The organism is Kangsaoukella pontilimi, from assembly GCF_009830125.1.
Classification (GTDB): Bacteria; Pseudomonadota; Alphaproteobacteria; order Rhodobacterales; family Rhodobacteraceae; genus Kangsaoukella; species Kangsaoukella pontilimi.
Genome location: NZ_WUPT01000002.1, coordinates 497,590 through 837,500, shown reverse-complemented (window position 1 = coordinate 837,500; position 339,911 = coordinate 497,590). Strand labels below are relative to the sequence as shown.

353 protein-coding genes and 1 rRNA gene (2 of these 354 only partly in view) are annotated in these 339,911 nt (G+C 64.2%); 164 read left to right on the top strand and 190 right to left on the bottom strand.

The window, feature by feature from the left end; genetic code table 11:
* From GQ651_RS13650 to msrP, 5 genes are all read right to left on the bottom strand, one after another.
* Positions 1–21: ribosomal RNA gene (locus tag GQ651_RS13650) — 16S ribosomal RNA — on the bottom strand; it reaches 1,445 nt to the left of the window's first position.
* 663 nt (positions 22–684) lie between these two features.
* Positions 685–1,896: an MFS transporter gene (locus GQ651_RS13645; RefSeq protein ID WP_160764792.1), complete on the bottom strand. Its 1,212-nt coding sequence runs from the start codon at positions 1,894–1,896 to the stop codon at positions 685–687.
* Between the two features lie 40 nt (positions 1,897–1,936).
* Positions 1,937–2,545, bottom strand: a complete 609-nt coding sequence (gene msrQ / locus GQ651_RS13640; protein ID WP_160764791.1) for a protein-methionine-sulfoxide reductase heme-binding subunit MsrQ — start codon at positions 2,543–2,545, stop codon at positions 1,937–1,939.
* A complete protein-coding gene (locus GQ651_RS18765) occupies positions 2,542–2,754 on the bottom strand; it encodes a GDCCVxC domain-containing (seleno)protein (RefSeq protein ID WP_227258174.1) in 213 nt (70 codons plus the stop codon). Before GQ651_RS18765 ends, msrQ begins: the two co-directional genes overlap by 4 nt.
* Positions 2,755–2,758: 4 nt before the next feature.
* Positions 2,759–3,688 (bottom strand): protein-methionine-sulfoxide reductase catalytic subunit MsrP, encoded by a 930-nt coding sequence (msrP, locus tag GQ651_RS13635; RefSeq protein WP_160764790.1) that lies wholly within the window; start codon positions 3,686–3,688, stop codon positions 2,759–2,761.
* A gap of 309 nt (positions 3,689–3,997) precedes the next feature.
* On the opposite strand from msrP, the gene GQ651_RS13630 reads away from it, so the two are divergent.
* Positions 3,998–4,477, top strand: coding sequence for a fasciclin domain-containing protein (locus GQ651_RS13630; protein WP_160764789.1), 480 nt, complete (start codon positions 3,998–4,000; stop codon positions 4,475–4,477).
* Positions 4,478–4,615: 138 nt separating this feature from the next.
* Here GQ651_RS13630 and GQ651_RS13625 read toward each other — a convergent pair whose 3' ends face one another.
* Positions 4,616–6,286 carry a Y-family DNA polymerase gene (locus GQ651_RS13625; protein ID WP_160764788.1) on the bottom strand — a complete coding sequence of 557 codons (1,671 nt, stop codon included), beginning with the start codon at positions 6,284–6,286 and terminating at the stop codon, positions 4,616–4,618.
* Between the two features lie 130 nt (positions 6,287–6,416).
* Between GQ651_RS13625 and GQ651_RS13620 the strand changes: the two genes are divergently transcribed.
* Complete coding sequence (locus tag GQ651_RS13620) at positions 6,417–6,845, top strand: c-type cytochrome (RefSeq protein ID WP_160764787.1); 429 nt, start codon at positions 6,417–6,419, stop codon at positions 6,843–6,845.
* A gap of 25 nt (positions 6,846–6,870) precedes the next feature.
* Here GQ651_RS13620 and GQ651_RS13615 read toward each other — a convergent pair whose 3' ends face one another.
* Complete coding sequence (locus GQ651_RS13615; protein ID WP_160764786.1) at positions 6,871–7,212, bottom strand: hypothetical protein; 342 nt, start codon at positions 7,210–7,212, stop codon at positions 6,871–6,873.
* Positions 7,213–7,347: 135 nt separating this feature from the next.
* Here GQ651_RS13615 and GQ651_RS13610 point away from each other — a divergent pair, with 135 nt between their 5' ends.
* From GQ651_RS13610 to GQ651_RS13595, 4 genes are all read left to right on the top strand, one after another.
* Positions 7,348–8,475 (top strand): S-(hydroxymethyl)glutathione dehydrogenase/class III alcohol dehydrogenase, encoded by a 1,128-nt coding sequence (locus GQ651_RS13610; RefSeq protein WP_160764785.1) that lies wholly within the window; start codon positions 7,348–7,350, stop codon positions 8,473–8,475.
* 85 nt (positions 8,476–8,560) lie between these two features.
* The gene (locus tag GQ651_RS13605; RefSeq protein WP_160764784.1) at positions 8,561–8,932 is read left to right on the top strand and encodes a hypothetical protein; all 372 of its coding nucleotides are present in this window, start codon (positions 8,561–8,563) and stop codon (positions 8,930–8,932) included.
* A 66-nt stretch (positions 8,933–8,998) separates the two neighbouring features.
* Positions 8,999–9,583, top strand: coding sequence for an ATP-dependent Clp protease proteolytic subunit (locus GQ651_RS13600; RefSeq protein WP_160764783.1), 585 nt, complete (start codon positions 8,999–9,001; stop codon positions 9,581–9,583).
* A gap of 104 nt (positions 9,584–9,687) precedes the next feature.
* Entirely contained in the window at positions 9,688–10,395 is a 708-nt protein-coding gene (locus GQ651_RS13595) for an NYN domain-containing protein (protein ID WP_160764782.1), read from the top strand.
* 3 nt (positions 10,396–10,398) lie between these two features.
* Here GQ651_RS13595 and GQ651_RS13590 read toward each other — a convergent pair whose 3' ends face one another.
* Positions 10,399–11,025 (bottom strand): TetR/AcrR family transcriptional regulator, encoded by a 627-nt coding sequence (locus GQ651_RS13590; RefSeq protein WP_160764781.1) that lies wholly within the window; start codon positions 11,023–11,025, stop codon positions 10,399–10,401.
* A 348-nt stretch (positions 11,026–11,373) separates the two neighbouring features.
* Here GQ651_RS13590 and mbfA point away from each other — a divergent pair, with 348 nt between their 5' ends.
* Positions 11,374–12,354 carry an iron exporter MbfA gene (gene mbfA / locus GQ651_RS13585; protein ID WP_160764780.1) on the top strand — a complete coding sequence of 327 codons (981 nt, stop codon included), beginning with the start codon at positions 11,374–11,376 and terminating at the stop codon, positions 12,352–12,354.
* 154 nt (positions 12,355–12,508) lie between these two features.
* Here mbfA and GQ651_RS13580 read toward each other — a convergent pair whose 3' ends face one another.
* Together GQ651_RS13580 and miaB are read right to left on the bottom strand one after the other, a co-directional pair.
* On the bottom strand, positions 12,509–13,522 hold the full coding sequence (locus GQ651_RS13580; RefSeq protein ID WP_227258173.1) for a PhoH family protein: 1,014 nt from the start codon (positions 13,520–13,522) through the stop codon (positions 12,509–12,511).
* 157 nt (positions 13,523–13,679) lie between these two features.
* Positions 13,680–14,993: a tRNA (N6-isopentenyl adenosine(37)-C2)-methylthiotransferase MiaB gene (gene miaB / locus GQ651_RS13575; protein WP_160764778.1), complete on the bottom strand. Its 1,314-nt coding sequence runs from the start codon at positions 14,991–14,993 to the stop codon at positions 13,680–13,682.
* Between the two features lie 112 nt (positions 14,994–15,105).
* Here miaB and GQ651_RS13570 point away from each other — a divergent pair, with 112 nt between their 5' ends.
* Positions 15,106–15,972 (top strand): hypothetical protein, encoded by an 867-nt coding sequence (locus GQ651_RS13570; RefSeq protein ID WP_160764777.1) that lies wholly within the window; start codon positions 15,106–15,108, stop codon positions 15,970–15,972.
* A 48-nt stretch (positions 15,973–16,020) separates the two neighbouring features.
* On the opposite strand, the gene GQ651_RS13565 is transcribed toward GQ651_RS13570, so the two are convergent.
* From GQ651_RS13565 to GQ651_RS13555, 3 genes are all read right to left on the bottom strand, one after another.
* On the bottom strand, positions 16,021–17,265 hold the full coding sequence (locus GQ651_RS13565) for an MFS transporter (RefSeq protein ID WP_160764776.1): 1,245 nt from the start codon (positions 17,263–17,265) through the stop codon (positions 16,021–16,023).
* The gene (locus GQ651_RS13560) at positions 17,262–17,903 is read right to left on the bottom strand and encodes a hypothetical protein (protein WP_160764775.1); all 642 of its coding nucleotides are present in this window, start codon (positions 17,901–17,903) and stop codon (positions 17,262–17,264) included. The genes GQ651_RS13565 and GQ651_RS13560 overlap by 4 nt, the downstream gene beginning before the upstream one ends.
* Positions 17,904–18,072: 169 nt before the next feature.
* Positions 18,073–19,059, bottom strand: coding sequence for a 2-hydroxyacid dehydrogenase (locus GQ651_RS13555; RefSeq protein WP_160764774.1), 987 nt, complete (start codon positions 19,057–19,059; stop codon positions 18,073–18,075).
* A gap of 165 nt (positions 19,060–19,224) precedes the next feature.
* Between GQ651_RS13555 and GQ651_RS13550 the strand changes: the two genes are divergently transcribed.
* The 5 genes from GQ651_RS13550 to GQ651_RS13530 all read left to right on the top strand — a co-directional run bounded on the left by GQ651_RS13550 (position 19,225) and on the right by GQ651_RS13530 (position 22,808).
* Positions 19,225–19,692: an SH3 domain-containing protein gene (locus GQ651_RS13550; RefSeq protein WP_227258271.1), complete on the top strand. Its 468-nt coding sequence runs from the start codon at positions 19,225–19,227 to the stop codon at positions 19,690–19,692.
* Between the two features lie 78 nt (positions 19,693–19,770).
* On the top strand, positions 19,771–20,148 hold the full coding sequence (locus tag GQ651_RS13545; protein ID WP_160764772.1) for a VOC family protein: 378 nt from the start codon (positions 19,771–19,773) through the stop codon (positions 20,146–20,148).
* A 47-nt stretch (positions 20,149–20,195) separates the two neighbouring features.
* Positions 20,196–20,903, top strand: a complete 708-nt coding sequence (gene trmB / locus GQ651_RS13540; protein ID WP_160764771.1) for a tRNA (guanosine(46)-N7)-methyltransferase TrmB — start codon at positions 20,196–20,198, stop codon at positions 20,901–20,903.
* Between the two features lie 160 nt (positions 20,904–21,063).
* Positions 21,064–22,404, top strand: a complete 1,341-nt coding sequence (aroA, locus tag GQ651_RS13535; protein WP_160764770.1) for a 3-phosphoshikimate 1-carboxyvinyltransferase — start codon at positions 21,064–21,066, stop codon at positions 22,402–22,404.
* Complete coding sequence (locus tag GQ651_RS13530; RefSeq protein WP_160764769.1) at positions 22,401–22,808, top strand: GFA family protein; 408 nt, start codon at positions 22,401–22,403, stop codon at positions 22,806–22,808. The genes aroA and GQ651_RS13530 overlap by 4 nt, the downstream gene beginning before the upstream one ends.
* 12 nt (positions 22,809–22,820) lie before the next feature.
* Here the strand turns inward: GQ651_RS13530 and GQ651_RS13525 are convergent, their stop codons facing one another.
* The 4 genes from GQ651_RS13525 to GQ651_RS13510 all read right to left on the bottom strand — a co-directional run bounded on the left by GQ651_RS13525 (position 22,821) and on the right by GQ651_RS13510 (position 28,799).
* Positions 22,821–25,235 carry a heavy metal translocating P-type ATPase gene (locus GQ651_RS13525; RefSeq protein WP_227258172.1) on the bottom strand — a complete coding sequence of 805 codons (2,415 nt, stop codon included), beginning with the start codon at positions 25,233–25,235 and terminating at the stop codon, positions 22,821–22,823.
* Positions 25,236–25,292: 57 nt separating this feature from the next.
* The gene (locus GQ651_RS13520) at positions 25,293–26,684 is read right to left on the bottom strand and encodes a multicopper oxidase family protein (protein WP_160764768.1); all 1,392 of its coding nucleotides are present in this window, start codon (positions 26,682–26,684) and stop codon (positions 25,293–25,295) included.
* Positions 26,681–27,685, bottom strand: coding sequence for an ABC transporter ATP-binding protein (locus GQ651_RS13515; RefSeq protein WP_160764767.1), 1,005 nt, complete (start codon positions 27,683–27,685; stop codon positions 26,681–26,683). Before GQ651_RS13515 ends, GQ651_RS13520 begins: the two co-directional genes overlap by 4 nt.
* A 130-nt stretch (positions 27,686–27,815) precedes the next feature.
* Positions 27,816–28,799 carry an ABC transporter ATP-binding protein gene (locus tag GQ651_RS13510; RefSeq protein WP_160764766.1) on the bottom strand — a complete coding sequence of 328 codons (984 nt, stop codon included), beginning with the start codon at positions 28,797–28,799 and terminating at the stop codon, positions 27,816–27,818.
* Positions 28,800–28,931: 132 nt separating this feature from the next.
* Between GQ651_RS13510 and GQ651_RS13505 the strand changes: the two genes are divergently transcribed.
* Positions 28,932–29,111: a hypothetical protein gene (locus GQ651_RS13505; protein ID WP_160764765.1), complete on the top strand. Its 180-nt coding sequence runs from the start codon at positions 28,932–28,934 to the stop codon at positions 29,109–29,111.
* A 4-nt stretch (positions 29,112–29,115) separates the two neighbouring features.
* On the opposite strand, the gene GQ651_RS13500 is transcribed toward GQ651_RS13505, so the two are convergent.
* The 3 genes from GQ651_RS13500 to GQ651_RS13490 form a co-directional block, all read right to left on the bottom strand.
* Positions 29,116–30,081 carry an ABC transporter permease gene (locus GQ651_RS13500; RefSeq protein WP_160764764.1) on the bottom strand — a complete coding sequence of 322 codons (966 nt, stop codon included), beginning with the start codon at positions 30,079–30,081 and terminating at the stop codon, positions 29,116–29,118.
* Position 30,082: 1 nt separating this feature from the next.
* Positions 30,083–31,063, bottom strand: a complete 981-nt coding sequence (locus tag GQ651_RS13495; RefSeq protein WP_160764763.1) for an ABC transporter permease — start codon at positions 31,061–31,063, stop codon at positions 30,083–30,085.
* 91 nt (positions 31,064–31,154) lie between these two features.
* Positions 31,155–32,408, bottom strand: coding sequence for a hypothetical protein (locus GQ651_RS13490; RefSeq protein WP_160764762.1), 1,254 nt, complete (start codon positions 32,406–32,408; stop codon positions 31,155–31,157).
* Between the two features lie 267 nt (positions 32,409–32,675).
* Between GQ651_RS13490 and GQ651_RS13485 the strand changes: the two genes are divergently transcribed.
* On the top strand, positions 32,676–33,875 hold the full coding sequence (locus tag GQ651_RS13485) for a DUF2157 domain-containing protein (protein ID WP_160764761.1): 1,200 nt from the start codon (positions 32,676–32,678) through the stop codon (positions 33,873–33,875).
* Between the two features lie 87 nt (positions 33,876–33,962).
* Here the strand turns inward: GQ651_RS13485 and GQ651_RS13480 are convergent, their stop codons facing one another.
* On the bottom strand, positions 33,963–34,949 hold the full coding sequence (locus GQ651_RS13480) for an adenosine kinase (RefSeq protein ID WP_160764760.1): 987 nt from the start codon (positions 34,947–34,949) through the stop codon (positions 33,963–33,965).
* Positions 34,946–35,590, bottom strand: coding sequence for an endonuclease III (nth, locus tag GQ651_RS13475; protein WP_160764759.1), 645 nt, complete (start codon positions 35,588–35,590; stop codon positions 34,946–34,948). Before nth ends, GQ651_RS13480 begins: the two co-directional genes overlap by 4 nt.
* 334 nt (positions 35,591–35,924) lie before the next feature.
* Between nth and GQ651_RS13470 the strand changes: the two genes are divergently transcribed.
* Positions 35,925–36,455, top strand: coding sequence for an RNA polymerase sigma factor (locus tag GQ651_RS13470; RefSeq protein ID WP_160764758.1), 531 nt, complete (start codon positions 35,925–35,927; stop codon positions 36,453–36,455).
* Positions 36,452–38,473, top strand: coding sequence for a VWA domain-containing protein (locus GQ651_RS13465; protein ID WP_160764757.1), 2,022 nt, complete (start codon positions 36,452–36,454; stop codon positions 38,471–38,473). The genes GQ651_RS13470 and GQ651_RS13465 overlap by 4 nt, the downstream gene beginning before the upstream one ends.
* A 235-nt stretch (positions 38,474–38,708) precedes the next feature.
* Here GQ651_RS13465 and GQ651_RS13460 read toward each other — a convergent pair whose 3' ends face one another.
* Positions 38,709–40,184: an NAD-dependent succinate-semialdehyde dehydrogenase gene (locus GQ651_RS13460; RefSeq protein WP_160764756.1), complete on the bottom strand. Its 1,476-nt coding sequence runs from the start codon at positions 40,182–40,184 to the stop codon at positions 38,709–38,711.
* An 86-nt stretch (positions 40,185–40,270) separates the two neighbouring features.
* On the opposite strand from GQ651_RS13460, the gene GQ651_RS13455 reads away from it, so the two are divergent.
* The gene (locus tag GQ651_RS13455; RefSeq protein WP_160764755.1) at positions 40,271–41,062 is read left to right on the top strand and encodes an alpha/beta hydrolase; all 792 of its coding nucleotides are present in this window, start codon (positions 40,271–40,273) and stop codon (positions 41,060–41,062) included.
* 108 nt (positions 41,063–41,170) lie between these two features.
* Here GQ651_RS13455 and GQ651_RS13450 read toward each other — a convergent pair whose 3' ends face one another.
* Genes GQ651_RS13450 through GQ651_RS13440 form a run of 3 tightly spaced genes read right to left on the bottom strand, consistent with a single transcriptional unit; the run spans position 41,171 to position 43,211 of the window.
* Complete coding sequence (locus GQ651_RS13450; protein WP_160764754.1) at positions 41,171–42,142, bottom strand: P1 family peptidase; 972 nt, start codon at positions 42,140–42,142, stop codon at positions 41,171–41,173.
* On the bottom strand, positions 42,139–42,468 hold the full coding sequence (locus tag GQ651_RS13445) for a hypothetical protein (RefSeq protein ID WP_160764753.1): 330 nt from the start codon (positions 42,466–42,468) through the stop codon (positions 42,139–42,141). Before GQ651_RS13445 ends, GQ651_RS13450 begins: the two co-directional genes overlap by 4 nt.
* Positions 42,465–43,211 (bottom strand): SDR family oxidoreductase, encoded by a 747-nt coding sequence (locus GQ651_RS13440; RefSeq protein WP_160764752.1) that lies wholly within the window; start codon positions 43,209–43,211, stop codon positions 42,465–42,467. The genes GQ651_RS13445 and GQ651_RS13440 overlap by 4 nt, the downstream gene beginning before the upstream one ends.
* Before the next feature lie 75 nt (positions 43,212–43,286).
* Between GQ651_RS13440 and GQ651_RS13435 the strand changes: the two genes are divergently transcribed.
* Entirely contained in the window at positions 43,287–43,913 is a 627-nt protein-coding gene (locus tag GQ651_RS13435; protein WP_160764751.1) for a DUF1523 family protein, read from the top strand.
* Positions 43,914–43,959: 46 nt separating this feature from the next.
* Here the strand turns inward: GQ651_RS13435 and GQ651_RS13430 are convergent, their stop codons facing one another.
* A complete protein-coding gene (locus GQ651_RS13430; RefSeq protein WP_227258171.1) occupies positions 43,960–44,673 on the bottom strand; it encodes a VPLPA-CTERM sorting domain-containing protein in 714 nt (237 codons plus the stop codon).
* Positions 44,674–45,038: 365 nt separating this feature from the next.
* Between GQ651_RS13430 and parE the strand changes: the two genes are divergently transcribed.
* The 4 genes from parE (at position 45,039) to GQ651_RS13410 (ending at position 48,911) form a co-directional block, all read left to right on the top strand.
* Entirely contained in the window at positions 45,039–46,997 is a 1,959-nt protein-coding gene (gene parE / locus GQ651_RS13425) for a DNA topoisomerase IV subunit B (RefSeq protein ID WP_160764750.1), read from the top strand.
* A 3-nt stretch (positions 46,998–47,000) separates the two neighbouring features.
* Positions 47,001–47,474 carry a hypothetical protein gene (locus GQ651_RS13420; RefSeq protein WP_160764749.1) on the top strand — a complete coding sequence of 158 codons (474 nt, stop codon included), beginning with the start codon at positions 47,001–47,003 and terminating at the stop codon, positions 47,472–47,474.
* Positions 47,411–47,902 carry a TIR domain-containing protein gene (locus tag GQ651_RS13415; RefSeq protein WP_160764748.1) on the top strand — a complete coding sequence of 164 codons (492 nt, stop codon included), beginning with the start codon at positions 47,411–47,413 and terminating at the stop codon, positions 47,900–47,902. The genes GQ651_RS13420 and GQ651_RS13415 overlap by 64 nt, the downstream gene beginning before the upstream one ends.
* Positions 47,903–48,692: 790 nt before the next feature.
* Positions 48,693–48,911: a hypothetical protein gene (locus tag GQ651_RS13410; RefSeq protein WP_160764747.1), complete on the top strand. Its 219-nt coding sequence runs from the start codon at positions 48,693–48,695 to the stop codon at positions 48,909–48,911.
* A 471-nt stretch (positions 48,912–49,382) separates the two neighbouring features.
* Here GQ651_RS13410 and GQ651_RS13405 read toward each other — a convergent pair whose 3' ends face one another.
* The 6 genes from GQ651_RS13405 to proS form a co-directional block, all read right to left on the bottom strand.
* Entirely contained in the window at positions 49,383–49,592 is a 210-nt protein-coding gene (locus GQ651_RS13405) for a CsbD family protein (RefSeq protein WP_160764746.1), read from the bottom strand.
* Between the two features lie 117 nt (positions 49,593–49,709).
* A complete protein-coding gene (locus tag GQ651_RS13400) occupies positions 49,710–50,114 on the bottom strand; it encodes a c-type cytochrome (protein ID WP_160764745.1) in 405 nt (134 codons plus the stop codon).
* Between the two features lie 67 nt (positions 50,115–50,181).
* Positions 50,182–50,856 (bottom strand): ABC transporter ATP-binding protein, encoded by a 675-nt coding sequence (locus GQ651_RS13395; protein ID WP_160764744.1) that lies wholly within the window; start codon positions 50,854–50,856, stop codon positions 50,182–50,184.
* Positions 50,849–52,132, bottom strand: coding sequence for an ABC transporter permease (locus tag GQ651_RS13390; protein WP_160764743.1), 1,284 nt, complete (start codon positions 52,130–52,132; stop codon positions 50,849–50,851). The genes GQ651_RS13395 and GQ651_RS13390 overlap by 8 nt, the downstream gene beginning before the upstream one ends.
* A gap of 131 nt (positions 52,133–52,263) precedes the next feature.
* Entirely contained in the window at positions 52,264–53,448 is a 1,185-nt protein-coding gene (locus tag GQ651_RS13385; protein ID WP_160765168.1) for a PQQ-dependent sugar dehydrogenase, read from the bottom strand.
* A gap of 130 nt (positions 53,449–53,578) precedes the next feature.
* Positions 53,579–54,916, bottom strand: coding sequence for a proline--tRNA ligase (gene proS, locus GQ651_RS13380; RefSeq protein WP_160764742.1), 1,338 nt, complete (start codon positions 54,914–54,916; stop codon positions 53,579–53,581).
* Positions 54,917–55,071: 155 nt separating this feature from the next.
* Here proS and GQ651_RS13375 point away from each other — a divergent pair, with 155 nt between their 5' ends.
* The 3 genes from GQ651_RS13375 (at position 55,072) to GQ651_RS13365 (ending at position 59,236) form a co-directional block, all read left to right on the top strand.
* On the top strand, positions 55,072–56,139 hold the full coding sequence (locus GQ651_RS13375; protein ID WP_160764741.1) for an AI-2E family transporter: 1,068 nt from the start codon (positions 55,072–55,074) through the stop codon (positions 56,137–56,139).
* 4 nt (positions 56,140–56,143) lie between these two features.
* The gene (locus GQ651_RS13370) at positions 56,144–56,812 is read left to right on the top strand and encodes a P-loop NTPase family protein (RefSeq protein WP_160764740.1); all 669 of its coding nucleotides are present in this window, start codon (positions 56,144–56,146) and stop codon (positions 56,810–56,812) included.
* Between the two features lie 246 nt (positions 56,813–57,058).
* A complete protein-coding gene (locus GQ651_RS13365) occupies positions 57,059–59,236 on the top strand; it encodes an RNA degradosome polyphosphate kinase (RefSeq protein WP_160764739.1) in 2,178 nt (725 codons plus the stop codon).
* 17 nt (positions 59,237–59,253) lie between these two features.
* Here the strand turns inward: GQ651_RS13365 and GQ651_RS13360 are convergent, their stop codons facing one another.
* Complete coding sequence (locus GQ651_RS13360) at positions 59,254–59,664, bottom strand: universal stress protein (RefSeq protein WP_160764738.1); 411 nt, start codon at positions 59,662–59,664, stop codon at positions 59,254–59,256.
* 205 nt (positions 59,665–59,869) lie between these two features.
* Between GQ651_RS13360 and secG the strand changes: the two genes are divergently transcribed.
* Together secG and GQ651_RS13350 are read left to right on the top strand one after the other, a co-directional pair.
* Positions 59,870–60,244 (top strand): preprotein translocase subunit SecG, encoded by a 375-nt coding sequence (secG, locus tag GQ651_RS13355; protein ID WP_160764737.1) that lies wholly within the window; start codon positions 59,870–59,872, stop codon positions 60,242–60,244.
* Positions 60,245–60,466: 222 nt separating this feature from the next.
* Entirely contained in the window at positions 60,467–62,110 is a 1,644-nt protein-coding gene (locus GQ651_RS13350) for a CTP synthase (protein WP_160764736.1), read from the top strand.
* A 53-nt stretch (positions 62,111–62,163) separates the two neighbouring features.
* On the opposite strand, the gene GQ651_RS13345 is transcribed toward GQ651_RS13350, so the two are convergent.
* Positions 62,164–62,355, bottom strand: coding sequence for a YgaP family membrane protein (locus GQ651_RS13345; RefSeq protein WP_160764735.1), 192 nt, complete (start codon positions 62,353–62,355; stop codon positions 62,164–62,166).
* Positions 62,356–62,424: 69 nt separating this feature from the next.
* Complete coding sequence (locus GQ651_RS13340; RefSeq protein ID WP_160764734.1) at positions 62,425–63,015, bottom strand: Crp/Fnr family transcriptional regulator; 591 nt, start codon at positions 63,013–63,015, stop codon at positions 62,425–62,427.
* Positions 63,016–63,146: 131 nt separating this feature from the next.
* Between GQ651_RS13340 and GQ651_RS13335 the strand changes: the two genes are divergently transcribed.
* The 7 genes from GQ651_RS13335 to GQ651_RS13305 all read left to right on the top strand — a co-directional run bounded on the left by GQ651_RS13335 (position 63,147) and on the right by GQ651_RS13305 (position 69,140).
* Positions 63,147–63,587, top strand: coding sequence for a tellurite resistance TerB family protein (locus GQ651_RS13335; protein WP_160764733.1), 441 nt, complete (start codon positions 63,147–63,149; stop codon positions 63,585–63,587).
* Positions 63,584–64,351 (top strand): phosphate/phosphite/phosphonate ABC transporter substrate-binding protein, encoded by a 768-nt coding sequence (locus tag GQ651_RS13330; protein ID WP_160764732.1) that lies wholly within the window; start codon positions 63,584–63,586, stop codon positions 64,349–64,351. Before GQ651_RS13335 ends, GQ651_RS13330 begins: the two co-directional genes overlap by 4 nt.
* 65 nt (positions 64,352–64,416) lie before the next feature.
* On the top strand, positions 64,417–65,190 hold the full coding sequence (locus GQ651_RS13325; protein WP_160764731.1) for an ABC transporter ATP-binding protein: 774 nt from the start codon (positions 64,417–64,419) through the stop codon (positions 65,188–65,190).
* A gap of 122 nt (positions 65,191–65,312) precedes the next feature.
* Positions 65,313–66,035 carry a transporter substrate-binding domain-containing protein gene (locus GQ651_RS13320; protein ID WP_160764730.1) on the top strand — a complete coding sequence of 241 codons (723 nt, stop codon included), beginning with the start codon at positions 65,313–65,315 and terminating at the stop codon, positions 66,033–66,035.
* Positions 66,036–66,091: 56 nt separating this feature from the next.
* Positions 66,092–66,976, top strand: a complete 885-nt coding sequence (locus GQ651_RS13315) for an ABC transporter permease (RefSeq protein ID WP_160765167.1) — start codon at positions 66,092–66,094, stop codon at positions 66,974–66,976.
* On the top strand, positions 66,973–67,800 hold the full coding sequence (locus GQ651_RS13310) for an ABC transporter permease (protein ID WP_160764729.1): 828 nt from the start codon (positions 66,973–66,975) through the stop codon (positions 67,798–67,800). The genes GQ651_RS13315 and GQ651_RS13310 overlap by 4 nt, the downstream gene beginning before the upstream one ends.
* 8 nt (positions 67,801–67,808) lie before the next feature.
* Positions 67,809–69,140 carry a glutamine synthetase family protein gene (locus GQ651_RS13305; protein ID WP_160764728.1) on the top strand — a complete coding sequence of 444 codons (1,332 nt, stop codon included), beginning with the start codon at positions 67,809–67,811 and terminating at the stop codon, positions 69,138–69,140.
* Here the strand turns inward: GQ651_RS13305 and GQ651_RS13300 are convergent.
* Entirely contained in the window at positions 69,137–69,931 is a 795-nt protein-coding gene (locus GQ651_RS13300; RefSeq protein ID WP_160764727.1) for a glutathione S-transferase family protein, read from the bottom strand. The genes GQ651_RS13305 and GQ651_RS13300 overlap by 4 nt on opposite strands.
* A gap of 133 nt (positions 69,932–70,064) precedes the next feature.
* On the opposite strand from GQ651_RS13300, the gene GQ651_RS13295 reads away from it, so the two are divergent.
* The 6 genes from GQ651_RS13295 to GQ651_RS13270 all read left to right on the top strand — a co-directional run bounded on the left by GQ651_RS13295 (position 70,065) and on the right by GQ651_RS13270 (position 78,872).
* Complete coding sequence (locus tag GQ651_RS13295) at positions 70,065–71,282, top strand: MFS transporter (protein WP_160764726.1); 1,218 nt, start codon at positions 70,065–70,067, stop codon at positions 71,280–71,282.
* A gap of 67 nt (positions 71,283–71,349) precedes the next feature.
* On the top strand, positions 71,350–72,222 hold the full coding sequence (locus tag GQ651_RS13290; RefSeq protein WP_227258169.1) for a helix-turn-helix transcriptional regulator: 873 nt from the start codon (positions 71,350–71,352) through the stop codon (positions 72,220–72,222).
* 208 nt (positions 72,223–72,430) lie between these two features.
* Complete coding sequence (locus tag GQ651_RS13285; protein ID WP_160764725.1) at positions 72,431–74,092, top strand: ABC transporter substrate-binding protein; 1,662 nt, start codon at positions 72,431–72,433, stop codon at positions 74,090–74,092.
* 79 nt (positions 74,093–74,171) lie between these two features.
* Entirely contained in the window at positions 74,172–75,218 is a 1,047-nt protein-coding gene (locus GQ651_RS13280; RefSeq protein WP_160764724.1) for an ABC transporter permease, read from the top strand.
* A gap of 11 nt (positions 75,219–75,229) precedes the next feature.
* Positions 75,230–76,672: an ABC transporter permease gene (locus GQ651_RS13275; RefSeq protein ID WP_160764723.1), complete on the top strand. Its 1,443-nt coding sequence runs from the start codon at positions 75,230–75,232 to the stop codon at positions 76,670–76,672.
* A 115-nt stretch (positions 76,673–76,787) separates the two neighbouring features.
* Positions 76,788–78,872, top strand: a complete 2,085-nt coding sequence (locus GQ651_RS13270) for a dipeptide ABC transporter ATP-binding protein (protein WP_160764722.1) — start codon at positions 76,788–76,790, stop codon at positions 78,870–78,872.
* Between the two features lie 9 nt (positions 78,873–78,881).
* Here GQ651_RS13270 and GQ651_RS13265 read toward each other — a convergent pair whose 3' ends face one another.
* Complete coding sequence (locus tag GQ651_RS13265) at positions 78,882–80,429, bottom strand: Ppx/GppA family phosphatase (RefSeq protein WP_160764721.1); 1,548 nt, start codon at positions 80,427–80,429, stop codon at positions 78,882–78,884.
* 132 nt (positions 80,430–80,561) lie between these two features.
* On the opposite strand from GQ651_RS13265, the gene GQ651_RS13260 reads away from it, so the two are divergent.
* A complete protein-coding gene (locus GQ651_RS13260; protein ID WP_160764720.1) occupies positions 80,562–81,179 on the top strand; it encodes a YitT family protein in 618 nt (205 codons plus the stop codon).
* 3 nt (positions 81,180–81,182) lie between these two features.
* Here the strand turns inward: GQ651_RS13260 and GQ651_RS13255 are convergent, their stop codons facing one another.
* The 5 genes from GQ651_RS13255 to scpA form a co-directional block, all read right to left on the bottom strand.
* Positions 81,183–82,172 carry an endonuclease/exonuclease/phosphatase family protein gene (locus GQ651_RS13255; RefSeq protein ID WP_160764719.1) on the bottom strand — a complete coding sequence of 330 codons (990 nt, stop codon included), beginning with the start codon at positions 82,170–82,172 and terminating at the stop codon, positions 81,183–81,185.
* Position 82,173: 1 nt separating this feature from the next.
* A complete protein-coding gene (locus GQ651_RS13250) occupies positions 82,174–82,854 on the bottom strand; it encodes a molecular chaperone DjiA (RefSeq protein ID WP_160764718.1) in 681 nt (226 codons plus the stop codon).
* Between the two features lie 77 nt (positions 82,855–82,931).
* On the bottom strand, positions 82,932–83,417 hold the full coding sequence (locus GQ651_RS18760; RefSeq protein WP_406565466.1) for a GNAT family N-acetyltransferase: 486 nt from the start codon (positions 83,415–83,417) through the stop codon (positions 82,932–82,934).
* Positions 83,414–84,037, bottom strand: coding sequence for a VOC family protein (locus tag GQ651_RS13240; protein ID WP_160764716.1), 624 nt, complete (start codon positions 84,035–84,037; stop codon positions 83,414–83,416). The genes GQ651_RS18760 and GQ651_RS13240 overlap by 4 nt, the downstream gene beginning before the upstream one ends.
* Positions 84,038–84,117: 80 nt before the next feature.
* On the bottom strand, positions 84,118–86,244 hold the full coding sequence (gene scpA, locus GQ651_RS13235) for a methylmalonyl-CoA mutase (protein ID WP_319637460.1): 2,127 nt from the start codon (positions 86,242–86,244) through the stop codon (positions 84,118–84,120).
* A 102-nt stretch (positions 86,245–86,346) separates the two neighbouring features.
* Between scpA and GQ651_RS13230 the strand changes: the two genes are divergently transcribed.
* Positions 86,347–86,832 (top strand): DUF4174 domain-containing protein, encoded by a 486-nt coding sequence (locus GQ651_RS13230; RefSeq protein WP_160764714.1) that lies wholly within the window; start codon positions 86,347–86,349, stop codon positions 86,830–86,832.
* 4 nt (positions 86,833–86,836) lie between these two features.
* Here GQ651_RS13230 and GQ651_RS13225 read toward each other — a convergent pair whose 3' ends face one another.
* The 5 genes from GQ651_RS13225 to GQ651_RS13210 all read right to left on the bottom strand — a co-directional run bounded on the left by GQ651_RS13225 (position 86,837) and on the right by GQ651_RS13210 (position 91,821).
* The gene (locus tag GQ651_RS13225; RefSeq protein WP_160764713.1) at positions 86,837–88,837 is read right to left on the bottom strand and encodes an acetyl-CoA carboxylase biotin carboxylase subunit; all 2,001 of its coding nucleotides are present in this window, start codon (positions 88,835–88,837) and stop codon (positions 86,837–86,839) included.
* Between the two features lie 96 nt (positions 88,838–88,933).
* Entirely contained in the window at positions 88,934–89,140 is a 207-nt protein-coding gene (locus GQ651_RS13220) for a hypothetical protein (protein ID WP_160764712.1), read from the bottom strand.
* 334 nt (positions 89,141–89,474) lie between these two features.
* Positions 89,475–89,834 (bottom strand): hypothetical protein, encoded by a 360-nt coding sequence (locus tag GQ651_RS13215; RefSeq protein WP_160764711.1) that lies wholly within the window; start codon positions 89,832–89,834, stop codon positions 89,475–89,477.
* Between the two features lie 96 nt (positions 89,835–89,930).
* The gene (locus GQ651_RS18935) at positions 89,931–90,062 is read right to left on the bottom strand and encodes a hypothetical protein (protein WP_264464703.1); all 132 of its coding nucleotides are present in this window, start codon (positions 90,060–90,062) and stop codon (positions 89,931–89,933) included.
* Between the two features lie 226 nt (positions 90,063–90,288).
* Entirely contained in the window at positions 90,289–91,821 is a 1,533-nt protein-coding gene (locus GQ651_RS13210; protein ID WP_160764710.1) for an acyl-CoA carboxylase subunit beta, read from the bottom strand.
* Positions 91,822–91,999: 178 nt separating this feature from the next.
* Between GQ651_RS13210 and GQ651_RS13205 the strand changes: the two genes are divergently transcribed.
* Positions 92,000–93,226 carry a multidrug effflux MFS transporter gene (locus GQ651_RS13205; protein WP_160764709.1) on the top strand — a complete coding sequence of 409 codons (1,227 nt, stop codon included), beginning with the start codon at positions 92,000–92,002 and terminating at the stop codon, positions 93,224–93,226.
* Positions 93,227–93,271: 45 nt separating this feature from the next.
* Positions 93,272–94,666 (top strand): helix-turn-helix domain-containing protein, encoded by a 1,395-nt coding sequence (locus GQ651_RS13200; RefSeq protein ID WP_160764708.1) that lies wholly within the window; start codon positions 93,272–93,274, stop codon positions 94,664–94,666.
* Here GQ651_RS13200 and GQ651_RS13195 read toward each other — a convergent pair.
* Genes GQ651_RS13195 through GQ651_RS13185 form a run of 3 tightly spaced genes read right to left on the bottom strand, consistent with a single transcriptional unit; the run spans position 94,648 to position 97,748 of the window.
* Complete coding sequence (locus tag GQ651_RS13195) at positions 94,648–95,646, bottom strand: alpha/beta hydrolase (protein ID WP_160764707.1); 999 nt, start codon at positions 95,644–95,646, stop codon at positions 94,648–94,650. The two genes, GQ651_RS13200 and GQ651_RS13195, sit on opposite strands and share 19 nt — an antisense overlap.
* Positions 95,643–96,395: an alpha/beta hydrolase gene (locus tag GQ651_RS13190; protein ID WP_160764706.1), complete on the bottom strand. Its 753-nt coding sequence runs from the start codon at positions 96,393–96,395 to the stop codon at positions 95,643–95,645. The genes GQ651_RS13195 and GQ651_RS13190 overlap by 4 nt, the downstream gene beginning before the upstream one ends.
* Before the next feature lie 54 nt (positions 96,396–96,449).
* Complete coding sequence (locus tag GQ651_RS13185) at positions 96,450–97,748, bottom strand: MFS transporter (protein WP_160764705.1); 1,299 nt, start codon at positions 97,746–97,748, stop codon at positions 96,450–96,452.
* A 126-nt stretch (positions 97,749–97,874) separates the two neighbouring features.
* Here GQ651_RS13185 and thrS point away from each other — a divergent pair, with 126 nt between their 5' ends.
* Complete coding sequence (thrS, locus tag GQ651_RS13180) at positions 97,875–99,824, top strand: threonine--tRNA ligase (RefSeq protein ID WP_160764704.1); 1,950 nt, start codon at positions 97,875–97,877, stop codon at positions 99,822–99,824.
* A 33-nt stretch (positions 99,825–99,857) separates the two neighbouring features.
* Here thrS and GQ651_RS13175 read toward each other — a convergent pair whose 3' ends face one another.
* Together GQ651_RS13175 and GQ651_RS13170 are read right to left on the bottom strand one after the other, a co-directional pair.
* Positions 99,858–101,861, bottom strand: a complete 2,004-nt coding sequence (locus GQ651_RS13175) for a putative bifunctional diguanylate cyclase/phosphodiesterase (protein ID WP_160764703.1) — start codon at positions 101,859–101,861, stop codon at positions 99,858–99,860.
* The gene (locus GQ651_RS13170; RefSeq protein WP_160764702.1) at positions 101,861–102,373 is read right to left on the bottom strand and encodes a hypothetical protein; all 513 of its coding nucleotides are present in this window, start codon (positions 102,371–102,373) and stop codon (positions 101,861–101,863) included. Before GQ651_RS13170 ends, GQ651_RS13175 begins: the two co-directional genes overlap by 1 nt.
* A gap of 263 nt (positions 102,374–102,636) precedes the next feature.
* Here GQ651_RS13170 and GQ651_RS13165 point away from each other — a divergent pair, with 263 nt between their 5' ends.
* The 4 genes from GQ651_RS13165 to GQ651_RS13150 all read left to right on the top strand — a co-directional run bounded on the left by GQ651_RS13165 (position 102,637) and on the right by GQ651_RS13150 (position 105,202).
* Complete coding sequence (locus GQ651_RS13165) at positions 102,637–102,942, top strand: BufA1 family periplasmic bufferin-type metallophore (protein WP_160764701.1); 306 nt, start codon at positions 102,637–102,639, stop codon at positions 102,940–102,942.
* Positions 102,943–103,008: 66 nt separating this feature from the next.
* Entirely contained in the window at positions 103,009–103,869 is an 861-nt protein-coding gene (bufB, locus tag GQ651_RS13160) for an MNIO family bufferin maturase (RefSeq protein ID WP_160764700.1), read from the top strand.
* A complete protein-coding gene (locus GQ651_RS13155; RefSeq protein ID WP_160764699.1) occupies positions 103,866–104,621 on the top strand; it encodes an HvfC/BufC family peptide modification chaperone in 756 nt (251 codons plus the stop codon). The genes bufB and GQ651_RS13155 overlap by 4 nt, the downstream gene beginning before the upstream one ends.
* Positions 104,621–105,202, top strand: a complete 582-nt coding sequence (locus GQ651_RS13150) for a DoxX family protein (RefSeq protein WP_160765165.1) — start codon at positions 104,621–104,623, stop codon at positions 105,200–105,202. Before GQ651_RS13155 ends, GQ651_RS13150 begins: the two co-directional genes overlap by 1 nt.
* Here GQ651_RS13150 and GQ651_RS13145 read toward each other — a convergent pair.
* Positions 105,199–105,534 carry an arsenate reductase family protein gene (locus GQ651_RS13145; RefSeq protein ID WP_227258167.1) on the bottom strand — a complete coding sequence of 112 codons (336 nt, stop codon included), beginning with the start codon at positions 105,532–105,534 and terminating at the stop codon, positions 105,199–105,201. The two genes, GQ651_RS13150 and GQ651_RS13145, sit on opposite strands and share 4 nt — an antisense overlap.
* 171 nt (positions 105,535–105,705) lie before the next feature.
* On the opposite strand from GQ651_RS13145, the gene GQ651_RS13140 reads away from it, so the two are divergent.
* Positions 105,706–105,912: a cold-shock protein gene (locus GQ651_RS13140; RefSeq protein ID WP_160764698.1), complete on the top strand. Its 207-nt coding sequence runs from the start codon at positions 105,706–105,708 to the stop codon at positions 105,910–105,912.
* Between the two features lie 10 nt (positions 105,913–105,922).
* Here the strand turns inward: GQ651_RS13140 and GQ651_RS13135 are convergent, their stop codons facing one another.
* A complete protein-coding gene (locus GQ651_RS13135) occupies positions 105,923–106,345 on the bottom strand; it encodes a hypothetical protein (protein WP_160764697.1) in 423 nt (140 codons plus the stop codon).
* Positions 106,346–106,464: 119 nt separating this feature from the next.
* Complete coding sequence (locus GQ651_RS13130; RefSeq protein WP_160764696.1) at positions 106,465–106,746, bottom strand: hypothetical protein; 282 nt, start codon at positions 106,744–106,746, stop codon at positions 106,465–106,467.
* A 131-nt stretch (positions 106,747–106,877) separates the two neighbouring features.
* Between GQ651_RS13130 and GQ651_RS13125 the strand changes: the two genes are divergently transcribed.
* Positions 106,878–107,114 (top strand): hypothetical protein, encoded by a 237-nt coding sequence (locus GQ651_RS13125; RefSeq protein ID WP_160764695.1) that lies wholly within the window; start codon positions 106,878–106,880, stop codon positions 107,112–107,114.
* Between the two features lie 7 nt (positions 107,115–107,121).
* On the opposite strand, the gene GQ651_RS13120 is transcribed toward GQ651_RS13125, so the two are convergent.
* Together GQ651_RS13120 and GQ651_RS13115 are read right to left on the bottom strand one after the other, a co-directional pair.
* Positions 107,122–107,337, bottom strand: coding sequence for a ribosome modulation factor (locus GQ651_RS13120; RefSeq protein ID WP_160764694.1), 216 nt, complete (start codon positions 107,335–107,337; stop codon positions 107,122–107,124).
* A 233-nt stretch (positions 107,338–107,570) separates the two neighbouring features.
* Positions 107,571–107,978 (bottom strand): DUF2177 family protein, encoded by a 408-nt coding sequence (locus GQ651_RS13115; protein WP_160764693.1) that lies wholly within the window; start codon positions 107,976–107,978, stop codon positions 107,571–107,573.
* 163 nt (positions 107,979–108,141) lie between these two features.
* Between GQ651_RS13115 and GQ651_RS13110 the strand changes: the two genes are divergently transcribed.
* Together GQ651_RS13110 and GQ651_RS13105 are read left to right on the top strand one after the other, a co-directional pair.
* Positions 108,142–108,786 (top strand): DUF5343 domain-containing protein, encoded by a 645-nt coding sequence (locus tag GQ651_RS13110; protein ID WP_160764692.1) that lies wholly within the window; start codon positions 108,142–108,144, stop codon positions 108,784–108,786.
* A 1-nt stretch (position 108,787) separates the two neighbouring features.
* Positions 108,788–109,318, top strand: a complete 531-nt coding sequence (locus tag GQ651_RS13105; protein ID WP_160764691.1) for a TIGR02391 family protein — start codon at positions 108,788–108,790, stop codon at positions 109,316–109,318.
* 5 nt (positions 109,319–109,323) lie between these two features.
* On the opposite strand, the gene thyX is transcribed toward GQ651_RS13105, so the two are convergent.
* Positions 109,324–110,232: an FAD-dependent thymidylate synthase gene (thyX, locus tag GQ651_RS13100; RefSeq protein ID WP_160764690.1), complete on the bottom strand. Its 909-nt coding sequence runs from the start codon at positions 110,230–110,232 to the stop codon at positions 109,324–109,326.
* 197 nt (positions 110,233–110,429) lie between these two features.
* On the opposite strand from thyX, the gene GQ651_RS13095 reads away from it, so the two are divergent.
* From GQ651_RS13095 to GQ651_RS13075, 5 genes are all read left to right on the top strand, one after another.
* Positions 110,430–111,383 (top strand): hypothetical protein, encoded by a 954-nt coding sequence (locus tag GQ651_RS13095; RefSeq protein WP_160764689.1) that lies wholly within the window; start codon positions 110,430–110,432, stop codon positions 111,381–111,383.
* 23 nt (positions 111,384–111,406) lie between these two features.
* On the top strand, positions 111,407–112,798 hold the full coding sequence (locus GQ651_RS13090; protein ID WP_160764688.1) for a tetratricopeptide repeat protein: 1,392 nt from the start codon (positions 111,407–111,409) through the stop codon (positions 112,796–112,798).
* Between the two features lie 90 nt (positions 112,799–112,888).
* Positions 112,889–113,323 (top strand): VOC family protein, encoded by a 435-nt coding sequence (locus GQ651_RS13085; protein WP_160764687.1) that lies wholly within the window; start codon positions 112,889–112,891, stop codon positions 113,321–113,323.
* Positions 113,290–114,003 (top strand): DUF1194 domain-containing protein, encoded by a 714-nt coding sequence (locus tag GQ651_RS13080; protein WP_227258166.1) that lies wholly within the window; start codon positions 113,290–113,292, stop codon positions 114,001–114,003. Before GQ651_RS13085 ends, GQ651_RS13080 begins: the two co-directional genes overlap by 34 nt.
* On the top strand, positions 114,000–114,764 hold the full coding sequence (locus GQ651_RS13075; RefSeq protein WP_160764686.1) for a DUF1194 domain-containing protein: 765 nt from the start codon (positions 114,000–114,002) through the stop codon (positions 114,762–114,764). The genes GQ651_RS13080 and GQ651_RS13075 overlap by 4 nt, the downstream gene beginning before the upstream one ends.
* Here the strand turns inward: GQ651_RS13075 and GQ651_RS13070 are convergent.
* The 3 genes from GQ651_RS13070 to GQ651_RS13060 all read right to left on the bottom strand — a co-directional run bounded on the left by GQ651_RS13070 (position 114,758) and on the right by GQ651_RS13060 (position 116,018).
* On the bottom strand, positions 114,758–115,255 hold the full coding sequence (locus GQ651_RS13070) for a MarR family winged helix-turn-helix transcriptional regulator (RefSeq protein ID WP_160764685.1): 498 nt from the start codon (positions 115,253–115,255) through the stop codon (positions 114,758–114,760). The genes GQ651_RS13075 and GQ651_RS13070 overlap by 7 nt on opposite strands.
* Positions 115,256–115,344: 89 nt before the next feature.
* Entirely contained in the window at positions 115,345–115,623 is a 279-nt protein-coding gene (locus GQ651_RS13065) for an FAD assembly factor SdhE (RefSeq protein WP_160764684.1), read from the bottom strand.
* The gene (locus tag GQ651_RS13060) at positions 115,620–116,018 is read right to left on the bottom strand and encodes a helix-turn-helix domain-containing protein (protein WP_160764683.1); all 399 of its coding nucleotides are present in this window, start codon (positions 116,016–116,018) and stop codon (positions 115,620–115,622) included. The genes GQ651_RS13065 and GQ651_RS13060 overlap by 4 nt, the downstream gene beginning before the upstream one ends.
* 79 nt (positions 116,019–116,097) lie before the next feature.
* Between GQ651_RS13060 and GQ651_RS13055 the strand changes: the two genes are divergently transcribed.
* Both GQ651_RS13055 and GQ651_RS13050 read left to right on the top strand, forming a co-directional pair.
* On the top strand, positions 116,098–117,300 hold the full coding sequence (locus tag GQ651_RS13055; RefSeq protein ID WP_160764682.1) for a pyridoxal phosphate-dependent aminotransferase: 1,203 nt from the start codon (positions 116,098–116,100) through the stop codon (positions 117,298–117,300).
* Positions 117,297–117,707, top strand: coding sequence for a hypothetical protein (locus GQ651_RS13050; RefSeq protein WP_160764681.1), 411 nt, complete (start codon positions 117,297–117,299; stop codon positions 117,705–117,707). The genes GQ651_RS13055 and GQ651_RS13050 overlap by 4 nt, the downstream gene beginning before the upstream one ends.
* Before the next feature lie 64 nt (positions 117,708–117,771).
* Here the strand turns inward: GQ651_RS13050 and GQ651_RS13045 are convergent, their stop codons facing one another.
* The gene (locus GQ651_RS13045; RefSeq protein ID WP_160764680.1) at positions 117,772–118,254 is read right to left on the bottom strand and encodes a GNAT family N-acetyltransferase; all 483 of its coding nucleotides are present in this window, start codon (positions 118,252–118,254) and stop codon (positions 117,772–117,774) included.
* Between the two features lie 80 nt (positions 118,255–118,334).
* Here GQ651_RS13045 and GQ651_RS13040 point away from each other — a divergent pair, with 80 nt between their 5' ends.
* From GQ651_RS13040 to GQ651_RS13030, 3 genes are all read left to right on the top strand, one after another.
* Complete coding sequence (locus GQ651_RS13040; RefSeq protein ID WP_160764679.1) at positions 118,335–118,940, top strand: flavin reductase family protein; 606 nt, start codon at positions 118,335–118,337, stop codon at positions 118,938–118,940.
* A gap of 123 nt (positions 118,941–119,063) precedes the next feature.
* Positions 119,064–119,555, top strand: coding sequence for a peptidase associated/transthyretin-like domain-containing protein (locus GQ651_RS13035; protein WP_160764678.1), 492 nt, complete (start codon positions 119,064–119,066; stop codon positions 119,553–119,555).
* Positions 119,556–119,626: 71 nt separating this feature from the next.
* Entirely contained in the window at positions 119,627–120,187 is a 561-nt protein-coding gene (locus GQ651_RS13030) for a ferric reductase-like transmembrane domain-containing protein (RefSeq protein WP_319637426.1), read from the top strand.
* Here GQ651_RS13030 and GQ651_RS13025 read toward each other — a convergent pair.
* The 4 genes from GQ651_RS13025 to GQ651_RS13010 form a co-directional block, all read right to left on the bottom strand.
* Positions 120,184–122,244, bottom strand: a complete 2,061-nt coding sequence (locus GQ651_RS13025; RefSeq protein WP_160764677.1) for a hypothetical protein — start codon at positions 122,242–122,244, stop codon at positions 120,184–120,186. The two genes, GQ651_RS13030 and GQ651_RS13025, sit on opposite strands and share 4 nt — an antisense overlap.
* Positions 122,245–122,496: 252 nt before the next feature.
* Positions 122,497–125,289, bottom strand: coding sequence for a DUF4159 domain-containing protein (locus GQ651_RS13020; RefSeq protein WP_160764676.1), 2,793 nt, complete (start codon positions 125,287–125,289; stop codon positions 122,497–122,499).
* A 52-nt stretch (positions 125,290–125,341) separates the two neighbouring features.
* Positions 125,342–126,220, bottom strand: a complete 879-nt coding sequence (locus GQ651_RS13015) for a DUF58 domain-containing protein (protein ID WP_160764675.1) — start codon at positions 126,218–126,220, stop codon at positions 125,342–125,344.
* The gene (locus GQ651_RS13010; RefSeq protein WP_160764674.1) at positions 126,217–127,224 is read right to left on the bottom strand and encodes an AAA family ATPase; all 1,008 of its coding nucleotides are present in this window, start codon (positions 127,222–127,224) and stop codon (positions 126,217–126,219) included. Before GQ651_RS13010 ends, GQ651_RS13015 begins: the two co-directional genes overlap by 4 nt.
* A 74-nt stretch (positions 127,225–127,298) precedes the next feature.
* On the opposite strand from GQ651_RS13010, the gene GQ651_RS13005 reads away from it, so the two are divergent.
* Both GQ651_RS13005 and GQ651_RS13000 read left to right on the top strand, forming a co-directional pair.
* Positions 127,299–127,883 carry a DUF1285 domain-containing protein gene (locus GQ651_RS13005; RefSeq protein WP_227258165.1) on the top strand — a complete coding sequence of 195 codons (585 nt, stop codon included), beginning with the start codon at positions 127,299–127,301 and terminating at the stop codon, positions 127,881–127,883.
* The gene (locus GQ651_RS13000) at positions 127,880–128,623 is read left to right on the top strand and encodes a hydroxypyruvate isomerase family protein (RefSeq protein ID WP_160764672.1); all 744 of its coding nucleotides are present in this window, start codon (positions 127,880–127,882) and stop codon (positions 128,621–128,623) included. Before GQ651_RS13005 ends, GQ651_RS13000 begins: the two co-directional genes overlap by 4 nt.
* A 126-nt stretch (positions 128,624–128,749) precedes the next feature.
* Here GQ651_RS13000 and GQ651_RS12995 read toward each other — a convergent pair whose 3' ends face one another.
* The 9 genes from GQ651_RS12995 to coxB all read right to left on the bottom strand — a co-directional run bounded on the left by GQ651_RS12995 (position 128,750) and on the right by coxB (position 136,368).
* Complete coding sequence (locus tag GQ651_RS12995) at positions 128,750–129,337, bottom strand: GNAT family N-acetyltransferase (protein WP_160764671.1); 588 nt, start codon at positions 129,335–129,337, stop codon at positions 128,750–128,752.
* Positions 129,337–130,599 (bottom strand): M16 family metallopeptidase, encoded by a 1,263-nt coding sequence (locus GQ651_RS12990; RefSeq protein WP_160764670.1) that lies wholly within the window; start codon positions 130,597–130,599, stop codon positions 129,337–129,339. The genes GQ651_RS12995 and GQ651_RS12990 overlap by 1 nt, the downstream gene beginning before the upstream one ends.
* Positions 130,596–131,984 (bottom strand): threonine synthase, encoded by a 1,389-nt coding sequence (thrC, locus tag GQ651_RS12985; protein WP_160764669.1) that lies wholly within the window; start codon positions 131,982–131,984, stop codon positions 130,596–130,598. Before thrC ends, GQ651_RS12990 begins: the two co-directional genes overlap by 4 nt.
* Before the next feature lie 12 nt (positions 131,985–131,996).
* Positions 131,997–132,680 (bottom strand): SURF1 family protein, encoded by a 684-nt coding sequence (locus tag GQ651_RS12980; RefSeq protein WP_160764668.1) that lies wholly within the window; start codon positions 132,678–132,680, stop codon positions 131,997–131,999.
* 127 nt (positions 132,681–132,807) lie between these two features.
* The gene (locus GQ651_RS12975) at positions 132,808–133,614 is read right to left on the bottom strand and encodes a cytochrome c oxidase subunit 3 (RefSeq protein WP_160764667.1); all 807 of its coding nucleotides are present in this window, start codon (positions 133,612–133,614) and stop codon (positions 132,808–132,810) included.
* 23 nt (positions 133,615–133,637) lie between these two features.
* Entirely contained in the window at positions 133,638–134,231 is a 594-nt protein-coding gene (locus GQ651_RS12970; RefSeq protein WP_160765161.1) for a cytochrome c oxidase assembly protein, read from the bottom strand.
* 41 nt (positions 134,232–134,272) lie between these two features.
* Positions 134,273–134,467, bottom strand: coding sequence for a hypothetical protein (locus tag GQ651_RS12965; RefSeq protein WP_160764666.1), 195 nt, complete (start codon positions 134,465–134,467; stop codon positions 134,273–134,275).
* Positions 134,464–135,396, bottom strand: a complete 933-nt coding sequence (gene cyoE, locus GQ651_RS12960; RefSeq protein ID WP_160764665.1) for a heme o synthase — start codon at positions 135,394–135,396, stop codon at positions 134,464–134,466. Before cyoE ends, GQ651_RS12965 begins: the two co-directional genes overlap by 4 nt.
* A 12-nt stretch (positions 135,397–135,408) precedes the next feature.
* Positions 135,409–136,368, bottom strand: a complete 960-nt coding sequence (gene coxB / locus GQ651_RS12955) for a cytochrome c oxidase subunit II (protein ID WP_160764664.1) — start codon at positions 136,366–136,368, stop codon at positions 135,409–135,411.
* A 158-nt stretch (positions 136,369–136,526) separates the two neighbouring features.
* On the opposite strand from coxB, the gene tldD reads away from it, so the two are divergent.
* A complete protein-coding gene (gene tldD, locus GQ651_RS12950; protein WP_160764663.1) occupies positions 136,527–137,954 on the top strand; it encodes a metalloprotease TldD in 1,428 nt (475 codons plus the stop codon).
* Between the two features lie 4 nt (positions 137,955–137,958).
* Positions 137,959–138,396 (top strand): hypothetical protein, encoded by a 438-nt coding sequence (locus GQ651_RS12945; RefSeq protein WP_160764662.1) that lies wholly within the window; start codon positions 137,959–137,961, stop codon positions 138,394–138,396.
* Positions 138,397–138,410: 14 nt separating this feature from the next.
* Here the strand turns inward: GQ651_RS12945 and GQ651_RS12940 are convergent, their stop codons facing one another.
* Positions 138,411–139,445: a hypothetical protein gene (locus tag GQ651_RS12940; RefSeq protein ID WP_160764661.1), complete on the bottom strand. Its 1,035-nt coding sequence runs from the start codon at positions 139,443–139,445 to the stop codon at positions 138,411–138,413.
* Positions 139,446–139,655: 210 nt separating this feature from the next.
* On the opposite strand from GQ651_RS12940, the gene GQ651_RS12935 reads away from it, so the two are divergent.
* The 5 genes from GQ651_RS12935 (at position 139,656) to GQ651_RS12915 (ending at position 145,950) form a co-directional block, all read left to right on the top strand.
* Positions 139,656–140,135, top strand: a complete 480-nt coding sequence (locus GQ651_RS12935; protein WP_160764660.1) for a GNAT family N-acetyltransferase — start codon at positions 139,656–139,658, stop codon at positions 140,133–140,135.
* 174 nt (positions 140,136–140,309) lie between these two features.
* Positions 140,310–141,077, top strand: coding sequence for a DnaJ domain-containing protein (locus tag GQ651_RS12930; protein ID WP_160764659.1), 768 nt, complete (start codon positions 140,310–140,312; stop codon positions 141,075–141,077).
* A gap of 452 nt (positions 141,078–141,529) precedes the next feature.
* Positions 141,530–142,657: a DNA-processing protein DprA gene (gene dprA / locus GQ651_RS12925; RefSeq protein ID WP_160764658.1), complete on the top strand. Its 1,128-nt coding sequence runs from the start codon at positions 141,530–141,532 to the stop codon at positions 142,655–142,657.
* Between the two features lie 99 nt (positions 142,658–142,756).
* Positions 142,757–145,288, top strand: a complete 2,532-nt coding sequence (gene topA, locus GQ651_RS12920; RefSeq protein WP_160764657.1) for a type I DNA topoisomerase — start codon at positions 142,757–142,759, stop codon at positions 145,286–145,288.
* A 110-nt stretch (positions 145,289–145,398) separates the two neighbouring features.
* Positions 145,399–145,950 (top strand): L,D-transpeptidase, encoded by a 552-nt coding sequence (locus GQ651_RS12915; protein WP_160764656.1) that lies wholly within the window; start codon positions 145,399–145,401, stop codon positions 145,948–145,950.
* A gap of 22 nt (positions 145,951–145,972) precedes the next feature.
* Here GQ651_RS12915 and GQ651_RS12910 read toward each other — a convergent pair whose 3' ends face one another.
* The gene (locus GQ651_RS12910; protein ID WP_160764655.1) at positions 145,973–146,431 is read right to left on the bottom strand and encodes a DUF2267 domain-containing protein; all 459 of its coding nucleotides are present in this window, start codon (positions 146,429–146,431) and stop codon (positions 145,973–145,975) included.
* A gap of 139 nt (positions 146,432–146,570) precedes the next feature.
* On the opposite strand from GQ651_RS12910, the gene GQ651_RS12905 reads away from it, so the two are divergent.
* The 7 genes from GQ651_RS12905 to GQ651_RS12875 all read left to right on the top strand — a co-directional run bounded on the left by GQ651_RS12905 (position 146,571) and on the right by GQ651_RS12875 (position 152,357).
* Positions 146,571–147,275 carry a CoA transferase subunit A gene (locus GQ651_RS12905; protein WP_160764654.1) on the top strand — a complete coding sequence of 235 codons (705 nt, stop codon included), beginning with the start codon at positions 146,571–146,573 and terminating at the stop codon, positions 147,273–147,275.
* Position 147,276: 1 nt separating this feature from the next.
* Positions 147,277–148,314: a PAS domain-containing protein gene (locus GQ651_RS12900; RefSeq protein ID WP_160764653.1), complete on the top strand. Its 1,038-nt coding sequence runs from the start codon at positions 147,277–147,279 to the stop codon at positions 148,312–148,314.
* Position 148,315: 1 nt separating this feature from the next.
* Positions 148,316–148,939, top strand: a complete 624-nt coding sequence (locus GQ651_RS12895) for a CoA transferase subunit B (RefSeq protein WP_160764652.1) — start codon at positions 148,316–148,318, stop codon at positions 148,937–148,939.
* Positions 148,932–149,222 carry a GNAT family N-acetyltransferase gene (locus tag GQ651_RS12890; RefSeq protein WP_160764651.1) on the top strand — a complete coding sequence of 97 codons (291 nt, stop codon included), beginning with the start codon at positions 148,932–148,934 and terminating at the stop codon, positions 149,220–149,222. Before GQ651_RS12895 ends, GQ651_RS12890 begins: the two co-directional genes overlap by 8 nt.
* Positions 149,223–149,321: 99 nt before the next feature.
* Positions 149,322–150,341 (top strand): lysylphosphatidylglycerol synthase transmembrane domain-containing protein, encoded by a 1,020-nt coding sequence (locus GQ651_RS12885; protein WP_227258164.1) that lies wholly within the window; start codon positions 149,322–149,324, stop codon positions 150,339–150,341.
* Positions 150,322–151,629 carry an FAD-binding oxidoreductase gene (locus GQ651_RS12880; protein WP_160764649.1) on the top strand — a complete coding sequence of 436 codons (1,308 nt, stop codon included), beginning with the start codon at positions 150,322–150,324 and terminating at the stop codon, positions 151,627–151,629. The genes GQ651_RS12885 and GQ651_RS12880 overlap by 20 nt, the downstream gene beginning before the upstream one ends.
* Positions 151,626–152,357 carry an SDR family NAD(P)-dependent oxidoreductase gene (locus GQ651_RS12875; RefSeq protein WP_160764648.1) on the top strand — a complete coding sequence of 244 codons (732 nt, stop codon included), beginning with the start codon at positions 151,626–151,628 and terminating at the stop codon, positions 152,355–152,357. Before GQ651_RS12880 ends, GQ651_RS12875 begins: the two co-directional genes overlap by 4 nt.
* Positions 152,358–152,366: 9 nt before the next feature.
* On the opposite strand, the gene GQ651_RS12870 is transcribed toward GQ651_RS12875, so the two are convergent.
* Positions 152,367–153,221, bottom strand: coding sequence for a lytic transglycosylase domain-containing protein (locus GQ651_RS12870; RefSeq protein ID WP_319637424.1), 855 nt, complete (start codon positions 153,219–153,221; stop codon positions 152,367–152,369).
* 365 nt (positions 153,222–153,586) lie between these two features.
* Between GQ651_RS12870 and GQ651_RS12865 the strand changes: the two genes are divergently transcribed.
* From GQ651_RS12865 to GQ651_RS12805, 13 genes are all read left to right on the top strand, one after another.
* Positions 153,587–153,772, top strand: a complete 186-nt coding sequence (locus GQ651_RS12865) for a Flp family type IVb pilin (RefSeq protein ID WP_160764647.1) — start codon at positions 153,587–153,589, stop codon at positions 153,770–153,772.
* Between the two features lie 22 nt (positions 153,773–153,794).
* Positions 153,795–153,980, top strand: a complete 186-nt coding sequence (locus tag GQ651_RS12860) for a Flp family type IVb pilin (protein WP_160764646.1) — start codon at positions 153,795–153,797, stop codon at positions 153,978–153,980.
* 172 nt (positions 153,981–154,152) lie between these two features.
* On the top strand, positions 154,153–154,341 hold the full coding sequence (locus GQ651_RS12855; protein ID WP_160764645.1) for a hypothetical protein: 189 nt from the start codon (positions 154,153–154,155) through the stop codon (positions 154,339–154,341).
* Positions 154,342–154,495: 154 nt separating this feature from the next.
* Complete coding sequence (gene cpaB, locus GQ651_RS12850; RefSeq protein WP_160764644.1) at positions 154,496–155,335, top strand: Flp pilus assembly protein CpaB; 840 nt, start codon at positions 154,496–154,498, stop codon at positions 155,333–155,335.
* A gap of 214 nt (positions 155,336–155,549) precedes the next feature.
* A complete protein-coding gene (locus GQ651_RS12845) occupies positions 155,550–156,974 on the top strand; it encodes a type II and III secretion system protein family protein (protein ID WP_160764643.1) in 1,425 nt (474 codons plus the stop codon).
* A gap of 5 nt (positions 156,975–156,979) precedes the next feature.
* Entirely contained in the window at positions 156,980–157,636 is a 657-nt protein-coding gene (locus GQ651_RS12840) for an OmpA family protein (protein ID WP_160764642.1), read from the top strand.
* A gap of 232 nt (positions 157,637–157,868) precedes the next feature.
* Positions 157,869–159,122 (top strand): AAA family ATPase, encoded by a 1,254-nt coding sequence (locus GQ651_RS12835; RefSeq protein WP_160764641.1) that lies wholly within the window; start codon positions 157,869–157,871, stop codon positions 159,120–159,122.
* Between the two features lie 19 nt (positions 159,123–159,141).
* Positions 159,142–160,608, top strand: a complete 1,467-nt coding sequence (locus GQ651_RS12830) for a CpaF family protein (RefSeq protein WP_406565465.1) — start codon at positions 159,142–159,144, stop codon at positions 160,606–160,608.
* 6 nt (positions 160,609–160,614) lie between these two features.
* On the top strand, positions 160,615–161,583 hold the full coding sequence (locus GQ651_RS12825; RefSeq protein ID WP_160764640.1) for a type II secretion system F family protein: 969 nt from the start codon (positions 160,615–160,617) through the stop codon (positions 161,581–161,583).
* A 4-nt stretch (positions 161,584–161,587) separates the two neighbouring features.
* Positions 161,588–162,586 carry a type II secretion system F family protein gene (locus GQ651_RS12820; RefSeq protein ID WP_406565464.1) on the top strand — a complete coding sequence of 333 codons (999 nt, stop codon included), beginning with the start codon at positions 161,588–161,590 and terminating at the stop codon, positions 162,584–162,586.
* Positions 162,587–162,593: 7 nt separating this feature from the next.
* Positions 162,594–163,169 (top strand): tetratricopeptide repeat protein, encoded by a 576-nt coding sequence (locus tag GQ651_RS12815; protein WP_160764639.1) that lies wholly within the window; start codon positions 162,594–162,596, stop codon positions 163,167–163,169.
* 44 nt (positions 163,170–163,213) lie between these two features.
* A complete protein-coding gene (locus GQ651_RS12810; RefSeq protein WP_160764638.1) occupies positions 163,214–164,074 on the top strand; it encodes a tetratricopeptide repeat protein in 861 nt (286 codons plus the stop codon).
* 16 nt (positions 164,075–164,090) lie between these two features.
* Positions 164,091–164,585, top strand: coding sequence for an A24 family peptidase (locus tag GQ651_RS12805; protein ID WP_160764637.1), 495 nt, complete (start codon positions 164,091–164,093; stop codon positions 164,583–164,585).
* Here the strand turns inward: GQ651_RS12805 and GQ651_RS12800 are convergent.
* Positions 164,582–166,081 (bottom strand): hypothetical protein, encoded by a 1,500-nt coding sequence (locus tag GQ651_RS12800; RefSeq protein WP_160764636.1) that lies wholly within the window; start codon positions 166,079–166,081, stop codon positions 164,582–164,584. The genes GQ651_RS12805 and GQ651_RS12800 overlap by 4 nt on opposite strands.
* 248 nt (positions 166,082–166,329) lie before the next feature.
* Here GQ651_RS12800 and GQ651_RS12795 point away from each other — a divergent pair, with 248 nt between their 5' ends.
* The 7 genes from GQ651_RS12795 (at position 166,330) to GQ651_RS12765 (ending at position 173,666) form a co-directional block, all read left to right on the top strand.
* Positions 166,330–167,640 (top strand): P-loop NTPase family protein, encoded by a 1,311-nt coding sequence (locus GQ651_RS12795; RefSeq protein ID WP_160764635.1) that lies wholly within the window; start codon positions 166,330–166,332, stop codon positions 167,638–167,640.
* 177 nt (positions 167,641–167,817) lie between these two features.
* On the top strand, positions 167,818–168,393 hold the full coding sequence (locus GQ651_RS12790) for a hypothetical protein (protein ID WP_160764634.1): 576 nt from the start codon (positions 167,818–167,820) through the stop codon (positions 168,391–168,393).
* A gap of 113 nt (positions 168,394–168,506) precedes the next feature.
* Entirely contained in the window at positions 168,507–169,577 is a 1,071-nt protein-coding gene (locus tag GQ651_RS12785; protein ID WP_160764633.1) for a YeeE/YedE family protein, read from the top strand.
* 51 nt (positions 169,578–169,628) lie between these two features.
* On the top strand, positions 169,629–172,073 hold the full coding sequence (locus GQ651_RS12780; RefSeq protein WP_160764632.1) for a ligase-associated DNA damage response DEXH box helicase: 2,445 nt from the start codon (positions 169,629–169,631) through the stop codon (positions 172,071–172,073).
* A 49-nt stretch (positions 172,074–172,122) separates the two neighbouring features.
* Positions 172,123–172,782, top strand: coding sequence for a ligase-associated DNA damage response endonuclease PdeM (gene pdeM / locus GQ651_RS12775; RefSeq protein WP_160764631.1), 660 nt, complete (start codon positions 172,123–172,125; stop codon positions 172,780–172,782).
* A gap of 87 nt (positions 172,783–172,869) precedes the next feature.
* A complete protein-coding gene (locus GQ651_RS12770; protein ID WP_160764630.1) occupies positions 172,870–173,193 on the top strand; it encodes an ArsR/SmtB family transcription factor in 324 nt (107 codons plus the stop codon).
* Complete coding sequence (locus GQ651_RS12765; RefSeq protein WP_160764629.1) at positions 173,190–173,666, top strand: SRPBCC domain-containing protein; 477 nt, start codon at positions 173,190–173,192, stop codon at positions 173,664–173,666. Before GQ651_RS12770 ends, GQ651_RS12765 begins: the two co-directional genes overlap by 4 nt.
* On the opposite strand, the gene folD is transcribed toward GQ651_RS12765, so the two are convergent.
* The 16 genes from folD to ruvC form a co-directional block, all read right to left on the bottom strand.
* A complete protein-coding gene (gene folD, locus GQ651_RS12760) occupies positions 173,663–174,565 on the bottom strand; it encodes a bifunctional methylenetetrahydrofolate dehydrogenase/methenyltetrahydrofolate cyclohydrolase FolD (protein ID WP_160764628.1) in 903 nt (300 codons plus the stop codon). The two genes, GQ651_RS12765 and folD, sit on opposite strands and share 4 nt — an antisense overlap.
* Before the next feature lie 65 nt (positions 174,566–174,630).
* A complete protein-coding gene (locus tag GQ651_RS12755) occupies positions 174,631–176,301 on the bottom strand; it encodes a formate--tetrahydrofolate ligase (RefSeq protein WP_160764627.1) in 1,671 nt (556 codons plus the stop codon).
* Between the two features lie 122 nt (positions 176,302–176,423).
* Entirely contained in the window at positions 176,424–177,014 is a 591-nt protein-coding gene (locus tag GQ651_RS12750) for an MOSC domain-containing protein (RefSeq protein WP_160764626.1), read from the bottom strand.
* A 126-nt stretch (positions 177,015–177,140) separates the two neighbouring features.
* Positions 177,141–179,063, bottom strand: coding sequence for an ATP-dependent zinc metalloprotease FtsH (gene ftsH, locus GQ651_RS12745; protein ID WP_160764625.1), 1,923 nt, complete (start codon positions 179,061–179,063; stop codon positions 177,141–177,143).
* Between the two features lie 79 nt (positions 179,064–179,142).
* On the bottom strand, positions 179,143–180,381 hold the full coding sequence (gene tilS / locus GQ651_RS12740) for a tRNA lysidine(34) synthetase TilS (protein WP_319637423.1): 1,239 nt from the start codon (positions 180,379–180,381) through the stop codon (positions 179,143–179,145).
* The gene (gene ybgF, locus GQ651_RS12735) at positions 180,378–181,229 is read right to left on the bottom strand and encodes a tol-pal system protein YbgF (protein ID WP_160764624.1); all 852 of its coding nucleotides are present in this window, start codon (positions 181,227–181,229) and stop codon (positions 180,378–180,380) included. Before ybgF ends, tilS begins: the two co-directional genes overlap by 4 nt.
* An 18-nt stretch (positions 181,230–181,247) precedes the next feature.
* Positions 181,248–181,766, bottom strand: a complete 519-nt coding sequence (gene pal / locus GQ651_RS12730; RefSeq protein WP_160764623.1) for a peptidoglycan-associated lipoprotein Pal — start codon at positions 181,764–181,766, stop codon at positions 181,248–181,250.
* Positions 181,767–181,875: 109 nt separating this feature from the next.
* The gene (tolB, locus tag GQ651_RS12725; protein ID WP_160764622.1) at positions 181,876–183,204 is read right to left on the bottom strand and encodes a Tol-Pal system beta propeller repeat protein TolB; all 1,329 of its coding nucleotides are present in this window, start codon (positions 183,202–183,204) and stop codon (positions 181,876–181,878) included.
* Positions 183,201–184,367 carry a hypothetical protein gene (locus GQ651_RS12720; protein ID WP_227258163.1) on the bottom strand — a complete coding sequence of 389 codons (1,167 nt, stop codon included), beginning with the start codon at positions 184,365–184,367 and terminating at the stop codon, positions 183,201–183,203. The genes tolB and GQ651_RS12720 overlap by 4 nt, the downstream gene beginning before the upstream one ends.
* A complete protein-coding gene (locus GQ651_RS12715) occupies positions 184,330–184,803 on the bottom strand; it encodes an ExbD/TolR family protein (protein WP_160764621.1) in 474 nt (157 codons plus the stop codon). Before GQ651_RS12715 ends, GQ651_RS12720 begins: the two co-directional genes overlap by 38 nt.
* A 1-nt stretch (position 184,804) precedes the next feature.
* The gene (tolQ, locus tag GQ651_RS12710; RefSeq protein ID WP_160764620.1) at positions 184,805–185,503 is read right to left on the bottom strand and encodes a protein TolQ; all 699 of its coding nucleotides are present in this window, start codon (positions 185,501–185,503) and stop codon (positions 184,805–184,807) included.
* A gap of 108 nt (positions 185,504–185,611) precedes the next feature.
* Entirely contained in the window at positions 185,612–186,001 is a 390-nt protein-coding gene (gene ybgC / locus GQ651_RS12705; RefSeq protein WP_160764619.1) for a tol-pal system-associated acyl-CoA thioesterase, read from the bottom strand.
* Positions 185,998–186,621: a hypothetical protein gene (locus GQ651_RS12700; RefSeq protein WP_160764618.1), complete on the bottom strand. Its 624-nt coding sequence runs from the start codon at positions 186,619–186,621 to the stop codon at positions 185,998–186,000. Before GQ651_RS12700 ends, ybgC begins: the two co-directional genes overlap by 4 nt.
* Before the next feature lie 145 nt (positions 186,622–186,766).
* Positions 186,767–187,789 carry a Holliday junction branch migration DNA helicase RuvB gene (gene ruvB, locus GQ651_RS12695; RefSeq protein WP_160764617.1) on the bottom strand — a complete coding sequence of 341 codons (1,023 nt, stop codon included), beginning with the start codon at positions 187,787–187,789 and terminating at the stop codon, positions 186,767–186,769.
* Positions 187,790–187,821: 32 nt separating this feature from the next.
* On the bottom strand, positions 187,822–188,487 hold the full coding sequence (ruvA, locus tag GQ651_RS12690) for a Holliday junction branch migration protein RuvA (RefSeq protein ID WP_160764616.1): 666 nt from the start codon (positions 188,485–188,487) through the stop codon (positions 187,822–187,824).
* Positions 188,484–188,990, bottom strand: coding sequence for a crossover junction endodeoxyribonuclease RuvC (gene ruvC / locus GQ651_RS12685; RefSeq protein ID WP_160764615.1), 507 nt, complete (start codon positions 188,988–188,990; stop codon positions 188,484–188,486). Before ruvC ends, ruvA begins: the two co-directional genes overlap by 4 nt.
* Before the next feature lie 426 nt (positions 188,991–189,416).
* Between ruvC and GQ651_RS12680 the strand changes: the two genes are divergently transcribed.
* Entirely contained in the window at positions 189,417–189,632 is a 216-nt protein-coding gene (locus GQ651_RS12680) for a DUF1127 domain-containing protein (protein WP_160764614.1), read from the top strand.
* Positions 189,633–189,723: 91 nt separating this feature from the next.
* Here the strand turns inward: GQ651_RS12680 and GQ651_RS12675 are convergent, their stop codons facing one another.
* From GQ651_RS12675 to GQ651_RS12645, 7 genes are all read right to left on the bottom strand, one after another.
* Positions 189,724–190,071, bottom strand: coding sequence for a hypothetical protein (locus GQ651_RS12675; RefSeq protein ID WP_160764613.1), 348 nt, complete (start codon positions 190,069–190,071; stop codon positions 189,724–189,726).
* A gap of 107 nt (positions 190,072–190,178) precedes the next feature.
* On the bottom strand, positions 190,179–191,051 hold the full coding sequence (locus GQ651_RS12670) for a 50S ribosomal protein L11 methyltransferase (RefSeq protein ID WP_160764612.1): 873 nt from the start codon (positions 191,049–191,051) through the stop codon (positions 190,179–190,181).
* 125 nt (positions 191,052–191,176) lie between these two features.
* On the bottom strand, positions 191,177–191,827 hold the full coding sequence (msrA, locus tag GQ651_RS12665; protein WP_160764611.1) for a peptide-methionine (S)-S-oxide reductase MsrA: 651 nt from the start codon (positions 191,825–191,827) through the stop codon (positions 191,177–191,179).
* A 52-nt stretch (positions 191,828–191,879) separates the two neighbouring features.
* The gene (locus tag GQ651_RS12660; protein WP_160764610.1) at positions 191,880–193,109 is read right to left on the bottom strand and encodes an MFS transporter; all 1,230 of its coding nucleotides are present in this window, start codon (positions 193,107–193,109) and stop codon (positions 191,880–191,882) included.
* A gap of 42 nt (positions 193,110–193,151) precedes the next feature.
* Positions 193,152–193,691: a cytochrome b gene (locus GQ651_RS12655; protein ID WP_160764609.1), complete on the bottom strand. Its 540-nt coding sequence runs from the start codon at positions 193,689–193,691 to the stop codon at positions 193,152–193,154.
* 4 nt (positions 193,692–193,695) lie between these two features.
* Positions 193,696–194,274 carry a YceI family protein gene (locus GQ651_RS12650; protein WP_160764608.1) on the bottom strand — a complete coding sequence of 193 codons (579 nt, stop codon included), beginning with the start codon at positions 194,272–194,274 and terminating at the stop codon, positions 193,696–193,698.
* Positions 194,275–194,374: 100 nt separating this feature from the next.
* On the bottom strand, positions 194,375–196,564 hold the full coding sequence (locus GQ651_RS12645) for a primosomal protein N' (protein WP_160764607.1): 2,190 nt from the start codon (positions 196,562–196,564) through the stop codon (positions 194,375–194,377).
* A gap of 366 nt (positions 196,565–196,930) precedes the next feature.
* On the opposite strand from GQ651_RS12645, the gene GQ651_RS12640 reads away from it, so the two are divergent.
* The 4 genes from GQ651_RS12640 (at position 196,931) to GQ651_RS12625 (ending at position 201,713) form a co-directional block, all read left to right on the top strand.
* The gene (locus GQ651_RS12640) at positions 196,931–198,397 is read left to right on the top strand and encodes a DegQ family serine endoprotease (protein ID WP_160764606.1); all 1,467 of its coding nucleotides are present in this window, start codon (positions 196,931–196,933) and stop codon (positions 198,395–198,397) included.
* Positions 198,398–198,529: 132 nt separating this feature from the next.
* Entirely contained in the window at positions 198,530–198,973 is a 444-nt protein-coding gene (locus tag GQ651_RS12635; protein WP_160764605.1) for a GNAT family N-acetyltransferase, read from the top strand.
* A 142-nt stretch (positions 198,974–199,115) separates the two neighbouring features.
* Entirely contained in the window at positions 199,116–200,000 is an 885-nt protein-coding gene (gene ppk2 / locus GQ651_RS12630; protein ID WP_160764604.1) for a polyphosphate kinase 2, read from the top strand.
* Positions 200,001–200,060: 60 nt separating this feature from the next.
* A complete protein-coding gene (locus GQ651_RS12625) occupies positions 200,061–201,713 on the top strand; it encodes a winged helix-turn-helix domain-containing protein (protein ID WP_160764603.1) in 1,653 nt (550 codons plus the stop codon).
* A 17-nt stretch (positions 201,714–201,730) separates the two neighbouring features.
* On the opposite strand, the gene GQ651_RS12620 is transcribed toward GQ651_RS12625, so the two are convergent.
* Positions 201,731–201,940: a DUF1127 domain-containing protein gene (locus tag GQ651_RS12620; RefSeq protein ID WP_160764602.1), complete on the bottom strand. Its 210-nt coding sequence runs from the start codon at positions 201,938–201,940 to the stop codon at positions 201,731–201,733.
* A gap of 227 nt (positions 201,941–202,167) precedes the next feature.
* On the opposite strand from GQ651_RS12620, the gene htpX reads away from it, so the two are divergent.
* On the top strand, positions 202,168–203,031 hold the full coding sequence (htpX, locus tag GQ651_RS12615) for a zinc metalloprotease HtpX (protein ID WP_160764601.1): 864 nt from the start codon (positions 202,168–202,170) through the stop codon (positions 203,029–203,031).
* Positions 203,032–203,245: 214 nt separating this feature from the next.
* Here htpX and GQ651_RS12610 read toward each other — a convergent pair whose 3' ends face one another.
* Positions 203,246–203,941 carry a CDP-alcohol phosphatidyltransferase family protein gene (locus GQ651_RS12610; protein WP_160764600.1) on the bottom strand — a complete coding sequence of 232 codons (696 nt, stop codon included), beginning with the start codon at positions 203,939–203,941 and terminating at the stop codon, positions 203,246–203,248.
* Between the two features lie 157 nt (positions 203,942–204,098).
* On the opposite strand from GQ651_RS12610, the gene GQ651_RS12605 reads away from it, so the two are divergent.
* On the top strand, positions 204,099–205,646 hold the full coding sequence (locus GQ651_RS12605; protein ID WP_160764599.1) for a bifunctional GNAT family N-acetyltransferase/carbon-nitrogen hydrolase family protein: 1,548 nt from the start codon (positions 204,099–204,101) through the stop codon (positions 205,644–205,646).
* Here GQ651_RS12605 and GQ651_RS12600 read toward each other — a convergent pair.
* The 3 genes from GQ651_RS12600 to GQ651_RS12590 all read right to left on the bottom strand — a co-directional run bounded on the left by GQ651_RS12600 (position 205,643) and on the right by GQ651_RS12590 (position 208,151).
* Positions 205,643–206,560 carry a tyrosine recombinase XerC gene (locus GQ651_RS12600; protein WP_406565463.1) on the bottom strand — a complete coding sequence of 306 codons (918 nt, stop codon included), beginning with the start codon at positions 206,558–206,560 and terminating at the stop codon, positions 205,643–205,645. The genes GQ651_RS12605 and GQ651_RS12600 overlap by 4 nt on opposite strands.
* The gene (locus GQ651_RS12595) at positions 206,557–207,261 is read right to left on the bottom strand and encodes a DUF484 family protein (RefSeq protein WP_160764598.1); all 705 of its coding nucleotides are present in this window, start codon (positions 207,259–207,261) and stop codon (positions 206,557–206,559) included. The genes GQ651_RS12600 and GQ651_RS12595 overlap by 4 nt, the downstream gene beginning before the upstream one ends.
* A 128-nt stretch (positions 207,262–207,389) precedes the next feature.
* A complete protein-coding gene (locus GQ651_RS12590; RefSeq protein WP_160764597.1) occupies positions 207,390–208,151 on the bottom strand; it encodes an NAD kinase in 762 nt (253 codons plus the stop codon).
* A 169-nt stretch (positions 208,152–208,320) separates the two neighbouring features.
* Between GQ651_RS12590 and glyA the strand changes: the two genes are divergently transcribed.
* Positions 208,321–209,616: a serine hydroxymethyltransferase gene (gene glyA, locus GQ651_RS12585; protein WP_160764596.1), complete on the top strand. Its 1,296-nt coding sequence runs from the start codon at positions 208,321–208,323 to the stop codon at positions 209,614–209,616.
* A gap of 23 nt (positions 209,617–209,639) precedes the next feature.
* The gene (locus GQ651_RS12580) at positions 209,640–210,392 is read left to right on the top strand and encodes an alpha/beta fold hydrolase (protein WP_160764595.1); all 753 of its coding nucleotides are present in this window, start codon (positions 209,640–209,642) and stop codon (positions 210,390–210,392) included.
* A 187-nt stretch (positions 210,393–210,579) separates the two neighbouring features.
* Here GQ651_RS12580 and GQ651_RS12575 read toward each other — a convergent pair whose 3' ends face one another.
* Both GQ651_RS12575 and GQ651_RS12570 read right to left on the bottom strand, forming a co-directional pair.
* Positions 210,580–210,798, bottom strand: a complete 219-nt coding sequence (locus tag GQ651_RS12575; RefSeq protein WP_160764594.1) for a hypothetical protein — start codon at positions 210,796–210,798, stop codon at positions 210,580–210,582.
* 40 nt (positions 210,799–210,838) lie between these two features.
* The gene (locus GQ651_RS12570; protein WP_160764593.1) at positions 210,839–211,099 is read right to left on the bottom strand and encodes a hypothetical protein; all 261 of its coding nucleotides are present in this window, start codon (positions 211,097–211,099) and stop codon (positions 210,839–210,841) included.
* 976 nt (positions 211,100–212,075) lie between these two features.
* On the opposite strand from GQ651_RS12570, the gene GQ651_RS12565 reads away from it, so the two are divergent.
* Both GQ651_RS12565 and GQ651_RS12560 read left to right on the top strand, forming a co-directional pair.
* Entirely contained in the window at positions 212,076–212,213 is a 138-nt protein-coding gene (locus GQ651_RS12565; protein WP_160764592.1) for a hypothetical protein, read from the top strand.
* A 54-nt stretch (positions 212,214–212,267) separates the two neighbouring features.
* The gene (locus tag GQ651_RS12560; protein ID WP_160764591.1) at positions 212,268–212,399 is read left to right on the top strand and encodes an entericidin A/B family lipoprotein; all 132 of its coding nucleotides are present in this window, start codon (positions 212,268–212,270) and stop codon (positions 212,397–212,399) included.
* A gap of 317 nt (positions 212,400–212,716) precedes the next feature.
* Here the strand turns inward: GQ651_RS12560 and GQ651_RS12555 are convergent, their stop codons facing one another.
* Both GQ651_RS12555 and lepA read right to left on the bottom strand, forming a co-directional pair.
* The gene (locus tag GQ651_RS12555) at positions 212,717–213,949 is read right to left on the bottom strand and encodes a hypothetical protein (protein WP_160764590.1); all 1,233 of its coding nucleotides are present in this window, start codon (positions 213,947–213,949) and stop codon (positions 212,717–212,719) included.
* A gap of 121 nt (positions 213,950–214,070) precedes the next feature.
* Positions 214,071–215,870, bottom strand: a complete 1,800-nt coding sequence (gene lepA / locus GQ651_RS12550; RefSeq protein ID WP_160765154.1) for a translation elongation factor 4 — start codon at positions 215,868–215,870, stop codon at positions 214,071–214,073.
* A gap of 127 nt (positions 215,871–215,997) precedes the next feature.
* Here lepA and GQ651_RS12545 point away from each other — a divergent pair, with 127 nt between their 5' ends.
* Positions 215,998–217,029, top strand: coding sequence for a glycosyltransferase family 2 protein (locus tag GQ651_RS12545; RefSeq protein WP_227258162.1), 1,032 nt, complete (start codon positions 215,998–216,000; stop codon positions 217,027–217,029).
* Positions 217,026–218,852, top strand: a complete 1,827-nt coding sequence (locus GQ651_RS12540; RefSeq protein WP_160764589.1) for a GtrA family protein — start codon at positions 217,026–217,028, stop codon at positions 218,850–218,852. Before GQ651_RS12545 ends, GQ651_RS12540 begins: the two co-directional genes overlap by 4 nt.
* A 7-nt stretch (positions 218,853–218,859) precedes the next feature.
* Here GQ651_RS12540 and argF read toward each other — a convergent pair whose 3' ends face one another.
* The 3 genes from argF to GQ651_RS12525 all read right to left on the bottom strand — a co-directional run bounded on the left by argF (position 218,860) and on the right by GQ651_RS12525 (position 222,039).
* Entirely contained in the window at positions 218,860–219,786 is a 927-nt protein-coding gene (argF, locus tag GQ651_RS12535; RefSeq protein WP_160764588.1) for an ornithine carbamoyltransferase, read from the bottom strand.
* An 85-nt stretch (positions 219,787–219,871) separates the two neighbouring features.
* A complete protein-coding gene (locus GQ651_RS12530) occupies positions 219,872–221,044 on the bottom strand; it encodes an aspartate aminotransferase family protein (RefSeq protein ID WP_160764587.1) in 1,173 nt (390 codons plus the stop codon).
* A 203-nt stretch (positions 221,045–221,247) separates the two neighbouring features.
* A complete protein-coding gene (locus tag GQ651_RS12525) occupies positions 221,248–222,039 on the bottom strand; it encodes a transferrin-binding protein-like solute binding protein (protein ID WP_160764586.1) in 792 nt (263 codons plus the stop codon).
* Between the two features lie 408 nt (positions 222,040–222,447).
* Here GQ651_RS12525 and GQ651_RS12520 point away from each other — a divergent pair, with 408 nt between their 5' ends.
* From GQ651_RS12520 to rimO, 3 genes are all read left to right on the top strand, one after another.
* The gene (locus tag GQ651_RS12520) at positions 222,448–222,996 is read left to right on the top strand and encodes a GcrA family cell cycle regulator (RefSeq protein ID WP_160764585.1); all 549 of its coding nucleotides are present in this window, start codon (positions 222,448–222,450) and stop codon (positions 222,994–222,996) included.
* Positions 222,997–223,093: 97 nt separating this feature from the next.
* Positions 223,094–225,247, top strand: coding sequence for a putative bifunctional diguanylate cyclase/phosphodiesterase (locus GQ651_RS12515; protein ID WP_160764584.1), 2,154 nt, complete (start codon positions 223,094–223,096; stop codon positions 225,245–225,247).
* Positions 225,248–225,288: 41 nt separating this feature from the next.
* Positions 225,289–226,653 carry a 30S ribosomal protein S12 methylthiotransferase RimO gene (gene rimO / locus GQ651_RS12510; protein WP_160764583.1) on the top strand — a complete coding sequence of 455 codons (1,365 nt, stop codon included), beginning with the start codon at positions 225,289–225,291 and terminating at the stop codon, positions 226,651–226,653.
* A gap of 154 nt (positions 226,654–226,807) precedes the next feature.
* On the opposite strand, the gene GQ651_RS12505 is transcribed toward rimO, so the two are convergent.
* The 4 genes from GQ651_RS12505 to GQ651_RS12490 all read right to left on the bottom strand — a co-directional run bounded on the left by GQ651_RS12505 (position 226,808) and on the right by GQ651_RS12490 (position 229,303).
* Entirely contained in the window at positions 226,808–227,815 is a 1,008-nt protein-coding gene (locus tag GQ651_RS12505; RefSeq protein WP_160764582.1) for a serine hydrolase domain-containing protein, read from the bottom strand.
* 37 nt (positions 227,816–227,852) lie between these two features.
* A complete protein-coding gene (locus GQ651_RS12500; RefSeq protein ID WP_160764581.1) occupies positions 227,853–228,224 on the bottom strand; it encodes a diacylglycerol kinase in 372 nt (123 codons plus the stop codon).
* A gap of 31 nt (positions 228,225–228,255) precedes the next feature.
* Positions 228,256–228,519 carry a DUF6455 family protein gene (locus GQ651_RS12495; protein WP_160764580.1) on the bottom strand — a complete coding sequence of 88 codons (264 nt, stop codon included), beginning with the start codon at positions 228,517–228,519 and terminating at the stop codon, positions 228,256–228,258.
* 73 nt (positions 228,520–228,592) lie between these two features.
* The gene (locus tag GQ651_RS12490) at positions 228,593–229,303 is read right to left on the bottom strand and encodes a M48 family metalloprotease (protein WP_160764579.1); all 711 of its coding nucleotides are present in this window, start codon (positions 229,301–229,303) and stop codon (positions 228,593–228,595) included.
* 111 nt (positions 229,304–229,414) lie between these two features.
* Between GQ651_RS12490 and GQ651_RS12485 the strand changes: the two genes are divergently transcribed.
* From GQ651_RS12485 to GQ651_RS12470, 4 genes are all read left to right on the top strand, one after another.
* The gene (locus GQ651_RS12485) at positions 229,415–229,654 is read left to right on the top strand and encodes a hypothetical protein (protein WP_160764578.1); all 240 of its coding nucleotides are present in this window, start codon (positions 229,415–229,417) and stop codon (positions 229,652–229,654) included.
* A 124-nt stretch (positions 229,655–229,778) separates the two neighbouring features.
* Positions 229,779–230,885 carry a class II histone deacetylase gene (locus GQ651_RS12480; RefSeq protein ID WP_160764577.1) on the top strand — a complete coding sequence of 369 codons (1,107 nt, stop codon included), beginning with the start codon at positions 229,779–229,781 and terminating at the stop codon, positions 230,883–230,885.
* Between the two features lie 68 nt (positions 230,886–230,953).
* Positions 230,954–231,532 carry a nitroreductase family protein gene (locus GQ651_RS12475; RefSeq protein WP_160764576.1) on the top strand — a complete coding sequence of 193 codons (579 nt, stop codon included), beginning with the start codon at positions 230,954–230,956 and terminating at the stop codon, positions 231,530–231,532.
* Positions 231,529–232,224, top strand: a complete 696-nt coding sequence (locus GQ651_RS12470) for an EI24 domain-containing protein (RefSeq protein WP_160765152.1) — start codon at positions 231,529–231,531, stop codon at positions 232,222–232,224. The genes GQ651_RS12475 and GQ651_RS12470 overlap by 4 nt, the downstream gene beginning before the upstream one ends.
* A 7-nt stretch (positions 232,225–232,231) precedes the next feature.
* On the opposite strand, the gene GQ651_RS12465 is transcribed toward GQ651_RS12470, so the two are convergent.
* On the bottom strand, positions 232,232–232,519 hold the full coding sequence (locus tag GQ651_RS12465; protein WP_160764575.1) for a DUF1467 family protein: 288 nt from the start codon (positions 232,517–232,519) through the stop codon (positions 232,232–232,234).
* Complete coding sequence (gene mce / locus GQ651_RS12460) at positions 232,519–232,923, bottom strand: methylmalonyl-CoA epimerase (RefSeq protein ID WP_160764574.1); 405 nt, start codon at positions 232,921–232,923, stop codon at positions 232,519–232,521. The genes GQ651_RS12465 and mce overlap by 1 nt, the downstream gene beginning before the upstream one ends.
* Before the next feature lie 160 nt (positions 232,924–233,083).
* Here mce and GQ651_RS12455 point away from each other — a divergent pair, with 160 nt between their 5' ends.
* The 3 genes from GQ651_RS12455 to GQ651_RS12445 all read left to right on the top strand — a co-directional run bounded on the left by GQ651_RS12455 (position 233,084) and on the right by GQ651_RS12445 (position 235,065).
* Positions 233,084–233,812, top strand: coding sequence for a response regulator (locus GQ651_RS12455; RefSeq protein WP_160764573.1), 729 nt, complete (start codon positions 233,084–233,086; stop codon positions 233,810–233,812).
* Positions 233,813–233,899: 87 nt separating this feature from the next.
* Positions 233,900–234,532, top strand: coding sequence for an MT-A70 family methyltransferase (locus GQ651_RS12450; RefSeq protein ID WP_160765151.1), 633 nt, complete (start codon positions 233,900–233,902; stop codon positions 234,530–234,532).
* A gap of 56 nt (positions 234,533–234,588) precedes the next feature.
* A complete protein-coding gene (locus GQ651_RS12445; protein ID WP_160764572.1) occupies positions 234,589–235,065 on the top strand; it encodes a hemerythrin domain-containing protein in 477 nt (158 codons plus the stop codon).
* 10 nt (positions 235,066–235,075) lie between these two features.
* Here the strand turns inward: GQ651_RS12445 and GQ651_RS12440 are convergent, their stop codons facing one another.
* The 4 genes from GQ651_RS12440 to GQ651_RS12425 all read right to left on the bottom strand — a co-directional run bounded on the left by GQ651_RS12440 (position 235,076) and on the right by GQ651_RS12425 (position 239,084).
* Positions 235,076–235,810, bottom strand: coding sequence for a BglII/BstYI family type II restriction endonuclease (locus tag GQ651_RS12440; protein ID WP_160764571.1), 735 nt, complete (start codon positions 235,808–235,810; stop codon positions 235,076–235,078).
* 233 nt (positions 235,811–236,043) lie between these two features.
* On the bottom strand, positions 236,044–236,559 hold the full coding sequence (locus GQ651_RS12435; protein WP_160764570.1) for a DUF1993 family protein: 516 nt from the start codon (positions 236,557–236,559) through the stop codon (positions 236,044–236,046).
* Complete coding sequence (gene aspS / locus GQ651_RS12430; protein WP_160764569.1) at positions 236,559–238,337, bottom strand: aspartate--tRNA ligase; 1,779 nt, start codon at positions 238,335–238,337, stop codon at positions 236,559–236,561. Before aspS ends, GQ651_RS12435 begins: the two co-directional genes overlap by 1 nt.
* An 81-nt stretch (positions 238,338–238,418) precedes the next feature.
* Positions 238,419–239,084, bottom strand: a complete 666-nt coding sequence (locus GQ651_RS12425; protein WP_160764568.1) for a CPBP family intramembrane glutamic endopeptidase — start codon at positions 239,082–239,084, stop codon at positions 238,419–238,421.
* Positions 239,085–239,173: 89 nt separating this feature from the next.
* On the opposite strand from GQ651_RS12425, the gene carB reads away from it, so the two are divergent.
* The 3 genes from carB to GQ651_RS12410 all read left to right on the top strand — a co-directional run bounded on the left by carB (position 239,174) and on the right by GQ651_RS12410 (position 244,577).
* A complete protein-coding gene (gene carB, locus GQ651_RS12420; RefSeq protein ID WP_160764567.1) occupies positions 239,174–242,503 on the top strand; it encodes a carbamoyl-phosphate synthase large subunit in 3,330 nt (1,109 codons plus the stop codon).
* 326 nt (positions 242,504–242,829) lie between these two features.
* Positions 242,830–243,945: a beta-ketoacyl-ACP synthase III gene (locus GQ651_RS12415; protein WP_160764566.1), complete on the top strand. Its 1,116-nt coding sequence runs from the start codon at positions 242,830–242,832 to the stop codon at positions 243,943–243,945.
* A gap of 44 nt (positions 243,946–243,989) precedes the next feature.
* A complete protein-coding gene (locus GQ651_RS12410) occupies positions 243,990–244,577 on the top strand; it encodes a thymidine kinase (protein WP_160764565.1) in 588 nt (195 codons plus the stop codon).
* A gap of 6 nt (positions 244,578–244,583) precedes the next feature.
* On the opposite strand, the gene GQ651_RS12405 is transcribed toward GQ651_RS12410, so the two are convergent.
* The 5 genes from GQ651_RS12405 to GQ651_RS12385 all read right to left on the bottom strand — a co-directional run bounded on the left by GQ651_RS12405 (position 244,584) and on the right by GQ651_RS12385 (position 247,969).
* Positions 244,584–245,537: a 2-hydroxyacid dehydrogenase gene (locus tag GQ651_RS12405; RefSeq protein ID WP_160764564.1), complete on the bottom strand. Its 954-nt coding sequence runs from the start codon at positions 245,535–245,537 to the stop codon at positions 244,584–244,586.
* Entirely contained in the window at positions 245,537–245,872 is a 336-nt protein-coding gene (locus GQ651_RS12400; protein WP_160764563.1) for a tRNA-binding protein, read from the bottom strand. Before GQ651_RS12400 ends, GQ651_RS12405 begins: the two co-directional genes overlap by 1 nt.
* Entirely contained in the window at positions 245,869–246,678 is an 810-nt protein-coding gene (gene proC, locus GQ651_RS12395; RefSeq protein WP_160764562.1) for a pyrroline-5-carboxylate reductase, read from the bottom strand. Before proC ends, GQ651_RS12400 begins: the two co-directional genes overlap by 4 nt.
* Positions 246,679–246,945: 267 nt before the next feature.
* Positions 246,946–247,449 (bottom strand): type III secretion system chaperone family protein, encoded by a 504-nt coding sequence (locus tag GQ651_RS12390; RefSeq protein ID WP_160764561.1) that lies wholly within the window; start codon positions 247,447–247,449, stop codon positions 246,946–246,948.
* A gap of 271 nt (positions 247,450–247,720) precedes the next feature.
* Positions 247,721–247,969 carry an accessory factor UbiK family protein gene (locus tag GQ651_RS12385; RefSeq protein ID WP_160764560.1) on the bottom strand — a complete coding sequence of 83 codons (249 nt, stop codon included), beginning with the start codon at positions 247,967–247,969 and terminating at the stop codon, positions 247,721–247,723.
* 92 nt (positions 247,970–248,061) lie between these two features.
* On the opposite strand from GQ651_RS12385, the gene lgt reads away from it, so the two are divergent.
* From lgt to GQ651_RS12365, 5 genes are all read left to right on the top strand, one after another.
* Positions 248,062–248,955, top strand: coding sequence for a prolipoprotein diacylglyceryl transferase (gene lgt / locus GQ651_RS12380; protein ID WP_160764559.1), 894 nt, complete (start codon positions 248,062–248,064; stop codon positions 248,953–248,955).
* Positions 248,956–248,962: 7 nt separating this feature from the next.
* Positions 248,963–250,030 (top strand): class I SAM-dependent methyltransferase, encoded by a 1,068-nt coding sequence (locus tag GQ651_RS12375; RefSeq protein ID WP_160764558.1) that lies wholly within the window; start codon positions 248,963–248,965, stop codon positions 250,028–250,030.
* On the top strand, positions 250,027–250,785 hold the full coding sequence (gene pgeF / locus GQ651_RS12370) for a peptidoglycan editing factor PgeF (protein ID WP_160764557.1): 759 nt from the start codon (positions 250,027–250,029) through the stop codon (positions 250,783–250,785). Before GQ651_RS12375 ends, pgeF begins: the two co-directional genes overlap by 4 nt.
* 107 nt (positions 250,786–250,892) lie before the next feature.
* Positions 250,893–251,015: a hypothetical protein gene (locus GQ651_RS18930; protein ID WP_264464700.1), complete on the top strand. Its 123-nt coding sequence runs from the start codon at positions 250,893–250,895 to the stop codon at positions 251,013–251,015.
* A gap of 58 nt (positions 251,016–251,073) precedes the next feature.
* Positions 251,074–251,877, top strand: coding sequence for a Hint domain-containing protein (locus GQ651_RS12365; RefSeq protein WP_160764556.1), 804 nt, complete (start codon positions 251,074–251,076; stop codon positions 251,875–251,877).
* A gap of 2 nt (positions 251,878–251,879) precedes the next feature.
* On the opposite strand, the gene GQ651_RS12360 is transcribed toward GQ651_RS12365, so the two are convergent.
* Positions 251,880–252,380, bottom strand: coding sequence for an Lrp/AsnC family transcriptional regulator (locus tag GQ651_RS12360; protein ID WP_160764555.1), 501 nt, complete (start codon positions 252,378–252,380; stop codon positions 251,880–251,882).
* A gap of 172 nt (positions 252,381–252,552) precedes the next feature.
* On the opposite strand from GQ651_RS12360, the gene trxB reads away from it, so the two are divergent.
* Together trxB and GQ651_RS12350 are read left to right on the top strand one after the other, a co-directional pair.
* The gene (gene trxB, locus GQ651_RS12355; protein WP_227258160.1) at positions 252,553–253,560 is read left to right on the top strand and encodes a thioredoxin-disulfide reductase; all 1,008 of its coding nucleotides are present in this window, start codon (positions 252,553–252,555) and stop codon (positions 253,558–253,560) included.
* A gap of 165 nt (positions 253,561–253,725) precedes the next feature.
* Positions 253,726–255,432, top strand: a complete 1,707-nt coding sequence (locus GQ651_RS12350; RefSeq protein WP_160764553.1) for a bifunctional sulfate adenylyltransferase/adenylylsulfate kinase — start codon at positions 253,726–253,728, stop codon at positions 255,430–255,432.
* Here GQ651_RS12350 and GQ651_RS12345 read toward each other — a convergent pair.
* The 6 genes from GQ651_RS12345 to GQ651_RS12320 all read right to left on the bottom strand — a co-directional run bounded on the left by GQ651_RS12345 (position 255,429) and on the right by GQ651_RS12320 (position 262,049).
* Positions 255,429–256,265: an inositol monophosphatase family protein gene (locus GQ651_RS12345; protein ID WP_160764552.1), complete on the bottom strand. Its 837-nt coding sequence runs from the start codon at positions 256,263–256,265 to the stop codon at positions 255,429–255,431. The two genes, GQ651_RS12350 and GQ651_RS12345, sit on opposite strands and share 4 nt — an antisense overlap.
* The gene (locus GQ651_RS12340) at positions 256,262–258,286 is read right to left on the bottom strand and encodes a M3 family metallopeptidase (RefSeq protein WP_160765150.1); all 2,025 of its coding nucleotides are present in this window, start codon (positions 258,284–258,286) and stop codon (positions 256,262–256,264) included. The genes GQ651_RS12345 and GQ651_RS12340 overlap by 4 nt, the downstream gene beginning before the upstream one ends.
* 52 nt (positions 258,287–258,338) lie before the next feature.
* Positions 258,339–259,376, bottom strand: coding sequence for a HesA/MoeB/ThiF family protein (locus GQ651_RS12335; RefSeq protein ID WP_160764551.1), 1,038 nt, complete (start codon positions 259,374–259,376; stop codon positions 258,339–258,341).
* Positions 259,376–259,843, bottom strand: coding sequence for a dUTP diphosphatase (dut, locus tag GQ651_RS12330; protein WP_160764550.1), 468 nt, complete (start codon positions 259,841–259,843; stop codon positions 259,376–259,378). The genes GQ651_RS12335 and dut overlap by 1 nt, the downstream gene beginning before the upstream one ends.
* On the bottom strand, positions 259,840–261,042 hold the full coding sequence (gene coaBC, locus GQ651_RS12325; protein WP_160764549.1) for a bifunctional phosphopantothenoylcysteine decarboxylase/phosphopantothenate--cysteine ligase CoaBC: 1,203 nt from the start codon (positions 261,040–261,042) through the stop codon (positions 259,840–259,842). The genes dut and coaBC overlap by 4 nt, the downstream gene beginning before the upstream one ends.
* 128 nt (positions 261,043–261,170) lie before the next feature.
* The gene (locus GQ651_RS12320; RefSeq protein ID WP_160764548.1) at positions 261,171–262,049 is read right to left on the bottom strand and encodes an RNA polymerase factor sigma-32; all 879 of its coding nucleotides are present in this window, start codon (positions 262,047–262,049) and stop codon (positions 261,171–261,173) included.
* Positions 262,050–262,265: 216 nt separating this feature from the next.
* Here GQ651_RS12320 and GQ651_RS12315 point away from each other — a divergent pair, with 216 nt between their 5' ends.
* Positions 262,266–263,780 (top strand): YifB family Mg chelatase-like AAA ATPase, encoded by a 1,515-nt coding sequence (locus GQ651_RS12315; RefSeq protein ID WP_160764547.1) that lies wholly within the window; start codon positions 262,266–262,268, stop codon positions 263,778–263,780.
* Here the strand turns inward: GQ651_RS12315 and gshB are convergent.
* The 3 genes from gshB to rsmI all read right to left on the bottom strand — a co-directional run bounded on the left by gshB (position 263,763) and on the right by rsmI (position 266,034).
* On the bottom strand, positions 263,763–264,707 hold the full coding sequence (gene gshB / locus GQ651_RS12310; protein ID WP_160764546.1) for a glutathione synthase: 945 nt from the start codon (positions 264,705–264,707) through the stop codon (positions 263,763–263,765). The genes GQ651_RS12315 and gshB overlap by 18 nt on opposite strands.
* Before the next feature lie 89 nt (positions 264,708–264,796).
* The gene (locus GQ651_RS12305) at positions 264,797–265,162 is read right to left on the bottom strand and encodes a YraN family protein (protein WP_160764545.1); all 366 of its coding nucleotides are present in this window, start codon (positions 265,160–265,162) and stop codon (positions 264,797–264,799) included.
* Between the two features lie 53 nt (positions 265,163–265,215).
* Complete coding sequence (gene rsmI / locus GQ651_RS12300) at positions 265,216–266,034, bottom strand: 16S rRNA (cytidine(1402)-2'-O)-methyltransferase (RefSeq protein ID WP_160765149.1); 819 nt, start codon at positions 266,032–266,034, stop codon at positions 265,216–265,218.
* A 124-nt stretch (positions 266,035–266,158) separates the two neighbouring features.
* Here rsmI and GQ651_RS12295 point away from each other — a divergent pair, with 124 nt between their 5' ends.
* Genes GQ651_RS12295 through murJ form a run of 3 tightly spaced genes read left to right on the top strand, consistent with a single transcriptional unit; the run spans position 266,159 to position 271,666 of the window.
* The gene (locus tag GQ651_RS12295; protein WP_160764544.1) at positions 266,159–267,325 is read left to right on the top strand and encodes a penicillin-binding protein activator; all 1,167 of its coding nucleotides are present in this window, start codon (positions 266,159–266,161) and stop codon (positions 267,323–267,325) included.
* Positions 267,285–270,092 (top strand): [protein-PII] uridylyltransferase, encoded by a 2,808-nt coding sequence (locus GQ651_RS12290; protein WP_160764543.1) that lies wholly within the window; start codon positions 267,285–267,287, stop codon positions 270,090–270,092. The genes GQ651_RS12295 and GQ651_RS12290 overlap by 41 nt, the downstream gene beginning before the upstream one ends.
* Positions 270,092–271,666: a murein biosynthesis integral membrane protein MurJ gene (murJ, locus tag GQ651_RS12285; RefSeq protein WP_160764542.1), complete on the top strand. Its 1,575-nt coding sequence runs from the start codon at positions 270,092–270,094 to the stop codon at positions 271,664–271,666. Before GQ651_RS12290 ends, murJ begins: the two co-directional genes overlap by 1 nt.
* Before the next feature lie 7 nt (positions 271,667–271,673).
* Here murJ and GQ651_RS12280 read toward each other — a convergent pair whose 3' ends face one another.
* Positions 271,674–272,363 carry a rhomboid family intramembrane serine protease gene (locus GQ651_RS12280; RefSeq protein ID WP_160764541.1) on the bottom strand — a complete coding sequence of 230 codons (690 nt, stop codon included), beginning with the start codon at positions 272,361–272,363 and terminating at the stop codon, positions 271,674–271,676.
* Between the two features lie 86 nt (positions 272,364–272,449).
* Between GQ651_RS12280 and trpS the strand changes: the two genes are divergently transcribed.
* Positions 272,450–273,475 (top strand): tryptophan--tRNA ligase, encoded by a 1,026-nt coding sequence (trpS, locus tag GQ651_RS12275; protein WP_160764540.1) that lies wholly within the window; start codon positions 272,450–272,452, stop codon positions 273,473–273,475.
* Positions 273,476–273,635: 160 nt separating this feature from the next.
* Positions 273,636–274,403 carry a L,D-transpeptidase gene (locus GQ651_RS12270; RefSeq protein ID WP_160764539.1) on the top strand — a complete coding sequence of 256 codons (768 nt, stop codon included), beginning with the start codon at positions 273,636–273,638 and terminating at the stop codon, positions 274,401–274,403.
* A 16-nt stretch (positions 274,404–274,419) separates the two neighbouring features.
* Here GQ651_RS12270 and GQ651_RS12265 read toward each other — a convergent pair whose 3' ends face one another.
* A complete protein-coding gene (locus GQ651_RS12265) occupies positions 274,420–274,689 on the bottom strand; it encodes a hypothetical protein (RefSeq protein WP_160764538.1) in 270 nt (89 codons plus the stop codon).
* A 214-nt stretch (positions 274,690–274,903) separates the two neighbouring features.
* On the opposite strand from GQ651_RS12265, the gene trpB reads away from it, so the two are divergent.
* From trpB to GQ651_RS12245, 4 genes are all read left to right on the top strand, one after another.
* The gene (trpB, locus tag GQ651_RS12260; RefSeq protein ID WP_160764537.1) at positions 274,904–276,136 is read left to right on the top strand and encodes a tryptophan synthase subunit beta; all 1,233 of its coding nucleotides are present in this window, start codon (positions 274,904–274,906) and stop codon (positions 276,134–276,136) included.
* A gap of 211 nt (positions 276,137–276,347) precedes the next feature.
* The gene (locus GQ651_RS18755) at positions 276,348–276,836 is read left to right on the top strand and encodes a PepSY domain-containing protein (RefSeq protein ID WP_227258158.1); all 489 of its coding nucleotides are present in this window, start codon (positions 276,348–276,350) and stop codon (positions 276,834–276,836) included.
* Positions 276,837–276,905: 69 nt separating this feature from the next.
* Entirely contained in the window at positions 276,906–277,346 is a 441-nt protein-coding gene (locus GQ651_RS18750; RefSeq protein ID WP_227258157.1) for a hypothetical protein, read from the top strand.
* Positions 277,346–277,924, top strand: coding sequence for a helix-turn-helix transcriptional regulator (locus GQ651_RS12245; protein ID WP_160764535.1), 579 nt, complete (start codon positions 277,346–277,348; stop codon positions 277,922–277,924). The genes GQ651_RS18750 and GQ651_RS12245 overlap by 1 nt, the downstream gene beginning before the upstream one ends.
* On the opposite strand, the gene GQ651_RS12240 is transcribed toward GQ651_RS12245, so the two are convergent.
* The 6 genes from GQ651_RS12240 to GQ651_RS12215 form a co-directional block, all read right to left on the bottom strand.
* Positions 277,906–278,280, bottom strand: coding sequence for a DUF2237 family protein (locus GQ651_RS12240; protein ID WP_160764534.1), 375 nt, complete (start codon positions 278,278–278,280; stop codon positions 277,906–277,908). The genes GQ651_RS12245 and GQ651_RS12240 overlap by 19 nt on opposite strands.
* A 55-nt stretch (positions 278,281–278,335) precedes the next feature.
* Positions 278,336–279,355, bottom strand: coding sequence for a DUF2332 domain-containing protein (locus GQ651_RS12235; protein ID WP_160764533.1), 1,020 nt, complete (start codon positions 279,353–279,355; stop codon positions 278,336–278,338).
* Entirely contained in the window at positions 279,352–280,044 is a 693-nt protein-coding gene (gene pth / locus GQ651_RS12230; protein WP_160764532.1) for an aminoacyl-tRNA hydrolase, read from the bottom strand. Before pth ends, GQ651_RS12235 begins: the two co-directional genes overlap by 4 nt.
* Positions 280,045–280,069: 25 nt before the next feature.
* Positions 280,070–280,855: an ion transporter gene (locus GQ651_RS12225; protein WP_160764531.1), complete on the bottom strand. Its 786-nt coding sequence runs from the start codon at positions 280,853–280,855 to the stop codon at positions 280,070–280,072.
* A 73-nt stretch (positions 280,856–280,928) separates the two neighbouring features.
* A complete protein-coding gene (locus GQ651_RS12220; RefSeq protein WP_160764530.1) occupies positions 280,929–281,537 on the bottom strand; it encodes a DUF6778 family protein in 609 nt (202 codons plus the stop codon).
* A gap of 127 nt (positions 281,538–281,664) precedes the next feature.
* Positions 281,665–282,117, bottom strand: coding sequence for an Lrp/AsnC family transcriptional regulator (locus GQ651_RS12215; RefSeq protein ID WP_160764529.1), 453 nt, complete (start codon positions 282,115–282,117; stop codon positions 281,665–281,667).
* Positions 282,118–282,192: 75 nt separating this feature from the next.
* Here GQ651_RS12215 and GQ651_RS12210 point away from each other — a divergent pair, with 75 nt between their 5' ends.
* On the top strand, positions 282,193–282,777 hold the full coding sequence (locus GQ651_RS12210; protein WP_160764528.1) for a LysE family translocator: 585 nt from the start codon (positions 282,193–282,195) through the stop codon (positions 282,775–282,777).
* A gap of 88 nt (positions 282,778–282,865) precedes the next feature.
* A complete protein-coding gene (locus GQ651_RS12205) occupies positions 282,866–283,171 on the top strand; it encodes a hypothetical protein (protein WP_160764527.1) in 306 nt (101 codons plus the stop codon).
* Here the strand turns inward: GQ651_RS12205 and GQ651_RS12200 are convergent.
* Positions 283,168–283,620 carry a low molecular weight protein-tyrosine-phosphatase gene (locus tag GQ651_RS12200; protein ID WP_160764526.1) on the bottom strand — a complete coding sequence of 151 codons (453 nt, stop codon included), beginning with the start codon at positions 283,618–283,620 and terminating at the stop codon, positions 283,168–283,170. The two genes, GQ651_RS12205 and GQ651_RS12200, sit on opposite strands and share 4 nt — an antisense overlap.
* A 102-nt stretch (positions 283,621–283,722) precedes the next feature.
* Here GQ651_RS12200 and GQ651_RS12195 point away from each other — a divergent pair, with 102 nt between their 5' ends.
* Positions 283,723–284,421, top strand: a complete 699-nt coding sequence (locus GQ651_RS12195; protein WP_160764525.1) for an NAD-dependent deacylase — start codon at positions 283,723–283,725, stop codon at positions 284,419–284,421.
* A 66-nt stretch (positions 284,422–284,487) separates the two neighbouring features.
* Here GQ651_RS12195 and rpmB read toward each other — a convergent pair whose 3' ends face one another.
* A complete protein-coding gene (rpmB, locus tag GQ651_RS12190) occupies positions 284,488–284,775 on the bottom strand; it encodes a 50S ribosomal protein L28 (RefSeq protein ID WP_160764524.1) in 288 nt (95 codons plus the stop codon).
* A gap of 121 nt (positions 284,776–284,896) precedes the next feature.
* Positions 284,897–285,892 carry a methylmalonyl Co-A mutase-associated GTPase MeaB gene (gene meaB / locus GQ651_RS12185; RefSeq protein WP_160764523.1) on the bottom strand — a complete coding sequence of 332 codons (996 nt, stop codon included), beginning with the start codon at positions 285,890–285,892 and terminating at the stop codon, positions 284,897–284,899.
* An 80-nt stretch (positions 285,893–285,972) separates the two neighbouring features.
* Here meaB and hrpB point away from each other — a divergent pair, with 80 nt between their 5' ends.
* A complete protein-coding gene (hrpB, locus tag GQ651_RS12180; protein WP_160764522.1) occupies positions 285,973–288,375 on the top strand; it encodes an ATP-dependent helicase HrpB in 2,403 nt (800 codons plus the stop codon).
* A 48-nt stretch (positions 288,376–288,423) separates the two neighbouring features.
* On the opposite strand, the gene GQ651_RS12175 is transcribed toward hrpB, so the two are convergent.
* From GQ651_RS12175 to pgsA, 7 genes are all read right to left on the bottom strand, one after another.
* A complete protein-coding gene (locus tag GQ651_RS12175; protein ID WP_160764521.1) occupies positions 288,424–289,224 on the bottom strand; it encodes a DUF2145 domain-containing protein in 801 nt (266 codons plus the stop codon).
* A gap of 24 nt (positions 289,225–289,248) precedes the next feature.
* The gene (locus tag GQ651_RS12170) at positions 289,249–289,611 is read right to left on the bottom strand and encodes a hypothetical protein (protein WP_160764520.1); all 363 of its coding nucleotides are present in this window, start codon (positions 289,609–289,611) and stop codon (positions 289,249–289,251) included.
* A 370-nt stretch (positions 289,612–289,981) separates the two neighbouring features.
* Positions 289,982–290,578: a hypothetical protein gene (locus tag GQ651_RS12165; protein ID WP_160764519.1), complete on the bottom strand. Its 597-nt coding sequence runs from the start codon at positions 290,576–290,578 to the stop codon at positions 289,982–289,984.
* Positions 290,579–290,589: 11 nt separating this feature from the next.
* A complete protein-coding gene (locus GQ651_RS12160) occupies positions 290,590–290,814 on the bottom strand; it encodes a hypothetical protein (protein WP_160764518.1) in 225 nt (74 codons plus the stop codon).
* Positions 290,815–290,948: 134 nt separating this feature from the next.
* Positions 290,949–291,389 (bottom strand): molybdenum cofactor biosynthesis protein MoaE, encoded by a 441-nt coding sequence (locus tag GQ651_RS12155; protein ID WP_160764517.1) that lies wholly within the window; start codon positions 291,387–291,389, stop codon positions 290,949–290,951.
* Entirely contained in the window at positions 291,386–291,634 is a 249-nt protein-coding gene (gene moaD / locus GQ651_RS12150; protein ID WP_160764516.1) for a molybdopterin converting factor subunit 1, read from the bottom strand. The genes GQ651_RS12155 and moaD overlap by 4 nt, the downstream gene beginning before the upstream one ends.
* Positions 291,631–292,308, bottom strand: coding sequence for a CDP-diacylglycerol--glycerol-3-phosphate 3-phosphatidyltransferase (pgsA, locus tag GQ651_RS12145; protein ID WP_160764515.1), 678 nt, complete (start codon positions 292,306–292,308; stop codon positions 291,631–291,633). The genes moaD and pgsA overlap by 4 nt, the downstream gene beginning before the upstream one ends.
* A 102-nt stretch (positions 292,309–292,410) precedes the next feature.
* Here pgsA and trhA point away from each other — a divergent pair, with 102 nt between their 5' ends.
* A complete protein-coding gene (gene trhA / locus GQ651_RS12140) occupies positions 292,411–293,061 on the top strand; it encodes a PAQR family membrane homeostasis protein TrhA (protein ID WP_160764514.1) in 651 nt (216 codons plus the stop codon).
* Between the two features lie 9 nt (positions 293,062–293,070).
* On the opposite strand, the gene GQ651_RS12135 is transcribed toward trhA, so the two are convergent.
* From GQ651_RS12135 to GQ651_RS12100, 9 genes are all read right to left on the bottom strand, one after another.
* Complete coding sequence (locus tag GQ651_RS12135; protein ID WP_160764513.1) at positions 293,071–293,826, bottom strand: HpcH/HpaI aldolase family protein; 756 nt, start codon at positions 293,824–293,826, stop codon at positions 293,071–293,073.
* 205 nt (positions 293,827–294,031) lie between these two features.
* Positions 294,032–295,879 carry an excinuclease ABC subunit UvrC gene (uvrC, locus tag GQ651_RS12130; protein WP_160764512.1) on the bottom strand — a complete coding sequence of 616 codons (1,848 nt, stop codon included), beginning with the start codon at positions 295,877–295,879 and terminating at the stop codon, positions 294,032–294,034.
* A gap of 316 nt (positions 295,880–296,195) precedes the next feature.
* Positions 296,196–296,981, bottom strand: coding sequence for an SDR family oxidoreductase (locus GQ651_RS12125; RefSeq protein WP_160764511.1), 786 nt, complete (start codon positions 296,979–296,981; stop codon positions 296,196–296,198).
* Entirely contained in the window at positions 296,978–297,958 is a 981-nt protein-coding gene (locus GQ651_RS12120) for a calcium/sodium antiporter (protein WP_160764510.1), read from the bottom strand. The genes GQ651_RS12125 and GQ651_RS12120 overlap by 4 nt, the downstream gene beginning before the upstream one ends.
* Positions 297,959–297,962: 4 nt before the next feature.
* The gene (locus GQ651_RS18745) at positions 297,963–298,133 is read right to left on the bottom strand and encodes a hypothetical protein (protein WP_227258156.1); all 171 of its coding nucleotides are present in this window, start codon (positions 298,131–298,133) and stop codon (positions 297,963–297,965) included.
* 7 nt (positions 298,134–298,140) lie between these two features.
* Positions 298,141–298,941, bottom strand: coding sequence for a S49 family peptidase (locus GQ651_RS12115; protein WP_160764509.1), 801 nt, complete (start codon positions 298,939–298,941; stop codon positions 298,141–298,143).
* 119 nt (positions 298,942–299,060) lie between these two features.
* The gene (locus tag GQ651_RS12110; RefSeq protein ID WP_160764508.1) at positions 299,061–299,531 is read right to left on the bottom strand and encodes a GNAT family N-acetyltransferase; all 471 of its coding nucleotides are present in this window, start codon (positions 299,529–299,531) and stop codon (positions 299,061–299,063) included.
* Between the two features lie 27 nt (positions 299,532–299,558).
* Positions 299,559–300,320, bottom strand: a complete 762-nt coding sequence (locus GQ651_RS12105) for an ABC transporter permease (protein WP_160764507.1) — start codon at positions 300,318–300,320, stop codon at positions 299,559–299,561.
* On the bottom strand, positions 300,317–301,243 hold the full coding sequence (locus tag GQ651_RS12100; RefSeq protein WP_160764506.1) for an ABC transporter ATP-binding protein: 927 nt from the start codon (positions 301,241–301,243) through the stop codon (positions 300,317–300,319). Before GQ651_RS12100 ends, GQ651_RS12105 begins: the two co-directional genes overlap by 4 nt.
* 138 nt (positions 301,244–301,381) lie before the next feature.
* Here GQ651_RS12100 and GQ651_RS12095 point away from each other — a divergent pair, with 138 nt between their 5' ends.
* Positions 301,382–301,756, top strand: coding sequence for a GFA family protein (locus GQ651_RS12095; RefSeq protein WP_160764505.1), 375 nt, complete (start codon positions 301,382–301,384; stop codon positions 301,754–301,756).
* 61 nt (positions 301,757–301,817) lie between these two features.
* Here GQ651_RS12095 and GQ651_RS12090 read toward each other — a convergent pair whose 3' ends face one another.
* From GQ651_RS12090 to GQ651_RS12070, 5 genes are all read right to left on the bottom strand, one after another.
* Positions 301,818–303,185: a S41 family peptidase gene (locus tag GQ651_RS12090; protein ID WP_160764504.1), complete on the bottom strand. Its 1,368-nt coding sequence runs from the start codon at positions 303,183–303,185 to the stop codon at positions 301,818–301,820.
* Positions 303,186–303,188: 3 nt separating this feature from the next.
* Positions 303,189–304,310 carry a murein hydrolase activator EnvC family protein gene (locus GQ651_RS12085; protein ID WP_160764503.1) on the bottom strand — a complete coding sequence of 374 codons (1,122 nt, stop codon included), beginning with the start codon at positions 304,308–304,310 and terminating at the stop codon, positions 303,189–303,191.
* Positions 304,307–305,827: a 2,3-bisphosphoglycerate-independent phosphoglycerate mutase gene (gene gpmI, locus GQ651_RS12080; protein WP_160764502.1), complete on the bottom strand. Its 1,521-nt coding sequence runs from the start codon at positions 305,825–305,827 to the stop codon at positions 304,307–304,309. The genes GQ651_RS12085 and gpmI overlap by 4 nt, the downstream gene beginning before the upstream one ends.
* 136 nt (positions 305,828–305,963) lie before the next feature.
* Positions 305,964–306,746: a hypothetical protein gene (locus tag GQ651_RS12075; RefSeq protein ID WP_160764501.1), complete on the bottom strand. Its 783-nt coding sequence runs from the start codon at positions 306,744–306,746 to the stop codon at positions 305,964–305,966.
* 572 nt (positions 306,747–307,318) lie between these two features.
* On the bottom strand, positions 307,319–308,329 hold the full coding sequence (locus GQ651_RS12070) for a ligase-associated DNA damage response exonuclease (protein ID WP_160764500.1): 1,011 nt from the start codon (positions 308,327–308,329) through the stop codon (positions 307,319–307,321).
* 74 nt (positions 308,330–308,403) lie between these two features.
* Here GQ651_RS12070 and GQ651_RS12065 point away from each other — a divergent pair, with 74 nt between their 5' ends.
* The 4 genes from GQ651_RS12065 (at position 308,404) to GQ651_RS12050 (ending at position 312,030) form a co-directional block, all read left to right on the top strand.
* Positions 308,404–308,613, top strand: coding sequence for a hypothetical protein (locus GQ651_RS12065; protein WP_160764499.1), 210 nt, complete (start codon positions 308,404–308,406; stop codon positions 308,611–308,613).
* Between the two features lie 239 nt (positions 308,614–308,852).
* Positions 308,853–310,268, top strand: a complete 1,416-nt coding sequence (locus GQ651_RS12060; protein ID WP_160764498.1) for a circularly permuted type 2 ATP-grasp protein — start codon at positions 308,853–308,855, stop codon at positions 310,266–310,268.
* Positions 310,265–311,224 carry an alpha-E domain-containing protein gene (locus GQ651_RS12055; protein WP_160764497.1) on the top strand — a complete coding sequence of 320 codons (960 nt, stop codon included), beginning with the start codon at positions 310,265–310,267 and terminating at the stop codon, positions 311,222–311,224. Before GQ651_RS12060 ends, GQ651_RS12055 begins: the two co-directional genes overlap by 4 nt.
* Positions 311,224–312,030 carry a transglutaminase family protein gene (locus GQ651_RS12050; RefSeq protein WP_160764496.1) on the top strand — a complete coding sequence of 269 codons (807 nt, stop codon included), beginning with the start codon at positions 311,224–311,226 and terminating at the stop codon, positions 312,028–312,030. The genes GQ651_RS12055 and GQ651_RS12050 overlap by 1 nt, the downstream gene beginning before the upstream one ends.
* Here the strand turns inward: GQ651_RS12050 and GQ651_RS12045 are convergent.
* From GQ651_RS12045 to GQ651_RS12005, 9 genes are all read right to left on the bottom strand, one after another.
* Positions 312,024–313,040, bottom strand: a complete 1,017-nt coding sequence (locus GQ651_RS12045) for a molybdopterin-binding protein (protein WP_160764495.1) — start codon at positions 313,038–313,040, stop codon at positions 312,024–312,026. The two genes, GQ651_RS12050 and GQ651_RS12045, sit on opposite strands and share 7 nt — an antisense overlap.
* Positions 313,041–313,223: 183 nt before the next feature.
* A complete protein-coding gene (locus GQ651_RS12040; RefSeq protein ID WP_227258155.1) occupies positions 313,224–314,222 on the bottom strand; it encodes an XdhC family protein in 999 nt (332 codons plus the stop codon).
* A 252-nt stretch (positions 314,223–314,474) separates the two neighbouring features.
* A complete protein-coding gene (locus GQ651_RS12035; protein WP_160764493.1) occupies positions 314,475–315,788 on the bottom strand; it encodes a M16 family metallopeptidase in 1,314 nt (437 codons plus the stop codon).
* Positions 315,785–317,146, bottom strand: coding sequence for a M16 family metallopeptidase (locus GQ651_RS12030; protein WP_160764492.1), 1,362 nt, complete (start codon positions 317,144–317,146; stop codon positions 315,785–315,787). Before GQ651_RS12030 ends, GQ651_RS12035 begins: the two co-directional genes overlap by 4 nt.
* Before the next feature lie 81 nt (positions 317,147–317,227).
* On the bottom strand, positions 317,228–317,758 hold the full coding sequence (locus GQ651_RS12025) for a DUF3035 domain-containing protein (RefSeq protein WP_160764491.1): 531 nt from the start codon (positions 317,756–317,758) through the stop codon (positions 317,228–317,230).
* Positions 317,759–317,785: 27 nt separating this feature from the next.
* Positions 317,786–318,292, bottom strand: a complete 507-nt coding sequence (gene lspA / locus GQ651_RS12020; protein ID WP_160764490.1) for a signal peptidase II — start codon at positions 318,290–318,292, stop codon at positions 317,786–317,788.
* Positions 318,292–319,881, bottom strand: coding sequence for a bifunctional phosphoribosylaminoimidazolecarboxamide formyltransferase/IMP cyclohydrolase (purH, locus tag GQ651_RS12015; RefSeq protein WP_160764489.1), 1,590 nt, complete (start codon positions 319,879–319,881; stop codon positions 318,292–318,294). The genes lspA and purH overlap by 1 nt, the downstream gene beginning before the upstream one ends.
* A gap of 19 nt (positions 319,882–319,900) precedes the next feature.
* Positions 319,901–321,607: a heparinase II/III family protein gene (locus GQ651_RS12010; RefSeq protein WP_160764488.1), complete on the bottom strand. Its 1,707-nt coding sequence runs from the start codon at positions 321,605–321,607 to the stop codon at positions 319,901–319,903.
* Between the two features lie 132 nt (positions 321,608–321,739).
* Positions 321,740–322,990: an RsmB/NOP family class I SAM-dependent RNA methyltransferase gene (locus tag GQ651_RS12005; RefSeq protein ID WP_160764487.1), complete on the bottom strand. Its 1,251-nt coding sequence runs from the start codon at positions 322,988–322,990 to the stop codon at positions 321,740–321,742.
* 71 nt (positions 322,991–323,061) lie between these two features.
* Between GQ651_RS12005 and GQ651_RS12000 the strand changes: the two genes are divergently transcribed.
* Positions 323,062–323,247: a DUF1674 domain-containing protein gene (locus GQ651_RS12000; protein ID WP_160764486.1), complete on the top strand. Its 186-nt coding sequence runs from the start codon at positions 323,062–323,064 to the stop codon at positions 323,245–323,247.
* Positions 323,248–323,250: 3 nt separating this feature from the next.
* On the opposite strand, the gene GQ651_RS11995 is transcribed toward GQ651_RS12000, so the two are convergent.
* Positions 323,251–323,607, bottom strand: coding sequence for a dihydrodipicolinate reductase (locus tag GQ651_RS11995; protein ID WP_160764485.1), 357 nt, complete (start codon positions 323,605–323,607; stop codon positions 323,251–323,253).
* Positions 323,608–323,658: 51 nt separating this feature from the next.
* Positions 323,659–324,471, bottom strand: coding sequence for a 4-hydroxy-tetrahydrodipicolinate reductase (dapB, locus tag GQ651_RS11990; RefSeq protein ID WP_160764484.1), 813 nt, complete (start codon positions 324,469–324,471; stop codon positions 323,659–323,661).
* A 92-nt stretch (positions 324,472–324,563) separates the two neighbouring features.
* On the opposite strand from dapB, the gene rbfA reads away from it, so the two are divergent.
* Genes rbfA through GQ651_RS11970 form a run of 4 tightly spaced genes read left to right on the top strand, consistent with a single transcriptional unit; the run spans position 324,564 to position 327,222 of the window.
* Entirely contained in the window at positions 324,564–324,962 is a 399-nt protein-coding gene (gene rbfA / locus GQ651_RS11985; RefSeq protein WP_160764483.1) for a 30S ribosome-binding factor RbfA, read from the top strand.
* A complete protein-coding gene (locus tag GQ651_RS11980) occupies positions 324,928–325,680 on the top strand; it encodes a phosphodiester glycosidase family protein (protein ID WP_160764482.1) in 753 nt (250 codons plus the stop codon). Before rbfA ends, GQ651_RS11980 begins: the two co-directional genes overlap by 35 nt.
* Before the next feature lie 55 nt (positions 325,681–325,735).
* Positions 325,736–326,641, top strand: coding sequence for a tRNA pseudouridine(55) synthase TruB (gene truB / locus GQ651_RS11975; protein WP_160764481.1), 906 nt, complete (start codon positions 325,736–325,738; stop codon positions 326,639–326,641).
* The gene (locus GQ651_RS11970) at positions 326,638–327,222 is read left to right on the top strand and encodes a DUF1643 domain-containing protein (RefSeq protein ID WP_160764480.1); all 585 of its coding nucleotides are present in this window, start codon (positions 326,638–326,640) and stop codon (positions 327,220–327,222) included. Before truB ends, GQ651_RS11970 begins: the two co-directional genes overlap by 4 nt.
* On the opposite strand, the gene GQ651_RS11965 is transcribed toward GQ651_RS11970, so the two are convergent.
* Both GQ651_RS11965 and GQ651_RS11960 read right to left on the bottom strand, forming a co-directional pair.
* Positions 327,126–327,857 (bottom strand): hypothetical protein, encoded by a 732-nt coding sequence (locus GQ651_RS11965; RefSeq protein WP_160764479.1) that lies wholly within the window; start codon positions 327,855–327,857, stop codon positions 327,126–327,128. The genes GQ651_RS11970 and GQ651_RS11965 overlap by 97 nt on opposite strands.
* Before the next feature lie 74 nt (positions 327,858–327,931).
* Positions 327,932–328,900, bottom strand: coding sequence for a calcium-binding protein (locus tag GQ651_RS11960; protein ID WP_160764478.1), 969 nt, complete (start codon positions 328,898–328,900; stop codon positions 327,932–327,934).
* A 183-nt stretch (positions 328,901–329,083) separates the two neighbouring features.
* On the opposite strand from GQ651_RS11960, the gene rpsO reads away from it, so the two are divergent.
* Positions 329,084–329,353 (top strand): 30S ribosomal protein S15, encoded by a 270-nt coding sequence (gene rpsO / locus GQ651_RS11955; protein WP_160764477.1) that lies wholly within the window; start codon positions 329,084–329,086, stop codon positions 329,351–329,353.
* 149 nt (positions 329,354–329,502) lie between these two features.
* Here rpsO and GQ651_RS11950 read toward each other — a convergent pair whose 3' ends face one another.
* The gene (locus GQ651_RS11950) at positions 329,503–329,964 is read right to left on the bottom strand and encodes a copper chaperone PCu(A)C (RefSeq protein ID WP_160764476.1); all 462 of its coding nucleotides are present in this window, start codon (positions 329,962–329,964) and stop codon (positions 329,503–329,505) included.
* A 5-nt stretch (positions 329,965–329,969) separates the two neighbouring features.
* Positions 329,970–330,707: a hypothetical protein gene (locus GQ651_RS11945; protein WP_160764475.1), complete on the bottom strand. Its 738-nt coding sequence runs from the start codon at positions 330,705–330,707 to the stop codon at positions 329,970–329,972.
* 221 nt (positions 330,708–330,928) lie between these two features.
* Here GQ651_RS11945 and pnp point away from each other — a divergent pair, with 221 nt between their 5' ends.
* Positions 330,929–333,064 (top strand): polyribonucleotide nucleotidyltransferase, encoded by a 2,136-nt coding sequence (pnp, locus tag GQ651_RS11940; RefSeq protein WP_160764474.1) that lies wholly within the window; start codon positions 330,929–330,931, stop codon positions 333,062–333,064.
* A gap of 254 nt (positions 333,065–333,318) precedes the next feature.
* On the opposite strand, the gene GQ651_RS11935 is transcribed toward pnp, so the two are convergent.
* Positions 333,319–334,296, bottom strand: coding sequence for a TraB/GumN family protein (locus tag GQ651_RS11935; RefSeq protein ID WP_160764473.1), 978 nt, complete (start codon positions 334,294–334,296; stop codon positions 333,319–333,321).
* Positions 334,297–334,485: 189 nt separating this feature from the next.
* On the opposite strand from GQ651_RS11935, the gene GQ651_RS11930 reads away from it, so the two are divergent.
* Together GQ651_RS11930 and groL are read left to right on the top strand one after the other, a co-directional pair.
* Positions 334,486–334,773, top strand: a complete 288-nt coding sequence (locus tag GQ651_RS11930; RefSeq protein WP_160764472.1) for a co-chaperone GroES — start codon at positions 334,486–334,488, stop codon at positions 334,771–334,773.
* A 51-nt stretch (positions 334,774–334,824) separates the two neighbouring features.
* The gene (gene groL, locus GQ651_RS11925) at positions 334,825–336,465 is read left to right on the top strand and encodes a chaperonin GroEL (RefSeq protein ID WP_160764471.1); all 1,641 of its coding nucleotides are present in this window, start codon (positions 334,825–334,827) and stop codon (positions 336,463–336,465) included.
* A 187-nt stretch (positions 336,466–336,652) separates the two neighbouring features.
* Here groL and GQ651_RS11920 read toward each other — a convergent pair whose 3' ends face one another.
* On the bottom strand, positions 336,653–337,486 hold the full coding sequence (locus tag GQ651_RS11920; protein WP_227258154.1) for a winged helix-turn-helix transcriptional regulator: 834 nt from the start codon (positions 337,484–337,486) through the stop codon (positions 336,653–336,655).
* Between the two features lie 28 nt (positions 337,487–337,514).
* On the opposite strand from GQ651_RS11920, the gene GQ651_RS11915 reads away from it, so the two are divergent.
* Positions 337,515–337,841: a DUF1330 domain-containing protein gene (locus GQ651_RS11915; protein WP_160764470.1), complete on the top strand. Its 327-nt coding sequence runs from the start codon at positions 337,515–337,517 to the stop codon at positions 337,839–337,841.
* Between the two features lie 146 nt (positions 337,842–337,987).
* Here GQ651_RS11915 and GQ651_RS11910 read toward each other — a convergent pair whose 3' ends face one another.
* On the bottom strand, positions 337,988–338,299 hold the full coding sequence (locus GQ651_RS11910) for a hypothetical protein (RefSeq protein WP_160764469.1): 312 nt from the start codon (positions 338,297–338,299) through the stop codon (positions 337,988–337,990).
* A gap of 259 nt (positions 338,300–338,558) precedes the next feature.
* Here GQ651_RS11910 and GQ651_RS11905 point away from each other — a divergent pair, with 259 nt between their 5' ends.
* Positions 338,559–339,911, top strand: partial view of an acyl-CoA dehydrogenase family protein gene (locus GQ651_RS11905; RefSeq protein WP_160764468.1) — the 5' portion only. 330 nt of this gene lie beyond the right edge of the window; 1,353 of the gene's 1,683 nt are visible here — the first part of the coding sequence; the start codon lies at positions 338,559–338,561; the stop codon falls past the right edge of the window.

Here is a 339,911-nt window from a genome sequence, read left to right as displayed (position 1 = left end):
CAGGATCAAACTCTCAAGTTGAAAAGCTGTTACCAGCTTATCCTTGACGTTCGAACCTCTGCACATCTCCGATACTCATGGCTGCTTTGGGGGCAAGCCATTATGCCCACCCGGCTAGGATAGGACACGTATCGGAAGTCATCTGTTTGTTGTGCTTCGGGTTTCATCAGAAACCGAAAGCCGTCCAAACAGTGAAGCTGACACTTCCATCATCGGCCGAAGCCTAGGAAGCCGATATGCAGTAGTTGATCCATCGAATAGACCAAACCGCCCACATATCTCTTCAGTTACCAGCGATTTCAAAGAGCGTTAGAGACAAAATCGACTGAGTGCGCCCTAACTTCTTCGGCGCGCCCCGCCTCATCTATCTCTGTTGTTTCTTGCGTCTCGTTGCCGTGTGGCCCGTCTGGCGCCCCGTTGGTGCATCTCTGCGCCGCCGGTGAGGGGGTATTTACGGATCGGTGCCGGGGTCCGCAAGAGGTTTTTTTCGGAAAGATGACACTTTTTTCGCGGACCCGGCGTCACCCTAAGAAATAAGGGGTTTCGCGCAATTTCCGGCGTGGATGCCCGCCTCTTCCGGCAATTTCTTTCCGCGCGCGCCCTGCCGAATGACGAGAATTTCGATGAATCGGAGCGGTCCTGACCGGAATCTCGGCCGTGCCCCCCCTCCGACTCGACGGAATCCTATCGAGTCGCCCCTCCAAGCGTGGCCGACGGTGACTCGTTTTCGCTGAGAGATGCGGAATCATCGGCTGCGGGACGCAACCAGGCCGCCAGATAGAGCGACAGAATCAAACCCGGCAGAAGCGCGGCCAGCCCCCAGTCGAGCGAAGCGAACTCCGCGATTCCCCCGATGAGCGGCGGACCGATCAGGAACCCGCCAAGCGCGACCATCGCCATGATGGCGATATTCGCGGATTCGTATCGGTCATCGAGCGCGGCGATGGCCGACACGCCAAGCGGATAGGCAGAAGACACCCCGAACCCGACAAGGGCATAGCCGGCATAGGCAAAGCCCAGCGGCAAAGGCAGCACTATACACAGTATCCCCGCAATCGCGGTGAGTGATGTCATCCGCGCCTGCCGAACCGGTCCCATCCGCCGCTTGAGCCAATCGCCAAGAAATCGCCCCCCCGCCATGAAGCCCGCAAATATTGTGACCGCGATTCCCGCGCGCTCTGTCACTTCCAGATCGCCAAGCCGTTCGGCCAGATGCACAGCCGCCCAGTCCGCCATCGCCCCCTCGGTCAGCGTCACGCAAAGCATCAGCCCCGCCACGAACAACAGCGCCGGCGGAAGCTTCCTGAACCGGCGTCTCGGCCGATGGGCCGTGTCCTCATCCCCCGGCAAGCGCGGAAGTACCCAGGCCGCCCAGACACCCAGCACCGCCGAGACCACGCCCAATACTATTATCTTCTGCATGGGCGTTCCGGCTGACAGCGCCACGAAGGCCGAACCCAGCATCAGACCCAGTGACCAGAAACCGTGGCAGCGGTTCATGATCATAACGCCCGCACGCTTCTCCAGCCGTCCCGCATAGGCGTTGATGCCCACCTCCAGGAACGCGACCATCGCGCCGAACACCGCGAGCGCACCGAAAAGAGCCGGACCGGACGGCGCCAGGAGCGGAAAAGTCAGCAGAACCGCCTGAATGGGAAAGAACACCATGAAGATGCGCCGCGGCCCGTATTGCCCGATGACCCGGCCCGCGATCTGCAGAAACGGAATCAGCGCCAGCGGCATCCCGAGAATGGCCATGGCCAACTCGCCCTTCGAAAGCTCCAGTGTTTCCTTGACGTGAGGGATCAGCGCCAGCCAGCCGCCGATCGCCAGCGGCTGAAGCACGAAAAGCGCCATGATGAGAAGCGTGGCCCGCCGGGCAGAATTCTTGTCCATGGCGCGACCCTAGCGGGAACGGCCACGGTGGGAAGTCACATTATGCAACCGCGCGTTTCACCGCCTTCGGCACGCGCATCGCCAGAAGCAGCACCACGATGCCCAGATAGACCAGCGGCTCGATCTGAAAGCCCTTGGCCAGCATCACCCAATGCACCGCCCCCAGGATCGCTGCAGCATAACCAAGCTGATGCAGACGCCGCCACTTGAGCGGACCGAGTTTGCGGATCGACCAGTTGTTCGACGTGACCGCCAGAGGGATCAGCAGGACGAACCCGATCATGCCGATGGTAATATAAGGACGCTTCAGAATATCGGCCCAGATTTGGGACAGGATCTGAACGTCCAGCACCAGCCAGACCAGAAGATGACAGGTGACGAAGTAGAACGTGACCAGCCCGATGGCCCGCCGGAACTTCACAAGGTTTACGCCGGTCATGTTCCTGAGCGGCGTCACCGCCAGCCCCGCGATCAGCCCCTGAAGCGCCAGCTCGCCCAGCCGATGTTCCAGCGCCTCGATCGGCTCGACACCGAGGCCGCCGGTCAGACCAAGATACAGATACCAGAAGGGCACCAGACCGCCCACTATATAGAGTGGCCAGGCGGGGACGCGGGACAGCGCCAGATTGATGCGCTGAGACGGCTTCATCCGCCGCAGCGCCCAGTGGCCTGCACAGGCGGACAGGCAACGGTCCCGTAAGAACAGAAGACACAGCAATCCCCGGCCTTCGGCCGGATCACTTCGTGACAGGACGGGCAGTCCCAGAAGAACAGACACCTGTCTTCCGGCATGACCACCTCTGCCACATGTCCGCAGGCCGGACAGGTCAGGGTCGATATCAGGGCGACACCGGCCATCAGGTCAGTAGTTCACCGACAGGTCCATGCCCTCGTAAAGACCGGCGACCTCGTTCTCATAGCCATTGAACATCAGCGTCTCCTGACGCGCCGCGAACAGACCGCCGCCGATCCGCCGCTCGGTCGCCTGGCTCCAGCGCGGATGATCGACGGTCGGGTTCACATTGGAATAGAAGCCGTACTCGCGCGCATTGGCCTTGTTCCAGCTCGTCGGCGGCTCGCTGTCTGTCAGCGTGATCCGGACGATCGACTTGATCGACTTGAAGCCATATTTCCACGGCACGACCAGACGCATCGGCGCGCCGTTCTGGTTCGGGATCGGCTCGTCATAAATGCCGGTCGCCATGATGGTGAGCGGATGCATGGCCTCGTCCAGCCTGAGCCCCTCGACATAGGGAAAGTCCAGAACCCGGCGGCGGACGCCCGGCATGACCTCGGGGATGACGGCGGTCTCGAAGGCGACGTAGCGCGCACCCGACTGGACGCCCACGCGGTCCAGCAGGTCTGCCAGCTCGAACCCGACCCACGGGATCACCATCGACCACGCCTCGACGCAGCGGAACCGGTAGATGCGTTCCTCCAGCGTCTGACCTTCCAGAATCTGGTCCATGGAATAGGTGCCCGGGCGGTCGACCATACCGTCGATGACCACCGACCAAGGGCTGGTCTGCATCGCGCCGGCATTCTGTGCGGGATCGTCCTTGCCCACGCCGAATTCGTAGAAGTTGTTGTAGGAGGTGATCTCCTCGAACGTGTTGGGCTCGAGACCGCTTCCATAAGAGGTCTTCCGCGCCCCGAGCGATGCCAGCGCAGGCGACGCGATCGACGCGCCCCCGGCGGCCATCGCACCGGCAATGATCTGCCTCCGGTTCAGCCATGCCGCCTTGGGCGTGACATCCGCGTGCGTGAGTGGGCTTTTGTATCGGCCTGCCATGGTCATCCTCCAATCGCTCCGTTGAGACTTGTCGCGCAAGCGCGCGCCGCGCAATCCGCCTCACGGCTTTGTGCTCGCCTGTCATATAGACCGATGTGTCGGGGCAGCCATTTTCCCGTTGTGAATAACATGTTTGTGACCCATCGGGCCTTGTTCGTGAAGACGGGCCCGGCTTAGCGCGGACCGGCTTTCCGTCAAACGGGCTCGGCAAGAATTCTCCGGGGATCCAATCCGAAAATACGTCCGTATATGACCCCGAGATGCCAAAACAGGTATCCGTAACCAGAACCAGTTTGGGAGACCAACGTTATGAAAAAAGCACTTCTTGGCGGCGCTGCCGCAATCATGCTCTCCGCACCCGCCTTCGCCGGCGGTCATTCCAAGGACATCGTGGCGACCGCTCAGGACGCCGGGTCCTTCTCGACGCTGATCGCTGCAGTGGAAGCCGCCGGCCTTGTCGAGACGTTGCAGGGTGAAGGCCCGTTCACCGTCTTCGCGCCCACCGACGAGGCCTTCGCGGCTCTGCCCGAAGGTACGGTCGAGAACCTGCTCAAGCCCGAAAACATCGACCAGCTCACGGCGATCCTGACCTACCACGTCGTGCCGGGCAAGGTGATGTCGGGCGATCTGACCGACGACATGGAAGCCGAAACCGTTCAGGGTTCCTCGGTAACCATCGACCTGGATAACGGCGTCATGGTCGAAGAGGCCAGCGTCGTGACCGCGGACGTGGAAGCGTCGAACGGCGTGATCCACGTCATCGACCGCGTGATCCTGCCGGAAGGTTGAGATATCACCACGGCTGGGGGGCGCCGCCCCCCAGACCCCCCCGGGAGTATTTCTCCCAAGAAGAACGACAATTTGATTCAAATTTTCGCTTCGCCTGTTTGAAAATATCCCCGCCGGAGGCCGCGCGCGTCAGCGCGCTCAGGCGAAACGGCCCTGGCAGAACCAGCCTTTGGACAGCGCCGCGCCATGCGCGAAATAGAGCCAGAGCCGCTCTCCCGTCCGCGTCGTCACCCGCCAGTAATCGCGCACCCCCGTCCGCCAGTCGGGCTCGTCCAGCCACCATTCCGGCGCGATCCGTTCAGGTCCCGTGGCCGACAGCGTCTCGAACACCCGCCCCCGCCAGCGGAACTCGGGCGGCAATGCGGGCGCGTCGGGGGCGGCCACAAGCTCGGGGCGCCATATCTCGATCGGGCGCGCCACGGGCGGCGCGGGCCAGCCCCCCTCACGGGGCGCCGACCACGCGGCGGCCAGTACCTGCGCGGTCTTCTCGGGGATGTGACTGTCCCCCGGCACCAGCCTGGTGATCGCGTCCAGCCCCACCCGAGCGCCCAGCCGTCCGATCAGATCGTCCACCGCGGCAGTGCCGCCACCGGGCGCCTTTCGCGCCCGGCCATCGGCGGCGGCCTCGGCATGGCCCCGGTGCTGCTCGGCATAGACCGGCTCGGTTACCGGCGCCGCCAGCCGGATACGCTCGATCCCGAAACCCGCGTCGATCTCGGAAAGCTTCATCAGAAGAAGCGGGCGAATGCGGTCGGGCTCGGACGAGGGGCGCGCCAGACCCACCTCGACCCATTGCATCGTGTGATCGGTGCGGTGGCATTCCATCCGCACCCGCCGCGCGCCGCGGCCCGCCGCGCGCAACTTCTCCCCGAACGCCGGCAACAGCCGGTCGAGCGCATGGGCGATGTCGCTTTCCAGCCCGATCGGCTCGGGCAGGGTCAGGCGGAGGACGAAGCGGGCGGACGGGCGCGCCGGGCTGACGGGCTCGGGCTCCACACCCGTCGCCTGATCCAGCCGGCGGACCAGACCCTGACCGAAGCGGCGCGCCAGCGCGGCGCGCGGCTGACCCGTAAGGTCCCCGACCCGCCGGAGGCCGAGACGCTCCAGCATCGCCCGCGTCTCGTCATCCAGCCGGAGCGCCGCCACCGGCAGAGGCGCGAGCGCGCTCCGCATCTGACCGGGCGGCGCGATGGCGCCTCCGCGCATCTCGCCCTCCTCCCGCGCCGGTCCCGGCCCGCCCCGCTCCCAGTGACGTCGCCGCGCCGCGCGGGACCGGGTGGCGCGCGCCTCCTGCGCGATGTCGTCGCCTGTCCGCGCGCCCGCGCCTGCGCCCTGCCCCGCATAGCGCGCCAGCGCCCATGCCGCGCCCACCGTGTCGCCGATCCCCGCCCGCACCGTCAGCTCCAGATCGGCGCAATCCTGCACCACCGTCCGCATGAGTTCCGCCTCGCCCCCGAAGAGATGCGCACATCCCGTCAGGTCGATCACCAGCGCCTCGGGCGGTTCTTCCGAAACCCAGGGGCTGAACTTACCCGCCCACCGGCGAAGCGCCGTCAGGAAAGCGGCATCGAGGCGCGGGTTGGCCAGCCGTGTCTGCAGCTCGGGGCACATGGCGCGCGCATCTCTCAGCGGCTGCCCCCGGACCAGCCCCGCCGCTTCGGCCTCGGTCGAGAGCGACACCAGCACCTGCGCCCCCCGCTCGTCGCCCACCACCGCCATCGGTCCCGCAGGCAGCCCCCGGTCGAGCCGGAGGCACCGCTCCGCGGCAAGGCGCGGGAACCAGAGCGAGAGTATCCGCCGCTGAGGCATCGGGAGGCAGCCCAAATGTTCGTGTTTTGTTCACAACTTTCTAGGACACCGTTCCCGCGGAGTCGAGTCATGGGCTGGACCCTCCCGCTCCCTGTGTCACGAGAACCCGCCCCACTGAAGGAGACGCCCAATGAGAACTGGTACGATCATCGCCGCACTCTCCCTCACCATCGCCAGCGCCGCCTTCGCTCATTCGGGCGTCAAGGACCCACAGGTGAAAGCGTGGATGGAAAACATGAAATCCATCGCCACCGAGACCAAGACCCTCGGCCAAATGGCGCGCGGAATGACGCCTTTCGACCGGGACGCCGCCGAAGCTGCACTTGCCAGTCTCGAAGCGCATGCTGCCCGGATACCCGATGTCTTCGCCAGACCGGCAGAGGACCCGCTTTCAGAAGCGCAGCCAACCATCTGGACCGAGCCCGAGGATTTCACGCGTGCTGCGACCGCACTTCGGAGTGCCGCACGCCTGCCGGTGGAGACAGCCGACGACCTGCGCGCCGCGATGGGTGCCATCGGCTCGACTTGCAAGGAATGCCACGGCCGCTACCGGCAATAACACTCCGAGCCTGCGGGGCCGGAGGTCAGCCGCAGGTGACCCGCAGGATCACACCATCCATGCCGTAGATGATGTTGGTCCGCTGCGGCAGGTATTCCTGCGTGACGATAGCGGTCTCGCCATAGGCACGGATCATGTCATCCGCCGGCAACGTGACCGCCGCGATACTGGTCCCGATCAGGGGGCGGTAGTCGGCGGCGTCGCATTCCTCCGGCAAGGCGTTATCACCACCCACGTCGTCTGCGGCCTCGCCAAACGCGCCGGCCTCGCCTTCGATCGGGGTGACGAGGGCGGTGTCCTCCTCGGCGACACAGGCGGTGAGGCCAATGCAGAGAACGAGGCCGAACGAAAGGCGGGGACAGGTCATGACAAGGGTCCTTCAGGAAACGGCGCATCCCGCCGTCGGTCGTTCCTTAGAATAACGCGCCCGGCGCGTTGAGCAAATTCTTGATAAGCCGCGCCCTTTCGCGCAGGCTCCCGGCAACAGGAAAGGACCGAAAACATGAGAACACGCGCCGCAGTCGCCGTTGAAGCCGGAAAACCGCTCGAAGTCATGGAGGTCAATCTCGAAGGCCCCAAGCCGGGCGAAGTCCTGGTCGAGATCAAGGCCACCGGTATCTGCCACACGGATGAATTCACCCTCTCGGGTGCCGACCCCGAGGGGCTCTTCCCGGCGATCCTCGGTCATGAGGGTGCGGGCGTCGTGATGGAGGTGGGCGAAGGCGTGACAAGCGTGAAGCCGGGCGACCACGTCATCCCTCTATATACGCCGGAATGCCGGACCTGCCCGTCCTGCCTCAGCCAGAAGACGAACCTCTGCACCTCGATCCGCGCGACCCAGGGCCAGGGCGTGATGCCCGACGGCACGTCGCGGTTCACCACGCTCGATGGCGACCCGATCCTGCACTACATGGGCTGCTCGACCTTTGCCAATCATACAGTCCTGCCGGAAATCGCCGTGGCCAAGGTCCGCGAGGACGCGCCCTTCGACAAGATCTGCTACATCGGCTGCGGCGTGACGACCGGCATCGGCGCGGTGATCAACACCGCCAAGGTCGAGATCGGCGCCAAGGCGGTGGTCTTCGGCCTGGGCGGTATCGGACTGAATGTGATCCAGGGGCTCAGGCTTGCCGGCGCCGACATGATCATCGGCGTCGATATCAACCCCGACAAGGTGCCCATGGCCGAGCATTTCGGCATGACCCACTACCTGAACCCCAACGATGTCGACGACGTGGTGGCCGAGATCGTCAACATGACGAAGACGCCCTTCGACCAGATCGGCGGGGCGGATTATTCCTTCGACGCGACCGGCAACGTGCAGGTCATGCGCGCCGCGCTGGAATGCACCCACCGGGGCTGGGGCGTGTCGGTCATCATCGGTGTGGCCCCTGCAGGAGCCGAGATCTCGACCCGTCCTTTCCAGCTTGTCACGGGCCGGGTCTGGAAAGGCACCGCCTTCGGCGGCGCGCGGGGCCGCACGGACGTGCCGCAGATCGTCGACTGGTACATGGACGGCAAGATCGAGATCGACCCGATGATCACCCACACGCTGAGCCTCGACAATATCAACGAAGGGTTCGAGCTGATGCACGCGGGCAAGTCGATCCGTAGCGTGGTGGTTTACTGATTTGCGCCGCCTGACGGCGTCGCGGTTCCGGAGGGGCACTGCCCCTCCGGACCTCCCCGGGATATTTCGGAACAGGCGAAGGATCATGCTTGTCGCGCTCGCGATGGCCCTTCCGGCGGGCGCGGGGGCGGAGCCGTTGATCCTGGCGGGCAACGGCGAAGAAATCGCGGTCGAGGTTGCAGAGGTCGAGCCGGTTTTCATGCATGGCCGGCCGTCGCTTCACCTGCTGCTGACCGATCGCTCGGGCGCTGCCATGGCGGACCTGACCGGGGCCATGATCGGAGAGCGCCTCACGGTCTCGGTTTGCGACCGGGACCTGCTGCGGGCGGTGGTGCGCGAGCGTCTGGAAGGCCGAGCCATCATCAACATGCCGACCATCGAGGCCTCCATTGCCGTCGCGGAGGTGATGCGGGGCGACGCGGCTTGCGACACGCTGAGCGTTCACTTTCCGGGTTGACCCGCCCTTGCCATTCCGGCGCCGAGGCAACACATTCCCCCCAACACTCAGACAACGGGAGCCACCATGGCGGACGACAAGAAAAAAGACGACGAGGACAAGGGCGTTGGAGGCAAGGCGGGCGAGCTTTTCTTCAAATCCCGCAACGTGATCATCACCGGCGAGATCAACGACAAGCTCGCCAACCGGATCACCACTCAGCTGATCGCGCTGGCCGAGGATTCGAATGACCCGATCAACCTCTTCATCTCGTCGCCCGGCGGGCACGTGGAATCGGGCGACATGGTTCATGACATGATCAAGTTCATCCGCCCCACCGTCCGCACCATCGGGTCGGGCTGGGTGGCTTCGGCGGGCGCGCTGATCTTCGTGGGCGCGAAAAAAGAGAACCGCTTCTGCCTGCCCAACACCCGCTTTCTTCTGCACGAGCCGCGCGGCGGCATCGGCGGCTCGGCCTCGGACATGTGGATTCAGGCCGAACAGATTCGCATCATGCGTGAGCGCTTCCACAAGCTCTTCGCCGAGGCCACCGGACAGACACCGGAAAAGATCGCCGAGGACACGCAGCGCGACTTCTGGCTGGGCACGAAGGATGCGATCGACTACGGGCTTCTGGGCAAGGTGATCAACACCGCCGACGATCTGCCCTGACGCCAAGCGGGCCCCGTATGTCTTTGGGTCCGGAAAATCCTGGGGGAGTCGCGGTCACGCGACGGGGGCAGAGCCCCCTCCCCCGACTGGAAAGGAGGCCATCAATGGCCGACCGTGACCGACCGCTGTATGCCGTTCTGATCGACGCCGACAACATCCCGGCGAAATACGCGGCCGCGATCCTGAAAGAGATCAACCGCTTCGGCGAGCCCGCCATCCGCCGCGTCTACGGCGACTGGTCGTCCAGCCGTCTGAACCAGTGGACCAAGGAGGTCCGCACCCTGGGCCTGACGGCGCATCAGGAAACTGCCAACACCACCGGCAAGAACGCCAGCGACATCGGCCTCGTTATCGACGCGATGGACATCCTGCATACGGGGCGTTTCGACGGCTTCGTGCTAGTGTCCTCGGACAGCGACTTCACTTCACTCGCCAACCGCATTCGCGAACAGGGCCTCAGCGTTATCGGCATCGGCGAGGGCAAGGCGCCCGAGAGCCTGCGCTCGGTCTGCAACCGCTTCGTCCTGATCGAGAACATCGTCGATGAGCCCGTACCGCGGGACAATGGCAAGGCCACGGGCAAGCGCGACCCGAAAGACGCGGTCCCGCTCATCCGCAAGGCCATGGACAAGATCGATCAGGAGGCGGAGTGGTTCTCGCTCGGCCAGCTCGGTCAGTTCATCCAGGCGGACAACCCCGACTTCGACACCCGCACCTATGGCAAGGCCAAGCTGTCGGATCTTATCGAAGTGCTGAAAGCCTTCGAGATGCGGAAGGAGGCGGGCCAGCTTCAGGCGCGGCGCCGCGACTGAGCCTCAGCCCCTTGGCCGGCCGTACTGGCAGAGGAACATCTCGACCGCGCCATCCACGACCCGGTCGATCTCGGCCTGGGTGAAGCCGTCGCGCAGACCCAGAACCATCTGCAGATGCAGCCCCGCCTTGCAGAGCTCTGGAAACTGATCGGCGGCAAGCTCGACATCGTCGATCCAGAGCTTGCCCTCTTCCACCTCACGGGTCAGGAAGCGGATCAGAAGATCGCGCACCATGGCGGGACCGGAGTTGTAGAATTCGCGCCCGACCTCGGGGAACCGCTGGCTTTCGCCCACCACGATCCGATAGACCTGCATGCCCACATCGGACATGAAGAACCCGACCATCCGCGTGGCGGCATCCTTCAGAACGTCGCGCACATCGCCCGACGCCTCGATCCGCGCGGCGGCCGCATCGGACTGGGCGCGGCACTCGATCTTGGCCACTTCGAGGAACAGAAGCCGCTTGTCCGGGAAATAACTGTAGAGGGTCGCTTTCGAGACGCCGGCCTCGCGGACGATATCATCCACGCTCGCCCCCTCGTAGCCATCGCGCAGAAAGACCGTCCTGGCGCCGTCGAGCACCTGGTCCCACTTTCTGCCTTGCTTAATGACCTGACTGGGTGCGTTCATCGTCGCCTCTCATCCGTTCTCCGATATATAAACTACTCAGTTCACTTGTTTCAAGAAGCGGGATCCGTCCGGGCGTCTCGTCACCCTGCGTCACGCGTACAGAACGTCCCGGCGAGCGGCAGCTCATAGATGCCGGCCTTCGCGAAAGCCGGGAGGTGGACCAAGACAATAAGAGCGGCAAGTAGGACGGCGCGGCACATGGCTTTCTCTTTGAGGTAAACTGAACGGTTCAGTTCTATCTTTGTGAGGTCATGCGAGCAAGAGAGAATGAACAGATCAGTTCGCTTTTGTGTCTTGCGCCAGAAAGAGGAAGTCTTAACTTAGAACTATTCTAAGAGGTGCTCGGCCATGGTCTTTTCACTCGCGACAGGGCGGAAACGGTTCTCGGAACTTACCGAGAAGGAAATCCTCGCCCTTGCCATATCCTCCGAAGAGGACGACGCCCGAATCTACCGGGGATATGCGGAAAGCCTGCGTCAGGACTTCCCGTCCTCGGCGCGCATCTTTGACAGCATGGCCGAAGAAGAAGACGGCCACCGCCGCAGGCTGATCGATCTTTTCAAAAGCCGCTTCGGCGACACGATCCCCCTGATCCGGCGCGAACATGTGGCGGGGTACTATGCGCGTCGGCCCGTCTGGCTGATCGAGAACCTCGGGCTGGACCGTATTCGCGCCGAAGCCGCCCTGATGGAACGTGACGCCGAAAATTTCTACACCAATGCAGCCGCCCGCAGCACCGATGCAGAAACCCGCAAACTGCTGGGCGATCTGGCGCGGGCCGAGGCCGGTCATTCCGAACGCGCCGACCAATTGACCGAAGAGCATCTGGACGACCGCGCGCGCGACACCGAGAACGAGACAGCGCATCGTCAATTCGTCCTGACATGGGTGCAGCCCGGCCTCGCCGGTCTGATGGACGGATCGGTATCAACGCTTGCCCCGATCTTCGCCACCGCTTTCGCAACGCAGGACCCGTGGACGACGTTCCTCGTCGGCCTCGCCGCCTCGATCGGCGCGGGCATCTCCATGGGCTTCACCGAGGCGGCCTCGGATGACGGCAAGCTGTCGGGTCGTGGCTCCCCTTTCAAGCGCGGGTTGTCCTCGGGCGTGATGACTACGGTCGGCGGGCTGGGACATGCGCTCCCCTACCTGATTCCCGACTTCTGGACCGCGACGGTCATCGCCATCGCAGTCGTCTTTGTCGAGCTCTGGGCCATCGTCTGGATTCAGAACCGCTTCATGCAGACACCATTTTTCCGGGCGACGCTGCAGGTGGTTCTGGGCGGCGCGCTTGTCCTCGCCGCGGGCGTGCTGATCGGGTCGGGCTGAAGGGGGCCCGGCCCCCTCTTGGCCCATGGGCCAATTCACCCCCGGGATATTTCAGAACAGGCGAAGACAATTTGACTCAAATTTTCGCTTCTTCTGTTTGAAAATACTCCGGAGAGCGCGAGGGGCAGCGCCCCTCGCCCCTCACTTCAGCCCCCTACTTGGGATCGTCGCGATCGTAGGCTTCGATGATCGCGGCGACGAGCGGGTGTCGGACAACGTCCTTGGCCGTGAAGTAGTTGAACGCGATGTTCGGCACGCCCGCCAGAATGCGCTCGGCATCGCGGAGCCCCGATGTCACGCCGCGCGGCAGGTCGACCTGGCTGCGGTCGCCCGTGATCACCATCCGGCTGCCCTCGCCCAGACGGGTCAGGAACATCTTCATCTGCATCGACGTCGCGTTCTGCGCCTCGTCCAGCACCACGAAGGCGTTCGACAGCGTCCGCCCGCGCATGAAGGCCAGCGGCGCGATCTCGATCCGCTTTTCCTCGATCAGCTTCGCCACCTGTTTGCCCGGCAGGAAGTCGTTCAGCGCGTCGTAGAGCGGCTGCATGTAGGGATCGACCTTGTCCTTCATGTCGCCCGGCAGGAAGCCCAGACGCTCGCCCGCTTCCACCGCCGGGCGGCTGAGGATGATCTTGTCCACATGGCCTTCGATGAACATGTTCACGCCGACGGCCACGGCCAGATAGGTCTTGCCCGTGCCCGCCGGGCCGATCCCGAAGGCCAGCTCGTTCTTGAAGAGCGCGCGCACGTAAGCCTTCTGCGCTTCGGTCCGGGGCTCCACCAGTTTCTTCCGCGTCCGGACCTCGACCCGGCCGCCCTGAAACAGCTCCATCTGGTCGCCCGGATGACCGCCCGCCTCGGGATCTGTCGCGCCCATGCGGATCTCGGCGTCGATCTCGCCTGCGTCGATGTCACGGCCCGCTTCCAGCTTCTGATAGAGCCCGCTCAGCACTTCGGCAGCCCGTGCCCGCGCAGCGCCCTCGCCCATGAGCGCAAGGAGATTGCCGCGCCTCAGGATGTGGACGCCGAGGGCATGTTCGATCTGGGCGAGGTTGCGGTCGAACTCACCGCAGAGGTCAATCAGCAATCGGTTGTCGGGAAACTCGAGAAGCGTTTCGGCGGCATCATCGGGCGACGTGAGCGAGGTCAACGCAGGAATGGCCAAACAGAGAAGCTCCCTAGATTCGTGTGCCTTTACATCCCGATGCTGCCAAGGGTTTTCCCTCAGCGCAAGCATATCTCGTCAAATGCCATGGAGGCGTCACGATATATTGGGTCAAAAAGCCCAAAGAGACCGCATAGGTTAAAGACGGCTCGATCCCTCAGGCCCACAGAATCTCGCCCGCCAGCGAATTGCTGTTCGACCGTACGATCCGCACTTTGCGGATATCGCCCATGGTCACGTCATCCGCGTCGGCATGGACGGCATGGAGGTACTCCGACTTGCCCACCATCTGGCCCGGCAACCGGCCCGGCTTTTCGAACAGAACATGCACGTCCCGGCCCACCATCGCATCCTGCGCGGCCTTCTGCTGGCGGTTCAGAAGCGCCTGCAGCCGCTGCAAGCGGGCGTCGGCCTCGGCAGCGTCAACATGCGCCTTTTCCGCAGCCGGCGTGCCGGGGCGGGGCGAATACTTGAAGCTATAGGCCTGCCCGTAACCCACCGTCTCGACCAGATCGAGCGTCGCTTGGAAATCGGCCTCGGTCTCGCCGGGGAAGCCCACAATGAAATCGCCGGACAACAGCAGGTCGGGGCGCGCGGCGCGGATACGCTCGATCAGGCGGATATAGGCCTCAGCCGTGTGCTTGCGGTTCATCGCTTTGAGAATGCGGTCAGACCCCGCCTGAACCGGAAGATGCAGATAGGGCATCAGCTTCTCCACCTCGCCATGGGCCGCAATCAGCGCGTCGTCCATGTCGTTCGGGTGGCTGGTGGTGAAGCGGATACGCTCCAGCCCGTCGATCCCGGCGAGGTCGCGGATCAAACCCGCCAGACCGCCCTCATGCCCGTGATAGGCGTTCACGTTCTGGCCGAGAAGCGTGATCTCTCGCACGCCGCGTTCGACCAGATCGCGGGCTTCAGCAATGACGCGGTCGGCGGGGCGCGAGACTTCGGCCCCACGGGTATAGGGCACCACGCAGAAGGCACAGAACTTGTCGCAGCCCTCCTGCACCGTCAGGAACGCGGTCGGGCCACGCTTGACGCGGGGCCGCGACTTCAGATGTTCGAACTTGTCCTCTTCGGGGAAATCGGTGTCGAGCGCCTTTTCGCCCGCCGTCGCCTTGGCCGTCAGCTCGGGCAGGCGGTGATAGCTCTGCGGGCCGACAACCAGATCGACAAGCGGCTGGCGCGCCATGATCTCGGCACCCTCGGCCTGCGCCACGCAGCCCGCGACGCCGATTTTCAGGTCAGGCTTTTCCGCCTTCAGCGGACGGAAACGGCCCAGCTCGGAATATACCTTTTCGGCGGCCTTTTCCCGGATATGGCAGGTATTCAGCAGGATCATGTCGGCGTCTTCGGGACGCTCGGTCCGGACATAACCCTCGCCGCCCATGGCCTCGGCCATGCGCTCGCTGTCATAGACGTTCATCTGACAGCCATAGGTCTTGATGAAGAGCTTTTTCGGCTCGGCCATGTCGGTGTCCTTACGCGCGATCAGCGCGCGTCCTACACGCCATGGCCCGTCTTGCCAAGCCTCTCGGCGCCGTGGCATCGTCGGCCAAACGGGCAGAGGGCAGGTCGGATCAATGCGGTTTTCCGCACTCAGCGAGGCCATGAAGGACAAGGCGGTGCGCGCGGCGAAAGGCCCCGTCGCGGTGATCATCGCCGAGGACGATGTCGAGGTCGGCACTACCGTCCGCCACCATGCCTTTCAGGGGTTCCGCGCGATCTTCCTTGTGGCCCCGCCCGAGCTGGAGCTCTCCGCCCCCGTGGCCGAGATGGTGACACGGATCGACCACCCGACACGAGCGCCGGACGCCACGCCCACCATCGTCAACGCCTTCGCCCGCGCGCTGCCCGAAAAGACGTGGCTCTATTACTGCTACAACGCGGAATACCTGTTCTACCCCTTCGCCGAGAGCCGGACGGTCAGCGAGATGCTGGCCTATCATGCCGAGGAACGGCGCTTTTCCATGCTCACCTATGTGATCGACGTTTATGCGGGCGATCTGCGCGAGCATGACGATGCGGTGTCGCTGGAAGACGCCCATCTCGACCGGTCGGGATACTATGCGCTGGCGCGCCACGACGCGGCGGGCGAGCCCATCGACCGGCAGCTGGACTTTTTCGGCGGCCTCCGCTGGCGCTTCGAGGAGCATATCGACGAGACCCGCCGCCGGATCGACCGCATCGCCATTGTGCGGACCGGTGCAGGGCTGGTCCTGAAGGCGGACCACACGTGGAGCGATCCGGAGCTCAACACCTATTCCTGCCCGTGGCACCACAACCTGACGGCGGCCATCGTGTCGTTCCGGACGGCCAAGGCGCTGAGGACGAACCCGTCCAGCCGCTTCGAGATCGACACGTTCCGCTGGCATTCCTCGGTCGAATTCGAATGGCATTCGCAGCAGCTTCTGGACCTTGGGCTGATGGAGCCCGGCCAGTGGTTCTGATGGGCTGAGGGCGTCAGGGGGGCCAGCCCCCCTCCGCGCTGACGCGCGTCACCCCCCGGGATTTTCCGGCCCCAAAGAAGACCGGGGGTCGATCGCGATAAAGCGGCTGGCGACGGCGAGCGCGATCAGCGCAATCAGACCCACACCCGCATAGGCCGCAAGAATGGGCTGCATCTGAGCGTGAGACATCAGCCCCACATCGCTGGCCGCGCCGGCGGCAAGCCAGAGCGAGGCGGCGAAGAGGATACGGGCGGCAAGGCTCTTGAACGACATGTACGTGGCGCGGCTGTCGTCGGACAACTCGCGCTGCGTCCGGGCAAGGATGAAGGCGGTCGAGAAGGAATCGGGCACCATCCGCAGGAACAGGACCGCAATGGCCAGCACGCTTTTGGATGCGGCCAGAACCGCGATGATCCCGATTTGAAGCCCGAGGGCGAAGAGGAGAATGCCAGCCAGCCCGATGGCCCGCCGGACCTTTTCCGCCACCAGCGAAAAGAGAACCGAAATCAGCATCATCGCCGTCACGACCGCACCGCTGACCAGAGGCGCCTCGGCAGCCAGCCCGAGGCTTTGCAGCGCGTTCTGGATGAATGGCTGGCCGAAGACGAAGGGGATGTGGCTGAAGCCGTACATCAGCACCGCCAGCCCCAGAAGCCAGATCAGGACCGGGTTCACGAAGGCGGCCTTCAGCGACGCGAAGCGCGCCCATTCGCCACCTTGGGCCAGGTCATCGCGATGATGGCGCGGCTCGGTGAAGCGGAGCGCGATCACCAGCATCACCGCATAGGCCACGGCGCTGGCCAGAAAAGGCACTGCGAAGGACCAGAGAGACATCGCCCCCCCGATCACCGCCGAGAGCGCCAGTCCCGAGAACCCGAAGCGCCACGCACGCAGCTCTTCCGCCTCCACCCGGTCGGTCTGCCCCGCCTCCTCCAGGGACTCGTAGAGAAGCGCCGTGTCGGTCCCGGACGTCAGCGCCGCCGCCGCCCCAAGCGCCACCTGCCCCGCAACGAAGACCCAGAACGTCCCGCCAAGGGCCAGCAGAAGGCACGCGACAACCGACGCGACCGCCGCCGAAATCAGCGTGATGCGTCGCCCCAACCGGTCCGACATCCAGCCCGATGGCACCTCCAGGATGGTCGTCGCCAGGTCGTAGACCGCATAGAGCAGGATCGCCTCGGCCGCAGACAGGCTGTTCTGGAAGTACAAAAACCAGACCGCCTGCCAAAACAGAAGGTTCTGTGTGAACCGGAACCAGGGGTAGAGCGCGATATTGCGCTCGGCCGCCGTCATCCCCCGACCGCCCGTTCGAACGCCGCCACGGGGAAGAACGGCTCCAGCGCCTCGCGCAGGACAGTGCGGCGCGGGTGGTCGGGATTGGCCACGGTGAAACAGACGAAATCCTCGACGACGGCGGCCTGCTGCTCGTAGCCCAGCGTCAGGAACGGCGCACGGGTGGCATCCCCCGAGTAATAGGGATCGGCCAGCCGGAAGCTCTCGGCGACCGCGCGGGCGGGCGTGTAGCCCGTCATCTCGCGGTTCTGCCACTGCCAGACATGGGTCAGCTCATGGGCCAGCACCAGCGCCTGCGGAAAGCGCAACGCCTGCGGCCAGGCCCGCGCCATGTCGCTGGAATAGAGCTGACTGTCGAAGCTGACCCGGTTGTGAAGCGCGAAGGCCTGCGGCGGCTGCGCACCCCTTGGCTGGGGCGTTCGGAGACAGGCGCGGTCAGTGCCGCGCAGGACCTTCACCGAAGACGGAAGGGTCCGGTAGAGCGGCGCAAGGCCAAGCCCCTGGGTGACGGTCACCTGATCGGTGTCGAGCGTTTCGCCGAAGAGGTCGCGCGCGAAGGCTTCCTCGTTCTCTGTCAGCGGCCGGGAACAGGCCGCGAGGATCAAAAGAAGAAAAACAAAAAGGCCCGTCGACCGCATACCAATGCTCTCTGAAAAGCGGCGTCCAAAACAAGATCACCTGTCGAAGTAGACTGACGGCGCGACCGCACAAGGGCTGCGCTGCACCGAAACTTTGCGCTGACCGGACAGGAAAGTCCGCGCCCGCGGCCCGGAAAACCCGCCATCAGCGCTCGGACGCCCGTGGCCATCAAAGCATTGACGGTACGACAAGATCGGGCGGGCGGTGGCCGTCGGCGAAGGTCTTGATGTTGATCAGCACCTTCTCGCCCATCTCGATCCGACCCTCCAGCGTAGCCGAGCCCATATGCGGCAGGAGGACCACGTTATCCAGCTCCCCGAGACGCGGGTTGATCTCGTGGCCATGCTCGAACACGTCGAGCCCGGCACCGGCCAGTTCGCCTGCACGCAGCATCCGGGTCAGTGCGTTCTCGTCGATCACCTCGCCCCGCGACGTGTTTACGATCACCGCCGAGGGCTTCATCAGCTTCAGGCGCCGCGCATTCATCAGATGGAATGTGGACGGCGTGTGCGGGCAGTTGATCGACAGGATGTCCATCCGCGCGACCATCTGGTCGAGACTTTCCCAAAAGGTCGCGCCGAGCGCTTCCTCGATCTCGGGGCGGAGGCGGCGGCGGTTGTGATAGTGCACCTGCATCCCGAAGGCCGCCGCGCGGCGGGCGACCGCCTGCCCGATCCGGCCCATGCCGAGGATACCCAGACGCTGACCGCCCACGCGCCGACCCAGATTCGCCGTCGGCGACCAGCCCTCCCAGTTCCCGCGTTGCATGACGGCGAGGCCTTCGGGGATGCGGCGGCGGACGGCAAGGATCAGCGCCATGGTCATGTCGGCGGTATCTTCGGTCAGGACACCCGGAGTGTTCGACACCAGAATCCCCCGCTGCCGGGCAGTCTGAACGTCGATATTGTCGACGCCCGCACCGAAATTCGCGATCAGCTTCAGCCGCTCACCGGCCTGCGCCAGAAGGGGCGCATCGATCATGTCGGTGATGGTCGGGACCAGCACATCGGCGCCCTGCATCGCTTCGGCCAGGTCCTCGCGCGACATGGGTGTGTCGTCCGGCCTGAGCCGCACGTCGAACAATTCGGACATCCGCGTCTCGACCGCCTCGGGCAGGCGTCGCGTCACAACAACAGTCAGGCGCGGCTCGGGCATGGTTTCTCCCAGGGTCTTTTCGTCGCTCGTTCTCTGAGGCAAAGTGTCAAGGAAGAGACAGCGGCACAAGAGACGCGTATCCCTGAAGCGCGCGTGCCGGCAAAAAAAGGGATCGAGCGGGCAATGGTCTGGCGGAAGCTTCCAGGCGGATTTCTGTTATGCGTCATGCTCTGCATGGCCTGGACAAGCGCCTGGGCTGAGGTCGAGCGCGGTCAGGTCACCAACCTGCCCATTCCGCGCTTCGTGTCGCTCAAGGCCGAAGAAGGCAACGTCCGGCGCGGCCCGTCTCTCAGCCACCGGATCGACTGGGTTTTCACCCGCCGGAACATGCCGCTGCAGGTCACGGGCGAATACGGCCACTGGCGCCGGGTGCAAGACCGCGACGGTCAGGGCGGCTGGGTGCATTACTCGCTCTTGTCCGGCGTCCGCCATGTCATCGTCGAGGCCGACATGACCGCGCTCAGGGTCAAGCCCGATCCGGACGCGCCCGTCAGCGCCCATGCCGAGGCAGGCGTCGTGGCGCGTCTGGAAAGCTGCACTCTGGACTGGTGCCGCGTTATCGCGGGCGGCTCCAAGGGCTGGGTCGAGAAACGCGCGATCTGGGGCGTCGAGCCGTCGGAAATCCGCGACTGATCCCGGCGCTTGACCTCAAGTGAACTTGAGGTCGCAGGGTGGACTTCATCGATTCGCAGGAACATGAAGGACAGCGATATGGCACGACTTGAACACCTGAACATGACCGTCTCGGACCCACGCGCGACCGCCGCCTGGATCGAGCGCGTCTTCGGCTGGCGCATCCGGTGGGAGGGCGCGGGGATGCAGACGGGCTACACCGTCCATATCGGCAACGAGGACAGCTATGTCGCCCTGTTCACCTACCCCGAAACGCCCGAGGCCAAGACCGAGAGCTATCGCACGAAGGGCGGGCTGAACCACTGGGCTGTTGTGGTGGATGATCTGGACGCCACCGAAGAGCGGGTGAAGGCCGAAGGCTTCACACCCAAGAGCCACGCCGATTACGAGCCGGGCCGGCGGTTCTACTTCAACGACGCGGACGGGATCGAGATCGAGGTCGTGCAATACGACTGAGCCTTGCCGCTTGACGGCGGCCGCGTGAGTTGGCACCTCGCGCGGCCATGACCGACACGCATCCCACAGGCGCCCCCTGGCGCAACTTCTACGGCCGGACCAAGGGCAAGACGCTCAAGGACAGCCACAAACGCTATCTCGAAGACCTCGCGACCGTGGGGCTGGGCGGCGTCGACTGGGAGGAGAACCCCGAGCGCACGTCGCTGGACCTCGCGGGCGTCTTCGGCGACCGGCCCGTTTGGCTTGAGGTGGGCTTTGGCGCGGGCGAGCATCTGGTCCATCAGGCCGTTCAGAACCCCGATGTGGGCATCATCGGGGCCGAGCCCTTCGTGAACGGCGTGGCCACCTGCCTCGGCAAGATGCGACGCGCGGGCGTGCAAAACGTGCGGCTTCATCCCGGCGACGCGCGCGACCTCTTCGACGTGTTGCCCGGGGAAAGCATATCCCGCGCGTTCCTGCTCTATCCAGACCCGTGGCCCAAGGCCCGGCACCACCGCCGCCGCTTCGTGACGCCCGAGCACCTCGAGCCACTGCACCGCATTCTCAAGCCCGGCGCGGTGTTCCGCGTGGCAACGGACATCCCCGACTATGTCCGCCAGACCATGGAGGAAGTGCCGAAGGCCGGCTTCCGCTGGCTGGCGGAAAGCGCCGCCGACTGGCGTGCCCCCTGGGCCGACTGGACCCGCACCCGCTATGAGGCGAAAGCGGTCCGCGAAGGCCGCACGCCCCACTATATGACCTTCGAACGGGTCTGATCCAATGGCGCGCGTCTTTGGCGCACACATGAGGTTTTGCGCCGGCCTTCGGCCGTCGCGGTTCCTCCGGCGGGGATTTTTCGGACCCAAAGAAGGAAGGGGCATTCCGTTCCGGCACTGTCTGCGCTAACGGTCGCGGGAAAAAGGACGGAGGACGGCCATGTCGGGCCACGGAGACCCCAGACCCATGCGCGCGGAACGCGGCGGAGCCCTGAGCGGCGAGGCACATGTGCCGGGCGACAAGTCGATCAGCCACCGGTCGCTGATCCTTGGCGCCTTGTCGGTGGGCGAGACGCGGATCCGGGGTCTGTTGGAGGGCGAGGACGTTCTGGCGACGGCGGCGGCCATGCGGGCCTTCGGCGCCGAGGTGACACGGGACGATGCGGGCGAATGGCATGTGCACGGCGTGGGCGTCGGCGGCTTCGGTGAGCCGGAGGACGTGATCGACTGCGGCAATGCCGGAACCGGCGTGCGGCTGATCATGGGGGCCATGGCCACCAGCCCGATCACCGCAACCTTCACCGGTGATGCCTCGCTCCGCTCGCGGCCCATGGGGCGGGTGACGGACCCGCTGGCGCTGTTCGGGGCGAAAGCCCATGGGCGGACGGGCGGGCGCCTGCCGATGACCATCGTGGGTGCGTCATCGCCCGTGCCCGCACGCTATACGCTGCCCATGGCCTCGGCGCAGGTGAAATCCGCGGTGCTGCTGGCCGGGCTGAACGCCCCCGGCGAGACGGTCGTCATCGAGACCGAGGCCACCCGCGACCATACCGAGCGGATGCTGGCAGGGTTTGGCGCGGCTGTCCGTGTGGAGGACACGAACGAGGGTCGGGTCATCACGCTGACCGGCCAGCCCGAGCTTCGTCCGCAATCCATCGACGTGCCCCGCGACCCGTCCTCGGCCGCCTTCCCTGTCGCCGCCGCGCTCATCGTCGAGGGCTCGGACGTCCTTGTCCCGAATATCGGGCTGAACCCCACGCGTGCGGGGCTCTACGAGACGCTGCGCGACATGGGTGCGGACCTGACCTATGAGAATATCCGCGACGAGGGCGGCGAGCCCGTGGCGGACCTTCGGGCGCGCTATTCGCCCGACATGGTGGGCATCGAAGTGCCGCCCGAGCGCGCGGCCTCGATGATCGACGAGTATCCGATCCTGTCTGTGGTCGCCGCCAATGCGCGGGGCCGCACCTCGATGCACGGGGTCAAGGAGCTGCGCGTCAAGGAGAGCGACCGGATCGACGCCATGGCCGTGGGCCTCCGCGCCGCCGGCGTCACGGTGGACGAGGGCCCGGACTGGTGGGAAGTGGAGGGCATGGGAGCCGGCGGCGTGCCGGGCGGCGCGACGGTCGAGGCGCGGCTGGATCACCGTATCGCCATGAGCTTCCTCTGCCTCGGCATGGCCTCGCAAAAGCCCGTCACTGTTGACGATGCCGCACCCATCGCCACGTCCTTCCCCATCTTCACCGGATTGATGACCGGTCTTGGTGCGCGTCTGACATGACGCGGACGGGCGGCTGCCTCTGCGGGGCGGTTCAGTACCGGGTGACGGGGCCGATGCGCCCCGTGATCGCCTGCCATTGTCTCCAGTGCCGGAAGACAAGCGGTCACCACGTTGCGGCCACGGCGGCGGCGCGGGGCGAGATCGAGATCACCGGCGAGGTGGCGTGGTACAGGTCGTCGGACACGGCGCGGCGCGGCTTTTGTCCGGTCTGCGGGTCGAATCTGTTCTGGGACGGGCCGGGAAGCCATCTGTCGGTCATGGCCGGCACATTGGATGGCGACACCGGCCTGCGGCTCGCCGGGCATATCTTTGTCGGAGCCAAGGTCGATTACTACGAGCTGTCCGATGGCCTGCCCACGGCCGAGGCCGATGACCCGCGCCTCACGACACAAGTCTTCGGTTAAGGGATTTCGGCCTCAGGGCGCCCAGCGGCGGAGGCGGAGCGCGTTCGTGACCACCGCCACCGAGGAGAGAGCCATCGCGCCCGCGGCCAGCATCGGCGACAGCAGGAGCCCGAAGACCGGATAAAGGAGACCCGCCGCCACCGGGATCAGAAGGACGTTGTATCCGAAGGCCCAGCCCAAGTTCTGGCGGATATTGCGCATCACCGCGTGGCTGATGCCGGTGGCACGGAGCACGCCTTCGGGGTCGCCGGACATGAGAACCACATCCGCCGCCTCGACCGCGATATCGGTGCCGGTGCCGATGGCGATGCCCACATTCGCCTCGGCCAGCGCGGGCGCGTCGTTGATACCGTCGCCGACAAAGGCGAGCGGCCCGCGCGCCGCCAGGTCCCTGATGGCCGCGACCTTGGTCTCGGGTTTGGCGTCCGCAACCACGTGATCGATACCCAGACGGGCGGCGATCACTTCGGCCGTGGCGCGTGCATCGCCCGAGATCATGGCGACCTCGACGCCCTCGGCATGGAGGCCGTCGATCACCCGCCGCGCGCCCTCCCGGATCGGGTCGGCCACCGCGATGACACCCAGTGCCGTACCGCCTTGAGACAGGTAGAAGACCGTCTTGCCCTCGCCCGAGAGCCGCGTGACCTCGTCACCGAACGGGTCAAGCGCCTCGCCCATGGCAAAGGTGCGCGTGCCGACGCGCACCTCGGCGCCATCCACCACCCCCTCGACACCCTGCCCGGTGACTGAGCGGAAGCCGGTTGCCTCGGGCACATCCGCTGCGGCACGCAGGATCGCGCGGGCCAGCGGATGCTCGGACGACGCTTCGACAGCCGCCGCGAGAGCCAGCGCCCGGTCGCGGTCGACGCCCTCGGCGGTGACAACGTCGGTCACCTCGGGGCGGCCTTCGGTCAGCGTGCCGGTCTTGTCGAAGGCCACGACCCTGACGCCGGACAGCGCCTGCAGCGCGTCGCCCTTCCGGAACAGCACGCCCAGCTCGGCGGCGCGGCCCGTGCCGACCATGATCGAGGTGGGCGTTGCCAGCCCCATGGCGCAGGGGCAGGCGATGATCAGGACAGAGACCCCCGCGACCAGCGCGAAGGAGATATCTGTCGTGACGGCCCAGACCAGAATGGTGACCGCCGCTACGACCAACACGACCGGCACGAACCACGCGGTGATCCGGTCGACCAGCCCCTGAATGGGCAGCTTCGCGCCCTGCGCGTCACGGACCATGCGGATGATGCCGGCCAGAACCGTATCCGAGCCGACGCCGGTCGCCCGTACCTTTAGCACCGATGCCCCGTTGACCGTGCCGCCCGTGACGGTATCGCCCACTGCCTTGGCGACGGGCACGGGTTCGCCCGTGATCATGCTTTCGTCCACATGGGCTTCGCCCTCGGTCACGGTGCCGTCGACGGCGATCCGCTCGCCCGGTTTCACGAGGATCACGTCGCCCACACCGATCTCGGAAAGGGGGCGCGTCTCGGTGCCGGTTGCGGTCACTACGGTCGCGCTGTCGGGACGAAGGCCCATCAGCTTGCGGATCGCGGCCCCCGTCCTGCCCTTGGCACGCGCCTCCAGCGTCCGGCCCAGAAGGATCAGCGTGACGATGACGCCCGCAGCCTCGAAATAGACGTTGCGCGTGCCTTCAGGGAAGAGCGCCGGCGCAAAGGTCACCAGCGTCGAATAGAGAAACGCCGCGCCCGCGCCCAATGCCACCAGCGCGTTCATGTCCGGCGCACGGTGCAGAAGCGACGGGATACCCTTGGTGAAGAAACCCCGCCCCGGCCCCAGAAGCGCCGCACCGACAAGCAGGAACTGGACCACGCGCCACGTCTGATGGCCGATGATCTCGCCCACGAACATGTGGATGGCGGGGATCAGGTGGCCACCCATCTCGAACAGGAAGACGGGCAGCACCAGAAGACCCGCGACGATCGTATCGCGGCTAAGCCGCGCCGCCTCGGCCTCCTGCCTGTCGACGGCGGGGGCGTCGGCCTCGGCCTCATCGGCTTCCGGCGTGATCGGATACCCCGTCTGCCGCGCCACGTCGCGGATTACCGCGATGTCCGCCCCCGCTGACAGGTCCAGCGTGGCGGACTGATCGGCAAGGTTGACCCGCGCGTCGATCACACCGTCAGCGCCTTTGAGCGCGGTCTCCAGACGCCTCACGCAGGACGCGCAAGACATGCCCTCAACCTCGAAACGCTGCTGATGGGTGCGCGGCGGATAGCCCGCAGCCTTCAGCGCTTCGGCCAGATCCTGCGGCGTCGTCACCGGCTCGTAGTCCGCCATGACTTCGCCCGTCGCCAGATTCGCGCGCGCATTCGACACGCCCGGCACCCCTCCGAGAGCCGTCTCGACCCTGCGCACGCAGGACGCGCAGGACATGTTTTCAATCTCGGTTCTAAACGTGGCGGTCATGACAGTATCTCCTTTGAATCGGGAGATAGGGCCTCCAGTCACTGGAAGGTCAAGAGGTCAGGCGACCCGAATCCACGTACCCATTCCGGCAGCGTGATGGGCCAGCATGTGACAATGCAAAAGCCAGTCGCCAGGGTTGTGCGCAACGAAGAGCGTCGAGACCCTCTGGCCCGGCTGCACCAGCGTTGTGTCGCGGAAATCACCAAGACTGCCGTCCGGCGCAACCTCGTGGAAATGATGGCCGTGAAGGTGCATCGCGTGCGGAAAGGCGGTCTCGTTCACGAAATCGATTGCCACCGTCTCGCCCTGCGCGATCTCGGCCAGCGGAGTGTCCGGCCGGCCCGCCTGCCCGGACAGCGCCCAGAACAGACCCTCCATCATCAGGGACCGACCGTCGCGAATGACACCCCCCGACATGACTTCGGGCAGACCGCGCATTGCGCCGCCCTGCATCACGATCTCGATTTTCCGCGCATTCGTCGCATCGGCCACGCCATAGGTGGGATTGGGCGGCAAAGGCAGAGGCGCAGCGGTCCGCGCGCTGCCGCCGTTTTCGACGACAAAGGTGGCCTGCGAATAGGCCTCGCCCCGGATCAGCTCGACCAGCCCGACCTCGTCGCCCACCTCGCCCGCGATATCCACGATCAGGTCCAGCCGCTGCGCCGGACCTAGCGCGAAAGGCCCCTCGATGACGCGGGGGGCGGCCAAAGGCATCCCGTCCGTCGCAACGATCCAGCCGGTCACACCTGCCAGCGCAAGGTCGAAAACCCGCGCATTGGCGACATTGATCAGCCTCAGCCTGAGGCGCGCGCCCGCCGTCACCGACTGCCGCCAGTCCATGTCCCCATTGGTGGTGACCACGTTGCCCAGACGGCCCGCATGGCTTCTGTCGTGGCGATTCTCGAAATCGTCGGTGATCTGCGCGCCTGCATCCAGCCGCCAGTCGTCCAGCACCAGAACGAGATCGTCATCCACATCGGGCGCCTCAGCCTCGTCCACGATCAGGGGGCCGTGAAGGCCGCGCGCCACCTGCTCAACGCTGTCCACATGGCTGTGATACCAGTAGGTGCCCGCGTCCGGCAGATCGAACACGTAGTCGAACGTCTCGCTCGGCCCAACGGGCGACTGTGTCACGCCCGGCACGCCGTCCATAGCGTTGTCGATGCGGATGCCGTGCCAGTGAACGGTGGTTGGCCGGGCCAGCCCGTTCTCCAGCCTCAGAGACAAAGTATCCCCCTGCCGCGCCCGTATCGTTGGCCCGGTGGCCGGTCCCGTCCGCCCGTCCAGCGCATAGCGCCAGAGCCGCGTCTCGGGATAGTCCGTGGGTACGATCTGCCGGCTGGCTTCCTGCGTAATCAGACGGCCGGGCGTGGTGGCGAGCGACGGGCGCGGAGCGCCCAGCACCGTCAGCGCGGCACCTCCCGCAAGCACGCCCCGTCGCGTGATCATGCCGGTTCCGCCTCGGCCATGAGCGCCAGCGCCCGCTCGGCATAGTGGCAGGCCACGCGCGATCCTTCGACCTCGCGCAACTCGGGCCGCTCGCTCCGGCAGCGGTCATCGGCCAGCGGGCAGCGCGGGTTGAAGGCGCATCCGGGCGGCGGGTTGATCGGATCGGGGATCTCGCCCTTGGGCGGTTCCACCTCGCGGCCGAACCCGTCCATCTTGGGCGCGGCGGCCAGAAGCATCTGGGTATAAGGATGCGCCGGACGCTCGAACAGCGTCCCCGGCGCGGCTTCCTCCACAAGGCGGCCCAGGTAAAGGACGCCCACCCGGTCGGCCATGTGCTGAACGACGGTCAGGTCGTGGGTGATAAAGAGATAGGTCAGGCCGAACTCGTCCTTAAGATCGCTCATCAGGTTCAGCACCTGCGCCTGCACCGACACGTCCAAGGCCGAGGTCGGCTCGTCACAGACGATCAGCTTCGGTTCCGAGGCCAGCGCCCGCGCGATGCAAATCCGCTGCCGCTGCCCGCCCGAGAACTCATGCGGGAACTTGCCCGCATCCTCGGCCGACAGGCCCACCTGCTCCAGCAGGCGCTCGGCCATGCCCTTGGTATCGCCGCCCCGCGCGGCGACGGGCTCGACGATGATATCCCGGACCTTCCAGCGCGGGTTGAGCGAGGCGAAAGGGTCCTGAAAGATCATCTGGATGTCGGAACGCACCTTGTCGACCTTGGCCGGGTCCGTCTCGCGCGACAGGTCGATACCCTCGACCTCAACCACACCGTCCGACGGATTCAGAAGCCCTACGATCATCTTGCCGATGGTCGACTTGCCCGACCCCGACTCGCCGACCAGCGCATAGACCTGCCGTTCGGGGATGTCGAAAGACACATCGGATACGGCGGTCAGGCGCGCCTTGGGCAGCCGCTCGATCACCCGGTTCAGCCACGGTTTCGAGACGTCGAAGACGCGGGTCAGGTTCTTGACGGAAACAAGGGGGCGGGTCATCGGCTGGCCTCATCAATGCAGAGGTTCGCCACCGGCCCGAGGGTGGGGGCGATTTCGCCCCCGCCCTGGGGGGCGGGTCGGGGGCGAACCGGGGCTGACGCCCCGGAAATACGATGAAGTCTCTCAGCCATCACTCCGCAGCCTCCTTGTGCTCGACCGGGAACCAGCAGGCGGCGCGGCCCTGATCGGCGTCCAGACGCGGCGTCGGGTTCTGGCGGCATCGGTCCTCGGCCTTGGGACAGCGCGGATGGAAGGCGCAACCGTCCGGCAGACGGCCAAGACGCGGCATCGCGCCCGGTATCTGCCTCAGCCGCGCCTGCCCACGGCTGGCCAGAGGCGTCGAGCCCATCAGCCCCTCGGTATAGGGATGGCGCGGGCGCTGGATGACCTCGCGGACGGGCCCAAGCTCGGCCAGACGGCCGGCATACATGACCGCCACACGGTCCGCCGCCTCGGCAATCACGCCCATATCGTGGGTGACCAGCATCACCGCCGTCCCACGCTCGCGGCAGAGCCTGCGCAAAAGGGAAATGATCTGCGCCTGCACGCTCACGTCCAGGGCCGTCGTCGGCTCGTCCGCGATGACGAGCGACGGCTCGGCACAAAGCGCCAGAGCGATCACGACCCGCTGTCGCATGCCCCCCGAGAACTCGTGCGGATAGCTGTCGATCCGGCTTGCGGCGGCGGGGATGCCCACCTCGTCCAGCGCCGCGATGGCGCGCTTCCGCGCCTCGGCCTCGGAGATGTCGAGATGGGCCAGCATCGTTTCGGTCAGTTGCTCGCCGATCTGCAGAAGCGGATTGAGCGAGGTCAGCGGGTCCTGAAAGACCATGCCGATCTCCTTGCCCCTGACCCGACGCATGGCGTCGCCCCTGAGCTGGTCGATCCGCCGCCCGTTCAACCATATCTCGCCGCCGGTGATATGCGCGGGCCGGTCAAGAAGCCCGATGACAGCGTTCCCGGTCATCGACTTGCCCGCGCCCGATTCACCCACGACACCCAGTATCTCGCCCGCAGCTATGTCATACGACACCTGATCGACGGGCCGCAGCACCGCGTCGCGGGTCGGGATCTCGACGATCAGATCGCGGACGGAGAGAACGGTTTCGGTCATCGGATCGCTCCTGACGCGGGCCGGCCCGCTTTCACGATATTGTTGATGGACCGCCGGCCGCTACGGTGCATGCTGGACCGAAGGGAGGTCACCTGCCGGCGCATTCCCGCGCCCAACAGAGGAGACAGACCCATGTGCATCACACCCCAGGCGCTGATCGCCTTCCTGTCGCTCCTGTCACCGGAGATCGTCGAAAGCGCGCCCGCGCGGGTCGTCGTCCATGCCGATGTCGGCCCCACGGTCTGGGTGGCCGAGGATGACCTCTGGTGCACGGATGCACCCGACCGGGCGTCTGCGGCGGCAGCGGAATAGCGCATCACTTCAGCCTCGGGTTCAGCGCGTCTCTCAGCCAGTCGCCCAGAAGGTTGACCGACAGGGCCAGCGCCAGAAGCGTCAGCGCGGGGAAGAAGAGGATCCACCACTCGCCCGAGAACAGGAAGCCCTGCCCGATCCGGATGAGCGTACCGAGGGACGGCTGCGTCGGCGGCGCGCCCACGCCGAGAAAGGACAGCGTCGCCTCTGCGATAATGGCCAGCGCCAGCGAAATCGTCGCGATGACGAGGACGGGGGACAGAACGTTCGGCAGGATATGCTTGAGCATGATCGCCCAGTGCGAGCGCCCGATCAACCGCGCGGCCTGCACGTATTCCCGGTCTTTCTGCACCAGCGTCGCGCCTCGCACGACGCGGGCGAACTGCACCCAGTCGGAAAGGCCGATGGCAAAGATCAGCACCCAGATCGCCATCTGGTCGCGGTACTCGACCGGCGTAAAACCCTTCGCCACCCCGAAGATCAGCATCGCAACCAGGATCGACGGAAAGGTCAGCTGCACGTCGGCCACGCGCATGATGATCGTTTCGGTCCAGCCGCCGACATATCCCGCCAGAAGGCCCAGAAGTACGCCCACCACGAGGGCGAACATGACCGCGGCGAACCCCACGAAGAGCGATATCCGCATTCCGTAAAGGATGGTCGAGAACACGTCCCGCCCCTGATCGTCGGTCCCCAGCCAGAACTCGTCTCCGGTAAACGCATTCGGCTCGCCCGGCGGCGTGAAGCCGTTCATCAGGTTCAGGCTGGCTGGATTGAACGGGTCGTAAGGCGCGATCAGCGGGGCCAGAACCGCCGCGAGAACAAGAATGACCGTGACGCCGAAGGACACCATCGCCACCGGCGAATGCCGGAACTTCCACGCGAAATCCGACGCCCAAAAGCGGGCGAAGCGGCCGGGTTCGCGGACGGCCGCGCGGCGGACAGGCTCGGTGCGGGTTGTGTCGGTCATGTCAGTGCCCTCCCCCGCGGTCGACCCTCAGACGGGGATCGACCCAGAAATACAACAGGTCCACGATCAGGTTGATCATCACGAACATCACCGAAATCAGCATCAGATATGCCGCCATCACGGGGATATCGACGAACTGGATGGCGTTGATGAACAACAGCCCAACGCCCGGCCAGTTGAAAACCGTCTCGGTCACGATGGCGAAGGCGATGATCCCCCCGATCTGAAGCCCCATGACCGTGATCACCGGGATCAGCGTGTTCTTCAGCGCGTGGCGGAAATTGACCGCCCGCTCCTTCAGGCCGCGGGCGCGGGCAAAGCGGATGTAATCCTGTCTCAGCACCTCAAGCATCTCCGAGCGCACCAGCCGCATGATCAGCGTCATCTGGTAAAGCCCAAGCGTGATCGCAGGCAGGATCAGGGATTTCAGACCGCTCGCCGTCAGGAACCCGGTCGACCACCAGCCAAGGTCCACCACGTCACCCCGCCCGAAAGTCGGCAACCACCTCAGCTGCACTCCGAACAGGTAGATCAGCAGGATGCCGATCAGGAATGTGGGCAGACTGACCCCTATCAGAGATAAAGACATGATCGCGTTGGCCGCGAAACCGTCCCTTCGGATCGCCGTGAAGACCCCCAGCCCGATCCCGAGCGCCAGCGCGAAGACCCCCGAGACCAGCGCCAGTTCCAGCGTCGCGGGCGCGCGCTCGACGATGATCTCGCTCACCGGGCGCCCCTGACGATAGCTCACGCCGAAATTCCCCTGCGCCGCCCCTTCGAGAAAACGCCAGTACTGCACGGGGAACGGCTGATCGAGGCCGAGCGTTGTCCTCAGCCGGTCGATATCGGCCTGCGTCCGCTCCTGACCGAGCATGTTGTCGATCGGATCGCCCACGAAGCGGAACATCGAAAAGGCGACCAGCCCGACCACCAGAAGGACGAGGACGGACTGCGCGACGCGTCTTATGATATAGGCCAACATTGGGATCTTTTGGCCGCAGCGCGGTGGGGCGTCAAGCGGAACGAAAAAGAGCGTCCCTACGGAACGCTCTTTTCGGTGGCGTGACGAAAGGTCAGGCGATCGTGTCGATGTCAACGCCGTCATAGGTGTAGACGCTGGGGTCGTAGTCCACATAGGCGACGTCATAGCCCAGATCCTGCAGCGACATGACCGAGGTGTAGGACAGGAAATTCGATCCGCTGATGTAGCCAGTCATCAGTTCGTCGCTGCCATACATGGTTATGTCATCAGAGGGATCATTGGGGTCGATGCCCTCATCTACGAATGTCCCGAGGTTCTGTTCGTCCCAGTGACCGCCGGCGGTTCCCGCCCCACCGCTACCTTCCACAGGCACCGATCCGGTTCCGCCGAATTCGGCTGCATACGCATCCGTACCCCACGTACCGTTATAGTCGCCACTCCCGTCCAACAGGCTCTTCCCGTAAGGGTTCAGCAAGTTCGGATCTCCCCAGAGCGTACCGAAACCAAGAACATGCATCATCTCGTGGAAGGCGATCTCGTCTTCCAGCCCTGCATATTCGGTGCTGGTGACGAAATCATACGTATCGAACTCGATGAAGCCCTGCGCCGGCAGACCGATGTCAGCCGGCCAGAAGCCCGCAGGACCGGCTTGCGCCAGAACATTTCCATTCACACCACCGCTGCCGTCGATAGTCGTGAGCGACACGTCGATCAGAAGATCGTCCCAGACGAGCTTCTCACGCCGGGCTGTAATCTCGGATGTACCGTCGAGATCCCAGTCGTCCTGAATGATCGTCGTGAGATAGTCTGCGGCATCCTTGAATGCGTCCAGAAGCAGTTCGGTCCATCCGTCCCCGGTGAACCTGAGGACAATATCGAAACCTAAAAGTCCGTCGCTTCCTTCAGTGCCTGCCTCGACGCCGTTATCGGAATAGTAAAGGATGTCACCCCCACCCTTTCCTCCTCCGCCGCCGCCGTCTTTCGGGGGCTTGCCGCTCCCGCCGGTATCTCCACCGTCCGAGCCGCCGCCACCGCCGTGGTTGCCCGCGTGCGTGTTAAACGGCGAGACCTCGACCCAGTCCACGGTTATCGACGCTGTCGCGGCTTGCGCATCCTCGCCCCAGGGCGTGACAGACGGCATTCCGCCCTCAGGTCCCGCCGGGTCCGCCTCGACCGGCAGCACCGGCGCATCTTCGGCCGCGTCCGGCAGTCCGAGCGCGTCGGCCAGCGCAGGGCCATCCGCCGCGCCGCCGTCCCGATCTGGCGGCGCCTCGCCGCTGAAAAGCGTTTCAACGAACTCGAATTCGTCTCCGAAAATGTCCGGAAGAATGGGTGTTCCGCGCATGGCTGTCCCCTTTCGCAACGTCCCCTTGACGCAAGGGTAACCCGATTCTTCACATTATTGTCAAAATTGGCCAATCTTTGTTCTGAAAACAGAGACAATGGATAGCGCACACCGTCATTGGCCAAGGCTTCGCGGCTTCCCGCCTGCAAACTCATCAAAACGACAGGGACACCGATAAAACTGACCTAGCGTCCTTTCGCGAAAATATTCTTGAACATCGTTCAAATATAACGAATATGAACAGCGTTCAAACTTCTGGAGACCCTCATGCCCCATGTCGTTCAAACCGAAGCCCTCGTGGCCGAAGGCATCCTGACCGAAGCGCAGGGCGCCGAGATCGCGCGGCGCTCGCGCGATACGATGCTCGCCCTCGTGGTCAACATCGTCCTCTGCGCCGGCATCATCGCCGCATCTCTCGGTTTCGTCTTCTGGATCGCGGACGCCGCCGGGGTGGCGCTCCTCGGTCTCGCCTTCCTCGGCATCGGCGCCGCCGTCCTCGTGAAAGGCGGGCCGCTCTACCGGATGCTGGGACATGCGGGCGCTCTGATCGGTGGCGGGATGCTGATCGCGGGCGCAGGTGTCGAGATCGCCGACAAATACGCCGACATCGCCCCCTGGACCCTGACCGTCCTAGGCGCCGCAATCGCCGCCGTCTTCGGCTGGCTCTTTCGCAAAAGCCCCGAGCCGCTCGCCTTCTCCACCGGAGCCCTCATGCTGATGGGCGCGGCCCTGCACCTCGTCGGCGGATGGCTGGTGGTGGATGTCGAGATCGGCCACGGCTGGGCCAATGTCGCCTATTCGCTCTACGCGACCGCCGTGCTCCTCGCCGCCGGTCTCTTCGTCAATGTCCGGGCCGTGACCGCGCTGGCCGTGGTGCCCTTCGCGCAGGCACTGTCAACGGGGACGGCCTATTTCCACGCGGCCTATGTCTTTTACTCGCCCGAGCCGACGCTCACGATCCTGCAAATGGCGGCCGCCATCGGCGCCGCCGCATGGGTCGTCGCAAACACCTCCGACCGGATCGGCCGACACGCGGGCATTTTCGCGATCATGGCCGCCGTCGTGGGCAACCTCGCCTTCCTCGTGGGGTCGCTCTGGGGCGACGAGGTGGGGCTGTCCTTCTTCCGCGACGCCGCACCCAACTACAGCGACTTCACCCATTACAGCGATTACAACGCCGCGATGGAGGTCTGGCGCGCCGAATTCTTCCAGATTTCCGAGCATGTCTTCAGCGTGGTCTGGGCCGTGCTGCTGGTCGCCGGCGCCTGGCTCGCCGCCGCCTCGCACCGCCGCGGCCTCTTCAACACGGCGGTCACGTTCCTCGGCATCCACGCCTATACGCAGGCCTTCGAGACCTTTTCGGACGAGCCGATGGTCTACGCCCTTGGCGGCCTGGCGGCGATCCCGCTGGCCTGGGGGCTCTGGCGGCTCAATCACCGTATGTTCGGCACCGCGACCCCGGCCTGATCTCTTTGGGTCTGATAAATCCTCGGGGGGAGCTGCGCGCGGGCGACCCGCGCGCAGTGGGGGGCAGACAGCCCCCCCGCCACCCGTTCAGAGCAGGCCTTCCTTCCGGAAGAGCTCCTTGAGATCGGCCTTCGGACGCGCGCCGTAATGTCCGATCACCTCGGCCGCTGACACGCATCCCATGCGACCCGCCACATCCAGCGGCGCGCCTGTCGCGTAGCCATAGAGGAACCCCGCCGCGAATTGGTCGCCTGCGCCGGTGGCATCCACAGGCACCACGCGCCGGACCGGGACGGACACGCTCTCGTCGCCCCGCTGCAACAGCACATCCGCGCCCGACCGCGTGCAGACGACCAGCCCGGACTCCGCCGCGGCCTGCTCCATCGCCGCGCTCAGATCGGTCTGGTAGAGCGATTCCCACTCGTGCTCGTTCCCGATGACGTAATCCAGATCCCGCACCAGCCGCCGGAAATCGTCCCGGTGCCGGTCGACGCAGAACGGGTCGGAGAGCGCGATGCCCGCGCGCCCGCCCTTCTCACGGCAGAGCTTCGCGGCGCGCTCGAAGGCGGCCTTCCCCTTGTCCTTGTCATAGAGATACCCCTCGAGAAACAGGATCTGCGCCTCGCCCGCCACGGCGTCCGACACATCATCCGGCCCGATTTCGGAGGAGATGCCCAGATAGGTGTTCATCGACCGCTCACCATCGGGGGACACGAAGATCATCGAGCGCGAGGTCGGAAGCTCTCCCCCCGGCACCGGGGCGTTGACGAACTCGGTCCCTCCCTCGGACATCGAGCGCGCGTAGAAGCGCCCGAGCGCGTCGTCATGCACACGCCCGATGAAGGCGGTGGAAAGCCCCAGATTGCCAAGCCCTGCAAGCGTGTTCGCCACCGCCCCGCCGGGCGCCTGAACGCGCTCCTTCATGGCACCATAGAGCATTTCGCCGCGAGGCCTCTCGACCAGCTGCATGATCCCCTTTTCGATCCCCATGAGGTCGAGGAAATTGTCGTCCACCGGTGAGATCACGTCGACGATCGCGTTGCCGATCCCCACGACATCGTAGCGCTTGGTCATTCTGTCTTGTCCTCGTATTGGCAGAGGTCCCGGATCAGGCAGGCCCCGCATTTGGGCTTTCGCGCCACGCAGATATAGCGTCCGTGCAGGATCAGCCAGTGATGGGCATGCTGCTGGAATTCGGCGGGCACATGGTCCTCGATGGCCCGCTCGACAGCATCCACATCCTTGCCCGGTGCGATTCCGGTCCGATTGCCCACCCGGAAGATATGCGTGTCGACGGCCTGTGCCGGTTGACCGAACCACATGTTCAGAACCACATTCGCCGTTTTCCGCCCGACACCGGGAAGCGATTGCAGCGCGGCGCGCGAGGACGGCACCTCACCGCCATATTCGTCGATCAGGATGCGGCAGAGCTTGATGACGTTCTTCGCCTTGTTCCGGTAGAGCCCGATCGTCCTAATATGCTCGATGACACCCTCTTCGCCGAGGGCCAGCATCTTCTCGGGCGTATCCGCGATCCGGAACAGCTCCCTCGTGGCCTTGTTCACCCCCGCATCGGTGGCCTGCGCCGAAAGCGCCACCGCCACCACGAGCGTAAAGGCGTTCACATGCTCAAGCTCGCCCTTGGGCTCTGCCTCGGCCGCCCTGAAGCGGCTGAAAATCTCGTGGATCGTGGAATAGGGAAGCTGCTTTGCCATTCAGGTCTTTTGAAGGGTTCCGCCCCGCCCGGCAAGCCCAAGGCTTTGCGCCGGCCTTCGGCCGTCGCGGTGGGCGTCGGACGCTGACGCATCCGACGCATGCGAGGGGTTCCACCCCTCGCGCTCCCCGGAGTATTTTTCCCAAGAAGAACCACAATTTGATTCAAATTCTCCCCACCTCCGGTTTCTTTGGGTCCGAGAAATCCCGGGGGAGGCGCGCGGGGACCGCGCGTCGGGGGCAGAGCCCCCAGCAAGCCCTCCGCCCACGCAATATTTTTTTCATTCACCCGCCAAGGATTGACCGCTGGCCGCCGTCATACCCATCGTGATGCGCATGGAAGCGAGCGACGAGAGATTGGCCATGGCTGCCGCAGCAGGCGACGACGCCGCCTTCGCGGCCCTGCTCGCGCGCCATTACGACCGGGTGTTCCGCCTTGCCTTTCGCTTGACCGGGCGCGCCGCCGAGGCAGAGGACCTGACCCAGGATGTCGCCCTGGCCCTCCCGGCCAAGCTACGCGGGTTCCGGGGCGATGCCAGGTTCACGACCTGGCTCTACCGCGTGGTCGTCAACGCCGCGTCCGACCGCCGTCGCCGGAGCGCCAGCCGGAGCCGCGCCGCGCTCGGCTGGGGCGAGGTCGAGCGCGCACGGCGCAGCGAGGCGACCGAGGCCGCCGCCGCGCAGACCTGGCTCGAAGACGCCATGTCCACATTGCCGGAAGCCCTGCGCGACACGGTGGCGCTGGTCCTGGACGACCTGACGCACAGAGAGGCCGCCGAAGTTCTCGGGGTCAGCGAAGGCACAGTCAGCTGGCGGATCTCGGAGGCCAAGAAACACCTGAAGGCCCTCAAGGAGGCCGAGGCATGAGCGACGACTTCGACGACCTGAAACGCGCCTTTGACAGCGCCACGCCCACGCCGGACGCGGCGCGCAAGGCCCGCACCCTCGCCGAGGCGCAGAAAAATTTCCGTGCGCTCCAAGAAGGCAGCGCCCGCGCCCGTCTCACATCCGATGCCCCCGAAAAGGGCGCATTCGGAAAAGGAGTGAGACGGATGATCGATGCAATCACCACACGCGGCGGCCTGACCGCCACGACGGCGCTGGTCGCCGTGGGGTTTCTGGTGCTGACGCCCCTCGGCGATCGGGTGCTGGCCCCTGACCTGAGCGGCCCGGCCGGCCTGAGAACGGACACGGCCGCCCCCCGGCAGGCCCCGGCCGAGGCCGAGACACCGCCCCTGGCCGATCTGGCCGAGGCCCCCGAGGCCGTTGCGGTAGAGACTGCACCCATCGCACCCGCGACGCGCCCGATCGTGATCGACCGAACGATCCGCGCCCCAGCTGCCGCCGAGATGGCCGTGCCAGAGGCAGAGATCCTCCAGAAGGAAAGCCGCGCCACGGGTCTGACCGCGATGGACGAGGCCCTCGTCGTGCCCCCCTCCGCTCGGCGGGTCATCGTCGCACCCGAACCGGGCACAGCCCTTCAGGAGGCCGACACAGAGGCTTTCGCCAACGAGGCGCCTTCCAGCGTCAAGGTCACGCGCGACGAGCCCGTTTCGACCTTCTCGGTGGACGTGGACACGGCCTCCTACGCGGTCGTCCGCTCGTCCCTCATGGCCGGGATGCTGCCCCCCGAGGCCGCGGTCCGAGTCGAGGAAATGGTGAACTACTTTCCCTATGACTATCCGGCACCCACAGGAGACGCGCCTTTCTCGACCACCGTCACGGTGCTGCCCAGCCCGTGGAATGCCGGCACGGAACTCGTCCATATCGGCCTGCAAGGCACGCTTCCCGCCATCGTAGATCGCCCGCCCCTGAACCTCGTCTTCCTCATCGACACCTCCGGTTCCATGCAGGCACCGAACAAGCTGTCTCTTCTCAAGCAGTCCTTCCGCCTGATGCTGTCGGAACTACGGCCCCAGGACGAGGTCTCGATCGTGACCTATGCCGGCAGCGCCGGTCAGGTCCTGCCGCCCACCCCGGCTACCGAGCGCAGCACCATCCTCGCCGCCCTCGACCGGCTTGAGGCGGGCGGCTCGACCGCGGGCGAGGCGGGCCTTGAACAGGCCTACAGCACGGCCGAGGCCATGGCGGCGGATGGCGAAGTGACCCGCGTCATCCTCGCGACGGACGGCGATTTCAACGTCGGGCTCTCGGACCCGAGCGCGCTCGAAGACCTGATCGCGCGGAAACGCGACAGCGGCACGTATCTGAGCGTTCTCGGCTTCGGACGCGGCAATCTCGACGACGCCACGATGCAGGCGCTCGCGCAGAACGGAAACGGGCAGGCCGCCTATATCGACACGCTCTCCGAGGCCCGGAAGGTGCTGGTCGACCAGCTGACCGGCGCGCTCTTTCCTATCGCGGGCGACGTGAAGGTGCAGGTCGAGTTCAACCCGGCCCGGATCGCCGAATACCGTCTGATCGGCTACGAGACGCGCGGCCTCACCCGCGAGGATTTCAACAACGACAGGGTCGACGCCGGCGATATCGGCGCGGGGCACCGTGTGACCGCAATCTACGAGGTCACGCCGGTCGGCTCGGACGCCGTTCTGACCGGCCCGCTCCGCTACGCCGACGACAGCTCTGTCACGGACCCGTCAGGCGAACTCGGATACCTCAAACTCCGCTACAAGGAACCGGGAGAAGAACAGAGCAAGCTCATCGAGACACCGATCCTGCCGGAGATGGGCACGGCCACGCCGGATGTGCACTTCTCGGTGGCGGTCGCCGGCTTCGGTCAGCTTCTCAGGGGCGGGCACTATCTCGGCGGCTGGGGCTTTGACGAGGCGATCGACCTCGCCACCGGCGCGCGCGGCGACGACCCCTTCGGCTACCGCGCCGAAGCGATCGACCTCATGCGCCTCGCCGAGGCGCTGTCCCGCTGAAACGGCAGGCGGAGGCGTCGCAGCATTTGACCGATCCCAGGTCCAGGCGGCGCGGACCTTGCGTCCTGTCCAGCCTGACGCCATGTCCGCCCCCTCAAGAGACACGACACGGCTTCTTCGCCTGTTTCGAAATATCCCGGGGGAGACGCCCGAAGGGCGGCGGGGGCAGAGCCCCCAATGGCGATCGCGTCAGCGATCGCCCCACCGCGACGGCCGAAGGCCGGCGCAAACCCTCTCAGACGCTGGTGCAGATGTATTTCATCTCGAGATAGTCATCCATCCCGTGATGCGACCCCTCGCGGCCAAGGCCCGACTGCTTGACCCCGCCGAACGGCGCAACCTCGGTCGAGATGATGCCGGTGTTCACGCCCACGATCCCGTATTCCAGCGCTTCGGCCACCTTTGTCACGCGGCTGATATCCTTGGCATAGAAATACGAGGCGAGGCCGAAGATCGTGTCGTTGGCCAACTCGATCACCTCGTCCTCGTCCTTGAAGCGGAAGAGTGGCGCGAAGGGGCCGAAGGTCTCTTCCGTCGCCACCTTCATCTCGCGGGTGGCCCCGGTCACGATGGTCGGCTCGAAGAAGAGACCGCCCAGATTGCTGGGCGAGCCACCGTAGAAGACCGTGCCGCCCTTGGCGGTCGCGTCCTCGATATGCTCGCGCACCTTGTCGACGGCAGAGGGCTCGATCAGCGGGCCGAGATCGGCCCCGTCCAGCCCGTCGCCCACCTTCATCTGCCCGAGCCGCGCCGCCAGCTTCTCGGCGAAGGCGTCATAGACGCCGTCCTGCACGTAGATACGGTTGGCGCAGACGCAGGTCTGTCCGTTGTTGCGGAACTTGCAGGCGATGGCCCCCTCGACCGCGGCGTCGATATCGGCGTCGTCGAAAACGATGAACGGCGCGTTGCCGCCCAGCTCCATCGAGCATTTCATGACCTGGTCGGCGGCCTGACGGAGCAGGATACGGCCCACCTCGGTCGAACCGGTAAAGGACAGCTTCCGCACCTTCGGGTTCCCGCAGAACTCCTTGCCAACGTCGGACGAAGCCGTCGAGGGGATCACCGAGAAGATACCTTTGGGCAGCCCCGCCCGCTCGGCCAGAACGCCGAGCGCCAGCGCCGACAGCGGCGTCAGCGAGGCCGGCCGGACGAGGAAGGCGCAGCCCGCGGCAAGCGCCGGTCCCGCCTTCCGCGTGATCATGGCGTTCGGGAAGTTCCAGGGCGTGATCGCGGCGGCCACGCCGATGGGCTGCTTGATGACGGTGATCCTCTTGTCCGGCTGGTGGCCGGGAATCGTCTCGCCATAGACGCGCTTGGCCTCTTCGGCGAACCACTCGATGAAGGACGCGCCATAGGCGATCTCGCCCTTGGCCTCGGCCAGCGGCTTGCCCTGCTCGGCAGTCAGGATCGTGGCGAGGTCGTCGGCATTCGCCATCATCAGGTCGTACCAGGCGCGCAGGATATTCGCACGCTCCTTGGCGGTCCGCGCCGCCCAGTCCTTCTGCGCGGCATGCGCCCGGTCGATGGCGGCGGCGATCTGGCCGCGGTCGATATCGGCCACACTGGCGATCACGTCGCCGCGCGCGGGGTTCACGACCTCGAAGCTGCGCCCGCCCGTGCCTTCGGTCCAGTCGCCCGCCAGATAGGCGCGGGTTTCCAGAAGCGAGGGGTCGTTCAGAAGTGCGGTCAGATCGGTCTTGGTGTCGAGCATGGCATGTCTCCCTTCGGGCGCTTGCGGCCCGGTCTGATTTGCCTGACGGTATAGGACCGAGTGACCCCGGAAGAAAGGCCCGCCGGATGGACGCCAGCCAAGCCTATGCCAATGCCGACTTCATCCCCGATGCGGGCGGCTATATCGAACGGTGGGAAACCGCCGCGCAGGCCTTCCGCGAGCGCGAGGCCGCCGTCGGCCGCGCCCGGCTGAACCATTCCTACGGCGCATACGAGCGGCAGCGGCTGGATGTCTTCCATCCCGCGGGGCCGGCCGAAGGGCTCGTGGTCTTCGTCCATGGTGGCTACTGGCTCCGCTTCGACCGGGGGTACTGGTCGCATTTCGCCGCCGGGCTGACCGCGCGCGGCTGGGCCGTGGCGATGCCCTCCTACAGGCTCGCGCCTGAGGCGCGGATTGCCGAGATCACCCGCGACATCGCAGGCGCCGTCACGGCGGCGGCGGCTCTGGTGCGTGGTCCCATCGTCCTGACGGGCCATTCGGCGGGCGGGCATCTGGTGGCGCGCATGGGCTGCCGCGACGTCGCGCTGGCCCCGGACGTGCGGGAAAGGCTGAGGCGGATCGTGCCGCTCTCGCCGGTGGCCGACCTGCGCCCGCTTCTGGAAACGGCGATGAACGAGGGGCTGAGGCTCGACCCGGCAGAGGCAGAGGCGGAAAGCCCCGTTCTGCATCCCGCGCCGGAAGTGCCGGTCAGCGTCTGGGTCGGTGCCGAGGAGCGCCCGGTCTTTCTCGATCAGGCGCGCTGGCTGGCCGAGGCCTGGGGCGCGGAAGAGCGTGTCGCGCCCGGGCGGCACCATTTCGACATTCTCGACGATCTGGAGGCGCCCGACAGCCCGCTGGTCCGCTCCCTGCTGGCCTGAATTGCGCCGGCTCGGGAGATTGCTTCGCAATTGCTCACGCCGTCGCGGGGGGGCCGCTTCGCGGCGATTTCCGCCTCCGGCGGGAGTATTTTTCCCAAGAAGAAAGGGTCAGGTGAAAGTCTCGGCCCAGGTGGGCAGGGCGTCGCCCTCGGCCGTACTGGCGTTGAACACGCCCCGCGCAATGGCACGGGCGAGGCAGGTGGCGGCGGCGTGACCGAGGAGGAGGCGCTCGGCCTCGGGGAGATCGCGCTCTGCGGTCGAGGCGGCGAAGACGAGGTCTCCGTCGAGCGGCGTATGCGCGGGCACGATGGCGCGGGCCATGCCGTCATGGGACATGATGGCAAGGCGGGTGGCGCCGGCCTTGTCGAGCCGCGCGTCGGTTGCGACCACGGCGATCGTCGTGTTCATCGGCCCGAGTTTCGTGCGGGGCGGTCCTGCCGGAGCGGTCGCAGGGCCAAGACCGCCGAATTCGCCCGCCTCCTCGAAGGGGGCCGCCCAGAAGTGGGGGCCGTCGCCCACCGTCACCTGACCGAGCGCATTGACCGCAACAAGAGCGCCCACGGTCGTGCCCGAGGGCAGCACCGCCGACGCCGTGCCGATCCCGCCCTTGAGGCCCGCCACCGTGGCACCGGTGCCGGCCCCTTCCGAGCCGAGCGCCACATCGAGCCCCCGCGCATCGAATGCCTGTCGACCGAGGCGGCGATAGAGGCCGTCAGCGCGCGCGCCGCCGCCCGCGGCGAGGTCGAAGAGGATCGCCGCCGGAACGATCGGCACACGATGCCCCGCCGCCTCGAACCCGCGACCCGCCGCGCGAAGACCCGCCACCACGCCTTCGGCTGCCGAGAGGCCGAAAGCCGAGCCGCCTGACAGGACCAGCGCATCGACACCCGGCACCGTCGCGTCCGGGCTGAGAAGGTCGGTCTCGCGCGTGCCGGGCGCGCCGCCCATGACATGGACGCCCGCGACCATGGGACGGTCGCCCACCACGACGCTGACCCCGGTCTTCGCCGCCCGGTCCGACGCCTGCCCGACGGTCAGCCCCGGCACATCGGTGATGGCGTTCTGCGGCCCCGGCCTCATGCCTCGACCACCTCGCCCGCGAAGCGACCCAGAAGCCGGACGCGCGCGCCCTGGGGCGGAAAGCCGGGATGGGCCGTAAGGGTGGAAGGCCGCGCGACGAGAAGCGTATCGTCCTCGCCCCGCGCCGCCTCGATCCGGGCGACGATGGCGGGGCGGAAGTAATGCGCCAGCCGCACCTCGCGCGCCTCGCGGATCACGTCCACATCGGCGAGGTCCACCTTGATCCGCAGACTGTCCGCCGCATCCAGAAGCGCCGAAAAGGCCAGCGGCTGGCTTTCGAAGCGGCCCGCATAGACCGTCAGAAGGGCGGGCACACGCGCGCTCATATACAGCGCCCGCCATCCACTTCGAGCGCCACGCCGGTGACCATCGAGGACGCATCGGACGCCAGATAGACCGCCGCCTCGGCAATGTCTTCGGGCGTGGAAAAGCGCCCGACGGGGATGGTGGAGAGGAACTTCGCCCGCATCTCGGGCGTGTCCTCGCCCATGAAGCTGGCCAGAAGCGGCGTCTCTCCCGCCACCGGGTTGATCGCGTTGACGCGGATACCCTCGGGCGCAAGCTCGACCGCCATCGCCTTTGTCGCCGTGATCATCCAGCCTTTGGACGCATTGTACCAGTTGAGCCTTGGGCGCGGACTGACCCCGGCGGTGGACGCGATATTGACGATGGCGCCCCGTCCGGCGGTTTTCATCAGCGGCACGATATGGCGGGCGGTCAGGTAGACGGATTTGGCATTCACGGCGAGAACACGGTCGAACTCGTCTTCGGAGACGTCTTCCAGAGGCTTCGGCAGGTGGGTGATCCCTGCATTGTTCACCAGGATGTCGATCCGGCCCCAGAGCGTCATGGCGTTCTTCGCCATAGCCTCGACCGCGCGGTCCGAGGAGACATCTGCGCGCCACGCAAGACGCGTATCGCCGATTTCGCGTGCGACTTCGAAGGCCGCTTCACTGTCGATATCGACGACCATCACCGCCGCGCCCTCGCGCGCAAAAGCCAGCGCAATGCCCCGGCCAAAGCCCGAGCCGGCTCCGGTGACGATCGCGGTCTTTCCCTCAAGTCTCATGGGCGAACCCTGCCATGGCGCGGGCTCTCGGAAAAGACCTTGCCGAAGGCGCCCCGAAGGCCCACCTTTACCTTCATGAAATATATCGCCTGGACCGCACGCATCATCGTCTTCCTCGTCATCGCGGGGGTGTTTCACTACAACCTGCCCGACCGCGATATCGTGCGCATCGTGAACACCGAGGTGCGGCGCGTGGACTTCGGCTCGAATTCGACCTTCTGGCAGAATTCCGGCGCGGGCGATGCGGTCTCGAACGTCAACCGCGACGTGTTCTTCATCGAGACGATCCAGCCCGACGGATCGCCGCTGGTCTTCCGGAACGAGGACACAGGCTGGGGCTGGCCGCCCTATTTCAAGTTCGATACGGCGGATTTGCAGACGCAGGCGCGAAACCTCGTCTCGACAGAGACAGCGCCCACATGGGTGGCCGTCCGGCACTATGGCTGGCGCGCGCAGATCTTCTCGATCTTTCCCAACGCCACCTCGATCGAGCCCGTCCCCGGGCCGGACACACGGCTGATCCCTTGGTTCAACATCATCTTCCTGACCATCGTCTTAATCATCAGCGCCACGATCTGGCGGCTCTGGCGGAATTTCCGTCAGGCGCGGATCGACCCGGTGATCGAGGATATCGAAGAAGACGTGGACATAGCGCGCGACCGCGTTGGCGGGTTTTTCTCGCGCCTCTTCGGCCGGAAATGAAAAAGGCCCGCGGCGTGCGCGGGCCCTTTCCGGAATGAAGTTTGCGTCAGGCGCGCTTGCGACGCAGCGCGGCCAGACCGCCCAGACCCGCAAGAAGCAGCAGGCCACCGGCCGGAAGCGGAACAGCCGACACAGACATGGCCGAGATGTAGGAGTTCGGGCCAGCGGTCATCCAGATCGAAGTCGGCTCGTCGCTGATGATCAGCCCGAGATCGATGCGCCAGTCCGCGCCACCGCTGTCGCCCAGGGTATCCGGAATGAGATCTGCGCTTGTATAGGTGGTGCCACCGATCACCCAGGTCCAGGCGTCGAATTCGCCCGAATTGCGATCATGGTTGTAGTTGACCCAGATCGATTCGAGCACGACATCGCCATCGGTCGCAGAGAGATAGAGGATTTCCTCTTTCTCAAACTGGATGCTGTCGTCGCTGGAATTGCCGCCGCCATCCGCGTTCAGGCAGACATTCGCGCCGGACTCCGGGTTGGGGCCAATGTTGTTGGCGTAACCACAGACGCCCATGCCAGCGTTGCCCGCGTCAAGATAGACGACGGCGGCTTCCGCGCCGTTATCGCCCTCTTCACCCGAATCCAGGTTCTGGGTCGCCGTGAAATCGATGCCACCGATGCTGTAGGTGGTGTAAGCCGACTCGCCTGCCGATCCGTCCGCCAATTCCTTAAAGTTATACGTCGCTGCAGACGCCATTCCGGCGGATGCTGCAAAAGCCACGGCCACAGCCACGGCTGTCAGAGAAGTTTTCATGATGTCCCCCACTAGAACACAGTTACACTCTCTCGAGGCTACAGAAGGCCTGAGGATCAGGGAAGGATTAACACTGGTTAAGATGGGCGCCGGGCACGCGCCGCCGGACGCGCCGGACGCAGACAGCGCCCGGACCGGCGCGACCCGCAGCGCCTCAGAAACATGTTTGTTTTCATATGATTGAGGCCAATACCCTTTGGCGAAGCGCCTCGCACAGCTGCTCCTCTCATCGTCACATTCAAGTTCTGAAACGTTTAGTTTCCTGAAAAGGCATAATCTCACACCCCGGATCCGGCATTCTCGACCATTGCCCCCGGCCCCGCCGCTTGCTCTAATGCGGCAAAGCAAAAAAGAGCAGAATCCCCATGGCCGACGACCTTCTCGCCTCTGTCTCGTCCGACACCTATGACGCCACCTCCATCGAGGTGCTCGAAGGTCTCGAACCCGTCCGCAAGCGCCCCGGCATGTATATCGGCGGCACGGATGAACGCGCGCTTCACCACCTCGTGGCCGAGGTGCTGGACAACTCCATGGACGAGGCCGTCGCAGGCCACGCCAACCGGATCGAGGTCGAGCTGAACGCCGACGGCTCGGTCACGATCCGCGACAACGGGCGCGGTATCCCGGTCGACCCGCACCCCAAGTTCCCCGACAAGTCCGCCCTCGAGGTCATCCTCTGCACGCTCCATGCGGGCGGCAAGTTCTCGGGCAAAGCCTACGAGACCTCGGGCGGCCTTCACGGCGTCGGCGTCAGCGTCGTGAACGCCCTCTCAGACACGCTCCGGGTCGAGGTCGCGCGGAACCGCGAGCTTTTCGCGCAGTCCTTCTCGCGCGGCATCCCGCAGGGTCCGGTCGAAAAGCTGGGCGCCGCCCCAAACAGGCGGGGCACCACCGTGACCTTCCATCCCGACGCCGAGATCTTCGGCTCTCTCAAGATGAAACCCGCCCGCCTTTTCAAGATGGCGCGCTCCAAGGCCTATCTCTTTTCCGGCGTCGAAATCCGCTGGAAATCCCAGATCGACGACGGCGAGACGCCCACCGAGGCCACGTTCCACTTCCCCGGCGGCCTGTCCGACTACCTGTCGGAAACCCTCGCCGGCGCCACCACCTATGCCGACCGCCCCTTCGCGGGCCTCGTCGATTTCCACGAGAAATTCGGCCAGCCCGGCAAGGTCGAATGGGCCATCAACTGGACCCCTGCCCGCGACGGCTTCATCCAGTCCTACTGCAACACGGTCCCCACGCCCGAGGGCGGCACCCACGAGGCGGGCTTCTGGGCCGCGATCCTCAAGGGCATCCGCGCCTATGGCGAACTGGTGGGCAACCGCAAGGCGGGCCAGATCACCCGCGAGGACCTGACCGCGGGCGGTTCGGCCCTCGTCTCGGTCTTCATCCGCGAGCCGCAATTCGTGGGCCAGACCAAGGACCGCCTCTCGACCGAGGCCGCCGCCAAGATGGTCGAAGGTGCCGTCCGCGACCATTTCGACAACTGGCTCGCCGCCGACACCAAGTCCGCGGGCGCCATCCTCGATTTCCTCGTCCTCCGCGCCGAAGAACGCCTGAGACGCCGTCAGGAAAAGGAAACCCAGCGCAAAAGCGCCACCAAGAAGCTGCGCCTGCCCGGCAAGCTGACCGACTGCACCGCCAAGTCCCGCGAGGGCACCGAAATCTTTCTCGTCGAGGGGGATTCAGCGGGTGGCTCGGCCAAGGCCGCCCGCAACCGCGAGACACAGGCGCTTCTGCCCCTCAAGGGCAAGATCCTGAACGTTCTCGGCGCAGCGTCCTCCAAGCTGGGCTCGAACACCGAGATCAGCGACCTCTGCGAGGCGCTCGGCGTCGGCCTCGGCACCCGCTTCAACCTCGACGATCTGCGCTACGAGAAGGTCATCATCATGACCGACGCCGATGTCGACGGCGCACATATCGCGTCGCTGCTGATGACCTTCTTCTTCACCCAGATGCGCCCCCTCATCGACCAGGGCCACCTCTACCTCGCCTGCCCGCCGCTCTACCGGCTGACGCAGGGGGCCAACCGCCTCTACGTGGCCGACGACGCCGCGAAGGAAGCGGCGCTGGCGAAAGGTCTCGGCGGCAAGGGCAAGATCGACGTGCAGCGCTTCAAGGGTCTGGGCGAGATGGACGCCAAGGACCTGAAAGAGACGACGATGGACCCGAAATCACGCACGTTGATCCGCGTGACCATCGACGAGGACGAACCCGGCGAAACCGGCGACCTGGTGGAGCGCCTGATGGGCAAGAAGCCGGAACTGCGGTTTCAGTATATTCAGGAGAACGCGCGGTTTGTTGAGGAGTTGGATGTTTGATATATGGATGAACCTCGAATTAAGCATCTAGAATTTATTCAAGGCGTAGTGAATCGCCTATCCACCAATTCGTTTCTTTTGAAAGGCTGGACCGTTCTCATCGTCACGGCACTGCTTTCGTTTGCCGTCAACCAAGGCAGCCTTGGCCTCGGCTTATTTTCTATCGTTCCGCTGGCCGTATTTTGGGGTCTCGATGGCTACTTCTTGTGGGAAGAGAGAAAGTATCGTGCTCACTATGAAAGAGTACGCAAGAACACAGATATTCCAGTAAATTTTGACATGAATGCTAGCGACTTATCAATAGATGTTGGCGGTTGGATTTCTGCAACATTCTCGAAAACCTTGGTAGCATTTCACGGTATTATTCTACTATCCATTATTGCAGCGGCATCATACGAACTAGGGCTATTTCAATGGTTAAGAGAGTCTTCTTCAGCTTCCACTATTCAAATGACGCCTGGAGAGCAGGCCAAGTGAGAAATATTGGAATGGTCGACGGTAACCGCGTTGCCTCAGACAATGATTGGGAACAGATCAAGCGGGGAGGCGACCAAGCTATCACACGGTGGATTTCAAATCAGATGCATGGGAAATCATGTGTCGTAGTCTTGATTGGCGCCGAAACTGCAGGACGAAAGTGGATCAATTACGAAATTCTTGAGGGTTGGAACTCTGGAAAGGGCCTACTAGGCGTAAGAATTGATCGCCTACAGGATCGCTATGGCTATCAGAGCTATCCGGGAAACAATCCTTTTTCCGAATTCAATGTAAGAGGCGTACCGCTGGATCGAATAGTTCCCGTCTTGGACCCTGGTAACGTCGATAGTAGGACCGCCTACAGTCGAATATCGGCGAATATTGCAGCTTGGATAGATCACGCAGTTGCAATCCGGTCAAAATATTAACCTGGCCTCGCTGTCGATCGCTGAAGGTCGGAGTTCCTATAGAACTTCTCATTACTCGAAACACTACTAGGCCGGGGTTTCACCCCGGCATGTCGCGCCGTCTCTGCTGACGCCACGGTGGGGTGAACTCCCACCCTACCCACCATCTGCCCGAAAGCCGGGCTTAAGCCCGGTCTACCCTCGCCCCACCGAGCACACAAAGCCCATTGCGACTCACCCCAATCAGGCGCACCCTCCACCCCGCAGGCCACCGGCCTGCTGCCCCAAGGGATCATCGTGGCAAACCGGGCGCCGCCCTTCCGATCCGACCGCCCCGCCGATGGAACGGCTAAGGCGAAGGACCGACGAAGGGGCTCCGCCCGTTCGGACCTCAAAACGTCCACCGGACGTTTTGCCGGCGCAGCCGGACCGGTCCGACCCCCCTGATCTTCTGAAAGCATGACCGTCCCGCCGCCCCGAGAGGGCCGGGCGCATTCAGGAGTGACCACATGTCGAAGGAAAAGAACAAGGGAAACAAAGAGGCCAAGAAGCCGAAGAAGGAAAAGCCCAAGGCCCCCGCCTCGCTCAAACACGCGCCCATGGTGGGCGGCAAGAAGGTCGGCAAGTAGCCCCTTGGGGCCAAAGGCCGGGCCCGCGCCCGGCCTCTCCGGCATCCGCGTTTTAACGCCGCCATCAGGGGTCCGGCCAAGGCCCACCCGCCATGCACCCTCCCGAAAGCCGCCCCACCGCTTCCCGCCGGTCTTCCCGCACGCTAGTCTTTGCGGACGCGCCATGCGCGAAAGGAGGCGCGATGTCCCTGACCCCCGACGTCCTGATGATCGGCGCGATCGCGCTCTGGGTGCTGGTTCTGGGCGTCCTCCTCGTGGTGAGCGAAGGCTTCCGCGACGACTATGCCGACTGGCTGAGGTTCAAGGACCCGCTGGGCCTCCGCTTCACCGCCGCCCATCCGGTCTTCTCGCTCTACACCCTCGCCACCTTCGGCACCGCCGCCTGGGTGTATATTGGCTGACGCGGCCGTTGCACCGCCCGGCGCCCCACCGCGCGGACGCCACACCGGCCCCTAACCTTTGCCTGCGATACCTGCCCCCGTTCGAACGACACAGGCGGCGCGGGGCCACTTACCCCAACCCGCCTGCCAGAATGGTTTCGCGGGACGCGCGCGCCCTCACGGGACGGGGCTGACACCCCCTCGCACGCCTCCCGGTCCTAGACGGCCACCGAAGGGCACCACGCCCAAGGACCCAAGACAGGAAACCGGCGCACCCGAGCGGCGCCGCTCTCTTCCCCACCCGCCCGAACGAAGGACGGAGACACAAGGGACGAACAGCCCGCTTCTTCTGTTCAAAAATACTCGAAAGACCGCCGCTGGCGGCCCACCGCGACCGGCGAAGCCGGGCGCAAATGAAAAACGCCGAAGGCCCGTCAGGACCTCCGGCGCATGTCTGCTGGGCGCACCCTTGGGGCTGTGCCCAAAGCGCTCTTACGCAGCGCCTTTCAGTTCGGCATGCCACGCGTCGACCTCGGCTTCCGCCTCGGCGCGCGCCTTGCCGTATTTCGACTGCACCAGCCCGATCAGCTGTTCGCGCTCGCCGCGCGCTTCCTGCAGCTCGTCATCGGTCATCTCGCCCCAACGCTCGCGCGCCGAGCCCTTGAGTTGCAGCCATTCGCCTTTGATCTGGTCCCAATTCATAACGTTCTCCTTTCAAAATCAGCCTTCGAAAAGAAAACGCAGCCCCCCGACCCGATGTTCCGGAATTCCTCGAGAAAAAAGGGGGGATGGGCCGGATTCAGCCGATGCAACTGCGCCTCACCTCTGAACCGAAGCAAGCCATTCGGCGATGCCCACCAGAGACTCGCTGGCCACAATTTCGGTCCCGTCGGGTGCCAGAACCGCGCGCGACGGCCCGTCGAGCAAAAGGCCGAAGATCGGCATTGACCCGCCATGGGACAGCACCTCGCGGCGGCCGTCGATCATGCGCAGGACCCGTCCCATCGGGAACACCCCGCCATTCGCCGCCGCCAGCCCGGTCAGGTCCGGAGGCGCCGGGCTCAGCACAGGCGCCATCGGCCCGTCGCCCCGCGCGCCCGTACCGTGGCAGACGGCACAGTGGTCGAGATACGAGGTCCGGCCCGCAGTGTCGGCCGCCTGAGCGGCCCCTGTGCCAAGCACCAGAAGCGCCCCTGCCAGAAATGCTGTGATCGAATGGGTCATGTCCTGTCCTCCTTGTCTCATCTGACAGCACGCCGTCCCGCCAGGCCTTGATGCAGAACAAATCGGGTCAGACCAGAAGCCCGCCCTCCAGCCGCACCGTCCGGTCCATCCGCGCGGCAAGCTCGGGGTTATGCGTGGCGATCAGCGCCGACATGCCGGTCTCGCGCACCAGCGCCATCAACGCCCCGAACACGGTGTCCGAAGTTGCGGGGTCAAGGTTCCCCGTAGGCTCGTCCGCCAGCAATAGCCGCGGCGCGTTGGCCAGCGCCCGGCAGAACGCCACGCGCTGCTGCTCGCCGCCGGACAGCGCAGCGGGGCGGTTCTCGGCCCGACTGGCCACGCCCACCCGCTCCAGGAGCGTCATGGCCCGCTCCCGCGCCGCGCCATCGGCCACGCCGTCGGCCAGTTGCGGCAGCATCACGTTCTCGATGGCCGAGAACTCGGGGAGAAGGTGGTGGAACTGGTAGACGAAGCCCACATCGGCCCGCCGCGCCGCAGTGCGCTTCCGATCCGACGCGCCGGTGAAGACCGTTCCGCCGATCGCCACCTCGCCCGCGTCCGCGTCGTCCAGTAGCCCGGCAATGTGCAGAAGCGTCGACTTGCCTGCGCCCGAAGGCGCAACCAGCGCCACGACCTCGCCCGCATTCAGCGTGATCGACGCGCCGTCGAGCACGGTCAGCGCATTGGGCTTGCCCCGGTTGTAGGTCTTCTCGATGCCCGCAAGCCGCAGAACCTCACTCATAGCGCAAGGCCTCCACCGGGTTCATCCGCGCCGCGCGCCGCGCGGGCAACAGGGTAATGCCCCAGGACAGGAACAAGGACAGCGCCACCGCCGACAGGACGTCGCCCGCCTCCAGCTTGGCCGGCAGCCGGTAGATGCCGCGCACCGCCCCGTCCCAGACGCCGCCGCCGGCGGCCCCGTTCACGAAGGCGAGGATCGCGTCGAAATAGATGGCGAAAAGGCAGCCGAGAACCACGCCGAGGATCGTGCCGATGGTGCCCACCAGCGCGCCCGTCAGGAAGAACACCCTGAGGATCGCGCCCTCGGTCAGGCCGATGGTCCTCAGGATTCCGATGTCGCGGCCCTTGTTCTTCACCAGCATGACGAGGCCCGAGATGATGTTCATCGACGCAATCAGGACAAGGACGCTCATCAGCACGAACATCACCGTGTCCTCGACCTCGAGCGCGCGCAGGAACCCGCCCGCCGAATCCTGCCACGTCCAGGCCAGCGCCCTGTCGCCCGCCGCGGCCAGAAGCGTCGGCACCATCTCGTTGATGGCTTCGGGTTCGGTCACGGTGACGTCGATCTCGTCGGCCACACCGTCGCGATTGAAAAACGCCTGCGCTTCGGTGAACGGCATATAGGCCCGCGTCCGGTCGATATCGTAGCGGCCCGAGTTGAAGATATGCACGACCTGGTATTCGCCCACGCGGGGGCTGGTGCCGAAAGCCGTCCGGACTCCGTTGGGCGAAATCAGGCGTACCACGTCGCCCACCGAAATGCCCAGTGACCGCGCCGCCTCGCGCCCGATCGAGACGCCCTGCGCAAAATTGGCCAGATCGCCGATCCCCGTGGCGGGGTCGGCCACACGGGGGATCTGGGCCAGGTCGTCGGCCCCGATCCCGTGAATTTCCAGGCCCGTGTTCTGGTCCCGGAACACGGCCATGACCTGACCTTTGACCAGGGGCGCGGCACGCACCACGCCCTCGACGGCGGCAAGCTCTGCGGCCACATCGGTATAATCGGGGATCGAGCGGGTCAGCCGCCCGTTTTCGTCCCGGATGGCGCTGTTGTAGATCGTCACATGGGCGTTGGCGCCGAGGATCGTGGTCACGAATTCGTCCCGGAAGCCCGAGCGCACGGCCAGCGTGATGATCAGCGCTGCGACGGCCAAAGTGATGCCGATGAGGCTGATCCATGTCATCACGCTGACACCGCCTTCGGCGCGTTTCGCGCGCAGGTAACGCCATGCAATGAGGAATTCGTATTTCGAGAAAGGCGCGGGGCTGGCCATGTCTGCTCCGGTTTTCCCTTCTGTCGCCGAATGGCGCGGTTTGGTCAACCGGACCCGCGGCGGCAGGCATAAAAAGGCCGGGCACCCCAGAGGATGCCCGGCCCGAAAAGCGGGGATGGACCGCGAGGTCTTTAGTTCGACGCGGTCGCCGGCATCACGCGGATCACCGCGCCATCGGCGTAGTCCGTCAGCACCAGAACCGAGCCGTCGGCGTCGACCTCGATGTCGCGCACGCGCCCCAGTTCTTCGGCCAGATAGCGCGCCTCGCCGTTGACCCTGTCACCGTCCAGCGTCAGGCGCACCAGACCGCCCGGATAGAGCGACGAGGCGATCACGTCACCGTTCCAGTCGAACATCTCGCCTTCGTAGAAGGTGAAGCCGCCCGGCGCGATCACCGGATCCCAGTAATAGCGCGGCTCGGTGAAGCCCTCGGCGCGCGGCTCGCCCGTGCCGATGGGCGCGCCACCGTACTGCTCGCCATAGCTGACCTCGGGCCAGCCGTAATTCGCGCCCGCCTCGATCAGGTTCAACTCGTCACCGCCCTGGGGTCCATGCTCCAGCGTCCAGAGGTCGCCCGTTTCGGGGTGGATGTCGGCGCCCTGCACGTTCCGGTGACCAAGCGTCCAGATCGTATCGACGCTGCCCTCTTCATCAACGAAGGGATTGTCGTCGGGCGTTTCGCCCGACAGCGTCACGCGGATCACCTTGCCATAGGTCGCGCCTTTGTCCTGCGCCAGCACACGCTCTTCCTGCGTGAAGTGTTCGCCCGTGGTCACATAGGCATAATCGCCATCCAGCACGATCCGGCTGCCGTAATGCATGGGCGACGGCGAAGGCGGGTCCTGCACGAAGATGTCCTCGACCTCGCTCAGCACCGTCATGTCGGCGTTCAGCACACCCGTCGCGGCGGCGGTGGCGGACATGTTGCCCTCCATCGGCTTGGCGTAGGTGAAAAAGATGCGGCGGGATTGTTCGAAATCCTCGGCCAGCGCCACGTCCAGAAGCCCGCCCTGTTCCATGTTCAGAACCTGAGGCACGCCCTTGATCGCGGCCTTAAGCTCGCCCTCGGCGTCGATCACGCGAAGACGGCCCTCGCGCTCGGTGACGAGATATCCGCCACCCGGCAGCACCTCGATACCCCACGGATGGGCCAGCCCCTCGACGACAGTCTCGGTCGACAGCGTGACCGGGTTGCTGATGGCCGGCGCGCGGGTCTGCATCTCGAAGGCCGGTTCGAACTCGGGCACGTTCTTTTCGCCCTGCTCGACCGGGGCAACACCGGTATGAGCGCCTGCAAAGGCAAGGCCCACCGACATGCCGATGCCGGTTGCGGTCAGGAATAGGGTACGCTTGATCATGGTTACTCTCCAAACTTGGTGTTCAGAGAGTGAACGGTTCACATCGCGCTTGGTTGCGTCCGCTGCGTCAGAATGACCGGATGGCGGCTCAGACGCCGTAGATCTGGGCCAGCCGGTCAATGGCGGCGGTGACCGACATCTCCTCGCTTTCGCCCGTCCGCCGCGAGGTCAGTTCGACCACGCCTTTTTCCAACCCGCGCGGCCCCACGGTGACCCGCCACGGCAGGCCGATCAGGTCCATCGTGGCGAATTTGGCGCCCGCCCGTTCGTCGCGGTCGTCGTAGAGCGCCTCCAGCCCCTTCGCGGCAAGCCCCTTGTAAAGCTCGTCGCAGGCCGCATCCGTGGCCGCGTCGCCCTGCCGGAGGTTCACGATCCCCGCATGGAAAGGGGTCACACCCTCGGGCCAGATGATGCCCTTGTCGTCATGGTTTGCCTCGATCAGGGCACCCACAAGACGGCTGACCCCGATCCCGTGGGACCCCATATGGACGTTCACCTGCTTGCCGTCCGGTCCCTGAACCGCGGCGCCCATCGCGTCGGAATACTTGGTCCCGAAATAGAAGATCTGCCCCACCTCGATGCCTCGCGCGCTTTTCTGCCGCTCGGACGGCACGTCGCGGTCGAAGATCGCAGCGTCATGGGTCTCGTCGGTGCGGGCATAGCGCGACGTGAATTCCTCCAGGATCGCCTGGCACTGATCGACGCTGTCATAGTCGATCTCGCGGTCGCCAAAGGTCAGGTCGGTCACGGCGCTGTCGTAGAACACCTCGCTCTCGCCCGTCTCGGCCAGCACCAGAAATTCATGCGTGTAGTCCCCGCCAATGGGCCCGCCATCGGCACGCATCGGGATCGCCTGCAGCCCCATCCGCTCGTAGGTGCGGAGGTAGGACACAAGGTGACGGTTATAGGCGTGGAGCGCGTCTTCCTTGGTCAGGTCGAAATTATAGCCGTCCTTCATCAGGAACTCGCGCCCCCGCATCACGCCAAAGCGCGGGCGCCGCTCGTCGCGGAACTTCCACTGAATGTGATAAAGCGTCAGCGGCAGGTCGCGGTAGCTCGACACGTAGGAGCGGAAGATATCCGTGATCATCTCCTCGTTGGTCGGACCGTAGAGCATATCCCGGTCATGCCGGTCGCGGATGCGCAGAAGCTCTTCACCATAGGCGTCGTAGCGCCCGCTCTCGCGCCAGAGATCGGCCGATTGCAGCGTCGGCATCAGCACCGGGATGTGACCGGCGCGCTGCTGTTCCTCGTGCACGATCTGCTCGACCCTGCGCAGCACTTTGTAGCCCAGCGGCAGCCAGGAATAGATGCCGGCGGAAGCCTGCTTGATCATACCCGCGCGCAGCATCAGCCGGTGGCTGACGATCTGGGCGTCTGCGGGGGTTTCCTTGAGCACGGGCAGAAAATATCGGCTGAGGCGCATGGCCGGTCTCCGGTTGGCATGGACGGGGTTGCTCTAGGCCATCGCCGGGGGGCGTTCAACAACCTTCGCCGCCCGGCCTGCGCCAAAGCCCGCCTTGCGCGCGCGCGCCGAACCGGCGATACCCCAAGGATCGGTGTTTTCTCGGGAAGGGCAGCATGGCATTGCCGGTGCGCGATCAGGTCAAATACTGGGGTCTCGCCGCGGCGGTATTTCTGGTCGTGCTCTGGGTTCTGGGCGACGTGATCCTGCCCTTCGTGCTTGGCGCGGCCATCGCCTATTTCCTCGATCCCGTCGCGGACCGGCTGGAACGTGCGGGCTGCTCCCGAGCGGTGGCGACCGGCATCATCACGGTTTTCGCGCTGCTGATCTTCGTGCTTCTGGCGCTGCTCGTGATCCCGACGTTGGTGAGCCAGACCGCCGACCTGATCGAGACCGCGCCCGCGATGTTGCAGAACCTTCAGGCGGTGATCACCGAGCGTTTCCCCGAGATCGGGGACTCCAATTCCACCATTCGCCGCTCGCTTGCGACCATCGCCGAGACGATCCAGTCCAAGGGCGGAGAGGTTCTCAATACCATCCTCGGCTCGTTCTCGGGTGTCGTGAATGCGCTGGTCCTCTTCGTGATCGTGCCTGTGGTGGCGTTCTACCTGCTTCTCGACTGGGACCGGATGGTGGCGCGGATCGACGCGCTCCTGCCCCGCGATCACGCGCCGACGATCCGCAAGCTCGCCTCCGACATCGACAGCACCATGGCGGGCTTTATCCGGGGACAGGGTACGGTCTGCCTGATTCTCGGCGCCTATTACGCGGTCGCGCTGATGCTGGTCGGGCTGAACTTCGGCCTCGTCGTGGGCTTCGTGGCGGGCGCTCTGACCTTCATCCCCTATGTGGGCGCATTGGTGGGCGGGATACTCGCCATCGGCCTGGCGCTGTTTCAGTTCTGGGGCGACTGGCTCTGGATCGTGCTGGTCTGGGCCATCTTCCAGTCGGGCCAGTTCGTCGAGGGCAATATCCTCACGCCGAAACTGGTGGGGGAATCCGTTGGCCTGCACCCGGTCTGGCTGATCTTCGCGCTCTCGGCCTTCGGCGCACTCTTCGGCTTCGTGGGCCTGCTCGTGGCCGTGCCGGTCGCAGCCGCGATCGGTGTGATCACCCGTTTCGCCATCGAACAGTACAAGGACAGCCGCCTCTATCGCGGCCTGTCCGACCAGGACGACGCCTGATCCCATGGCACGCCAGCTTGTGCTCGACCTGCCTGTCCGTCAGGCCAGCGGCCGCGAGGATTTCTTCGTGAGCGCCGCCAATGCGACGGCGCTGGCGCGGCTCGATGCGCCCGAGGGCTGGCCTTTGGGCAAACTGGCCCTGATCGGACCGGAAGCAAGCGGCAAGAGCCATCTGGCCCAGGTCTGGGCCGATGAGACCGGCGCGCGCATCCTGACGCCCGCCGAGCTTGGCGGCGTATCCCCCGTCGAAATCACGTGCCCCGTGGCGCTCGACGACGCCGACCGGGTGGCCGGAGATGCCGAGGAAGCGCTCTTTCACCTCCACAACAGCCTCGCCGAGCGGCGCCTGCCGCTTCTCCTGATCGGCCGGACACCGCCGGCCCGCTGGAAGGTAACGCTGCCCGACCTTAAAAGCCGGCTCATGGCCACCGATGTCACCGCCATCGACGCGCCCGACGACGCGCTTCTGGCCGCCGTCATGGTCAAGCAGTTCGACGACCGCGGGCTGGCGGTGCCCCCGCGCATCATCGACTGGCTGGTGCCGCGGATGGACCGGTCCTTTGCCTTCGCCCAAAGCCTCGCCACCGCCCTCGACCGCGAGGCGCTGAGCGCGGGCGGCAAGGTAACCCGCCCCATGGCCGGCCGGGTGCTGGAAAGCCTGACCTCTGCCTGAGCGGCCTGCGGCGGACCGGGGCTCTGCCCCGGACCCCGGAGTATTTCGAAACAGAAGAAGAAAATTTGACTCGAATTGTCCTTTCTTCTTGGAACAAATACTCGGAAACCGCGCGGCGGAGCCGCGCAACACATAGCGTGCGCCGAAGGCGCGCAATTCCCGAACGGGCGGCACGGCTGGACAAAGGCCCCGGAATGGCACGATAAATGTCACCTTGTCGTTACAGTTCGCTCCGATAGACAGGCCATGCCCGCGGTTACCGATTTTCTGAACGCGCCCTTCCCAGACCCGACAGCCGTGGACGGCGTCGATCTGGATTCGCCCGCGCGGTTCTTCAATCGCGAGCTGTCCTGGCTGCAGTTCAACTGGCGCGTTCTGGAAGAGGCGGAAAATCCCCGCGTGCCGCTTCTAGAGCGGCTCCGGTTTCTGTCGATCTCGGCCACCAACCTGGATGAGTTCTATACGGTGCGCGTCGCCGGTCTGCGTGAGCTGGCCCATGCCGGGAACGTGACACCCGCAGCCGACGGCAAGACGCCTGCCGAACAGCTGGTCCTGATCAACGAAGACGCCCGCAATCTGCTCGACCGTCAGCAGATTGTCTGGAGCGGTCTCAAGGACGAGATGGCCGAGGCCGGGATCACGATCACTCATCTCGACGCTCTCGATGACGTGGACCGCGCGCATCTGGAAAAGGTCTTCCTGGCGCAGGTCTTCCCGATCCTGTCGCCCCTTGCCATCGACCCGGCCCACCCGTTCCCCTTCATCGCCAGCACCGGCTATTCGCTGGCGCTCGAACTGGAACGGCGCGCCGACAAGCGCCCGCTTCGCGCGCTCTTGCCGGTGCCGCAGCAGGTACAGCGGTTCGTGGCCCTGCCGGATCGTGACGGGGGGTTGCGCTTTCTGCCCATCGAAGAGCTTTTGCTTCTCCATCTCGAACGGCTCTTCCCGGGCTACAAGATGACGGGTTCCTGCGCGTTCCGCGTCCTTCGGGACAGCGATCTGGAAGTCGAGGAAGAAGCCGAGGACCTGGTCCGCGAGTTCGAGGTCGCGCTCAAGCGCCGCCGCCGGGGCGAGGTCGTGCGCCTTACGATTTCGGCCAAGGCGCCCAAGGCGCTCCGCGGCGTCATCATGCAGGAGCTGGGTGTCGCCGAGGACGAGGTGATCGAGCTTGGCGGCATGATTGGCCTGGCCGACCTCAAGGAGCTGGTGCTGGACGAACGCCCCGACCTTCTCTGGCCCACCTTCACGCCGCGCGTGCCCGAGCGGGTACAGGACCACGACGGCGACATGTTCGCGGCAATCCGGCAGAAGGACATGCTGCTGCACCACCCCTACGAGACCTTCGACATGGTGGTGCGGTTCCTGAAGCAGGCCGCCGCCGACCCGAACGTGGTGGCCATCAAGCAGACGCTCTACCGTACCTCGCGCGACAGCCCGATCGTCTCGGCTCTCTGCGAGGCGGCGGAGGACGGCAAGTCGGTCACGGCGCTGGTGGAGCTCAAGGCCCGCTTCGACGAGGCCGCCAATATCCGGCAATCCCGTATGCTGGAACGCGCGGGCGCTCACGTCGTCTATGGGTTTCTCAACTACAAGACCCATGCCAAGGTCTCGACCGTGGTCCGCCGCGAAGGGGGCGAGCTGGTCACCTATACGCATTACGGCACCGGCAATTACCACCCGATCACCGCCAAAGTGTACACCGACCTGTCGCTCTTCACCTGCGACGCGGCGCTCGGGCGGGATGCCACGAAGCTCTTCAACTATCTCTCCGGCTATGCTCAGCCCGAAGGGATGGAGAACCTCGCGATCTCGCCGCTGACGCTCAAGGACACGCTTCTGGAGCGGATTGCAGAGGAAGCGGAATACGCCCTTGCCGGAAAGCCCGCCGAGATCTGGGCCAAGATGAACTCGATCGTCGATCCCGACGTGATCGACGCGCTTTATGTCGCCAGTCAGGCCGGCGTGAAGATCGACCTGATCGTGCGGGGCATCTGCGGGCTTCGGCCCGGCATCAAGGGGCTATCGGAGAACATCCGGGTGAAGTCGGTTGTGGGGCGCTTTCTCGAGCACTCCCGCATCGTCTGTTTCGGTGCGGGGCGCGGCCTGCCGCACAAGAAGGCGCGGGTCTATATCTCGTCCGCCGACTGGATGGGCCGGAACCTGCATCGGCGTGTCGAAACCCTGATCGAGGCGGTGAACCCCACGGTCAAGGCACAGATCGTCAGTCAGATCATGGCGGCTAACCTGGCAGACGTCGCGCAAAGCTGGATTCTGAAGCCTGATGGCAGCTTCGAACGCCCCGGCGCGCCCGAGGGCGAGACCGCCTTCAACTGCCACCGGTTCTTCATGGAGAACCCGTCGCTCTCGGGCCGAGGGTCGGCGGGTGCGTCGGACGTGCCGGAACTGACCCACGACGACGACTGACGGCGGCCCGCGCCGGCCTAGCGGATCACATGCACCGAGCAGGCGGCGTGACGCACCACACGCGCCGCCGTGGAGCCGAGGAAGTAGTCCTTCAGGCCCGGCCGGTGCGAGGCGATCACGATACAATCGATGTCATGGGCCGCCGCATAGGCCATCAGCTCGTCGGCGGGCGCGCCATGCCGGATCTCGCTTGCGATCTCGGATGTGGGCCCGATGATCCGGCGGAGGTGGTGCATGGCATCCTCCGATGCGGCCTCTACGGCCTCTTTCGGCACCTGCCCCGCCACATAGGCCGGAATTGGCGGCAGGACCGAAAGGGCGGTCAGCCTTGCATTGTTGTCCTCTGCCAGATGGGCGGCCACATGCAGTTCGCGGGCGTAATCCGCCTCGTGGTTCAGATCGATGCCGATCAGGATATTCTTGTACATCTCGCGTCCTCCTTTTCCCGGCCCCATCCGATCACGGTCCGGCACCGCCCGCTTTGACCTCGATCAGCCCGGCCATTTCGCCTGTTCTCAAATATCCCGGGGGGCGCGCTATCGGCGCGCGGGGGCAGAGCCCCCTCGACACTTGCAGCTTGGGCCTGCGTCGAATACATGTCCCATCGCACATAGCCAAAGGTCCCCGACCCCAATGGAAAACGTCATTCTGATCGTCCACCTGATCCTCGCGCTCTCGCTCATCGGCGTGGTGCTTCTGCAGCGCTCCGAAGGCGGCGGTCTGGGCCTTGGCGGCGGCGGTGGCGGCGGCGGTCTGGTCAACGCCCGCAGCGCCGCGACGGCGCTTGGCAAGGTGACCTGGGGACTGGCGATCGCCTTTATCTGCACGTCGATCGCTCTGACGATCATCGCAGCGCAGAATTCGGCCGGCTCGTCGGTTCTGGACCGTATCGGCGTCGATGCGCCCGCATCGGGTACCGCGCCCGCGCTGCCCTCGGGTGACTCGCTTCTGCCGCCGGTACCGGGCGACGCGTCCGGCGGCGGTCTGGGCCTGCCCCGCGCCGAGTAAGGCGGGGCCTTGATTTCAAGGCGCGGGCGTCCTCGTCCGCGCTGATCCCGACCGCAACCCACCACAACACCTTGGATGACGCCGGGGCGCCACCCCAGATATTGCGGTCAGACGCTTGGCAACCGGCACCGAATCCTCTATGTCTTAAATCCCGTGATGCTGCGGATTCGGGCCATCGAGAACCGCGGCAAAGAGCAGTAAATCACGGGGGATAACCGCGACATGGCTAGGTTCGTTTTCATCACCGGCGGGGTGGTTTCCTCGCTTGGCAAAGGCCTTGCGTCGGCGGCGCTTGGCGCGCTTCTGCAGGCGCGCGGCTATTCCGTACGGCTGAGAAAGCTCGACCCCTATCTCAACGTCGACCCCGGCACGATGAGCCCGTTCGAACATGGCGAAGTCTTCGTGACCGATGATGGCGCCGAGACCGATCTCGATCTCGGCCATTACGAGCGCTTCACCGGCGTCGCGGCGCGGATGACCGACAGCGTCTCGTCGGGGCGCATCTATTCCAACGTGCTCGAAAAAGAGCGGCGCGGCGACTACCTGGGCAAGACGATCCAGGTCATTCCGCACGTCACCAACGAGATCAAGGACTTCATCGCCATCGGCGAGGACGAGGTCGATTTCATGCTCTGCGAGATCGGCGGCACCGTGGGCGATATCGAAGGGCTCCCCTTCTTCGAGGCCATCCGCCAGTTCGGTCAGGACCGGCCGCGGGGCGAATGCATCTTCATGCACCTGACGCTGCTCCCGTGGATCGCGGCCAGCGGAGAGTTGAAGACCAAGCCCACGCAGCACTCGGTCAAGGAACTCCGCTCCATCGGCATCGCGCCCGATATCCTCGTCTGCCGCTCCGAGCGGGAAATCCCGCAGAAAGAGCGCGAGAAACTGGCGTTGTTCTGCAATGTGCGGCCCGACAGCGTGATCGCGGCCTATGACCTCAAGTCGATCTACGAGGCGCCGCTCGCCTATCACGAACAGGGTCTGGATCAGGCGGTTCTGGACGCCTTCGGCATCTCGCCCGCGCCCAAACCCAACCTCGACCGCTGGCTTGACGTTCAGGACCGGATGCAGAACGCCGAGGGTGAAGTCCGCGTCGCCATCGTCGGAAAATACACCCAGCTTGAAGACGCCTATAAGTCGATCGCCGAGGCGCTGACCCATGGCGGTCTGGCGAACCGCACTCGCGTGCGGGCCGAATGGATCGACGCCGAGATCTTCGACCGCGAGGACCCGGCCCCCTATCTGGAAAACTTCCACGCCATTCTTGTCCCCGGCGGCTTTGGCGAGCGCGGGACTGAAGGCAAGATCAAGGCGGCGCAATTCGCCCGCGAGAAGAAGATCCCCTATCTGGGCATCTGTCTTGGCATGCAGATGGCGGTGATCGAGGCGGCGCGGAACCTTGCCGGCATCACGTCCGCCGGGTCCGAGGAGTTCGACCACGAAGCCGGGCGCAAGCGCTTCGAGCCGGTGGTCTATCACCTCAAGGAATGGGTCCAGGGCAACCACACAGCGCGCCGCAAGGTCGATGACGACAAGGGCGGCACCATGCGTCTGGGCGCCTATACCGCCAACCTCAAAGAGGGCAGCCAGGTGGCCAAGGTCTATGGCCAGACCGTGATCGAGGAACGCCACCGCCACCGCTACGAGGTGGATATCAAGTATCGCGACAAGCTCGAGGAGCAGGGTCTCTGCTTTTCCGGCATGTCACCCGACGGCAAGCTGCCCGAGATCGTCGAAGTCGAGGGTCATCCGTGGTTCATCGGCGTGCAGTTCCACCCCGAGCTGAAATCCAAACCCTTCGCACCCCATCCGCTCTTCGCGGATTTCGTGCGCGCGGCGGTCGAGAACTCGCGGTTGGTCTGAGCGCGCCGCGAAAACCGGGGCGCTGTTCGCGCCGCCCCGGCCCGCGCGCGCGATCAGGACTTGGTCGGGCAGGTGCTGATGCCAAGCACCGAATAGAGCGGGCAGATGCCCACCAGCCCGGTGACGAGCGGCACGATCCCGATCAGGCCCCACATGGTCTGCGGCCCGACGAAGACGAGCGACAGAAGGATAAGTCCGGCAATGACGCGTAGCGCGCGGTCGAAGGTGCCTTCATTCTTGGTCATGGTTCCGATCTCCTGTGTGACGGTACGGGATGATTTTACCGCATCCCGCACGTGCCGACGGTGACACTGTCACCGTGCGTCTGCGGCAATTCGCTGCAGGCCCGGACGGTCAAGAAGCGCCACGCCGTCCTCGTCCTGTCGGACCATCCCCTGCCGCGCGAATTCGGCCAGCCGGCGCGAGACATAGGCGCGGCCCGATGCGGTCTCGGCGGCAAGCGCCGTGTGAGTGGCGTGAACCTTGCCGTCCACGTCCGCCAGCCTGAGAAGCGCCTTGGCCAGCCGCGCGTCGAAGCCGGTCAGCGCGATATCGTCCACAAGCTGCTGGTACTCGACGAAGCGGCGCGCGACAGCATCCATCACGCGGGCACGAAACGCGCCGTCATCGGCCATCCGCGTACGGAACTGCTCGGCCGGGACCAGCTCGCCATCGAGATCGGTTTCCGCCACGCCTTCGGCGCCATAGGGCTGATCGGTCACGAGGCAGGAAAAGGTCTGCAGGCACACATCGCCCGGCGTGACGCGGTAAAGAACCACCTCGCGCCCGCTCGCGCCCGTCAGGGTCACGCGGATCGTCCCCTTCGACAAAAGCAGGAACCCCGGGCACTCCTGCCCCGGCTGGAAAAGCACCTTGCCCTTCGGCGCCGTGAACCGTCTGAACATCCGCCCTCCCCGCGCCATGCCCCATTGGATGACAGAAAAGACCGTTTGACCCGGCCGTTCAACCGCCCGCACGAACGCGGCCGGGCGTCCCGGCCCTTTCCTTGCCCCCTGCCCGGTCATATATCCCCTGCATGTTCGACGCACTTCTTCGCAAACTGACCGCCCCCGAGCCCGATCCGCTGGATACCAGCGACGCGCGGCTCGCCATGGCCGCCCTTCTGGTGCGGATCGCCCGCGCCGATGGCGAATACGCCCGTGACGAGATCGCCCGGATCGACAAGCTTCTGGCCGCCCGCTACGGGCTTGGCCCCTTCGAGGTGACCAAGCTGAGGGCCGAGGCCGAGGCGCTTGAGGCCGAAGCCCCCGACACCGTCCGCTTTACCCGCGCGATCAAGGACGCCGTGCCTTACGAGGAACGCGAAGGCGTGGTGGAAAACCTCTGGGAGATCGTGCTCGCAGATGGCGCGCGCGACCACGAGGAAGACGCCCTGATGCGGCTGATCGCGCCGATGCTGGGCGTCAACGACCGCGACTCGGCGCTGGCACGCCAGAGGGTCGAGAAGAAGGCGTGATCGCCAGCCTCGCCATGTATGACTGGCCAGAGCAATCGGGTCATTGGGACGCGCTCTGGCAGGTTCTTCGCGAGGGACTGTCCACCCGTGGCATCGCTGCGCCCGACCGGCTGACACGCGACACCGGGCTATGGGACGTCTGGCAATCCCCCGACCTCGTTCTGGGACAGACCTGCGGCCTGCCCTACCGGACGCGGCTTCACGGCAACGTTACGCTTCTGGGCGCCTTCGACCATGGTTTGCCCGGGTGTCTGCCGGGCTATTACAACTCGGTTCTGGTCGTCCGCCGTGATGCGACGGGCGACCTTGCCGATTTCCTCGACCGGACGCTTGCCTATAACGGGCTCGACAGTGAAAGCGGCTGGGCCGCCGCGCAGGCCGCGGCCCTCGGCCTTGGCCGGCCCTTCCGGCGCAAGGTCTATTCGGGCGCGCACCGGGCAAGCGCGCGGATGGTTGCCGCGGGCGAGGCCGATATCGCGGCCATCGATGCCGAGACCTGGCGCCTTGTCGAGCGGCATTTGCCCGAGACGGCCGGCGCGCTCCGCGTCCTTGCGCGGACGGAGCCGACGCCCGGCCTGCCCCTGATCGCGGCGCCCGGTCAGGACGCCGCCGCCATCGTCGGCGCCATCCGCGCCGCTCTGGTGCGGCTGCCCGAAGACACCCGCGCCGCGCTTCATATCGAGGACTTTGTCAAGATCCCCGCCACCGCCTATCTGGCCGTGCCGCCGCCCCCGTCGCTCTCGCAGACGATGGAACACGCCTGAGGCTTAGGCATTGCATTTCCCGGCCAATGCCGCCCTAATCCCCGGCGGGACAAACGGGGAAAGATGTGAGCACTGCCGATCCAGTCATTGAAATCCGAGGCTTGCACAAGGCCTACGGCTCGCTCGAGGTCCTGAAGGGCGTCAGCCTGACAGCGCCGCGCGGCCATGTCGTCTCGCTCATCGGCTCGTCCGGCTCGGGCAAGTCGACGCTGCTGAGATGCGCGAACCTTCTCGAAGACAGCCAGGAAGGCGAGATCCTGTTCGAGGGCGAGGCGGTCCACTGGAAAGGCAAGGGCCTGAACCGTCACCCCGCCGACCGTGCGCAGGTCACCCGCATCCGCACGAACCTGTCGATGGTCTTCCAGCAGTTCAACCTCTGGTCCCACATGACCGTTCTGCAGAACGTGATGGAAGCCCCCGTTACCGTGATGAAGCGCGACCCGGCCGAGGTCGAAGCGAAGGCGCGCGAATACCTCGCCAAGGTCGGCATCGGCGACAAATGCGAAGTCTGGCCAGCGCAGTTGTCAGGCGGCCAGCAGCAGCGCGCCGCCATTGCCCGCGCGCTTTGCATGGAGCCCCGCGCGCTGTTGTTCGACGAGCCGACCTCGGCGCTCGACCCCGAGCTGGAACAGGAAGTGATCCGCGTGATCAAGGCGCTGGCGCAGGAAGGCCGGACCATGATCATCGTGACCCATGACATGGGACTGGCCCGCGACGTATCGGATCATGTCGTGTTTCTGCACCAGGGCCGAATCGAGGAAGAAGGCGCGCCGGACGACCTGTTCGACCGCCCGAAATCCGCGCGTTTGCAGCAGTTTCTGTCCGCCGTGGCGGCATGAGACGCGGGTTGACCCAGCGGAACTTTCCCAATGACTTGTCTTCGCCCGCGTTTTTCTTAACGGTTGCTGCACTCAAGGGCACCGGGCGACCGGCAGCCCCAAGAACATGTTGGGAGTAACACATGAACAAACTACTGATCGGCGCTGCCGCTCTGTCCATCGCCGCAACGTCGGCGCTGGCGGGCAGCCACAGCGTTGTGCGGATGGGCACCGAGGGTGCCTACCCTCCGTGGAACTTCATCAATGACTCGGGCGAGGTCGACGGCTTCGAGCGGGAACTGGGCGACGAGCTTTGCGCGCGGGCCGAGCTGACCTGCGAATGGGTCACCAACGACTGGGATTCGATCATTCCGAACCTGACGGGTGGCAACTACGACACGATCATCGCCGGCATGTCGATCACCGACGAGCGGGACGAGGTCATCGACTTCACTCAGGCCTACACGCCCCCCGATCCGTCGACCTATGCCGCGCTGTCGGCTGACATCGACCTGTCGAGCGCCGTGATCGCGGCCCAGACCGGGACGATCCAGGCAGGCTACGTCGCAGAGAGCGGCGCCACTTTGGTCGAATTCGCAACGCCTGACGAGACCGTCGCCGCCGTCGTCAACGGCGAGGCCGACGCGGTTCTGGCCGACTCGAGCTTTATCGACGGCGCGATTGCCGCCAACAGCGACCTGATGGTCGTGGGCGACCCTGTCGCTCTCGGTGGCGGCGTCGGCATGGGCGTCCGTGAATCGGACGGCGAGTTGAAAGCCAAGTTCGATGCGGCGATCCAATCCATGAAGGACGACGGCTCGCTCAACGCGCTCATCGCGAAATGGGAAGTCTCGTCGCAGTGGTGACCTGACACCTTCGGGCCGGGGACCCCTCCGGCCCGACCTATCCGGGGGCGCTTGTCATATTCTCGTTCTGCACCGATCCGTCGACGCTTGAGACCTTCCATTGGTTTGCCTGTTACCTGACGAACGGCAAACACATGGCGGCCTACGCGTCATTCGGCACGGTCATGCTGCTTCTGGCGATCACCGCGCCCGTCTCTCTCGCTTTCGGGTTCCTCGGCGCCACCGCCGCGCGCAGCCCCGTTCCACCGGTCCGGTGGCTGGGTCAGGGCTATACCAGCATCGTGCGGGGCGTGCCGGACATCGTCTTCTTCCTGTTCTTCGTCATCGCGCTGGACCAGGCGTTCGAGTGGATGCGCCATCAGGTGCTGTGCCCCGACTGGACCGACCCGATCCGGCAGGGCAGCGATTTCGTCGTCTGTCCAGAGGCCAAACTCCCCCTGTCGAACGCACCGCAATGGGTGCACGAGGTCTATGGTTTCTCCTTGGCCGTTCTGACCTTTGCCATCGTCTTCGGCGCCTTCGCCGCCAATGTCCTGTTCGGCGCGATGCGGGCGGTTCCCCGCGCGCAGATGGAGACCGCCGAGGCCTATGGCATGTCGCAGCGGCAGGCCTTCTGGCGCATCCTGATCCCGCAGATGTGGGTCTATGCGCTGCCGGGGCTGTCGAACCTGTGGATGATCCTCGTCAAGGCGACGCCGCTTCTGTTCCTCTTGGGCGTCGAAGACATCGTCTACTGGGCGCGGGAACTGGGCGGCTCCAAGGGGCCGGTCTTCGATTATCCTCATCCCGACTGGCGAATCTGGTACTTCCTCGGGCTTCTGGTCTTCTACCTGTTGCTGACACGCGTGTCCGAGATCGTCCTTGGCCGACTGACCGAACGCCTCAGCCACGGGCAGGCGACCTTCGCGGGTGAGCGCCAGCGCAAGGCGGCCGCCACATGAGCTGTTGGGAAACCCTTGCCGACTATGGCCTCCGCTCGATCGGAATTGGCGAGCGGCTGTTGCCGCGCTCGGATTTCACGCTCTGCCAGCAATTCGTTCTGATCGGCTCAGGAATGCTGTGGAACGTCTATTTCGGCGTGCTGGCCATGGTCTCGGGCTTCTTCCTTGCCACCGCCGTCGCGCTTGGCAAGGCGGCGGAGAACCCGCTGATCCGGAAACCCGCCGAGTGGTTCGTCTTCATCTTCCGGGGCTCGCCGCTCTTCATCCAGTTCTTCTTCGCCTACGAGCTGTTCGTCCTTTTGCCGCGCGAGGGTATCCAGATCTTCGGCATCACCGCCGAGACGGGATGGCTGACGCGGGCATGGGCGGGGGCGCTGATCGTCCTTTTCCTGAATACCGCCGCCTATTCCGCCGAGATCTTCTACGGCGCGCTCCGTTCTGTTCCGAAGGGCGATCTGGAAGCTGCCGACGCCTATGGCCTGTCTGGCTGGAACAAGTTCAGGCGCGTGACCTGGCCCACCATGCTGCGGTTGGCCTGGCCCGCCTACACGAACGAGGCGATCTTTCTCTTCCACGCCACCACGCTCGTCTTCTTCTCGGGCTTCCCGGCATGGCAGCAGCGGGGCGACGCGCTCTATTACGCGAACTATTTCGCGGACAAGACCTTTAACCCGTTCATCCCCTACCCGATCGTAGCCATGTATTTCATCATCCTGACGCTGGCGATCATCGGGCTGTTCAATCTTGCCAACCGGCGGCTCAACAGGCACTTGCCGCAGACCGCGGCGCGGCGGATAAGGTATCGCCCGCAACTGGCACGTTAGAGCACATCATGAATGACTGGCTGATCGAACACCCCGAGATCCGCGCGGTGACAACCGCCGTGGCCGACCTGAACGGGCAGGCCCGCGGCAAGCGCCTGCCTGTGGGCCGTGCGGCCAAGGCCGCCGAGGGCGACATGCGGATGCCCTTGTCCACGCTGAACGTGGACATCTGGGGTGACGATATCGAGGACAGCCCGCTCGTCTTCGAGACCGGCGACCGCGACGGAATCCTGAAACCTACCGAGCGAGGCTTCGTGCCCACGCCATGGCTACAGACACCATCGGCGATGCTGCCGATGTGGATGTATACCGAGGCGGGCGATCCTTTCCCGGGCGACCCGCGCCATGCACTGAAAGCGGTGCTCGACCGCTACGCCGAGCGCGGCTGGAACGTCATCGCCGCGACCGAGCTGGAATTCTACCTGATCGACGATGCCGAAGACGTGCTGAAACCGCCGCCGTCGCCTAGGTCGGGCAAGCGGCGTCTGGGCGGCGAGATTCTGTCGGTGCGTGCGCTGGACGCATTCGAAGGCTTCTTCACCGAGCTTTACGACGCCTGCGACGAGATGGGCATTCCCGCCGAGACCGCGATCTCGGAAGCAGGGCTGGGCCAGTACGAGATGAACCTTGTCCACGGTCCCGCAATGCGCGCCGCCGACGATGCGTGGCTCTTCAAGCTCCTGGTCCGGGGACTGGCGCGAAAGCACGGCTTTGCCGGGACGTTCATGGCCAAGCCCTATGACGACTGGTCCGGGTCGGGAATGCATGTGCATTTCTCGGTCCTCGATCAGGACGGCAACAACATCTTCGACAATGGTGGCGAGGCAGGAACCGAGTTGCTGCATTATGCGGTGGGCGGCTGTCTGGAGGCGATGACGCCGTCGACGCTGATCTTCGCGCCCCATGGCAACAGCTATCAGCGCCTTGTCCCCGACGCCCACGCCCCCACCGGCATCGGCTGGGCCTACGAGAACCGGACCGCCGCGATCCGCATTCCTGCAGGTGCACCCGTTGCACGGCGGATCGAACACCGCGTGGCCGGTGGCGATACCAACCCCTACATGGTCCTCGCCGCCGTGCTCGGTGCAGCGCTGGCCGGGATCGAAGACCGCAAGGTCCCGCCCGCGCCGGTCAAGGGCAACGCCTATGCCCGCGCGCTGGAACAGCTTCCGACGGCCTGGGAAGATGCCATCGACGCCTTCGAGGAAAGCACACTGATGACCCGCATCTTTCCGCCGTCGCTGGTCAGGAACTATGTCCTGACCAAACGGCAGGAGCTTCAGTATTACGCCGAACTGAGCGAGACCGAGCGGACCGACCTTTATCTCGACACGGTCTAGACGAGGCCAAGCTCGGTATCGCTGGCCGAATGCCCGTACTTGTCGGAGGGCGGCATGGGGCGGTCCTTCCAATGCGGCTCGAAAACGAAGGACGAGTATTCACGTCCGGGCAGAAGCGCGCCGTTCCCCGCCCCCTTGGCGTAGTCGTAGTAGAGTTTGACGATCTCGTCGAAACTCACCTGCTGGGCCGCCGGATGGGTGAGGCAGGCCTCTCGCCAGGCCCTGACACGGTCGTAATCTGGACCGGGAGGAAGATCGAACCCCTCGTAGTAGTCGAGAAACCAGAAGCGCATGAAGATCGGTGTGAAGACGGTTTCGGCCCAGCCGAAATCATCGAAGAACCAGATATCGCCAGGCGCATAGTTCACGAGGATGTCGTTGATGGCGCGGTACTCGGCCAGCAGTTTGTCGAGATACTCGCCCCGCTTCCCGATATCCTGATTCATGACGAAGCTATAGCCCGCAACGACGAAGCCCCCTTCGCGCTGGACCAGAAGGCTTTCGAGCGCGTGCTCATATGGATCGGTGCGACGGATGGGATTGGTGTCGAACACTTCGTCCACGTAGCGGAGGATCACCCGGCTTTCCTTGATGGCGGTCAGGCCACCCGGTACTTCCATGACGGGCAGCGCCGCGGTGCCCTTTGACAGCTTCAGAAGCGCGGGATCGCGCGGCTTGGTGATGTCGACCGTGTTGAATTCGATTTTGCCGCTCAGACCCTTTAGCGCGAGCAGAATTTCAACGCGCTGGCTGAACGGGCAGACAGGAATATGATGAATGCGGTATGTCATGCGCAGAACATGGCGCAAGCACGGGCGAAGAAAATAGCAAAAAGACAAAAGCGCCACGGATAGGTCGATTTCCGGCAAGCACCGGAAGGGTGCCCACCGCTAGGCCGGTCCTGTCCCCTGAAGACCCGAGCAGATGCGACTTCTTATTTCATTCGCTGCCCTCTTTCTGTCCGTGATCCTGTTGCAGATCGGATCGGGCGGTCTTGCGCCACTCGACGCGATCTCGGGGCTGGAGCTGGGCTTTTCCACGCAGGAGATCGGCCTTCTGGGCTCGGCCCATTTCGTGGGCTTCTTCGTCGGCTGCTGGTGGGCGCCACGCCTGATGGGCACGGTGGGCCACAGCCGCGCCTTCGCCGCCTTCACCGCGCTCGGCACGATCGGGATCATGGCGCATATGCTGGTGGTCTCGCCCATCGCATGGGTTCTGCTCAGGATGATGACCGGGCTTTGCGTCGCGGGGTGCTACACGGTCGTGGAAAGCTGGCTTCAGGCCAAGGTCACGAACGAGACGCGGGGCCGGACCATGGGCATCTACAGGATTGTGGACATCAGCGGCTCGCTCGCGGCGCAGCTGGTGATCTCGATCCTGCCACCGGCAAGCTACGTGTCCTACAACATCCTCGCGATTGTCTGCTGTGCCGCGCTGGTGCCGCTGGTGCTGACCCGCGCCGCCCAGCCGCGCACGCCGACGGCGCCACGCCTCAGGCCGACGCTGGCATGGTCCCGCTCGCCACTGGCAGCGGCGGCGGTGGTGTCGGCGGGGGTGACGACGGCGTCCTTCCGCATGGTCGGCCCGGTCTACGGCGTCGAGGTCGGGCTTGCCGTCAATGAGATCGCGTTCTTTCTTGCCGCCTTCGTCCTTGGCGGCGCGCTCAGCCAGTATCCGGCGGGCTGGCTGGCCGACCGGTATGACCGGCGGTGGGTCCTTGTCTGGCTGTCGGTGGCGGCGATCGGCACCTCGGCGCTGACGATCTGGCTGGCCACGGCGGGCTCGACGGCGGTGCTGATCGCGTCGGGCATGTTCGGCGCGGCGACCTTTCCGATCTACTCGGTCGCGACGGCCCATGCCCACGACTTCGCCAGCGATGACGAACGCGTCGAATTGTCGGCGGCGCTGATGTTTCTCTACGCGGTGGGGGCAATCGCGGCACCCTGGGGCGTATCCAGCCTGATCGACGCCTATGGCCCCGAGGCGATGTTCACGCTGGTGGCGGCGGTCCACGTTATCCTGATCATCTTCAGCCTGATCCGGATGCGCCAGCGGAGTGCGGTGACCCGCACCAATTATGTCTACGCGCCGCGCACCTCCTTCCTGATCGGCAGGCTTCTGGGCAAATCGCGAGAGCGTTGACGTCCCGCGCGCGCTGCGCCACTCTGCTGCCTGCTGCTGAAGCTGCTGGTTGGGGGACCAGACCGACATGACCGTACAACGGCTGACCTTGGTGCCGCAGACGTGGCCAGCGCAAACGCCGCGCCCTGCCGCGATGACGGATGTTTTTCCCGTGCGTCGCCCGGAAGTGTCGTCGATCACGCGGCTTGCGCAAGGTGGGCGCTGGCGGACTGAGGCGATGCGAAGCTATGACCGCCCGGTCCTGATCTGGGTCACGCGCGGACAGGGCCGCATCACGGTCGCCGGGCGCACCAGCGGCTATGGGCCCCACAACGCGATCTTCCTGCCGGCGGGCACGATGCACGGCTTCTCGGTCGCGGGCGCGGTTCTGGGCCACGTGATGTGGCTACCTGTCGAGACGTCGGGCGACTGGCCGTCCGAGCCGGTCCATCTGCGCCTGTCGGACGGCCAGCTTCAGCGCGAGCTGACCGGCCAGATCGACCAGATCGACCGCGAACTGAACGCCGGGGCCGAGCGCGCCGACGAGGCGGTCCACATGCACACGCGCCTTCTGTCCATCTGGTTTGCCCGCGTCATGGCCCGCGAGGCCACCGCCGCCCCGCAGTCAACCGACGGCAATCGCGCCCGCAGCCTGACAGAAGCCTACACCGCGCTCATCGAACAGGATTTTCGCCGCCCGGTCGGCGTCTCGTACTTCGCGCGGGCGCTCGGCGTGACACCGACGCATCTGGCGCGGGTCTGCCGGGGCGTCTCGGGGCGCGCTGCGCTCGATCTGCTGACCGACCGGCGCCATTTCGAAGCCTGCCGCCTGCTCAAGGACACCGATCTGCCGGTGGCCGAGGTCGCCCGGCAAACCGGATTCCGCTCGGCGGCTTACTTTACCCGCGCCTTCAAGGCCCGAAGCGCTTTGACCCCCAGCGACTTCCGCACGCGCGGCTGACCCTGCGGCACAGGGGTCTATGTCGCAAACGATCCCGCGAGATGTCGTTTTTTTTACATTCCGCGCCGGTTGCGGCCATTGACCCCCGGCCATCGACATGCCGAAATGGAAAGGAAGGGCCCGGACGACGGGGCCGTCAGCGTCTCTGTCACAAAGATCGGCGACGCCAACAAGAACGATAAGACGTCTCAAGGGAGAACATAGACCAATGACAGTATCCAAGACACTCCGTCGGGGCCTGCACCCGACGGCGAAGAAACACGCCGATGAATACCGCGCGGGCAAGATCAGCCGCCGCGAATTCATGGCGCGCTCGACCGCGCTCGGCGTCACGGCCACGGCGGCCTATGGCCTGATCGGTGCGGTCTCGCCCGCGCGTGCGGGTGGCCACGTGCAAGGTGGTGGCACGCTCCGCATTCAGCAGGAAGTTCACGGCCTGACCGATCCGCGCCTCTACGAGTGGTCCGAAATGGGCAATATCAGCCGCGGCTGGCTGGAGCATCTGGTGGCCTATAACCGCGACGGCACCTTCTCGGGCGTGCTTCTGGAAAGCTGGGAAGCCAATGACGACGCCACCGAGTACCGCCTGAACCTGCGTCAGGGCGTCAAGTGGAACAACGGCGACGACTTCACCGCCGAGGACGTGATCGCGAACTTCGCGGGTTGGTGCGACACCACCATCGAAGGCTCGTCCGCACCGGGCCGCATGGGCTCGCTCGTCGATGCCGACACCGGCCAGATGCGCGAAGGCGCGGTGACCGCCGATGGCGATCACACCGTGGTTCTCAAGTTCACGGCCCCCGACATCTCGATCATCGCGGGTGTTTCGGACTATCCGATGGCCGTCGTCCACCGCGACAACATCGGCAAGCATCCGATCGACAACCCGGTCGGCACCGGCCCCTACATCCCCGAGGAATACGCGGTCGGCGAACGCGCCGTCATCGTGAAGAACCCGAACCACACCTGGTGGGACGAGGGCAATGGCGCGTGGCTCGACCGGATCGAGTTCATCGACTACGGCACCGACCCGGCCACCATCCTTGCCGCGATCGAGGCCGAGGAAGTCGATATGACCTACGAATCCGTGGGCGAGTTCATCGAGATCCTCGACAGCCTCGGGCTGGAGCGGTCGGAAGCCGAGACCGCCGCCACGCTCGTTTGCCGTCCGAACCAGGACGCCGAGTTCGACGGCAAGAAGGTCTATGCCGACGCCCGCGTCCGCAAGGCCCTGACCATGGCCGTCGACAACGCGGTGGTGCTGGAACTGGGTTATGCGGGCCGCGGCACGGTGGCCGAGAACCACCACATCTCGCCCATCCACCCGGCCTATGCCGAGCTTCCTCCGCTGGAGCATGACCCCGAAGGCGCGATGGCGCTGATGACCGAGGCGGGGATGCAGGACTTTGTCCATGACATCATCTCGCTCGACGACGGCTTCGAGCGCGACTCGACCGACGCCATCGCCGCCCAGCTTCGCGATGCGGGTTTCAACGTGACGCGGACGGTTCTGCCCGGTTCGACCTACTGGAACGACTGGATGAAACATCCCTTCTCGTCGACCACGTGGAACCAGCGCCCCCTCGACATCCAGATCCCGCTCCTTGCCTACAAGACCGGCGCCGTCTGGAACGAGGCCGCCTTCTCGAACGAGGAATACGACCGTGTCCTCGATGAGGCCGCCAGCATCGCGGATGCCGATCAGCGCCGCGAGAAGGTGAAGCGTCTGGAAGAGATCATGCAGGAAGAAGGCGTGATCATTCAGTCCTACTGGCGTTCGCTTTACCGCCACCACGTTCCGAACCTCGTCGGAGCCGAGATGCACCCGCAGTTCGAGATCAAGTACCAGTATATCGGCTGGGCTGCCTGATCCTGCACCATCCGCCGCGCCCAGCCTGGGCGCGGCGGCTTCCCGCACCCGACGTTCATTGACCCCGAGGTAATCCGGCATGGGCCAATTTCTTCTCCGACGTGTCGGGATGATGTTACTGACATCGCTCGCGCTCACCTTCGTGGTGTTCTTCCTGACGAACTTGGAACCGAACCTCGAAAAGATCGCCCGGTCCGAGGCGAGCGCCCGCATGACTGAAGAAGATGTGGGGCTCTGGCTGGACCGGAACGGCTATACCCAGCCGATCCTGTCGCGCTATGGCCAGTGGCTGGGCGTCTTGCCCGGCTGGACCCGTACCGACGGCAACGGCGAGGTGACCGGGCGCTGCATCGCGCCGGACATGGCCGCCGGTGACGCGCCGACCTTCTGTGGCGTACTGCAAGGCGACTGGGGTACCTCCACGGTCTTCGACACCGAAGTGGGCGCACTTGTCTGGGACAAGCTGGCGCTGACCGGCAAGCTGATGTTCTGGGTGATGGTGCTGATGGTCCCCTCGGCGCTACTCCTCGGCATCCTGGCGGGCATGCGCGAGGGCTCGCGCCTCGACCGGTCGCTCTCGACCTTTTCCATCGCATCCACCGCAACCCCGGAATACGTCTCTGGTGTTCTCTTCATCACCATCTTCGCCTCGTCGGCCGTGGGGCTGAAGTGGTTCAAGGGCACCGCCACCAGCGCCGCCGAAAGCGCCAATTTCGAGAACTTCTTCCTGCCCGTCCTGACCATCGCGCTTTACGGCATGGGCTACATCGCCCGCATGACCCGCGCCTCGATGACCGAGGTGATGACGGCGCAATATATTCGCACCGCGCGGCTCAAGGGCGTGAGCTTCCGCAACATCGTCATTCGCCATGCGCTCCGAAACGCGCTGATCGCGCCCTTCACGGTGATCATGCTTCAGTTTCCGTGGCTTCTGAACGGCGTCGTAATCGTCGAGACCCTCTTCAACTACAAGGGCTTCGGCTGGACGCTGGTGCAGGCCGCCGGCAACAACGACATCGAGCTTCTGCTCGCCTGTTCGGTCGTGGCCGTCTTCGTCGTTCTGGTGACACAGCTGATATCCGATGTCGGCTACGTGTTCCTGAACCCCAGAATCCGTATCGCATAAGGGAGAGGACCATGGAAAACCTGACCTGGACCGGAAGCCTCGGCCCCCTCCTGAACCCGCTCTTCCTGCTGGCATGGGCCGCATTCGCCGTGGCGGTGCTGGCGCAGATCCTGCTCTCCTTCGTCAGCGGCAACCCGCAGATGCAAGGCAACGCGCTCGCCATGCGGAAAAGCCCCGCCGACTGGGCTGGCCTCGCTGCGCGCGCGATGTTCGGGCTGATCGTCCTCGTGACGCTCGGCTATCTTGTGGGCGGCCTCCTGTTGCCCGGTCCCGAGGCCAAGGGCATCATCGGCACGATCTCGACCCGGCTTCTGCCGGTCTGGATATCGCTCGCCGTCCTTTTCGCACTTTCGATCACGTTCAAGCGGCGGCTCGGCCTCTATGGCAAGCTCTTCGACAGCACGATCGGCATGGTTGGCTTCGGCATCGTGATGTTCTGGGTCTTCACGGCCTTCTACGCCGACATGATCGCCACCCACGACCCGCTGACCCAGCTTTCGGGCATGAAGAACAAGGTGCCCGGCACCGCCATCAGCGGCGCGGACGACGGCGTGTTCGGTTACTACCTTCTGGGCGGCGACAACCTCGCCCGCGACGTCTTCAGCCGCATGATCCTCGGCGCCTGGGAGGTGATCAAGATCGCCCCCTTCGCCACGGTCTTCGCCTTCATGGTGGGAATCACCCTCGGCGTACCGGCGGGCTACTACGCGGGCACGCTCGATACGATTCTCTCGTTCCTCGCCAACCTGATCCTCGCCTTCCCGGTGATCCTTCTGTTTTACCTGCTGGTCACGCCGGAAATCGTGGATACGGGCCTGCCGACCTACATGGCGATGGTGCTGTTCATCTTTCCGCTGATCTTCGGCACGGTGCTCCTGAACTCCCGCTACCACACGCAGCCCAAATTCCGGAACGGCATCGTTGCCGCCTTCCTCGCGGTAGGAGGCCTCCTTTACCTGTCGCTGATCTCCTCCAATGATCCCAACGCGATGATCCGCATCCTGCCGGGCTGGCTCGACCTCTTCGACGTGCCGGGCAATATCCTCGTAGTCTTCGTCTCGGTGGTCTTCGTGAACTCTCCCACGGTCTTCCGGATCGTGCGGGGCATCGTGCTCGACATCCGCACCCGCGACTACGTCGCCGCCGCCCAGACCCGCGGCGAAGGCGCGTGGTACGTCATGCTGTGGGAGATTCTGCCCAACGCGCGCGGCCCCCTAATCGTCGATTTCTGCCTCCGGATCGGCTACACCACGATCCTCCTCGGCACGCTCGGCTTCTTCGGCCTCGGTCTCAGCCCCGAAAGCCCCGACTGGGGCACCACGATCAATGACGGACGACGCCTCTTGTCGATTTACCCGCACCCGGCCCTTGCCCCCGCCCTCAGCCTGATGAGCCTCGTCCTCGGCCTCAACCTCCTGGCCGACGGTCTTCGCGAAGAAAGCCTGAGGGACTGAAGATGCGCGCCATTCCCCATTATCGGCCCCCAAATATCCCGGGGGTGGTCTGGAGGGGGCAGCGCCCCCTCCAGCCGGTCGACGCCGAAGGCGGCGAAACCAGGAAGGGCAGACCATGAGAGACGAGAGTTACACCGGCCCGATCCTCGAAATCGAGAACCTCTCGATCAGCTTCTTCACGCGGCTGCGCGAAATCCCCGCCGTGATGGACTTCTCCTGCACCGTTCAGCCGGGCGAGGCGATGGGCCTCGTGGGCGAGTCGGGCTGCGGCAAGTCCACCGTGGCGCTCGGCGTCATGCAGGACCTCGGCGTCAACGGGCGGATCGTCGGTGGCAGTATCCGGTTCAAGGGCCGCGACCTCAATTCCATGTCCGCCGCCGAGCTTCGCGATATCCGCGGCTCGGAAATCGCGATGATCTACCAGGAACCCATGGCGTCCCTGAACCCCGCCATGCGGATCGGCAAGCAGCTCATGGAAGTGCCGATGATCCACGAGGGCGTGAGCGAAAAGGAAGCTTACGCACGCGCCCTCGAAGTCGTCACCGACGTCCGCCTGCCCGACCCCGAGCGGATGCTGAACAGTTTCCCGCACCAGCTCTCGGGCGGCCAGCAGCAGCGGATCGTCATCGCCATGGCGCTGATGTCGAAGCCGTCGCTCCTGATCCTCGACGAGCCCACCACCGCGCTCGACGTCACGGTCGAAGCGGCGGTTGTCCAACTGGTCAAGGACCTCGGCGAGAAATACGGCACGTCGATGCTGTTCATCAGCCACAATCTCGGGCTCGTCCTTGAGACCTGCGACCGCATCTGCGTGATGTATTCGGGCGAGGCGGTCGAGACCGGTTCGATCGAAGACGTTTTCGACCGGATGCGGCACCCCTATACGCAGGCGCTCTTCCGCTCGATCCCGCTGCCGGGCGCCGACAAGAACGCGCGCCCCCTCGTGGCCATTCCGGGCAACTTCCCCCTGCCGCATGAGCGACCACCCGGCTGCAATTTCGGTCCGCGCTGCGACTATTTCGAAGCGGAGCGCTGCGATGCCGGCGATATCCTCATGGCGCCCGTGTCCGGCGACGACCGCCACGGCACGCGCTGCCTGAAATTCGACGAGATCGACTGGGACGCGCCCATCGCGGCCAGCATCGCAACGGAAAAGACCGAGCCGGGTCAGGTGGTCCTGAAGACCGAGAAGCTCAAGAAATACTACGAGGTCGCGGCCAGCGCGCTGTTCGGCGGCGGCGCACACAAGGTGGTGAAGGCCAATGAGACGCTCAGCTTCGAGGCCCGCGAAAGCGAGACGCTGGCCATCGTGGGCGAGTCGGGCTGCGGCAAATCCACTTTCGCCAAGGTGCTGATGGGGCTGGAAACCGCCACCTCGGGCCGCATCCTTCTGGACAACAAAGAGATCCAAGACACTCCCATCGAGGAACGCGACACCAAGACCGTCTCGAACATCCAGATGGTGTTCCAGAACCCGTTCGACACGCTGAACCCGTCCATGACCGTGGGCCGGCAGATCATGCGCGCGCTCGAGATCTTCGGCGTCGGCCGGACCGAGGACGCGCGGCGCGAGCACATGCTCGAACTTCTCGACCTCGTGAAGCTGCCCCGTGAATTCGCCACGCGGATGCCGCGCCAGCTGTCCGGCGGGCAGAAACAGCGCGTCGGCATTGCCCGCGCCTTCGCCGGCGGCGCGCGGATCGTGATCGCGGACGAACCGGTTTCGGCTCTGGATGTCAGCGTTCAGGCGGCGGTCACGGACCTCTTGATGGAGATCCAGCGGAACGAGAAGACCACGCTTCTCTTCATCAGCCACGACCTTTCCATCGTGCGCTACCTCGCGGACCGCGTCATGGTCATGTATCTGGGCCACGTGGTGGAAATCGGCACGACCGATCAGGTCTTCGCGCCCCCCTACCACCCCTATACCGAGGCCCTTCTGTCAGCAGTGCCCATCGCGGATACCAAGGTAAAGAAGAAACACGTGGTTCTGGAGGGCGACATTCCGTCGGCCATGAACCCGCCGCCCGGTTGCCCGTTCCAGACGCGCTGCAACTGGAAATCGAAAGTGCCGGGGAACCGTTGCGAAACCGAGGTGCCGAAGATGGTCACCACGGCGGAAGGTCATCAGATCAAGTGCCACCTGAGCCGGGAAGAGCTGGACAGCATGGAGCCGGTGATTCAGATCGCCGCCGAGTGAGGCGGACGGTCAACGGCCTTTGACCGTGACCTGTACCTCGGGGCCGAGAGCCTGCGCCAGCGCGGTAAGCCGTGCCTCGGCCACTTCACCGAAGAGCGCACGTGTGCCGGGCGCGAGCTTCAGCTCCAGCCGCTCCTTCTTCGGGAAATACCGAAGTTTGCCCATGGTGTCGTCTTCCGACGCCGTCAGCATCGCGCCGAAACGAAGCGCCTTTCCCAGGACTTCGGCCCATCGAATATCCTCGGGTTCGAGCAGGTCGAACAGTGGCTCGAAGGGGGAGCCGTCGCGATTGTTCTTGTAACGGTGAAGAAGCGCCAGCCCGAGGAAGATACGTTCCTGATGGTTCATGCCGCCAAGATTGGCGCGTGTCACCGTGTCGAAACAGACCTCGTGCCGATAATCCGGATGCGCGCGCCAGCTTACGTCGTGAAGCAGGCAGGCCGCCTTGATAAGCCGTTTGGCAGGTGCGTTTCGGGCCCCGAAAAGCGGGCTGACGAAATCATAGAGACGCCGCCCGAAACCGGGGATGCGCGCGTCCTTCTGTTCGATGAAGCGGCAGGCCTCGACCAGCGGGTCGCGGTCGCGAAGGCGCTGAGGCATCTGCTCGTAAAGCATTCCCTCGCGGATACCGTAACTCGACACCGCGATCTCGCCCGGTTTGATCTGCTTGACCATCTCTTTCAGGACCAGCGACGCGAGCGGCACCAGCGACATCCGGCTTTCGCCCAGCCCGGTCCTGAGCCGAAGCTCTTCCAGATCGGCGTTCGCGATGTAGTCGACCGTCGCCAGAACGTCCTTCCGCGTCATCCGGTATTCGTGCAGGACCGCCAGGGGATAGCCGCGCCGGTCCATGTCGATGCGTGCGATAGCGCGCCACGACCCGCCCACGAGGAACAGGCGCTTGGGCTCGTTTCCGACCACGTCCACCAGCTTTTTGATCTCGGTACGGATATGGGCCTTTACGCCCTTCTTGCCGCCCGGAATGTTCTTGAGCCGCTGCGGGCCCAGCTTCGACGAAATGCGCTTTCCCACGCGCCCGTCGGCAAGCTGCGCCAGCTCCATGGACGAGCCACCGATATCGGACACCAGCCCCTTGGCACCGGGCCAGCCCAGAAGGACCCCCTGCGCCGAGAGCCGCGCCTCTTCCTCTCCATCGATAACCCAAAGGCGGAGGCCGGTCTCACGCCGTATTTCCTCCCTGAACGCAGGACCGTCCTCCGCCTCGCGCACGGCAGCTGTGGCCACAGCCGTCAACGGCGCGATTCCCATATTCTGTGCCAGTAGCTGAAAGCGCTTGATGGCAGACAGCGCGCGGGCCTTGCCCTCGGGGTTCAGCTTCCCCGTCTCGGCCATGCCGGCGCCGAGGCCGGCCATGACTTTCTCGTTGAAGAAGTACGCAGGGCTGCGCGCTGCGCCGTCGAAGATGACCAGACGCACCGAGTTCGAGCCGACATCGACCACGCCGATCCGCGACAGCGCGCGCGCCGACGGATCGTCGAACAAGGGCCGTCCGAATGGCCCCCAGTCTTCGGTCGCGGCATCGGAGCCAGCGTCCATGTTCCCCCCGCGTCAAGGTCCGCGCGAACCTTGCAATGGCGGGCCGGGGGCGTCAACGGGCGAAGCGACGCGGACGGCGGAGTCACGCAGAGAGCGTTGACGGATCGGCAAATAGGTCATAACTCATGACCCATGTTGCTGCTCGAAAAACCTCCCGCCGACCGCCATTCCTTTCTGGAGGATGTGCAGGGTATTCTTGTGGGCACGACCCTTGTGGCGCTGTCGATCCAGTTCCTGCGCGCCTCTGACCTGATCACAGGACAGATCGCCGGTCTGGCTCTGGTAACGACCTATGCCAGTGACTGGTCCTTCGGCCTCGTCTTTTTCCTGATGAACGTGCCGTTTTTTCTGTTGGGCCTGACCCGGATGGGCTGGCGCTTTGTCGCCAAGACGACGGTGGCGGTGGCGCTGATGTCGGTCATCGCCGATACGCTGCCCCTCGTTCTGACGATCAACGATATGCCCCCCGCCCTTGGCGCCGTCCTTGCGGGCATTCTCGCCGGAGTGGGCCTGATCTCGCTCTTCCGGCATGGCGCGACGCTTGGCGGCGTCGGCATCGTGGCGCTGATCCTTCAGGACACCAAAGACATCCCCGCCGGTTACACCCAGCTTGCCTTCGATCTTGTGGTCTTCACACTGGCGGTCTTTCTTTTTCCCTGGCCGGTGGTCGTCTGGTCGCTTCTGGGCGCAGTCGTGCTGAACACCATCATCGCGACGAACCACCGCCGCGACCGTTACATCGCCCGCTGAGGCTCAGGCGACCTCGATACTGACCGGGAAGTGGTCCGACGCGGTCAAAAGAGCCTCCTGCAACTCTGGCGTCCGGTAGCAGACCGGGTCATCGAACGGGTGCCATATGCGCCAATCCCCTGCCCGTCCGGCCAGATTGGGCGAGACCATGATGTAGTCGAGCAGCGTCTCCATGTAACGCTTCTGATCATCCATCCAGAACCGCGCGCTGGTTGGTCCGCCGCCGAAGGGGCTGTCGATGATGGCCTGTGCGTGAGGGTCGATGAGCCGTGTCTCGCCCTCGCCCCCGATCACGATCTCGACCCCGGATCGGCCAAAGAGCTTTTCGTATTCGTCCAGACCGGGGCCGTCGTTGAAGTCACCCATCACGATCACCTCGTCGCCCGCATCCAGATGGTCGTCCACCCGCTCTCTGAGCCAGATACATTGCGCCAGTTGCTTGCGGCGATTGTCGATGGCGACGCGCATGATGGCGTCGCGGCCATGGGCGCCGTGGGGGGCCTTGGACTTGGCATGGACGCCGATCAGGCGCAGGGGGCCGGTGGCGGTCTCGATGGCCAGTTCCAGAGGCGGCTTTGACCAGACGACCTTCTCGGGCGCGGCGTCGACATCGAGGTCGATCTTGTAGGCCTCGTCGAAGCGGGGGGCGCCCTTCGGGTCGTGTCGCGCGTCCATCGCGTCGGGGTCGTAGAGAAACGCGATCTCCTGCTGCGTCTCGTTGACGAAGCCCATGACGGCCTTCCGTGCCCGAAGCTCCATCCGGGCGGCGAAGTTTTCCAGTGCCGCGATCCCGTCCCGGCGGCGGTGACTGTCGGGCGCTTCGATGATCATCACTCCGTCGGCGTCGAGCGCGGAAAAGACGATGCCGAGCGCATCCAGTTGATCCCGCCGCCGCACGTCATGCCGCCCCGACCAGCCGCCGTCATCGCGGATTTTGCCGTCATCATCGAAGAGATGGGTGAACCATTCGACGTTGTAGGTGGCCAAGCGCATCTCAGGCGCGGCCTTCCGAGATGGTCTCCCACGCCCGGTTGATGGCGATCAGGCGCTTTTCGGCCAGCTTCACCGCCTCTTCCGGCACGCCCCGCGCCACCATGCGGTCGGGATGGGTGTCGCGAACCAGTTGCCGCCATGCCTTGCGCGCCTCATCGAGCGGCGCGTCAGGATCGACGCCGAGAACGTCCCAGGGATCGGGCTCGGCATCGGCCACGAAGCGGGTGCGGATGGCACGGAAATCGCGCTCGCTGAGGCCGAAGATCTCGGCCACCCGGTGCAGGAAGTCGTCCTCGTTCGGGTGGTATTCCCCATCGGCCAGGGCGATGTAGAAAAGCCCTTCCATCAGGTCGACCAGCACACTGTCCGAGGCGCCGAACATGCGCGCAATCCGGCCCGCATACTCCTCGAACCCGGCCACGTCGGTCCGCGCCATGTTGAAGATGCGGGCGGCGTTCGCCTCTTCGTCGCGCGGAATGTGGAAGACCTCGCGAAATGCGGTGACCTCGTCGCGGGTTACGAGACCATCCGCCTTGGCCATTTTCGCGCCGAGACCGATGACGGCGATGGTGAAACCGATGGTCCGCTCGGGCGGCGTGCGGAGCTTGTCGAAGACATCCGACAGGCTTTCGCCGGCGCGAAGCGCGGCAAGGGCATCGGCTATGCGGGACCAGACAGACATGGGGCGACCCTAGTCGGGCGCGCGCCGTTTCGGAACCCTTGGAAAACTCTTGAAAAGAGTTTTCGGCCGAACTCTTTTCAAGAGTTCGGGGCCAGCCATTTCCTGAGAAGCGTCAGGTCGAGCCATCGCCCGAACTTGAAGCCGACCTTTTCAAGGACTGCGACCTCTTCGAACCCGATGGCCTTGTGAAAGGCGAGGCCCTCGGGGTTTTCGCCCGAGACACCGGCCCAGAGAGAGCCCGCGCCCGCATCCCGCGCGTGGCGTTCCAGCGTGGCCATCAGCGCCCGTCCGGCGCCTTTGCCCTTTGCGTCAGGAGCCATGAGTATCGTGTGCTCCATCGTGCGGGCATAGCCCGGGCCGTTCCGAAACTGTCCGTAGGTGGCATATCCTATGACCCGGTCATCCGCCTCGGCCACCCAGAAGGGCTGCGCCTCGATCAGCGACCTGACCGCGTCGTCGCTGTATTCGTTTGGTTTGAAGCTGACCGTGGTGTGGCGGATGTAGTGATTCAGGATCAGGGCGACCTGGCCCGCGTCGTCGGGTGTGGCCGCCCGCACCGTCACGCCAGGATCCTGTTGCCCTCTGGGGTCGAAATCGTCGCGATCAGGCGTTTCTCCGGCCCCTCGCGCACGGCGACCTGCGGCAGGCGGTGAAGCGCGGGGAAGTCGGCCAGAAGATCGTTCGCGCGCGGATGAAACACGTCGAGCCGGCTGAGACGGAAGCCGTGGTCCGGCAGGCGCCGGGCCGGGTGCATTCCGCCGGACCATTCGATCAGCGCAGGCGACGCATCGTCATAGGGCAGCCGGCCGAATTCGGGCACGGCCATGGTCCAGCTCAGATCGCCCCGCGTCTGCGGCAGCTGCCGGCCCGAACCCGCGGGTGCGTTTTCCAGCGCCGCCCCGATATCGTCGGTCCGGCAAATCCAGTTCATCAGGCGCGGCGCGCCGTCGTAGGCGTCGAGATTGAACCAGCGACGATGCTCGGGCCTGGGCGCGTCGGGGTCGACGGCGATAACCTCGAGATAGACGTCATGGCCGAGCGAGAGCAGACGGTTATGTGTTCCCATCGCGGGATGCTTGCCGCCCGAAGACATCTCGGCGCCCAGCACCGCTTCGACGAAGGTCGTGCCTTCTTCCAGCGTGCGGGCCACGACCGCGAGGTGATCCAGTTCGAGCGTAAACATTGCTGCGATTTCTGGAATGTATCCAGAACCGTGGCAAGACGGAAAACACGCGGCAGGCGATTGCCTGCCGCAGGGTCAACCTATGCGCTGCGCGCCTCGCGGATCAGACGCAGGATGTCGGCGGCGGCCTCGGGGATATTCGTGCCGGGGCCGAAGATCGCCTTGACGCCCACCTTCTTCAGGAATTCGTAATCCTGCTGCGGGATCACGCCGCCGCAGATCACGATGATATCCCCCGCGTCCCGGTCCCGCAGCGCCTCGATCAGTTTGGGCGCAAGCGTCTTGTGCCCCGCCGCCTGGGACGAGATGCCGACCACGTGGACATCGTTGTCGATGGCGTCGTCGGCGGCCTCTTCCGGGGTCTGGAACAAGGGGCCCACATCCACGTCGAAGCCGATATCCGCGAAGGCAGTTGCGATCACCTTGGCACCCCGGTCGTGACCGTCCTGCCCCATCTTGACCACCAGCATCCGCGGACGCCGCCCCTCTTCCTCGGCAAAGGTCTCGACGTCCTTCTGGATCGCGGCGAAGCCTTCATCGCCCTCGTAGGCGGCACCATAGACACCGGCAAGCGTCTTTACCTCGGCGCGATGACGGCCGAAGACCTTTTCCATGGCCATGCTGATCTCTCCTACGGTTGCACGTGCGCGCGCCGCCTCGACGGCGGCGGCCAAGAGGTTGCCGCCCTCGCGCGCGGCCTGCTCGACGCCGTCGAGCGCCGCGTCGCAGGCGGCCTGATCGCGGCTGGCGCGGGTTTTCTCGATCCGCGCGATCTGGCTGGCGCGGACCTTGTCATTGTCGATGTCGAGAATGTCGATCGGGTCTTCCTTGTCCTTGCGGTACTTGTTAACGCCGACGATCACCTCTTCGCCCCGGTCGATCATGGCCTGCCGTCGCGCGGCGCTTTCCTCGATGCGAAGCTTGGGCATCCCCGACGCCACGGCCTTGGTCATGCCGCCCATCTGGTCGACCTCTTCGATCAGCTCCCACGCCTTTTCCGCCAGTTCCGCCGTCAGGCTCTCGACGTAGTAGGACCCGGCAAGCGGATCGACAACGTTTGTGACGCCGGTCTCTTCCTGAAGGATCAGCTGGGTATTCCGCGCGATCCGCGCCGAGAAATCGGTGGGCAGCGCGATGGCCTCGTCGAGCGCGTTGGTGTGGAGCGACTGCGTGCCGCCCAGAACCGCGCTCATCGCCTCATAGGCCGTGCGGACCACGTTGTTGTAGGGGTCCTGCTCCTGAAGCGAGACGCCGGAGGTCTGGCAGTGGGTGCGGAGCATCTTCGAGCGCGGGTTCTTCGGCTCGAACTCGTCCATGATCCGGCTCCAGAGAAGCCGCGCGGCGCGAAGCTTGGCCGCCTCCATGAAGAAATTCATGCCGATGGCGAAGAAGAAGCTGAGGCGCCCCGCGAAGCGGTCGACATCCATGCCGCGCGCGATGGCGGCGCGGACGTATTCCCGGCCGTCGGCGAGGGTGAAGGCAAGTTCCTGCACGAGGTTCGCGCCAGCCTCCTGCATGTGGTAGCCCGAGATCGAGATCGAGTTGAACTTGGGCATGTGGTCGGAGGTGTATTCGATGATATCGGCCACGATCCGCATCGAGGGTTCGGGCGGATAGACATAGGTGTTCCGCACCATGAACTCTTTCAGAATGTCGTTCTGGATGGTGCCGGACAACAGCGCCTGATCATGGCCCTGTTCCTCGCCCGTCACGATGAAGCTGGCGAGGATCGGGATTACCGCGCCGTTCATCGTCATCGAGACCGAGACCTGATCGAGCGGGATGCCGTCGAAGAGGATCTTCATGTCCTCGACGCTGTCTATGGCGACCCCCGCCTTGCCGACATCGCCCAGAACGCGCGGGTGGTCGCTGTCATAGCCGCGGTGCGTGGCGAGGTCGAAGGCGACCGAGACGCCCTGCTGTCCGGCGGCGAGCGCGCGACGGTAAAAAGCGTTCGATTCCTCGGCGGTCGAGAAACCCGCGTATTGCCGGATGGTCCACGGGCGGCCCGCATACATCGTCGCCTTGACGCCCCGCGTGAAGGGCGCGGCGCCGGGTGTCGAGCCCAGATGGTCGAGCCCTTCCAGATCGTCCTCGGTATAGAGCGGTTTGACCCTGATCCCCTCCAGCGTCTCCCATGTGAGGTCGTCGATGGCGCGTCCCCGAAGCTCTTTCTCAGCGAGCGACTTCCAATCGGTCATGCGGATATCTCCCAGGCGTGGAGGTTTCTGGTGAAAAGACCGTGACCGGACGTCATTGGTCTTAAGTTTCCGGCCGGGCGGCCTATATTGAATAGCGATGGAGGAACGATGTTTCTGACCAACGCTCTGAAAAGACTAACGCTTGCTGCTCTTGTCGCGCTGCCATTTGCGGCCGGCGCGACCGATGGCACGGCGACGGATTCCGCCGCCGACATCTGGGGGGCGGACCGCGCGCGCATCTTCGATGCCAGCGAGGTGACGCTTGACGAGTTCAAGTGGATCGCCCGGCCCGTGATCGTCTTCGCCGACACCGCAGCCGACCCTGCCTTCAGCCAGCAGATCGAGCTTTTGACCCAGCGGATGGACGAACTGATCGCGCGTGATGTGGTGATCATCACCGACACCTCGCCCGACGACCGCTCGGAATTGCGCCGCAAACTCCGTCCGCGCGGCTTCATGCTGACGCTGATCGGCAAGGATGGCGGTGTGAAGCTGAGAAAACCCTTCCCCTGGGACGTGCGCGAAATCAGCCGGTCCATCGACAAAATGCCGATGCGCCAGCAGGAAATCCGCGACGCCAAGCGGGGGCGGTAAGGCATCACTCGAACTCCATGATCACGTCGTCAACGGCGAGGCTGTCGCCCGGACCGGCGTTGATCTTGGACACTTTGCCCTTTTTCTCGGCGCGCAGGATGTTTTCCATCTTCATCGCCTCGATGGTGCAAAGCGCCTGACCTTCCTGCACCTCCTGCCCCTCTTCCACGTCGATCTTCACGACGAGGCCCGGCATCGGGCAGAGGAGCATCTTGGACGTGTCGGGCGCGATCTTTTCCGGCATCAGTGCGGCCAGCTCGGCCTGACGGGGGGACATGACTCGCACGGTGACGTCGGCGCCGCGATAGCGGATGCGGAAGCCGCCGGTGCGCTTGTCGGTCTTCAGGATCAGTGTCTCACCGCCCACTGACAGCACCGCGAGCGACTGCCCCGGAACCCAGTCGCTTTCGACGCGAAGGATCGCGCCGTCGGCAAAGCGCACATCTGCCCCCTTGGGGTCGGCGGCGATGGTAACGGCGAACTGCGCGTCATCGACGCTGACCACCCAGTCGGTTCCGACGCGGCGCTCGTGGTTGCCCATACGGCCCGTGACGCGGGTGCGCCGGATCTCGGCGACGCGGTGCATGGCCACGGTCGCGGCAGCGATCCGGCGGAGCGCGGTATCGTCCAGCGTAACGCCTTCGAAGCCGTCAGGGTATTCTTCCGCGATAAAGGCGGTGGTCATGTCGCCCGAGATGAACTTCGGGTGATCCATGACGGCGGCGAGGAACGGGATATTGTGCCCGATCCCTTCCAGCTCGAAACTGTCGAGGGCGTTCCGCATGACCTCGATCGCATCCGTCCGCGTCGGCGCCCATGTGCAGAGCTTGGCGATCATCGGATCGTAGAACATCGAGATCTCGCCGCCCTCGTAGACGCCGGTATCGTTCCGGACGATCCCGTCCGCGCCTCGCGCCTCGGCGGGTGGGCGGTAGCGGGTCAGGCGGCCAATCGACGGCAGGAAGCCGCGATAGGGGTCCTCGGCATAAACGCGGTTCTCGATGGCCCAGCCGTTGATGCCGATATCCGCCTGCGTCAGCGACAGTTTCTCGCCCGCCGCCACGCGGATCATCTGTTCGACCAGGTCGACGCCGGTGATCAGTTCGGTCACCGGATGCTCGACCTGAAGGCGGGTGTTCATCTCGAGGAAGTAGAAATTCTTGTCCCCGTCCACGATGAATTCGACCGTGCCGGCGCTGGCATAGTCCACGGCGGCGGCCAGCGCACAGGCCTGCTCGCCCATTGCCTTCCGCGTCTCGGCGTCAAGGAAGGGCGACGGCGCCTCTTCGACAACCTTCTGGTTCCGGCGCTGGATCGAGCATTCGCGCTCGTTCAGGTAGATCGTGTTGCCGTGAGTGTCGGCCAGCACCTGAATCTCGATATGGCGCGGCTGGGTCACGAATTTCTCGATGAAGATGCGGTCGTCCCCGAAGGACGACGCGGCCTCGTTCTTGGACGACTGGAAGCCCTCGCGCGCCTCGTCATCGTTCCAGGCGATGCGCATTCCCTTGCCGCCGCCGCCGGCGCTGGCCTTGATCATCACGGGATAGCCGATCTCGTGGCTGATCTTCACCGCCTCGTCGGCATCCTCGATCAGGCCCATGTAGCCCGGTACGGTCGAGACGCCGGCTTCTGCGGCGAGTTTCTTCGACGTGATCTTGTCGCCCATCGCTTCGATGGCACCCACGGGCGGGCCGATGAAGGCGACGCCCTCTTTCTCAAGCGCGGCGGCGAATTTCGGATTCTCGGACAGGAAGCCATAGCCCGGATGCACCGCCTCGGCGCCGGTCTGGCGGATCGCCTCCATGATCTTGTCGATCACGATGTAGGACTGGTTCGCGGGCGGCGGGCCGATATGGACGGCCTCGTCAGCCATCTTGACGTGCAGCGCGTTCGCGTCGGCGTCTGAATAGACCGCGACGGTGGCGATCCCCATCTTGCGGGCGGTCTTGATGACACGGCAGGCGATCTCGCCCCGGTTCGCGATCAGGATTTTCTTGAACATGTCTGTCCCCGTTGGATGGTGCGCATACGAAAAACGGCACGGGCCGGGGCCCGCGCCGTTTCCGCGCGTTCTGGTCTGTGTGCTGTCAGTGCCGCCTTAGCGGCAGAGCTGAGGCGTGAGGTCGTCGCAGAAGACGCCGGCTGCGCCGCCGACGGCCGCGCCGGTGACCGCGTTGCCGCCGGTAAGCTCAGCGCCGACGGCACCGATGGCTGCGCCCGAGACGCCGCGTTCGAGGTCGTTATCGCCGCAGGCGGCAAGGCCGAGGGTTGCGACGATTGCGAGAAGGGTGAGGGGTTTGCCCATATTGATCTGCCTTTGTGTTGGTCAATCTGCCCGGAATGAACGACACATTTCGCGTTGTTATGCCATGACACAAGGCCGATTCCGCGCCGGATCGCGCGATCGGCGAACCATCGCCCAGAGAAAGGACCGAGCGGACCGGCACAAGGGGGAGCGCCGGTCCACCCGGAAGGGGAAGGGTAACGGTTATGACTTTCACGGGCGCCAAAACTGCAACTGCTGGAGGGGAGCGCCCTGCCCTGAACTGTGCCGCAATCTTTCGTATGGGCAAAGCACGGATGCCAGACGCGGTCGCTTTGGGCGGCGACTCGCTGAATTCCGGAGGAGACAGGCAGAATCATGCCGTCCACGTCCCGTCGAAGGCGTCGGGGAACGAGACTTGCGCTCGGTCCACGTCGATCCTGAGGAGCGCGTCATAGCTTTCGGGGTCGAACGGGTCTTCTGCGGGCACGACCTCGCGCCCGAAAAGCCAGGACAGGCGCCCCGCATCAAGATTGCCGCGCTCGAAGGTCTCGTCCCCGAAATAGTCCCAGAGACAGGCCATGAAGGCAGCATCGGCCCGCTTGTCCGCCGGTTTGCGGTCGGCATGGCGTTCGCGCCGCTTGAGCGGTGTAACCCCCTTGGGGTTCGCGCGACGGATGGTGAATTGGAAATCGGTTCCGGGGAAACGGCCGGGAAAGCCTTTGTGTTTCAGCATGACGGGGCCCCCGGATACGGCCGCGCGTCACTTCCCCCTCTGAAGAGGGAGAGGGTCTGACCCCCCCGCGAGGGAGAGGTCAGACCACAAGATGTATTACATCTTGTCCATGGTGGGCTCAGCCATGATCGGCTCGGGCTCGACAACCACGACTTCTTCCTGCTGGGCGCAGGCGGTGACGAGGGTGAGGAGGGAAAGCGCGATGAGCGACTTGATGGTGGTGGACATAACTGTCTCCTTCGATCTGTAGCGACTGCATTCTCAGCACAGTCGACCGCAACTAGGTTTTCAGCCGGTTGGCCGGCTTCCGCCAACTTATCCGACCGGGACGCAAAGAAAAATTTATCCCCTTCGCGCTGAGCGGATATTTGCTGAATAGCGGCAGAGACGCAACCATGTGTCATTTCGCGACCAATGTTTTCAGATCTCTCGGGAATGTGGCGGAAGTGCATCATCAGAGCGGGATGTTGTCGTGCTTTTTCCACGGATTGCTCAGTTTCTTGCCCCTGAGCGACGCGAAAGCGCGGCAGACACGTCGGCGCGTCGAGTGGGGCAGGATCACCTCGTCGATGAAGCCGCGTTCCGCTGCACGGAACGGATTTGCGAAGTTTTTCTCATATTCCGCGGTGCGCTCGGCGATCTTCTCGGGGTCGCCCAGCTCGGAGCGATAGAGAATTTCAGTCGCGCCCTTGGCCCCCATCACCGCAATCTGAGCGGTAGGCCAGGCATAATTGAAGTCGCCGCGCAAATGCTTGGACGCCATCACGTCATAGGCCCCGCCATAGGCTTTTCGGGTAATCACGGTCACTTTCGGGACCGTCGCCTCGCCATAAGCGAAGAGCAGTTTTGCGCCATGCTTGATGACGCCGCCGTATTCCTGACTAGTTCCCGGCAGGAATCCGGGCACATCGACCAGCGTCAGGATCGGAATTTCGAACGCGTCGCAGAATCGGACGAAGCGCGCGGCCTTCCGGCTCGAATCAATATCGAGCACACCGGCCAGCACGAGCGGCTGGTTCGCCACCACGCCGACGGTCGACCCTTCGAGCCGGACGAACCCCGTGATGATGTTCGCGGCGAAGTCTTCTTGGATCTCGTAGAAGTCGCCCTCGTCCGCGATTTTGTGGATCAGCTCCTTCATGTCATAGGGCTGGTTGGGATTCGTGGGTATGAGCGTGTCGAGGCTTTCTTCCACGCGGGCCGGGTCATCGAAGAAGGGCCGCGTCGGCGGGGCCGTGCGGTTTGACAGCGGCAGGAAGTCGAACAGGCGGCGAATCTCGATCAGAGCCTCGACATCGTTCTCGAAGGCACCGTCCGCGACCGAACTCTTCTTCGTGTGAGTCGATGCGCCGCCCAGTTCTTCGGCGGTAACGACTTCGTTCGTGACTGTCTTCACGACGTCTGGACCGGTGACGAACATGTAGGACGTGTCTTTCACCATGAAGATGAAGTCGGTCATGGCGGGCGAATAGACGGCGCCGCCCGCGCAGGGCCCCATGATCACGCTGATCTGCGGCACCACGCCCGAGGCCATGATGTTGCGCTGGAACACTTCGGCATAGCCGGCGAGCGAGGCCACGCCTTCCTGAATGCGGGCGCCGCCCGAGTCGTTGATGCCGATGACCGGCGCGCCGTTCTGCATCGCCATATCCATGATCTTGCAGATCTTCTGGGCGTGGGTTTCCGACAGCGATCCGCCGAAAACCGTGAAGTCCTGGGAAAAGACATAGACCTGCCGGCCATTGATCGTGCCCCAGCCCGTCACGACGCCGTCGCCCGCAGGCTTGGTCGCCGCCATGTTGAAATCGGTCGTGCGGTGGGTAACGAACATGTCGAATTCCTCGAACGAGCCGTCATCGAGCAGAAGCTCGATCCGCTCGCGCGCGGTCAGCTTGCCCTTGGCGTGATGCGCCTCGATCCGGGCCTCGCCGCCGCCAAGGCGGGCATTCGCCCGGCGGGCTTCCAGTTCGCTCAGAATATCGGACATGATTGCGCCTCCCTCTTCATTGATCCGACCTAACGGGGGCTGCAGGCGGAACAAAGAGAAATCTGGCAAATTTGCAAATTGTGCGAATAGCGAAGCCAATTATTTGCAAATTTCGTGTGCGCTTTTGCACAAGTCTCTGCGACTGGACAGAACGGTTCAGTAGACCTAATTCAGCGCAATGTCAGCGATCCCGAAGGTCCGATTTCTGGACCGTAGCACGCCGCCCCATATCGTGACACTCGTTCTGATTGCCGGTCTCGGCGCGATGAACATGTCCGCGTTTCTGCCGTCGCTTCCCGCGATGACCCGGTTCTTCGAGACGGAATACGGGATCATGCAGCTTGCGGTGTCGCTCTATCTGGCCGCGACGGCGGTTCTGCAGGTCTTCATCGGTCCAATCAGCGACCGTTACGGTCGCCGCAGCGTGCTTCTGGTGTCGACCGGCATCTTCGTCGTGGCCACGCTGGGCTGCCTTTTCGCGAACACTGTCGAAGTCTTCCTGTTCTGGCGGCTGGTGCAGGCGGTCGTCGCCGCGGGGCTGGTCCTGAGCCGGGCCATCGTTCGGGACATGGTGCCCCAGAACGAGGCCGCGTCGATGATCGGCTATGTCACCATGGGCATGGCCCTCGTTCCGATGGTCGCCCCGATGATCGGCGGCGCGCTGGACGAGGCGTTCGGCTGGCAATCGACCTTCTGGTTCCTGACCGCCGCCGGTCTGGGTGTGGGAGCGCTGATCTGGTTCGATCTGGGCGAAACGGCCTCGGGCGAGGGACGGAGCTTCCGCGCGCAGTTTCAGGATTACCCCGAGCTTTTCGGATCGCGCCGTTTCTGGGGCTATGTATTTACCGCTGCCTTTGCCTCGGGTGCATTCTTTGCCTTTCTCGGCGGCGCACCGCTGGTGGCGTCCGACGTGTATGGTCTCTCATCCTTCTGGGCCGGGGTCGGGTTCGGTGCGCCGGCAGTCGGCTATGCCGTGGGCAATTTCCTGTCGGGTCGTTATTCGGTGCGCTTCGGCATCAATTGGATGATCAGGGTCGGGGCATGGATCAGCCTGGGCGGGCTGCTGGTCGCCAGCGCTCTCAACGCTGTCGGGCTGAATGGCCCCGTCCTGTTCTTCGGCTTCTGTACCTTTGTCGGCCTCGGCAACGGGTTGATCATGCCGAACGCCAGCGCGGGCATGCTGTCGGTCCGGCCGCACTTGGCGGGTACGGCCTCGGGCCTCGGCAGCGCCATCATGATCGGCGGCGGCGCCGGTATGTCCGTCTTTGCCGGCATCTCGCTTGCCTGGGGCAATGGCAGCCTGCCGCTTCTTCTGCTGATGGCGATAACAACGGCGCTTTCGGTGCTGTCGATCCATTACGTGATCGCGCGGGAAAAGCAGGTCGACGTTTCCGAAGCCTTGTAAGCTTTGCAAAAACGCGCCACGGTTTTGCAAAGACCGGAGGCGCGGATGGCGACCCAGAAACTCTATGCCGGCGCAAAATTGCGCGAGACCCGCACCCGGCTGGGCCTGACCCAGAAGGCCTTTGCCGAGCGGCTTGGAGTTTCGCTTCCCTATCTGAACCAGATGGAGAACAACCACCGGCCGGTGTCGTCCACCGTGATCCTGTCACTCGTGCAGGAATTCGGCTTCGACGTCAGCGAACTGGCCGCCGGGGATGGCGAGCGTGTGGTGAGCGACCTGAAAGAGGTGCTGGCCGATCCGATCTTCAAGGACGACCTGCCGCCCACGGTGGACCTGCGCCTCGTCGCGTCGAACGCGCCCGCCGTGGCGCGGGCACTTCTGACGCTGCACCGGGCCTATCGCCAGACCTCGGAGCGGCTGGCATCGCTTGACGAGGCGCTTGGCGGGACCGAAGTGCGCCCCGGTGCGTCGCCCTGGGACGAGGTGCGCGATTTCTTCCACTATTGCGACAACTATATCGACGCGGTCGACCGTGCCGCCGAAGCCTTTGCCCCGCCCGAGCATCTGGACGAAGGCATCGAGCGGATGCTGGCGCGGCACGGGTTTCAGGTGAAAGAGGTGGACGACCCGGGCGTCCTTCGCGATTTCGACCGTAAGGAAGGCGTGATCCGCCTGTCCCGCCGCGCCGAGCGGGCCACCCGGCGCTTTCAGCTTTTGCACCAGATTGCGCTTCTGGCCCATTCGGACCTGCTGGAAGCGACGCTCGACCTTGCGCGGTTCCAGTCGGACACGGCCCGCGACATCGCCAAAATCGGGTTGGCCAACTATTTCGCCGGTGCGGCGCTGCTGCCCTACAAGGCCTTCCACGCCGCCGCGCGCGAGACGCGGCACGATCTGGAACTGCTCGCCGCGCGGTTCGGCGCGTCGCTTGAGCAGGTCTGCCACCGGCTTTCCACGCTTCAGCGGCAGGGGCTGAAGGGCGTGCCGTTTTTCTTCGTCCGGGTCGATCAGGCGGGCACGATCACCAAGCGGCACTCGGCCACGCGGCTGCAATTCGCACGCTACGGCGGTGCCTGCCCGCTCTGGAACGTCCACCGTGCTTTCGAGACGCCGGGCCGCTTCCTCAGGCAACTGGCCGAGACGCCGGACGGCGTCAGATACTTCTGTCTTGCACGCGAGGTCTCGACCGGGGGCGGCGCGTTCCGTGCCCCCACGCGGCGCTTCGCCCTTGGCCTCGGCTGCGAGATCAGCCACGCGCAGGACGTGGTCTATGCCGACGGTCTGGACCTGAACGATGCCGCCGCGTTCGAGCCGATCGGGATTTCCTGCCGCATCTGCGAGCGGACGGACTGCCACCAACGCTCGGTCCCGCCGCTGGAGCGGCAACTGACCGTCGACCATGACCGGCGCGGCACCCTGCCCTATTCCGTCGAAAGCTGATCCCTGATCCAGCCCGCGAATGTCTCGACCGCGCTGTCGGTCATGCCGGGGCTGAGGATGTCGCCCGCGATCACGTGGTTGAAACTGTCATCCCCCGGCGTCAGCGTTACCGCATTGACCGTGACCGGACCGCCCCAGGCCTCGGCCACGGCGCGGGTGGCGGTGTGGTCAACGACGGTATCGGCGTCCGAGAACTGGAACAACGCGGGCGTTTCGATGGCCGCATGATCCAGCCCGCGCACATGCTCGACCAGCGCCGCCATCTGGAACAGCGCCTCTGTCGGGTAGGCGGTGGTCCAGTAGCGCGCGTGCTCCTCGTTCTGCGGCTCGAAGCTCCGTTCCCGGCCGAACAACGGCGGCACCCATGACCGCGCGGCGGGAAATGTCAGGACAGCAGAGAGCGGGTTGGCGATCTTTAGGTTCGGCGCGATCAGGATCGCGGCCTCGGCCTCGCGCCCTTCGGCCAGTGCCAGAATGGCGAGCGTCGCGCCGGTGGAGGTGCCCATGATGACAGTGCGGCCCCCGATCCGGTCGGCGATGGCCAGCGCCTCGTCTAGATCGAACATCCAGTCCGACACGTTGCCCGCCACCATCGCCGCACCGTCCCGGCCATGCCCGGCGAGACGCGTGAAGATCAGGTTGGCGCCGATGTCGTCCGCCAGACGCTCGGGCACGGGGCGGATTTCAGCGGCGGTGGCCGAAAACCCGTGAATGTAGATCAGGACGATATCGGTGGTCTCGCCCGGCTCGCCCGCCCATCGGATCGACTTTTCCGCGCCGGGCGTGATGTCGTCGAAGACACCCTCGCGCATGGCGAGATAGGCCTCCGGATCTGTGCCGATGGCGGCGGCGTCGAAGCGCGGCGCGGTGTCGATCTCTTCGCGCGGCAAAAGCCCCCAGAGCAGTGCCGGCCCCACCGCCACGATGAACAGCAGCCAGAGCGCCATGCGGCGGAGCCGCGCGCGGCGTGGCGTGATCATGCCGCGGCCCTTGCAAGCACGTCCTCGACCGAATGCGCGATCAGCGTCAGGCATTCGGGGTCGGAAAAACGGTGATCGGCGTCCTTGACCAGCGTCAGCCGCATGTCCGGACCGGTGGCATGGTCGAGCAGGCGATAGGCGACGGATGGCGGGACATCGACATCCGCAGTGCCTTGCAGAAAGCGCGTCGGGAAAGGCAGCGGCAAGGGCGTCCGCAGAACGAGGTTCTGCCGCCCGTCTTCGATCAGGCGGCGGGTGATGATGTAGGGCTCATCCGAATAGTCGGACGGTAACGCGATCTGCCCGTCCTCCATCAGCGTCCGGCGCTGATCCTCGTCGAACCCGGCCCACATGCTGTCTTCGGTGAAGTCGGGCGCAGCGGCGATGGTGACGAGGCCCGCGACCTTTTCCGGCATCGCGCGGGCGATCAGGAGAGAGATCCAGCCCCCCATGGACGAGCCAACCAGCACCTGCGGCCCATCGGTCAGGCCCGAGATGATGGCGGCGGCATCCTCGGCCCAGTCCCCGATGGAACCGTCGAGAAAATCGCCCGAGGACTGACCGTGGCCCGAATAGTCGAAGCGGAGGAACGCCTGCCCCCGTCTCCCGGCCCATTCTTCGAGGTAAAGCGCCTTGGTCCCTTCCTTGTCGGACCGGAACCCACCAAGGAAGACCACGCCGGGGCCATCGCCCTCGGTCAGGTCGTAGGCCAGTTGGCGCACGTCGCCGTGATTGAAGGTGCCTGACATCCTGCCTCCCGTCTTGACCCGAAACTGGCCGGAACGCGCGGGCGATGCAACGGCTCAGTCGGCTTGGACCTCGGACAGACGGAATGCCGTTGCGGCACCGGCAAAGCTCATGGCGGCGAAGAGCGCCACGGTCCAGACCGCGCCGAAATTGGCGGCGACGGCACCGAAGAGGCCGGAGGCGAGCAGGATGACCCCGATCACCGTATTGGACACGGCGGTATATTCCGCGCGTTTGTCGGATGGCCCCATGTCGACAAGGTAGGTCGAGCGTCCCTGCCGGACGCCGTTATAGGCCAGCATCAGCCCGAAGAGGACGAGCGGCGCGGCCCAGACGGTACCCATGAGACCGGACAGGTCGAAGACAACCGCAAGCGCAAGCGCCGCACCGCCCGCAATCCCCGACAGGATCAGAACCTGACGGCTCGACCGGTCGGCCAGACGGCCCCAGACATAGCTCGACAGAAACGCCGCCGCCGAAGAAGCGAGGACCAGTGCGCCCAGCTGTTGGAAGGCCTCCTGGCCAGCGTCGCTTGCCATGACGACGAGGAACGGCGGCGCCAGCGCCGTGCCGACGAGAAGGCCGCGGGACAGGATGAAAAGGCGCAACTCTGGCGCCGTTTTCAGGAGAGACAACTGCTCGAGCGCTGCACGGAAGGGCGCCTCGGGTTTTTTGGTGTCGCTCTTGCCCTCTTTCAGGGTCGAGAACAGAGCCGCCGCGATCAACCAGAGCGCGCCCGCGAGCGCAATAGCGGCAACCACGACGGTGAAGCGGTCCCCGACCCCGGTCATCAGGACCAGCGCGAAGGCGATGACCGCAGCCGAGGACAGGGAAGAGGCAAGGCCCGTCACGGTCCCTCGCCGGGTCTTGCCCACAGTCTTGCCGAGGATGTCCTTGTAGCTGACCGAACAGACCGACCGCGCCAGCGCAAGGATGCCCAGAAGCGCGACGATCGTGATCCCTGCCGCCGTACCGTCGAGGCTCAGACCGGCCCAGACGGTGCCCAGCGCGGCGAGCCCCTGCACCGCGCTGCCACCCGCCCAGGCCCATTTCCGGCGCTCCATGGCGTGGATGCGCGGCGCGGTGAAAAGCTGGGGCAGAAGGGCGCCCGCCTCTCTGACTGGCACCAGAAGGCCGATCCAGAAGGCCGGTGCACCGAGGCTTGTCAAAAGCCATGACAGCACCAGCTTGGGGTCGTTCAGCCCGTCTGCCGTTTTGGTCATGGACAGGGACGCGGCATGGCGAAAGAAATTCCCCGGCTCGGCGTCCTGCTGAAACTCGTTCAGACCCCCTGTGCGGTCGGTGTCGGCGACCGCATCGAAGGCGCGTTCGGTGATCGTGCTCGTTCTTGACATGGGATAATAATGCCCATCCCCCAGGCCGGTTCCCGTTGACAAGGCCGCACCCCGCTGCCACATCAGCCGGACATAACCCGCAACCGGGCGTTCCGTGGGCGCCAAACCGACGAGGAGACGTGGCTGATGGCCCAGATTTCCCTGACTTTCCCCGATGGCAATTCGCGCAACTATGACGCGGGCGTGACGCCTGCCGAGGTGGCGACCGATATCTCGACCTCACTCGCCAAGAAGGCAATCAGCGCCACAGTGGGCGGACGTCACTGGGACCTGCAATGGCCCATCGAAGCCGATGCCGAGATCGCCATTCACACAATGAAGGATGACGCGCAGGCGCTGGAACTGATCCGGCATGACCTTGCCCATATCATGGCCCGCGCCGTGCAGGAGATCTGGCCCGATGTGAAGGTCACGATCGGTCCCGTCATCGAGAACGGCTGGTACTACGATTTCGACCGCGCCGAGCCGTTCACACCCGAGGATCTGGGACAGATCGAAGCGCGGATGAAAGAGATCATCAACGCCCGCGACGACGTCCGCACCGAGGTGTGGGAGCGGGACCGCGCGGTGAAGCACTACGAGGCGAATGGCGAGCCCTACAAGGTCGAGCTGATCGACTCGATCCCAGGCGACGAACCCTTGCGCATGTACTGGCATGGTGACTGGCAGGACCTCTGCCGGGGGCCGCATCTTCAGCACACCGGGCAGGTCCCGGCGGACGCGTTCAAGCTGATGAGCGTGGCGGGCGCGTACTGGCGGGGCGATTCCAGCCGCGCGATGCTTCAGCGCATTTACGGCGTCGCCTTCAAGAACCGCGACGACCTGAAGAAATACCTGACCTTCCTCGAAGAGGCAGAGAAGCGCGATCACCGCCGTCTGGGCCGCGAGATGGACCTGTTCCACATGCAGGAAGAGGCGCCGGGGCAGGTCTTCTGGCACCCGAACGGCTGGACCATCTACACCGAGCTTCAGGACTACATGCGCCGGAAACAGCGCGCGGGCGGCTATCGCGAGATCAACACCCCGCAGGTCGTTGACCGCAAGCTCTGGGAGGCGTCGGGCCACTGGGAGAAATACCAGGAGCACATGTTCATCGTCGAAGTCGAAGAGGAACATGCCAAGGAAAAGGCAATCAACGCGCTGAAGCCGATGAACTGCCCCTGCCATGTGCAGGTGTTCAACCAGGGCCTGAAATCCTATCGCGACCTGCCGCTCAGGCTGGCCGAATTCGGCTCGTGCTCCCGCTACGAACCGTCGGGTGCTCTGCACGGGATCATGCGGGTGCGCGGCTTCACGCAGGACGACGCGCATATCTTCTGCACCGAGGCGCAGATCGAGAGCGAATGCGCGCGGTTCATCAACTTTCTGGCCGATATCTACGAGGATCTCGGCTTCCCCGATTTCGAGATCAAGTTCGCCACCCGGCCCGAAAAGCGCGTGGGGTCGGATGAAAGCTGGGATCATGTCGAGGGCGCGCTGGAGGGCGCGATCAAAGCAACCGGCCGGACCTTTACGCTTGAGCCGGGCGACGGTGCCTTCTACGGGCCGAAGCTGGACTTCTACCTGACCGATGCCATTGGTCGGACCTGGCAATGCGGTACCTTCCAGGTGGACCCCAACCTGCCCGAGCGACTGGGCGCGACCTATATCGGTGAAGACGGGGCCAAGCACCGGCCCTATATGCTGCACCGGGCCACGCTCGGTTCGTTCGAGCGCTTCATCGGCATCCTGATCGAAGAGCATGCGGGCAAGCTGCCCTTCTGGCTGGCGCCGCGGCAGGTGGTCGTGGCGTCGATCGTGTCGGATGCCGATGGCTATGTCGACGAGGTCGTGGCGAAACTCCGCAAGGCAGGGGTGCGCGCCGAGGCCGACAAGCGGAACGAGAAGATCAATTACAAGGTCCGCGAGCATTCGGTGGGCAAAGTGCCGGTCATCCTGGCCATCGGCCAGCGCGAGGTCGAAGAGCGGACCGTCTCGGTCAGGCGTCTGGGCGAAAAGCAGACCAGCGTTCAGTCGCTGGACGATATCGTCGCGACCCTGTCGAAAGAGGCGACGCCGCCCGACCTTGCGGACTAGATCAGGTACGGGCGGCGCGAGGGGCTGGCCGGATCATCCAGTTTCCCCAAGCTCCACCGGACGCGTCGCAGCAAGAGCCTCTTCTGCGGGGACCGGGCGACCAAAAAGATAGCCTTGAGCCTGGCTGCCACCCATCTGTCGGATGGCGGCAGCCTGCTCCTCGGTCTCGATCCCTTCCACGACGACCGACATGGCGAGGTTTTGCGCCAGGTCCATGACCGCATCGAGGATGAAGCGCGCCTCTTCTGATGTCTCGATTTCGCTGACAAGGGATTGATCGATCTTCAGTTCGTCTGCATTCATCGCGCGCAGATACGCCAGCGACGAGAAGCCGGCGCCAAAGTCCTCGACCGAAATGCGGCAACCGAGCTGGCGCAGCTCCAGAAGCGTGTTCTGCACGCGCGCCCAGTCGCGCAGTTCGATCGATTCAGTGATTTCGAGTGTCAGCAGATCGGGCGGCAGATGCGTCGCATCAAGCGCATCAGCAACCTCCCGGACGATCTTGCCTGACATGAGATGAAGCGCAGACAGGTTCACGCTCACCGAAAGCGCGACACCGTTCTCCTTGTTCCACCCTGCGATGATCTCTGCCGCGCGACGGAGGATGAACAGATCCAGTTCGATTATGAGACCGCTCTCCTCGGCGAGGGGAATGAATTCGTTCGGCATGACGATGCCGCCCTTCCGATGCCAGCGCACCAGCGCCTCGAACCCCGTCACGGCACGATCCGTCAAACTGACCTTCGGCTGGAAATATATGTCGAGTGATCCTTCCCGGATCGCGACGGGCAATTCGTCCTGCATGTCGCGGCGGCGGCGATAGCGTTGCTCGAGGCCACGGTCGTAGAGCGTCGCCCTGTTCCGCCCCTTCTCTTTCGAGAAATAGAGCGCAAAATCCGCGGTCCGAACAATCGCATCGCGCGGATCGCCCTCGACCCAGTCGACGAGAGAGCGGGGCGCAACACCGATGCTGACGCTGACGGAAAGGAAATCGCCGCGCAGCATCAGGCCCGCACGCACGGCGTCGAGGATGTTTTCGGCCGTGTTCGCCAGCACGAAGTGTTCCTCGGACGGCAGGATGAGCGCGAATTCGTCGCCACCGAGGCGCGCCGCGAAGCCGTCCTGGTCGGCTGCTGTGGACGCGATGGCCCGCGCGACGAAGCTGAGAATGGCGTCCCCCGCCACGTGACCGTAGGTGTCATTTATGCCCTTGAAGTCGTCCAGATCGAGCAGCATCAGAGAGAACTCGCTGCCGCTTTCGAGACACTTGCTCAGACGCTCCTGAAACGCCGCGCGATTGGGAAGCTCGGTCAGGCCATCGAAATAGGCGAGGAACTCGACGCGGCGTTCGGCGTGCTGGCGGGCCTGGCGGTTCAGAACTTCGGCCCTGAGAAGAAGCAGGGCCAAGACGCCGATGACGCCCGCCACCGCGAGAGCGATGCGCGTGAAGACAAGCTGCTCCATGAAGGCCATGACGTTGCCATCGATCAGCCGCAGGTGAAACCGCCGCACTTCGTCGTTCCATATGGCCAGATTGCCGCGAACGTCGTCACCCACGACAGTCAGGTCGAAGGTCATGGCATCCATGTCGGGAAAACCGGCGGCAGTAGCCTCGTCGCCGATGCGCAACAGCTCCTGCAGACCGGCCAACGCGGCATCTGCCGAGGGGCTGCTGACAGAACCGACGACAGCCGTTCCGAAGAAATCGGCGCGCACGTAGAGCATGTCCAGCGCAGCGCGAAACTCTGCTTCGCGCTCTTCCGACATGCTGCCTTCGACATGAGCCAGATAGGCAATGTTCTGAACCCGCTGCACGTCGCTCATCGTCACGAGGGGCAGACGGGCATGGGCCTGGTCGTAGGCTGAACTATTGGCAACAACCGTGTCGACGGACGACCGAATAGACAATCCGGCTAAAAGGATCAGTGTCACCAGCGCCATCAGGGCAGAGGTGATACCAATACGTGTCGCGAGACGATCGAGCACCCAGTCGACCGCCTCGCGGCTGATAAACCATATGCCGGATCGGCGACGCATCATTCAGATGGTTCGATCCGCGCCGCCATCCAGACAAGATGCTGTTCCCGCGCCACGTCGGACGAAGCATAGGCGCCGGCCTCCAGCACGAAAAGGATCGGTCCCCGCTCACGCCGCGAGATGGGCCGGCCGTTCACGCGTGTGGCGACAAGTATCGGTTCGGATTGCCAGACGATCCGCTCGAAAACCGTCGTGTAATCGTTCTCGGCCGTCACAAGAAGCGAGTCGGTTTCGTCGAGCCCGTAGGCGCCGAGCAGATCACTCAGCAGCACGCCGTCGAAAACCGCGGCTTCCTCACGCCAGGGGGTGGTCGTTTCGACACGGTAGGTCGGAAGAGCCTCGATCGCCGACATATCCAGTCGGTGTTCCTGCCCGTCAGCAGAGCGGAGGGTCAGGCTCGCATCGGCATGCTGAATAGGCTCAAGCGTGACCGGGGTCGGCATGGGATTGGCGATGGCGGGACCGCCGAACACGGCCATACCGCCCAGCAAAACAAGCGTCATAAGTCTCATGGTAGGTAACACTCTCACAAACACAGGTGCCGGGGAGTTACGGTCGCAGGCGTTAACCCGAGGTTGCGCAGACATGAATCCGGCGCTCTAATTGCCGCGGATTTTAGTCAAATGCGGATTTATCATTTGTTTCAGACGCTGACTTTGCCGTGTTTGACGCGCGTGTGATTGGCGCGTGATGGCGCTTTGCTCCTATGTCGGGAACAGCCGCCCCGACGTGGCTTACGAAACAATAGAACACATACCGAATAAGGAGTTTTTCCATGTCGAACACCACCAAAACCCTTGCCGTCGCCGGCGCCGTCGCTGCCGCCCTCACCGCTTCGCTCAGCGCGCCGGCCCATGCCCAGGCCAAGGAAAAGTGCTACGGCGTTTCGCTTGCCGGCAAGAACGACTGCGCGGCCGGCCCCGGCACCACCTGCGCCGGCACCTCGACGGTCGACTATCAGGGCAACGCCTGGACGCTGGTGGATGCCGGCACCTGCACCGAAATCGAGCTGCCCGCGATGGCGGATGGCACCGAGCGCGAAGGCTCGCTGGAAGCGCTCGAGCGCGACCTGCCCGCGTAAGGCACATTTGATCACCCGCGCCTCCGGATCGGTCCGGGGGCGCGATCTGACTGTCGGATTTCGCCCATGTTAGATGCTACGCACCACCGTTTCGACCGCCTGCCGGACGCGCCCGGTGTCGGCTACAAGCCGCAGCACTTCCAGGCGATCGTCAGCGATCCGGGCTGCGTCCGCTGGCTGGAAATCCACGCCGAGAACTACATGGGCGACGGTGGGCGGCCCTTGGCGCAGCTACGCCACCTTGCCGAGCGCTTCGCTTTTTCCGTCCATGGCGTCGGCCTGTCTATCGGCGGAGAGGGGCGACTCGACCCTGACCACCTCGCGCGACTCAAGCGCCTGTGCGACTGGCTGAACCCGGCCAGCTTTTCCGAACATCTGGCGTGGTCGACCCATGACAGCGCCTTTCTGAACGATCTTCTTCCCCTGCCCTACACAGAGGCGACGCTTGCCCGCGTGGCCGATCACATCGACGAGGTGCAAGAGGTTCTGGGCCGACGGATGCTGCTGGAGAACCCGTCTTCCTATCTGGCCTTCGACGAAAGCACGATGTCCGAGACCGATTTCCTGGCGGAAGTCGCGCGACGTACGGGATGCGGGCTGCTTCTGGATGTGAACAACGTCTTTGTCAGCGCCACCAATCTCGGCACCGATCCCGTCAGCTATATCGAGGCCTTTCCGCTGGACCTGGTTGGAGAGATCCATCTTGGCGGACATGACGAGGATGAGGATGACCATGGCGCACCCCTCCTGATCGACAGCCACGGACGCGAGATCGCGGACCCTGTCTGGACCCTTCTGGCGATAACACTCGAGAAATCCGGTCCGCGCCCCACGCTTGTCGAATGGGACAATGACGTGCCCGAGTGGCCCGTCCTCGAAGCCGAAGCCGCCCGCGCGGCCAAGGCGCTGAGCCTGGTGGCGTCGTGATCGTCGACCAGACGACATTTCGCACCGCCCTTCTGGATGCGACGGCCCCGCGCCCCGAGGGATTGAGCGACGGGGCCGGCGCCCCAGCAGGTCGACGCTTTGACGTCTACCGCAACAACGTTGCCTTTTCGTTGACGGAGGCGCTGGAAACAGCGTTTCCGGTTGTTGCGAAGCTGGTGGGCGCGGCGAATTTCAAGCTGCTGGCCGGCGCGTTTCTGCGCCAGCATCCGCCTCGCTCGCCCGTGATGATGTTTTACGGCAGCGACATGCCTGCCTTTCTCGCCGCGTTTGGACCGACCGCCGGCATAGGATACCTGCCCGATGTCGCCCGGCTGGAACTGGCACTAAGAGAGAGCTATCACGCCGCCGACGCCGCGCCCGTGGCACCCGCCGAGATCGGGGCGCTCGCGCCCGAAGACCTTATGGCGCGGCGCGTGACGCTGGCGCCGTCCTTTCGGCTGATCCGGTCGCGCTGGCCCGTCCATGCGATCTGGCGGTTCAACACAGAAGACGGTGCGCCCAAACCCGCGATGGCCGCCGAGGATGTAGCCGTTTTCCGTCCCGAGTATGACCCTGTTCCCGTCCTGTTGCCGCCGGGCGGGGGCGCGTTTCTGGAGGCGCTTCAGTCGGGCGCATCCTTCGGCGGCGCGGTAGAGGCGGCGGCCGAGGCCACGCCCGATACCGACCTGACCGCAATCCTGGCGCTGCTCATGAGCCATGGCGCCATCACCGACCTGGGAGATGTCCGATGATCCGCGCCCTGACCCAAATCCATGACGGCCTGTTCGGCGGGCTGGAACGCCTGACGGTGCCGGTGATGACGACACTCGCCCGCTTCGTCTTCGCGGCGACGCTTCTTCTCTACTACTGGAATTCCGGCGCGACCAAGCTGGGGGACGGCCCGCTCGGCTTTCTGTTCCCCTCCGACGGCGCCTATATCCAGATCTTCCCCAAGACGGTCGAGGCTGCGGGCTATGATTTTTCGGCGCTCGGCGCGTTTCACTGGGCCGTGGTCGTCGCCGGCACATGGGCGGAGTTCCTGCTGCCGCTCGCCATCGTGCTGGGCCTTTTCACGCGGCTCGCGGCGCTCGGCATGATCGGCTTTATCGTGGTCCAAAGCTGGGTCGACCTGTTCGGCCACGGCGGGATCGCACAAGGCACGCTCGGGGCTTGGTTCGATCGGATGCCGGACAGCATCATTCTGGACCAGCGCGCGTTCTGGGTCTTCGTCCTGCTCTACCTCGTCTTCCGGGGCGGCGGCCCCTTGTCGGTCGACCGCCTGCTGAGCGGTCGCGCCGATGGCCGGGATGCCGCGCGGCAGGCAGCCGCTTAAGTCGACAGATGTGCGGCCTGAGCGGCCTTGTCCCAGCCAAGGGTCAGGCCGCCCGGCCCGTCGATGACCGGCCGCTTCATCAGAGCCGGATGCGCCTCTAGGAGCGCGTCCGGATCGCCCGCCCTCTCCGCCTCGTCCAGACCGCGCCAGGTGGTCGAGCGGGTGTTCACCAGCTTCTCACCGAAAGCGCCCAGAAACCGCGCGCGCTCGGCGGCGGTCAGACGCTCGGCCCGGATGTCGCGGAAGGTGACGGGGCCCGGCGCCCCCGCTTCAAGCGCCTTCAATGCCTTCCGGCAGGTGTCGCAAGTCTTCAGTCCGTAAAGCGTGATCATTCCGGGAATCGCCTTGTCACGAATGTTTTCCTTGTTTTTTTGGCCAACGAGGCCAGAGTCAATTGCGCATCGGGCATCTGGCGACTGCATGACGCGCGGCCTGTCTGATCCGCGATGCGGCTTTGACGGCCGCCGGCTACCGCGGCGGAGACTATCGCGAAGGAAGCTATCATGCCGACTGGCACCGTGAAATGGTTCAATACCACAAAGGGTTACGGGTTTATCGCCCCCGATGACGGGGGCAAGGACATATTCGTTCACATTTCTGCCGTCGAACGCGCCGGGATGACCGGGCTGGCGGACAATCAGAAAGTCGCCTTCGAATTGATCGAGGGCCGGGACGGCCGCCAGATGGCGGGCGATCTCAAGGCGATCTGACTTTTGGACTTCAGAGACCGGCCTGACGCTGGCCGGTTTCGACCGACACGGGTTGCAGGTCGGGCCTTGGCCCAAGGGCGAGGCTGGCCTCGGTCCCGCATTGCAGATAAGCGGTTTCCCCGCCCGAGACCGTCACGGCACGGCTGATCGTGCCGCTTCCGGTGATCGCACCGATTTCCCAGGTTCCATCCGGCACCCGCACCACCAGCGGTGCCCCCACCCGGCAGGTGCCGACCGACCGCCCGTCAAGCGTCAGCGCGGGGTTGGTGAGCGCGTTGGTTACCGGGCCGAAGGTAGCGCCGCGATAGACCACGATTGTATTGGGCGAGGCGCCCGTACCGGTCCCGATGACGACGGGGTCTGTGTCCGGCGCGGCGGGGCCGACCTGAACGGCACCGGCGCAGGCGGACAGGACGAGAGCGGGGAGAAGCATGTGGGGTTTCATGAGCGCGAGGCTAGCGGGATCGCGGCTCCGATGCCAGCGATTTGGGGCTCCGCCCCCGGGCCTCTGGCCCTCCCCCGGGATATTTTCGAACAGGCGAAGGGGAGAGGTCAGTCGCCGTCGCCGCCGTCACCATCGACGAAGGGACCGGTCCCGTCGCGGAGATCGCTGAAGAGGCTCAGCACTCCGAGGACGCCGCCGAGGACGATGATCCCGAGCCCGGTCAGGAACGGGCCGATTTCGGCCGAGACCTTGACGAAAACGGCGCCGAGGCGCTCGAAAAGGCCGATGCCCGACTGAAGGCCGGGGGTGAAACCCAGCATCACCGCGCCGCCGAGATAGAGCCCCACGCCGAAGGTGCCGATGGCCCAGAGTTTGTTGAGGAGCGTCATGCGGCCCCCTGCCGTTCATTTACCCCGAAAGGTGACGGGAGAATACGGCAGAAATGTGAAGCGTCACCCGGCTTTTGACAGACGCGCATATCGCGGGCCATGCTCACGGCATTACAGAAGAGAGGTCATTCATGCCCGTCATTCGTGAAATCCGGTTCCCCCTGCCCCAGGGCTATCGCTATCGCTTTATCCTCAAAGAGAACGAGGCCACCGCCGCCGACCGCGTGCTGGATGGCCAGCTGGTCGAGGTCGGCGACAATTTCATCAAGCTCCGCACTCAGACCGAGTTGGGCCGCGTCGACAAGATCGTGCCGATGCGGAACATTCTCTATGTCGAGGAGACCTACGAGTCCGGTCAGGGCGAATAGTCCGGGCTCAGCCCGCCTTTCGTGCGGGGCGGGCCGGGTCTTCGAGCCGGTTTGCGGCGTGGCGGCGGGCGTCCTTCCAGCCGAAGAGCCATTCGGTGTGGAGCCGCGTGCTCTGCTCGAAGGGGTTGGCCTCTGTCCCCGCGCCCGCATCATGGGCGGCGCGGCCCTTTGCGGTGGCGGGGCTGTCGAGGATCAGGCCGAGGGCGGCGAGGTTCTGAAGCATGTGGGTTCCCTTCCTTCGTCTGCTTGGACAGGGGAAGAGAGTGCGGCCCGCGCGGATTGGCAGAGGGACGGGGTGTCGCAGGCTGGGCGCCGGTCCGCCGCAGGCGGCAATCGGTCCGGCGGCCCCCCACGCGATCCGCCTTCTGCAGATCACGGGATCGAGGCGCGAACGGGCGGAGCCGCAGGTATGCTCCGGCATGTTCGTCAGCCGGGGACCGTGGCCGCCCAAACGCCTCAGGCCGGGCCGAAGAGCGCCCGCGTGGCCCATACGCCTCCCGCCGAGGACACGGCGATCAGGACCGTACCCCAGGCCCAGTCGGTGGCGACCATGTGGGGCTGCCAGTCACGGAGCGTGGCGTAGTTGGTCATCTCGTAGGTGCCATAGGCGACCGCCCCCAGAAGCGCGCCCTGCCAGAGCGCCCGGACGATGTCGCCGTCCCGGAAGGCGGGCCATGAGACGAGGATCAGCAGGCCCAGGACATAGAACAGGTAGAAGACGGCCGCCGCGGCGAAGCGCGGGCTGTCCAGCACCTGATCGCCCAGCGCCTCGCGGAACATGGGCGCGATGACGGTGTTGAGCATGACCGCGTCGAGGGCGAGGAAGATGACGGCGGTGACGGCGTAGAGGGTGAGGACTTGCATGGGCGTGGCTCCTTTGGGGGAGGAACGCGGGGGGTGGGGGTTTGGTTTCGGGGGGCTGCGCTTTGGAACATGAGTCTCAGAAGAGTATACGTCGTAATCACTTGCTCGCCTCACGGTTGCAACCTATCCTGCCATCCAATCAGAGGAAATTCATGGGCCTATTATGAGCGAACAAAAAAATTATCCCCAGCTTCCAAAGCCTATTTGGTGGGGCTTTCGTGAAATACTAATTTCAAAACCTTCCGTCCAACTTACACCCAAAATGCTGGCAGTACGATTTGAAGTGCAAGAAACGGCAGCCAAGGCGTACTTGAGGGAACTTCAAAAGATTGGAATGGTGGACGAGGATGGAAAGCCGTCTGAATTAGCGCTCAAATGGCGAATTGACGAGACATACAGTGACGCTGTTCAAGGCATCCTTTCACATGCTTACCCAGACGAACTCCTTCAGACTTTAGATACGAAATCTGTTGATAGAGAGAAGGCAAAACAGTGGTTCATGCTTGATGGACTCGGCTCTGGCTCGGCGAATAACAAGGCTGCAACCTTTGCAATGATTGCGTCACCTGAGCCGGGAGAACCGCTCACCACCAATCAGAAGCAAGAAAAGGCCACGCCAACTATAGCATCTGCAAAGCCCAAAACGAAGCCAAATGATGCCCATATATCCGCACAAAAAGAGGATAGCAGCATTTCTTCATCAAAAGAAATACCGTTGAACGTTAATGTTCAGATTCATATCAGCGCCGATGCGAGCAATGAACAAATTGAGAAGATATTCCAGTCAATGAGAAAGTACCTCTACTGAGATGCAAATTAGGGAGTTGCAGGAATTCCAGGAAGCCCTTCGGGATATCGGTGTAACCAAGTCTTCGGTCGAAGCAAGCGAGCCAAAGACAGCAATTGGAACCTCAACGGATAGCCACACAAGAGAAGAGATTGTATTGTTTCAGTCTCTCATCACCGAAGCAGAAATTGCTTCGGTCTCATCCGACCTTTTTGCTTCGGGATACTATAATTTGTCTGTTTCGGAAGCTTTCAAAGCAATCGACAATTTCGTCTCGGAGAAGGCTAAAAGGCCAAGAGGTTCGGGAACAGCACTAATGGAGGAGGTTTTTTCTCCTTCAAAGCCTAAACTAGTATGGACTTCTCGGACAACCAAGTCAGAGGACGATGAACAAAAAGGCTATCATCGTTTGTATGCCGGAGCGATGCTTGGAATTCGCAATCCAACAGCACATGAGTTCGATTGGGTCGAAGAAGCAGAAACCGCGTTAGAACTCATTGTTTTTGCTCAGCACTTACTGAAAAAAGCAAAGCTAGCGAAGTTGTCCAAATAACTCCTTCACCCCTCAACCACTCCCATGAACTCCCGCCATTCCCCCTTGCTCATGCCCGAGGTCTCCTGCGTGACCTGTTCACCCTTGAGCATACGCCTTACGCAGTCAATCGCCTTAGAGGAGAGCGTCGCGCCGCCCATCCGGTAGTCCTCGAAAGCCGCGTAGGCGTAAGGAACCCAGTCCTTGACGAGGCGGCACATTTCCTCGGCATAGACGCGGATCTCGTATTGGGCGTGGGCGTCGGCGCGGAGGCGGAGGAAGTGGAAGAGGTTGTGGAGGTCCACCTTCCAGTACCACTGGGTGTAGATGTTGGCGGGCAGGTTCATGCGGGCAAGCTCGCGGGCGAGGCCCTGCTGGCCCTCCTGCCCGATCATCTCCTCGTAGTGGTCGTAACAGCGCGCGGCGTCGCCCTTGAGGTATTCGAGTACGCGTTCGGCCTCGGCGCCGGTCAGCGCCTCGCCCCGGCCCTGATTGTTGACGGTGGATTGCGCGGCGAGGTCTTCGGCGCGGGGAATGTAGAACTCGCGGTCGAGGATCGAGTAGCGGGCGGAGTATTCGTTGACGTTGGCGGTCCGGTGCCGGATCCACTGGCGCGCGACGAAGACGGGCAGCTTCACATGGAGCTTGACCTCGCACATCTCGAAGGGGGTCGAGTGCCAGTGCCGCATGAGGTAGCGGATCAGCCCCTCGTCATTGGACACGGCCTTGGTGCCCTTGCCATAGCTGACGCGGGCGGCCTGCGTGATGGCGGCGTCGTCGCCCATGTAGTCGATGACCCGGACGAAGCCGTGATCGAGCACCGGATAGGCGGTGTAGAGATGCGCCTCCATCCCCTCGGACACGGCACGCAGCGTGGGGCGCGGGCTGGCCCGGAGGTCGTCGATTTCGGCTTGTTGTTCGGGCGTCAGCGGCATGAGGTCCCCCCTAGGTCAAACGAGTCGCCCGGACACCTTATCTAGTGCGGTCAGCCCCGTGAACCGCAATATGCGCCCATATGTTGCGAAGCGGGGACATTTCTGCCGATGAGGCACGCGGGGGGACAGAAATATTGACTTATCCACAGGTTCTGCGAGGATTCGCCCAAAATAACCTTTAAAGGGCAGTAGAGCAGATGAAATTTCATATCCTTTTGGCGACGACGTCGATGCTGGCTTTGGCGGCGTGCGGCGGATCGGGCGACAGCGATCTCGGCGGCGGTGGCGGCGGCGGCGGTGGTGATGGCGGCGGTGGTGGAGGTGGCGGTACCGGCACCGACGCAACGGTGCTACCCGGTTCCGACACTTGTGAAGGTGCGTTCGTGTGCAACGAAACCTTGCTGGCCGTCAGTTATAATGATGGAGGAACGCCTGGCGATCTGACCGATGACATCGTTCAGATTCAGGGAACGCCTTTCGACGAAACCCCTGATGGCGCGACCTATGTCTATGCCGGGACGACATCGAGCGGCTACGTTGACCTCGCAGGTCACGCGGCATTCGTGAACGACGAGTTCGGCGTCGATGCTACGCCTTTCAACAACTATCTGGCTTTGTTTGCGACGGCCTCTGACAGCAGCATAAGCGTCGGTCAATCAAGGGTCATGGACGGCTATCGTGACCGCGGATATGGCGGCGTCTTCTACGTTTTGAACGAAGCCGGAAATCTTCCCGAGAACCAGCTTGCGACCTATTCGGGTCAATATGCAGGTATTCTGATCACGCTCGGGCCGAGCGGCGGCGCGAACCAACAGACGTCCGGGGACGTGGACCTGTGGGTTGATTTTACGGATAGTTACGTGAAAGGGTGGGTCACCAATCGGACGACCGTCGGAGGTGAGGCACTTAATGGCCTTATCTTTGATGATTCCACGCCGATTACCGCAGGTGCGTTCCAAGGCAATGCCATCGGATTTGATGCCGATGACGGTGAGGAATGGAGCGGAACCTACTGGGGCGTGTTTGCAGGAGGCGAAGGCGCACCGACTATCGGCGGCGGCTTCGAGGTGAGCGGTTCCGACGATGGCTTCCCGGATGTAGATTTGATTGAAGTCGGGACGTTTATTGCCGAGAAAGACTTCGGCTCCTGATTTCACTTTCGACGGGAAATGTCATGAGAAATTTCAGCAGGGCCGCTCATGCGGCCCTCTTTTTACTAACTACATTCGTTGTCATCTTCGCTGATGAGGCTATCGCTCAGACGTCCGAAGAAGAGCAGCAAGTGGTGCTGAACGCGGCTCAGGCGCGCTTTGTCGCGCGGCAGGCCCTGACACAGGGCAATCTTCCGCTTGCCAAAGCGCTGTCCGACGCCGTTTTGGCCCAGACCCCCGACGATGCCGAGATGCTGATGATCCGCGCCATTCTGGCGCGGCAGGCGGGCGATCTGGAAATGGCGCGGGACGCGGGCGCGCGGGCCTATCGGAAGACCGACAATCCCGCGCTTCGCTTCGATGCGGCAATGCTGGTCGCGGACCTTCACGCGCGGGACGAGAACTATACCCGCTCGCAAATCTGGCTGCGGCGCGCCGACCAGGCGGCCCAGAACGACCGCCAGCGCGCGGTGACGGCCAATGCCTATCGGCAGGTGACGCGCCTTAATCCGTTCAGCGTTCAGCTTCGCTTTGGCGTGCGGCCCTCCAACAACGTCAATAACGGCGCCGAAACCACGGTCATCGAACTCGGCGGTCTGCCCTTCCGTCTCGACGACAGCGGCCAGCAACTTGGTGGCTATGAGGCGACGGCGGGCGTGTCGCTGGCCTACAGGCTCTCCGAATCCGAGACGCAGCGCACCCAGGCACTGGGCGAGCTCTATTTCCGAAAAGTCTGGCTGGATTCCGCGGCGAAAGAGGCCTCGCCCGCCTCGGAGAATTCGGATTTCGACTATGGCACGATCATCGCGGGCATCCGGCATCAGCGCCTGATCTGGCCCGAGACCGGCCCCACCTCGATCACCGCGCTGCTCGGGCAAAGCTGGTACGGCGGCGAAAAGCTGGCCCGCTGGACCGAGGTGACCGCGAACCAGATCGTACAGCTGGAAGAAGGCCGCGGTCTGAGTTTCGGTGTGAACCTGCGCGACGAGACCCGGCTGGACAGCGACATCAACAGCTCCAAGGCGCTCGGCCTCTCCGTCGACTACCGCCAGCCGGTCGAAGGCGCGGGCAGTTGGGGCGCCGGTCTGGCTGTGCGGAATGTCTGGTCCGACAGTGCTACGGTCGACCTGTTCTCGACGACGCTTCGGGCGGATCGCAACTTCGGGCGCGTGGGCCCGATCGAGCCGACACTGCGGGTGTCGGTGGAAAACCGGAACTATCACAAGTGGCTCTCGACGCCGGGCGGCCGGCAGGACCGCTCGCTTACGATCGACGTGGGGGCCACATGGCCCGAGGCGCAGTATTACGGTTTCGTGCCGCAGGCGTCTGTCCGGGGTCGGCGCACCTGGTCGAACGTGGACATCTACGACCGGAATGAATTGTCCTTTGGTATGACTCTCGTCTCGCGGTTTTGATCCGCGCGCCCCTCGTCAAACCGGCCCGCACGCTCTACCCTTTTGGAAAGCCCGCTCAGGCGGGCCGAACGACTGCGAAGGAGCCCCGAGATGGGAATTGAGTATCTGCACACCATGGTCCGCGTGAAGGACCTCGAGAAATCCAAGGCGTTCTACGAGCTTCTGGGCCTGGTTGAACGCCGCCGGACCGAGAATGAGAAGGGCCGTTTCACGCTGGTCTTCATGTGCCCGCCCGATCAGGCCGATGGCCGCGCGGATGTCGAATTGACCTATAACTGGGACGGCGATGACGGGCTGCCGTCGGACAGCCGCCATTTCGGGCATCTCGCCTATCGCGTGGATGACATTTACGACATGTGCCAGAAGCTGATGGATGCCGGCGTGACCATCAATCGTCCGCCCCGCGACGGGCACATGGCCTTTGTCCGCTCGCCGGACAACGTGTCTGTCGAGCTCTTGCAGAAGGGCGATTCCCTTGCCCCTCAAGAGCCTTGGGCGAGCATGGAAAACACCGGGCACTGGTGATCCGCCTAACTGCGATAGCCCTGTCTCTGGCGCTGGCCCTGCCGGCGCCGGCCTCTGCTTGCCGGCTGGCGCTTTTGCTGGCGGTGGACGTTTCGTCGTCGGTGGACGCGAACGAGGACCGGCTTCAGCGGAACGGCCTGGCCTCGGCCCTGATCTCGCCCGAGGTACAAACCGCCTTCTTCAGCGATCCGCGCCCCGTGGCGCTGGCGGCCTTCGAGTGGAGCGGTCGCTGGCGGCAGACGACGATCCTGCCCTGGCGCGAGATTCGCGGTCCCGCCGATCTGGTCGCGGCCGCCGAGGAGGTGGCAGCCTCTACCCGAAGCGAGACGCGCTTTCCAACGGCGCTCGGCTATGCGCTCGGCCATGCAGCTTCGCTTCTGGAGGAAGCGCCTGTCTGCGATCGGCAGGTGATCGATGTCTCGGGCGACGGGCGCAACAACGAGGGGTTCAAGCCGGAACTGGCCTACCGGAACTTCCCGCTCGACGGGGTGACGGTGAACGCGCTTGCCATCGGCGGCAGCGTCACGCTGGACGAGATGGTGGACTACTATCGGAACGAGGTGATCCGCGGTCCCGGCGCCTTTGTGGAAGAGGCGCAGGACTACGCCGATTTCGAGCGGGCCATGCGCCGAAAGCTCGAACGTGAGGTCGCGGCGATGGTCGTGGGCTCGCGCCGGTGAGACGGCTGGCGGCCATCGCGCTCGTCGCGCTTTGGCCCGGATTTGCCGACGCCGCCTGCCGTCTGGCTCTGCTGCTCGCGCTGGATGTCTCTGGCTCGGTCGACGCACGAGAATACGCTCTGCAGATAGAAGGCGTTGCCAGCGCGCTCGACGATAACGAGGTGCGCCGAGTTCTTCTTGCCATGCCGGAGGCGCCGGTCGCGCTGTCGATCTTCGAATGGTCCTCGGCCAGCTACCAGAAGGTGGTGCAGGACTGGGTTCTGCTGACCGACTCCGAAAGCCTGAACCGGGTCATCGCAGCGCTTCGCAATTGGCAGCGGATGCCCGCACCCGAGGCCACCGGATTGGGCGCCGCGCTTGAATTCTCCTATCGGCATTTCCAAAATGCGCCCGCCTGCTGGGACCAGACGCTCGACGTCTCGGCCGATGGCAAGAACAACGACTGGCCCATTCCCGAACGGCTACGCCGAGGCGGCGAGCTGGGCTCGATGAAGGTAAATGCTCTGGTGGTGGCGCCGGATTTCCTCGTCACCTATGACACGTCCGGAAGCGGCATTCAGGGACTGCGCGACTATTTCGAGAACAACATCATCTATGGCCCCGGCGCCTTTACCGAGGTGGCGATGGGCTTCGATGACTATGCGCGCGCCATGCACCTGAAGCTCTTGCGCGAACTGGCGACGCTGCCGCTGGGGGCGCTGCCCCGGCCTGCCCCGTTCAGAACCGTCCTGAACCGGACGACAACGCCGCGCCCTCAGTAAATGTAGCGGATCTGATCGCCCCAGAAGCGTTCGATTCGCCCCAGGGCACCGTTCACGTCGCGCAGGTGCCCGTCACCGACAATAGGGTCCTTCGCAAGGCCGTCCGCCTGCCGCTCGAAAAGTTCGTCCACGATCCGGCAGACCTCCCGCCCCTTGTCGGTCAGGCGCACCCGAACCGAACGACGGTCGATCTCGCAGCGCTGGTGGTGCATGAACCCCATCTCGACCAGTTTCTTGAGATTGTACGAGACATTCGAGCCCTGGTAGTAGCCGCGCGATTTCAGCTCGCCCGCCGTCACCTCGTTGTCGCCGACGTTGTAGAGAAGCAGCGCCTGAACCGCATTGATTTCCAGAAATCCCAGACGCTCGAACTCGTCCTTGATGACGTCGAGCAGCAGGCGATGCAGCCGCTCGATCAGGCTGAGACTGTTCAGATAATCCACCTTATAGCTTGTCGGCGGCGCGTCGGTGATCGCGTGATGCATGCTCATTTCGGGTCTCGTCTTCTGCTCGCTTTCAGAAGGAAATCGCCGAAAAATGCCAAAATTCGGTTAAAGCATAACGAAATCGCAGAAAATCGTCAGGACTTGCGGATCGTGTGGGTGTCTTCCGCAAAGGCCCGGACCTGATCCAGAAGGTTGCTGAACGTATCGGGCGCAGGCGCCTGACCGCTGACCCACTGGTAAAGGTCCTGATCGTTCTCCGACAACATGACCTCGTAGAGGTCCAGCGTCGCATCGTCGAGCGTCGCCAGACGCGCGTCCGAGAACGGCCCGAGAAGCATGTCCATCTCGCGGGTGCCGCGCCGCCACGAGCGGATCGAAAGCCGTTTTTCCCTTGTCTTTCGGTCCTCTGTCATGCGGCGCTGTCGGCTACTGCGGTTCTCAGGCGCTTTTCGAGGACGCCGATGCGATCGGCGGCCTGACTCATCTGGGTCCGCAGCATGCGCATCTCCGCCATCACCTCGCGAAGCTCAAGCGGTTCGCCCGAATCGGAAGGGCCATCGGGCCCGTCGCCTTCGCCGGTCAGAAGCCACGGCATCGACACGTTCAGAAGACCGGCCAGCATCTGAAGCCGGTTCGCACGTGGCTCGGACAGGTCGTTCTCCCATCCATCCAGCGTCTTCGTCGCCACGCCGAGTTTCTTGGCCAGGTCCTTCTGGCTCAGTCCCTGCCCTTCGCGCGCTGCTGCGATGCGGTCGCCGAAAGTGGCCGCGTCGTTGGAATACCAGTTCACGTCTGATGTGTCGGTCATGGGTACGTTCCTAATGGCTTGCGGGTGGGATACCCACTACCTATGACAAAGCGACGTAGACTTCTTCACGGACACGACCATGTCATTCCTTTCTGCGACACTAGACCGCGTCAAACCTTCACCCACCATCGCGGTCACGACTCTGGCGGGCGAGCTTCGGGCGCAGGGGCGCGACGTGATCGGCCTTGGTGCCGGCGAACCTGATTTCGACACGCCCGAACATATCCGTGAGGCCGCAAAAGCCGCCATCGACGCAGGAAAAACGCGCTATACGCCGGTGGACGGCATCCCCGAGCTGAAGGCCGCTATCCGCGACAAATTCCTGCGCGATAATGACCTCGACTATCCGGTGGCCGACATCACGGTCGGCACCGGCGGGAAGCAGGTGCTGTATAACGCTCTGGTCGCCACGCTGAACCCGGGCGACGAGGTGATAATCCCCGCGCCATACTGGGTCAGCTATCCCGACATGGTCAAACTGGCCGGCGGCGAGCCGGTGATCGTCGAGGGCGGGCTGGACGCCGGCTACCGGATCACGCCCGAACAGCTTGAGGCCGCGATCACGCCCAGGACGAAATGGCTGATCTTCAACTCGCCCTCAAACCCCACGGGCGCGGGCTATGACGAGGCCGCGCTCAGGGCGCTGACCGATGTGCTGGAGCGTCATCCCCATGTCTGGGTCCTGACCGATGACATGTACGAGCACATCGCCTTTCCGGGCTTCGAGTTCCGCACGCCTGCACAGGTGGCTCCCGCGCTCAAGGACCGGACACTCACAGTCAACGGCGTCTCCAAGGCCTACGCGATGACCGGCTGGCGGATCGGGTACGCGGGCGGGCCGTCCGAACTGATCAAGGCGATGCGAAAAGTGCAGTCGCAGTCCACGTCCAACCCCTGCTCGGTCAGTCAATGGGCAGCCGTAGCGGCTCTGAACGGCCCGCAGGACTATATCCCCATGAGCCGTGATGTGTTCCTCCGCCGCCGCGACCTTGTCGTCGCGGGGCTGAACGCGGCTGAGGGTGTGACCTGCCCCGTGCCCGACGGCGCGTTCTATGTCTACCCGTCCATCGCCGGCTGCATCGGCAAGACGACGCCGGCCGGCAAGAAGATCGAGAACGACGAGGATTTCGCCACAGCCCTTCTTGAAGACACCGGCGTCGCCGTGGTCTTCGGCGCGGCGTTCGGCCTGTCGCCCAATTTCCGCGTCAGCTACGCAACCTCGGACGAGGTGCTGGAAGACGCCTGCCGCCGCATTCAATCCTTCTGCGCGGGCCTGAAATGAGCGACTCCGCCCTGCCCGAGCTCTACTTCCGCATCCGCGAGAACGGTGCCCAGGTGTTTCGCGTGGATACCGAGAGCCGCAACCGCCGGATCGAGATGGATCAGATCGCCGTGGTCAATATCCGCAACGGTGAGATCAAGCCGCATGGCGAACGGGAGATCACGGACGACGAGCGAGCCGGCATCGATGCATGGGTCGCCGAGAGGAAGGAAACACTTCGCGCGCGCGATCTCGACGATGCCCGGCGCATGGTCGACCGGCTGAACCTGACCGCACTCTGGATGCAGCAGCGCGCAACCCCGGAAGAGATCGACGAGGTGGCCGATGCCCTTCTCCTGGCCATGCACGATCTCAGGGGCGTCATCGTCCGCAAGAAGTCGGACAAGCTGAAGTCCGAGACCGACTGATCCTTCGCCTGTTCCGAAATATCACGGGGTGAGGCGCGTCAGCGCCGATGGGCAGAGCCCCTGCCTAGGGCGACCACTGGCGCACCTGCCCTGTCACACCGTCCCATGCGCCAGGCACAAGCGCGCGCCCCAGCACCCGGTCGGGGTTGGTCGGTGGCGGCATCAGCACGTCCTCGAGTTTCGCAAAGCCGAAGCGGCCATAATAGGGCGCATCACCCACAAGGATCACCCTGTCCCAGCCTTCGGCTGCCGCGAGGCTTTCCTCGATCAGAAGCGCGCCCAGACCCTCGCCCTGTCTGGTGGGATGGACCGCAATCGGACCCAGCAGAAGCGCCTGCGCGTCACCTACATGTACCGGCCAGTAGCGGATCGCCCCGGCGAGGACCCCGCCCTCGTCTCGTGCCACGCGGCTGAGCGCGCCCACCGGATCGATCCCGTCGCGCAATCGGTAGGACGAAAGCGCCGTGCGGCCCGGCGCGAAGCAGAGGTCGTAGAGCGCCTCGACCTCCCACCAGTCCTCGTCGGTTTCGCGCTTCAGCGAATACACCCGCGCCACCTTTCGCCATTCGGGGTGGAAAGGCGCGTAGCACGAGGCTAGGTCAGGCACAAACCCGAAGGAGGTGCCCCTTGTTCTATCGCCCCGAAGACGGCCACGGTCTGCCACACAACCCGTTCAACGCCATTGTGACGCCCCGGCCCATCGGCTGGATCTCGACGCGGGGGGCCGATGGATCCGAAAACCTCGCGCCCTACTCCTTCTTCAACGCGGTCGCCTATGTGCCGCCGCAGGTCATGTTCGCCTCGACCTCAGCCAAGCCGGACCGGGGCGACACAAAAGACAGCGTGGCCAATATCCGGGACACGGGCGTTTTTTGCGTGAACGTCGTGGAATACGCGATGAAGGACGTGATGAACACGACATCGGGCCTCTGGAACAAGGACGTGGACGAGTTCGACAAGGCCAGGATCGAGCGCGCGCCCTGCGAGGTCATCCCCTGCAGCCGCGTCGCCGCCGCGCCGGCCTCACTGGAATGCCGGATGACGCAGATCGTGAAGATCGAGGGTGAGCACAATTTCCTCGTCCTCGGTGAAGTCGTGGGCGTCCACATGCGGGACGACTGCCTGAAGGACGGCATGTTCGATATCCTGAGCTTTGAGCCCCTCACGCGGCTCGGATACCGCGACTATTCGCGCATCACCGAGGTCTTTTCGCTGAAACGGCCGGGGGAGTGATCCCCGCCGGGCCGGACGCGGATAGCCGCTACACCCGCCCGACCTCACCAAGCTGTGACCTCGTCCCGTTGCGATGGCCTCTCGGCTTGCTATCTTAAAAGACAAGCAATCCATAGGTGCGGCATGACACGGTTCAATCCGACACGAAGACGGCTTCTTGCAGCGGGCGCGGCGAGCGCAGGGGCGCTGATCCTGCCCGGCCTCACCGTTCCGGCCCGTGCGGCAGGTCTTGCGCCCACGCCGACCATGCGCGGCGGTGCGAACAACTACCGCCCCGGCGCACCCATCGTCGAGCGCATCGGCGGCGGCGGGTTCCTGATGTCCGGCACGGTGCGGCGCGCTGGCGACGGCGCGCCCATCGCGGGTGCGCGCATACAAATCTGGGCACACACGACTGAAGGGCACGAACGCGACTGGCACAGCCACGGCGCCACTCTGACCGACGCAGATGGCGTGTTCCGCATGGACATGCCCCAGATCGTCCCCGCCTTCGGTCAGGCACACGGGCATCTGGCCTATGACAGCGACGGCTTCGAGACCGTTTTCCTGCGCCCCGTTATGGCGCGCTCCAGCGATACGGCGCTCGAAGCGCATTTCGTGCTGAAACCGGCCTGAAACCGCTGTCGACGCTTCGCCCGCTGCTGATCTGGGCCGTCCTTGCGACTCTGCTGATTGCGCCGGTCGCGGTGGCGGCCAACAGCCCGCTTCTGGCATGGCGGGACCCGATCTATATCGCGGGCGGTTTCGCCGGCATCGCCGCGCTGGCCCTGCTTCTGCTGCAGCCGCTTCTTGTCGCCGGGCTGTTGCCGGGCGCGCCGCGCGCCATCGGTCGCAAGATTCACCTCTGGTCCGGTCTCCTGCTCGTCGTGTCGGTCGTGCTGCACGTGGCCGGTCTCTGGGCGACGAGCCCGCCGGATGTGACCGACGCGCTGCTCTTCCGCTCGCCCACGCCTTTTGCCGTCTGGGGCGTGCTGGCGATGTGGGCGGTTTTCGGAGCGGCGGTGTTGGGTCTCGGACGCAAACGACTAGCGCTGCCGCCGCGCATCTGGCGCATTGCACATGCCGCCCTTGTCACGGTTGTCGTGGTCGGAAGCGTCCTTCACGCCGTTCAGATCGAAGGCGCGATGGGGTCCGTTACCAAGTTGATCCTCTGCGGCGCTGCCGTTCTGGCGCTCGGGGCGGCGTTCCTGAGGCTCAGAAGCTGGGCTGCGTTCCAGGCGCGCACGGCGTCGGGGAGACGAAGCTAGCGCCGCCCTTCGCGAAGCCATGCGCCGATAGCGAGCGCGGCGGCCAGAAGCAGCATCGCCCATGCCGGCAAGAGCGGCGAGACGCGTACATCCGCCGTAACATAGGCATCGCGCGGCGTGATCCCCAGCCAGCCACGGCCCGCCGCCGCGCGTCCTTCGCGGACAAGGCGCAGACCCGGCACGCCATCCTCGATCCGGCGGACACCGCCGCGCATCGCATCCACAACCGGTTCCAGCCTTTCGGCAGAGGCGATCGTCTCTTCGAATTCGCGGGGCGACGCCGGGCCCAGGGCGACGACCGCCTCTTCCACGCCATCGCTCAGCCGGTAAAGCCCGATCTCGGGCGCCGTCCACTCGGCGGCGAACCGACCCGGCGCCGTCTCGGTCAGGTCCAGCGTGACCGTCTCGCCATCCGGCCCGATCACGGTGAGCGGCCCGACTCCATCCTCAAGCGTGCGGCGCAGGATCGACATCGTCTGCCCTTCGGCGGTGACCGTCAGCGCCTCTTCCTCAAGATCGGGTTCCTTCATCATCCAGTGCGCCAGCCGCCGGAGAAGCTCAAGCTGCGGCCCGCCCCCGTCATAGCCACGAGACCAGAGCCAGGCGTGATCCGAGGCCAGAAGCGCCACGCGCCCCTCGCCCACCCGGTCAAGCACCAGAAGCGGGCGGTCTTCCACGCCGGTCATCACTGTGTCGCCCCGGTCCGAGACCACATCGACGAGGCGCAGCCAGCGGCCCCAGTTCGGCTCGGTCTCGAGGTCCGGCGCGAACCCTTCGGTGACAGGGTGACGCTGCCCCAACTCGCTGACAGTGGGCCGGTAGACCTCTTCCAGAACGCGGCCCGTGGGCGCGGCGGGCAGGATGTCGGACAGCGGCGAGCGGTAGATCGACTCGGCGGTGGCATAGTCCGGTCCCGCCGCGATCAGAAGCGCGCCGCCGTCTTCGACATAGCGCCGGACGTTGTCGAGATAGATCGACGGCAGGATGCCCCGCCGCTTGTAGCGGTCGAAGATGATCAGGTCGAATTCGTCGATCTTGTCGAGGAACAGCTCCCGCGTGGGAAAGGCGATCAGGCTGAGTTCATTGACTGGCACGCCATCCTGTTTCTCGGGCGGGCGGAGGATGGTGAAATGCACCAGATCGACCGACGCGTCGGACTTCAGGAGGTTTCGCCATGTGCGCTCGCCCGCATGCGGTTCGCCGGAAACGAGCAACACCCGAAGCCGGTCGCGCACGCCGTTGATCTGTACAACAGCAGCGTTGTTCCGCGTGGTCAGTTCGCCCGGGGCTTCGGGCAGGGTGAATTGCAGCACGTTGATTCCGCCATGGCGAAGCGTCACCGGAAGGTTAAGATCCTCGCCGATGGGCACATCGAAGACTTGTGGCTCGTTGCCATCCACGGCGATTTCGATCTGGGCGCGTTGGGGCAATTGGGCGGGGACGTCGCCCTGATCCTCGATCCTGAGAGTCAGCGTGATCGGCTCGTCGATGATGGCGAAGGCGGGCGCGTTCCGGACGATCAGGCGGCGGTCCCAGTCGCCGTCCTCGCCGGTCAGAAGCGTATGGACCGGCGCGGGCACATCCGGGGCCTGCTCCACGTCATGGAGCTGACCATCTGTTACCATCAGGACGCCCGCAATCCGCGCGCGGGGCTCTTCCGCCATGGCCTGCGTCAGAGCGTCCATCAGAAGGGTGCCCCGGTTCTCGTCGGCATCACCCAGCCGCACGACGCGCAGTTCCGTGTTGGGCAGACGCGCAACCTCGGCCTCGACCCGTGCCACCGCTTCGGCGGTCTGATCGGGCCGTGAGGCGATCCGCTGGCTTGCGCTTTCGTCGACGACGAGGATGACGATGTCGGACAGAGGTTCGCGATCTTCGGTCTGAACCGACGGGTTGCCCACCGCGATCAGAAGTGCGGCCAGCGCCAGCCCGCGCAGCCACCAGCCCCTGAGCCCCCGCCAGAGAGCAAAGCCGACAAATAGGGCCGCGACGGCAGCCAGGGCCCAGAGAACGGGCCACGGCAGGAGCGGATCCAAAATGATCGAGCTATTGCCCACGTTAATGCGCCTCCTGCCGAATCATGAATATCTGTACCGCAGGGCGATGCAGGGCCGAGGTATTAACCCGTGTGTGAGTGTGGGGGTCGGTCAGGCGTTGTCCGCCCGGTGCATCCGTCGGAATTGCAAGGGTCTCCCCCCTCCGCGGACGCCCGGGCAGTGCGGGAAAGCCCGGCTCGATGCGAAAGGCGGAGAACCGCTGCAGGGAGGCGGGTCGGGCCTTCTCGTGCTGCGTGAGCTGGTGCGCCATCCTCATTGTCCCAGCCTGTCCAATAGCGCCGGCACATGGACCTGATCGGATTTGTAGTTGCCGGTCAGCACGTGCATCACGAGGTTCACGCCGAAGCGATACGCGATCTCGCGCTGGCGTTCCCCGGCAAAGCCGCGCCCCACGGGGAAGATCGGTACGCCACTGTCATCCACAGCCCAGGCTGACGCCCAGTCGTTGCCTCCGATCACCACCGGGGTCACGTTGTCGTTGAGGTTTCGGAACGGCATCCCCTCGGCCCGCTCGGCGTCGGCGGGCGATGCCTCGACCCAGACATCGCGGCTGATGTGCCGTCCGGGGAAATCCTGCAGCAGATAGAAGGTGCGCGTCAGCACGTGGTCTGACGGCACCGGCTCGAGCGGCGGAATATCCAGCGGCAGCGCCAGTTCCTGCAGCTTGCGGCCATTCGGGCTGGTTCCGCCGAACCGCGCCGTGTCGGCATCCCGCGTGTCGAACAGGATCATGCCGCCGGTGCGCAGGTAGCGGTTCAGGTTCGCATAGGCGTCCAGAGACGGGCGCGGCTGATCCGGCGTAACCGGCCAGTAGAGGAACGGAAAGACCGAAAGCTCGTCAAATTCGAGGTTCACCGCCGTGGGCTCGATCGGCTCGATCGAGGTGCGCCGGAAGAGAACGCGGGACAGGCCCCTCAGCCCTGCCTCTGACACCTGATCGACCCGGTCATTGCCGGTCACGACATAGGCCAGCGTCACCTCGGACGCGGCGCGAAGCGCGCGCTCCAGTTCGGTGTCTGTCATCTCTTCGGATTGCGCCAATGCGGCGCCCGGCTGCGTCGCCGCAAGGACCAGCGCCAGAAGAACCGCAGCCGCCTGCCCCGCGCGCGGACCGCTCAACCGCCCCGAGAGCCAGAGCGCGGCCAGCACATCGGCCAAAAGGAAGGCCAGCGCCGCCGACAGAACGATACCCTTGAGCGGCGTTTCCGACACGGTGGCCAGCCCTTCGATCCGAGTGCCGTCGGGCCAGACCGCTTCGCTGATCGCGGTATCCGCCGTGGCCACGTTCAGCGCCAGCCGACGGTCCTCGCCCGCATAGAGACCGGGCGGCAGATCGCGGCCCGGGCCGCCCTCGGCCAGTCTTTCGCCCGGAACGCCCGGCATCGTGCCAGCCTCTTCGACGCGGCCAAAGGCGGTGATCGCCTGATCCAGCGTCCACGACGTTCCGGCAAGATCGGCAGCAGACGGGTCGCTCGGGCGGGACGAGACGGCAAGCCGTTCGAGCATAGAGACGAACAGACCCGAAAGCGGCAGGCTGGACCATTCGGCATTCGCGGTGACGTGGAACAGGACGACCTGCCCCTCGTCGAGCCGCTTGCGGGTCACAAGGGGTGTGCCGTCGGCCAGCGTGGCGATGGTGCGCTCGGCCAGTGTCGGATCGGGCTCGGCCATGACCTGCGCCGAAACGGTGACGTCCTCGGGCACGGTCAGGCCGAAGAACGGACTGTCCGGCCCGAAGGCGCGGAGCGTCTTGGGTTCACCCCAGCTCATCGCACCGCCCACGTTCCGGCCGCCGATGCGGAGACGCACGGGCATAAGCGGCTCGTCGCCCGAGCGGCCCACATCCGAAGCGGCAAGCCGCGGTCCCGCAAAGCGCAGGAGAAGGCCGCCATTCCGGACCCAGCCTTCGATGGCCTCGGGCTCGGTACCGCCAAGCTGGGCGATATCGGCCATGATGATAACGTCGGGGTTGGCGAGAACGATATCGTCGATGGACCCGTCGATGATGTCGGTGTTCGGGATCAGCGCCTGTTCCAGGTAATGCGTGGGCGACAGAAGCTGCAGGCCCTCGCGCTCGTCCCGTGGCGACAGGATCGCGATCTCGCGGCGGCGGAGGCCGTCATCGGCAAGGCTGACGGCGCCGGCGGAGCGAAGGCCCTGGATCTCGAACCGGGTGATGCGATTCCGAAGCTCGGGCTGGAGCGCGATGGAGGCGGTCGCCACCGTCTCGCTCGGTGCGAAACCGAGTGTCGCAGTGGCAAGGTCGCGGGGTGTGCCGGCGGGGTCCAGACCGTGCGCGGCGACCGTCACGCTGTCGGGGCCGTCCGCGCGGCTTCGCACCGCTTCCAGAACAATCTGCCCGTCCTCCCACCGCGCCGGACGGAGCGCCATCACGGGCCGCGCGGACTGGAACACCGTGATCTCGCCCAGATCGGCCAGCCTGTCTCGCAAAGCCTCGCGCCCGTCCCAGGACAGGCCGTCCGACAGCCAGAAGGTCTCGACCTCCTCGTCTAGGCTCGCGGCCCATGCCGCAAGCGCATCGGAATCGGGCAGCCACGGCGCGGGCTGAAGACCGGGCAGAGCCGCGCTCCACGCATCCGCCGCACGCAGCGGCAACCCACCCTCGGCAGGCAGGTCCGTCAGGACGACGATGGCGGTTTCCCGACCGGTGGCCTGCGCGTCCGTCAGCGCCTCATCCACGCGCGCGATGCGGCGGGACCAGTCGGGTGCGTCGGCCCAAGTGCCGTCCATCACGATCAGAAGCGGTCCGGTGCCGTCTTCGGAAGTAACCGGGTTCAGGACCGGTCCGGCGAACCCAATGATCGCGGCGCCAACGGCCAGCATCCGCAAAAGAAGCAGCCACCAAGGCGTCTTGTCGGTCTGTTGTTCATCATCCTTGAGCCCGAGGAGCAGCGCCACCCCCGGGAACCGGCGCCGGATCGGCGCTGGCGGCACAGCACGCAGGATCAGCCAGAGGATCGGCAGCGCCAGCAGCCCAAGGAGAAGCCACGGCACGGCAAAGCCCAGAGGTCCGATCGTCCACATCAGACGTCCCTCCGGTCAGCCTCGGCCGGAACATATGCGGAGCTGTACAGGGTCAATGCACACGCTCCAACGCACCGTAAAGCCAGAGAAGCGCGCCCGACGCAGGCCGGTCCGTATGGTAGCAGAGATACTGCCAGCCCGTGTTCCGCGCGAGCCGCGACAGCGCGTCCTTACGGGCGGCAAGACGCTCCAGATAGCGCCCGCGCAGGTCGCCCGCCTTCAGCGTCTCATGGACCATCGTGCCGCCGATACTCTGGAAAATCGTCCGCCCGTCGAAGGGGAACGCCTCTTCCTGCGGGTCGAGCACCTGGCAAAGCGCGCCGGAAATCCCACGGTCGGCGGCGCGGGTCAACGCGCGCTCGACCGGCGCGAGGTCGCCCATGAAGTCGGAAAAGAAGACCGCCCGCGACCGCGCCGGAATGCCCCGAAGCTCGGGCGCCTCGTATTCGTCAGCCTCGGCAGGCGAGGCCAGCGCGTCGGTCAGGCGCAAAAGCTGAACCTGCCCCGTCCGCGGCGGCAGACCGGCATTGGTCAGACCCACACGCTCACCGCCCCTGACCAACAGAACGGACAGCGCAAGGGCCAGCCGCCGGGCCGTGTCGGCCTTTGTGGCGATGTCCTTCGCACTGGAAAATTCCATCGACTGCCCGGCGTCGAGCCAGAGCGCGACCGACTGCGCGGCCTGCCATTCCTTTTCACGCACGAACAGCGCGTCATCGGCCCGGGCCGAGCGCCGCCAGTCGATCATGCGCGCCTCGTCGCCCGCATGGCTGGGACGGTATTGCCAGAACTGGTCGCCCTGCCCCGTGCGCCGCCGCCCATGCTCGCCGGTCAGGACCGACGCGGCAAGATGCTCGGCCGCCGCGAGAAGCGGCGGAAGCGGGCCGGCAAGCGTTTCGGCCTCTTGTCTGAGCCCGGCGCCTGTTCTCACGCGGCCGCCTCGATCCGCGTGACCTGAGCGGTCACGCTGTCGATTACGTCCGACAGCGCCATGCCCCGCGCCCGCGCCGCGAATGTCAGCGCCATGCGGTGTGTCAGAACCGGCGTCGCCATGGCCGCCACGTCCTCGGCCGACGGCGCAAGCCGCCCGTCCAGAAGCGCCCGCGCCCGAACCGTCAGCATAAGCGCCTGCGCCGCACGCGGCCCCGGGCCCCAGCCGACATTGTCGCGCACGATGTCGCTTGCCGAAGGCTCATCGGGGCGGCACGCGCGCACGAGGTCGAGGATCAGCTCGACCACCGCCTCGCCCACCGGCATCTGCCGGACCAGCTGCTGCGCCGCCATGAGCGAGACCGCATCGAACACGCGCGTCGACTGCGCCTCGGCGGTGCCTGTGGTGGCCATCAGGATCTCACGCTCGGTGTCGCGGTCGGGGTACGGCACGTCGATCTGTACGAGGAACCGGTCCAGCTGCGCTTCAGGCAGGGGATAGGTCCCCTCCTGTTCGATGGGGTTCTGGGTGGCGAGCACATGGAAGGGCTGCGGCAGCGCATGGGCGGCACCGGCCACGGTGACCGATTTCTCCTGCATCGCCTGCAACAGCGCCGATTGCGTGCGCGGGCTGGCACGGTTGACCTCGTCCGCCATCAAAAGCTGACAGAAGATCGGTCCCGGGATGAACTTGAAGGCCCGGCTACCATCGGCCCCGGTTTCCAGCACTTCCGAACCGAGGATATCCGCCGGCATCAGGTCGGGCGTGAACTGGACCCGCTTGCCATCGAGGCCAAGGACCGTCGACAGCGTGTCCACCAGCCGCGTCTTGCCAAGCCCCGGCAGACCGACCAGAAGCCCGTGCCCACCACAAAGGATCGACGACAGAACAAGGTCGACGACCCGCTCCTGCCCGATGAACCGCTTGGTGATGCTGGCCTTGGCCTCACCGAGCTTTTCGCCCAGCACTTCGATCTCTCGGACAAGGTCGGCAGGATCGGACATGGCAAAGGCTCCCAAAGTTTCTATGCTCTCAGTAAAGGGAAGTATGGCCCGTGGCACAAATGGCAAAAGGCGAAATGACACAAAAGATCGTGAAACCCGACCCCGAGGGCCTCGCGGCCAGCGCCCGTGCCGCCCAAAAAGGCGGTTTGCCGCCGGTCCATCTCTGGAACCCGCCCGATTGCGGCGATCTGGACATGCGGATCGCGCGGGACGGGACGTGGTTCTACCTCGGCACACCCATCGGCCGGCCCGAACTTGTCCGGCTCTTCTCGACGATTCTCAGGAAGGACGGCGACCGCTACGTGCTCGTCACCCCGGTGGAAAAGGTCGGCATTCAGGTCGACGACGCCCCCTTCGTCGCCGTGGATTTCGAGGCGATGGGCGAGGGCGACGCACAGGACCTGACCTTCGTCACCAATGTGGGCGACCGCACGACCGCCGGCCCCGATCATCCGATCCGTGTCACGCGCGATCCGGAAACGGGCGAACCTTCGCCCTACGTCCATGTCCGCGCCGATCTTGAAGCGCTGATCGACCGGAAGAGTTTCTATCGCCTCGTGGACATCGGCTGCCACCGGGACCATGAGGGCGCATCCTGGTTCGGCCTCATGTCCGGCGGTGTCTTCTTCCCCGTCATTCCTTCGGCAGAACTTCCATGAAGCTGGCGGCGAATCTGACGATGCTCTTCGGGGACGCCCCCATGTGGGAGCGGATCGACGCCGCCGCGGATGCGGGGTTCACCGGCATCGAAATCCTGCAGCCCTACGGCGAAGACCCGATCGATCTCCGCCACACGCTCGAAGCCGCCGGGCCGGGCCTTGTGCTGATCAACACGGCCGAACCCGACTGGGAAGCCGGCGGGCGCGGGCACGCGGCGGTCCCCGGTCAGACCGACGCGTTCAGAAAGCATCTCGACCGGGCGCTCGCTTTCGCGTCGGACGCGGGCGCGGAGATTATTCATATCCTCGCAGGCCGCGCAGAGGGTGCCGAGGCCCGCGAGACCTACCTCGCGAACCTCGCCTTCGCCTGCGACAGCGCCCCGGACATGGCCTTCACCATCGAGCCCCTGAACCCCGCCGACCAGCCCGGCTATTTCCTGAACGACTTCGAACAGGCGGCGGATATCCTCGACACGCTCGGCCGCGCGAACCTGTCGCTCCAGTTCGACACCTACCACGCCCACCGCATCACCGGCGACGCACGCGCCGCATGGACGCGCCATTGTGGTCGTGTGGGCCATGTGCAGGTGGCGGGACCCGATCGGCACGAACCCGGCGCCGATGAGATCGCCCTCCTTCAGGCCATTGCCACTTCCGTTTACACAGGTTGGATTAGCGCCGAATACCAGCCCAAGGCCGACACCGAGGAAGGCCTCGGCTGGATGACCGATCTGATCTGAAGCCAGCCTTACCCACTTCGCCTGTTGCGAAATATCCCGGGGTGAGGCGCGTCAGCGCCGAGGGGCAGAGCCCCTGACGAAGAGCATCACGTATCGCACGCCCGGAGGGCGGGCGATTCCGCCGGATCAGCCCCGGCTCTCCACGCGTCCCCGCCGGTCGCGGCGAAGATTGGCGTAAAGCACATGGTTCCGCCAGCGCCCCGCGATCTGGAGATAGCTTTGCGCCACGCCCTCGTACTTGTAGCCGCATTTCTCCAGAAGCCCGCGCGAGGCCGCATTCTCGGGCAGGCAGGCGCTTTCGATCCGGCTCAGATCGACCACTTCGAAGGCGTGATGCACCAATGCCGTCAGGGCCTCCTTCATGAAACCCGACCGCGCAAAAGGCTCGCCGATCCAATACCCGATCGTCCCCGCCTGGGCCGGCCCCCTCCGGATGTTGTCCAGCGTGATCGCCCCAAGGATACGCCCATCCGTCCGCCGCTCCAGAAAGAGCGGGATGGCGGTACCTTGCGCGATGGACCGGTTCGCCCAGTAGACCCGGTTGACGAAACTCTTCCGGGTCAGGTGATCCGACGACCACTCCGGCTCCCACGGTTTCAGGAAGGACGCGCTTTCCTGCCTCAGCGTCGCCCAGGGTTTGTAGTCGGCGTGAACCGGCGGCCTCAGGATCAGCCGCTCCGTGTCGATACGGACCCGCCCCCGCCGCCGGATCATCACGCGGCAAGCCTCTCCGCAAGACGCCCGATTTCCGGCGCGCCGGAGACCGGACCGTAAAGCGCCATGGCCGGACGCCCGGTCTCCACCAGACCGGCCACAAAGTCGCGAACATCCCCGGTCGTCACCGCGTCGATATGGGCCACGGTTTCGTCAATGGCGGGGACCCGGTCCCAGATCGCCAAGAGCCGCGCCATCCGCTCGGCCCTGCTGGACGGGCTCTCGAGCCCCATCAACAGTCCCGCCTTCATCTGTGCCCGCGCGCGGGCCACTTCGGCAGGCGTCATGTCATCGGCCGAGCGTTTCAGCTCGTCGATGGTCAGATGCGCCAGATCGCCCAGTTCCTCGCCGCTCGTCCCTGCATAGATCGTAAGAAGCCCGCTGTCGGAATAGGCGCCGATCTGGCTGAAGATCGTGTAGCAGAGCCCACGCTTCTCGCGCGCTTCCTGAAACAGCCGCGAGGACATGCCTCCCCCGAACGCCGTCGCGAAAAGCTGCGCGGTCCAGACCGCCTCGTCACGATATCCCGGCGTCTCGAAGGCCAGCGCGAAATGCGCCTGCTCCAGCCCCTTCTCGACCCTGCACTCTCCACCCCGGAACGCTGCCGGCTCGAAGCTGCCGCCATCATGGGCCGGCAAATGACCGAACGCCGCCTCGGAGGCGCGCACAATGGCGTCGTGATCTACACCGCCTGCTGCAGCGACGATGATATTCCCCGGTGCATAGCGCTCGGAAACGAAGCGCGACAGGTCGTCCGCCCCGAACCGCTCCACCCGCTCGGCAGGTCCCAGAATCGTGCGCCCCAGAGGCTGCTCGGGAAAGGCCGTTTCCTGCAACCAGTCGAAGATGATGTCGTCCGGCGTATCCAGTGCCTGACCGATCTCCTGCAGGATCACGTGGCGCTCGACCTCGATCTCGCGGCCCTCGAAGATCGGGTTCAGCACGATGTCGGAAATCACATCCAGTGCCAGCCCGGCATCTTCGGCCAGCACGCGCGCGTAATAGGCCGTCATCTCGCGGCTGGTATAGGCGTTGATATAGCCGCCCACATCCTCGATCGCCTCGGCGATCTGCAGCGCGTTCCGCGTCTTCGTCCCCTTGAACGCCATGTGCTCGAGGAAATGCGCGATCCCGTTCTGATCCGCACGCTCGTGCCGCCCGCCGGCATTGACCCAGACTCCGACCGAGGCCGATCCAAGCCCCGGCATATGCTCGGTCACGACGCGAACCCCGTTCGCCATGCGGTGCAATTCAACGGTCACGTGCGGCGCATCTCCCTGATCACCCGTTCGATTTCACTCAGGTCGTTCGGGACCCGGGTGATCCGTTCCGGACGGTCATAAAGGTCGCTCATCCGCGAGGGAAGTGGCGGGCGCAGGCCCGTGGCCGCCTCGACCGCGTCGGGGAACTTGGCCGGATGCGCCGTGGCGAGCGTGATCATCGGCTCGGCACCCAGAAGCTCTTCAGCCACCTTCACCCCCACGGCGGAATGCGGACAGAGCACCTCGCCCGTCCGGGCGCGCATGGCGGTGATCGTCGCGCTCGTCTCTTCTTCCGAGGCCCGGCCCGAGGCGTAAACCTCGCGCAGCACCTCGATCGCGCCCTGGCTCACGGGAAAACCGCCCGCGCTCTTCAACTCGGCCATAAGCTGCGCCACGGCCGCCCCGTCCCGCCCGTAAGCGTCGAACAAAGCACGCTCGAAGTTGGACGACACCTGAATATCCATAGACGGGCTGATCGTGGGGCTGACACCCTCTTTCTGATAGCGACCGGTCTCAAGCGTCCGGTGCAGGATGTCGTTGCGGTTCGTGGCCACTACCAGCTTGGCGATGGGCAGCCCCATGCGCTTTGCGATGTAGCCCGCGAAGATGTCCCCGAAATTGCCCGTGGGCACGGTAAAGCTGACTGCCCGCTCGGGCGCGCCAAGCGACAGGGCCGACGAGAAGTAATAGACCACCTGCGCCAGCACCCGCGCCCAGTTGATCGAGTTGACCGCCGCCAGCCCCACTTCGTCCCGGAATGCCACATCGGCGAACATGTCCTTCACCGCCGCCTGGCAGTCGTCGAAATCCCCGTCGAGCGCCAAAGCATGGACATTCGCCTCGACCGGAGTCGACATCTGGCGCCGCTGAACCTCGGACACGCGGCCATGGGGGTAGAGGATCATCACGTCGACATTGTCGAGCCCCCGGAACGCCTCGATTGCCGCAGAGCCCGTGTCGCCCGACGTCGCGCCCACGATAGTCACCCGCTCGCCCCTGCGCTTCAGCGCGATCTGGAAGAGCTGGCCGATGATCTGCATCGCGAAGTCCTTGAAGGCCAGCGTCGGCCCGTGGAACAGCTCCAGCAGGAAATGGTTCGGTCCGAGCTGAACCAGAGGCGCCCGTGCGTCGTGGCCGAAGCCCTCGTAGGCGCGCGCGATCGCGCCCCGCAACTCGTCCTCGGTGAAACAGTCGCCCACGAAGGGCGCCATCACCCGATAGGCGATCTCTTCATAGGGCGCACCCGCCAGCGCGGCGATCTCGCCCTGCCCGAGCGTCGGGACGCTCTCGGGCACATAAAGCCCGCCATCGAGCGCAAGGCCGGTCAGCATCGCCTCTTCGAATGTCAGATGGGGCGCGTCCCCCCGTGTGGAAATGTATTTCATCGGTCTCGTTTCTCAGACGTCTCGTCGCTGGATACGCCAGATCAGGAACGCCGTCATCCCCAGCCAGACGGCGGCCAGTCCGAACCATTGCACCGCATAGCCCAAATGGTTGTTGGGAATGCCCGCAGTCGTCACCGGCATCGGGGTGGCGCGAGCCGCACCCTCACTCTCGATGGATCGCGCGACGACCAGAACCGGCTCGGTCCCGAGCGCTTGCGCCAGAACCGGAACGTCCCGCGCGAACACCAGCCCTTCTTCCAGATCCGGCGCAGGCGTGAAGCTGTCGGTCTCCTCGGGCCAGTGCAGGTTGCCCCGGACCATCATCCTGATCGGTGGCGGTGCGTCCTTGGTCTCGACGCCGGCGACGGGCAGGAAGCCCTCGTCCAGAATGACGCGCCTGCCGTCATCGGTCTCGAACCCCGACAACAGCCGATAGCCCGCCCCGCGCTCTTTGGTGGAGACAAGCGCATAAAGGGCATCACCGGTGCTCTGTCCGCTCACCGCCACCGGCAGATAGCGGTCAGTTTCCGGTTGCGGAACCTCGGGGATCGCCACCGGCAGCGCGCCGATCCGCGCGTCGATCTCGGCCAGAACGCCTTCCTTCCACGCCAGCCGCTCAAGCTGCCACAGCCCGAGCGCCACCAGAACCGTGGCTCCGAGAAGACCGAAAACAAGGGGAATGCCGAACCGCTTCATCGTCCCTCAACGCAAAAGGCGCGAAACACCCGCCCGCGCCTTCTTCTTGGTGAAAATACTCCGGGGAGCGCGAGGGGCAGCGCCCCTCGCCTACCGCGACGCGGGCGAAGCCCGCGGCGCAACCCGATCAGCTGCCCCAGATATAGATCGCGGCGAAGAGGAACAGCCAGACAACGTCGACGAAGTGCCAGTACCAGGCCGCCGCCTCGAAGCCGATATGCTTCTCGGGCGTGAAGTGGCCCGCCCGCAGGCGCAGGTAGCAGACGAAAAGGAAGATTGTGCCGATGATCACATGCGCGCCGTGGAACCCCGTCGCCATGAAGAAGTTCGCGCCATAGATGTTGCCCGAGAAGCCGAAGGCCGCATGGCTGTACTCATAGGCCTGGAATGCGGTGAAGATGATCCCGAGAACGACCGCGATGATCAGGCCGTTGGCCATGTCCTTGCGGTTGTTCTCATGGACCAGCGCATGGTGCGCCCAGGTCGCGGCGGCACCCGAGCACAAGAGGATCAGCGTGTTGATCAGCGGCAGGTGCCAGGGGTCGAAGGTCTCGATCCCGGCCGGCGGCCAGACACCGTCGACCGCCGGGCTCATGCCGGTCGGATCCATCGGGTAGAGCGCGTGCTTGAAGAAGCTCCAGAACCACGCCGCGAAGAACATGACTTCCGACATGATGAACATGATGAAGCCGTAGCGCAGGCCGAGGCGAACCACCGGCGTGTGGTCGCCCTGGTTCGATTCGGCCACGACTTCGGACCACCATGCGAACATGACGTAGAGCGTCCCGGCGAGGCCGATGAAGAACATGAAGGGCGTGATGTCGTGCATCCAGAGCACCGCCCCGAAAAGCATCACGAAGCCCGACAAGGCCCCCAGGAAGGGCCAGAGCGAGGGGCTCAGAATGTGATAGTCGTGGTTTTTCTCATGCGCCATGGTCGTGTTCCCTCGGGCGTGTTCTAGTTCGTTGTTGTCTGAAGCGTCCCGTCTTCCAGAGCCGCCTGCCGGGGCTCGTAGTCCTCGGGCAGATCGGTTTCATGGAACGTGTAGGACAGCGTGATCGTCTTTGCAAACCGGGCGTCGGGGTCGTCCAGAATGTCCGGCTCGACAAAGAAGCTGACCGGCATGGACACCCGCTCACCGGGTTCGAGCACCTGCATCTCGAAGCAGAAACAGGCGATTTTCGAGAAATAGGCCCCCGCCGCGAAGGGCGCGACGTTGTAGCTGGCCGTCCCCGCGATGGGCCGGTTTGTCGGGTTGTAAGCCTCGTAGAAGGCAAGCCCCTCTTCCCCGATCCGGATCGTCATCTCGCGCTCGACCGGCTTGAACTCCCAGGGGAAGCCTGCCTCTTTCGAGGCGTCGAAGCGCACCCGGATGGTCTGTTCGAGAGGCTCGTCCATCGCGGCTTCGGCCACGTCGGTCGCCCCGCCCCAGCCGGTCACCCGGCAGAACCAGTCGTAAAGCGGCACCGAGGCCCACGCGAGCGACCCCATGAACAGGACGACGCCCACAAGCTGCACCACCGTGCGGTTCTTGGGGTCCATTCCGGCCATGTAGCCGCGGAGGCCCGTCTTGTTTCCCTCGGGGCGATCGCTCATTGCGCGGCCTCCGTGGGGATCATTTCGGGGCGGACCACGTGGTCGAAGCCCTGGATCGAGTCGCCACGGGTCACCTTGACCACGGTCAGCCCGAAGACCACCGCGATGAAGAAGACCAGCGTCAGCGCCACACCCACGTTGCGCGACAGGCGGCGCTGATGCAGCTCATGGGTTGCTTTGATCTCGGTCATAGGCCACCCCAAGTCCGCAGCGCCGCGTCGATCATGAGCGCACCGAAATGGGCAAAGAGATAATAAAGCGAGAAGCGGAAAAAGGCTTTCTCGGTCTTGTAGTTGTCGGCCTCTGCCGCAGCCTCGTCCCGGCGCCAGATATCGACGGCGCCTTTCAGGAACCACGCGTTCAGCGCAACGGCCACGATCAGCGTTACCGGACCACCGACCGGGGTCAGCGCCAGCCAGACACCAACGGGCGCCAGCAGGACGGTATAGGCCAGGATGTGACGCCGTGTGGCCGGACGGCCATGGGTCACGGTCAGCATCGGGACGCCGGCGTCGTCGTAGTCGGACTTCATGAACAGTGCGAGAGCCCAGAAATGGGGCGGCGTCCACATGAAGATCAGCGCGAACATCAGGGCGCTTTCGATCGACACGCCGCCGGTGACCGCAGCCCAGCCGATCATCGGAGGAAATGCGCCTGCGGCCCCGCCGATCACGATGTTCTGCGGCGTCCAGCGCTTGAGCCACATCGTGTAGATGACGGCATAGAAAAAGATGGTGAAGGCCAGAAGACCGGCTGCGAACAGGTTCGTCGCCAGCGCCAGCATCACGACCGATATGCCGGAAAGGGCCACACCGATCGCCAGCGCCTCGCCCGGCTCGACCCGGCCCGACGGAACGGGGCGCTTGGCTGTGCGGCGCATGACGGCGTCGATATCGGCGTCGTACCACATGTTCAGCGCGCCAGAGGCGCCCGCGCCAAGGGCGATGAACAGAATTGCAGTGAAGCCCTCGAACGGGTGCAGCCCGCCCGGCGCGACCAGAAGCCCGGCCAGCGCCGTGAAGACCACGAGCGACATCACCCGTGGCTTCAGAAGCGCGACGTAGTCCCCGAATGTGGGTTCATAGTCGCGGCTGACGGCATTGACGCTGACTTCGGTCATCGCGGCCCGGCCTTAGTTCGCCGATGCGAGCTTGAGAGCGGCCGGCTTCGGCACGATCTCGCCCGCTTCGATGGCGGCGCGCGCCTCGTCCAGCCAGGTCTGGTACTCGGCGTCGGTCACGGCGATCACGGTGATCGGCATGTAGGCGTGGCTGATGCCGCAAAGTTCCGAGCACTGGCCGAAATAGACGCCTTCCATGCCCTCTTCGACCTCGAACCACAGCTCGGCCAGACGGCCAGGAACGGCGTCCTGCTTCACGCCGAAGGCAGGAATGGTCCAGGAGTGGATCACGTCCGCGCCGGTCACCTGCATCACGACGGTCTTGCCCGTGGGCACGACGACGGCGGTGTCGGTGGCCAGAAGGAACGCTTCGGGGCCGTAGCCGAAATATTCCAGACGCGCGACGGCTTCGTCATTGAAGACCTGCGGCGCGGTCAGCTCCTGATCATCGCCAAAGCCAGCAGCCTCGTCGTTGATCTTGTAGGAGCCGTCGATCATGTAGCTCTCGAAGGCGATCTCTTCGTCGATATACTCATAGCCCCAGTACCACTGGTAGCCGGTGACCTTCACGATCACGTCGCCTTCCGGGATTTCCTGTTGCTTGAACAGAACCGGCAGCGAGAATGCACCGATGAAGACGAGAATGACGATGGGAACGACCGTCCAGGCGACCTCGACCGGCGTATTGTGCGTGAAGGTCGCGGGCTCGGGGTTCGCACGCGAGTTGTAGCGCACGATCACGGCCACGATCAGGGCAAGCACGAAAAGCGTGATGATCGTGATGATCACCAGGAGCATTCCATCGAGCCACTGGAGGTCGCGGGCAAGTTCGGTTGCAGCCGGCTGGAAGCCGATGCCGCCCTCGGTCGGCGCACCGACCACAGGCAGTCCCTGAGCGGCGGCGGCGGTAACGGTGGCGGTCAGCCCTGCAAGAGCGGCAGCCAGACGGGTGGAGACGGTCGAAAGACGCATTGATCCTCGGGTCCTGTTACTGTGTCGTTCCCCGGCCCACCGACGCGGCGGAAGGGCCTGTTGTTCTTGCGCGCCTAGAAATCATATTAGGGGGGTAGGAACAAGGCTCGGCATTGCGGCATTCAGCCGCCCGGGCCGCGACAGAAGGACCTCCGCCAATGCAAGACGCCAGACAGTTCCGCCCTTTTGAAGACAGGCTGGATGAGGCGCGCGCGCTGCATCTTCTGCGCGAGGCCGTGGCCGGCGCGGACGATGGCGAGCTGTTCATGGAGCGCCGCCGGTCCGAGGTTCTGGCCTGGGATGACGGGCGCGTGCGCACCGCCAGCTATGACGCATCCGAGGGATTCGGCCTCCGCGCCGTGCGGGGCGAAACCGCGGGTTACGCACATTCCACTGACCTGAGCGAAACCGCACTGAAGCGCGCCGTCGAGACCGCGCGCCTTGCAGTGGGCGACGGAGGCGGCACGATGGCCCCGCCGCCGCCGGCCACCAACCGCAAACTCTACGGAGACGCCGATCCGATGGCGGATGCCGAGTTTCCGGTGAAGGTCGACACGCTGGCCGAGATCGACGCCTATGCCCGCGCGCTCGATTCGCGTGTGGTGCAGGTCACCGCGACGCTGGCCGCCTCCCTGCAGGAGGTCGTGATCCTGCGCCCCGAGGGACACGCGGTCACCGACACGCGGCCGATGTCCCGTATGAACGTCTCGATCATCGTCGAAGAAAACGGCCGCCGCGAAAGCGGCAACTCGGGCGGCGGCGGGCGCCATTCGCTGACCGGCCTGATCGAGCGCGAGCACTGGGAGGCCGCGGCGCGCGAGGCGCTTCGGATCGCCTTGGTTAACCTCGAGGCCGTCCCGGCCCCTGCCGGCGTCATGGACGTGGCGCTTGGCCCCGGCTGGCCCGGCATCCTTCTGCACGAGGCCATCGGTCACGGGCTGGAAGGCGACTTCAACCGCAAGAAATCCTCGGCTTTCGCTGGCCTCATGGGCCAGCAGATCGCCGCGAAAGGCGTTACGGTCCTCGATGACGGCACGCTGCCCTACCGGCGCGGCTCGATCAGCGTCGACGACGAAGGCACGCCCTCGAACGCCACGACCCTGATCGAGGATGGTGTGCTGGTCGGCTACATGCAGGACCGTCAGAATGCCCGGCTGATGGGTGTCGCGCCGACGGGCAACGGTCGGCGGCAGAGCTATGCCCATGCGCCCATGCCGCGGATGACGAACACCTACATGCTCTCGGGCGACGCGACGCCGGGCGATATCGTGGCCGACGTGAAGGACGGCATTTACGCCGTAGGCTTCGGCGGCGGGCAGGTGGACATCACGAACGGCAAGTTCGTCTTCTCCTGCACCGAGGCCTACCGTGTGAAGGACGGCAAGATCGGCGCACCGGTCAAGGGGGCGACCCTGATCGGGGATGGCGCGACGGCGCTGCAGAAGATCCGTGCCGTCGGCAACGACATGTCGCTCGACCCCGGCATCGGGAACTGTGGCAAGAACGGCCAGTGGGTGCCGGTGGGCGTGGGACAGCCGACCCTTCTCATCGGAGGGCTGACGGTGGGCGGCTCGGCGGCGGGCTGATCGCGTGGCCCTGTCGCCGCTCTTTCTCGCCGGTCCACGCGAGATCTCGTGGCGCTGGTGGCATCATCTCGTCGCCACTACCGTCATGGTCGGGGTGGCTTTGGCGGTAAGCTGGTCGGGGAGCCTCGTCTGCACCGCCCCGCGCGAGTTGATGGGGGAATGGCCCTGCGCCGCGCTGCTTCTCCTTGGTCTTGGTTCGGTCTACGGGCTGCCGGCCCTGCCGGTCGGTGTCCTAGTGCTCTGGGCGCTGCGGAGCTATGGGCTCGCCGGACCGGGCCCCGTGGCCGCAACCGGCGCGGCTCTAGGCGCGCTGATGACGGCGTGGCTGTTCGGTCCCGGACAGGTCGAGGCGGCTCTTGTCACCGCATTGGCCGGGGTGGGTGCCATTCTGGCGCTTCTCTACAGGATGGTGCTGGCCCTGTTCGCGCGTGGCGCCGAGTAACCGGCGCGACGCCGTCAACGCCGCGCCACGATACCCCCGACCAGATCGCCACCCGCACCCGTCAACGTCACGTTGCCGGTAAGGTAGTTGCTTTCGGTCGTCAGCGGATCGCCTCCGAGATCCTGATAAAGGAGCCCGTCATAACGGCCCTGCATCGAGGCCACCCCGGTGTTCGGATCGTAGTCTGCTGTATAGGCCGCGCCCGAATAGGGTTCGCTCCAGCTCGGCGCCAATGGATCGGTCTCGGCAAGGACGATATCTTGCAGCGAATACGTTGCGGTCGAAACGTCCACGATATCTCCGCTCATCGTTTTGCTGGAGAAATCCACATCTAGACTTGCAATGCCGGACACGATCTCCTCGGGGCTGAAGCCCGACCGGTAGATTCCCCTCATCTCGCCGTTGAACGTGACGATCCCCGAACCGACCGTCCTCATCTCGAGATACTCTCGATTCGCAAGCGTCGTCGTGCCGATCATCTCGAACGGCTCGAACGAGCCCCAGCCGTCGAAGTCGATGTCCCAGAAGATGATCGCTGCGAAATCCAGATCGGCGTTCGCGTCATGATCGGTGTTGAAGATGATCACCCGCGCGGGTGCAGGGGTCGTATAGAGGTCGTTCAACTCGGCTTCGAAGATGTCTGTCGGGCCGCCTTCCTCGTCGATCCTGTCTCCGAGGGTGAAATTGATGGACGGATTGTAGTCGAATGGCGGCTTCGCGAATGTTCCGGCGCGTATCCGCATCCGGTCGATCTGGCTCTCCGAGGTGGTATTGTAGCCACCCGCCGTGATGTAGATTTCACTGAAGTGAAAGTTCGACAAAGTGTCATGGATGCTCTTTCCGCCGGACGTCCTGAGAATAGCGAGGCTGGACCCGACGCCGAGCCCATCACCGAAACTGTCATTCAATCCGAAGATGCTGAGCTGGCTCGACGTCCGAAACGGCTCGGGGTCCGGTGGTGGTGCTGACGGCGCCTCCTCCACCACAGCCCCGCAGGCCTGCAAGGCCGCCGCTCCGATACATGCGCAGAATGCGGTCCGAATGCTCATGCCACCCTCCCCTTTTGGCAGACCGACCGTTACCGGAGGTGTCCGAACACGTGTCGGTCATCAGGAATCCTCTTCGAAAACACGTTCCCACCCCTTGATACATATCAAATCATATATTTTCGCTCTGCCATCAGGTGCCTTGCACTGCCGGTCAACCGGCATGTTAAGACTGCGATCAAGCCCGCCTCCGCATTGCGAACAGACCGTCAAATGAGCCAGCCGATCCGCCGTGCCGACCCTGCAGACCTTGGCCCACTGGCCAAGCTCTGGCACGACGGTTGGCATGAGGCGCACGCCGCGCATGTACCCGCGGAACTTGTCCGCCACCGCACCCCCGAGACCTTTGCAGCCCGACTGGCCAGGTACGGCGACAGGCTCAGGACCGCCGGGCCGTCAGGCGCTCCGCTCGGTTTCTGCGTGGTGACCGGTGACGAGATCGATCAGCTTTTCGTCTCGGACAAGGCGCGGGGCACCGGCCTTGCCCAGACTCTAATCGAGGACGGCGAGGCGCGGCTTGCCGCCGCCGGAATTCGCGACGCGCACCTGCTTTGCATCCCCGAGAACACGCGCGCCATGCGCTTTTACGAGCGTATGGGCTGGACGAACCACGGGGTAAGCATCCAGACCGTCGAGATCGAGGCCGGCGGCTTTCCCCTGTCCGTTGCCGTCTTTCGCAAGACGCTCGAATAACAACCGCGCCGCGAAAGTACCCCGAAAAATCCAAGTTTCGTCAAATTCGCTACGCATTTTAGGTGTTAGATCAACCTGCGTCGGTTTTTGACGCAAACGTAAGCGGTTGGCATCGCCTTGGGGAACATTACCGATCCCCGGAGCGGCGGAGCCCTTGGTAAAGAGTGTGTTGATATGAATTTTTTTGAGAAAGCACAGGCGCGTGCCCACGCCCTCAGGACGCTTGGCCTGAGCGGTCATCCGAATGCGGAAGAGATCCGCGCGGCCTATAAGCAGCTGATTTTCGACAATCACCCGGACCGCGCGAGCGGATCGGAAGACCTGTTCCACAAAGTTCGGGATGCCTATGCCATACTGAAGGACGACGCCGGGTTTTCCTCGGCTGATCTGAAGCGGCAGGCGCCAGCCGACATGGGGGACACCAATATCCGGTCCGAATATTCTTCCGAGGATCGCGTCGCGCCCCGTCCCATGCGGACAGCGATGTCCTCGCGGATCACCGATCTGGATCAGGCTCATGCCTCTGAATGCCGCAAGATGCTGGATGAGATCGACTGCTTGGCGGAAACCGATGATGGCGAGGCCTCGCTTCGTGCCAGTATTCTCGACGTGATCAAGGCATCCGATGCGCCCTTCGTGCCGCAAACGAACCACCTGCCCTACGCGGTGCGCCAGAGCGGGCGCAGGATCTCCTACATGGTTGGTGAGTTGATCGCCGAGGGGGTAAACCGCGTCGCGGTTCCGACGGGCGTCTTCACCGACCCGCGAAAGGCTCTTCCCGCCATCGTCCGCTTCAAGTCCGATAAATCCGGGATCGGCACCCATGTCGTCGCGCCCGGCACTCTGGCCGAGTCCTTTCCCGGCGCGAAAAGCGTCCGGGTGCATTTCGGTATGGCGACATGGCCCAAATCGGCGGCCGCAGAGGCCCGTATTCCCGCATAGCAAGTCTTACTGTTCCAGGGGGCATACATTACCCAGGGTGGCTGTTTCAGACCTGTCATGGGCGCCGGTTCATCCGGCGCCCTTTTTTTTCGCGCGCAGGATCGCAGCGGTAAGGTCCACCGGACCTTTCCGTGATCCGCTTCGGCCACTCGAACTTGCGCCCTCGGGCAGGATCGCGGCGCAAAAGTCCACCGGACCTTTCCGTGATCCGCTTCGGCCACTCGAACTTGCGCCCTCGGGCAGGATCGCGGCGCAAAAGTCCACTGGACTTTTTCGTGATCCGCTTGGGCCACTCGGGCTTGCGCCCTCGGGCAGGATCGCGGCGCAAAAGTCCACTGGACTTTTTCGTGATCCGCGATCCTCCCCCAAAATAGCGAGGTCAGGAAAATTTGAGATTAATTCCCCGTTAACCGCTTCCTGTCAGAAGAGGATCAGCAAGAGACGGAGACAGGATGGCCAAGGATTTATCCCCTTCCACCCACCCTCTCACCCCACCCCTCACAGAGGAAGAGTGGCTAGACTGGCTCCGCCTCTTGCGATCACGCCGCGTCGGCGTTTCGACCTTCTTCCGATTGATGCAGGAATACGAAAGCGCCGCTGCCGCGCTTGCGGCCCTGCCTGGGATCGCCGCGGACGCGGGTGTCGAGAACTACTCACCAGCCTCGTTGGACGCCGCCCGGCGCGAACTCGATCAGGGCCGCCTTGCGGGCGCACGGCTTGTGGCCTTCGGCAGCCCTGACTATCCGCCCCTGCTGGCCGATATCCCCGACCCGCCTCCGTTTCTCTGGGTGCTGGGTAACGGTCCCTTACCCGTGGATGCGGTCGCGATTGTCGGCGCGCGGAATGCCTCCTCCCTCGGCACGCGCATGGCGCGGCGGCTGGCGGCTGGTCTGGGCGCGGAGGGCATCGCCGTCGCCTCGGGTCTTGCACGCGGCGTCGACACAGCCGCCCATCTGGCAAGTCTCGATACAGGCACCATCGCGGTGATGGCGGGCGGCGTCGATGTGGTCTACCCCGCCGAAAACGCCGTTCTTGCGCAGGAGATTCAGGACAAGGGCTGGCGCGTCAGCGAAATGCCCCCCGGCACGACACCGCAGGCGCGGCACTTCCCCCGGCGGAACCGCATCGTCTCCGGTCTGTCGCGCGCCGTGGTCGTCGTGGAGGCGGCGGCGAAATCCGGCAGTCTTATCACCGCGCGGACCGCGCTCGACCAGGGGCGCGATGTACTGGCGGTTCCCGGTCACCCCTTCGACGCGCGGGCATCTGGCTGCAATATGCTGATCCGGGACGGTGCCGTTCTGGTGCGGTCGGCGGAAGACGTGATCGAAGCGCTGGCCCATCCTGGCACCGTCACAACGGCAGAGGCGGAGAAAACCGCCGCGCCAGCCCAGACCAGCCTGCCCTTCATCGACCTTCACAAGCAGATTCTGGACCGGCTCGGGCCAAGCCCCGTGCCGGATGACATGATAATCCGCGACCTTGCCGCGCCACCGGCCAGTATCGCAGCCGCACTCACGGATCTCGAGATCGACGGGCAGGTCGTGCGAGGCGCGGGCGGGATGGTGTCGCGCGTGTCCTGAGCCACAGGGCCGGCACCGAATTCTGCGCCCCGTTGACAAGGCTACGCGCCATCCCACATGTAGCGCCGCTATAGTCCGGTGCTTTCCGAAAGGGTTTTCATGCCAGTTGTCGTTGTCGAATCGCCGGCCAAGGCCAAGACAATCAACAAGTATCTCGGCTCTGACTACACCGTTCTGGCAAGCTACGGACATGTGCGCGACCTGCCGCCCAAGGACGGTTCTGTCGATCCCGACCACGGATTCGACATGAAATGGGAGGTCGCGAGCGACTCGAAAAAGCATGTGAAGGCCATTGCCGACGCGCTGAAGGACGACCCGGCTCTGATCCTCGCCACCGACCCCGACCGCGAGGGCGAAGCGATTTCGTGGCACCTGGAAGAAACGCTGAGGAACCGAAAGGCGCTGAAGGCGGACACGCCCGTCAGCCGTGTCGTCTTCAACGCGATCACCAAGAGCGCCGTCACCGAGGCGATGAAGAACCCGCGCCAGGTCGACCGCGATCTGGTCGAGGCCTATCTCGCCCGGCGGGCGCTGGATTACCTCGTGGGCTTCAATCTGTCGCCGGTTCTCTGGCGGAAACTGCCGGGCGCGCGCTCGGCGGGCCGTGTGCAGTCGGTCTGCCTCCGCCTGATCGTCGAGCGCGAGATGGAGATCGAGGCCTTCAACGCGCAGGAATACTGGACGGTGAAGGCCGCGCTGACCACGCCCCGCGGGCAAGAGGTCGAGGCGCGTCTCACAGTGCTTGGCGGCGACAAGCTGGACAAGTTCGACATCCCGAACGAAACCGCCGCCGAGCTGGCCGTGCGGGCGATCGAAAGCCGTGACCTTACCGTGTCGTCGGTCGAGGCCAAGCCTGCCACGCGAAACCCGTCCCCGCCCTTCATGACCTCGACGCTTCAACAGGAAGCCAGCCGCAAGTTCGGCTTCGGCGCGCGCCAGACCATGCAGATCGCGCAGCGCCTCTACGAGGCGGGACACATTACCTATATGCGGACCGACGGCATCGACATGGCGCCCGAGGCCGTGGCGGCCGCCCGCGACGCGATCAAGAACCGCTACAATGCGGATTACCTGCCGGGCGAGGCGCGGGTCTACAAGAACAAGGCCAAGAACGCGCAGGAAGCGCATGAATGTATCCGCCCCACGGACATGACGGCGGATGTGGACAGCCTGTCCCTGCGCGACGGCGATCAGGCCAAGCTCTATGACCTGATCTGGAAGCGGACGCTGGCGAGCCAGATGGCCTCGGCCAGAATGGAGCGGACGACGGTGGATATCGCCTCCGCCGACGGTCAGGTGGTGCTGCGCGCGACGGGTCAGGTCGTGCTCTTCGACGGGTTCATGCGGGTCTACGAGGAAGGCCGCGACGATGTCGTGGACGAAGACGACAAGCGCCTGCCGCAGATGTCGGAAGGCGACCGGATGACCAAGGGCGCGATCACGCCCGACCAGCATTTCACTCAGCCGCCGCCCCGCTATACCGAAGCGACACTGGTCAAGCGGATGGAGGAACTCGGGATCGGGCGGCCGTCCACCTATGCCTCGATCGTCACGACGATTCAGGACCGGGGCTATGTGACCAAGGACAAGAACCGGCTTTTCCCCGAGGACAAGGGGCGGCTGGTGACGGCCTTCCTCGTCAACTATTTCCGCCGCTACGTGGGCTACGATTTCACGGCTAAGCTGGAAGACGAGCTCGACGACATCACGTCGGGCGAGCGGGACTGGCAGGAGGTGCTGGCCCGCTTCTGGCGCGACTTCAAGGCCGCGATCGAGGAGACGAGCGAACTTCGGATCACCGACGTTCTGGAAAAGATCAACGAGGTGCTGGAACCGCATCTCTTCCCGCCGACCGAGGATGGCTCCGACCCGCGCCTTTGCCCGAACTGCGGCGAGGGGCGTCTGTCGATGCGGACCGCGCGCTCGGGCGGGGCGTTCATCGGCTGCTCGCGTTATCCGGACTGCAAGTACACCCGCGCCTTCGGCCCTCCGGGCGCCGAGCCGGAAAGCGCGATCCCGCCCGAGGGCAAGCTTCTGGGCGAGGATGCGGGCGACCAGATCTGGGTCCACAAGGGCCGCTTCGGGCCTTACGTCCAGCGGGGCGAGGTGACCGACGACAACAAGAAACCGCCGCGCCAGTCCGTCCCCGACGGCTGGGCACCCGAAGAGGTGACAATCGAGCAGGCGATCAAGCTTCTGGAACTGCCCCGCAAGGTCGGAGAGCATCCCAATGACGGCGTCCCGATCTGGGCCAATATCGGCCGCTATGGTCCATATCTGAAATACGCCGAGTCGACCTCGCACAAGGGCGGCGTGAACGCCAATCTCGAGTCCATCGAGGATGTCTGGGAAATCGGCATGAACCGCGCCGTTCAGCTGATCGACGAAAAGGCTGCGTCCCGCGGACGCGGTCGCGCCGCGAAGACGCTGAAGGAACTGGGCGACCATCCCGATGGCGGCCCGGTCGCGATCATGGACGGCAAATACGGGCCCTACGTGAAATGGGAAAAGGTCAATGCGACCCTCCCCAAGGACACCGACCCCGAAAGCCTGACCATGGAGCAGGCGGTCGAGCTGATCGCCGAGAAGGCCGGCAAGAAAAAGGGCGGGCGCCGGAAAAAGGCCAGCTGACCGCCGCCGATAGGGCCCGGTCTCAATAAGATGTGACTTGAGAAAACCGGGCGAAAGGCGTCAGGGTCACGCCAAGTCCGAATGGGCACCGAAAAACGAAAGAGCAGTCGATGACCTTCCCCAAACAATCGCGCCGCCGGTTTCTGGCAACCGGTGCGGCCGCATTGGCGGCGCCAACGCTTGTCCGGGCCGAAAGCGCCTCGCGCAACGCGTCGAGTTTCACCGCCCAGGACTGGCGCGATCATTTCCAGAGCCTCGGCACCGGCGCTATCGTGGCCGACACGATATCGCGCGCGCTGCATTACTGGAGCGCCGACGGAAGCGATTATCGCGTCTACGCGACCTCTGTGCCGAAAACGGACGAGTTGACCAAGCGCGGCTATACCGAGGTTGTCCGCAAGAAGGTCGGCCCGGACTGGACGACGACGCCATCCCAGCGCGAGCGCTACCCGGACTGGCCGGAATACATGCCGCCGGGCCCGGAGAATCCACTTGGCACCCACGCGATGTATCTCGGCTGGCCCGCCTATATCATCCACGGCACCCACGACACGCGAAAGATCGGACGCCGGAGTTCGGACGGCTGCATCGGTCTTTACAACCCGCAAATCGCCGAGCTGTTCTCGATCACCCCGGTCGGCTGCCAGGTCCGGGTAATCTGATCCGGACGCGGCACGACCGCGCTCAGTAGAGGCGCTGCGCGAGGTCGGCAGGATCGGCGTTCGGAACCTCCCAAAACGCCCGGGCCTCGGGTGGCAGCTTGGAAAGCGCCAGCTTGAGTTCACGGTGGTTTACGTGCCGCCAGAGGCACCAAGCTACCACTTCTATTGCATTCTCGGGGGTCAGGTTGTGATCGCGCCGCACCTGCCGCGCTTCCGCGTTCATGTCCTGAATGTCGGCAAAAGGGGCGGGATCGGCCACCGGCGCCCAGTTCCGCGTGAAGATGGCGGACAGAACGGCCGGAAGGATACTTGCGAAGGCAAGCCCCTCCTGAACCGTGAGCCGGCGCCGGAAGACCTGAAAAACGGCGTCCACGACGGTATAGGCCGAATTGTCGGAGACCAGATCGGCGCGCGATTTGAGATCGTCGAGAAAGGCGCGGAAATCCCGCGTCGCATGTCGATAGGCCCAGGGCATAGGCATCGTGTTTTCCTCTAGCAACTGCGCATGGAGCTCGGTCAGACTATCAGGGTTTCGCTTTCGTGTCGCCGCGCTGCGGCGATTGACTCCCCCCGCTCCACGGGCGAGAAACTCCGGGAACCTGTTAGGGGAGCGGCAATCCATGAAAAAAGTCTATTCCAGTGCAGCCGAGGCTCTGGACGGTCTCTTGCGCGACGACATGTTCATCGCAGCCGGCGGCTTCGGCCTTTGCGGCATTCCCGAGCTACTGATCGACGCCATCGTCGAGGCGGGCGTGAAGAACCTGACCATCGCATCGAATAATTGCGGCGTGGACGGGTTCGGACTGGGCAAGCTTCTGGATACCAAGCAGATCAAGAAGATGCTGTCGTCCTATGTGGGCGAAAACGCCGAGTTCATGCGGCAGTACCTGTCCGGCGAGCTTGAGCTAGAATTCAACCCGCAGGGCACGCTGGCCGAGCGGATGCGCGCGGGTGGCTGCGGCATTCCCGGTTTCTACACCAAGACCGGCGTGGGCACCGTGATCGCCGACGGCAAGGAAGTGAGAACTTTCGACGGTGAGGATTACATTCTCGAGCGCGGGATCTTCGCCGACCTGTCGATCGTCAAGGCGTGGAAGGCCGACGACACCGGCAACCTCGTCTTCCGGAAGACCGCCCGAAACTTCAATCCGCCGGCGGCGATGTGCGGCAAGGTCTGTGTGGCCGAAGTCGAGGAAATCGTCCCGCGCGGGTCGCTCGACCCCGATCACATCCACCTGCCCGGCATTTACGTGCATCGCATCATCCAGGGCGAGCACGAGAAAAGGATCGAGCAGCGGACCGTGAGGTCGCGAGAGGACGCCTGAGATGGAGAGGAGGGTTAGCGCCCAACCCGGCGAGTTGAGCCACGACGACGCGATCAACCTGTTCTCGTCGTCCAAGGTTGCAATGGTCCTGACCAATCCGAGGATCGAGGACAATCCGATCGTCTACGTCAACAGGGCCTTCGAGAGGCTGACCGGGTACACCTCGGAAAGCGCGGTAGGTCGCAATTGCCGCTTCCTGCAAGGCCCGGCGACCAAGGATTCGGACGTTCAGGCGCTGCGAGACGCGATTGAGCAGAACCTCGATATTTCGATCGTTCTGAACAATCACCGTGCGGATGGCAGCGAATTCAAGAATTCGCTACTGATCTCTCCGATCATCGAAGAAGACACCGACGAGACGCTCTATTTTCTCGGCCTGCAGCGCGAGGTCGAAGCCGATCCCTCCGGCGAGAAGATCGCCGTCATGGAAGAGCTGATCTCCGAAGTGCAGCATCGGGTCAAGAACCACCTGTCCATGATCCTTGGACTGATCCGGATCAAGGCCCGTGAGGCGACCGCGAAGGAAGAATTCGACGACATCGCCCGCCGGATCGAGAGCCTTCAGTTGCTCTACGAAGAGCTGGCGGCGGCGCAGATGCGGGGCAATACGGATCGCGTGCAACTCGGCTCGTATCTTGGCCGGGTGGCGGCGGCGACGTCGCATATCGACGGGCGCGCCGGCGTCCGGATGAATATCGACGTTGCGCCGGTGGTTGTCGAAACCGAGATCGCCGTCCGTATCGGTCTGATCGTCTCTGAAATCCTGACGAATACAATGCAGCACGCCTTTGCCGACCAAGGCACAGGTCTGGTGGAGTTGCGGGTGACCGAAACCAATGACGACGGCATCCGCTGCATGATCACCGATGACGGCATAGGCATTCCGGCTGATGTAAAGTGGCCCAGCCGCGACAGCCTTGGCGGCCGTATCGTACTTGGCCTCTGCGAAGGCATCGGCGCCACGCTGAACGTGGGTCGCGGCGCTGTCGGCACCGTCATCACACTGGACGTACCAAACGCCCGAAAGAAGGAGCTCTGAAATGCCCTGGGACCGTAATCAGATGGCCGAACGGGCCGCGCAGGAACTTGAAGACGGGATGTACGTGAATCTTGGCATCGGCATCCCGACGCTGGTCGCGAACTATGTCGGCGACAAGGACATCACGCTTCAGTCGGAAAACGGCATGCTGGGCATGGGTCCGTTCCCTTTCGAGGGCGACGAGGACCCCGACCTGATCAATGCGGGCAAGCAGACGATCACCGAGCTGAGCCGCACAAGCTATTTCGATAGCGCCACGTCTTTCGGCATGATCCGGGGCGGCAAGATCGCGGCCGCTGTTCTGGGCGCGATGGAAGTTAGCGAAAAAGGCGATCTGGCGAACTGGATGATCCCCGGCAAGCTGGTCAAGGGCATGGGGGGCGCCATGGACCTTGTCGCTGGCGTGGGCCGCGTGATCGTGGTCATGGACCACACAAACAAGCACGGCGAGTCGAAGATCCTCAAGGAATGCACACTTCCGCTGACCGGCAAGGGCGTTGTCGACCTGATCATCACAAACCTCGGTGTGCTCGAGGTCGATCACAAGGGCCTGCACATCGTCGAATGCGCGCCGGGTGTCACCAAGGACGACATCCGCGCCGCGACCGAGGCGAATATTGTCTGAGTTCGAAATCCAGACCGAGATCGACGGCTCGAAAGGCCGCTACGTAATCCGGAAAGACGGCGAAGAGGCGGAAATGACCTTTTCGATCATGTCGCCCGGAATGCGTATCGTGGACCACACGGGCGTACCGGACGCTATGCGCGGCGAGGGCGCGGGCCGCGCTTTGGCCGAGCATCTGGTCGCGGATGCGCGGGCGAACGGCTTCAAGATCGTGCCGCTTTGTCCGTTCGTGAATGCAGAGCGGCGCAAGCATCCGGACTGGGCCGACGTCTTCAGCGTCTGAAGACGGGAGACCGTCGCACCCCGCTGAAAGAATTGTTCGGATTTCCGAAACAAATTCATATTTCCGCCCAAATTTGTCGCTAGCCGAAGGCGGATGGCCATGAGCAGTACATCCACCCGACGCGCGCGGGCGCAGAACGCCGACACCCCCTTCCGGCGGCGGCGCGATATGGCGTTGCTGGGTGGTCTCGTTCTACTCGTGCTCGCGGGACTTGTCGGAACCGCGATGGCCACCGGCTGGGACGAGACTCTGGACGCGCTCACATCTCTGACCGTCCTTCAGATTGTGCTGCTTCTGGCGCTGAGCCTTGTGAACTACATGCTCCGCGGACTGCGCTGGCATCTGTTCTCGTCCCGCCTCGGAACCGGGCTGTCGCTGCTGCAGAACCTCAGGCACTTCATGGGCGGCTTCGCCATGTCGGTCACGCCGGGACGGGTGGGCGAGCTGGTTCGGATGCGCTGGATCGGCCGCGAAGCGGGATGGAGCTTTGATCGCACCGCGCCCCTCGTGCTGGTCGACCGCGCGTCGGATCTCGCCGCGATGGCGATCCTGCTGGCCATCGCGATGACCTTTACAACCACCGGCGTCTCGGGCGCGATGCCCGTGGTGATCCTGTCGCTCATCCTGTCATGGATGGCCTCGCGCCCGGCGATACTGCGGCAGGCCGCCGCTTGGGGCCACGGCATGACCTTGCGCCGCCTTCCCCGCCTTTTCGCTCGGGTCCGTCGTGCCGCACGCGCCATGGGGCGCTTTACCTCGCCCGGCACCATGGTCGTCGCGACGTTTCTCGGCGTGGCAGGCTGGGCCGCCGAAGGGGTGGCCTTTCACCTGCTTCTGGTCTGGATGGGCGCCGATATCGGCCTTGGCACCGCCATCGCGATATTCGTGTTTGCCACACTTGCCGGCGGTCTGACCGGCGCGCCGGGCGGCCTGGGCGGGGCCGAAGCCGCCATAGTCGCGCTTCTCGTCCTCGACGGTGTCCCGCTCGAGATCGCCTTGCCCGCCACCCTCATCATCCGGGTCACCACCCTCTGGTTTGCCATTGCCATCGGCCTCGGGGTCTTCCCCTGGGCCGAGAGACAGTCGAAGAAGAGTTTAGATGCGCTGGAAAACAGTTGAATACAGCGGCTGGGGCCGCGTCGAATCCGCGACGGGCGAGATCGCCCGGCCCGAGCGCGCAAGCACCCTTGCCGCACTGGCCTCCGAACGGCCCGCGCCCGCCATCGGGCAGCGCCGGTCCTATGGCGATGCCTGTCTGAATGACGGCGGCGCGGCGGTAGACATGACGCGGCTGGACCGTGTTCTGGACTTCGACGCGGAAAGCGGCCTGCTGACGGTCGAGGCGGGCGCGACACTTGGCGACCTCGCCCGCATCTTCGCGCCGAAAGGCTGGCTACCGCCGGTCATGCCGGGCACCGGTTTCGCCACCGTGGGTGGGGCCATCGCCATGGATGTCCACGGCAAGAACCACCACGGCGCGGGTTCTTTCGGGCAGCACGTGACATCGCTGGTTCTGATGACGCGCGAAGGCCCGAAAACCGTGAAGCCGGGCAGCGCGCTCTTCAAGGCGACGGTCGGCGGCCTGGGGCAAACAGGACCGGTCCTGTCGGCAACGATACAGATGCTCAAGGCCAAAGGCGACGTGATGATCGTGACCGAACATCGCATCCGCAACTGGGACCATTTCCTCGACCGGTTCGCCCGGACCGACACCACCTATTCCGTCGGCTGGATCGATGCCACCGCGCGCGGCGCCGCCCTCGGCCGTGGCATTCTGGAAGAGGCCGAGACGGGCGGCGGGCTGGTGAAACCCGCAAAGCGCGGCAAACGGGTGCCCTTCAACGCACCCGCCTTCACGCTGTCGCCGCCAGTCGTGCGGGCCTTCAACGCGGCCTATTGGCGGCGCGTGCCGGATTCAGGGCGCACCGTGGTTAAGCCGATCGACGACTTTTTCTTCCCGCTCGACAAGATTCTCGACTGGAACAAGCTCTACGGCAAGCAGGGTTTCCACCAGTTCCAATGCGTGGTCCCGCTGGATCAGGCGCCCGCGCTGAAAGCGATGCTGGACCAGATCGCAGCCTCGGGCCTTGCTTCGCCTCTCGCCGTGCTGAAGCGGATGGGTCCGGGGCGCGCGGGCTACATGTCTTTCCCGATGGAGGGTTACACGCTTGCCGTCGATTTCCCGAATGTCGCGGCGGCGGAACGCCTGATCCGCGCGCTCGAAGGCGACACGGTCGCGGCCGGCGGTCGTATTTACCTTGCCAAGGATGCTCTGGCGAGCGGCGATGCGGTGCGCGCCATGTATCCCGAGCACGGCAAATGGCTGAAGGAAGTGACCAAAGCCGACTCCGACGGCGCCTATCAGACCAGCCTTGTCCGACGCCTGAAGTTGAGGAGCGCGCCATGACGACCTGGATAATCCTTGGCGGGACCTCGACCATCGCCCGCGTCTTCGCCCGTAGTGCCGCCGAGCGCGGCGAGGGCGTTATCCTTGCAGGCCGCGACTTGGACGACCTGAACGCCAGCGCCGCCGATTGCGCCGCACGTGGCGCACCAGTGGCAGAGGCCGTTGCTTTCGACGCAAGGGACCGGAAGAGCATTCTGGGCATTGTCGAGCGCGCCAGGACGCTCGACGCTTTCAGCGTCGCGGTCTTTGTGGGCTCTATGCCGCCGCAGGACCAGATTGACGCCGAGCCCGCGCTGATCGAAGGCACCGTGACCGACAGCTTCACTGGCCCCGCCGAATGCCTGACCCGCCTCGCCCCGCTGATGGAGGCGCATGGGAAGGGAACGGTCGTCGGCGTGGGCTCGGTCGCGGGCGACAGGGGCCGCGTGGGCAACTATGTCTACGGTGCCGCCAAGGCGGGCTTTCATGCCTATCTGTCAGGGCTCAGAAACCGGCTTGGGCGGAAGGGCGTGCATGTGGTGACGGTCAAACCCGGCACCGTGGACACCGCGATGACATGGGGGCTGGACAAGCTGCCGTTCCTTGCGCAGCCGGACAAGATCGTCTCAGACATCTTCCGCGCGGTCGACCGCAAGCGCGACGTTATCTACACACCGATCATCTGGTGGCCGGTGATGACCGTGATCCGGGCGATTCCCGAGCGCATCTTCAAGAAGATGTCGATCTGACGCTCCGCCCTATTGCGACGCCGCCCGGGCGGTGACGAAGACGCAGCCGTCCGAGACCAGATCGGGTGGCGTTAGACAGAGCGATCGCGCAACGGTCCAGGCGGCCAATACCTTGGGCACATATCCCCGTGTCTCGGCATAGGGCGGCACGCCGCCATGTTCTGCCACTGCGCCCTCCCCCGCATTGTAGCCGGCAAGCGCAAGGATCGGGTCGCCGTCGAATTCCTTGAGCAGCCAGTTCAGGTAAGCGACGCCGCCCTTTATGTTCTGCCGCGAGTCCATGCTGTCACTGACGCCGAACCGGGCTGCGGTGGCTGGCATGAGCTGCATGAGGCCCTGGGCGCCGGCATGGCTGACCGCCTCGACCCTCCCCGCGCTTTCCACCGCGATGACCGCCAGAACCAGCGCCGGGGAAACATCGGTGCCGATGGTCGAGGTCAGGATATCGACGCCGTGACGGTCGGCGATATCTCTCAATGTCTGAAGTCGGGGGGTGCGGATACGCATACCGGCCTGCTCCACGGCCGCAATGGCATCCGAAAAGCGCCGCGCCGGATCGACACCAAGGGTGGGCGACACGACTTCCCAATACCAGGAGTATTCGGCCGGCTCCTGCGGCAAGAGCCCCTCAGGCAGTTGGAACGCCGCGGCAGGCCTTGGGTCACCGGGGCGGCGTGTGGTCGAACCGGGCGTGATACGAAAGACCTCGGCCTCGGGATCGATCTGGACGGTGATCCGCTTGCCGCCGCTCTGCCCCGGCGGTCCCACTCGGCGGAAGGTGAAATCGCCCCCCTCCTGCGCAACCTGTGCGGCTGCGGGTGTCACAGAGCCAGGCGCGCCCCCAGCAGCGAGCAGTCCGGCCACCAACACGCCTGCAATTAAGACAGGGCGTTTACCGCTCCATCGGACATTTCCCCAAGAACGCGCGCCGGGCATGTCCGGAAAATCGGGCATATTGTGCACGCTCTGCGGATAGTCTTGCGAATTCGTTCCCATTGCTGCTCTCATAGGTCGGAATGAATATTTATTATTATTATTTATCAGATACTTACGATTTTCCTGCGGTTTAGCCCCTCGGCAACAAAATTGTACGATGGACGCCAAACTCTCGCCCCATTTGACCACGCATATTCACCTCATGCCAAGGCGGCAATGGATCGTTGTTGAGAGGTCGGTCCCTTCAGTCGTCAAGGTGTTCTGAAACTGAGCGTACTTGAATGGAGGGACACATGAAACTGTTCAACGCTTTTCTTAAAGACGAATCCGGCGCCGTCACGGTGGACTGGGTTGTTCTCACCGCTGCTATCGTTGGTCTCGGCATCGCCGTCATGAGCTCGGTAGGCGCCGGTACCACTGCCTACGCTGACAAGATCTCTTCGCACCTCGCGAAGCGCAGCGTCACCACGACCTACTAAGTTCGACATCGGAGACTGAAATATGAAACTCTTCAACGCTTTCCTGAATGATGAATCCGGCGCCGTCACGGTTGACTGGGTTGTGCTCACCGCCGCCATCGTTGGCCTGGGCATCGCCGTCATGAGCTCGGTTGGTGCCGGCACCACGGCCTATGCCGACAAGATCTCTTCGCACCTGGCGAAGCGCAGCGTCACCACCACCTACTAATCAGGTCGGTCACTACGCTTTGGCTTAGGCCGCGCGCAGGCGCGGCCTTTTCCTTTTTTATCAGATGGTTACATAAGATATTTACAAGTAATCGCCAAATTCAGGCCACAATCGAATGAAAGAACGAGATGGTTAGGACCGCACGCGGTCCATTAAGATTGGAGATTGAGTGATGGAGAAACTGATCCGCACCTTCGCTCGAAGCGAGGACGGCGCCGTCACGGTGGACTGGGTTGTTCTGACAGCCGCAATCGTCGGCCTCGGGCTGGCCGTTATCCTGTCAGTCGCGAGCGGAGCATCCGACATGGCGACCGGCGTCGGCGGGCACCTGAACGACGGCAAGGTCACAACAACTTACTAAGGCGGAAGCGATGCAGGCCGGGTCCGGCAACACTGCACGAGATCTTCACGGTCTATCCACGCTTTCGCCACAATCCTGGGTCACTCCGGGAACAGAATGACTTGGGGGCACGGCCATTTGACGCGCCAGACCCGCTGAAGAGAGAGGATTTGTCATGCGTTTGGTGTTCGGACTTGTGCTTCTTGTCGGTATCGCGCTGGCCGGTGGCGCCGTCTACATGGCCAAAGGCTATATCGGACAGCAGCAGGCACAGCTCGCCGCGGCCGAACAGGCCAAGAAAGCGATCGTACCCACTTCCGAGGTTTTCGTCGTGAAGAAGCGGCTCAACTACGGTCAGAAGCTGACGCCTGCGGACGTCAGGGCAGTACGCTGGCCGAATGCAGCGATCCCCGAAGGCGCATTCGTCAGCATGGAACAGCTGTTCCCCGAGGGTGAAAGCCGTCCTCGCGAAGTTCTGCGCGTGATCGAAAAGGACGAGGCGATCCTGTCGGCCAAGGTGACTGAGCCCGGCGAGAATGCCGGCGTCGCGTCGCGCCTGTCGCCGGGAATGCGCGCCTTCACGATCCAGACCGACGTGACATCGGGGGTGTCGGGCTTTCTGCGCCCCGGTGACCGCGTCGACGTCTACTGGACCGGCACACTCCCCGGCGGACCGCGGGTCACCCGCCTGATCGACGCCAATATGCAGATCATCGGCATCAACCAATCCGCCGACGAAGACCGCTCCAGCCCGGTTGTCGCACGCACGGTGACCGTTGAGATCACGCCCCGCCAGGTGGCGGCGCTGGCGCAAGCCCAATCCAGCGGACGCCTGTCGCTGTCGCTGGTCGGTGTCGATGACGGCACCGTTTCGGAATTCGTCGAGGTCGACCAGAACCAGCTTCTCGACATCGAAGAGAAGCAGGTCGTCGTCGCACCGCAGGAAGAGAAGTGCTACATCCGGCACCGCCGGGGCACCGAGACGGTGCAGATCGAAATTCCCTGCACGAACTAGTCAAAACTTGCCACATGAAGAAAAGCGCGCCACCATATGAGGTGGCGCGTTTCATTTGTGTCGCAAGAATTGGCTGCTGTGTTGCGACTTATCCACATAAGGTTTCGCATTCAACTGCCTGATTGTTGCAATAAATTAACCATTGCCGCATCGTGGCGCCATGCGGGCGGAGAAACCCGGTGAATGAGGCGTGATCGGGAAAAAGGCAGGTCACATGAAATTTGATAGTCTTATAAAGGCGGCAGCCCTAGGGATAGCCGCAACACTTGTGACTGCGGCGCCGTCGAGCGCTCAGTCACTGTCCATCATGGAGGGCGTCGTATCGACACCGCTGCAGGTTTCAATGAACCGCGCAGTCGTCGTCGAGGCCGACAACCCCTTCGCGGAACTGAGCATCGCGAACCCCGGCATCGCCGATATCTCGACGCTTTCGGATCGCACGATCTACATTCTGGGCAAGGCTCCGGGGCGCACGACGCTCACGCTGCTCGGCCCCGACGGTCGTCTGATCACGAATGTCGAGATTCACGTGACCCCGGACATCGCGGAGTTCAAAGAGCGGCTGCGCCAAATTCTTCCCGGCGAACCGATCGAAGTCCGCACTGCCAATGACGGCATCGTTCTTTCGGGCGTCGTGTCCTCGATCACCAAACTCGATCGTGCGCTCGACCTCGCCAACCGTTACGCACCTGACCGGGTCTCGAACCTGATGGTCGTTGGCGGCACGCAGCAGGTCATGCTCAAGGTGCGCTTCGCCGAAGTGCAGCGCCGCGTGATCAAGGACCTGTCCTCGGGCCTCAACCTGGTCCAGGCTGGCACCGATGCGGTCGTCTCGGGCGCAGCCGGCTCTGGCGCGCTCGTCGCCGGCACCAATATCGGCACTCCGGCATCGACGGTTCTGAACCTCGACGCCACAGCGGTCGGTCAGCTTGCCACGGGCTTCGAAATCGGAAGCGTCGCCTTCGGCGTCCTTCTGGAAGCGCTTGAGCAGAAAAGCCTGGTCCGCACCCTGGCCGAGCCGAACCTGACCGCGCTTTCGGGCCAGGAAGCCAGCTTCCTCGCCGGTGGCGAATATCCGATCCCCGTCTCTGACGGCGACGGTGGTGTGACGATCGAATACAAGCCCTTCGGTGTGCAGCTCAGCTTCATCCCGCGGGTGGTCGACGGTCACCGCATCAACCTGGAACTGAACGCGGCCGTGTCGTCGATCGACATCGGCACCTCGGTCACCAACTCGGGCTTCGAAGTGAACGCCTTCACCCGGCGCGAGACCAAGACCACGGTCGAGATGCTGGACGGTCAGAGCTTCGCGGTTGCCGGTCTTCTTGAAGACGACTTCAACGACGCCGTGGCGCAGGTTCCGTGGCTTGGCGACATCCCGATCCTGGGCGCGCTGTTCCGTAGCTCAAGCTACGAGCGCAACCAGTCGGAACTGGTGATCATCGTGACGCCGCATCTGGTGACCCCGACCCGTGGCGAGGCGCTTGCCCTGCCGACGGATCGTGTTCGCATCCCGACCGAGGGCGAACTGTTCCTCTTCGGACAGACGGCCCGTCCGGCTGGTGCGCCCCGCTCTGGTGCCGCCGCCGAAGTCGCGAAACAGGACTTCACCGGGTCCTATGGCTACGTGATGGAGTGAGAGAGATGACGCTCAAGATCAAAACCCTCCTTGTCGGGGCCAGCGCACTTGCTCTCGTAGCGTGCAGCGACAGCTCCTCGTTCGACAGCGAAGCGGGCGCGTTCATCGATGAAGGTGGCTTCGGCAACCCCACGATGAACAACACCCAAATCCACAATGGCGACCTGACCTTCCTCGCCAACCTGAACCAGCGGTTCTCGTCCGAGGTGCCGACCCAGGTGACCTTCCCCTTCGATGAGGCCACGCTCGATGCAGATGCACGTGCGATCCTCAACGAGCAGGCCAACTGGATCCGCCAGTTCCCCGAGATTCGCTTCAGCGTCTACGGGCACACGGACCTCGTCGGCTCGAACGCCTATAACCAGGCGCTCGGTCAGCGGCGCGCCAACGCGGTGGTCAACTACCTGGTCAGCCAGGGCGTCAACCGCTCGCGTCTGAAGGCGCTCGTTTCGTTCGGCGAAACGCGCCCGGTGATCGATACCCAGGACCGCGAACGGCGCAATCGCCGCACCGTGACGGAGGTGTCGGGCATGGTCGAGAACGCACCGATGGTGCTGCATGGCAAGTACGCGCAGATCATCTTCCGCGACTACGTGGCCAGCGCTGTGCCGCCGTCGCGCGTGTCGGGTGGTGGTATCGCTGCAATCGAAAGCGGCGGCTAAGCCCACCTGCATACACTGTTTCAAGGGGCGGCCAGTGGCCGCCCTTTTTATTCCAATCGTCTTCCAATACCGAATAATTACGGTTTTTTAGCCTCAATGTCGCCAAGATTGCCGGTCAGATCTTTGACCGTGGGGTGACCTGCGTGCGGGAATCGCTCGCGTTCGCTTCACGCCGGAAAACTGGGGCCTCGTGGAATTCGGGGGCGCCCCGGACACGGAAGGACATGAGGCTATGACGACGAACGCGGCACTACAGGACGAACCGGCGCCCTTGATGGCGTGCACGATCTCGCGTGACGTGCAGAATTTCGAGCTTTTGATCGAGGATATGGAAGCCGAGTGCGGTGAAGGCTGGGGCGACCTGTCCTTCGAAGACGCGTCGCTGTTCCTCAGTCAGCCGGATGCCGAGGGGATGGAATTCGTCGCTCTCGCCATCGACCAGGAAGACGAAGAGAATCTCGACACTCTGATCGACCTCGTGAAGATGGCGCGGGAGCGGGATATCCGCGTCCTCGTCATCGCCGAGGAAGTAAGCCCCATCGCGCTCCACAAGCTTCTGCAGGTCGGCGCCGAGGAATTCGTCCCCTACCCGCTTCCCGACGGCGCGCTGCACGATGCGCTCGACCGGATGCGCCGTGCGGCGCTCCGCCGCGACGACTCGGACCTGCCCGAGGAAATGCGGACCAAGATCAAGGCCACCGGCGACAAGAACGGCGTTGTCCTCGCGGTACAGGGTCTGGCCGGCGGCACCGGATCGACGACCTTTGCCGTGAACATGGCCTGGGAGCTTGCCAATGTGGAAGAGGATGGCGAGACGCCGCGCGTTTGCCTGATCGACCTCGATCTGCAGTTCGGCGCTATCGCGACCTATCTGGACCTGCCCCGCCGCGAAGCGGTCTTCGAGCTTCTGCAGGACACAGCATCCATGGACAGCGACAGCTTCCTGCAGGCGCTTCTGACCTTCAACGAAAAGCTTCAGGTCCTGACCGCACCGGGCGAACTGATCCCGCTTGATCTGATCAGTGCCGAGGATGTGGAACGCGTACTGGAAGTCGCGCGCACCAATTTCGACTACGTCGTGATCGACATGCCGCAATGCGTGGTGCAGTGGACGGAAACGGTGCTGAACGCGGCCCATGTCTATTTCGCTCTGACCGAGCTCGATATGCGCTCGGCGCAGAACACGCTGCGCCTGATCCGCGCGCTTAAGAGCGAAGACCTGCCCTACAACAAGATGCGCTATGTGCTGAACCGGGCGCCCAAGTTCACCGATCTCAGCGGCAAAAGCCGCGTGAAACGGATGGCCGAGAGCCTCGACATCAAGATCGAGGTCCTGATGCCCGATGGCGGCAAGCAGGTCGTTCAATCAAACGACCACGGTGTGCCGCTGTCGGAAGTCGCCGGGAAAAACCCGCTTCGCAAGGAAATGCAGAAGCTCGCCCATTCGATCCACGAATCGAACATGTCGGTTGCCGAAGGCGCCTGAGCCGAAAGGATAAAGTCCCGTGTTTTCCAAATACAAGAAAGACACCCCCGGCGTTCCGAGCGTTCCCGAGGTCAAGAACATCCCCGGAGGCACCCCGCCCTCGGGCAAGCCGATCCAGCAGGCACACCCCGAAGCCGGCACGCCTGTCCAGCGCCGGCAGAATGTCTCGAAAACGGTCGGGCGCGTCGCGCCTGCCGACAAGGAAAAAAAGCGCAAGGAGCGTCTGGGCGAGATCAAGCTCGAGCTTCACAAGCGGCTTCTGGATGACCTGAACCTCTCGGCGCTGGAAACCGCCACGGAAAGCGACCTTCGCGCCGAGATCGTCGCCATCGCCGGCGAGGCGCTGGACGAGATGGGCGTGGTTCTGAACCGCGAGGAACGCCAGACGCTGAACCAGGACCTCTATGACGAGGTGACGGGCCTCGGGCCTCTGGAGCCGCTTCTGAAAGACGACAGCGTCAACGATATTCTGGTCAACGGCCCCCAGCAGGTCTTCGTCGAACGGGCGGGCAAACTGGAGCTGACCGACACCACCTTCAAGGACGAGAAGCACCTTCTCAGGATCATCGACAAGATCGTGTCCGCCGTGGGTCGTCGTGTCGATGAACAGAACCCCTACGTCGACGCCCGCCTTGCCGACGGGTCGCGTTTCAACGCCATGGTCCCGCCGATCGCGGTCGACGGGTCGCTGGTCTCGATTCGTAAGTTCAAGAAGGAAAAGCTGTCGGTCGACGATCTCGTCAACTTCGGTGCCTTCACCGAGGAAATGGCGGCCTATCTGCAGGCCGCCGTTGCGACCCGTCTGAACGTCATCGTCTCGGGCGGTACGGGTTCGGGTAAGACGACGACGCTCAACGCGCTTTCGTCCTTCATCGACAACTCGGAACGCATCCTGACGATCGAGGATACGGCAGAACTTCAGCTGCAGCAGGTCCATGTGGGCCGGATGGAAAGCCGTCCGCCCAACGTCGAAGGTAAGGGCGCGGTCAGCCAGCGCGACTGTCTCAGAAACGCGCTTCGTATGCGTCCCGACCGGATCATCGTAGGGGAAACGCGTGGCGAAGAGGTCATCGACATGCTTCAGGCCATGAACACCGGCCACGACGGGTCGATGACCACGATCCACGCGAACTCGTCGCGCGACGCCGTCAGCCGTCTGGAAAACATGATCGCGATGGCCGGTATCGAAATGCCGATCAAGGCCGTCCGCAGCCAGATCTCCTCGGCCGTCAACCTGATCGTACAGGCAAGCCGCCTTCAGGACGGCTCGCGCCGCATGGTCTCGATCTCGGAAGTGACCGGCATGGAGGGCGAGGTCATCTCGATGCAGGAGGTCTTCCGCTATCAGCGCGTGGGCCTCACCCCGGACAACAAGATCATCGGCCATTTCACGGCCACGGGCGTCAGAAGCCACTATTCGGAGCGCTTCCGGATGTGGGGCTACGACCTGCCTGCGAACATCTTCGAACCCTTCTCGGCGGAGTAACGGACAATGGTGATTTCAGCCGAACCGCTTATCTACGGCGCGATCTTCATCGCGGTCCTGATGCTCGTTCAGGGCATCTATCTGACCGTTTTCGGCAAGTCGATCAGCCTGAACAACAAGGTCAATCGCCGCCTCGAAATGCTCGAAAAGGGCGCGGGCCGCGAACAGGTGCTGGAACAACTCCGCAAGGAGATGTCGCAGCACATGAAGTCGCGCTCGATCCCGCTCTATGCGATCCTTGCCGACAAGGCGCAGAAGGGAAACATCGCCTTCACGCCCGGTCAGCTGGTCATGCTGATGGGCATTCTCAGCGTCGTGGCGTTTTTCCTGCTGACCTTCGGCACGGCGGCGTCGCTGCCGATCCGTCTGGCCGTGTCGATCGTGATGGGCGTGGGCGCAGTTTATGTCTGGGTCAACAACACCGCCAAGAAACGCCTCGCCATGATCGAGGAACAGCTCCCCGACGCAGTGGAACTGATGGTCCGGTCGCTTCGCGTCGGCCACCCCTTTTCGTCGGCGCTCCAGATCGTCGCGAAAGAGGTACCCGATCCGCTTGGCTCGGAAATGGGCGTCATTTCGGACGAAGCGGCGTATGGCCGCGACGTGGGCGAAGCGCTCAAGCACATGGCCGAGCGGATGGATATGCAGGACCTGCGTTTCCTCGCCGTGTCGGTGACGATCCAGCAGACCTCGGGCGGCAACCTGGCCGAGATCCTCGACGGTCTCGCCAAGGTCGTCCGGGCACGTTTCAAGCTGTTCCGCAGGGTCAAGGCGATTACCGCCGAAGCGAAATGGTCGGGCACCTTCCTGTCGGTCTTCCCGCTGGTGGCGCTCGTCATGATCAACGTGCTTCAGCCGAACTACTACGACGACGTCAAAGAGACCTCGCTCTTCATCCCGGCCTGTCTTGTCGTCGCCGGCTTCCTCATCGCCAACATCTTCGTGATGAAGGCCCTCGTGAATATCAAGGTGTGACCCGATGGAACAAGTGATGCGCCTCTACGAACAGGGCAACGCGATCCTCGTCGAGAATTTCGGCGAACTCGGGCCGCTCCTGCTGATCGGCGTCCTGGGCATGTTCCTGGTGCTCCTGACGCTGCCGATCGTCCTGAAGAAAGAAAAGGACCCGCTCGACAAGATCCGCAACGCCGCGCGCGAGCTGGAAAGCGGCACCAAGGACAAGGCGCGGCTGCGCCGTGGCAAGGCCGGCAAGGACAAGCTGGCCAAGTATTCAGACTTCCTTGAACCGAAGAACCAGGAAGAATACTCGGCCGTCCGCCTGAAACTGCTTCAGGCCGGCTACCGCACCAAGGATGCCGTCCGCACCTATCACTTCCTGCAGTTCGCTCTGGGGATCGCGGGCGTGGTTCTGGGCGGTATCTATGCCGTCTACTCGGCCACGACGGGCGAGCCGTCGACGCAGGCTCTCATGGTCTCGGTTCTCATCCCGGGCGCCTGCGGATACATGCTGCCGAAATACTGGGTCACGAAGCGCCAGCAGGAACGTCAGGAGCAGATCCAGAACGGCTTCCCCGATGCGCTCGACATGATGCTGGTCTGCGTCGAGGCGGGTCAGTCGCTCGACCAGGCGATCATCCGCGTGAGCAAGGAAATCCGCGCCGGCTATCCGCCACTCGCCGACGAATTCGAGATGGTCTCGCATGAGATCAAGGCCGGTAAGGACAAGATCACCGTGCTGCGCGACATGACCGACCGCGCCGGCGTTCCGGACGTGGCCAGCTTCGTGACCGTGCTGATCCAGTCGGCCAGCTTCGGTACATCAATCGCGGAAGCGCTTCGCGTCTATGCGGCGGAAATGCGCGACAAACGCGTGATGCGTGCCGAGGAGAAGGCAAACACCTTGCCGACCAAGATGACGCTTGCCACAATGATGCTCACGGTGCCGCCGCTTCTGATCATCCTGATCGGGCCGTCGGTCTACGGTATCGTGCAAACGCTAAGCAACGTGAGTTTCTGAACGGCCCATGCGCCTGTCACCGATCGGAACCGCCATCCTCGTGATGGCCCTGGCCGCCTGCGAGAATTCGGGCGGCCTTTCCCAATCCGACGACAGCCCCTTCGCGCCGCCGACGGCGGCGGATGGGCTGGAACAGTCGGTGGACGGGCTTGTCGTCGGCCATCGGCTGATGGCGGCGGGCGAATACGAACTGGCGCTCAAGGCCTATCTGCGCGCCGCGGCGTCCGAGGGGATAAATGTCGATGTGCTGTCCGCCATCGGTTCGGCCAACCTGCAGCTCGGGCGCCTGAACCAGGCCGAACAGATCCTGCGCCGCGCTACGGAACTGGACGAAACCTTCCCGCCCGCATGGAACAATCTGGGCGTGGTACTGATGGAAAAGGGCGAATATGGAGAGGCGAGCCGGGTTTTTCGGCTGGCTTTCGCTCTTGATAGCGGTCGCAGCCCCGAAATCCGCGACAATCTCCGCTTAGCGCTCGCAAAACTGGATAATACACCGTATTCTGAGGATGAGGATAATTTCCGCCTCGTTCGGCGTGGGCCCGGCTTTTACCAGCTCCTGTCGACAGCCGAGACCCCGTAAAGAGGGCCGGCACTGGCGGATCGAGCAGCGAGAGGGCAAGGCAGATGCGCCGTATTACCGTCCTGACCACCGCCGTGCTGTGCGCGGCCGTTCTGAGTGCCTGCGAGCGCGGGTCTTCCAAGGAAGAGATCGAAGAAGCGTTAAAGGACGTCAACGTCATCGACGAGACGAACCTCAATGATGTGATGCTGACGGTCGCCGACCCCGACGAGGCGGTCGCCTATTTCGCCCGTACGAGCGCGGCGAACCCCGACAGGATCGAACTGAAGCGCGGGCTTGCCGTGTCTCTGGTCCGCGCGGGCAAGCCGACGATGGCCGCCACCGCGTGGTCCGAGGTCCTTCAGATGGAAGGCGCGAACCACGACGACCGCGTGGAATACGCCGACGCGCTGATCCGCTCCAACCGATGGGCCGATGCCGAGGCAGAACTGGACAAGATTCCGCCCACCCACGAGACCTTCAAGCGCTACCGGCTGGAGGCGATGGTCGCCGACAGCAACAAGGAGTGGAACAAGGCCGACAGCTTCTACGAGATCGCCGTCAGCCTGACGACGCGGCCGTCCGGCACGCTGAACAACTGGGGCTACTCGAAGCTGACCCGCGGTGACTATGCCGGGGCCGAGCAGTTGTTCGGCGAGGCGCTGACCTATGACAGTGGCCTCTTCACGGCCAAGAACAACCTTGTTCTGGCCCGTGCGGCACAGCGGAAATACGACATGCCCGTGGTGCCCATGACCCAGATCGAGCGTGCGCAGTTGATCCACACCGCCGCTCTTTCAGCGATCAAGCAGGGCGATGTGAACACCGGCAAGAGCCTGCTTCAGGAAGCGATCGACACGCATCCGCAGTATTTCGACGCGGCCGTGCGCAGCCTCGAAGCGCTTGAAGCCGAACGCCTGAACTAACGCCCGGGGCCGCACCATGCTCGAGACTTCCGCCACCACCGCATTGTGGTTCATCCCCTTCGTGATTCCGATCACCGTATGGGTGTCATGGAGCGACATGGCGCGCATGAAAATCCCCAACAAGGCGGTCCTTGCCCTTCTGGCGGTCTTCGTGGTCGTCGGGCTGATGGCCCTGCCAAACCTAACTGAGTACCTCTGGCGCTACGCCCATTTCGCGGTGGTACTGGTGATCGGTTTCCTTCTGAACATCTTCAGACTGGTCGGCGCGGGCGACGCGAAATTCGCCGCCGCCATGGCGCCCTTCGTTGCGCTTGGCGACTGGATGACCTTCATGTTCCTGTTGGGCGGCACGATCATCGCCGCCTTCATCCTGCACCGGATCGCCAAGGCCAGCCCGCTGCGCGCCCGCGTACCCGACTGGGAAAGCTGGAAAAAGCGCGAGTTCCCCATGGGCCTCGCGCTTGCGCCTTCGCTTCTTTTCTACCTGATCATTGCCGCGCTGCAGGGCTAGCGCACGATCCGGAACAAAGCCACCCGCTCGTTTTCGCCCACGACCTGATAGTCGAAGGGCGCTTCAGACAGCTCGAAAATGATGATCTGGCGGACCCGCTCGGCGAAGCCGCATTTCGGCACGACGACGTAGTCGGCGTTCCCGATACCGCTCAGCTCGCCATAGTACCACGGCGCTCCGTTCTGCAACGGGCGGAACGGCTCATAGAGCCAGAAGGCGGAGAGGATATCAGCTGTGAAGAGCGAGGCCCCCTCTTCGACACCCATATTACGCAGATCGGTCGAGATGGTGCGGAGCCAGTTCACGGAGCCGGCAAGAAACTCGCAATTCGGGAAGGGAATGCCCGCGATCTCGGTCGGCTCGGGCATCTCCATGAGATCGGCGTAACGGTCCCACGGCTTCCCCGGCGCGTCGAGGAACTGCTCGGCCTTCATCGAATAGCCACGGTCGCGACGGACATAGATGTCCTCCTGCCCCGGACCGCCGGCGAGCATCGGCTCGAACATCGCAGGGTCTGACCCGAAATGCCGCAGCGGCGAGACGGCCAGCGTCAGGGTCGACGGCAGATAGAGGATGCAGGCCAAAGCTGCGACCAGCAGGAAGCGGCTCGCGTCGCTGTCATCGCCCAACCGGCGGGCCTTTGTCGCCATGGCCACCAGAAGCGCCGACACCGGCACAAGCCATTTCGGATCGTTCCCGAAATTCTGCCAGGTGATGAACATGAACCCCGGCAGAAGCAGCAGCAGCCCGACCGCTTGCGGGCGATGCCCGGCGCGATGGAGAAACAGGAACGCCATGAAACCTACGGCGGTGATCGCCAGATTTCCGGGCGCGCCGACGATGTCAGCGAAGGGTACGCCAGTGTGAGGACGCACCTCGGACCCCGACACGTTCAGCAGGTCGGCGGCGTAGCCGAACCAGTAGTCCGGGCCAAGCGCGACAAGAAGGACCGCGCCGAAGACGACCCCCGCGACCAGCGCCGCAACGATTTCGCGTCGGCGTTCCTGCAGGAGAAGCGCCACCAGAACGCCGGGCACGAGCGCGACGAAGAAGGTGACCTTGAGCAGGATGAGGAGGCTGAAAAGCAATGCCAGCAGCACACCGTCGAACAGCTGAGCGGGCCGCCCCTGCCGGGGCAGCAGCGCCAGCAGAACCGCGAGCGAGGCGATGACCCAGGCCCAGCGGTTGTAATGCATCGACATCGAGATGCCCGGCCCCGTCCCGCCATAGGTCAGCGCCATCGCGAAAAGGACCATCAGCAGGCCAAAAACATAAGCCGCAAGAGCCGGAAGGCGGGTCAGACCGACATAGAGGGTAAGCGGCAGCAGACAGACGGCAAAGGCCACCTGACCGTAAAGGATCGCGTCGCCCACCGAATAGCCGAGACCCATGAAATGCGTGAACGGCACAAAGCCCAGAATGCCAAGCGGTGTGACAAAGTCGACATGGGGCCAAAGCCCTGAATTCATTCTGAAAAGCACATCCAGAAGGTGCATCGTGTCACCTTCGTGCGACGAAAGGTAAAACCCGTCAGCGCCAAGTGTAAGCCAGCCGAAAAACGCAGCCGAGACACAAAGAATTGCGATCAAAATAAGCGGATTAGGCCTGCTCATTCCCCATCCTTTTCCATTTTTTGGCCACATTAGCCGGTCAATGTCGGTCCAGCAAAGGCTTGCACCAGTTATTGTTCGAATTCGGGCAATAGCGTGGCGGGCCAAGAACTGTATGAGGCTCGGGTGAACCCATGAATATGCAAACGACGAATGTCATCGCTCCGCCGGCGCCGCGCTCGCTTGAAGGGATGCAGCTTCCGCAGGTGATGATGCGGGACATTCTTCTGAAGACCATCTTCCGCATGAACCTCGAGACGGTGCCGGAAATCTCCAAGGCGATCTGCCTGCCGATCCCGGTCACGCAGGAACTCGTGGACCTTGCGCGCCAGCAGAAACTGCTCGAATCCACCGGCACGCTGCACGCGGGATCGGGCGGTCAGATGGGCTTTCAGCTGACCGATACGGGCAAGTCGCGCGCGCTCGATGCGCTTGGACAATCCGAATATTACGGCGCCATGCCCGTCCCGCTCGACGTCTACCGCGAGCAGGTCAAGCGCCAGTCGATCCGCAACATCCAGGTCACGCGCGACCAGCTTCTGGGCGCCATGGGCCACCTGATCCTGCCGAACGAGCTTCTGGACCACCTTGGACCGGCAGTGTCGGCCGGTCGCTCGGTGCTGATGTACGGCCCGCCGGGTAACGGTAAATCGTCGATCTCGAACGGGATCCGCGACGCGCTCGGTGACAAGATCTACGTGCCGCGCGCCATCGAATATGCCGGTCAGGTCATTACCGTCTATGACCCGATCGTGCACAACGCCGCGCAGGAAATGGAGGAAGACCCCAATTCGCTCCGCCGCACGTCGAACCGCTTCGATACGCGCTATGTTCTTTGCGACCGCCCGACCGTGATCACCGGCGGTGAACTTTCGCTGTCGATGCTCGACCTCGTCTACAACCCCACCGCCCGGACCTATCAGGCACCCTTGCAGCTCAAGTCCACCGGCGGCGTCTTCATCGTCGACGACCTTGGCCGTCAGGAAGAACCGCCGCAGGCGCTGGTCAACCGCTGGATCGTGCCGCTGGAAGAGAGCAAGGACATCCTTGCCTTCCAGTCGGGCGAGAAGTTCGAAGTACCGTTCGACACGCTGGTGATCTTCTCGACCAACTTCCACCCGAACGAGATCTTCGACAAAGCGGCGCTTCGCCGGATCTTCTTCAAGATCAAGGTCGATGGTCCGTGTCAGGAAGACTACCTGAAGATCTTCGCCATGGTCGCGCGCAAGCGCAAGATGCCGCTGGACGAGGATACGCTGGTCTACCTGATCAAGAACAAGTACCCGCAGATCGACAACATCTACGCGAACTATCAGCCGATCTTCCTGATCGACCAGATGATCGCCATCTGCGAGTTCGAGGGCATTCCCTATCAGATGTCGCCGGAACTGATCGACCGGGCCTGGGCGAACATGTTCGTCAAGGAAGAGAAGATCGTCCACTAGGCAGGTCAGATCGCTCTCATTCGCAAATACTTCCCGCGTATCGCCGTCGTCATCGTTGCGGCGGCGATCAGCGGTTTTCTGGCGAATGGCGGTCTGAACCTGTTCCGGGGGGCGCCCACGGATGCCGAGATAGATCAGCTTCTGGCAGAAAGCGGCGTCAGCGAGACGTATCTCGCCATGAAACGCTATTTCCCGGAAGAGGCCGCACTCTGGCGCGAGCGGATGGGCGATCTCGTTCTCGAGCGGCGGAAGGGCATCTACAATACAACCGCCCCCCTTGCCGTTGGCGCGGACATCCGCAGCCGGAACGCGCCCTATCTGGCAAACGCGCCCGATGCTCTTCTCGTCGAGGTTCTCGAACAGCAGCACGCGCTTTTGGCCCTCTACAGCGCCGACCGCGAGGCGTGCGGTCGGCTAGCACTTGAGGGGCCGGCCGGCCTGTCAGCGGTGGAGCGGCGCAAGATGGCGCCCGTCGTCAATGAAACAACGGTGCTCTATCAGGCCATGCACGCGGGCAAGACCAACCCCGTTTCCCGTGGACCTTCGACCGATCTGGATTGGGAGGCCTTCTTTCAGGACATGCGCGCCGCGGGTTTCAGCGATGCCGATATAGAACTGATGATCGCGCCCGATCCCGCGAACCCGCGCTATTGCGACACGATCCTCGGGTTTCTGAAGACGTTGACGGTGATGGAGTTCGACGGCGCGGACCGCATCCGGGCCGAGATGGCCGTGGCAATGCTGGGAAGCTGATCGCCGCGCCCCTATGGCCCGGACGACGACACAGGGCGCGTGCCCGATCATGACCTGAATCAAGGAAGCACGGCATCGACGCGGGCAAACCCAGCCGGGAAAGGAGCCCCGGCATGGATGTCGCCCCCATACTCGATCTGGTTGGAGAGCCTGTGGGCGCCGCGCTGGCCGGGCTGACCGCAGGCATGATCTTCGGCGTCTCAGCCGAGCAATCCCGCTTCTGCCTCCGCGCCGCCGCGGTAGAGGTCGCGCGCAGGCAATGGGGCGGGCGACTTGCCGTCTGGCTTCTGACCTTCTCGACCGCGCTTCTCTGGACACAGCTCATGGACGTGACGGGCGTCATCGACCTCGAAACAAGCCGCTGGCTCGCCTCGCCGGGCACCGTCACAGGGGCCGTTGTGGGTGGCCTTGTCTTCGGTGTGGGCATGATCCTTGCGCGCGGATGTCCGGGGCGCCTGCTGACACTCGGGGCGACGGGCAATCTGAGAGCGATCCTGTCCGGTCTTGTCTTTGCCGTGGTCGCGCAGATGAGCCTTTATGGCGTTCTGTCGCCGCTTCGCGAAGCCATCTCGGGCGCCTGGACGACAGGCGGCCCGAACCCGCATGTGTTGTGGGAACTTGGCCTGCCAGCGAGCAGCGGAATTGCCATCGCGCTTGTCTTCGCCGTCGCAGCGCTTGTCATCGCCTTTCGGAACCGCGTCAGCCTGACCACGCTCTTCTTTGGCTGCGGGGTCGGCTTTGCCGTTGCGGCGGGCTGGTTCCTGACCTTCACGCTTTATCAGGCCAGCTTCGACCCAGTGCCGGTCGGCAGCCTGACCTTCTCCGGCCCGTCCGCAGATACGCTGATGTTCGTCCTGTCGTCGGACCGTGCGCTCGACTTCGACGTGGGTCTGATCCCCGGCGTCGCCATCGCCGCGTTCCTGTCGGCCTGGGTGTCGGGACGGCTGGAGTGGCAGGGCTGGGACGGTGCAGGCGCGATGCGGCGCTATCTGACCGGGGCGGCGCTGATGGGGTTCGGCGCGATGACGGCGGGCGGCTGCACCATCGGAGCGGGCGTCACGGGGGGATCGACTTTCGCCTTCACCGCTTGGCTGGCGCTGACGGCAATCTGGGCGGGCGGCATGATCGCCGACAGGCTGATCGACCAGCGTCCCGCCGCGGCGTCACCGGCGGTTCCAACCTGAACCGATCGTCCGGCCATTGGCGAGGGCACGTTTCAGGATTATGTCGGGGGCATGAGCCCCCTTCCCCGGCAATTCCACGACTGGTTCACGTCCCGCGGATGGTCGCCCCACCCACACCAGATCGACATGGCCGCGCGCGCGGACGACCCCGCGCTTCTGCTGATCGCCCCCACGGGCGGAGGCAAGACGCTGGCCGGATTTCTGCCGACACTGGCAGAACTGGCTGAGGGCGGGCATGAGGGGCTTCACACGATCTATGTCTCGCCGCTCAAGGCGCTGGCCGCTGACATACGGCGAAACCTTTCGACGCCGATTGCCGAGATGGGCCTGCCCGTTCGGGTCGAGGACCGTACCGGCGATACCGGGCAGACCCAGAAAAAGCGCCAGCGTGTCGACCCGCCGCACATTCTTCTCACGACGCCGGAAAGCCTCGCGCTCTTGCTGACCTACGAGGACGCGCCGCGCATGTTCGCGGGGCTGAAGCGCATCGTCGTGGACGAAATTCACGCATTGGCGGAATCGAAGCGCGGCGACCAGCTGATGCTCTGCCTTGCCGAACTGGACGCGATGTGTCCCGGCCTCCGCCGCGTGGGCCTGTCGGCCACGGTCGAAGACCCCGCCGCCATCGCGCGCTTCCTTGCCCGGCACCCCGATCCCTGCCACATCCTCCACGCCGACCCCGGCCCCGCGCCGGACATCGCAATGCTGACAACCGACGCGCCGCCGCCCTGGTCCGGCGGCGGTGGCGCCTACGCGATCCCGCGCGTTCTGGAAGAGGTGCGCAAGCACAAGACCACGCTGATCTTTCACAATACGCGCGCGCAGGCCGAGATTTTCTTCCATAACCTGTGGCTCGCCAATGACGACGCCCTGCCCATCGGCATCCACCACGGCAGCCTTGCCCGCGAGCAACGGCAAAAGGTCGAGGCGGCGATGGTCGCGGGCGATCTGAGGGCCATCGTCTGCACCGGAACGCTCGATCTGGGCATCGACTGGGGCGATGTGGACCTGATCATTCAGGTCGGCGCGCCGAAGAACGTCAAACGGCTGGTGCAGCGGATCGGGCGCGCCAATCACCGCTACAACGCGCCGTCCAAGGCGCTGATCGTGCCAGCCAACAGGTTCGAGGTGGTGGAATGCGTGGCTGCGCTGGACGCCGTGCGGGCCGCCGATCTGGATGGAACGCCGAAGGGGCCGGGACCAAAGGACGTGCTTTGCCAGCATATCCTGATCCGGGCCTGCCGTGGCCCGTTCGACGCGAGCGACGCCTACGACACATTCCGGACCGCAGGCGACTATTCCGCGCTGACGCGCGACGACTTCGACGCCTGTCTCGATATGGTGGCGACGGGGGGCTACGCGCTTCGGGCCTATGACCGTTGGCAGAGGCTGCGCCAACGCCCCGACGGGCTTTGGGAGTTGCGCGACCCCCGCGCGGCAAAACACATCCGCATGAACCTTGGCACGATTCAGGACACTGACACGCTGAAGGTCCGGCTGAAGAATCGGATGGGCGGGCGGCCTTTGGGCGAGATCGAGGAGGGCTTTGCCGCGACCCTGACGCCCGGCGATACGTTCCTGATCGGCGGGCAGGTGGTGCGCTATGAGGGCCTGCGCGAGATGACGGTCGAGGTCACCCGCCGCGCCGACAAAGCCCCCAAGATCGCCACTTTCATGGGAACGAAATTCGCCACTTCCACACAGCTCTCCCGCCGCATCCTGCGCATGTTCGAAACCCGCAACTGGGAGGGTCTGCCGCAGCACACAGTCGACTGGCTGACGCTTCAGGCGAGGCGCTCGAAACTGCCCGAAGCCGACCGCATCCTTGTCGAGAGCTTCCCCCATGACGGGCGGCAGAACACGGTGATCTACGGTTTCGCCGGACGGAACGCCATGCAGACGCTTGGCCTGCTGGTCACGCGCCGGATGGAGGACCTGGGCCTTGCGCCGCTCGGCTTCGTTTCGACCGACTACGCTGTCCTGATCTGGGGTCTGGACCGGGTGCCTGATCCCGCGCCCCTCTTCGACGGTGACGACCTGCGCGCTGCGTTCGAGACATGGCTGAACGGCAACGCGGTGATGAAGCGGACCTTCAAGGCCTCGGCCACGGTCGCGGGGCTTCTGGAGCGAAACATCGGGCCGCAGAAGCGAAGCGGTCGGCAGGCCACATTCTCATCCGATATCCTGTATGACACGCTGGTCAAATACGACCCCGACCACCTGATGCTGAAGATTACGCGGGAAGAGGCGATGCGCGGCCTCGTCGATTTCGGACGGATCGAGGAAATGCTGGACCGGACGCGGGGCCGCGTGGATCACCGCATTCTCGACAGGGTCACGCCCTTGGCTGCGCCGCTATTCCTCGAACCAGGGCGTGTTCCTGTTGCGGGCGAGGGCCGCGAACGGCTGGTCGAGGCCGAGGCCGAACGGCTGATGGAAGCCGCCGGCATCGCCGACCCCAAACCGGCGAAAAAATCGTGGCGCGTGCCCTACTGAGCCGTGTGACAGGCTTGCAAACAGTCCCGCGACGCGCCAAGAACGAAGCATGAACTCCGCCGATCTGATCCTCTCCGGTGAAACGCTGACCGCCTGCCCGTCGGGGGCGCTTTTCTGGCCGCGCGAGCGGATGCTGGTGGTTTCAGATCTCCATCTGGGCAAGTCCGAGCGGATCGCACGTCGGGGCGGCGGCCTGTTGCCACCCTATGACACGCTCGAGACACTGACGCGGCTTCAGTCCGACATTCAGGCGCTTCGGCCCGAGACGGTGCTCTGCCTTGGCGACAGCTTTGATGACGTGGCTGCGGCAGAGGCGCTGGACGACAGCCACCGCGACACGGTGCAGAGGCTTCAGGCCGGGCGCCGCTGGCTCTGGGTCGAAGGCAACCACGACCCAGGCCCGATCGACCTGGGCGGCACGCATCTGGCCGAGTTTCGCGCGGGCGCGCTGGTCTTCCGGCATATCGCGACACCCGGCGAGACATCGGGCGAGGTCTCGGGCCACTACCACCCGAAAGCCTGTCTGCGCGCCGTGCGGCGCCCCTGCTTTCTGACCGATGATCAGAAATTAATCATGCCAGCTTATGGCGCATACACCGGCGGACTGGCCTGGACGACGCCCGTGCTCCGCAGCCTTCTGGCCGATCGCGCGACCGCCTTCCTGACCGGGCGCAAGGTTCTGGCCGTACCGGTCCCCCGCACCGCCTGAACCACCCCTGACGAATTGCGATAGTACCAGCGCATACCGAATTTGGCGCTATACTATATAATCGAATCGTTATATAAATTAAACATTATGGAAGTGACCAAAGCCTTTGCCGCCCTCTCGGACCCGACGCGCCTTGCCATCGTGACGCGGCTGGCCGAACGGGGCGAGGTCGATGTCATGGACCTGGTTCCGGATTTTCCGATCAGTCAGCCGGCGATCTCGCGCCATGTCAAAGTACTCGAGGAAAGCGGGTGGGTCACACGCCGAAAGGTGGGCACGCGGCGCCCGATCCGGCTGGCTCCGGGACGGCTGGACGAGATCATCGTCTGGTCGGGACGGCTGCGCGCCACGCTTCGGGCCAATTACGCGCGTCTCGACGACCTTCTTGCCGAAAAGGACATCCCAGAATGAACAGAATGACCATGGTCATGTCGGGCGAGACCGACCTTGTCGTCACCCGCCGCTTCAATGCTGCGCCCAATGCGGTCTACGACGCGCATCTCAATGTGGAGAAGGTCAGGCGCTGGATGCTGGGGCCCGAAGGCTGGACCATGCCGAGTTGCGAAATGGACCCGCAAGAGGGTGGAACCTTCGCTTATACTTGGGAGGACAGCGCCTCAGGCGAGCGTTTCACGATCCGCGGGCATTTCGTCAGGCTCGACCCGCCGCACCGTATCGAGCACATCGAGGCAATGGAGATGCCGGGGATGACCACGCCCGAAAGCAGGGTCGTGACCGAGTTCGCCAAGGACGGCGACGGCACGGTGATGACCATGACGATCACATACGACAGTGCGGAAAGCCGACAGGGCGCCGTGGAAAGCGGCATGGAGGAAGGCATGGCCTGGTCCTACGACAACCTCGACCGGATGGTGTCGGCTTAGGCTGTCAGCCCTTCGGGTTCGGCCAGACTATTGGCGCGGCAGCAGGCTGTCACGGTATTCGCCAGAAGACAGGCGATGGTCATCGGGCCGACGCCGCCCGGCACGGGGGTGATCGCGCCCGCCACCTCGGCGCAGCTTTCGAAATGACAGTCGCCCACAAGCCGCGTCTTGCCCTCGCCCTTCTCGGGCGCGTCGATGCGGTTGATACCGACGTCGATGACGGTCGCACCGGGCTTGATCCAGTCGCCCGGCACCATCTCGGGCCGGCCCACGGCGGCGACCACGATATCGGCCCGGCGCACGACCTCGGGCAGATCCTTCGTGCGGCTGTGGGCGATGGTCACCGTGCAGCTATCGCCCAGCAGAAGCTGTGCCATCGGCTTGCCCACGATGTTCGACCGGCCGATCACCACAGCATCCAGACCGGAGAGCGAGCCGTGATGGTCCCTCAGCATCATCAGGCAACCAAGCGGTGTGCAGGGCACCATGGATTTCTGCCCCGTACCCAACAGCCCCACATTCGAGATATGGAAGCCGTCCACGTCCTTCGCCGGGTCGATGGCGTTGATGACCAGGTCTTCGTTCAGATGCCCGGGAAGCGGAAGTTGAACGAGGATACCGTGGATCGACGGGTCGGTGTTCAGTTGCTCTACCAGCGTGAGAAGCGCCTCTTCGCTGGTGTCGGCGTCAAGCCTGTGCTCGACGCTTTTCATTCCGGCTTCGACCGTCGCCTTACCCTTCGAGCGGACATAGACATGGCTGGCCGGATCGTCGCCCACGATGACCACAGCCAGACCGGGGGTCAGCCCATGCTCGTCCTTCAGCCGCGCAACATGGGTCGCGACCTTTTCCCGGACAGTCGCAGCAAAGGCCTTGCCGTCGATCAGTGTGGCGCTCATGGGAAATCCTTTCTTCTGCGTCGGCGACAGGGCCGCCGACGCGATACCTAAATGCCGGACAGGCCTTAGAACAGACCTTCGATCTCGCCTGCGTCGTTCAGACGGATGTTTTCCGCCGCCGGGCGCGAGGGCAGACCGGGCATTGTCATGATCTCACCGCAGATGACCACAACGAACCCGGCCCCGGCCGAAAGCCGAACTTCGCGGATCGGCACGGAATGGCCCGTGGGCGCGCCGCGAAGGTTCGGATCGGTCGAGAACGAATACTGCGTCTTCGCCATGCAGATCGGCAGGTTGCCGAACCCGGCCTCTTCCCACTGGCGGAGCTGGTCGCGGATCTTCTTGTCGGCCAGAACCTCGTCCGCGTGATAGATGCGCGTGGCGATGGTCTTGATCTTGTCGAAGAGCGGCATCTCGTCGTGGTAGAGGGGCGCGAACTGGCTTTTCCCGCTTTCAGCGATCTCGGCCACGCGCTTTGCCAGGGCTTCGGACCCCGCGCTGCCATCGGCCCAGTGCTTGGACACGATCGCCTCCGAGCCCTGCTTCTTGACGTAGTCCTGCACCGCCTCGATCTCGGCATCCGTGTCCTTGACGAAGTGGTTGATCGCCACAACGACCGGCACGCCGAACTGCTTGAGGTTCGCGATGTGACGGCCAAGGTTCGGGCACCCCGCCTTGACCGCATCCACGTTCTCGGCACCCAGGTCGGCCTTGGCGACGCCGCCGTTCATCTTCATCGCGCGGACCGTGGCGACGAGCACCACGCAGTCGGGGGCAAGACCGGCCTTGCGGCACTTGATGTTCATGAACTTCTCGGCGCCGAGGTCGGCACCGAAACCGGCTTCGGTCACGACGTAGTCTGCCAGCTTGAGCGCCGTCGTGGTCGCGACCACCGAGTTACAGCCGTGGGCGATGTTGGCGAAGGGGCCGCCATGAACGAAGGCAGGGTTGTTTTCCAGCGTCTGGACAAGGTTCGGCTGCATCGCGTCCTTGAGCAGGACCGTCATCGCGCCATCCGCCTTGATGTCGCGCGCGTAAATGGGCGAGCGGTCGCGGCGATAGGCCACGATCATGTCGCCGAGGCGACGTTCAAGGTCCTTCAGGTCGGTCGAAAGGCAGAGGATCGCCATGACCTCGGAGGCCACGGTGATGTCGAACCCGGTCTGGCGCGGGAAGCCGTTCGAGACGCCGCCAAGCGAGGTCACGACGTCGCGAAGCGCGCGGTCGTTCATGTCGAGCACACGGCGCCAGGACACGCGGCGCTCGTCGATTTCCAGCTCGTTGCCCCAGTAGATGTGGTTGTCGATCATGGCGCTGAGCAGGTTGTGCGCTGCGGTGATCGCATGGAAATCACCGGTGAAGTGAAGGTTCATGTCCTCCATCGGCACGATCTGGGCATAACCGCCTCCGGCCGCGCCGCCCTTCATCCCGAAGTTCGGCCCGAGCGAGGCCTCGCGGATACAGACGGCGGCCTTCTTGCCGATGCGGTTCAGGCCATCGCCAAGACCGACCGTGGTCGTGGTCTTGCCTTCGCCTGCGGGCGTCGGGTTGATCGCGGTCACGAGAACCAGTTTGCCGTTCGGGCGGTCTCCTAGCGACGCGATGAAGTCCTGGCTGACCTTGGCCTTGTCATGGCCGAAGGGCACGAGGTTGTCCGCGCTGATCCCCAACTTCGCGCCGATCTCCTGGATGGGCTGTTTCTTGGCTGCGCGTGCGATTTCGATATCGGTTGTCATGGGTTTCACCCGTCCCTGTCCGTGCACCGTGGAATACGGCCTTGTTGTCGCTATACGAGAGTCGCTTGGAATGGAAAGCGAGATTTCCGACACATTCCGCATCGCTTGCGTCGGAAGGCAAATCAGCCGCCGGGCTGCCACGCCCTCTGGTCGGGTATGTGAAGCCTGAGCGTTCCGCCCAGAACCAGCGCCCCTTCCCGTTCGACCCAGGCGGTCACGCCTCGCCGTCCCTTCGCCGCCGCCTTGAACCCCTTGCCGTGGCCCGGCCGGGCCTGTTCGATGGTGCGGGCAACAAGGCTGCAGGGACGGTTCTGCATGTCGACGGTCAGCGTCGCGCCATCCTCGGCCTGAAGCCGGGAAGACGGCGGGATGTAACTGAAATCTGGAATGCCCCGGACGACAATGGTCGCTCCCAGCCAGCGCGGGTCAAGTTTTTCGAGGTCGAGGGCCGACGCGATGGTGGCCAGTTCTTCCTCGGAGACGATCGACACCTGCCGTGTGTTCCGGATCTCGGTGCCCTTCGGATATTGCGCCGTGACGCGGCTGCAGGAAGGGCGCGTCAGGCCTGAATGTACCTCGCCGCTTTCGACGCCCGCGAAGGTCAGCGACAGGCGCTCGCTGCTGTTTGCCTCGATCTCGGGGGCGTCCCTGTGAGGGACAAGACCCAGCCAGACGATGGTTGCAGTGTAATCGGTGGGGACAAGCGCGGGCATGTCACCCGTCATGCCGCCTTCCGAAACGCGCGGCAATACTCATGTCGGCCAATTTACCCTTTGAACGGCAACGCCCCGCCGATCGGGGCGGGGCGTTGTGACTGGCTGTAACGAAGAGCGATCAGATCAGGCGCTCGGCTCGGGTTCGAGCCCGCTGTCGCCATCCGGCTTCTTCTTGGGCTTGGTCTTCGGAATGGCCGTGATCGACGCGGTACCGCCGGTATCCGGCTTGTCCCCGTCGTCGTCGCCACGGTTCAGCGGCTCGCCCGCCATGACCTTGGTGATCTCGTCGCCCGTCAGCGTCTCGTATTCCAGAAGACCCTGCGCCAGACGTTCGAGGTCGTCGTGCTTCTCGGTCAGGATACGCTTCGCGGTCTCGTAGCCCTCGTCCACGATTTCCTTGACCTTGGCGTCGATGCGCTTCTGCATCTCCTCCGAATGCCCCGACCCGCCCTGATAGCTGCCCAGATAGGACTGCTGCTCGTTGGCATAGTCGATGTAGCCAAGCTCTTCGGCAAAGCCGAACTGGGTCACCATGGCCCGCGCGATCTTGGACACCTGCTGGATGTCGGACGCCGCGCCGGAAGTCACGTTCTCCTTGCCGAAGATCAGCTCTTCCGCCACGCGCCCACCCATCGCCATGGCGATCTTGGACTTGTACTTGGTCAGCGTCACTGAAAGCTGGTCCCGCTCGGGCAGCGACAGAACCAGACCAAGCGCGCGGCCGCGCGGAATGATCGTCGCCTTGTGGATCGGATCGTGCTGCGGGACGTTAAGCCCCACGACGGCGTGTCCAGCCTCGTGATAGGCGGTCAGCTTCTTCTCGTCCTCGGACATGACCATGGAACGGCGTTCGCTGCCCATCATCACCTTGTCCTTGGCGTTCTCGAAGTCTTCCATCGTCACGAAACGGCGGCCCACACGCGCGGCCATAAGCGCCGCCTCGTTCACGAGGTTGGCAAGGTCCGCACCCGAGAAACCGGGCGTACCGCGCGCGATGATCCTTAGGTCCACGTCAGGGCCAAGCGGCACCTTGCGGGCGTGGACGCCGAGGATCTTTTCCCGGCCCTTGATGTCGGGGTTCGGCACCTGCACCTGACGGTCGAAACGACCGGGACGCAAGAGCGCGGGGTCAAGAACGTCAGGACGGTTGGTGGCGGCGACGATGATGATGCCTTCGTTCGCCTCGAAACCGTCCATCTCGACCAGAAGCTGGTTCAGCGTCTGTTCGCGCTCATCGTTGCCGCCGCCGTAGCCCACGCCACGGGACCGGCCCACGGCGTCGATTTCGTCGATGAAGACAATGCAGGGCGCGTTCTTCTTGGCCTGCTCGAACATGTCGCGGACACGGCTGGCGCCGACGCCGACGAACATCTCGACAAAATCGGAACCCGAGATGGTGAAGAACGGTACTCCGGCCTCGCCCGCGATGGCGCGTGCGAGCAGCGTCTTACCCGTACCCGGAGGGCCGACCAGAAGCGCGCCTTTGGGGATCTTGCCGCCGAGGCGCGAGAATTTCTGAGGGTTGCGCAGGAATTCGACGATCTCTTCCAGCTCGTCTTTGGCCTCGTCGATGCCGGCGACATCGTCAAAGGTGACCCGGCCATGCTTTTCCGTCAGTAGCTTCGCCCGGCTCTTGCCGAAGCCCATCGCCCCGCCACGGCCGCCGCCCTGCATCCGGTTCATGAAGTAAATCCAGACACCGATCAGCAGAAGGAACGGCAGGAAGGTCATCAGGATCGTGACGAAGCCCGACTGCTCCTGCGGTTCGGCCCGGAACGAGACGTCGTTGTTGACCAGAAGGTCGGTCGCACCCGCGCCCTCGGGCTGGATGGTGACGTAGTCGTTACCGTCGGCCCCGCGGAAGACGATCCGCTCGCCGTCGATGGTGGCATTTGAAACTTCGCCGCCCTCCACACGCTCGACAAAATCGGAATAGCTGACCGAGCGCTGCGACATGGTCGACTGACCACCCGAGATCAGATTGAAGAGCGCCAGGATCAGAAGAAACAGAACGACCCAGAAGGCGATGCTACGCGCGTTGTTCAAAGGACTCTCCTTTGGAAACTCGAGACAGGCCGGAGGGCCTGTGGAACCTCACCATTACATAGCCACGGGGCCCGGATCTTCAACGGGATAACAACGAGGCTGCAAAATCGTCGCGCCCCTGTGTTTCGGCCGTCCAGCCGTTGGAGAGCCCAGCAAGCGGCGCGGCGAGCAATTCCGAACCCCTCCAGACCGCCGGGGAGGCCAGAAGCGACTGCCGGGGAAGGCCCGTATCGCGCCAGCCGGGACATTGAGACAACGCCTCGCCCAGTGCACGAACCTCCAGCCCCTCGGCATGGGGGCCGTTCAACCGCCAGCGGCCGTCCCAAATCCGGTTGGTTGGTCCCTCCAAGCCTTTGATCGCGTTGAACTCTCTCGCGATCCTGACGGTCATGTCCGTGGGCATGATCAGGCAGCCATGAAGTGTCATGTTCCGGGGCGATTCCAGCGCGGCGATGACGTCAGACAGCGCGTCGCGACGCGGCGGATAGGTGTCCGCGGACACCCATTTCAACGCGCCCGAGATGAGTTTGCGCAGGATTTCCGGATTCTGGCGGCGGAGTTTCGCTCGGTCGAAAACGATGTCACCGCCAATCACTTGCGACAGGCCGAGCGCGATCTCCCGCACATGCTCGGCCAGGGCCGTACGGGCGAAATCGAGGTTCAGCATGGAATATCCGATGACTTCGACATCGATTCCCAAGGGCTCCAGCGCCTGAAGTGCGCGCCGCGCCTTGATCCGGGAGAAGCCCTCGTCCTCGTTCGTGGGGTCGTCGACCCAGCGGATACCCCGCCGGTCGAGAAAGGCGCGCAGGTCGCTGCGGCGTTCGAACAGAAGCGGGCGGTCGAAGCGCATATCGTGCCGGTGAAAGACCTGTGGCATGCCGCTGAGGCCATCCAGCCCCGCCTCTCGGGCAAGCCGCATCAGGAACGTTTCGGCCTGATCGTCGAGCGTGTGCCCGAGCGCGACGGTATCAAGCCGCTGGCGATCCGCCCACCGCGCCAGCAGGCGATAGCGGGCTTGGCGCGCCTGATCCTGAAGATTGCCCTTTCCGTCCCAGTCGCGCCAGCGAAGCGTCCGGTGGGGAATGCCCAAGCCTTCGCAGAAGCGCGCGACATAGGCCGCCTCTTCCGCCGCCTCGGGCCTGAGCCCATGGTCGATGGTTGCCGCCATCAGATCGGCGCGGCCCCATTCAGCCATCAGATGCAAAAGCGACAGACTGTCCGACCCGCCGGAAACCGCGATGCCGATCCGCCGTGGCCCGCCCGTCTCTCCGAAACGCCGGTCGATGACGTCGAGCAGCCGGGCGTCAGAACTCACGAACAGCCGAGCGACGCCCGCGCCGCCTGTGCCTCGACCGATGCGTCGCTTGACGGGAAGCGTGTGGTGACTTCACCGAGCGTGATGCAGGCCTCGGTCGTCTGGCCGAGACCGTCGAGTGCAAGGCCGAGCTTCAGAAGCGCGGTCGGCGAGGTCTGGCCGTTCGGCGTGCCGGAATAGCTTTCGAGATAGGCTTTCGCGGCCGAGGACGTGCGGCCGAGGTTCTGCAAAGCCTCGCCCCTGAGCAGGTGAGCAAGCCCTGACAGCGGCCCGCCCTGATAGGTGTTGGTGAAGGCTTCGAGCCGGTCTGCTGCCGTCTGCCAGTTACCCTCGTCATAAGCGGCCTTGGCGCGCTCGAAATCCTCGCGCTCGGCCACGGCAAGCTCGACCCCGCCGGTGGCCGCCGCGATGCCGGTGCCTGTACCTGCGGGTGCGGATGGCGCCGTGGGTGCGGGTGCCGCCGTCTGAGGCATTGCGCCACCCCCAAGTGTCGGCGTGTCGCCGAGCGAGGCAATGTTGCAATTCGGCTCAAGCTCGCAGAGCCGGAATTCCAGATCACCCACCCGGTTGGTCCCGTCGCGGACAACGCTGTCCACGCGGTTGGTCAGCTCTTCCGTCCGCGCCGTCAGCCGCTGGATCTCGGCCTCCATCGCGTTGACGCGGTCGATGATGCCGGTGCCTTCCAGCGTCACGCCCGAGCCGCCGGTGGTCGACAGCTCGCGTTTCAACTTCTGCATCTCGACGAAAAGAACGGTCAGATCCTGCCTTATGTCGGCAAGGGTCTGATCACGGTCCTGAGCGGCGGCGGGGCCGCCCAGGAAAAGAAGGAAAACCAGGAACCAACGCATGGGACATTACCCTCTAGATCAGACGCCCGCGCCAGCCGTCAAAACGGTGACCGCACGGCGGTTCTGGGCATAGCAGCTTTCATCCGAGCAGATGGCGAGCGGACGCTCTTTGCCATAGCTGATGGTGCGAAGCCGGCTCGAGGCAACACCGCGCGACACCAGATAGCTGCGCACGGCTTCGGCGCGGCGCTCACCCAGGGCGATGTTGTATTCCTGCGTGCCCTGCTCGTCGGCATGGCCTTCGATCAATGCGCTGTAGGCGCCGTTCTGGGTCAGCCAGACCGCCTGCTGGTCGAGGACAAGCTGCGCTTCGGTCGACAGCGTCGACTGGTCTACGGCGAACAGAACGCGGTCGCCGATGATCTGGTTGAAATAGGCCGGCGAGGTCGGGTCATTGACCGAACCGGCGACACCGGCCCCGGCAGCAAGCCCGCCATTCGCGCCTGCGCCCGAGCCCGACCCGAAACGGTCGGCATTGGTGCAGGCCGTCAGCGCCGCGAAGGCGACGAGGGCGATGAGAATTCCGGAAGTCTTCATGAAAGCACCTGTAAGGTTGGGATTGTTATGATCTGCTCTGCCTCAGGGTACCATCCCGCAAAGGCGAAGGGAACGGGGCGGACGTGCACCGGCTGTGCAGCCGCGCCGGTCATGGCAACAAGGGCGACCATGCCGGGTCGGACGCCGCCGTCGACGTCGGCACGCGCTTCAGGTTCCGCCCCGAGATATCGACCGAGAACATCGCGGGCTCGCCATCCGCGCCAGCGCTTTCGCGCGTGAACATCAGGACACGGCCATTCGGCGCCCATGTCGGCCCTTCGTCGAGGAAGGACGCGGTCAACAGGCGTTCCTGACTGCCATCGGTGCGCATCACGCCGATATGGAACCGGCCCGCATTCTGTTTGGTGAAGGCGATGTAGTCGCCCCGCGGGCTCCAGACCGGCGTGCCGTAGCGCCCCTGACCGAAGCTGATCCGCGTAGCCTCGCCACCGCCGGCCGGCATGATGTAAAGCTGCTGGGTGCCCGACCGGTCGCTCTCGAAGACGATCCGGCTGCCATCGGGCGAAAAGGACGGCGCGGTCTCGATCGACGGCGCGCTGGTCAGGCGCGTGCGCTGACCGCTGCTCAGATCCAGACGGTAGATGTCGGTGTTGCCAGCGTCGGAGCGGGAATAGACGACGCTCCGCCCATCCGGCGCGAAACGCGGGGCAAAGGCCAGACCTTCGGCCTGCACATCCAGCGGACGCTTGGTCACCGATCCGACCGACAATTCGTAGATCGCCGGAAAGCCGCTTTCATAGCTCGTGTAGAGCACCCGGTCACCCGTCGGCGAAAAACGCGGGCTGAGCACGAGGGACGACGCGTCCGACAGGTACTGAACGTTGGCCCCGTCGTAATCCATGATCGCCAGCCGCCGCTGCCGTGCGTTTTTCGGGCCGGTCTCTTCGACATAGACGACGCGGCTGTCGAAATAGCCGCCCTCGCCCGTGATCCGGCTGTAGACCTGATCGGCCACCTTATGCGCCACACGCCGCCAGCTATCGGTGCCACCAGCGAATTGCAGACCGTCGCCCAGAGGCTGACCGCTGAAGATGTCGAACAGCCGGAATTTCACGATAAGCCGGTTGTCGCTTGTCAGCGTCACCGCACCGGTGATCAGCGCCTCGGCGTTGATCGCGCGCCAGTCGGCATAGGGCACCGGCGCATCGAAGGACGTTACCTGGCTGATATAGGCGTCGCGCGGAATGTCCCGGAAAAGCCCGGTGCCGGTCAGATCGGCCGAGACGACGCCGGTGATCTGCCGCGCAAAATCCGCTGCGGCCGCGTTCTCCGCGATGAAGGGCGCCACGGCGATCGGCACGGGCTCGATCACACCCTCGGTGATCTCGATCCTGAGCGGGCCGGACCTGTCCTGCGCGGCAAGTGCCGCTGGCAGAAGGCTGAAGAGCATGGCGATCAGAAAAGCCAGTCGTGTCATCGGAACTGCATCCCCTCGGGATTGAATGTCATTTCGACCTCGCGCCACTGGTCGTACTTGTCGGCGGGAAGCGGGAAGCCTCGCGCACCGCAGCGCAGGATGGCCCGGCGCGCGGCATCGAAGGCCGCGCGTTGGGTTGCGGCATCGCCGCCTGTGGCCGAGACCTGTCTCACATCGCCCGAGACACGGCCGGTCTGGTCCAGCTCGAACGCCACCGTCACGACCACACCCGCCGAGCGCGCACCGGGATCGACAACCCAGCAGCCTCCGACGGCGACACGAAACGCTTCCCGCTCGCCGCCGGTAAGCGGCGGACCGGAGGGGCGGGCCGGCTCTTCGGCCTGCCCCCCTTCGAGCGCCGCGCGCACCGCATCATCCGTGGACGAAGTCTCTGGCGCGGGGGTTGGTTCCGGCGTGGGGGCTGGCGTCGGCTGAGGTTCGGGCGCGGCGACGCGCACCGGGCGCTCGGGCCGGCTACGGGGCCGCATCGAACTTGCGGGCGCGAATTCGCGCGTCTCTTCGGCCTCGGTCACGATCCGGTCGCTCGCCGCCTCAGGCGCGGCGGGCGGGGTTTCTTCCACCGGTTGCTCCACCGGCGGCGCTTCCGCGTCGGGCGCGGTGTCCTCGACCACGTCTGGTGCGACTTCCGTCAGCGGTGGCGGCGCGACCTGCGGAATGGGGGCGACACGCGGCGCCGGTTCGGCCACCTGGTCGGGCAAGGGCGAACTTCCATCGATATCGGTGGGCGGCAGCGGTACCTCGGGTGCGTCATCTTCGACCACTGCCTCCGGCGCTGGCGCAGGCACGGTCACCTCTGGCTCGGCGGGCGGTGTCTCGGGCACGTCGACGGCTTCCGGCTCGGGCCGCTCCGGCGGGCGGTCGGCCTCCGGCGTCTCGGGCGCGGCATCCTCAACCGGCGCGGCGATCTCGGGCGCATCGAGCTCGACCTCTGGCGTCGGCCCCGAAGGCAGAAGCGCGGCGTATTCCGCCTCGGAGATCAGAGCGACATCGGCCACCGTCACCTCGGGAATCCGGTCACGGGCAAAGAACCCGCCGAACAGGACGATGAGGACCAGCAGGACATGCATCGCCACCGATATGATCCAGCCCTGCCGCACGACGCCGTCACCCGTCCCGTCCGTCCATGCGCGGACCGCCCACATCCGTCACCAGACCGATATTCGTGATCCCCGCCGCATTGAGCGCGCCCATCACCTGCACAACCCGCGCATAGGGAATGCCGCCATCCGCCCTCAGGAAGACACGATCCGAGGTCCGTTCGGTCAGGATCGCGCGAAGGCGCGGCACGATCTCGTCATCGGTCACCTCGGTCGTCTGGATCGTCGTCGCCCCGTCGGCAGTCAGGGTCACCGTCAACGGTTCTTCCTGATCCGTGGGCAGTGAAGAGGCCGCGCTTCGCGGCAACTCGATCGGCACGCCCACCACCTGAAGGGGCGCGGCCACCATGAAGATGATGAGAAGCACCATCATCACGTCCACGAAGGGCGTGACGTTGATCTCGGACATGGGCCGGGCGCGCCGCCGCCTTCCGCGCCGGCGCGAGCCGTTCTCGCCTGCCGTCTGGACCGCCGCGCCCATCTCAGGCGGCGTCCAGTTGCCGGCTCAGGATGGTGGCGAATTCATCGGCAAAGGCCTCGTATCCGCCAACGATCCGGTCCGCATCAGACGAGAGCTTGTTGTAGAATATCACCGCCGGGATCGCCGCCAGAAGGCCAAGCCCGGTGGCCAGCAGCGCCTCGGCGATACCGGGGGCAACGACGGCAAGGCTAGTCGACTGCGACTGTCCGATCTCGATGAAGGCATTCATGATGCCCCAGACCGTGCCGAAAAGACCGATGAAGGGCGCGGTCGATCCGACCGTCGCCAGCACAGTCAGCCCCGACTGAAGCTCTTCGCTCTCCTTCTGGATCGCCACATCCATAGACCGGTCGATCCGAACCTGCGCGCCGGGGATCATGCCGCCACCCGCCTTGTGAGATCGTTCCCATTCGGTCATGCCAGCGGCGAATATCCGCTCGGACCTGCCTTCTGGCGACGGACCCACCTGCTCGTAGAGCTGCTCCAGCGGCTCGCCCGACCAGAACGCGTCCTCAAAGACCGCCGCCTCGGCCCGCGCCTGCCGGAACAACCGGTGTTTCGTCCAGATGATCGCCCAGGACCAGACCGATGCGATGATCAGCACCAGCATCACCAGTTGGACGGTCAGCGTTGCGCGCGCGAACAACCCGAAAAACGAGAAGTCGACCTCATGCGCGACCGCGAGAGTTCCTGCTTCCATGACTGCCTGCTCTTTCTCCGGGGCCAAGCTTGTTTTTTAAGGCCCTCGTTGCGACGCAGATTATCCGAACGCAAGCGGGAATGGAACCACGAAGCCGTGAGCGCGGCGTCACGCCATAAGTTGGCGTATTTCCGCCGGCAGGCGCCCGGCACGGCCGCTTTCGGTCAGGACGGCAAGGGTGACGCGGGCGGTAAACAGCACCTTCTTGCCCCTCAGGATCGCCTGATCCACCTCGATCTTTGCGCCGCCCACGCGGATCGGCCGGGTCTCGACCGTCAGCACGTCATCGAAACGCGCAGGGGTCAGGTAATCCGCTTCGACGCGCCGGACCGCAAAGACCAGACCCGTCTCGCGCTTCAGCTTCGACTGATCCACGCCAAGCTCGCGCACCCATTCCGTCCGCCCCCGCTCGATGAAGCGCAGGTAATTTGCGTAGTAAACGATGCCCGCAAGATCGGTATCCTCATAGTAGACGCGCACATCCATCCGGTGGGTCATTGCATCTGCCCCACCCGTGCGGCGAGCCGGATGGCGTGGCTGGGATCGGTGGCCATGGCGGGCATTACCGGGTCATAGGCCGACCGGATGACCGCCGCCACGTCCGGGCGCAGAACGACCCTATCGCCCGCCCGACCCAAGGGGCCTTTCTCGCGAAAGGCTGTGTCCGACCAGAGGACGATACTCTCCGCCGCCTGCGCCAGCGCCAGGTCCTCCGCCGCCATCGACGACAGCGCCGCATCCATCCGGACAAAGACGAAGGCCGCCTTGATCGCGCCATCGGGATCGAAGCGGAACAGGCGGTACTGGTTGGCATCCGCCTCGGTCAGTCGCCCGACAAGGCCCTCCAGCTCTGGCACCAACCGGTCAAGATCGGGCGTTTCCAAAAGCTCGGACCATTCCCGGAAAAAGAACATGACAAGGTTGGCCCCCAGCTCGGGATCTGTATCCGCCATCCGGTGATCGGCCAGCGCCACGACCGCATCGATCGCGCCCTTGACGATCGACAGGGTCCTATCGTCCACCCCGAACACCACGGGCACGATGGGCCGGCCCCATCGGGCGAACAGATAGGATCCGTCGGCGCGCGTGAAGAATTTCTCGACCTCGGTTTCAGTCATGTCACAGCCCTACCTCTCCCGACGAGGGCGGGCCAGCCCCTTCTTCTGTTCGAAAATACTCCCGCGCGGAGCGCGCATCGCGACACGTGGAACACGCGGCACAAAACCTCGCGTGACGCCGCAGGCGTCTCATTTCGGAAAGCCGTCAGAATAGCTCAGGCTGGCCCGGAGCGTCCGGTGGGACCATCCCCAGATGGGTCCAGGCACCCGACGCCAGCATCCGCCCGCGTGGCGTCCTCTGGATGAGCCCCTGCTGCAGCAGGTACGGCTCGATGACCTCTTCGATCGCGTCCCGGCTTTCCGAGAGCGCCGCCGAGAGCGTTTCCACGCCGACGGGCCCGCCCTGATAGCTCTCGGCAATCAACCGGAGATAGCGCCGGTCCGCGCCATCGAGACCCAAGGCATCCACGCCGAGCCGCGTCAGCGCGCTATCCGCCAGAGCGCCGGTCAGGCGCCCTTCGCCCTCGACCACCGCGAAATCCACCACGCGCCGCAGGAGCCGCCCGGCGATCCGGGGCGTGCCCCGCGCGCGCCGCGCGATGACCCTGAGCCCGCTCTCCTCGGCCTCGATCCCCAACAGGCCCGCACCGCGCGCGACGATGCGGAACAGCTCTTCCTCGCTGTAGAACTGAAGCCGGATCGGAATGCCGAACCGGTCGCGGAGCGGCGTGGTCAACAGGCCCAGGCGCGTCGTCGCGCCCACCAGCGTGAAGGGTTGCAGTTCGATGCGTACCGTTCGCGCCGCCGGCCCCTCGCCGATGACAAGGTCCAGCTCGAAATCCTCCATAGCCGGATAGAGAACCTCTTCCACCGCCGGGTTCAGCCGGTGGATCTCGTCGATGAAGAGAACGTCGCGCGCCTCGAGATTGGTCAGGATCGCGGCCAGGTCCCCCGCCTTGGCCAGAACCGGCCCGCTCGTCATACGGAAATTCACGCCAAGCTCGCGCGCGATGATTTGCGCCAGCGTTGTCTTGCCCAGACCGGGCGGGCCGTGAAACAGGGTATGATCCATCGCGGCCGCCCGCGACCGGGCACTCTCGATGAAAACACGGAGGTTCGACCGCGCCTCGGCCTGCCCCACGAAATCGGACAGCGTTTCGGGCCGAAGCGCCCTGTCAGCGTCCTCGGGCCGGGACTCGGGACGGAGTGTCGGGTCGGAACCGTTCATACCGCCAACCTATCCGGCATTCGCGCCATCGCTCACCCTTTCGGTGCCAGACGCCGGAGCGCCTCGCGGATCAGTTGAGGCGTCTCTGCCCCGTCGAGCGCCCGCGCGGCCTCGGCCACGGCGCGCGCCGCATCGGCCGGCGCATAACCCAGATTGGACAGAGCCGACATCGCCTCGGCCTCAGCGCCATTCGAAGCCGGCATCTGCGGGACAGGCGCGACCACACCATCACCCGCATCCTCGATCACCTCCGAGGTGTTCGCCGACGCGGCACCGCCAGCGCCCATGCCCATCATCGCGGGCGCCTTGCCCTTCAACTCGTTGACCACGCGCTGCGCGATCTTCGGACCCACGCCCGGCGCCGCCTTGATCGAGGCCCAGTCGCCCAACGCGATCGCGCGCGCCACACCGTCCGGCCCGAGCGTGCCAAGAATCGCCATCGACGCCTTGGCGCCGATCCCCTGCACGCCCATCAAGAGCCTGTGCCACTCCTTCTCGGCCAGCGTCGGAAACCCGAACAATTGAAGCAGGTCCTCACGCACCAGAAGATCCGTGTAAAGCGCCGCCGCCTGCCCCACGGGCGGAAGCGCTGCAAGCGTCCGCTCGCTCACGTGGACGACATAACCGACCCCCCGCACATCGATCAGAACGTGATCGCTGCCCCGGTATTCAACCCGACCGGCCAGTCGCCCGATCATCGCGCGCCTCCCACGGCGGCCGCGACCTGCCGAGAACGGCTCTGACAGAGATGCGCGTGGCAGATCGCGATGGCGAGCGCATCCGCAGCGTCCGGCCCGGCGATCTCGACACCGGGAAGCTGCAGCCGCACCATGTGCCCGATCTGGTCCTTTGTGGCATGGCCGACACCGACCACCGCCTTCTTGATCGCATTGGGGGCGTATTCGCCCACGACAATACCCGCCCGCGACGGCACCAGAAGCGCGATACCCCGCGCCTGACCCAGCTTCAGAGTGCCTGCGGCGTCCTTGTTGACGAAGGTCTGCTCAACGGCAGCCTCATCCGGCGCAAAGCGCGCGAAAATATCCGACAACTCTTCGAATAGCGCGGCCAGCCTCTGGCCCAGCGGTCCGGCCGACGTGCGGCAGACCCCGTTGGCGACATGTACAAGCCGGGACCCGGACGTCTCGACGACACCCCATCCAAGGGCGCGCAGCCCCGGATCCAGCCCCATCACACGCATGCCTCACCTGCTCGTTCTGCTTTTGATCACGGTTAGCACGAAACGCGAACATCTTCCAAGAGCTTTGCGGATGGCAGCCCCGAATCGTGCCCTTGCCGGCCCGCCGGTTGTCGAAGGCGTTGCCCGCGTGCAACGGGCGGTTGGGATACGACGATAAGTCCTGCTCTGTGGCATCAGTGTGCCTTGTACGCTCGCGACACCTTAGGCGTCAAATGCCGCCGGAAAGCGCCACTCCGAATGCTGAAAACGACATCTTCGATCTCTGAATTGTTTATCTATTACGAACACTTAACCGCGATTTCGACCTATGACGTTTTTGCATCCCTGACATGCAAGAAATGGGCTTGCCGCAGGCGACGCGCCACCATAACTGCCGGCAGTCTTCAACGCAGCTTTGCGCTGCCTCAAACACAAAGGATGACCGTGATGGCCCTTCTCGATGACCCCCGCGCTGCTGGCCGCCCGGCAGTCCTGTCCGACACCATTTCCCGCGCCGCCTACCGGATCGCTTCGGCGATCATGGAATGGCATTCGGATCGCCGCACCCGCAAGGCGCTTCTCGAACTGTCGCCGGAAGAGCTCGACGATATCGGTCTCACCCGCGCCGATCTCGACAAGATGCTGCGCCGCACCGGCTACTAAGCACCTTCGCGCCAGAAATGGCGAAACGGCCGCGCCCCTGCCGGACGCGGCCGTTTTTTGTGCGTGTCGGCAGCGGACGTGCCGCAGAGCTTTAGCGCACGAGGGAAGAAATCTGTTCTGACAGCATAAGCGTGACGGGATCGGGCGTCATGATCCATGCGCCGGCCTGCTCGACCGCGTTTCCGCCCGCCAGCCGCTCGACCCGCTCGTCATAGGCATCAATTCCAAGCTGCGCGTGCAGGAACCCCTTGAACACCAAGACCACGATCGCGATCAGGGCCAATCCGCGCAAAGCCGATCCGCTTTTCCTGCGATGCGGCTTGGCGATGACCAGACCGTCGTCATTCACGGTCGTCACGTAACCCTGGCTCAGCTTCGTGTGGCGCCGGTTGATCCGACGCATACGACGCTCGAATTCATCGAACTGATATGCAGACATCTGGCAGCCTCCGGTTTGCCGACCCCCCGGTCGACCTTGGAAATAAGACCGGAAATTGTGGCGCTAATGTGGCGCAAAGGCTTGAAACGTCTTACTTTCGCTAAAATTCAGCGAATTCTGGACAATGTCAGCGTCGTCCAGTCGACAATGTCTTCACGGTGGACGGTATTGAACCCGGCCCGTCGATAATGCTCGAGAATCTCTTCCGCCTGATCGGTCAGAAGCCCGCTCAAGATCGCATGACCACCGGGTGAAACGGCCCGCGCCATGTCCTCGGCCAGCATCAGAAGCGGTCCTTTGAGGATATTCGCGAAGACAAGGTCGAATCGCGCCTCACCGTCAAGCATCGGGTGGCCAAAGCCCGCCGCCTCCACACAGGTCACGCGGGTCTCAAGCCCGTTCGCCTCAAGATTGGCCCGAGCGACATCGACAGCGACAGCGTCGATATCCGACGCGACAACCTGGCCCGGCCATACCGAGGCCGCCGCCATCGCGAGAACGGCGGTCCCACAGCCGATATCGGCCACACGGTCCGCAACCAGCCCCTCCGTCACCAGCCGGTCCAGCGCCCGGAGACAGCCGAGCGTCGTCCCGTGATGCCCCGTGCCGAACGCCATCGCCGCCTCAATCCTGAGTGCGATCCGCCCCTCGGGCACCTTGTCGGCGTCATGCGCGCCGTAGACAAAGAACCGTCCCGCCTCGACAGGGCTCAATTCGCGCCGCACATGGGCGACCCAGTCGGTCTCGGGCACTTCCGAGACCACGAACTCGCCCGCGCTCCATGCCGCCGCCAGAAGCGCCAGCGAGACCGCGTCCGGCGCTTCGGTGAAATAGCCGCCCACTTCCCAAAGGTCGCGCCCGTCCTCGATCTCGAAGACGCCGACACCCACCGGTTCCGGAACGACCTGTTCCAACGCCTCGCCAAGGGCCTCGGCCTGAGCCTTGCCCGATACTGTCGTCAATGCGGTCCACGTGGTCATGATCGGCGCCTACGCCGCCCGACGGCACCGCGTCAATCCTTCTTCTGTTCAGAAGTACTCCGGGGAGGGCTGGAGGGGCAGCGCCCCTCCAGCCGGTCGACGCCGAAGGCGGAGAAAAAAAGGGATCAGGCGCCCGTGCCGATCGGGCAGGTGACGCCCGTCCCGCCGATACCGCAATAGCCTGCCGGATTCTTGGCAAGGTATTGCTGGTGGTAATCCTCGGCGAAATAGAACTCGGGCGCATCGCGGATCTCGGTCGTGACCGCGCCATAGCCCTTGGCCTTCAGCCGGGGTTCGAACATCTTCAGCGTCTCCTCGGCGGCAGCCCGCTGTGCCTCGTTGAACACGTAGATGCCCGAACGGTACTGCGTGCCGACATCGTTGCCCTGACGCATGCCCTGGGTCGGATCATGGCCTTCCCAGAAGACCCTGAGCAGCTCCTCATAGGAAATTACCGCAGGATCATAGACCACGCGCACAATCTCGTTATGCCCGGTCGAGCCGGTGCAGACCTCCTGATAGGTCGGGTTCGGCGTGTGACCGGCGGCGTAACCCACCATGGTCAGATACACTCCGTCCAGCTTCCAGAACATCCGCTCGACGCCCCAGAAACATCCCATACCGAACATTGCCACCTCATGGTCCGCCGGCACGTCGAGCGTCAGCGCGCGCCCCGAAACGAAATGCGTCTCGGCCGTCGGAATGGCGTTGTCGCGGCCCGGAAGCGCCTCGTCGGCGGCAATCATTTCGGCCTTTTTTCTCTTCAAGAGAAACATGCGGTCACTCCTTTGTTCATGCCGGGAATATAGGTGCGGACGCGCGGCTTCGCTACTCTGCCGGGGCAGGAAGACCGCGCGAGAACACGGTCTCGTGACCGGGCTCGGGATGGCGCGGGATCATCAGCGCAAGGCAGAGCGAGGTGAACGCCATTCCTGCGGCCAGCATGAATACCCCGCCCGGCGACACGATCCAGAGATACCCCAGAAGCGCCGGCAGGAAGACCGCCGCGATATGGTTGATCGTAAAGGCCACTGCCGCCGTGGGCGCGATGTCCCGCGGGTCCGCGATTTTCTGGAAATAGGTCTTCTGCGCGAAGGCCAGCGCGAAGAACAAATGATCCAGAACGTAAAGAACGGCGGCCAGAACCACGCCCCATCCGAACCAGTAGATGCCGCCATAGGCCAGAAACACGCAGATCAGCCCCACATATTCGAAGGCCAGAGCGTTCCTTTCGCCGAAGCGGCCCACGGCGCGTCCCATGAGCGGGGCGAAGATCATGTTGGCCAGAAAGTTGATCAGCATCAGCGCCGACACTTCGTGCACTTCGAAGCCGAACCGCTCGACCATCATGAAGGCCGCGAAAACCAGGAAAATCTGCCGACGCGCGCCCGCCATGAACTGAAGCGCGTAGTAGAGCCAGTAGCGGCGGCGGAAGACCATTTTCTTGATCTGGGGGTCCGGCGCCTCGAACTGCGGAAAGGCGATCATGCAATAGATCGCGATGGCCACGCAGGCCCCGCCCGAGATCAGGTAGACGGTGTTGTAGCTCAGGTCGAACACTTCCCATGTCGCCACGAGCAGCCCGTAGGACAGAAGCGACGCGCCCGAGCCGATAGCCACGATGATGCCAAGCATCTGCGGCGCGCGGGCCTTGGGAAGCCACTGCAGCTGAAGCGACTGGTTGACCGTCTCGAAATAGTGAAACCCGATCGAGGAGATGAGCGTGACCATCAGCAGCCCGCCATAAGTCGGAAACCACGCCGTCACCGCCGACGCCGCGCCCAGCATCAGCAAAGAGACCAGACCCAGCACCTGTTCGCGCATGAACATGATGACGAAGATCACGCCCACCGCCAGAAATCCGGGAATCTCGCGCACCGTATGCAGCCAGCCGATTTCGACCCCGGTAAACCCCGCCTGTTCGATGACGAAGTTGTTCAGAAGGGCGGACCATGTCGAGAATGCCAAGGGCATCGCTGCTGCCATGAGGAACAGAAGCGTGATCGGGCGGCGCCAGAAGGGGAACGCCGTGGCATCCTGTAGGGTCGCTGTGCGCATGGTAGAGGGCCTACGCCCTTTCCGCTTCCCTTGGAAGCCCGATCAACCGCGAAGCATTCGCCTCAGCGTGGCATCGCGGTGAAGAAATGCCCGGTTCAGCGCGCCGGCCACATGAAGCGCAATCAACACCCAGAGAAGCGCCGCCAGAGTCTCGTGAATCTCGAAGGCGGTTTCCTCGATCGCCTCCGACACCGGTGCGATGGCGGGAAGCGTGATGCCGCCGAAGACGACCGTGTCGAGACCGGTGGCCGAACTGCCGATCCAACCGGTCAGAGGCATCGCTAGAAGGCAGGCGTAAAGCGACAGATGCACAGCCTTGGCCAGACGCTCGGCCATCGGCGGGGCTGGCAGGACCGGGGGCACAGGCGATAGCCGATGCCAGACTATGCGCAGCACCGTCAGCCCCAGCACGGTGATCCCGGCGGTCTTGTGCCAGCCGAAATACTGAAGCGTGGCAAGCGAGACCTCCATCTCCTCGATCCACAGTCCCAGCCCCCCTGCCGCGACAACCGCCAGCACCGTCAGCCAGTGCAATGACCGGGTTGCGATGCCGAAACTCTCAGGTCCGTTCTTCAACGCCATCGGATCACTCCTCTCGCCGTATGCGGGCGAGGATGGTCAGGTCGACCCGATCGCCGGCCATGCCGGACCAGCCATCCGCCCCGAAGGCCGCGCGCGAGAGGCTGCCGGTGACGACGATGGCAAGACGTCGGCGGTCGCCCGGCTGGGTTCCCTTCTGCCGGTAGAGCTGTGCGCGGAACGTCACCGGCCTCGTGATGCCACGGACCGTCAACAGCCCGTCCACCTCGGCCCCGTCATCGTCAGGGCGGATGGCCGTGCTTTCGAAGGTGATCTCTGGAAAACGATCCGCCCAGAGCACCTTCCGGCTTTTCATGCCCTGAGTGGCAAAGGGAAAGCCAGCCACCGCGCCCGTCACATCAAGCGCGACGGCGACATGGGTATTCGCGGCGCTGTCGAAGTCGATGACCATGTCGGCGCGCTTGACAGGCATCGTGCCCTTCACCGTATCGGGGCCGAGTGTCCATGCGAAGCCCACGACCGAGGTGTCGGTCTCTAGGGCATAGGCATGCGGCGCCGCTCCCGCTACCAGCGGGGCCGCCGAAAGCGCCAGACAGGCCAAAAGTCGGGTCAGCAGATGTCGCATACGGGGGCGTCCCCCTCGAAAGATCGCCCTGCCAGTCTAGCGCGGTATCGTTTCGCCGCGCATCACATTTGAGCGACCCGCGAACTCCCGGCGAGACCGGTCAGTAAAAACTCTGAGGATCGACGTCGATGGACAGGCGGAGATTGGCCGAAAGCTTGAACTGCCCGACCCATGCGGCAAGCGCCGGTTGCAGTGGCGCCCCCTTCTCGGCCTTAACCAGAAGACGGACACGGTGTCGCCCCCTGATCCGGGCGATGGGCGCGGGCGCGGGGCCATAGACCTGAGCGCCGATCCGGCGGAGCGGCTCGCACCTGTCAGCCAGCGCCTTGCCCAGATCGAAGACCTCCTGCACGTCGGGCGAGGACAAGACGATCCCCGCCATCCGGCCGAAGGGCGGCACACCGGCCCGGCGGCGTTCCTCGGCCTCGGCGCGCCAGAAATCCTCTTCGTCGCCGGACAGGATCGCGCGGATTACCGGGTGTTCCGGCTGATAGGTCTGCAACAACGCCCGGCCCGGACGCTCGGCGCGGCCCGCCCGGCCAGAAACCTGCCGCATCAGCTGGAATGTCCGCTCGGCGGCGCGCAGGTCCGAGCCCTGCAGCCCGAGATCGGCGTCAATCACGCCCACAAGCGTCAGCAGCGGGAAGTTGTGCCCCTTGGCCACGATCTGCGTACCGATGATGATGTCGGCCGCACCGGCGGCGATGCCCTCGATCTCGGCCTTGAGCGCGCGGGCCGATCCGAAAAGGTCCGAGGACAGCACCGCAACGCGCGCGTCGGGGAAAAGCTCGGCCACCTCCTCGGCCATGCGCTCGACGCCGGGGCCGACCGGGGCCAGCCGGTCCTCGGCCCCGCAGGCGGGGCATTCGGTCGGCACGGGGCGGGACTCGCCACATTGGTGGCAAACCAGCCGCTTGAGGAACCGGTGCTCGACCATGCGGGCGTCGCAATGTTCGCAGCCGATCTGATGCCCGCAGGCCCGGCAGAGCGTGATCGGCGCATAGCCGCGCCGGTTCAGGAACAGGAGCGCCTGCTCACCCGCCCCAACCGCCTCGCGCACGGCGCCTGCAAGCGCGTCCGAGATCCAGCGGTTGGACGGCAACTCTTCGGCACGCATGTCGATCGAGGCCAGTTCCGGCATCACGGCCGCGCCGAAGCGCGCGCTCAGCGTCAGGCGGCGGTACTTGCCCGCCTCGGCATTGGCCCAGCTTTCAAGCGACGGAGTGGCCGAGGCCAGCACGACCTGCGCCCCGGTGATCGACGCGCGCAGGACTGCCATGTCCCTTGCGTTGTAAAGGACACCGTCCTCCTGCTTGTAGGAGGTGTCGTGCTCTTCATCGACGACGATCAACCCAAGCTCGCGAAAGGGCAGGAACAGCGCCGAACGCGCGCCCACGACAAGCTGCGCGCCACCCTCGCCCACCATGCGCCAGGCCCGGCGGCGCTCGGTCATTGTGACACCGGAATGCCATTCGGCGGGGCGCGCGCCGAAGCGCGCTTCGACGCGGGACAGGAATTCCGCCGTCAGCGCGATTTCGGGCAGCAGCACCAGCGCCTGACGGCCCGACGCAAGACAGGCCGCCACAGCCTCCAGATAGACCTCGGTCTTGCCGGACCCGGTCACGCCTTTCAGCAGCGTCGTGCCGTATTCCCCGCTTTCGATCCCCTCGCGTAGCGCGTCAGACGCCGCAGCCTGCTCGGGCGTCAGGTCGCGTCTCGGCGCGCCGGGGTCCAGACGGGGATAGGGCGTGTCGCGGGGGCTTTCCTCTTCGCGCACGACGCCCTGCTTCACCAGCCCTTTCACGACCGAGGTCGAGACCCCCGCCATCTCGGCCAGCTCGCCAAGCGTGAAGGACAGGCCTCCGTAGCTGTCCAGCACCTCGACCACGCGGCGGCGCGCGTCGGTCCAACGGTCAGGCTCGCCCTGCCCGCGCCGATAGACTGACCGCATGGACGGCGGATCGCCCAGACCCGGCGAGCGCGTGGCCAGCCGCAGCATCGCAGACATCGGCGTCAGCGTGTAGTCGCCCGCGCGCTCAAGAAACTGCCGCATTTCGTCCCGCATCGGCACGGCATCGAGAACCCGGATCACAGAGCGCACCCGCGACAGGTCGTAGCCACCCTCGCCCGGCCCCCAGACGACGCCGAGCACCTTGCGTGGTCCCAGCGGCACCTCGACGAAGGCTCCGGTCAGGCAGCCGCCCTCGGGCGCCTTGTAGTCGAGGCGCCGGTCCAGCGGCTGCGCGGTCAGCACCGAGACCAACGCGCCTTCGTCGAAATGCTCAAGCATCATCGGGCTTGTGGTATGCTGTTGGCAGCGGGGAGCAGCATGGCAACCTGACTGTGGAACGGGTCTCACCCACCGAGCCGTGGGTGGTCCATCCTTGCCACGAAACCGCCCGGCTTCGCCAGGGCCAGCGTCGGACCACCCCGCGCTTCGCTCGCAATCCCAATGATCGGACGAGGACCGTGCGCACCTCGGTTCCTCCGCGCAACACCCTCCCCGGCGCGGGTAGGCTAACCCCGCGTCGCTTCACGCGCAGGTGATGGACCGAGAGGGGGCGTTGGCTTGCAGCGAAGAGCGCCTATCTTAAAAATGAAGACATCATGAGTCCCGGTCCCCACCCTGCCGGAGACAAGACCACTGGAGGAAACTATGGTGAAAGTAGCAGTTCGCGCGATACGCCGGACCGACATCGCCGCCAGAGCCTTTTGGCTGACGGTCCTCGCAACCGCGTTGATCCTGGCTCAGACACTGAGCGCGGCGGCGCAATCCCGTCCCAACACCTTTGCCGACCTTGCCGAGCAGGTCAGCCCGGCCGTCGTCAACATAACGACATCGACGACCGTCGCCACGACGGCAGAACCCGGCCCCATCGTTCCCGAAGGCTCTCCCTTCGAAGAGTTCTTCCGCGACTTCATGGACCGCAACGGTCCCGGCCAGCGCGGGCCGCGGCGCGGTCAGGCCCTTGGTTCGGGCTTCGTAATCTCGGAAGACGGCTACATCGTCACGAACAATCACGTGATCGAAGGCGCTGACGAAGTTCTGATCGAGTTCTTCGAAGGTTTCGAGCTTGAAGCCGAAATCGTCGGCACCGACCCCAACACCGACCTTGCCCTTCTGAAAGTCGAAAGCGACGAGCCGCTGGCCTTCGTCAACTGGGGCGACAGCGAGGAATCGCGCGTGGGCGACTGGGTCATGGCCATGGGCAACCCGCTTGGTCAGGGCTTCTCGGTCTCTGCCGGTATCGTGTCGGCCCGTGGCCGCGCCCTGCAGGGCAGCTATGACGACTTCATCCAGACCGACGCGGCGATCAACCGGGGCAACTCGGGCGGTCCGCTCTTCAACATGGATGGCGAGGTCATCGGCGTGAACACCGCGATCCTGTCACCCAATGGAGGCTCGATCGGCATCGGCTTCGCCATGTCGAGCCGTGTGGCCGAGAACGTCATCGCGCAGCTTCGCGATTACGGCGAGACACGCCGCGGCTGGCTGGGCGTACGCATTCAGGATGTCACGGACGATTTGGCCGACGGGCTCGGCCTGGCCGAAGCGCGGGGCGCCCTTGTCACGGACGTGCCGGAAGGCCCCGCCATGGATGCCGGCATGGAAGCGGGCGACGTCATCCTGTCCTTCGACGGGCATGACGTTCAGGACACCCGCGAGCTGGTCCGTCGGGTCGGCAATACCGAAATCGGTAAGGAAGTCCGCGTTCTGGTGTTCCGCAATGGCGAAACCGAGACGCTCCGCATCACGCTCGGCCGCCGCGAGGAAGCCGAACGCGCCGTTCCCGCCTCGATCAACCGCGAAGAGCCGACCACGACCGAGTTTCTCGGCCTGACGGTCTCGGACATGACCGACGAACTGCGCGAGCAGCTTGGGCTGGCGGAAGATGCCGAAGGTCTGGTCGTCGCGAATGTGACCGAAGACAGCGAGGCCTTTGAAAAGGGTCTCCGCGCCGGCGACATCATCACCGAAGCCGGCCAGGAACGTGTGGCCTCGATCAGCGACCTTGAGGATCAGGTCGAAGCTGCCCGCGACGCAGGGCGCAAGTCGCTCCTGCTCCTCGTCCGACGCGAAGGCAATCCGCGCTTCGTCGCGCTGTCGCTCGACGAAGAATAAGCCGATCGAAACTCAACAAAGAGGGGCGTCCCGGTTCGGGGCGCCCTTTTTTGATCTTGATTGTCCTGTCTCGACCCTTCAGCAATCCTCAATGCCTGCCTCCTGGCAGGCAGCACACAAAGGCAGGACCTCATGGATATCACCATCGGCCAAATCGAGACCGAAGACGATTTCGAGGCCGTGCGCGGGCTGGTCCGTGAATTCTTCGGCTTCGCGCAAAGTGTGGACCCGCACGCTCATGAGGCATCGGGATTCGCAGGGTTGGAAGCGGAACTGGCATCGCTGCCGGGCATCTGCCGTCCGCCCAGTGGCGCCTTCCTACTTGCCCGCGTGGACGGCGCGCCCATGGGGTGCGGCGCGTCTTTCGATCACGGTGGCGGAAAGGTCGAGGTAAAGCGCATGTATGTCCGGCCCGAAGCACGGGGCCTGTCGCTGGGTCGCGGCATCGTCGAGGGGCTGCTCAACCGCGCCCGCGCGCTTGGAAACGACCGGATCGTTCTCAGCACCTACTACAAACTGGAAGCGGCTCAGGCTCTTTATGCCAGGATGGGCTTCAGCCGCTGCGCACCAACATAAGAGCTTCCGCCCGAGTACGAAGGCAAGATCATCTTCATGGAGCGTGCCCTCTGACGAAAAGCCGCTCGGCGGTTTGACCCATATCAGGGCGCGACCCCTCCCGATTTGCGATGCTTCGCACCACGAACAGGGAGAGGCCAATATGCCCGATACCAACACTGCGACCCAGTCAGAAGACGCCCGCGCCAGCGCCATTCTTGCCTTCGAGGCAGGAGAGTACCCCTATCCCCAAAAGATGGGTCGGTCGGAGTACGAAGCCGAGAAGGCCGCTCTTCAGGCCGAGCTTCTGAAGGTGCAGCTTTGGCTTCAGGACACCGGGCAGAAGGTCGTGATGCTGTTCGAAGGTCGTGACGCGGCGGGCAAGGGCGGCACGATCAAGCGCTTCACCGAGCACCTCAACCCCCGGACCGCGCGCGTCGTGGCGCTGAACAAACCCACCGACGAGGAACGCGGCCAGTGGTTCTTTCAACGCTACATCCAGCACCTGCCCACCGCAGGCGAAATCGTGCTCTACGACCGCTCATGGTACAACCGTGCGGGCGTCGAGCGGGTCATGGGGTTCTGCGAACCGGGCGAGTATCTCGAATTCATGCGAGAGACGCCCGAACTCGAGCGGATGCTGACGCGTTCGGGAATACATCTCTTCAAATACTGGTTCTCTGTCACGCAGGGCGAACAGGCCCGGCGCTTCAAGTCGCGCGAGACCGACCCGCTGAAGCGCTGGAAGCTGTCGCCGATCGACCGCGCGAGCCTCGACAAGTGGGACGACTACACCGAGGCAAAGGAAGCGATGTTCTTCTACACCGACACCGCCGACGCGCCGTGGACCGTCATCAAGTCCGACGACAAGAAGCGTGCACGGCTGAACTGCATGAGGCACTTCCTGTCCACATTCGACTACCTCGACAAGGACGCCTCAGTCGCCATGCCGCCCGATCCGCAGATCGTCCACAGCGCCAGCCATGTGGTCCACGGGGCCGACCACATCCTGTCGTCCAGCCTGCATCCCGCGACGCGAAGGGGGTAAGGCAAGGAAACCATGTGATTATGTCTTGCTGCGTTGTGGTCACACGTCGCAAAGTGGGGCATGCGCCTCCAGATCACACTCTTTGGGCCTTTCGGTACGCGCCTTGACGGGACGACGCTGGAAATCCGATCACGGCGCGCCCAGGCCATTCTGGCGATGCTGGCGCTTTCGCCGAACGGCTGTGTCGCGCGCGACAGGCTGGCGGCCACGCTTTGGCCGGACCGCTCCGAGGCGCAGGCAAAGGCATCGCTTCGTCAGGAGCTTTCGAATCTCCGCAAATCACTGGAGTCCGGCCGCGACCTGCTGACGGCGGATGCCACCGTCGTGCGGCTCGACATGGACGCAGTCGCGCTTGGGCTGGAAACGCAGGGACGCGGCGAGTTCCTCGAAGGTATGGATATCCGCTCGGAGCCATTCGACGACTGGCGGCGCGGTGAAGCCTTGCGCCTCGAGAAGGCTCAGCCCGCCACCACTGGCGACGCGCTGTCCGTTCCCGACATCTTCGAGAACCCGGCGGTCCTTCTTCTAGGGTTCACTCCGGCGTCGGATGAATCCGAAGACATCTCTTTCGCTACCGGACTTGTGGTCGACCTGCGAACATCGCTGGGTCTGTGGCGATGGTTTCCCGTTATCGGTCCGGAGGCCGTGGGATGGAAAACCGAGCATGATGGCGACGTTCGGGAACTGGCCGGCAGCGTTGGCGCCGCCTACGTGATCGGCGGCATGATCCGGCGGTCCGGGGAAAAAGTTCGCGTCTCGGCAAGCCTTACGTCGGCCAATAGCGGACGTCTGGTCTGGTCGGACACCTTCGATGGCGAAATCTCCGACATCTTCGCCCTTCAGGAGGAGATCTCTCACGCCGTTGTGGCGAGGGTCGTCCCGGAGATCGAGCGCTCAGAAGCAAAGCGCATCGTCCGGCGCCCGCCTGACAGCATCCACGCCTGGCAACTCGTTGCGCGGACCGAAGAAATCGAACGCACCGCCGGCGAAGGCTATGGGACCCCTGAGGCAAACGCGTCGATGTTGCCGTTCCTCGAAGAAGCCACACGACTGGAGCCGGACTATGCGCGTGCTTGGACGAGGCTGGGCCGGCAGCATTTCAGGGCTGCAATGCAGGGTTGGACCGAAGACCGGACAAGTGCGATCGACCGTGCCGTAGAACTATGCGCCAAGGCCGTCGCTCTCGATCCGACCGAATGGGAGAGCCAAGCGTACCGGGCCCTTACCCTCATCTTCGGAAAGCACGACTTCGGACCGGCACGATTTCATGCGATGGAGGCTGTCCGCCTGAACCCGTCCGCGACGCTTGCGCGCCATGCGTGTGGCTGTGCACTGGAATGGATCGGAGAGCCGGAAGCGGCTCTCGAGCATCTATACGTGATCTTCGACCTCGACCCGAACTACACGAACCGCGCAGCCGTTCTGGGCGACATCACAACCTGCGAGTTGTTCGTCGGCAATCTCGAGGCCGCCGAGGTCGCCGCCCGGAAAATCATGAACATTGCGCCCGACTATGCGCGCGGGCTGCAACGCGTGGTGATGACGCTTGGCCATACGGGCGACTTAGAAACCGCGGAGCGCGTTCTGTCTCGAATATACGAGCTGATGCCCGAATTCGATGAAGCCTACGTCCGGCAGACATATCCTTATGCGCGTCCGGAGGACACGGAAGTCATTATCGAAGGGTTGAGGCGCGCCGGCTGGACGGGCTGACGCGCGCTGGTCGGTGATTACCGTGACAGGATATCGGCAACCGTGATCGTCTCGGCTTCGTCCCGGGTCAGACCCATGTCCCGGAGCTGAGAGGCATCCAGCCGCGCGATAGCCTGCCGCTCGCGGTAGGCCGCATTCAAGCGAACAAGCCATCCGATCGGCGAATACGGACGACGCTTCGGAAGGCTGGACATAGGGCGGGTTTGAGCGGTGGTTGCGGTGAACATTGGAAAGCTCCTTTGTGTCTTGATGCATCCCTTGTCCCCCACCACCGTCAGACAGGCGCAAAGTTCGCCGGGCAATCTCCGTAAGAAATGCGTAAAACGGCGTAAAAAATTGGTCTTCGTTTCCCACACAAGCATCTGGGAGCCGTTCGCCAATCACTCGTGCGGCGCATTGTGACGGCCCGGACCAGCCCTATATCCAGAGAATGAACGCGCCCGGGAGGTCCTGCATGGCACGCACATTCATTCTCATGGCGGCGATGACCGCCTTCGTGGGCTTCGTCGGCCTGATGCTGGGCGGCGAGACGGGTCTTCTGATCGCGCTTCTGGTCGCGGCGGGCATGAACTTCTACGCCTACTGGAACTCGGACAAGGCGGTCCTCAGGATGCACGGCGCGCGCGAGGTCGACGCAAGGACCGCGCCCGATCTCTGGAAGATGACCGAAGACATGGCGCGGGGCGCGGGCATGCCGATGCCCAAGCTCTATGTCCTCGAAACCGACCAGCCGAATGCCTTCGCGACGGGCCGAAACCCAGAGAACGCCGCGGTCGCTGTAACGCGGGGGCTGATGCAGAACATGAGCCGGGAAGAGGTGGCGGGCGTCGTCGCGCACGAACTGGCGCATATCCGGAACCGCGACACGCTGACCATGACCATTACCGCCACGCTGGCCGGTACCGTGTCGATGCTGGCCAATTTCGCGATGTTTTTCGGCGGCGGGCGCGACCGGCCCATGGGCATGATCGGCACGCTGGCGATGATGATCCTCGCGCCCATGGCCGCCGGCATGGTGCAGATGGCGATCAGCCGGACCCGCGAATACGAGGCCGACGCGGCGGGCGCCGCGATCTGCGGAAACCCGATGTGGCTGGCCTCGGCGCTGAACCGGCTGGGTGTCCTGTCAGGCCGGATCGACAATATTCAGGCCGAGCGCAACCCGGCCTCGGCGCATATGTTCATCGTGAACCCGCTGCACATGCAGGCCTATGACAGCCTCTTCGCCACCCATCCCCCGATCGAGAAGCGCATCGAGAAGCTGCGCGAGATAGGGGGCGGCCGCGTCACCTCGCGCCGGGAAGGACCCTGGACCTGACCGGTGCGGACTTACCTTGCGTAAGCTGACGGAAGACAATCCGCAATTTCCCTGCTAAACTTCGGTTTTTCGAAGCAATTTACGGGTGCGGATTTGGCTGGAAACCTGATGTGGTACCTGATCATGGGCGGGCTCATCATCATTCTTGCCGTCTCGGTGATGAGAGTGCTTGGCGGCCTGACCTGACGAGAAACGAAAGACCCGCAGCGCGCCCTTACAGCCGCTCGCGGTAGATAAGCTGCTGCGCGGCCCCAGCCCCCGTCAGATAGACCGACGTCACGACCAGCCCCCAATGTGCCCAGCTTTGCGGGTCGAACTCGACCCAGGCGGCCCAGCCCGCAAAGGCGGTCCATGCCAGCGCCATAGGCAGCGTGATGGCGCGCCAGCGCTCGGTCCGGACGGGGTGGACGAACTTGATCGGCAGGAACATCGCGATGGCCAGCACGGTCACGATGAGCAAATCGATCCAGAAATTCGGCTCGACCGCGAACAGCACAAGAACCACCATGTTCCAGCACCCCGGAAAGCCGCTGAAGCTGTAATCGCTGGTCTTCATCCGCGTATCCGCGAAATAGAGCGCCGAGGTGAAGGTGATCACGATGATTGCGAACCACCCCGTCCAGCCGGGCAGGAGCCCGGACCAGAACAGCGCGAAGGCCGGGATGAAAACATAGGTCAGATAGTCGATGATCAGGTCCAGAAGCACCCCGTCGATGCGGGGCGCATTTGTCGCGACATCGGTCTTGCGCGCCAGCGGTCCGTCGATCCCGTCGACGAAAAAGGCGACCACGAGCCAGAAGAACATCATCGCCCAATCGCCCGCCACGGCCTCGAGCATGGCGAGCATCGCGAAAACGGCACCTGTGGCGGTCAGAAGATGGACGAGATAGGCTTGGGTCGTTTTCGTCATACCGCCGTGATGACGGAAACGGGCGCAAAGGGCCAGCAATTTTGCCAAGGTGACGCGTCCTGAAGTCCAAGATCCGGAACCGCCCGGACCGGTTGAGGGTTGTCATCCGACCTGTCAGTCTGACGGTCCGGAAATGATGGGAACGACAGGGCAGAGAATGGCAACCGAGACCAAACCGACACTGGAGATCCGACACGCCGAGCTGTCGGATGTGAACGGCATCATCGCCCTCTCCCGCCGGGTCTATCCCGAAGAGGTGCCCTATACGCGGGGTCAGGTCTCGGGCCAGATCAACGCCTTTCGCGAGGGCACCTTCGTTGCAATCTACGACGGCGAGGTCGTTGGCTATGCGGCCTCGACCATGGTGCGCGAAAACCGCGTGATGGCCCCCCACACATGGGACGAAATCTCGGGCGGCGGCTATGCCTCGCAGCACAACGGGACGGGCGATTGGCTTTATGGCATGGAGGTCATGGTCCACCCCGAGCGGCGGCGGCTCAGGATCGGCAAGCGGCTTTATCAGGCGCGGGAAAGGCTCTGCGTCGATCTGGGTCTGAAAGGGATCGCCTTTGGCGGGCGGATGCCGGGCTTTCGCAAGAACCGCAAGACATGGGCCGAACCGGACGCGTATCTCGACGCCGTAAGGACCGGTGAGATCAAGGACTCGACGCTGAACTTCCAGATGCGGAACGGGTTCGAACCGGTTCGCGCGCTGCCCGGTTACGCGCCCGACGACCTGCCGTCTGGCGGTCATGCCGCGCTCATGGTCTGGCGGAACCCCTACTACGACCCTGACGCGGGCACGCAGCCTATCACACGCGCCAATCCCGACGTGGTGCGCGTGGCCTCTGTCCAGTTGCAGGCGCGGACGCTGAAATCCCCAGAAGAATTCTACGAGACCGTGGATTACTTCACCAATATCGCCGCTGAGTACGGCTCGGATTTCGTGGTCTTCCCCGAGCACTTCACGCTGCAACTTCTCTCCTGCGAGGACGAGGAACTGCCGCCTGAGCGCGCGATCGAGCGGACGACCGAACACACCGCCCATTTCGTCGAGCGGCTTCAGGCCATGGCGCTGAGCCGCGCGATCAATATCGTCGGTGGTAGCCACGCGACCCAGGTCGAGGACGGCGATATCCACAATGTCTGCTACGTCTTCCTGCGCGACGGCACCGTCCACCGGCAGGAAAAGCTGCACCCGACGCCTGACGAGCGGGAAAGCTGGAACATCAAGGGCGGCGACAGCATCGATGTGATCGAGACCGACTGCGGTCCCATCGGTGTGATGATCTGCTACGACAGCGAATTCCCCGAGGCCGCGCGCCGTCTGGCCGACGAAGGGGCGCGCATCCTCTTCGTGCCCTACAACACCGACACGCGCCACGGCCATCTGCGCGTCCGCTACTGCTGTCAGGCCCGCGCGATCGAGAACCAGTGCTATGTCGTGACCTCCGGCATGGTGGGCAATCTGGACAATGTCTCGAACCTGGACATCCAGTATGCGCAATCGGCAATCATGACGCCCTGTGACTTCCCATTCGCACGCGACGGCATCGCGGCCGAGGCGTCCGAGAATGTCGAGATGATCATCGTGGCCGACCTGAACCTCGCCACCGTTCAGTGGGCGCGCGCGCGGGGATCGGTCAGGAACCTGCGCGACCGGCGCTTCGACCTCTACCGTACGCGGTGGAAGGACGGCGGCTAGCGCGCTCTCGGATGGGCGGACTCGTAGACTTCCATCAGGCGCGCAGTGTCCACGGCGGTATATGCCTGCGTGGTGGACAGCGAGGCGTGGCCCAGAAGCTCCTGAATGGTCCTGAGGTCCCCGCCAGCGTTGAGGAGGTGCGTGGCGAAGCTGTGCCGCATGGCGTGCGGCGTGGCGCTGGCCGGAAGGCCCAGCACGGCACGCATCGCTTCCATCCCCTTCTGCACGACACGAGGGCTGAGCGCCTTGCCCCGGACACCGCGGAAGAGCGGCTGGTCCGGCGATAGATCGAATGGACAGGACGCGGCATAGTCGCTGACCGCCTGCCGTACCACCGGCAGAACCGGCACGATCCGCTCTTTGCCGCCCTTGCCCCTGATCCTGAGCGTGTCGGACAGTGAGGCATCCGCACCGGTCAACGACAGCGCCTCGGATATCCGCAGCCCGCAGCCGTAAAGCAGCGTCAAGACCGCCGTGTCGCGCTTGGCGACCCAGTCCTCGCGGGCGAGTGTTTCGACCGTCTCTATCATGCGTTGCGCAGCATCCTCGGCCAGTGGGCGGGGCAGTTTCTTCTGAAACTTGGGGCTGCGCGCCATCAGAACGGGTGTCGGGTCGAAGCCGTCCCGCTCGGCGCACCAGCCGACAAAGCCCTTGACCGCCGAGAGCGCCCGCGCCAGCGACCGCGCACTCAGGCCGCGCGCCCGCTCGTGGGCCATCCACGCCCGCATGTCGCGCAAGGTGAGACGGGAAAGCGCCGCACGCCCGATCGTGTCGCCTTCATGGTTGACCAGAAACGACAGAAATCCGGCCACGTCCGCGCGATAGGCATCGACCGTCTTGTCAGCCAGACCGCCCACGCCCCTGATCTCGGCCAGCCAGTGGTCGAGCGCGTCGGCAAGACCGGCAGGGATCACCCGAGCCAGCGCCGCATGGCGCGTTCGAAGACACCGCCGAAAAAGCTGAGCAGGTCCGTGCCCTGGTTCGGCGAGAAGTGCTGTGGATCATCCGACGCAAATGCCAGCATCCCCGGCAGACGCCCTTCTCCAAAATCGAGGAGGATGCAGGCCTCGGACGCCACCCACGCATTGTTCGGGCCGAAGATCACAGCCTCGGCGGGCGAGGTCGGGCGCAGCGTGACCTGCCGCACCGGGCGCCCGCGTCCGATATAGGTCTCGACGAAGCCCGGCTCGACCACGGCGAGGATCTCGCCCATCTGGCCAAGTGCCGCGTCCGCCGACCCGGCTTCGTGACTTTCGAGCACAAGCCTGACCTGACCCACGCGCAGGATATCGGTGATGTCGGTGCCGAGGATGCGCAGGAAGCTCTCGAAGTCGAGCGGATCGAGGAAGGCAAGGATCGCACGGTGAATCTGGTTCGTACCCGCAAGGTTCTCATAGGCCGCCGCGATGACGGACTTGTGGGTCTCTTCAAGGCGGCTCAGCCGGTCTTCCAGCCGGTCCATGGCGACGCCGCGCAGGTCTACGATATTGCCGCCCATGGCACGCTCGTTCGCGGCGATCAGAGCCCGCATCACGTCGGGATCGCTCAGGATCATGTCGGGGGCTTCAAGAATGCGCGTGCGCACGTCGTCGGTCAGGACGGCCGGTTCGCTCATGGGTATGCCTCTGCTCGCTTGTCCCGGCTCTTGCGACCGGGCTCATTGGGGCCAAGGTGGCACGGGGCGCGCGCCCGCTCAAGAGTCTTGCGCGCCCCACCGCCGGAAACGGTGCCGCCGCGCAACGCTCAGGCGAACTGCTCGCGAATAAGCCGTTCTTCCAGACCGTGCCCCGGATCGAACAAGAGCCGGTGCGACACGCTGGGTTCGCTGCGGACCTCGACCCAGTGCACGTTCCGCACCGGTCGACTGTCGGCATCTGCCATCACGGGCCGCTTTTCCGGGTTCATGACGTCGAACCTGACAACCGAGCTCTTGGGTACCAAGGCGCCCCGCCAGCGCCGGGGCCGGAACGCGGCAACGGCGGTCAGCGCCAGCACCTCGGACCCGATGGGCAGGATCGGGCCATGCGCCGAATAGTTATAGGCGGTGGAGCCCGCAGGCGTCGCGACGAGGGCGCCGTCGCAGACAAGCTCGTCCAGCCGTGTCCTGCCGTCGACGCTGATCTTGAGCCGCGCCGCCTGAGGCCCGGCCCGGAGGAGCGAAACCTCGTTGATCGCAAGCGCCTCGGTGACGCTGCCGTCCTCGCTGCCTGCGCGCATGAACAGCGGATTGATGACCTCTTCATGGGCCTCGGCCAGACGTTCCAGAAGCCCGTCTTCACGGTATTCGTTCATCAGGAAACCAACAGTCCCGCAATTCATGCCGTAGACCGGTTTGCCCAATGGGCGCACGTCGTTCAGGGTCTGCAGCATGAACCCGTCACCGCCGAGCGCGACGATCACTTCGGCCGCCTCGGCCTCGGTCTGGCCGTGCTGCCCGGTGAGCACCGAAAGCGCCTCCTGCGCGACATCGGTGTCGCTTGCCCGAAAACAGATTGCCTTGCCCATTTTGTCCGCACTTCCAATGACGTTCGCGACGATTGCCGCGAATGCCCCGAAATACAAGCCGAAGGCCGAGTTTCCGCGATGAAATGCCGGTTTACCGTCTTTCGGACCAAGCGGAATGGGGGTAAGACACGCGCCATCTGCTGACGCCAGCTCCGAAGGGACTTGCCACATGAACGCGCCGCATCGCGACAACGGATTCTTCACCGAAACGCTCACCACCCGCGATCCTGAAATCTGGGACGCCATGGAACGCGAATTGGGCCGCCAGCGCGACGAGATCGAGCTGATCGCGTCCGAGAACATCGTCTCCGCAGCGGTGCTTGAGGCGCAGGGCTCGGTCATGACGAACAAATACGCCGAGGGTTACCCCGGCCGCCGTTACTATGGCGGGTGCCAGTTCGTGGACATCGCGGAAAATCTCGCCATCGAGCGCGCGAAGGAACTGTTCGGCGTCGGTTTCGCCAATGTTCAGCCGAACTCGGGCAGCCAGGCGAACCAGGGTGTGTTCACCGCCCTTCTGCAGCCGGGCGACACGATCCTCGGCATGAGCCTCGATGCGGGCGGTCACCTGACCCACGGCGCCAAGCCGAACCAGTCGGGCAAGTGGTTCAACGCCATTCAATACGGCGTCCGCAAGCAGGACATGGAGCTGGACTACGACCAGGTAGCCGAGCTTGCCGCCGAGCATAACCCCAAGATGATCATCGCGGGCGGCTCGGCCATTCCGCGCATCATCGACTTTGCCCGCATGCGCGAGATCGCCGACAGCGTGGGCGCGTACCTTCTCGTGGACATGGCCCATTTCGCCGGTCTCGTCGCCGCGGGCGAATATCCCTCGCCCTTCCCCCACGCCCATGTCGCGACGACGACCACGCACAAGACGCTGCGCGGCCCGCGCGGCGGGATGATCCTGACCGATGACGAGACCATCGCGAAAAAGGTCAACTCGGCCATCTTCCCCGGCATTCAGGGCGGCCCCCTGATGCATGTGATCGCAGGCAAGGCCGTTGCCTTCGGCGAGGCGCTTCGCCCCAACTTCAAGCTCTACCAGAAACAGGTCATCGCCAACGCGCAGGCGCTGGCGGATGAGCTGATGAAGGGCGGCCTGGACATCGTGACGGGCGGCACGGACACCCACGTCCTTCTTGTCGACCTGCGCCCCAAGGGCGTGACCGGAAAGGCGACCGAGACTGCCCTTGGCCGCGCGCACATCACCTGCAACAAGAACGGCATCCCCTTCGATACGGAAAAGCCGACCATCACCAGCGGTATCCGTCTGGGATCGCCGGCCGGTACGACCCGCGGCTTCGGTGAGACCGAGTTCCGGCAGATCGGGCGCTGGATCACCCGCGTCGTGGACGGCCTTGCCGCCAATGGCGAGGATGACAACAGCCCCGTCGAAACGACTGTGCGGGCCGAGGTGCAGGAGCTCTGCGATCGGTTCCCGATTTATCCGAACCTGTAAGCCGTCGCCGGAGGTGTGACCCCGTGCTGAACGCCGTCGTCCATCCGTCAGAGCAAAGCGGGACGCCCCTTCTGATCGCCCATGGCCTTTTCGGCTCGGCGCGAAACTGGGGCGTCATCGCCAAGCGGTTGTCCGAGGAGCGTCCGGTGACCGTCGTCGACATGCGCAACCATGGTGAAAGCCCTTGGTTCGACGTCCATGGCTATCCCGAAATGGCCGACGATCTGGCCATCGCCACGGGTGGAACCGCACATGATGTGATCGGCCATTCGATGGGGGGCAAGGCGGCGATGGTCATGGCCCTGACCCGCCCCGAACTTGTGGGCCGGCTTGTGGTCGCGGATATTGCGCCGGTAGCCTATTCCCATACGCAGATGCACCTGATCGACGCCATGCGCGAGCTTGACCTGTCGACGGTCGAAAAACGCAGCGACGCAGACCGCCAGCTTGCCGCGCTTGTGCCAGATGCCGGTATTCGCGCCTTCCTCCTTCAGTCGCTCGATCCCAAGGAGCGGCGCTGGCGTCTGAACCTAGACGCGCTCGCCGATGAGATGGACAAGGTCCTCGGCTTTCCCGATATCGACGGCCGTTTCGAAGGCGCCACGCTGTTCCTCTCGGGGGCAAACAGCGACTACGTTCAACCCGAAGCGCGCGACAGGATAAAGGTCCTCTTCCCCAACGCCGTCTTCGCGAAAATTCCCGACGCCGGACACTGGCTTCACGCTGAAAAGCCGCGGGAATTCGAGGCCGCCGTCAGCGCCTTTCTGGCAGGTTAAACCCCATCCAACCGCTCGGTCGTTTTTTGGTGTTTTTGCCGGGAACCATTGCAGCAGAAGCGCGTTAGCGACTCATGGTTCCCCATGGCGCTTGTTGTCCCTGTACAGCGCCCATTCCCTGACGGACGGGGGGGCTCGACCGGGCGGATGAAGTTCCCGCATCCGTCCGGTCCATTTTCTTCCGGCTTCAGATTCCGATTGCAGCGATGACCGTCGTGGCAGCGCCACTGATCACCGTGCCGATCCCCCTGCCGACATCGCCCACGAAATTCTCGGGCGCGGACAGTCTGGAGCCGTGAATGAAGTCACCAAAGGCCAAATAGACTGCAAGACAAACAACTGCAGCCGTAAAGACGCGCATATGCATCACGTTCCCCCACGACAGCTTTTCAATGGGGATTATCATAGCATAAAAAGCACGCGATTTGGAGTCCGTCGCGGAACGTCTACTGGTTGAAGACAGACCCCATGTTGCCGCTCACAGCCCCGCCCAGACCCTGAGCACCGCCAGAAATGCGGCCACCAACGCCGGTCGCGGCACCATAGCCGCCGGCGAAACCGCCCGCGATACTGGTGCCCAGAAGCCCGTCGACCAACCCCGCGCTCTTGCCGAGCGTGTAGCCGACGCCAAGGTTGCGACCTGTCTGCTTTTCGAAGAAGTAGAGCGCGAAAATCGCGATCAAAAGAAGTGGAAATACACGTTTCATCATCGCCCCCCAGCAATGTGGACCGAGGATAGCATGTTTTCGGGCCGGACGAAGAGTCCAATGCCTGTCCATTGCGTTTCCGCACAGGTGTTGGGGGATGCGTCAAATGCGCCGCAAGATATTGTTGATGTTTCCGGCCGGTTTCGCTACGAGGAACGCACAGGTGCGTAGACGCGGTACAGCATACTGACGGGAACGGGGCTCGGACGCATAGGCGACCGGCCCCGTTTTTCACTCCGGACAGTCAATCGTGAGGAGGTCTGCTGCGTTTGGACAGGATAAAGGCGCCAGGTGCTCAGACGCGGTCTTTGCATTGCGCCCGCGAGGGGCGCGCCCTGACGCCTTCCTGAACCTGTCCACCCGAGGGCGGTTTGGCCCAGTGGTACCCTGCGTCTCCGCCGGCACCCGACCTTCGGCGCTTCGAAAAGCCCCTCCGGCCTCGCTCCGGCCTCGGCTCCTCCCGTTCCGGTCCAGGTCCGAAAACCCTTCCTTTCCCGGGGCTTGCCGGTTCCGCTTTCCCGCTGTGGCGGAGGTCATGTGATCCCCGGCCCATCGCGCTTCCGCGGCCCTTCGGCCCTTGCGACCCGCCCCTTCGCTTACGCTCCGTTGCGGTAAGGACAAGGTCGCAACTGGCGTCGCTTTTGCCAATGAAAAAGCAGTGCAGCATGAAAAATCGCTGGGGATAAGCTGTTGATATCGGGGGGACATCCCGGTGGACATGTCGGGAAAAGCGCGGTGTTCCAGAGGCTTCCCTGTGGACAGGTCGGTTTTCGGCGCCCAGCCCCCTGTTTCTGCGCCTGCAAAGGCGATTTTCGGCCCTGTCGGGGCAAATCCACTGGGAATCGCCGCGACTCACCCCCGCCTGAACGGTGCAGAGCGGTCGCACTTGCCCGCGAATCGCACGCCCCCGCGCCCCCGCGCTGGCGACAGGCCCGGCGCTGTCCTAACGTCGGCGCGAAAAGACCCGGAGACCCCCATGCTTCACCGCCTTGCCCTTGCCCTCGCCCTTCTCACCCTGACCACGGCCTGCGTCCCCGTTGTGATCGGCGGCGCCGCCGCCATCGGCGCCGACACCATCGCCGAAGACCGTAACGGCGGCGACGGGCTGTTCTAGGGAACCCAAAGGCGGGGGCAGCGCGTTCTCCTCTCAGTCGAGAAGGAGATAGAAATGACACGCATCATGCTGACCCTCGCCGCCCTGACCATGCTAGCCGCCTGCCAGACCGTCGAAGGCGCCGGCGAAGACATCGAAACCGCCGGCGAGGTGATCCAGGAAGAGTCGAACCGCGCGCAGTACTGAGTGCGAAAGGCTCGGCTGAGAGAATGGCCCGGCGGGGAACCGCCGGGCTTTTTCGTGCGCAGCGGTCGCGAACGCGTAGGGCGGGCTTTCAGACCGGCATTTCTCGGGAACGGTGGCGGTCGGTTCCGTTCGGGGGAATGACACGCCTCGGCGGGGTGAGCCGCGCCCTACGGGTTGGTTCTTATGGTTCGCTTTGTTCAATGCGCTGCGCCCGAACCGAGGGGGTGAGGACCGTCTCGGAAAACGTGCAGTGGACGTATTCAGGTCCGAACGGGCGGAGCCCCGGGGGCGAAAAGCGCCCGCCCTGATGGGGCAGTTCAGTCGCCCTTCTTTCCTCCAAGCCTTTCTGCAACGCCAACCAGTGCGGAAACAATTGCACTACCCTTGTATTCAAACTGATCAGCGGACTGGTTTTTCATATGCTCACGAAGGAGGTTCATCTTGAGTTGAGTTTCTTTCTCAAAAACTTCGTCGTCCGTAAGAGAGGTAGTGTTGGCAGAAGCTGCCGACACATCCTTAGCGACGATACTCAGCTTGGCAAACTCTAGTCGTTGACGGTTAATCCTAACTATTTCATAAATGAGCCGACCAACAATATATCCGCAAGCTTCGATCAGCGCAAAGGCAACTAAAACAAATGGTAGTCGCGTAAGAAAAATTGTCCAGACATCAATGGATTCCTCATTGCGCCATAGTTGAGTCAAATCAATAGCGCTCGAAAATAATGAGTTCAGTATTACGAAGAGTACAATTACAAAAGGCATTGATAGCCCGATATACCATCGAATGTTCCTGTTTCCCTCACGAACGAAGCCCGAAATCTCACTTGGGAAAAGCCTTACCTCCCGCGTAAGCGTTTCGAGTTCTCGCCGTATTTCGGCCGTTTCATCTAGAAGCTTGTTTTTGTCCTCACGGGCACGCTTCACGTCGCTACGGGCAGTTTTCACATCCTCTAAAAGGGTTTCGAGGCTGTTCGACGCCGAGCTAACTTTGGTGTTGAGATCATCGAGCTGCGACCTTGACTTGCCGATCTCAGATTCCAACTGAGTTTTTTCAGAAGATAGCGTGTCTCTGGTATCCTTGAGAGCATCATAATTGCTTTGCTTCTCAGCTAGCTCCGCCGCTCTCTGCTCATGCTCTTTGAGTTTCCACTCAAAGGCATGGAACTCGGATAGAGTAAGACCAGTCGCAATGACTTTAGTTATCTTGGGGCTAGACGACCATTTTCGGCCAGGTCGAAACTGAAAACCTGACACGAGCTTGCCAAGCTGAAGCGACACAACACCAGTTTTAACATCGACACTTTCCTCATGAAAAGTACCGTCAACATGAGTAACAATTATCTCGAACTTATCCCAAGAATTATAACCTTCTGAAAAAACCTCAATCTTTGTCAGAAACACAGGCTCATTAAATATATATTTAAACCAAGTATGCTTACCGTCTATTTGGGCAGAAACGTCAGCATTATTGACAAGCTGCGTTGTCTTGCTGCTCTCCTTTGAAAAAAATTCTATATCAAGTGCTCTAGGTTTCAATTCCGCATTCAAGTCTTAACTCCCAAAACCTGTCTGACAAGCTTCAAGGATGCTCGCAGTTGCGCTTGACGTCAACGTACAGGCGCCACACCCAAAGTAAGAATTCCAAGGCAGCAAACGCGCAGTGTGAAAGCTAGCTGTCCATCTTCAACGCATTTATGAAAGCTTCCTGCGGGATCTCGACCTTCCCGAACTGCCTCATTCTCTTTTTGCCCGCCTTCTGCTTCTCCAAGAGCTTCTTCTTCCGGGTCACGTCGCCGCCATAGCACTTGGCGGTCACGTCCTTCCTCAGCGCCGACAGCGTCTCGCGGGCGATGACCTTGCCGCCGATGGCGGCCTGGATCGGGATCTTGAACATGTGGCGCGGGATCAGCTCTTTCAGCTTCTCGCACATGGCGCGGCCGCGCATCTCGGCCCGGTCGCGGTGGACCATCATGGACAGCGCATCGACGGGCTCGTCATTGACCAGCACCTGCATCTTGACCAGCTTGTCCTCGCGGTAGCCCATCAGCTGATAGTCGAAGCTGGCATAGCCCTTCGTCACCGATTTCAGCCGGTCGTAGAAGTCGAAGACCACCTCGTTCAGCGGCAGGTCATAGACCACCATCGCCCGCGCACCGGCATAGGTCAGGTCCTCCTGAATGCCGCGCCGGTCCTGGCAGAGCTTCAGCACGTCGCCCAGATACTCGTCGGGGACAAGGATGGTGGCCTTGATCCGCGGCTCTTCGATATGGGACACGAGCGTCGCGTCGGGCATGTCGGCGGGGTTGTGCAGGTCGAGCTTGGAGCCGTCCTTCATGTAGACGTGATAGATCACCGAAGGCGCGGTGGTGATCAGGTCGATGTCGTATTCCCGCTCGATCCGGTCGCGGATCACTTCGAGGTGCAGAAGGCCCAGGAACCCGCAGCGGAAGCCGAAGCCCAGAGCAGCGGACGTCTCCATCTCGTAGGTGAAGGAGGCGTCGTTGAGGGCCAGCTTCTCGATGGCGTCGCGGAGGTCTTCGAAGTCGTTGGTGTCGACGGGGAAAAGCCCGCAGAAGACCACCGGCTGAGACGGTTTGAAGCCCGGCAGTGGCGTGTCAGTGCCCTTCTTCTCGTGGGTGATCGTGTCGCCCACCTTGGTGTCGCGCACCTGTTTGATGGACGCGGTGAAGACGCCGATCTCGCCGGGGCCAAGCTCCTTGATGTCCTGCATGGCGGGGCGGAGCACGGACAGCTTGTCGATGCCGTAGCGCGCGCCCGTCTGCATCATGCGGATCATGTCGCCCTTGCGGATCACGCCGTCGATCACGCGGATCATGACGACGACGCCGAGGTACGGGTCGTACCAGCTATCGACCAGCATCGCCTTCAAGGGCGCGTCGCGGTCCCCCTTGGGCGCAGGCAGGCGCGTGACGATGGCTTCCAGCACGTCGGGAATGCCCAGTCCGGTCTTGGCCGAGATATGCACAGCCTCCGACGCGTCGATGCCGATCACATCCTCGATCTGTTCCTTGACCCGGTCGACATCGGCGGCGGGCAGGTCGATCTTGTTCAGAACCGGCACGATCTCGTGGTCCGCGTCGATCGCCTGATACACGTTGGCGAGCGTCTGCGCCTCGACGCCCTGCGAGGCATCGACCACCAGAAGCGAGCCCTCGACCGCCTGCATCGAGCGGCTGACCTCGTAGGCGAAGTCGACATGGCCCGGCGTGTCGATCAGATTGAGGATATAGGTTTCGCCATCCTTTGCCGGGTATTCGATCCGGACGGTGTTGGCCTTGATCGTGATGCCGCGCTCACGCTCGATGTCCATCGCGTCAAGCAACTGATCCTTCATGTCGCGTTCGGCCACGGTGCCGGTCAACTGGATCAGCCGGTCGGCGAGCGTCGACTTGCCGTGGTCGATATGGGCCACGATCGAGAAATTGCGGATATGAGCGAGGTCTGTCATGGCCGAGGATATGTAGCGGAATTCGCCCGTTGTCGAGGGGGCGTGATCCTGCCCCGCCTCTGCCATGATGTTGCCCGTTTCGAGAGACAAAAAGCCTGTCAAAGGCGGAATTGTCCCGCCATTCGGAATGATCAGGGGCCAAATGGCAGAGGCTTCGCATATCTCGGACCCCGGCGTACCGGCATCGGACGACCCGCAACTCGCGCTGGAAGTGCTGCCGCTGGTCTCGCTCGTAGTCCCGGTGAAGGACGAGGAGGCCGCCATCGGTCCGTTTCTGGATGGTATCGGTCCGGCGATTGCGACTCTGGAGGACACCTGTCTCTTCGAGTTCGTCTTCGTGAATGACGGTTCGACCGATGCCACCGAATTCATCCTTCGGACGGCCATGCTGGACGACCCGCGCATTCGCATCGTCAACCTGTCGCGCAATTTCGGCAAGGACGCGGCGCTCGCCGCCGGTCTGGCCGAGGCGAAGGGCGCCTGCGCCATTCCTATCGACGTCGACCTGCAGGACGACCCCGCCGTCATCCCCGAGATGATCCACCTTTGGCAGCAAGGCGCGCGGATCGTGAATGCCCGCCGCTCCGACCGGTCGTCGGACGGTCTGATCAAGCGCTGGACCGCACGGCAGTTCTACCGCGTCTTCAACATGCTGGCAGAGCGGCCCATTCCTGCGGATGTGGGCGATTTCCGCCTGCTCGACCGTCAGGTTCTGGCTGTGCTCGACGCCATGGGCGAAAGGGCACGCTTCAACAAGGCGCTGTTCGGCTGGGTCGGCTTCGAAACGGCAGAGGTCGAGTACACCCGAGCGGGCCGCGCCGCTGGCCGGTCGCAATGGAGCATGTGGCGGCTCTGGAACTTTGCGCTCGACGGCATCTTCGCGTCGTCAACGAGGCCGCTCCGCATCTGGAGCTATGTGGGCTTCCTGACCGCTCTCGCGGGCTTCCTCTACGCTGCCTTCATCCTGTTCGACACGATTCTGACCGGGCGTGACACGCCGGGCTACGCATCGACCGCGATATTCATTCTCGTCTTCGGCGGGCTGAACCTTTTTGCGATCGGGATCGTGGGCGAATACGTGGGCCGCATCTATGGCGAGGTGCGCGCGCGGCCGCTTTACATCGTCCGCTCGGTCGTGGGCGGCGAGGACAAGACGTGACAGCCAGAGCCGAGCGCCTGCGCGAAGTGTCGACCTTCGCGATGGTCGGCGTCGCGGCCACGCTCACCCACCTGCTTGCTGCCTGGGTTGCGCATCGCCTCGGTCTCGCACCGCAGGGCGCGAACATGGCCGGCTGGCTGACCGCCGTTCTTGTCAGCTTCGTCGGTCAGGCGCGACTGACCTTCCGCGTGGACGGGGCGCTCGGCCCCTATCTGCCGCGTTTTCTGACGATGTCCGGACTGGCCTTTGTCATCTCGTCCCTTGTCGTTGCAGGCGCCGACCGTGCGGATCTCCCTTTCTGGCAAGCTCTCATGCTGGTGGGCCTGACGGTCCCGCCTGCAAGCTACCTGGCGCAGCGGCACCTCGTCTTCTCTCGCTCCGGCGAGACAAGCGTCGACCCGGGCCAGATCATCGCTTTTGTCACCGGAATCGCGATCTTCGCTTGGTTCAGGGACGCCTATGTCAATCACGACGTCGCCTGGTACCTCGTGGCAGGACGTCAGTGGATCGAGGGCGCACGGCTTTACACGGACCTGTCCGAGGTGAACCCGCCCCTGGCCTTCTACCTGATGCGTGCCGCGCTCCATTTCGGTGACCTGTTCGATCTTGCCCCGGCCGCCTCACTCGCAGCCTTCATGGCCACGCTGACGACCCTGTCGCTGGCATGGGTGACGGCGCTGACACCCCGCGACCTCCCCCGGCGATGGTTGTTCCTGACGGCGGTCGCAGCAGCCACCACCCTGCCCTTCCTCGCGCATTTCGGTCAGCGCGAGCACATTATGCTGATTCTGATCCTGCCATGGGTGGCGGCGGCACTGTTCCTCCACGCTCCGTTCTCGGGACAGGGCGCGGTGCTGCGCGGACTGGTCGCGGGCGTGGGCATCTGTCTGAAACCCCATTTCCTGGTCTACCCGGCGCTGCTCGCCCTTTTTGAGGCAATCCGCGAACGCAGCCTCCGCCCTATCTTCGCACCCGGCAACCTTGCCATGGGCGCGGTGGGTCTAGCCTATGTCGCAGGTGTGACGCTGTTCCACCGGGAGTATTTCACGATCATCGTGCCGGATGCCCGGCTGGTCTACGGCGCTTACACACTGCCCTTCGACCTGTTCCTGCGCAATCTCTGGCCCTTGCCTGTCACGCTGGCGGTGGTGGGCCTCGCACTCGGTTCCGGCACGGAGCCTGGCCCGCGCCGGGCGCTTCTGCTGTTTCTCGCAGCGCTCGCCGCCTATGCGCTTCAGGGCAACGGTTTCAGCTACCACGCCGCACCGGCGCATGCTCTGGCGGTCATTGCCCTTGCGCTGATGGCCGCCCAGGCCACACAGGTCGCGCGGGCCATCGCGGCGCTCGGCGTCATCGCTCTGTTCCTGAACGCCTTCCTGTCGGTCGGCGCCTATCGAAACCCGCTGTCGACCCCGCTCGAAACACAGCTTGCAGCACAGGGCATCGCGCCCGAGCGCCTGCTGGTCTGGTCGCCGTCGCTGCTGCCCGCCTTCCCCTTGGCGCTGGAGACAGGTGCGGACTGGACCGGCCACGCCGCCTCCCTATGGCTCCTGCCCGGCACGCTGGACATGGTCGAGAACGGCGCGACGGAAGACGACCCACGGCATGCCGTCCTTCGACGGAGCCGCGAGCAGATGGCGCGCGACCTCGCCCGCTGCCCCGATGTGCTGATCGTCGACCGGGTCCTGCCTTTCCGCGAGGCTCCGCTAGACATCCTCGCCTATGCCGGCAGCGCGACCGCCGAGGCGGTCAGACGTAATTACGATATCGTCGGGCAGGACGCGCGCTTCGACATCCTGACCCGAAGCACGCCCTGCCCCTGACCCGGCCTCATACGCCGAGGCACCAGCGCATGATCGCCTTCTGGGCGTGAAGCCGGTTCTCGGCCTCGTCGAAGATCACCGAATGCGGGCCGTCCATGACGGCGCTGGTCGCCTCTTCTTCGCGGTGGGCGGGCAGGCAGTGCATGAAGAGCGCATCCGGTTTGGCATGGCGCATCAGTTCCTCGTTCACCTGATACGGGCGAAGCTGGTTGTGGCGCCGCTCTTTCGTGGTCTGGCTGTCATGCATCGAGACCCATGTATCGGTGACCACGAGGTCGGCATCCGTCACCGCCGCAATCGGGTCGCGCACGATCTCGACTTTCGAGCCCTTCGACCGGGCGAGGTCCATGAACTCGGTCTCCGGGTCGAGGGTCGGCGGCCCCGAATAGGTCAGGTCGAAACCGAATTGTCCGGCGGCATGGGCAAAACTGGCGAAGACGTTGTTGCCGTCGCCGCACCAGGTCACCTTCTTGCCGGCGATGGACCCGCGATGCTCCTCGTAGGTCAGGATATCGGCCATGATCTGGCAGGGGTGGGTGCGGTTGGTAAGCCCGTTAATGACCGGCACTGTGGCATGATCGGCCAGTTCGAGAAGCGCATCCTCTTCGAACGTCCGGATCATGATCAGGTCCACATAGCGCGACAGAACCCGCGCCGTGTCGGCGATGGTCTCGCCATGACCGAGCTGCATCTCGCTGCCCGACAGGACCAGAACCTCGCCGCCCATCTGCCGCACGCCCACGTCAAAGGACACGCGGGTCCGGGTCGAGGGTTTCTCGAAGATGAGCGCCACCATCCGCCCGTCGAGCGGCAAATCGTCGTCCTTCGCCCCCTTGGGTCGCCCGGCGCGGGCCGTCTTGATCGCCTTCGCCTGCTCGATCATGGACCGGAGCGCGTCGGGGTCGGTTTTGTGAATATCTAGAAAATGGGACATATCGGATATCTCTTTTTCGGTCGGGGCTTGGGGGCTCTGCCCCCGGCCTTTGGCCTCCCCCGGGATAATTAGGAACATTCGAAGATCACGCAGGCGCGAGCGCGGCTGCCGCGCGGTCGAGACGGTTCACAGCCTCGGCGATCTCGTCATCGGTGATGGTGAGGGGCGGCAGCAGGCGCACGACGTTGTCGCCCGCAGGAACCGTCAGCACGTGCTGCGCATAGCCCGCCGAGACCACATCTGTGTTCGTGACCTTGCACTTCAGGCCAAGCATCAGGCCCGAACCGCGCACCGCTTCGAAGACCTCCGGATGACCGGCCACCAGCCCTTCGAGCTTCTGGCGAAGCGCGCCGGCCTTGCGATTAACCTCATCAAGGAAGGCGGGCTCGGCCACCGTCTCCATGACCGCGTTGCCCACCGCCATGGCGAGCGGGTTGCCGCCATAGGTCGAGCCATGCGTGCCCGCCGTCATGCCGCACGCGGCCTCTTCGGTGGCCAGAACGGCACCGAGCGGGAAGCCCCCGCCGATGCCCTTGGCCACCATCATGATATCCGGCGCGATCCCGGACCATTCGTGGGCAAAGAGCCGGCCGGTCCGGCCCATGCCGCATTGCACCTCGTCGAAGATCAGCAGCGCGCCGGTCTCATCGCAGAGATCGCGCAAGCCTTTGAGGCACTGGTCCGGCACCGGCACGATCCCACCCTCGCCCTGCACTGGCTCGAGGATCACGGCGGCAATCCGGTCGGTCAGCGCGGCATGCAGCGCATCGTGGTCGCCGAAGGGCAGATGCGTGAAGCCCGGCAGAAGCGGGCCGAAGCCCTTGGTCATCTTCTCGGATCCCGCCGCCGCGATCCCGGCCGCGGACCGGCCGTGGAACGAGCCGGTGAACGCGATGATCTCGGTTCTGGGATCGTCCGTCTCGGACCAGTATTTCCGCGCCATCTTGACGGCAAGCTCGCAGGCTTCGGTTCCGGAATTGGTGAAGAATACCGTGTCGGCGAAGGTCGCCTCGGTCAGGCGGTCGGCCAGCTCCTGCTGGCCCGGGATGTTGTAGAGGTTCGAGGTGTGCCAGAGCAGACCAGCCTGCTCGGTCAGGGCTGCCACCAGCTTGGGATGGGCGTGGCCGAGCGCATTGACCGCGATGCCGGCGCCGAGATCCAGATATCGGGTGCCGTCCTCTTCGATCAGCCAGGCGCCTTCGCCTTTGACGAAGGTCATGGGAGCACGGTTGTAGGTCGGCAGGATCGACGGGATCATCGCTTGGGTCCTTGAATACGGAAGTGACAGAGGTGCCGCGCGTGCGGCAGCGAGTCAACGGATTTCAGGGGTGATGCGCGACAGGCGCGCGCGGACGGAAACGCTGAGGATCAGCGTCGGCGTCGGAGGATATGGCGCGTGTTGAACGACATGAAGCGCCGGTTACCCGACGCCCCGTGGTGGAGTCCAGAGGAATTTGGAGGCTAGTCCCGAGTAGTTTCGAACGTGCCATAGGCATAACCGGTCCCGCCTGGGCCCGTGATCGAGGCCACAACGCCGCCGCCGATATCATCGGCATTCCAGCCGAAGACATTTCCTTCGAAGCTGTGGAACGCGCTGGATTCCGCACCGTTGAGCGTGAAACTTCCAGCGACACCATTGCCGGAAACGCTGCCCGAAATCGTGCCCGTCGCGCCACCGTCCACCTGCAGGGTCTTACCGGAAGTGATGTAGTAGATATCTCCCGCTGTCGTGCCCGAAATGGTTCTGCTGTCAAAGTCTACCAGCATGCTCATGGTGCCATCAGTCGCAGCGCCCGCGGGTATCGTGTAGCTGGTGACATAGCCGATTGTTTCGAAATCCCCCGAATAGGATACAGGGCCGGAACCGGTGGGAAGCCGGTCGAGCGGCGTTTCCAATCCGAAAACGCCCTGCCCGTTCACGGTCGACATGATGTTACGGTTGTCCGAATAGGCTATGGTTCCTGTATCATCGAAGGTGAAAAGCGTTACGTACCGCCCGTCAAAGAACTCACCCCAGCTTCCCGAAGTCTCTCCCGGAGTGCCATCTGCAGGCAGGTTGACCGTCCCCAGTCCTTCGATCTGAAGCGTCAAAACCGTCATATCCTCACTCAACGACATGCGGACGTCGCGAAGCACCGGGGCGCCGCCGAGGAATGTCGCAACCGCCATATTGCCGGTCGCGCCCTTGGTGTTGCTCGCCGTGAAGTCGGGGTTGCCGCGCATGGCCTGAAAGACCGCAAAAGGGTCATTCAAAAGAGAACCGGTGGGTTCTGTGCGGTAGACTTCGCCAAGCGACGCGAATGCTGTGGCGCTGCCGAGTCCGCCACCTCCCCCACCTCCCCCGCAGGCAGACAGACCGGTTACAGCCAAAGCAATGAATACGCACACTTTCTTCTGCATCGGAAACCTCATAAATCAAATGCTCTTCGATGTTCGTTAAGGAAAATTCCGGCATTTTTTTGGCGCGGGATGGTTTCCGCACGGCCAACGAACCGGGCGATGCCGCGATTGTTGCCGGATTGCATCCAATCGCCCGCCCCAAATGACGGCGCCCCGGAAAGAACCCCGAAAACAAGCCGAAATGCCCGTGGGATCGCCTTGTCCCTGCCGGAGGGCATGACTAGTATAGGGCCTTCAGTGAAAAACGCCTTGGAGACGGGTATGTCTTGGACGGACGAGCGGGTAGACCTTCTTAAGAAGATGTGGAGCGAGGGCCAGTCGGCCAGCCAGATCGCCAAGGAGCTTGGCGGTGTGACCCGCAATGCCGTCATCGGCAAGGTCCATCGTCTGGGTCTTTCGAACCGCGCCGGTGCAGCGCCTGCGCCTGCGCCCGAGAAGAAATCGGCACGTGCAGCACCCGCCGAACCGGCCCCCTCCAAGCCCGCCGCGAAGCCCGAAGAGAAGGTCGTCGAAGTGACGGTTCAGCCACGCAAGCCCATCGTGCCGGCCGGCCAGCCGCTGCCGCCGCAACCCTCGGCAAACGAGATCAGCCCCGAAGCGCTGGCCACCGTCCGAGAGGTCGAGAAATCGGCGAAACGCATCAGCCTGATGGAACTGACCGAGCGGACCTGCAAATGGCCGATCGGCGACCCGGCGACGGATGATTTCTGGTTCTGCGGCCTCGCCGTTCAGCAGGGCAAGCCCTACTGTGAGGCGCATGTCGGCGTGGCCTTCCAGCCAATGTCGAACCGCCGCGACCGGAGGCGCTGACCGCGTAAGGGCACGTTAACCCTGCCAACGGTTTGAAATCGAAAATTCGAAGGTTTTCGGCTATCCCACGCTCGGGGGCGGACAAGTGGTCTGCTGAATGCGGGTAGTGAGTGCCGATTTCAAGGACATGATGCCGTGGCGGCTTATGCTTGCCTCGGGCATCGGTGTTTTTCTCCTGATCAAGACATTCCTGGCTGCGCCGATGATGCAGTCCATGCTGATCAGCAGCTTCGATACGAATGGCGAGCGGTGGAGCCGTTACTTTGCCGCTCAGATGGACGGCTTCGAGATGTGCCTCGCGGATACACCGCCCGGTGCTCAGTTCGAGGGTCTCTCCGACCGGCATTCGACTTTCGCGATGACCTTGCAGGCCGCTCTCGCAGCCGGCAGCATCAAGCAGATCGACGTTCTCAAAAAAGACTGCGACTGCAAGATCACGCTCCTGTCGCCCGATCCCGCCGCGACCCTTTCGGCGGACGTCGAACGCGAAAACCTGGAGCTGTTGCTTCAGGCCTTCCACAGGCTTCTCGCGCATCAAATTCACGGCGATCTGGTGCTGGGCGACCCCGACAGGGCCGTCAGCCTTCCCACACCTTCAGTTGATGGCGAAGGACTGGAGCACGAGGTCTTTCAGATGCTGGGTGCAGCCGGAAACAAGACCTGGCTTGGCAGTACGACGACAACCACGACGAACATCGCGGATGAAGATCACGGTGCGCATGGCATTCTTGAACAGGGTGTCGTCGACCATGGTGTAATGATCCGCCTCATCACGGATGTGACTTCGGCCGCCTCGAACCTCGCCGTTCTCTTCTGGTCGCTCGCGGTCGGCGCCTCCTGCCTGACCGCGGTTCTCGTCTATGTGGCGACGCGGCTCCTGCATCGCAGTCATCGCCACGGGGAGATGTCCGAACGACAGGCCCGCTATCTGGCCGAACACGATAGCCTGACCGGGCTGTTGAACCGCCGCGGCTTCCACAGCCGGGCCGAAGCCATGATCGCCAAGGCGCATCGCGAGGGAAAGCGGCTGTGCCTGGCTCAGATAGATCTGGATAAGTTCAAGGACATCAACGATCTGCATGGTCACGCCGCCGGCGACGAAATGCTCTTGTCCGTGACCGGAATGATCCGGCGGGTGTTTCCCGAGAATGCGCTGGCGGCGCGTCTGGGCGGCGACGAATTCGCGGTTCTGATCATGGAAGGTCAGGTGGCGAACGGATGTGAGAACTTCCTCGAAGGCGTGGATACCTCGGTGGTTGCCACCATGGACCTTGATGGGGCCCACCACACGCTGATGGCGACGACCTCCATCGGCTATGCTTTCTACCCACGCGACGGAAAAACGCTTTTCGAACTGATGAAGGCCTCGGATCTTGCGCTTTACAACGTGAAGCGCGAGGGACGGAACGCGACGGGCCGCTATCATCCCAACCTCGGGCGCGCCTTCGAACGCCGCATCTGGGAAATCGACGGCATCCTGATGGCCGCGCAGACCAGCCAAATCGTCCCCTATTATCAGCCTCTGGTAAATGCCCGGACGCTGGAAATCGAAGGTTTCGAATCTCTCGTCCGATGGAAGCACCCAAAGCTGGGCCTTCTCACGCCGGAACGGTTCTCCAATGCTCTCAGGGATTCGGCAGCCTGCCGCGCGGTCACACGCGCCATGCTTCAGATCATCACCGATGACCTCGCCCGTTGGCACGAAAAGGGCCACAAGTTCAGCGTTGGCCTCAACATCGCGGAAGCCGATCTCAAGAACCCCGACTTCGTGGATGACGTCGTTTCAACACTGGACAAAAAGGGGCTGCCCCATCGCAGCCTTGCCATCGAAGTCACCGAACAGGCCGCGAACCGCTTCAATCTCGACGTTCTGGCCGAGCAACTCACCCGTTTCCGCGAGCATGGCATGTTCGTTGCACTGGACGATTTCGGAACGGATGGCTCGTCCCTCACCATCCTCAAGAACCTGCCCTGCACCGCCATGAAGATCGACAAGTCTTTCGTCTCGGGCATGACGACCGATATGGACGACCTATCGATCGTCCGCTCGCTGATCGACCTCGGTCACGACCTCGGCCTCAAGATCGTGGCCGAAGGAGTCGAATCCGAACATCAGCGCAAGGTCCTCGTAAATGCCGGGGCCGATCTGCTTCAGGGCTATCTCTTCGGAAAACCGGTCGAGGCCGCAGTCATCGACCAGATGCTGACGAACTGGCCCGTGGCCCGCGTGGTCACCACCCGCGCCGCCTGACCCCTTCCCCCGACGCGGACAAGGAGCTATGTGGCGCGGTTATGAGCCAGAACCCGCCCGACCTGCGCCCCGACCTTGCCCGCGCCCGCGTGACCGAGACGCCGCGCGATGGCCAGCCGACCATCGGCATGGTCTCACTTGGCTGTCCCAAGGCGCTTGTCGACAGCGAGCGCATCCTGACACGGCTCCGCGCCGAGGGCTATGCGATCAGCCCCGACTACGGCGGGGCCGATGCAGTGATCGTGAACACCTGCGGTTTCCTCGACAGCGCCAAGGCAGAAAGCCTCGACGCCATCGGCGAGGCGCTGAATGAGAACGGGCGCGTGATCGTCACCGGCTGCCTTGGCGCAGAGCCCGAGTATATCACCGGCGCGCATCCCAAGGTACTGGCCGTGACAGGGCCGCATCAATACGAACAGGTGCTCGACGCGGTTCACGCCGCCGTCCCGCCCGCGCCCGATCCGTTCATCGACCTGATGCCGACAGCCGGTGTGAAACTCACTCCGCGCCACTACAGCTATCTCAAGATCTCCGAAGGCTGTAATCATACCTGCAAGTTCTGCATCATCCCCGACATGCGCGGGAAACTGGCTTCGCGCCCGCACCGCGCTGTCATGCGAGAGGCGGAAAAACTGGTCGAAAGCGGTGTGCGCGAGCTTCTGGTCATCAGTCAGGACACCTCGGCATATGGCACCGACTGGAAGGATCGCGAGGACAAGTTCCCGATCCTGCCGCTCGCCCGCGACCTCGGCAGCCTCGGCGCCTGGGTACGGCTCCATTACGTCTATCCCTACCCCCATGTGCGCGAGCTTGTCCCGATGATGGCAGAGGGGCTGATCGCACCCTATCTCGACATTCCGTTCCAGCACGCCCATCCCGACACGCTCCGCCGCATGGCGCGGCCTGCCGCCGCCGCCCGCACGCTGGACGAGATCGCCGCATGGCGCCGCGATTGCCCCGACATCACCCTCCGCTCGACCTTCATCGTGGGCTATCCGGGCGAGACCGAGGAGGAGTTCCAGACCCTTCTCGACTGGCTGGACGAGGCGCAGCTCGACCGGGTCGGGTGCTTTCAGTATGAGAATGTTGAAGGCGCCCGTTCGAACGCGCTGCCAGACCATGTCCCGCCCGAGGTCAAACAGGACCGCTGGGACCGCTTCATGGCCAGGGCTCAGGCCATTTCCGAGGCCAGGCTCGCCGCCAAGGTCGGCAGGCGCCTGCCCGTCATCGTGGACGAGGTCGATGAAGACGCCGCCACCTGCCGCACTATGGCAGACGCCCCAGAAATCGACGGGAATCTCTTCATCGACGAAGGCTTCGAAGGGCTTGCGCCGGGCGACGTTCTGACTGTCGAGGTGGACGAGGCCAGCGAATACGACCTCTGGGGGCGTCCCGTCGGCTCCTGAGCCGCTTGTCCCCACCGCTCGGCAGCGCAAGCAGCATACATCGGTTAACCCTAACGTCCATTAAGGTGAATGCGCGCCCGCCCCCAACCGCCACAGCCATTTCTTCTTGGCGAAAATACTCCGGGTGAGCCGCGAAGCGGCGGGGGCAGAGCCCTCAGGACAGCGCTCCGAACACGTCGCGCTCGATCAGATCCTGCAGCTCGCCGAAATAGCCGTTCGATCGCGCGGGCTGCGTCGGGTCCGACGTGATGACCACCGTCACACCCAACTGGGGCGAGACCGCAATAACCTGTCCGCCGAAGCCACGCGCAAGCGCATAGGATGCGCCGCCTGCCCGGCCCAGAAACCACCCGTATCCATAGGCGAGCCCGGACCAGGGCGACCGCGTCCTCGGAACGAAAGACTGTTCGATCCACTCTTCGGACAGCACTCTTTCGCCCTGCCAGATACCACCTTGCCGGATCATCTCGCCGAACCGCCCCATGCCTTCGACGGACAGCGCCATTTCGTTGCCGCCAAGGTAATATCCCTGCGGATCGCGTGTCCATGCGGGCACCTCGATCCCCAACGGATCGCCCAGCCAGTCCCGCGCGAGCGACAACAGGCTCCGTCCCGACGCCTCGGCCAGGATGGCACCCAGAACATGGGTCGAGCCCGTGGAATAAAGCATCCTGCCGCCCGGGTCCGCGACAAAGGGACGGGACAGCGCATCCGCCACCCAGTTGCCGCTCGACACCCAGGCCCCGTAATTCGCGCCCGATGTCCGCTCCAGACCTGCGCGCAGAGTTACGAGGTCTTCCACCGTAATCCCGGCCACGCGCGGGTCAGCGCCCCTCGGCAAAAGCGCAGGCGCCGCCTCGCCGATCGTGGTCGCGGATGACGGCAGGACCCCTCGATCAATGGCCGCGCCCGTCAGGCTGGCGACGATGGTTTTCGACACGGACTTTATGTTGACCGGTCGGTCAAGCGCCGGTCCCGACATACGCTCCGCAGCCAGCCGCTCGCCCTCCTTCAGCACCAGAAAGCCGCGCACACGGCCAAAGCCGCGCGCCTTCTCAAGAGCCGGAGCCAGCCGGTCGGTCGCAGCAATCGCAGGCGCCGCAAGACAGGCGCCAAGACCCGCCAACGCCTGCCGTCTCGTCATGAGGAAATCACAGGTCATCTCTGTGATATGGACCGCGCGGCACGCGCGAAAAGCCCTATGCGGTGACCAGCCGCACCAGTATGGCCACCCAGGCGACGCCGGCCGCGATAGCGGTCAGGAAGACACCCGCGCTTCCCGCGTCCTTCGCTCGCCCTGCCAGCGGGTGCCGCTCGGTCGAGATATAATCGACGGTGTATTCGATAGCCGTATTCATGGCTTCTGCGGCCAGTACCAGAACCCCGAGCGCCAGGATCAGCGCGCGCTCGCCCCCTTCGAGCGGCAACCAGATCGCCAGTCCGCCCGAGACAAGGTTGGCCCAGACCCAAGACCGGAACGAATGCTGGTGAACCCAGGCATCGCGGACGCCCGCAGCGCTCCAGATTATCCGCCACCGAAGGCGCTCGAAAAAGGCACGTATCGCGTTCATGCTCTCTAGATGACGCCCGGCGACGATCCGGTCAATCTGCGGCGCCCATCACCCTGGCAACTGAGCGGACCAAGTCGGCATTCCTGCAATAGTCGGGCAGCCCCGTCTCGCCTCTATCGAGCCGCGCCTCGCACCCCTCCGGGTCAGTGCACCCGGTGCAGGCCAGCACCGCCGCACGCACCTCGCCGGGCGAAATGGCGCCGCTTTGCAACGCAAGATCGAGGTCCGCACCGTTCCGGTCGGCCATGCGATCCAAAAGCCGCTCGTGGCGCTCCAGTCTGGTCAGAATGCTCATATCTTTCCTCCTCTGTCGGAGGGTGGTCTAGCACTCTGCCGGCCTGCGTACGCTGATCTGGGTCAAAACCGGCTCAGTTCGCCGCGACGGTCCGGCGAACGACCGTGATCCGGTCGGCATTGGGCGGATGTGTTCCGAGGAAGCGGTCGCCAGGATCAGGAGCGCGCTGGAAATACAGCACGCCCCGCACCGGATCGTATCCCGCGCGGAGAGCGATCCGCGCCCCGAGCGAATCCGCCTCCAGTTCGAATCCCTTGGAGTAACGCCGCGCACCGATGGTTCCGCCAATATTCTGGGCGGTTTCCACCCCTGCCGTGTCCAGCCCCACGATCGAGCCGAGAACGGTCCCGATCAGGGCGCCGGTCGTGCCCGAGGCCTGCGTCTGCGCGATATGTCCTTCGATGTGATGCGCGGCCTCGTGGCTCAGCGCAAAGGCAAGCTCGTCACGGTTCTGCATCTCGCGGACCAATGCCGGCGTGAAGGCGATGATCGGCTGACCGCTGCGATCATAGGTCTGGTAGGCATTTGGCGGCTGGTTCGGGCGGTCGTCCAGCACGATCCGGAAATCGCAATTGGCGCGCGGCTGCATCTGACGGCAGGCGGCCTCTGCCACCGGCTCGACCCGCCCCACCACGGCGCGGAAATCGGCAAGGCTCTGCGGCGACCCTGTCCGGGCGACCGGTTCCGGCGCCAGCGGGCCGGTTCCAGAGGGAACATTGGGCTCGACAGGCGCGCAGGCGGCCAGTGTGAGAACCCCGAGAACGAAAGCGCCGGTACGGATCATGCGGCATCTCCTTTAACCATTACCTAGAACAGTCTTCCCTCAAAGCCATGTCGGCGCCAAGGCGTTTTCCACCGCTTGCGAAACACCGCCGATCAGGTCACGCTCGGACCCATGTTTACCATCGAACACGATTTCGACGCCACGGTCGTCACCCTTGTGGACGAACCGTCGAGCCACCGGCAGGAAGACGTCACCATCACCGCCTTCGAGGATTGCGTGACGATCGAACAGCTCGATCCCCGCACGGACCGAATAGACAAGATCACGCTGTCCCTTTCGCAACTTGCGGACCTGACCGCTGCGCTGAACCTGCCCGAAGGTGTCTACCGCAGGACCACGGACAAGACATGACAGCGTTCTTCTTGGCGAAAATACTCCGGGGGAGTCGCGCGCCCGCGCGACGGGGGCAGAGCCCCCGCCCAGCGCGACGCGCGTCAGCGCGGCGCAATACCTGCTTCGGAACCAGGACAGATCGATGACCACCGGCTTTTTCTGGGACGAACGCTGTTTCTGGCATTCGGGCGGCAATTATGCGCTGACGACGCCGGTGGGCGGTCTCGTCCAGCCGATGGCCGCGGGTGGGCTGCCCGAAAGCCCGGAGACCAAGCGGCGGCTCAAAAATCTTCTCGAGGTGACAGGCCTGTGGGAGGTACTGGATACACGCTCTGCCGCACCGGCCTGCCCGGAAGACCTGCTCCGCGTGCATCCGCAGACCTTTCTGGAGCGGTTCAAGGCCGTCTCAGACGCAGGCGGCGGCGAACTTGGGCTCCGCACGCCCTTCGGTCCGGGCGGATATGAGATCGCGACACTCTCGGCGGGGCTTGCGCGTGCAGCCCTCTTCTCGGTTCTCGACGGGCAAAACCTGAACGCCTACGCGCTCTCCCGCCCGCCCGGGCACCACTGCCTTCCCGACTGGCAGAACGGCTTCTGCCTTCTTGCCAATATCGCCATCTCCGTCGAAGCCGCCCTGGCCGCGGGCAAGGCGGACCGCGTCGCTGTGCTGGACTGGGACGTCCACCACGGGAACGGGACCGAGGCCATTTTCTATGATCGGGCCGAGGTGCTCACGGTTTCGATCCATCAGGAGCGCAACTACCCGCTCGACACCGGCGATTTCTCCCAGAGGGGTGACGGTCCGGGAAAAGGCGCGAACCTCAACATTCCGCTTCCGCCCGGCACCGGCCACAAGGGCTGGTGCGCCGCGGTCGAGCGGCTGGCCCTGCCCGCCATTCGTGCTTTCGAGCCGGATGTGATCGTCGTGGCCTGCGGCTTCGACGCTTCTGCTTTCGACCCTCTGTCGCGAATGATGGCCAGTGCCGAAACCTTCCGCCGGATGACCCGTTCCACCAAGGCCCTGGCCGAGGATATCTGCGGCGGGCGGCTGGTCCTCGTCCACGAGGGCGGCTACTCCGAGGTCCACGTCCCCTTCTGCGGCCATGCCGTCCTGGAAGAACTTTCGGAAAGCGTCATCCGCGCGCCCGACCCTTTCGCGGACACACTGACCAAACGGCAACCCGGCCCGCGTTTCGACGCTTTCGTGGACGGGCTGGTCGGCGAGATGGCCGAGGCGCTCGGTCTCTGACCGAAACACTCGGTGGGGCTGGAATTTCCGGACGCACCGTCATACCTCCCCCTGAAAGGGAGACACCGATGACCCGACATGACCCCGCCACGGTCGCCTTTCTGAAGTCGCGCCGCTCGCGGCCGGCCAAAACGCTGACCGCACCGGTCCCGGATCGCGCGGCGTTGAGCGATCTTCTGACCATCGCCGCCCGCTCGCCCGATCATGGCAAGCTCGAGCCGTGGCGCTTTCTTGTCCTAGAGAAGCCCGCGCTGACCCGCCTGTCGGGAACCGTTGGCCCCCGTGGCGCAGAACTCGGCATTGCGCCCGAGAAGATCGAGAAGCTGGTGGCGCAGTTCGCCAATGCCGATCTGGCCGTCACTGTGGTGGCCAGTCCGAAACCCTCGGATAAGATCCCCGAGATCGAACAGACGCTGTCGGCGGGTGCGGTTGCGATGCAGCTTCTGAATGCTGCCCTCGCCTCCGGCTGGGGCGCCAACTGGCTTTCGGGCTGGATCAGCCACGACCGCGACTGGCGCGAAAAAGAGCTGGGCCTGATGCCGCACGAGTGGATCGCCGGCTTCATCCATATCGGCACCGAAACATCGGCCCCACCCGAAAGGCCCCGCCCCGACATGGACAGCATCGTCGAGTGGATCGAAGCGTGATTCTGAACTCGATACTTGCCGCCCTCTCGCAGATGTCGGACCCGCGTTTCCGCTCGGTCCTGATGCGTGGGGTCGGACTGACGCTGGCGCTTCTGATCGGCGCTTACGTGCTGGTATTCTGGCTGATCCAGTTCCTCCTGCCGGACAGCTTCACCCTGCCCTTCATCGGTGAGGTCAGCTTCGTGGATGAGCTACTGTCCTGGGGCTCTGTGGTGCTGATGATGTTGCTTTCGGTCTTCCTGATGGTACCCGTCGCCTCGGCCTTCACTGGTCTCTTTCTGGATGACGTGGCCGACGCGGTCGAGGCCCGGCATTATCCCGCGCTAGGCCCCGCGCCCCGCGTGGGTTTGGCCGAAGGCATCAGGGAATCGCTCGGGTTTCTAGGCGTCCTGATCGCCGCCAACCTTGTGGCCTTGGTGGCCTACCTCGTGCTGGCGCCCTTCGCGCCCGTGATTTTCTATGCTCTGAACGGCTTTCTTTTGGGCCGGGAATACTTCGCCATGATCGCAGTCCGCCGCCTTGGCAGGTCAGAGGCGAAGGCCGCCTTTCGCCGCCATATCGGAACGATCTGGATCGCGGGTGCGCTCATGGCGGTGCCACTGACCGTGCCCATCGTGAACCTGATGGTACCGATCATCGGTGTTGCGGCCTTCACGCATCTCTACCACCGACTGCACGCCACGACGCGCTAGCGACGGCTCAGCCTGCCTCGCCCGCATCATCCATGCGGTTGAAGAAGTCGAGGTCGCGCACTCCGATGCCACCCCAAAGGATCACCGCCGAAATCGCCGCCCACAGGACGACAGCCCAGATCGTCGTCAGCCGCGCCTTGCGCTTCATCGAGAAACTCGACGCGGGCGATCCGGCATGCGTGCCCGGCACTTTTTCACCGACGTCTCCTTGCGTCTCCAGCCGGATCGGCAGGACGACGAAGAGCACCATGAACCAGATCACGGCGAACAGAACGATGGCAGAGACGATCGACATCAGACTTCTTCCAGCTCGATCAGGGTGCCGTTGAAGTCCTTGGGATGCAGGAACAGCACCGGCTTGCCATGGGCCCCGATCTTGGGTGTGCCGTCACCAAGGACCCGCGCGCCTTCGGTGGTCAGGCGAAGCGCCGCCTCGGCAATATCCTCGACCTCGTAACAGATGTGGTGAATGCCGCCCGAAGGATTCTTTTCCAGAAACCCGGCAATCGGAGAGTTCTCGCCCAAGGGGTATAGAAGCTCGATCTTCGTATTCGGCAGCGTGATGAACACCACGGTCACGCCATGATCGGGCTCGTCCTGCGGCGGGCCGACATCGGCCCCGAGGGTGTTTGCATATTGCGCCGCCGCAGCCGTCAAATCCGGCACCGCAATGGCGACATGGTTCAAGCGTCCGATCATGAGATGACTCCTTTCGCAAGACTTATGCGCAGAATGCGGTATAAGGCCAAGTGACAGTCAGACGCAGAGGGTGGCTGCAGAGATGTCGGCGGTTAACGATTCCTTAGGTTAACTTTCGCCATTGTTGATCAGGAACGATCTGCCAGGGATGGGTTTGGCGATGCCTGAGACACTAGACGACTTTCTGATGACGCGGCCGCCCACGGCCGAACGCCCCCTGCTTGGCCAAACCATCCTTGTGGTCGAAGACAGCCGCTTTACCTGTGAGGCGCTGCGCATGATCTGCCAGCGATCGGGCGCGCGGATCAGGCGCGCAGACAGTTTGCGGTCAGCAGAGCGGCATCTGAGGACTTATCGCCCCGGCATTGTCCTGATTGATGTCGGGCTGCCGGACGGATCGGGCCTAGACCTGATCAGGAAGCTCTCGGGCCCGACCGGAGAGGCGGCATCGGGGCCGGTGGTCCTTGCGATGTCGGGCGACGACACCCGCGCGGACGAGGCGCTGGCAGCCGGCGCGCAGAGCTTCATCGCCAAACCGATCACATCGATATCGGCGTTTCAGACCGCCATTCTGGCCGAGTTGCCGCGCACCGCCCGGCCTACGGCAATCCGGCCCGTTTCGACCGACGAGGTCTTTCCCGACCGCATCGCCCTCCGGGACGACCTGTCACTTGCCGACGATCTTCTGTCAGGCCCCATGGACAGCGAGACCCAGGACTATGTGGCCATGTTCCTGTTCGGGGTCGCGCGGGCCAGCAACGACGACGAACTGGAGGCCGCGTCACAGGCGCTCAGAGCCGCAGCGGCAGCCCACGACCGAGCGCCTGCCGGCGTCGACCTGCTGCGCCGGCTCGTTGCCAATCGGCTTGCGGCGGAACACACGGTCTGATCCGGCAACAGCCGGGATTGATCGAAGCATCACGTTCGCCTATTGTTCCACTTCCACACCGGCCTTGAACGGACCATCATGTTGGATATGACGAGCAGCGCGGCACAAGACCTTGGTAAGTTTCTGGGAGAGGACCGGTTCGGGACCGTTCTGGCCGATCCGCCGTGGCGCTTCGTGAACCGGACCGGCAAGGTCGCACCGGAGCACAAGCGCCTGGCCCGTTATCCCACGATGACCCTGGACGAAATCTGCGCGCTACCGGTGGCGGATCATCTGGAGGACCGGGCGCATTGCTATCTCTGGGTGCCGAACGCGCTTCTGCCAGAAGGGCTTCAGGTGCTGACGGCCTGGGGGTTCGAGTACAAGTCGAACATCGTCTGGCACAAGATCCGCAAGGATGGTGGCTCGGACGGGCGCGGCGTCGGCTTCTACTTTCGGAATGTGACCGAGATCCTTCTTTTCGGCACACGTGGCCGGAACGTGCGGACCGAGGCAGCGGGGCGGCGGCAGGTCAACATGATCCAGAGCCGCAAGCGCGAGCATTCCCGCAAGCCCGATGAACAGTACGAGGTGATCGAAAGCTGTTCCTGGGGACCGTATCTTGAGCTGTTCGGGCGCGGTGTCCGCCCGGGCTGGACGGTCTGGGGCAATCAGGCGGATGCCGATTACAAACCGGACTGGAAGACCTACAGCTACAACTCTTCCGTCGCGGCGGAATAAGCGCGGAACGCCCGCGCCCCGGGCGCGTTGCCTCCTCAGCAACGAGGAGTGCCGCCATGCCCGACATCTACACAGCCATCAAGAAAGACCACGACGCGCACCGCCGTCTTCTGGAGACCATCGCCGATACCAGCGGTGCGTCCGACACCAGGAAAGAGGCCTGGGACGAATTCTATCACGACGTCAAAAGCCATGCCGCAGCCGAGGAAGAAACCTTCTATTCCAAGCTGATTTCCAAGACCTGGGGTCAGGACGCCGCGCGCCATTCGGTGCACGAGCATCAGCAGCTTGACGATCTGATGGAAGAGCTGCGCGAGATGGACATGTCGGAAGGCGCATGGCTGACCAAGTTCAAGGAGCTCAAGCACGAATACGAGCACCACATGGACGAGGAGGAAAACGAGGTCTTCAGCCGCGCCAGGGAAGTCATCTCGGATGACGAGATCAAAGGTTTTGGCGAGCGTTTCCTTGCCCGCAAGTCCGAAGAAGCGGAGCTGATCGAGGAGAAGCGCGAGGATTCGCTCGAAGACTGACCGGTTGCCGTCAGTCGTCGGTTACGAGACCGTCCGGCAACCCGATCAGCAGAAGCGGACACGGGTTGCCGACCCCGCGCAGAACGCGGTCTTCCAGTTTCGACCAGTGTGTGGTCGCCTGGCCGAACTTGTCCGCCACGAATTTCCGCGCGAAAGCCTGTGGAAAGGACGCGCCACGGGCGACCTGCTCGGCGACGGCTCGACGTTGGGCGACGGTCCGGGGCGCGATTCCCAAGGCGTCGAGATCGGTCTCGTCGGTAAGGCCCCGCGCCTCCATCCAGGCCGTGACACGCGGCAGGACGCTTTCCTGCAGAGAGGCCCCGCGCGTCACGACGATGCCGACGCTGATGGCAGAGAGCGCGTGGAGGCGCTGAAAATTCTCGAGGTCGCGATCGAAGAACGGATCCTTGTTGTTCCACTCGATTTCAAGCGCAAGCGCGCCCGCCTCGGCGAACTTGACGTGGTCGACTTCGTGGCTGACGCCGGCGCGCGCGCGGCCGTCGATCACGGTCTCTATGGTGAAATTGTGCTTGCGCCAGTTGAGATCAGACAGTTCGTGGCGAAGCCGCTGGGTCGGCCCGGCCTCGCCGCCTCCGCCGGTCACGATTTCTCCGAGAGAAATGCGAAACTCGGCCAGGACGCGGGTGAGCAGGTCGAGCTCGGTCGGAAAATCATGCGCGAGGATCGCCTCGGCATGGTTGCAGGCCAGAACGTCGAAACCGGCATTTGTCAGACGCGATAGCATGGGCGGACCATCGCGCCCTTTTCAGGGCTTGTCGAGTTGTCCGGATGTCCGGTCACGCCGCATCGTCGGAGGGGGCGCTGCCCCCGCGCCCTTCCGGCGCCCCCCGGGATATCTCAAAACAGGCGAAGGGGCGGACAGTACCCTTAATAGTGTCTGAAGCGCTCGGGGGAGGCGGACCGCTTTTCGATCTGGACGCCTTGAAAGCAAAGCGCCGGACCAGTGGGACAAGCCCGTTATGGGACGAAGCTGAACCCCCGCTCATAGGCGTGGAACCCGTCATAATCCGCCTTGCCGATCTCGAGCCCCGACTGCCGCAGGATGGCGTAGGCCATGGACAGATGAAACCAGAGGTTCGGCAGAGCGAAGAGGTGCAGGTATTCCTGTCCCCGCTGCGTCAGCTCGGCATCGCCCGCGATATGGTTGATCTGACTCTCCGCGGCACCGTCGAAATCGGCGCGTGTGAGGCGCATGACCTGTTCCGATGCGACGCCGAGCCGGGCATCAAGACCGGTCGGGCCGGGCGGGAAATCTCCGGTCAGCATATCGCGTGGCCAGTCCTGGCCGCAAAGCGGATAGGTGGCCCGCAGCGCGAAGATGCCGACCGTCCTGAGCTGTGTGCCCGCGTCGAACATGCCGGGCACCAGTTGCTGCTCCAGAAGCGCCGGAACCCCCGCGGCCTGCACCCGCGCCAGTAGGTGGCGTGCCCGGGCGATGGCATGAAGGCTGGGGGGGACGGCGGCGTCGTACATCAGTCCTCGGGCGGCAGAACGCGGAGGCGAAGCTCGCGCAACTGCTCGTTCGTCGGTTCTGAGGGCGCCCCCATCATCAGGTCTTCGGCCCGCTGGTTCATCGGGAAAAGGATGACTTCGCGGATGTTCTGCTCATCGGCAAGAAGCATTACCATCCGGTCGATGCCGAGCGCACAGCCGCCGTGGGGCGGCGCGCCGAAGCGGAACGCGTTGACCATGCCGCCGAAACGCTTGCGCACCTCGTCCTCGCCGTAGCCCGCGATCTCGAAGGCCTTGAACATGATCTCGGGGCGGTGGTTCCGGATCGCGCCGGAGACAAGCTCGTAGCCGTTGCAGGCCAGGTCGTACTGATAGCCGAGCACGCCGAGCGGATCGCCGTCGAGCGCATCCATGCCCCCTTGCGGCATCGAGAACGGGTTATGGCTGAAGTCGATGTCGCCCGTTTCGTCGTCTTTCTCGTACATCGGGAAATCGACGATCCAGCAGAAGGCGAAGCGGTCTTTCTCGGTCAGGCCCAGTTCCTCGCCGATGACGGTCCGGGCGCGGCCCGCGACCGCCTCGAAGGAGGACGGCTTGCCGCCGAGGAAGAAAGCCGCGTCGCCCACGCCAAGGCCAAGCTGCTGGCGGATCGCCTCGGTCCGCTCGGGGCCAATGTTCTTGGCCAGCGGACCGGCGGCTTCCATGCCGTCATCGCCATCCCGCCAGAAGATGTAGCCCATCCCCGGCAGACCCTCTTTCTGGGCGAAGGCGTTCATCCGGTCGCAGAACTTGCGGCTGCCGCCGGTGGGGGCGGGGATGGCGCGGATTTCGGTGCCATCCTGTTCGAGGATCTTGGCGAAGATCGCAAAGTTCGAGCCGCGAAAATGCTCGCTCACGATCTGCATCTCGATCGGATTGCGCAGGTCCGGTTTGTCGGTGCCGTATTTCAGCAGAGCCTCGGCATAAGGGATCTGCGGCCAGACCTCGTCGACCTTGCGGCCGCCGCCGAACGCCTCGAATGCGCCCTTGATGACCGGCTGGATCGTGTCGAAGACGTCCTGCTGCTCGACGAAACTCATTTCCATGTCGAGCTGGTAGAAATCGGTGGGCGAGCGGTCGGCGCGCGGGTCCTCGTCGCGGAAACACGGCGCGATCTGGAAATACTTGTCGAAGCCCGAGACCATCAGAAGCTGCTTGAACTGCTGCGGAGCCTGCGGCAGCGCGTAGAACTTGCCCGGATGCAGGCGCGACGGCACGAGGAAGTCGCGGGCGCCTTCTGGGCTGGAGGCGGTGATGATCGGCGTCTGATATTCGCGGAAGGACTGGTCCCACATGCGCTGGCGCAGGTCGCGCACAACGTCCGAGCGGAGCGTCATGTTCTTCTGCATCTCGGCCCGGCGCAGGTCGAGGAAGCGATAGCGAAGACGCGTCTCTTCCGGATATTCCTGATCCCCGAAGACCATCAGCGGAAGTTCCTCGGCGGCGCCGAGCACTTCCATGTCGCGAATGAAGACCTCGATCTCGCCGGTGGGGATCTTGGGGTTCACCAGTTCGGGATCGCGCGCTTTGACATTGCCGTCGATCCGAATGCACCACTCGGAACGCAGCTTCTCGACCTCATTGAACACGGGGCTGTCGGGGTCGCACAGAACCTGCGTGATGCCGTAGTGGTCGCGCAGGTCGATGAAGAGCACCCCGCCATGGTCACGGATGCGGTGGACCCAGCCGGCAAGGCGGACGGTCTCGCCCACGTGAGAGGCATTCAGTGCGGCGCAGGTATGGCTGCGAAAGGCGTGCATGGTCTGTCCCTTCGGGGATACGCGTGTCGGAGTTCGCGCCGATACACCGTCTCGGGCGCGGGAAGTCAAGCGCGAGGGGCCTCAGAACGGCCTTTGCACGTTGCCCGAGTAGAAATAGACCCCCATCCCGAGCAGAAACAGCGCCACACCCGCGACCGAGTGCAGAACGACCGCCTCGGGGAAGTTGCCACGCACCCGGTACGACCATGCGAAGAGAAGGCCGCCCGCGAAGGTCAGCGCCAGCACGATCCAGCTCCAGTACATCACATGGGCCAGCGCGAAGATGTTGGCGTTCAGGACGATTTGGGGCGCGATCCGGCTTGGCAGGATGGGGGCGTATCGTTCGAAGAAGAGGACGCGGAACACCACTTCTTGCGGCAGGGCCGATACGACCGGATAGCCGAGCGCGATCATCGCCATCAGTTCGGGATTGCGCCGGACGATCATCCAGAGCGCCTCGGGTCGCGTGGCCTGCATGATGCCATATCCGACAGCCAACGTGACCAGGGCGGTCATCACGACGAGGGGCGTGCTCATCCTGAGAAGCCCGCGTGTCAGCAGCAACAACCGGAAGCCCGGCGTCAGGAACAAGAGGATCAGCCCCACCCCCGTGACGGTAAACAAAGCCGGAAACATCCAGCGCGGCGGCAACAGCACGGCAACCGCGAGGGGCGCCACAATGAAAAACAGCACGAATTCGACCCAAAGCCGCCCGCGCCCGATCCTCGCCCACCCGGAATCCGTCATTGCCATGCCCTTTGCGTCACTTCCCCTTGCGCCCCCGGCTTCAATCCCTATAACCCACGCCAATTTGCGGGTCAGAACAGGGGCAGCCGATGCCGAAGAGAACCGACATCCAGTCGATTATGATCATCGGAGCCGGGCCCATTATCATCGGTCAGGCCTGCGAGTTCGATTACTCCGGCGCTCAGGCATGTAAGGCGCTGCGCGAAGAAGGCTACCGGGTGATCCTGGTAAACTCGAACCCGGCGACGATCATGACCGATCCGGGCCTTGCCGATGCCACCTATATCGAGCCCATCACGCCCGAGGTCGTCGCGAAGATCATCGAGAAAGAGCGTCCCGACGCGCTTCTGCCGACGATGGGTGGCCAGACCGGCCTGAACACGTCGCTGGCTCTGGAAGAGATGGGAGTACTGGAGAAATTCGGCGTCGAGATGATCGGCGCCAAGCGCGAGGCCATCGAAATGGCCGAGGACCGCAAGCTCTTTCGCGAGGCTATGGACCGGATCGGGCTGGAAAACCCCAAGGCCACCATCGTCGCCGCACCGAAGAACGCCAATGGCCGTTACGACATCCCCGCCGGTCTGGAACAGGCCATGGCGGCGCTCGAAGACATCGGTCTGCCCGCCATCATACGCCCCGCCTTCACCCTTGGCGGCACCGGGGGCGGCGTGGCCTACAACCGCGACGATTATTTCGAAATCTGCCGGCGCGGGCTGGAAGCCTCGCCCATGGCGCAGATCCTGATCGACGAAAGCCTGCTCGGCTGGAAGGAGTACGAGATGGAGGTCGTCCGCGACAAGGCGGACAACGCGATCATCGTCTGTTCCATCGAGAACGTGGACCCGATGGGCGTGCATACCGGCGATTCGATCACCGTCGCGCCCGCGCTGACCCTGACCGACAAGGAATACCAGGCGATGCGCTCGGCCTCGATCGCGGTTCTGCGCGAAATTGGCGTCGAGACTGGCGGCTCTAACGTGCAGTGGGCAGTGAACCCCGCCGATGGCCGCATGGTCGTGATCGAGATGAACCCGCGCGTGTCGCGGTCCTCGGCTCTGGCGTCCAAGGCGACCGGTTTCCCGATTGCCAAGATAGCGGCGAAACTGGCCGTGGGTTACACGCTCGACGAGCTCGACAACGACATCACCAAGGTGACGCCTGCGTCCTTCGAGCCGACCATCGACTATGTGGTCACCAAGATCCCGCGGTTCGCCTTCGAGAAGTTTCCGGGCTCGAAGCCGGAACTCACGACCGCGATGAAGTCCGTGGGCGAGGCCATGGCCATTGGCCGCACCTTCCACGAATCGGTGCAGAAGGCGCTTGCCTCGATGGAAACCGGCCTGACCGGCTTCGACGAAATCGAGATCCCCGGCGCGCCCGACCGCGCCGCCATAACCGCCGCGCTGTCAAAGCAGACCCCCGACCGGATGCGGGTCATCGCACAGGCCATGCGCCACGGCCTGACCAATGAAGACATTCAGGCCGTCACGTCTTTCGACCCGTGGTTCCTCGACCGCATCCGCGAGATCATCGACGCCGAAGAACGGGTCCGCAAGGACGGCCTGCCGGTGACCGAGGAAGGTCTCCGCCGGCTCAAAATGCTGGGTTTCACCGACGCTCGGCTCGCGAAGCTGACCGGCCGCACCGAAGACAATGTCCGCCGGGCGCGCCAGAACCTTGGCGTCACGGCAGTGTTCAAGCGGATCGACACCTGCGCCGCCGAGTTCGAAGCGCAGACGCCCTACATGTATTCGACCTATGAGATGCCCGTGATGGGCGACGTCGAATGCGAGGCGCGCCCTTCGAACAAGAAGAAAGTGGTCATCCTCGGCGGCGGTCCGAACCGGATCGGTCAGGGGATCGAGTTCGACTATTGCTGTTGTCACGCCTGCTTCGCGCTGACCGATGCGGGCTATGAGACGATCATGGTCAACTGCAACCCCGAGACCGTGTCGACCGACTACGACACCTCGGACCGGCTCTACTTCGAGCCGCTGACCTTCGAGCATGTCATGGAAATCCTGCGCGTCGAGCAAGAGAAGGGTACCCTTCACGGTGTCATCGTTCAGTTCGGCGGTCAGACACCGCTGAAGCTGGCCCGCGCGCTCGAAGCGGAAGGCATCCCGATTCTCGGCACCACGCCCGACGCTATCGACCTTGCCGAGGACCGCGAGCGGTTCCAGGATCTGGTGAACCGTCTCGGGCTGAAACAGCCCCGGAATGCCATCGCCTCCACAGATGAGGCGGCGATGGAAGCCGCCGAGAAGATCGGCTATCCGCTGGTGATCCGCCCGTCCTACGTGCTGGGCGGCCGCGCGATGGAGATCGTCCGCGATACCGCGCATCTTCAACGCTATATCCGCGACGCTGTGGTGGTCTCTGGCGACAGCCCGGTCCTGCTTGATAGCTATCTGGACGGTGCGACCGAGGTGGACGTGGACGCGCTATCGGATGGCGAAGCGGTGCATGTCGCCGGCATCATGGAGCATATCGAAGAGGCCGGCGTCCATTCGGGCGACAGCGCCTGTTCTCTGCCGCCTCATACCCTGTCTGACGAGATCGTGGACGAGCTGATCCGCCAGACCGAGGCTCTGGCCCGCGAACTGAAGGTCGTCGGCCTGATGAACGTGCAATACGCGATCAAGGACGGCGAGGTGTACCTGATCGAGGTGAACCCCCGCGCCAGCCGGACCGTGCCTTTCGTCGCCAAGGCGGTGGACAGCGCGATCGCGTCTATCGCCGCCCGGCTGATGGCAGGTGAGAAACTGTCTAACTTCCCGGTGGCGAAGCCGCATCAGCCGGTCTCGGACGATGTGACCATACCGATGGGCGACCCGATGAGCCTCGCCGATTTCCGCACGCCATGGTTCAGCGTGAAAGAGGCCGTCCTGCCCTTCGCCCGCTTCCCGGGCGTCGATACGCTGCTTGGCCCTGAGATGCGCTCGACCGGCGAGGTCATGGGTTGGGACCGGTCCTTCCCCCGCGCCTTCCTCAAGGCACAGCTGGGTGCCGGCACGCATCTTCCCGAGGAAGGAACGGTTTTCTTCTCGATCCGCGACGCCGACAAGACACCGCAACTGATCGACACGGCGCGGATGTTGCACGGGCTGGGCCTGAAGATTCTCGCCACGCGGGGGACCGCCGCGTTCCTGACCGAGAACGGCATTCCCTCGGACGTAGTGAACAAGGCCTATGAAGGTGGGCGGACCATCGTGGACGTGCTGAAGGATGGCGGCGTATCGCTGGTAATGAACACCACCGAAGGTGCGCAGGCGATTGAGGACAGCCGGTCCATGCGGAACGTCACGCTGATGGACAAGATTCCGTACTTCACCACCGCCGCCGCCGCCCATGCCGCCGCATTGGCCATGGTCAGCCGCGCCGAAGGCGAACTGGACGTTCGCAGTCTGCAGGGGTGAGCGGCGTCACGGAAAAGGTCCAGTGGACCTTTTCAGCCGGGAACGGGCGGAGCCCCGGCTAGGCCGCGCTTCGTCCGAAGGAAGATGAAACGTGTAGTGGACGTTTCAAGCTGCGAGCGAACGAAGCCCCCGGCAGCAGCGGGCTGACGTCGAACGGTCGATTTCCCCACCCGATATTGCGCCGGCTTCGCCGTCGCGGTGGGCCGCTTCGCGGCGATCAATGCCTCCGGCGGGAGTATTTCGGCCAAGAAGAAAGCGACCCAGCGTCACGCTTGCCCCAACGGCAAGCCGGACGCTAGACCGGGGCACTTTCCGGAGGTCAGCACATGCATACGCCCATCATCACAGGCACCGGCGTTTTCACGCCCGAGAACGTCATCACAAATGACGAACTGGTTAAGGCGTTCAACGCTTATGTCGATCTCTGGAACACGGAGAACGCAGAAGCCATCGAAGCAGGCGAGCTGACCGCCAAGACCTATTCCTCCGCCGAATTCATCGTCGCGGCCTCGGGCATCGAGCAGCGGCATGTCATCGACAAGGACGGCATTCTCGACCCGGCCCGCATGTGTCCCCGACTGGACGCACGGCCCGACGATGCGCCGTCGCTCATGGCCGAGATGGCGGTGGACGCGATCCGCACAGCGCTGGCCCAGGCCGGGCGCGAGGCGCATGAGGTCGATCTGATCCTCTGCGCCGCCTCGAACCATGAGCGCGCCTACCCCGCAATCGCGGTGGAAATCCAACAGCTTCTGGGCGCGTCGGGCTTTGCCTACGATATGAACGTCGCCTGCTCTTCGGCGACATTCGGGCTGCAGAGCGCCGCCGATATGATCCGCGCCGGCAGCGCGCGCTGCGCCGTGGTGGTCAGCCCCGAGATCTGCTCGGCCCATCTGGAATGGCGCGACCGTGACTGCCATTTCATTTTCGGCGACGTGGCAACCGCCATGGTGATCGAGCGCGAGACAGCCGGGTCGACCGGCTTCCGAGTCCGCTCGACCCGCGCGGCGACGACCTTTTCGAACAACATCCGGAACAATGCCGGGTTCCTCCGCCGGGCCCATGATCAGATGGATGACCGCCGCGACATGCAGTTCATGCAGGAGGGCCGGAAGGTCTTCAAAGAGGTGCTGCCGCTGGTCTCTACACATATCGCGGATCACATGGCGGCGGACGGCATCGGCGCGGGCGATCTGAAGCGGCTCTGGCTGCATCAGGCCAACAAGACGATGAACGATTACATCGGGAAGAAGGTCCTGGGCCGCACGCCGGAACCGCAGGAGCAGCCGAATATTCTTCAGGACTATGCCAACACGTCATCGGCAGGATCGATCATCGCCTTCTCGAAGTACTCGGATGATCTGGAACAGGGGGATATCGGGCTTCTCTGCTCTTTCGGCGCGGGATACTCCGTGGGCTCCGCGATCCTCGAAAAGGTCTGAGACCGGGTCTTGTCCTGACCCGGGCTGCAGGATAGGCCGCAGCCATGGCGAAGCTCTATTTCAACTACTCGACGATGAACGCGGGCAAGTCGACGCTTCTGTTGCAGGCGTCCTACAACTACCGCGAACGGGGGATGCAGACCTATCTGCTGACCGCCGCCATCGACGGGCGCGCCGGTGAGGGGCGCATCGCCAGCCGCATCGGGATCGGCGCAAGCGCCGACACATACACGCCCGAGAGCGATCTCTTCGCGATGCTGGAGAAGCGCAAGAAGCAGGGACCTGTGGCCTGTGTGTTCATCGACGAGGCCCAGTTCCTGACCCGTGAACAAGTCTGGCAACTGGCCCGCGCGGTCGACGATCTGGGCCTGCCGGTCATGTGCTACGGCCTACGTGTCGATTTCCGGGGTGAGCTGTTTCCGGGCTCGGCCGCGCTTCTGGCGCTGGCCGACGAGATGCGCGAGGCGCGCACCATCTGTTTCTGCGGCAAGAAGGCAACCATGGTCGTACGCCAGGACGAGGATGGTCACGCCCTGACCGACGGCGATCAGGTCCAGATCGGCGGAAACGAGACCTATGTCTCGCTCTGCCGCCGCCACTGGCGCATTGCCACGGGCGACCTGCCTGCCTGACCAGGTTCAGACCCCGTTCGGCAGACCGCGCCCTTCGGCCCAAGCCTTCAGGTTGTCGACCGCCATCAGGCCCATCGCCTCGCGTACGTCCTGAGCCGCAGTGCCGAGATGCGGCAGAAGCGTGACGTTTTCCATGGTCAGAAGCGCCTCGGGCACCTTCGGCTCGAACTCGTAGACATCAAGGCCCGCCCCCCCGATCTGCCCCGCCTGCAGCGCGGCGATCAGCGCCGTCTCGTCCACCACGTCGCCGCGGGCGATGTTGACGAAGATCGTGTGTGGCCGCATTGCCGCCAGCGCGCCTTCTCCAATGATGTGGTGCGTCTCGGGCGTAGCAGGCACGGCCACCACGACGACATCCGCTGCGGCGACCGCCTCAAGCGTGTCGAGTTGTCGGGCCGGAACACCCGGATCGGCAACAGTCGAGCGGTTGTAGAACACCACGTCCATGCCAAAGCCCAGATGCGCGCGCTTGGCGATAGCCTTGCCGATCCGGCCCATTCCGACGATGCCAAGCGTCCGCCCGCCCAGATGCATTCCGAGAAGCTGGGTCGGGTGCCAGCCCTCCCAGCGGCCCGCCCGCACCATGCGTTCGCCCTCGCCTGCACGGCGGCAGGTCATCAGGATCAACGTCATCGCAATATCCGCCGTGGCGTCCGTCACCGCGCCCGGCGTGTTGCTCACGGCGATACCGGCGGAACGCGCGGCCTCCGCGTCGATATGGTTATAGCCGACGCCGAAATTGGCGAGGATACGCGTCTTCGGCTCAGGGCAGGCGGCAAAGGTGTCGGCCTTCAGCGCATCGCCGAGCGTCGGCAGGATCGCGTCATACGTGCCGAGCGCCGCCGCCATCTCGTCCTTGCCTACGAGTGTGACGTCCTCGCGGACGGTGACGTCGAACATCTTGCGCGCCGCCTCAATGACGCGGTCAGGCAATGGCCGTGTGATCCAAAGCGTGGGCATCAATACATCCTTCCACCGATGGGGACGTCCTTGTCCGGCGCAATCAGAACAACCTCGCCCTCGTCATCCGGCACGCCAAGAACCAGAACTTCGGACATGAACTTGCCGATCTGACGCGGCGGGAAATTCACGACGCCCAGCACCCTACGCCCGGCAAGACCCTCCGGCGTATAATGCTTCGTGATCTGGGCCGAGCTTTTCCGCTCGCCGATCTCCGGCCCAAAATCGACCCAGAGCTTGATCGCGGGCTTCCGCGCTTCCGGATAGGGCTCGGCCCGTGTGATCCGGCCCACGCGGATATCCACCTTGAGGAAATCGTCGAAGGTGATGCTCATTGGCCAAGCTCCCGGCTCCGCCGAGCCGCCGCCGCGACCGCCCGTTTCAGAAGCGGCGGAAAGCCGGTCTCGGCGTCCATCAGCACTTCAAGCGCCGCCTGAGTCGTGCCGCCTGGGCTGGTGACGTTAACGCGCAGTTCGGAAGGGGTCTCGTCCGCTTCCTCGGCCAGAACTCCCGCGCCCCCAACCGTGGCCCGCGCCAGCGCCATGGCAAGCTCAGGTGTCAGCCCTTCGGCCTCCCCCGCCGCGGCCAGCACCTCGATCAGGTGGAAGACATAGGCCGGACCCGAACCGGAAACCGCCGTCACGGCATCCATCTGCGCTTCGTCGTCCAGCCGGACGGTCTGTCCGACAGCGCCTAGCAAGTCTTCCGCCAAAGACAGCGCGCCCTCGTCCACGGCCTGATTTCCAATGATCGCCGTGATTCCGCGACCGACGGCAGCAGGGGTGTTCGGCATGGCTCGGATCACCGCCGCCTCGCCGCCCAGCTCCGCCTCGAGCGTGGCAATGGTCGTTCCCGCAGCGATCGAAAGGAAGACGGTACGCCCGGACAAGGCCGCGACCTGAGGCAGCGCATCACCCATCATCTGCGGCTTGACCGCAAGGATCGTCATGGCCGGCGCCTCGGGCAGTTCCTCGTTCACACGCACGCCAGCCTCGGTCAGCCACGGGGCCGGCGCAGGGTCGATCACCCAGACGGACGCCGCTGGCAACCCGCCCGCAAGCCAGCCCTTCAGCATCGCTCCGCCCATCTTGCCGCAGCCCAAAAGCACAAGGCCGCGTTCGGAAATCTCGTCCTGGTTCATACCAATGCCCTCCTCACGCCTCTGTGCTTAGAGCAATTCCGGAACCGAGAAAAACCCCCATGCCTTCTTTGGGTCCGGAAAATCCTCGGGGGTGAATTGGCCGCAGGCCAAGAGGGGGCAGACAGCCCCCTTAGCTCGCCGTGATCAGGCCGCACACTTACCAATGGTCAACGAAAAAACCGGACCGCTGGGCGATCCGGTTTCTCTCGACGGTCCGCAGGCCGGGGGGTCAGCCTTGATACGCGCGGATACCTCGATACGCCAAATTTAGGCTCTTCCGTACGCTTCCGCAATGGCGACGCCCATCGCTTCTGCAGGAGTTTCGTTACCCCAGGCCACAAGCTGGAACGCGGGATAGAACCTTTCTGCCGACAGAACGGCGGCGCGGATCATGGTGTCGATCTGTTCGGGGCTGGCCATTTGTCCACCTGCAAGGACGAGGCCGTAGCGCCACACCATGAGCTTCTGCTCCGCCCAATAGGCGAAGGCGCCGGCCCAGCACATGTCGTTGGTCGCGTTCAGCGTTTCATAGAGATCGCCCAGCTTCTCATTCGGCGGGTCCATCTCGAAGGTACAGATAAGGCGAAGGGTTTCATCCATCGGGGACCAGGCAAGCGTGATCGAATAGGTCCGCCACTGTCCCTCGACCGCCATGGCGATCTGGTCATCGGCCACCCTGTCAAAGTCCCACTCATGGTGTTCGGCAAGGTGTTCGACAATGTCGATCGGATGCAATTCATCCGTCGAAAAATACTGCTCGGAAAGCGACATGCGCGGCCTCGTTCGTTATTGCTGGATGGCGTCTTGCGGCCACCACAGCTTGGTGCCTGCTCTAGGTCCGGCGGAAATTCCCATCGTCCCTACGAGATATGGTGTTCGGAAAGGCCGACTCTGTAAAGCACTAATTTGAGAAAGTTGCGCTTCATCCCGACGGTCCGCTTTTGGGACCCGACGATGCCGCTGGCGGCAAGGGGCCGGTTCGATCCGGCCCGCCGAGTAATCGCTGGGGTTTTTGCGACGGTTGCCCGTCCGCAGGAAGCGCTCAGCCCTTAGAGGCGGCTTCCAGCGCGTCGAGCCGGGCTTTCAGCGCCTCGTTCTCTTCGCGCGCCTTCTGCGCCATGGCGCGCACCGCGTCGAACTCTTCGCGGGTGACGAGGTCACGGTCGGCCAACCAGCGGTCCATCAGGCCCTTCATGGCCGTCTCCGCCTCTTCCCGCGCGCCCTGTGCCACACCCATGGCATTCGTCATGAGTTGCGAGATGTCGTCGAAAATCTTGTTGCGGGTCTGCATGACGCCTCCGGAATTGTCCTCCCCCCTATATGGGGGCGGGAGGGGTCTCTGCAAGGTTGACGCCGCCCCCGGGCGCTGTCACGAGATCAGCGATGTTGTTCGCCATACCCTTTCCAGACCTGTCGCCGACGCTGGTCGAAATCCCGCTGGGGTTCATGACCCTCGCGATCCGCTGGTATGCGCTGGCCTATATCGTGGGCATCGTGATCGGCTACCTGATTATTGCCCGCGCCATCGCCCGGCCCGAACTCTGGCCCGAGCACAAGGCGCCGATGGACCGGCAGGCGCTGGAAGACCTGCTGACCTGGATGATCCTGGGTATCATCATCGGCGGGCGTCTGGGATACGTGCTGTTCTACGAGCGGGACTATTTCCTCGCCAATCCCGCCGACATCCCGAAGGTCTGGATGGGCGGCATGGCGTTCCATGGCGGGTTCCTCGGCGTGGTGGTGGCCGGTCTGGTCTTTGCCAGGCGGCGCGGCATCCCGATCCCGCAACTGGCCGACGCGCTGGCCCTCGCAACGCCTGCGGGCCTGATGTTGGGCCGGGTCGCGAATTTCATCAACGCCGAGCTTTGGGGCCGTCCGACCGACCTGCCCTGGGGCGTGATCTTTCCCGGAGAGGCGGCACAGAACTGCCCAGGCGTGATCGGCCCCTGCGCCCGCCACCCGTCGCAGCTTTACGAGGCGGGACTGGAGGGGCTTGTCCTAGGTCTTCTCCTGCTATCGCTCGCCTTCGGACGAAACTGGCTGAAACGGCCGGGGCAGATTTGCGGGCTCTTCCTGATCGGCTACGGCGCGGCGCGCTTCTTCGTCGAGTTCTTCCGGGTCGCGGACGCGCAATTCATCTCGCCGGACAATCCGCTTGGCCACGTCGCCTTCCTTGGCGAGTTCGGCCTGTCCATGGGACAACTCCTTTCGGTCCCCATGATCCTTGTGGGCGTCGTCATCGTGATGCTCGCCCGCCGCGACCGGCGCAGCGGATAGGCGCGGCGTGACCCCCCTTGAGACCGCATTGATCGAGCGCATCTCGCGGACCGGCCCGCTGACAACAGGCGAATTCATGGCCGAGTGTCTGATGCATCCCGCACACGGCTATTACACCACGCGCGACCCGCTCGGCGCCGCGGGAGATTTCATCACCGCGCCCGAGATCTCGCAGATGTTCGGCGAGATGCTGGGCCTGTTCCTAGCCCAGTGCTGGCTGGATCGCGGGCGCCCGGACACCTTCCGGCTGGTCGAACTCGGCCCCGGACGCGGCACGCTGATGGCCGATATCCTGCGCGCTGCGGGCCGTGTACCCGGCTTTTCCGACGCGGCCGACCTGCACCTTGTCGAGGGGTCGCCCACGCTTCGCGGCATCCAGACCGACCGCCTTTCGGGCCTTGCGACGCCCACCCATCACGACAGCATCGCCACCGTGCCGGATGGCTCGCTTTTCCTGGTAGCCAACGAGTTTTTCGACGCCTTGCCGACGCGTCAGTTCCTGCGGGACGGACCCGCCTGGCGAGAGCGGCTTGTCGGCGTCGGGGACGGCCAGCTTGCGTTCGGACTGTCAGACAGCACCCGCCCGCCCTTTCTCGAACACCGGCTGGCCGACACCAGCGCAGGCGACCTTGTCGAACACGCGCCCGCCGCGGCGGCGATGGCCGGGGATATCGGCCGCCGAATAGCGGATGCAGGCGGCGTCGCCCTGATCATCGACTACGGCGACTGGCGCTCTCTCGGAGACACGCTCCAGGCCGTCCGCCGTCACGAGCGCGTGTCGCCCCTGACAGCGCCGGGGGAGGTCGACCTGACCTGCCATGTCGAGTTCGAGACGCTGGCCATGGCGGCAGCGCCGGCTGCCCATAGCACCATGGTCGCACAGGGCACCTTTCTGGAACGCCTTGGAATCACTGCCCGCGCGAACGCGCTTGCCGCCCGCGCGGATGCCGAGACCGCCGAAACCGTGGCCGCCCAGCATCGCCGCTTGACGCAACCCGGTGAAATGGGGACGCTGTTCAAGGCCATGGCCCTATACAGACCCACAGACCCCACGCCCCCCGGCTTCGACGAATGACGCTCGAGATCCTGACATCTGACCGGCTCGCGCCTGTGACGCACGGCTTTTTCACGCGGAAAGGCGGCGCGTCTTCGGGCGTGTTTTCGGGCCTGAACTGCGGCTACGGGTCGTCGGACCAGTCCGAAATCGTGACGATCAACCGCGCGCGCGTGGCGCAGGCGATGGACGTCCCGGACACGCATCTGGCCACTGTTCACCAGGTCCACAGCGCCAACACCGCGACGCTGGACGAGGCGCCCGGCGGCGAGACGCTGACGGCCGACGCCATGGTGACGGCGACGCCGGGCCTCGCGCTCGCCATCCTGACCGCCGATTGCCAGCCGGTCCTCTTCGCAGACGGCGATGCCGGTGTCGTCGGTGCGGCTCATGCCGGATGGAAAGGTGCGCAAAGCGGCGTCCTCGAGTCGACGATCGACGCGATGGAGGCGCTCGGCGCCGACCGCGGCCGCATCACCGCCGTGATCGGTCCGTCGATCAGCCAGGGGGCGTATGAGGTCGGACCCGAGTTCCTCGAGCGCTTCCTCGACGACGACCCAGAGAACGGGCGGTTTTTCGTAAACGGAGAAGGCGACCGCTATCATTTCGACCTTGTCGGATACGGCCTGATGCGCCTCCGCAGCGCGGGCGTCGCCGAAGCAGAGTGGATCGGACATTGCACCTACTCCGACCCGCAGAGATTCTTCTCCTACCGGCGGAGCGTCCATAACCGCGATCCCGATTACGGGCGCCTTATTTCCGTCATTCGCCTCTGATCTGCGCCTGAATTACCCCGCTTCCGTCATGGGATCGCCCCAATGCTGGGCGACAGTGTTCTGGACCGGGCGGCTCCCCCGCCCAGATGCGCCAGGAGGGTGACAGGATGAAAGCGAAACCGCGCTGGATGAAGACGGTTCTGACCGCGACAACGCGAGAGATACCCACGTTACCCTATGCCCGGCAAAGCCGCAAAACCGCCAGGTCGCGCAACGTGCGCCGCGCGTGACGGAGCCGCTCGCCCGTCCGCCCATGGTTATCCTGAACCGGAAAAACGAGTTGAATTGATGAGTTACACCCCGCCGACCCTTCCCCCCCTTCCCGAAGGACCCCGCAGTCGGATCATTTCGGAGCCTCGGCCGTCAGCACGCCGGACCAGCCGACCGCGGCCGGCCTCGCGCCCGACCCGTTTCAGCCGGCGCTACGAGATCGAATGGCTGGAGGATGGCGAGGTCCAGTGCGAGACGCGTACCGCGCTGGCACTTCCGGCCTTCGAGCAGGCATTCGGCGCGTTTACCCATGGCGTCCTCATTCAGACCGCCGACGGTCCCGTCGCGGTCGAAGACCTGATGCCCGGAATGTGGCTTGAATGCGCCAATGGCAGCCTGACCCAGCTTCTGTGGAAAGGCTCGATCACGCTTGTGCCCGGTGCGCCCTCGTCCATGGACGAGCCCGACCGGCTTTATCGCGTGATGCCCGACGCCTTTGGCCTCGGCCGCCCGGTGCAGGACCAAACCTTCGGCCCCCATGCCCGGCGCATCAACCGCGACCCGAAACTGCGCGCGTCGCTGGGAACAGAGGCGGCTCTTGTGCCGCTCTCGGCCGTGGCGGACGGCATGTCGGTGATCGAGGTCTGGCCCGTCGCGCCTACCCGCGTCTACCACCTTGTCTGCGACCGCCATGAGACGCTTCTGGCCGCCGGTCTGGAAATCGAAAGCTATCACCCCGGACCGGAAGTGCCCCTGTCGCTTCCCGAAGAGATGATGGCCCAGTTCCTGACCTTCTTCCCGCATGTCGAGACAATCCGCGACTTCGGCCGACTGGCCGCGCCGCGGGTTGGTGCGGACGAAATGAACGCGCTGGTCGCCTGACCTCAGGCGGTCTGGCTCAGCCGCTCTTCCAGAACTTCGAACGGGACGCCGGGCTCGTCCTTGGCGTCCCGGATGACCAGCGACGTCTTGACGCTCGCCACATTCGGCGCCGCGGTCAGTTGACCGGTGAGAAAGCTCTGGAATGTCGACAGATCGGGCGCCACGCATTTCAGGATGAAGTCAACCTCGCCGTTCAGCATGTGACACTCGCGGACAAGCGGCCACGACCGGCACCGGTCCTCGAAGGCGACAAGATCGGATTCGGCCTGGCTCTGCAGGCCGACCATGACGAAGACCTGCACCTCAAACCCGAGCGCACGCGCATCGACGGCAGCGTGATAGCCCCGGATGAAGCCCTGTTCTTCCAGCGTGCGGACGCGGCGCAAACACGGCGGAGCCGAGATACCGACTCGGCTTGCCAGCTCGACATTGGTCATCCGGCCATCCGCCTGCAATTCGGCCAGAATCTTCCGGTCGATGGGATCAAGTTTGGGCCCGGGCATGCGTCCTCCACATTTTTTCGAACCTTACCGAGCGCGCCAGATGCGCGCAATAATGTTTCGCGATTTGGGTGTCATGACTGGCCGGGTCAAGGGCGACATCTACGTCGCACACCCTTTCGTCCCGGCGACGAGGCGTCTATATCGTCAGGACTGCCAAGCCAAGGGGAACATCATGGGTGACGTCAAGACATGCCGCGTCCTGATCATCGGATCGGGGCCTGCCGGATACACCGCCGCAGTCTATGCCAGCCGCGCAATGCTGGAGCCGGTTCTGGTGCAGGGCATTCAGCCCGGCGGGCAGTTGACCATCACCACAGAGGTCGAGAACTGGCCCGGCGACACCGAGGTGCAGGGCCCCGACCTGATGGCCCGAATGGAAGCGCACGCACGCTCGGTCGGAACAGAGATCATTTCGGATCACATCCAAAGCCTCGACCTGTCCAAACGCCCTTTCACGGCGGCAGGCGACAGCGGAACAACCTACAAGGCGGATGCGGTCATCCTTGCCACCGGCGCGCAGGCGAAATGGCTTGGCCTGCCGTCGGAAGAGCACTTCAAGGGCTTCGGCGTCTCGGCCTGCGCGACATGCGACGGGTTCTTCTATCGCGGACAGGAGGTAGCCGTTGTCGGCGGCGGCAACACGGCGGTCGAAGAGGCCCTGTTCCTCACCAATTTCGCATCCAAGGTGACCCTCATCCACCGACGCGACTCGCTTCGCGCCGAGAAAATCCTTCAGAAGCGTCTCTTCGCCCATCCCAAGGTCGACGTGATCTGGGACCACGAGATCGACGAGGTGCTGGGCGCCCAGGACCCGCGCGGTGTCGAGGGTCTGCGCCTGAAGAACACCAAGACAGGCGAGACGCAGGAGATCGCGGTCAAGGGTTTCTTCGTGGCCATCGGCCACGCACCGGCGTCCGAACTGGTCAAGGATCAGCTTGAGCTGCATCACGGCGGTTATGTCGTGACCAAACCCGACTCGACCGCCACCTCGATCCCCGGCGTCTTCGCGGCCGGCGACATCACCGACCATGTCTATCGTCAGGCCGTCACCAGCGCCGGCATGGGCTGCATGGCCGCTCTGGAAGTCGAGCGGTTCCTGGCAGAGGACGAGGACTCGGATGTCGAGGCGGACACGACCGCGCCCCTCGGCTACGGCGCACCGGTCTCGGCGACCGAATAACGAAACATCCGTTTCACGGCCCGCCCCGACCCGACGACATCGGTCGGGGCGAGCCCGTACACCACGGACGCCGGTCTTATTTACGTTAAATCCAACTCATTGCCTTGCGACGACGCGCCGTCGCGGGATAGGTCACCGCAGCAAGTTTTTCAGCAGGCTCGTCCCATGCAGATACCGAACCACGCCCCGATCCCCGAGTTGTTCGTGTCCTACGAGAGCGCGCAAAAGCTCAAAGCCGAGGCGGGCGACCTTCCGTCATGGGACCTGAGCCCGCGCCAGATCTGCGATCTCGAACTTCTGATGAACGGGGGATTTCACCCGCTTAAGGGGTTCATGACCGAAGCCGATTATGACGGCGTTGTCGAAGAGATGCGGCTGGAAAGCGGAGCACTCTGGCCGATCCCGATCACATTGGACGTATCGCAGGCCTTCGCCGACGGCGTCGAGCCGGGGCAGGATATCGCGCTCAGGGACCAGGAAGGGGTGATCCTCGCCATCCTGTCGGTGACCGACAAATGGAGCCCCGACAAGGCGCGCGAGGCGGAAAAGGTCTTCGGCGCCGACGATATCGCACACCCTTCGGTCAACTACCTCCACAACACCGCCGGCCCGGTCTATCTGGGCGGTCCGGTGACCGGAATTCAGGCGCCTGTCCATTATGACTTCAAGGCGCGACGGGATACGCCGAACGAGCTTCGGGCCTATTTCCGCAAGCTGGGCTGGCGTCGGGTGGTGGCCTTTCAGACGCGCAATCCGCTTCATCGCGCGCATCAGGAACTGACCTTCCGCGCCGCGCGCGAGGCGCAGGCGAACCTGCTCATCCACCCTGTGGTTGGCCTGACCAAGCCGGGCGACGTGGACCACTTCACCCGCGTCCGCTGCTACGAGGCTGTGCTGGACAAGTATCCCGCCGCTACCACGACGATGAGCCTTCTGAACCTCGCCATGCGCATGGCCGGTCCGCGCGAAGCCGTCTGGCACGGACTCATCCGCAAGAACCACGGCTGCACCCATATGATCGTGGGCCGAGACCATGCCGGTCCGGGTAAGAACTCGGCAGGAGATGAGTTTTACGGCCCCTATGACGCGCAGGAGCTGTTCCGCACCCATCAGGAGGAAATCGGCATCGAGATGGTCGATTTCAAACAGATGGTCTACGTGCAGGACCGCGCCCAGTACGAGGCCGCAGACGAGGTACCGGAGGGGGCCACGGTCCTGAATATCAGCGGCACGGAACTCCGCCGCCGCCTTCGCGAAGGGCTGGAAATCCCGGAGTGGTTCTCCTTCCCCGAAGTGGTCTCGGAACTCCGCCGGCGCTACCCGCCCCGCTCGCAGCAGGGCTTTACAGTCTTTTTCACCGGCTTCTCGGGTTCGGGTAAATCGACCATCGCCAATGCGCTGCTGACGAAGCTGATGGAGATGGGCGGGCGCCCCGTCACGCTGCTCGACGGCGACATCGTGCGGAAGAACCTGTCCTCGGAACTGGGCTTCTCGAAGGAACACCGAGACCTCAACATCCGTCGCATCGGTTTTGTGGCCAGCGAAATCACCAAGAATGGCGGCATCGCCATCTGCGCCCCCATCGCGCCATATGCCGCCACGCGGCGGGCCGTCCGGGAAGAAATCGAGCAATACGGCGCCTTTGTCGAGGTGCACGTGGCTACCTCGATCGAGGAATGCGAGCGGCGCGACCGCAAGGGTCTCTACCGGCTGGCGCGTGAGGGCAAGATCAAGGAATTCACCGGGATTTCAGACCCCTATGACCGCCCCGAAGACCCCGAGGTCCGGCTCGACACCGAGAATGTCGAGGTCGATCACTGCGCGCATCAGGTCTTTCTGAAGCTGGAACAGATGGGGCTTGTCGCCGCCTAGACGAGGAAGGCAAACCGCCGCGCGGCATCTGCCCAGAGCGCCTCGTTCCGCGCAGTGAGCAGGTTGCCGCTCCGGATCGTAGGATCGTAGGCGCGGCCATCAAGCAGCCGTGCGACGCCCCCCGCCTCTTCCACGATCAGCGCGCCCGCCGAGTGATCCCAAGGGTTCAGGGATGCGGTCAGAATCGTGTCGACACGCCCGCCCGCCAGAAGCCGATATTCATGGGCCGAGCAGCGATAATTGCCGCTTCGCGCGAAATCCGCCGAAGTCGTCAGAATTTGCCGCCGCCGGTCGCCTGTGAACATGAAGGCCGGGACCAGCGCATGTGCCTGCCCGACCTTTTCTGCACCGCCTGCCAGAGACAGCGCCGTCCGACGTCCGTCACGCGTGATGCTCCACGCCCCGTGCCCGCGCCGGGCGACCATCCAGTCATCGCCAATCGGATCGTAGATGCCGCCCCATAGGGTCCGGCCCCGCTCCATCACGGCAAGGATCACGCCGAAGACCGACAGGCCATTCGCGAAATTCCATGTACCGTCGACCGGGTCAACGACAACGGACAACTCCGCATCGCCAAGATCGGCGAGACGGGTCCGCCCCTCGGAAATGCCCTCTTCCCCGAAGGTGACCGCGCCCGGCAAAATCGCTGAGACGGCCTCTTCCAGCCGTCTCTCGCTTTCTCTGTCCGCGATGGTCACCAGATCATCAGGTGCGGATTTCGTATCGATCTCACCCGCATCCAGCGCCCTGAACCGCGGCAGGATTTCCTCTGCCGCGATGTCCCGCGTCGCGGCCATCAGGCGCGCTTCTGCCTCGGCGTCGAAGACGCTCACGCGGCCAGTCCCCGCCCTTTGAGAAGCGCTTCAGGCCCCGGCATCCGGCCCCGGAATTCGGTGTACAGCTCGGATGCCTCACGCAGACCGCCGACCGAAAGGATATGGGCCTCCAGCTTCTTCGCGGTCTCAGTATCGAAGGCGTCGCCCGCCTCCTTGAATGCCTCGAACGCATCGGCGTCCATCACCTCGGACCACATGTAGCTGTAGTATCCGGCGGAATACCCGTCGCCCGAGAAGACATGCGCGAAATGGGGCGTTGCGTGGCGCATCGCGATGGCGCGCGGCATTCCGATGTCGTCCAGGACCTCGGCCTGACGCTGCATCGGATCCGCCGGCGGTTCGCCCGTGTGAAAGGCCAGATCGACCAGCGCCGAGGCGACGTATTCGACCGTCTGGAACCCCATGTCATAGGTCGCCGCCGCCAGAAGCCTGTCCAGCAGGTCCTTGGGCATCGGCTCGCCCGTCTCGGCATGGGTGGCGAACTCGGCCAGAACTTCGGGCACCTCCAGCCAGTGCTCGAACAGTTGCGACGGCAACTCGACGAAATCCCGCGCCACAGACGTGCCCGAGATCGATTCGTAGGTCACGTCGGACAGCATCTGGTGCAGCGCATGGCCGAACTCGTGAAACAGCGTCCGCGCATCGTCATAGGACAGAAGCGCGGGCTGACCATCGGACGGCTTGGCGAAGTTACAGACATTGATGACGACAGGCCGGGTGTCGCCGCCCACTTTGCGCTGGCTGCGAAGCGCCGAGCACCACGCGCCCGACCGCTTCGAGCCGCGCGCGAAATAATCCCCGATGAAAACGGCCAGATGCTCGCCATCTCGGGTGATCTCCCAAGCGCGGGCGTCCGGATGGTTCAGCGCCACACCTTCCAGCGGCTTGGCCTCGATCCCGAACAGACGGTTGGCGCAGGTGAAGGCCGCGTCGATCATGTTGTCGAGCGACAGGTAGGGCTTCAGCTCGGCCTCGTTCAGGTCGTGCTCTTCGCCGCGGCGCCGCTCGCTATAGAAGCGCCAGTCCCAAGGCTCAAGGTCGCCCTGTTCGTCATCGTTATGCATCATCGCCTGAAGGCGCATGGCATCGGCGTCGGCCGTGGCGCGCGCCGGTTCCCAGACCTGCATGAGCAGGTCGCGCACGGCATCGGGCGTGCCCGCCATTTGGGTTTCCAGTTTGAAACTGGCGAAGTCGTCATAACCCAGAAGATGCGCGCGCTCCTCGCGAAGGGACAGGATCTCGGCAGCAATGGCGCGGTTGTCTGTCTCACCACCGTTGGCGCCCCTTGAGGTCCACGCAGCCCACGCCCGCTCGCGCAGATCGCGGCGCGGCGAGAATTGCAGGAAGGGCACGATCAGGGACCGCGACAGCGTGATGGCGGGGCCATTGACCTCTTTTTCCTTACCCGCCGAGCGCGCTGCGTCGACGACAAAGCCGGGCAGCCCTTCAAGCTCGTCCTCGGTCAGTTCCATGAACCATCCGCGCTCATCGGCCAGAAGGTTCTGCGTGAACTCGACCCCGAGGGCCGACAGGCGAGACGTAACCTCTTTCAGACGGTCGCGGGCATAGCCTTCAAGCTGCGCGCCCGAGCGGACAAAGCTGCGACGGGACAGCATCAGCACGCGGGCCTGCTCATCCGTCAGGTCGTGGTTTTCACGCTCATTCCAAAGGGTATCGACGCGCTTGAACAGCGCCTCGTTCATCACGACTTCCGACGAATAGGCCGACAGCTTGGGCGAAAATTCCCGCTGAAGCGCCTCGCGCTCGGGGTTCGCGTCGGTCCCGGCCAGATTGTAGAAAACCGACAGGACGCGGCTGAGAGTATCGTCGGCCAGTTCCAGCGCTTCGATCGTGTTCTCGAAGGTCGGCGGTTCGGGGTTGTCGGCGATCGCGGCGATGTTCGCGCGCGCCTCGGCCAGTGCGGCATCGACGGCGGGGGCGAAATCATCGTCCGAGACGCGGTCGAAAGGGGGAAGACCGAAGGGCGCATCCCATTCGGCAAGAAGCGGGTTCTGAATGTTCTCTGTCATGCCTTTGACCTAGGCGACCGCCGGCGAAAAATCCAGCATATCAACCGGATTTGCCGCAGACAGGGCAATCGGGACGCGGTTTGACGGTGATCGTCCGGGTATCGGCGTAAAGCGCATCATAGATCATCATACGCCCCAAGAGCGGCTCGCCAGCATTCGCCAGCAGCTTGATCGCCTCGACAGCCATCATCGCGCCCACGACGCCCGGCAGAGGCCCAAGGACGCCACCCTCGGCACAGCTTGGCGCAAGGCCCGGTGCGGCGGCCTCTGGGAACACGCAAGCATAGCAGGGCGCGCCTCGTGAAGGATCGAAGATGCTGATCTGCCCTTCCCACTGCGAGATCGCAGCCGAGACCAGCGGCAGCTCTGCGCGAACGGCCGCCTCGTTCACCAGATAGCGGGTTTCGACGTCGTCCGTGCCGTCGAGGATCAGGTCATAATCCGTAAACAGGTCATCCACGATGTCAGCCGTCAGGCGCCGGTGGTAAGGACGGACGGTCACAAACGGGTTCTGCGCGGTCAGCGCGATTTCCGCGGAAAAGACCTTGGGCATCCCGATGCGCTCGTCGGTGTGGATCACCTGCCGCTGCAGGTTGGAATTCTCGACCACGTCGTCGTCGATCACACCAATGGTGCCGACACCGGCGGCGCACAGATACTGCAGCGCCGGCGCACCGAGACCGCCCGCTCCAACGACAAGCACGCGCGCCTCTTTCAGACGTTTCTGGCCAGGCCCGCCGATTTCGCGAAGCACGATATGGCGGGCGTTCCGTTCCAGTTCGGCAGACGATGTGCTGGGAGCCGCCTTCGCGCGATTCTCGGGCAGAACACGCTTTCTGAGCTGCGCCAGTCCCTTGGAATAGACCCAGACGACGGCGCCCAGAAGGCCGAGCACCGCCCACTCGCCCGCCGAGCCACCCGTCGCTTCACGCAACGCATGGCCCTCGGGCAGGGCGACATGCACGGCCATGACCGCCACATAGAGCAATCCGATCATCAGAAGCCGCGCTGACACCGGCATGTTCATCCGGCTGCCGATGAACCAGAGGAAGACGGCAAGGGCGAGGACCAGCGCCATCAGCGCCGCCCGGTCGAGCCGAAACCGCCCGCGCCACGCTCGGTCTCGCTGAGGCTGTCGCTGAGGACGAAACCGGCCTGCACCACCGGCGCGACCACGGCCTGCGCGATGCGGTCGCCGTGGGCGATCGTCACCGGCTCCTGCCCGAGATTGATGACGATGACGCCAAGGGGGCCGCGATAATCGCTGTCGATGGTGCCGGGCGTGTTGGGCAGGCTGATCCCGTGCTTCAGCGCAAGCCCCGATCGCGGACGGATCTGCATCTCGAAACCTTCGGGAATTTCCACCCTAAGTCCCGTCGGGATCAGCGCGCGCGCCAGTGGCGCCAGGGTCACGCCGACGTCGCGCGCCTCGGGCGGGAAATTCGCACGCAGATCGGCACCCGCCGCACCAGCCGTCTCATAGCCCGGAAGCGGCAGGTCCGTATCTGCATCGGGCAGCCAGGACAGTCGGACAATTGGCGTCATGCGGGTCCGAGAGCCTCTGCAATCCGCTCTGCCAGCCGCTTGGCCACCTCGGATTTCGAGGCGCGCGGCCAGACTTCGGCGCCGTCTGCGTCGATCAGCGTGACCGCGTTCTCGGTTCCACCCATGATTCCCGTCTCGGGCGAAACATCATTCGCGACGATCCAGTCGCAGCCCTTCCGGGCGCGTTTCGCTGTCGCGTTTTCGACGACGTCATTGGTCTCGGCGGCAAAGCCGATGACCAGCTTGGGCCGCCCTTCGGCCCTCTGCGAGACGGTGGCCAGAATGTCGGGATTCTCGGTCAGGGCCAGGGTCGGCACATCGCCCGTCGCGGTTTTCTTTATCTTGGCGTTGGACGCGCCTTCCACACGCCAATCCGCAACTGCGGCGGCGAAAATGGCGGCATCGGCGGGCAAGGCGGCCTCGACCACGTCCTTCATCTGGGTCGCGGTCTCGACAAGGCGCAACTCGACTCCGGCAGGCGGCGGGACACTCGCCGGACCCGTGACAAAGGTAACCCGAGCGCCCAGGCGGACCAACGCCTCGGCGATCGCACTGCCCTGCGCGCCCGACGAGCGGTTCGCGATGTAGCGGACCGGGTCGATTGGCTCATGCGTCGGCCCCGACGTCACGATCACATGCCGCCCCTTGAGCGGCCCGTCGGTCAGGGTGGCCTCAACGGCATCAGCGATCTGCGCGGGCTCGGCCATCCGACCCGGCCCGAACTCGCCACAGGCCATGTCACCTTCGTCGGGACCTATCCGGATGATCCCGTCCGCTTCAAGCTGGGCGACGTTTCGCTGGTTCGCCGGGTGCAGCCACATCCTGACGTTCATCGCGGGCGCGATCATCACGGGCGTGTCGGTCGCCAAAAGGACCGTCGAAGCAAGGTCATTGGCATGCCCGCCCGCCATTCGCGCGATCAGGTCCGCCGTCGCCGGCGCAACCACCAGCAGATCAGCCGAGCGGCTCAGTTCGATATGACCCATCTCGGCTTCGTCGGTCAGATCGAACAGGTCGGTATAGACCTTGTCGCCCGCCAAAGCCGCAGCCGATAAAGGCGTTACGAATTCCCGTGCGCCCGCGGTCAAAACGGGCGTGACGGAAGCGCCCCGCTTCTTCAACTGACGGATCAGGTCGAGCGACTTGTAGGCCGCTATCCCGCCCCCGATGATCAGAAGAACGCGTTTTCCAGCAAGCATCGACGGCTCCTTCTGCGGCCGGCCTCAAGTGTTACGAAGGTCGTGCGCGGACGGCAACCCGCGACGCGCATAAGAAAAGGCCCGCTGCATTTGCAACGGGCCCAGTCGGAACACACACTTGAAGGAAATTACACCAGAAACTCGTGAACCTCGCGCGACTGCGATTCGAGGTTCTTGCGCATCTTGCCGAAAGCGGCGGCTTCGAGCTGACGCACACGCTCTTTCGACAGGCCCAACTCGTTGCCGAGACTTTCGAGCGTACGCGGCTCGTCGCGGAGCTTACGTTCCTGAACGATAAAGCGCTCGCGCTCGTTCAGAGAGGACAGCGCCGACACCAGCCACGCGCGCAGCGTATCGATGTCCTTGTCATGCTCAACCTGCTCGGACTGACGCGCATCCTCGTCCTCGAGGGTTTCGATCCACTCTCGGCCCTCGTCATCGGCCGACTGGGTGGCATTCAGCGAGAAATCGGACCCGGCAAGACGGCCTTCCATCATCTCCACATCATGCAAAGGCACACCGATTTCGGTCGAAATCATCTGACGCATCGCCTGACGGTCAACAACCTCGCCCCGCGCTGCCGCCTCACGCTCAAGCCGGGCCTGAACGCGGCGGAGGTTGAAAAACAGCGATTTCTGGCTGGAGGTCGAGCCCGTGCGCACCATCGACCAATTGCGCATCACGTAGTCCTGGATCGACGCCTTGATCCACCAGACGGCGTAAGTCGAGAAGCGCACGCCCCGGTCAGGGTCGAACTTGTCGGCGGCCTTCATAAGGCCCAGACCCGCCTCCTGAATGAGATCGTTCATCGGCGCGCCGTAGCGCTTGAACTTGGCCGCCATCGAAATGGCCAATCGCATATAGGCTGTGATCAGGCGATGCAGCGCTTCTTCGTCGCGCTCGTCGCGCCAGGCATAGGCCAATCGCAACTCCGTCTCCGCGTCGAGAAGCTCGGCCTGCATGGCCCGCCTGGAAAGTGTCTGATCTGAAAAACCGTCAAGCGCCATTCGTCTTCCCCCGGTTGCTCGACCGAATATTTCGTCCGGTCTGATCCACTTTTCCTGTTGTTACGTGCGGACCTTGCCATTGGATCAATTCGCACTGCGTTTTTTAGTTCCCGAAAAGATCGGGATTTCCCAAATGGATAGCGCCGAGGAGTTAAGCGACCCTTAACCGCCTGTTAACTATACCCGCTCTAGCTGGTTGCGGATCACGAGGACGGGATGGTCGCGCGCAGCTACACAGTCGCTTTCGAGGGGATCGACGCCCGCCTCGTCGAGGTGCAATGCGCCCTGACGCCCGGAGTTCCGTCCTTCTCGGTCGTGGGCCTGCCGGACAAGGCAGTGTCCGAGGCCCGCGAGCGTGTGCGCGCCGCGCTCAGCGCGATCTCCATTGCGCTGCCGTCGAAGCGGATCACGATCAACCTGTCCCCGGCGGACCTGCCGAAAGAGGGGTCGCATTTCGATCTGCCCATTGCGCTGGCGCTTCTCGCCGCGATCGGCCTTCTGCCCGAGGATACCGTCGCGGGATATGTGGCGATTGGCGAGCTGTCGCTCGATGGCGGACTTGTGCCTGTCGCGGGCGCGCTCCCCGCCGCCGTGGCCGCAGGCGCCGAAGACCTGTCGCTCATTTGCCCCGAAGCAACCGGGAGAGAAGCCGCGTGGGTCGCGGGAACGGCGGTCATCGCCACATCCACACTTGGCGCTGCGATTGCACACCTGACCGGCCAGACCGTCGTCGCGCCATCGGACCCCGGCGAGGTTCGGGACGGCGCCATCTCCCCGGACCTGTCTGATGTGCGCGGACAAGAGCGCGGCAAGCGCGCATTGGAGATCGCGGCAGCCGGACGGCACAACCTGCTTTTCGTCGGCACACCGGGTTCAGGCAAGTCGATGCTGGCCGCGCGACTGCCCGGCATCCTGCCGCCCCTCGACGCTGGCGAGGCGCTGGAGACCTCGATGATCCTGTCCCGCGCCGGCATGATCGAGGCGGGCGGAATTTCGCGGCAGCGTCCGTTCCGTGCACCGCATCACACGGCCTCCATGGCCGCTATCGTCGGCGGCGGTCGCGGCGCCTTGCCGGGTGAGGTCAGCCTCGCGCATAACGGTGTTCTCTTCCTAGACGAGTTGCCCGAGTTTCCCCGAAACGTGCTGGAAACCCTGCGTCAGCCGCTCGAAACCGGTGATGTCACCGTCTCCCGCGCGAATGCCCATGTGCGGTATCCGTGCCGATTCCTTCTGGTCGCCGCCGCCAATCCCTGCCGCTGCGGCTACTTATCCGATCCGGGACGCGCCTGCGCGCGCGCACCGGCCTGCGGCGACGACTACATGGGCCGTATCTCGGGCCCGCTCATCGACCGTTTCGATCTGCGGGTCGAGATGCCGCCGGTGCCCTTCAGCGAGCTTGAAGAGGGCCCAACCGGTGAGGCGTCCGAGACCGTCGCGGCCCGCGTGGCTGGCGCGCGCGCGCGGCAGACCCAGCGCTATGCGGATGAGGGCGAGACGCGGCTGAACGCGGATGCATCAGGCGACCTCCTGACCCGTGTGGCGACACCTGACGAAGCCGGGCGCGCGCTTCTGTCCAAGGCGGCGGACAGGATCGGCCTGTCCGCGCGAGGCTATCACCGCGTGCTCAGGGTCGCCCGGACTATCGCCGACCTCGAAGGCAGCGACGCCGTCGCCCGGCACCACGTGGCAGAGGCGCTTGCCTATCGTCTGCCGTCAGCCCCGGCGCTCTAGCCGCGCGTCGATGGCATCCCAGATCGCCCCGGCGACGTTGATGCCGTCGAAGCGTTCAAGCTCTTGGATGCCAGTGGGCGAAGTCACGTTGATTTCGGTCAGGTAGTCGCCGATCACATCGATGCCGACGAAGACCTGCCCCTTCTCATTCAGAAGCGGCCCGATGGTATCGCAGATCTCGCGGTCGCGCTCGGTCAGACCGACTTTCTCGGCGCGGCCGCCCACGTGCAGGTTCGAGCGTGTCTCACCCTCGGCGGGCACGCGATTGATCGCACCGATCGGGTCGCCGTCGACGAGAATGATGCGCTTGTCGCCCTTGGTAACGGCGGGGACGAATTTCTGGGCGATCAGAGGCTCGCGGTTGATGCCCGTAAAAAGCTCCCAGAGGCTGACGAGGTTACGGTCGTCCGGGGTCAGGCGAAAGACGCCCGCGCCGCCGTTACCGTAGAGCGGTTTGAGGATGATATCGCCATGCTCGGCCCGGAAGGCGCGCAGCGTATCCAGATCGCGGGCGATGCAAGTGGGCGGGGTGAGGCCGGGAAAATCGAGCACAAGGAGCTTTTCGGGGTAGTTCCGGACCCAGAAAGGATCATTCACCACAAGCGTGCTCGCGGCGAGTTTGTCCAGGATGTGCGTGGTGGTGATATAGCCCATGTCGAAAGGCGGGTCCTGCCGAAGCCAGACCACATCCATCGTGGAAAGATCAACCGTTTCCGGCGCACCCTGTCTGGCGTGATCGCCCTTCACCCGTTGCACCGACAGGCTCGACGCCATCGCTGTGACCTTGCCGTCGTTCCAGGCAAGCTTGTCGGGCGTGTAGAGGAACATGTCCCATCCACGCGCCTGTGCCTCTTCGGCCAGCCGAAATGTCGAATCGGCGTCGATATTGACCCCGTCGATTGGGTCCATCTGAAAGGCGACGCGCATCGGAACCTCCGTAAAACTCTGGCAGCGACGCGCCATCTAATGGCGGAAGCGCAGAGCGTGTGCAATGTCGGAGGGAACGTCGTGGCCGCCTAACCCATGGTGATATTCTCCACCACTGCTGTTCGCCCATGGCTGTCCACGAAGGCGGCGTCGATACGTGCCGGCGTCAGAAGCCCCTGCGGTTCACGGGCAAGAAATTCCTCTGCGGCGGCGGAGATGCGCCCGATCTGGCGGCGCGTCAGGCTTTCCGCCGCCCGGAAACAGTCGCGCGATTTCTTGACCTCGACGAAGATCACCTCGGCACCGCGGCGGAAAATCAGGTCGATCTCGCCACCCCTGCCGCGCCACCGGCGGGCAGCCGCGCTATAACCCGCTTCGCAGTACTCGCGGCAGACCACGTCTTCCGCGGCAAGCCCCGCGTGATAGTTCGTCAATCCGCGATCATGAAAACTCATCAGGACACCTCCAGTCTCAAGTGTGGTGTACGCCCAGGCCAGTGAATATTCGTTTAATCGCCCTTGAGTTTCAGCCCCATGGCGTATGCCTCCCGCTTCGGGATGCCCAGTCTTTCGGCCACTTCTGCCGCCGCCTCTTTCAGTCGAAGGCTTTGCATCGCCTCCGCCATGGCCGCTTCGATATCGGCCTCCGAAGTTTCCCGATCAGGCGCAGGTCCGATGACCAGAACGACCTCGCCTTTCAGCGTCATGTCCGGCACCTGATCCAAGAGCGCACCCAAGGTGTCGCGCCGCACCTCCTCGAAGCGTTTGGTCAGTTCGCGGCAGATGACCGCCGGACGATCGGCTCCCAACCCCTCGGCTGCCGCTTCAAGGCTGTCGGCCAGCCGGTTCGGCGTCTCGTAGACGATCAGACTGCCGGTGAGTTCTGCCAATCCCCTGTAGAAGGCCCGCCGCGTCGTGGCACCGCTTGGCGCGAAGCCGGCGAAGGTGAAACGGTCACTAGGCAGCCCGGCCACCACGAGCGCCGCCAGCGCGGCGCTGGCCCCTGGCGCCGCCGTCACTGCATGCCCTCCCGCCGCCGCGTCCCTGACCAGCGCATAGCCCGGGTCACTGACAAGGGGCGTGCCCGCCTCGGAGGCATAGGCCACCGACTTGCCTTCCATCAGGGCCTTCAGGATCACCGGACGCATCTTGGGGCCGTTGTGGTCGTGGTAAGGCAGCACGCGTCTGTCTCCGAGCGCGACGCCGTGGATCTCCATGAGACGCCGAAGAGATCGCGTATCCTCGGCCGCCAACACATCGGCCGCAGCCAGGATATCAAGCGTCCTGAGCGTGATGTCGCGTGCATTCCCGATCGGTGTCGCGACCATGTATAGCGCAGGCGGAAGCGGCTCGACGCCGGTTTGGTTTGTCACACGCCCTCCGCGATTTACTTGATCCGTGAATATCCCTAGGGTCGCGCCAGTCCGGTCGCCCTGTCAGCGAGGTAATGAGATGGTCGCGCTTTTGTCCCTTCGCCGCAAGGCCTTGTCCCTGATCGCAGGCGCGGTCGCATTGGTCGGTTTGGCCGCATGCGACGTGCCGACCATCGGCGGAGGACCGTTGATCAACACTTCCCGCGCCGTTCCCGTAGCGCTCCTCGTGCCGAAAAGTTCTGCATCGGCTGGTTCCCTTGCCGTCTCACTCGAAAATGCGGCCCGGCTTGCGGCAGGCGATCTGGAGAGCGTCGAGATCGATCTGCGCGTCTACGACACGGGCGGGACCGCCGCCGGTGCCGCCGCCGCCGCAGAGCAGGCGTTGGATGACGGCGCGCGCATCTTCGTGGGACCGCTCTTCGCCGAAGCCGCCGCTTCAGCAGGTCAGGTGGCCGCAGGACGAGGCGTCAACGTGCTTGCGTTCTCGAACAACCCTTCAGTCGCCGGCGGCAACGTCTTTATCCTGGGCAACACGTTCCAGACGTCGGCAGACCGGCTGGTCCGCTACGCACAGTCCCAGGGCAAGGGCGACATCTACATCGTACATGCCGCCGATCCGGCCGAAGAATCCGGCCGCGATGCGATCCAGCGGTCCATCGCCGCGAATGGCGCGCGCCTTGCCGGAACCAGCAGCTTCGCCTTGTCGCAACAGGGCGTTATCGATGCGATCCCCCAGATCGCGAATGGCTATCGCAGCTCCGGCGCCAGTGCGGTCTTCGTGACCTCAGGCACATCAGGCGCCTTGCCATTCCTGGCCGAGCTTCTGCCGGAAAACGGGGTCGACGCTGACAACGCCCAGTTTATCGGTCTTCAGCGCCTTGATATCCCGACAAGCGCGCTCAGCCTCGGCGGGCTGCAGGGCGCGTGGTTCGCCACCCCGTCGCCCGGTCTGACCGCGCGCTTCAACGCACGTTATCAGGCGGCCTACGGCGCGCTGCCTTCGCCCGTCGCGGGGCTGGCCTATGACGGGATCGCCGCCATCGGCGCGCTGGTGGCGCAGGGCAACTCGAACGCCCTGACCGCCGAGGCGTTGACCCAGGGCCAGGGCTTTGCCGGCGTTAGCGGCCCGTTCCGCTTCTTCCGGTCCGGCACGAACGAGCGCGGCCTCGCCGTGGCGCAAATCCAGAACAACCAGGTGATCGTGATTGACCCCGCTCCAAGAAGCTTCGGCGGCGCTGGCCTCTGAGCCCGGCCCCGCCGAGGACCCAGCGGTCGACCTGATCGCACCCGCCAAAGAGATCTTTGACGCCGCCGCCGTCCGTGCGGCGATCGACGCCGAACTGGACGGCGACAGCGACGGGCGCGCAGTCCGGACCGTTACCGTACAGGTACTGAAAGCCGCGATCGCCGCGGGACGCGACCGCATCGCCGCTGAATTCGCGGAGGCACCGAAATCGGCGCGGCCGACGGTGCTCGCCTATGCCTATCTGACGGATGGCGTGGTCCGTACCGTTCTGGATGTGGCGCAGACGCGGCTTCACCCCAACCCGAACCCGACCGAGGGCGAGCGGATCGCCGTCCTCGCCGTGGGCGGCTATGGCAGGGGCGAAATGGCTCCCTTTTCGGATGTGGATCTTCTGTTCCTGATGCCGTGGAAGACGACACCCTGGGCCGAAAGCCTGATCGAGTCGATGCTCTACGTCTTCTGGGACCTGCATCTGAAGGTGGGCCATTCCAGCCGGACGATCCGGGACTGCATTCGCCTCGGGCGCGAGGATTACACCATCAGAACCGCCCTTCTGGAGCATCGCTTTCTGGATGGCGATCGTGCGCTGGCCGACGAGTTGAAGGCCAAGCTCCACAAGGATCTTTTCAAGTCCACCGCCTCGGACTTCATCGAGGCCAAGCTGGCCGAGCGAGCCGAGCGGCACCGCAAGCAGGGCGGACAGCGCTACATGGTCGAGCCGAACGTGAAAGAGGGCAAGGGCGGGCTGCGCGACCTCCAAACTCTCTTCTGGATCGGGAAATACATCTACAGCGTCGATGATGCCGCCGAGCTGGTGGACCTCGGCCTCTTCCGCAAGGACGAGTTCGACCGTTTCGTGGCCGCCGAAGCCTTCCTCATGGCGGTGCGCTGTCACCTGCATCTTGTCGCAGGCAGGGCCATGGACCAGTTGACCTTCGATGCTCAGGTCGAGGTCGCCCAGCGGATGGGCTATGTGGACAGGGCGGGCCGGCGGGGTGTCGAACACTTCATGCAGGAATACTTCCGCCACGCCACCTCGGTGGGCGAGGTCACGCGCATTTTCCTGACCGCGCTCGAAGCCAGCCACGTGAAACGCGCCGCATCGCCCTTCACGATGTTCCGGCGCCGCCGACAGTTGAAGGACGGCTATGTCCTGAAACACGGGCGCCTGATGATTTCGGGGGAAAAACGGTTCCTGAAGGACAAGCTGAACCTTCTTCGCATCTTCGAAGAGGCGCTCCGCACCGGGTACCTGATCCACCCCGACGCCATGCGGCTGATCTCGGCCAACCTGCACATGATCGACGACGAGATGCGCTCGTCACCAGAGGCGACGCGCTTGTTCCTCGATCTGCTTCTGAAACACGGCAACCCCGAGCGGGCGCTCAGGCGGATGAACGAATTGGGCGTGCTCGCCGCTTTCATCCCGGAATTCGCGCCGGTCGTGGCGATGATGCAGTTCAACATGTATCACAGCTACACGGTGGACGAGCATACCATCCAGTGCATCTCGACCCTTGCCCAGATCGAGCGCGAGGAGCTGGTCGAGGAACTGCCCATCGCCAGCCGCATCCTGAAAGAGGGCGTTGACCGGAAGGTGCTCTACACTGCGCTCTTTCTCCACGACATCGGCAAGGGCCGGCCCGAGGACCATTCGGTCCTGGGCGCACAGATCGCGCGCCGCGTGGCGCCACGCCTGGGCCTCAAGAAATCCGAAGTCGAGACGGTGGAATGGCTGGTCCGGTATCACCTTCTCATGTCCGACATGGCGCAGAAGCGTGACCTTGCCGAACCCCGCACCATTCGTGATTTCGCCAAGGCCGTGAAGACCAAGAAGCGGCTAGACCTTCTGACGGTTCTGACCGTCTGCGATATCCGAGGCGTCGGGCCGGGTGTCTGGAACAACTGGAAAGCGCAACTCCTCCGGGCGCTATACCGTCAGACGGCGGTGGCGCTGGAACAGGGGCTGGAGGCGGTCAACCGCGAAAGCGCCGAGGCGGAGGCCAAGCGCGCCGTCCGCGAGGCGCTGTCGGACTGGGATGCCAAGGCGCTTCGCAAGGAAACGGGCCGTCACTATGGCCCCTACTGGCAGGGGCTAACGACCGAGACTCAGGTGGTCTTCGCCAACATGCTCAAGGATATCGAGGACGATCAGATCCGGATCGACCTCATGCCCGACGAAGACCGCGACGCCACGCGGGTCTGTTTCGCGCTGGCCGACCATCCGGGCATCTTCTCGCGGCTCGCCGGCGCGCTGGCGCTCGTGGGAGCCAACGTGGTCGACGCGCGGACCTATACCTCGTCCGACGGCTACGCCACGGCCGTGTTCTGGGTGCAGGACGCGGAAGAGTCGCCCTATGACGCGTCGCGGCATCCGCGCCTCAAATCGATGATCGAACGGACGCTGCATGGCGAGGTTCTGCCCCGGAAGTCGCTTGTCGACCGCGACAAGATGAAGAAGCGCGAAAAGGCCTTCAACGTGCCGACGTCGATCACCTTCGACAACGAAGGCTCCGACATCTACACAATCATCGAAGTCGACACCCGCGACCGACCCGGTCTCTTGTACGACCTGACCAGGACTCTTGCGGAATCGAACGTCTATATCGCGAGCGCCGTGATCGCGACCTACGGCGAACAGGTTGTCGACTCGTTCTACGTCAAGGACATGTTCGGCCTTAAGTTTTACGGCGCGTCCAAGCAGCGGACCCTTGAAAAGCGCCTGCGCGACGCGATCGAGGCCGGCGCCGAACGGGCCCGCTCCTGATGGCACCCATCGGGCTGGCGCGGGGTTTCATGACTGTGGGTCTCTGGACCCTGCTCAGCCGGATATTCGGGTTTATCCGGGACATCCTGATCGCCGCATGGATGGGCACTGGCCCGGTGGCCGAGGCGTTCCTGGTGGCCTTCGCACTTCCGAACATGTTCCGTCGCTTCTTCGCGGAAGGGGCGTTCAACATGGCATTCGTGCCGATGTTCTCGAAAAAGCTGCAAGCTGGCGAGGGCGCGCAGTCCTTCGCGCGGGACGCATTCGCAGGTCTGGCGGCGATCCTGATCCTGTTCACGATCCTCGCCACCATCTTCATGCCCTGGCTCGTTTTGGCGATGGCGTCGGGCTTCGTGGGCGATCCGCGCTTCGAGATGACCGTCACGCTTGGCCGGATCGTTTTCGTCTACATCCTGTTCATCTCTCTCGCCGCGCTCTTGTCAGGCGTCCTGAACGCGTCCGGCCGGTTCATCGCTGCGGCCGCGGCACCTGTTCTTCTCAATATCATCCTGATCGGGACGATGATCGGCGTGGAAACCGGCGTGATCACCGGCACCTTCATCAACCCTGCGCAGGACGGTGCGGCCTTCGGCTCCGCGCTCGCGGTGGGAGTCGTCGTGGCTGGAATCGCGCAGCTGGCGCTGGTCTGGTGGGCGGCCGCGCGCGCGGGCTTCCCCCTCAGACCCAAACGCCCGGTCTGGACACCGGAGCTGAAACGCCTTGCCGTGATCGCCGCCCCTGCCGCGCTGGCAGGCGGCGTGGTGCAGGTGAACTTGCTGGTGGGCCGACAGGTGGCCAGCTTTTTCGACAGCGCCATCGCCTGGCTCAGCTATGCCGACCGTCTGTACCAACTTCCCCTCGGAGTCGTCGGCATCGCTATCGGTATCGTGCTTCTGCCCGACCTTTCACGTCGCCTGCAGGCCGAGGACACGGCAGGCGGCAAGAACGCCTTCAACAGGGCGGGCGAGATGTCGCTGGCTCTGGCCGTCCCGTCCGCCGTCGCGCTTCTGGTCATTCCGGTCACGCTGGTCGAAGTCCTGTTCCAGCGAGGTGCTTTCGGGGCAGACGATACAGCGGCCACGGCACTCGCCTGCGCCATATACGGGCTTGGCCTGCCGGCCTTCGTTCTGCAGAAGGTTGTGCAGCCGCTTTACTTCGCGCGGGAAGACACGAAGCGCCCGTTTCTCTACGCGCTCGTGGCGCTCTTCGTGAATGCCGGCGTCGCGATAGGTCTCGCCCCCGTCATCGGCTTCATGGCCGCCGCCATCGGCACGACGATAGCGGGTTGGGCGATGCTGTTCCTGCTCTGGCGCGGATCGCGCGCCATGGGAGACGCCGCCGTCACGGACGAACGTTTCCGCAAACGGGTCTGGCGGATCGTAGGCGCGTCGGCCGTCATGGGCGCGGCGCTTTGGGTGGGACAGTTCACCCTGTCGCCGCTGATCGAGACACCCGGTCTCAAGTTCGTGGGGCTGGCCATTCTGGTCTCAATCGGTATCGCCGTTTATGCGACGGTCGGATTGGCAATCGGCGCGTTTCAGAAGAGCGATCTCAAGGCCGCCTTCCGCCGGTAACCTCTGACTATCGCTGCCGAAGGCGCGCCAATAGCCTCCGAAACCCACCACGCGCCAGAACCGGGGTCAAAGCAAAGCCCATGGCGAAGCCGGCGATCTCGGCAACCCAGTCGTATGTGCCTCCAAACAAGGCACCGAACACAAGCTGGATACCGAGGAGCAAGCCGATCAGCGTGAAGGCGCGATACTGGTTCTGACCCGCCGCGCCATAGCTTGTCCACAAAAGGAAAGTGTAGGCCCCGATCAGCCCGTAGACCGACGGATAGCCGCCGACGAGCGGGCGCGGATCACCGGTCAGCCCGGCAAAGACCAACGCCCCGAAGGCTCCGCAGGCCACGAACAGGACAAGCACGGCGAAATTGCCGAAGACCTCGCCCACGAGCTTGCCAAGGGCCAGCAGGAAGACGATCACCATCAGCGCATGAACGAAGCCGTAATGCACAAACGGATAGGTCACGAAGCGCGCCAGATGTTCGGGCGGCCACTGCCCGGTTTCGATCATGGCCTCCAGAACCGGAGCGAAGAAGGCGAATTCCCGGATCGTCTCAAGCCGCCAACCAACACCGCCCGCCCCGCCGACATACCCGCGCGCGCCTGCCGACAGCACGACCTCGACCGCAAAGATGGCGAGCGCCAGTGCCGCCACCGCAGGGGGCAACGGGTTGACCAGCGGCTGCATCTCTTCTCGGTCGGACATCGTGCGATTGCCTTTCTTGACGGGCCTGCCCCCTCTCGGTAAGCCGCGTGGACGCGAAAATCCACCGCGAAACAAAGGATCGACCCATGACCGAGGCCGCTTTCACTCCGCGCGTCTTTTCCGGCATTCAGCCGTCCGGCGGGCTGACGCTCGGCAACTATCTCGGCGCGCTCAAGCGCTTCGTGGACATGCAGAACGCAGGAACGCACGAGTGCATCTATTGCATGGTCGACCTGCACGCGATCACCGTCTGGCAAGACCCTGCCAAGCTGACGGCGGCCACCCGCGAGGCGGCGGCGTTCTTTATCGCCAGCGGCATCGATCCCGAACGTTCGATCCTCTTCAACCAGAGCCAGGTCAGTGGTCATGCCCAGCTTGGATGGCTCTTTTCCTGTGTGGCGCGCATGGGCTGGATGGGCCGCATGACCCAGTGGAAGGACAAGGCGGGCAAGAACAGCGAGAACGCCTCGCTCGGTCTCTTCGCATATCCGGCGCTGATGGCCGCGGACATCCTGCTGTATCACGCCACGCATGTGCCCGTGGGCGAAGACCAGAAACAGCACCTCGAGTTGACGCGCGACATCGCGGCCAAGTTCAACCACGATTTCGGCGTGGATTTCTTCCCCATCACCGAGCCGGTGATCGAAGGCCCCGCCACCCGCGTGATGAGCCTCCGCGACGGCACCAAAAAGATGTCGAAATCCGATCCCTCGGACATGAGCCGGATCAACATGGGCGACGATGCCGACACCATCGCTCAGAAGTTCCGCAAGGCGCGCACCGACCCCGAGGCCCTGCCCTCGGACTATGCCGGACTGAAGGAACGCCCCGAGGCGCGGAACCTCGTCGATATCTTCGCGGCGCTCTCCGGCCGGTCGACCGATGACGTCATGTCGGAAGTGGGCGGCATGGGCTGGGGGCAGTTCAAGCCGATGCTGGCCGATCTGGCGGTCGATAAACTGTCCCCGATCACTGGCGAGATGAACCGACTCATGGCCGATCCGGCGGAAATCGACCGCATTCTGGGCCGTGGTGCCGAGCGCGCTGACGCTATTGCTGCGCCAATTTTGGCGCGCACGAAAGAGATCATGGGGTTCGTCGCGTCGCGCTGACATTGGAACAACGGCAGCGCCGACGGCGTTGGCAGGCTGGCAACAGTCGCGGCCCATGCTTGGCCGTTGGCGAAGTTGTTACTGGAAACCCGTCCATTAACAGGACGGAATCCCGCACCGAGATATAGTGATTCTGCGCGCTGAAACAGGATTTGACCACATGCTGACGAGACGCCACTTCCTGGCGACATCCACCGCCCTCTTCTCGGCCCCCGTCGCCACTTCGGCTTTCGGACAGGATGCCGAGGTCACGCTACCCGCCGATGCAGTTGACCCGGCCCTCACCGCCGCTGACGGCGACACCGCGGCCGAACTGGCCGAAGTTATCGAAGAACCGGTGCGCCAACCGGTCTCGAACAGCCGCATGTGGTCCACTTGGGACGCGCGCGTGACGCCCGCCAATTACGATCCGTTCACGACCAATCCCTGGGGATTCCACTCGCGCTTTCTGCCGCAGCGGGTCGAGGCGCGCTCGAACCTGCGTGTCGGCGATATCCACGTGGATGCCAAGGCCCGCTATCTCTACCACATCGACGGGCAGGGCACGGCGATGCGCTATGGCGTCGCTATCGCGCGCGGCAACCTTTACGAGCCGGGCACCTACACGATCCGCGTCAAGAAGAAGTGGCCGACCTGGCGACCGACCGAGGACATGATCGAGCGTGAACCGCACAAGTACGAGCAATTTGCCGACGGCATGGACGGTGGCCCGTCCAATCCGCTCGGCTCACGCGCCTTCTATCTGTTCGAAGGCCGCCGCGACACCTATCTGCGCATCCACGGCACGCCGCAGCCGCGTTCGATCGGCGGACGGGCAAGCTCGGGCTGCGTGCGGATGGTAATGGCGCACATCATCGGGCTCTACGACAATGTCGAGATCGGCGCGCGCGCCTATCTTTACCCGGTCAACGGGACGCTGGCGGGCTGACGCCGCCAGCCCGCGATCACGCGCTTTCTTCGGCCGTCGCCTGACACAGGTGGCGGCCGCGTTTGCTTCTGAGAGGCAGAAGCGTGGTTTCGACCGGACCGTCATGCTCGTACCAGAAGCAGTTGTCTTCTTCGAGAAGTGTCACCCGCGTGAGGTCCTGGTTCGGCGCGGCAAGCTCGGCCATGCCCTCGGGCAGTTCACGGAAAAAGTCGCCATCCCGACCGCCAGTGGTCGCGCAACCGGCAAGAAGTCCGGTCGCCAGAAGGGCGCAAGTCAGTTTCTTCATCTGTCGCAAATCCTGCGGCTTAAATCCTGATCTCCGATAGGCATCCGACACCGGCTGCGCAACGGTATTTCCAGAGATAGGGCAAGTTCGGCATTTGTCGTGTGTCTTCGGACACTGGACCGCCGGACAGCGAATCTTGCGCGTCTTTTCTCAATGCCCCTTGGACTCTCCGCCGCCGCCCGTTAGACCATCGCGGTCAAGCGGGGAGCACACCATGCCAGACGATCTGATCAATTCCTTCATGACCGGCCCGGACGAGAACGGCCGCTTCGGACAGTTCGGCGGACGGTTCGTCAGCGAAACGCTGATGCCGCTGATCCTGGACCTCGAAGCAGAGTACGAGAAGGCCAAGACCGACCAGAGCTTCTGGGACGAGATGAACCATCTCTGGACCCACTATGTGGGCCGCCCCTCGCCGCTCTATTTCGCCGAGCGTCTGACGGAGCGCCTGGGCGGTGCGAAGATCTACCTCAAGCGGGACGAGTTGAACCACACCGGCGCGCACAAGATCAACAACGTGCTCGGGCAGATCATCCTGGCGCGCCGCATGGGCAAAACGCGGATCATCGCGGAAACCGGCGCGGGGCAGCATGGCGTGGCTACCGCCACCGTCTGCGCCAAGTTCGGGCTGAAATGCATTGTCTACATGGGCGCCCATGACGTCGAGCGGCAGAAGCCCAACGTCTTCCGCATGAAGCTTCTGGGCGCCGAGGTCGTGCCGGTGACTTCTGGCCGCGGCACGCTCAAGGATGCGATGAATGACGCGCTCCGCGACTGGGTGACCAACGTCCGTGACACTTTCTACTGCATCGGCACCGTTGCCGGTCCTCACCCCTACCCCGCCATGGTGCGCGATTTTCAGTCGATCATCGGCAAGGAAGCCAAGGAACAGATGATGGCCGCCGAAGGCCGCCTGCCCGACACGATAATCGCCGCAATTGGCGGTGGCTCGAACGCGATGGGCCTGTTCTATCCCTTCCTCGACGACAAGGACGTCCGCATCATCGGCGTCGAAGCCGGCGGCAAGGGCGTGAACGAGAAGATGGAGCACTGCGCCTCGCTCACCGGCGGGCGTCCGGGCGTGCTGCACGGCAACCGCACCTACCTGCTCCAGGACGATGACGGCCAGATCCTCGAAGGCTTCTCGATTTCGGCCGGTCTCGACTATCCCGGCATCGGGCCCGAGCACTCGTGGCTGCACGATATCGGCCGCGCCGAATATGTCGCGATCACCGACAAGGAGGCGCTGGAGGCGTTCCAGCTCTGCTGCGAGACAGAGGGCATCATTCCGGCACTCGAACCCAGCCACGCGCTGGCCCATGTGACCAAGATCGCGCCCGATCTGCCCAAGGACCACATCATCTGCATGAACATGTGCGGGCGGGGCGACAAGGACATCTTCACCGTGGCGCGTGCGCTCGGTTGGGGCATGGATGAGGCCGACTGACCCTTTTTCCAAGGCTTTCCAGAGGTACAGGGCTGTCCCAAGGGGCGGCCCTGTTCCGTTCCAGCGCCTCATAAACCTGAGTTTATGGCCTTATTTCCCGGGTTTATTCCCCGGTGCCTAAACCTCATGCCAATGGTGTCCGGGTGCGGGTCCGTCAGTTTGCAGCCCTGTTCAGGTCACGTCTCGTGGCCCCACCCAAAGGAGCATTGATATGAAATTCCGGACCACAACGATCCCCGTCGCAACCGCCTTCGCCATCTGGATGGGCGCGGCCCATGCCGACACGTTCAACGACTCCATCGTCGCGAACCTGACCGACCTTGGCTACCAGTTCATCGAGATCAAGAACGGCCCCACCCAGGTCAAGGTCGAGGCGATCCGTGGCACCGAAAAGCTGGAAGTCATCTATGACCGCGCAACCGGCAAGATCCTCAAGCAGGAACGCGAAAGCGCCGAAGGTGACGAAGTCGGACGGAACGGCGTCCAGATCGATACGCGCCGCGACGATTTCCTCGACGACGATGATCACGACGACGATGATGATGATGATGACGATGACGATGACGATGACGATGACGATGACGATGACGATGACGATGACGATGACGATGACGATGACGATGATCACGACGACGATGAAGACGATGACAACAGCGGCTCGAATTCTGGCAGCGACGACGACGATGATGACGACGACTGACCCCACCCAAGTCGTCTGATTGGCGGGGCTCTTGCATTCGTGCAGGGGCCCCCTCAAGTTTGGAAAACCATGTTTCGCGCACTTGCCCTGTCTCTGATGCTTGTTCTCACGCCCGCGGTGGCCGCGGCGCAGAGCGAAAACGTGCGCGACAGGATCGTGGTCGAGTTGACAGAGGACGGCTATCAGCAGATCCGCATCAGCCGGACTCTTCTGGGCCGGATGCGCTTTGTCGCGACCAAACCGGACTATCGCCGCGAGATCGTCGTGAACCCTGCGACCGGCGTCATCCTGCGCGACTACATCCGTATCATCACGTCGAACGCCAAGGGCGGATCATCGGGATCGGGCGGCGGCCACTCCGATGACGATGATGATGATGATGATTACGACGACGAGTATGACGACGATTACGAGTACGACGACCGCGATGATCGTGACGACGACGACGATCGCGAGGATCGGAGTGGCTCGAACTCGGGCAGCGATAGCGACAGCGACGATGACGACTGATGAGGCGCGGGGCTGACGGGATACGGGCGACAGGACGCAGCAGGCGCAAATATGTACTTGGGGCCGTCCTCGTGCTTCAGGCGCTCTGCGCAGTGTTCTTCGTCGGCCAGATCCTTATCTCGGTGCTGGGCCTGCCCATCGCTCCCATCGACTGGCAGCTCTACGAACTGATCGAAATCGGCGCGGCGATCGGCCTGACGGTGGGCGTCGCCGTCGGGGTGATCGCCCTTCGTCAGGCACAGGCGCGCTCGGCGCGGGCCGAGAAATCCCTGCGGCAGGCGCGGAGCGCATTCCAGACCGTTCTGGAAGAACATTTCGACCAATGGGGCCTTACACCGGCGGAGCGGGATGTAGCGCTTTTCGCGATCAAGGGTTTCTCGACCAACGACATCGCGGATCTGAGAGGCGTCAGCGACGGCACAATCAAGGCGCAGACGGCCGCGATCTACCGGAAGGCGGGTGTCAGCGGACGAGCCCAGCTTCTAAGCGTGTTCATTGACGACCTTGTCGCGGATGAAGGGCCGGTCCCGGACAAACCCGCATCCAAGACCGCAGGCGATCACTCTTCCGCGGCGTGATCCATGAGCACATCGATGGGTACGATATCCAGCGCCCGGCGATGCGTTGCCGCAAGGTTGATCCGGGGCGCGGCGCCTTCCTCGGCCGCCTGCAGGAAACGGCCAGCGCAGAGGCACCATCGGTCACCGGGCTTGAGCCCCGGAAAGCGAAACTCTGGCCGGGGCGTGGTCAGGTCATTACCCACATATTTCGAATAGGCGAGAAACTCGGCGGTCAGCACCGCACAGACCGTGTGGCTGCCGTGGTCCTCGGCGCAGGTATTGCAGGCGCCATCCCGAAAAAAGCCGGTGACAGGAGACGTCGAGCACGGCTCAAGCGGCTCGCCCAGGACGTTGATCGGCGGTTCCTTTTCCACAGGGCTGATCCCTTTTTCGTTCCCTGCAGGACAGCTAGCGCGCGGCGCGGGACGGTCAAAATGATCGGGCGTCACCCCAACGAATTCGCTGTCCGTGAAAGCCGACCCGCGCCACCGATACAGGCTCTTCCCTGATGTCATGCCAGATGCGCACAAGCGCGCCATTGCCGCCATCACGCTCCATCGCGATTCGCGCGACAGGCACGGGCGAGGCTTCCATCACCTCCTGGACGCGCGCCTTCGTCTCGGGCGGGAAATACTGCCAGGCGATGGTGTGGAAAACGACGGGTCGCGCATCCGGCGGGTGCGTGCCCAAGAGCTGCGACAGCCCGTCCGCCGCGTCACCGGTCAGGATCTCCGCCGGATGTTGACGGGCAAGTGCGATAGCGCCCTCGGTCAGGTCGATCCGGAACGGCTGATCCGCCCAGAGATAGGACAAGAGCCTCAGCCGCCCCGCTTCGGTCAGAGGGTCGACAGGGGCAAGGTCGACGCCGCCCCGGCGCACGACCTTCGGAAGGTCACGCGGCGGTACATTGCCCTCCCACTCGGGTCGGTGCCGGACGGGGCTCTCTGCCTGACCGATGAAACCACCGGGCACGTCGATCCGGAACTGATCGCAGCGCAAGTTCAGCCCGCCACTGGCCCCGATTTCGTAAAGGGCGACCGGTCTGTCATCGCCCTGGCTGAGCATCGCCAGCGCCGGAAGAATAGCAGCCGAGCGGCGCACTTCGTTCGTCTGGGGCGGCGAGGAAAGCCAGTCGAGGATACGGGTCTCATGGTTGCGAAACGCGGCTTCGATTCCCGACCAGAGCGCATCGTCGCTGACCTCTGCCGGCGGGTAAACGTCATCGAGCGCCAGCCCTTCAAGCCTGAGCGCATGAAGCGCACCTGCCAGCCTGAGCGGCAGGCCGTCCGCGCCCGGACGAGGGTCGCCTTCCCAGCCCAGCACATGCGCGCCGACGGCAGTATCGTTATTCAGCCGCGCGGTCAGAAGCGTCATGAGCCGGACCATGAACGGCGAGCCCAATGCCTCACAATGGGCGATCTGTTCGTGAAAGGCGTCGCGGACGCTCACCGGAACCGGTCCACGAGCTTCTGAAGCGGGCTTCGCGCGTCGTCCTCAGGGGCATCTTCCTTGGGAGCGGCCTTGGGTTCCGGAGCGCTTTTTTCGGTCTTGCCACCACCGCCTGACCTCGGCGGATTCAGCCTAAGCGCGACGGCATTCTGGAAACGCCCCGCATCGCCACCGGCCAGCGCCGCCGCCCCGTCCGAGCACCCGCGCAGCATGTCATCGAGCCAGTCCTCATCCGCCTTGGGGAAGTCCTTCAGCACATAGCCCGGCACGGCGTCCTTGTGGCCGGGGTGGCCGACGCCCATGCGCACACGGGCATAGTCCGGACCGATATGCTGGTGGAGCGACCTCAGACCGTTGTGTCCGGCATGTCCGCCCCCCTGCTTCACCCTCAGCTTGGCGGGGGCAAGGTCGATCTCGTCATGGAACACCACCACATCCGCGGGCGTCAGCTTGTAAAAGCGCATCGCCTCGCCAACCGACTGGCCGGAGAGGTTCATGAAGGTCTCCGGCTTCAGAAGCACGACCTTCTCGCCGTCCAGTACGCCCTCGCTGACGCTGCCCTGAAACTTGCCGCGCCACGGAGAAAAGCCGTGATCATCGGCGATCCTTTCCACGGCCATAAAGCCGATATTGTGCCGGTTCCGGGCGTATTTGCCGCCGGGATTTCCCAGTCCCACGAAGAGCTTCATGCGCGTGATCCTTTCGCGCGCGACCCTATCTTTCCGCCTTCAACGCCGCAAGCTCGGCCCGGAGGGCGCGCACCTCGGACAGGATTTCAGCGCTCTCCGTTTTCATCGCTTCCCGCTCGTCATGGGCGGCGTCGGCATGTTCCGACTGCATCGCGTCGACGATGACACCGATGAACAGGTTCAGAACGGCGAAGGCGGTCAGGATGATGAAGGGCACGAACAGCACCCAGGCCCAGGGGTAGACCTCCATCACCGGACGGACGATGCCCATGGACCAGCTTTCCAGCGTCATGACCTGAAACAACGTATAGGACGAGGCGCCAATGGTACCGAACCAATCGGGAAAGGCGCTGGCGAACAATTTGGTCGAGATCACCGAGAAAACGAAGAAGATCAGGCCCAGCAGCGCCACGATCGACCCCATGCCCGGCAGGGCTGACAAGAGGCCCGCCACGACCCGCCGCATCGCCGGCACGGTCGAGACCAGCCGCAGCACCCGCAGGATGCGGAAGGCGCGCAGAACCGACAGCGGCCCCGTGGCGGGCAAGAGGGCGATGGCGACGACGGCGAAGTCGAAAATGCGCCACGGGTCGCGCCAGAAGCCCCTGAAATCGACAATCAGCCGCGCCGCGAGCTCCAGCACGAAGATGGCAAGGATCGCCCGGTCCAGCGCAATCAGAAGCGGGCCGGCCGCTGCCATGGCGCTCGGACTTGTTTCCAGCGCAAGCGTAATGGCGTTTATGACGATCAGAACCATGATCACCGGCTCGAACAGCCGGTGCGAGATCAGGCGGGCAAGCATTTGGCGCATGGGCGGACCCTTGTGACGGACTAGCCGTCAGATGGGACCAATCCCGCGTCGCGGCAAGAGCGGCTGCTGCGGCTTAGCGTCCGATACTCTGGAAGGTGCGCCGCTGATCGGGACCGAATCCCAACCACCCGCGCGTGACCGCTGCAAGGTGTTCGACAATCCGCACGCGCTGCGGCTGCCCCTGAATGGCAGCGGCCATGGCAGCGGCCCCGACATAGGCTTCGAGATCGGCATCCATCTCGACCGGTGGCGTCAGGGGCTGCGCGGTTGTCGCATCGAAGACCTGTATCGTGAACGAAATGTTGTGCACCGCAGCGGGTGCGTAGGCGATGGCCGATGGTGTGACCGCATGGAACTTGGACACCGTCGCCGTGATCGTCACGGGACGGCTGCCGCGCAGGTCCGACGCGCCCTGTGTCAGCGCCTCGTCGAAGATCTGCGCCACCTGCGCGCGGCGGTCGCCATAGGGCTCACCCCACCAGACGATGTCGCCGCTTGGCGCATAGGTGTTATTGTTGGATACCTTGAGCGTTTCTGGAACCACGGCGATGACGTCCGCCAGTCTCCAGGAACGGGACGTCTCGGCCGGGATGTTGTCGGCGTACCGGACACCCCACTGGGCGCCACAGGCCGACAGGGTGAAAAGCGCGGCCAGCGCAGTGATCCATGCCTTGATCGTCATCTGCTCACTCCTCGTGACGCATCTTCGTCGTCTTCGGCACAATCTGCGTCAGACCGTGCGGAAACGCACCCCGTTTCTCCGATGTCTGAGAAACCGCTCCGGCATTGTTCCACGATTGCCGCAATCCTCACGCCCTTCTGTCCTTGGGAGACCCCATGACGACATAGGTGGTGATCGACGACAGTTGCGGAAGCGTGCCGAGGACATCGGTATGAAAGACCTTGTAGGCGGCAAGGTCCGCCGCCTCGACCCTGAGAAGGTATTCCACCGTCCCGGTGACGTTGTGGCACTCGACCACCTCTGGTGCATGGGCAACGGCGCGCTCGAACGCTTCCTGCGCCTCTTTCGTGTGCTTCGACAGACCCACCGCCATATAGGCCACGAACCCGATGCCCAAACGGCTCCGGTCGATCACCGCCCGGTATCCTGCGATCACGCCCGAGCGCTCAAGGTCCTGCACCCGCCGCAGACAGGCCGAAGGCGACAGACCGACACGGTCGGCAAGCACGAGATTCGAAACCCGTCCATCGGCCTCAAGTTCGCGCAATATTCTGCCGTTTATATCATCAAACTTCGCCATTAATTGCATTTATTTGCGCATGACGCCCATTTTCGCAATTAAAAATCTACAATTAGAGCAGACAATTGCAAGATCATGACCGATCTGCTTCTCTCCCTTGCCGCCTTCGCGCTTGTGACCTCGATCACGCCGGGGCCAAACAACCTGATGCTGATGACCTCCGGCGCGAATTTCGGTTTCCGCCGGACGCTGCCGCATATGCTGGGCGTCGGACTGGGCTTTGTCCTGATGGTCTTCCTGGTTGGCATGGGGCTTGCCGGCGCGTTCCAGGCGATGCCGGTCCTCGACACCATGCTTACGGTGGCCTCCGTCCTCTACATGACCTGGCTCGCCTGGAAATTCGCCCATGCTGCAGCGCCAAGAACGGATGGCGGCGGACGGCCGATGACATTCCTCCAGGCCGCCGCGTTCCAATGGGTGAACCCCAAGGCATGGGCCATGGCAATGACCGCCGTGACGCTTTACGCACCCTCCGATACGGCCTTGGGCATCCTCGTGGTCGCCGTGATTTTCGGATCGATCAACCTGCCCTCGGTCAGCGCATGGTGCCTTCTTGGGGTCGAGATGAAGCGCTTTCTGACCGACCAGCGGCGGCTCACCGCCTTCAACTGGACAATGGCGGCGCTCCTTCTTCTGTCACTCGCCCCGGTTGTCATCTGAGTTTTCGCTCGCCCGGAATCGGGTTTTGTGGCACACTCAGTTCATCGAGAGCGCGAATAACGCGCCGGATGCAGTATTGGGGTAACATATGTATCGTATCGCAGCAGCGACCGCCGTCTTGGCGGCCATTCTCGCAAATCCGCTCTTCGCAGCACAGATCGAGCGCGCCTGTCTGAATTCCGACAGGGCTCAGGGCAACCGCGCGCTTTGCGGCTGCATTCAGGACGCGGCCAACCTGACACTGACCGCACGCGACCAGCGGCGCGCGGCCACGTTCTTTGCCGATCCGCATCGCGCACAGGAAGTCCGGCAATCCGATAGCCGGAATGATGAGGCCTTCTGGAAGCGCTACCGGAACTTTGGCCAGACCGCCGAGACCTTCTGCAGAAGCTAGTCGGCGTCCCGAAACTGAAGCGCGGCCCTCAAGTGACGGGCCGCGCCCGTGATAAGATCGAGCGCCTCGTCGAAATCGCCCGTGTAATATGGGTCGGGCACCTCGGAAGTGGGGGCATCGGGCAGATAGTCCAGCATCAGCCGGACCGGCGTGGCATTCCCGGATGGCCGCAGACGCTCGATATCGGACAGGTTCTGCCGGTCCATGGCCACGATCAGGTCGAACGCGTCGAAATCGTCCACAGTGAACTGCCGCGCCCTAAGGTCCGACATGGGAAAGCCGCGCGCCTCAGCCGCTCGGATCGCTGGCGGATGGGGCGGGTGACCAATATGCCAGTCCCCCGTCCCGGCACTGTCCGCCTCGACCTCTGGCGCGATGACGCGGAACACCGCCTCGGCGGTCGGAGACCGGCAGATATTGCCGAGGCACACGAACAGAACACGCGACATGGGATCACCCTTCTCAACAACAGCACAGAAGCAATAATACAAGACTGTCGGATGGGCTGACATTCAAGTGCACTAAACAAGGCCAGTCAAAGGACGGAACGCATGAAAATCGTGATCCTCACCGGTGCTGGCGTCTCTGCGGAAAGCGGGCTCGGTACCTTTCGCGACAAGGACGGGCTTTGGACGAAATACGACCTGAACGAGGTGGCGACACCCGAGGGGTTTGCGCGCAACCCGGCGCTTGTCCATCAGTTCTACAATGCACGGCGCTCCAATGCGGCAGGTGCCGTCCCAAACGCTGCACATGATGCGCTCGCGCGGCTAATACGGACCCGACCCGACGATGTGACCCTGATCACCCAGAACGTGGACGACCTGCACGAACGCGCCGGCGCCACCGCTATTCACATGCACGGATCGCTTTTTACCGCGCGGTGCCATGCCTGTGCTGCCACTTGGCCCGCACCGCAAGTGATGACGCCGAATGATTCCTGCCCCGAGTGTGCGCGACCAGCCACAAGGCCGGATGTGGTCTGGTTCGGAGAAATGCCCCAGCACATGGAGCTGATTCACGACCGCCTGCTCGACGCAGATCTCTTCGCGGCGATCGGTACCAGCGGTCAGGTCTATCCGGCGGCGGGATTCGTGGACCTTGCCCGCGAGGCGGGCGCCGAAACGGTCGAGATCAATCTTGAGACCACAGACATCGGCGGGCAGTTCGATTCCCATATCGTGGGACCGGCCAGCGAGACCGTCCCCGTCTGGGTGGACAACATGTTGGGCGGCTCCCGGACGGGCTGAAGCGCAAAAGAAAAGGCCCCGCCAGTGGCAGGGCCGTTTCCCGTTCCCTCGTCGTGACTTGTGGCGTCAGGCTGCTGCCTGAGCCTTCACGATTTCTTTTTTGATTTTCAGCGCGTTGGCCGAAAGTTCGGCATCCTTCGCCTTCAGAAGGAAGGTGTCCAGGCCGCCACGGTGATCCACCGTGCGCAGCGCCGCCGACGACACCTTCAGACGGAAGGTGCGGCCGAGCGTTTCGGACATCAGCGCGGTTTCCGTCAGGTTCGGCAGGAAGCGGCGCTTGGTCTTGTTGTTGGCGTGGCTGACATTGTTGCCAGTCATCGGGCCTTTTCCGGTCAGTTCGCAGCGGCGCGACATCGTTTCGTCCTCGATCTTGCGTGTTCAGTCCGGGGGTTGGTCCCCGACAATACAAACGGGCAGCGCCATCGGCCCTGCCCCAGAATCCGTCCGCGCGGTTTAGGGGAGGTCCTGTCAGGCGTCAAGCCCTCTCATCGCGGGTCAGCACGTCGAGAACCTCGACCGCGGCGGCACCCGGCGCGCGCTTGCCGACCGCAACCTCTTCCGCCAGAGCCTCCATTGCCGCTTCGGCCTCGGGATCGGCCTGAAGCCGCCTGAGAAGACCCTTTCTGACCTCGTCCGCGAACCAGCCCCGCGCCTGACGCGCACGCCGCGCATCCCAGAAGCCCGAGGCACGGCGATACTCGGCCAGCTCGGTCATGGCGTCCCATGCCTCGTCCAACCCCGACCCTTCAACGGCCGAGACGATCATCGCCTTCGGAAAGCCCGGCGCATCGCCTTCCCGCGCGCGCATCAGTCTCAGCGCACCGGCATAGTCCGCCGCTGTCCGGATCGCCGTCTCGCGCAGCGCACCGTCGGCCTTGTTGATCAGGATGAGGTCCGCGATCTCCATGATCCCGCGTTTGACTCCCTGCAATTCGTCCCCGCCCGCGGGCGCAAGGAGCAGCACAAAGAGGTCGGACATATCCGCCACGATGGTCTCGGATTGCCCCACGCCCACCGTCTCGATCAGCACGATGTCGAACCCCGCCGCCTCGCAGAGCGCAATGGCGTCGCGGGTCCGCCGGGCGACACCGCCCAGCTCGCTCTGGCTGGGGGACGGGCGGATGAAGGCGCCCGGCGCGCGGGAAAGCTGCTCCATCCGAGTCTTGTCGCCAAGGATCGAGCCGCCTGTCCGCGCCGAAGACGGATCGACGGCCAGAACCGCGACCCTCTTGCCCGCGTCTGTCAGTTTCAGCCCGAACGCCTCGATAAAGGTCGACTTTCCGACGCCGGGCGTCCCCGACAGACCGATGCGAAGCGCTTGCCGCGACGGATCGGCCAGCTTTTCCAGAAGCGCGTTTGCGTCCGCCCGATGGTCCGCGCGCCCGCTTTCGACAAGCGTGATCGCACGAGCCAGCGCGCGGCGGTCGCCGTCCCGGACGCGGGCGGCCAGTATGTCGACATCCTGCACCATGCGGGCCGGACCTTGGCGCGGAGCCGGGGCACTGTCCAGTGGGCCTTTCGTCCGATAACCGCGCCTGCGATAACCACGCCATGTCCGACCGCCTGCCGATAGAAGACGCGCTTCCGTCCCTGCTCGACGCCCTTGGCCGGGCGGGACAGGCCGTGCTTCAGGCGCCGCCCGGTGCGGGCAAGACGACTCGTGTCCCGCTCGCCCTTCTCGACGCCGGTCTGGTCACTGGCCGGATCGTGATGCTTGAGCCTCGCCGCCTTGCCGCACGCGGCGCGGCCCACCGGATGGCCGACCTGCTGGGCGAAGAAATCGGCCGGACAGTGGGTTACCGGATGCGCGGGGAAACCCGCGTCTCGGAGGCCACCCGGATCGAGGTCGTCACCGAAGGTGTGCTGACCCGCATGATCCAGAGCGACCCGACCCTCGACGGCATTGGTGCGGTCCTCTTCGACGAATTCCACGAACGCTCGCTCAACGCAGACCTCGGCCTTGGCCTCACGCTGGAAATCCGCGCGGCACTCCGGCCCGACCTGATTCTGCTGGTCATGTCCGCCACGCTCGACGCCGAGCCGGTGGCCGCGCTCATGGGAGATGCGCCCGTTATAACGTCGGAAGGCGTCTCCTACCCCGTCGAGACGCGCTGGCTCGAGACGCCCGCCGGACGCGACACCCGCCTGCCTGACCTTGTGGCCCTGCACCTGCCGCCGCTACTGAAGGAAACCGAGGGCTCGGTCCTGGTCTTTCTCCCCGGAGAACGCGAAATCCGCGACACTCAGGCGCGACTGTCAGGCAAGATCGAAGATATTCCCTGCCTGCCGCTCTATGGCTCCTTGCCGATGGCGGAGCAACGCAAGGCGGTGACCCCCGGCAATGGGCGGCGCGTGGTGCTGGCGACCTCCATTGCCGAGACCTCTCTCACGATCCCCGATGTGCGGGTGGTGATCGACGGCGGCCTTGCACGCCGCGCCCGTTTCGATCCCGGCTCGGGCATGTCGCGGCTGGTGACCGAGCGCGTAACCCGTGCCGAGGCCGACCAACGGCGCGGACGGGCCGGTCGTGTCGCGCCGGGGCTGTGCCTCCGCCTCTGGACCCGTGGCGAGGACGGGGCGCTCGCCGCCTTTCCGCCGCCCGAGATCGCCGCCGCCGACCTCACGCCGCTGGCGCTGGACCTTGCCGAATGGGGCAGCGACGACCTGCCATTCCTGACCCCGCCGCCCGAAGGCGCTCTGATCCGGGCACGGGAGTTGTTGATGGACCTTGGCGCCCTGACGCCGGAGGGAACGCTTTCGCCGCATGGGCGCGAGATCGCGCGAATGCCGGTTCACCCTCGTCTGGCGCACATGCTGGCCCTGGGCGGCGGCGACGCCGCACCCCTCGCCGCGCTTCTGTCCGAGCGCGATCCGCTGCGCGGCGCCGGCGCCGACCTCGACACACGACTGAAGGCGCTTCGCGGTCGTGATCGCGCACCCGCACTAGACCGCATCCGCGCCGAGGCGAAGCGGCTGGGGAAAACCGCGCGTGACAGGGGGCCCGCCGATCCCGCCACCCACCTTGCCCATGCCTACCCAGACCGCGTCGCGCTTCGGCGTCCGGGCAGCGATCCCCGTTGGCAGTTGTCGAACGGCAAGGGCGCGCGGATGGATCCTGACGATCCCCTGGCCGGGTCGCGGCTTCTGGTCGTGGCGGACACCGACGGCCACCCGCGCGAGGCGCTGATCCGGCTCTGCCTCCCAATCTCCGAAAGCGCGCTCCGCGACGCGCTGGCAGACCGGATCGCCACGGAACACACCGTCCGCTGGTCCGGCCGCGCGGGACGTGTCGAGGCGGTTGAAGAGGAACGGCTCGGCGCGCTCGTCCTGTCGTCGAAACGGTGGGAAAACGCCCCAGAGGACGCCATGGCCCGCGCTATGCTGGACGGCGTGCGTGCACTGGGGCTGCGCTTCACGAAAGCGGCGGATCTCTTCCGGAAGCGGGTCGCATTGGTCAGAGCTGCTGGCCACGCCCTGCCGGACATGTCCGACGAGGCGCTGATCGACGGGCTGGACGATTGGCTTGCGCCCTATATCGGCGGGCTACGAAGCGCGCAGGACTGGGCCGGGTTCAACGTCTTGCCCGCGCTTCAGGCGATGCTGTCCTGGGAAGAAACCCAGATGCTCGACCGCGAGGCGCCGGCGCATTACATCACCCCGCTCGGACGCCGGATCGCAATCGACTATGACGACGAGACGCCCAACATCGCTCTTCGCCTGCAGGAGATGTTCGGAGAGACGCGCCACCCCACGGTCGCCGGGCGCCCGCTCCGCGTCACGCTTCTTTCCCCCGCCGGGCGCCCGCTGCAGACGACGATGGACCTGCCCGGTTTCTGGGCGTCGTCCTATACCGATGTGCGGAAGGACATGCGGGGCCGCTATCCGAAACACCCCTGGCCCGAAGACCCCACCGTCGCCGACCCGACGCTGCGCGCCAAGCCGCGCAACGGCTGAGGCGGCGCGTCTCGCGACACGCCGCCCCTGCAGTCAGGTCTTGTCAGACTAGAGCCGGTATTTTCCCGACGGCGTCACGGCGAAGACATCGTCGGCAAGGTCGTACTTCACCATGAACCGGCCGATCGTGCTGAAGGTCGCCGTGCCCACATCCGACCCGTGATCCGAGGTCCTGAGGTCACCCGAGGCGACCGGGGCCAGCATCCTCTTGAAGCCGCCAATCTCGATCTGCTGCGGCGTGAAATGCGCGGCGATATTGGCCTTGATCTTCATCCGGTTGTCCGTGCCGTAAAGGCTGGCCATCAGGACGTCGAGAGTATGTTCCGTGCAGTTTTGAAACCGTGGATCAGCGGGGTTGGCCAGAACCGAGTAATTCGCGTTATGGAGCTTGGCGTAGCTCGGGCTGGCGATTGTCGCCAGGAGTTTGTCCTGAAGCCGTTCGTCGGGGATGATGATACCCGCGTCCAGCTTGTAAGCGCCGGCAAAGAAGTCGGCGGGCGAGTCCTGCACCAGCTTGCTGACGGTCAGATCCTCTGAGGTCTGGTAAAGGTTGTAGGCGCGGTAGCCGAAACCCTTTTCGCCATTCTCCAGCGTGATGTGGGAATAGACCCAGTAGGCAACATGGGTATAGCGGATGCCATCGGGCAGGTCCGCAGGGTCGCGCCCGGTGCGGGCCACGATGGCGACCCGCGCGCCCTTGGCGGCCAGTTCCTGCTGCACCTTGTTGGAAAAGGCAGCGACTTCGTGAGCGGGGAGGATCGCCTCCCCGGCCTCGCTGCTGCCTGCCGCCGCGAAGGACGGCAGGAGCGTGATCATGGCTGCGAACGCAAGTGCGATAAGACGTTTCATGGCAGGTCTCCCCTTTTGGTTCCGTTAGTCCAGACGCGGCGCGTGATCGGGCAGGATCACGGGCTCGGTCGCCTGCACACGGCTACCGGCGGTCGCCATGTCGCTGCCCAGAAGCAGGACGCCCTCGCCCACTTCTTCGAGCGCAATCCCCGTGACGGCGATGACCGAACCGGCGGCCAGGACCGGCACCGCAACGGCAACCGAAGCGCCCGAGGCGACGGCGGTCGAGCCATGAGCCGAAGCCGCCGAGCCGTGCCCGGCAGACGCGCCGGCATGTTCGACCGACTGCGCCGAGTGCTGGCCGCTGGGGCCGGCGGCAGCGGGGGTGACGGTAAAGGCGAGCGTAGCGGCAGCGGCGGTCGCGGCGATCAGAGCTTTGAGTGACATTGTCGTTCTCCTTTTCGTGAACAATGTTCACAACAGATACGAACGCCGCCCGATTCCGTCAATCCATTTCTTGAACAGTGTTCACAGAAATTTTGTAAGAGACTGTTTTTAAGAGATACTTTTCTTCTTCTCCTGATGACTTCCGGCGCCTTGAGCAGGATGAAAGCGCCTAAGACCCATGAAATCAGGTCTTACGGTGACAGGCTCCGGTACGAAAAAGAGGTGTCAAAAATGAAAACCCCGGCTCCTTGGCCGGGGCTCTCGGATTCTCGAAGTTCGCGCGCAGCGATCAGAAGCCGCCCGTGAAAGAGGTGCAGCACCTTATGCAGCGCGCGCCTCGTCCATCGAGGCGCGCAGCAGGATCAGCTGATCAGAGAGGGCCTTCTTCGAAGAACTCCTCTTCCCAGCCGGTGAACTCACCACCAACTGTCTGGCCGTTGATGGTACCGGCACCGCCACCACCGATATAGGTGCCGTTATCATAGAAGGCGCCCAGGAAGCCGAGGTTGCCGGTCACGCCCTCGCCCGCGATATCCGAGGACATCGCGAAGAAGCTGCCTGCCATTTCACCGGTCACATCGCCGGAGAAGCTTCCACCAGGCGCTTCCTCGTCGCTGTAGTCCGCAAATCCACCTTCGATGGAGCCCGAGATGCTGTTGCTCTCGAACGCCATGGTGAGGTTCATGTCGTAGCCGCCTTCCATCATCTCACCGGAAAACTCCACGTAAGCGAAGAAATTGACGTCTCCCGTCAGAAGGTCTTCGGGCGCGGTCTGCTGACCGTAGTAGCCGCCGGCATAGCTGCTTTCAGAGTAAAGATTGACACGGTTCTCGTAGAAGCCGCTTACTTGGGCAAACAGGAAGCCCGCCGGACCGCTCCAACCACCTTCTTCCGGTGTGTCGAACTCGATTTCTGCGCCACCGTTGACCGAGAGGAACGCACTCGATTCATCATCGGCGATACGCACCCGTACCGACGTCACCGTGCCGTCCGAAAACCCATGCAGCCGACCAGACCGTCGCCCGGCGTATTGCTGTAGACGACATCCGCGTTCTGCGGACCTTCCGAGCCACTGGCATAGGTCGGCGTATAGACCGAGGCCGCCGTGGTGAGGCCGTTTTCTTCAAGCGCATCCGACGACGCGATGGTGTCGCAAGCAGAGAGCGCAATCGCTGCAGTGGTCAGTAGGAGAACGTGCTTCATTTTCTGTCCCTTTAGAAAGCGTTTCCAAAGGGTAAAGAGACGGAAAACAGGGCGGGAATGCCGCGCGCCGGAGGTATCTTGCAGTGCAATACCGCCGATTGCGGCTTTGTGTTGAGGCAGCGAAAACGCCCGCTCTACCAGCGGTCGAGCGCCGCCTCGTCTTCGTCCTTGGCAGCAACCCAGGACGTTCCATCCGCCCCTGTTTCCTTCTTCCAGAAAGGCGCGCGGCTTTTCAGGTAATCCATCAGGAACTCGGCCCCTGCAAAGGCATCGGCGCGGTGCCGCGCGGCGGTGGCAACCATCATGATCTGCTCGTTGGGCCGAAGCGCGCCATAGCGATGAATGATCATCGCCCCATCCAGCGAAAAGCGCGCGACAGCCTCGTCATGGATCTTTTGCAGCGCCCGCTCGGTCATCCCGGGATAATGCTCGATCTCCATAGAGCTGAGCGTTCCACCCTCATCGCGCACCAGCCCTGAAAAGGTCACGACCGCACCGGCACCGGCTGCCGAGGCTGTGAACGCCTCAACCTCCGCGCCCATGTCGAAGGGCTCGGCCTGAACCCGAACGCTCATCCGCCCGTCATAGGTGGAAAGAAAGCCACTTCCCGCACGCCCGTCAGAGACGCGGTGAACTCGGTCAGGTCCTGATCGACAGCCACGCGTACAGCCGAAATATCGGAAAAAGCCAGCGCGTGGGCTTCGCTCCGCGCCTTCAACTCTTCGACCAGATCGGCCACCGTGGCGGCGTCGGTTTCGATCCGCTCTTTCGGGGCACCGATCCGCTCGCGCAGCCAAGCGAAATAAAGAACGTCGATCATGGCTCATCCCTGAGATACGGCATGGCCTTGCGGAGATAATCCCAGCCGGTGATCGCCGTCAGTGCCGCTGCAATCCAGAGAAGACCGACACCCAACCACCAGAACCACCAGTACAGGTTCGACAACAGGCGGAGGCCCACCGGGTCGTCGCCACCCGACATGATCTCGGCCACGATATCCCGGTCCATGCCGATCGACCGCTCGATATACATATGCTCGAAGACACCGGTGGAAAACAGCACCGCGATGGCCACCATCTGAACCGTCGTCTTCCACTTGGCGAGCTTCGTGACCTTCAGCGTCCCCGCCGTATCGCCCAGAAACTCGCGAAGGCCCGAGACGAACACCTCGCGGAATACGATCAGCGTGGCGGGTAACAGGATCCACGGGTCCATCCCGTAACGCCGGTCGCTGTTCAGCGCCACAATGACAAGGAAGGCGATCACCACCATCGCCTTGTCGGCAATCGGGTCCAGCATGGCGCCCAGCTTGGTCTCTTGTTTCCAGGCCCGCGCAAGATAGCCGTCGACGAAATCGGTAATAGCCGCCGAGACAAACAGCAAAAGCGCAAACCAATCCGCCCAGGGACGGTCGAAATACAGGAACATGACCACGACACCGGGCGCGGCAAGCAGCCGGAGCAGGGTCAGGATATTGGGCACCGTCCAGGTCATGTGATGGAGATACTCTCGCTGAGGTCTAAGTAAAAGGGGCAGTAAAAAGGTAAAGAGCGCTTGCGTCACGCAGCGTTAACCAAGTTACGATACGTGTCGGTCATGTTCGAGAGATTGCCCATACGCCTGAAATACACCCGTGCCGAGTATATCTCGGACGCGGTCGTCCATGTTCTGGGCCTCGCTCTGGTGACAAGCGCGGTGCCCGTGCTGATCGTGCTGTCGGTCCTCGTGGACGGGCGCGGCTATGCCGTGGTCGCGTCGTCAATCTACGGCGCTTGCTTTCTGGCGATGATCCTCTGCTCGGCACTCTACAACATGATGCCGCACCCGGACTGGGAGTGGCTTTTGAAGCGGCTGGATCATTCGGCCATTTATCTGAAGATCGCCGGCACATTCACCGCATTCGCGCTGATCGCGGGGGACCATCTATGGCTCGTGGCGCTGCTCTGGACAGTGGCGGCGGCCGGTGTCGGCCTGAAACTCTTCGCCCCTTACGGCTTCCGACGGATCGGCCTGACGCTTTATCTAGGCATGGGCTGGGTCGGCGGCGTCCTCGGCTGGGGCGTCTTCGCCAGCCTGCCGGTGCCTGCCGTGGCTCTGATCGCGGCGGGTGGCGGGCTCTACACGACCGGCGTTATCTTCTACGTCTGGGACCGCCTGCCGCATCACATGGCGATCTGGCACATCTTCGTCCTTTTGGGCAGCCTCGCGATCTATGCGGGCATGACGGTCTCGGTGTTGGCTGGCTGAGGACCACTCCTATCCGGCTGTCCAGCCCTGCGCCTCTGCCACTGCCGCCTTCAGGAACAGAATGTCGAACCCCGCAATCACCCTGTAGCCCCGCGCGAACAGCGCGTCCGCCTGCGCCTTGCTCAAAGCCGGCCCGCCAAGCGGTAACCCGGCCTCACTGGCCGCAGCCTCGATCCGCGCCGTCGCCGCCACCACGTCCGGATGATCGAACTGCCCGGAGACACCATAGGCCGTGGACAGATCGAAGAATGCCGGCACAAGGATGTCGATCCCCGGAACCTTGCAGATCTCCTCGATATTTTCGACCGCTTCGCGGGTCTCGATCAGCAGCATGCAGACCCGGCTCTCGTCCACCGTCGCGCGGTAGTCCATCAGGCTCACACCCTCGAAGCTATGGGCAAGGAACGGCCCGAAGCCACGCGCACCAGACGGCGGATACCGAAGCGACGCCACCGCCCGCGCCGCATCTTCCGCCGTCCGGATCAACGGAAAGCATATCCCCTCGGCCCCCAGGTCGAGCGCGCGCTTGACCTGCCAGTCCTCGTTCTCGGCAATGCGCACCAGGGCCGCACAACCTGACCGCGCTGTCGCAGCAATCATCGCATGAGCCGAGCCATAGTCGACCGCGCCATGTTCGAGGTCGATGATCACGGCATCCGCCCCCGCCGCCACCATCGCCTGAGTGACTGTGGCCGAGGGTATCGTGCAGATATGGGCGGTCAGCCGCGCCTCGCCATCCGCCAGTTTCGCCTTGAAGCTCGCCATCGCTCCCCTCCGACATGTTGGTCCTAAGCCAAGACTACCCCAAAAGACGCCCCTGTCATTCGCCTGTTCGCAATTATCCGGAGAGCGCGAGGCGCGTCGCCCATTGCTGCTCGGACCAATGGCGCAAAAATAGACGACCTGTCGTCAACCGCGAACGCGCAGCGTTTGCGATGATCACGTGCGCGCGCCAGCGCGCGCCGCCGGATCAGCCCCTGTCGTGAAAAAAGCCGTAGATCGTCTCTGCCAGCGCGTCGGAAATCCCTTCCACCGCCTTCAGGTCGGAAAGCGCCGCGCGGCTCACTGCCTTGGCCGAACCGAAATGCTCCAGAAGCGCGCGTTTGCGCGACGCGCCCACGCCCGGCACCTCGTCGAGAGGCGTCGCGCCTACCGCCTTTGAGCGTTTCGCCCTATGCGCGCCGATGGCGAAGCGGTGCGCCTCGTCCCGCATCCGCTGCACGAAGTAAAGGACCGGATCTCCTCGCCGCAGGGCAAAGGGCTGCTGGCCCATCCGGTGGAACTCCTCCTTGCCGTGATCGCGGTCGACACCCTTGGCGACACCCACCATCGGCACGTCCTCGACACCCAATTCACGCAGGATTTCGTGTACCGCGCTGACCTGCCCCTGCCCGCCGTCGATCAGCAGGAGGTCGGGCCATGTCTCGCCCTGCCGGTCCGGGTCTTCCTTCAGGAGCCGCTTGAAACGCCTAGTCAGTACCTCTTTCATCATCCCGAAATCGTCGCCTGGGGTCAGGTCGTCGCCCTTGATATTGAACTTCCGATACTGGCTTTTGACGAAACCCTCCGGCCCCGCCACGATCATCGCGCCCACCGCATGTGCGCCTTGAATATGGCTGTTGTCATAAACTTCGATCCGTCGCGGCGGGCCGTCCAGATCGAAGGCCTCGGCCAGCCCGGCCAAGAGCTTGCCCTGCGTCGCACTTTCCGACATGCGCCGCGCCAGGCTTTCTCGTGCGTTTCTCAGCGCCTGCGCCACCAGCTCACGCTTCTCGCCCCGCTGCGGCACCAGGATCTCGACCTTGCGTCCTGCCTTCTCGGACAAGGCCTCGCTCAGCAGATCGGCATCTTCGACCGGGTCCGACAGAAGCAACTGCCGCGGTGGCTCTTTCGTGTCGTAGAACTGCGCCAGGAAGGCCTGCATCACCTCGGCCGCGTCCGCGCCCGCGCCGGTGCGCGGATAGAAATCCTTGTTTCCCCAGTTCTGGTTGGCCCGGATGAAGAAGACCTGAACGCAGGCCTGTCCCCCCTCCATATGCAGCGCCACGACATCCGCCTCGGCCACGCCTGCCGGGTTCACCGTCTGGCTCGACTGCACGAAGGTCAGCGCCTTCAGCCGGTCTCTCAGCGCCGCCGCCCGCTCAAACTCCATCGCGTCGGACGCCGCCTGCATCTCGGCCGCCAGCGTCTCTTGCACACGTGTGGTACGTCCCCTCAGAAACCGCTCGGCATCCGCCACCAGCGCGCCGTAGTCCTGTTCCGAGATATATCCGACACAAGGCGCCGAGCAGCGCTTGATCTGATAGAGCAGGCAGGGCCGTGTCCGGCTTTCAAACGTCGAGTCCGAACAGTTCCGGAGCAGGAACACCTTCTGCAACTGGTTCAGAGTGCGGTTGACCGCACCCGCACTGGCGAACGGGCCGTAATAGTCGCCCTTCTCCTTCTTCGCGCCCCGGTGCTTCTTGATCTGGGGGAAGCCGTGCTCTTTCGAGACGAGGATATTCGGGAACGACTTGTCATCGCGCAGAAGAACGTTGTAGCGCGGCTTCAGCTGCTTGATCAGGTTCTGCTCCAGAAGCAGCGCCTCGGCCTCGGTCCGGGTCGTCAGCACCATCATCGACGCGGTGTCCGCAATCATCCGTGCGATCCGGGGGGTGTGGCCGGTCGGACGGGCATAGCTCGACACCCGCGCCTTCAGATTGCGCGCCTTCCCGACATACAAGACCGCACCCTTTTCATCGAGCATCCGGTACACGCCCGGGCTCGACGAGAGCGTCTTGAGGAAGGTCTGAATGACCTCGTGGCCGGTCTTGGTCATGGCTGTCGCGCTGCCCCGGTGTGATTCTCGGAGTGGCTGCACAAAGCCACGTCCCTGCTCAAGAGGAAACCTGTCCACCAGATCTGTGGATAACCTTCGGGACAAGTTTCTGCACCCCGAAAATTCTTGTTGGTTTCAGGTGGGTTCTCGGGATTGCTTAATTTTTAGTCAATTCTGTAGTGCGTTGATTTCATTATATATTTTTTTCTGTTAGCGGCAAAACACTGAAAACATTAAAGATTTCCTAACAGAAATGTGACACCCGAATCTGGCCGTGCACAACTTTCGCCGGGATCGGAATTGTCCAGTCCCTAAGTCACTCGACGCCCAGAACATCAGGCGTTTTCCAGCCGAGATGCTGACCCCCGTCGATGCAGAGAAGTTGGCCCGTCACGGCGGGTGCATCGAGGAAATATCCAAGCGCATGAGTGATGTCAGACGGCCCTGCACCGCGGCGCATCACGGTGGCGGCGCGCTGCTTTGCAAAGTGCTCTTCGGACTGCCGCGCGCCCTGCATCGTGGGTCCGGGACCGATCGCGTTGACACGAACACGCGGCGCCAGCGCCTGTGCGGATGTCCGCGTCAGCGCCCAGAGCCCCATCTTGGCGATCGTGTAGGTCATGAACTCGGGCGTCAGCTTGCGCACGCGCTGGTCGATCATGTTGACGATCAGCCCGCGCGCCGTCGGCTCGTTCCACTCGCCTTCAATCTCGGGGTCGGGGACAGCCCTGGCGAAATGCTGGGTCAATACGAAGGGGGCGCGGAGGTTGGACTCGAGATGCCGGTCCCAACTTTCGCGCGTTGACGTTTCGATATTGTCGTATTCGAAGATCGAGGCAGAGTTGACCAGCACGGTCAGCGGACCGCCAAGCGCTTCGGACGCCCGACCGACAAGGCCCTGTGTCGCATCCTCGTCCAGAAGGTCCGCCTGCACCGTCACGGCGTTCCGGCCCATGTCCCGGATCAGGCTGGCCACCTCTTCGGCGCCCTCGGACGAGCTGTTGTAATGCACCGCCACATCATGACCGCGCTCTGCCAGATAAAGCGCCATGGCCCGTCCAAGCCGCGCCCCTGCGCCTGTTACGAGTGCCCGTTCCGTCATCCGCCGCTCACCACCAACCAATAGACATACCCGATATAGAGCGCCGTCAGCACAAATCCCCAGAAGCGCGTCATGTTCAGCGTTTTCGAGAACACGAACGGGGCAAGGATCACTGCCGCACCGAGCATGACCCAGAGGTCGAAGACAAGGAAGCCGCGCTCGACCGGGATGGTCCCGAACAGGCTGGCGATCCCGATGATTGCCAGCAGGTTGAACATGTTCGACCCGATCACGTTGCCAAGCGCCACATCAGCCTGTTTGCGCAGCGCCGCCATCACCGTCGTCGCAAGTTCGGGAAGCGACGTGCCGACGGCCACCAGCGTCAGCCCGATCACCGCGTCTGACACGCCATAGCGCTTTGCGATCACCAGCGAGCTGTCGACAAGGATATCGGCCCCAAGCGGAAGCCCGATCAGACCCAAAACGAGAAAAAGCGAAATCTTCCACCAGCGCATCTCGGGATCGACGCCCTCGAGCTCTTCTTCCTGGATTTCGACGCGCTCGCTCGCTTCCAAGGCACGCACCTCGCGGCGATGGGCCAGCGCCTCGCGCGCCTGATCACCAAGGATGACGGCCAGAATACCGAGGAACACCGCGCCGTGGACCCACGTGATCGGTCCCAGAAAAGCGCCCACGATGAAGACGACCGTCACGCCCAGCATAGTCACATAACTCTTGCGGCTATCGCATTTCGACGTGGCGAGACCGGCCATGAGTGCGGGCACCCCGAGCACAAGCAGAATATTTGCAGTGTTCGAGCCGACGACATTCCCGAGGGCCAGTCCCGGCGCATTGTCCTTGATGGCCTTGATCGAGATGAGCAATTCGGGCGCCGAGGTACCGAACGCCACGATTGTCAGGCTGACGATCAGAGCAGGGATACCCAGGCGCAGCGCCGAGTTGACCGCACCCCGCACCAGAAGGTCCCCGGCCAGCAGAAGGATGACAAGGCCGATACTGGCGAAAAGGAATTCCATGCGCTCAGGCCTTCCCGCAAGGACAGGGATCCTTGCCGATCCGGAAGCGCCCGCAGTTCTTGCAGCGCGACGTCGTGAGCCGCCGTGCACTCTTCGGCAGAAGCAGGCTCAGTTTGCCGAACATGCCGAGGACGGCAATGAAGACCAGAAACAGAATGACGATCTTGGACAGCATGCGCGGCTCAGACCCCGAACCGCGCAAAGGCGGCACGCGCCTCGGCTTCGGCCATGACATCGGCTGCGAAATCCGCGCCGAACCGTGCCAGAAGCGGCTTGCGCTGCTGATAGGCTCTCAAAGCGACATCCTTGCCGAATATCTCTTTCATCTTCGGCACCAGATGCCCGACGCCATCCACCAGCCCCGTGTCGATTGCCTGACCGCCGACCCAGACGCTTCCGTCGAACAGCTCGGTCCCGATGGTCAGCTTGTCGCCGCGTCGCGCCTTCACATGGTCGATGAAGGCGGTGTGGATATGCTCCTGAAGATCCTTCAGCCGGGCGACATCCTCTGGCTTTTCCGGTCGGAACGGGTCGAGCAGGCTTTTCGACTTTCCCGCCGTGTAGACCCGCCGCTCGATCCCGTGACGTTCGATAAACTGATCCAGCCCGAACCCCGCCGAGATCACGCCGATTGAGCCGACGATCGAGTGATGGTCCACCCAGATCTCGTCGGCTGCCGAGGCGATGTAGTAGCCACCCGAAGCTGCCACGTCCTCGACAAAGGCATAGACCTTGACCTCTTTCTCTTCTGCCAGCCTGCGGATGCGGGCGGCGATGAGAGATGATTGGCTGGGGCTGCCTCCGGGCGAATTGATGGCAAGCGCCACCGCCTTGGGCTTTCCCTTGGTGAAGGCCTTCTGCAGCATGCCGGCCAGCCCCGCGTCGTTCAACGTCGCGCCACGGCCCTGCGCGGCGATCATGCCCTGAAGGCGGACGACCGAGACGACGGGAGGCGATTTGACGAAAGGGATGAAACGCTTCATGCCGTGCGATGTAGGCCGACCAGCGCCGGTCAACAAGGTGGCCGACGCGCTGATCTCGGAAATGTTGCCCCGCGGGCTCTGCCAGACGCCCCGCGCATTTAACGCAAAGCCGGCGCGCCTCAGGTATCCAGACGGAACTTCAGGAACGTCTCACCGTCATACTCGATTTTACCGAGCGGCTGTGCGCCCAACCGGTTTAGCGCACCGAGGTTCTTCCGGGACGGCGGCAGAAGAAACGTCACGAAGGGGATACGCTCGTCGGCAATTGCGATGTCCAGTGCCTTGCGCGTGATCTTCCGCCCCAGACCGAAAGCGTCATGCGTCAGAACCAGACCGAAATCCCACTCGTCGCCCTCCTTCTGAAAGCCGCCCCAGCCGACATACTGGCCGTCATGCAGGATGGCCCAGTGGCCCAGACCGTCGCGCGCCCAGCAGGCTTCCTTGGCGGCAACGAAACCCTCAACGGTCTCTTCAGTCCACGCGAAGGTCAGAAGCGGCATATGCTCGGCCACGCGCGGGTCAGACATATGGGCGACGATCTCGGCCGGGTCGATCTCCGTCAGCCGGACAAATGCGATGGAGCTTTCCAAGACAGGTTCTCTTCAGCGTATGCGCAGTCAGGCCTTCAGCCGATAGCCGGTCCGGAAGATCCACCAGACCACCGCGAAACAGGCCAGCGTGAAGATCGTTATCGCCGCAAGGCTTGCTGCGACTGGCACGTCAGACATGCCGAAGAACGACCAGCGGAACCCCGAGACCAGGTAAAGCACCGGGTTGAACAGTGACACCGTCTGCCAGAAGGGCGGCAGCATCGAGATCGAGTAGAACGACCCGCCCAGAAAGACGAGCGGCGTCACCACGAGAAGCGGCACAAGGTTCAACTGCTCGAACGTCTTGGCCCAGATGCCAAGGATGAACCCCAGAAGCGCGAAGGAGATGCAGGTCAGGACAAGAAACGCCACCATCCAGACCGGGTGCTGAATGGTGATGTCCACGAAGAAGAACGACGTGGCGAGGATGATAAGACCGATCATCAGCCCCTTGAGCGCTGCCGCGCCGACATATCCAGCCACGATCTCGAAGGCCGAGAGCGGCGCCGACAGAACCTCGAAGATCGTGCCGATGAATTTGGGGAAATAGATACCGAAGCTGGCGTTCTGAAGCGACTGCTGCAGCACCGTAAGCATGATCAGGCCCGGAACGATGAAGGCGCCATAGCTGACGCCCTCGATCTGGTCGATCCGGCTGCCGATGGCCGCGCCGAAGACCACGAAATAGAGCGACGTGGACAGAACCGGCGAGACAATGGATTGCACGAGCGAGCGGAAGAACCGCGCCATTTCGAACCGCCAGATCGCGATGATGCCATACCAGTTCATGCGTTTTCCTTCACGAGGCTGACGAAGATTTCTTCCAGCGACGACTGGCTCGTCTGCACATCTCTCAGGACCAGCCCCGCCGCCTGCATGTCCTTCAGAAGCGAGGTGATGCCGGTCCGCTCGCCGCGGGTGTCATAGGAATAAACCAGCGTGTGTCCATTTCCTTCGAGAGACAGGTCGTAGCCGGACAGGGCGCCTGGAACACGCTCGACCCCTTCGGCCAATTCGATCCGCATCTCTTTCCGGCCAAGGCGCTGCATTAGCGCCTCTTTCTCTTCGACCAGAAGAATTTCGCCCTTGTTGATCACGCCGATCCGGTCCGCGATGGCCTCGGCCTCTTCGATGTAATGGGTCGTCAGGATGATGGTGACCCCGTCCTTGCGAAGCCGTTCGACCACGGCCCACATGTCCTTGCGCAACTCGACGTCCACACCCGCCGTTGGCTCATCAAGGAATAGTACCCTCGGCTCGTGGATCAGAGCCTTGGCGATGAGCACACGCCGCTTCATCCCACCGGATAGTTCGTTGATGCGGTTGTTGCGTTTGTCCCAGAGCGAGAGGTCACGCAGAACTTCCTCGGTCAGGGCATCGTTCCGGGGCTTGCCGAACAGTCCGCGCGAGAAGTTCACGTTGTTCATGACGAATTCGAGCGGCTGCAGATTGATGTCCTGCGGCACAAGCCCGATCAGCTTGCGCGCCTCACGGTAACCCTCCACCACGTCATGGCCGCCCACGGTGATCGACCCCGAAGTCGGGTTGACGATGCCGCAGATCGTCGAAATCAACGTGGTCTTGCCCGCCCCGTTCGGCCCGAGAAGCGCAAGGATTTCGCCCTCTTCGATATCCAGATTCACGCCTTTCAGCGCCTCGAACCCGTCATCATAGGCTTTGCGGACATCCTTGATCTGGACAATTGCGGACATGAAACGGTCTCCTTCGGCGCGTTACCTAGCCCTGTGCGGCAGAAGGTAAAACCATCAAATCCGTAGAGGTAACTGTTGAGCTTTGCATAGGTCGGCGGCTCGGATATGCCGGGCGGCGGAAACGCAGGAGGGCATTCCATGGAGCAGCAAAACGGCGGATGCCTCTGCGGCAAGGTCCGTCTGACCACAACCGGCACACCGGTCAGGTCAGGAATTTGCCATTGCCTGGATTGCCGGAAACACCACGGCGCTGTGTTCTATGCCTCCGCGATCTTCCCGAAGGATGCCGTACGGATCACGGGCGAAACGCAAAGCTACCAAGGGCGTCATTTCTGCCCGCATTGCGGCTCGTCGGTCTTTGCCGTCAGCGACAACGAGGTGGAAGTCCATCTTGGCACGCTCGACACACCCGACGCCTTCCGGCCCACTTACGAGCTTTGGGCCGTGCGTCGCGAAAGCTGGCTGCCCCCGTTTGACGGCGTCACCTCGCACAAGCGGGACAAAGAGACCTGAAAAACGGAAAGGCCCGCCGGGTGGTCGCCGGCGGGCCTGAGTGTCGGATCGAAGAGACGGCTTAGTTCGCCTCGGCCCGCGCCGCCAGTGCGGCCGCGTATTCCGGACCGAGTGCCGAAAGTCCCTTCAGGATGTCGATCGCATAGGCGAGCTGATAATCCTGCTCGCGCAGCTCGGCGGCGGCTTCGGCCTTTTCGCGGTCCGCCTCGATCTGGCGGCGCTCGTCCTCGGTCAGGCTGTCATTGCCAAGGCTGCCGCGCAGGTCGGCCTCGAACCGGCCACGGCGCGTCTCTTCCTCCTCGGTCTCGGCCTCGTCGCGGCGGGGCGGCTGCTCGACCACGATATCGGGCGACACGCCAAGCGCCTGGATCGAGCGTCCCGACGGCGTGTAGTAACGCGCGGTGGTCAGGCGCATCGCGCCGTCGCCCCGAAGCGGCATGACCGTCTGGACCGACCCTTTGCCGAAGGACTTGGTACCGACGACAATGGCCCGGCGGTGGTCCTGAAGCGCACCAGCGACGATTTCGGATGCCGAAGCCGACCCGCCGTTGATCAGAACGACGATCGGCTTGCCCTCGGCCAGATCGCCTGGCTCGGCGTTGAAACGGTCGCCGTCCTGCGGGTCGCGGCCTCGGGTCGAGACGATTTCGCCCGCATCGAGAAACGCGTCCGACACGCGGATCGCCTGGGTCAGCAGACCGCCGGGGTTGTTACGCAGGTCCAGAACAAAACCGTTGACGTTATCCATGCCGCCGGCCTCTTCCACCTTCTCGGCCAGTTGCTCGGCCATGGAGGGATAGGTCTGGTCGCTGAAGGTCGTGATCCGGAGGACAACCGTCTCGCCCTGAATGCGCGAGCGCACAGCGGTCAGCTTGATCGTGTCGCGGATGATCGAGACATCGAAGGGCTCGGGCTCGCCTTCACGCACGACCGTGACGATGATCTCGCTGCCCACCGGGCCGCGCATCATGTCCACCGCTTCGTCCAGTCCCAGGCCCAGAACGCTCTCGCCGTCCACATGGGTGATGAAGTCGCCCGCCTCAATGCCGGCCTCGTCGGCAGGGGTGCCGTCGATGGGCGAGACGACCTTCACGAAGCCCTCTTCCTGCGTGACCTCGATGCCAAGCCCGCCGAACTCGCCACGGGTCTGCACGCGCATGTCGGCGGCATCATCCGGCGACAGGTAGGACGAATGCGGGTCGAGCGACGTGAGCATCCCGTTGATCGCGGCTTCGATCAGTTCGCTCTCATCCACCTCTTCGACATATTGCGAGCGGATACGCTCGAAGATGTCCCCGAAGAGGTCCAGTTGCTCATAGACCGAGGCACGGCGCTCGGCGTCCTGCGCCAGAAGCGGCCCGGCCACCTGCGTGGTCACAACCGCGCCCAACATCACGCCGGTCAGCGAAGCCAGTATGAATCTTTTCATTCGTTATCCTTCCTCCGTGCTCCGGCGGAAACGATCCGCCGGATCCATCGGGGCTTGAGCTCGTCTTGTTTCAATATAAAGCGTTTCTGTTCCGCGTTGACCACCGGCAAGCGGATCTTCGATCAAATTCTGGTTAGCATCCGCTTCGGTGCCGGGCATGAGACCGATTGGATCGCCCGCGGAAACAATATCGCCGCGTGCCACGAAGACCTCGCCAAGGCCCGCCAGAATCATGGTTTTACCCGGCGCGGGCTCCAGAATGACCACGTGACCCTGTCCCGGAAGCGTGCCCTCAAACCGGATCGTGGACAAAGCGGGGGCCGTCACAAGCGCCAGCGGCGGCGTCTCGACCACCCATCCAGGCCGCGTCACGCCGGCGGCGTCTGGCTCTTTGTAGCCGCGCCGAACCTGCCCCCGGACCGGAAGCTCCCAGAGCGATCCGCTATCATTACCTGACGCTTCACCGCCGCCCACCAGCGTGTCCGCGAAGGCCGAGAGGGTCTCGGTCGAATTGATGAGAGCCTCCATTGCGGCGGTGTCCGTTGCCAGCGGCTCGGGCCGGTCGTCCCGTTCGGCGATGGCGTTGGCAAGCGCCGTCCTCGCCTCGCGGATACCTTCGGCCCCATCCTCAAGCTGCCGGAGCGCAGCCCGCTGAAGCTGCGCCAGCGCGTCGATGCTGGCAAGGTCGGCGCTCATCGCGTCGACCTCTTCGCCCACCGCCGGCACCATGGCCGACGCAGCGCCGGCCGCGCGAAGCCGGTCCAGCGCACCGCCCGGATGGGCGAGTGTTCGCGCCGTCCCGAGCCGCGCCTGCGTGTAGAGCACCACCGTCAGGTCGGACAACGCACGCGTCCTGGGGGCAAGCCGCTCGCGCACCTGACGCTCTTCCGCTGCCGCCTGACGCAAGCCTTGCCGGAGCGCGGTCAGACCAAGCTCATAGGCGCGCACGGTCTCGGTCAGGGCGCGGATTTCGGCGCCGCTCCCTTCTGCTTCGCTCAGTGCCAGGGCAGCCTGACTCAGAAGGTCGGACGCCCGCCGCGCGATGCTTGCGGCATCGTCTTCGGCCCAAGCGGGAGGCGCAAACGCCAATAGCGCGCACAGAACAAGCGTCGCGGTGGGCCTCATGTCCGAAGCAGGCTTTCCCCGGTCATCTCGTCGGGTTTGGGCAGGTTCATAAGGTCGAGCAGCGTCGGCGCCAGATCGGCCAGGCGCCCGTCGGCGAGCGAGGCGCCCTCAGGCGCTCCAAAGACCGCCACGGGCACGAGATTGGTCGTATGCGCCGTATGCGGCCCGCCCGTCTCGGGATCGACCATTGTTTCACAATTGCCGTGATCGGCGGTCAGCACCATGGCGCCGCCCGCTTTCTCCAGCGCCTCGACCACCCGCGCCAGACCACGGTCCACAGCTTCGCAGGCGGCGATGGCGGCATCCAGATCGCCGGTATGGCCCACCATGTCGGGATTGGCATAGTTCGTCACGATCAGGTCATACCCCGCCTCGATCGCCTCGACGAAACGATCCGTCACCTCGACCGAAGACATCTCTGGCTGCATGTCATAGGTCGCCACCTTGGGCGATTTCGGCATGTTCCGATCCTCGCCCGCCTCCGGGTTTTCCTTCCCCCCGTTCAGGAAGAACGTGACATGCGGGTACTTCTCGGTCTCGGCCAGCCGGAATTGCTTCATCGCGTGCTTCGCCACCCATTCGCCCAGCGTGTTCACCAGCTTACGCTTGGGGAAGACCGTGGTCATGTAGGCGTTGTGGTCGGCGGAATACTCGACCATGCCCAGAAGCGCTGCGAGATCGGGTCGCGAGCCCGCGTCGAATTCTTCGAATCCCGGCTCGCCGACAGCGCGCAGGATCTCACGAGCGCGGTCGGCGCGGAAGTTGATGAAGAAGATGCCGTCGCCGTCACTGACACCCTCGTAGTCCCCGATGGCGAAAGGCTCGATGAACTCGTCATTCGTCCCGGCGTCATAGCTCGCGCGGATACCTTCAACGGCACCCTCGCGTCCTTCGCCCTTGCCGTGGATCATCGCGTCAAAGGCGCGGCTGACGCGCTCCCACCGGTTGTCTCGGTCCATCGCATAGTACCGCCCCGAAACGGTGACGATCTTCACGCCCTCGGGCAGGTCGGCGGCCAGCTTCGCCACCTGCTCGGCTGCCGATTGCGGCGGCACGTCCCGGCCGTCGGTAATCGCATGGATCACCACCGGCACGCCCTGGTCGGTCAGCGCCTTCGCGGCGGCAACGATGTGATCCTGATGGCTGTGGACGCCGCCCGGGCTGGCCAGCCCGATCAGATGCGCAGTGCCGCCGCTTTCCTTCATTTTATCTGCGAAATCCAGGATCGCAGCGTTTTCGAAGAACGAGCCGTCCTCGATCGCAAGGTCGATCTGGCCGAGGTCCATCGCAACGACCCGTCCCGCGCCGATATTGGTGTGACCCACTTCCGAGTTGCCCATCTGCCCGGTCGGCAGCCCCACATCAGGGCCATGGGTGATCAGCGTCGCATGAGGACAGGTCGCCATGATCCGGTCATAGGTGGGCGTGTCCGCCAGCGCCGGGGCGTTCGCGGTCGTGTCCTCACGCAGCCCCCATCCGTCGAGAATGCAAAGAACCACGGGCGTCGGTTTGCTCATGTCGTGCCTCGTTTTCTGGTTGTCCGCCTTCTAGCGGAAACGGGGCCGGGGTGAAAGCCGCGTGAGAACTCTGTCCATCCGATTCACCCGACTGGCTTGGTGCTGCCCGCCGGTCTCAAACCGCCAGGTGGCGCGGCTATTCCTTTCGGGTGATCATGCCGCCGATCATCAGGTTTGACTGATCCGTCACGGACAAAACGCCACCGATCTCGGACTGGTCCTGCCTGTATGGCAGCATAGAATACCAGCCGTTCATCTCCGGCGCGCCGGCGTCCCCTGTACCGGGAACACTTACCGCAGGCCCGTTGTAAGGCGTGTGCCAATAGGGCGGCGGAGAAGGAGGCGGATACCCGGTGCGGGGCTCGAACTCGATATCGTTCAGCTGCCCCTTAGGAGTCTGTATGGAAGAGACACGCCCGGATATCGTCTGCTCGGCAATGTCGAGCGTGAAGTTCACCTGTCCGTCGACTGCGGCAGCGGCACTTCCCGCGGCGTAATACTCGCCTTGCATGCGCCCGCTGTAGGATGCCGAGCCGGTGCCGGGGTTGTTGTAAAGCCCCGTCGAGCGACCCAAGATGGTCGCTCCAAAAACCGTCGATGCATCTTCTCCCAGAAAGGGTTCGAACTCGGCAGTCCAGAAGGCATATGTAGAATAGCCGGGTCCAAGTCCCTCCGGTCCGTCGAGATTAAAAAGCGTGACGTTGATCGGCACGCTGGATTGCGACCACACTCCATCCTGTTGGTATTCGAAGGCGAGAGTTCCCGCGAATGTGTCCGTCGCCCCGCCTTCTTCGTCGATGCGGTCCGCGAGACTTAGATTGATCTCGAAATTCCGCGCATATAGCGCCGTGTATCCAACGCTCGTTCGAACTGCGAGCACATCGGTCAGTGCGGGGTCCTCCGTCTGATACCCTCCCACTTGCAGGGTCCCCCCGAACTCGGAGGCCCAAACGCTTGTAGGGCTATCGCGGTCGCTTCTTCTGGCGACAACCGTTGTGGTGCTGTTCAAATATATTGGTGTCTCGTACACCTTTCCGTTCAGGCCGAGGATGTTGAGTTGGCTTACGGTGCTGGGTGGGGGTGGCTCAGGTGGGTCTTCCGGCTCTGACGGTGGCGGAGAAGAGGTACCGCCACCTCCGCCAGAAGAGCCGCCCGTGCCCGAAGCCGGCGGTCCGCACATACCGAGCCTGCCCAGGCAATCGAGAAACTCGCCTAGACCCGAGATGCTCCCACCGCAGGCAGACAAGGACATGAGCAGGACGAATGGTGCGCACCGCGACAAGGCACTTCGCTGCCCAATCGGCCAGAAATTCTTCGCCATCTTACCCCCCTTATCGACAGACGAAAACGCCCAGCAACAATGAGAGTATACACATTTTTGCATATATAGTGCTTGATCGAAATCAAGCGGCTCGCGCGCATGATCCTCAGGGTTTCGACGCGCGAAATCGTGGAAAGCGCATTCCTATTCAGGCAGAGCGCTGACAGGACTCAGATCTCGCCCTCGCCCTCGGCATCGTCCCCGCCATATTCGGTCTCGACGACGCCCGCATCATAGCCCTGCTCTTCCAGCCAGCGGTGGAAGACGCTTGTGTATCCGTGGGTCACGTAGACCCGTTCGGCGCCCGTGGCGGCAATGGCGCTGTTCAGACCGTCCCAGTCGGCGTGATCCGACATGACGAAGCCTCGATCCGCCGAACGGCGGCGGCGCACGCCGCGCAGCGCCATCCAACCGCTGGCAAAGGCCGTCGAAGCCGGCTGGAACCGGCGCATCCATGTGGTGCCAAACGCCGAAGGCGTGGCCAGCACGAAGGCGCCCGGATAGGCCTTGGCGTCGAGGTCAGGTGTCACCCGCACCGTCTCTGGCAACGTGATCCCCTGCCCCCGCAGAACCTCGTTCGTATTCTCGATGGCGCCATGCGTCAGGATCGGTCCGATAGACGCGTCGAGATGGGCCAGAATGCGCTGCGCCTTGCCAAGCGCATAGGCACCGCAGACCGAAAAGCGCCCGGCATCGCGGTTGGCGGCCCACCAGGCGTTGACCTCGGCCGCAACGTCCTCGGGCCGGTCCCATTTGAAGACGGGCAGCCCGAATGTGCATTCGGTAATGAAGCTGTGGCAGGGGACCGGCTCGAATGGCTCGCTCACCCCGTCCGCGACCACCTTGTAATCGCCGGAGACGACCCAGACCTCCCCGCCAACCTCGACCCGGATCTGCGCCGAACCGGGCACATGGCCGGCCGGATGAAAGCTGACCCGCGCTCCGCCGATCTCGGTCACGTCGCCATAGCGCGTGGTCTGAAGCGCGATGTCGCCCAACCTGTGCCGCATGACAGGAGCGGCGGCCTCGGTCGCAAGATAGCGTTTCATCCCCCACCGCGCATGATCGGCGTGGCCGTGCGTGATGAGCGCCCGGTCGACGGGACGCCACGGATCGATGTGGAAATCGCCCGCCGGACAATAGATGCCCCTATCGGTGAATGTCAGGACAGACGCAGCCATGGCACCTGACCTAGCCCGGAACCGTGATTGGAACAGGGCGCGCCGCTCCGCGTTTTCCGTCAAAGGAGACCGATATGTCCGACACGAAAAAGAGCGGCGCAACGGCGCCGCAGGTGAAGAAGGCCATCGACGAAAACCGGGGCGACCGGATCGAAAACCACCCCGCCGCAGCGCCTCTCGGGACGGATGCCGAGGCCGGTGCCGCCGAGACGGCCCGAGAGGAACTAAAAATTGCCCGGCGCGAGGCCGCAAGGCACACATCAGGCAAGTCGGAAGGGTCGTGACACCTCAGGTCGCAAGGATTGGGATGCCTGCGCGCAGAAGGGAGGCCGCCCGCTTTTTGGTTAAATTGACCTCCCTTTGCCGAAAACCTAAGCAAACAAACACGTTCCGGCGACACTGCAGCATCAAACATTGCCCCGCGGCGCTCTCGCGTGCACCGCATTGCGGAACTTTGCCGTAATCGACTTACTTTAACTCTCGACACGAATGCGCGTAAAAAGACAAAAATGTCGGGGGAGAGATGGGAAACGCCTACTTCAACGAGATGTATGATGGCAGCGAAGTGCGCGTGCCATACGAAGGGCTAAGCGGATGGGCCGACGGGATGCCGGCCGAGTTCCGCTCCCTCAAACAGACCGAAGCCGAGGCACTGTTCCGCCGCATCGGCATCACCTTTGCCGTCTATGGCGAGGGCGGCGATCCCGACCGACTGATCCCGTTCGACATGTTCCCGCGCGTTTTCGCGGCCGATGAGTGGCGCAAGCTGGAACGCGGGATTAAGCAGCGCGCGCGTGCACTCAACGCCTTCCTGCTCGACGTCTACGGTCGTGGCGAGATCGTAAAGGCGGGCCAGATCCCGTCACGGCTCGTCTACCGCAACGAAGCATTCGAGCACGCGGCGGTGGGCTTCAAGCCGCCGCGCGGGGTCTACAGCCACATCGTCGGCATCGACCTTGTCCGCACTGGACCCGACGAATTCTACGTGCTCGAAGACAACTGCCGCACACCCTCCGGCGTTTCCTACATGCTGGAGAACCGCGAAATCATGATGCGGATGTTCCCGCAGCTCTTCCAGGAAAACCGTATCGCCCCGGTCGAAGGCTATCCGCAGCTCTTGAAGCGGACGCTTGCCAGCGTCGCTCCCGACAAATGCGAGGGCGAGCCGACCATCGCGATCCTCACGCCCGGCCATTTCAACTCGGCCTATTACGAGCATTCGTTCCTGGCTGACATGATGGGTGTCGAACTGGTCGAGGGGCAGGACCTCTTCGCCTCCGGCGATTTTATTTACATGCGGACGACCGAAGGCCCGAAGCGCGTGGACGTCATCTATCGCCGCATCGACGACGCCTTCATCGACCCCCTGTGTTTCCGCCCCGACTCGATGCTGGGTATTCCGGGGCTGATGAATGCCTATCGCTCGGGCGCTATCACCATCGCCTCGGCGCCCGGAGCCGGCGTCGCCGATGACAAGGCGATCTATACGTTCGTGCCCGACATGATCCGCTTCTACCTTGGCGAGGAGCCGATCCTGAACAACGTGCCGACGTGGCAATGCGGCAAGAAGGACGATCTGAAATACGTTCTCGACAACCTGCCGGAACTTGTCGTGAAAGAGGTGCATGGCTCGGGCGGCTACGGAATGCTTGTCGGACCCAAATCGACCAAGGCTCAGATCGAGACCTTCCGCGCCAAGATCGAGGAAGACCCTGGCAACTACATCGCACAACCGACACTGTCGCTTTCGACCTGCCCGACCTTCGTGGAGGAAGGCGTGGCACCCCGCCATGTCGACCTGCGCCCCTACTGCCTTGTGGGCGAGCGAATCGAACTGGTGCCCGGCGGACTGACCCGCGTGGCGCTGACAGAAGGCTCGCTCGTGGTGAACTCAAGCCAGGGCGGCGGCGTCAAGGATACATGGGTGATGGCAGAATGACCCTACTTTCGAGACACGCAGAGAACCTCTTCTGGATCGGCCGCTATATTGAGCGGGCGGAAACCAACGCCCGCCTGCTTGAGGTCGGTCAGCGAAACGCGCTGATCCCCAATATCGGAGGCGGCTACCGCAACGAATGGGATTCGGTCATCAGGGCCAGCGGCACAGCGCAGCTTTTCCGCCAGAAATACGGCGAACCCGTGCAGCGCAATATCGAGAGCCACCTGTTCTTCGACAGCGACAACCCGTCCTCGGTGGCCTCCTGTTTCGAGGCGGCGCGGGAAAACGGGCGTATCGTCCGCACAGCACTGACCAGCCAGACCTGGGATGCGCTGAACACTGCGCATCAGGAGATGACAGCCCTCAAAAGACGCGAGCGCAGCTCGATCGAAAAACACGAGATGATCGATTGGACGCTGCAACGCGCAGCACTGATGCGCGGCACGATCGAAGACACGCAGCTTCGCGTCGACGGCTGGGATTTCATGAATATCGGCCTCTATCTCGAGCGCGCGGATTCGACAGCACGCCTGCTCGACGTGAAGTATTTCGTGCTTCTGCCGCAGGTGGACCTCGTCGGATCGGGGCTCGACAACTACCAGTGGCGGACGATCCTCAGGGCCATGTCGGCGCACCGCGCCTTCAACTGGGCCTATGGCGGTGAAGTGACGCCCGCGAAGATCGCCGATTTCCTTATCCTGAACCGGAAATCTCCGCGTTCGCTGATTACCTGCGCGGAAGAGGCCTGCTGGCATCTCGACCGGCTGGCCCGCGCATATGGCCGGGCGACCGAGGCGCAGACCCGCGCCCGGACGATCGTGGCTTACCTGTCGGAGATATCGGTGGAGGACGTGTTCGACGAAGGGCTGCACGAGTTCCTGACCCGTACGATCCGCGAGATCGGTGAACTGGCGTCGATCATCACAAGCGTCTACCTGAACGGGGAGGCAAACTGATGCGCCTGAACGTCACGCATAAGACAACCTATCGCTTCGATCAGCCGATCCGCCGCGTGGTTCAGTCCCTGAGACTTTGGCCGAGCGAATTCGAGGGGCAGATAGCGACGGAGTGGAACGTGGACATTCCCGGCTCGGTTCGGGGATCAGCCTTCCGGAACGGCGCGGGCGACTGGATCGAGACGTCGACCGTGACAGGTCCCATTGACGAAGTAATGGTGACGGTCACCGGAACCGTGGAGACGACCGACCTGTCAGGCGTCCTGCGCGGTCATCGTGAACGCGTCCCCCCGGAGGCCTATCTCCGGACAACCCGCTTTACGCGCCCTGACACTGCGCTAGCGAAACTGGCCGAAGGCGCGACGAAAGGTGCCGACAGCCCACTCAAGGCCGCTCATGATCTTGCGAACGCGATCCGCGACGCCATCGCCTACACGCCGGGTGAGACGGACTCGCATACCACCGCGAGCGAGGCTTTGGCGAAGGGTGCGGGGGTCTGTCAGGATCACACGCATGCCCTCATCGCCGCCGCGCAGACACTCGAGATCCCGGCACGCTACGTCGTCGGATATCTACACGCCGAGGGCAGCATCGCCGAGGCGAGCCATGCCTGGGCGGAACTATGGGTAGAGGGGCTGGGCTGGGTCGGGTTCGACCCCGCGAACGGCGTCAGCCCGGACGAGAATTACATCCGGATCGGCTCCGGGCTCGATTCGGTGGATGCCGCACTCATTCGCGGCGTGTCGCAGGGCGCGGGTTCCGAGGAGTTGGACGTCGACGTGCAGGTTTCAGCCGCGGATCAGTGAGCGCCTGAGCCGCCGGCCCCCCGGCGGCGCGGATGCGGACGGTCCGGCATCTCTTTCAACAGGCCGCCAACGCCCATGGCCGCGATGCTCCCATCGCTGACGGGCAGGCCTGCTGCGAGCCGCTCAAGCACCCAATCCGCGCCGTTGAGCGCAGGCGATCGGGCACAGCCGGGGAGGCCGACGACCGGGGTATCGTTGAGATACCCGAGGAAGAGAAGGTTGCCGGGATCGACCGGCATTCCGAGCCGTTCCACCCTTCCCCCGGCGGTGACGAGGGCCGCAGGCACGACGTCGTTCCTGTCCGAGGTGGCCGAGGCGCCGAGGATGAGGATCAGATCGGCCCCGGCGCTATCGCGAAGGCTGGAGGCGACGGCGTCCGTGTCGTGCGGCACGGTTTCCGAAGCGGCCAGTTTCATTCCCAGACCGTCAAGGCGCGCCCGAACTGCCGCCTCGCCCTTGTCGAGAACACTTTGCTTCATGCCGGAAGTCCGTGTCTGAACCAGTCGCGCCTCCGCCCCTCTGAACGGATGAAGCGAAAGCACCGCGCCCATGAGCGCAGCCTCGCCTGCGGCAATGACGGATTGCGGCAGACCATACGGAATGATCTTCACGGTGGCTGCGAGCTGGCCGGCCTCGATGCGGGCAAAGGGCGCGAGTGTCGCCAGCGTCAGCCCTTCATCCAAAGCGTTCAGAGCGTGAACCTTCCCGGCATCGACCACCAGCACGCCCGAGGCTTCGGCAACAATATTGACACGTCCTGCATGCGCCTTGGTCCCGCTTAGCCCAGGCCCGACAAGCGCCTGCCCGATCCGTGCGGCCGCTTCGTCTTCGTCAAGATCGCCCGGATCGAGTTGCGCGACGATGACCTCGTCGAACCCGGCCTCGGCCAGTGTGCGGCACGCCTCGTCCGACAGGCGCGTGCCTTTTTTCAGTAGGCCGTCCGAAAGACGCAGGGAATGCGCGAGGATTGCGCCCCGGGCGCGGTCCACAGGGATCGGGCCGAACTTCATCGGAAGAAGGTCTGGTCAGCGCGCATGACGGCAGCAGAACCTGTGGGAAGGGCGTTGTAAAGGACAGAGGTTTTGCGCCCCGCTTCGCGGGTCGCGGTGATCGGATGCTGCCGCATCCTATCCGGGCGAGGGACGCTGTCCCTCGCGCTCCCTGGGATATTTCCGGGCCGATAATGAGACCGGTCAGCCACCCTTGCGGGTGTCGGGTCGGCGGAGACGCTCGGTCATTTCCGCCATGATCGAAATGGCGATTTCTGCGGGGCTGACCGCGCCGATGTCGAGGCCCACCGGCCCGTCGATGCGGGCGATGGCATCTGCGGGCAGACCCGCCTCTGTCAGAGCTGCGACCCGTTTGGCGTGGGTTCGTGTCGAGCCGAGCGCGCCGATGTAGAACGCCTCGGAAGCGAGCGCTTTCTCAAGCGCCGGCGTGTCGATCTTGGGATCGTGACTGAGCGTGACGACGGCCGTTCTCTGGTCGAGGCCATAGGCCTCAAGCGCCTCGTCCGGCCAGCCGTCCAGAAAGGTTTCACCCGGAAAGCGCGCAGGCGCGGCAAAGCTGTCGCGGGGATCGGACAGAACCACGTCATAGCCCGCCATCCGCGCCATGGACACGAGCGGTTGCGCTATGTGGACCGCGCCCACAACGACAAGCCGGAGGGGCGGGTTATGCACCGCCCGGAAGACGTCGCCATCCAGCGCGGAGCGGTCGGTGCGGAAGCGCTCTTCCAGCTCGCCATCGGCCGTGTCGCGCGGCAGCAGGCGGCGGGTCCAGTTCGTCAGGTCCACCTCCCAGACCACAGGTTCGCGCGCGGCACGGGCCGCGACCAGCGCTTCGAGTTCGGGACGGGTCGGGCCTTGTCCCAGGTCGAGCGGCTCGACCAGAACCTCGATCTCGCCGCCACAGGCGAGACCGACCTCGAAGGCCGTCTCGTCACTGACGCCGAAGGACAGGCGGCGGCAGGTGCCGTCGGCCATGGCATCTGCCGCCTCGAAAATAACCGCGCTTTCGACGCATCCGCCCGACACCGAACCTTCGAACGCCATGTCACCGTCGATGACCAGTTGTGCCCCTACAGGGCGAGGCGACGACCCCCAGGTCCGGATCACCGTGGCCAGCGCCACCTTTCGACCCGCCTGAAGCCAGTCCAGCGCGATTTCGGGGATGCGATCGTCACTCTTCATCATTCTGCCCGCAATTACGCGCCTTTAGCCGCCTTCTGCCCCGATCGGGCAAAATCCGACAGAAATCGTAGGCTGGCGCATTTGTGCCACAGGCCAAAGCTAAACATGCAGAGCCGGTTTTGACAGTCACTGATACCGGCCGTCCCGTGTTATGTTGACCTTAGGTAAAAGATTTTCATTTCCAAGGCGCATATTGCGTCAGAGATTGCAGTTCCTCCCTGACTGGACGGCCGTGCTTGCACGGCCTTTTTTTTAGTTCACAGGTTCGACGCCCTCGGGTTGCCCCACAACGACAAACCGCAGGTTCTCCGGCTGATAGATGCGCGCCGCTACCCGGCGGACATCTTCCAGCGTGACCGCATTCACCTTGTCGTTCCGCGTGGTGATGTAGTCGGGATCGAGATCCATCGTCTGCATCCCTACCATGATCCGCGCGATCGGCGCGTTACCCTCGAAGCGAAGCGGATAGGCCCCTGTCAGATAGGTCTTGGCCTCTTCCAGTTCGGTCTCGGTGACACCTTCCGCAGCGATCTTGGCCCATTCGTCACGCACAACGTCAATGGCCTCGCCTACGCGATCATTGGCGGACGCCATGCGGCCCACCAGCAGATCGGCATTGTCGTAATTGGCAAGCCACGCACCGACGCCATAGGTCAGGCCACGCTTTTCACGGACTTCCTCGGTCAGTCGGGACTGTCGCCCGCTGCCGCCGAAAATGGCGTTGGTCACGAAGGCCGCGAAGAAATCGGGATCGTCGCGCGGGAGGCCCACATGCCCGAAGACGGCGACCGATTGCGGGGTCTCGAAGGGGATCACGGTTACCCCACCGGTCAGGGCGACATTCGCCGGGCCCGGCAGCGGCGCTCCGGCCTCTGGCAGGTCGCCCAGAAGCGTGTCGAGCAGCGCGCCCAGCTCGTCGGCGGTGATGTCGCCCGATGCGCCCACATAGACCCGGTCGCGCGTCAGGGCGTTCTGGTGCGCGGCGACGATATCGTCGCGGGTCAGCGCGGTGACGGATTCGAGCGTGCCATCTCCGGTTGTGCCGTAGGGATGGTCACCGAAAGCGAGAGCATCAAAGGCACGGCCCGCGATCTCGTTCGGGTCGGTCGCGTCCGAGCGGATCACTGACAGGACCTGTGCTCGCACCCGCTCGATCGCGTCCTCGTCGAAGCGCGGGTTGACCAGCGCCTCCCGCAAAAGCGCGACCGCCTCGTCACGGTTCTCGGTCAGGAAGCGGGCCGAGATACTGATCCCGTCGCCATAGGCGTCGAAATCATAGCTGGCGGCAAGACCGTCACGGGCGGCGGCAAAGGCGCGGGCGTCCATGTCCCCTGCCCCTTCCTCGATCAGGCCGGTCATCAGGTTCGTGACGCCGCGCTTGCCCTCGGGGTCGAGCGACGTGCCGCCGAGGAAGCGGATCTCCAAGGCGAGGAAGGGGATCGAGTCCTCTTCCACCAGCCAGGCTTCGATGCCGCCGGGCGACGTGACTTCCTGAATATCGACGGCGGCACGCGCAGGCAGGGCCGCGAAAAGGGTCAGCGCGAGGGCCAGAAAAACGCGGGTCATTGGGTCACCTCGTCAGTGCCGGTCGCGGGAGCGGGCATAGCCCATCCGGTCACGGCGTTTCTGCGGTCGAAAACGCGTCGGGCGGCCGCGATGATGTCTTCACCGGTCACCGCATCGAGGATGTCAGGCCACGCCTGCACATCTTCGACAGTCAGGCCCGACGTAAGAGCCGAGCCATATCGGCGTGCCAGCCCGGAGATATCGTCCTCGGCATAAATCTGAGACGCCCGGATCTGCATCTTGATCCGGTCGAGCGCCTCGGGGTCGACACCTTCTTCGAGGAATTCCGCCACGGCGCCGTCGAGCGCCTCTTCCGCCTGCTCAAGGCTGAACCCATCCGCGGGCAAGATAACAAGACCGAAGTTCGTGTCATCGAGCGACTGGCCGGAATAAAAAGCCGAAGTGTACAGCGCCTGCTGCGTCTCGAACTGCAGCTTCTCGGCCAGAACAGAGGTGGTGCCGGAGCCGCCCAGAACCTCGGCCAGAAGCGTCAGCGCAGCGGCCTCTTCCTGTGCGCCGGGGTCGCGCTCGGGCGCCATATACGTCCGGATCACGTAAGGATTCGCGATGCGCGGATCTTCGTAGATGATACGCCGCTCGGCCAGCTGTGGAGGTTCTTCGACGCGCTGGCGCGGAACCACGATATTCGGATTGGGCGGGATAACTCCGTAATACTGCTCAGCAAGGCGCAGCACCTCTTCCGGCTCGACATCGCCCGCCACGATCAGGATCGCGTTGTTGGGTCCGTAATGCGCCTCGTAGAACTCTTGCGCATCTTCCAGAGTCAGCGCTTCGGCCTCGTGCTTCCAGCCGATGATCGGGCGGCCATAGGCGTGGTTCAGGTACTGCGCTGCGCGCCGCTGCTCACCGAATAGCGCGCCGGGCTCGTTCTCGGTGCGTTGATTTCGTTCCTCGATGACGACGTCGCGCTCGGTTGCGATATCCTCGGGCACCAGTGCAAGGCCGTCCATCCGGCTCGCTTCCATGCGCATCATCAGTTCCAGGCGGTCGGCGGCGACGCGCTGAAAATAGGCCGTGTAGTCATAGCTGGTGAATGCGTTGTCGCTGCCGCCGTTCAGCGCCACGGTCTCTGACAACTCACCCGCCTCAAGCTCGTCCGTCGCCTTGAACATCAGGTGTTCGAGGAAATGCGCTATGCCCGACTTGCCCGGCGCTTCGTCTGCCGAACCGACCCGGTACCAGACCATGTGAACGACGGCGGGCGCCCGGTGATCCTCGAGCACGACGATTTCCAGCCCGTTCTCCAACTCGAACGTCGAGACGTCAGCCGCCTGTACCGACTGGGCGGCAACGGGCAGCAAGGCGATGGACACGAAGGCGGCGATGAGGTTGCGCATGGGCACTCCTTGCGGCTGGTACACCCTAGAATTGAGTGCGGACGCGCCCCGGTTCAAGTCACCGCTGACGGGGTTGTGAGGTCACTCGTCGTCAAGCGGCGGCGGCGGCACGCTGGACGTGCGGATACCGGCGCGGCGCATCCTCTCGAGCTCGGCATATTGGTCAAGTTCGAAAGGCTCATAGACCTGGTAATAGATGTTCACGTTGAAGAGCCGCTCCAGAAGCCGACCGTCGTTCTGACGGCGAAATTCCAGATCGGCGGCGGCCAGTTCGGCGCGGATATTCGCATCGCGGCCGTACCGGCCCGTATAGGCCAGCAGCGCGCCGTCGCCGCCCGCGCCGCGGGTCAGCGCCGCCGGGTTGCCGCCAAGCGCCACGATGGCATCCCGCTCAGGAGTCAGGTCGGCACGGTTGCCCGCACCCGGCGTAGGTTCGGGCAGGCTGGCCATGTCTTCAGGCATCTCGAGCGGTTTCGCCGGCAGAATGGCAAATTCGTCAGGTCCCGCAGAACGGGGCTGAGAGATGTTCAGAAGATTGGGCTCGTCACCACCTCCACCACACGCGCTGAGCGCGAGGGCGGCAATAATGACCGGCAGACCGCGAGAGACCATGGACGGCTCCTGTTTCCTGAACGTGTCTTACCCGTCCTTTTTGACGGCGTCACGCCCCTTGGACCCATCGGCAAGGAAGATCAGCCCTGCCGCGCCCAGAAAGATCGAGATATCGGCCACGTTGAAGGAATAGGGATTCTCGAACCCGCAGCAGGACATGTTAAGGAAATCGGCCACGGCCTTTTGCGGATAGACCAGACGGTCGACCACGTTGCCGATGGCACCGCCCACGACCAGACCGGCTGATGCCTGCACCCAAGGCCCCGGCCTGTCGCGGCGCATCCACCAGACGACCCAGCCAGTGATCGCAAGGGCGACAGCGATCAGAATCCAGCGCGTCACGTCGCTGTCGCCGGAAAAAAGGCCGAAGTTCACCCCCCGGTTCCACGCCATCTTGAAGGTCAGGTAGGGGGGCCAGACCTCGATCACGCCGCGCGTCTTCAGGTCCATCAATTGGACCACGGCAAGTTTGGTCGCCTGGTCGAGGACAAAGACGATCGCTGCCGTCCACCAGAGAGGGGCGAGCGCGCGCATCAGTGCCGGAAGTGGCGCATGCCGGTGAAGACCATGGCAAGCCCCGCCTCGTCCGCCGCCGCGATGACCTCGTCATCGCGCACTGATCCACCCGGCTGGATCACAGCCGTCGCGCCCGCTTCAGCTGCCGCCAGAAGACCGTCGGGGAAGGGGAAGAACGCATCCGAGGCGACGACCGAGCCCACCGCCGTGCTCTCGGCCAGTTCCATCGCGCCCGCCATGCGCTCTGCCTTGAGCGCCGCGATGGTCGAGCTGTCCAGACGACTCATCTGACCCGCACCGATACCAACGGTCGCGCCGTCCTTGGCGTAGACGATTGCGTTGGACTTGACGTGCTTGGCCACCGTCCAGGCAAAGCGCATGTCGGCCAGTTCGGCCTCGCTCGGGGCACGCTTGGTCACGACCTTCAGATCGGAAGCCGGGACGTGGCCCGTATCCTGATCCTGGACCAGCCACCCGCCCGAAACCTGCCGCACGGCCAGCGCCGCGGCGCGCGGGTCGGGCAGACCGCCGGTGGTGAGAAGGCGCAGGTTCTTCTTGGCCGCAAAGATCTGCTTGGCCTCCTCGCCCGCATCAGGCGCGATCACGACTTCGGTGAAGATCTCGGTTATCAGCCGTGCCGTCTCGGCGTCGAGCGGGCGGTTCAGGGCGACAATGCCGCCGAAAGCACTGGTGCGGTCGCAGTCGAAGGCGCGGCGGAACGCGTCGGCCAGCGTCTCGCCCCGCGCCACTCCCGAAGGATTCGCGTGCTTGATGATCGCGCACGCGGGGCCGTCCTCGGGCGCGAATTCCGCCACGAGATTGAACGCCGCGTCGGTGTCGTTGATGTTGTTATAGCTCAGCGCCTTACCCTGATGCTGGACGGCCGATGCAACACCGGGCACGTCGCGCCCGTCGGTATAGAAGGCCGCCGCCTGATGCGGATTCTCCCCGTAACGCATTTCCTGCCGAAGCGTCCCTGCAAAGACCCGGCGGCGCGGCATAGCCTCGCCAATCGCGCCCGCCATCCATGTGGACACCGCCGCGTCATAGGCGCCGGTTCTTGCATAGGCCGTCTGGGCCAGCTTCTGGCGGAACGCCAAACCGGTTTGCCCGTCATTCGCGTCCATCTCGGCCAGCACCGCGTCGTAATCCTCGACATCGACCACGACGTTGACGAAGGCGTGGTTCTTGGCCGCCGCGCGGATCATCGCCGGGCCGCCGATGTCGATATTCTCGATGGTGGTGTCGTAATCGGCACCCGCCGCCACGGTCGCCTCGAACGGGTAGAGGTTCACGACCAGAAGGTCGATCGGGGCGATGTCATGCGCCTCCATCGCGGAAACGTGCTCGGCATTGTCCCGAAGCGCCAGAAGCCCGCCATGGACCACCGGGTGAAGCGTCTTGACCCGTCCGTCCATCATCTCGGGGAAGCCGGTCAGGTCGGCAACATCCGCCACATCCAGACCCGCCGCGCGCAGCGCCTTGGCGGTGCCGCCCGTCGAGACCAGTTCGACGCCCCGCGCCGCCAGCCCCTTCGCGAATTCCTCCAGCCCGGTTTTGTCCGAAACCGAGATCAGCGCCCGGCGTACCGGCTGCAAATCACCCATGAAACTGTCTTCCCCGTATTCAGTTCACCGTCAGCAGACCGTCCATGGCATAGTCGCGCACCGCCGAAGGCGTCTCCTGCGCTTTGGCCAGGGACCAGCTGACGCGGGTCGAATACTCCATTGCCCGCCCGGTGAGAACGACCTGTTTGGTCGCACGCGGGGAAAGGCGGGATTTTTCAAGGTAGACACTGGAATCGAGCGCCATGCTCGCATCGCCCCTGAACCGGAAAATCCAGATCTCGCCGGATTTGAGCGCCATCGATACCGCCGTGCCGTTCATATCGAGCGTGGCGTCCACATCCGGGTGCAGATGGAACCGGACGGCAAAGCCGATCCCCTTCAGCTTGGACTTGTCGAAAGCCAGATCGAACCGTTTCTTCGCGGCGGTGTCGGCGGCGACAAGTATGTCCTCGCCCCTGAGCGAACGGCCGTCGTAGCCCAGATGCAGCGTCCGCTGGTGCAGCAATCCGTGGCTGCCGACATATCCGTCATGGGACAGCGACAGCCGCGTCCCGCCATCGACCTCGTCGCGCTGGCAGAGGACCTCGCGCGGGGCGTCGACCAGGTACTCGGCGGCCCGCCCCGAAACACGGCCCGCCTGCCCCAGCCGCGACGACGAAAGACCTTCCAGACCCAGCGTCGAGTGGCTGGGTGTGGCCCGGCCCGCCCGGCGCCAGCTTTTGCCGAAGGTCGCACCCGAGCCGCAATTCACGATCAGGGGGCGCCTGCCGGAGGTCACCTCGATCGCCAGCGTCGATGCATGGGCGTTGACCGATGCATCCGGGCGCGGAGGGCGTGCCGCGTCGATGATGACGCTCGTCCGCCCGTGGCTCACGCGGGCAAACCCCATGGCCAGCCCTGTCTGTGCTCCGGCACGCACGCCGGACGTGGCAAGCGAGCGGTCGAGTCGCCCTTCCAGCCCGCGCCCGCCTCCGTGAAAACGCGCCAGACCGCCATCGGAATGGCGAAGCGCCCGTAGAACCGGGGCAATCGCAGCAATAGAGGCCAGATGCGCCGCACCAGGTGACCGGCCCGCATCCTGAAGCGCGGCGGCGGCCCAGTTCAGAAGCGTGAAGACCTCCAAGAGCTCTTCGGGGTTGCGCGTAGACAGCCCGCCATCGGCATCGATTTCATTGGCGCATTCACGAGCCAGACCACGCATCGCGTGCTCGACATGGCCGTCCATACCCGTCAGCGCGAGACCCGCATATATCAGCCCCGTCAGCGCCTCGAACCGGGGCAGTCCCGGGGAAGCCGCTTTCCAGCGGCGGCTTAGAAAAATCGTCTGCGTGGCAAGAGAACGGAAATAGGCCTCGCTCGCGTCCCGCTCCTGCCCGTTCAGAAGCAGGATCGCATGGTTGATCCAGCGGATCAGCCTGCGCCCGGTCAGGTCGGGGGTCCAGCCCGGCCCTTTGCCGCGCCCGTACCGCGCAACCCACTCATGCGTCCATTCCCGCGCTCGCGCGCTGGCGTGCATGTCGCCCACGGCGGCCAGATCGTCGAGCCACGTGAACCCGTGCAACTCGGCCTCGAACCCGTCATCGGGCATCGGCAGGTCCCAGATCATCGTCTCGGGCGCTTCGACGAGGAACCCCGCGAACAGGAAATTCCCGCCGGTCAACTGGCGACCACGCGCGAAAGAGCCGATGGTGCGAGGTTCAGGCGTGCTGGTGAACGCCGTTGCCGGACGCGACAAGGTCGCGGCGCGGGCGTGAAAACGATTCATCCATCGCGTCTGGCGCGATGCCCAGCTTTCATCCTCGGACACGTTCTGTCCTGCCTCTTGAAGCTCCTGTTCCCGGAGCGATTGGCAAAAGGATAGCCAGCCTGCGTCATCCTGTCATGGCAGAATTCGCCCTCAGGCGGGTTTTTGCACCATCGTGACGAAGAAACCATCGATGCCGCCGCGTCCGGCCCAGTGGTCGGGACGGATGCGCAGGCCAAGCGGGATACGCCACGCGGGGTCCAGTCCGGAAGCATCGGGCGTCACAAAGACAAGGTCCGGGTGACGGGAGGCCATGGCGGCGGCGCGCTCCTCGCCTTCCTCCGGCAAAAGACTGCAGGTGCAATAGACCAGCCGCCCGCCCGGCTTCAGCCAGCCGAGCGCCCGGTCGATCATTCGATCCTGAAGGGCGACCAGTCCGGCGATGCCCTCGTCCGATTTGGCATAGCCAAGATCGGGGTGACGGCGAAGCGTGCCAGTGGCCGAGCAGGGCGCGTCCAGAAGGATCGCGTCGAAGGGCGCAGGCGGTGACCACTCGAAGACATCCGCCGTGACGCATTCGGCGCTCAGACCGGTTCGCGCGAGGTTCTCGGCCAACCGCTCCATCCGGGCGGGCGAGATATCCAGCGCCGTGACCGTTGCTCCTGCCCCCGCCATCTGCATCGTCTTGCCGCCGGGAGCGGCGCAAAGGTCGAGCACCCGCTCGCCCGGTTGCGGGTCAAGCACGCGCGCCGGGATCGCGGCGGCAGCATCCTGGACCCACCAGGCGCCCCCGTCGAAGCCCTCAAGCGCGGACACCTGACCGGCCTTCGCCAGCCGCACGCTGCCGGTGGGCAGGAGTTCTCCGTCAAGGCGCTTGGCCCAGCCTTCGGCATCTTCCTTGACGGTCAGGTCCAGCGGCGTCTGGGCGGCGAAGACAGCTTCCATTGCCGCAACGGCCTCTTTCCCCCAAGCCGCCACAAGACGCTTGCGCAACCATTTCGGCACGCTCGGGACCGGAAGTGCTGTCCAGTCCAGATGCGCCCTCAACACGTTCCGCAGAACCGCGTTGACCAGCCCCGATTTCGGCCCCTTCGCCAGCGACACCGCGTCATTGACGACGCCATGAGGTGCCTCGCCCGCCTCGAACAGCTCGAAGACGGCAAGGCGAAGAATATTGAGGATCGGGTCCTCGGGCCGGTTCCTGAGGTAAGGGCCCAGCACCCGGTCGCTCCTCTGCGCCCAGCGCAGCGCCTCAGTCGCGAGCCTCTGCGCGCGGGCCCTCTCGGCGGGGGACAGTTCGGCAAGAAGACCGCCCGTTACCTCGGCCATCAGGCGGCCGCCCTCGGTCACCGCGGTCATCAACTCGACCGCGCGGCGCCGCGTCATCAGACCGCCCTCACCCATCCGTCACCTGCCTTGTTCCAGAACGCGGCAGCCGTATATGAAGAACCGACCGCCCTCAAGGAGTGGATGCCATGACCGACGACACCGATCAGACAAACGCCCTTCCTCCCGCCGCGCAGCGCGCGCTGGCCGAAGCCGAGGAGCGGCGGAAAAAGGCGGAAAAGCAGGAACTGCCGACCGAACTCGGCGGACGCGACGGGCCTGAGCCCGTCCGCTACGGCGATTGGGAGAAGAAGGGGATCGCGATCGACTTCTGACGCTCAGTCGAGCTTCAGGTCGGCGAATTGCCCGGCGCCCCGGTCTGAGGTGAAGCGCAGCGTATCCCCCCGCATCTCGACCGTCTGGCAGTTGTCACCGATATTCTGGCTGCCCCAGAACAGGCTCCGGCAGAAATAGCCGTCACGCCAGACCCAGTCACCGGACACGTTCTGGCCAAACGCCCTGCCGACAATGTCGCCCGTTTCGGTAACGCGGACCCGGATCGCAAAGCGCGTCAGATCACGCTCGGCTACGACCCTCAGAAACTGGTTCTTGTCGTCGATGCGTTGGAACCCTTCCGCAAAGGCAGGCATCCCAACGAATGTGGAAACAACCATGGCGGCAGCCGTACGGCGCATCGTGATCCTCCTTGTCTGACGCGTTATCTACGCGCCAGACAGGGTTTTGGATCACTTGAGGCCAAGCACATCCAGCATATCGAATTCACCCGGGCCGCGCCCCTGCCCCCAAAGCGCGGCCTTGAGCGCGCCGCGGGCAAATAGGCTCCGGTCGGAGGCCACGTGGCGCAGCACGATGCGCTCGCCCGGTCCGGCGAAGATCACGTCATGTTCGCCCACGATGTCGCCGCCACGGATAGCCGTGAACCCGATATCGCCTGTCTTCCGCGCTCCGGTGATCCCGTCGCGCGCCCGGTCGGCAACGTCGTCGAGCGACACACCCCGCCCGGCGGCGGCGGCCTCGCCCAGCATCAACGCGGTCCCCGACGGCGCATCGACCTTCTGCGCGTGATGCGCCTCGACGATCTCGATGTCGAAAGAGGTATCCAGCGCCTCGGCCACCTTTCGCGTCAGAACGGTCAGAAGGTTGACGCCAAGGCTCATGTTTCCCGCCCGGATGATCGTCGCGTGGCGCGCCGCAGCTTTCAGCCGCGTCAGGTGCTCTTCCGCAAAACCGGTGGTGCCGATGACGTGCACCGCGCGCGCCTGCGCCGCCAGATCCGCATGGGCGACCGTCGCGTCGGGCGAAGTGAAATCGACAATTGCCTGCGCGTTCGCGAACGCCTCGAGCGGATCGTCGCCCACGGTCACGCCCATAGCCGCGCCACCCATCGCCTCTCCCAGATCGCGCCCGATCCAGTCATGCCCCGGACGCTCCAGCGCACCGACAAGCCGCGCCGCCTCGGACTGGCTGATGACCTCGATCAGCATCCGCCCCATCCGGCCGGATGCGCCCGTAACCACGATCCCTGGTGTCTGATCCATGAGCCTCTCTCCTTCGCCTTTCTCTTACGCGTGACCGCCGGGATAGAAAAGCGCCGCTTGCTTGCGCGTTGGTCAACCATTAGATGCGGGACATGTCCCGCTCCCGCTTCAATGATGGCCCCGGCCCCTCGCAACGCCAGCTCCGCGTCGGTGAACTGATCCGGCGCCGGCTGTCCGATGTGCTGTCTCAGGGCGACATCCACGATCCCGAACTGAACGCCATGTCGATCACCGTGGGCGAGGTCACCTGCTCGCCCGACCTGCGGATCGCCACCGCCTATGTGCTGCCCCTCGGCGGCGACAATCGCGACGGCGCGCTGGCGGCCCTTCGGCGCAATCGCTCGGAAATCCGGCGTGCTGTCACGAAGGGCCTTCAACTGAAATTCGCGCCCGATATCCGGTTTCAGATCGACGAGACCTATGACCGGCTCGACGACACCCGCCGACTGTTCTCCGATGAAAACGTCCGCCGCGATCTGGACCGCGATTAGCCTCGCCATCAGCGTGGCGTCAGCGGCGGCGGGCGATCCGGCCCCTCTCTGCGAGAGCATCCAATTCGACGACCTGCCCTTCACGATCTGTACGGCTGATCCTGCAACGGACGATATCCGGCTCTTCCTGAGGGACGAAAACGGCGCAACCCTTGGCACCTTCGGCAAAGTGCAAGACAGCCTGCCCGAGGGCCAGACCCTGACATTCGCGATGAACGGCGGCATGTATCACCCCGACCGCCGCCCCGTCGGGCTCTACATTCAGGGCGGCGAAGAGATCGCGCGGATCGTCACACGGGAAGGGCCCGGCAATTTCGGACTTTTGCCGAACGGCGTCCTCTGCCTGAACGACGACAGCGCGCAGGTCATCGAAAGCCGCGCCTTCGACACAGAGCGGCCCGCATGCCGCGACGCCACTCAATCCGGGCCCATGCTGGTGATCGACGGAGCGCTGCACCCGCGCTTCCTGAAAGAGTCCGACTCGCGCCACTACCGGAACGGCGTCGGCGTTACGCCGGACGGCAGACTGGTCGCCGCAATCTCGGACGTGCCGGTCACATTTCACGAATTCGGACGTCTGTTCCGCGACCGGCTGCGAACTCCCAACGCGCTCTTCCTCGACGGCCGCGTTTCACGCCTTTATGCGCCGGCGCTCGACCGACACGATTTCGGCTTCCCCATGGGTCCGATCCTGGGCGTCGTCACGTCCGGCGATTGACGGACGCCCTCTGCCGGGGTAGCAGGCCGGCCTTCGGAAACCGAGTGAGGTGCATATGGCGCGCCGCAAGAAAGGCCGTGACGTCTCGGGCTGGCTGATCGTCGACAAACCGGCGGGCATGACGTCGACGGCGGTAGTGAACAAGGTCAGGTGGGCGCTTGGCGCGAAGAAGGCGGGCCATGCCGGCACGCTCGACCCGGCGGCGACCGGCCTCTTGGCGGTAGCGCTCGGAGAGGCGACGAAGACGGTGCCCTATGTCACCGATGCGCTCAAATCCTACCGCTTCACCATGCGGTTCGGTCAGGCGACGAACACCGACGATGCGGAAGGCGAGATCATAGACACCTCCGACGCGCGCCCGACAGATGATGAGATCACCGATGCGCTGCCCGGCTTTGTCGGCGACATTGAGCAGGTGCCCCCAGCCTTCTCGGCGGTCAAGATCGACGGTCAGCGCGCCTATGCCATGGCGCGCGCAGGCGAAGAGGTCGCCCTTGAAGCGCGCCCGCTCTTCGTCGAAAGCCTGACGCTGGTCAGCCGCGACGACACAGATCATGCCACGCTCGATCTGGTCTGCGGCAAGGGCGGCTATGTTCGCTCCATCGCTCGCGATCTGGGCGGGGTACTCGGTTGCCTCGGTCATGTGACCACTCTCAGGCGGCTTTGGTCCGGGCCCTTCGATCTGGAGGACGCGGTCACCTTCGAACAGATCGAGGATCTGGCGGGGGATCCCGAACTCGACGACTACCTCCTGCCCCTCGAGGCCGGGCTTTCCGACCTGCCGGTCGTGCGCCTTTCCGCCGAGGGAGCGGCACGGGTCGCAAACGGCAATCCGGGCCCGGTGACCTCGTCCGAGGCTGATTTCGGAGACCTTGCCTGGGCCAGCTTTCAGGGCCGGCCGGTGGCCATCGGCGTCTACAAGGCGGGCGAACTCTACCCGAGCCGCGTGTTCCGGCTGTGACCGGCGGGCGGATCAGCCGTGACCATTGCACCGGCGACGTCGTCAGCAGCGCCGAGTACTCGAAATGTCTGCGATACCGCTACACGCTGACCCGCACTTGGGACCCGGCCGGACAGCGCCTGCTCTACATCATGCTGAACCCGTCCACGGCGACCGAAGCCCAGAACGACCCGACGATCGAGAGGTGCCAGCGGCGGGCGGTGCGCCTCGGCTTTGGGGCCATGCGAATCTGCAATCTCTTTGCGTGGCGTGAAACCTCGCCCGCTGCGCTCAAACGGGCCAAGACACCAGAAGGACCCGAGAATGCCGCGGCCCTGACAGAAGGCGCCGATTGGGCCGATCTGATCCTCTGTGCTTGGGGCGTCCACGGCACCCATCGCAACGCCGATGAGACCGTCCTCTCTGCGCTATCCGCCACGGGGCGACCGCTCTACCACCTTGGCCTGACCAAGCATGGTCAGCCACGGCATCCCCTGTACCTGTCCTACGAGGTCAAACCACTGCTCTGGACCCGGGCCGAGGGCTTCGCGGCCCCCGATGGCGCAGGCGGCGCCCTCCGCAAGAGCAGCACATTGGCCTGATCCGCATCCGGCGCACCGCAAAGCCGTGCCGCCAGACGCCCATCGATCACGATCTCACCGTGCTGGCCATCAGCGCTCGGGCGGACAGCCACGTCAGGCAGAACGGCGGCGTCGGGCGATACCCAGATCTCCACGCATTCGCGATCCGCGCTGAAGCCCTGCAATTCGGCCCAGCGGGACCGGACCGGTCTCAGCGCATGGCGTTGGCTGGAGCCAACAATATCGGACAGCCGCATCTCGGCCCCGTCAGGTGCCAGGATGACCACATCCTCGAAGGGCGGCACGCCCAGTCCTGGAAAGGCGACCTCCAGATAGGAGCCGCCGTCGAGAAACAGCAGCCGCACGCCGAAGTCATCGGCAATCGCGTCGAATTCGGCGTCGGGATCGTTCAGGGCGATCCGGCAAAGATCGGTGCCCGGTCTGAAATCCGGGATGACGAATTCAGCCACATCGCCCGGAACTTCGTGCAAGGCGGGCGGATCGGCGTATGGCGGGCGCCCGCCGCCACCATCGGGTGCCGACATGAGCGACACGGCACCTCGTTCGGTCAAAGGCACAGGACTCTCTCGCAGGAATGCCAGAAACGGCACCGATAAGAGAGTGACCACAAAGGCCCAGAGAAGACTGTCCAGCATCGCGCCCCCCCAACGGGAATCAGACGCCTTCACTCTGGACTCTTCAGGTTGAGAAAGCGTTTCTGCGCATCAGGTCACGCTGCCGGCGAGACTGTCAGGATATCGTCGGCCTCAATCGTGATCGGCGCTGCGCCCACCTCGACCAGCATGACGACGACCCCGTTCAGCGACACCTCGTAGGTCACGTCGCCCGACACATCGACTGCGGCAACCTCCACCAGCGGCGACGGCGTCAGCCCCGCGTCGTAGTACAGGACAAGCCGGTCCGCGAGCGGGTCGTAGTCTTTCACAATGGGAGGATTCTCGTCGACCCAGATGCCCGAGACGAAAGTGTCGCCAGCGCCGTCCGCAGGCCCCGTGGAGTACTCGCCCCAGGCCTCGTCCCCCTCGCCCATGACGATGATATCTGCTCCGTCCCAGCCTTCGAGCTGATCTCCAGAGTCTGTATCGTCGTCCGGCGCCGTCTCGAAGTCGCCGGAAATCCCGATCAGCGTATCGGCGCCCGGCCCGCCCTCCAGTACGTCCGCGCCAACGCCGCCGACCAGACTGTCATTCCCCGGTCCGCCTTTCAGGTAATCGTCGCCCGCATCGCCCAGAAGAGTGTCGGTCCCCTTGGCGCCTTCGAGCGTATCGTTCTCGGTTCCACCATCGAGGTAATCGGCATTCTCGCCGCCCCGAAGGAAATCGAGCCCCGGCCCGCCGAAGAGACGGTCGTCTTCGCCCCCGCCGAATAGCGAGTCGTCGCCGATGCCGCCCTCAATCGAGTCGTTGTCGGAATTTCCGTCGAGATAATCGTTCCCGATCCCGCCGGTGATCGTGTCGTCACCGCCCCGGCCGAAGATCACATCGTCGAACTCCGTCCCTTCCAGAAGGTCCGGAAGCGCCGTGCCCTCTTCGGTCGCCTCGGGCTCTTCGCCCGCGCCGCCACCGCCGCTGCCGCCCGAATCCGAACCGCCGCCTCCGTCACCTCCGCCGATGCCGCCGATGCCGCCGAAAAGAGCGGCCAGGAGGCCGACGCCCAGAAGGGCCAGAAGAATATCCATGGGCTGCTCGTCGCCTCGTTTAATTGCTTGCAGTATCACCCGCTTTCCTCGTTCCGGCAATAGAGCCCGGAAAGGGGCTTTCCAAATGCGCGGCGATCCCCTATACGCCCGCATCGCTCCATGGGCCCTGCTGGACGACATCCCGGCTTGCGCCATCAACACGAACCTGAAAAGGAGACCCCGATGTCGATTACTGCTGAAGAAAAAGCCAAGGTCATCAAGGATTTCGGCACCAAGGACGGCGACACCGGTTCGCCCGAAGTCCAGGTTGCCATCCTGTCGTCGCGCATCGCGACCCTGACCGAGCACTTCAAGACCCACAAGAAGGACAACCACTCGCGCCGTGGCCTTCTCAAGCTCGTGGCCCAGCGCCGCAAGCTTCTCGACTATGTGCGCGGCAAGGACGAAGCCCGCTACCAGGACCTGATCCAGCGTCTGGGCCTCCGCCGCTAAGAGCGCACCGGAATTCAAAACGAAACGCCCGCCCTCACCGGCGGGCGTTTTTCGTTTCGCAAAGCCAAACTAAAACCAATTCGACTAAAATTTTCTTCTTCTTGGCGAAAATACTCCGGGGAGTGTGAGGGGCGGCGCCCCTCACGGCCTCAATGAGTCATCTGCATGCCGCCCTCGGGCCGCTCCATCACCTCGAAAGTGACGTCGACTTCGCCCGCGCGATCGAAAACAAGCGTGACGTCCAGCGTGTCGCCCACGGGCAGGTCGTCCGGCCCAAGGCCCATGACCATAACATGCAATCCGCCCGGCCGGAACGCCACCGTCTCACCCGGCGCGATTTCCACCGCATCGAGATGCACCATGCGCATCACGCCATCTTCTTCCCGGCTTTCGTGGATCGCGATCATCGGCACATCTGCCATGACGTCCAGCAACAGATCCGCCTCGCCCCCCCCGTTGGAGATCGTCATGTAACCGCCAGCGGCGCGGGCGTTCATGAAAGACTTGAAGATGTGGGCACCATCGATCGTCAGGTCACCCGCCGAGGTTTCGTCGGCGAGAGCGGGGCTGGAGGCTGCGATAAGCGAGGCCGCAAGAAACGCACGAAGCATTGAACCTATCCTTGTGATTGACCGGCGTGCCGTCGGCGGCGCGCCCTCGACATATATGAAAAAGTGAATGCGACTATAAGAGCAAGTGCACCGATTGCCGCGCCCGTGCCGATTTTCGATCCGCCCGGCGCGAATGTCGCGGCAACCGGTACCGAAATGGTTCCGCCGTCCTCAAGAAAAACGACACGCTCGCCAGCGGGCTCGAAATCGTCGAACACCCTGAGCGTGACTTCCACCGGATCGCGGCCGGTGCGCGGGAAACTCAGCTCCAGCGGGCCCAATCCGTCGACCCGCCACGCGAAATAGCCGAGATAGGCGCGCAGTTCGGCCAGCTCCATGCCGCGCACCGTCTCGGGCGAGGTGCAGACGGCAATGGACACCTGACCATCATAAGGGTCGGCGAAGGGCGGCAGGAACTTCGGATCGTGCAGCATCATCGACAGGGCCTCGACCTGCACTTCCTCTCCGTTCACCCGAAGCGCAGAACCGGCAAAAAGCCTGTCGGCGGTATCGAAAGTCCCGTCGTACAACGCGTCGATATCAACGGTGCCGTCAGGTCCGAGCATCTCACCGGCGCCTTCTCCCATCACGGCGGGCAAGTCTTCGGCCGGAAGGCTCAGATAGAAGGACACTTCGCCCGCACGACGATCTATCAGAAGGGTCACGCCGTCCTCGCCCACGGCGAGACCGGGCAGGCACCAGATCGCCCCCACGAGGGCCGCAAAGGCAGGCAGGCGTGTCATGCGACCAAACGTGGGGGCAACAGTCGAAATGTCGAGTGCGGTTTTTCGTTTTCTTCCAGTCCGAAACCCGATATGGCCCGCCTATCTGTTCGGGCGGCGACCAGACCCCACCGTCGCCATAGGGAATGGAAACGAAACCCAATCGGGGTCGCGGGCAATGGGGCCCGCACGCATGACGGCCATCCGGGAACGCCCGTGAGATGGCCGAGATAGGAAACCACATGTTCAACGAAGTTAAGAAATCCATCCAGTGGGGCGAAGAAACGCTGACACTGGAAACAGGAAAGGTCGCCCGTCAGGCAGACGGGTCGGTGATCGCCACCTATGGCGAGACCAGCGTCATGGCGAACGTCACCTTCGCCAAGGAAGCCAAGCCCGATCAGGACTTCTTCCCGCTGACCGTCCACTACAACGAGAAATACTACGCCGCCGGCAAGATTCCGGGCGGCTTCTTCAAGCGCGAGGCGCGCCCGACCGAGAAAGAGACGCTGACATCGCGTCTGATCGACCGTCCGATCCGCCCGCTCTTCGTGCCGGGCTTCAAGAACGAAGTCCTCGTCATCTGCACCGTGCTCAGCCACGACCTCGTCAACGACCCCGACATCGTCGCGATGATCGCCGCCTCGGCCGCGCTGACGCTTTCGGGCGCGCCCTTCATGGGCCCGATCGCGGGCTGCCGCGTGGGTTATGAGGATGGCGATTACGTCCTGAACCCGACCGTCGACGACATGCAGGATCTGCGGAACAACCCCGACCAGCGCCTCGATCTCGTGGTCGCCGGCACCAAGGACGCGGTGATGATGGTCGAGTCCGAAGCCTACGAGCTGTCGGAAGACGAAATGCTCGGCGCAGTGACTTTTGCCCACGAGCAGATCCAGCCCGTCATCGACCTGATCATCGACCTGGCCGAGGACGCCGCGAACGAACCCTTCGATTTCACCCCCCCGGACTACTCGGACCTCTACGAGGCCGTGAAAGCCGCCGGTGAGGACAAGGTGCGCGCCGCTTACGCGATCACCGATAAGCAGGAGCGTGTCGCCGCCGTCGCCGCCGCCAAGGAAGCGATCAAGGCTGCGCTCACTGAAGAGCAGCTCGCGGACAAGAACCTCGGTTCGGCGCTCAAGAAGCTCGAGTCGACCGTCCTTCGCGGCGACGTCGTCAAGAACAAGCGCCGCATCGATGGCCGCGCCCTCGATCAGGTTCGTCCGATCGTGGCCGAAACCGGGCTTCTGCCCCGGACCCACGGATCGGCGCTCTTCACCCGTGGCGAGACGCAGGGCCTCGTGGTCACCACGCTCGGCACCGGCGACGACGAACAGATCATCGACGCGCTGCACGGCAATTTCCGCTCGAACTTCCTGCTGCACTACAACTTCCCGCCGTATTCGGTCGGCGAAGTTGGCCGCTTCGGACCTCCGGGCCGCCGCGAAATCGGCCACGGCAAGCTGGCCTGGCGCGCGCTTCAGGCGGTTCTGCCGGCTGCGACCGACTTCCCCTACACGATCCGCATCGTTTCCGAGATCACGGAATCGAACGGCTCGTCGTCGATGGCTTCTGTCTGCGGCGGCTCGCTGTCGATGATGGATGCGGGCGTCCCGCTCAAGGCCGCCGTTGCCGGCGTCGCCATGGGGCTCGTTCTGGAAGATGACGGGTCCTACGCGGTCCTGACCGACATCCTTGGCGACGAGGACCACCTCGGCGACATGGACTTCAAAGTCGCGGGCACGGAGAACGGCATCACGTCCTTGCAGATGGACATCAAGGTCGCGGGCATCACGCCCGAGATCATGAAGACCGCCCTGGCCCAGGCCAAGGACGGCCGGATGCACATCCTCGGCGAGATGAACAAGGCGCTTTCCGAGACGTCCGAGTTCTCGGTCCACGCCCCCCGCATCGAGACCATGCAGATTCCGACGGACAAGATCCGTGAAGTCATCGGCTCGGGCGGCAAGGTCATCCGCGAGATCGTGGAAGTCTCGGGCGCCAAGGTCGACATCAACGACGACGGGATCATCAAGATCGCCTCGCCCAACGGCGACGCCATCCAGAAGGCTTACGACATGATCTATTCGATCGTGGCCGAGCCGGAAGAGGGCAAGGTCTACAAGGGCAAGGTCGTGAAGATCGTCGACTTCGGCGCCTTCGTGAACTTCTTCGGCAAGCGTGACGGCCTCGTGCATGTCAGCCAGATCGAGAACCGCCGCCTGAACCATCCGTCGGATGTGTTGAAGGAAGGTCAGGAAGTCTGGGTCAAGCTCCTGGGCTTCGACGACCGCGGCAAGGTCCGCCTGTCGATGAAGGTCGTCGATCAGGAGACCGGCGAAGAAGCCACGAAAGAAGCGGAAGACGCCGAGTAATTCGGAACCGGGTTTCGCCCCCTTCGGGGCCGACCGGCGCCGCTCCCCTATGGGAGCGGCGTTTTTCTTGTTCAGGGGGCTGTCTGCCCCCTCGGCCCCTTACGGGGCCTCACCCCCGAGGATATTTGACAACAGGCGAAGAGGCGGGCCGGTTGACCCTAATAACTGTTAAGGTTAACGGCCCTCGCCTTCGCCTGTTCGGAAATATCCCGGGGTGAATTGGGCCGGAAACGGCCCAAGAGGGGCAGCGCCCCTCAGTAGGGCCTCACAGCATAGCCCGCACGCTCGAGCGCCCGCAGCACACCGGTCTCGCCAGAGAGATGCGCCGCACCAACCGCCAGAACCGCATCCCGCCCGCCGATCAGGTCGTCGAGAATTCCCTCCCAGGCCACATTGCGCCCTTCCAGAAGTGTCTCTTCGATATCGTCGAACATCTGTTGTCCGTTGGCGATGCCTTCGCGGTCGATGAGGATGCGGCTGACCTCCCACGAGGCGCGGGTGCGCCCGTCGAAATACATCTCGACCAGCGTTGTCGTGTTCGCATTGGTCGGGTCTGTGGTGCCAAGCGTGATGCGCAACCCTTCGAGCTGTTCGTCGATACTGTCGCCGGTGAACGCCTGAAGAACAGCCTCAGGCCCCTCCAGCCCCGCCACCTCGAGTCCCGCCGCCTCGGCCACGGCCTCCAGACGTCGATCAAGCCCGACCTCGCCCGCCTGCATTACCGACAGAGCGCAGGTCGGCACGGCCAGGATCAGCGACGCATACCAGGGCTGGAATTTGGCAGCGACGATCCCTGGAATGCCACGGGTGGCGAGTTCGGCTTCAAGTTGCGCCCATTCTTCGGGCGCCAGCAGGTCGACCAGGCTGGGACCGCTGGTGAGAAAAAACATCTCGGGCCGCGTCGCGGCCAGTTGCGCCAACCCCGCCTCGCTTTCTCTTGTGGCCTCGACGATCAGCACATCGCTTTCCTCGATGACCGGGGACAGTCGCTCAACGATCGGATCGAACCGCGCATCAGGGATATGGAGCGTGCCCACGACGACGACGCGGCTGTCATCGCGGGAGGCCTCCCACGTCAACCCCTCGGAATAGGCATGAGGCGCAACAAGCGCATCGAGCCGGGCGGTTTCCTCAGGCGTGAAGCTGTCGGTCAGATCGGTGGTGCCGCAGACCTGCGCCGCAGCAACGACGGGAAAAAGAAGAGAAATCAAAAGAAATACGGATCGGAGCATGACGGTCCCTTGCTTGCAATGCTGAACCGATCATGGCAGCACGCAGGTCCGGACGAAACAGCTACCTCATGCCATTTTTTGCGCATCGCGGCTGTTGACAGCTTCGTGAGCCTTCCTTATCTGCGCATCGTTAGCACTCACCCAAGGCGAGTGCTAAAGGGAGTAATAACGAACGAAGGAGCGTTCTAAATGGCATTCACACCGCTGCACGACCGCGTTCTGGTCCGCCGCGTCGAAAGCGACGAGAAGACCAAGGGCGGTCTGATCATCCCCGACAGCGCCAAGGAAAAGCCTGCCGAGGGTGAAGTCATCGCCGTCGGCGAAGGCGCGCGGAAGGATTCCGGCGAGCTGATCGCCCCAGCCGTCTCGGCTGGCGATCGCATTCTCTTCGGCAAATGGTCGGGCACCGAAATCACGCTCGACGGCGAAGAACTGCTGATCATGAAGGAAAGCGACATTCTCGGCATCATCGCCTGAGATATCGCACTTCGCTGAACACATAATCCAAGACAACCAGGAGCAAGCAACATGGCTGCTAAGGACGTCAAATTCGACACGGACGCCCGCAATCGCATGCTGAAGGGTGTGAACACCCTCGCCGATGCGGTCAAAGTCACTCTCGGCCCCAAGGGCCGCAACGTCGTCATCGAGAAGAGCTTCGGCGCGCCCCGCATCACCAAGGACGGTGTGTCGGTCGCCAAGGAAATCGAACTCGAGGACAAGTTCGAGAACATGGGCGCGCAGATGGTGAAAGAAGTCGCCAGCCGCACCAATGATGAGGCCGGCGACGGCACCACCACCGCGACGGTTCTGGCTCAGGCCATCGTCAAGGAAGGCATGAAGTCGGTTGCCGCCGGCATGAACCCGATGGACCTGAAGCGCGGCATCGACAGCGCCGTCGCAAAAGTCGTCGACGCCATCAAGGCCGCCTCGCGTCCCGTCAAGGACAGCGACGAGGTTGCTCAGGTCGGCACCATCTCGGCCAACGGCGAAGCCGAAATCGGCCGCCAGATCGCCGACGCGATGCAGAAGGTCGGCAATGACGGCGTCATCACCGTCGAAGAGAACAAGGGTCTCGAGACCGAAACCGAAGTCGTCGAAGGCATGCAGTTCGACCGCGGTTACCTCTCGCCCTACTTCGTCACCAACCCCGACAAGATGGTTGCGGAACTGGAAGACGCGATGATTCTTCTCCACGAGAAGAAGCTGTCGTCCCTCCAGCCGATGGTCCCGCTTCTCGAGCAGGTCATCCAGAGCCAGAAGCCTCTCCTCATCATCGCCGAGGACGTGGAAGGCGAAGCGCTGGCGACCCTCGTCGTGAACAAGCTCCGCGGCGGCCTCAAGATCGCTGCCGTCAAGGCTCCGGGCTTCGGCGACCGCCGCAAGGCCATGCTGCAGGACATCGCGATCCTGACCGGCGGCCAGGTGATCTCGGAAGACCTGGGCATGAAGCTGGAAAGCGTCACGATGGACATGCTGGGCACTGCCAAGCGCGTCTCGATCACCAAGGACGAGACCACCATCGTCGACGGTCACGGCGAAAAGGCCGAGATCGAGGCCCGCGTCAGCCAGATCCGTCAGCAGATCGAGGAAACCACCTCGGACTACGACCGTGAGAAGCTTCAGGAACGTGTGGCCAAGCTGGCTGGTGGCGTTGCCGTCATCCGCGTCGGCGGCATGACCGAAGTCGAAGTGAAAGAGCGCAAGGACCGCGTCGATGACGCGCTCAACGCCACCCGTGCCGCCGTTCAGGAAGGCATCGTGGTCGGCGGCGGCGTCGCCCTCGTGCAGGCTGGCAAGACCCTCGAGGGTCTGACCGGTGCGAACAGCGACCAGGACGCCGGCATCGCAATCGTCCGCCGCGCTCTCGAAGCACCGCTCCGCCAGATCGCCGAGAACGCCGGCGTCGACGGCGCTGTCGTGGCCGGCAAGGTCCGCGAGTCGTCGGATGTCTCCTTCGGCTTCAACGCGCAGACCGAGGAGTACGGTGACCTCTTCAAGTTCGGCGTCATCGACCCGGCCAAGGTTGTCCGGACCGCTCTGGAAGACGCGGCCTCGATCGCCGGTCTCCTGATCACGACCGAAGCCATGGTCGCCGACAAGCCCGCCAAGGAAGGCGCGGCCGGTGGCGGCATGCCCGACATGGGCGGCATGGGCGGCATGATGTAAGTGATTTCCGGCGCGCAACGCGCGTCGGAAATTGCGTCAGGCCGACAGGCGTTTCGCTTCAGCGAAATGCCGAAAGGCCAAGTGGGAAAGGCCGATGGGCGGATGCCCGAATGCCAACCCACACCGCTAGGGAAAGGGCCACCTCCGAGTGGCCCTTTTTCGTGGGCCGCAGAGGTCAGTCACCGCGTCAGGGCACCAGCTTTTTCTGTACTGCGAAGGGGCTCAGGCCCAGCCATGTCTGGATCGTGGACGAGATCTCCGTTGGCCCCGTAAATTCCAGCTTGTCCCGCTCCGCCGCCACATCCGTGACACCCATCCAGATCGCCGTCATCGTCCTCAGGTCGGTGGACACGTAAAGGTCCACCTCGAACCCCGGATCGGCCCAGCACAGGTCCACCTCGCCCGCAGGCTCGATCACCAGCCACCAGTCCCGTTTGGTCGACGGAAGGTCGTGGTACATGAACTGGACCACCGTCCGTTGCCGCGGCAGCGGATCGGGGTTGAGGTTCCGCCGCATGTCCCACATCAGAAGCGAGGGATCGAGGTTCTTTAGCGAAAGCGACGACTCGACCCATTTCTGGCCCCACATGCCCATCGCTATGACCACCTCGCGCAGGTCCCGCCCGGCCGGAGTCAGATGATACTCGAAGACACCCCGCTCCGATGGCAATGGCCGCCGCTCGACGATCTTGGCATCCTCCAAATCCTTCAAACGCTGGGACAAAAGCGTGGGCGACATCTTTGGCACGCCCCGCCTGAGGTCGTTGAACCGGGTCGATCCGGCGATCAGCTCGCGCATCAGGACCATTGTCCATCTGGTGCAGAGCACCTCCGCCGCCATCGCCAGTGGGCAGAACTGCTTGTATCCCGCTTGTGCCATTTTGTGTCCCTCCATCCGTTCGTCGCAGCCTAACAGCCCCGCCGGACCCATCCAGTCCAGAAACTGTACCGGCCGCTCCAGTTCCGTGACTGGAGAGGCACCCGGCGTCTCTGACAGGCTTTTCCCAGATGGGCCGATCATCCCGACCGGCCCGGACAAGGAGACCGATATGAGCATTTACCTTATCGCCGACATCAAGATCACCGACGACGGCTGGGTTCCGGAATACGCCACCCATGTGCACGACCTAGTTGAGCGCCACGGTGGCCGTTACCTGTCCCGCAGCGGCAATATAGAAACGGTCGAGGGCGAACCGGGCGACAGCAGCCTGATCGCCATAATCTTGTTCCCCTCGCGCGAGGCTCTCGACGCCTTCGCCGCAGACCCCGACTATGCGCCATTCGGAAAGGCACGGCAGGCGGGCAGCGTCTCGACCTTCCGGGTGATTGACGACACCGACATCGCGGGCACGATCCCGTATCTGAAGGCAGGCTAGGACGGCGTACGCATCACTGGCTCTTGCCCCATGACCGCGCTGCCGCGCGACCGGTTCTCCGGCAAGTCACCGGCCAATGACAAAAAAGACCCGCCGCACCACCGCGGCGGGTCTTCAATATTGCAGCTTTGGCGCGCCGAAATCGCCTAGAGCATCATGTCCATCATGTCGTGCTCATCCTCGCCCTCGTCCTCAAGCGGTGCGTCTTTGAACTTGACGAAGGGCAGGCCCGCCTCCGCCGAGAAGTCGTCCTGAGCCGACCCCGCCGTCGGGTTGTGACCCGAGTTGCCCGCCGTGTCGTTCCCGAAATTGTGGCGGTCGGCGGCGGTGTCGCCCGGCTCGTTGTTGCCCTGGTGATTGGCGCCATGCCCGTGCCATTCCGTTGTAAAGCCCGCCGGGCCTTCCGGGTTGGGCGGCATCCAGGAAATGACCGGGGTAAGGGGGGAAATGAGTGTCATGCGTCCTCCGAGACTAGGCTCTGATGTGGCGCCCCCGCATCAGCGCTAGGGCAGGAATGGGGCGGAATTGCGGCAGGCGATCCGCCCCAATAGCACTCGTCGGCAAATGTCCGCGCACCGATGGGCGGACGTGCCCAAGGGACCCATGCAAATTTGGAAAGTCATAAAATGTCAAAAACACACCCCAAACAAGAAATCTTCTTGCGCTGCGACTGCATTGCCCCTATCCCTTCGCAGACGCAGAATAAGGACGATTCCGATGCCTCGCGACGGTGCCATGCCCGAGACCCAAACGCCCCTTCTGGACAATCTCCTGACCCTGACCGGGGAGGCTCTCACCGCTGCCGACGCGCTTCTCGCAACCGCGCGGGACAAGGTTCGCATCATGGTCACCGAGGACGGCAAGGTCTCGGCCCGCCTGATCGAAGCCAATCAGACCGCCGCCCACGGCCTCGCCTGGCTCGCCACCTATGTGCAGGCGCTCTCCCAGATGCAGCAGTGGGCCAACGCCCTGACCGAACAGCGTAAATTCGGAGAGCTCGAGGCGCTGATCCACCAGATCGCCTTTGGCGAATACCTCTGGCAGCTCTATGGCGGCCTGCCAATGAGCCAGGGTGAAATCCTCCGTCCGCAGGACATGGGCCTCTCTCAGGACGACCAGCGCGCCATGATGTCCCCCGCCGTCATGACCCTGACGCAGCACGGCAACACCGAGGCCGCGCGCCTCCGCCTCGTCGAGATCATCCGCGAGCGCACCGCCGACATCACCTATGGCGCCACCGGGCTCGACGACGAACTGGAGATGATCCGCGAGCAATTCCGTCGCTTTGCGAAGGACCGCGTCGAGCCCCACGCCCACGAGTGGCACCTCAAGGACGAACTGATCCCGATGGAGATCATCGACGAGATGTCCGAGATGGGCGTCTTTGGCCTGACCATTCCCGAGGAATACGGCGGCTTCGGCCTGTCCAAGGCGTCGATGTGCGTCGTCTCCGAGGAACTCAGCCGCGGCTATATCGGCGTCGGCTCTCTCGGCACACGGTCCGAGATCGCCGCCGAGCTGATCCTCTGCGGCGGCACCGAGGCGCAGAAGGAGAAATGGCTCCCCGGTCTCGCGTCGGGGGAAATCCTGCCCACGGCGGTCTTCACCGAACCGAACACCGGCTCCGACCTCGGCAGCCTCAGAACCAAGGCCACCCGGCAGGGCGACGACTGGGAAATCACCGGCAACAAGACGTGGATCACCCATGCCGCCCGCACCCATGTGATGACGGTGCTGGCACGCACCGTCCCTGGCACCGATGATTATCGCGGCCTTTCCATGTTCCTCGCCGAAAAGACCCCCGGCACCGATGCCGAACCCTTCCCCGATACCGGCCTCTCTGGCGGCGAAATTGAGGTCTTGGGCTATCGCGGCATGAAGGAATATACCGTCAATTTCGATGGCTTCGCGGTCGCAGGCGAGAATCTGCTCGGCGGCGAAGAGGGGCAAGGCTTCAAGCAACTGATGCAGACCTTCGAATCCGCCCGCATTCAGACCGCCGCGCGCGCCATCGGCGTCGCACAATCGGCGCTCGACGTGTCGCTCCGCTATGCCGAAGACCGCAAGCAG

Excerpts from the sequence above, each read along its gene's own strand:
- GQ651_RS13645 (WP_160764792.1), bottom strand. The coding sequence starts at position 1,896 with ATGGACAAGAATTCTGCCCGGCGGGCCACGCTTCTCATCATGGCGCTT.
- msrQ (WP_160764791.1), bottom strand. The coding sequence starts at position 2,545 with ATGAAGCCGTCTCAGCGCATCAATCTGGCGCTGTCCCGCGTCCCCGCC.
- GQ651_RS18765 (WP_227258174.1), bottom strand. The coding sequence starts at position 2,754 with ATGGCCGGTGTCGCCCTGATATCGACCCTGACCTGTCCGGCCTGCGGA.
- msrP (WP_160764790.1), bottom strand. The coding sequence starts at position 3,688 with ATGGCAGGCCGATACAAAAGCCCACTCACGCACGCGGATGTCACGCCC.
- GQ651_RS13630 (WP_160764789.1), top strand. The coding sequence starts at position 3,998 with ATGAAAAAAGCACTTCTTGGCGGCGCTGCCGCAATCATGCTCTCCGCA.
- GQ651_RS13625 (WP_160764788.1), bottom strand. The coding sequence starts at position 6,286 with ATGCCTCAGCGGCGGATACTCTCGCTCTGGTTCCCGCGCCTTGCCGCG.
- GQ651_RS13620 (WP_160764787.1), top strand. The coding sequence starts at position 6,417 with ATGAGAACTGGTACGATCATCGCCGCACTCTCCCTCACCATCGCCAGC.
- GQ651_RS13615 (WP_160764786.1), bottom strand. The coding sequence starts at position 7,212 with ATGACCTGTCCCCGCCTTTCGTTCGGCCTCGTTCTCTGCATTGGCCTC.
- GQ651_RS13610 (WP_160764785.1), top strand. The coding sequence starts at position 7,348 with ATGAGAACACGCGCCGCAGTCGCCGTTGAAGCCGGAAAACCGCTCGAA.
- GQ651_RS13605 (WP_160764784.1), top strand. The coding sequence starts at position 8,561 with ATGCTTGTCGCGCTCGCGATGGCCCTTCCGGCGGGCGCGGGGGCGGAG.
- GQ651_RS13600 (WP_160764783.1), top strand. The coding sequence starts at position 8,999 with ATGGCGGACGACAAGAAAAAAGACGACGAGGACAAGGGCGTTGGAGGC.
- GQ651_RS13595 (WP_160764782.1), top strand. The coding sequence starts at position 9,688 with ATGGCCGACCGTGACCGACCGCTGTATGCCGTTCTGATCGACGCCGAC.
- GQ651_RS13590 (WP_160764781.1), bottom strand. The coding sequence starts at position 11,025 with ATGAACGCACCCAGTCAGGTCATTAAGCAAGGCAGAAAGTGGGACCAG.
- mbfA (WP_160764780.1), top strand. The coding sequence starts at position 11,374 with ATGGTCTTTTCACTCGCGACAGGGCGGAAACGGTTCTCGGAACTTACC.
- miaB (WP_160764778.1), bottom strand. The coding sequence starts at position 14,993 with ATGGCCGAGCCGAAAAAGCTCTTCATCAAGACCTATGGCTGTCAGATG.
- GQ651_RS13570 (WP_160764777.1), top strand. The coding sequence starts at position 15,106 with ATGCGGTTTTCCGCACTCAGCGAGGCCATGAAGGACAAGGCGGTGCGC.
- GQ651_RS13565 (WP_160764776.1), bottom strand. The coding sequence starts at position 17,265 with ATGACGGCGGCCGAGCGCAATATCGCGCTCTACCCCTGGTTCCGGTTC.
- GQ651_RS13560 (WP_160764775.1), bottom strand. The coding sequence starts at position 17,903 with ATGCGGTCGACGGGCCTTTTTGTTTTTCTTCTTTTGATCCTCGCGGCC.
- GQ651_RS13555 (WP_160764774.1), bottom strand. The coding sequence starts at position 19,059 with ATGCCCGAGCCGCGCCTGACTGTTGTTGTGACGCGACGCCTGCCCGAG.
- GQ651_RS13550 (WP_227258271.1), top strand. The coding sequence starts at position 19,225 with ATGCTCTGCATGGCCTGGACAAGCGCCTGGGCTGAGGTCGAGCGCGGT.
- GQ651_RS13545 (WP_160764772.1), top strand. The coding sequence starts at position 19,771 with ATGGCACGACTTGAACACCTGAACATGACCGTCTCGGACCCACGCGCG.
- trmB (WP_160764771.1), top strand. The coding sequence starts at position 20,196 with ATGACCGACACGCATCCCACAGGCGCCCCCTGGCGCAACTTCTACGGC.
- aroA (WP_160764770.1), top strand. The coding sequence starts at position 21,064 with ATGTCGGGCCACGGAGACCCCAGACCCATGCGCGCGGAACGCGGCGGA.
- GQ651_RS13530 (WP_160764769.1), top strand. The coding sequence starts at position 22,401 with ATGACGCGGACGGGCGGCTGCCTCTGCGGGGCGGTTCAGTACCGGGTG.
- GQ651_RS13525 (WP_227258172.1), bottom strand. The coding sequence starts at position 25,235 with ATGACCGCCACGTTTAGAACCGAGATTGAAAACATGTCCTGCGCGTCC.
- GQ651_RS13520 (WP_160764768.1), bottom strand. The coding sequence starts at position 26,684 with ATGATCACGCGACGGGGCGTGCTTGCGGGAGGTGCCGCGCTGACGGTG.
- GQ651_RS13515 (WP_160764767.1), bottom strand. The coding sequence starts at position 27,685 with ATGACCCGCCCCCTTGTTTCCGTCAAGAACCTGACCCGCGTCTTCGAC.
- GQ651_RS13510 (WP_160764766.1), bottom strand. The coding sequence starts at position 28,799 with ATGACCGAAACCGTTCTCTCCGTCCGCGATCTGATCGTCGAGATCCCG.
- GQ651_RS13505 (WP_160764765.1), top strand. The coding sequence starts at position 28,932 with ATGTGCATCACACCCCAGGCGCTGATCGCCTTCCTGTCGCTCCTGTCA.
- GQ651_RS13500 (WP_160764764.1), bottom strand. The coding sequence starts at position 30,081 with ATGACCGACACAACCCGCACCGAGCCTGTCCGCCGCGCGGCCGTCCGC.
- GQ651_RS13495 (WP_160764763.1), bottom strand. The coding sequence starts at position 31,063 with ATGTTGGCCTATATCATAAGACGCGTCGCGCAGTCCGTCCTCGTCCTT.
- GQ651_RS13490 (WP_160764762.1), bottom strand. The coding sequence starts at position 32,408 with ATGCGCGGAACACCCATTCTTCCGGACATTTTCGGAGACGAATTCGAG.
- GQ651_RS13485 (WP_160764761.1), top strand. The coding sequence starts at position 32,676 with ATGCCCCATGTCGTTCAAACCGAAGCCCTCGTGGCCGAAGGCATCCTG.
- GQ651_RS13480 (WP_160764760.1), bottom strand. The coding sequence starts at position 34,949 with ATGACCAAGCGCTACGATGTCGTGGGGATCGGCAACGCGATCGTCGAC.
- nth (WP_160764759.1), bottom strand. The coding sequence starts at position 35,590 with ATGGCAAAGCAGCTTCCCTATTCCACGATCCACGAGATTTTCAGCCGC.
- GQ651_RS13470 (WP_160764758.1), top strand. The coding sequence starts at position 35,925 with ATGGAAGCGAGCGACGAGAGATTGGCCATGGCTGCCGCAGCAGGCGAC.
- GQ651_RS13465 (WP_160764757.1), top strand. The coding sequence starts at position 36,452 with ATGAGCGACGACTTCGACGACCTGAAACGCGCCTTTGACAGCGCCACG.
- GQ651_RS13460 (WP_160764756.1), bottom strand. The coding sequence starts at position 40,184 with ATGCTCGACACCAAGACCGATCTGACCGCACTTCTGAACGACCCCTCG.
- GQ651_RS13455 (WP_160764755.1), top strand. The coding sequence starts at position 40,271 with ATGGACGCCAGCCAAGCCTATGCCAATGCCGACTTCATCCCCGATGCG.
- GQ651_RS13450 (WP_160764754.1), bottom strand. The coding sequence starts at position 42,142 with ATGAGGCCGGGGCCGCAGAACGCCATCACCGATGTGCCGGGGCTGACC.
- GQ651_RS13445 (WP_160764753.1), bottom strand. The coding sequence starts at position 42,468 with ATGAGCGCGCGTGTGCCCGCCCTTCTGACGGTCTATGCGGGCCGCTTC.
- GQ651_RS13440 (WP_160764752.1), bottom strand. The coding sequence starts at position 43,211 with ATGAGACTTGAGGGAAAGACCGCGATCGTCACCGGAGCCGGCTCGGGC.
- GQ651_RS13435 (WP_160764751.1), top strand. The coding sequence starts at position 43,287 with ATGAAATATATCGCCTGGACCGCACGCATCATCGTCTTCCTCGTCATC.
- GQ651_RS13430 (WP_227258171.1), bottom strand. The coding sequence starts at position 44,673 with ATGAAAACTTCTCTGACAGCCGTGGCTGTGGCCGTGGCTTTTGCAGCA.
- parE (WP_160764750.1), top strand. The coding sequence starts at position 45,039 with ATGGCCGACGACCTTCTCGCCTCTGTCTCGTCCGACACCTATGACGCC.
- GQ651_RS13420 (WP_160764749.1), top strand. The coding sequence starts at position 47,001 with ATGGATGAACCTCGAATTAAGCATCTAGAATTTATTCAAGGCGTAGTG.
- GQ651_RS13415 (WP_160764748.1), top strand. The coding sequence starts at position 47,411 with ATGGTTAAGAGAGTCTTCTTCAGCTTCCACTATTCAAATGACGCCTGG.
- GQ651_RS13410 (WP_160764747.1), top strand. The coding sequence starts at position 48,693 with ATGTCCCTGACCCCCGACGTCCTGATGATCGGCGCGATCGCGCTCTGG.
- GQ651_RS13405 (WP_160764746.1), bottom strand. The coding sequence starts at position 49,592 with ATGAATTGGGACCAGATCAAAGGCGAATGGCTGCAACTCAAGGGCTCG.
- GQ651_RS13400 (WP_160764745.1), bottom strand. The coding sequence starts at position 50,114 with ATGACCCATTCGATCACAGCATTTCTGGCAGGGGCGCTTCTGGTGCTT.
- GQ651_RS13395 (WP_160764744.1), bottom strand. The coding sequence starts at position 50,856 with ATGAGTGAGGTTCTGCGGCTTGCGGGCATCGAGAAGACCTACAACCGG.
- GQ651_RS13390 (WP_160764743.1), bottom strand. The coding sequence starts at position 52,132 with ATGGCCAGCCCCGCGCCTTTCTCGAAATACGAATTCCTCATTGCATGG.
- GQ651_RS13385 (WP_160765168.1), bottom strand. The coding sequence starts at position 53,448 with ATGTCGGTGGGCCTTGCCTTTGCAGGCGCTCATACCGGTGTTGCCCCG.
- proS (WP_160764742.1), bottom strand. The coding sequence starts at position 54,916 with ATGCGCCTCAGCCGATATTTTCTGCCCGTGCTCAAGGAAACCCCCGCA.
- GQ651_RS13375 (WP_160764741.1), top strand. The coding sequence starts at position 55,072 with ATGGCATTGCCGGTGCGCGATCAGGTCAAATACTGGGGTCTCGCCGCG.
- GQ651_RS13370 (WP_160764740.1), top strand. The coding sequence starts at position 56,144 with ATGGCACGCCAGCTTGTGCTCGACCTGCCTGTCCGTCAGGCCAGCGGC.
- GQ651_RS13365 (WP_160764739.1), top strand. The coding sequence starts at position 57,059 with ATGCCCGCGGTTACCGATTTTCTGAACGCGCCCTTCCCAGACCCGACA.
- GQ651_RS13360 (WP_160764738.1), bottom strand. The coding sequence starts at position 59,664 with ATGTACAAGAATATCCTGATCGGCATCGATCTGAACCACGAGGCGGAT.
- secG (WP_160764737.1), top strand. The coding sequence starts at position 59,870 with ATGGAAAACGTCATTCTGATCGTCCACCTGATCCTCGCGCTCTCGCTC.
- GQ651_RS13350 (WP_160764736.1), top strand. The coding sequence starts at position 60,467 with ATGGCTAGGTTCGTTTTCATCACCGGCGGGGTGGTTTCCTCGCTTGGC.
- GQ651_RS13345 (WP_160764735.1), bottom strand. The coding sequence starts at position 62,355 with ATGACCAAGAATGAAGGCACCTTCGACCGCGCGCTACGCGTCATTGCC.
- GQ651_RS13340 (WP_160764734.1), bottom strand. The coding sequence starts at position 63,015 with ATGTTCAGACGGTTCACGGCGCCGAAGGGCAAGGTGCTTTTCCAGCCG.
- GQ651_RS13335 (WP_160764733.1), top strand. The coding sequence starts at position 63,147 with ATGTTCGACGCACTTCTTCGCAAACTGACCGCCCCCGAGCCCGATCCG.
- GQ651_RS13320 (WP_160764730.1), top strand. The coding sequence starts at position 65,313 with ATGAACAAACTACTGATCGGCGCTGCCGCTCTGTCCATCGCCGCAACG.
- GQ651_RS13310 (WP_160764729.1), top strand. The coding sequence starts at position 66,973 with ATGAGCTGTTGGGAAACCCTTGCCGACTATGGCCTCCGCTCGATCGGA.
- GQ651_RS13305 (WP_160764728.1), top strand. The coding sequence starts at position 67,809 with ATGAATGACTGGCTGATCGAACACCCCGAGATCCGCGCGGTGACAACC.
- GQ651_RS13300 (WP_160764727.1), bottom strand. The coding sequence starts at position 69,931 with ATGACATACCGCATTCATCATATTCCTGTCTGCCCGTTCAGCCAGCGC.
- GQ651_RS13295 (WP_160764726.1), top strand. The coding sequence starts at position 70,065 with ATGCGACTTCTTATTTCATTCGCTGCCCTCTTTCTGTCCGTGATCCTG.
- GQ651_RS13290 (WP_227258169.1), top strand. The coding sequence starts at position 71,350 with ATGACCGTACAACGGCTGACCTTGGTGCCGCAGACGTGGCCAGCGCAA.
- GQ651_RS13285 (WP_160764725.1), top strand. The coding sequence starts at position 72,431 with ATGACAGTATCCAAGACACTCCGTCGGGGCCTGCACCCGACGGCGAAG.
- GQ651_RS13280 (WP_160764724.1), top strand. The coding sequence starts at position 74,172 with ATGGGCCAATTTCTTCTCCGACGTGTCGGGATGATGTTACTGACATCG.
- GQ651_RS13275 (WP_160764723.1), top strand. The coding sequence starts at position 75,230 with ATGGAAAACCTGACCTGGACCGGAAGCCTCGGCCCCCTCCTGAACCCG.
- GQ651_RS13270 (WP_160764722.1), top strand. The coding sequence starts at position 76,788 with ATGAGAGACGAGAGTTACACCGGCCCGATCCTCGAAATCGAGAACCTC.
- GQ651_RS13265 (WP_160764721.1), bottom strand. The coding sequence starts at position 80,429 with ATGGACGCTGGCTCCGATGCCGCGACCGAAGACTGGGGGCCATTCGGA.
- GQ651_RS13260 (WP_160764720.1), top strand. The coding sequence starts at position 80,562 with ATGTTGCTGCTCGAAAAACCTCCCGCCGACCGCCATTCCTTTCTGGAG.
- GQ651_RS13255 (WP_160764719.1), bottom strand. The coding sequence starts at position 82,172 with ATGCGCTTGGCCACCTACAACGTCGAATGGTTCACCCATCTCTTCGAT.
- GQ651_RS13250 (WP_160764718.1), bottom strand. The coding sequence starts at position 82,854 with ATGTCTGTCTGGTCCCGCATAGCCGATGCCCTTGCCGCGCTTCGCGCC.
- GQ651_RS13240 (WP_160764716.1), bottom strand. The coding sequence starts at position 84,037 with ATGTTTACGCTCGAACTGGATCACCTCGCGGTCGTGGCCCGCACGCTG.
- GQ651_RS13230 (WP_160764714.1), top strand. The coding sequence starts at position 86,347 with ATGTTTCTGACCAACGCTCTGAAAAGACTAACGCTTGCTGCTCTTGTC.
- GQ651_RS13225 (WP_160764713.1), bottom strand. The coding sequence starts at position 88,837 with ATGTTCAAGAAAATCCTGATCGCGAACCGGGGCGAGATCGCCTGCCGT.
- GQ651_RS13220 (WP_160764712.1), bottom strand. The coding sequence starts at position 89,140 with ATGGGCAAACCCCTCACCCTTCTCGCAATCGTCGCAACCCTCGGCCTT.
- GQ651_RS13215 (WP_160764711.1), bottom strand. The coding sequence starts at position 89,834 with ATGCTGAAACACAAAGGCTTTCCCGGCCGTTTCCCCGGAACCGATTTC.
- GQ651_RS18935 (WP_264464703.1), bottom strand. The coding sequence starts at position 90,062 with ATGTCCACCACCATCAAGTCGCTCATCGCGCTTTCCCTCCTCACCCTC.
- GQ651_RS13210 (WP_160764710.1), bottom strand. The coding sequence starts at position 91,821 with ATGTCCGATATTCTGAGCGAACTGGAAGCCCGCCGGGCGAATGCCCGC.
- GQ651_RS13205 (WP_160764709.1), top strand. The coding sequence starts at position 92,000 with ATGTCAGCGATCCCGAAGGTCCGATTTCTGGACCGTAGCACGCCGCCC.
- GQ651_RS13200 (WP_160764708.1), top strand. The coding sequence starts at position 93,272 with ATGGCGACCCAGAAACTCTATGCCGGCGCAAAATTGCGCGAGACCCGC.
- GQ651_RS13195 (WP_160764707.1), bottom strand. The coding sequence starts at position 95,646 with ATGATCACGCCACGCCGCGCGCGGCTCCGCCGCATGGCGCTCTGGCTG.
- GQ651_RS13190 (WP_160764706.1), bottom strand. The coding sequence starts at position 96,395 with ATGTCAGGCACCTTCAATCACGGCGACGTGCGCCAACTGGCCTACGAC.
- GQ651_RS13185 (WP_160764705.1), bottom strand. The coding sequence starts at position 97,748 with ATGTCAAGAACGAGCACGATCACCGAACGCGCCTTCGATGCGGTCGCC.
- thrS (WP_160764704.1), top strand. The coding sequence starts at position 97,875 with ATGGCCCAGATTTCCCTGACTTTCCCCGATGGCAATTCGCGCAACTAT.
- GQ651_RS13175 (WP_160764703.1), bottom strand. The coding sequence starts at position 101,861 with ATGCGTCGCCGATCCGGCATATGGTTTATCAGCCGCGAGGCGGTCGAC.
- GQ651_RS13170 (WP_160764702.1), bottom strand. The coding sequence starts at position 102,373 with ATGAGACTTATGACGCTTGTTTTGCTGGGCGGTATGGCCGTGTTCGGC.
- GQ651_RS13165 (WP_160764701.1), top strand. The coding sequence starts at position 102,637 with ATGTCGAACACCACCAAAACCCTTGCCGTCGCCGGCGCCGTCGCTGCC.
- bufB (WP_160764700.1), top strand. The coding sequence starts at position 103,009 with ATGTTAGATGCTACGCACCACCGTTTCGACCGCCTGCCGGACGCGCCC.
- GQ651_RS13145 (WP_227258167.1), bottom strand. The coding sequence starts at position 105,534 with ATGATCACGCTTTACGGACTGAAGACTTGCGACACCTGCCGGAAGGCA.
- GQ651_RS13140 (WP_160764698.1), top strand. The coding sequence starts at position 105,706 with ATGCCGACTGGCACCGTGAAATGGTTCAATACCACAAAGGGTTACGGG.
- GQ651_RS13135 (WP_160764697.1), bottom strand. The coding sequence starts at position 106,345 with ATGCTTCTCCCCGCTCTCGTCCTGTCCGCCTGCGCCGGTGCCGTTCAG.
- GQ651_RS13130 (WP_160764696.1), bottom strand. The coding sequence starts at position 106,746 with ATGACGCTCCTCAACAAACTCTGGGCCATCGGCACCTTCGGCGTGGGG.
- GQ651_RS13125 (WP_160764695.1), top strand. The coding sequence starts at position 106,878 with ATGCCCGTCATTCGTGAAATCCGGTTCCCCCTGCCCCAGGGCTATCGC.
- GQ651_RS13120 (WP_160764694.1), bottom strand. The coding sequence starts at position 107,337 with ATGCTTCAGAACCTCGCCGCCCTCGGCCTGATCCTCGACAGCCCCGCC.
- GQ651_RS13115 (WP_160764693.1), bottom strand. The coding sequence starts at position 107,978 with ATGCAAGTCCTCACCCTCTACGCCGTCACCGCCGTCATCTTCCTCGCC.
- GQ651_RS13110 (WP_160764692.1), top strand. The coding sequence starts at position 108,142 with ATGAGCGAACAAAAAAATTATCCCCAGCTTCCAAAGCCTATTTGGTGG.
- GQ651_RS13105 (WP_160764691.1), top strand. The coding sequence starts at position 108,788 with ATGCAAATTAGGGAGTTGCAGGAATTCCAGGAAGCCCTTCGGGATATC.
- thyX (WP_160764690.1), bottom strand. The coding sequence starts at position 110,232 with ATGCCGCTGACGCCCGAACAACAAGCCGAAATCGACGACCTCCGGGCC.
- GQ651_RS13095 (WP_160764689.1), top strand. The coding sequence starts at position 110,430 with ATGAAATTTCATATCCTTTTGGCGACGACGTCGATGCTGGCTTTGGCG.
- GQ651_RS13090 (WP_160764688.1), top strand. The coding sequence starts at position 111,407 with ATGAGAAATTTCAGCAGGGCCGCTCATGCGGCCCTCTTTTTACTAACT.
- GQ651_RS13085 (WP_160764687.1), top strand. The coding sequence starts at position 112,889 with ATGGGAATTGAGTATCTGCACACCATGGTCCGCGTGAAGGACCTCGAG.
- GQ651_RS13070 (WP_160764685.1), bottom strand. The coding sequence starts at position 115,255 with ATGAGCATGCATCACGCGATCACCGACGCGCCGCCGACAAGCTATAAG.
- GQ651_RS13065 (WP_160764684.1), bottom strand. The coding sequence starts at position 115,623 with ATGACAGAGGACCGAAAGACAAGGGAAAAACGGCTTTCGATCCGCTCG.
- GQ651_RS13060 (WP_160764683.1), bottom strand. The coding sequence starts at position 116,018 with ATGACCGACACATCAGACGTGAACTGGTATTCCAACGACGCGGCCACT.
- GQ651_RS13055 (WP_160764682.1), top strand. The coding sequence starts at position 116,098 with ATGTCATTCCTTTCTGCGACACTAGACCGCGTCAAACCTTCACCCACC.
- GQ651_RS13050 (WP_160764681.1), top strand. The coding sequence starts at position 117,297 with ATGAGCGACTCCGCCCTGCCCGAGCTCTACTTCCGCATCCGCGAGAAC.
- GQ651_RS13035 (WP_160764678.1), top strand. The coding sequence starts at position 119,064 with ATGACACGGTTCAATCCGACACGAAGACGGCTTCTTGCAGCGGGCGCG.
- GQ651_RS13020 (WP_160764676.1), bottom strand. The coding sequence starts at position 125,289 with ATGTGGACGATCGGACCTCTGGGCTTTGCCGTGCCGTGGCTTCTCCTT.
- GQ651_RS13010 (WP_160764674.1), bottom strand. The coding sequence starts at position 127,224 with ATGTCCGATCCTGCCGACCTTGTCCGAGAGATCGAAGTGCTGGGCGAA.
- GQ651_RS13005 (WP_227258165.1), top strand. The coding sequence starts at position 127,299 with ATGACACAAAAGATCGTGAAACCCGACCCCGAGGGCCTCGCGGCCAGC.
- GQ651_RS13000 (WP_160764672.1), top strand. The coding sequence starts at position 127,880 with ATGAAGCTGGCGGCGAATCTGACGATGCTCTTCGGGGACGCCCCCATG.
- GQ651_RS12995 (WP_160764671.1), bottom strand. The coding sequence starts at position 129,337 with ATGATCCGGCGGCGGGGGCGGGTCCGTATCGACACGGAGCGGCTGATC.
- thrC (WP_160764669.1), bottom strand. The coding sequence starts at position 131,984 with ATGAAATACATTTCCACACGGGGGGACGCGCCCCATCTGACATTCGAA.
- GQ651_RS12980 (WP_160764668.1), bottom strand. The coding sequence starts at position 132,680 with ATGAAGCGGTTCGGCATTCCCCTTGTTTTCGGTCTTCTCGGAGCCACG.
- GQ651_RS12975 (WP_160764667.1), bottom strand. The coding sequence starts at position 133,614 with ATGGCGCATGAGAAAAACCACGACTATCACATTCTGAGCCCCTCGCTC.
- GQ651_RS12970 (WP_160765161.1), bottom strand. The coding sequence starts at position 134,231 with ATGGCCGGAATGGACCCCAAGAACCGCACGGTGGTGCAGCTTGTGGGC.
- GQ651_RS12965 (WP_160764666.1), bottom strand. The coding sequence starts at position 134,467 with ATGACCGAGATCAAAGCAACCCATGAGCTGCATCAGCGCCGCCTGTCG.
- cyoE (WP_160764665.1), bottom strand. The coding sequence starts at position 135,396 with ATGACCGAAGTCAGCGTCAATGCCGTCAGCCGCGACTATGAACCCACA.
- coxB (WP_160764664.1), bottom strand. The coding sequence starts at position 136,368 with ATGCGTCTTTCGACCGTCTCCACCCGTCTGGCTGCCGCTCTTGCAGGG.
- tldD (WP_160764663.1), top strand. The coding sequence starts at position 136,527 with ATGCAAGACGCCAGACAGTTCCGCCCTTTTGAAGACAGGCTGGATGAG.
- GQ651_RS12940 (WP_160764661.1), bottom strand. The coding sequence starts at position 139,445 with ATGAGCATTCGGACCGCATTCTGCGCATGTATCGGAGCGGCGGCCTTG.
- GQ651_RS12935 (WP_160764660.1), top strand. The coding sequence starts at position 139,656 with ATGAGCCAGCCGATCCGCCGTGCCGACCCTGCAGACCTTGGCCCACTG.
- GQ651_RS12930 (WP_160764659.1), top strand. The coding sequence starts at position 140,310 with ATGAATTTTTTTGAGAAAGCACAGGCGCGTGCCCACGCCCTCAGGACG.
- dprA (WP_160764658.1), top strand. The coding sequence starts at position 141,530 with ATGGCCAAGGATTTATCCCCTTCCACCCACCCTCTCACCCCACCCCTC.
- topA (WP_160764657.1), top strand. The coding sequence starts at position 142,757 with ATGCCAGTTGTCGTTGTCGAATCGCCGGCCAAGGCCAAGACAATCAAC.
- GQ651_RS12915 (WP_160764656.1), top strand. The coding sequence starts at position 145,399 with ATGACCTTCCCCAAACAATCGCGCCGCCGGTTTCTGGCAACCGGTGCG.
- GQ651_RS12910 (WP_160764655.1), bottom strand. The coding sequence starts at position 146,431 with ATGCCTATGCCCTGGGCCTATCGACATGCGACGCGGGATTTCCGCGCC.
- GQ651_RS12905 (WP_160764654.1), top strand. The coding sequence starts at position 146,571 with ATGAAAAAAGTCTATTCCAGTGCAGCCGAGGCTCTGGACGGTCTCTTG.
- GQ651_RS12900 (WP_160764653.1), top strand. The coding sequence starts at position 147,277 with ATGGAGAGGAGGGTTAGCGCCCAACCCGGCGAGTTGAGCCACGACGAC.
- GQ651_RS12895 (WP_160764652.1), top strand. The coding sequence starts at position 148,316 with ATGCCCTGGGACCGTAATCAGATGGCCGAACGGGCCGCGCAGGAACTT.
- GQ651_RS12885 (WP_227258164.1), top strand. The coding sequence starts at position 149,322 with ATGAGCAGTACATCCACCCGACGCGCGCGGGCGCAGAACGCCGACACC.
- GQ651_RS12880 (WP_160764649.1), top strand. The coding sequence starts at position 150,322 with ATGCGCTGGAAAACAGTTGAATACAGCGGCTGGGGCCGCGTCGAATCC.
- GQ651_RS12875 (WP_160764648.1), top strand. The coding sequence starts at position 151,626 with ATGACGACCTGGATAATCCTTGGCGGGACCTCGACCATCGCCCGCGTC.
- GQ651_RS12865 (WP_160764647.1), top strand. The coding sequence starts at position 153,587 with ATGAAACTGTTCAACGCTTTTCTTAAAGACGAATCCGGCGCCGTCACG.
- GQ651_RS12860 (WP_160764646.1), top strand. The coding sequence starts at position 153,795 with ATGAAACTCTTCAACGCTTTCCTGAATGATGAATCCGGCGCCGTCACG.
- GQ651_RS12855 (WP_160764645.1), top strand. The coding sequence starts at position 154,153 with ATGGAGAAACTGATCCGCACCTTCGCTCGAAGCGAGGACGGCGCCGTC.
- cpaB (WP_160764644.1), top strand. The coding sequence starts at position 154,496 with ATGCGTTTGGTGTTCGGACTTGTGCTTCTTGTCGGTATCGCGCTGGCC.
- GQ651_RS12845 (WP_160764643.1), top strand. The coding sequence starts at position 155,550 with ATGAAATTTGATAGTCTTATAAAGGCGGCAGCCCTAGGGATAGCCGCA.
- GQ651_RS12840 (WP_160764642.1), top strand. The coding sequence starts at position 156,980 with ATGACGCTCAAGATCAAAACCCTCCTTGTCGGGGCCAGCGCACTTGCT.
- GQ651_RS12835 (WP_160764641.1), top strand. The coding sequence starts at position 157,869 with ATGACGACGAACGCGGCACTACAGGACGAACCGGCGCCCTTGATGGCG.
- GQ651_RS12825 (WP_160764640.1), top strand. The coding sequence starts at position 160,615 with ATGGTGATTTCAGCCGAACCGCTTATCTACGGCGCGATCTTCATCGCG.
- GQ651_RS12820 (WP_406565464.1), top strand. The coding sequence starts at position 161,588 with ATGGAACAAGTGATGCGCCTCTACGAACAGGGCAACGCGATCCTCGTC.
- GQ651_RS12815 (WP_160764639.1), top strand. The coding sequence starts at position 162,594 with ATGCGCCTGTCACCGATCGGAACCGCCATCCTCGTGATGGCCCTGGCC.
- GQ651_RS12810 (WP_160764638.1), top strand. The coding sequence starts at position 163,214 with ATGCGCCGTATTACCGTCCTGACCACCGCCGTGCTGTGCGCGGCCGTT.
- GQ651_RS12805 (WP_160764637.1), top strand. The coding sequence starts at position 164,091 with ATGCTCGAGACTTCCGCCACCACCGCATTGTGGTTCATCCCCTTCGTG.
- GQ651_RS12800 (WP_160764636.1), bottom strand. The coding sequence starts at position 166,081 with ATGCACCTTCTGGATGTGCTTTTCAGAATGAATTCAGGGCTTTGGCCC.
- GQ651_RS12795 (WP_160764635.1), top strand. The coding sequence starts at position 166,330 with ATGAATATGCAAACGACGAATGTCATCGCTCCGCCGGCGCCGCGCTCG.
- GQ651_RS12790 (WP_160764634.1), top strand. The coding sequence starts at position 167,818 with ATGAAACGCTATTTCCCGGAAGAGGCCGCACTCTGGCGCGAGCGGATG.
- GQ651_RS12785 (WP_160764633.1), top strand. The coding sequence starts at position 168,507 with ATGGATGTCGCCCCCATACTCGATCTGGTTGGAGAGCCTGTGGGCGCC.
- GQ651_RS12780 (WP_160764632.1), top strand. The coding sequence starts at position 169,629 with ATGAGCCCCCTTCCCCGGCAATTCCACGACTGGTTCACGTCCCGCGGA.
- pdeM (WP_160764631.1), top strand. The coding sequence starts at position 172,123 with ATGAACTCCGCCGATCTGATCCTCTCCGGTGAAACGCTGACCGCCTGC.
- GQ651_RS12770 (WP_160764630.1), top strand. The coding sequence starts at position 172,870 with ATGGAAGTGACCAAAGCCTTTGCCGCCCTCTCGGACCCGACGCGCCTT.
- GQ651_RS12765 (WP_160764629.1), top strand. The coding sequence starts at position 173,190 with ATGAACAGAATGACCATGGTCATGTCGGGCGAGACCGACCTTGTCGTC.
- folD (WP_160764628.1), bottom strand. The coding sequence starts at position 174,565 with ATGAGCGCCACACTGATCGACGGCAAGGCCTTTGCTGCGACTGTCCGG.
- GQ651_RS12755 (WP_160764627.1), bottom strand. The coding sequence starts at position 176,301 with ATGACAACCGATATCGAAATCGCACGCGCAGCCAAGAAACAGCCCATC.
- GQ651_RS12750 (WP_160764626.1), bottom strand. The coding sequence starts at position 177,014 with ATGCCCGCGCTTGTCCCCACCGATTACACTGCAACCATCGTCTGGCTG.
- ybgF (WP_160764624.1), bottom strand. The coding sequence starts at position 181,229 with ATGCGTTGGTTCCTGGTTTTCCTTCTTTTCCTGGGCGGCCCCGCCGCC.
- pal (WP_160764623.1), bottom strand. The coding sequence starts at position 181,766 with ATGAAGACTTCCGGAATTCTCATCGCCCTCGTCGCCTTCGCGGCGCTG.
- tolB (WP_160764622.1), bottom strand. The coding sequence starts at position 183,204 with ATGACACGACTGGCTTTTCTGATCGCCATGCTCTTCAGCCTTCTGCCA.
- GQ651_RS12720 (WP_227258163.1), bottom strand. The coding sequence starts at position 184,367 with ATGTGGGCGGTCCGCGCATGGACGGACGGGACGGGTGACGGCGTCGTG.
- GQ651_RS12715 (WP_160764621.1), bottom strand. The coding sequence starts at position 184,803 with ATGGGCGCGGCGGTCCAGACGGCAGGCGAGAACGGCTCGCGCCGGCGC.
- tolQ (WP_160764620.1), bottom strand. The coding sequence starts at position 185,503 with ATGGAAGCAGGAACTCTCGCGGTCGCGCATGAGGTCGACTTCTCGTTT.
- ybgC (WP_160764619.1), bottom strand. The coding sequence starts at position 186,001 with ATGACCCACCGGATGGATGTGCGCGTCTACTATGAGGATACCGATCTT.
- GQ651_RS12700 (WP_160764618.1), bottom strand. The coding sequence starts at position 186,621 with ATGACTGAAACCGAGGTCGAGAAATTCTTCACGCGCGCCGACGGATCC.
- ruvB (WP_160764617.1), bottom strand. The coding sequence starts at position 187,789 with ATGAACGGTTCCGACCCGACACTCCGTCCCGAGTCCCGGCCCGAGGAC.
- ruvA (WP_160764616.1), bottom strand. The coding sequence starts at position 188,487 with ATGATCGGGCGACTGGCCGGTCGGGTTGAATACCGGGGCAGCGATCAC.
- ruvC (WP_160764615.1), bottom strand. The coding sequence starts at position 188,990 with ATGCGTGTGATGGGGCTGGATCCGGGGCTGCGCGCCCTTGGATGGGGT.
- GQ651_RS12680 (WP_160764614.1), top strand. The coding sequence starts at position 189,417 with ATGGCCCTTCTCGATGACCCCCGCGCTGCTGGCCGCCCGGCAGTCCTG.
- GQ651_RS12675 (WP_160764613.1), bottom strand. The coding sequence starts at position 190,071 with ATGTCTGCATATCAGTTCGATGAATTCGAGCGTCGTATGCGTCGGATC.
- GQ651_RS12670 (WP_160764612.1), bottom strand. The coding sequence starts at position 191,051 with ATGACCACGTGGACCGCATTGACGACAGTATCGGGCAAGGCTCAGGCC.
- msrA (WP_160764611.1), bottom strand. The coding sequence starts at position 191,827 with ATGTTTCTCTTGAAGAGAAAAAAGGCCGAAATGATTGCCGCCGACGAG.
- GQ651_RS12660 (WP_160764610.1), bottom strand. The coding sequence starts at position 193,109 with ATGCGCACAGCGACCCTACAGGATGCCACGGCGTTCCCCTTCTGGCGC.
- GQ651_RS12655 (WP_160764609.1), bottom strand. The coding sequence starts at position 193,691 with ATGGCGTTGAAGAACGGACCTGAGAGTTTCGGCATCGCAACCCGGTCA.
- GQ651_RS12650 (WP_160764608.1), bottom strand. The coding sequence starts at position 194,274 with ATGCGACATCTGCTGACCCGACTTTTGGCCTGTCTGGCGCTTTCGGCG.
- GQ651_RS12645 (WP_160764607.1), bottom strand. The coding sequence starts at position 196,564 with ATGCTTGAGCATTTCGACGAAGGCGCGTTGGTCTCGGTGCTGACCGCG.
- GQ651_RS12640 (WP_160764606.1), top strand. The coding sequence starts at position 196,931 with ATGGTGAAAGTAGCAGTTCGCGCGATACGCCGGACCGACATCGCCGCC.
- GQ651_RS12635 (WP_160764605.1), top strand. The coding sequence starts at position 198,530 with ATGGATATCACCATCGGCCAAATCGAGACCGAAGACGATTTCGAGGCC.
- ppk2 (WP_160764604.1), top strand. The coding sequence starts at position 199,116 with ATGCCCGATACCAACACTGCGACCCAGTCAGAAGACGCCCGCGCCAGC.
- GQ651_RS12625 (WP_160764603.1), top strand. The coding sequence starts at position 200,061 with ATGCGCCTCCAGATCACACTCTTTGGGCCTTTCGGTACGCGCCTTGAC.
- GQ651_RS12620 (WP_160764602.1), bottom strand. The coding sequence starts at position 201,940 with ATGTTCACCGCAACCACCGCTCAAACCCGCCCTATGTCCAGCCTTCCG.
- htpX (WP_160764601.1), top strand. The coding sequence starts at position 202,168 with ATGGCACGCACATTCATTCTCATGGCGGCGATGACCGCCTTCGTGGGC.
- GQ651_RS12610 (WP_160764600.1), bottom strand. The coding sequence starts at position 203,941 with ATGACGAAAACGACCCAAGCCTATCTCGTCCATCTTCTGACCGCCACA.
- GQ651_RS12605 (WP_160764599.1), top strand. The coding sequence starts at position 204,099 with ATGGCAACCGAGACCAAACCGACACTGGAGATCCGACACGCCGAGCTG.
- GQ651_RS12595 (WP_160764598.1), bottom strand. The coding sequence starts at position 207,261 with ATGAGCGAACCGGCCGTCCTGACCGACGACGTGCGCACGCGCATTCTT.
- GQ651_RS12590 (WP_160764597.1), bottom strand. The coding sequence starts at position 208,151 with ATGGGCAAGGCAATCTGTTTTCGGGCAAGCGACACCGATGTCGCGCAG.
- glyA (WP_160764596.1), top strand. The coding sequence starts at position 208,321 with ATGAACGCGCCGCATCGCGACAACGGATTCTTCACCGAAACGCTCACC.
- GQ651_RS12575 (WP_160764594.1), bottom strand. The coding sequence starts at position 210,798 with ATGATAATCCCCATTGAAAAGCTGTCGTGGGGGAACGTGATGCATATG.
- GQ651_RS12570 (WP_160764593.1), bottom strand. The coding sequence starts at position 211,099 with ATGAAACGTGTATTTCCACTTCTTTTGATCGCGATTTTCGCGCTCTAC.
- GQ651_RS12565 (WP_160764592.1), top strand. The coding sequence starts at position 212,076 with ATGCTTCACCGCCTTGCCCTTGCCCTCGCCCTTCTCACCCTGACCACG.
- GQ651_RS12560 (WP_160764591.1), top strand. The coding sequence starts at position 212,268 with ATGACACGCATCATGCTGACCCTCGCCGCCCTGACCATGCTAGCCGCC.
- lepA (WP_160765154.1), bottom strand. The coding sequence starts at position 215,870 with ATGACAGACCTCGCTCATATCCGCAATTTCTCGATCGTGGCCCATATC.
- GQ651_RS12545 (WP_227258162.1), top strand. The coding sequence starts at position 215,998 with ATGATCAGGGGCCAAATGGCAGAGGCTTCGCATATCTCGGACCCCGGC.
- argF (WP_160764588.1), bottom strand. The coding sequence starts at position 219,786 with ATGTCCCATTTTCTAGATATTCACAAAACCGACCCCGACGCGCTCCGG.
- GQ651_RS12530 (WP_160764587.1), bottom strand. The coding sequence starts at position 221,044 with ATGATCCCGTCGATCCTGCCGACCTACAACCGTGCTCCCATGACCTTC.
- GQ651_RS12520 (WP_160764585.1), top strand. The coding sequence starts at position 222,448 with ATGTCTTGGACGGACGAGCGGGTAGACCTTCTTAAGAAGATGTGGAGC.
- GQ651_RS12515 (WP_160764584.1), top strand. The coding sequence starts at position 223,094 with ATGCGGGTAGTGAGTGCCGATTTCAAGGACATGATGCCGTGGCGGCTT.
- rimO (WP_160764583.1), top strand. The coding sequence starts at position 225,289 with ATGAGCCAGAACCCGCCCGACCTGCGCCCCGACCTTGCCCGCGCCCGC.
- GQ651_RS12505 (WP_160764582.1), bottom strand. The coding sequence starts at position 227,815 with ATGACCTGTGATTTCCTCATGACGAGACGGCAGGCGTTGGCGGGTCTT.
- GQ651_RS12500 (WP_160764581.1), bottom strand. The coding sequence starts at position 228,224 with ATGAACGCGATACGTGCCTTTTTCGAGCGCCTTCGGTGGCGGATAATC.
- GQ651_RS12495 (WP_160764580.1), bottom strand. The coding sequence starts at position 228,519 with ATGAGCATTCTGACCAGACTGGAGCGCCACGAGCGGCTTTTGGATCGC.
- GQ651_RS12490 (WP_160764579.1), bottom strand. The coding sequence starts at position 229,303 with ATGATCCGTACCGGCGCTTTCGTTCTCGGGGTTCTCACACTGGCCGCC.
- GQ651_RS12485 (WP_160764578.1), top strand. The coding sequence starts at position 229,415 with ATGTTTACCATCGAACACGATTTCGACGCCACGGTCGTCACCCTTGTG.
- GQ651_RS12480 (WP_160764577.1), top strand. The coding sequence starts at position 229,779 with ATGACCACCGGCTTTTTCTGGGACGAACGCTGTTTCTGGCATTCGGGC.
- GQ651_RS12475 (WP_160764576.1), top strand. The coding sequence starts at position 230,954 with ATGACCCGACATGACCCCGCCACGGTCGCCTTTCTGAAGTCGCGCCGC.
- GQ651_RS12465 (WP_160764575.1), bottom strand. The coding sequence starts at position 232,519 with ATGTCGATCGTCTCTGCCATCGTTCTGTTCGCCGTGATCTGGTTCATG.
- mce (WP_160764574.1), bottom strand. The coding sequence starts at position 232,923 with ATGATCGGACGCTTGAACCATGTCGCCATTGCGGTGCCGGATTTGACG.
- GQ651_RS12455 (WP_160764573.1), top strand. The coding sequence starts at position 233,084 with ATGCCTGAGACACTAGACGACTTTCTGATGACGCGGCCGCCCACGGCC.
- GQ651_RS12450 (WP_160765151.1), top strand. The coding sequence starts at position 233,900 with ATGACGAGCAGCGCGGCACAAGACCTTGGTAAGTTTCTGGGAGAGGAC.
- GQ651_RS12445 (WP_160764572.1), top strand. The coding sequence starts at position 234,589 with ATGCCCGACATCTACACAGCCATCAAGAAAGACCACGACGCGCACCGC.
- GQ651_RS12440 (WP_160764571.1), bottom strand. The coding sequence starts at position 235,810 with ATGCTATCGCGTCTGACAAATGCCGGTTTCGACGTTCTGGCCTGCAAC.
- GQ651_RS12435 (WP_160764570.1), bottom strand. The coding sequence starts at position 236,559 with ATGTACGACGCCGCCGTCCCCCCCAGCCTTCATGCCATCGCCCGGGCA.
- aspS (WP_160764569.1), bottom strand. The coding sequence starts at position 238,337 with ATGCACGCCTTTCGCAGCCATACCTGCGCCGCACTGAATGCCTCTCAC.
- GQ651_RS12425 (WP_160764568.1), bottom strand. The coding sequence starts at position 239,084 with ATGACGGATTCCGGGTGGGCGAGGATCGGGCGCGGGCGGCTTTGGGTC.
- carB (WP_160764567.1), top strand. The coding sequence starts at position 239,174 with ATGCCGAAGAGAACCGACATCCAGTCGATTATGATCATCGGAGCCGGG.
- GQ651_RS12415 (WP_160764566.1), top strand. The coding sequence starts at position 242,830 with ATGCATACGCCCATCATCACAGGCACCGGCGTTTTCACGCCCGAGAAC.
- GQ651_RS12410 (WP_160764565.1), top strand. The coding sequence starts at position 243,990 with ATGGCGAAGCTCTATTTCAACTACTCGACGATGAACGCGGGCAAGTCG.
- GQ651_RS12405 (WP_160764564.1), bottom strand. The coding sequence starts at position 245,537 with ATGCCCACGCTTTGGATCACACGGCCATTGCCTGACCGCGTCATTGAG.
- GQ651_RS12400 (WP_160764563.1), bottom strand. The coding sequence starts at position 245,872 with ATGAGCATCACCTTCGACGATTTCCTCAAGGTGGATATCCGCGTGGGC.
- proC (WP_160764562.1), bottom strand. The coding sequence starts at position 246,678 with ATGAACCAGGACGAGATTTCCGAACGCGGCCTTGTGCTTTTGGGCTGC.
- GQ651_RS12390 (WP_160764561.1), bottom strand. The coding sequence starts at position 247,449 with ATGTCGCTTTCCGAGCAGTATTTTTCGACGGATGAATTGCATCCGATC.
- GQ651_RS12385 (WP_160764560.1), bottom strand. The coding sequence starts at position 247,969 with ATGCAGACCCGCAACAAGATTTTCGACGACATCTCGCAACTCATGACG.
- lgt (WP_160764559.1), top strand. The coding sequence starts at position 248,062 with ATGTTGTTCGCCATACCCTTTCCAGACCTGTCGCCGACGCTGGTCGAA.
- pgeF (WP_160764557.1), top strand. The coding sequence starts at position 250,027 with ATGACGCTCGAGATCCTGACATCTGACCGGCTCGCGCCTGTGACGCAC.
- GQ651_RS18930 (WP_264464700.1), top strand. The coding sequence starts at position 250,893 with ATGAAAGCGAAACCGCGCTGGATGAAGACGGTTCTGACCGCGACAACG.
- GQ651_RS12365 (WP_160764556.1), top strand. The coding sequence starts at position 251,074 with ATGAGTTACACCCCGCCGACCCTTCCCCCCCTTCCCGAAGGACCCCGC.
- GQ651_RS12360 (WP_160764555.1), bottom strand. The coding sequence starts at position 252,380 with ATGCCCGGGCCCAAACTTGATCCCATCGACCGGAAGATTCTGGCCGAA.
- trxB (WP_227258160.1), top strand. The coding sequence starts at position 252,553 with ATGGGTGACGTCAAGACATGCCGCGTCCTGATCATCGGATCGGGGCCT.
- GQ651_RS12350 (WP_160764553.1), top strand. The coding sequence starts at position 253,726 with ATGCAGATACCGAACCACGCCCCGATCCCCGAGTTGTTCGTGTCCTAC.
- GQ651_RS12335 (WP_160764551.1), bottom strand. The coding sequence starts at position 259,376 with ATGGCGCTGGTCCTCGCCCTTGCCGTCTTCCTCTGGTTCATCGGCAGC.
- dut (WP_160764550.1), bottom strand. The coding sequence starts at position 259,843 with ATGACGCCAATTGTCCGACTGTCCTGGCTGCCCGATGCAGATACGGAC.
- coaBC (WP_160764549.1), bottom strand. The coding sequence starts at position 261,042 with ATGCTTGCTGGAAAACGCGTTCTTCTGATCATCGGGGGCGGGATAGCG.
- GQ651_RS12320 (WP_160764548.1), bottom strand. The coding sequence starts at position 262,049 with ATGGCGCTTGACGGTTTTTCAGATCAGACACTTTCCAGGCGGGCCATG.
- GQ651_RS12315 (WP_160764547.1), top strand. The coding sequence starts at position 262,266 with ATGGTCGCGCGCAGCTACACAGTCGCTTTCGAGGGGATCGACGCCCGC.
- gshB (WP_160764546.1), bottom strand. The coding sequence starts at position 264,707 with ATGCGCGTCGCCTTTCAGATGGACCCAATCGACGGGGTCAATATCGAC.
- GQ651_RS12305 (WP_160764545.1), bottom strand. The coding sequence starts at position 265,162 with ATGAGTTTTCATGATCGCGGATTGACGAACTATCACGCGGGGCTTGCC.
- rsmI (WP_160765149.1), bottom strand. The coding sequence starts at position 266,034 with ATGGTCGCGACACCGATCGGGAATGCACGCGACATCACGCTCAGGACG.
- GQ651_RS12295 (WP_160764544.1), top strand. The coding sequence starts at position 266,159 with ATGGTCGCGCTTTTGTCCCTTCGCCGCAAGGCCTTGTCCCTGATCGCA.
- murJ (WP_160764542.1), top strand. The coding sequence starts at position 270,092 with ATGGCACCCATCGGGCTGGCGCGGGGTTTCATGACTGTGGGTCTCTGG.
- GQ651_RS12280 (WP_160764541.1), bottom strand. The coding sequence starts at position 272,363 with ATGTCCGACCGAGAAGAGATGCAGCCGCTGGTCAACCCGTTGCCCCCT.
- trpS (WP_160764540.1), top strand. The coding sequence starts at position 272,450 with ATGACCGAGGCCGCTTTCACTCCGCGCGTCTTTTCCGGCATTCAGCCG.
- GQ651_RS12270 (WP_160764539.1), top strand. The coding sequence starts at position 273,636 with ATGCTGACGAGACGCCACTTCCTGGCGACATCCACCGCCCTCTTCTCG.
- GQ651_RS12265 (WP_160764538.1), bottom strand. The coding sequence starts at position 274,689 with ATGAAGAAACTGACTTGCGCCCTTCTGGCGACCGGACTTCTTGCCGGT.
- trpB (WP_160764537.1), top strand. The coding sequence starts at position 274,904 with ATGCCAGACGATCTGATCAATTCCTTCATGACCGGCCCGGACGAGAAC.
- GQ651_RS18755 (WP_227258158.1), top strand. The coding sequence starts at position 276,348 with ATGAAATTCCGGACCACAACGATCCCCGTCGCAACCGCCTTCGCCATC.
- GQ651_RS18750 (WP_227258157.1), top strand. The coding sequence starts at position 276,906 with ATGTTTCGCGCACTTGCCCTGTCTCTGATGCTTGTTCTCACGCCCGCG.
- GQ651_RS12245 (WP_160764535.1), top strand. The coding sequence starts at position 277,346 with ATGAGGCGCGGGGCTGACGGGATACGGGCGACAGGACGCAGCAGGCGC.
- pth (WP_160764532.1), bottom strand. The coding sequence starts at position 280,044 with ATGAAGCTCTTCGTGGGACTGGGAAATCCCGGCGGCAAATACGCCCGG.
- GQ651_RS12225 (WP_160764531.1), bottom strand. The coding sequence starts at position 280,855 with ATGCGCCAAATGCTTGCCCGCCTGATCTCGCACCGGCTGTTCGAGCCG.
- GQ651_RS12220 (WP_160764530.1), bottom strand. The coding sequence starts at position 281,537 with ATGACGATCAAGGCATGGATCACTGCGCTGGCCGCGCTTTTCACCCTG.
- GQ651_RS12215 (WP_160764529.1), bottom strand. The coding sequence starts at position 282,117 with ATGGCGAAGTTTGATGATATAAACGGCAGAATATTGCGCGAACTTGAG.
- GQ651_RS12210 (WP_160764528.1), top strand. The coding sequence starts at position 282,193 with ATGACCGATCTGCTTCTCTCCCTTGCCGCCTTCGCGCTTGTGACCTCG.
- GQ651_RS12205 (WP_160764527.1), top strand. The coding sequence starts at position 282,866 with ATGTATCGTATCGCAGCAGCGACCGCCGTCTTGGCGGCCATTCTCGCA.
- GQ651_RS12200 (WP_160764526.1), bottom strand. The coding sequence starts at position 283,620 with ATGTCGCGTGTTCTGTTCGTGTGCCTCGGCAATATCTGCCGGTCTCCG.
- GQ651_RS12195 (WP_160764525.1), top strand. The coding sequence starts at position 283,723 with ATGAAAATCGTGATCCTCACCGGTGCTGGCGTCTCTGCGGAAAGCGGG.
- rpmB (WP_160764524.1), bottom strand. The coding sequence starts at position 284,775 with ATGTCGCGCCGCTGCGAACTGACCGGAAAAGGCCCGATGACTGGCAAC.
- meaB (WP_160764523.1), bottom strand. The coding sequence starts at position 285,892 with ATGGTGCAGGATGTCGACATACTGGCCGCCCGCGTCCGGGACGGCGAC.
- hrpB (WP_160764522.1), top strand. The coding sequence starts at position 285,973 with ATGTCCGACCGCCTGCCGATAGAAGACGCGCTTCCGTCCCTGCTCGAC.
- GQ651_RS12175 (WP_160764521.1), bottom strand. The coding sequence starts at position 289,224 with ATGAAACGTCTTATCGCACTTGCGTTCGCAGCCATGATCACGCTCCTG.
- GQ651_RS12170 (WP_160764520.1), bottom strand. The coding sequence starts at position 289,611 with ATGTCACTCAAAGCTCTGATCGCCGCGACCGCCGCTGCCGCTACGCTC.
- GQ651_RS12160 (WP_160764518.1), bottom strand. The coding sequence starts at position 290,814 with ATGAAGCACGTTCTCCTACTGACCACTGCAGCGATTGCGCTCTCTGCT.
- GQ651_RS12155 (WP_160764517.1), bottom strand. The coding sequence starts at position 291,389 with ATGAGCGTTCGGGTTCAGGCCGAGCCCTTCGACATGGGCGCGGAGGTT.
- moaD (WP_160764516.1), bottom strand. The coding sequence starts at position 291,634 with ATGATCGACGTTCTTTATTTCGCTTGGCTGCGCGAGCGGATCGGTGCC.
- pgsA (WP_160764515.1), bottom strand. The coding sequence starts at position 292,308 with ATGACCTGGACGGTGCCCAATATCCTGACCCTGCTCCGGCTGCTTGCC.
- trhA (WP_160764514.1), top strand. The coding sequence starts at position 292,411 with ATGTTCGAGAGATTGCCCATACGCCTGAAATACACCCGTGCCGAGTAT.
- GQ651_RS12135 (WP_160764513.1), bottom strand. The coding sequence starts at position 293,826 with ATGGCGAGCTTCAAGGCGAAACTGGCGGATGGCGAGGCGCGGCTGACC.
- uvrC (WP_160764512.1), bottom strand. The coding sequence starts at position 295,879 with ATGACCAAGACCGGCCACGAGGTCATTCAGACCTTCCTCAAGACGCTC.
- GQ651_RS12125 (WP_160764511.1), bottom strand. The coding sequence starts at position 296,981 with ATGACGGAACGGGCACTCGTAACAGGCGCAGGGGCGCGGCTTGGACGG.
- GQ651_RS12120 (WP_160764510.1), bottom strand. The coding sequence starts at position 297,958 with ATGGAATTCCTTTTCGCCAGTATCGGCCTTGTCATCCTTCTGCTGGCC.
- GQ651_RS18745 (WP_227258156.1), bottom strand. The coding sequence starts at position 298,133 with ATGCTGTCCAAGATCGTCATTCTGTTTCTGGTCTTCATTGCCGTCCTC.
- GQ651_RS12115 (WP_160764509.1), bottom strand. The coding sequence starts at position 298,941 with ATGAAGCGTTTCATCCCTTTCGTCAAATCGCCTCCCGTCGTCTCGGTC.
- GQ651_RS12105 (WP_160764507.1), bottom strand. The coding sequence starts at position 300,320 with ATGAACTGGTATGGCATCATCGCGATCTGGCGGTTCGAAATGGCGCGG.
- GQ651_RS12100 (WP_160764506.1), bottom strand. The coding sequence starts at position 301,243 with ATGTCCGCAATTGTCCAGATCAAGGATGTCCGCAAAGCCTATGATGAC.
- GQ651_RS12095 (WP_160764505.1), top strand. The coding sequence starts at position 301,382 with ATGGAGCAGCAAAACGGCGGATGCCTCTGCGGCAAGGTCCGTCTGACC.
- GQ651_RS12090 (WP_160764504.1), bottom strand. The coding sequence starts at position 303,185 with ATGAAAAGATTCATACTGGCTTCGCTGACCGGCGTGATGTTGGGCGCG.
- GQ651_RS12085 (WP_160764503.1), bottom strand. The coding sequence starts at position 304,310 with ATGAGGCCCACCGCGACGCTTGTTCTGTGCGCGCTATTGGCGTTTGCG.
- gpmI (WP_160764502.1), bottom strand. The coding sequence starts at position 305,827 with ATGAGCAAACCGACGCCCGTGGTTCTTTGCATTCTCGACGGATGGGGG.
- GQ651_RS12070 (WP_160764500.1), bottom strand. The coding sequence starts at position 308,329 with ATGGCTGCGTCTGTCCTGACATTCACCGATAGGGGCATCTATTGTCCG.
- GQ651_RS12065 (WP_160764499.1), top strand. The coding sequence starts at position 308,404 with ATGTCCGACACGAAAAAGAGCGGCGCAACGGCGCCGCAGGTGAAGAAG.
- GQ651_RS12060 (WP_160764498.1), top strand. The coding sequence starts at position 308,853 with ATGGGAAACGCCTACTTCAACGAGATGTATGATGGCAGCGAAGTGCGC.
- GQ651_RS12055 (WP_160764497.1), top strand. The coding sequence starts at position 310,265 with ATGACCCTACTTTCGAGACACGCAGAGAACCTCTTCTGGATCGGCCGC.
- GQ651_RS12050 (WP_160764496.1), top strand. The coding sequence starts at position 311,224 with ATGCGCCTGAACGTCACGCATAAGACAACCTATCGCTTCGATCAGCCG.
- GQ651_RS12045 (WP_160764495.1), bottom strand. The coding sequence starts at position 313,040 with ATGAAGTTCGGCCCGATCCCTGTGGACCGCGCCCGGGGCGCAATCCTC.
- GQ651_RS12040 (WP_227258155.1), bottom strand. The coding sequence starts at position 314,222 with ATGAAGAGTGACGATCGCATCCCCGAAATCGCGCTGGACTGGCTTCAG.
- GQ651_RS12035 (WP_160764493.1), bottom strand. The coding sequence starts at position 315,788 with ATGACCCGCGTTTTTCTGGCCCTCGCGCTGACCCTTTTCGCGGCCCTG.
- GQ651_RS12030 (WP_160764492.1), bottom strand. The coding sequence starts at position 317,146 with ATGCGCAACCTCATCGCCGCCTTCGTGTCCATCGCCTTGCTGCCCGTT.
- GQ651_RS12025 (WP_160764491.1), bottom strand. The coding sequence starts at position 317,758 with ATGGTCTCTCGCGGTCTGCCGGTCATTATTGCCGCCCTCGCGCTCAGC.
- lspA (WP_160764490.1), bottom strand. The coding sequence starts at position 318,292 with ATGCGCGCGCTCGCCCCTCTCTGGTGGACGGCAGCGATCGTCTTTGTC.
- purH (WP_160764489.1), bottom strand. The coding sequence starts at position 319,881 with ATGGGTGATTTGCAGCCGGTACGCCGGGCGCTGATCTCGGTTTCGGAC.
- GQ651_RS12010 (WP_160764488.1), bottom strand. The coding sequence starts at position 321,607 with ATGAATCGTTTTCACGCCCGCGCCGCGACCTTGTCGCGTCCGGCAACG.
- GQ651_RS12005 (WP_160764487.1), bottom strand. The coding sequence starts at position 322,990 with ATGGGTGAGGGCGGTCTGATGACGCGGCGCCGCGCGGTCGAGTTGATG.
- GQ651_RS12000 (WP_160764486.1), top strand. The coding sequence starts at position 323,062 with ATGACCGACGACACCGATCAGACAAACGCCCTTCCTCCCGCCGCGCAG.
- GQ651_RS11995 (WP_160764485.1), bottom strand. The coding sequence starts at position 323,607 with ATGCGCCGTACGGCTGCCGCCATGGTTGTTTCCACATTCGTTGGGATG.
- dapB (WP_160764484.1), bottom strand. The coding sequence starts at position 324,471 with ATGGATCAGACACCAGGGATCGTGGTTACGGGCGCATCCGGCCGGATG.
- rbfA (WP_160764483.1), top strand. The coding sequence starts at position 324,564 with ATGTCCCGCTCCCGCTTCAATGATGGCCCCGGCCCCTCGCAACGCCAG.
- GQ651_RS11980 (WP_160764482.1), top strand. The coding sequence starts at position 324,928 with ATGAAAACGTCCGCCGCGATCTGGACCGCGATTAGCCTCGCCATCAGC.
- truB (WP_160764481.1), top strand. The coding sequence starts at position 325,736 with ATGGCGCGCCGCAAGAAAGGCCGTGACGTCTCGGGCTGGCTGATCGTC.
- GQ651_RS11965 (WP_160764479.1), bottom strand. The coding sequence starts at position 327,857 with ATGCTGGACAGTCTTCTCTGGGCCTTTGTGGTCACTCTCTTATCGGTG.
- GQ651_RS11960 (WP_160764478.1), bottom strand. The coding sequence starts at position 328,900 with ATGGATATTCTTCTGGCCCTTCTGGGCGTCGGCCTCCTGGCCGCTCTT.
- rpsO (WP_160764477.1), top strand. The coding sequence starts at position 329,084 with ATGTCGATTACTGCTGAAGAAAAAGCCAAGGTCATCAAGGATTTCGGC.
- GQ651_RS11950 (WP_160764476.1), bottom strand. The coding sequence starts at position 329,964 with ATGCTTCGTGCGTTTCTTGCGGCCTCGCTTATCGCAGCCTCCAGCCCC.
- GQ651_RS11945 (WP_160764475.1), bottom strand. The coding sequence starts at position 330,707 with ATGACACGCCTGCCTGCCTTTGCGGCCCTCGTGGGGGCGATCTGGTGC.
- pnp (WP_160764474.1), top strand. The coding sequence starts at position 330,929 with ATGTTCAACGAAGTTAAGAAATCCATCCAGTGGGGCGAAGAAACGCTG.
- GQ651_RS11935 (WP_160764473.1), bottom strand. The coding sequence starts at position 334,296 with ATGCTCCGATCCGTATTTCTTTTGATTTCTCTTCTTTTTCCCGTCGTT.
- GQ651_RS11930 (WP_160764472.1), top strand. The coding sequence starts at position 334,486 with ATGGCATTCACACCGCTGCACGACCGCGTTCTGGTCCGCCGCGTCGAA.
- groL (WP_160764471.1), top strand. The coding sequence starts at position 334,825 with ATGGCTGCTAAGGACGTCAAATTCGACACGGACGCCCGCAATCGCATG.
- GQ651_RS11920 (WP_227258154.1), bottom strand. The coding sequence starts at position 337,486 with ATGATCGGCCCATCTGGGAAAAGCCTGTCAGAGACGCCGGGTGCCTCT.
- GQ651_RS11915 (WP_160764470.1), top strand. The coding sequence starts at position 337,515 with ATGAGCATTTACCTTATCGCCGACATCAAGATCACCGACGACGGCTGG.
- GQ651_RS11910 (WP_160764469.1), bottom strand. The coding sequence starts at position 338,299 with ATGACACTCATTTCCCCCCTTACCCCGGTCATTTCCTGGATGCCGCCC.